We start from the raw sequence: 461373 nt of genomic DNA, 5'->3' as shown, positions 1-461373 counted from the left end.
ACGGTGAGATTCCTATTGAATCAGCAAAACGGGAAGCATTTGAAGAGGCTGGTATTACAAGAGAATGTCCATATATACAATTAGATTCTGTGTCTTCACTATCAGTAGAAGATGTAGTTGGAGGATTCCTTTGGGGAGAAGAGGTTTATGTAATAAAAGAATTTTCTTTTGGAGTTAAAGTCCCTACAAAAAACATATCATTATCTAAAGAACACTTCAATTATAAATGGTTATGCTTTGAGGAAGCAGTAACGTTTTTGAAATGGGATAGCAACAAAACAGCATTGTGGGAATTAAATAAAAGATTATTAAAACAATAAAAGTGTTAGCTAACAAAGATAGTAGTGGAACAAGAATTGAACCATTAACAAACCTTTGCTACACTTCTAAACAATGTTTTAGATTATAAAATAGAGTAATATAGATTTTGTATAGGTAATTTACTAAGAGAACTTGTACTAAGAAAAGCCCAATACAGTTGACTCTGAAAAAATGAAAATAGTTAGAAATATTTTTATATCGTACGGTTTTTGGCTATGAATAACGGAATAAATATTAAGTATTCAACAGTTTAAATAAAATGAGTTAGCTTTTTATTTTAAGAAGAAAGATGACTCGTTTTATGCTAAAATTCGCTTAGTGTATATTTTCGTTAAAATGTGGGTGGGCCCCCTTTTAGCAAAACCGGAGTGGGAATGATGAGTATAAATAGTTTTGTGGGATTGATAAAGGACGAATTATTAAAAGAGGTAAATATAAGAAGTGAGGATGAATTCGAGCCTGTAGTAGTTAAAGATATTCCTAGACTTTGGAAGTGTTTAGGAACAGGTAATTATGCCGCAGTATTCATGCACAAAGAATACAAAGATTGGGTAGTGAAAGTTTACGTGCGAGAAGGAGAAGGAATTGAAAAAGAGTCAGAAGTATACCGAAGAATTGGAGATCATCCTTCTTATTCAAAGCTTATATATAAAGGAGAAAATTTCATAGTATTGAAACGTTTAAAAGAAATTACCTTATACGATGCTATTCATAAGGGGATTAAAATTCCTAAGCAAGTAATACTTGATATTAATGAGGCTTTAGAGTATGCGAGGGAACAAGGGTTAACTCCTTGTGATGTTCACGGGAAAAATGTGATGATGGAAAAAGGAAGGGGATATGTAGTCGATGTATCTGATTTCTTAAAAACAAAAGAAGATAGTAAGTGGAGAGACCTAGAAAAGGCATATTTCACCTTTTATTTTCCTTTCATATATAAATTGCCTTTCCCGGTTAAAATACCGTATTTTATGTTAAACATTGTTAGACGTTCGTACAGAAAATATAAGAAACTTAAAAAGAAATTCAAATTGTAAAAGGAATGCACATATATTCCTGAAAACGATTTGAATTCACATAAATAACTTTAGAAAAATTTAAAATTTTGTTTAGGGGCTACTTCAAGACCTTAGCTTGCTGGGCATATGGTGCTACCTCAAAATATAAAAAGATTAGGAGTGAATCCTAATCTTTTTATTTATACATATTTTTGTTAGTTATATCACTATCAATTCCAAAACGGGATATTTTGAATAAATGAAACCGTTAAAATAAGTGTTGATACGGAACCAGCAGTTACTAAAGTTACTATTTTTCGTCCATTCTGTTCTTTTGAAGGTTTTATAAGTTCTGTAATTAACACAATCCATATTATGATAGAGATTATTGAAATAATATTTATAGACATATGTAACACATCCCTTCTTGTTTTCACATAAATATTTCTTCTTTTATAAAATAAAAGCAATTTAACAAGAAAATATGTAACGCATTACAAATCAATATTTTCCTGTTAAACCACCTTTTTTAAATAGAAATACGACTGATAAAACGATAACAACAGCCTTCAAACTTCCCCAATATGGATAAATAGCATGATCTGTTAGACTAGCATATTGAAAAATATTCTCTAAACCGAAAATTCCTATCATGACTGCTAAAATGAATGAAGCTGATCCATACGTCCCGTTATGATAGAGGGTAAATAAATAGACTGCGAAAATTAGTGGTAAGATGATTTGTAGTACGATTATCATAGTTCGTCCCCCAGATTATTTATAATTATATTATATACAAAATTGTAATAAAAAGGAATACGACTTGTTTGATACTAACAGAACTACTCTAATCATATTCTTCTATAAAAAGAAGAAAAAGGGGTGTACAGTTAATTGACAAAAGTTAAAGTTAGTTTACGACCCATTGTTCATAATATAAATTTACCAACCGTATTGAAAACAACAATACTTCCAGGCGGATCGACCGAAAGACTATTTATCGCAACCCAATTAGGAGAGATTTTTTACATAGGGGACGGAGTTATAAAGACATTTTTAGATATTCGTCACCTAATTATTAAATTAGGTACATTTGAAGAAGGTGTTTCTAGTAGCGGTTATGATGAACGCGGATTGCTAGGACTTGCGTTCCATCCACAATTTTATCAAAATAGGTTATTTTATCTACATTATTCAGTAGCCGGAACTCAAGGGCCAGGTGCACTTTCTGAACAATTTAAACCTAATCCTTGTGACCCTAAAACGTTAAATTTAAAGTGGGTTAATAGAAATACGCAATATGATCACATTGATACTGTGGAAGAATGGACTTTACAACCTAATGGTCAAGCTCAAAAGCGACGAACATTACTGAATGTAAGAAGACCATTTTTTAATCATAACGGAGTCAATAGTTTAAACTTTTCACCTGAGACTGGAAAACTTATTTTTACAAATGGAGATGGCGGATCAGGTTATGATCCATTTAATTTAAGCCAAGATGATTTAGAAATAGCAGGTAAAATAATTGAAATCGATGTAAGTAAAAATACATTTATAAATAACCCTCCTGTAGTTACACGCTTTAATGAACTCCCTTTCTCTATACAAGAAACACTTACAGTAATTGCAAAAGGAGTACGTAATATAACCGGCATTTCATTTCAAAGGTTTTATAATCAATATATCAAATACGCCGGAAATGTCGGACAAGATATTGTAGAGTCTATTTTTTCATTTGTTCAATATAAACCTATACCGGTTACAGAACTTGTTCAAATGCATTTTATGAGGCTCACTCCCAATCAAGATGGGTTTATCAATTTTGGTTGGAGAGGATGGGAAGGGGATTTACCTACTTCTTTTATACGGCATTGTTCCGAAAATCAGACTTTGGATGAAAGAACAATGACTTATTATGATGAAACAATACAAACTTCAGTGAAGCGCATTCTACCTCTACTTAGTTATTTTCATAAAGATTCTAGAACAGATAAGTTTGGAGGAACTTCCCTTACAGGAGTTCAGCCATATATGGGAAATGCAATTCCAAATTTAACAGGTAGCGTAGTGTTTACTGACCTTGCTAAGAAAGAAGATTCTCGACCGCCAGTTAAAGGTGTTTTAGCCTATACTAGAGCAGGTACAGACGGTAAACATGCTGACTTTCATGCTATTGAAACCAATTATGATTTTGGTACGCAAGCAGCTTATTATATGAGTTTAGGAACAAATTTGAATCAAACTAAATTATATTTAGGAGTTTACGGTTCTATGAAAGTAACTGATTTTAATAAAGGTACCATTTTTGAAATTATCCCTTAATACGATACAAATTATCAGTCTAAAAATATAATATAAGTAATTCATTCTGTTCCCAAAACGCACGACTTAACTTATCCCCCTAAAAATCTTCAATGTATGAGCATCTATTAACTTGCAGAAAGTAACTCATAAACCGTATGTGTACGAATAATATAGAAAGTAATGAATGAGGTGTCTTTAGGGGGGATTTTAATAAATCGGTTTGTACGTTATTGGTATCAACTGATGATAGAGCATGATATAAGCTTTGTTCATAAAAGAAAATTGTCCCTTGCGAATAAGTTAGTACTTACAGCTTTGATGAGTGCATTAGCCACCATGTTTCAAGCAGCGGGTAACTTAGTTCCTGGTATAGGTTTGCTCATTAGTCCATTTTCGACATTACCGATTTTTTTTGCTATTTTCTATTCTATTCGTGAGGGAATACTTTCTTATATTCTTACTATTTTTCTATTATTTATTATTGAGCCAAGTGAACTAATTATCTTTCCTTTTACTACAGGCTTATTAGGTCTAGCCTTAGGACTAGCCTTTTTAAAATTTAAGAGGAGAATTTGGATAGTTTCTTTTTCAGCAACGTGTCTACTTATAGGTATTATGATCGTTCTCGATGTTTTCCGTTTTCCGGTACTTGGTCCTACTGTTCATACAACTATGGACATGAAAATTATTTTATTAATATTTATACTGAGCTTTCTATATTGCTGGATTTATGCAGGTTTTTGCAGAATAATGATGAATAGATTATGTAAAGTGGTGTATTGACAATGGCATAATGAAGATTGGAGAATGTATTCATGACTAACGTTGCAGTTAGAAGACCGAATTTGAATGATGTAGATGAACTATATTTATTTTTCCGTATCGTTATTACGAATACATACAAAAATGAAGGATTATCACAACTATTGGATGACATAGAAAATGAAATTAACATGAAAAAGCAATATTTGAAAACAGATTTTGATAGTAATGGAGAAAAACGTTACTTTTTATTAGCACTTGATACAAATAACAATAAAATCATTGGAACAATTGAAGTTGGTCCAGCAAGTACATTGATTAATAGTTGTACAGGTGGTGTACTTAAGGATTTGTATGAAATAGGAACTGTATTTATACTTCCAGAGTATCAAAGAAAGGGTATCGGGAGTTTACTGCTACATACAATGTTTCTTACGTTACTTAGCAGAGGAATAACAGAATTCTGTTTAGATAGTGGATACAGAAAAGCGCAAAGTATATGGACAAAGAAGTTTGGAGAGCCTAGTTATGTACTGAAAGATTATTGGGGAGAATCAAGTGATCATATGATTTGGAAGAAGAGTTTACATGATACACCTATAATATTTGAATTATAAAATGAAATATACCTATGAACGTAGCTTTTCTTACATATGTATGCTATTATTTATCTTTATAATAAAAGAGGACGTGAATGAACTTGATTAAAATTAGTATCCCTGAAGTTGATGTTACAATTACTGAACGTAAACAAGTTATTAAAGGAGACGAGCCAATCATTACTCCAATTAATGGATTTATCGATTTCCACTTGTTCCCTAGAGATAAAGGCGGCATTTTTATGTTTTACAATATTAATGACGAACTACTTTTCGTAGGTAAAGCTCGTAAAATTAGACAACGTATTAAGAAGCATTTTGAAGATAATGTTTCACCAATTAAAAATCACCGTGATGAAGTATACCGCATTGATGCATGTATCGTAGAAGATCCAACAGAAAGAGAAATTTACGAAACATATATCATTAATGAATACAAAGCGAAATATAACGTTGATAAAGTATTCTACAAATAATCAACATTAATAAAAAAACAATCCTAGCTAATATGCCAGGATTGTTTTTTATTTAGATTTATTCTTCATATCTTTCTCCTTTTTTCAAATAATTAGCCACAATAAAACAGAATATCCCTATAAATATAAGTACAATACCAAGCGTTTTATGGTTTCCCTCAAAGAAAGGAATATCTGAAATAACATTTGTCATACATATTCCTAAAAATACAAGGATAGGGCCCATCCAAAGTAATACATTACCGAATTTTGTGTGCTTCCACATAATAACCCTCCTTAATTCTCTTTACATATATATCCATAAACTAAAAGTAAATTCATAGAGAAATATAGTTTTTTTCATATCGAAAATTTAACCCTCATATATTGGTACAAGCAAAAGAGAAAGGAGACCATCATGAATTGGTTAGAAGCTTTCATATTAGGTATAATTCAAGGTTTAACAGAATTTTTACCAATCAGTAGTACCGGACATCTTTATTTAGGAAGGCATTTATTTCAATTAGATGAAGCAGGCTTATTTTTAGATACGATGTTGCATATTGGGACTTTACTTGCAGTGTTTATTTATTACAAAAAAGAATTTATATATTTAATTAAAAACCCATTTTCAAAGCTCATGTTATTACTTATTGTTGGGACGATACCTGCAGTTGTTATTGGTTTATTGTTTAAAGACTTCTTTGAAGATATTTCAAAAACAGGAATCACGATCGGTTGGGAGTTTTTAGTGACCGGATTCTTTCTCTACATGGCAGATAAACAAAAGAATGGTCGTAAAAAAATGGATGACATAACATATAAAGACGCATTAATTATCGGTTCATTTCAAGCTGCTGCTATTTTTCCAGCCATTTCCCGTTCTGGAATGACAATTGTCGCTGCATTATGGAGAAAATTAGACCGTGAAACTGCTGCTTACTTTTCTTTTTTACTGTCGACACCAGCTATTGTTGGAGCTATCATTTTGCAATTTGCAGACGTTTTTCAAGGGAAAGCAGAATCTATTTCTAGTACATCTTTAATTGTCGGAACGTTATCAGCAGCGTTTTTTGGATACATAGCCGTTTCATGGATGATTCAATATTTAAAACGTCACTCCTTAAAAGTATTCGCGTATTACGTATGGGGATTAGGTATTTTAATTTTAACGTTGCAATTTACTGATGTATTTTAAGTATAATGATAAAGAAGTTAATTAGTTTAAGATCCTGTTTCATTCATACAAGGCAGGATCTCTTTTTATTAAGGGGGAAAATATGTTTAATAAGGCTATCGTTATTGGTGGAAGTATGGCAGGAAAGTTTGCAGCAAAAGCATTATCAACTTTTTTTAAAGAAGTAATCATTTTAGAAGTCGGTGAAAAATGGGATGGAAAAGCTTCAAGAAAAAGAGTTCCACAAAGTAATCATCCTCACGTGTTATTAAAAGGTGGAGAAAAAGCAATTGAAGAATTGTTTCCTACTATTACGAATGAATTAATAGAAGCGGGTAGTATTATAAACAACTTTACACGTGATTTGAAATGGCATCAATTCGGTCTATGGAAACAACCGTTCATAGGGGAAGTACATATGATTCAACAAAGTCGTCCTTTACTAGAATGGCATATTCAAAAACGAATACATCAGATTTCAAATATTACTATTAAATATGAAACATTGGTTAAAGGATTATTGGTAGATGAAAAGCTTAACAAAGTGTGTGGAGTAAAAGTTAAATATTTAGAGACAGACATACAAGAAGAAGTTCATGCAGACCTTGTAGTTGATGCGAGTGGATTTGGCTCAAAAAGTATAGAGTGGTTACGAGAATACGAAATTGAAGTACAAGAAGAGAAAGTTCGTATTGATTTATTTTACGCAACGAAAATGTTCAAACTTAAAGAAAATGAGAAATTAGACTGTTGCAATGTGCTAATGTCTCCGAGTTTCCCTGATAACCCTTATGGCGTTCTTATTCAAACGATAGAAGATAATCGTTATTTTGTTACTTTCAGTGGATACACAAACGAGAAAGCACCACAAACAGATGATGAGTTTTATGATTTTGCTGAAAACCTATCAATTTCTAATGTTACAGACTTCCTAAACAAGGCTGAGGGAATTACTGATATAAAGACATACAAAATTCCCTATCAAGTACGCCGGCGATTTGATTTAGTGAATAATGTACCAGAAGGCTTATTAGTTGTTGGAGATGCGCAATGTCGTTTTGATCCCGTTTTCGGCCAAGGCGTATCAGTTGCTGCTATGGAGGCTCACCAGTTGCAATTACTTCTGCAAGGTAGAAAACAACTTGATAAAACATTTACACAACAATTTTATAAAAAGGCAGCTAATATAATAGAAACCCCATGGGATATGACAACAACGGAAATATCACGTCATCCGCAACTAAAGAGAGAATTAACTACAAAACAAAAATTTCAGCTATGGTATACGAAACAAATATATCGACTATCCGCAAGTAATTCTGATGTTTATATTCGGTTAGTACGAGTGATGAATTTAATTCGTAGTCCATTTCATCTTTTTCATCCGAAAGTGCTACTATCTGTATTACTTAATCGAAAGTAATAGCAGGAATATAATTGATTAAAAAAGAATGTATAACAGTTAGTAAATCTAGAAGGAGAATACGGGATGGAAATATACATAGAGCAACTAAAGAAACAAGATGCTAAGGATTTATTTACGTTTGAACTTACGAATAAATCTTTTTTTGAAACAATGGTGCCAAATCGTGGCTCAAAATATTTTGAATTTGAATATTTCCAAAAACTACTAGACGATTTATTAATAGAACAAGCAGATGGAGATTCTTATTTTTATTTAATTCGTAATGAAGAAAAAGAAATTGTAGGGCGAATTAATTTAGTAGATATAGATACGGAAACTCAAATTAGTTCGCTAGGGTATCGGGTCGGAGAAAAATTTACTAAAAAAGGAGTTGCTACAGCAGCCGTAAAATTAATTTTAGATGTAGCGAAAAATAATGAAATTACTGAAGTTCATGCTAAAACAACTACTAATAATCTCGCATCACAAATTGTACTAGAAAAAAGCGGATTTTCTTCTTATCAAAACGAATCAGATACAACTTCTGTAGAATTAAATGGAGAACATGTGAAGTTTGTACACTATATTTGGAGAAATACTTCACGCTTATAATAAGGAGGACTTATTCATGAATGATTTACGTTATCCAATTGGCCAATTTACATACAAACGTCCTATAACTGAAGAAATGATTGATACATGGATTCAAGAAATTGAAGATTTACCAAATGAACTAACAAAGGCAATTAAAGATTTAGATCAGAAGCAGTTAGATACACCATATCGCGTTGGAGGTTGGACTGTACGTCAAGTAGTTCATCACGTCGTTGATAGTCATATGAATAGCTACATACGCTTTAAATTAGCACTGACAGAAAAGAATCCCACTATTAAGCCGTATAAAGAAGAGAAGTGGGCAGAGTTACCCGATTCAAAATTACCGGTAGATGTTTCACTAGTAATGCTAGATTCATTACATAAAAGATGGGTTAACCTTTTATATTCTCTAGAAATTGAAGATTTAGAAAAGACATTTAACCATCCTGAAACTGGTGAAACAAAACTTGCTGTTGCAATAGGACTATACGCATGGCATGGTCGTCATCATACCGCTCATATTACCTCGTTAAGAAAGCGACTTAATTGGTAACATGGAGATTACATTAGAGAAGGCGACAGAAAGTGATGCAGAAGTTATATTTCAAATGCAAATAGACTCATATAGCCCTTTATTACATAAATATAAAGACTATGAAACAAATCCAGCAAATGAAACTATCGAAAAAACTATTTGTAGAATAAATCATGTAGACGGTGGCTTCTATAAAATAATAGTGGCAATGAATCCTGTTGGAGCGATATGCATTTCACCAAAAGAAACACCCTCTAAATTTTGGATCAGTCCAATGTTTATTCACCCGAGTTATCAAGGAAAAGGAATTGCCCAAAAGGTACTTACATTAATTGAGGAAATGTTTCCTGAAGCAACGAGCTGGGAACTTGCTACTATTTTAGAAGAAGAGAAAAATTGCTTTTTATACGAAAAGATGGGTTATAAAAGAACAGAAGTTATAAAGAAATTAAATGATGAAACTACACTTATTTATTACAAAAAAGAAAGGTAAAGCATATAAAATACGCTTTACCTTTTTATGTTATTTTAGATTAAATATACAAAAATAATGTATGTTATTCCAAAATACTCGGGTTAGTAATTTTAAAAATGAATAAAAATACAAAAACCACTACTTAGTCGTAAAGGTTACTAACGCTTTTTGAATGCTTAAAATACTATCGTCACCTTTAAATTCTTTCGTAATTGGATCCTCCATACTAGACACCCAAATTTTAAGTTCTGCATCTAAATCAAAATGCCCAGCCGTTTCGATGCTATATTGTGTAATACTTTTATAAGGAATAGAATGGTATTCTGTTTTTTTGCCAGTTACTCCTTGTTTATCTACTAAAATAAGACGACGATTTGTAAATACGATTAGATCACGAATTAATTTATAAGCATGCTCTACTTTTTCATCGTCTAGCATAATCTTCTCTAAATCACGTTCTACACTTTCAGAACTCGTATTTGATGCATTTCCTAAAATACCGCTAAATAAACCCATATTAAATTCCTCCTTTAATATATGTGGAATGAATTACTTATATTGTAACATGTTACTCACAAAGATATTATGACATTACTTTAGTAGTTTCTGGTTATTGTTGTAATTAGTTTATATAACCTCATCTTAAAATCTTATGCTAATATGAAATTAAGAAAAAAGAAGCAGAGGGATATAGCATGAAGAATATTGGTTTAGTATTAGAGGGCGGAGGAATGAAAGGTTTATATACTGCAGGTGCACTCGAATATTTCATGGAAAAGAACTTATTCTTTCCGTATGTAGTCGGCGTATCAGCTGGAGCCTGTATGGGAGCAACCTATTTGTCACGTCAAAAAGGTAGAAATAAGAAAGTAAATACAGAGCTAGTATCAGATTACAGGTATATATCTTATCGAAACTTAATTCGAAAACGTGAATTATTCGGAATGGATTTTTTATTTGATGAAGTACCTAATAAAATTGTACCATTTGATTTTCAAACTTTCTTAAAATGTAATGAACAGTTTGTCATAGGGACGACTGATTGCGAATCAGGACAAGCCATTTATTATAATAAAGCAGAACACGGAAATGATATTTTAAAAATCATTCGCGCCTCAAGCTCTGTACCGTTTATAGCACCTGCTGTAGAATATAATAATCGAAAATTATTAGATGGAGGGATTATAGACCCTATACCAGTTTTGAAAGCCCAAAAGGATGGTTATGAAAAGAACGTTGTCATTATGACAAAGCCAGAAGGATATGAGAAGCAGCGAAATAAATTTTCAGGCCTGGCTAAAATTTTATATAGAAAATATCCGAAAATCGCAGAGAATTTAGTAAACCATTATCGTTTTTATAATGAGACGATATCTTATATGAATCGAGAAGAACAAAAAGATAATTTTTATGTAATTCAACCAAGTGTACAGCTTCCTATAAGCGGAATAGAAAGAAATAAGGAAAAGCTCGTTAACCTATATAATCTTGGGTATATCGATGCTCAATATCATTATGAAAACTTATTAAATTGGATAGAGAAATAAAGGGGTGGAAAGTTGCTATTAGGTAAAAAGGTGATTTTTAATGAATTGCAGAGAATGCATAGTCCACTGCACAAATCGTTTCCTTATCGTGCTACAGCAAAAATGCAGCTAAACTTAAAAAGTGAGTTTACCGAAGATGACTGTATAAACGCTGATTTTAATCATTATTGGATGCATACAGCAGCAATTTTAAGTTCTGTACTAAACGGAAACGAACAGAACATTACGTTTCAGCAAATCAAGTGGTTAAAAAAATCGTTTTTTGAGTGGTTTCCGCAATATCGTTTTATAGAAACAGAAATTGTGAAGTATCCTATTTTGTATAGAGATTTCATGAATTATGAGAAGACCAGGAAGCTATTACTTTATTACCTTACTGAATAAAAGCGAAAACGTACAGGTTACATTACTTGTACGTTTTTTTGTTCATAAAACATTCAATATTAACAACTAGTTTATATAGGAATTCTAATGAGAAGAAAGAAGTACATATAATAGAATGCTACAGGGGAGGAGAGAGGAATAGCTGTTTTGCTTTAAGTTATTGTCCAACTCGAATACAGTTAGTTATTTATGTTAAAATATTTCGAGTGAAATCAAGCTTTTAAGGATTTCATTAAACATTAAACAAAACAAGTTAGCAACGTAGAAGGGATAACATTAACATGAAAAACGTATCAAATATAGATAAAGTAGAATCAATAAAATCTTTACAGTCAACAATTAGTAAACTTGAAAATGCCTTGTCACAGATGACTCAAAAAGGATCAAATACTACTTTAGTGAAAAAAAGACTCAAAGCAGCTAGTATCGGCTTAGCTATGTTAGAAAGTGTTTGGAAGCAAGAAACTCATCATTATACTCAGGAAGATTTAGCAGAAGCTCGTAATGTTCTAATTGGTTTGCTTCCATCAATTGAAAAGATTTACGTTAAGTCAAAGCTTGGGAGTCCTCAAAGAACGCTTTTAGAAAGAAGAATAAAATCGTTGGAACTTTCTATTCAAGCAATAGACAATTATTCTAGTAAATAACTCATTTAAAGAGTCTTATTACAAAAGTGTAGCAAGGCTCTTATATCATTCTATCAAAATTAAATATCCTTACTGCCACATTGCAGCAAGGGCAAAACATCTTGATCTACCTCATAATTATTCTCAAACTTCACATCTTCAAGAACATTTCATTGTCTTTAATAAAAATCCATGCATTAAGTAATCTTCAATCGCAAAAACACTCAATTATTTAATTTACGAAAATGGAATACCGCCATGTATTGCTGTAGATCATGTTAATCAGCTAGAAGAACTAACTTTTGAAAACGATATTCCTTGGATTGAAAATCAAATTTCATCTATAAATTCTATTGCAACTCAACTTCACTTTTATATGGTAGCAGGACAACTTGAAAACAAACCTCTTTTAACGGCCAATAACCACTTGTATAGAGCTTTAAAAGATAAAGGGTACAAAACCACTTATGAAGAGTTTCGAGACGGTCATGATAGCGTGTGAGGGTGAAAAAAGTTGTTAGATGGATTGAAAGCTTTGAAATAGATAAGAAGCACACTATAAAATAAAAAGGAGAGAAAATCTATGAATCAAGAAGAACTAGATAAAAAACTAAAAAAACAAGAGATTTTAGTAAAAGATGAGAAAGTTTGGTCTTATACGTATGAGGATCATATTAGTTCTATCGTTAAACAAGCAGAACAGAAAGGAGCTTTTGATAATTTACCTGGTAAAGGGAAACCTCTTAATCTTGATAAAGATCTTTCTTACAATCCTGAAAAGCAACTTTATAGAACTTTAGCAAATAATCATGTTTTACCTAGGTGGATTGAGCTTTCAAAAGAAATTGATGATTTAAAAGAAAAACTGAAAGAAAATACAAATACTGCAGAAGCAGCGGACTTAATTCGAACTATTAATAAAAAGGTTTTAGAACATAATCTACTTTGTCCACCAAGCGCGCAAAAAATGAGGGTGAAAATGGATTTTTAACGATTTTCAATTAAGCTATCGCTTGCTATATAATTAAGTTAGGCATTTTCAATTCATTACTAAAGGGAGGCAAATGTAGTGAAGAATACGTATCAACTTCAAATTCCGAAAGAACTAGAACAGTATCGTAGTATTTTAGAAGAAAGTGTGAAACCGTATGTTAAAGTGTCTGGAACGCAAGCAGAGACAACGCTTTTTGAAAGTAAGTTTGGTGGATATCCGTATTTACCTATAGATCAAGAGCATCCTAAAGACTCAAACGGACAACCTATGATGTTACTTGCGCAGTTAAACTTTGAAGAAATTCCGCATGTTGAATATATGCCTCAACATGGAATGTTACAGTTTTTCATAAGTGCTGAAGAAGATCTTTTTGGAGCAGATTTTGATCATCCCACAAGCCAAAAAGACTTTCGAATTGTTTATCATTCTACAATCACAGCGGATTTAACTAAGGTGATTACTGATTTTAGTTATTTAAACACTTTAGATTTAGAGAATTTTATCATACCCAAAGCAGCAAAACTAAAGTTTGAGTTGGCATATCAACCAGTAACACCAAGAGATTATCGATTTGAAATGATTTTTAGTGATAACATTGATTGGGAAGAAATTGTTGATGAAGAAAATAATACAGAATTAGGCGAACTGTATGATGATTTATGTAAAGATCAAGGACATAAAATTGGTGGATATCCATTTTTCACACAGACAGATCCGAGAGAATGGGAAGAAAAATACCAGCAACATGACATATTATTGTTGCAAATCGATACAGACGATTCATTAAATATTATGTGGGGCGATTCTGGGGTTGCTAATTTCTTTATACGTAAGGAAGAGCTGTTAAATCTAGATTTTTCCAACGTCATTTACAATTGGGATTGTTACTAGAAGATATAAATAAAATAATAGCAAACAAAAAATCTTCCTGAAGGTGAGGAGGATTTTTTTTTATGTTAAAAACAAGCGTTATGTTAACTAGAATAAAAAACAATGAGTGTAATGAAAGTCAAGCCTAAATAACAGAAATAACAACAAATAATGTAAAGTTGTAAAACATGTGCAAATAGCAATAAATTCATTAAGTAAAACATAAAATAAAATTACTAATTTATATTTTGTATAGAAATAATTTTTCTGTATAAAAATTTATTGCCAATCAAAAATGTTTTTAATTCGTTAAATCTTAAGCGATTATTGATTAAGATTTGCTGTGATGAATTTATAACAAATAAAAACGATAAAAACTGAAGAAATTTGTTTAGATAAGATTTCATGTGAATCTCACTAAAAATCCCTATTTCGTCTCATTAAGTATAGTTTACTTGGGTTTTGATACCTGATATTGATTTGTTTTTATAACTGCCTATAATATATATTATGTTAACTGGATAAAAGTAATAAACTTATTATATGTTAGTGCAGATTGTTACGCTTCCCTTTTCATCGGATTCATTCTGTGTAATCGATTGTGTGCTTATTTGTTTTATGAGTTGTTGATGATAATGTCTCCAGATATAAATTATATTTAAGACAATAAAAAATGCAATTCGTTTTAAATGAACGCATTAAACGAATTGCATGGATATGATTCATAATAAGTTTTTAAAATTAGTTTGCTACAGCAATTGCTTCGATTTCAATTAAAAAGTTATCGTTAATTAACTTTCTAACTTCTACAGCTGAACTTGCTGGTGGATTTTTAGTATCAATGTATTGATCTCGTATATCTCTAACAGTAGCCATTTGAGAAATATCTGTTAAGAAAAATGTTAATTTTACTACATCATTAAATTGTAATTCCAAAGTATCTAATGCACTTTTAATGTTTTCGAATACTTGTCGCGTTTGTATAGCTATATCGCCAACACCAACTATTTGACCATCGGTATTGATCGCTACTTGTCCAGATATGTAAATTGTTCGTTTAGCGTTACTAACTTCGACTACATGCGAGTATCCAAAAGTTGGTGACATCGTTTCCGGATTGATAAATTTCTTTTGCACGGCTCTACTCCCCTTTAAATATTTCATTTTCTTCATATGTTAGATTTTAATTTCAGATTATCCTCTATTTACTAATAATTATTTATCCATTTAGCTGCTACATTTGTAAAAGTATATTAGCACTTTAATTTAAAGTTATTAATGGATTATGTACGTTTGATTTTCTTGTGCGCTTGTTATAATTACACCTTGTTTTATTAATTCTTCAGTTACTTTTGTATAGAAAAAGTGATACCACCAGATAAAAAACTCTTCATAAGTTATTTCTTGTGAGTATCTGCTGCTCGCAAAGTATTCTTTTAAAGGCTTATCGTTTTCTTTAAATAATAAGACTAAATCTTTACTGATCGTGTTTGCAATTTCGTTAAGTATAGATAAGTCTGTTGATTTAAATACAGGGATAACAGGTTTTGAATTTTGATATAAACCTAATTTTTCATAAACTACATTTAAATGTAAATCTATTTGTCTATCTGCTGCTACGTAACCTTTTACTAATTGCTTTTTCTTATAATTAATATCAGTATTAGTGTTTTGAAAATATTCTTCAAATGTTTCGTTATTTGCTGTTATTAAATTTAATGTTGAATATCGAGAATTTCCATAAAGACCAATTTGAACTTCTCCTAAATCTAAATACGTATTACCATACATCCCGAAAGCCTCTATATCTGCTAGTTCTTGTTCTTGAATAGCATAATAATATCGTTTCTTATTTCTTAAAGGTCGTTTCTTTTTTAAATAGTTTTCTTCAATGTAATTTATTTGTCCAAAATCTAATAACACACCACTATACAGTAAAAGACTATACGATTCTTTAGATAAATGATTAAACGTGTCGATTCTTTTTGAAATAAATTCAATTTGATTTGAATGATTTTCAATGATCTTAAGTGTTGGTTTAATTAGAGGTTCACAAAGGTTATAAAGTTTTTTTCCTTCACAAGCTGTTATCACCATGCACGTTGGATAGTACCTCCCTCCTGTTTGTTTCAATAGCCCCTCTACTTCTAATGAATTAACGTGCTTTTCAAATTCATCATTTGTCCAATTTAGCATCATTTTTATAGCATTTGACTCAAAACCAAGATGAACCAATACAAGTAAATATTGAAGTTTCGTTCCTTTTATTTTTATAGATGGCGAATTATCTCCAGATGAAATCATTTTAGTTTCATAAGCCGTATGTAATATATTCTCCGGACTATTATTAGTGAGCATTTCATATTCCCTTCCTTACTAATAAATTCATTGTAAAATCTATGTATTTATTAAGTTCTATAAACGAAAATGAGTGTCCTCTAATAATCCAAAATTAAAAACCTTAGCATAGATATACTAAGGTTTCTTGCGTTTTTATAATGAATGAATTCTTTCATAGTCTTTTTTAAATTGATTATCATTTTTTAACCAACTTTTAAAAGTTGGCTCCTTTATTTCTAAAATGGAACAAGTTTTAGCGATACATTTATTTTTCATATATTCCTTAAGGAAATTTTGTTTTCTCTGCTTAACAGCAGCTTGAGTTCTTTTTAGCTTTCGATCTTTTAATTGATCTAGACTTAGACTTTCTTTCTGAAATTCTTCATATTTTCTATGCAGATAAATATCTTTGTCTTTATAAATCCACTTTGAAAATAGTTGTATTGGTTTTCTTCCGGTTAAAATGACGCGATAATGTTTATTTTGATTTAGTAAATCGGCTGGTAAATTTTGATTTTGTAGTACCTGATTTAAAGAATTCATAAAGTTATATGATCCTCCTACAAAGCTTACTGTATAAGTTTCATACTTGACGTAACCATCCCCATCAAAATATCCACGAACAAAATGATGTAAATATTCTTCTGGTACTAAAGGAAATTCAATGTTAAAAGATTTACATGGCATGATTCCGTGAATATTCATTAGATCGTCTTTTATTACTTTGCTATTAATGTTTAGCATATATACGCCTGTTTTTTTATTTCGATATAGTGGCTGGTTGGTGTTTAGTTCTTGTTTTATATCTTCTAAAATATAACTTTCTTTTTGTGATATACTGACACATTGATTTTCTTTTGGTATAGCACCGTCTGCTGCTATAAACCCTAATATATAAGCCATATTATTTGACCAAGTTTTAAAATAATCTTCTTTTATGTCATACTTTCTCTTCCAGCTCCCTATAGCTCGCCTTGGAACGTTGTTGTCTGTTAGAACCATACGAATATACCTTGCAGACACATTAGCAAGCATAGCGATTTCTGAGGTGCTCTTCCCTTCAGTATACAAATGCATGATTTCAGATTTTGATAGTTTACATTTTGATTTCTTTTTTCGTTCTATGTGCACTTACATCCTCTCCTTCCTTTCTTTTATTAGAGACATATTTTCTTCTATAACATACAACGGAACATATGTTCTTTGTTGCGTATAAGAAGGAATTTACTAAATAAAAACAATTTACATGTACTTAATATTTGTCTTAGCTGCTGCTGTGCGATTTGTACTTTATAGATACAAATAATGAATTTGACGGATTTATGAAATACAAGGCATTTTAGATGAAAGGTAAAATAATATAGTTTAAACTACAAATAGCTACAAAAACAACATACGTAAATTGTTAATCGTAAAAAGGAGAACGAATGAATAAGAAATATACAAATCAAATTCATACTGATATGAGTTTTAAATCGAAAGATATTATAAGTTTAATGACGGATTACTTTAAAATAAAATCAAAGCTGCGTCCTATAAAGGATTTGCCTATCGTTTTATCAAATAAAGATAATGAATCGTTAGAGAGTGTTACATGGTTTGGCCATTCTGCTTCTCTTTTGAAAATAGAAGGTAAAAAACTATTATTAGACCCTATGTTTGGAGATGCCTCTTCCCCATTCCCTTTGTTTAATAGTAAACGCTATAGTGGTGCTTTTTCTTTAGAACGTGATGACCTTCAAGAAATTGATGCGATTATCATTTCTCATAATCACTATGATCATTTGAATTACAAAAGTATTATGCAGTTAAAAGATCGCGCAAAGCACTTTTATGTTCCAACTGGAGTTGCACAATATCTTATTAAATGGGGTGTTTCGCCTAGTAAAATTAGTGAACATAATTGGTGGGACGAAATTACGTTTGATAATATTAAGTTAGTATGTGCGCCTGCAAGGCATTTCTCGGGACGTGGTATGACAGATAGAGATCGTTCATTATGGTGTTCATGGCTTATTCTTGGTCAAGAGACTAAAATTTTCTTTAGTGGTGATAGCGGTTATGCCCCTCACTTTAAGGAAATTGGTGAGAAATACGGTCCATTCGATCTTACATTAATGGAATGCGGGCAATATGATCCGAGGTGGTCTGCTATTCATATGTTGCCTGAAGAAACGGTACAAGCTCATATTGATGTTAAAGGAGAATTACTTCTTCCGATTCATTGGGGTGCCTTTACGTTAGCATTACACGAATGGAGTGACCCGATAGAACGTGTTACGAAAGAAGCTAACCGTTTAGGAGTTAAAATTACAACGCCTCAAATTGGTGAATCTATTACGTTAAAATCTACAAATTATCCTTCATCCACTTGGTGGAAGGAAATTTAATTTTAAAATATAAAAAGAGCGAATTCTTTATAAGAGGATTCGCTCTTTTTTCTGTATTTAAACTTATTTCACAATATTGGATTTCCCACTATCTAAAACTCTATTTGCTGGTACACTGGACATTTCAACCACTGTATTCATACTCTTATCAGTCAGTTCAATGAGTTCGTTTTCATGTTTTATTTTATTTAAATCCCACACCATCCCATGAAATTCATTATGCTGACCACTTACCTGTATAATGCTTTTTGTTTTATTTGAAGGCTGTATTTGAAGATTTGTAAATTGATTCCCACTAATTTCATTTGGCGTAGTTACTTGACTATCCATATAAATCATATTTACACAGTCTTCTAAAGAAAAGTTCATAAAACGATTGGCATTTATCCAAGCTTGTCCGGTGCTCGGTTTTTTTGCTACTAATTTTAGTCCGGTTTCCATTCCTACAATTTTAATGTTTTCGAAGTTAACAAACGAAATTTCATTTTCTTTTCCAGCAGAGTATAAAGAAATTCCGGTACCTTTATTCGTTTCCGTCCAATTAATAATATTTATATCTTTTATTTGGGTTTTGTTCCAAGTGTTATAATATTTATTTTTACCGTCTAAATAAATAACTTCAGAGTTAAATTTAGGATCGTCAATAGCTATATACGCTCCTTCAATGGATGCGTTTTTCTCTAGTTCTAGAACTCTAAAGTTTCCCTCAACCACAAATTGTGATCCATAACCAAATAATAATTTTACACCTTTTTTAACAGTGATTGGTGACGTGATTTTATACTTTTTATCATCAAGCAATACGGTTTTTATTTTACTAGACGCTGCTTTATTAATAGCAGATTGTATTTTTATTGAATCATTTGCCCCTTTAAAGTCTTCTACATACAAGTTAGTACTTTTAGCTGCATAGTCTTTTTTATTGTATTGATAAAAAGCAAAAATAATTAAAACTATACCAATGAGTAAAACAATTACTTTCTTCATCGTACTCACCCCATATCGATTAATCTATGGCTTTTATATTTAGGTTATTATTATTTTGCTTTGTATTTCAGATTTCCATTGCTGCTTTGTCTATGATTGAATTATATTATGTAGGATTTAGTAAACTGTTTGCTATACTAATACATCATTCTTATAATGTATTAATTTATGATTTCATAAAACAAAAGTCTGCTTGTACCTAATGTAATCCCTTCCTCTATCCCTAATAAGCTCTTACTGGTGATATAAGATGTACTGCTGCAGATTGCTCTCCTGCTTCAATCAATATCGGTCTCATAGAACCGCCAAAGCTTAAAGTAATCGTTTCTTCTTTTATTGCTCTTAAAGCATCAACCATAAAACGCCCATCGAAAGATATATTTAATTGTTTTTCACCTTGAATCGCATCTATTTGTTGCGTTTCGGATATTTGCCCAATTTGAGAAGCGTTTGAAGAAATTTTAATTGTAGATTCGTTTATGATTTCTAAGTTAACATTGTTATTGGCCCATTCACTTGCTAATAAACTTGATCGGTCTACACCTTGTAATATCTTTTTTCTATCTATGTTAATAATCGTTTTAAAGTCGTTCGAAATAAGGTTAGAAATATTAGGATATTTCCCTTCAATTAGTCTTGAATATAATGTAGTTGTTCCAAACGTAAATATAATATGACTCTCTGAAAGGTAGATATATACGAATTCCGAATTGCTGTTCATTAATTTTAGAAGTTCACTAATGGTTGCGCTCGGTACAATACAATTTGCTTTTACATCTGAGGAAAGTAGCGTTTCACGTATCGCTAGTCTATGTGAGTCAGTTGCAGCACAAATTAACTTATTATTAGATAACTCTATATGCACCCCAGTAAGAACAGGTCTAGATTCATTTTTCGCTACCGCAAAGACTGTTTGTTTAAATACTTCAATCAATTGCTCTGTCTCTACTTTGATTTCTGCATGATTGTCTATAAGCGGTACATTCGGAAACTCATCTGCAGGAAATCCATTTAAACTTAATGTGATTTCTTCTGATTGTATCGTAATTAATTGCTCATTCTTACTTTTTATTGCTATATCACTTGGCATTTTCTTTATTATTTCAATGAAATACTTTGCAGGTACAACAATAGTTCCTGCCTTTAAAATAGTTGCAATCTTTTCGTCTTCAATTGAAACAGGAATGAATTTTTCGATAAAAATATTCGAGTTACTTGCAATTAAAGTAATTCCAGATTGATCTGCAGTTATTTTTATACCAGATAATATAGGAATTAAAGATTTTGTTGATATCGCTTTGTTAACTTCTGAAAGTGCTTGAGTAAATTGTTTGTGATTAACGATGAACTCCATGTTTTCCCCACCTTACATGAGATAATATTTTTATGAAGATTGATGAACGATTGTTCCGTTAAAAAAGTACGGTACTGCCACCTGGTAATGTATAATAAGAACCATTTTCCCCTTTGTTTTTTACCATTAAGATCTTTTCATTAGTTTTATTGTACAAAATCGCGTATGTAACATTAACTTTTTTCATATGTACCTCCTCTATTTTTAATAAAAGGAATTTTCTGTCTTCTATCCATTCTACCATTAACTCCTTTTAATATATATAAGTTAGTAAAGTCTTGCCTTTACCGCTATTGATGGAGTTAATAAAAATAGGCTACTGATATAAAAAAGAACGTACCTTAGGAAGATTATCCAAAGTACGTTCTTACAGTTTTAGTATGAAAATTGATTCAATTAATACTTAAATTAATAATAACCTCGCCCTTATTGCATTTGTATTCCAAATACTAATGTTAACAAATTCTATGTACTTTTTAGCCGTTTTTCTAAATAATAATGATTATGTCCTTTCGGATGATCTTCACTTACTCCAATTACTTTATATCCATGTTTCTTATAAAAATCAGGAGCTTGGAAACTAAAAGTATCTAAATTAATTAACCTACACCCTTTTTCAATTGCAAACTCTTCAATAAGCTTTATTAACTTGCTTCCGTAACCTTCATGCCTATACTCTTCAGAAACCCATAGAAAGTCAACGTGTATATGGTGCCAAAAAGTTATTGCTGTTACCCCACCTACTATTTCTTCTTTTTCATTTCTTACTATGAAACTAACCTTTTCTGAAGGTGTTTTTTCTTCATCTGCGAGATATTTTTGATTATATTCAATTACTTTCTCTCTTATGTAATCACTATCTTCTTGTACCCACTGCTGTACTATTTTCATTTTAAGTGTCACGCTCCTTTTTACTTATCTATTCAATTTTAAAATGATATTGTCCTGTCTTTAATGAGTTGGTAAAGAAGCAAAGTTAATGGAATAAAAAAGAGCCCTAGTATGAGGACTCTTTTTAAAATTAAGCTACTTTCCGATGTAAATGTTTTAGTTCCTTTTTCTTTTCTACATTTGGTGGACGGATTAATATTGAAATAATGAAGGAAATAACACTTAAAACACCAATTATAATGAAAGTTGGTTGAAATCCTCCAAGTATCGCTCCAATGAATGATCCTGCAAGCGCACCAAATCCGAAACCTTGGTAGACAATCCCGTAATTTGTACTATGGTTTTTTAATCCAAAGAAATCTCCGACAATAGCTGGGAATATAGTTATATTACCGCCGAAGCAAAAGGCGACACTTGCTACACAAGCAAAATAGATTCCGTAATTTAGCGGAATAAAACTTAAAGTAAAGACTGACAATCCTATAATAATAAACGTTGCAGAGACAATTTTCATTCGCCCGATTTTATCTGATAACGTCCCAAGAATGATTCTACCTACTGTATTAAAGATTGCAATCATAGCAACGGCGTTTGCAGCGGTTGCTGCGCTAAGTCCAACAAGTTGTACGCCGATATCTTTTACCATACTGATTAAATACAAACCACCCATACACGAGGTGAATAACATAAAAAATAGCAGATATACTTGTTTCGTTCGCATCATTTCACGCGGAGTATAGTCATTGTGTAATGTTTCAGTTACAGCATTACTTACAATTGCCTCACGTAAGAAGAAGGATCCAATTAACACTAAAAGTAACACGATAATACCCCAATATAAGAATGCTTGTGATACACCAAGGTTATCGATAAGATTTCCGTTTATATATCTAAAGATTAAGCTGCCCATTCCATACGCTGATACAGATATACCTGAAATAAGCCCTTTCCGATTTGGAAACCATTTAATTAAATTAGATAGTGATGTAATATAAGCTGTTCCATCCGCATAACCAACAACGACACCAGCTAATAAATATAATAGTGGTAAAGAAGAAACTTGTGAACTAAGTATTAAGCCGAGTCCTAAAACAATTCCTGCAGTAGCAATAAGTTTTCGAAGTCCTAATTTTTTCTGCAACTTGGCTGCAAATAAAGTTGAGAATGATAAAGAAAAACTTGTTATGGAGAAAGTTATCGCTACTGAATTAAGATTCCATCCAAACTTACTTACAAGGGGTTGATTAAATAAACTCCATGTATAAATTGTTCCAAGGCCAATTTGAACAATGATTGTACCTAGAACAATTAGTAACGGATTTATAGAAGTTTGTTTCATACTAACTGTCCCCTTCTTTTATCTTGACATGAATTTTCACAGTTAGTATATCCATCATAAATTGCAAGATACTGTACGGAAAATGGTAATTAAGTTCATATACACAAAAAGACACTTCATAAAGAAGTGCCTTTTGCAGGTTATATCAGATATTTCTAAAGAAAGCTTTGTTAAGATAAGACATTTTCAAATGCTTATGTATATATGTTATCAAATAATTTCTTAAATGTTATGAGACTTAAGACGTATTTTTCATTCATCATATAGTCGGATGAAAAATTAATATTCGATTTCATCAAAATCTTTCGGCTGCGGTACAGTTTGCATATTAGCTGCATCTTTAGGATCGCTATAAATTGCATTTTGCTCTGTATTTACATCTTTTATATTTTGCTTTTTATTTTTGTTCACTTTATCTTTCATTTTCAATCACTCCTTTTCGTTATAGGAGTAATTATGCCCTATTACCGTTACTAAATGTATCTGCGACTAAATTACTAAATTCACGTAAATAATATAAGTAATTATCACCACCGTAGTTATATCTTTTATTATACATTTTTGCAACAACTACATTATATTCAGGTATTACTAAAATGGTCGGTCCAGTAATCCCTAATATTTGATACGACCCTTTTGGAACACGTTCACCAAGTTCGCTTAATTGCGCAGGCTCATTTTGGATGAACCAAAACAATCCATTTTGTGGTAGCTCTTTGTTTATATATGTTGGACTCTGCAAACTCGTAGCGATTTTTATAACTTCTTTTGGAACAATTTGTTTACCATCTATCCCACCTTGATTTAAATGAAGATTGCCCCACTGCGCAAATTCTCTAGCTGAGACAAACAAATTTTTTTCAGTACCGTCATCTACCGTACCAATTTCACTAATTGCGTCTTCATTTGGATTATTAACAACGTCAACTAAATTTTCATCTCGCTGAACTCTCCAACCTGTTTCTTGAAAATTAGCAGGTTTAAACACACGCTCCTTTAACAATTCAGGAAAACTTTTGTTATATAGCTGATAAATAAGACGTGTCATCATTCTTACATTAATATCTCTATACGCCCATGATTGTCCCGGTGCAAATTCACGAAAAATTGTCCTGTCATTCGTTTCTTCTAATCCGTGCGAATGTGTTACTAAATGTCTTATCGTCGTTTTACTAAGCAATGCAGGATCAAAGTCTTTAAAATATTTTATCGCTTCATCATCAATAGAGTTTATTTTCCCCTCATAAAGCGCATACGCTATCATTAATCCTAAATAACTTTTTCTAGCAGAAGCAACGTTAAATTGTGAAGATGCTGTTACATTCTTGCTTGTAGATGTATTTGAGTGATAACCACTATAATGCTCTAGTACGATTTTATTATCTTTTATAATACAAAGTGCTGTAGCAGAACTATGATTTTTTTCTTTTATATCCTCTACCCAAGAAATCAACTTATCATATGTATACAAATAAATCCCCCTTAATACACATCAAAATTACAGCATGAAAGAAAAGTGCAAAATAGTTTTTACACCTTTCTTTCATATAAAATAACTTGAATTTTCTATACTTAAATAATCCACCAGTTCCAGCAATTAAAGCAACTGAAACATCCTGCGCATCCTATGCATCCGCCGCAACGACCTGCACAACCACCACATCTACCGCCACATCCACCGCAACGTCCACCACAACCTCCACATCCGCCGCAACGACGTGCATCGTCTTGAATGTAATAGTATGGATATTGACTTTGTTGTTGATCCCAATACACAACATTGCCAGTTTGATAATCATTAAGGTTTAATGATTGTAGTTCTTGTTGAAACTGATTCATTATGAAACCCTCCATTTATAAATGTAAATTCCGTCCAAATATTAAAGTTAATAAATTCTTTTAAACAAAGTAGAAACAAGACTATAGACTAAATGCGTACATCAACAAAATATGAACTTACACTAGGTGATGTACCTTGTTTTTCAGCCTATTTTCTTTATATTCATTCGATGGACGTATTTACTATAAATAAAGTGATTTAAAAATTACTAATCCAACAATTTAGGAGTTAGTTCATCATTTAACTTACTTTCTAGTAATTCCTTTACTAAAGGCATTGGCATGATTTCATAATGATTTAAGGCTTCTTTATTATAAGCTATCCAGTGAAATGCTAAATGAGACTCGCTAGATTTCGGTGTTAAGTCCGTATGTAAATCTTGTGACTCTACTTCAAAAATGTGGTTAATTTCATGATGAAGAACTTCTTTATCTTGCCATTGATTTTCTATGACGCCTAAAAATTGTTGTATACTACAGTTTACTCCAAGTTCTTCTCTTAACTCTCTTTTTAATGCATTCTCTGCTGATTCTCCAATTTCAACATGGCCACCAGGTAAAAAATAATGATGGCCGATATATTCAGCAACTAATAATTTTTCATCTTTTATCATGACTGCTCGTACAATATGATGAAATTTACTTTTCAATTGATATTCCTCCTAGTTATTTAATGTATAGTTTCTCAAAATAGTCATTTAGTATTGGTATAATATAAATCATAGGTGTTTCATATGGATGAATATCATTAATAACTTCAAGAGCATCTTTTACAAGTTCTCGTTTACACTTTATTTCAACTTTACATTCTTGTCCTTCGCATATTTGACCAATTTCTCCATTAAAAGGAGATGCCTCTTCTAAAGGTCTCCAATATCCTTTCACTGAACTATAGGAAAGACAATGGTCATATTCGCCCGTTTTACATGCTCCAATTTTATTTAATTCATCCCTTAATGTTTCAATATATTCTTCAGGAATGAACACTTCAATTTTCACTTCAGTAAATTGCATATTTCATTTCACACCTTTACTTCCTAATAGTTAAACAAATAAACGATATACTTGCTCACCATCATACTCCTGTCCTAATGATATGAAACCATATCGTTCATATAATTTCTTTGCAGAGATATTATCTTTATGTACGGTTAATCTAATTTCTTTACACGCCTTAAACGTATTTTTTATTATATTAATACTTTCTTGTAATGCTGCTTTTCCATAACCATTACCTTGTTGCGATTGATCAATAATAAATCCGTTAATCCAATACATATCCGATGTCTCTATTACAACAGCATGCATAACAAAACCAACCATAAGGTCACCATCGTATATAGCGAATGGTATGTACTCTACATTGTCACCATCTGGTTTTATATATACTTTAGCAAGTGAAACTGCTACAGCGGGGACAAATTTTCTTTGATCTTCTTTAACTTGTAACTTTAATGCATCTTCCCAATTGTCTCTCGTAACAACCTTTAACTGGACATTCAATATTGTAAGCTCCCTTATATAGAGGATGTATGTTTATATTCAACGTAGTGAAATAATTCCCTTTTTCGACTACAACTTATAACATGATTTTTATAAAATCTTGAATGAATTTTTGTTCATCTATTTCTAGTGCTATATGGGCTCCTTCAGATATAGAGCTACGGCGAAAATCAGCAAATGTTTGTCCTTTCGTATCTCCGTATGTATCTACATTTACTGTACGATGCACAAATTCAAAAAAACTTGGATTTACTAATCCACTTATTGCAACCACATCATGTAGCAAAGGCCCTTCCATAGATGGATTAAGTTTTTGGTATGCGGATAGATAGTAATCATACATTGGTTTCATTATCATATGAAATGGATTCTTTGTATTAGCTTGAATATAGTTAAATACATTTGGTGTTAACACAGCTTTGTTTGTTACATTTAAAGGGAATATTAATAAATTCTTTGCTTGATGGAAAACAATTTTACTTGCTATCGGATCTCCATACACGTTTGCCTCTGCTAATGGCGTAACGTTTCCTACTTCTAAAAAAACACCACCCATGAAATAGATTCCTTTTACATTTAGCATTAAATCATTCCATAAATTAAAAGCAATTGCTAACGAGGTAGATCTTCCTACATCAACAATCGTTAAATCTTTTCCGTACTTTATAAGAATCGCAGCAATACTGCCGAAATTATATATTGGAATAGATAATATATTTCCTGGAACATGGATGGGCCCTAATCCTTCTGCTCCGTGAATTTCAGGATAGTACGTAGTGATTTCTTCTGTCAGTGGTTTTGTTGCACCACTAATGACAGGAATGTCTTGTCTATTTGCTAACTGTAAAATATACGCTGCATTATGTGCAGCATGTATATGCTCAACATTTCCGTATCCGGTTACAATACCGACAATTTCAATTTCGGGATGCAGTAAACCATACATAATGGCAAATGAGTCATCAATACCTGGGTCTCCGAAAAATAATACTTTTTCCAAGAAATACTCTCCCTTCATAAAAACATAGAGTCATCAATAACTATGTATATGAAAAAAGCAAGTATATCTATGCGAATTTTAGAATGGATAATGTTTTACAAAACATTAAAAAGGAACTAGCGAATGCTAATTCCTTTCTTCAGTAACCATTCTCAAATTTAATTAATTATCGTATCCTTCATAAATTGCATCATTTATTAGATTTTGTGTTTTTTTATCATCAGGTACAGGCTTCCACCAATTTCCTGTAATAAATAACATAGTTAATAAATTATAACTATCACTAAAATAACTTTCTCTCTTATTCTTCATCCAATCCCAACCGCTATTTACCCACTTTTGATTATTGCTACTCGTTATACTTGCAGCAATAAACGGTGAAACAAATACAGCAGTTGGATAACTACCAATATTGGATCCATTTAATTGATAACCATCCACAATTTTAGAAGGATTTCCATTCGTTTTATTTTGAATCCATGAAGAGACTTTATCAGAAATGACTTTACTTCGCTTCTCGCCGTACATCGCATAGTCCATTACAATTCTTAAAGGTACTCGACTAGCATTATAATAATATGCATTTGTATATTCTGACTCATCTAAGAAGTCTTTAGGTGCAGGTTGTGGTGGGTTTTTTACAACAAAATCTGAAATAAGTCCTGTATTTGAAGAGTACTTATTACTAAATTGCGTATAAACATCGTACAAATTATTAATAACAGTAAGCCAAGTTTTATCACCTGTAAATTCATAAAATGCTCTAAGGTGTGACATCATCCAATCAGATGGTCTCGTATCAAGTGAACTTTTAGAATCCCAATCTCCTAAATTTAGTCGGTTATTATTTGTAACATTACTAGCTTTAATACCTTTTGTAATCATGTCTTGTGCTTCTTTCAAATAATTAACTGTTCCATTAGATCCCCACTGCTTATGAGCAAGAAGAAGAGAATACGCAATATCTAAATCTCCATCAGTAGCAGAATCAAAATGACCTTGTGCTTTTTTACTATCTGCGACAACCCATCCCATTAAATTAGGATTTTGAGAGCTTTTAAAAGTTCTTGCTGTTTTAAATAATCCGTCATAGATTTTTTGAGCATTCGAATCATAACCAGCCATTAATACTGTAATTATCATCCCATACCCTTGACCTTCTGAAGTTCCAAGTGGCTTAAACCCATCCGCATCACCTGTAATCTCTCCTTTTACGTAATAACCACCAGGTAAAGAAGATAAATCATTTTTCAAATATTTCTTTTTCCAATTATCGTAGTAACTTCTTACAGAAGCATTTAAACTTTCCTGTGTAACATGATTCGGTTTTATAACACCTGCATAATTAACTTGCTGGGGAAATGGTTTCATTTCCTTTGCAGCAGCTACTTGTTGATTAACTACGGGAATAGAATTTTGTATTGAATTGTCCGTTACACTTGCTGCGAAACTAGAATTAGAAAAACTAGCTAGTCCGATTCCTACAATAGAAATACATGTGAAAAATTTTCTTTTTCCATTCATTATGTTGTCAGCTCCTTTTAAAATGCTTACTACATAAAATGTAACATACAATATTTAACTGAAATACAAAATATTATATTTATCAACATAAGAAAGAAACTATATGAAAAAGTATCATAAAATCATTATTGAATTACATTATACGGATTGATTATTTGCTAAATTCCTATGTTTTTCTTTTCTTAATACTGGTATATGAGCAATCACAATTCCAAGTATAGTAATTCCTCCGCCAATTATCGAAACTAAAGTTGGCACTTCTCCTAACCATATCCAAGCAATGAAACACGCAGTTATTGGCGTTAAATATAGAGAACTTGTTGCTTCAGAAGCACCAGCATGAGATATAATATAGGCCAATGCAATATACGGGAGTACTGTTGGAAAGACACCTAGATATATAACGCTCAAGTTAACTTCAAGAGGAGCTGCTAGTATTTTTTGATAAACTCCGGGTAAGAAAATAAGCATACATACAGTACTAGACAAAATTGTATATATGGTAAATGGTAAGAAGCCGTATTTTTTTAAGTAAGATGTTTGGAAAACGAAAAATAAACTTTCTGAAATCGCCGCTAATAATATAAATAATCCCCCGCTATTCAATTGAATAGCGTCGCCTTGGCTAAATGAAATTAAGGCAATTCCTGCAAAACTCATTACACCACCGATCCAGCCATTTAATTTCATTTTTGCATTCAAAAAAACAGAAGCAAGAATTGCCGTTACTATTGGAGTGACTGAAATTATTAAACTTGCAGATCCAGCATTTACTGTTTTTTCGCCGTAGTTTAATGCGATGTGATAAATAGTAAATCCTAGAGCACCAAATATAAAAATTGCTGGGATATCCTTTAAATCCGGTAGTCGTAGTTTGTATATAAATGAAAATAACAAAAGTATAAATGAGGCGATTAATAAGCGTAGTAAAGTAAGGTGTTCAGGCGTATAAGATTCAAGCCCCAGACGAATTGCTGGAAAAGCAGTTCCCCATATAAGAATTGTAAAAGCGTGAGCACATATAATGCGTAAATCCCATTTTTTATTATGCATATTTTCTCTCCTTCCCTAAAAAACCAACCATTTTTAAATTACCAATTATTTCTTTTCATCATATTTAATAGTTGATACAATGTCTTCAACCAGTTATTTATCGGAAAAACCAACCACTTTGAATCTTTTAAATAAACGAAGGAGTTTTTTATATGACGACCGATAAAAAAGTGCCCAAATATCAGCAGATAATAGACTATATGAAAGAAAAAATTGAAAACGGAGAATGGCCAATTGGAAGTAAAATCCCTAGTCAGCGGCAGTTAGCAAAATTATTTCATGTAAATCGAAGTACTGTAATTACTGCGCTAGATGAACTTATGGCAGATGGTTTAATTCAAGGACAAATCGGAGCAGGAACAATTGTAATGAATAATACATGGTCATTATTAGCAACTAATCCTCCGCCCGATTGGAGTGAATATGTAAAAGCCGGTATTCATAAACCAAGTAAGTTAATGGTTCGAGAAATAAATGAAGCAGAAGCAAATAAAACGCTTATCCATCTTAGTAAAGGTGAACTTGCACCTCATCTTTTCCCGCTCGAAACTATGCAATCTATAATAAAAAACGTCAGTGAGGAATTAGATTATTTCGGATACGAAGAACAAAAAGGTTTTTATCCGTTACGTGAAGCAATAAGCAAATACGTAAAATCATTTGGAATACATGCATCACCGGATTCTATATTAATAGTCTCGGGTGCACTCCAAGCATTACAATTAATATCAATTGGTCTTTTACATAGAAAATCAACTGTTTTACTTGAACAACCTTCTTACTTATATTCACTTCATGTTTTTCAATCAGCAAATATAAATTTATCCGGTATATCAATGGACCATCACGGTATTTTACCTAACGATTTATTAAAACGAATTAAATATAGTCAAAAGAATAATATTTTATATTCAATCCCTTGTTTTCAAAATCCAACGGGGATATTGATGACCAAAGAGCGAAGAAAAGAAATATTAAAAATATGTGAAAAAGAGCAGTTGCCTATCATCGAGGATGATATTTACCGAGAGTTATGGATTGAAGAATCACCTCCAGCTCCTTTAAAGTCGATGGATAAACATGGACATGTATTATATATTGATAGTCTCTCTAAAACACTTAGCCCAGGACTTAGAATTGGATGGATAATCGGACCAGAACCTGTTATTGATAGATTGTCAGATATAAAAATGCAAACAGACTATGGATCCAGCTCTTTATCTCAAAGAGTAGCTGCTGAATGGATAAATGAAGGTTTTTATGAAGAACATGTAGCAAACGTAAGAATGCACCTGAAAGAGCGAAGACAAATAATGATACGAGCTTTAAATAAATATTGTGCAGATATTGCATCGTGGGATATTCCTAGTGGTGGATTTTTTATATGGCTAAAGGTTGTACATAACATTCCGATGAAAAAACTATTTTCAGAGGCTCTATCAAAAGGAATTCTTTTAAACCCAGGACGTATTTATGAAGAAGAATCAGATCAGTACATTCGTTTATCATATGGATATGCTTCACCAGAACAAATGACTTACGGGATTAAATTGCTCAGTGAATTAATTCGAAAGTTAACGGCATAAAAAAATCCTCTTTTGTTTTTGGAGGATTTTTTTACGTATCTTATTTACCACAATTTCATTTCCTGCCCTAATAAAATAAGTTTTTCATAAGGATCTCCGTCAATATTTAATACTTGAGCAAAAGCAGGTTCTGTTTTTAAACCTTGTTCCTTTAAGCGAATAACTTCTTCCCTTATATGGGGATGTTGCATTAATAACATGTGTTCCACTATCATATGTCTATATGCATTTTGATTACGCACTGGCTTCGGTTGAGCAAATAATTCAAATTCAAAACCTTCGAATTCAAAATTCACCTTTATCGATTCAGTACCTTTAATTTTTTTCTTTTTTATGTTGAACCCTCCATAAGAACCATATAAAGATCTCATTTCCTGCTCAAAAACATCAAAGTTATATACTTCCATTACAATATCTAAGTCAGATTGAGGAGTATCAATTCTTATAGGGATTGTCCCGCAAAGAACGGGATTATATAAAGCTAAATCCTCCATTATGTTTAGGCTATTCAAAACATCATATATTTTTTGTTGTTTCTCATTGCCCGATTGTAAATATGTAATAGATGTAAACATAGAAGTCTCTCCTTCATTTAACATAATAATCATCTCACTAAATATTTAAATCATTGGGTTTTGTTCTAGGAGTACCTTTATTTCAATATATTAAGCCGAACTAACTATATTTTTCAACTTTTCTCCTATACTGCAATACTATAAAAATAAAAAAGGAGGAATTATTATGAGCATTTTTAACATTCTTTTAACCATACACATCCTATTTGGAACAATATGCTTAATCACTGGTATTGTAGCGATGGTTGCCCAAAAGAAGAAAGGAAAACATACCGAATGGGGCGAAATATATCATGCATCCTATGTTGTCATTACCCTTACGGCAATAATATTATCCATTATCAACTGGGATAAAATTGCATATTTATTTTATGTAGCAATCTTCTCTTATTCATTTGCGATTTATGGATACCTTGCACGAAAAAAACGTTGGAAAAATTGGCTCCATCACCACATTAGAGGTATGCTAGGTTCTTATATTGGTGCAGTCACCGCACTTTTAGTAAATATCGGTATCCATATTCCCATTTTAAATTTACTTCCGCCAATATGGTTTTGGTTTTTACCGACCTTAATTGGTATCCCCCTCGTAGCCAGTGTATCAAAAAAATATAAAAAGCGTAGTTGAAATTAATTACATTTTGATTACTTTCTGATTATTAGAATGAAAAATTATACTCTATGTATCACGAATGATATTATGAGTGTTCGCCCTATGAATATTTAAAATAAAGAGCCGCCCAACTGGACGGCTCTTATTTTCACTTTACAAACGTAACATATTCACCAGAAACCCATTGATTTCCACCAACATTATACCAACCATCTTTATATCCAAACGATTGATATTTTTCACCTTGATACACGTTTTTCACAATGCCGTAATTTGTTCCAGGGCCGGTACGAACACGCAATACATCCGCGATTATAGTAACTACACCTACACCATCATTTGATGATTGTGAAGTTGCTGGTACATTTCCTCCCGTATAACGGATGTATGATGGATCGTTATAAACCCACTGATCGCCACCTAGATTTAACCAACCATTTGTTTGTCCAAATACTTTGTAGGACTCTCCTTTCCCTAATTGACGAATAACGCCATATCCAGTACCAGGTCCTTTTCGTAAATTTACATTACTACCGTTAATATAAGCAACCCCTACACTATCATTCGACGTGGGAGGAGTCACTACGTTTTGAGCACCTTTTCCAAAAGTATCCGTTCCATACCCTTTGTAGTTATATTGCAAATGCGGGCTATCCACAAATCCTTTCCAGTCACCGCCCCATTCAAAACCAATTTGTTTAGCATAACGAATTGCTGAAGCCCACGGTTCTTTATTATAGCCATTCCAATCTTCTGTACCATTCGACTGAATTGGCACAAAATCTAATGCCTGTCCTACTAAGTGATATGAGCGCATCGTTTGTGATGCTCCTTTACGAACATATTCACGTTGTTGCTCGACTGTACGGATTGTTTCATAAATTAATACTTCAATTCCATTGTCGATACAGTACTGATACCACTTAAAAGCGGCAGCTTTCGTATTATCCGCTAATTTATTCAGATTATTTACGTTTCTAGTTTGGTATTTCAATATGCAACATCTCCTTTTCTATTATCATATGCAAAACTCGTTTCATGGGTTGTACATATACCTAGAACGATCCGAAGTACAAATACATAAGAAGCCAATTCATCTAAATAGATTTACATTTCTAGCTTCAAACTTTGTAAACTGAAATCGAAGCAATAAAAAAACCGCAAGCCAGGTCTTCCAGTTGCGGTTTTTGATATTTTCTTTTTATATGCAACATGCCATCTTGCATTGATAATCCTAATATATAGGTTGTGTAAATTTCCCTTTTATGAATAACACTTCTTATTCATGACTTTTCAAATCCAATAATATTGAATGTAAACGATCCGGATAATTAGTAAACATCCCATCGACTCCCCATGAAAGTAACTTTTTCATATCTTTTTCATGATCTACTGTAAATGGATGAACTTCTAATCCGCTTTTCTTTATTTTCTTTACATAATCTGAATCAATATATTTGTAATTCATACCAAGACCTATGCAGTACGTTTTATACTTTTCTATCTCTAATTCTGTTAATTGAACTGCTTTTTTATAAGGTAATAATTGTACTAAAGATATATTACTATTTAAACTATGAATCTTTTGTAGACTTTCTTCACTAAACGATTGAATAATAACTTTATCCTGTATTTCGTAGTGATTAATAATTTCTAATAATTTTTCTTCCATTCCTGGATATTCATTAGGTGATTTTGTTTCAATATAATAGTTCGCATTTTGCCCAAACGTTTCAACAATTTCTGTTAATGTTGGGACTTTAGCATTTTCAAATTCTTTCTTTGCTAAGTTTGGATATTTTTCGTTGAAAAAAGAATCTGCATTTAGTTGCTTTATTTCTACTAATGTATGCTCTTTCACTAGCCCAGTACCATTTGTTGTACGATTTAAGGTTTCGTCATGCATTGCCACTAAATGCCCATCTTTTGTCATTTGGAGATCAATTTCTATATAATCTCCATTCATTTTTTGTCCTAATTTATATGCTGCTATTGTATGTTCAGGCGCATATGCAGAAGCACCTCTATGTGCGATATTTTTTATATGATTTGATTGATTAATAGCTTTAGTATACTTATGTTCATTTATTTTCTGAAAAACAAAGATACTTATTACTATAAAGGCACAAATTATTGTAACGAGATATATCTTTTTCATAACGATTTATAAGCTCCTATATAAAGACGATTTAACTTGAATGATTTACTCAATTAAATGTCGATTTTCCAATACAGTCATTTTGCCGATAGCTTGAAATCCCGATTTTTTATAAATATTGATTCCATCGGGTGAAGCTTGTAATACACAATACGTATTTTTAAATTTATGTGCTTCTTGCAGCAGGAAATTGAACATAGCAGATCCGAACCCTCGTCCTCTCATTCCTTCTTTCGTTGCTATGTCATAAATACCAATACTATCTTTTGAACATATCAATGAACCAACAGTTACGACTTCACCTTCATATAACCCTAAAAATAATTTCATATTCTCACTGTTACATATATCAAGATTAGAAATTCGATTATAGAATGCTTGTACATGTATACCTTCTTCTGATGTGCCGAATAGATTAGCTAACGTTTCTCCAAATTTATTTATTTGTCCAGGTGAAGATGCTTGTTGAATAGTAAAACTTACTGGCATGTTTATTGTTGGGGAAATTGTTTTTAAGTCTGCTACCATCGCAATATTCTGTTCCACTTCTTTTAAACCGATTTTAATTAACTCACTTTTTATATCCCGCTCTTGCTCCTCATCCCATAACCAAACACTCATTGGAAAATTTCTTTGATAATAGTATTCTACCTCTTTATATAATTTCTCGATCCCTTCCGTTAAATTATTGTTTAGTAGAGTGATGATATTAAATGTATCGGCAGGTAATCCACAATCAACAGCAATATAATCTTTCGTTTTTTTTATACTCATTCCGGGCACAAATTGTGCAACATATGAAGTTTTAAATGCAAAGTTATCTAGTAGTAGTTGTTTATAATTCATCAATAGTTCTCCTTTTCATAAAAAGTAACACTCGAATTTTTCTATATTAAATATAACATATTAGAAATTTACCATTTTCTATAAAAAGTACCTCTTTAAATTGTGCTCTATAGTTTAAAATAATTAAAAATGATATAACGTTGTCGGAATGAAAAAAGTGGTATATAATAAATATTAACATTACTAGTAATTATTTTAGGTATTCCTAGAATAAAGGAGCGATACATATGAAAATTACTATTTATTTCGGAAGTCATGAAGATCAAGATGTTCGTACTATGGACTGTCATTTAGATGTAGAAGATACAGAAGAGATTGTTTCTGTATCATAATATAAATAGTTAGGGTAAACCCTATCCCTTACAGCGTTTAAGGCACCTTTTATAAGGTGTCTTTTTTGTTATATTTTCATCAAAAACCCTTTACTTTATAGCGTTTTAATAGTAAAATATAAATATACGAACAAACGTTCTTTTTTTATTTTAAACGTACATGAAGGGATGATTTTAACAATGGCTCCATTAAAGCGCAGAGGAAGAAAAAAGCAAGCACCTATTATTTCAAATACAGGCTTTATCGGCTCTGTCTTTATTGATACATTGGAGTTACAAAAGAAATCCTATTATTTCGCTCGTAAAAAACTTCAAATTGTTCATCACGTACTAGATGGTCTCTCTGGAGCAACAAGTGCTTTACTTAAAGAACATAACATTTCAGCATACATGTCATGTGTGTATTTACATAAACAAAAGAAAATTGGTTTTGTTCTTTCAACGAAACCATTTGAACAAAGTGATGGCATTGCTTATTTTGTAAATTATTTAATCGAAAAGAATTTTTATGGCGGCCATGATGAAGATGTAGAATATCAAGAAGTATTTAATACAGGTTTTATCGGTGTAGTATTCGCTGATTTATCTAGTATAGATCGCTTTAATTTCGAGTTTGAAATGGGTATGCTAACGAAATTAATGAAAGATATGATTATTCCAGTTAAAGAACTCTTTTTACGCCATAATGTACCGGCTTACATCTCCACTTCTCACTTAGAAGAACAAAACAAATTAGGTTTCGTTCTCTCTGTAAAGCCATATGACGAACGCGCTGAAGCAGATTTATATTTTGAAGCATATTTAAAAGAACGCGGATTATTTATTGGTGATGAAGAAGATGATATTGATAAGATTGTCATTAGAAAAACCGCTGAATTACGATAGAAAAGCGCAGGATGCTGATCCTGCGCTTTTTATAATTTATGAAACTGATTTACCAAATAAACGGTATTAATTTTTTTGTTTTCTGTTTATAGACTGTAAATTGTTCTCCATACTTTTTCTGTAAGTAACCATCAGATTTTGGAATATATTCAAAAACGAATACAAAGAACAGGCCTAGAGGTATAAATAAACTATAAATATTGCTAGCGATAAATGCTAAACCTAACACCCAAAGGCAATCCCCCAGATAATTAATATGAATCGCATATTTAAATAAACCACCTGTATATAGCTTACCTTGATTTACAGGATTGTCTTTAAAGGATTTTCTAAGTAGCTCTGAAACTGTGTTTAACATACTTCCTCCTAAAAACAATATCCAACCTATTGTAAGTAATATTAAATTAGGATCCTGATTACTAGTAATCATTAAGATTGGAAAACCTAAATAATAAATTCCAAAAGCAATACTGTTCATAATGGCTTCTTGCCATGAAATCCCTCTAGGCAACCATATAAACATCATAGCCGTTAATCGTAAAGCGGTGATAATCAAAGCTATAAACAGCCCTATTGAAATGCCTGGTTTGAAATAAGTAATGAAAAGTAAGTAATACGCAATGATTAGATAAATAATCTCAGTAACTAAAATTAATATTTTTTCTTTTATTGTTGGCCGGTTTATACCATACATTGTGATACGCTCCTTCCTTTATTCATTTTATAGGAAAATAAACTTCTATGCTATTATTCTCCTCCTGTGTGCTATAAGGATTCGTTTTATAAACTTCAAACGGAGCTCCATTCAGTTTATAATTATTTTCTTCAATCCAAACATGTAGCTTTGTATGAATAAAAGGTAATTCTTCGTAAGAACCAATAAGCGTAGCCATTGCGCAAAGACCGGGATTAAACACTTTTGTTTTATTTGTGGCTTCTGCAAGGGGAATCGCAATTTCAACATCATAATTTTCAGGTACATATTCTGAACTATGGAATATAGCAAGTGGTTTTGCACTAGGTAATAAATTTTCAAATAAAATTTTACTAAACAACTCATTAAAGTGTGTTAGGAAATCAGCGGTATTAATTTGTTTTCGCTGAGATAATATATTATAGGTTAAGTGATTTACAAGATTAATCTCAATACGATTTAAGTAACCTATGATACTTTCCTCTTCATTTAATTGTTGAATATCAAGCTTTAATTTTTTTAATAAAGAAGAATAATATGTTATCTGCTGTGTTAGATTTTCTTGTTTGCCTTTCATTTTAGAGTTAAGCAATTCAGTATTCTCCCGATCTTCTAAAATATCCTTAATTTCTTCCAGCGAAAATAAATAAGTTTTTAATCGTGTAATCAATAAGGCTATTTCTAATTGGAAAATATCATAGTAGCGATAGCCATTCTTAACGTCTATGAAAGCTGGTTTTAAAAGCCCAATTTCATCATAATAGCGCAGCGTCTTCATTGTAAGACGAGATATTTTTGAAAACTCTCCAATTGAAAGCATAATACTCACCTCCTGTATTTAATTATTTTAAATATACTGCTTCCTGTAAGGGGAAGGTCAATCAACAAAGTTAAATTTTATTATTGTATTTCGGAACGATATTCATCCCCTCAACCTACAATTTTAAAGTATTCTCCAAAACGAATATGTAATCTTTTCAAAATTGTTCATGGGAAATCAGCCCATTTTTTCGTTTTATAGTATTTGCATTTCTTAACTTGAAAAATGTAGTAGTATCCATTCTATAAATAATCTAAGATCTACTAAGCGCTATAATCTTTCGAGTGAACTTCTAATATGAAACAATTCGATGAAACTTTAATTACTATTAAATATAAGATTCCCCCTACAATTGTAATCATGTAGGCTGGAATATAATTTAATAATAGACCGGATAGCGCCATTGCTATAGGAAGCATCATTTTACTTATACTTAATCCAATGCTGAGAACCCTCCCTCTATATTCATCAGGAATCTCTTTTTGCATGAAATAAGCTATAGGTATATCAATAAGCACTATAATTAGTCCTAAAAAGAACATAACAACACAATAGGTAATAACGTATACAAAATCATTTACCTCAAAACTTTTGAATAAAACTGGAATTCCTGAAATAATCATAAAAACCGCCAACATAAAGCTTAACTTTTTCAAAAGATAAGCGTAAGAAAAACGATCGGTTATCTTTTTTACTAAAATCGCACCAATTATCATGCCTACTGGAAAAGTCCCTTGAATCATACCAAATTGTTTAGAACCAAGATCGAGAACTGTATTAATAATGTATGGCAATGGAACAGTTACAGCAAACCCTAAGAAGAAATTAAGTGAAATTAAAATACTGAACGTATTTTTTAAGCTTTTCCGCTCCATTAAGTAAGAGTATCCCTCCTTTATATCTTCAATAAAATTAATTTTTCTAATTGAACATTCCTCATTTATGTTTTGCTCAAACAATTTAAAGTTAATAAATAATATGGAAATAGCCGAAAGGATAAATGAAATACCGTTTATAATTATAAAAATTTTAATATCAAAGACTGCAAAAACAATACCACCTAACATAGGACCTAGAATTAAAGATATAGAATCGATAATTTTACTTATAGAGTTAATACTCATTAGCCTCTCTTTGGAGACGATATTTGGTTTTGCAGCTTCCAATCCTATTCCAAAAAATGTTGTAAATACCGTTATAAGAAAGGTAGTAGCATAAATGGTGAATAAGTCTAATCCATAATTACTGCTAAATATATAAACAGTAATTAATAAGCTTCCACTTAGTAAATCCATACAAATGACCAATTTCTTTTTATCAACTTTATCTGCAATTACACCAGCAAATGGATTCATAACAATCATCGGAATAGTTCCTAAAATAAGCGTAATGGCAAAATTTAATGCTGATCCGGTTATATGTAAAACATATAATCCTAATGCAAAACTATAAATAGAGCTACCAAATATTGATACTGTTTTCCCGAATGAATAGAGACACATATTTCTTAGTTCTTGGTTTCTTTTTTTATTTTCTATATGTAATCGTAAACTTCCCATCACTTTTCCCCCTACCTAACTTTGTGTTACGTACATTGTAAGTTCTTGGGTCAACCCAATAGCAATATGTACTATTTGAAAAGTTTTAAGGGGAAATAAATAAAAGATGGGGTTAACCCCATCTTTTTCCGAAAAATGAATATGTATAAATTTCTTCTCCTTGAACAAAGAAATCCTCGTACCTTCCCCCTCGTATCAAATAATTTGAAGTACTTTCATCAATCGATTGAAACAGTAAATTTTGGATTTCTTTCGTTACTTTTGCAGATGTAAAATTCTCTCGGAGTCTAGGTGCAATTTGGCTATTTATGCTGAATTTATTAAATAAAATAAATGAACTTAATAAATAACAATTAGGTTTAAAAAGGTAATTTAATTCGCGTAATAAAAACTCCTCATGTTCAAAACTATAATTACTTGTACCTGATTGATCAATTACAATATCAGCAGAATAATTCTGAATAGGAATGTTTAGAAAGTCAGCACAGATAAATACAATATTTCTTTTCAAATTTCTTCTCTCAATTACATCTTTTAAAAGTAAAAGTTTATTCAAATCTCGATCAACAGCAATATATAAACACTCTTCCGGTAGTTCTTCATAAATATTTCGTAAAAAGAACCCAATACCAGACCCTAAATCAAGTAGTATTTTTTCATTTAAATCTAATTGCATTAGTTTCTTTTTCGCCCATTCTCCTCCTCTTTGAACATTTTCCAAAAAAGCAGTATCCGTTTCATGGATATAATCTGAAATAGAATCTTCAAGTGATTTCCTCTTATACACCTCAAATAATTTTCCAGCTGTTAAAACTCCGGAAGTAATCGCGTATTCTTCACCACAATTACAAATTAATTTCCCCTCAACAATTTGATTTTTATTAATAATGCCATCTTCAAGAATTAAATTTCCGTTACACTTAACACATTTAAATAAATGAAGTACTTTTAAATCTACCCCTAAAATTGAACTCGAAATTTCAGTTTCTATAGATAAATTATTTAACGTTTTCTTTAATTTATCTTTTCGTTCCTTTAAGGTTTTTATCTCTTGTTCAATCTTTTCATATTTTACTTTAAATAAAGATTGATAAAAAATATCCTTTTCATAGTCTAAGGATTTCCCTAAATTTTTATAAAGAAACAGTTCTTTAATTTCATTCAAGCTAAACCCTATCCATTTGTACTCTAATATAAGTTCTATATCCTTTTGACAATACTCGTCAAAAAAATAGTGACTTCCTTTTTTCTCAGGAATAACGAGTCCGAGATCCATATAATGTCTAATCGTATCTACACTTACATTATTTACTTCTGCAAACTTACTGATTTTCATCCTAATCACTACCATTTATATATTTGTTTATACATACTTCTTTATTATTTTAAAAAATCCTTTCATCTCCCTATATAAAATTGTTTATATTATGAAAAAGATGTAATTAATTTTAGAGTTCCGCCACATATCCATCAAGCTAAGCTTATTTAAGTTTAGCTACTCTTTTTAATCTTGAATTTTAAAAAAGAGTAGCAGGTAGTACGGTTATGTCTATATATCTAAAAAACTTAAAATTAAACTATGAGTTCATGGATAAATTAAAAACTGCGGCGTAAGTACTACAGTTTCTTCCTGCTTCATTGAGTTGAAATATGTAAAGTTACGTACTTTAACTGTAGCGGACTTGTACTACGCGTTCATATTAATTTTATAGACGTTTAAGGATTTTGTTTTATGGTAAGTATTTTTGCTGTGAAATCAGGATTGTAAATATAGATGAACGTGATTCAAATCAAAAAAAGGTACTCCTAGAAGTACCTTTTTTACTATTCTATATGTGCGAACGCTTTCAAAATTATTGGATATAAATTGATGTACGCATTGTATTAAATGGTGAATTTATAGATGTCTTTTGGTACTCAAACGTTCCTTGTTGGTGTCCAGAAGCATCCCATTTATAATACCAGCCAACGATTGGTCTTCCGCCAATTATAGTGGAATCAATACTTTTTACATTAGAACCATTCATTTTAGCAAATGGGTTTTGGCCATAGCCCATTTCTTTCGTTGTAATATATAAGTATTTTCCCCCGTGGTTACGCGTTGTGCTGAAGCTGTTCTGATTAATTGTTTCTACCCCGCCTAGCTCAGACTCTATTTGTACGACGTTTAGTGAAGTAAGTGGTGCTGCTGGTCCAGCTGAAGCTTCTGTTGCCATTCCTAACCCGACGAACGCTGTGATTGCTAACGATGAAATCCCTAGTGCTGCTTTTTTAAACATAAAAAACATCCCCTTCCATCTATTGTTTTCTCTTTCATCTTCAATATAATCCTAATAACCTTATATGTAAATAGATTGTAGCTATATAAATATTAGTGCGAATATTCTATTATATATTTCTACAATTCTATTACTCAATATGAATGATTTACAGTGCAAAACGAAATACACATTACAAATTGATTCTATTATTTTCATTATTAACTAGCGTATACCGAATTTAAACCATATGAACCATTGTCACTATTTTTTTGGTTCATAAACAGATGCCTATATTTCTTGTTACTGCATAATAATGTTACATCAAACTGATGTAAGTACACATAGAAACAATAAAAGAGAGCATATTTTAAAAGATTTATTAAAACATGCTCTCTTTTTATTAATTTGAATGAATCTTTCAGTAAAAAAGTACATTGATTTGTATCCTTTATGTAACAGAAATAATCGTTTTAAAAATCTTGTTTTTATGCTTTTTCCTATTATTCTTAAAGATAATTTATTGAATATTTTTATTGTATTCTAATTGATTTTGAATTCCTGATCTATCAATTTGAATCCAATACTCTGAAATTTTCCCGTTTTCTATTCTATACACTGCACTTGCTATTTGAATTATAGGGAGACCTGTAGGTTCATACCCATCTATTTCTCCTATGTGTGTACCTACTTGTTTCCAGCGTACATATACTTTACTATCTTGTACTAATAATTCTTGAATTTCTAAAGAGAAATTCCCATATACTTCAACCATCTCTCTTACATGCTCAGCGTAATCTTTTGGCGATCTATATACTGTTTGTTCCTCTTCAGATATAACTTGATGTGCCAATACTTTATCTGCCATATATCGATTTGAAAAATCCGGATTACTCCCTGAACGCACTTCTTTAAAGAAATTTCTGATAATTATTTCTGGTTTCATTAAACATCCCCCTTAAAAATAAATCCAATACTAATAACCCCTGAATGTATCGGATAAGTGTTATATTTTCATTCTCACTCTTTCTCAATAAGTATGTCAAGTTTGAAGTATTGACATTAAAAATTGTAAATTTGCATAGGGTTAGCTGAGCAATGGTTTAAAAATGCAATATTACTAAGTTCGATGGAGATATGTCGAGATCCCATTTTGTTTTAATTAAATAAAAAACCCGTGAATAATTCACGGGTTTTACTTTAATAACTAATTGCTATTGTACCTTCACCTGCATGAACCGCAAATGAAATTGGTAATGGATATAATTTGAAATCCAATTCAGGGAATGCTTGTCTAATATCTGCAATCCATTCCTCGGCTCCATCTTTATCATTAGCATGGAACATGTGAAGTACTTTTGGTAATTCTTTTTCAAGTTCATTTTTAATATATTCTCGACATTTTTGGATTTTACGAACTTTCTTTTCAAGTAAAAGCTCTCCACCTTTTACTTCTAATATTAAGTTAACACTTAATAAACTTCCAAGTAAAAATTGAATGCCCTTTACACGACCACTTGCATAAAGGCCTTTTAAACTTTTCGGGAATACGTGGAAAGGTCTTCTTTTTTCATCTACTAATGTTTTGTGTATATCTTGTAAAGTCATACCATCATTGTATAACGATTTCGCTTTTCTAATTAGTTCATCCATTGGATAACTTGTTGTTTCACTGTCTAATACCGTTAATGGAAAACCTGCCATTTCTGCAGCTAGCTTCATATTTTGATAGGTTCCACTTACTTTTCCGCTAATAGCAACTGCAAATCCTTCTTCATATTCTTCTTTGCATTTCGTAAATAACTCTACCATTTCCCCAATATTAGGTTGTGAAGTAGTGACTGTTTTACCTTCGTTTAACGCATTATAAACACGTTCACGTACACCTTCTTCACAATCTTTGTACGACATTCCATCAATAATAACTTCGATTGGGATAACAAAGTTATCTCCTTCTGTTTTTAAATTCGCAGTTGTACTATCAGTAATCCAAGCAACACGCTTCATGTTGTTCCTCCCTTAATTCAATTCCTCTTTTCTAATTTTTCTATATATTTATGTTATAAAAAGAGAATATCCCTGTAATAGTAACAGGACTTTATTGTTTTGGCTATAGTAGATGTATATTAAATGTGACTATTTCTTGTCTATTTCACAAATAAAAAAGAAAATCAAGGAATTTGCTCGATTTTCTTCTTATCATATACTATTTAAAAGTTTCATTATCTAAAATTACAACATAATCATTCGTTAATCTTCCAGCTTCTTTTGTATAACTAACAAGCCTTTGTATATTATCACAGCAAATTTTTGCTCCCCATACGAGTAACGGTACGCCAATAAAATCGATATGGAACCTTCTAGAAAACAGACCACCAAAAGTCATTGGTAAAGGTACAGTTGGTGATGTATTAGAAAAAATAATTTTTTCATGACTTTGATAATGTTTTTGCAAGATTTCTCCTAAATGCTTCATCGCAGGTACAACAACTTTTGATGCGCCACATCCAATCGTATATACAGGATGACCATGTTCATCAATTCCATGAAAAATAATTTTTCCCATATCTTCTGTTTTCAATTTATTAAAGTAATCTACATTCAAAATTTCTTCTTTCGTTAACTTACGATCCGTTGGTAATTTATTTAAATGATACGCTGCAGCAAGTGAAGTTGTATGAGTACCGCCGAAGTCTGTGTAAATGTATATCATATTATCATCCCTTGTTGTAAAAGTTCAATGTTAATTAGTATTACCGTTCTTAGCAATGTTAAACAAGGGATGAATGTATTTACGCTTTTTGTGTTAATTCATTATATTTTTTCCAAATATAATAACGTCTACTAATCACGGTGCCTAATGTAATACATAAAAAGGCGTTTGTTACAACCATTAATGTCTGATACGTACTACCAGAAAACATACTTTGTTTAATTATAATTTTTGCTCCTAAAATAACAAGAAGGATTATTGTACTTACCCAATTTCCTTTTCGTAGTACATGACCTGTTTCACTATCTACTCGAAATGTTAAAGCTCTTCCTCGTATAATTCCAAGACCTAAGCCGATTCCAAGCATTACAACAAACAGTAGTCCTTGCAGCAAAGTTATTTGTCCCATATGAATAATGGACTGGATTGTTACAAAGCACAACAAAGCCGGAATGAGCCAAATACGGTTTATTTTCACTTTTCGTTCTTTACTTTGCATCAAAACAATAATAAGAACAACAAGTAAAATATCCATTTAGAATCCTCCTATAAACTTGTTTATCTTTAAAAATTATATTCTCCTCTTTTCATTCCATACTTGAAATACGATAGCTACTTTCAAGTGTAAGATGGAAAATGTGATTTCTCATCAGCCTTAAGCATTATTTATAAAAATAAAAAGACGTACTTTTTACTCGTACGCCTTTAATAACTCGTTTAAACTCCTATTTATCAACTAATTCCACACCTTTAGAATTAGTTTTACCCAACACTCGAATGTTAAATTTATTAATGGCTTTTAAAAAGATATTATAAATAGAATATCCAATAATAGAACCTATAACATTACAGATCACATCATCAATATCAGTAATACGTCCCACTCCACTAAATAAAGACTGAATTAATTGTAGCAATTCAATACTAACTGATATAGTAAATCCCAATAAAATAGTATTTTTGAACTTTTTATATTTATCCCATAAAATTGGTGCTAAAAATCCTAAAGGCATTAATAATAAAATATTCCCGCCTACATTTCTTACAATTAGACCAATCATAAATAGGGCATCCCCATCATAAGCACTACCAATTTGATTGATGTCTTTAATAATTGATGTAAATGGAATTATATTGACCGAGCGATTCAGATTTTCAATATTAGAAGGAAAACCGATTGGTAAAGGGAATAAAGTTACTGCAACAACCATACAAATGTAGACCACGAATAAAAAACTTATTATTTCTTTCCACCAAATCATATGTTTTTTATTTTTTGTACCAATTAATATTCCACGTACAATTAAATAACAAATAACCCCTAAAATAATAAACAAACTACCGTTGATCATATACAAATTGTTAACACATCCTTTCATATGAATTAATAATTTAAATTTACAATTATATAGTAATGTTTTTTAATTTAAAAATCCATATAAACATATGTAATTGTGCAGAATTACAAAAACCCCTTATTTAATAAATAAAGGGGTCCTCGTTAACTAAAAAATTTTTCAGAACAGAAACAATCATAAACCCGTTTAAATTATTTTCGTATCTCTTCTTTTATATCCATATAATTAAAAAGCTCTTTCTATTTCTGTCATTAATTTTTCAGGTCCTGCCCCTTTATTCGATGGAATAACTAAAGTGATTCCTAATTCTGGATATATGGCCGAGCGAAAACTGACGCCTGGATCATATCCCATTACATGATATTTAAATACCTTGTTTTCTCGTGTTTCAATCCATATTCCATATCCGTAAGACTGTTTATCATTTACATGAATGTGGGGAGTTAAAAGTAACTTTGTATATTCCTTTCCTAAAATTTCATTATTAAATAGTGCCGCCCAAAATTTCAACATGTCTGGTGCAGTAACATATGCACCTCCATCAGCCCCTCCTTTTATTGGTATAGCGTAAGCGTTTGTTCTCCAATTTTGGTTGGTTTCGTCCTTTATATACCCTAGAGCTGTATGTCTTGGTAATTTATCTAACGAAAAATAGCCAGAATCATTCATGCCAATCGAATTAAAAATGTTTGTTTCTATATACTCCGTAAATTTAAGTCCCGTCTGTTCTTCTATTATTAATCCAAGTATGATAAAACCTGCGTTGTTGTAGTGAAACTTACTCCCAGGTGCAAACATCATATTACTGTTTTGGAATAATGGTAAAAAGTCTTTTAAGCTCTTTAATAGATACATAGGTGTTTGTTTCCAAAGATCCTCGAAGTTATCCATAATACTTTCATCAAAATAATCTGGTATACCAGAGCTATGCGTTAGTAGTTGATGTATTGTAATATCTTCATCGAAGTTTGGAAGTTTTATCTCTAGACAATCCTTTAATTTTGTATGAAAAGAAATAACACCTTTTTCAACAAGTTGACAGATTCCAATTGCAGTAAAAATTTTACATCCTGAGGCAATGCCGAATCTTGTTTGTATCGTATTGTTTATACATTCACTTTTGTTTGCGTAACCCATTGCTTTTTCATAGATTATGTCTTTTTCTTTTTTTACTAAAACTACCCCAGAGAAATCTATTTTCTTTTGTATTTCTTTTACAATTTTATTAATTTCATCTTTTGTTTTTATCACAACAACCACCCTTATCTTTCGGTATTGTTCTTTCCCCTTATTAAATACGATAAATTGTTAATGAGAACACAAAGTTCATTTCGAATGTATTCCGCTATTTGTGGGCAGTAGGACCCTCATCTCAAAATTCAGCGAAAGCAAAGAAGTTAAGTGGGGACCCTGCTGCCCGTAAAAGCCCGATTGGTGAGGGCTGATAATCAGTGGGGGATGCCCCCTGATTAAAGTTTCACTTTATTGATTCAGTAGAATACAACTTAGATTGTGATGGGAATAAAGTAAACACACACAAGACGATAGTAATAAATAACATGATCAATGAGCCTACAATAACTACAAGTTGTATAGAAATGAACTGAGTCGCAACACCAGATAATATTGTAATAAAGATTGTTACTAACGCAATAACAAGTCCATATATACTTCCGATCCGTCCCATTATATGAACGGGAACGTTATTTTGGTAAAACGTATAAAATCCTGTATTTGCATATGCCATAGAGAAAGATAAAATAAAGAATCCAATAGCAGCTATTAAAAATATATTTGAAAAAGCATAAATTAAATAACCAATTGCGATGAATAATGATCCTATTCCAATTAGAAATGAATGTGCTAATTTCTTTGACAAAATTGTATTTGTTATGGCACCTAAAATAAATCCTGCACCAGCTATACTAACTAGAAAACCATATTCACTATCTGTTAGTAGTAATACCTCTTTCGCAAACGATAGTTCAAGTGAATCAGTAGCAGTTGCTAATACGAACATACTTTGAAATAAGAAATACACACATACGACATACACATGTTTTCTACTAAAATTTATAACAGTGTTCCAATCTTTTTTTAATACTGTAAGAGATAATGTATTACTTGTTGTATCCGAAGCTTCTTTCTTATCAAGATTAGGTAAAAGTAATGTAATGAATCCTGATAAGAGAAATGCTATAGCATTCATATATATAGCAAACTCTGGTGTACCTGCAATTAATAATCCCCCCGCTACTGCTGGTCCAATTAATGATGCACCAGATCCTATTAAAGTACGTAATGAGTTGAAACGTTGTCTTTGCTCTACTGGAATTAATTTCGTCATATACGTCATAGCAGTTGGCTCATAAATTGCACTGGCCATACTTATAAAGAATACGAATACATAAACAATCCAAAGTGACGGAAGTAAAGGTAAAATAGCGATAAATAACGCACGATATATATCGAGGTGAATCATTAATTTCCGTTTATTTAAACGATCAATCATACTCCCAGACCAAGCGTTTGTAAATAAAGTGGCTAATGGTTTTATTACATATAAAGTAGCGACAGCTAAGGCTAAGCCACCCATATGATAGACAAGTACATTCAGTGCTATTAAGTAAATCCATGCCCCTAAATTCGCAATACCAACACCGGACAGTAGTAATAAAGGATATTTCCAATCTTTAAGAAAATTTTTCATTTTTGGCCCCCGCTTTCAAAATTGTTTTACAACAATAAAAAAATCCCACCCCCAAGACTTTTAATCTTAGGGACGAGATTTATCATCGCGGTGCCACCCTAGTTTGTTAATATGTCACCATACTAACCTTATCAGGTACTGCATTCTAATTCATGCTTATACCATAGCTCTATAACGGGAGCTCCCGTCACACCATCCCCTAATAATAGGTTCCGATGTGCTGCTCAGAGGCTTGGTTCAATAAAGAATTTTTACTCCTTTTCAGCTACATGGAGCTCTCTGTGAAAAATTCATTTTATTTACTCTTCTCTTCACTGCATTTATTTTTTCCATATTATCACATATAAATTTAACTGTAAATAAACAATAATCAGATATTTAACAACGTGTCACTGTTAGTTCTTTTATTTATTATTTTTTCTAAAAATTACGGTGCGTGAAATTACTCGCAACTCTAAAGAAAGAGCTATTTGCATATAGCTCCTTCCAAATGCCTGGATTAATTCGTATTCGCCTCTGTTAACGGTTGTAACGGCGGTTCTAATTCTAGTTCTAGTGTATCTCCTTCTTTTAAATCTTGTCCTTTTTCAATACTTTGACTCGTTACATAACCCGTACCAGAAGTTTTCAAATCTAATTTCAAAAGTTTAGAGAAATACATAACATCACGCATGGACCACCCTTTTACATTTGGCATTTGTGCGTTATTCCCTAATAAAAATATCCGATCACCTTCACTTATTACCTCGCCAGACTGTGGATATTGTTTTATTATTTTTCCTTCTCCTAAAATTACCGGCTGTAGCTTCTCTTTTTCTACACTTTTCTCTATTGTATCCATCGATTGATTTACATAATTTTGTACTTTTAATTGAGATTGTTTCGCTGCATCAGCTATTTGTTTTTCTGTATACGGTTTCACCTTTAAATATTCAAGGCTGTTTTTTATAACAGGTTTAAATATTTCAGCAAGAGGCTGAGCTCCATACTCATCTCCTTTTAACTTTGGCTGCTTAATAGCTAAGTATACGATTAACTCCGGATCGTCAATTGGAGCCATTCCTAAAAAGGAGAAAATGTAATTCTCTTTCCCTTCCATATATCGGCCATTTTCAGGATTCGGGATTTGTGCTGTTCCTGTCTTACCTCCAATTGGATAACCATCCACTTTATACATTGTACCAGTTCCTTTTGAAGATGTTATAACACGCTCCATTAAGCTTCTAACCTTGTCCGCTGTTTCTTTTTTTATCGGATTCCCAATTTCTTTCGGTTGATTTTCCATAATAACTTCTTTGTTTGTTGGATTTACAACTTTATCAACGATATATGGTTGCATCATTTTCCCGTCATTTGCTATAGCAGTAGCCGCTTGGATTAATTGAATCGGAGTTACTGTAGAACCTTGACCGAAAGAAGTTGTAACCTGTTGAATTTGTGTATTTAATAATAAAGTATTTTTCCTTTCTCCAGGTAAATCTATCCCTGTTTTTTGATTGAATCCAAATTTATTCATATATTGCTTAAATTTATTTGGTTTCAGTAACTGATCTTCTAAAATAGAAAAAGCTACGTTTGATGACCTTTCAAATCCTTCATCAAATGTAATTGATCCCCATCCAAATCCACCATTATGGTCTTTTATATCAGATGAACCAATGGAATATTTTCCAGATTGAAAATATTCTTTTCCGTTATATACACCTTCATTAATGGCAGCTGCTAATGTAAAAACTTTCATTGTTGAACCTGGTTCATATGCATTTGCAATCGGGTCATTTAAAAAGTATTCGATATCACCTACATTAGGATTGTAACTAGGTTTACTAGACATCGCTAAAACCTTTCCTGTTTTTGGATCAGCAATAATGCCAATTAACATAGAAGGATCATAATGTTCTTGCGCTTTGTTCATCGCTTCTTCTAAAAAACTATTAATTTGTTTATCAAGCGTTAAATATACGTTATTCCCATTTTTAGCTGGTTCTACTTTACCTATATCATTTGTAAGCGGAATTCCCCTTCGTGTACCCACATATTCTATATTTCCGTTTGTAGAGCGCAAATATTTATCCAAACTCTTTTCAAGCCCAAACTTCCCTTCCGTATTCCCTTTATCATCTGGTCTAGCAAAACCAAGTATATAGGATGCAAAGTCTTCATTCGGATACACTCTTGCTTTTTCCGACATAAAAGATACACCTGGTATTTTTAAATTATTAATTTTTTCTTTCGTTTCCCTAGATAAATTCCGACCAATTTTTCCAATTTCAACTTGTGTACGCCCTTCATGAAAGTTTTTTAATACTTCTTCTTTATCAATTCCAAGCGCATCGGCTAATTGTTGTGCGGTTTCATCTTTATTTTTCACTTTATCTTTTCCTTTTAAATTCACAACAACTCGATACGTTGTAGAATCTTGTACTAACACCTTTCCGGTTTGATCATAGATAGTGCCACGATTCGCTTCTAAAACACCTTTTTTATTATGTTGTTCATTCGCGAGATCCTTTACATTCACATTATGCACGACTCCTACTGCCTGAATGTAGAATATACGCAAAATCATAATAAGAAACAAAACAATAAAAGCAATCATCATATATCGAGCGCCTTTATTCGTTTGGAGTTTTTGCATACTTATCTCCTCTCTTTTGGAATGGATTCGTACGAAGATCCGTTTTTAAATTTGTAGTTTTTGTTTGCAATACTATATGTTTCGAAGTTTTCTTTTTAATTCCTTTAAAACAATGCGAAACTGACTATTGTTATTTTGTGTTATTATTTTATATATTTAAAATACGGTGCGTGAAATTTCAGAATATTAATTAGTACAACTTGATTACAGAGCACTCTAAACTCTTTTCGTATTTCCTATAAAAAAATTCCCCTCTGGATGTCCAAAGGGGAACTTTTTATAGGAAAATTATGCGATATGGTTATATTTCGCTAAGAAAGGAATTCGTCTCGCTACTAATGCATACATTTTGAATACAAGTTTCGCTATTGGTTCAAACATACGTGTACTTTGCATTACTAAAGCACTCGTAATAAGTGTTAAGAATGCTGCACCAAGTATATCTAAAGGATAATGAACACCTACGTACATACGTGATATACCGACTAGTACTGCCCATAATAGCGCGATATATTTCAGTTTTTCTCCTCTAAGAATAAATACGAAGGCGATTGAAAATACAAGTACAGAATGATCACTAACGAATGATGAATCTGCTGCATGTGGTACTAATTGATGTACATCATGTGATACGAACGGACGCGGATGGTAATATACCGCGTGTATAAGAACATTTACTAATAATGCAATAATAACCGAAAGCGTCGTATATAAAACTGTATATTGTTTTCTAATTGCCTTTTCTTTCTTTCCATTATTAAACCATAAGATAAACATAAATAGAACGGCTACGTATGCAGCGCTATTTGTAATAGCAATCATTAACGTATCTAATAGTTTGGATGAATCAGCAAAATTATTAAACCACTGAAATACTGTGTAATTCATTAAACTCTCTCCTTACATACAAGTGTTCTTGATTTACACAGTATACAATACCATTATGAAAATAGGCTTAAACTTTTTTCATCTAATTCTCATTTTACTATTACTCATGTGACAATTATAAAACAAATTTTATACGCTATTTATGTATAAAGCCGGTAAGCCTTTATAATAAGGCGGTTCGTATTTTTTTCATGTTTGAAATACATAACATATTCATTTAAATATACTAATTGCAAAATCATATTTTTTAATTCATTTGAAGTACAATATTTCCGAATTGTTCCCCATGTTCCATACGGCTTAGTGCACTAATTGCTTCTTCTAACGAGTAAACCTTATCAATAATTGGTTTAATTTGATATTTTTCAATAAACTTTATCATCTCATTAAATTCCTCACGGCTACCCATGGATGTTCCCATAATATCAATTTGATTATAAAATAATGCGCGTAATGGTAATTCAATTGTATCTCCTGAGCTTGCACCAAAATTCACGATTCTTCCATTTGGTTTTAATACATCAAAATATTTCAAGAAAGTTGCCGGGCCTATACTATCTATTATTAAATCTACTTTTTCACCTTGTAAGCTCTCTTCCCAATTTCCGGTACTATTAAAAGAAATATCTGCACCATATTTTTCAGCAAGTTCTCTTTTATTCTCTACCCTTGAAGTAACACTCACTTTTGCGCCGATTGCTTTCGCGAATAACATGGCAAATGTAGCTACACCACCTCCTATTCCCGGAATTAAAACATGTTCACCGCACTTCAATCTACCCTTTGTAAAAAGCGCTCTATATGCAGTTAATGCGGATAAAGATAAAACACCTGATTCTTCCCAAGTAAGATATGACGGCTTTTCTACTACATTTTCAGCTGGTACAATTACATATTCAGCAAACGTTCCATCTTTTGGTCCACCTAGCACTTCCGGTAACTCCGGTACTTCAGTAGCATGTTCCCATCCAATACTAGGATTAATAATAACTTCTGTATGTAGTGTAATATTTGAAACTCCTTCTCCTATTTCTGTAACAATTCCTGATCCATCTGACCCTATTACTAATGGTAGATCCATTTCTTTTCTATTATTTATAATAAATAAATCCCTATGATTTAATCCTGCAGCTTTTAACTTGACTTTTACTTCACCTGCATTAGGACTTATCTCAGGTAGAAATTTATATTCTAACCCCTCTAATCCTTTTTCATATTGATGTACAATAGCTTTCATTGCTTAATTCCCCCTTAATATTTCCAATGTACTAGAAATATCAAAATAAATAAAATAGTTTGCCTCCAATAATTAGAAATTATATATTTTGACATGAAAAAAATCCCCTCCCTATAAAAAGTATAGGAAGAGGTTTCAAAACTAGTTAGATAGGAATCTATAAATTCATTGAGTTCTAGCCAATTCTAATATTTTTCGAATAAACGGCGCTTTCGCCTTTGTATATGAGACACGATCAAAAGCATATGTAATAGCAAGCATCTCTTTTAATTCTCTATATTCTTTACGTGCCCATTCATGCCTTATTAGAAAGTCACGAAATAAAATATTGTTTCTCCACTCATCACTATTATAAATATAAATATGCAAATGATGAGTACCCGCTCTCCATTTTCCCTTTCTAAAAAAACGCCAATTGGTTGTATCTTTTGGAACATATTCATATCCAATTTCCGATAGAACTTCAATCCAGTTTTCAGTAATTTGTATGTCTGTTACGCCAATCATCATATCAATAAGAGGTTTAGCTCCTAATCCTTCTACTGCTGTGCTTCCTATATGTTCAACAGCAATTATTTCTTGTCCTAACAAGGAACAGAATTTCTCTTTTTCTTTTATATACTCTTCAACCCAGTCTTTTTGATATGCTTTAATAACAATTTGTTGATCCATTGTATTCACCTCTTTATAAGTGTTTATCATTATATTTATAAAATTTTATATTATTAGCATAGGATTTCCATAAAATATGTCGAATAGTGGAATGTACAACATAATTATATTAAATGTGAGGTAATCTATGAAAGATAATTCCGTGGAAATTCAGTTAAATAACGTAACATTCCAATTAAAAGAATATCATAATTTTGATTGGCTTATTAAATTAGGAACCGTATTTGCAGTTTTTGACCAGCAAGACTCAGGTAATATAAGTTTTGGTGTAGAAAAAGATGGGCATAAGAAATTTATCAAATACGCAGGAGCACAAACAATTGCATTTGAAGGAACAACGGGTCACGCTATTAAAAGGCTAAAAAATTCAGTTACTATCTATGAAGATTTAAAGCATGAATCGCTCATAAGACTAATTGATCATTTTCCAGTCCAATCTGGATATGTATTAATTTTCGATTGGTTTGATGGTGAATGTCTTCATTCGCATTGGAGTTTCCCACCTCCTGAGAAATATAAAAATCCAAACTCTCCATTTTATAAATTTAGACATTTATCTGCTATAGAACGAATTCATTCCTTACATTCCCTTTTTTCTTTCCATACTTATGTAGAAAAGAAAAACTATGTAGCAATAGATTTTTATGACGGTAGTATTTTATATAATTTTAATACAAACGAAACAAAAATTTGTGATATAGATTTATACAGTAAGAAACCTTACATAAATAAAATGGGCCGGCTATGGGGTTCCTCCCGTTTTATGTCACCAGAGGAATTTGAACTAAACGCTATAATTGATGAAAGAACAAATGTATTTAATATGGGAGCAATGGCTTTCTCACTTTTAGGCGGTGAAAAAGATCGTTCCTTTATAAAATGGGAAGCAAGTAAGGAATTATATGAGGTAGCGTATCGTGCTGTAAATAAAGATCGCGCAGAACGGTATGCATCAGTTACAGAATTCTACGAAGCGTGGTTAAAAGCAGCTAACGCAGAAAATATATAACCTTAAATTATTAAAAGAAATATAGAGTTTATACTATACTTGTTTTGTTTTCTTTGCTATTGCAAACTTCAAAAAAGCTGCAAGTAGGAGGAGGAGCGGTATTCCCTGAATAAAGAGACATCCTCCAAAAAAATCAAGCGTAGTGCTATATGGAGAGTCTGTTGCCATCACACCTATAAATAAAGCCATTGGACTTGTGAGTAGATTTATCCCTAAACAGATCATTATCAATGATAGATTTTTAGCCTTAATTTTTGATGAACCAGACAAGAAAAATAAAAATATCGCAGTACCAAATATAAGAAACAGTGTTACATAAAAACTTACCATAATATCCCTCTATGAATCTAATTGTACCATTAGAAAGGACAAATTTGAATAAATAGGATATTTATGTAAGTCAGATATAGTGTCTCTTTATCAGTGGCAAGAAAAAAGTGGATCCCTACTCTCTCACAAGGAATCCACTCTTTCTATTTCTACAACTCTATTTATATACGTTCCTCTTCTTGTCCTTACGAGAACTGCCATCACTAGATCATTAACATAATTATCTTTAGCGGAAGTTAAAGGTTTTTATTTTCTTGCTCAATTAAAGCACCTGTTAGTTAAAGATTATGGATAATTAATTTGAAAGTTTTTTATCTAAATACACCTTTTCTTTTGGAAAGCCAATCTTCTAAGGCATCTTCGTGTAGTTTTGTGAATAATTTTGGTATTTGGTCTATTGGGAAGTATTTTAAATCCAAAGTCTCAATACCATCTACAGTAAGTTCTCCACCAATTGGCTTACATTGAAAACAATGAGTGATAGTCTGAGCTTTATCTCCGTTCGGAAACTCACCAGAATATTTAGAATAGACACCTATAAGATGTTCAACTTCAACATTTAATCCTGTCTCCTCAAATATTTCTCGTTTAGCGGTTTCTTCAAGAGATTCTCCAAGTTCCATAGCACCACCTGGAAGACCCCATTCATTTCTATCTCCCCGTTTTTGTAAAAGAATTTCATTTCGTTCGTTATAAACAATACCTCCAGCAAAATTAAGAAATATTAAATCATGTCCTACTTTTCCCCGGATATAACGAATGTAGTCCTTATTTGTAGTCATAAATTCCCTCCTAATTTATATATATAATACAAATTAATTATATATAAAGATAGAAGAAAATAGTAACAAAAATGATAATATTCCTTATTCTCATAAGGGATTTGCCCTTTACTTTTTATCAATCTATGCGTTTATTAACCATTTCTATTCTAATACCTTCATTTCCTAAATCCCCTTTCAAAATAAAGAGACCACCATTTCTTAAAACAATTTTATCGCAGTTCTAAAAATTGGTGTCCTCTAGTTTTCTAGCCGGACTATATTCTATTTTCAAGCCCATTTCTATCTCCCCATGAATAAAACTCAATGTTCTGTTTATACTACAACTACATCTAGAGACACATCACTGTTTAGAGCGGCTAGGTTTTGTTAGCTGCTCTTTTGTGTTTTACACAAATAAAATCAATAACTCAGCATATAATATCTATGTAGCTAGACTATTACCTCTGTATCGAGCAGTTAGGCTGGGCTAAATGCTCTTTTATTTATGACAAAATAAAACTTTTAAACAAAATTACTTTCGTATAACATTTTCAATCTCGCTTACACTATAACTGTAACTTTAAATTACACATCTATTACTTGTAGGGCCTAATTTTCTTTTGTGGAACAGGGGTTAGCTCATAAAGTTAACCACTTTGTTGCGTTAAATATTTTTTATTTCTCAATACTTAATACCTGGAATTATTTCTAATTTATTGGTATTAAGTATTGACATAGATTTTCCTCATATGCAATTTTTGAAAAGGCCTTTTCTCTCATATCAGGCTCTTTTATTTATTAAAAAAAGATTATTTTATATAGATTACTATAAGCATCCATAAAGCCAAAGCACCAATGATAGCGAGTACTATACGTGTTGATAGTATCCTTACTTCAAAGTCTGTTTTCTTGGAGGGTTCAGGATATGCAATTATGTAAATTCCCTTTAATAATGCAAGCCATGCAATAACCGTTAGGAATCCCTGCCAGTTGAATACCCATACATTATGTACAATTACAGTACCTAATCCTAGGAAAATCGATAGAAAACCATACATAATACCAAATCCTCTGTCTTCAACCACTATTTTTTTTAAGTCACGTAGCACAGATGGACGGACGAAAAGTATTCCCGATACGATAACCGTCATCCATCCCCAGAACAGCCCTAAAAAAGTACTAGTTTCCATTATTATTTCACTCCCCTCAATTATATTTATATTTCAGATATTCCTTCCTTTAGAACAATTCCAGCACTTTTCACATTTACAATAACTAAATATCCCCATCTTACCAGTTTTAAAATCTTCATTGTCATGACTATTAATAAGTTTATATCTTTGTATACATTTAGATTATTTTAATTTACCCAACCAATTTCCTAATATAAATTAATTCCTTTCCTCTCGAAGATATTCTTTCTATTCCCACCCTCTTAAGGATACCTTAGAAAATATTTCTAATTATTGTAACGTGGTAGCTTGTTTTTCTTTAAACAAAAGGCTTATTTTGTTTAAAAATTCATTCCAATTTATAACCACTATATTTTTCCTATATTTTCTATTACAATTTAATAGAAATATTTTGATAACAAAGGAGCAACCTATGAAGCATAATATAAATCTATGGTCTTTTATTTTTTCATTCATTTGCATTGCTTTTTTTCTTATATATCTTGAAATATGCACACCTGAAATGAATGCGTCGTTTATAAATATCGTTTATTTTCACCCTTTATTTTTTGTGCTCATTTTTTCAATAGGAACTTTTTTTGCTGGTATTAAAGGCTTCTCTAAAGCAGGTAATTGGATAACAATGCTTAGAAGCATAGTAACAGTTCTGCTAACATTGTTATTATCAGTGTTTTTAACACTAACTTTAATCATTGGTTATGCATTAAGTTAAATGTAATTCTTCACGAATAAAACTAAATATTACGTCAATACTATATATGACATTAGATTTTCTCCTTGTTCCCCCTTGGAGATGAGCAGTTAGTTTTTGTTAACTACTCTTATTTTCTACAATTGGTTTCATTTACCTGATGTATTTAACGTAATATTAAGTTACGATATAAACGAATAAAATATATTTGGCTGTTATACCATTACCCTAGGAAACTAGGGTTTTTATTTCTATAAAATGAAATTTTTATTGTAATTACTCACCTATAGTTTTATATTTTTCAAACATTCCTTCCGGAGAGTATTTACTAGCTGCCTTATCATTAATTCCGTTCTTCCTAATGCTAAAGCAATTTCCTTCACCTTTCCGAATCCATAATACTTATATATGTAGGCTAATCCTTTCGTTGTATACGGCTTCTTATGATTCGGATGGTAATCGGGATGATACTTCATTCGGCCCTGCGCATCATATTGAACTTCCACCTTGATCACTTTCCTTTCAAATGAAGTTTTTATTAAGCTACTTGATAAGCTTTACAAACTCATGATTCATCTTCGTCTGCATCAATCCGCAAAAAATATTTCTACCTTCAATTTCAAACCATTCTTCATTACGGCCGTCGCCTCAAATACTCCGCTTATATGATCAAATTTCTTGATATCCTCGTCCTCTAACATTCCGAATTTTTCTGGGAGACTATCGTAGAATTTTTCTACTGCATTTTCTAAATCATACTGACTTTTATATGTTTGTTCGTGAATTAACTGGACCTTCATTTTCATTCTTCTTTTCTAATAAAATAGCGTTTTTGTTTAGTTTCACTCTAAAAGTAAAATTTTCATTTTTTCATTCAACCAAGTTCATAACATATCCTTTTCCCCCGATAAAATAATGATTAGGTGTCCCATGCGCATTTTATTCATTGGAAATAATACCTTTCACGTACTTACGTATTAGAAACTTCATTTCTGCTTCTTCTCCACTAGCAATTTTGTTCACTTTTTTGATACATTTATGAAACATTCACATGTTATCTTCAATATGTTCTATTCTTTTTGAAAAACCATGTGAGAATACCAAAATAAGAAGCCCTAGAACCCTAACTCTAGGGCTTCTTGTTTTCAAATAAGGATTTTGCTAAAAAACTACACATTTATTAAGAACATGCATAAAATATAATGTGGTATTCTTTTTCAATATTAATGTTTATCCGAGAGCGCCTTGAATGGCGCTCTTTAATTTCCAAATAACATTTTTAGATAATTACGAGAGCGGATTTTATTATGTTGTACAAGCACTACTTCACTTTATTAAATAGACTATATAGATATTTAAAAGAAGGGAGCTTTAAATTCACATGGCTGATTACTTTTATAAAGATGGTAAAAAATATTATAAAAACCAATCACATTCCAACAATCAAAAAAATAACTGTTTTATTGAAACTCATACGATAGCTGGTTCTGCAGAAAATGAAAATGGAAATATACCTGTGTCAGTTTTCCTTGAAACCACCGCTCCACAAACTGTATTTGAGGATTTTACAAACAATCATAACAAAACATTAATTCAGTTATTCGTTGTTAGTATGAGTGCACCCGTTCAAGTAACTATTCTAACAAGAAGATCTAGCGTACCAATTACTACTACATTACAACCTGTTCAAACAAAAATATTTCAAGTTGAAGATTTTCAAAGTCTTACTCTTACAAAGCAGGAAGGTTCTACTAGTGTAGTTAGTTTATTTGTTCAAAAAACATTTTGTATATGCTGTAACGATAATAACGATAATAACGATTCATGTGATGAATATTACCAAGAATGTAATTGATAGATTAAATCACCAGAAAAACCCTTTATATAAAGGGTTCTTTTCCTTTTACTCCCCTCATTTTCCCGTTTTTTATTAAAATAACGATTTTATTATGTTTCCTAACTTACAGTAATGTCCTTAAAAAACATTCATATATATTTATCAGATGCACTTTTAAATCCCAGAGTATCAAATACTTTTAAGAGTTGACTGACCAATAATATTCGAATTATCTTTAAAAACTTATTAAAAATAACTTAGATACAAAAAAGCTACGTTTTATATAGGATAAAAAATTATCTTAAGTAAAGGAGCTTGATTATTTGTGAATTATCAAAATGATAACAACTCTAACATTCACAAACCTTGTTCTTGTCCATCTCCCACGGCTAACAGTTTAAATGTTGTTCAAACTACCCCATCAATAGTTTCTGTAAACTCTGCGATTCCACTAGATACTGTGGTAAATTCTAATGGCACGGCAATCTCATTCACACCACCAACAACTGTTTTACTTGAAGGTGGAAGAACCTATTTGGCAATCTATGAAGTGCAAGTTATCATTCAACCAGGAGGTAATTCGGCAGGTATCACTATGTATCTGAATAATAATCCAATCATTGGATCAGGTACTTCTCTAGGATATACAGCCGGATTCACTTCTGTATCAGCCCCCGCAATTTTCACTACACCTCCAGGTATAACAAGTACTCTTACTGTTAATGTAGGACCATATTCTAATACATTAAATACGTTGGGCTTAACTCTTGCTGTTGTAGCATTAACATAATAAAATGTAAAACTCTCTAAAATGATTTTATTTGTCCCTTAACTGTCTATTGGGCTAGCCTCTAAGAACCCCCCATAACTACATATAGAAAAAGTACATTATTTGGTTCGATAGTACTAGGTGACTCGGCTAGCACAATTGTTGAGTCACCTATTTTTTTATAATAAAATAACGCTTTTAATTTTATTTCCATGAATACAGCAAAAAAAGAGGCCCTATGGCTCTTTTTTTATTCCTTAATAACAATCTAAATATGATAAAATATATCCATCGCTCATATGTCCAACTATGCAATTTTCAAAGTAGCAACATTACAACTAGACTTATACAACATAATTCAAAACAAAATGAAGGAGTATTTTAAGTGAAAGGACATATTCGAAAAAGAGGAAATAAGTACTTAGTGTGTTTCTGGTTATAAGACAAAAAAGAAGCAGTAAAAAATGTGACGAAAAAGATTACGGATTTAAATGAAGGGACTTTTGTGGAGCCGTCTAAGCTTACTTTAAAAGACTATCTCGTTCAGTGGCTAGAAATTAAAAGGATGAGTTTAGAAAAGAATACCTACGTTTCTTATAGTAGCAACATAACCCACCATGTTTTACCGAACATGCAGAAAGAAGTAGTAAAAAGTTTTGGTAAAAGTATCTTTGAATAGCTAATGTTTGCATTTTATAAAAAAAGCTAAATAAATCTTGTATGAACAAGGTTTATACATCCTAACACATGTTATCATGTATAATACATATGTTAAGTAAATTCAGAATAACGAGGCAAATATTATGGACTTTGTTTATATTAATCAAAACGTATTAAATAATCTTCTATACATTTTATGTAGTATATTTGTTTTTTATTTCATATATGATAGCAGGCATTATTTGAAAAAATACAAAATATTACTGATTACCCTTTGTTCTAGTATCCCGCTTATTTTATGTATGCGATACCCTATCTATATGGATGAAAGTTGTATTCATGATTTAAGACAAATTCCGGTCATAATAGGTACGCTTTATGGTGGATTTCCTGTCGGTATCATATTGTTTACAATTTTATTAATTACAAGATTTATATTTTATGGCTTTAATATGCTGACAGTCGTTGTTTACGGAATAATGTTCATCGTTACAGCACTCGCATCTTCAAAATTTAATACATATAATAGAAAGCTTAAAGTAGCTTTTTCCATGTTTTTAACCTTTTTCCTAGCAATATTTACAACTGTAATTGTATTAACTTTATCAGATTTTGAAGTGAATAATTTGTATATTATTTATTTCATGGTATTACCGACTACTTTAATGTTATTTATTGTTTATATAAATGAAGTTATAAAAGATGCTGTATTAATGCGCTCAAAATTAATTAAAATGGAAAAAATGGAGATTGTTAGCCAACTCGCTGCAAGTATATCGCACGAAGTAAGGAATCCTTTAACGGTTGTAAAAGGATTTACACAGCTTTTAAAAACACCAAATTTAACTCCTGAATCAAGAGACGAATATATTAAACATATACTTGAAGAGTTAAATCGTGCCCAAGAAATTATCGATGATTACTTAACGTTTGCCAAACCTGCTCCAGAAAAATTAGATCAAATTTCAGTAAAGCAAGAGTTAAATCGAGTTATTAATATGATATTGCCATTGTGTAATATGAATACGATACATATTACACAGGATTTTTCTGAGGCAACCATTGTTGGTAATAAACAGCACTTTCAACAATGTTTTTTAAACTTAATAAAAAACAGTATTGAAGCAATGCCTAATGGTGGTACCTTAAATATTTCCTCATCTATCAATAATAGTGAAGTTGAAATACGAATTGAAGATAGCGGAGTTGGAATGTCACAGGAGCAAATACATCGATTCGGTGAACCGTATTTTAGTACAAAAACAAAAGGAACTGGTTTAGGTACGATGGTTGCTGTTAAGATTATTGAGACGATGCATGGAAGTTTAAAAATCCGAAGTATCGTTAGTAAAGGAACGACTTTAACGATTACGTTCCCGAAATATAGTGAGAATACGCATTTAAACAAATAAAAAAGGAGCATAGTTGCTCCTTTTTTATTTGTTTCGATACATAAGTATCTTCAATGTTTTTTTAGTTTACATTTGTGAAGACTAATTAAAAATTAGTATCCTCCGCCCCAGCAGCTGCATCCTACAATTATTAATAGAATGAATAACACAACTAGTAAAGCGAAACCTCCACCAAAACCACAAGAACCACCGTAACTCATATTTTCTCCTCCTTTTGGTTTGAAAACTAATAGGTAGTTGATCATTTTAACTGGTTCGTATTATACATTATGTATATATCCCTTTTTTGAGCATGTCTACATAAAAATAAGTAAAAGCACTCGTTTAAAGAGTGCTTTAAAATGGATACCAAAAGTTTTGAAATACGTTTAATTTTAAATATACCGCAGCAATGAATATGAAAACACCGGCAAATAAAACGATGAAATCTTCACGTTTCGCCTTACTTGTATAAAACCATGTACGTTTATCCTTCTTTCCAAATCCTCTTAAATCCATTGCATTTGAAATCGTATCTATTCTTTCTAGAGAATGAATGATTAGCGGCCAGAAAATTAAAACACGATTCTTCATACGAACCCATATATTTGCTTCTCCTTTTTCAAAAGCCACTCCTCTCGCTTCTTGCGCGTGTTTAATAATTTTATACTCAGACTGGATGTCAGGAATATAACGTAGTGCAATATTTACTGCATATGTAATCTTATAATGAATACCAAGTTTACTTAAGCTACTTACAAATTCGCTTGGATCTGTCGTGTAAATAAAAAGAAGTGTAAATGGTAATAACGTAAAATACTTTAATGAAAGTGTAACTGCATAAAATAATGTTTCATATGTAATCGTTGCATATCCAATATGTAAAAACGCGGTATATGATTCAGTTAATTCAGATCCATGAGTTGGTGTAATAAATAAAATCATGACAGAGTTTAATAAACTAAATGTAAATATGACACTAAAAACAATTAAAATTTTACAAAATGGAATTTTAGCAATGCTGAGTCCGATACACCCAATAATAAATAGTATTAGCAACACCCGAAAATCAAAAAACAAAAAAGTAAGCGTCATACAAAAAATAAATAAAAACAATTTCACTACCCCATCCATACGATGAAAATATGTACTATGCACCTTCCTCCCTCCTATTACTATCTAAATAAAGTTCCATAAATTTTTCCGGACATGCAATCCCACTAAATTTAACAAGCTTGGTTAAAGAACTCTCTCTTAAGTTAGCTATTTGTAACGTTTCTTGATCACCAAATACATTAGACACTGTATTATCCGCAATAATTTTCCCTTTATGTAGAACTACTGCACGGTCTGCATATTCTAGTGCGAGATTCATATCGTGAGTAATAAAAATAAATGAAATACCCTTCTTAGCTAGTTTTTTAATAAACGACATAAATTGTTTATAATGATAATAATCTTGTCCCGCTGTCGGTTCATCTAATATGATAAGCTTAGGATTTGTTGTTAATACAGATGCGATTGTTAATCTCTTTTTTTGCCCATAGCTTAGTGCTTGAATTGGCCAATTACGAAATGGATATAAACCACAAATTTTTAAAGTTCCTTCTACTCTATTCTTAATTTCTTCCTTAGAAAAATTATGTAATGTTAATGTAAATGAAACTTCTTCAAAAACAGTAGGCTGTGTAATCATATGATTTGGATTTTGCATCACGTAAGATATGATTTCCCCACGTTTACGAATAGACCAAGAACTAATATTTTCACCTTTTAACAAGATTTTCCCATTTTTCATTTTGTTTATGCCTATAAGACTATGAGCTAATGTGGATTTCCCTGCTCCATTATGTCCCAACAGTGCCACAATTTCTCCTTCATATATTGAAAGGTTTACATTTTCTAATACTTTTTGTTTATTAGGGTATGAAAATGATAAATTCTCCACTTTAAGTAATTCCTTGTTTTTAGTATTACCTTTTAATATGACTTGTTTCTCCATCCACTCTTTTAGAACGTTGCCTACCTTTTCTTTTTGAAGGTTTTCCATTGGATATATTACGTCATTATTACGATCAAAATGTAATCTCTTTAATGCTTCGATGTAAATAGGCTCTCTTAAGCCAATACGTGGCAATATATTTGACGCTAAGATTTCTTTTGGTGTTCCTATTGCAATGACTTTACCTTCATCAATTAATATAACTTTGTCTAAATCCAGCTTTAAAATTTCTTCTATCCTATGTTCGATAATAACAATCGTTTTATTATATTGCTCATGTATATCTTTCATAAGTTCTATCGTATGTACGGCGCTTAGTGGATCTAAGTTCGCTAACGGTTCATCGAACAATAATATATCCGCATTTGTTGTTAATAAACCAGCTAGAGAAACTGTTTGCTTTTGACCTCCTGATAATTCATGTGGACTTTGTTTATGAAACGTATGCATCTTCACCTTTCTTAATGAGTCCGAAACAATCTTTTTCATATCATCTTGCTTTACACATTCATTTTCTAAATAAAAAGCTACATCTTCTTCTACTGTCAGACCAATAAATTGAGCATCTTGATCTTGCAAAATTGTTCCTACCTGCTTACTTTGTTCAAAAATACTTCCTTCCCTCGGGTCTTTACCGGCAATTAAAACGTTACCTGTACTAGTCCCTTCGTAAGAAAATGGGATTAGCCCATTTATACAATGAGCTAATGTCGACTTTCCTGAACCACTTCGTCCAGCAATTAGTACTTTTTCCCCAGGGTATATATGAAAGGTAATATCACTTAAAGTAGGCTGCGCAGCATGCCCATATTGAAAGGTGAATTGTTCAAACGAAATAATTGGTTTCATGTTAACATCCCTACTTTTCAATTTTTAAATGTGTATGTTTCTTATTAGATTTTGTCAAGCCAATTGTAAGTGGCAATCCAACTACTAAGAAAACGATAACATCGGAAATTGTTGCTCCTAATACTTGTATAACAATTTTGTCAAATGGTTCTCCCATCACAATAATATCGAATGCCCCAGCAAATATAATAGCAATGACAATACCAACTAACCCAGTAATTGCTAAATAAGAAATATGCCCCTTGTTAAACGACCCGTTTTTCACACTAAAACCAACTCTTTTTTGAATAAGACCCATCGAAAAACCAATAATCCCTGAACTAATAACCCAGCCCCACCAAATCCCCCATCCAGCAATCGTATCTGTTACAGTATGACCGATAAGTCCGATTAAGAGTCCTGCCACTGGACCAAATAATGCTCCAAAAACAGTTAATATAGCTAATGCTGGTTTAATAAATGTATTCGGTGCAATAGAAAATCCCCAAAGTCCTAATATCCCGTATAATGCTGCTCCAATACCGATTGCTACTACTAACTTTGTTGATAATTTGTTCATTACAATTCCCCTCTCATATTAGTCAACTTTTATTACTCTATATTTAATTTAAAAATGAATTATGCATCTACACTCCCTTTCTATACAACAAAAAATGACCTCTTATATAAGAGGTCATTTTCTTTCACGTTCAAGAATCCTCTTATCTTTCAAAAAACACAACGTGTCCTCTGCGGAATTAGCACCTTCCTATAAAATTGCATAGGGGTTGCTGAGGTTTCTTAGGGCCGTTCCCTCCACCTCTCTGGATAAGTATTAATTTGTAATTCGTATTATGGCACTAAAAAGTGTAAATTTCAACACTTTTCTTACTATTTTTATTTTTTGTTAAATGGCGCATTTAAATCATTGTATTCTTATCGGAATTGTGAAATAATGAATTCAAAATCGTTTCGGGAGGAATGCATTATGAAAGTGATTGGTTTGATTGGAGGATTAAGTTGGGAATCTACATCATTATACTATAAACATATTAATACGCTTACACTCTCTCAATACAATCAAAATGCAAAGTTAGTTTTATATAGTATGGATTTTGGTGAAGTAACTACTTTATTACAAAACCATCAATATGAAGAAGTGAAAAATGAACTAGTTACAGTTGCAAAGAAAGTTGAAAAATCTGGGGCTGAATGTTTATTAATGTGTTCAAATACCGTACATCTATTTGCCGAGGAAGTAGAACAAGCAATATCTATCCCGCTTCTTCACATTGGTGATGTAAGTGCTAAAGAAATGGTAGAACAGAATATAAAACGTATCGGACTATTAGGAACAAAACAAACGATGGAGCAAGATTTCTATAAATCACGATTAGCGAAATATAACATTGAGACAATTATCCCCAATGACGAGGAAAGAACTTTTATCCACCATGTCATATTAGATGAATTAAGTAGAGGGATTATTTCAGAAACATCTAAAGAAGAGTTATTACAAATTACAAAATCATTAATTCAAAATGGTGCTGAAGGTATATTATTAGGCTGCACTGAAATACCTTTACTCATCTCCCAAAATGATCTCACTGTTCCCGTTTTTGATACTGCTTTTTTACATGCAAATACTGCTGTGCAATTTGCTGGATAAGAATATACAAGCATAAAGGTGAGAACCTCTATGCTTGTATAAAGTTATGACTATTTATCCTGCTATTTGCAGGCAGTAAAGCCCCACCAATTAAATTTTTACTTTATTTAAAAGAGATTCAATAACTGCAATTGCTTCTATTGAACCACCACATTCTAAAAAGCTATCATTAAGTTTTCTTATACCATGTTTATACTTTTCATTTGAAAGAACATCTGTTACGGCCTCTTTTAAAGTGTGTACATTAACATGTTCTTTCAATAGTCTATGTGCCGCTTCAAGCTCAGTTAATCTTTGCGCTATCATAGGCTGATCTTTATCATGCGGTATTATTACAAATGGGACATTATAATGAATGGCATCGTGTACGCTATTCATACCACCATGTGTAATAAAAACATCTGCTTCATTTAATATTTCTGATTGAGGTACGTATGGAGCAATTATAAAATTATCTGGCGCTTGCTTTATTTTTGAAATATCATTTCTATCACCAATTGCCATTACAACTATCCCATCAAAATCTGAAAAAGTATCAATACAAGTATTAAAGAATGGTTCGAGTCCTTCAAGCAGTGTTCCCATTGAAATGTAAATAACTTTCTTCTCTTTAAGTGATTCCAGTGGAAACTTTATATTTGTTTTACGCTTTGAAATGCTCGGTCCAATAAAAATGTTATTTTCTCCGAACGATTCGCTATTAGGTTGGAAATAACGACTTGTGTATACGAAACAAACATCACCCTTATTATTCATAAATTGAAGATTATTCTTTGGTTTTACTCCAAATTTATGTTCCATCTGATTTAGTAATTTTTCAGAGATCTCCTCTGGTTGGAATGGTATATCTGCATTTGGATGAAAAGGTAATGTCTTCAAAAACTCTGAAGGAATTAAAAATATAGGTGAGGAAACTACACCTGGAACTTGTAAATACTCCTTTACTAACTCTCCCGCGCCAAATATATCATAAATTACGAAATCAAAATTTATACTTTCACATAATTTTTTCGTAATTTCCAATATATATAAAGAAGTTTGAACATGCACATGAAAGAAAGCATTTAATCCAGATGAGGTTTCAGCATCAATAGAAATTTCCTTTAATAGATCCGGATGAGTATGTACAGTAGCTCCTAAATCTTCAATTCTATCCTTAAAGTTTGTCGTTGTAATATAATGTACGTGATCCCCTCGTTCAGTAAAGGCTTTTACTAAATTTAATGTAGGGTTTACATGTCCCTCTGCTGGAAAATTAACCACTAAAATATTTAGCACTTATTCCTCACTCCTTATATTTCACTGTTTTAATTAAGCTTACTGTTATTTGTACATATAATCGTCCCCTAATAGTCCTAAAGTGCTTGTTACATTATGTTGATAAATAATTTTCAGTCATCAACATAAAAAAAGCATCTACCTATGTAGATGCCTAACCGTGATAAGGAGTGTTCTGTGAGGTTAGAACAAGCTTTTCTGCTTGTCCTATGCTATCAATATATGATTTATTTTATAAAATGTGAATCGTTAATAGAATTATTTTATCCATTTTATATGATCAAATGGATAAAATACCATTTCTACCTTACCTATTATATTTGACTCATCAATAAGTCCAAGTGTATTCCTACTATCTTTACTATGATTACGATTATCACCTAACACAAATAATTTATGCGTAGGAACGTTTATTTCTCTAAAATTTGAAAAACGATTGGATACTTGTAACATATCTAAATGTATATACGACTCATCACGCTTTTTACCGTTAATATATACCTCATCCTCTTTTAATTGTATATTATCCCCCGATAATCCAATAATTCGTTTCACATAGTAAGTAGGCTCGTCTTCTTTTTTTATGATGACAACATCCCCATGATGAAAAGACGATAAACAGACGTTTACCTTATTAACAAGTATATAATCTTTTTCATTTAAAGTAGGTTGCATCGAAATTCCTTCTACCATACAAAATAAAAATGACTTATTAATAAAAATAACCCCTATTATAATTAAGATGTAGCTACATATGTTCCTCCAATATTTTAGAATAAACAGCTTCATATATACCTCATTTCCAATCTATTCCCAGATAAAAACGCCTCTAGTTCACATTAATGCTAGAGACGTTTCGTCCATTTTAATTCTCTTTAGAGTTATCTGTTTTTGGCGCTTCACCAGTTAATCGCTTATTTTTCAAATCAAAATAAGCATCTAAAACTTCTTTTCCAATGTCGGAGTTAATGCCCGATTTATCATTTTCAACCCACGGTACTACAATAGAAAATGCTACTTCTGGATCATCATATGGCGCATATCCAGCCAATGTTAAGTTATAACATTCTCTACGATCGCCTTTCGCATTTCGCCCAATTTCATTTTCTCCACCATATACAGTTTGTGCGGTCCCTGTTTTACCAGCTGGTTTATATGGTGCTTTTTGGAACGCTCTTACTCCCGTTCCATCTCCTTCTTGAAATACTTTTCTAAATCCTTCTTTTACTTGATTAATATATTCTTGTTTCATATCGATTCTATTTAAAACAACGGGTTCTATTGATTGTACTACTTTACCAACCTCATCTTTTTGAACGGTTTGTTCTCTAATTTCTTGAACAATTTGCGGTTTCATTCGATACCCTCCATTTGCGATAGTCGAAATATATTGTGCAAGCTGAAGTGGTGTATACGTATCATATTGTCCAATAGAATAATCTAATAAGAAACCAGGCTGATTATCTTTTCTTCCAATTTGTCCTGCAGTTTCATTTGGTAAATCAATACCAGTTTGTACGCCTAATCCAAATTGCCTGAAATAATACCTCATTTTATCAAAATATTCTTGTTTAATATCTAGTGAACTATTTTTCACATAATCCACTCCAGCAATTTTTAATGCTATATTAAACATATAAACGTTTGAAGATACTTGTAACGCTCTTAGATCGTCTATATCACCAAAATTTTTCCAAGACTTCTTCTCCTTAGTTCCTTTAAACTTCATAGGTGCATCATAAAAATGTGTTCCAGGAGTTATTGCATTTGTTTCAAACCCTGTTAACACTGTCGCACCTTTAACCGTTGATCCAAGCTCATAAGAACTAGTCAGCGTGCCTAAAGCGTAATCTTCTACTTCCATTTTCCCGTCTTTTTCTACAAGCTTTTTCCCAGCCATTGATAATACTTGACCATTTTTTGGATTCATCATCACTACGAAAGCACGGTCTAACATTGATTCTGATCCTTTATATTGTTTTAATATTTTTTCTATGCTCTCCTCTACTTTTTTTTGCAATTCCATATCTATTGTTAAAGTTAAATTTTTACCGCTTTTCCCTTCAGTAACAGTTTCCGTTTTAATAGTATTTCCTTGTTTATCAGCAATGCTTCTTACTTCTTTTTTTGTACCATGAAGTACATCTTCGTATTGCTGTTCGATATAACTTTTGCCAACCCTATCATTTCGGCTATAATCACGCACTAAATAATAATCTAATCTTTCACGTGGCAATCCTTCATCAGCATTTGAAACGTTACCAAGGACAGAACGGAATAGACCATCATTTACATAGATTCTCTCCCAATCAACTGATGCATCTACCCCTGGGAGGTTCGCTAAATTTTCACTAATCACCGCATATTCCTGTTCACTAACGTCCTTTTTAATAATTTGAGGTGCCATTTGAAAACCTGAGGTCATTTTACTTTTAATAGCTAACACTTCTATATCTTTAGCTGTTAGTTCTTTAAGATTTTTATCTGTAACGCGCTTCCTTTTTAAATCTTCTATTTTTTTGTCTAGCTCTTTTCCGGTAATATCCTTATTTCGGAACTTATCTATTTCTTTTTTGGATACTAAGTCTTGAGCAAGTTCTGGATTTAATTGCATCCAAAAGTCTTTCTTATCAGTCTCAGTTAACTTATCAATATCTTCTTGTGGCATTTCAATAATGTCTGCAAGTTGTCTTGCTGATTTTAATATTTCTTCTTGTTTTACACCTTTCACCTTTGTATATGTAATCGTACGTAAAGACTTATTATCAACTACTGGATTTCCTTCACGATCAAATATTTTCCCACGTGGTACAGAAAGGCCCACGGTTGCATTTTCTCTCTTCTCTACTTCATTTTTATATGTTTCTCCATCAAAAATTTGCACTTTCCCTAACTGAATAATAATGCCAGAAAATAATAAAAATACACAAAGGAATAAAATATTTAACCGGAGAGGTACTACTCTACCACTTTTCTTCTCTTGCTTTTTCACCTTGTCATAATCTCCTCCTTACAATATTCCAAATAATAATCATATTTCTATATTAAAAGTAATGTACAATTTCTATACATTGCTTTGTACAAATATTAATATAATGTTTAAAACTTAATAGAAATTAAAACAAAGGTAAAGAAAAGGTAAAGTTTACTAAATTAAATATAAAAAATACCCAATAACAAAAAGTTTAGTTTTCACTAATCGCTTTGTTATTGGGTATTAATTGATTTAAGAATTACTACTAGTGCGTATCGCTATACATTTGTCGTCACAATTAGAAAGAGATTGTTTATTTAGTACTTTCGGTAAGTAAATAGTTACTGTTGTCCCGACCCCAACCTCGCTCATGATACTAATTGTCCCTTGATGACTTTCAATAATTTTATAACTTAACATTAATCCAATACCAGTCCCTTTTTCTTTCGTACTATAAAAAGGTTCACCTAATCTCTTAATTCTTTCTTCAGGTATTCCTATTCCTTCATCTATTACATGAATAATGACACCATCATCATTTATTTCTTTTATGTGAATTGAAATTCCCCCACCATTTGGCATAGCTTCGATTGAATTTTGCAAAATATTAATAAATACTTGTTTCAATTGATTTTCTGAGCATTCAATAATTATATCTTTGTCACCCGTAAAAAGTTCAACTTGAATATTTGTCATAATTGCTTTTGTATTCATTAACGATACGACATTTTTAAAAATTTGATAAATATTTTTCTTTTCTGTATTTATCTCATCTGTTTTAGCGATTGATAGAAATTCTTGTAGGATTGCTTCTATCCTTTCAATTTCAGAAAGCATAAGATCAAAATATCTTTCTTGATCTTCTTTATTAATTTGGAATAACTGTATAAAACCTTTAATTACAGTTAAAGGATTTCTTACTTCATGAGCCACGCCAGCTGCTAATTGACCAATTGCTGCAAGCGTATCTGATTTGTTTAACAATTCTTCTGTCTTTTTTCGCTCTGTAATGTCGCGTACAATAATCATAATTTTATCACGTAATAATGGTAAGCACCTAGCTTCAAAGAAATCAATACTTCCATTAAGTGTGAGTGGATATTCTACAATTACATTCGTTCCTTTTTCCTTCACTTGATTAATGGCTTCCTGAAACTGCTGTGCTACTGAAGATGGTAATACTTCGTAAAACTTTTTTCCCATAAAAGCTTCTGCGGGTACGTAAAACTTCGTAGGAGATCCTGCCTTGTAATCAATAATCGTGCCATCATCTTCTGTTAAGAAACATAAATCTGGTAAAGCTTTAAAAATTAATTCCAGTTCAGATGTTTGTTGTTTTAACTGCTCTTCTATCGCTTTTAAATGCGTAATATCTACACCAACAGCCCAATAACTATATCCTGTTACAGGAAACTGTTCTGATATATTCGACCACATTATTGTTTTGATTTCACCATTTTTACATGTTAAGTGCATTTCCCAATCTCTGAAATTTTTTCCACAAGTTAAAAATTTCTTTTGTATTTGATGGCGATAATTATGATCAGGATACAATAATTGCAGTGCATTTGGATTTCCAATTATTTCTTCAGCGGTATAACCTGTTACGATTTCGCATTCTCGGTTCCACAAAACAAAATCTCCATTATAATCAAGCGCATCGACCATAACAGGCATGTTTTGTAAAATCGTATGTAGTTCCTCCTCTTTCCGAGAAAGCAACGTTGTATTTTTACTTTGAAATACTTTTATTGCACCATCTAAAATTAAACTTGAGAGCATTTCAAAGTATTTTTGACAACTGAAAATTTCACTTTTTTTGGACCATACAACAAAAGATCCTAAATGTTGATTGTATAAGAAAATGGGGATTTCAATCTTTGGAAGTTTACTCTTTTTTATCTCATTCATTCCGAATGAAAAAACACACTCTTTTTCAGCATCAAGAAGTTGATGTGATATGTTAGTTAATTTATAAAATTGTTCTGCCATGGTTTCTATTGTACTCACATCAATAAGTTCCATTAGCCGCGAATTCATTCTTTGTTCACCTCAATATGTAAAATTAATACAAATCTAAAATTCATACTTCTCCATTATACGAAGAAAGCTAGTGTAGGTATATAGCTGTAGAATAATTATTCGAACAAATTTTATTTTTCAATTAAAACAAGAAAAGAATATATTTCGTTCATTCCTCATTTATTGTATAGGTAACTTGAATTCCTCCTTACATTCACTGAATTTTCACTTGAGAGTCATACGCGTCACTAATAGCGGTATAAACATGCAATAAGTATAAAGTTCATAAAATATTCACAATTTTTATGAAAAATATACACATTTATTCCAATATATTCTATATAATAAAATGTAATAAGGCTTCTATGAATCTCATAGAATACCTTACCCCTAATAAAAAAGAAAAAAGAATCCATTTGGATTCTTTTTTCTTTTTTTAATTACATTACATATTTATATAAAGCATGTGCCACACCATGTTCTTCATTTGATAACGTTTCGTATTTACACATTGCTTTTATTTCTTCAACTGCATTTCCCATTGCAATTGATATATTCGCTTTTTCCATCATAGAAACATCGTTTAGTCCATCTCCTATCGCTACAGTGTTTTCAACCGGAATATTAAGATGTTCTGCTAAAGTATATAATCCATTCCCTTTTTGAGCATCTCGATGATTAATCTCTAAATTGTGCCAATATGAAGATGTAATTGCTAAATCTGTATTATGAAGAAATGTTTCTTTTAGTTTTTTTAATTTCTCAATATCATAAGAAAATGGTAATAGTTTATGCACATGTATATCTGTTTCTACAATTGGTTTACAACTTTCCGCACTATGAAACGCTGTATGCTCAAGATATAATGCTGCGATTGTTTCTAACTCTTTCAAGTCGAAATTTTCTTTTGAATTCTTCACATACTCAATTTCATTACGTACACTCTCTACTCCATAATCCGGTACATACACACCTTTATCAGTATAAAGCTGATAATATAAACCATTCTCTTCAAGATATTCTACAATTTCAAGTGCCTGCATATTTTGAATTGGATATCTCTTCATCATTTTTTTATCTTTATATATAAGAGCCCCATTTTCCGCAATGATTGGACACTCTAAATTAACTTCTAACAATAATCGCTCAATGTCAACAATAGAACGTCCTGTACAAATTGCTACAACATGGCCAGCTTCTTGACATGTTCGAATTGCTTCTGCATTTTCTTTACTTATCATTTTATTCCCCGAAAGAAGAGTTCCATCTAAATCAATTGCGATTAATTTCATTATTTCTTCACCACTTTCTATAAATACACGAGTTCTAATTAATTATTAGGTATCGTTTCCATACAATCCTCGTGAGGTACTTCTTATTTATAATTTATGAAAAGCGTTTCAGGTCAAGAAATAATTAAAAATAAAATCCAAAGCTTTTCTTTTTAAAAAAGCTTTGGATTTTAAACTATGAATTATAACTAATGTATTTTGTCTCACACATGTACACGTTTTTTTCTTCAGTTGGGATATATACTTTAAACTTTTCTAATCGTTTTCCATAGACATGAATCGTAATAACGCTTTCATTTTCGCTAATTTCAAGAATATGACAATCTGCTGGTGGAATTACTTTATCAGTTTCTCCTTCTCCCAAATAAAGATTTCCTGTATGTGTTAAATAAACAAGTGAATTTCCAAGTTGTTTCGTTTGTATAAAGTTCTGCACCATTATCCTTCCTGAAAAAACGCCTTCTACTCCCCATGTGCCGTCATGATCATGTAAAGGTGTAGATTGTCCATCTTTCCATACGAGAGCTAGTACTTCAAAACGTTTGAGCGGATCTTCATACAATAAATGTCTTGCATATTGGGTCAAATTGGCCTTCTGTTTTTCTAACGGAAGCCATGTTTTCTTTTCTAAAAGTTCTTCTAGTAATTTTTCAATGCCACACACTATTTCTTCTTCAAATAAACCGTTTTCCATAAGATCTGTAACACCTTTAATAAACTTTTGAAATGATTTACTTCCATTACAAGTCAACATAAGAATCCTCCTCTACGTTTTATACAATTCCATATTAAGGTAATTGCCGAAAACTCACAATTGAGAAACAAAAAAACAAGATGCAAATGTATGCACCTTGTTAAGATTTTTATTTGGCTTTCAATCGAATAGGTAAGTATTTTAATGTTTGTTCATTTTCCAATATACATTTTTCTAAACAGAAAGATGGAGATAGCTCTATTTTTTCAAAAGCATTTATAAAGGTAGTTAATGCAATCTCAGCTTCTAAACGTGCAAGTGGTGCTCCTAAGCAAAAGTGAGGACCTTTCCCAAAGGTTAAATGCTTTTCATTTCCTGTTCGATGTACATTAAATTGAGAGGCTTGTGAAAATTTTTTCTCATCTAAATTCGCTGCACTAACCCACGCAACAATCATCTGATTCTTTTTCATGAAAGGACCAAATATATTTGTATCCTCTGTAATCCTCCGGGCCAATGTAACAGGAAAGCGATAGCGTAATACTTCCTCAATCGCTTTTGAAATTAAGTTAGGTTCTTTTCTTAACTCTTCATAAATTCCAGGTGAATCTACTAAAAAGCAATAAAAGCTATTAATAATTAAATTTGTAGTGGTTTCATTCCCAGCCGCTAGTAAACCTAATGAAAAGGTTACAATTTCTTCATCGGTTAATCTTTCGCCTTCATATTCAGCTCGAATTAAATCAGAAATGATATCATCGGTTAAATGATATCTCTTTTCCTGAACAATCGGTAGAAGGTATGCTTTGAATTCATGTAATGCTATCCCTTTCTCGGCATCCAGGTCATTAAACTTTTCTTTACTATACGGCATAAATAAAATATCAGACCATTCTTTAATTTTTTTACGATCTGTTGTTGGGACTCCTAATAAATCGGAAATAACGGTAACAGGTAAAGGTGCAGCAAACTGTTCAACGATATTAACTTCACTACATTTTTCGATATGTTGTACAAGTTCATCTGCGATAGCCTGTATTCGAGGTTTCCACTGTTCTAAACTTCTTGGAGTAAATGCCTTAGAAACAATGGAACGTACATTGCGATGTTCTGGTGGATCTGTAGAGTTTATATTTATTCTAGTTTCTAAAGGAGGGATTGAGAATTGTCTGCGCTCCCTTCTACTTGAAAATAAGCGATAATCTGATAATACACGATTTACATCATCATATAAAAAAACATTCCATACATCCTGCTCTTCATCATAATGAACTGGGTGATTATCCCTCATCAAACGATACCATTCATATGGATTCCATAATTCTTCTTTTGTTTTCAGCTTTGAAATTTCATGAACTAAAATAACATTTTCAGGTGAAGCCATAGTTCTTTCCTCCCTTTTCTTTTACAATAAAAGTGATAGGTCGGCAGTCCAAAGTTGTATAAACTATCATATGTTATTTTAACATATACCAAAGGGGATTTTTCATTAGAGAACTTGAGAAATATATAAGGGGGATTTTTATGTACGTTGACATTTTACTACTAGCAGAATTAACGACAGGACCAAAACATGGATATGAAATTAAAAAAAATGTTCAAAATCGTTTAGGTGAAAATTTCGAATTAAATCACAACATGCTTTATCCTGCCCTTCGGCGCTTTGAAAATATGGGTGCTATAACGAAAAAAATACATAAACAAGTCGGAAAACCAAACCGAAATATGTACGATATAACAGAAACAGGAGAAGAAATTTTTTCTGAAATGTTACGAGAGTTTCCCGAAAAACTTGCGACAAACAATACAGAATTTCTTGTTCGTATTGCGCTATTTGAAAAACTTGACTATGAGGATAGAAAAGAGATTTTGACTGTACGTCAAAACGTACTATATAATCAGCTTACTGCTATTCAGTCTCTAGATGTTACCTCATCTTTTATTACTGAAGTCATTGAATTTAGTAAATCACGAATTGAACATGAATTGAGTTGGATTACATCACTTATGAAAAAAATATGAAAAAATAACAAGAAAAGTTAAAAACAATGAATGAAAATGATATTTATTATCAATACTATAATTAATAAAAGGGCAACCACGATTTGGCCACCCTTCAAACATTTACACTTCTGGATCGAAAGTTTTGCAATCTGTTTCTTCCGTTGTAGATGCATGTTTACCTTTATGACTTACTACGTAAATTGCCTCTGCACTACATTTATTACCGTTTGCCCAAAATTTACAGTTATTTACTTCACATAAAACGTCTTGTGCCATAGTATCACACCTCCTTGTTCTATTATCATTAACAAAATTCGGAGGTATGATACTCTTTGTCATGCATTTTTTATTCCCTTTTTAGCTTTCTTAATGGTTCAATATCTCCTCGTACAATCACATCTATATTTTCAGTTATTTTTTCAATGTCAAAATGCCACCATTGAATTTGTAATAATTCTTCTATTATTTCATTTGAAAATCTCTCTTTTATTTTATTTGCTGGATTTCCACCAACAATTGTATATGGTGCGACGTCTCTAGTCACAACAGATTTAGCTGCAATGATTGCACCATCTCCTATTTTTATTCCGGGCATAATAGTTGTGTCCATACCAATCCAAACGTCATTTCCTATAACTGTATCGCCTTTGTAAGGTAAATCAGACAAACTAGGTGTATACTTCTCCCACCCATTTCCAAAGATATTAAATGGATATGCCGAAAATCCATCCATCCGATGATTCGCTCCGTTCATAATAAAGTTAACTCCAGATGCAATACAACAAAACTTTCCAATAGTAAGGCGATCCCCAAGAAATTCATAATGATGTAATACTCGATCTTCAAATGTTTCTCCATCTTTCGCATCATAATAAGAATAGTCACCAACAAGTATATTAGGTTTTGTTATTGTATTTTTTATAAATTGCACGTTTTGATTTCCTTCAATAGGGTATTTAACATTTGGATTAGGATTCATTTTGTACGGCACTTCCTTTACCACTTATTTCACTTTCCACCACTATTACTGGCTTTAAATTGTATATAGGTAAAATAAACAATAATCCAATTATAAAAAGTAAAGCCGTCCCTTCATACATCATACTTAATGAAAACATCTCTTTTAAAGAACCGGCAATACTCATCGTTACCACCATTGAACCGGTAAAAAGCGGACTTAAAATACCATTTACACGACCTATAAAATCAGTATCGCTATTTTGAATAATAAGCGTATTAATACCAATTTGGATACAAGGAAGAGCTAAACCACTAAAAAGCTGCGCAGTAAGTGTCACCCATAAATTTGTAGAATATCCTATAATGCCAATACCAATTGCTTGACCAAGCATACCGATAATTAACATCTTTTGCGGAGCAACGTTTTTCGCAAATACCATTGCTAATGCTCCGCCAACAATCATTCCCGCACCATTAACTGTTAGTAGCCACTGTAAACTCTCTTTTGATAATCCTAGCTGCTCAGTCACAATAAATATACCTAATGGTTGAATTAATCCTATACCTAGTCCTGCAGCCATAAAGCAGAGCCCTAGCAAAGTTAACGCTTTTTTCTTTTTGACATACTTAATACCATCCTTCATCTCCTGCAGCAGAGTGATATCTTTCTTTTCTACGTCGTTTTCAAGATCTTTCGGAAGAAATAACAATACAACTGCCGCAAGTAAAAACGAGATACCTGTTATGATGATTGAAATGTAAATTCCAAAACTATGAAAGATAAATGTCCCTAGGATTGGTCCTAATACCATAAATATTGCAAATATCGTTTGATATATAGACATTGCTAATTGAATTTGTTCCGTTGATAAATGTTGTTTAAACAACTTCATTCCAGATGGTTGTGAAAACTGTGAAAGGATTGCAGAGATGAGTGTCACAAAAAACACAATTTTCCACGTTCCAAACATAAGCGTAATTAATACAGCGAATACTGAAATGGAACTTAACGTTTCACACCATATCATTGTCTTCTTTGGCTTCCACCTATCAGCAAAAGTACCGCCAATAAATGAAAAAATAAAAATTGGAGCGAATTCAGCAACTGAAATCATTGAAATAGCAAAAGCATCACCTTTTGTCATTTCCATTACATATAGTAATACCGCAAAGTTTCGAACCCATATTCCTATTTGTAAAAATAATGCTGATGCTAAAATCCCTTGTACAAACCGATTTTTTAATACTTGTGATACCCCATTGTTTTGTTTCGTTACTACATTTGTCGACATAAAAAAGCCTCCTATTTCATGTTCTGAACAGGAGGCAGCACAAATCATATAAAAAGACTATATATTCGCAGAGCGAAATACATCCCTTTTCTATAAATGTACAGACTAACCCTATTCAGAAGAATATTTCGTTTTTTAACGAAGATCTCTTACAAATAGAATTAGTTGATCATTGGGATGTCTTCACCCTTCCGTTTCGAATTTAAATAACACATACATACTCTATGTAAATCATTTTCGATGTATGCATGTCTACTTTTAACTATTCTAGAAAGTTAAAGGCAATTCCTCTAAAGAACGCATTAAATAATTACCTTGCCATTTAATTTCTTCACGGTTCCCTTTTATTTGTAGTTCAGGCATTCGATTAAACAAAGTAGTAATAGCAATCTTTGCTTCTAACCTCGCAAGTGGAGCTCCTAAGCAGAAATGGCTACCATGACCAAAGGCAATATGGCGATTATTTTCCCGAGTAATATCGAATACTTCTGGGTTTTCAAATACAGTTTCATCACGGTTTGCAGAAGCTAAGGCAATGACAACCATATCTCCTTCTTCAATTTTTCGATCATGAATTTGAAAAGGTTCATCTGCCCATCTTGAAGTTGTAACCTCAACTGGAGAATAATATCGTAATCCTTCCTCAATAGCGGCATCAATTAATTTTGGATTTTCTTTCAATAACTGTAATTGATCTGGATTTTCAAGAAGTGCTAATACCGTATTTGTAATTAAATTCACTGTCGTCTCGTGTCCCGCCACAATTAGTAACATTATCATTGAATATAGTTCCCGAGCGCTAAGTTTATGTCCTTCACTCTCTGCAAGTATTAAAGCACTCACCAAATCTTCTTTTGGCTCTTTTCGTTTAATATCAACTAAATATTGAAGGTATGTAATAAACTCAGATAGTTGCTTTTCAGTTTCTCTTATTTCTTCTGGTGTTTCTGGGTAAGCAATAACAGCATGAGACCAAATTCTAAATTTCGCTTGATCTTCTTTTGGAATACCGAGCATTTCACTTATTACAATGATCGGTAAAGGGAATGAATAATCATCAACAAGATTTAATGAATTCTTTCGCTCGACTTCATTTAACAAATCATCTGCAATATCCTGTATTCTTCCTTCCAATTGCGTGATCATCTTCGGTGTAAAAGCTTTTTGTACGAGTGATCGTAAACGATTATGGTTAGGTGGATCTGAATTTAACATATGAGTAGTTAAATGATCACTATTGTCAACGGTAAGAAACACATTCAATGCATCTTGAGAAAATACATTGGCTGGATCTTTTTTTAAGCGACTGTCTTTTAAAAGCGGTAAGGCATCTTCATATCTTGTGATAAGCCATTCCGCACCTAGTTCAGTTTTATTCACAAATAAGATAGGTTGCATTTTTCTAGATTCTTTATAAATTTCATACGCATCTTCTTTAAACTGAGCTGAAGCTAAATTAATGCCATCCTCTATGCTTAACCCAACTTTGTTTTTCATTGACATTGTATTCCCTCACTCTCATTTGTTTTTGAAAACCAACCAACATATGCATTATACTCTAATAAAAACGCGAAAATTGTAAATTTTCAATGGAAATCTTACTTCGTATATTGAAAAATAAAAAAGTGAGAGAGTACAATCGTTTTACTCTCCCACTTCTCTTTATGCGAAGCACATAAAATTACTAATTTGTTGATAGCGATAACTTACTTTACGACGACGACCACCTTGCCAAGTGTAACCTGATACTCCGCTTCTTCTCACTTCAGTCGGAAAGAACCATAAATCCCTTCCAAAAGGTCCAGGACGATGTAAACGTAAATAGCCCCATCTTCCTAAACAGTTACACATCCATGATTTCATATTGCCTGGTTGTGCTGGAGAAGCAAATGTAGACGGTAACGATGGCGCTTGTGACGGTGGTGGTGACGTTGGAGCATCCTCCGCATCATCTGGTCTGTAATCTTCTTGTTCAATATCTCTCACTTCATTTGTAGGTTCATACCCGTAGTTTTGTGGATTATAATACATCGCTTGATCATATGGATAATTTTGTTGGTTATACATATTAACAAATCACCTTCTTTTCATTCATTACCTTTATCATTCATATGTGATATGCCCTCTCTGGGAAGCTTATGTATAGCCCAAATTCAACTTAAAAAACTCGTATTATTAAAAATACGAGTTTTTCAAAAATAGAATATTTTTATCATCTCCTTAACTTCACACTATAAAAACGCATTTCATCTAACGAACCTTCAAATTCAAATACTTCTTGTTTAATTAATTGTTTCAAGCGATATTCTAAGAAAGTATCTCCAACCAATTGTTCAACAAGACCAAGTGCTTCACCAATTACTCTAGGAGCTTTGAGGAACTCTCGATCAGCACCCACACTTTTCGCGCATTCAATTATAAATTGATCAAAATAATCTTCTTGTACAAAATGCACTTCATTTTCTTTCCACACTCTTAAACATTCTATGCTTTCCGATAATCTATTCCACTCATGTTCAAACTTCATGCGCTTCTTTTCAGTTAAATAAGGTAACTTTATAAAACTTTTTTGGAATAGAGCTAAACTTTCAGGTGGTAATTCTCCCGTGCCACGAATATCATACTCTTGTTTTAATATTTCTCTGCTTGCTTCAGACGTATTAATTATTCGAATGTTTTTCTTATCCTTTAATTGTGCTATTACAAAACTTAGACCTACATGTTCATGTGCATTATCAGCCCTCCAAATTGTAATAGGCGTTTCAACAGGAATAGTATGTAGTTCTTCTATAGTTGCTATAAATCTTAATAAATATTCTTCTTCAAAATAACTATCATAAGCAGTTAAGTTATTTATTAACCACTCCTGTCTTGCTAGTTTCCCCTCATTCGTATGCAACCTATATATCGGTCAATTGAAAAAAATTCCGAAAAAGCAACAACACTCTCTTCAAATAATTCTTCTTGACTTAACATATATTTTAAGCAACCAGCCGTTGAATCATCAAAAGCAATATGTACGTGCGTACTTTCTTTTACATTCCTTTTATAAGTAGGATTACTTGTTAATTGTTTCGGAATATCCATCAAATTTTTAATTGTATCTTCACTATAGTTTTCTTCTAATAAGTTTAACTGTATGAGAATACTTTGAAGTAAATCTTTAGCCTCATCTTCATACATATCCTCTACAGCATTTTTAATTTTATCTATCACACAAATCCCTCTATTCATTTCAAAAATAACGTAGATTATAGTGTATCATTTTAGTATAGTTCTTTAAAGTCAAATCCAGATTACTACAGCAATCTGGATTTTTAACAAAAGCTCTTCTTATATTTTTGAATTGCTAAATATTTTTACTTTGAAAATCCTTGTATCTAAATGTATAATTATATAAAAACAAAAATATAGGAGCTATATTTATGGATAAAGTACTTACAAATTATAAACATTACTTAAAAAATTGGAGATTTATATTTATTTGCATACTACCTGCTATCGCCTTATTCGTTACTTTCTATGTCATCTTCGAACTACTGTTTCATCAAGATTTCTACCTATCTAACTTAATTTCTGCTATCATATTATTTTTAATATTTATTAACGTTAAAGATAAATTTAAAATTAAAGGCTAAAAAACACTATTTCAAAATAGCCCTTTATTATTGCATCCTACTATAAAATAAGGCTCGTAGTAGATTTTCATAAAAAATAAGAGCACCCTGCAATTGGATGCTCTTATGTGATTAGAGGTTTTTTCTGAGTATTAAATAGGACACGAAGATCTTGTCCTACTACATAATATATGCTTGTACTTATTATTTCGTGCATATATTATGCAACATGTTCAGGTACTTAATATATGCATAGTCATTGCTATAAAATTTACTCAAATATTTACTGTACGATTATCATATTTATAAATTAAAAAACATCCCCAATGGATGTTTTTTATCTAACATTTTAAGCTTCCATAAACTTAGCCGGTACACCAATTTTTTCAACTACAGAAGATATATTAGTAGGATTAATCATTACATTTTCAATACATACTAATTTATTTTCTAATATCCCATTCTCTGTAGTAATAAGTTCTTCAAACCGATCTAAAGTCATTGAGAATTTGTGTTCACTTCCACCATTCATACTAACTTTTACATACTTCATAGTGTCACCGCCTTTCATAATAATTTACATTTCGACAAGAATGCGCTTACATCCTTTTTATTTACTCTTAGATTTCTCACGTTTACATGTATTTTGAGAAAAGAAACTACTATTATTTACTCACAAAATTATTGTTAATAAGAAAGATAAAGATAACAATGCACAAAGTGGAATATATAAACCGGTATCCATTCTAGCAAAGTGTGTATCTTTTTGTCGTTTAAAGATACCAAAATAATTGAACTCACCAATTACTCTAATAGAAAAGACGATCATACAAATCCAGGAACCGACTTGAATAATAACATTAGGAACTGCAAAATGAACAATTTTTGCTTGTTGCAACAAAATTATTGCTGCCATACTTAATAATAATGCAATGACCAATGTCATTCCGGCATGAGGTGTAAACGCCTTTTCCCCTGCTTTAGTTGGAATAACACTATTTGTCCCCCAATTACCTCCGAAAGCCCAATATACATGTAAAAAACTAACTAAGAATAATATACAAACAGATATATATGTAATAATAAGCATTTTATCCTCCCCTTATTTTATTTAACTTCTCATCTATAAAATATGCTATTCCCCTTTCATTAGCAACCTTCATTTAATTACATAAAAAACCCCGTAATGATTTATCAATATTAAGATAAGTCATTACGGGGTTATTAAACCTCATTATGCATTATACCTATTTCTTCGGCGTTCCATCCTTGTTTGACCTTGAACTGCATTTTCTTTGAATGGATCTATTTGCTCTGTCATTTCATATGTTGCAACTGGTTCTTCGTACTTATACTCATGGATCTTTTCTGGCATTTTACTTTTAGATTCTTTCCCACCAAACTTAAATAGTTTCATCTTTAATTTCGGCAATCTTGGAAGTCGAATCTTAATTGATAATCTTTTGCGTTTCTTTTTTGGTCCAAGTAGATTTATATTTTCTTTATTATCTTTCTCTTTGCGGTGAATGAACATCGCAAGTAATCCTCCTAATACAAGTCCTCCAATTAATAGTAATATATATACATAATGGCTTGTCATTAAACTCGTTATGCGTTCAAGTATGACTAACGACTGTACTTCTTTTATATCCCATAGTAAAGCGGCCCATAATGAGAATAAGCCCAAAGTAAGTCCATATGTACGAAAACGGAATAAACATGGAATTAACGCGACACATGCAGCAATTTTCGCATTTGCTATGATTGAACTTGTTGAAATATCCTGATGCCAAATAACTAACAGTAATGTTATAAATGGCGCATACGCTATCCAGCTGCATATACGTGAATACATCTTTTTAGCAAAATAACTACCGAAACTAGTAAAAAATAAAAGCCCTCCAATATATATAGATTGTTCTAGAGGGATTTGCTTTGTAAGTCCTGCAATTGGAAAGAGGCCGCTCAATAGCATTAAGAGCACATCTAATTTCTTCACAATTCCCCATTCCTTTCAAATTTTTTCAATTAATAAAAATCTTTTTCCATATGATATAGTTTTTGTATTTCTAAAAAACATATTAATCCTGTCTGCACATAAAGTAAATATGTAAACGAAAAGATACTTGACAAAGGATATCCTTATTTACATAAAAAAATGACAAATCCTGATCGATATAACGAGCAGTATTTGTTTACTAGTATTTAAAGTAGAGTAATTGAATCTTTCTTTTCTACCTTTACTACATCTACATCCAATTCATCATCAAATTCTTTAAACTCTCTTGCATCTATGTCAGTAATATAAGTCTTCATTACCTTTTCCATATGTACGGAATATGTCATGTGTACATTCTTTTTCGAAAGCATACTAGAATTACAGCACATGTAATGTATCATTTTAGCGATATAATCCCTTTCTACAGGTTTTACACCCAATGGTAAAATTTCAAGTATATATCGCTGAAAAATCCCACTACAATTAAGTGAATATTCACCAGTGCTATAATACATCCCTTTTTGATCTGCATATAAGCCAATGCTATCTAGAGCATCATCAGATTCTATTACACCGTAACTCGGTACATCAAAACCTGTATTTATTCTAATAATATTTAAATTTGGAACCTTTAACACCTCTGGAACAATATCAGGTAAAATATCTATATTAATTTCTTTATTTTGTAACTCTTTTATCCAATATTTTCTCAAATTTGCATCTACAATGAAGTAAACTTGTTCATTTTGTTCTTTTGCATATTGTACAATTTCCATTAATGTTTCGAAAACATATTGTTTAAAAAGAGCCCCCATATCATTTCTCTTTGATGGTTGTGGTAAAAATGCATTATGTTTATTTATATTTAATAATACGTAATCAATCGTTTGCCACTCTGTACTCCCATATAATTTATATAAAATTTCTTTTCCTTTTATTTTTGAAAAAATAGGTAAGAAATCGAATTTCGATATTCGTTCAATTGATAAACTAACATATGTACAAGGTAAATTTATCTTATTCCAACTACGCCTCAAAAATCCTTTTTGTTCTAATAGACTAAAAACACTATTTACAATTGTTTTACGAGATACATTTTGTCCTATAAATAAATTAATAAATGTTGAAATACGGTTTGTTCGTGCAAATCCCTCTCTAATGATTTGTTTTGGATCAATTTTTTCGCGTCCATCACAATTTTTCATTGCGATTAATGCTAATGTCGCATCACTGCGCTTACCCGCGGTAGCATAGACAGCTTTCTTAACATCATCTACAAGATTTGTTTTATATTTTTGGCAATATTGCATTTTATATGGATTTTGTAACACCTTTTCAATATTGTATCTCACAATCTTTAATAACACTGGAAAATCTGTATTCAATACATAAGAATTTTCACCAACTTTAGTCAAAACAATTTCGCTATCAAGTAATGCTTGTTCTATTTCCAGCGCTATATTTTCAGACCAAACTTCTAATGTTAATGTCTCTAATCCTTTTGGTGCAAATAAAGGAAATAATTCATTTTTGTTATTTGTAGATACCTTTTTACATTCTGGAAGTATTGTGAAATAAGAGAATTTACGCTGAAATTCTTTAAATAAATACTCTCTTTCCTTTACTGTTATACCCGGTTCTATTTTAGTACCTTGAACTTTATAAATTCTCTCATTGTATGGAAATAACACCCTTTTATTTTCTCCTACAATATAATCTTTCGGATATTGGAGAATATGGTCTAAATCCACCTCTCCCCCTATTTGAAAATCATCTTTTAAATTTCTAAATATCTTAATCCATTTCATGCCGGTTGTAGCTTGTTGTATTTTTAGTTTTACAAACCGTATTTTTTTATTATTTGACGCAAACTCTGAGGTAGAAATCAATATCATGCCTCGTTTTCGTCTTAAAAGTAAAGGAATATCTGGATGATTATATTCTTGATAAAATCTCCGAATTCCTATTGAAATATTTAATAATGGAGCGTTCTCACCACCGCGGGTTATGCATTCGAATCGATATACATAGGAGAAAAAATCTTGTGTTTTTTCATCTTTTATCGGCCCTGACATCGCCTCACAAATATTTTGTGATCTAAGAGGGAAAAAATAGATTTCTTCTTCATTTGTATTTTCTAAATATATAGGACGCTCACAAAAAATATGTGAGATTAAAGCGGGCACCCACTTAGAATACGTTTCATTATCATGTAGTACTGGCAAATTAGAAATCAAATCGGATTGCCATTCATATTTTGGTGGTTCTACTAATCTATTTGGTTTCCAATCATGAATAATCTCATACCAACTTTGAAAAATATAATCGAGCTGCTCTTGTCTAATAGGTTCTTTCGATACAATCCATGGTGTATTTTCATTTAATACGTACGGGTTATGCTGAATAAACAATATATCCGAAAACATATCATACAATCTTTCATTCAAACGTTTCAACTTACTCGTTAATAAAAATGTCTTATAATGTATCTCTACGATGTCCAGCCATTCAATAGGAAAGTATATAAATGATACCTTTTCATTTAAAAGGGGTTCTACTATATTTTCAAATGTTAGCAGCCTTAATTTTTTCATAAAATGATTCCTTCCTTTCTTCAGTTGTCTTGATTATCAAAAAGCTAGAACAATAGTTACTTAATCTAATCCATTTAAACCAAGTATTTAAAAGAAACGTAAAAACTGTTTATCTACATAAATTATTATCAAACCGACTCTTTTAAAAATTCAAAGTAATTATCATGTATAACACCTCTATTATATTTGAATTTCGATACATTCAAATTATACATTACACTTAATGCATTGTACTTATCATTTACAATATCTTTACAAAAAAACCAAAAAAGAACACCTTAATTCGGTGCCCTTTTTACAAATATCAACCTTTATGTCATTGAACATATAGATAACAGTAATCCCCCAAATGAAATTGCTCCTAGTAAACCTACTACAACTCCTGTTAAACAAATACAATCAGCAAGACAAATAGAAGACTGCGATAATGGAACAAATGACCTACTTGTACTCGAACCATATTGTTTTATTTTCTCATAATTCACATCTAACATTAGATGTAAACATGTTACACCATCCTCAATAGTATGTAGAGGTTCTTTTTCTAATCGCTCCAATAATTTACTATCAAAAGCAACTGATAGAGGATACTGCTTATCTAATTTCATATTTTGATAAATTAGTTGCAAACGAGATAATATATTGTTTTTCTTCTTTTCAGATGTTACTGTACATTTCATTTTATTAAATTCATTTAATAACAGTGTCAATTCATCTCTTTTTCCGTATAAATCTTTAGCTATTTTTCTCTTTAGTTTATACGAATGGATAATAGATTTTAGTTCAATCATATTCATACACTTCCTAATTACATATTATTTACCCAATTATTTTATAGATAAACAGTACTTTTTAATCTTATTTAAATTACACTCAAGCATCTTCACTTACTATCGATTAACATTACATTAACCTTACAAAGTTGTAATGAATTCATTAGCTAGAAGGAATCAATCCCTAAACCAGGCAGATATTTGATGATAAAACCATAAGAAAAAAGCAATGATTAGATTTTAAATCTAGTCATTGCTTTATCCATCACCTCTTGATTACACCTATATATCTTATTGTTACTCTTTCACTTGAATGATTGAATATATCAATTATAATAATGGCTATATTCTTTGTCGGCACGTACATATATAAAACTAATGTTTTTTAATTGATAAGGTGAAACTTTAATTAGCCCTCACCAATTGGGCTTTTATGGGTAGTCCGCCACCTAACTTCTCTTTGCTCCCGCTGAATTTTTTAGGGTCTTACTGCCCTGCAAATAGCAGGATAAATGCAATCAATATTCATACGTTATAATAGTACCAGTAGTATCAGTAGTACCACTAAAACCATCAAAACAGTTAGAGCAACCACCACAACCGCCACAACCTCCACAACCTCCGCAACCAAAACAACCGAAGCAACCAATACAACGGAATCCACCACAACGGAATCCGCCACAACGACCTCCACCACAACCACCACAACGACCACAACCGCCACAGCGACGAGCAGCATCTTCAATATAGTAATATGGATATTGGTTTTGCTGGTCCCAATAGACAATATTTCCAGACCGGTAATCATTAAGACTTAACGCTTGTAGTTCTTGTTGAAACTGATTCATTTTCATAACCTCCGTTTATAAAATACAACCTCATTGATGCTTCCCTATATTTCTGTTCGTTACATCTAAGTAAAAATAGCGCTATAAACTAAGTTCAATACGTACACCAACAAAGTATGACTTATCACTAAATGATGCACCTTGTTCATATACCTATTTTTGCTATGGGCTCATTTTTATAAAGTGAAACTTTAATCAGTGGGGGGAAGTTCATCCCCCGCTGATTATTAGCCCTCACCAATCAGGCTTTTACGAACAGCCCGTTAATGCGGAATAAATAAAAATTAAAAAATATGAATTCTAGCGTCATATCTTCATACCTACTAAATTCAATTAATTTCTCAATAATTATGTTGCCATATCCTATATATTTTCGTCTGCCGCTTAGATTTTTCTGTACTGTAAATGCCTTTCGCTATAACACCTCCAAGTAACCGGTTTCTATGACGGATAAGAAATTCCTACAAAGAAAAAAGCCCTTATTAGGGCTTTTCATTCTATTTCTCCAGCAAAACTCTCTATGAAATTCCTAATAGAAAAAAGACACACTTAGATTGATGCGTCTTTTTGTGATGCCTCTTTTGTGAAATCATATAAAGCAATTGCGCCTAAAAGAACAAGTATACCTTGAGGAACATCTAGCAAAATAGTTTTCCAAATTTCTGGAATTACCCATTTAATATCTGCTGCTGTTTCAAGATATGTTTGGAAATAGCTGATTGTAAAATTAATTATCCCTAAAAATACAAACAACGATAAACCAAATCGAATTAATTTCTTATTTGTAAACATATAACACCTCTCAAAATTCATTGGATATTCCTGCTTTTGCTTCTTTATATTTCCATATCTTTATATCTAATTTTAACACATAAAGAACTCAAAAAAATACGATATGCATATTTGCATATCGTATTAACAACACTCCATGATAATTTAGAAATTCCTGCAAAGAAAAAACAACTCCGTTACAGCTAACAGCTCGGGTTTCTTTTCTTATTTAACTTCATACCACCAACATTTACGTTCTTTGATTGTAAAATAAATGTGACAGAAGTTTATCCAGTTAATGCGTAGACAAGTAAATGAGCTAAATTATCGATATTCTATTTCGCCATATCCGTAGCACTAATGACTTTACGCAAATTTGACAAGAAAAAATATATAGATAGGTATGATCCATACCTATCTATAACATTACTTCTATTCTTTATCCAATTACGTCTTTTACGTCTGTATCCACTGGCCACTTTTCTAATGTATAAGCCATTTCCCAAAATGAATATTCATATTGACTGCTAATAATAAAATGCTGTTTCATACGTTTGCGGTCTGCCTCTGTTACTTTTTCAGCGATAGTATCTAAACGTGTAATTTGTTCTTCAACTAGCGTACGGAACCAATCAGATCCATAAGCAGAAATCCATTCGTTATAAATTGGCTCTTCCGGCTGGCACTCTTTTAAGTGTTCGCCAATTTCATAATACAACCAATAGCAAGGTAAAATTGCTGCAATGATATCTCCTAAATGCCCTTCATACGCAGCACGATACATATGTGAAGTATACGCATATGCAGTTGGCGCAGGAATAAAATTATCTTTTTCTTCTTTTGTTATCCCTAGCTTTTTAGCAAAATTCTCATGTAAAGATAACTCGGCCTCATATGTATTTTGAGCATGATGTGCCATACGAGCTGTCGTCTCTAATTCAAGAGCTTTTGCAGCTCCTAAAGTTTGTACTCTAGCAAAATGACTCAAATAATATGAATCTTGAAGCACATAATAGCGAAAACTAGCTAAATCTAATGTTCCTTCACCAAGTTTTTTTACAAAAGGATGGTTAAAACTCGCTTCCCAAATTGAATCTACTTCTTTACGTAATGATTGTGAAAAAGTCATTTAAATCCCTCCAATAATGTATAAAATATAAGTATTTATCCACAATTATTAAAGCTGTAAAATAAAAAAACTTTCTTTACAGGCGTAAAGAAAGTGAAATTGACAGTATTTATTTACTCATTAAATAGCAACGTCTTTCCCACTTCCCTACGCTGGCATTAACCAGATCAGGTACTAAGAGTCTCAAAATCACATTTGATCTCAGCCTATAAAAAGCTCCCCTAGTGGATAAATATTTTGTTTTTATAATGTATTCATCATAGCATACTTCGTGAAACTGTCAAAAGAATTAGTTATATAATCTCCTTAAAACCCTTCTTCATTTCTAACTTTTAATGATGTTTCAATAATCATATCTAATAGTTTGCTATAACTAATTCCCGCTGCTTCTGCACTTTTGGGCAATAGGCTTGATTGTGTCATCCCTGGTAATGTATTAATTTCCATTACATATGGAATTCCGTCCTTCACCATCATATCAACTCTTGCATAAACACTACATTTTAATGCTTTATAACAAGCCAGTGAAGCTTTGTTTACACGTTCATTAATTTCTGCTGGAAGTTCGATAACTTCCTCAACTGTACTAGTATCATCATATTTTGCATTGTAATCAAAAAACTCGGCTGCATGTCGAATTGAAACTATAGGTAACTGTTTTCCATCCAGAATAGAACATGTAATTTCATCACCTTTTATATACTTCTCAATTACTACTTCAGAATCCCATTCGAATACAGTTTCTAGCATTGAGATCAATTCATTTTTATTGTAAACGATTTTCACCCCGACACTCGATCCGCCGGAGTTTGGTTTTACCACTAATGGAAATCCTAACTTATCTAACTCATCAAGATTTAGATCCTCCATTTTTGTAAGTTCAATCCAATCTGGTGTTTCTACACCTTCATAACGTAAAATCTTTTTCGAAATATTTTTATCCATACATATACTACTAGATAACATATTACTTCCGCTATAAGGAATCCCTAAACTCTCCAGTGTTCCTTGAACTGTCCCATCTTCTCCGTATTTTCCGTGTAATGCGAGCAATGCAAAGTCAATGTCTTTCGCTTTTTCAATTAAATCCATTTTTTCATTTAATGTAATTGGGACTATTTCATACTTATTTTTATCTAAATGAGCAATCATTTCATTCCCGGTCATAATTGAAACTTGTTTTTCAGACGATACCCCGCCCATAATAACACCGATTTTCATTTTCTCAACTCCAATTTTCATTTTTTAATGTATCACCAATTATTTTAATTCCCCGAACTATTTCTTCTTCTTTCAAGCGCGAAAACCCTAATCGGAAAGTGTTCGCTCCTTCTCCATCAGAGTAAAAAACATCTCCAGGTGAAAACGTAACGCCTTTCTCATAACACTTTTGTAAAAGTGTGCGGGCGTTCATATGCTCTTCTAGCTCTATAAATAAATGCAGTCCACCATCTCCAGTCATTCTTTTGAAAGGAATGTACTGGTTACATGCCCCGACAGCTAACTCATATTTTTTCTTATAAACAGATCTTGCCTTTTTTAAATATTTTTCAAAATATCCCTCATGTAAATATTGAAACAGAACAGCTTGATCTAGCGTAGATGTGTGAATCGTTCTTGCTCTTTTTACGCTTTCTAAATAATGAATCAGCTCTTTATCTGCAATAATCCAGCCTACACGTAAACCAGGGAAAAGTACCTTTGAAAAGCTACTAATATAAATCACATTATTGCCAGCTCCCGCAAAAGTTAATAATGGAGCTAAATGTGAACCTGAATAACGTAATTCTTCATTAAATCCGTCCTCTATAATAGGAACGTTGTATTTTGAGAATAACCTCATCAATTCCGTTCTTTTCTCTGAACTCGTAACAATACCGGTTGGATTATGATAAGAAGGAATTAAATAAGCAAAATCAAAATCTTTTTCACGCAAACTTTTTTCAACTTCATTCGTATCAATACCATCCTCATGCATATCAATCCCATGAACTTCAAGTCCATGTAAACGGAAAAGCTTACGTGCAGCGTGGTGAGTTGGATTCTCACAAATGACACGCCCGGATTTTTTTGATAAAGAAGAGAGTACAATATCCAACCCTTCTGTAAATCCATTTGTAATTAGAATATCTTTATTCGAAATGTCTACACCTTTCATTTCCATGTAATGAAGTAAATAATTCATTAACGGTCTATATCCCTTTGCATATCCGTAGTTCAATACGATGTCCCCTTCAATGGACATACGAGTAAGAAAAGCTCTTTTGAAATTTTCAACATCAAATAGCTTCTCATCCGGGGCTATACTATTAAAAACAATCATTCCCTTTTCCCAACGAACACCATGTTTCATTAAATCTAATTCATCCGCTAATGCGGTCACTGTATTAAGTTTATTTTTCCAATCTATTTCAACAGACGAAGTGTTAGATATATCCACCTTCGCAACAAAGTTCCCTTTTCCTTTAACTGCATAAATGAGTCCTTCTTGCTCTAAATCTGCATAAGCAGCGAGTACAGTGTTTCTACTCACACTTAGTAATTCACTTAGTTCCCTTGTTGATGGGATTTTTTGATCCCCGAGCAAATGCCCTTTCATAATCATCTTTTTCAAATAGTCTTTTAATTGAATATAAACGGGACGATCTTTAACAACTTTAAAATCCTTAAACAATTCCTTACCCCCTGCAATCATTTTTGCATATTTATTTTATTCTCAAAAGGTCCACGACATATGTATTTTTTATAAAGGGCGGTACGGTCTTACAAATCTTTTCGATATAAGTTAATTACATCTTTTAAAGCTGCAGCTGCAGCGCCTCGTGGATTAGAAGCCCCACCAATTGTAGTAACTTGTCCCATCGTATCTGTAAAGAATGTAATTCCTTTTTCGGTCCCATTTACATTTGCTAACGGATGATCTTTTTCTATTTCGCACGGTTCAACATTTAAATTCACATTGCCACCCTCATCCTTATATATTGATGCTATTAATTTAATAATTTTATGTTGTTTCTTAGCATTTTGTATTTGCTGTTTTGTAACGTGCTCGATTCCTTTTATATGTATATCAGTAAGTGTTTTCTCTGTTTCCATTAAGCTGTTAGTCAAAAGTAACAATTTACACGCACTATCTGAACCACTTATATCTAATATAGGGTTTGTCTCAGCAATCCCTTTATTTTGTGCTTCTTTCAGCGCTTCTTCAAATGTCATATCTTCCTCATACATTTTCGTAAGAATATAATTAGTTGTTCCATTTAATATTCCTTCTATTTTATCAATACTGCAACCGGCTAAACTAAATTGTCCAATATCTAGTGTCGGTAGTGCAGCGGCTGTTGCACCGCTATATCGAATTCGTACATTTGCGCCTCTTGCTGCTTCATTTATTTCTCTCCAGTTTGTAACGAGCGCACCTTTAGAAATTGCTACTATATCCATCTGTTTCTCAATCGCTTGTTTCATATATTGTTTCCCTGGATTTCCATCTTTAAGATTTGTAACTGTTGATTCTACCAATACAGTACCACTTATGCTAGTTGTTGCACGTTCCTTCGGATGATACTCTAAATATTTTTCAATTGCAGCGGTACCGCCACCATACATCAATAAATGATGAAGAGATAAGCCTTCTTCATTATGTATTGCAATATTTCTCCCTAATACGCCACTTACAACTAATTGAATCCCATATGTTTCATATATATATGAATATTTTTCATTTAATAATTTTATAAACTCTCTGCCTACTGTTCCGTATCCTGATAATACAACTTGAATTTTCATAATATCCCCCCATATTTTTCTACCAAATCCCTCTTTCAATATAATATAAAGCGCTCTCGAATTCCATCGAGAGCGCTTTATTATTACCTATTTCGGTAAACGTGATAGCTTTTCAGCAATTGTTCTATAAAACTCTTGAATGCTAGAAAAACCTAACGAGTCTGAAACACTTAACCCTACCATGTCGAGATGGTCCCAATTCGCTTTCGTTTCGATATGATTCCATTTTCCAACCTGTAATGACTCATTATTATTTACAGCAACATTAGAAGATGGTGCAATCATGGAATTTGTATTTACTACACCATCATTTTGCCACCAAGAAGTATCAACTAACGGACGGTTTTCTTCATATCTCGCATAAGAACCTAAGAAAAACGCATTCCCCATCAACACTTTATTCATCGTTATATGAGGTAAATGTAAACCTGTTATAGGTGCTGCTTGTGATGCATGTCCACTATAGGATAAGTAATACACATCCGGTTGTGTCTTTACCCAATTATTTAACTCCTTTGCACCATCTGTACTTAAATCCCATTGACTTATATCTTTTGTATTTTTCCAAAGTGAACTATTTAGAATACGATTACTATATTGGAAAAAGGACTCTCCAGCATTCTTCTTTATACCCCATTGATCCAATTTGAAATCATATAACGATAAATTATTGTTTCCTCCGAAGCTTGCAGTTGTAATGAGTAAATCTTTAACGAACGGTAGCAGAAGACTCCCATCCGCAAGTGTTGTACCGTTGTGAGGGGTTGCTAATGTTGTAACACTATGAACATATGATTTTCCGCCTTCAAATAGTGGTGATATTTTGGTGTTTGGGTGATTTTTCACATAATTCTTTTCTTCAAAACTACCTTCTTTTAATAGCTGTACTAATGTTCTAATCGTTTGTCCACCCATGCTATGTCCAACTAAATGAACTTTATTTGTTTCAGTCCAATTCGGTGCAAAACCACTATAAGTTCTGCCAAAACGATTATGTCCATGTTTCTCAGCATGTACGGCACCATAGTCTACTGTCCCACCGTTAATTTGTGCATACAATTCACATGCACGATCCCAGTTACTAGAAACAGGTCCAACAGCAGCGGTATGTACCGTATAACCATTTCGTTTCAAATCTTCCTGTATATCATGAACACCACCCCAATATTTTACGCCCAGCATTTCTTCCCTACCCCATCCAGCAAATCCATTCACCAATATGATAGGATAATTATTTTGTTGCCTTTCTTCAGCGTATGATATTTTCGCTGCGAATGAACATACGGTCACTAATGCGAAAAAACATATTTTTAAAAATAACTTCCCCATACTTTCTCCCCCTAATAAAACGTTTACATTTTTCTTTTTGAAAAATTAACAGAATAATTTAACAACTTAAACATAATGTAAAGTATTTTATATACGTTGTATATATAGAAAACACATACAAATGTTGATAAATATTAATTCAAGTGAACATTTACTTTTTACAATATAACTTGTAAATCTGTTTATTTGAATTTATAATTAGATATAGTTTCCTCATGTTAAAAAAATTTAAAAACCATAAGAAAACTAATCTCATTGCTTCAAAAAGGAGGAAAAAGCATGCAAATCGGATCAAATATTCATACATTATCTCAACCTACTAAAATAACTCCATCTACTCTTGAGCATAATACTATCTCTTCTACTAAACTTGAAAGTACGAAAGTAAATGATCCTATCAAGTTTGATATTCGTTCATCTGAAAAAGAAATGAAACAGCCTGAGCATAAATTTAATGAATTAGATTTATGGAAGATGTTAAAGGATAAAGGCGTTCCTTTATGGATCATCCTTGAAATGCTACAAAAGGCTCGTAAAGAAAAAGAAGCCCAAAATAATTCAGTTCAAAATTCAAATGGGATTGAGGAAACGAGTGATACTCGATTAAATGAAGTAATGTAATCTTGTTATATGAATGTTTTATAAGACAAGCACCACTCCTCACAAATAGTGGGATAAACTAAAAAGAGTTCAAAGTTGATAGAACCATTATCAACTTTGAACTCTTTTTTAAGATTTGCCTCCAATCGTTACAAACTGAACTGATCCTTCCCCTTTAAAACCTTCAATTAACTTTCTTACTTTTACTTTTTCATTAATCAACGTATTATCTGTCGATATTTTAGGGTTTTCATCACCTAATGACTTTTTCAAGTGTAGAAGTTGCATATTCGTTTCAGTTGCCCTTATTTCTTTATACACACTATTTCTCGCCACAATAATATACCATAGTGCTCCATAGTCACGTTTATTGCCAAGCCAAGCATCATTACCATATGTAACAGGTATCTTGCTTCCTTCTATATCAATACTTTTTATATTCTTTTCTTCTTCATTTATAAATAATAGGGAACTTTCTTTTGGAAAATCCGGCAACGTATCTAACGTTTTAGAAAGGGATGATTGATCACGTTTACGAAAAATCTTTGCATTCATCATCTCTTGTGCAGTAGATTCATTTATTATCAGAACCCTTTTTTGGTCGAATCTACCTGTTTTCACTGCAAAAGCTTCCTGTTCTTTCGTGTTTTCCTTATAACGATTCATAATTGCTCCAGTATGATTCTCATCTCCAATGATTAATACACCGTTAGCTGGAAATCTGTTTTCATTTTTAGAGCATGCACCTACACTTAATAACACTAATATACTTAATATGAAAATAGATAATTGTTTTTTCATCACAGTTCCTTTCATAACTCAAATTGGTTTATACATGCTTTTCTGCAAGCATACTTGCTCATATTCTCTACTGTTCCATCGTTTTATAAAGCTTTTGTAAATAACGCCAACGAGTTATAAAGAAATATAAAACTTGTATACACATAAATGAAATTAAAATGACGATAGAGCTATTTAGAATAGAAAAATCGACTAATTGTTGTAATGCCATATAAGCGACTACAGTATGTATTACTGCAACGACAATCGGTAAGAAAAACATTAATAATAACTGTCTCGTTACGACTTTCTTTAACTCCCGTTTACTTAACCCCATTTTCGAAATCATTTTATACTGCTGTTGATCGCGGTCCAAATCAGTATATAATCGAAAATAAATAAAACTAGCAGCAAATGTGAAGAAAACAATTCCGACTAAAACACTAGCCATAAGTAATAATCCATTCGTTTGTTTTGCACTTAACAACTCTATAGTTAGAGCTCTAAATTCAAAATGTATATCTCTAGGATCTTGATTAAATATATTATTTAATTGGTTTGAAACCTCTTTCGTTTTTATCCAATCATCTACAACAAATCCGTAAGTACGATATTGAATAATATCTTCATTATCTGGACCACTATTCAGTGGAATTCCATCATATACATGATCTTGAATAGCAATATATATTCCTTCCGTATCATGAGGTAAAACTAAATTATCGACAGTTTTTTTTACATGAAATGTCTTTGTCCAATCGCCTTGAATGACTTCAATATTCTTCTTATAATCACCATTTTTAAATTCTTGTTTTTGTGATACCATTCCAGGAATTAATAACATTTCATCTTCTTTTTCAATCGTTTCTTGTTGATACCCTAGCGCTCTCGCAAGTTCGTTATATTCACTTAATTTCATTACATATACATTACTTTCTGTATATATATATGAAGATGAAGCCATTCGATACGGAATATTAGCATCAGCCAGATGGTTTTTTATAATAGAGAGATGTTTATCCGCTATTTTGTTGTTTTCAGGAGCCATGTATAGTAATGTATACGGATTCGTCATCCTTACTAAATCTTTATTTCCAAGAGCAGCTGTCGTGCCAATTGCTGTAAAAGCAACTGCTGAAATAATAGATACTATAAAAAACATCGTTGCATTATCTTTCATACGATAAATTAATTCTGAAAATGTTAGTATATTTGTTCTCTTTAAAAAGAAAGTTTCTCTCCTTTTAGCAAGATGCAATATATAAACGCTACACTGTGTATATAAAAAGTACGTTCCAATAATCACCAGGAATACTCCTATTCCTAGCACAATAAAACTATGATTTGGGATAAAGCGAAATACTAAAATATAGCCATACCCTATACTAAATAAAGAAAAAATTGATAATAAAATTGACGATTTTGGTTCAGGTTTTGGCTTTTCTCCTGCTTGAATCAGTTCCACAAGCTCTGTAACTTTTATCATTTTAAATGTTACTAGCGAAACAATTAAAAATAAGAACAGAAATGTAATGATTGTTAATAATACAGCCTGTACTGGTATATAAAAAGGCAAGCCGTTACTAATCATTAATACACTTGCGCTTATTAATAAAACTAGTTTAGAAAATATGAGTCCAATAAGAATACCTATACATATTGAACCAAAACCAATTAACATATTTTCAATTAACAATAACTTTTTAAGCTGTCTCATTGACATACCTTGCATCATTAAAATGCCAAATTCTTTCTTACGCATTTTTAAAAATGAACTAACTGAATATAAAATGAAGAAAAATGAAAATACAAATATCAACCCTTGTGAAACTTTAAATCCTAATGTACCAAATGCACTGATTGTTGTACTTGTCGATTTCAACTCCCCTTGTAGATCAGGATGAAATAATAAAAGTGCATACGTAAAGAAAATCATAATTGAAAATGCACTACTTAAAAAATGACCTGCATATGTACGCTTATTACGAAAAATATTATTAAATGCGAACTGACGAAAAGTCATGCCTTTTCCCTCCTAACAAAGAAAGAACATCCATAATCTTTTGATAAAAGGCTTGTCTGCTTTCACCACAATAAATTTCGTTATATAGTTGACCATCTTTAATAAAGATTACTCGGCTGCAAAAACTCGCTGCATACGGATCATGAGTAACTAACATCATCGTAGCTTTTTCTTCTTTATTTAGAGTATCAAGCATCTCCATTACATCATTTGAAGATTTAGAATCTAAATTCCCTGTAGGTTCATCTGCAAGTAATAATTGCGGCTTATGAACGATTGCGCGAGCGATTGCTGTTCTTTGAGCTTGTCCCCCTGATATTTCAAACGTTCTTTTACTCAATATATCAGTAATGTTTAACTTCTCTGCAATCTCTTCCACTCGTTTATTCATTTCTCGGACGGAAACACCATCTAAAGTCATCGGCAATACGATGTTTTCTTTTACAGTAAGTGTGCTAAGAAGATTAAATGATTGAAATACAAATCCTAATTGTTTTCTGCGGAATAACGCTAATTCTTCTGATGATAATTGAAAAGGATTTGTGCCATTAATAAATATTTCTCCCGATGATGGAGAATCAATAGTAGATACCATATTTAATAACGTTGTTTTCCCACTACCTGACGGGCCCATAATTCCTACAAATTCACCTTCTTGAATTGATAAATCAATATCTACTAATGCTTTATAAGGTACTTTCCCTTTATATACTTTACTAATACTATTTGCCTGCAAAATTTCCATTTATATTCTCCCTTCATTTCCACTGCTCACTATAGAGTGTAAATGAATTGTCTTACAGCTCATATTGATTCATCTTTCATTTATCTTACACGCTTGTAAGATTTCTAAAAAAACTGATAACAAACCTATTTTCAATCTATAAACAAAGTATATCTATCTTATAATATTTGCATATTGGTTTGAATTACAATGCTATTTTCTAATCTTTATTTTATTAATATGAAAAGACCGATTTTTTTATCGGTCTTTTTACTTTCAAATATTATATTTTAACTGTTGTATGTAGTTGAAGCATATTTGAGTCACCTATTAAATACTATTTCACTTTATAATAACCTCTGCAAAAAAATGAGCGCTTCGGTTTCATTGCAATCAAAAACGAATTGTAAATATCTGAGGCGGAAATGAATGTGTTTATCCAACATATATATAATAAAATAGATTTAATATTTCCTGATACAAAGAATGAGATCATGGCAGGAACTACTGATAATACAATAATAGGCAAGCTCATAAAGATCCAAAATCTTGTTTTAGATAAGACTGCATTTGTATTTAACCAAAAAAATCTTTTACTAAATGTTAAGCTAATATCCCCTTTTTTACTTATTACTAAAATGTGTAGACATTCGTGAATGATGAAGACTAAGATACCTATTATGATAAGATAAAATATATTAATATGAGTGAAACCTGTTTCAAAAAAATAAGGTATTATAAAAATGATTATCTGAAGTAAATATACAAACTTCATATAATGTTTTCGGTACCAATTATTCTGTATAAAAGGAGTCCATTCTGAAAAATCCATACTTATTTGTGGCAAGTGACGAAACCGAATTATAATATGTGTTCCCCTCCCTCATTTAAACTAATTCCTGGCTTAAAGATTTAATCTACTAGCACTCAACCGTAAGTTTTATATGTAGCTCTTTAATAGACTTACCAGCAATTTTTGTTGACTAAGACTAAATGCTTCTTTATACCGCCCACTTTTCTTTTCCCTTCCATTTTTTAAGTAATTGATTTGTAGAATGATTTGAGTAAGAAATTTGTATTATCATTGATACATAAATTCGACAAAATATTCCAATCACCTTTTCATAAATGATTTTCAACTGGATATCCCATGTACAGCTTGATTTCCCTATTTTGTTGAAAAGCAATTCCTTCAAGAAGTCATTACAATTGTACCTTTCTTATGTCAGCAGGTATAAAGTGAAACTTTAATCAGTGGGGGTTTTACTGCCCGTTAATGCGGGATAAAATGAATATAAAAAAGCTTAGAGTTTTAGCTCTAAGCTTTTTTATGATTTCGTTTTAATTCCTTTTACAGAGAAATATTTTTTATCCATTCAGATTTACTCAATACATAATGATTATATATTTGATCTTCTATCTTCTGTTCACTCAAATAAGTAAACCTGCAATTTTTAATAACTTTATTTGATGGTACATTGTTAATTAAAGCAATTGCGTTGAGGACATTTAAATTTGTTTCTTTAAACAAATAGTCAATTAAACCTTTAGTCGCTTTTGTAGCATAGCCATGATTTTGATGTTCATTTGAGATAGCATACATTATCTCTCTGTTTGGTGAAGGAAGTTCTTCTTTCATGCCTGTGCAGCACCATCCAATGCATTCATTTGTAGCTTTCTTAAATATTCCTAGCTTTAACATACGATTATCTATGTTATTCGTAGTTTTCACTGCCTCAAGAAATGCTTGGTTTGCTGGTATTTCGTAATTTGCAATCCAATCCATCCTTTGTTCTTTTGTTGATTTCCAGTCTGGTAAAAACTTTTCTATTTCCGGTTGATTTGCTATTTTATAAATACTCTCTGCATCTTTGACCATAAACTCTTGCAAGTATATATCTCCACAATCTATTCTAAATAACTTAGTCAAACTCTCTTCTCCCATATTAATCCCCCTTACTTACGTTATAGCGTCTTAATCTGCTTCGTAAGTTCTATAAATCGTTCATCAAGTTCTTTATATTCTTTGTCGTTAGAAGTTAAAAAGCTTAATTTTCCTAATACTTCTTGTCTCTCTGTTTCTAACGTTAAACGTAGCTCTTCAATATCATCTCTTGTTTTCGTAGGTTCTTCTAGCTGCTTTTGTATCGTATTGTTTGAAAACACGAGTTTTGTGTTAGTTGTTTTCTCCAGAAAATATCGATCGTGAGATACAATTACTAATGTTCCGTTATACTCAGCTAATGTATTTTCAAGTTGTTCACGTGAAGGTAGATCCAAGTGATTCGTCGGTTCGTCTAAAATGAGTACATCTTTTTCATCTAAAATATAAGCCATTAGCTTACATTTTACTCTTTCTCCCATACTCATATGCTCAATCGGCTCTTTCCATTGAGAAGCTTGGAACCCTAAATGTTTCATTAAATTTTGGACTTTTCCTCTTTCTTCAAACGTCTCTTTAAAAAATAAATTTTCTGGTGTTTTATCAAGCGGTAAATCAAAAACTTCTTGTGTTAAATAGCCGATGTTCGCAGATGGTGAAATCCATATTTCTCCTTCAGCAGTTTCCGTTCCCATAATCATCTTCAGTAATGTTGTTTTCCCACTACCGTTTGGTCCAACAATCGCAACTTTCTCACCGTGCTGAATTGTAAAATTAACGTTTTCAAATAATACTTTCCCATGAAAGTCTTTTTTTAATTGCTTCACTTCTAAAAAACGTTTTCCTACTTTTTTGTTCGCTTGAATAGAAAACTCAACTGAATACTCTTCTTTCACACGTTCTACTTTCGCTTTCTCCAGCTCTTTTTCAAGTCGTTTTCGTTTTGACTTCACTTGTGCATCCATTCGCTTCGCTTTTACACGATAGAATTCTTTCACACCTTCTTGTTTTGTAGACTGCGCGTGTGCCTTTTGTGACCATGAACTCAATTCTTTTATATGTGTTTCTACTTGTTCTATCTTTTTTTGCTGCTTTTCATATTCACGTTGCTGCGACTTCCTTCTTTGCTCACGTACTTTCATGTAGCTCGTATAATTACCACTATGCTCAATTAATTTTTTGTCCTCAATTGACCATATTTTTGTTGCGACAACATCTAAAAAATATCGGTCATGCGATACAACAATAACAGTACCTTTCATCTTTTTTATTTGTTTAATGAGAAATCCCGTACTGATCTCATCTAAATGATTTGTCGGTTCGTCTAATATTAAGACATTAGGATTTTCAGCAAATCCTTTTGCTAATCGAATTTTCAGCTTTTCACCACCACTTAAAGTATGAAAATCGTTCGTTGGCACGCCCCATTTCGCAAGAAGTTCTGCTTCTTGCGAAATCACATCATTACTAATAAAAGATTCTATTTCTTGCTCAACATATGCGGTTGTCATATTCATTTGCTGCCATTCAACAATCCCTTTTGAAGGCTCAATCTTTCCATTTATTAATTGAAGTAACGTTGATTTACCAGCACCATTTTTACCAATTAATCCGATAACATCCCCTTGTTTCACTGCTACATTCATTTTTTCTAACAAAGTATTTTCCATTATTTCAACGTAAACATCATTTAATTTTAAAATTTCTTTCATATTACCGATCCCTTTCATTAAGGGAGAACAAAAAAATCCTCCCAAAGTAATTTTGGCAGGATTAGTCGTTACATTATTTATACCCAAATAAGCTATTACGCAAATCAAATAGCAATACCGTTGTTTGGAATTGGGCAGACTAATCCTAATTTTTATAAATTGAAATTTATTTCATTTCAACATTTAAAAATAAGATTAGTTAATCATCGTCCACCCATCATTCCTTTCCGTCATTAATAACCATATTGTACCATACTAGTACTGTATGAGTAAATGCAATTATTTGTGCTGTTAAAAAGATCGCTTTCTTTTAGGCTTATTTATCATTTCTTAGCTTCATATTGAACAAGCACAAATTACATTGATTGTAATACGTCCTTTAGATTTCCCCAGTAGTAAACTTCTAAGCACTCTCTCTTATATAAATTTTATATAAAAACAAAATGTTATTCGTTACCCAATAACAACTTATTGTTTTTCGATAAATTTTTATTGATTATTCCCTTGTGATAAGCTATTATATCTTTACAGAAAATAATAATGTAAGGATTGAATTTATGGACAGGACATTAAAAATCACAAAGTTAAATATGTTTTTAAGGATTTTTCTCATCCCGATTATAGTAGGGATTATTGTTGGTATACTAACTAAATTGGGGCAAAGTATACTTCCTGGACACTGGAATTCATTAGCTAATCTAGGAAGCGTTTGGTTAGTTCCATCCTTTTTTGTGGCTAGCTTTAGTTATTCTAAGCGTTCAGCTATACTTTCTGGTATCCTTGCACTACTCGGTATGGTATTAGGCTACTATGGTTATGCAATAGTTATTAAAAATGTAGCTCACTCTATTTATTTTATATCTGTATGGATTGTATGTGCATGTATAGGAGGAACTATCTTTGGAATTGCAGGTTTTCTATGGAAAGATACTACAAATCCACTTCATAAATTCGGAAGCGCACTTTTAAGTGGCGTTTTTGTAACGGATGGACTTCACATTCTTTTAAATTTTGAACACTATAGTCACATGTTACCTGTTGGATATACCGAAGTCATAGTCGGGATTATCTTGATTCTTGTATTAGAACGCTCTAATGCTAATCGAATTTCTTCTTTCTTAATGATGGTTCCTATCACTATTTTAGGATTAATTGGATATAAATTATTAAGTTTGTTTGTTTAATTACAATACTGTATCATGAAAAAATAAAAGACTAATTCTATTATAATCCACAAAAAATATCACGAATTTGAACATTATACTTATTCATGTTAATACACTCATTCATAGGATGGATACATACAGCTACCTCTTTCAAAGGGGTAGCTTTTTTCTTACAAGATCTATTTATCAATTTATTATTAAATCCTTCTAATTTAACACCCGTATTTATTAACGTGTCATTATATATATTAAGATGACCTTTTACTATTTCATATAATTGCTATAAAATAAGGCTAAAAAAACTTATCTCCAAAGTTCTTTAGCCTAGATCAATTATCTACACATTAAAAAATTTAATTCGTACAACGGTACCTTTACCAACTTCTGAATGAATCTCTACACTATGCCCTAATTGTTTTGTAATTTCATATACAAGATATAGCCCCATTCCTGTTGATTCTTTAAAATCTCTACCGTTTTCTCCTGTAAAGAAAGGTTTGAATACTCTTGGTAAATCTTGCTTCGGTATACCTACGCCATTATCAGCAATTTCAAGTATAACGGTATTATCTTCCTTACAAGCTTTCACTTTAATCTTTTCTCTACTACCTGATGAATACTTAATCGCATTCGATAGTATTTGTCCGATTAAAAATTGTAACCATTTCACATCACTTTCTACAGTAATGTCCTTATCAATTTCAAGCTCTGGATATACAAAATTCCGGATAAAGAATCGTTTATGTTCATGTACCGAATCATTCACTATTTTATGTAGTTGTACCCTTTCTACATAAAAGTCTTGTGTAAACGCTTCTAAACGTGCGACATACAGAGCCATTTCTAATCCCTTTTTTAATCGATCAGTTTCCTCATTTATACTTTCAAAACGTGAATCTACTTCATCCTGTGTAATTAATTCTATTACAGATAAAGGTGTTTTCATTTGATGGATCCACTGATTCATAAAGGTTAAATGGTCATTATTTTTTCTCTCTTGCATTTGCAGCTGATTTTGATAATGTCTATATTGCACCTCAAGTAGTTCTTGAAGAGCAGCCGATACAGCTGCAAAATCAGATTTTTGAACAGATTCATCCAAAGATTGCATCGGGTTTGCTAGGCGCTCATAAAAAGAACGATGTGTAAAATAACGAAACACTAAATAACTTCCCATAAAGAAAACACCTAGAAACATTGCATATAACGCCGTTGTAATATGATTATGCCCATCAAACCAATATACGAGAAATATAGCTAGTAGTTGAATTATGGTAAAGCAAATAAGTGGTATATGATCACGTATAAACAACCTTATCATTTTTCTATACCAGTATCCCAAGTAATATGCAATCTATATCCAACACTACGAATCGTTTCAATCGCACCTTCTATATGTAACGTTTGTAACTTTTTACGCACACGTGTTGTATTTACACTTAATGTATTATCATCAACATAAGATTCACTATCCCATAATTTATTAAGTAACACTTCTCTACTCACAACACGCGGATAATTTTTCATTAATGTCTCTAATAAAATAGCTTCGTTTCTCGTTATATCAATCTCGTCATTTCTAAGTTTCAATACAAGTCTTTCAGGATATAAACAAAGACCTTGTTGCTCAATCATTCGCTCTTCTAGTTTCGGTGCATAATCTCCATATGCACGTCTTAAATGACTACGAATTTTCGCCACTACAACTTCATAATGAAAAGGCTTCGGAATAAAATCATCGCCACCGTTTTCTAACGCCATAACTTGATCCATCGTGCCTTCACGGGCCGAAATGAATAGTATCGGACATGTTGAAACTCCCCGAATTTGACGACACCAAAAGTACCCATCAAAACTCGGTAAATTAATATCTAATAAAACTAACTCTGGTTGTTCTTCTAAAAAAATGTTTAATACATTTTGAAAGTCCGATACAATAACTCCTTGATAACCATATTTCGCAACATGTGTCGATAATAGTTCTGCAATTTTCATATCGTCTTCTACAATCATAATTTTGACCATTATTGAACTCCTTTTTAATCCACAATCTCAAATATACTTATATCAAATAAATACTACCTCTTTTCACAAAATCCGTAAATTAAAAAAAGGAGGCTTTTATACAAAAGTATCCTTTTTCGTCCCTTATCTATTTAATATGAAATTTACTAAAAGTAAATCCTAGTTTCTCCACATAATCCATTCCTAGTTCCATACGCGCTGTTTTCAGCGGATCCACAACTTGGCAAACTTTTAAATTACCTGCTGCCGATAATAAAAGCGTTGCATCAGCTTTAGACATTGCTAATTCTTCATGTAAAAATGTCACCATATTACGTACAGCACGATTTGCTGCATCATCTAACAATTTCTCTGAAGCAATCGTCATCATTTTTTCTTTTTGAATAGCCATTGGTAATGGCCATTGTTTTCCTTTTATAATTTGAACTGTTACCGTTACCTCACCAGCAACCTCTACACCACTAACACCAATTTCACCATCACCCATTGCTGCGTGTAAATCACCTAATGCTAATAGTGCTCCTGGGACATTAACTGGTAGTAGTAATGTTGTTCCTTCTTTAATTTCTTTACAGTCCATATTCCCGCCGTGATCATGCGGTGTGCCACATGAAATGCTCTCTTCTTTCGGTGCAGTACCAATTACCCCAATCATTGGATTAATCGGGATTTGTAGTTCACTTGAAAACAAAACATATTCATTATGTATTGGGACAATTTTCACTGTATTTTCATTTAACTCATCACCCATTACACCAAGGTTTGCACCTGTAGTTAAAACGCCCTGCTCTGCAATTTCAATTTTTTCAATCGTTACGACTAATATATCGCCAGGTTCTGCTCCTTTAACATATACAGGTCCAGTCGCTGGATTAATTCGGTTCCAATCTAATTCTTGTAACACAACATCTTCAGAATCGATTTGATTTTCAAAGCAATCATATGTTTCAAATACAAGACTGCTCCCAATTTCTACTTCCATACACGGCTTATTTTCTGGTGACATTGAGTAAATGATATGGTCTTTATGAATTCGATACATAATACCTCTCCCTTTTATATTTATCTACTATTACTAATTAGCTTTTTTTATACAAGCTCCTCTTAAAATTAAATGTTATTTTTATGTAAAAAAGCACGCAGATTGTTTTATAACATACACTCTTTACTATAACAGAAAGGTGGTATCACTATGCCCCTTATTCCATACAACGAAAGTGATGTTGATTTACTAGCTCGTTTAATTCGTGCTGAAGCTGAAGGCGAAGGTCGCCAAGGTGAGGAGCTAGTTGGATGCGTTGTAGTAAACCGTGTATTTTGTGATTGCTTAGATTTTAAACAACTCCGTACCGTACGCGACGCTGTATATCAAAGCCCCGGCGGATTTGAAGCAATACAATATGGATATTTCTATCAACGCGCTCGTGAATCAGAAAAAGAAATCGCACGAAAAGTTTTACAAGGTCAATGGCGCTGGCCTGCACGATGGGCTCTTTGGTATTTCCGTCCAGTTGGAGCTTGTCCACCTGAATGGTATAACCAGCCATTTGTAGGACAGTTTAAAAGCCATTGTTTTTATGAACCAAGTGGTGATGAATGTCCGAAAATGTATTCACGATAGTAAAATTTGCAACGCAAGTACTTAGAAAGTTTGGTACTTGCGTTGCTTTTAACTGTGTTTTAGAAATCTAATAGTGTGATGAATTTTTCTATGCCTACTACATGTATTAATAATGGTATACGAGGACCATTTGATTGATTCATAATGAGCTTATATATAATAGTGAATAATTGTTTTTGATTTTCTTTCATTATTTTTTTATTTTCATGATGACAAATCGCATATAATTGCTCCATTAAGTTAGAGTAATCTTTATTAGAACGAAGTATTTTACAAACTTCTACTAGCCATTCTTTCTGCCTTTCATCTAATGTGTAGTAAAACTCTGCATTTTTCTCCTCATTTACCGCGATTAATTTTTCAGATTGAAAGTTTCTTATCCAATACTCTGCGCGATTATTTATCGCTCTCATTTCATCTAATGCATAGCTCCTATCTATTTTCTTTAATATCCCCTGTAAAATAGTTGAATCAAAATTTAATAATGGTAACGTTCCTGCTACTTGATTAAATTTTGGATAGTTTTTAAACACGCTATCAACTATAGATAGTTTAATTGCATTAAATAAATCTTCATTTTTGAGCGTTTTATTTTTATAACTATCTTTCAATCGTTCATATTCTGTATAATTGTGAATCACATCTTCATCCAACCCAATATGAAAAGCAGCGCCTGGTTTGTATTTTGCAAACATAAAGAGAATTACTTCTGGTATATACACTTTCAATAAATTGCTTGGTGTAATACTATTCCCTGAAGAACTAGACATTTTTTCATGATTCCCTTTAATACCAATAAAATCGTAAGAAACATAATGAGGCGCTTCTCGATTGAATATTTTCCTTGCAATTTCTTTTGATACATTATAACTACCCGTTTCTGATGAATGATCTCTACCGCCCGGTTCAAAAATAACATCCTCTATCATCCATCTCATCGGCCAATCGATTTTCCAGTTTAGTTTCATTTTATTTGTATTTAATACGGATAACTCTTTTTCATTTCCGCATTCACATTCATACCGCACTGTTTTTAATACTTCATCAAAATGTGTAATAATTGTTGTATCTTTTCCGCATCTCTCACAATATAATGTAGCTGGATAAAAGCTCTCTCGCTTTTCTTCACTACACTCTCCAGTTTTAAAATCCATTAAAATATCATATATTTCTTTTCGTTTATACAAAGCCTCTAAAATATTTTCATTATACCTTCCACTTCTATATTCATCATGTTGATAAATAAATTCTACTTCAATTCCAAATGCTTGAAGCGATTTTTCAAACTCTTTTTCAAAATGCTCCGCATACGAGTTATGACGTCCATACGGATCTGGAATATCACAGTATGGCATACCAATATACTTTGCAAAAGATGGATCAATATTTTTTGGAACTTTTCTAAACCTATCATAATCATCCCACGAAAATATAAAACGAGTCTTTTTCCCTAAATCTTGAAGTGCTCTTACTACGAAATAAGTCGTTACGATTTCACGAAAGTTCCCAATATGAACAGAACCTGACGGACTAATTCCAGATGCACAAACAAACATTTCTTTATTTGGATGTTTCCTAATTAATTCATGTGCTACTTCATACGCCCAATGCATATATTACTCACCTCAATTATTTTTTTGTTTCTCATTTCTAGTTTTATGCAACAAAAAAACTCCCACCCCCAAGATTATTCATCTTGAGGACGAGAGTTGTTAGCTTCGCGGTACCACCTCAGTTTGTTAATATGTCACCATATTAACCTCTTCAGGTACGGCAAAATATGCTTATACCCTATCTCTATAACGGGAGAACCCGTCGCACCACCCCTAAATAAATTAGTTCCTTGCGCAGCTCCAAGTCTTTTTTCATTAAGATATATACCGCTCTTTCTCAGCTACCAGAGCTCTCTGTACGTATTCTTTCTTAACTACTCTTCTCTTCTATGCCTTAAATATTAGTTTTTTAATATGATAATTTATAACACTTTTATTGTCAAACTTTTCCGAATCGAAATCGTAAAATTATCTAAAAAAATTCTTTATCGCTTCTAATTGAATTTTGTGGCTACACTCATCACAACAATATGCCTCTTTTGGTTTCTCTTTAAATCGCTTATATTTTTCACTACCTTCGTAAACACGAAATATATTCTTACAAGAAAAGCAAACAATTTCATAAAACATCATATGCATTTTCCTCTCCGTGTTTATAAACCTTTTAATCACTTGAGAAGATTAGTTTTCTAGAGCACAAATCATAATATCCTCTGACTAAAAGGTTTACCTCTATTCTTATCGAATTATATTAATATCTTATAACGCGAGGTGAACATCTTGTTCAGTAATATAGACTTAGTTTTAAATGTTAAAGCAAGTTTAGCTGAAGGACCATGTTGGAATGAAAAAAAGCAACTTTTATATTGGGTTGATATTATGGAGAAAAAATTATGCATATATAATCCTACTACCAATACGAACCGAGTAATCGCTCTCAATCAACAAATCGGCTGTGTTGTTCCATATTTAGAGGATGTACTACTCTTAGCTATGGAAAACGGCTTTTATTCTATTAATGTAAATACAGAAAAACTGACACATATTTTTGACCCCGAACCTCATTTAATAGAAAATCGTTTCAATGATGGAAAATGTGATCCAGCTGGTCGTTTCTGGGCAGGTACTACAGATACATACGGTATGAATGCTGCAGGTTCCTTATATTGTTTACATAATAATTTGAGTGTAGAGAAAAAAGTTTCACACGTAAATACTTCAAACGGAATCGCTTGGTCACCTGATCATACATACTTTTACTTTATAGATACACCTACTAAAAAAGTGGTTCGCTATCAATATAATATACGTACTGGAGACATTCATAATCCAAGTGATGTAATCATTTTCTCTGAAAATGATGGTCTACCTGATGGTATGACAATTGACGAAGAAGGTTGTTTATGGATTGCACATTGGGGAGGTTCAAAAATAACTAGATGGAATCCCTCTACTGGAGAACAAATATTAAGTATTCCAATTCCTGCGTTATATGTAACATCATGTACATTTGGTGGGCCTAACTTAACTGATTTATATGTTACAACAGCCAGAACAAGAATGACGGATGACGAATTAAAAGAGTATCCACATGCTGGTGGTATTTTTCGAATTCAAACAAATGTTAAAGGCTGCCCCACCTATTCATTTTGCAATAAAAATATTGGAGCTGAAACAAGATGAACCGTATCGATTACATAAGACAAGAAGAAAAGAACTATTACGATCTTTGCTATGAACAATATAAACTGTTTGAAGCTGGCTCTTGGCTTTTCAAACCAGTTAAAACGGTTATGGACTTGATGAACCACTTTGACGGACAAAACAACTTGCAAGTACTTGACCTTGGCTCTGGCGTCGGTAGAAATAGCATTCCAATTGCACAAAAAATAAAAAATGCTAGCGGCACGGTTACATGTGTTGATTTACTTGATTCCGCTTTAACAAAGCTACAAATTTATAGCAAAGAACATGATGTATTCGAGGTTATAAAAACAGAAGAAGCAGCAATTGAAAACTATCATATTAGACCTAATACTTATGACTATATCGTTGCAGTATCAAGTTTAGAGCATGTCAGATCAGAAGAAGATTTAACAAACGTGCTCCATTCTATGAAAAAAGGTACAAAAAACGGCGGTATTAATTGTTTAATTATTAACTCTAACATACAAGAAATTGATTCAATAACGCATGAAGAATTAGATGCTTTAATTGAAATTAATCTCTCCACTGAAGAAATGATACGCCTATTAAAAAGTATTTATAAAGGATGGAAAGAAGTAAAAGTTGAAATAAAAGAATTAGCTTATGATATTGTTCGAAATGAAAGACACATTCAATTAAAAACAAATGCCATTACATTTGTCGTTCAGAAATAATACTATAAAAAGTAAGGATATTTCCTCATATATTCATAGGAATACCCTTACCTTTTATTTTCATAAAATTATTTTGTTATTAGTTTTCGCATCATCTAAAATATACTTTTCATTCGAAATACTACTCAGCTATTAATTGAATTCATTAACTGGAAGAAATATTCTGCTTCATGAGTCTCATTCAATTTATACCATGAATGAAGTGTATCCGGCGCAAATACATCTAATTTTTTCAGTACTTCCATTGCAAATTCTAGAGGCGCTACACCCGATGCAGTAATAAGGTTTCTATTAGACGCTACAGGTCCCACTTCATAAAAATTTTCTCCTTTATAAGTAGGACAAACCATTTTCATATACTCTAAACTATTACTTGTGTGATTTATAGAATCCAAGTAACCGTAATTTGCAAGACCTATAGTTGCACCGCAAATTGCCGCTACAATTGTACCAAGTTTTAAAGCTTCACCAACTGTTTTCAAAATAGGTTTATGTATTTCTTCACTCCAAGTATTCCCTCCAGGTAAAATTAATAAATCGTTACTTTCAAGGATACATTCATCTAGGGAAATATCCGGCTTTATATTCAAGCCTCCCATTGAAATAATCGTTTCTCTATTTATTCCAACTGTGACTACTTTAAAAGACGCTACATCTTTTTTGAAATATCTTCCTGTATTAAGTTCAGCAATTAAATGTCCGTACTCCCAATCAGACATCGTGTCAAATACATATAGATAGGCTTTTCTTGTTTGCATTCAATAACACTCCATTCATATGCTACACTCTTAATTAAAACGAGTGTTCTTTTCAGTTTAACATTTTATGCAATATTTATGGTGTAAAATTCCAAATAAAAGAGCACTTGTTTCCGCAAGTGCTCTTTTCGGGGATTTTGAGATACCCTATTAACGAAAGTTAAGGTTACTTAAAGTTAAGAGGTATTTATACTATATGCTTGTCCTTTTTATTTGTGCATGATCAATATATAAACATCTTTAGAAATATTTAAAAACTTTTATTTATAGTTCCTTCTGGCATTTTATCATTAAGAAATTGATTGAAGGCTTATTTTCCATGTGCTTATTTGGTTCATCAATTTCAGAAACTTGTACTAGTCCATATTTATTAAAATCTCGTTTTATAGATTCAGAATTATAGAAGAACATTTTTACTCCTTCCATTATTTCGAAATAGTCTTTATCCAACTGTTTTCCCTTGCCAAACATTGGAGCTTTTTGAGAAACAGTTGTGAAAACCATATATCCACCTGGTTTTAGCTGATTATAACAATCTTTAATAAATTGCTCTCTCTCCTGCTTATTCAACAAATGTAGAAGTGCATGACTATATATACCATCATATGATTTGTTATCAAAAGGCATCTCATTTACCGAACCGTGATAGATACTAATATCTTCTAGGCCATTTTGCATTGCTAAATTAATGGCTGTTTTTGAAATTTCAATACCTGTTACATTTATACCATTATCGATAAAAACATTTGCATTTCTTCCATATCCAATACCCGGAACTAATATATCCTTAACGTTCTTTTCAAGAAAAAAATCTTTTGTCAAAATTGCAGATTCTGTAGGTTCAAATCCCCACATCGTTTGTTTTTCAATAAAACTTGATTCCCAAAATTCCATTATGTATCTATCTCCTTATTTTCAATCCATTTTCAGTATCAAATTAAAAGCATTTTTGTATTTGCTATACAGTTTTTTCTTCTATTCATACCACTTACCTTAGTTATCGTAGCTCCATTGAATATAGCATAATAATAAGCCTATATCTAATATAAAGATTGGTGAAAAATCTACCCTATTTTATTAATCTTTACGTTTATTGAAAATAAAAAAACAGCCAATATTTTTATTGTAGTATTGGCTTTTTCTCACGAGAAATTATCTTTTTATATTGTACCGATCTAATACTTTTTCTAACATTTCTAAAGTTATTGGTTGTGCTTTTTTTATTAATTGATAACCAATACGACCATTCGGTTCAGCTGTAACTTTTTGTAAAATCTTCAAATCATGAATTCCTTTTTCTCTTAATTGCATATAAAGTTGTTGTTCCGACATTTTTGCCTGCATCAAATTCTCTTTTACAATCTCTCCGTTTTCAACAATTATAATGCTACTTCCATTTAAAAATTGTTCCACCTTCCTTAATTTCAATTCAAAGAAATGAATGATAAGTAATATGCTTGCAAATATGATAGCCGCGAATATAGATGGGACTACTTTTCTACTTAATACAGGTTCTACAATAATACGGCCAATTGATACAACTATAATGATTTCAGCTCTTGTCATTTGGCTGACAGATGTACTACCTGTCATTTTCAAAACAATTATTCCAGTAAGAGTTAATATAATACTTTCCCAAATTATATTCATAATAACCCAATCCTTTAATGGTGTATTTTACTATCATTCCCATTAAAGGTGTGTTTTACTTACCTATTAAGTTGTTAAATCCTTCAGACCATGATGGAAATAAAGGTATCCAACCATACTCTTTACGTGCCTTATTATTGGAAGCTCCTCTTTCCCAACTATTTTTCCCATCTTGAACTTTAGGCTGAGGTGCCCCTATCGCTGCTGCATATATTGGTAACCATTCTTTACTAGTTGCTGGATAATTATCTACAATATTTACGATTCCTGAAGGCCAATTAAGAGCTAGCATAGTAGCTCTTGCAGCATCTTCAACATGTATAAACGAGCTTATCCCATCTGATGCGATAATTTCATTATTACGAACTTGATTTGCTATTAATCCGTTTTCCGCATACCACGTTCCTGGTCCGTATAATGTGCCGTAACGAAGTATAACCGATTCAGGTAACTCAGTAACAGCTTTTTCTAATTTCAATATGCCATTAACAGTGACTTGCCGAGGCATAGAAGCAGTAATATGTAGTGAGTTTTTTTCAGTCGCAAATGTATCCCCTGGTTCATACGCCCATGAAATACTTTGAGCGATTATTTTCTGTACCCCTACATTTTTAGCGGCATCGACAAGGTTACGAGTGCCTTTTGTTCTAATTTTTGCATTATCCTCAAAATCCCATAAAGATAATGACGTTAATTGATGAATAACTACATCGGGATTTGTTTCTTCTAATACAGAAAATACAGCCTTTCTATTAAATACATCAGCTATTACTGGTATAGCACCAACCTTTTTCATTGCTTCTACTTGCGAAGTATTACGGATCATCGCAAAAACTATATGCCCATTTTTTATTAACATTGGCAATAAAGAACGTCCTATTACACCAGTTGCACCTGCTACAAATATTTTCATATATGTTCCTCCTCATTTAGTAATCATAAATGTGACGAAACATTTGTAAGGTATGTGACAAATATTTGCTTATTTTTTCGTTATTCATATGAAACATATACTTTTAATGGTTTAATTATCCCTAAACTCAATTCATCAAAGCATTCTATGAGTGAAGTATAATGTATTTCATGTTGAAAGATCTCTTCTATAAATGGTGTTTTTCCTATTTCTTTAAAAAACCAATCTGCATGCTTTTGATAATCGTATCCGTCACTTAATCCAATGATTTGCAATTCTTTCTGATAAAAGTTAGCAATTAATGTTAGTTCTTCTATATTACCATCAGACAGTATACATATTTCACTATTAGTTTTAAGAGCTTTTTGCAAAGTATGGAACCCACTATTTGTAGCAGAACATTCGAAACCATAATTATATGTTTCTATTATTTTCTCTTCTGAATCATATATGTTTTTCGCACCAAAATTCTTTGCGAAATCTCTTCTATTTTTATTAGGCTCAACAACATCCACGTGCTCAACACCTACATAGTATTTTAAGAAATAACAAGCGAGTAAACCAATAACTCCCATTCCAGTTATAAGTACTTTTTCATCCTGTCGCGGGTTTAGTTTCAATACTCCTTTAGCGGCATCACACGAAAGAATAGATAATAAAGCAACTTTAGGTTGTATAGAACTAGGCACTCGAATTACTTTATAACCCTTAACTATCCCTATCGTTTCATGTCCATAAAAAGAAACTACTTTATCGCCTACGTTTACATGTGTTACTTTATTACCAACTTGAATCACTTCACCATAACTTTCATATCCAGTTTTTCTTGGATAAAAAGGATGCGTATCTGTAACATCGGATCCATTATACTGTGGTAACTCGGCCCCAATGCTTATCGCTCCTGCGATTGTTTTAACGATAATTTCATCGTCCTGTATGTCCTTAATTTCATTTGTTTCCCACTCAAGTTGTTTAGGCCCTTTTACAATTAACTTATATTGTTCCATTTATATCCTCTCTTTTTATAAAGATGTTATAAGTAATATTGTTATCCATCTAGATTTCGACTAAATTTATTTACCTAATAGATGATAAATTACCCTTGCCCAAGTTTATACCTTTAATGCTCCTGTACATTTCTGTTCAGCGTCTAATACTTTAAAATTACTATTCTGATAACATTTTAAGAAAAGTTGTTGCCGCCCAAATGAAATACGCAAGTTGTGTCACGATATACATCGTAATTTCAAAACCTGTAAGCTTTCTTTCCCTTTTTATTTTCTTTAAATATCTATAAAAACAAAATGAACATAAAATCAGTAAAACAATAGACATTTGATATAGATTTTCCACTAAAAGAACTGCCATTTATTTCATCACCTTTCCAATAAAGTGAAACTTTAATCAGTGGGGGTTTTGTTCATCCTTCACTGATTATCAGCCCTCACCAGTCGGGATTTAACGGGATAAAAAATATATAGTTCAAGCATATCATTTTAACGGAACAAATTACCACAATTTTCAAATTGAATAAACTTCCTAAGTAAAAGAAGTCACTTTTTGGAAATGTTTCAATACAATATTATGTAATTCAATACTCACTATATAATATTAGATTAGGTTTTCTTTTACTGTACATGCTTAGGAGGAAGTTTTACATGCAATTGATTCATAACATACAAAAAACGTTTAATAACCTATGTAACTACGATACGGTCAATTTAATACACGTTATTCAATCATTAAATATTTCACTTCATAAAATATCTCCTTTTATTACTTCACCAGTTAATCTTGAATACGGAAGGAACGTTATCTATCAGTCTGAATTTGTAGAGATTTTAGTATTAAATTTCCCCAGTAAAGCAAAGACTTTTGTGCACGATCACGGAATATCTGTAGGATGTATACTAATAGTCAATGGTACGCTACAAAATATAACGTACGAAAATAATAGCGAGCGGATTGAAGAGTTTACAGAGGGAAATATTTTCACAGTAAAAAAAGATACTGTGCATAAAATGTATAACGCTACAGATTCAACAGCAATAACATTTCACGTATATTCCCCACCATTAAAAGATGTACAAATATATGAGTAGCCTTTAAAAGGAGGAAATATGCAAAATTTGAAGGATTACTATATAAAGAGCTTACAAGATGGTCGAAATGTTTGGCTCTATGGACAAAAAATAGATGTAACTACAGATAAACATTTTGCAGGAACATTAAGTACCATTTCTAATTTATTTACATTGTTTGATGACCCCATACGAAGAGATTCTATTGGATATGTGAGCCCAAACACGAAAGAATTTGTTCATACAGCATTTTTAGTTCCGAATTCCTATAATGAATTATTAATGAGAAGAACTGCATTTGAAACGTGGAGTTATGCTACAGACGGTGTAATGAGTAGATTATCTGATTATGCAAGATCGAGACTTACTGGCTGGTACGTATCAAGATATTTTTATAAAAAATTCGATGCACAGTTTCCAGATAAAATTACATCTTATTATGAAAAAGCGAGAGATAATCACTTGTTCTTAAGTGTAGTTCAACGTGACCCACAAATAAATCGTTCTACAGAATCAATATTGAATGCAAAAAATTTAGGGTTACTAAGAGTTACTAAGGAAACTTCTGATGGGATTTATTTAAATGGTGCAAAAATGATAGGTACTGCTTCTCCTTATTCAAATGATTTATTAATCTATCCATTAGCAAAACTGACTGATACTCAAAAAGATTTAGCTCACTTTCTCATTGTGGCAGCCAATTCCCCTGGATTACATATGGTTTGTAGAGAACCATTTGCGAATACAAACTCTAGTACAGTTGATTCCCCTCTTAGCTCACAGTACGATGAAATGGATGCACTATTAATCTTTGATAATGTATTTGTACCATGGGAACGAGTCTTACTATATAACAACCCTGAAGCGTTATGGGCAATAAAGTCAGATGTAGCTTCTAGTAGTTTAGCTTATCACCAAGCAATTGTACGATTAGTAGTAAAGCTAGAATTTATAACTGCAATTGCTTGTGAAATTGCTGAAGCGATCGGTGCTACTACTTATTTGCATGTTCAAGAGAAGCTTGGGGAATTAATTATGCAAATCGAAACAATTCGCGCACTTTTAATTGCTGCTGAAGTTGAAGGTACTACAAATGAAACGAAAACTTATTTGCCGAATTTTAAATATATCGAAACTGCAAGGAATCTTGGTTCCAAATATTATCCCCGTGCAATAGAAATTTTACAATTAATTGGAGCAGGTGGGTTCATTCAACTTCCTTCGAGCTCAAATGACTTCCAGAGTCCTATAGCTGATTTATTGAAAAAGTACTTTAAAGGAACTAATATAGATGCCGAACAACGCACAAAATTATTTAAGTTAACCTGGGATATCATCGGAAGCCCCTTAGGATCTAGACACGAATTGTATGAAAGATTTTATGCTGGAGATCCAATACGAAATACAGCTATGCAATATGTAAATTATGATAAAAATCACTTTAAAAAGATGATAAGTAAATATTTACATTGATGAAAAAGAGCACTCTTTGCTAAGAGTGCTCTTAAAAAATATATAATTATCCAATTACATATATAATTGCTCCGGCCACAACTGCTATTTTTCTCCGTAATGGTTTCATCTTATTCACTTTTATTTTTATAATTCAGCTTTATTACTTCTGGTATATACTTCCTATCATATTTTCTCGTATAGATTTCTCCATCAGGAGTAACTAATTGTAAAACAATCTCACCACAAACCCCATCTAGTATTTCAAATTCACCTTGTGCATTTGAAATACTGTGTTCCTTACTTTCAATTGAATCTTCATATATTTTCACATTAAATATAGGTTCGTTATTTTGATCTACGATAATACCTCTTGAATACTTAGCAACTGCTATGCATTGATCCTCTTTTTTATAATATTTAGTCACAACCATTACTCCAATTATTATAGCGCTACATACAAACAAGAGAATGATTTTGCGCCTCACAACGAACCTCCTAATTCAAATTATTCTTTTCTAAACTGAAAATTAAACTGTCTTAATTGCTTGATTTCCTCAATTACTTTACGAATACCTTCTTCAATCTTATCTTCTTTTACATTCGAAACATTTAACTTTAACAGTTTTTCTTTAGGAAAATTCCTCATATAATTCTTATCAATAGTATCGACACTTATTTGAATGTCACCTAATTTTTGTATAAGTGTGTCTGTAACTGTGTTTTTCTGCATTTCTAAACAAGTGTGTATTCCAAATGTGTTTTGTCTATTATATGTAAATAATGATGGATTTTCATTTTGCACTTTTTCTAATGTTTCTGCTAGTTTTATTGATCTATTGTAGTAGGAAGAATTAATTTTACTTTTATGACGTTCAAACATACCGCTCTTTATATAAATTTCTAAAGCCGCTTGAGAAATCATTGGACTATCAATATCTAGTATCTTTTTGTATGTATAGAACGCATTTGCAATGGATGGTGGGATGACTGCAACTCCAACCCGTAAACCAGGAAAAATAATCTTCGAATAACTTTTCAAATATATGACATGACTACAATTATCCAAGCTATATAACGGATCTGCTTTTGAATCAGTTTCTAAATCTGCTAAATAATCATCTTCCACTATAAATACATTGTATTTCTTAGCCAATAGTGCGATTTTTTCTTTCTCATCTTTAGAATAAGAAGTTCCAAGCGGATGATGATATCTCGGTATCGTATAAAAGAATTTTATTTTTCCAGTTTGAAATATTTGCTCCAATTCATTCAAATCGATACCTTCATTCGAACGTTTAATACCGATTACAGGAACTTTATTTATTTCGAGATAATCAATATATAGATGATATGTTGGCTGTTCAATTAATATGGTTTCATTTCCATTCGGAAATGGTATAGAAGTTAATATAGCAAGTGCCTGCTGAACACCTGATGTTATAAAAATATTTTCTTCTTTTGTAAAGACTTGATAATTTGCTAATTGTTTTTGAATAACTGGTATTAAAGATGGTAACCCTTTCGGCGTTCCATATACAAACAAATCATTTTTATACGTATCAATAGCCTTATTAATACAATGTTGAAAATCTAAATACGGAAAAACATCTGGATCTGGTGCTGAAGAGGCAAAGTCAATTATCTCATTATTTTCTATCGTACTCCCTGATTTCTTAACAACGTAGTATCCACTTTGAGGGACAGAATATATAATGTGACGCTTTTCTAATTCATGAAGCGCACGTATAACTGTTGCCTTATTACATTCATATTGCGTAACGAGTGACCGTATAGACGGTAATTTCTTTCCTTCTTTTATATCTCCATTTTGAATCTTATTTTCAATGTCATTTAAAATATATAAATACTTATACATATTACACCTCCTCCAGCAATTCTATATTTGATTCCATCGGTTTTCTATTCATATAGCATTCATTCCTCAATTAGTTAATTTTCCGATCATCTATATCGTAAATCCCAATAGCATATGAATCATTTTCAATCCATTTCTTTACTGCTTCTGTTTTAAGTACACCTTCAACTTCTTTTTCTATTTTCTGTCCAAGTTCTCTCGCCCCTACTTCATCATCGCTAATCTTAGTTTTTATATCTATGGTAACAGGTTGATTCTTTTTATAATTTATTTGCTGAATACCAAACCCTTCATATCCATTTTTTCTAAATACGTCATCAAATATCTGTCCAAAAACTAACTCCCATCTATGTTCTGCATTTACAATCTCCTTGTTTCTTTGAGATATATTTACTTTATAGGACATAACGCCTTGAATTTGCAATCTTTTATTAATTTCTTTTTTTATTTCGTTAGCATTTTCGCTATCAGCAATCTCTAAATCTACTATCCTTTCTTTTTCATCTCTTATAGCAGCACTAAAAAAAGATTCCTCCTTTACCGCGGCTGTAGCAATATCCATCACTATAGACTCTTCACTTTTAGCATCTTCAATGTCATTCTCACAGGGACATAATAAAGCAAGGGGAAATAAAAATACAAGTAACTTCTTTCCCTTTCTCATGTAGCACCCCTCCATATATTTTCATTTACGATAAACTTTTTACTTTGACATATAAATACCTTCTTTAATTATTAAATTTAACATTATTTCACATTTCCCCCATTTAACAAGGGAATTACAATTAATAAATAGAATATCTCTATGAATAAATAAAAAGTGAGGGATATATAATGCAACGTGTAAATACGATTGATATTAGTAATGTACTACAATTGGAAAAAACTCTTTCGACTTTATTAAATAAAATGATTTCTTCAAAGCTAGACCTTGAAAATTGGTTAAAAGAGCAGTCAAAAGTTATTTGGGACATCGAAGAACAATTAAGATCACATTACATCGCCTTTCAATGTAATACGGATGATGAAGAAATAAAGGATACTTTTGAACATGATCAACAATTTGTAAAGCCACTTTTAAAGCGGTACCAAAATTTATTGGATAATAAATATTTAGAGTCACCTTTTCGAATGGAATTAGATTCTAACGTATATGGTTTATTAGATACAAAAATAAAAAATGCTCAAAAGTTATTTTGTGAGGAAAATATTGAATTAGAAATACAGGAAGACAAATTAGTCACAGAGTACTTTGAAATCACTGGAGGATTAAGTGGAATTTGGGACGGAGAAGAAAAAACGATAACAGAGTTACAATCCTATTTACAAGATTCGAATCGTGACACCCGTAAAAAGGCAAAAACCATTATTTCTGAACAATTTTTATCTGTTGAAAAAGAACTCCAAAACATATTAAATCAATTAATTGAAATTCGCCATCAAAAAGCAAAAAATATTCAACTAGAGAATTATCGCGATTATATGTTCAAAAAATACGAGCGTTTTGATTATTCAGCGATAGATTGCTATGAACTAGCTGAATCCATACGTAAGTATGTTGTGCCTCTTAAAGATAAAATATTGCTAGAGAAAAAAGATAAACTGCAATTGGATACGCTTTGCCCGTGGGATGTATCAGCTGTAACTCCAGATCAAAAAGTACTTAAACCTATTGCAAATGAAAATGATTTAATTGAAAAGAGCACTCATATCTTTAATAAACTAGATGTTGAATTTTCAGCACTTTTAAACCGAATGTATAAACACAATTGTCTTGATTTAACAAGCCGCAAAGGAAAAGCAGCTGGTGGCTTTTGTGAGTACTTACCAGCTTCACAATTATCTTATATTTTTATGAACTTAAATTATACACAAGATGATATTGTCACTTTTATACATGAAATGGGTCATAGTATTCATAACGAACTCATAAAACCATTAAAATTACGACAGTATATAGAAATTCCAGCTGAAACAGCTGAGCTAGCCAGTATGACAATGGAGTTATTCTCGCTTAATTATTGGGATACCTTCTATACAGACAAAAAAGATTTAAAACAAGCAAAAATTAACTTCTTTAAAGATGTTATTTCATATTTACCTATTATGCTTATTGTCGATCAATTTCAACACTGGCTGTATGAAAATCCAAGTCATACTTCTGAAGAAAGAAATGAAAAATACTTACAACTTCAAAAACATTATCAGTCTAGCGTCATACATATTGATGGCTACGAAAACTGGATAGCAACGAGTTGGCTACCTGTACTCCATATTTTTGAAGTACCATTTTATTATATTGAATATGCGATCGCCCAACTTGGTGCATTACAAATGTATAAACAATATAAAGAGGATCCTAAGCAAGCGCTAGAAAATTATAAAAAGGCATTATCACTAGGAAGCTCGCAATCTATAAAAGAAGTGTATGATGCAGCCGGTATTCGTTTTGATTTTTCTGGTGAAACAATTAAAGAACTAATGCTATTTGTAGAAAAAGAATTAGAATTACTTGAGCAATTATAAGAAGAAAGCTGCACCTATATTTTTGGTGTAGCTTTCTTCTTTATTTTATTAATCAGCTCTATGTACTGAGTATCTCCATATCCGATTGTTGGAAAAAGATAAAACAACTTTATTAATAATTCACGAGTTGATAAATCTTTATTTTTAGAGATGAATTTCATTACTGCATTATCTTCTGTTAACATTTCTAAAAATAAGTCTATAGCCTGATACATTACAGGTGGTACCTTATGAGAGGTCTTTTTATGGTTTACTAATACTTCATTGTATATAGAAGAATAATTCCCCAATTCAAGTTCAATTTGATTTACTTTAAATTCATCCTCTCTAAAGCTATTTAAGTATACCTTCCCTTCATAAGCAGACTGTTCAAGGTGAGAAAGTATGGTAAGTAGGTTCATTTGGCAAAACATATCTTCACCAAACCATAGAACAATACATTTATACTTTTTCGTAAAAAGGTTTTCTAACGGATCTATAACCTTTTTTATATAACTTTCTACTGAACTGTTATGTCCTTTCGCTCTTGTTTTAATAAACTCTTCATTAAAAACTTGAGTAGTAGCCGAGTTCACACACATTGCCTCATTAAATGGTGCATAATCAGAATCACACATTAGCTTTTCGTTTTTAAATTCTTCATACATAACTTGACCATTTAATATGTTAAGTACCTCTTTATCAAATAGCTCACTCTTCCTATCTCGTAACTGTTCAACCTCTATTTTTCTAGAAATATTCATTTTAAACGCCCCTTCTTTATTTAAATTTAGTTTATCAAATGATTGAATAGGCATTTTGTTAAGTTGGTATTCTCTTGGATTCATTCCAAAAACATTTTTAAAACTTCTACTATAAGCCTCTTGGGAAGAGTAATCGTAATCCAATGCGACCTCAATTATCTTCCTACCATTCTTTAAATCTTCCGTAGATAAATACAACCTTCTAAGAAGAATATAACGTCTAATACTGAAACCCGTTACTTGATGAAATTTAAAAGAGCAATAATAAGGAGAATACCCCATGTAACGAGATAATTCATCTAATGAAAATCTCTTTTTTAAATTGCTCTCAATCCAATCAATCATCTGCTGTATATGTTCATTCATTTCCTTCACTCCTTATTTAAAAGTATAGGAGAAGTGCGTTTCTTTCTTTTGATATTTCTTGTGTTTTATAACATGAGCCTTTCTCTAAAATCTTTATAATCTATATATAAGTATTAATTTTATATTTTTTCATCTATCTTATTTTGTCATACCTTCTATTCATTTTTCAATTTAGCGTTAATGAGTATGTTGGCAACACCTTACTAATTATTAAAGGTCAATTTACATCATATTTCATTTTAAAGGATTTCAAAAATTAAACACGAATTTTATAAAATAAAATTCTTTTAATTCCCAAGTTAAAAAATTAAGGTTTGGAAAGGACGTTTCAATGAACAAGCTAGAAAAAGAAATACTTCAATTCATAAATGAACAGTATCCGTTGAATTTTATTAACATTAAGCCAATAACAAATGAGATGTATGAATGTCTTACAGAACAAGGTACATACTTCAGTAGAATTACAAACTACAAAACATATGAAGAACAGATAGAAGAAGTTATATATACGAATTTTTTATATCAAAATGGTTTAGGTGTTCCACCAATAATCCCTTAATTACAAGGGAATTTTGTAGAAAAATTCACATTAGACAAGGAGATTTTTGCTGTATTATATAAAGCTGCTCCTGGTATACATTTACCAAGGTCTGAATGGAATTCTAATATATTTAAAAAACTTGGTAAACAAATTGGAAAATTACATCGTATATCTAAAAGCTTTGAAAAGATTAAACCAGTAAAACATATAAACGATTGGTATGAAAATGAAGAATATAATTTTCTTAAATATATCCCTAAAGAAGAAAATACAATAAGAGAAATTGCATCTGACGTTTTAACTTCCATAAAAGAGCTACCAAAATCCCCTTCAAATTACGGCTTAATACACGGAGATTTATGGTTAGAAAACATTTTAGTCGAAAATAATTCAAACTTAACAATGATAGATTTTCAAGACTGCGAAAAACATTTTTACATATTCGATTTAGCCGTTCCTATTTATAGTGCGATAGAATATTCATTTGCTGGAAATGGGAATATCGTTGACTATGAGTATTCTATTACAAAAGCACTATTTGAAGGCTACCAAGAGGAAAATGAGCTATCAAAAGAGATGAAAGACAAGTTTCCGTTATTTATTAAATTAAAGGAGATTTTTGAATATAGCTTAATGCATATGTATTGGGATAAAGAAGAATTAACGGAGGAACAAGTACGGATTATGAACCTTTATAGGATGAAGATCGAAAATAAGAATACCTATATCAATATTTAAGAATGCTGTTGTTTAACTGCAAGGAAACTTTGGTTAAACAACAGCATTTATTAATTAGCTGACAACCTTTTTTATGACTTATAAATACTGATTCAATAATCTTCTCAAATACACTTCATTTTGCGGTGATACTTTTTCAGAAAATCTAGCTGCAATAATAATAGGAGCCCATTGAAAAACTTCATCTCTTGATATGCCGGTACGACTGCAATATATATGTAAATACATCTCAGCTAATTCTACCGAAGATTGTGAGTACAACAAGTATGTTCGAAATACATCTGCGCGAATATCACCTGAACTAGCATCTACCCAATCTATAACTTTCACTTTCTCTTCCTTACTCAAAATCAAATTAAATGGATGAAAATCTCCATGACATAGCCTAAAATCAAATGTAATAAAATCTAATTTTTGTAATATATCCTTCTTTTTGCGTTCATCCAATTTATGCACAGATTTAATTTGACGCTCTAACCTTTCCCTCATTAACTCCATTTCATCTGTATTCACATGTATAGCATGAATCTTTTTTTGCTCATTAACACAAAGGCCGATATAACGCTCTGCCTCATTTAAATTATTAAGCAGAAGATCACCAATGTTGTCCCCTTTTACATGTTCCATAATAATTGCCTGTCTATTTTGTATCTTTGTCACTTCAAATACGTTTGGAACTGGCAGCCCGCATGTATAGGCATATTTTTGTTTTTTTGCTTCATTCATAGACTCTGTATCTGGGAGGTAATCTTTAAATAATTTTACAACCTTATCATCAGTTAAATAAATTTCTGCAGTATTCCCTTTTGCAATTGGATTACCTAGATTCACTTCATTTCTCTCCTTAAAATAAATTTGAATAACGCTTAATCCTTTTCTTTGCATTCACTCTAATCATAATGAAAACCTTCTTCACGAAGATATAAAAAACTTACCACTTTCTATCCTTAAATAGAAAGTGGCAAGTTTAGTTCTTTAGGAATATTGGAATGAAACTCTGGTGTATACACAATAGAAAATGAATATCCCTGCTCAATAAATGATACTTCATTATGTTTACATTCAAAGGGAACATTATTTATCTTAAAGTTATTATGGATTCGCTGTAAAAATGCGACGTCTGGTGTTCCGAAAGAAACGTGTACTTTCGGTGATAGAGCTTTCATCGCGATTGGAATCCAAGGTCGCTGCCACCAAGTCGCGACGATATATGCAGTGCCACCTATAACAAAGTTAAAAATATCCCCATCTTCCATCGTTTTCATATTTAGATTTGATTTTAACCATTCCGTAAAAACAGGTACACTCTTAACGGGAAGACCGATTTCCCTTACGTATAAAATGTTTAAAGGTGAATATGGTACTAATACATCTTCTTTAACATAACTATGCGCAATAATTTCGAGTAGATTTCCATCTCCGTCTTTAAAGTATAAATTGAATAGACCATTCTCTTCACCAATTACATTTCCATTTTGCCATTTCACAATGAGTAATCCAGAGTCGTTTAACCACCTCGCTGTTTCATGGAATTTTGAATATGGGATTTCAAAAGCAAAATGTGCAGGTGCGATTGGTTCATACACTTCTTGAAAACTAATTGTTGTATAAGGTGTTACTTCAAATTGAATGAAGGATGCTGTTTCTTTTTTTATTGGAAAAGATAATATGTCCTTATAAACTTGTTTTACCCCTTCTATGGAAACCGTTTGTAGTTTTATATCTGATATATGTGTAATCACTTTACATTCCCCCTCATTTCTTATTATCTATTCGTATTGTATTACACTTATAAATAGATAAAATCAAACGGAAGGATGGATTTTTCATATAGAAACTACAACTTTAGTATGATTATGTTAGCTCCAATTATTTTTTATTTCCGCTATAACAATTTCTGGTTTATCCCAGTGCAACATGTGTGTAGTATCAGGAATTACTTTTACTATACTGTCCGTTTTCTCTTTAAAAACATTTGCTGTCTTATCTCTATAATCCGCCCAAACTTGTGGGACTGTAGCTCGAAGTAATACAATATTAGCCAGTAGCTTCTCATATATATCTATTGTTTCATCTTTATGCATACCTCTTATTATATTACTAGCTGTATTTCCCCTGGCATGCCACCATACTTTATTATCCATTTCGATCCCTAGATCCTTTACAGCAACTTCTAACAATGAAGACCACCTAGTATAAGCTTCTTTTTCACTTTTGAAAAATTCGTCCCAATTATTAAAAACGTATTCATCAAAGTCCTTTTCATAATAAGCAATTTCTTCTTCCAACGTTTCTTCTCGAAGCCTTTTTGTTTGATATCCACCATCAATAAGAATACTTCCTTGTACTTTTTCTGGATGATTTAACAAATAAAATAAAGCTACAAAACTTCCCCATGAATGTGATAGAAAATAGAAGTATTCGATTCTCAATTCATTTATTATTTCATTTAACCAATTTGCTAAATTGTGCATCTCATAATCTTCTGTTCTTTCAAATGGAGGTGTTTTACCATGTCCAGGTGCATCAACGGAGATAAATCTATACTCTTCTTTTAATTCCTCAGCAATTTCTATAAAACTTAAACTCGTACTACCTAATCCATGTAAACAAAAGATAACGGGCTTGTCATTATTCCCCCATTCAGTAATATGTACATTTATTTTTTCATTGCTAATATAGTAACGTTTCAAAACATTTATCCTCGATATTTTGATTTTTTAATTTACACTTTATTTATTTCTATTATTTTCAAGTATTTTCTGTATTCTTTTCCACACAAAAAGCTGCTTTTCTTTAAATGAAAAGCAGCTTTTACACTAAAATATATTATAATTTAACAGCAATAATCATAAATCTTTTTGAATTAGTACGAATCCCTTTTTCAGAACTAGACGTATCAATGAACTTTTGTAAAATAGTAAAATCCTCTTCCTGTTCTCCAAATCTAGGAATAATAGGGGTATGTTTTAATAAGAAAATGAGATCTTCAGACCTACTGTAATAATCAGTAACATCATATTCACGTACTTGCACGAGATCAAATCCTGCACTAATAAGTTCATTCATATACTTTTCTTTTAAAGTACCATCCCGTTCACCTAAGCATTGTCCTCTACCAAATGCTTCTTTCAGGTTTAATTTATCATTCTCACTTACTTGTTGTGTTAAGAAAAAGGCACCCTTTTTCATTACTTTCGCTAACTCAGATGCCAGAAACGGGGCATGACAACTTGAAGCAATATCAAAATGTGCATGTGGAAATGTTAAAGCTTCAGAACCCATTTGAAGAAACTCAACATTTTGTACACCTGATTTTTTCAAGTTAGAATGTGCCGTTGCAATCATGCCGTTAGAATTATCAATTCCAATCAACAATTTAGCTGATGATGCTATGTTAAGTACATTTTCTCCTCCGCCTGTACCAACATCAAGTAAAATATGTGATGGTTTACACCTTTCTTTTACCTCACTATAAAAGTCCCATGTATCTCCTACAGTTTCACATTTTATTTTGCTAAAATCCCATCCATTTAATCTTCCTACTTTATCATAGAAGCTTTTATACTCTAATTCGTTCATCTTATTACTTCCCCTTTGTAAAAATAAATTAAATATGTATAATAACCTACGACACTCCTTAATTATATATTATAAAATACAAATTATTAAAACAATATTTCCCTTCACACTACAATAAGTTTACATAACATTTTTATGGTTTATCTTTATCTATATATTCTAAATGCCCTCTTCCCCAACTACACATACTATCCAAAACAGTACTGACTGTTTTTCCATGTTCAGTTAAGCTATATTCTACTTTAGGTGGTATTTCTTGATAAATTTCGCGTTTTATTAGTTGATCTTGCTCTAATTCACGTAATTGCTTCGCTAACGTCCCTTGAGATATATCTGGTATCAATCGCTTTAATTCACCAAAACGTTTCATTCCATCTGTTAGCAAAATAAACAAAATGAGTGGCTTCCATTTCCCACCGATTATTTGTAATGTTGCTATTACCCCTTTTAACTTCGGTTCTTGTAAATCCATTTTTCTCACCTCTCCTCAGATATCATAAAGTGAAACTTTAATCAGTGGGGGTTTTGTTCATCCCACACTGATTATTAGTTGAACCAATCGGGCTTTTACGGGCAATTGATCTCTTACCTAATTTCCTTGCATTTTCCTAACTTTGAGGTGAGAGTTTTACTGCCCGTTAATGCGGGATAAACCATATTTAGAAATTTTTCCTATTACTTATCCGCATGTATAGCAATTAGTACGAAATTTGCGACTATGTACATATAAAGTGCGTACTTTTCACTTGCTCCCTTTTAGCGAATAATAAAAGCATAGCACAGTTAGTTATATTCTAAATTTTTTATTAAAGGAGTGGCTAAAATATGTCTATTACTACATTAAAAAATAGCCGTATTGTTATCATTGGCGGGAGTTCTGGTATTGGATTAGCAACAGCAACACAAGCAATTAAACAAGGCGCACATGTTATTATTGCCGGACGCTCGGAAGAAAAATTAAAAGTTGCTCGAGAAGTAATAAATAACAATCATCTTCAAACTTATATATTGGATAATCAAAATAAAGAGCAATTACAAAATTTTTTCAAGACAGTTGGGAACTTTGATCATTTATTCACACCGGGAGCCTCTTACACACTTGGACCAATTACCTCTACAGAGGAAATTGCTGAAAGTAGCTTCATCGGAAAGTTTTGGCCTCAATATTATGCCGTAAAATATGCAATTCCTTTTCTTTCAAACTCTGGATCTATCGTGTTAATGTCCGGTGCATTTAGTCAAAGACCACTTAAAGGCGCACCTGCTTATGGAGCTTGCAATGGTGCTATTGAAAGTTTAGGGAAAGCTTTAGCTGTTGAATTAGCTCCTATAAGAGTTAATGTTGTTTCTCCTGGAACGATACAAAGAGAGAATGAACAAAATGAAAATAGACTAGTTGCTTACGAAGCTTATAAATCTCTTTCACTTGTACAACGAGCTGGATATAATGATGAAATTGCACATACTGTCCTATATTTAATGCAAAATAGTTTTACTACGGGTAATGTATTGTTTCCTGATGGAGGGTACACATATCATTAAATTATTTAAGACAAAAGCCCCTTATTACGGTGGCTTTTGTTGCTCATTTAAACATTGCTGAAATTTCCAAATAGATGATTACATTACTTTAGTACCAACTGGTTGGTTTTTAGATGATTCATTACAATCCGCTCATTTTGTACATTTGCAAATAAAATTGTGCTAGTAGTTGACGAATCGAATCTCGAAGTAATATGTCTTGATATTTATGGATAAGTTTACAAAGAAAAAAGGCATATAAATAATGCCTTTTTTCTTTATCATCATTTAACTGGATAACAAACTTCTGTAACCCACTTATTAGGATCCGATTCCATCGCTGGGCTCACATGATAAATATTAAACATCGGGCCTGCTAATTTGTAACCCTCTGTCTCAATCCATTTTGCCGCAGCCTCATTTACAGCTGTCATCTGTTCATAACTTCCATTAACTGTTATAGAAGCTACATTGGTTGATTTCATATTTTTAAATGTAACGTCTTTTGTATTTTCGTGCTTACCTAGAATACTTAGCTGTATTTCTATATCTACATCATTTTCTTTGTATTCACGATCATGGAAAACCGCAATACTATAACTCGGTTGGGCAATACTAATATTTTTCATTTGAATTTCTTGCATTAATATACTCCATAAATCACCTTCGCAATTATACGATGGAATAATCTTTCTAACACTAGCTACAGTTCTTTCTGGAATTTCTTTTATTGAAACATGATAATTCATCTCAACAACATCCTCTCTCATCGTTTTCATTGAGTCTTCGAGGAGACGTAATTGTTTTTGGAGGTTATTCATGTCTTCTTTAATTTGAGCACTACGATTTAAAAATTGCTCTTTTATGCTATCTATATTATCGCATTCTATTATTTCTTTGATGGTAGCAATATTAAACCCCATAGCTTTTAATGTTTGAATTTGATTTACCTTTTTTAATTGGTCAGCTGAATAAAATCGATATCCACTCTGCTCATCGACTTTTACTGGTTGTAATAATTCCACTTTATCGTAGTGTCTCAACATACGTATGCTAATGGAAGATAGTTTAGAAAAATCCCCTATTTTAAACATGATTTCCTCCTATAAATAACATCTACTTTGAAGCTCAACTTCATCATAAACAATGACATTATGTGAGGGTCAACTATTTTTAACGATTTAAATAACAATTTAACATGTTATATTTATATAATTAAAAACCTATATTCCTGTTTTTATGACTACTGCAATTGACAAATCATCACTAGTTATTTTTATCAAGACATTCATAAACCGCCATCATATCTCGTTTATTCAACTCACGAATACGATTAAAAATTGGTATTTGCCCAACAGCTTCTGTTAATAAGCTTTCATTCACAACATCACTTACTTTTCCAGTTAACCACGTTTGTACATCCACGCCCTCGACAACTTCTTTTAACCCTTCGTCATTAATACCACTTGCATTACAAGTTACACATGGAATTGTTAGTTTAAAGACACCATCATGTAGATTATCTTCGGTTATCACTTTCTTACCTTTACAAAATGGACATGGATTACTTTTTTTAATTTTATTAATTTGGGTAACTAATTTTTTGTATCCAAATGCTTCGTATACATACGTAAGTTTTTTATATTTACCATTTGTGAAATACTTATCTATAATGTTTTCTCTCGTTTCATAAACATTAGGGAAATCACAAACAGTTACCTGATTATTAACACTAATGGATTCGATATTTCCTTTTATTTCGCCCCAGAATGGTAAGACATTTTGTAACACCATTTCATAGTTTGAAAAGCTTGCTTGTTCTAATTCAAACATCTTCAGTGCGACTTGTGCTTTTCTTGACAATAAAGAAACATCTTCCGTCAATACCATTTCGCCACCGACAATAGACTTCAATTTAACAAGTGCCGGTAAATCACCAACTGTTTTCAATACTTCATTAATAGGCTGATTGATTATTTCACGAATATCTACGTTATCAAATTTAAGTGGTTTATGATGATTTAAAACCGTCCCCTCACAAATTGGACATTTCATCATTTTTTTTGAACTTTTAATTTCTTCTTTAATAGGTGCTTTTGAAATAACAATATATCCACCAATAATTGTATTAAACCCTACCCATGTTCTGCGTGTCTTTCCTTTTTTATCATAAAATGATTTCTCAAAATATCCGTACCAAAACGTATGCTTTTCTTCTTCTGACATATCATTATAGCTCTTTGACAAATCGTGACCAAGCTCATTTTTTATTTCTTCGAATAGAAATTCTATTTTTTCATGCTGATAAAATTTTAATACCTTCATGATTTCTGGATCGAATAGCCCATCCCAAAATGGAACACTTTTATCTTGAATGGCAATATCTTTATCAAAAACTTCAATTTGAAGACGTCCAGAACAAGATGGACAATGATTGTCCTGTGAATAGAAATCAAAACTTCTCGTATCTTTATTAATTGGATGAGCAGCTACAATATGATTAATTAATCCACCAATCTCATATAAGAAACTATATTGACTATATAAATGTCTTTCAAGATCAATAGCAACAACAGGTGCGATTGTATCAGATTCATATTCACCATAAATTAACCTAGCCATTGATGATAAACTTTTTAAAATACCGCCCTTATAAACGTTTTCGGCATTTTTAAAATAGTTAATATGATTCCCTTCTAAATAGTGAACTCCTTTTTTCTGCTTAAGCATTGAAGAGATGTTTATTTTCTCTGTGCTATTCACATTACTTTTTTGACGATAGTAATCCTCATGATTAACAACATCCAAATGCTCTACAGATTCATTCTGCCTTTTTCCAAAATCAACTATATAATCAGAGCTTTCTAACATGTAACGATTATGCTCAATCATAATGATAGAAATTGATTCATCTTGCAGAATACCTCTAATACTATCGATAAATTGATTTAAAATATTTTGTGATAAACCTTTTGAAGGCTCATCAAAAATGAATAATGTATGTGGATTTCTAGTGTTTGCAAATAATTCCGAAACTAAATGAACACATTGAAACTCACCTGTCGATAATGTTTGTGTTTTTCTCTCTAATGTTAAATAGCCAAGTCCTAATTTAATTAGTAGGCTCAAACGTTTATAAGCGATATCTTCATTTGGAAGTTCATCAATAATATCCTCAATCGAGCGCTCAAAAATATCATCAATGTCTTCACTATACTTTGTTAGTTTCTTTTTAATATCTAGGAAAGTTGCTACAGTTGATCGACTTGTAATTGATTGATTTCGGTCTTGTCCCACCATAACTAATTTATCTTTTGGATATCTTTTCAAGAAATCTGTAGCTAGACATTCATTGACAAGTGTAGATTTCCCACATCCTGATTCTCCTGTAACCGTTACAAGCCTGTTTTTAGGAATTTGAAACTCCTCCATTTGGATATTACGGCAATATAAATCATAGAATGTATAATATTCTGTTGGTATTTCTTTATTTCGATCCCACAGTATTGACTTTGGTCTTGGTGATTCTTTCACAATTTTCCCGCCATATTTTCCGCTACCAGGTCCAAAGAACAATTGCTCATCAGTTGTATCTAGTACCGTATCTGAATGATCAATAAGCCAAATTTGATTTTTACACCCTAATCGTTTAATCTCTTCCAAAATTTTCAATAATGTTTCATGATCAAGTCCAACTGAAATCTCATCAATAATAATTACAGCATTTTCACTTACTGCCATGAATTCAGCCAAATAAAGTCGTGTTAACTCTCCACCTGACAACGTACCCATAATTCGATTTAATGTTAAATAACCAATGTTCATATTAATAATATTTTGCAGTATATGCTGTTTTTCTTCACTAATATTTAATTCTTTTGCTAGTGAAAGAATAGATTCAATACTTAAATCATTAATATTTGAGATTGAATGTGGCTTGTCCAACAAATCAATTTCATATTGTTCAATTTCTTCACTATAACGTTTTCCCTTACATTTTTTACACTCAACATTTTTTGTAGTACCACGGCCTTTACAACCAGTACACCAGCCTAATTGATTATTAAATGAAAAGACCTCTGGAGAAAGATTAAAAACTTCAGCAAGTTTTTCCCGAACCTCTGTAAAAACACCAGTATGAGTACCAATCGTTGAACGAGGATTAGACGAAATCGATGATTTTCCTAGAAAAAGTACTAAAGGCATTTCTTCCATCTTAATGGCACTAAAATTTGTTTCCATAATGTTAGGAAATAAATATTGATATTCAGCCTTTGGTAATAAAGAAACTAATCGTTTTTTTGATTCTTCACCAATTGTTTGGCAAAAAGTTGTTTTACCCGATCCAGATAAACCAGCAATTCCAAACGATTTATTAAACGGTATAGTTGCATCTAATTTATTTATGTTATTAGCAATTAATTGATTTACTTTCATATTAACCTCTATTCTTATTTATTCACAAAAGCATTTTTAAAATATAATAATTACATAATGAATATCACCTATTATGTAATTATCCTCTCACTTCATGAATCTTATCCTTGTATATTTCAAACCACTGTTGCCATTCATCTTTAGAAAATTCTTTCTCTTCTCCTTTTAAAACGAAAGAAAAAAGATTTAAACAAATATGCCAACCAGCTACATCTCTCGGTGTATGATCTGTTAATTCATGAATGTACTCTTTAAGAAGTAACAAAGTACCATTCTCCTCTTTATGTATTTCAAATCGAACACGGTCTTTATCCCAAGTAAATTCAAGTACTGAGTTTAGTTGACATTCTAAAATATCAATGTTTATGAATGAACCGTCCATCATGTCGAACTTTATTATTCCACCAGTTTTAAGGCTTTCAATCTGTAAATTGAACATCCATTTTTTCAGCTTACTGTTTTCTGTTAATACAGACCAAACTTCCTCTACCGTATATGGACATTCGCGTTCAAATTTTACAATATATCCATCAGTTAGTTTCCCAATTTCAGCTATCATTTTGATTGCCTCCTTATATAGAATGTATGTTCTCACTTCATTTTACACGAATATAAATATAAAATAAATATTTATGACAACGAAGTGTTAATTTAAAGTGAATGGTGCTGAGAAAAACTTAAATATTTTCTAAATCGAGTTATATAATATTGAAAATTAAATATAGATTTACGTACAAATAAAAAAGCCGCATTTGCGACTTATGAAATCATAGGATTAACTCCTGTTTTATTGTATGATTAACGCTTAATCGCATCGACAATTAGCGATGGAAAACCAAGTTTATCGCCTTTATTTCTAGAATCATACCTTTTCGAACGGAAAATAACACCGTCGTTTGCATCCCATTCGTTGTAATAAAACCGACCATGTTCATCACAATATTCAAGTAAAACTACCTCGAATCCAGCAGTTTCAAACATTTTCGTTAATGTTATATAATTATGAACGATTTTATGACTTGCTGCTGGATGATCTTTCGGACCGGGTCCCCCTATTTGAACTATATTTTGATATGCCTCATCCTGAAAGAATGCATCAGGGACTCCGCACCGAATATGACCAGATGGTTTTAAAAATTCATAACAAATTTCAGCTGCTCTTACACCTTCTTCAAAAGTAAGGTGTTCCCATACATGCTCAGCTAAAATAGCTGAAATAGAGTTGTATTCAAATCTTTCTTCCCACGTAGCTTTATCTAGTAAGTTAAGTTCATCTTCTTGCGTTTGAATCCAACCTGGATTATTATTAAACACTCCAGCTCCGACAACTACTTTAATTTCGTCTTGTTTTATTGCCACCATGTTCACCTCTTAAATATTTTAATTCATTAATATATTCTATGTTTACTATTATCCTTCCTCCTTTAACAAATTTAGTACCATGAGTCCAGTACAATACCGAACTCATGTCCTAAAAACTCTCTAACGCAACGATTTGTCTAACTCTATAAAATTAGTTCATAATATACGATTTTTCTTACAGAAATATAGCACAGCAAACATTAGCATAATACCAATTACGTAAAAAATTGTTGTTCCGCTCCCACCAGTATTAGGAATTACCCAATTATTCTTCGCATTTTTCACTGTTATTTTTTGTGTCTTTACTGCTTCTGTAATTTCTATTTCTATTGGATCCCTAAGTAACATATATCCGTTCGGCGCTTTTATTTCTTTTATCGTATATTTTCCAAGTACTAATTGACTGGAAATCACCTTTCCTTTTTCATCCGTTGTTAATCTAGCCACTTCTTTACCCTCTTTATCTAAGACTTGAAATATAGCGCCTTGTAGTTTTAAATTGATATCCTTATCATCAACTTTCTCAATTTCAAATTGTCCAGTCGGATCTGGTAATTTCTTATTTCCTATTTTAATTTCTATTACTGCATCTTTTTCTACTTTTACAGTTATTTTTTCTTTTAATAATTCGTAACCTTTAGGTGCTTCTACTTCCACTAAGGTATAGTTTCCTTTTGGTAAGTCTTTTGATACTACTTCTCCTTCTTCATTTGTTACTAGTTCTCCAACTATTTTTCCTTTTGAATCTTCTATATGAAACTTTGCCCCTGCTAGCTTTTTATTTTTATCACTTATGTCTACTTTCACAAGCTTTATTTTCCCCATTGGATCTGGCAATTTCTTATTTCCTATTTTAATTTCTACTTCTGCATCTTTTTCTACTTTTACAGCTATTTTATCTTTTAATAATTCATAGTCTTTTGGCGCTTCTATTTCTACAAGGGTATAGTTTCCTATTGGTAAGTCTTTTGATATCGCTTCTCCTTCTTCATTTGTTACTAGTTCTCCAACTACTTTTTTATTTGAATCTTCTATATGAAACTTTGCTCCGACCAATTTTTTATTAACATTATTACTATCAACCTTTTTTATTTTTATTTTTCCTGTACTAGGCTTGTTCCAATGTTGCCAGTTAAATTTGAAATTGTGAAATTCAAATCCACCAGTTTGTTGTACCGCACCGACAAATGCTTGTCCATTAATCGAACCGCCTTTTGTTTCTAATACAGCATTGGGGGCAAACACACTACCAACGACACCATATCCCTCTGTTATAATTTTTTTCGCATTTGGAAAAACCCAAATCACTTTCCCATATAGCTCAGTAAACGGGGAATTAGGAGAATATGGTTGTGATGTAGGAACTATATCTGTAGCCCTTCCAATATTGTTCGTGTCATATAGAATAGACCCATTTTTAAATGTAACCTCTGTTGCATCCGAATACATAACAATAAAATCTTTGTCCTTAGCACTCGGTAAAAATACATCTCTTATATCTAAATTGATTTTCCCTGTCAATTCTGATGAAACATAAATATTAGAATTGTTTATATCTTTTCCGATTCCATAACTCATATTTGGAATTGGGGTATTCGTTTTATATTGACCAGCATTTTTACTGACTTGGTTCACTATATTGCGAAATTCATTAAATTTCGCGTCAATTTCTAGTTTTTCTTTATATACGATATGATCATAAGAAGATTGTATGATGCGATCTGGATCACTCTCTTTTGTCATTACGACTATTCCGTTTTGAATGATAAAAGATTCTTCTCTTGATTTCTTAAATTTTCCAGACAATAACAAGGACGGATATCCCTCATCAACCCATTTTTCACCTACTATATTAGATGTTCCCGCTGCAGCACCTACAATCGTATACCCCGATGCATCCATATCACCTTGAACTGCGATTGCTCCTTCAATGTCACCACCTATTGCTTTATGGTTACCAAAGACAACAGCATTATAACGCGATATATCACCTAGACTTTCTAGGTTTGTCGTGGATCCATATGCTTCTTTTGGTACATATACGACAAAACTTACACTTAACATTAACAAAACAATAAAATGAATACTTACCAGCTTTAATCGTAGCCTCAATTCCTTTGTTCCCACCTTTACCGTATTTTTTCTATAGTCGAATAAAATGACATATTCACCAATGAGGATTTACTTCATCCTTTATATACTTTCTTTACTTATCTCTGAATTTCCGTTCCCACTTCCCATTAATGCAGGATAAATAAATACATTCTATCGAGTTAACCTTTTCTTATAAATTACGACTAGAAACACACATAACAATAGGATTGGAACTATTACAGTCCACTTATTAAATATAAATATCTCTGTACTCACTTTTTGTTTTTCTTTCTCGTTTAACTCCACACGCACACCTCGAACTAGCAATCTATTGGTGTTTACTCCATAAGGCGTACACGTAATTAAAGTTGTATAATCTTTATTTTCTACAATTTGTAGATCGTCCGTTTCGTGTGGTAACACTACTTTAATTTGATCTACTTTATAAGCAAGAACTTTGTCTAAAGAATGAATATAAAAAAGATCTCCTTCACTCAACTTATCTAAATCTGTAAATAATTTTGCTGATGGTAAACCACGATGCCCTGTTAAAATAGTGTGCGTATTTTCTCCACCTATCGGGAGCGAAGAAAAATCTAAATGACCTATCCCGCGGCTCAATACTTCCTCAGATGTCCCTTGATAGATTGGCAGTTTTATATTGATTTTCGATATTTCAATATACCCCATTACATCTCCTAAATTTAACGCATCAGCATATGCTTGATGATTACTTTTTTTTTCAGAAAATGGATCAGTAAATGTTTTCGTGGAAGTGTGAACTTGTTTATTATATTCGGCTGCTTCTTTTTCCCTACGTTCGACTTCTTTCTTTTGTAGCGCTTTGATCTTCTTATCGTAAGAGCTAATCTCAGAATAATGTGCACGAGTCGCCAACCAATTACTAATAGTAGGATATAAAAAAACACCTAATCCAAATAAAAAAATACCTCCCAAAACAAGATTTCGTTTCATATTTCCACCTCTGTATATGCTTAAATATCGAAAAGAGGGAAGCATTTTGCTTCTCCCCTTTTCCCATAGTTACATGTTCCTAAAATCTTAATTATTAGCAAACTTTTTTCTAAAGAAAACAAATGCCGCTGTAACCATTAACGTAAGGCCTATTACAGTAAAAAGAGTCGTTCCTATGCCACCCGTTACCGGAAGAACCCATCCACTTTTATTATTTTCAATCGTTAATTTAACCGTTTGATTATTTTCGCTAATCTTTACATCAATGGGATCTTTTAATAATTGATAAGAAGCTTTTGTACCATCTTCTTTTGTATATGTTGGTGCTTTCGTTTCAAAAATTTGATAGTCTCCATATGGAATGTTAGACCATTTAATAACACCATTTTCATCTGATACACCTGTTACTTCTTTTCCTGCTACAACAACTATTTTTCCATTTTTATCTTTAAGTACAAACTCTGCACCTTTTAATTTATTCTTATTAGCACCATCAATTTTTGTTAACTCAATTATTCCAGTTGTCGGAACAACAACTACAGGTTTAGATTCCTTTTCTCCAATTACGTCATTTTTATTTGTAAAATCAATTTTTGCTGTATTTAAAATTTCCGAACCAGATGGTACTCCTTCTTTTACTTGAGATTTAATTTGCAAATGAAATTCTTTTTTACCATCTAATTTTGTGAAATCTTTTACTGTAGCTGTTACCTTTTGACCTTCTATAGCTACCTCTACAATGCTTGCATTTACTTCTGCTCCATCAATTTTCACGATTGGCTTTCCTTGAATCACTAAACGATTATCCAAAGTATCTGTTACCACATATTTTTTGTATTCCTTAATGTCTTCTGGAATTAATGTTTTAATATCATAATTATAATTAGTTAACGGATTGATTGGTAACGCTTCCAATTTTCCGTTAATCTTTTTATCAATTGTTGGTTCTTCATAGTTTTTCACTTCTAATTTAACTACTGTACCAGAAGTAATAGTTCCATCTTCATTAATTGTTCCGGAGTTCTTAACAAAAAACTCACGTTTAGTTGGATCTATTACATAGCCTTTCGGAGCTTTTGTTTCTTGGAAATAGTATTCTCCATACACCAATCCTTGCACGCGAATATGACCATTAGCATCTGTTACTAACTCTTTTTTCACTTCTGTACCGTCTTTTTTAAATAAAGAGAATACTGCACCTGCTAATGCTTTTTCATTTACACCAGTTTTTATTAAATCAACTGCACCACGTTTAACCTCATTTTTAGGATACATGTGAACATCATAGTTTAGCACCTTACCCTCTTTATTCGTTAATGGGATATCCACTGTATACGTATTGGGATTTAGATTCACATGTGGAGGTCCTGCCACTTCTTTCACCTCATAACGTCCTAGCGGAAGATCTTTTAATACAGCTTGTCCGTTATCATCTGTTACTACTTGCGTTGGAGTGGCTCCCATTACAGGTTTCACGTCTTCTTTTACGATTTTCCCATCGTTTGAAATTTTTTCAAAAGAAGCAACCCTTTTTACTTCAAACGTTACACCTTTTAATGGTTTCGCATCTTTTGGCACCTCTTGATTTGCAGAACCGTCACCTTCTAGTCCCTGCGCTCCATCTTTTTCTTGTTCATACTTATGAATCGTTAAAGTACCTTTAGATGGTGAATCCGCCTTTACTAATACACTAGACCATGTAGAAAATGTTAAGAAAAACACTAAAAGCACACTAAATATTTTTTTCATTTCTCTTATCCCCTTTACTACTTCTATCATTTTAAAAATCTCTTTATTACTATTACCTTCTTAAAAGCAATAGTGTGCCAAGTATCAGATTTAAACGAATAACATAAAACATAGTCGTCCAACAATCCATTGTTTACAATCACTTATTCACTTTTCTTATCTTCTATTATTACGTTGTCTCTCCACATGATATATGTAATTTTCTCCCCTAAATTACACTTATATCCCTATTTCAAGAATCATTACATTTGTTACATAATAGCTTTTCACTGCTAATTTCGACTAGTCACTTACTGTCAATCTATTAATTTCTCACTTCCTATCCCTATTTAAAATCCAATCTTAATCATTTTTTAATACATATAAGTAATAACCAACAAATAAGTGTGACGATTCATATTTTACGCTACTGTCCAAAACTATTACCTGTATATTCAAATAATATGTGCTATTCATGTTAAATTATGGTATTATTCTTAGAAGTTTATAACTTTTATTTATATTTTTTATTAATAAAGATTTTCCGTTTCTACTTATGAAAAAAGGAATATATGTTTATTTAACTATTACGCATAACTGTAAGGAGGAAGAATATGACTAAAAAGCTCAGTCTAGTTGAGATAGAGTACATTTGCAATATGTTTTTCCAATCTTTTGAAATTCCAGTTTGTTTTTTAGATTGTAACAAAAATATTCTTTTAGAATTCACATCAAAAAATGATTCACAATCGTTGTATACATCAAAAATAGAACAGTTACATGTGCTTTTTCAGAGAAATGATACATATAATTCCCCCATCTTCAGAACTCACGAACATCTAGGGCACTTTATTTTAATTCACATAAAGAGCGATTATATGGTGAACGGTACTGTTATTATTGGGCCCTTGGCACATGTAAATTTTTCTACAAGTAAAACGGATAGTAACCTTAATTTCATTCCAAATTATAAAAGAACAAGAGACCATTATTTTTCATTGTCAGTCAAAGATCAAAATTTCTTTGTAAATATAGCAATATTGTTCTATAACATTCTCTATAAAAAAAATTCAGATGTAAGCACCTTTTCAAATAACAGTGACTCACTTCATATAAGTCATAGCAGAATCTTAAACGAAGATGTATATATTTCAATGCAAAAAGACGAATCCATTTATCATAATTTATATATAGAGCAGCAATTACTTGGTTCTATAGAAAACGGGGATAAAGAAACCGTACTCAAATATTATTACGAATTCCAACAAGAGACTCTTTCATCTTTATCTTCATTCCATCAATTAAGACGTCATAAAAACATTTGTATTTCATCCATCACGCTCGCTACTAGATATGCGATAAAAGGGGGACTTCCATCTGGGATTGCTTACAAAATTTATGATTTACATATTCAAAGAACAGAAGATTTAAAAGACAAAGAATCTGTTTGGGATTTATTAAAAAATGCTTTTTGTACCTTTGCAGACCGTGTAAAGGCACAAAAAACACAGCAACATTCACAGACTATTGCTATCTGCAAAAACTATATTTTTAAAAATATTTACAATCCAATATCTGTTAAACAACTTGCTAAATTTGCAAATGTGAATTCAGATTATTTATCTATATTATTTAAAAAAGAGGTCGGTATTTCATTAATTGAGTACATTCAACGTGAACGAGTCGAAGAAGCAAAGAAATTATTAACTTTCACCACCTATCCTTTATCAGACATATGCGCTTCGCTTAATTTTAGCGATCAAAGCTATTTCACTAAAATTTTTAAAAAATTCACCAACGAAACACCTGGTAAATACCGAAAATCTCATGTGGTCATTTAGAGTGACACTTCCATTAAAACAAAGTATTTTCAGTAACTTATCAATGGCAAATTAGAAGTACTCCTATATTCATGAGCTATAGGATTTATGCTATTTTCAAATCAAAAAACACGTTACTATTCTTTTATTTTAATGAGAATAGTAACGTGTTTTATATGTAATATAGTTCTGTAGACAAAATGGCATCCAACTGTGAATTTTTATAAAAGCCAAATGTACCGCTTAACTATTAAAATCTTAATAAGTAAAAAATCCATATTTCGTTTTATTTACTTTCTACTTTATTTCTTTTGAATACTCAACTCTTTTCTTCAAACGAATAATCCCTACTATTATTTTTGTATCTTTCTAAATTTGCGAATCAAAGTGAGTACTGTACCTGCAATAATCATCAATATGCCGATTGCTGCACTGTTAGTTGTACTTACACCCGTCTTTGGCAGCTCCTTATATGTATATTCTTTTTTATCGGTATTACTGTTATTTGAGATATTATTGTTATTTGTCTTATTAGCAAGACCATTAGGTTTGCTAGTTTCTTTATCTTTCACTAATACTTTTTGTATTGTATTTACCTCATTACCCACGGAATCTCTTACACTATATATTATTTCATAAGTACCAGCTTTATTTGTATCTATAGTTCCTTCATACGCTACTTTAGAAGTAAGGTCACCGTCTTCTTTGTCAGTAGCTGATACTCCTATCAACGGATCAAATTGATCACCCTCAGTAATTGAAGTTGTAGCAGGTACTTTTAGTATTGGTTTATCATTTTTAACTTCTTCTCTAACTTTGACCGTTACAGTTTGCTTTGCCGTTACTTCATGACCTTTAGAATCTGTAACCGTGTACGTTAATATGTAAGTACCGGCTTTAGATGTATCTACTTCACCATCAACTTTGATTTTAGAAGTGAGATCACCGTCTTCTTTATCGATAGCTAATACTTCTGCCATTGGAACAAATGAATCTCCTACATGAATTGTCGCTCCAACAGGCACTGTTAATTTAGGTTCTAAATCTGATGTTTCTCCATTTTTCTCAACAATTACAGTCTGTGTTGCCGTTGCATTCCGCCCTTGAGAATCAACAACCATGTATTCCACAATGTATGTACCTGATTTTGAAGTATCTACATCGCCTTTATGCTTTACTTTATTTGTTAAATCACCATCTTCTTTATCAACAGCTTTTACATTTCTCATTGGATCAAACGTATCTCCTACACGTAGTGTAATGGTACTCGGTACAGTTAACTCTGGCGCTTGGTTTTCTACTGTTTTTTCGTTTTCTTTCACTGTTCCTGTAATTTTTGCCGCATCAAAAGCGTTTTGGACTGCTTGAACTTCAATTGAGTTCGTTCCATATTTATTAGTTGCAACTGTAAGGCATGCCAATCTCAATTCAGAGAAATTAGAAGTCATGTTTAATTCATCAGTATTTGCATAATAGAAAATATCAAACATTTTATCTTCACCAATACCATTTACATTTACACCGTTATGAGTACCACCTTGTGCAATTAAATACGCAACTTTATTAATAATACTTGAGTTAAAATGAACGCCTCCATAATCCTCTCCATTTAAATCATTATATTTACTATAATCATCAGGATACGGTAGTCCTTCTGAAAAATTAATTGCAGTTGGATTTTTCATATTACGAAAAGTCGATCCAGTTTGTTCTCCTATTGTCCAGTTAAATTCCCCATTATTTATGTATTTCTCTATAGCCGTTCCCATAATATCAGATAATGCCTCGTTAATCGCCCCAGATTCTCCTGAAAATTCAAGGTTAGATTCGCTTGATGTAACTGCATGTGTAAATTCATGACCCGCTATATCGAATGCTTTTACCATAGGATCTCCATATAAAAGCATACTAATGTTATTAATATTAGTACTAAATGCATTCTCCCAATTTTCAGGATCATTTGTTCCTCCAGAATCCCATGCATGTACAACTGAAACTACTTTTTTTCCTTTATTATCAAAACTATTACGCTTATATTTTTCTTTATAAAAATCGTATACCTTTGTTGCTAAGAAATGAGCGCTTACCGCCTTTGGATCATTAAATGTTGTTGAAACGCTAGTTGCTAGTATACCAGGATAATAACTTTCTTCATTTGTAATATCTCTATAATTTACATCATATGTCTCAATTCCTTGTCCTCTTGTATAATCAGCAAGCGCATAATTCCCATTGGTCTGTTTAGAAATACCAAATGTACGAGTTACGCCTAAATCATCTTTTCCTGTTCCAGTTAATGATGTGAAATTGTTAGTTTTATTTTCCTTAACGGATTCAACATACTCTTCACTTATTTTCAAACTTGATTCTTGTACCATATCTTTTAACATATCACCATTATGAGCATTCACTAAATAAGTTCCAGATACATAATTTGGTGTTGTAGCAGCAAATGTAACTTGATATGCGTTGCTAGCCTGCCCATGATTTTCATCAACAAAAATAACTGCCTTAACTTCTGGCTCTGAAATAAATTTAGTATCGTTTCCGTACTTTTTATAAATATATTGTTTTGCTTCTTCTTTTGATAAATTAATAGGTTTCTTTAAATCTTCTTGTGTTAAATTTTGTGCGCTAGCTCCTGAAATGCTTTTAATAATACCTTTTTTATCTACGTGAGCAGTCAACTGGTGGCCATATACTTCTTTTCCTTCATAAATTTGTTGCATGCGGACAAGTGTAGTTCCATCATAAGAACCACGTTTTTGAAGAACCTTGTAATCTACTCCTGTTTCTGCACTAACTTGTTTTGGAGACAAAGCATGCTCCGTATTTTCCTTAAGCGCATCTTTCACTACATTCTCTGGTGCCTTTTTTGATGGTTGTGTAAGATCACCTGTACGGAACGAATCCTCTTGAATTTCAACTTGCATTTGACCAGGTTCCTCTGCATGACCTACTCCATATGATGTTACACTTGTTAAGATGAATCCTGTTGTTAATGCAACTATAGCTATTTCTTTTTTATTTCCCATGATATTTACCTCGTATAAATTTCTATTATTTATATGAAACTGCTAAAATGTATACAATCTATTCCTAACATAAAAAGATGACTTTTGTAATCTACAAAAGCCACCTCTTCAATATGTAATATCCCTAAAATGTTTTTAATACATAATTTCTATACAAAAAGAAAAAAGCATTCATTAACGAGCATTTTGCAATACTTTTATTAGGTCATTTATATTTTCAACTTTCTGCTGAAACTGATCAAGTCTGCTATGTAACAATGAAGGATTTTTATCTTCAGTTGAAATAACTTGTTTTAATTCGTTTTCTAATTTATCATACATATCAAAGAAATTATCAAATTCTACACTTACAAGCTCTTCATTTTCGCGATAGAATCTTTTTGCTTCTATATAAGTCATATATGATTTATTTAAAAATCCTAATGAAATTAAATATTTAGAAGTGTTTTCTTGATAAATAGCAATATCACACGCAATTTTAATATCAGAATAAGTCTTTTGAACGAGACAATGCAATTCAAAAATCTTAAACTTTAATCCATTATTCATTTCATCCCCTCCCATCGTATCTATTCTACATAAAATTAGAATATTATACAAAGAAAATTATTAGCATGAAATTGACAATTTAAAAAATAACTTAAGGATAAACAAAATCCCTCTCATTATAAATTATAGTTGCGGAGCATTTACCAACATAACAGCAAAATAAAAAGCGAAAAGAATAAATCTTTCCGCTCTTAGAGTAATAAATACATTTCATATTGCGCTAAAGAATTCTTTTCAAATCCACATTTCTTAAGAAAACCTTCCAGTAAATTATTGTTAGGAAACCCAATTGATAAACTTGATAAATTTAATTCTTCTCTTGCTACTTGTAATAATTTCATCCCAACACCAATATTTCTATAATCTTTGTCTACGAAAATAAAACTAATTTTACCTTGTTTATTTACACATAGAGAGCCTTTTAAGTCATTATCGACATATGCACCATAAAATACATTATTTGTTTTTTTGATATAATCAATATCATTTTGCCAATTTATATGGAAGTTTAACCATTTCTGAATTTCATCTTTAAAAGTTGGAAATTCTAATTGTTTTACTTCAATATCCTTACAATCTTTATTCATTATTTTAGTCAAATCATTTAAATTATAATAAGAAAGATCGTACACTTTTTCATAGCCCAACTTATTATAAAAATGAATCGCTCGGTCGTTTCCTACAATGACTTCGAGAAAAAGTTGCTTACATCCATGTTGAATCGCCTCTTCTTTATGCAGTTCAAATAATTTTTGACTCACACCAATACCGCGGTAATTAGGATGAACCGCTAAAGTTCCACAGCGCATAGTCTTTATACTTTCATAATCCTTTATACCACCTAATATTACGCCAACTGATTTGTCACCGTCTAAAGCAAGAAAAGAATGTTCTAGCAAATTACCTTCTGGTCCCAAAAAACGGTGTATAAAATCACCTTTTGAAACTTCCATCTTAATAATATAATCGGAAAATCCATCTTTAAAAGCTTCATATACTAAATCAATATTTACTTCACTACATCTTTTATATTGAATCATATAAAATTGCCCTCCAATTGCTTGTATTAACCTCAACATGTACCCATATAATATATTCCATCTATTATAAATTTCAGCTCTTAATTTGAAATGAACGGACATTTCCCTACATATAACTTACTATTAATTTGTTTTATAACAAACTATCTATTATTTACTACATTAATCTCATAAATACGCAAAAAAGCAATTAAATGCTCACATGCTCTTTCGCATGCTAGCATTTTAAAGATTTTTTGTTCTTCTTTCGTTTTATCATTTGCTTGATCTGAAGCAGCTTTTAAACATAGAAATGGTTTTTTATTTATTTGGCATACATAGGCGAAAGCTGCTACTTCTTGATCAACTGCCAATGCTCCATATACGGTATGGAGTAAATATCTCATTTCTGAACTACGAATACGTTGATCTCCGGATAAAAATGTACCGAAATGTATTGGATCATATGATCGTATTTTTTTTATTCTTCTTACAAGTGATTTTGTTGTTTCAATAGGTGCTGTTCTACCGTTATATAAATTAAAAGCATCTTCCCCTGAGCCAGCTGCAGTAACATCGTGTTGTATTGCGTTTAGTGCCACTACAATATGACCGTTTTTCACCTTGTTTGATAAACTTCCGCATATTCCTGTCATAAACAACTCATCTGGCTGAAACTCACTAATTAACAATTGTACACAACTAGCGCAGCTTACTTTACCGACACCAGTAACAACTGATATAATTTCCAGCTCATTAATAGTATGAAAATGAAATTCCCAAGCTGCTCTTTTTTCAACACGTTCACTCGGATAATGTTGATGCAAATACGTCAGTTCTGGTTCCCATGCAGATACAATTGCAATACGTTTCATTACACGCTTCACTTCCCCTATTGTCATTTAAATAAGTTATCTATACTTTCTCGTTCATAATCTGGAATCCATTCTTTGTATTTCTTATATAAATCTCGTATTATTTCTTTATTCTTCGCAATTACTTCACATCCTCTATCATCATACATAAACATGACAATATCTTTCGTTTCATTTATGAGAAATACATCTGGATAAGAAATTTCTTTTTTTCGTCCAAATCGAGGATACAGAGCAGAGAAATCCTCGTGATTAGCAGCTTGTATAAGCAATTCATACTTAATATCTTCCGCAAGACATTTTAAAGAAAAATGATATGTACAATATAAAGTGAAACTTTAATCAGTGGGGGTTTTGTTCATCCCCACTGATTATTAGTTGAACCAATCGGGCTTTTAGGGGCAGTTGATTCCCACCTACCTTCTTTGCTTTCGCTGAATTTTGAGGTGGGGGTCTTACTGCCCGTTAATGCGGGATAAATCTGCTTCTTCATCTTCAAATAGAAACGGTAATGTTTCTTGTCTTATATGAAATCTTAAATCTCTTTTCTTAATATATTTATTGTATACATTTATTTTCTGTGGAGTTTTTATGTTTTCCTTTTTAAATCTATAAACATTTGTCACTACAAATACTACATCTTCTTTTGAAAATATGTCTTCAAATAAGAATTTATTATATGTATATAGTTGAGAAAAGTATTCCATATTTAAATCGTCGGTTCCTTCTACAATTTGATTTTTATCTTTTCCGAAATCAAATTGTAAATGATTTTCCCACTGAGATAATAAGTAGGGTCTAATGTAACTCCTGGAAATGCTTGATTCATATATTCTTTTAATTGCATTTCCTTGTCCTTTCTACTGTACAATTCTTTTTAAATCCCAATATGCTTTTTCTAGCCACGGGTGTATAACTTTCAATGTATCTTTCCTTTCCCACAAATATGAAATATATACAAAAGCTGCTTTTTCCAAAGATTTTTCCAATCCTTTTTTTATTTCTATTAAATATGGTGGTGTCCCCTTTTGATCCCATTCTATTTTATCTGCAACAAATAATACTAAATCCATTTTCGTTGCATGTTTACGCAACGTTGTATGGCAACAAATTGCATTTAAAATTTCTTCATCTTCTACTTTAAATATTTCTTTTGCGATTACTCTCGATAATTTTTGATGAATAATCATAGGAAATTTTCTTTCTGCTTCCACTATTTCTACCCCAAATTCTTCAGCAACTGCAATCCGCTCCTCGTTCGGAAAAATTCCACTAATATCATGTAAATATCCTGCAATTGCTGCTTTTTCTTTATCTACGTGAAACTTTTCTGCAATCTTTTTTGCCTCAATTGCCACACGAATTGAATGTTTATATGTAAACTCTTTATTATATTTTAGTAGAAAAGCTTTAATATCATTGTCTATTTTTCCAGTTGGAGTAAATAAATATATATCATTACATAACATAGAAAATCCCCCTTATAACTAACTTCCATTATAATGTAGAATCTAAATATCCTTTTTATTTTATATTCGATATTAATCTTTTTACTCCTTTTTAATACGTTACATGAAATTTTATACAGAATCATCGCTACAAGTACATAAATGTTTGATATTATAGTAATGTTGATGATTTGTAAGGAAAGGAACTACACAATGAATAAAAACATATTAATTATTGATGATGATAAAGAAATTGTTGAATTACTTGCTGTTTATTTGCGAAATGAAGGCTATAACATTTATAAAGCTTATGATGGCGATGAAGCATTGCAAAAGGTTTCTACATATGAAGTTGACCTTATGATTTTGGATATTATGATGCCAAAACGAAACGGATTAGAAGTTTGTCAGGAAGTACGTGAAAATAATACTGTACCAATTCTAATGCTTAGTGCAAAAGCAGAAGATATGGATAAAATATTAGGCCTTATGACAGGTGCCGATGATTATATGATCAAACCATTCAATCCATTAGAATTAGTAGCTAGAGTGAAAGCTTTATTACGAAGATCCTATTTCCAAAATGCTACTTCGCAAAAGAATGAAGATGGTATTATTCGTATTCGCTCTGTTGAAATACACAAACATAATCATACAGTTAAAGTAAATGGAGAGTACATTAAACTAACCTCTATTGAATTCGATATTTTATATTTACTTGCGAGTAATACAGGAAGAGTATTTAGTTCAGAAGAAATTTTCGAACGCGTTTGGAATGAAGATGGTTATGGTTCAAATAAGACGGTAATGGTCCATATTAGCAACTTACGAGATAAACTTGAAACAGTAATGAATGGAGAAAAATTGATTCATACTGTTTGGGGAGTTGGCTATAAAATTGAGAAATGAAGCATTTGATATATTAAAAGATATTCCTAAATGGAAACTTATTTTTTGGCTTTTATTAGCTATCACACTCACTCCTATTACTGAACTAATTATTTATCGCCTCGTTACGAGTGTAATTGAGAGTTCACTTACTCTAACTGAACTCGGTAAAGAATTCATTCGAATTTTTGGTTATGAAAAGTATAAAGGGATTAAAGAGTCTTTATGGATGATGATTGTATCTTATTTGTTTTTATTTTCTATTTTTTCATCCTATCTTTACATTTTTTATCGTCACGAGAAAAAACTTTATTATGAAACTTGTATAAAAAAAATGATAGAAGAAATTCGTTATATTGCAAATGGAAACTTCAATCATAAAGTTTCTATTGTAAATCATAATTATCTAGAAGAATTAGCAATCGGGGTCAATGAAATTGTTGAACAATTAAAAGTCTCAATTGATGAAGAAAGACAAGCGGAACAAGCAAAAAGTGAACTTATTACAAATGTATCACATGACTTACGCACCCCCCTTACTTCTATAGTTGGATACGTAAATTTAATCCATCATGATAATTATAGAGATGAAGTGGAATTGCGATACTATATTCAAGTCATTTACGATAAAGTAACTCGTCTTAATGCATTAATGAATGACTTGTTCGAATATACACGTGTTCAAAATAAAGAATTAAGCTTGTATTCTGTTCCTATTGATATTGTAGAGTTACTTGGACAATTAACTGTTCAATTCCGCATACAGGTTCAAGAAGCTAATATAGAATGTCGGCCTTCTTTCCCGTCTCAAAAGCTTATGGTATTAGCTGATGGTGACAAATTAGTGCGTGTGTTTGAAAATCTTATTATAAACGCTATCGCTTATGGAAGCGAAGGTCGCTATATTGACCTTACTGCTTATGAAAGCAATAATATGATTACAATTGATATAACAAATTACGGACAACCTATTCCTAGTACGGATTTACCTCATATTTTTGAACGTTTTTACCGCGTTGAGAAATCTCGCTCTACAAACACTGGTGGATCTGGACTTGGATTAGCAATTGCAAAAAGTATAGTCGAGTTGCATAAAGGAACAATTGAAGTATATAGTGATGACGAAAAAACAACATTCACTGTAAAACTACTTCCATACAAATGTTAATATTACAAATAAAAAGTTCAATTTCTTATCATATAAGAAATTGAACTTTTTCTATTATTTCCCTAAATTTAATAATCCTTTATAATTCTTTAGAAATTCTTTACCTTTTCTTTCTTCCTAATTAAGCATTCCTTTTTACAATACTATTATTGATGTCATAATAGGAGGATCACTTATGCAATTCTTAAAAAAATTCGCTATTTTATTATTATCTTTTTTCATTACTGCACTTATCGTTTTATATTTTTATCTTTATGTAAATGGTCCGATTATTCAAGCTAAATCAGCTATTTTAATAAATGCTAATTCAGGTGAAATTGTTTATAAAAAAAATGAAGAAACCCCAGTACAATCAGCTACTTTATCTAAATTAATGACGGAATATATCGTATTGGAACAACTAAATGATAGAAAAATACAGTTAGATGACTTCGTACAAATAAGTAACGAAGTTTTCCGAGTAGAAACAAGCCCTATACAAGTAACATCGAATGATAAAACAACGGTTCGTGATTTACTTCATGCATTGCTACTGGCAGGGAATAATCGTTCTGCACTCGCTCTAGCAGAACACATTGCTGGAACTGAAGATAACTTTACAATATTAATGAATAAAAAAGCAAAAGAACTACAGTTATTACAACCATCTCCATTTCTAAACTCTACTGGAATTAATCATGATACAAATAAACAATCAACTACAACAGCAATAGACGCAGCTAAACTAGCTGCACGATTAGTAAAAGATTTTCCAGATGTATTGAATATTACGAAACTAACCTCTTACCAATTTACCTTCAAAGATTCCCAGGTTTTCAATACGAATAAAATGATATATTCCCTTAATGAAAACATTAAACTTCAAGGTGTTGATGGCTTACAAACTAGTTTTTCAACTAACGGTAATTATAGTTTTGTCAGTACAGCAAAACTAGGAGATACTAGACTAATTTCAGTAATATTAGATGCAGATGAAGAAAACATCTCATTTATTGAAACAAAAAAGTTGCTACAGTATGGTTTTGATCCTTCCTCGTACTCTGCACTCCAAGCTTTTAAAGACACCCTTACATCTTGGACAATATTGCTTCAGTTTAAAAACTTAATTATACAAACTATAATGATTTTCTTAATCATTACCACCTTAATGTTTTTACATATACGTCAGAAAAAATCCGAGGATTTCAATTAAGAAATCTTCTTATATATAAAAAACCGACTTGCGCTTGAGATGCAAGTCGGTTTCTAATTCTATAATCCTCTTCCAATCAAATTTGCTGAAACTGGTTGCAAGTTTAACTCCCTCGCCCATATAGATAGCTGACCAATATGATGGATTTCATGTACGATTACATGTCTTAAAACCTATGTTTTTTGAGGCATACATCCATCTCTCTTTCCTTTCGTTGTATTCGTTTGTTTAGTTTAAATGGGTTAATCTATTAATTCTATTAAATCCAACAATTGAACTATTACACTTTAAAGTTCTATTCATATACTATAGTAGATTACTAGAAAGGAGGTTTAACTATGGATAGTTGCGTTGTATTTGTAAACGGACAACCTTTTTTAGTTCTTTCAGTAGCTGGTATTGAAATTGCTAGATTAGAGATTTCCCTTCAAGTAGCATTAGCTCTAAGAGTGCTTGGGATACCAATCTGTGATTAATTACCAAATTAATAAGAAATGAGGGCATTAGCCCTCTTTTTTTATTTTCTTCTCACCTTTTCTTAACAACAAATAAAATTTAAATTTTATTTGTTATATTGTAATGAAAATCCGAAAAATCAACCCATTTTATTCAATAAAAAAGAGCACCACCCATACCTCATTATCCGTTTCTATAATATTCAAGTTTGATTAATAATAAAATTAAAGTATATGAACGTTACATGAAACACTTGTTAAGATAGCTCTCCTTCACACTATTTATTTCGCTGACGCTATATTATCAAAGCACACAATGATTAACTTTTTATACGGCTTATTTTAAGTGTGCTAGCATTCTAGGCTAGATGATCATGACTGCAAAAAAACTTCAAGTTCTCGTTTATATAAATCAGATCACGCTTTCACTTTTTGAATCGATTGATAATCTTTAAATTGCGGTTCTCTATCTTCTTATCCTTGAAGAGCACTAATCCAACTATACTCTACATCTACAATATGAAATCATGTTTTTAACATACCCCCAGTTTGCAAAGTAAATCTTCCTCTGAAAGTTGTTCACACCACTTAAACCAATCATCTCTTACTTGCCAATTATATTGAAATAAAGTGTACACATTTATCTCTCCCTTAATTTAATTATCTACCTAACAGCATCTGTTATACATTTAACCATTGACAATCACTTCTCTTCGGCCAAGTTCCTCGACAGCGTGATTAATTATTTCACTTACAGATAAAGAACCATCTAATATGATATCTGAATTCGGCTTAACAGTATGAATTGCCTCTAAATAAGCTTTTCTCGCATATGTCATGTAATGTTCCAAATCATTATGTATTTCATCTATTGTACCTTCCTTAAAATCTCGCAAAATCCTTCTAGCCATCGCAATATCTAAAGGCGTATCAATAAATATAGTTACATCAATGAATTTTCGCATCTCACTATTTAAGTATGCAAAAGGATAATCTACAATAATATAGTCTAAGGTATTATTTTGTATAAGTTGCTCAATATCATGAATTAATGGTGTTAATACCCACTCGTCGTAATTCGCCCCATCATCAATCCATTTACAAATATCAGCAGGAGATTTATCAAATGTGTAACTATCAAAATATAGAGCTTTTGAGTTTTTAAACTTATGCTTTAATCTTTCTGTAATTGTAGTTTTACCTCCCCCCGAAACAGCTGCAATTGAGATTATTTTTGTTTTATTATCCACTATACCCACCAAGCCCCTTTTGTTAACATAATATAATTATAAATTACTATCGTTGCTACTTCTTCCATTCATATTCTAACATACTCATTTCCCATAAATTCCAATACGTTTCTCCTACTCTTTTTGCCTCTCTTAATAAGCCTTCTTTTACAAACCCTATTTTTTCGTAACATGAAATGGCCGATGTATTAAAATCATACACACCAAGAGTTACTCTATGTAGTTTTAATTCGTCAAAAGCAATATGAAGTACTGCTTTCATCATATGTTTTCCTATAGAACGTCCTCTCATCTTCGTATTACCAACTAATACTTTTCCAATTCTAGCGGACTTATTAATATTATCTATTTGCCCAAGCGAAATATGACCAATAACGTCTGAAGTCTCTTCATCTACCACTTTGAAAGCGAGTGTATTTGCACTTTCTATATACTTCTCTAATTGCTGTTCGTCTAAAGGGAATGTGAATGCATTTCCTGACCATTGTATTAGAAATTCTTCGGAATTAATCCAATTTATTAATTGTTTAAAATCAGATTTTTTAAAGGTTTTTAGTTTAATCACTTCCATGCTCCTTTCGTACATCATACTTTATAACCTCAAACTTATTTCTATATAAAGAATATATTCTCCTTTTATATGAAATTAAAATAAAGCCATTCATGTGAATGGCTTTACAAAAAAGCAGCATAATTATGCTTTGTTTGCTACATCAATACCATTAAAATCAAAGTCAGCAGTAACCGTTGTAACAGGTGGGAAAATTGCTTCAATTTTACAAATAGAAATAATTACTCCAACCGATCCAGGAATAGCCGCAAGCCTAACTACATCACAACTTACAGACGAAACAGTACCTACATAAGTACGTCCCTCTGTATTAATTTGAACTGTTCGATTAATTAATTTCTTAAGTTCATCTCTAATTCCTTGTACACAAGAATTATCACATTTCTCATGCTGTTCTTTTTTACACTCTTCGAATACTTCCCAACAATCATCTTGTTTACATGTACACTTCTTTTTACAATTATTAAATCGAGAACCCAATACCTCACCCCCTAATCCTTTCTATTAGTAAAGTATGTCCACTAGCTTAAAAGGGTACGAGGCAAACACATAAAAAGAAAAAAACAAACAATTGTACCAAACTTTCTTTTCATTATAAAAACAGACTTCTCCTAATTAAAAGCTTTTTAATGAGCGGCCGTGAATTTAATCCTACTCCATTTAATGTTTAGACACCACTTTCTAAAACAAACCTTTTTTCTTTTAAATAAGATACCCCTTAAAAACACACTAGATTTCCCATTAACTCACATATACATAGACTTTATTTATGTATTCCCCATTTTTCATTGTGAAATATACATTTAAAAAGCGTACTCGAAAATAAGATATTATTTGTAATCAGAACATTTTCTTCAACAAACGTTTATTGAAAAATACTATATCCACTATCTCTTAAAAATTTGCATATTTTATATAAACTCTATATTGAGTAGAAAACACTCTATCATATAAAGATAAAATAGTAGGTTAATAAACAAGCCATTTTTTTATTAAAACATAGAATAATATGAACACTATTGAAAGGAGGTAGAAATAAATGTCCTGGAAAAATGATTGCTGGAGTTCTCAGAAAAAGCATTGTTGTGATGATTGGTGGAAATCTAAAGAAAAGCATCATTGTGATGATGATTGGAGTTCTCAGAAAAAGCATTGTAATGATGATTGGTGGAAATCTAAAGAAAAGTGTCATTGTGATGACGATTGGAGTTCTCAGGAAAAACATTGTAATGATGATTGGTGGAAATCTAAAGAAAAGTGTCATCGTGATGATAATTGGAGTTCTAAACGAAATAAGTGTCGTTGTAAATGTTTCTTTATTTGTTGCCATTGTAAAAGAAAAAATTGGTAATATTTTTAATGTCAACGTAAAGGAAAGAATATGTCTTTTGGAACCAATCGGGATTTTCCGGAAAGTTGATCCCTCACCTACTTCCTTGCTTTTGCTGAATTTTTAGATGGGGGCATTACTGCCCGGCAAATACTAGAATGTAATATATAAAAAGCTGACTGCTTATGAACTGCACCCCAATTGTTAGACACAGTCTAACAATTGGAGGTGCAGTTTTTTGTATGACAAAATTTACGAAGGATTTAAAGTTAACGCTCGTTCAAGGATTTAATCCGAAAATAATTTCTCAAGCAGAATATGCAAAACAGATGCATATTACAAAGGCACAATTTCAATACTGGTTACGCTTATACGAACTCCATGGAGAAGAAGGTTTACACGAGGTCTATACAAATTACACCGCAGAGTTTAAACTAGACGTACTAAATTTTATGGCTCAATCGGGTATATCGTTAATGGATACAGCGGCTATCTTCATGATTCCTTCTTTTACAACGGTTTATCAATGGAAGAAGCAATTTGAAGTAGGTGGCTTAGATGCCCTTGAACCAAAGAAAAAGGGGCGTCCATCCATGAAAAATAAAAACACAAAACATGATACTAAAAAGATTCCGGCAGAAGGTTCAGTTGAAGCGTTACAAGCTGAATTAGAACGCTTACGTATGGAAAATGCGTATTTAAAAAAGTTGAATGCCTTAGTTCAAAACAAGGAAAAATCACCAAACAAGACAAGGCACAAGTAGTCTATGAATTAAGGCATGAGTTTCAAGTGAAAGAATTAGTAAAGTTAGCGGATATCCCTCGAAGCACCTATTATTTTTATGTAAAACAAATGGATAGAATCGATCCAGATGCCGATTTAAAAGTAGAAATTAAAGCGATTTATGATGAACACGAAGGTCGTTATGGATATCGTCGTATTCGTGATGAGTTAGCCAATCGTAATCAAATAGTGAATCATAAAAAAGTGCAACGAATTATGAAAGAGTTAGGTTTAAAATGTCTTGTACGTATGAAAAAATATAAATCTTATAAAGGAACAGTCGGTAAAATTGCATCTCATATTTTAGAGCGTAAATTTACGGCAGATACGCCAAATGAAAAATGGGTAACCGATATTACAGAATTTAAATTATTCGGTGAGAAACTTTATTTATCACCTGTATTAGACTTGTATAATGGTGAAATCATTACCTATACAATTGGCTCTAGACCGACGTATTCACTTGTTTCAGAAATGTTAGAGACAGCATTAGAAGGTTTACCTGAAAATCACCAACTAATGATGCATTCAGATCAAGGGTGGCATTATCAAATGAAACAGTACCGTCACGCATTACAAAAAAGAGGTATCGTACAAAGTATGTCTCGTAAAGGCAACTGTTATGACAACGCAGTAATGGAGAATTTCTTTGGAATCATGAAGTCTGAGTTTCTCTACATAAAAGAGTTTGAAAGTGTAGAGCACTTCAAAATAGAATTAGAAAAATATATAGATTATTACAATACAAAACGGATAAAAGCAAAATTAAAAATGAGCCCGGTGCAATACCGGACTCATTTTTATCAAGCTGCCTAATGAAATAACCGTGTCTAACTTTTAGGGGTCACTTCACTTATAGTCAGCTTTTTATATATTAACACGTAAAGGTTTAAACAGACATATAAGCAGTCACGCTTTGTCATCACCTTGTTGTTGTAAATTAGTATTTCTCCATTGAATAGACATTCCATAATATCGTGTTTTGATTAAAACTAAAAAACATACTTAACACTAATAGTAAAATTTTTCTTCTTCATCAACTTCACTTCTTTTCTTTTTATAAACATAAAAAAGGAGCTCTATTTATATAGAACTCCTTGCTAACTTTATAATTTACTAGACTGTAACCCCTGAATAAACGGAACTACTTCAGGATTTACAAGCGATGATAAATCACCTAATTCTTTTCCTAAGTAAGCTGCTTTAATAACACGGCGCATTACTTTAGAATTACGTGTTTTCGGTAAATCTTCTACAACGTGGATGTCTTTAGGACACAACGCTTTTCCAATATGAGAGTTTACTAAACTCATTAATTCTTTCTTTAATTCTCCTGTGAATGTTACATGATCTCTTAACACTACAAAACAATGACAAACTTCACCTTTTACTTCGTCAGGTACACCAATTGCAGCAGCTTCGATTACATCATTATGTTTCACAAGAATAGATTCATATTCAGCAGGTCCAATACGTTTACCTGCAATATTTAACGTATCGTCTGAACGCCCTGTGATGATATATTGTTCACCATCGTAAATGACCCAGTCACCGTGGACCCATTTATTTTCAAAACGCGACCAATATGTGTTCACGTAACGTTCATCATCTTCCCAGAAGCTTTTCGTCATACCTACCCAAGGTTTCTCTAAGCATAATTCTCCGACTTCATCTCGAATTGGTTTACCTTGATCATCCAGCACGACAGCTGCCATTCCTGGTAAAGATGCGTTAAAACTAATCGGTGCGATTGGCTTAATAAGAACATTACCGAAAATCCCACCAGAGATTTCAGTTCCACCTGAGTAGTTACAGATTGGAACATTTCCTTTTCCAACTGTTTCAAACAGCCACATCCATGGATCAGGATTCCAAGGTTCTCCTGTTGATGCGAATACTTCCAAACTCTTTAAAGAATGTTTATTGACATACTCATCACCTTTTGCCATTAATGCTCGGATTAACGTTGGCGAAATACCTAGATGAGTAATTTCATATTTATCAACTGTCTCCCATAACCGGTCTGCTTCTGGGAAGTCTGGAACACCTTCGTACATAACCATCGTTGCTCCATTAATGAGTGAACCGAATAATAGAAACGGCCCCATCATCCAGCCCATATCAGTTACCCATAATACACGATCACCTTGTTTAATATTCATTCCAAATCCTGCATCAAAAGCTGCTTTCAAAGGAAATCCTGCATGCGTGTGTACTGTTCCTTTCGGCTTACCAGTCGTTCCTGATGTATAAATGAGCATTAATGGATCATCACTTTGCATTTCCTCGGCATGTATGAATGGTTTTTCTTTTTCTAGCGTACTCCACGAAAAGTCATAGTTATGTGGTGTAAAATCATTTCCTGCATGACGAACGATAACAACTTTTTCAACAGTTGGACAATGTTCACAAGCTTTATCTACTTCATCTTTTAAAGAAACAATTTTACCGCGGCGTGAAAATCCATCTGCAGTAATAATCATTTTTGAACCCGCCGCTTGCACACGTGTCATAACTGCATCAGACGCAAAGCCTGAGAATATTGGTGAAATAATTGCTCCAATTTTCATTACAGCTAGCATCGCAACAACTGTTTCTGGAATCATCGGCATATAAATTGTTACACGGTCACCTTTTTCAATACCCGCGTGTTTCAAACCATTGGCAACACGGCTTACCCAGTTATCAAGCTCTTCATATGTAAATGATTTTGAAGTTCCATTTTCTCCTTCGTACTGAAGTGCTGGCTGTATTCTTGTCTCTTCATCCGCAAGCCAGCGGGATAAAGCTGATTCTACAACGTTACATGTTCCGCCATTATACCACTGTGCAAACGGTGTACCATTTTCTAAATCTAACACTTCTGTATAAGGTTTCATCCATTGATAGCCAACTGCTTTTTCTGCCTCTCCCCAAAGCCAAGCTGTTTCCTCAATAGATTTATTATAAAAAGTTTCATAGTCTTCATATCCCAATGATTTCATCCAACTATATAAACGTGTTTTTTCCTTGTACTCTTCTGTTGGAAACCAAACTGCTTGTTTCAATATTTTCCCCTCCTTAACTTTTTGAGCAAGAAAGCCCTAAATAGGGCTTTTAAACTGGATATACAGGATGTTTACGATCCGTGAATACTTGATATTTACTCATATACATTTCGAAACGTCCTTTTAACTCTTCACGTAAATTGTTTGGATGAACAATACCATCAATCACCATCTCTGATGCTAAGTGGTATATATCAATATCTTTCTTATACTCTTCACGTTTTTCAGCAATAAAGCTAGCACGCTCTTCTTCTGGTAAAGCTGCAATTTTATTTGCATATACAGCATTGACCGCAGCTTCTGGACCCATTACCGCAATAGAGGCTGTCGGTAATGCCAGGCAGCAATCTGGTTCAAATGCTGGACCTGCCATCGCATATAAACCAGCACCATATGCTTTACGAACAACGATAGAAATCTTCGGTACAGTTGCTTCACTCATTGCAGAAATCATTTTTGCACCGTGGCGAATAATACCAGCACGCTCTACTTTTGTACCGATCATAAATCCTGGTACATCCGCAAGGAATAATAATGGAATATGATATGCGTCGCATAAATTAATAAACTTAGCAGCTTTATCAGCTGAATCATGGAATAATACGCCGCCCTTCATACGCGGCTGATTTGCAATAATACCAACTGGCTTACCATCAATACGTGCTAAGCCTGTAATTAGCTCTTGAGCAAATAATTTTTTTACTTCATAGAATGAACCTTCATCAATAACTCTATTAATGAGATCTTTCATATTGAAAGGAGCATTTTGATTTTCTGGAATGATTTGTTCTAACGTTTTATCGAATTGTTTCGGTTCTTGAGGTGTAACCAATGGAGTCTTTTCTAAGTAGTTATTTGGAAAATATGAAATGTATTGTCTTGCTTGTGTAATCGCATCTTCTTCTGTCTTACATAAAACATCTCCGCATCCTGATACAGAGCAATGCATACGAGCTCCGCCCATCTCTTCTAAAGTTACCTTCTCACCGATAACCATCTCAGCCATACGAGGAGATCCTAAATACATAGATGCATTTCCTTCTACCATCATTACAACGTCGCAAAAGGCTGGAATATAGGCACCACCAGCTGCAGAAGGTCCAAATAATAAGCATACTTGAGGAACTTTACCTGATAATTTCACTTGATTATAGAAGATTCTTCCTGCACCACGGCGCCCTGGGAACATTTCTACTTGATCTGTAATACGTGCTCCAGCAGAGTCGACTAAATAAAATAACGGAACACGTAGTTTTTCAGCTGTTTCTTGAATACGTAAAATCTTTTCAACTGTGCGTGATCCCCACGATCCAGCTTTTACAGTAGAATCATTGGCCATTACACATGCAGTACGACCATGTATTTTACCCGTTGCCGTTACAACGCCGTCCGCAGGTAAGCCTGTTTGTTCACAGTTAGCAAATAATGCATCTTCTACATATTCGCCATTATCAAATAGAAGCGCTAAACGATCTCGAACAAATAATTTTCCTTTTGCTTTATTTTGTTCATGATATTTTGGTGCGCCGCCTTGTTTAATCGTTTCAACTCGTTCTTCAAATGTATTTGATTGTTGTTTTTGATCTAACATATTTACTCCCCCTTATACGTTGGTGTGCGTTTTTCCTTGAATGCTTGTAATCCTTCTAATCTATCTTTCGTATGGATTACACCTTCATACGCTTGTTTTTCCATTTGTAATCCGGTATGTAAATCAACTTGAATACCGTTTGAAATCGCTTCTTTTGCTAATCGAACAGCAATAGGTCCATTACTAGCAATTTTCTCTGCTATTTCAATCGCTTTCTCTTCAAGTAAATTAGCTGGTACAACAAATTCTACTAAACCATATTCTTTTGCTTCTTGCGCTGAAATACGTCTACCTGTATAAATTAATTCTTTCGCTCTACCAACTCCAATTAATCTCGGTAAGCGCTGTGTACCACCTGCTCCTGGTATAATTGCAAGTGTCGTTTCAGTAAGACCAAGACTTGCACATTCAGCAGCAATTCTAAAATCACAAGCTAAACTTAATTCCGTACCACCACCAAGTGCGATTCCATTTATTGCAGCAATAACTGGCTGTGGTAATTGTTCAACCATCTCCATAGTAGTGCGAATCATACTAACAGCATGGCGAACTTGTTCTTCATTCATATCGGCACGCTCTTTTAAATCTGCACCAGCACAAAATGCTTTTTCACCAGCACCAGTCAAAATAACTACACGTGCGTTTGAATCTTCACTTATTTGAGTTAATATAGTTTGTAATTCATCTAATAATGCCAAAGATAATGAGTTTGCTTGTCTTGCACGATTTAACGAAATCTTTACTACGTGAGGTGTTACGTAATCAACGGAAATGTTTTGTAATTGTAGCATCTACTCACCTACTTATCGTTTTATGTTGAAGCGCTCTATACACATGACTCGGTAATTGGATATTTAGCTTACTTTGAATAAATTGACTAGCTCGCAATAACTTTTCTTCGTCTATATTCGTTTGAACTCCTAATTTATGGAGCATATGTACTAGGTCATCAGTAGCAACATTACCTGATGCTCCTGGTGCATAAGGGCAGCCCCCGAGTCCACCACAAGAACTATCAAACGTTGTAATACCGTATTCTAATGATTTAACTACATTCGCTAGAGCCATTCCATACGTATTATGAAAATGCATGGCAAACTGCGAAGCATCATACTTCTTTAATAGATGTTCTAATACTTGTTCTACTTGTAATGGATTCGCTACACCGATTGTATCCCCAAGAGAAACTTCATAAATGCCGTATGAAAATAATTGATTACATAATTCGTCAACTGCTGTAACACTTATATCCCCTTCATAAGGACATCCAAATACAGTAGAAACATAGCCTCTTACCTTTTTTCCTTCGAATAATGCCTGTTTTGTTATATCTTCAATTACAACTAATGCTTCTTTAATCGATTTATTAATATTACTTTTATTATGAGATTCACTTGCTGATAAAAAAACATTCACCTCATCTACATTTTGCAAAAAAGCTCGTTCCAAACCATTTTGATTCGGAACAAGCGCAGCATATGTAACATTTGGATCCCTTTTCAGCTCAGAAAATACATCATTTGCATCTGCTAATGCAGGGACCCATTTTGGGTGAACGAATGAGGAAACTTCAACATACGACAATCCTGCTTCTGTAAGTAGTTGAATCCATTTTACTTTATCTTTTGTGCCAACAATCTTTTTTTCATTTTGTAAGCCATCACGTGGCCCGACTTCTTTAATGACAGCAAAATTAGGTAGTTTCAATTCGCTTCCCCCTATATCTCCCTATTCAATTTCTAATAATACATCTCCTTCATTTACAAAATCGCCTTCTTGCACATTAATTTTCATAACTGTGCCAGCTTCTTCTGAAATGATTGGAATTTCCATTTTCATAGATTCCAAAATGACGACATCCTGCTCTTCCTCTACTGTATCTCCTACTCCTACAACAATCTTCCAAACGTTTCCTGCCATCGATGCGTATACTTTCGTCATCATTTTTTCCCCCTTAATATTGTTAAATCTTATTTTTTAACGAGTTGTTTCGTTACAAACCCCGTTGTATAAATACCCTCTTTGAACACTTCGTCTTCCAAAACTTGCAGTAGCATTGGCGTGTTCGTTTTAATACCTTCTACTTTTAATTCTTCTAGAGCATCATGTAATTTCGAAATTGCTTCTTCACGAGTCTCGCCATGTGCAATGACTTTCGCAATCATTGGATCATAGAAAGGTGTAATCGTTACATGATTTTCTAAGAAGTGATCAATCCGTACATTTGACGGTAATGTTAAATCTGTAATTTTCCCAGGTGATGGGAAGAATGTTTTCGGATCCTCTGCATAAATACGAGCTTCAATGGCATGACCACTACGTTTTACATCATCCTGAGTAAATGATAGTTTCTCTCCACTTGCGATAAGGAGTTGCTGTTCTACAAGGTCTAATCCCGTAATTTCTTCTGTCACTGGATGCTCTACTTGTAATCTCGTATTCATCTCTAAGAAATAGAAGTTCTTCTGATCATCTACAAGAAACTCAACTGTACCTGCATTTGTATAGCCAAGTGCTTTGGCAGCTTGTACAGCAACTTCTCCCATCGCCTTTCGTGTACCTTCATCTAAAAATGGTGAAGGTGCTTCTTCGATTACTTTTTGATTTCGGCGCTGTACCGAACATTCACGCTCCCATAAATACACTGTGTTACCATGTGTATCTGCTAAAAGCTGAATTTCAATATGATGCGCATCTGCTATATATCGCTCTAAATACATTTCTCCGTTACCAAAGAAGTTTTGCGCTCTTGTTTTATTACTTTCAAACGCTTTGGTGAGCGTTTGCTCAGTTTCCATCAACTGCATACCAATGCCTCCGCCGCCTGCGGATGCCTTAAGCATTAAGGGATAACCAATTTGTTTTGCAATTTCAATTGCTTCTTCAGCAGTTTCAATATTTGTAGTAATACCTGGGACTACTGGGACATCTGCTGCTTGCATTGCGATACGTGATTCGATTTTACTTCCCATCTTCGTAATGATTTCTTCTGAAGGACCGATAAATACGATTCCTTCCTCTTTGCAACGAACCGGAAAAGACGGATTCTCTGATAATAAACCATAACCCGGATGAATCGCTTCTGCATTTGTCTTCTTAGCTATTTCAATAATTTTTTCAAGGTTTAAATAACTTTCTTGAACACGCGGTCCACCTACTAAGTAAGCTTCATTTGCCATCTTCACATGAAGGGCATTTTCATCTGCTTCAGAATAAATAGCAACAGTGCGTATGCCAAGTTTTTGACAAGTTTTCATAATACGAACAGCAATTTCCCCGCGATTCGCAATTAATATTTTTTGGAACATAGTGATTCCTCCCTTTTATCTACATCCTAAATGTCTAGCAATTACGAGACGTTGAATTTCAGAAGTTCCTTCACCAATTTCTAATAGTTTCGCATCACGAATATGTCGTTCAACTTCATATTCACGCATATAACCATATCCACCATGAATCTGTACTGCTTGATTCGCAATACGGCTTGCTGCTTCCGATGCAAATAGTTTTGCCATTGCCGCTTCTTTGCCGAAAGGTTTATCGTTATCTTTTAACCAAGCTGCTTTATGTACTAAATTGCGTGCTAGCTCTACTTCAGTCGCCATATCAGCTAATTTAAATTGAATCGCTTGGAAATTAGAGATTGACTTTCCAAATTGTTGACGTTCTTTCGCATATTGCAATGCACGTTCAAAGGCTGATTGCGCAATACCAACTGCCAATGCTGCGATTGAAATACGCCCTCCATCAAGTGTATATAAAAATTGTTTAAAGCCTTTATTTACATCACCAAGAATATTTTCTTTCGGCACACGAACACCATCAAGTACGATTTCACAAGTATTAGAAGCGCGAACACCCATCTTATCGTAAGGACTTGAAATCGTTAATCCTTCACTCGTAGTAGGCACGATAAATGCAGAAATACGTTTTCTACCATTCTCTTCAATACCGTTGACAGCGGTTACAATAATTGTATTTGCATACTCTGCGTTTGTAATCCAACACTTCTCACCACTGATTACATACTCATCACCATCTAATACCGCTTTCGTTTGAGTACCACCTGCATCTGATCCAGCATTCGGCTCCGTTAATCCGAAGGCACCTAATGTTTTACCTGACGCCATTGGAACTAAATACTTTTGTTTTTGTTCTTCTGTACCGAAATAATAAATTGGAGAAGCACCTAATGAAATTGTTGCAGCATAGCTTAAACCGGTGCCACCACAAGCGCGACCAATTTCTTCAACTGCTAACGCATACGATACCGTATCGCCACCTGAACCTCCATACTCTTCTGGGAATGGGATGCCTAATAATCCTAGTTCGCCCATTTTTTGAAATGTTTCATATGGAAACTCTGCAGTTTTGTCATAATATACAGCTTTCGGTGCGATTTCCTTTTCAGCAAAGTCACGTACCATTTCTTTAATCATTTGTTTTTCGCGAGTTAGAGTAAATTCCATTCCGCTACACACCCCTTATCGAATATTGAGTTTCGACAGCGTGCGAGTTTCTACTACAAACATAACAACTTAAAAGACAAGAATATTAGTTAGACAATTGCTACAATTCTGTCATAGCTTAATTTTAAAACAGATTCTGTACTAATGCACAAAAAAATTCCTACATTGTTCTACAACAACATAGGAGGTTTTGTGTCGAATTATGTAATTTATTGTTTAATAATCTCTACCTTTTCCGGAATCAGAAATTTCTACTAATGCTTCAGGGTATGGTTCGAAATATGTTTGTCTTAATAAATACTTTTCATCAAATCGAATAGCCCATGATTTTAAAATTGTAAGTAAACTACTAAGTGGTATTTTCTTTTCTGCATACTTTTGTAACAGTTCTATAAAATGATCTTTTTCTTGTTTTTTTAACTTTGTTTTAAAATATCCAAAAATGTGCTCGCATACATTTACATTCGATGTATAACGGGGCGCACGCATAAATAATTCATATAAAGTCTTCTCATAGTTTTCAAATACCACTTCAATCTTTTCATTTTTTTGATTTGCAATTATACGCCCTAATTCCTTTTGTTTCACCTGATTATATGCCATAAATAAATATTTATTGTCCGACTGAAACGATACAAGGTCTTTTATATTTTTACTATGTTTAATCATTTTGTAATATGCGATTGTAAATAGCCTTGTAAAGAAATGCTCTCTAATAATAAAATTCGACAATCTGCCTTCCTCTTCAATAGGAAGATGCGAAAATTTTTTTACTACTGCTCCGCCAAATAAGCCCGATCCTTTTCCCTTTGCTGGCGCTTTTTCAAAACCAGAATAAATTTTCACATCACGCGTACCACAACTTGGTGAACGATTCTTTAAAATAAAACCATCCACATCCGGTATCGTTTGTAAAAAGTCATTTGAAAACTGCTCCATTTTTTCAGTTACATCTTCTCGTGTCGACGGTTGCACAAGTCTATTCTCACCATTTTCTTCTACAATTCGTATCGTTTCACGAGGAGTCCCCAATCCAATCTCGACTTCTGGACAAACAGGTATAAATGTAACAAATGGCTGCAAATTTCGTATTGTTACATCTGGAATCATCTCTCCATTATAACGACAAGCATCAAATTCTAAACATTTACTTACGACGATTGTTGGTTTTGCAAATTGTCGCATCTTATTACCTCCTTAGTGCTAGCCCGTATAATATAAATTGTACTAAGATTAACATTTTAAGCAAAGTTTGATTCATTTATTTTTATGAGAAATATATATCCAATGATATATTAACAATCATTCAACTCTATTTTCTATAAATGTGCGCCTTATTAATGAGGGTTTAGATATTGTGAAATGAATAATACACACTTGCTTCGGAGAAATTAATGATTAAGAAAGGAGGGATTGTTATGAAAAAGAAATTATCATCTATTTTAAGTGTTTTAGCACTATCTATTATGTTTTTAGGTACATCTACACAAGCTGAATACGATGGAAATAATATGAATAGAGTTAATAACACTGATATTTCAACTCGAGTAAATGACAATAACTTAGACAGAGTTAATAATGATGTAAGAACTCGAAATGTAAATACAACAAATGATTTAAATGATAATCGTGATAAAAATAATAATTGGGCTTGGCTTGGTTTATTAGGACTAGCAGGATTATTAGGTCTTAGAAGAAGAGACAAAGAAACACGCTGATTTAGAATGTTTTTAGTAAACAAGTACTTATTTATCAAAAATATATAATGAAAATAAATCGCCTTTTTAAAGGCGATTTATTTTTACTTAAAAGTAATGTATGTAATTCACACTTCAACGATTAAAATCGTGGAGTTAATCCATACAATATAAATTGAATCGTATTTTCAATTTCCGCTTCATCATTCCATTTTTCTTCAGGCAATAATAAAAATCGTGTTAATAATAAACCTAATACAGCTGATAAAGTAAGACGTAGTACGGAAGATGGTGGTATCTCAATAATTTCCCCTACTTCTTGAAATTTCACAATCAACTTTTTGAAATGTGAAAACAGTTCTGTTTCTACTAATTGCTGTATTTCATTTTTCAGTTCTGGTTGGAATGGCACCTCTTGAATTAATATTTTTATCATAGGAAAGTGTTTTTGAGCAAATTTAAACCTATTATGAATTATAACCCTTAAAAGTCTTTCATATGATTCATACTCCGATTTAAATATTTCTTTTGCAAAGGTTTGTACGAAAAATGGTGCAGCGAACTTAGTTAAAGTTGGCATTACGACCGCTAGTAATAAATCTTTTTTCGTCTTATAGTAGCGGAAGATTGTTCCTTCCGCTACACCAGCCCGTTTTGCAATTTCACTTGTTGAAGTTGAAGCGTATCCTTTTTCTCCAAACATATCAACAGCCGCCTCTAATATTCGCATTTGACGTTCATTTTTTTTATCCGTATTAGTTGCAGCTATTAATTCCTCCAGCCAATCCTTCTGCATTTATAAAGCTCCTTTTTGTCATTATTATATTTTGCGATGTTTCTTTAAAGCAAATACATTTCCTACTGCAAATAATATTGAAAAAAGGAATAATACAGTAAGATCTAATGCAATCTCTGTAAACCCTTGATTCCGAATCATCACTTGTCTCATTGCGTCAGCGCCGTATGTGAGTGGAAATACTTTCCCTAACATTTGTAGCCACTTGTTCATAGATTCCATTGGAAACAATCCAGAAAAGAAGATTTGTGGCACAATAACAAGCGGTATAAATTGAATCATTTGAAATTCATTATTTGCGTATGCCGATAAAAACGTACCTAATGTTAGTGCAGTTAAAGAGAGCATACATGTAATAAGTAGCGTTAGCCATATAGAGCCAGCTACGTATAAATCTAAAATATAAACGGAAAAACTTACGATAATTATGGATTGTATAAAGGCAAAGATTCCAAAACCAATAATATAACCTGCGACTATTTCCCATCTTCTTATCGGGGTGGATAATAACCTTTCTAGCGTACCACTTAAACGTTCTCTTACGAAGGATACACCTGATAATATAAATACAAAGAAAAATGTAAAGAAACCAATTAATACAGGACCAAGCCCATCAAACATCGTAAAGTCTTTAGAGCCATGTAAAAAATTTACTTCAGGTTTCATAATCGATACATCATTCTTCTCTGTGCTTTTTTGCAATACTTGAAGTACAGCACGATTTTTTGACGAATCACTACCTTCCAACAGAAGTTTCATTTTTCCATTCTCTATTCGAAGTATTGCATCTACCTTTTGTTTTTCTAACTCAGAAATCGCGTTTTCTTTACTGTATTCATAAATTGACGCTTCTTGATTTTTCATCACTTTTACTATTTGAGCGGGCATATCAACAACAGCAATTTGCGGTATATAGTCTTTTTGTGTAAACACTAGCGATAATAGCCAAAGTAATAACATTGGTGCCCCAAACATCATCGCTAACGAACGCTTATCTCGAAAAAATTGGCGAATAATACGAATGATTACACCAGTAACTCTCATGATGACACCACCTCTTCCAACAAAAAGACATCTTCAATCCGTCCAGATGACACGCGTTTTTTCAATTCTTCAGTTGTTCCAACCGCAACTAGTTTCCCTTCTCTAATTAATCCTAGACGCTCACAAAATTCAGCTTCATCCATAATGTGCGTCGTTACAATAATCGTTGTGCCTTTCTTTTTAAGATCATAAAATTTTTCCCAAATCGTTTTCCTAAGAAGCGGATCTATCCCCACTGTAGGCTCATCTAAAATTAATATTTCTGGTTCATGGAGGAGTGCTATTGCTAATGATAAGCGTTTTTTCATTCCACCTGAAAATTGTTGTACTTGCTTTTTCATATACTGTGACAATTGTACAAGTTCAAAAACCTCTGCAATTCTTGTCTTTTTACTTTTTTCCTTTAATCCATACATCGTTGCTATAAAATCTGCATTTTCATATGCTGACAATTCTTCATATAATGCATCCGCCTGGGCCATATAACCAATTCGTTTCATTTCATTTAAATTAGGCATATTAGTATTATTAACAAGCACTTCACCTTTCGTTGCTTCATTAATACCTGCAATCATTTTAATGAGCGTTGTTTTCCCCGATCCAGAAGGTCCAACAAAACCAAAAATCTCTGCTTTTTCAACTTGCAATGAAAGATTGTGTAACACTTCTTTTTTTCCAAAACTTTTTGATACAGTCCGTAAAATAATTGAAGGTTGTTGCACGTTTCATCCTCCTTTTCCAATAAAAATGAGTGAGTACTCACTTTTATTTTACTCTTGCTTAATTATATGTCAAACTTCGTTGATTAGTATGTATGTTCAATCACCGATATTAAACAATGAAACAGAGTCGACATTAGAATTTCATTTCCTAAAGTCGACTCTGTTTCATTTAAACTATAAATTTCACTTTACGTTTTTAAATTCATATACTTCCGAATTCTAGCAACGTCTAAAGAATATTCGATAACTAATTGCTGTAACGGTAAAATAACTGTATCAGGATATAAATGTGCATATTGTAATGTTTCTGCATATTTTTCTAACCTTTTTTCTAAATACTTTATTATTTGATCAGGATGACTTACTAATAAACATTTACAATAATAATGGATTTGTTCCTCAATCGCCGTGTATTCTTCAATTTCATATTCTTTATGCATGTGTACACCCCTTTAAGTTTTTTATATGAATTACTTATCACAATTTTCACTCGACAAATTTTAAGTTTTTTGATTATTTACACTATAACAAACACTGAGGGTCAAATTTTGTTACTTTATGTAACGTAGAAAATTTTTAACAAAATTGTAATGTTTACTCCTGCAAAATACAGAAAGCCCCTTTACTCATTTTTGTATAAAAAAAATCGTACTGCTTAATTTAGCTGCACGACTACAATTTCTGGCCTATTCAAAATCCTTTGCGGAATGATACTATTTCCTAATCCTCTACTCACTACCATTGATGTATTTTGTTCTACATATAAACCCGCTGTATATTTAGGTAAAACACCTTGATTTGGCGCAACTAATCCTCCGATAAATGGCAATCTAACTTGCCCTCCATGAGCATGTCCCGATAAAACCAAATCCAACCTCTCATTCGTATATTCCTTTATAAATTCAGGCCGATGGGATAATAATACATTATATTTATCTGGCTGCATTTCAATTTTCGCTTTTTTAATTTCATCTATTATAATATTTCCTTCATCACGGTTTCCAGTAACAAACTCTGGATCATCAATACCTAGCAAGTTTATTTCTTGCTCACCCTTTCGAATGCCTACATGTTCATTCCTTAAAACATTGACATCATATTTCTTCAACTCTTTTTCTAAATTGTTATACTTTCCAGACCATTGTTCATGGTTTCCTGTCACAAAATATACAGGATATTTCTTTACAATTTCTCGTATTAATTGCATACTAACTTCTGCATCGTATGATTTATTGTCAATTAAATCACCCGTAATCGCAATAATATCTGGGTCTATACTTTTTATTTTTTGAATTAACACATCTTGATTATCGCCAAATTTTTTATTGTGTAAGTCTGAAATTTGTAGAATTTTATACCCTTTAAAAGAGGATGGTATTTTACTAGAGGTTATTTTAACCTCAGTTATACTTATTAAATTGTTCTGTAAATATAAAAAGATACTACAACCTACTAATGTAGCAATAAGTAATATACTTCTTTTAATCTTCTTGCTCATATTCCCTCCTAAAATCTTCATCAATACTACAATTCTCAAAAACATTTCAATAGATTATTCTTTTTATCTAACGGTTCTCTTTTAAAGTGAAATCGATTTAACTACGATAATCAAGTACAAGTTTCTAATTTTAGGAACTGAAGAACTTATATCACTCTGTTGAAGTAAACATGCCCGGTTCTGTTCTAATCGTAACTCTATCATATAACATTAAAGCCGAAATTCCCAAGTTAAGGAATTTCAGCTTTTTGAGTTCGTATGAATATCTTAGTTTTAGTTCTATGTATCTTGCCGTTGTACATCTTAGTACATACCAGTTGTCTCTCTATATGTGGTGAGTTTTTTATCTTTTTCAATAATCAACTATGTATAAAACATTTAACTTAGTTAATACCCTTAATGAATATCATGCTTTTTAAAGTTTCCGCCTTGTACTTCCGCAACATCATATACAGTGACAAAGGCATTTTCATCAATTTCATGAATAAGTTCCTTCATTGTTTCTAAATTTTAAAATTATGTAGCGTCATTCCATTCAGACTTCAATATTGAATATTGATATTCATCAATCCACTGCCCTTTTAGCATGTAATTCTGTAATAAATGACCTTCTCTCCTCAACCCCACTCGTTCTAGTACAGAAATAGACTTATTATTTCGAACGTCCGAAAATGCAATCACTTTATGTTTCCGTAATGAATGAAATATGTAATTCAGTAAGGCACAAACAGCTTCAGTTGCATAGCCTTTCCCCTGATATTCTGGAGAAAGAGTAAATCCAATTTCTACGATGCGAGGTTCATTTACAAGTGTGTGAAGTGCACAATCTCCAATTATTTTGTTATTTTCAGCCAAAGCAATTGCGAACTGGAACCAAGTACCTGGTAGATTAGGATTATTTTTAACTTGTTCATTTACAAACGTTTTAGCCTCATGATATTGATAATTAACCCATGACTGAAATTTAGCCACTTCTGGATTAGAACGATAAAAATGAAAGTAGTTAGTGTCATCCATACTAAACCTTCTCAAAACAAGACAATCTGTTCTCCAAAAGACTTGATTGTCATTCTCCATAACTATTCACCCTCTTTTCTACATTAATTATATCTTTATAATACATAGGTATAAATAGTTTACATGCTTATAAAAAAGCGATTCTTTTCACATTAAAAAGAATCGCTTTCCAAGTTCTTATTTTTAATTATATTACATAAAGAATTGAAAGATTATTACTTAAGAGCCTTAACTATAACTTCCGTTGCCTCTGCAATGAGTTGATTATCATAGCTAGCCTCTTTCTCATCTTTACTAGATAAAATTGCGATGATAATTGGTGCTCTATTCGGAGGCCAAACGATAGCAATATCATTTCTTGTCCCGTAACTGCCAGCACCTGATTTATCTCCAACTACCCAGTCAGTTGGTACGCCTGCACGAATAAGTTTGTCCCCTGTAGCATTTCCTTTCATCCACTCTGTAAGAATTTTACGTTTTTCAGCTGGAAGTGCATTTCCGACCGTAAAAGCTTTAAGATTCGTAGCAATTGCTTTCGCTGTACTAGTGTCACGAATGTCTCCTGGAATAGCTTCGTTTAATTCTGTTTCAAAGCGATCAGACATAGTAACCCGATCCCCCATCTTTCTAAGCGCTTTTTCATATCCTTTAGGTCCGCCTATTTTATTAAATAAAATGTTCCCTGCAGTATTATCACTTGAACGAACAGCAGCCTCAGCAATTTCTCCTAGTTTCATTCCAGTATCTACATGTTTCTCTGTAACAGGTGAATAATCCACTAAGTCTTCTTTCGTAAATGTGATTACTTCATTTAATGTATCAATTGAGTTTTGCTGTAGTAATACTCCTGCTGCTAAAGCCTTGTAGGTTGATGCGAAGGCAAATCTTTCGTTAGATCGATAAGAAATTGTTTGATTTGTACCAGTATCAATCGCATATACACCTACCCGAGCATCAAATTTTTTCTCAAGTTGAGAGAACTCTTTATGCGTCGCCTGATTTTTATGTTTCACTTGTCCAGTCTTTTCTTTCGCTTCAACTTGCAGTGCCCCTCCTGTAAAAGCTTCTAGGCTTGTAATACTTAAACCTAATATACCAACGCATATTCCTATTTTTAGCATCCTCTTATTTTTCAAAATCATCATTCCTTCCAAATTTTTAGCACCTTTTTATACGTACACATAATAGACAATCACCGAACCAAATTTGTTCCATAAACTAAAAAAATTATAGCTAGTATGAGAGTTATTAACAAAATAAGAGATAGTAGCTACGACGCCTCTATCTCCTATTTCATATTTCATTTTTTTACTTATAAATGGCTTTATATGAACAGGGTCTTTCCCTGAGAAAAGTACTCTAATTTTGCTTAGAACTACCTGTACTAGTAGCTTCACCATGTATACGTTGCTGTTTTAAATCAAAGTATACATCTAATACTTCCTTTCCGATTATAGAATTAATTCCATTTTTATCATCATGAAGCCATGGAACTACTACGGAAAATGCTACTTCTGGATTATCATATGGAGCATATCCAACTAACGTTAAATTGTAACATTCCATACGTTCTCCTTTTGCATTTCTACCAATCGGGTCATCTCCACCATATACAGTTTGGGCTGTTCCTGTCTTTCCTGCTGGTTTATATGGCGCGTTTTTGAAATATTTCACGCCAGTTCCATCACCTTCTTGGAATACCCATCTAAACCCTTCTTTTATCCGATCAATATGTTCTTTCTTCATATCAATTCGATTTAATACGACAGGCTCTATGGAACGTATAACTTTGCCAACCTCTTCTTTTATTGATTGTTCTCGTATTTCTTGTACAATTTGAGGTTGCATTCTATAACCACCATTCGCAATCGTTGAAATATATTGCGCTAATTGCAACGGCGTATACGTATCATACTGACCGATAGAAAAATCTAGTAAAAACCCAGGTTGACTATCTACTTTTCTCGTTTGTCCAATTATTTCATTCGGTAAATCAATACCTGTTGGGACACCTAAACCAAATTGCTTGAAATAATAGCGCATCGTATCAAATGCTCCTTGTTTAATATCCAATGAGCCATTTGGTACGTAATTAACTCCCGCAATTTTTAAAGCTGTCTGGAACATGTATACATTTGAAGATACTTGTAAAGCCCGTAAATCATTAATATTACCAAATCCGGATACATTCCACGATTTCTTAGCTTGTGTACCTTTAAATTTCATCGGCGCGTCATAAAATTGATCTCCTGGATGTATTGCGCCTGTCTCATATCCAGTTAATAAAGTAGCACCTTTTACAGCTGACCCTAGCTCATACGAAGTTGTCATGTTTCCTAATGCCAAATCCTCAACCTCTATTTCCCCTTCTTTTTCTACAATCTTTTTGCCTGCCATTGATAAAATTTGTCCGTTATTTGGATTCGTCATGACAACAAAAGCTCGATCGAGCAGTGGCTCTGAACTCTTAAAAGCTCTCAAGTTTTTCTCTATACTTTCTTCCACTTTCTTTTGTAATTCCATATCAATCGTTAATGTTAAACTATTACCACTTTTTCCTTTAGAGATTATTTCTGTGCTAACAATGTTTCCTGATTTATCAGTAATATTTTTCACTTCTTCTTTTGTGCCGTGTAATACATCTTCATATCGTTGTTCAATATAACTTTTTCCAACACGATCATTACGGTTATATCCACGTACTAAATAAGAATCTAAATTTTCTTTCGGTAATCCTTCTTCACTACTCGTAATATTTCCTAATACAGAACGAAATAAATTACCGTTTACATAATTACGTTCCCAATCAACAGTTGCATCTACTCCTGGAAAATTCGCAAGATTTTCGCTTATCCGCGCATACTCTTCATCTGTTACATCTTTTTTAATGATTTGTGGTGTTAGTTGATAACCTGAACTCATTTTACTTTTAATAGCTAACACCTTTAAATCTTGTGCTGTTAATTCTGCTAATTCTACCTCTGTAACACGACCTCGTCTTAAGTCTTCTATTTTTTTATCTAACTCTTTTCCCTCTATACCCTTTTCTTTAAACTTTTCTATATCTTTCTTAGTAATCTTTGTCTCCGCACGTTTCGAATTCAACTGCATCCAAAAATCTTTTTTATCGATATCTGTTAATTTATTTATATCTTGTTCAGGCATTTCAAGTACTTTCGCCAAGTCTTTTGCTGTTTTTAAAATATCTTCACTCGTAATTCCCTTCACCCTTGTATACGTAATTGTGCGAAGAGATTTATTATTAACAACTGTTTTCCCTTCTCGATCTAAAATTTGTCCACGTGGAACTGGAATACTAGTTATTGCATTTTGACTACTTTCCACTTGGTTCTTATAAGCCTCTCCCTCAACGATTTGTACCTTTCCTAGCTGCATAATAATAGCTGAGAATAGTACAAATATGCAAAGGAACATTATATTTAATCGATTAGATATATATGTCTTCTGCTTCTTGCCTTTTTGTTCTTTCATAAATCCTCCATTTAATCCTTTCAGAAATTGCTACAAATACTAAAAGCATTCCTTATATATTAGATACCGATAATCGGTTATAAATATCGCCTCAATTTTTTGCTTAATCCTTGTAAGCAACCATTCCTTTTCGTTTAGCTACGGAATTAATAACTCTCCCTTCCTGTTTTCTCTCTATTTTTTTGCCACTTGCATGAGAAGTGCTAAACTGTATAATGACTCTTATAAAACTTACATATAAACTTGCTAGTAAATTTTCATGCTAATTATTCCTTTCTTCATGCTGTAATACTTAATAGACAACCTAAACAATAAAGTTGTTCCACATTTACAAAAAAAATAATTAAATATAAGATGAAATAGGCTACATAAGGGAGGGTTATATGTTACATATAAAAAGATGGAGATTTTTTGCGGTTTTTTCTATCGTAGGTTTGATTTTACTAATTTTATTAAAAATCAACTTCATTTCAATTACTATCGCAACTTCTTCAGCTGAAAGAGGAAAGATTTTTGATCAAAATGGTGTAATACTAGCTACAAATAAAAAAGTTAAGTCTCTATATTGCACTTCTAATGACGAAAAGCTATCGAAACAAGATACATCAAACACATTAGCTTTTTTTAATCAATTTTCAAGCGAGTTTCAACATGATATTTCTACAGAGAACATAAAATCTCAATTACAACAATCTTGTAAAAAGCAGACTATGAATGATATACCGTTATACTCTGATATAACTGAGAATGAACTTGCATTCATAAACAAAAACAAACCCAATAATGTAATAATTAAAGATGAATGGATTCGATATTATCCTAAACACGAAATTGGTTCACAAGTAATTGGGTATGTAGAAAATGACCTTAATTCAAAGCATAAGGCTGTTGGAAAAAGCGGGATTGAGCTGCAATATGAAAATGATTTAAAAGGAAAACCAGGTAAAACTCTTATTTTTAAATTGAATAATAAAAAATTCTTATGGAATATTCAAAAAGTACAAAAAGGTAAAGATGTACGGCTAGCTTTAGACTCTGAGTTGCAGCAAAAGGCAGAAGAAGCATTAAGATCTCAAATTAAGAAAACACCTGATGCTAAAGCTGGTTATGCTGTAGTAAGCGATGCAAAAACTGGCGCAATTTTAACTATGGCCAACACGGCAGTTTTTGATCCAAATATATTAAATACACGTGTATCTTCTAGAAAAGAAAACATTAACTCTCTTTCGCAAAATAAAGCAATTCAAAAATTAAAGTATGGTGAATCTTATGTAAATATGGCTTCTACTATAAAACCACTCACTATTTTAATTGGATTAAACGAAAAGCTTTTCCAACCCGAAGATACTTATTTAGATAAAGGGACTTTTCAGTATGATAATCAAAATAACATTACGAATGCACCTGGAACGCCAACAGGTGAGATTACACCGAGGCAGGCTATCATTAATTCATCTAACACATTTATGACAGCAAAAGTAGCTCTGCCCCTATTCAACCAAAATAATGGGAATATAGAAAAAGTGGCACATATATGGACAGATTATTTAATGCAATTCGGCCTACGTTCTAAAACCGGGATTGATTTACCCTTTGAAGAAGACGGACAATATGAATTCCATCCATCTAATAAGTTTGAAAATGGAATCTCCGCTTTATTAAACGCCTCTTGGGGAGGAAATGAAGTGCATACCCCTCTTCAACTCGCTCAATATGCAGCAACATTGGCAAGTAAAGGTGATAAATATAAACCTCAAATCGTAAGTGCCATTATTGATCAAGATGGTAAGGAAACAAAAAAGTTTAAACCCATTTTAGAAAGTTCAAATCGTTATCCGATGAACTTTTGGAGTGTCGTGCAAGGTGGAATGAGTCAAAATATAGAGGAAATTAAAAAGTTGCCCTTTGACGTCGCAGGTAAAACAGGTATTACAGGTTTTCCAAATGAGCAAGAAAGAATGATAAATCATTCTCTTTTCATTGCTTATGCTCCTACTGAAGATCCACAAATTGCCGTTTCTGTCGTTATTCCTGGTAGTAATTCAGAAAAAAACATCGCTGCTCTCGTTACATCAGAAGTTTTAAAGTCTTGGAATATACTTCAAAAGAAGGATAAAGATAAAGAGGAAGGTTCATTAAAGTGAACCTTCCTCTTTTACCATATAGATTCTATATTCGTTATTTCCCATATACCTTCATGATTCTTTTCGAACATGAAAGAATATTTAATATCAGTTAAAATATACTTTTTTTGTACATATCCAGTAGTATCACCGTTAATAGTCGATATTTTTATATATCCATCATTCTGCACTTTTTCCGGGATCCAAGCTTTTACCATTTCATTAGATACTTCATATAAAACTTTTGATTCTCGGTTTGGTTCAGCTAAAATTTTCGTTTTGTTTCCAGTAACAGTTGCATATATAAAATGCGCTTGCTTTGGTTGGTTACTTTCTGTCAATCCACTTGGTACTTTGTATACTTTTTTTGTATCATTTGCAAACTCTCCCCCCATTGTAAGAGCGACTTGCAACTCATGAAAAATATCTTCATCAAACTTCAGTTCATCCTTTTTATAACTCTTCCCTTTAAATAGAACTTCATCATTTAACGCTTTGTACAGGTCATTTTCATTTTTTGAGTTCGTACTTTGATAGAGTTCATTCATAAATTGTTTTAATGATGGATCTTGAGCAGACTCATCTTTTGTTTTAGGCTTAATTTGAGTACTACTTTGTACTGGTGATTTATTATCATCAGGCCAAGGTTGTTGAACAATAAAAAATAACATTGTACAAATCAACACAACTACAACAGGCAATACTTTTTTACTAAATGGTCTCTTATTTGTTACAGAATCCACTTCACTATTTTGATATACCGATTGCTTTATTTTATAAATAAATTCTTCTTCATCTTTCCGATGCTTCATTGGGCCTTTTTTCAATTTACTATACCAGTCAGGATTTTGTTTATTGTTCATCACTACTACCCTCCCCTATTAGTTTTGAAACCTTACTTCTCGCTCTACTTAATCTCGATTTTACAGTTCCAATGGATACTCCTAATGTTTCAGCCATTTCTTCATATGATAATTCATATTTTGCGTCCAATATAATTATTTCACGGTGCTTTTTAGGTAGTTTTAATACAACCTTCCACACCTCATTCATCTCTTCTTGGTTAAAAAATTCTTGTTCTGCTGACAGGGATTGCTTATCGTCACTAAAAAATCCTATTAAAGATATCCTTTTAAAATAGGAGGATTTCAAATAGTTTATTGCCGTATTTCTTGTGATTTTTAATATCCACGTTTTAACAGATGACTCCTTTCGAAATGAATTCCAATTTTTAAACACCTTTATAAATACATCTTGTGTGATATCATCTGATAAGTGTGGATCTTTCGTAATAATAAATGAATAATTCCATACATCTTGCCAATAGTCTTTTATAACATAATCCAGCTCATCATGATTACACTTTTCAATAAACGTCTGTTCCATTTCCACACCTCAAACTTATTTGAATAAACATAAAAACTGCCCTCACTTTTATTATGGTTTCAATATATAGACAAGATACAAGTTTCATTTGTTCCATTGTTTATCTTTTTTCAAGCAGAATAATACTACTAAAAAACAAGTAAAGCATACAATGATAAAATTCTACTCATGAAAATCTGTTTTTTGAATTTAACGTAACACTCCACTTGTCCATTTCAATTTGCTATACTCTTCTATTTACCATTAGCAATGCCAACTTTTTAGAAATGAAAATTAAGATAAGGTATTAACTTTCTAGAGTCGCAGTAAAAAAGCATTCTCGATTAGAAAGAATGCTTTTTTGAAATTTAATTGTTCTATATTTTCCCCAATTTATATCTTTGAGTTAAGCAAACATGTAATAAATTTAGTCAAAAAATTCACCTTATAATTAAGTATTATTTCTGAAATACATGTTTTACTTTTTCACCTGGAACGTTACTTCCTCCTCTTCCTTTTACATCTTCAATCATCATTGTAACAATCATGTCTGGCGCATTTGCATCGAAAGCTGCGAACCATCCCAGTTCTTTTCCGTCTGCTTCTTTCGACTCTTTCAGTTCTGCTGTACCAGTTTTACCAGCAAGCGTTACACCATCAACCTTTGCAATTCTCCCTGCACCATCAGGGTCATTAATGACTTTGATTAATGCACTCTTTAATATCTCTTGATTCTTTTTAGAAACCACATTTTCTTTCCAATTCCCTGCTACTTTTGCTTCTTTTAAAAGATGTGGCGACGGAATATTCCCTTCATTCACAATCGGTGCATATGTTAATGCTAAATGAAGTGGCGTCATTAATACTTGTCCTTGTCCATAGCCCGTGTCTGCTAGTTGAATATCGTTTTTTATCCCATCTTTTGCAATGATTGAAATAGGAAATTCGTATTCGATTGGTAATTTTTCATGAAATCCGTACTTTTTAAATTCCTTTACATACTGATCTTTTCCCATTTTCAAAGCTTGTTGAGCAAAATAAATATTATCAGAGTACTTCATTGCCTTATCAAAATCAATTGGACTTGCATCCTTTACACGCGTTACATAGTAATTTCCCCAAGACGAATCTTTTGTCCACTTCAATCCTTGAATTTTAAATTCTTCCTTCGGATTTATTGTGTTTGTTTCCAAACCAATTGCACCTGTGATCGTTTTAAATACGGAACCTGGTACAAATGCTTGTGTAAAGCGATTCGTCATTGGTAGTTTCGAGTCGTTACTCCATGCTTCTCGTTGGGCTTTCGCTGCTCCTCTAACTATTATATTTGGATTATAAGCAGGGCTACTTACAAGTGCGATTGTTTCACCTGTTTTAGGATTGACTGCTGCACTAGACCCTGCTTCATTTTTCATCTCATTAAAGATTTTTTCTTGAATTGCAGCATCAATTGTTAACGTAACATTTTCTCCTTCTTTTGCTTCTTTTTTTGCTACGTTTTTAATCTCTTTCCCATTCTCATCTTCTATAAATACGCGTCCCCCCTTTTCACCACGCAATTTATTTTCTAACACTTTCTCTAAACCGGTCTTACCTACTAAATCATCCGCTTGATAACCTTGTTTTTGAAGTGATTTTAACTCCTCCGCATTCACCTTTCCTATATATCCAGTTAAGTGTGCCGCTGCTTCACCTAATGGATACGTACGAATATTTACTGGGCGAGATGAAACTCCTTCTAATTCAATATAATCATTCTGTCTAGTTCCCTCTTTTAAAATACCAATTGGTACAAAGGAGTCTGGTTTTATCCATTTTGCTGTGAGCTTTTGTTCGACCTCTTCTATAGACATATCAAGTAATTGTGCTACTATTTCTTTCGTTTGCGCTGCTGTTTCGCCTAGTTTCTCTGGAATAATTCCAACCTCAGTTGCTTTACCATTCGTTGCAAGCCCTTTTCCATTGCGATCATATATTTCTCCGCGTTTTCCTTGCTCTATTTGCATACGTACTTTGTAATCTTTTTTCATACCTGGGAAAATGAAGTCTGGTGTCCAATCTATTTTCCAAGATTCTTTATCTTTCACAAGTTTTGCTTCGTGGATGAATGAAACTGGTCCTACATCCGTATCCATCTTAACTTCAAAAAGAAAAAGCTCTTTATCTTTCATATTCTCTCCTTTCATTTTAACTTTTAAATTCTTAGCTCCAATCCCCTCATAGATTTTTTGATATTTTTCTGTGAATTCTTTTTTAGAAATCGATTTTTTTGCATGATCTGATAAATGATCATACATATTTGCAAATTTTTTATCATTCCATAAATTGATATATTCTTCAAATGCTTGTTTTGGCGGTTCGTTTTTATTACATCCTACCAACATAACTGCAACACAAACGAAAAGCAGCATCCATAATTTTTTCAATTCAATCTTCTCCCTTATTTAAAAATGATGATTCCTTTCTTAATTTATTTAATAAAAAATGTTTTAACGCTTAATAGACAGTGTAAGTAATGACATTGTTCCATATTTTAAAAAAATAGACCTAATTGGAATTCATCAGAAATTAATAGATACAAAAAAACGCCATACTTTCTGTAAATTTCTACAAAAAGAATAGCGTTTTCTTATTTTATCTTTCTATATATGCTATACCGTGAGCTCCTTGATTTACAGAAGGATCTGCATTTCGATCTCCTGGATCAACTTCAATGGTATGAACATTCTTGTAATTAACTAAATCTAATACACTTATTGTCCCTGATCTAAGGTTAGAAACAAATCCAACCGTTCCGTCCGTAGAAGAACGCATTGTAATTGGGAGTAAATCTACTTCTATTGTACCTAACACATTTAACGATTCTCCATCAAGAACAGAAACATACCCTGGTGCTGGAGAAAACATATTTCTTGTTCTCTCTCCATTCTTATTCTGAAAACGCGTATGTCCTACCAATACTTTCCCATCATTCGTTACATGAACCGGAGTAATTAAATCTGAAAATGATTTTGTCTTTATAATTTTATCGGTTTCTGTATTAATGATGCTAAGTGTAGGTTGCTCCTCTTTGTAGTCTCCAAGTAAACATGGTGAAGGGATGTAAACTCGATTACCTTTAGGAGAAATAGCTAGTTCTTCACTACCATAGGGCATAGATACTTTTCCAATTAACTCCTTATCATGTGTATCTAAAACCGATATAAAGGGCGCCTCTTTATTAGAGGAATATCCTTTTGTACCATCTGGATTCGTAACAAACCAATGTGCACCTGCTGCTTCTGTAGAGATTCTATCTAGCACTTTTCTCGTGTTAGGATTAATAATTAAAATTCCTCCTTCACCAGATTCAACACTTACATACAATAAGTCTTTTTTTCATTATAAACTAAACCATGTGGTGCAAATTCCGGCAAGATATCAATGATATCAATTACTTTAAATTGATCAATATCGATAACTAAAATTTCATGGCTTTTTTCCGGATTATTTCTATAAAAACCTGAGCGATAAGTAATACTTACATATAACAATTGACGCTTAGAATCGAAACATAATTCATGAGGTTCTGTAACTGGAGAATCTATAACCCCTATTCTTTCAAAATTTTTCGCATTGAAGAAATGGATTTGATTACCGCTGGAGCTAACGACCGCCAATATAGGATTATTTTCTTTAGAAATATTCATTAATTAAACCCTCCTTGTTATTTGTTCCAAATTTCTTAAGTTCCATAGAAATCAGCATATTTAAGTAATTTGTATTATTACTAAGACAAATTATAAACAATTTTCACCTCCTTTCATTTAAATTAGTTTAACTTATAATAAGTTAAACTAACTTTTATTCCGTAAAAATAAGTTGAATTTAATAATCCAACGTATTTATCTACCTTCTCCAACTTTAGCTTTTATACTTACATGTATTTTATTTAATAACCTTCCAATACTTTACTCCTAAATTAATGATGCACAAAAAGCACAGAAAGTAAGTAATTAGCGAAATACCATTTCTTTGTCTCGTGCATTATCAGATACTCATAACATAAGTAAATCAAGCTTAGCTACCATTGAATCAGTTTCCTTTGCTGCCGTTTTTTTTAATTCATTCTGCGTACAGCTCTATTCTTTGGGGAATCTTTCTATAGATTGACAAATTTGCTTCAGATTCTTGTTTTTTATTGCTCTATTCCTGTGTTGAAAAACTAATTATAATTAGTTAGCTTAACTAACTATAATTATAAATACATTTACATTTTATCGCAAGAGTTTTAAGAATCTTCAAATAAATGAATAGAGAGATAGAATTATTTTCATCCTAAGATACATAATCTTAAGTTGATAGTGATGCATAACGAGAATTTCGTACGTTAAGAAAAAAACTTGCTACATATGTATGTAAATTTTAATTGCCTACTAAAAAATAACGTATTTACAGGATGTATGAAAATTATACAAAAAGTAATAATTCATCGTTTACCCAACAATAGATAATATGGATAAAGAAAAAATACTAGAGAATATCACAGTGTAGTAGTCTCAAGTATCTTTTCATAGTATTTTAACGGCTATGCAATACGAAGGGATAAAAAAAGACCTCTTACGGAAAGATAAGAGGTCATCAAGAAGATAAAAATGTTGTATTTGAAACACGCGAGTTTCTAATTCATATCATAACACAATATATTTATATATTCAATATATACATAAAACAAGGGGTATATGTTCAAAAAACACACGGAATATTAATTTGGAACAGTATGTTTTATTCTTTTAACCTATTTCTTCTACAATGCCGTAATTGTAACAATGGATGGTCTCCTCTATATACTGATGAGCAATTGTAGCAAGTTCTTCTAAATTCTCTTCCGTTACCTCGTGAATAAATAGAATAAAATTACTATCGGATTCGGAGTCTGTTGAAATGGAACCATCGATCCGTTATGAAATGTTGAGCTTGCATCTCCTAGATTCCATGTAAATATTCGCTAATTCCAATCCCCTTTCGTGTCTATTTTATGTTTAATATAGTCTCGTACCGTACAAACGGGAAATGTTGTTAATTTGAAAAGAGAGCGGAATAAAATTTCTTTATCGCCTCTGTTCTTTCTTCTGTATGATAGAAAAAACGGAGAAAGATGGAATTTTATCTATCCTTATCACTTGTTAGAAAATTCTAATTTGATTAAATTAAAAGAAAATGATATATTGATTTTAGAATAATAATCCAATTAATGGATGACAACCTAATACCTGTAAGTGGACTATGACAATGTCAGATAAACGGGAGGAATTTAATATGAAAAAATTATGTTCATTTGCTTTAATCGGTGCCTTAACCTTTTCGGGTTTTATCGTTTTAGACAGTACGCTACCTGATAAAGCGCGCGCTGAAGTAAATACGATTAAGCAAGCTTCAGCTGTTGTGGATGATTGGCCATGGCAGACGTATTTCTTATTGCATCACAACGTGGACTATCTACAAGAATTAGCCCCTGGTACGTTAAAACAAGGTGATACGTTTGATACGACGGTATATATAGGCGGAAAAGATGTAGGTGTTGTAAAGATTTATCGATTGAACGGAGAAGGTAAATTGCAACGCTACAAAACCATTTCTGCAGGTGAGGCTGGACACCACTACTATTCTAGGTTCAAAACACCAATTACAACGGTTTATACACCAGGTACATATGTGGCAGTACTAAAAGTAGACAATTCATATTATTATGGTGGCTCCTTCCAAATTACAAAGTAAAACATATAGGTATATTTGTCTGAAACGCACTGGGTTACGGTGCGTTTTTGTTATCTAACGAATAAATGATCACGCGGGAAGTCAAAGCATATTATCGAAACGGAGCTGAATGTGATGAAAATTGTAACAGTTAATGCGGATGCAACAATCCATGTTGGTATTTTAAAAGGGATGACAGGATGTGTTACTAGTTATGATGCGGATACTGGATGGCCGAAATCTAATTGGATTCATTTACAACGGTTATAATTAGGTCTGTATTTCTAACGCAATAAGGTTTGTATAGGATTCTTTAGAAAATTAATATTTGATTTTTATAGTGATTCAATACATTCTATGATTAAAACTAAGTTACATATTTTAAAATCATCACCAGGAGAATCTGCAAATTTACGGGTTCTTATTTAAAACATAATGCCAGAAAAGCTGAGGTGAATAAAGTGCAAAGTTTAAAATCTTTAAAACGTGACGTATACATTTTTCTTCCATTGTCTATTTATTTTTCCTCCATTTTTATTTCATTCTATATTATAGAGAATACATTCAACTTGCTAAGTTTTTTACCAGCACTTGGAACCCTGTATGTCTGGCTAACTAGTGTGATAGACATTAAAAATAAAAATTACAAAATAAAATAAAAAAGCATCTGAACTAGATGCTTTGCTCTTAATGTTATAGAATATTGACGCCCATGACCATACAGCTACCAAAAACAATACATACCAAACCTAAAAATATTAAAAACTCTGGCAGATCAAAATGTTCGAGTAACGCGCCTATTAATAATAAAAAGGGATATACTAGAATTTCAATCCAGGTTACGCCCCCTGCTTTCTTTATTTCTCGGTAAGATACAACGCTGACAAGTAAAACGCCTACTACAATCAACCCTATTCCTAACATCATCCATTCACCCTTTTGAAAATTTAGTATTTCACTTTCATATACTGCTCTTTTACGAGCACCAATAATTCCCTCAGTTTCTTCTCTACAGGATGTTCTTGATTTTCTGGTACTTCTCTCCCGTATGATGAGAAGCTTTGTGAGCAAGCACTAGTTGTAACTGCCAATTTCGCGTATGAGAATGTATGCTCATTTTCTTTACCAATGTTTTCAGTAGTGCCTCCATTTGAACCAACGCGTATACAGCTTTCATCAAGTTTGGTGTGCTTACCTTCCTTGTTAACCGTGTAATACGTGTCATTGACTTCCCCATATTTCATATCGGCTGTAGATGTAACTGCGGTCCCGTCTGCAGAAAAAGTGACGACACGAAATCCATCTTCTTCTGGCAACAACTCAGCTCCTGGAACATTGTATATAACCAAAAGGTCTCCTTCGTATGCTTCAGGAATGAGATAGATTGTATCTGTAATGTCTTTTCCGAATCGGATACAACCGCTTAAAAGAATCATAATAAAGATCCCGCAATACATTATAACTTTTCTCATAGAGTCTCTCCCGTTATGTGTAAGAATGTATAGTATGTATTATATAATTCAATATATTTCCTTGGATAGAATAAGTTTCTAGTTTGAAGACGATTTTACTATTGTCATATAAAAGAGTTATGTCAGTGGATGATTAGCACAAAGAGAAATGGAGTGAATTGATGAGCAGACGTTTTGCATTAACATATGAAAATAAGATTTTGAGAAAGATAATAATTACCGTAAGTATTGTCATACTCGTTTTCATTGCAACAGGGTGTGATTCTGTCCAAAATGAGGTAAAGGATGTAACGGATATTCCGCTTAACAGCAAACTAGATTCCCTTATTTCAGAAAGTATCATTGCCTGGAATCAAGACAAATTAAATCATACAGAAAAACAATTTGAGACGCATGTAATCTATGGAACTGAGATGAAGGATGAAAAAATGTATGTCTACCTCCATTCCCTCATGCAAGGATATAACCGCGAAACACAGACAGTTCCTCAAGCAGGACATTTACTTCCAGTCCGTGTGACAGTCACAAAAAATGGGGATGATTACATCATTGAAGATTACCGTGAACCAGGAGATGGTGCTGAAAATGAACCTACTTTGCGCAACATGTTCCCGAATAAGTATGCGGATCAAGCACTTGCTATATCAAATAAAATAATACAATCATTAGAATCTCGTATGCAAGAATCCGTTTCTAAGTGGCTGGAAGAAACAAATAATGAGAGACAAGAAAGATAACAAATATACTATTTATAATCGAATACAAAACAAAAAAGGAGAGAAATAATCTCTCCTTTTTCTACTTTATACCTAGCATTATTTGTTATATCCACCAAGTTGCTGTTCTGCCATAGCAACGAGACGTTTTGTGATTTCTCCACCTACAGAGCCGTTCGCTCTTGCAGTTGAATCCGCACCTAATTGTACGCCGAATTCTTGTGCAATTTCATATTTCATTTGATCCAGTGCGCTTTCTGCACCTGCAACCACTAAAGAGTTATTACGATTGTTTGCCATCACATATCACCTCCTGTACGTTTAATATGCTACGAAACAAAGAAAATATTATTGGTAAATAAATCCATTTATAACGTGTACTTTTCAACCATTTTACTTTCCCATTACAATTTCAGCATAATAACAGTACCAGTTTTCTTTATTTGCATGAGTTTACAGAATGTGAAATATGATTATGAAGAGTTTTATTTTACAAAAAAATTTATCGATGTAGTTGTATTGCAAGTTCTTCTAAAATATTGACAGATAATATGCCGTGTGTTAAATTCAAAATATTTAAATATTAAGGAGATGAGTGACAGATGTCAGTTAATAAGATAGAAGAATATTGGTATATGTACTCTAAAGAAAATGACTTAAACATGAGTGTTCCAGATGCATGGATGTTTGGAGATGGTTCCAAAGAAATGGGAGATGAATTAGGAAGTTTAGTAGTTAAAGGAATCAAAACAGGAACATGCGCTGCACATTGTGTTTATGAGCTTGAAGGGGAAGAAATTCAAAAAGTTGGTCAGTACGATATTGTATTGGATGGAGACAATAATCCATTAGCAATTATAAAATATACAAAGATTGATTTACTAAAAATGAATGAAGTAACAAGTAATTTTGCAAGATCTGAGGGTGAAGGAGATTTAAGCTATGATTATTGGTATAGTGAGCACGTTAAATTTTTCACTTGGGAATTAAGTCGGTATGGACTTACTTTTACTCCAGACTTAATGCTCGTTTGTCAAACGTTTAAAGTAATGGATGTCTATAAAGATTAAACATGGATGAAAATCAAACATGTTTAATCTTTATATTATGTTTTTAAGCATTTCGTCATGTAAAAAAACAAAATCCCCTTAATACAGGGGTTTTGTAATCTATACTGTTCGTAATCCTTAGTAAACCGTTGATACTGTTTGGATAGTTCATACTCAATTTCATCGTACGCCATTGTACCTGCTAATTCTTTACGTGTCTGTTCTTCAATATATCGAGATACTATAATCAATCCCATCATCTTAACGCCTCACTATTTGGTTCAAAACTAGAGCCATTCGCGGATAAAGCAGAACAACTTTCCCCTTCTTATACCATACTTATCCTTTATTGTTCCTTTATACCTTTAGTAAATGTGTATCGGTAAGGCTTATCGCCTTCTCATACAACTTTGGATGAAGTGAATAGCTGAAAATAAAAGGAACTCTCAGAATAGAGTTTTTAATCAAGTGCGTACCTTTTATTACTTACTATTTAGCCTACGTACATATTACATAGTGTATTTTATCATCCAATAAATTGGATTAAAACCTGGTTAAACTTTTCCCGCTCTTCCCAGAATGTACCGTGACCACTGAATTGAAAAGGTACAAGTTGTGCATTTCCCAATAATTTTTGCGTCTCTTCTCCTTTAGTAAATGGAACAATTTTATCGTGAATACCGTGAATAATTAGCGTCTGTACATTTATTTTACCAAGATCGCTATACACATTTTCATCTCTCAATGTTCTCATAATCGCAGCTGTCGACCAACTAGCCGCTTCCAATCCTAACTGTAGAAACCATTCGGAAAATGGTCCAGTGATTTTCTGAAAGAAAAATTGATTTGTTACACCCTGCAACATATTAGGGCGATCATTCAGTGTGTCTGTAATGAACTTATTCGCAATCTCTTTTTCCACACTAGTCGGAGATGCAGCACCAATTAGGACTAATTTGGATACTCCAAATCCTTGATAACGAGCCATATAACGAATTGAAATTGCACCACCTGTGGAGTGTCCTGCTAGTGTGACATCTTTAAGCTGTAACGCTTTAATTACTACTGCTATATCATCTGCCAATCTATCAAAATTGTATCCACTATATGGTTTGTCTGAATTGCCGTACCCCCTCCAATCAATGCCTATACATCGATATCCCATTGCTGGAAGTACATTGTACTGATATTCGAATTGCTTATGGTTTAATGGCCAACCATGTATAAAAAGTATTGTTTTCTTACCTTTCGGATTTATATCTTCTACAAAAATTCTTACATCAGATTCAACAGGTATTAAGTATCCCATGCAGACTCCCCCATGTAATAAAGATTGCCTCTACAATAAGATATTCAGCTTAAGTGAATCTATGCTGTTTCAAGTCTACTCTAAATTGCCCTAAGGAACAGTTCGACTACAAATAATGATTCATGAAATTCGCGTTACATATACAATCGCAACAGTTGTGTTAGAGAGAGATCCTACTTTCAATTCCTTCATTTGTAAATAAGGTGTTGAAAGTTTTCTACGTACTAAATTTAAATTTACATCTAAATCTTGGACAAATGCGATTTGCGGACCCACAATATTGTATTCAATTTCTGCTTTTGAAATATCTCTTTTTTCTTTCTTTGACACATTTACTAACAAACAATTTAATTTATCTGTATTGAACTGAATAAGTATATAGCCATTTAAAATACTATCCTGAATATCTTCCATTTGATTTGTTATTTTTGAATTCTCAAAGGGTAATACAGACTGAATATCTTGTAACGAATCGAAGCTCTTCTCTTTTATATAAGTCAAAACCTCTTCATGAAATATATTTACATCGATTAATGTTCTAAAATATGAAATGACTATAGCGGAATTATTAGAAGCAATTTCCAACGTTATAAAATCTTTAGATTTTTTAGTAATTTCATTAAATCCTGCAAAGATTCTATAGAGTAAACAGATATTCTTTCATGTGGTTTCAATTGATAATACCCTTCCTTTCAAAAAGAACCTATATATAGTTTTTAGAAATTTCTATTTTAAAAATGAGGGATATTTATATGTCAATATGCTCATTAAAAATAATGCCTTTTTAACTAACTTAACCAAAATTAGTTAAAAAATGTATTACAAGTAAAAATTTGAAATGTCTCCAAGAAAAATTACAATATTAAAAACATCCTTTCTTTTGGTTCTAAAGAAAGGATGTTTTTATAACAGGCTTTTTCAAGTGTCTATTCTATAGGGTACATTTACCAGTGTTCTTCTCTTTATTATTTCATTAAGTAACATTGGCATTACATTCTGTATGGTTTCTTAAAAAATTTCAGTAAGAGAATATCTTAATTTTGAAGTGTACAAATAGGGAGAGTGACTTCAACTGTAGTCCCCTTATTCATTTCACTCTTAATAAATATCTTTCCCTGATGTGTTTCAATGATTTTATAACAGATCATTAATCCTAAGCCAATCCCCTCTTCTTTAATACTATAAAAAGGTTCTCCGAGGTATGGTATACGTTCTTTTGGAATCCCACACCCTTGATCGATAAAACGAATGCTTACTTGATTATTATCAAGTATATTTATTTGAATCAGAATTTCCCCTCCCATCGGCATAGATTCAATTGCATTTTTTAATATATTAACAAATACTTGTTTTAATTGATTTCCTTCACATGAAATCAATGGAATACCAGGGTTAAGATCGATTCTAAATTTTATATTATGCATCATTGCTTGAGGTTGTAGTAGCATTAAAACTTGATCCATTAGCACACTAATGTTATTAGGTTGCATTTTTACTACCTGTGGTTTGGCTACCGCCATAAATTCAGTTGTTATGCTCTCTATACGCTCAATCTCTGATGATACTATATTAATATAACCCTGATTATTCTCATTTTCCGTTGATTTTAGTAATTGCATGAACCCTTTCATTGCAGTTAATGGATTATTAATCTCATGAGCCATTACAGTCGCTAATTGTCCTACAACAGCAAGTTTTTCAGATTTTCGTAATAATTCTTCTGTTTTTAGCCGTTCAGTGATATCACGAGAAATACTTAGAAAAACTTTTTTACCATTTAAGTTAAAAACACGAACACTAAACTCAGTTGTTATTACTTTTCCTGTTGGAAAAACATATTCATCTTGCAAAGTGAAGAAAGTTTGTCCTTTTTTAATTTTTTCTAATAACCTTACGATTATTTGAGAATCTTGTGGTACTATATTTGAAAATGATAATGAGAGCAACTCTTCTCTACTATATCCAAATCTTCTACACCCAACAGGGTTTACCTCAATAAATCGACTTGGAGCATTATCTTCATTCAGCTCTACTACATATACCGCATCAGTTGCTTGTTCGATTAGTGCACGGTACTTCATTTCACTATCTCTTAGTTGCTGGTGTAATCGATGCCGTTCTCTTTCTGCTTGTTTTCTTTCAGAGATGTCTCTACATATTGCTGATAAAGCTATCACATTTCCTCTTACATCTAGTATAGGAGAAACTGTCAGACTGATATCAAGAAGACTCCCATCACTCCGTTGTCTAACAGTTTCTAATCTAGTAACCACCGATTCACCTGTTAGAATTTTCTGAATATTTTTGAGCGATTCTTCCATTAAAAAATCTGGTACACAAGGTAATCTCTTACCTATGATTTCTTGTGATGACCACCCAAATATCTTTTCATAAGCTTTATTGGCTTGTAAAATATGCCCTTCTCGATCAGAAATGGTAATAGCATCTAGATTGTGCTTTATAAATGATTCTAATAATTCTTTGGTAGCGCTTAATTCTGATTCTACCTTTTTCCTTTCGGTTATATCAACTGTAGAACCAACAACTTCAATAACTTGTCCATTTCTTTTAATCGGCCTAAGCGCAATAAGAATAATAGTTTTATCATTTGGCCAAGGTAATTCAAATATAATTTCTTTTCCTTCCCATGCCTTAAGATAGTACTTCATCAATTGTGGAACTAAATGTGGAGGAACAATAGAAGCATCAATAGTACGTAAGCTTTTTCCTACCACCTGTTCAGAATAAAATTCGTTTTGATAATAAAACTGTCCATCACATAAAGTGTGTATAAAGTGCTTACCCACTTTTTTAAATTTAAAAATTCCTCCTTGAAGCTCATGTACGGTATCTGTAAGTTCTTGCTTCGATTTTTTTAATTCTCGATTCATTTTAGATAAGTCCCGTGTTAAATAATACAATCTCTGGTAGGCTTCCATAAGAAATAGCCCAATTAAAAGTCCTAACGCTATATATAATAAGCCTCCTTTGTAAAGTAATGTAATATTAAATAATACGCCAACTAACCACTTTATTCCAATAAAAACAGAAAAATATAAAGATGCACTTTTAAAAGGATGTAGTTTTTTAAAATAAGTTTTAAAATTAGAAAATAGAATTCCCATACATAAATAAGCAATCACAGGAGGTTCCCAATACCCTCCAATGTAAAATATACGCATTAAAATTATGCTAATTAACGTAATCCAACCAGCAATACGGCCAAAGTAAATAAAAGATAGAATAAGAGGAACAATTCGAAGATCGTAGGAAAATCCCATGTATGGAAAAGAAAAGAACATTAACGTAACTGCAATAATCCCTCCATAGAGCTTTTCGAAATATCGACTAGAATTAATTGTAAACACTTGAATAAATATTGCTGCGCTAACTAATAAAGAAAAAATAGAAAGATTGATGAAATAATCTTTAATAATCATGTAATGTCCCTCCTTGCATTAAGTGTATTCGACAAAAAAACTAAAAATCCTACAAATAGTATAAACAGTTCAAATGCATAAAATTTAAACTAGGATAAAATCTAGAAAAGAAAATAAGGCGAACAGCAGATGAGATATTTTAATGAAAAATAGTTCAAAAAAGATAATAGTAACCGTTGACTACTATTATCTTTTTTCTTTAAGTTATCGTAATATGTCTGAAACTCTAAGGGACGTGGTATGTCATTTCATCGAATAATGATTATATGCCGAGTCATAAATATAGAAATTTCAGCCGTAATTTTTAAAAAATAACACAAAAAACAAATCTATCTTTGAAAATGGAAAAAACCTATATAAATGTCAACTAATCTATGTACAAAAACGTTCACTTAATTTTGCATAAAATTACTCCACTTAGGAAGCGAAGTAGTTCTTCAGGGTCGATAAGAACACCTGTAGATGCTTCAGGATAACTACATAATTGTATGCGTAATGTACTTGAAACCGTTCGGTAAAACCATACACATAATACAACTAACTCCATGGTTCAATATTTACTTTTTCGTTGAACAAATTCTTTTTCTTGAGCAAAGTATTCTAGGATTTAAGGAGATTTTCAAATTAACTTGATGTCTAGTTTATTGTCCAGCTTTAATTACTTCGTTACTTTTCAGATTCAGTTCATTATATTTTGTACTTTGTCTTTATATACAACATATTCTTTACCATCCACTACTGCTACTACCGCAAATTCATCATTTGGATTGAATGAAAGCCAATCAGCCCACATGTTAGTATTAGCCTCTCCACTCCACATATTATGAACAGTGTTTTTAGTTAAATTCATAACTTTATAAGACGCATTTGGCGCATTTGTTCCAGTCTTTATTTCAAAAGTGTATGCGTTATGAATTTTTTTATAAAAGTAGAAAACATTTGATGGACGAAGCTGATTCAAAAAATCCTGTTCTTTTTTCTCTGCAATTTTTATCCCTTCTTGCAAAGTGACAACATCTGTTTTTAATGTTTTCCAACTGTTTTTCGCTGCATTCAAGCTAGGGGTTAAGAATTTATATTTATTTTGATCAGCTTTTTGATCAGCTTTCTCAATATGTCCCAGTACACCCGAATATTGAGAATCTAAATCCTCCCATTGCGTAGACATATAAGTAAGAGCAGTGATAGCACTATCAAGCATACTATGCATATCACTAATATTATGAAATGCAACTCCAACTACACGATTCAATGTTATTTTATAATCTACAGTCTGACGCAATTTTGCTAATTCAGGTTCTAGCCAACCTAACTTACCTCTTGCATCACCTATCATGATGCCACCAGCAATCAAGGTTGGAATAAAGGGGATTTTCACCATGTCTAATCCCTTAGATTCTATGTCTTTCTGATATTTTACTTGTCCTAAAAGGTCCTCTAGACGCTTTTGGTCAGCCTCCACATCAGCACCTTGGTTTTTTAAAATCGATTGCAATGTCTCTTTATGACTTCCAAATGTTCTAACATCTTCTCCAATAGCATTTTTTAATTGAATTAATTCTTCTATTAATGCTTTTGCAGACTTTTGATTTTGTTGAATTCCCCCCTGTAAATCTGTAATCCCTTTTTTTAAAGTATCTCCATTTCCATTATTAATCGCCTCTACTAATGTTTCATAATAATTTTCAAATTTTGTATCGTATTCTATAATGCCTGTCAATGTATCAAAAAGCTGTTTTTTTACTTGTGTATTCCATGTAACAGCATGTGCTCTTGCATTCTTTTGATCTTGTACAATTTTACTAGGTAAATCTGCATTTCCATTAATAGTTATTCCTTCAAAACTCACATCTGGATTATTAATTAGCAAATAAGAATATTCATTCATAGCTTTTGCAAATAAACCAGCATCTTGCAAAGCTTTTTTCATCTGTTCTTCATTTGCTGAAAGAGATATATTTTCATTGTTCGTTTGTTCAATTTCAATTGCAAAAGTTTCTAGTGGTATGACTGCATAAGTAGTTGTTATAGTTAAAAACGCTGATACAGCGAGTAGTTTATTAGGGATTTTTTTCATCATTTCGTATTCCTCCTATATAAGGTATGGTTTCAAGTTCTAATCTTATTAAAAAGCGATGTCTTTCAAAATGAGTTCTACATCTTTTATCAGTATCGTTTGAACTTTCTTTAGCAGCCTTCAAATCATTAAGTATTAAAGAAAATGTATATAATCTGCTTCAAATTAACCGATTCTGTTGCAAATTTTAAAAAAGCAATTAAACTACAAGGTTATTTTTTATTCGAATCATACTTATATATAATTGAAAGGCGAAGTCTTTAATGAGACTCCGCCTTTCTGTTATATAAGGATTTATTAATTAGTACTTTTCTGTTTAACAGTGTAATCATAGACTTTCTATGTTTTAGTTCACTTTACAACAGAATTAATATTTCCCTATTTTTGTGGAGTAACTGTTTCCACTTTTAATTCCTTTATTCCTTCTTTTAATGTAACGGCATCTGTTCGTAATGTTTTCCAACTATCTTTCGCTGCATTTAAATTAGGTTTTAAGAATTTAAATTTATTTTGATCCGCTTTTTGAGCTGCATTCTCAATATGCCCTAGAACGCCCGAATATTGAGAATCTAAATCATGCCACTGCGTTGACATATAAGTAAGAGCGTTAATAGCATCATCAAGTGCCTTGTGCATTTCATTAATATTACTATAAGCAACTCCAACTACACGATTTAATGTTACTTTATAATCCACGGTCTGACGTAATTCTGCTAATAAAGGCTCTAACTTACCTAAGTTGTCTCTTGCTACTCCCACTATAATACCGCCAATTATTGGTAGACCCAAAATAGCACCCTTCATTACATTAAACCCATCAGATTCTAATTGTTTATAATAGTTTACTGATCCTAATACTTCTTCTAGACGCTTTTGATCTGCATCAACATCTGCACCTTGGTTTTTTAGAATCGATTGCAAAAGATCTTTATTGCCTCCAAATGCTCTAACATCTTGTCCAATAGAGTCTCTTAATTTAGTTAATTCTTCTATTAATTGTTGTGCGTACTTTTGGTTTTGTTGAATTTCACCTCGTAAATCTGTAATTCCTTCTTTTAAAGTTTCTCCATCCCCTGTATTAATCGCCTCAACCAATGTTTCATAATAATTGTCGAACGTGGTATCATATTCAACAATACCAGTCAATGTATCTAAAAGCTGTTTTTTTACTTTCGTGTCCCAAGTAACAGCATGTGCTCTTGCATTCTTTTGATCTTGTACGATTCTACCAGGTAAATCTACATATCCATTAATAGTAATTCCTTCAAAATTTACATCAGGATTCTTAATTAACATATAAGAATAGGCATTCATAGATTTTGCAAATAATCCAGCCTTTTGCAAGGTCTCTTTCATTCTCGCTTCATTTGCAGAAAGAGCCGTATCTCCATTGTTCGTTTGTTCAATTTCACTTGCAAAAGTTGCTACTGGTGAGACTACAGAAGTTGCTGTCATAGTTAAAAGAGCCGATGCGACGATTAGTTTGTACGGGATATTTTTCATCATTTTATATTCCTCCAATATAATTTTTCATTTTCAGTTCTATTCCTGTTTAAAAGCAATGTCTTTTGAAATGAATTCTGCATCTTTATGAATATCATTCCAACTTTCTTTAGCAGCTTTTAAATCATCCGGTATTAAAGAGAATTTGTGGTCTTGCATAGAATCGATATTATCCAGTAAATCTGTATAATTTGCGCCCATTGTATTCCATTGCTTTTGAATATTTGTTAGAGACAATATCGCTTGATCTACAGTCTGGTACAGATATGCCAATGTTTCTTTCGCGTTAGTAAGCGAAAGAACTGCTTGATTAGCACGATCTGCTTTCATACTTAATTCTCCGATTTTGTTAGAAATTTCGTTATAGGAGTCCATATGCTTAGATGCCGTGACACCAGCCGCAGTTCCTAGACCGATACCAGCTGCTCCAAGAGCTGAAAGTCCACCAACAACAGCCGGTGTTGCTGTACCACCAGTTACAACAATTACAACCGCTCCTCCAATAGCTGCAATAACTAAAATAGCTGCTCCCAATCCACCACCAATTGACCATGCTAATACATCATCAAAATGTTTTTTCTGAGTAGAACGAAGTTGCTCAATTTCAGCTTGAAGTTGTGGAATCGTTGCCTGTTGACCTGCTAATATTGCAGTTAATCCACCTTTCCCATCTGGACCACCAACATTATTTTTAAAATCTGTAGAATTTTGATATAGTTTCCCTTTGAAGTCTTGTAGCATCTTAATCACATCTGTAACTTCTTTTGAATTTGTATTGATTGTAGTAATTAAATCATTTATACCCTCTTTTAGACCTGCCTTATCTTTCTTTTGTACAGTTTCTACTAATGTGTCGTAATAATTTTGAAATTGTTCATCGTAATTTACAATATTACGAGCAGTTTTTTGAATCTGTGGCTTCGCTGTATCTAACCAGTAATTCGCATTGATTCGTGATAGCTCTTGATTAAGGTGAATATTTTTGAGCAACTCTCCCCCCTCTGAGCCTAAATCAATATTAGATAAATTTACATTTGGTTGCTTAATCATTGTTTTTGCGTATAAATCCATTACTAGAATATGAGATCCTGTTTCAGCTAATGCTTTCTTCAGTCCTTCGGGGCCTAATGCATAATTGCCTACTTTTTGTTCTTGAGCGGTCGTTTCTTGTGCAAATGCATGAATAGTGTTACCGGTAGTAGCAGTTATAACAGTTGCTAATGTAGCTAAAGTTAGTACTTTGAATGGAAATTTTTTCATGACTATTCTCCTTCTTTCGCTAAATGCTTATAATCTTTATGAATTCCGAAAAAACGCAATATTAAAATTTATATACTTGTTCTTCAAGGTAACTTATTACATTTTTTAATTGTCTTAATGTATCTTTTTGAGACTGCTCGCTAGTTGTATCAACATTAGTAGATAATTTTGTAATGCTATTTTTTATTAGATTTAAATCTTCTTTATAGCGCTTTAGTAGATCAAGTTCTACATCTACTTGATTTGCAAACGTATGCAAATCATTTTGTGTAAGAAGAAGCATTGATTTTTGTAAATCAGCTATTGATAGTTTCGTTGTTAAATCATATATTTTTTGATTTTGTTTCTCTAAATCATCTAAATATGCTCGCTGTTCTGCTGTTAATTTATTTACTTCAGCAAAAACGCCAAATGTTTTCTTAATCTTTTCGGTATCAATGACCTTCATCAGGTCATACTCTTGTGTTTTTGCTGCGGCTGCGGCTGCTATTTCACCTTGTTTGCTTTTCTCAATTGCTTCACGAGCTGCTTTTTTTGCTGATTCAATCTCTAGAGCAGTTTTACCTTGCTCTGTTGCTTCTTGCACTGCTTTTTTCTCTGCTTCTAGAATAGAGTTGTTAATTTCTTTTCCTTTGTTATACGCTGCCACCCCTGCTTGAGCAGCTGGTTCAATAATTTCTTTTGAAAGACTATAAACTTCTTTGAATATAGCAAATCCCTGTTCATTTAAAGCCCCTGGTATTAAGGCAATTTGCTGTAAATCATTTTGAATTGCTTTTTTGGTATTTAATATTTCATTTTTTAACTGGTCTATTTTTCCTGTTCCATCTGTACTTAGTATGCCTTGAGCAGTTGCCACATTGGTATCAAAATCTTTTAATTTTTTATCAAGCTGTAATTTAAGATCTGTTAATTCATTGATTTGCCGTTGCGTATTTTCTTGATTCGTCATAGCCATTTCTTGAAGTACTTCAAGTCTATCCGAAAACCCTTCTCTATCTTCTTTATTGTCTACAAACGATTTTAATGTCGGGTAATAGCTATTAAATTTTGTTACAAATCCTTTACTTTTTGAATTTAATAGAATTAACTGTGGATAGAGTTCCGATGACCATTCCTTCATATCTTGTTTGATTAGGAATTGATTTGTATTTAAAGCTGTGACTTCCTCTAACTGTACATTAGGACTCATTAAAGATTGATCAATATACGTTTGGATTAATTTAGATTGCGCACCTAATTTTCGTAATGAAGAGGAAATATCCATGCCTTCCTGTTGAGTTTCCGCTTGAACGATTGGTGTTGCCAGAGTATTGATAGGAATATTTCCTCCAGTTACAATGGATGTGACTAATAATCCTGTAATTATTTTAGTTTTCATTCCGTACACTCCTTTACCATTGTTTTTATAACTTAATTCATATAACTTGTATGACCTCTCTCGTTGTAAACTGATTAAGAAGGAGAAATCTTTCAGATAGGATAATATCGTTATTTTTTACTTCTAATAGAATGTAAGGATTTTACTTACCTCTCACTTCGATACTCTATTTTTTCAAATATAAATAACAAAAATTTATTAACTATATTTGAATCAAGCACCCTATGAATAGTAAATGTGTAATTCTTCCCTAGAATTGCGGTTAAACTTACAGAACCGCGAGAATCAATAAACCAATGCTTACAGTTAATCTTGCCATAACATTGTTTAATTTAAATTTAATAATATTACTCTTAGTTTTATCAGCAAACTCCTTACTAGACTACAAAAGGTAAAATTATACTGTACATCGCTTATACTTTTATTGCGGAATAACTTCACTTTTGTTATGCAGAAACTTAGAACACGTTTATTACAAATTTGATTCTTGACCTCTTGTGAATAAATTTACTATTTAGAATATTATTAACGACATAATGTTACTTACAACTTCACTATAATTCCTATTAGCGTAACCTTCTCCTTTCTATCTGGTCATACCAGTTATGTTGTTCATTAAAACATTAAATTTTTAATGCGTAAATAGAAAAATTTTGTCGATTAAGCTCGATAATTTACTGTTAAATAAAAATATGCCCCGGAAAAAATTATATAAATATAGTTATTCATAAATTTCATTTCTGTAATTGTAATGATTACAAATTAATGTGTATACGGTTAAAAATAACTATTTTCGCTCAACCAAGAAATTTTATTTTAGAAAAAATACTTATAGAATAATATAATAGGTCTTTTTATACTTTTTTACCTTTATTTAGTTATGTATAATTGCATAAAATGTAGATATATTTAGTAATATATGTTATATTGTTGATCTTTTTACAAAACATCCTAATATCATTATTAATAAATATCTAATATGAAGATATTAGTCTATAAACTTATCTTCGTTATAAACGTAGGTTTTAAATGACAAAAAAGCTACAAAGTTTCCTTGGAGCACTTTGCAGCCTTCTATCTTTTTGTTTCCTTTAGCAAAATAATGGTTAGTGAATTTTCATTTTTGGGATACTTATACCCATGTTTAAGTCTTTACATTGGAGACAGCAGATAACAAGCTTATATTACTGTATATTTTTCACGGTACTGCCTGGGAGTCATGCTAGTGATTTTTTTGAAAACTCTTATAAAATAACTTTGGTCATTAAAGTTAAGCCACGCACAGATATCTGATAACGAATAAGTAGTGAGTGTTAATAATTTTTTTGCTTCTTCCACTCGTTCCCTTTGAATATATTCGCTTAAAGTAATTCCCATTTCTTTTTTAAATAGTTTAGACAGATAAGTAGGCGTAATTTCTAAATGATTAGCAAGTTCATTCAGAGATATTCCATCGTAAACATTTTTATTAATATGTTTTATACATGTAGTAACCGCGTAAGAATACTTTTTTGCATTGTATTCTTTCACACGATCTGCAAAAGTACGTAAAGCATCCCCTGACAATCGCTTTACAGATTCTACATTATCTAATTGTTCCAGGGTTTGTATATATAAAATACTATGAGCAAAAGCAATATCTGGTGGCAGGTTTCCTTCTATTGCATATCGAGTGGCTAAGGTAATCGCAATAATTCCAAGGTTTTTTTGATTCCTGAGCGGATCCTCTATTAGCATAAGTTCAACATCTTCTTGCGAAACCGCATACATATACTGTATTAACTTTTTTTATTGCCTTCTTTAATAGTCGAAAAGAAATCATTTACTAATGCCATATTGTGCGTTTTAGGTTTGTTTTGTCGGCGTTTTAAAATATATAAATCAGGTTTCACATTTTTATTAGGAATTTCCTCTAGTACTTTATTTTTTTCCAAGACAATATCTACATCTAACTTTTCATTGAAAATCATGTAATGTAATAAAATTCCCATATCAATTAATGTAGTTTTTTTAATCTCAGATAAACACTGATAATAGGCAAGTCTTTCTTGAATGTTATCATTTGATTTAAATTCTTTCTGAAATTTTATGATCATATCATCTGAATCTTTTGGATGTATAGTAGGACCGATTATAATAGTCCCTTTAATATCATCATGATTTTCTATATGAATTAGAACAAAATTTTCAAGATAGTTGTTACTTCGAAAAAGTGGCAAGTTAAAGGGATCGTTTTCTTGATAAATATCACTAAGATGTTCTTCTTTTGAAGAATAAAAAGGACTACAAACATTATCAGATGTAGAATGATATAAAATTTTTCTGTCTGCAGATAAAATATGTACAGGGGCATTAAATGCTTTATGTGCAAGATCACACAAGTGTTGTATATCGATAGAAGTATTCATTACATTCTCCTTTATAGATCCATAAAATATATTCTGTTAGATATAATTCACGACAAATAATACTATAAAATATCAAATTAGTACAATTCACAACAAAATATTACTATATCTTTTTTATAAAAATCATATATTATTTAATTGTAGTTAGCATCTAAACATCAGAGTAGATAAGTAAATGAAATAAGTTAAGTTCTTTTCTTAATTCTACAAGATATAATTATTGAACTTGAGAAAACAGTGAAGTACTACAAAATACAGTGGTAGTCAATGCGAGGACCAAGCTGGAAAAAGATTTAAAATACAGCGAAAGTAACAGGAGATACTGTACCACCGCAAGAAACAACAGTCAAAGTTCCAATTCAATCACTTATACAAATTGAATTCAAAAAAATAAATACTGCTAATTTAAATATGAAACTGAAAAACTATTTTGCTCCAAATTTTAAAAAAAGATAATAAAGAAGTTGTGAAATTGGATACAGATGAAAGCGATACGGTTATTTTTGAAGCACTATGCTTTGAAAAGTACAAGGTGGAGGAAATTCAAGTACTCAACTAAACATAAAAAAACGAATGGAATATTCAAAAAAATGACACTATATTACTGGTCGCAACATTAGTTTTACTTTCCACAAAAGAGGAAAATATATAGACTTTACAAATACTAAAAATAGCAAACTAGATAGTTTTATTACCGCATCACATAAAGTGAAACTTTAATCAGTGGGGGTTTTGTTCATCCCCACTGATTATTAGCCCACACCAATCGGGCTTTTACGGACAGTTGATCCCCCACCTAACTTCTTTGCTTCCGCTGAATTTTGAGGTGGGGGTCATACTGCCCAGCAAACAGCGAGATAAACTTATTATTAATTTCCAAATACAATAGTTGTTAATCAACAAACAACTTCAATAACCAAGGTGCACAGTAAATTGACCTCAAAACAATAATTACTACAATATCAGGTTTTACTTATTCTATAAAAAAGAAATATCACTTAAAAACTATTCCTTTATATCGATTTAGACATAAAACATTTTATTATATCGGCTTAAGTATTATGGAATTAAAATTATAAATAACACCAAAATCCTTTTAAAGGCTTATACATCGTTCGTATCGAATTTATCACCTTTCGATACCTATGTCATTAGCACAACTAAAAAAGATTATTACAAAGGAATCTGAGAGGTTTTTTCAATTTAGAAATTTATTTTTTTGTAAATTAAAGGAAAAATAATCCGTATATATACGGATTATTTTCTTAGTGTAGTCTGTATTGACCTGTTAACTGTTTTTCAGCCATTCAAACTAAGCGTTTTGTAATCTCTCCAACGATCCGAACCATTTGCAGATGATGTGATGTATCAGGTCCCAGTGTGACCTAGTTCAAAAGCACTTTCATAATTCATTTGCTCAATAGTACTTGTAGTAGCAGAAATAAGAATTTCATTTGTATTACTTTCGCATGAGCAACCTAATTTATTCCAGTATTTTTATAGGAACCCTTTCCCTCCCCTTATTCCACCAATTAAATTTGAAACACAAATGTACATTGCATTTCAATATAACAATAAAAGCTACAAAAGCTACGAATTTACTACTTTAAAGTTAAGTGTTTAACCTTGAAGTACTTAAATTCTTTTTTCCAGATAAAGCATACATTATATCTTGATGTTTTATTGTCCTCTTATAATTATGTGGTATCGGGAATTTTTTTCGGTATTCTTTCATTATAATTAAAGTTTGAAGTTCTATGCTCAATACTTTTGCGAGGATATGATAGTTATATCCATTGTTTAACAGAGAAATTATGTCATAAAACATAGTTTTTCCACCCACTAATTTTACTAATTTATTCTTTAACTCATCCCCTTTTTCTTTAGCTTTATCAATTTCTAACAACATAGATTTTTTATTTGTCTGCTTAATGTATTGAGTATACAACTCTGGGAATTCTTTTTGTACTTCTTTGTTTAATACTGGTTTATATTTAATCATATAAGTAACTTGTAACAAAGAGCGTTTTAACAAACTATCTTCAATGAGATACGCTACTTTATTAAATAAATGTACATATTCCTCAATATTGGAATAACTATTAAAATGAGCTAATACTCTACTTTTTATACTAAAAGCCTTGCCTACATAAATAATATTGTCATTATAGTCTTTAATGAAATAAATACCACTGTCAGATTTTTTCAATTTATTATCCAATTCTTCTATACTCATAAAATGCAATTCACTCATACTTCTCTCTCCTTAGCAGTGTTAAATCGTAAAAAACAAGCAAGGTTTCTAAAAAAGTACTTAGCTGCCCTAGCATCTCTTATTTTATCTCTTGCTAAATGTCAAAAAACTGTTTCTATGTTACTCAACTATCAATATGATTATTAATAAAATTTTCGATCGTTATTATCTCGCAATTTTATCATGTAATTTCGAGATCGTTTCCTCATTTAAATTACTGTATTTTATCGAATAAAGGAAATATACTACTACCCCAATAGTAATCCAAATACTAAAGTACACCCATGTCCTTAACGGTAAATTTAGCATTAAAAACACACAGCATACAATTGCAACGCATGGTAATACAGGTACAAAAGGTACCATAAATCCACGTTTTAAATTTGGATGTGATTTACGAAGGATAATAACTGATAGACAAACTAACGCAAACGTCACCAAACTACCGATATTAACTAAATTAACTAATTCTTTCAAATCAATAAACCCAGCTATTATAGAGCTCCCTATTCCTGCTAATCCAGTTATAAAAGTGGGTGCTCCAGTTTTCTTATTAACTTTCGCAAATGATTTCGGTAACAATCCATCACGACTCATTGCAAAGAATACTCGTGTTGCCGCATACATATTGGAAAAAATAACAGCCATAAGGCCAATTACAGCACCTGCAGCAATTGCACCAGCGACTTTTCCTTGTCCTACAACTTCCATTACATAAGCCATTGCCTCAGGAACATTTAATTCTTTATAGGAAACCATTCCTGTCATAACAAGGCATACCATAACATAAATAATTGTACATATGATTAATGATGCAATAATACCGATGGGAAGATTACGTTTCGGATCTTTTACTTCTTCTGCTGAAGTTGCTAATATATCAAAACCCGTAAAAGCGAATAAAATAGCTGCTCCACCCGTAAAAACTCCACTTAAACCGTATGGTGCAATTGGTATCCAGTTCATTGGTTTTACATAGAATATACCAACCGTAATAAACAACAAAATCATTCCAATTTTAATCAATACCATTATATTATTGATTCGTTTACTTTCTCTCGTACCACGAGATAACATCCATGCCAATATCAATGTAATAATTACTGCTGGTAGATTCACAATACCACCATGCGAAGGAATCGTTACTAGAGCTTTAGGTATCTCTAATCCAAACCCCTTTATTAAATTGTGGAAATAGCCTGTCCATCCAGCAGCGACAGCCGCTGTTGCCACGATATATATTAACAGCAATGACCAACCTACTAGATGAGCAACAAACTCACCAATTGTTGCATATGAGTACGTATATACACTACCAGATGCCGGGAGTGTGGAAGCAATTTCTGCGTAACATAATGCTATAAATCCACATATAATTGCTGCAAGTACAAATGAAAAAATAACTGCTGGACCAGCATCTCTTGCTGCTACTAATCCAGTTAACACAAGTACCCCTGTTCCAACTATCGAGCCTATCCCTAACATAATTAAATCAAATGCTCCTAATGTTTTCGTTAAAGTCTTGCTTTGATTATGCTCTAACAATTGTGTAACGGATTTCTTTTTTAATAACTTACTCATATTCTCTGTATCCCCTTTAAAATAAGGTTTGCTCTTCTCATTATTGTTGTATATAAATTTACTTAGTTATTACATAGTCTTATAATATTTCTTTTACATTAAATAGATTTGAAATATTATATAAATTCGCTTCTCACTTACTAGTTAAACTAGACATTTCCATAGATTTTTGCGTACAACGTTTCATAGCTGAAATGATAGCTGTTCTTAAACCTTTTTCTTCTAGCGTTACTACAGCTTCTATCGTCGTTCCACCTGGAGAACAAACCATATCCTTCAATTCACCTGGATGTATTCCTGTTTCCAATACCATTTTTGCAGAACCTAATACAGCCTGAGCCGCAAATTTATAAGCTTGTTTTCTCGGCATACCGCCAAGTACAGCAGCATCTGCCATGGCTTCTATAAACATATACACATATGCTGGAGAAGAACCACTAATAGATGTAACAACATCCATTAGTTTTTCATTTACGACCTCCGTCTGGCCGAAAATATTAAATATGTTAAGTACCTCTTTTATATCTTTTTCTGTAACCATTTCATTAAAACATAACGCAGACATTCCTTCTCCAACAAGTGCCGGTGTATTAGGCATTACTCTAACAACCTTTAACTTTCTACCAAATTCATTCTCAGTGCTCTTAATACTTTTTCCTGCAGCAATAGTTACAACGATTACATCATTTTTTATTTGATCTTTTATTTGGTTAATTACCGATGAGTATAAATCTGGTTTGATTGATAAAATTAAAATATCAGCACTGTTAGCGACTTCATTATTGTTAGTAGTTATAGTTATGCCATATTCATTACTAGCATTTTTTAAATTAATGACGTTTAAATCTGAACAAATTATTTGATCTGGAGAAACTATATTTTTTTTTATTATCCTACCTATCATAGCGATACCCATGTTTCCACATCCGATGAATCCTATTTGTTTATTCATAATAATTTGCTCTTGCTCCTTCTACTCTAAATTTTATTGATTTTGAAATTATTATTCTAAATAAGGGCTATTACAATTACTGGGTTTATCAATAGAATTTCAAAATTCTCCTTCCTATATAGAGCTTACATATACCTCTAATAACTTCTTTGCTTTCGCTGAATTTTGAGGTGGGGGTCTTACTGCCCGGCAAATAGCCGGATAAAATCATTTCTTTAATCTATAATAAGAAGGACATAAAAAAACAAAAAGTTACAAAAATTTTCAAATTAAAACTTTTATAACTTTTTGTTTTGATGCAAATATAATATTAATTAAGGTATCTCACCGTTTTAAACTTGACGCTCCATAATCTTGTATAGTTACATTTATATGATATTTAATCGGTACCTTACTAAATGTTTAATCCCAATTTTTTTTGACTTTCTCCCATGTTCTCGGGTGTTTAATTCTTAATTGGTTGCCAAAACCCGCAATATCGACTTGGTATTCTTTTTGTATTTTTTTTGTAACATGATGTACTAAGTGCTTTACTTCTTTTTCAATAGCTTTTTCTTCCCTTTTTAAAAATTCATTTTCAAAATCTTTTCCTGATTGCATCCAATTTTCAGACAAACGCCCTTCTGATTCAATGTTTACATCAAAGGAAATATTATTTCCGTTAACATGTGGTATGATTTTGCTTTTTATTGACTTTATTTCGTATATAATGAGTTTCTTTGATTCTTTATCAAAAGTTTTTACCACACCACCATTCCTTTTTCCGTTTATCCATACTACTCCTTCCAATTCCTGTTCATTTAAAAAGCCCATCAACTTTTTTGTCTTTCCTTTAATTACAGCAGCTCCTGCAAATTTTGTTTCTCCTTTTATCGAGATTACATTTTGCAAAAGAAAACTGGACCCTGACCGCATCTTTCCTTCCAATTTAGCGAGCGATACAGGAGGTAAAATCCTTGTTGTTCTATTTCTATTATCTGCAATTCCAGACAAACGAAATGCTGGGATTTCTCCTTTTTTGTTTGATTCCAGTACCTCCTTCGCTAGACCCTTGCTAATTAAGAGCATACAGCTAAGCCGAACTTCATTGTCACGGAGATACTGTTCAAGTAATTGTTCTAAACTGTATGTACGTACAAGACTATCACTAATAACAATGTTTTTTAAATGTGGGCTGAACATTGTGCTCTCTCTTTTCAATGAAAACTCACGAACAATTTGATGAATGGAATCACCGGTCTCAGAAACATTTATATAACGTTTTTGTTGTCCATTTCCTTTACTTTGTGCTTGCGAACTAACAATTTGATAAGTAGCTGTTATAAGATTTCTTTTAGGATAACCTCCTTCCTCATCCTCTTTCTCAATTGTTGAATCCTTCCCTTTATCTAGTGCTATACCTGCAGTTAAGCTCAACTCTTCTACTTCTTTACTGCTCCAACATCCTGTTAAAAATAGAAGCAAAAGCGTCCATAACAAAGCCAAATAGAACCGCATATAATTAAATTTATGTTTCACACTACTCCTCCTTTTAATCGCGTAATAATAAGAAGAAGCAGTGGCAGTAAACCAAATAAAAATAAAGCAGCATTACCGAGCATATCCCCCAATTTAAGCAAGTCATTTATATTTTTCGAAGTCATAGCAATGATGTAAATGATTGGAATTAAAGCAAAAATAAACGGATGAATACTCTTTTTAAAGAGTTGTGCTAATCCTAATGCAGCTGCATAATAACTAATCGTATAGGTAGCAAATATTTGCATAATCCATATTACAAGCAGTAAAGATTCAAAACGTTCAAATATCAATCCAGAAATTTCAAAACTGCGCATAAGGTCAATTGTCGGCCATGTTCTTGTTACAACTCCATCAATTGATAATGCACCAATAACCATTACAACAGTTATTACATAAAAGATTAACGGAATAGAAATTCCAACTAAAATAGCTTTTACTGCTTTATTTCGTTGTTCCATAAATACCAAAAGAATTAACATAATTTCAGGACCTGTATATGCGAGAGACGTTGTTTTTATCCCATCTAATACTGGTTTAATTCCCAAACCTAATACGGGACGGAGATTATCTATCTCGAATATTCCGATACTCATAAAGGAAATGATTAAAAAAATAAAAACAGTAATAGGAAATATTATTTCAAACATCCGTGCAATTGAATTAATACCACTCATAATCAAATAGAGACCTATCCACATAAAAGGCATAACAATAGCCCATGTGGGGGTTCCTTCTAGCAAAAAAAAGCTTATTACTTCTGCCATTGAACGAATTTGAAATGCTGAAGTTGTAAGAAAATACCCTATAATAAGAAAACTAAGCAACCTGCCTATCCATTTCCCTACAATATCTTGACTGTATTGATAAAATGTTTTATTTGGAAACTGCTGACTTAATTTGACCATAATTACTCCTGAAACCATTGCGAGTATCCCACCTAATATAACACTTAGCCATACATCTGGTGTTTTTACTTTTTCCACAGATGCTCTAGGCAAAGTGAGAATTCCTGTCCCAAGTATGTAATTTACAATAATAACAACTGCTTGCGAAGTTGTTATTCGGTCTTTAGGTTTCGTAATCACTGAAGGCCACTTCCTTTCGTCATCAGCTACCTTTTGCGGATAGTTTTTTTGGTATGCATTATTTTCGGTCGACGTCTCATTATTTTTAATGGCATGCGAACCATAAAATCTTTCCAGTCACTAAATCGATACGGAACAGCAGGGCTAGTATAAGGAACGCCAAAACTTTTCAGTTTCACTAAATGACTGCAAAGTAAAAGAAAGAAGAGAATAACACCATACAAGCCAAATATCGCAGCACAAAACATAGCTACAAAACGAAGAATGCGTAACGTAATTCCCACACTATATTGCGGAATAGTAAAAGAAGAAATAGCTGTTACCGCAACAACGATAACCATTATTGGACTAACAATTCCTGCTTCTACGGCAGCCTGACCAATTATTAAACCGCCCACAATTCCCATTGCAGGTCCAATCGGTTTAGGCAGACGTAAACCTGCTTCTCGCAAAACTTCGATAGCTACTTCCATAATTAACGCTTCTATTAAAGCGGGAAAAGGAACTCCTTCTCGCGATCCGATAATAGAAATAGCGAGCTTAGTGGGAATTAATCCTGGATGAAATGAAATAAAAGAAATATACAGTGCTGGAGCAAATAATGAAACAAAAGCTGTCATGAAGCGTAATAAGCGGAGAAGCGTACCAGGAAGCCACCTTTCATAATAATCTTCTGGTGATTGCAGCAGCATACTAAATGTAACTGGAGCAATTAAAACAAATGGTGTTCCATCTAACAAAATAGCTACTCGACCTTCCATCAAAGCACTAATAACACGATCAGGTCGTTCTGTATTTTGAATCTGCGGAAAGGGACTGAGATAATTATCTTCAATGAGTTGCTCTATATAACCAGATTCGAGTACACTGTCTATGTCAATTTTCTGAATTCTGTTTTTTATTTCATCCACCAATTCTGTACTAGCAAGATCTTTAATAAATGCGACAACTAACTCTTTCTTTGCACGTTCTCCTACTGGTAGCTTTACTAATGATAAGCTCTCATCCGCACAATGTCTTCGCAAAAGTGAGGTATTATCACTTAATACTTCAGTAAAACCGACCCGTGGCCCTCTGACTAATGCCTCCGATACTGGTTCTTCAATGTTTCGTTTATTTGCTTTTGTTGTACCAAGAATAAACACATCTGCTAAACCATCAATTAAAAGAGCTGTTGAACCTATCAATACTTTGGGTATTAAATCTTTTATGTAATGGACTTCTGCTACTTCACTAATTGTAAGAACTTTATTTTTAATATATTCTTTTGAAACAGTCCCCTCCACATAAGAAGATTCATTTTTATATTCATCAGAAAAATCATCCATTAGTAATTTCATAATATGTTTGTCAATTATCTCTTTATCTGATAGACCATCAACAAAAACGATCCCAGCTTGAATATCTGTGCGTCCAATATTAAACTTCCGAAAGCGAACATCAGAATTATGTCCGATTTGTTGCTTTATAAGTTCTAAGTTAGAGGCAAAATCATTTGTGAAATGAACGTTTGCATTTTGAGATGGTTTATGATCTTGTTTCGTTTTACTTTGAATATTATTTTTTTTCACTTGTTTGTCTCTTGACTTCCACCAACTCATTCTTCCCACTCTTTCTCTGCCATACGAACCCAATGAAAAAATCTTGAGATAGTATACGGAATTAAAAACAAGATAAAAGCTTGTACAAAGACTTTCCAATCTGGAAGATAAGAAGTAATTACGTTCCACATTTTTATCACCCAATTTATATACTCTGCTAGGATTGAGATTTCTAAAAAACGATATGTACTTAATAAAAAATAACTATAAGATTAAAGAGCAGAAAAGCGAGACATTATGCTTATTTAGTACCAATAACCTAATTAGTATAAAAACATTTCTGACCTAAAATACCATTTCCAATTATAATTTGTTAAATATTATCTCCTTTTCCCTTATTTATATGCCCGCATTTGAATTTCAAATAATATAAGGATCAATGATATTTCCTCTTAAAGAAAAAAAGATGCTAGAAGATAGCATCTTTTTTTAAATTCAACTTACTATGTATTTATATTTTATTGTGAAAATACTCGTTTTTTTTAATGAATATTAATGTTTAAAAAAATAAAAAATACATATTCTTTTGTTCTAAGTTCATACACTTCTACCGAATTGATACGGAATTTTCTGATTTTAAAACTAATATGAAATAAAAGAGAATAAAAAGAAAAATTATTATCAATCTATCAATTGAAAATAATTATTAGCAAGAGTTTATCATCTTAACTCCAGGTGTATTCGTTTTGCTTCAAAATAAAGAACTTGAATAAATTTTTTCGTATCAATACGAGCAGGTAATGTTGGTTCATTATTCAATTCTGTCATCTTTCTCCTTACGGTAGTAAAATCAAAAAATCTAGAAGCATAATTTTCGAACTTCGGGTTTAAAAAATCAGTAAGTCCAAGGGATGCTAAATGGTTTAATGATTGATAAATTGCTCTCCGAATCCGTTGTTTGGAAGCTTCTATGAACCTTTTTAATTCGGCATCTTCAGCTGAATCCCCAAGTTTTTTTTGAGCCAAATTCATAAAAATCTCTTTTAGTGAGGGAAAGCCTTGTTCCAACTTGTTATCTTGTTCATATTTATATAAATAATCTAGCATATCCATTAAATCTTTACTTCCACTTTCACTGGCTATTCCTAATTCAGACAAAAGAAAATGAATGGAATTTTGAAAATGATTGAAAGTATTTAAATGTTTTTCACTACGGTATTTTTCTTGCGTACTTAAATTACTATCCAATTTTAGTACCATATTAAGCGATTCTTGAATGTTTTTTATTGATTTTTCCAAACGAATTCGTTCAATGACTTTCCGAACAACTGTTAATACTTCAATCCGATTAATTGGCTTAATAATATAGTATTCAACACCAAGCGAATAAGCTTCAGCAATTAATTCTTTTGATTCTACTTGAGAGACCATGATGATTTTCCCTTTAAACGAAGGCTTTATTTGACGAATTGTTTTTATTCCATCTTGATTCGGCATTAACAAATCGATAAATAAAATGTCTATATTTTTAAGGATTACCATTTGTTGCTCTAAAGATAAACCATCCTCAGCTTCTCCTATAACCTCCCCAAGATCTTCATCCTCGATAATTTGAGCCAACATTGAGCGAACCGCTTTTTCATCATCTACTATATAAAAATACATAGAATCACCCTTTCGAAATTATATGATCAATCCCTAATCTAATTATAAAAATTGATCCTTTTCCTTCGGTTCTGTCCTCAAGCGTAACATCACCTTCAAGTTGTTCGACCATTTCTTTAACATACGATAATCCGATACCTGTCGATGGGTTGCCTAAATCATCATATTTAGAAGTAAACCCAGGCTCAAAAATTGAATCTTTATATTTTGAAGAAATACCAGGACCATTATCGCCTATTTGAAATTCAACAAAATGGTGGTCTTTATTAATGTCAATTGTGATGGTTCCCATACCTTGGATAGCTTCTACAGCGTTTGTAACGATATTATTTATAATAGATAAGATTGTGTAAATATGATAATGAGGATGCACACCATCAATTTTATACACAAATTGGATGTCTTTCTCTAGCAACCGTGCATATTTCGTATTTGCCCGTATAATGATATTTACTAGTTCATGCACAGACATATAATCTGTAAAACTTTCATCAGAAATTAATTTTGAAAGTCCCGCAAAAATACGTTGGTTATCCTTTTTAACGTCATGGACCTCACCAGCAATTTGTAATGCCTGTTGCCTTAAATCCTCAAACTGAAAATCCATCTGTTTGTGCTCAAAGGAGTCTAAGGTTTTATATAAATCATAGGATTTTTTTGTTATATTCTCAGCATCTTGTAATGTTTTCTTTAAATGAACAGCATCTTCATATAAATTAGAGATGAGCATGAGCATGTGTTCATTTTGCTTCTTTATATGTCTCTCCCTTGATTGCGCTTCATACAATTTCATCATATTGAAAAAGCTTAGAACTATAAAACTATGGGAACATGCGATAACAATGATCTCATTTATTGCCTCGGATGTGATCGATGTTTTTAATACGAAATATTGAATCATTAATTCCACACAGTCTGACAGTATTTCAATCATGCAACCAATAAAACCAATCATTAGTGGTTGATGATAAAAACGTTTGATTTTTGCTAAATGAAAGAGATACGAATAAGTAAAATAAAAGAAAAAACTAGGATAGTGAGTATGAAAAGCGGCTAGCCAATCCATATTTCCCTTTATAATGACATCCATTGAGATACGAAATACTACCACGACTATCGCTGTTAAAAAACCCGGTAAAAATGCTGGAATTCGTCGAAACAATAACAAAAAAAAGAAAAATGTTGGTGCGCCAAAGCTCATTCTAAATGTTTCATTTAAAGGAAATGACTTTATTTCACCTACTAAGGGTACTGTAAGTATCATTAAAACGAGAATATAGATGTCTTTTTTTACTAAATTACTAAGATTCAAAATAATCACTTCTCACTTTCGCCTAACAGTCAGTATACAAACCTATTTGCATTAATACAATACTTACTCTATTTTTTTCAAAAACTGATAAATAAGATATAAACGAAAGCATTATAGATTGTGAGTATTCATTACACCCTTCTACTTTAGAAAGATACTTTATAACTCAAAAATGTTCAGACACAATATAAGGTCTGAACACTTTTGGACTCGCTCTAACACCAAAATATCTGTGCTCCTTTTTAAAATATACTTAAATCCCATTCTTTTGCAATATGTTCCAACAACATAATTCCTGGTAAACTATTCCCATACTCATCAATGGCTGGTCCGTAAATACCAATACCACATCCATCTTGAAACGATAAATCCTTCCTAGATTTTGAGGGAACAAGTGTCATAATTCCGCCCGATACCCCACTCTTAGCTGGTAATCCAATGAAAGCAGCAAATTTTCCGGAAGCATTGTACATTCCACAAGTAAGCATTAAAGCTTTTGTTAACCTAGCTACTTCTTTAGGGAGCACTTGTTCTTTGCGAATAGGATGATATCCATCATGTGCTAGTATAAGCCCTATTAAGGCAATATCTTCTGTATTTATTTCAATCGAACATTGTTTTAGGTAAACCTCTAGTGTCTCCTCCACATCTGATTCTAGAAAACCATTCTCCTTTAAATAGTATGCTAATGCTCTATTACGATGAGCCGTTTCCCATTCTGATTGAAATACTATTTCATTAATAGCGGGACGCTTCTCTATCATTTTTTCAATTAATACGTATAGAGATTCTAATTTTTCTTGCACCGATGTTCCTGGCAAAAGTGAAGCTATCGTAATTGCTCCAGCATTAATCATAGGATTAAAAGGTTTTCCTGGTTTATGTATCTCTAAACGAATAATTGAATTAAAGGCATCTCCAGTTGGCTCTACGTCAACTCGTTCTAATACATAAGAAATACCGCGACTTAAACAAGCGGCTATAAAACCGATTACTTTTGATATACTTTGTAATGTGAAAGGTATCTCCCAATCTCCTGATTTTATCATTGTTCCATCTGGCTTTACTATACAAATACCTAACTGCGATACATTTATTTCCCCCAGAGCAGGAATATAACTGGCGCTTCGTCCCTTAGCTGCATACGTTCGATAATGAGCTACCCATTGATCTAAGCAAACTTTTTCTTGACCCTCAACTTGAACGCTAGAATCCTTTATCATTTAATCATATTCCCCCGTACTATTAACTTTATATAGAATGATTTTTTCTTTACTATAATCAATACTATTTGCACTAGAACCAAGAAAAATATTCAGACATATTGCAGTCTGAATATCCTTCTTATTACACACTTTTCTTTTTTGAAGTTTTCTCATAACTATCCCAACATTCAATATTTTCAAGTCCTTTAATGTTTTCTTTATAAAAAATAGGATCTTTACCAGCTTTTTTCTGGTTTATATAATCTTGTAACGCCGCAAATGCTACTTTTGAAAGTAAGGTAATAGCAATTAAATTAATAATAACCATAAAGCCCATAAATAAGTCCGCTAAATCCCATACAATTTGAATCTTTGCAACAGAACCAAATACAATCATAGCCAACACACTTATTCTGTATATCATTAACCACACTTTACTTGTATGTAAGAAGCGAATATTTGTTTCACCATAATAATAGTTGCCAATTAACGCACCAAATCCAAATAAAAAAACAAAGATAGCAAGACAACCCGATGCCCAAGGACCTATGTGTTCACTTAATGCTGCTTGTGTAAGTGCAATACCATTTAACCCCGGTTGTTTATATGCATCAGACAGCAAAATAATAAAGGCAGTGCTAGTACAAATGATCAGTGTATCCGTTAATACACCAAATGCTTGAATCAGTCCTTGTTTCACCGGATGACTTGTTGTTGCTGTTGCGGCAACGTTTGGTGCACTTCCCATACCAGCTTCATTTGAAAATAAACCACGTTTAACTCCATTCATAAGTGCTGCACCAATTGAACCGCCTGCTATTTGTTTAAAACCAAATGCGTTTTGAACAATAAGAGAAAGAACTTCCGGCATTTTTGATATGTTGGTAACTACAACAAATAATGCAACTCCAATGTATAATACCGCTAAAAATACCACCTTGTATTCAGCCATTTTTGCAATACGTTGTACACCACCAAAAATAATCGCAGCGAAAGCAATGGCCATGATTATCCCAACTGTTAGACGATCTGTACCAAATGAGTTTTGAAAAGCAATTGTAACTGTATTTGATTGTACTGAATTGAATACAAGACCAAAAGTAATTGTGATTAAAATAGAGAATAATACTCCCATCCAACGTTTATTCAACCCTTTTTCCATATAATAGGATGGACCACCGCGGAAACCAGTTTTATCTTTTACTTTATATATCTGTGCTAATGTGCTTTCGACAAAACTGGAGGCCGAGCTAATAATAGAAATAATCCACATCCAAAATACAGCTCCAGGACCACCTAATGCAATTGCAATCGCAATTCCTGTGATATTCCCTGTTCCAACGCGGGCTGCCATACCAATACAAAACGCTTGAAAAGGAGAGATTTGATCTTTAGAACCACTTTTCCCCTCCATTAATACACGGACCATCTCTTTTAACATTCGAAACTGTACAAAATTCAATTTAAATGTAAAATAAATTCCGCAAATAACAAGCATAATAATTAACAATTTAGACCATAAAAAATCATTTGTTGATCCGACTAAGTCTACAAAAAGCCTTTCCATACCATCACTCCATGCCAAAATTTGTATATCATAATCTATATAAAATCACCTATATTTCCTGGTACAAATACCTCTTTCATATTCAAATACAACAAGGATAAAAATTTTCTATATTAATCGGATTGGCCTGTTTAAGCAAACATCACAACATGTAACCGTAAAACTGAAATTTTGAAGTACTTAACGCTTATACAAACGGATGCTCTACCCCTTTCTGCAAACTAATATTTTTATCCACTAACATTGTTGTACTATTATGTTTGTTTCGTTTACCGGTGATTTAAATCATAATAATCAATAGTGATTAAGTGTTTTTTTGTTAATTGTCTCAAGAACATGGAAATATCTCTTTTCTCACTACTAATCTCAAAAATAGGCTAGGTAAAAACTTCGCGAAAAATCTATAAAGCGCTTTCACTATTCAACTAAGAAAACCTTGTCTTTAATTTATAATTAAAAGTACAGAATGTTACGAAAAAGTACAGATTTTTATAAAAACAAAAAATATTTTAAGTCTTTTTTCATCTAAAAAACACTGAGATTTTGTGAATTTTATACAGTATCCAAACGTCGCAGATTCCGTTCTACCTAACCTTTGACAAGCCTCTATTTTCTTCATAAAAACATGCATACTTTTCTCTTTTAGAAGTTCATATAAAGGATTTGAAATCAAGAATCAACGAAATGTTATAAGAATATTTAAAAAATAAAACATTTAATTTATTTATGGTATCATACAAAAAACATTTGTTTTATCAATTAATCCCCCTAGTGGGATTCCTCTATATTGCACATATTTACAACATTACAGACACTTAGCAAAAAAGGATTTTGTTGAAGGGATGAAACATTACAAAACTCTTATTTAGAACCTTATGTCATCCTCTTTTCTAGCAATATCGAGTTATCCAAAAATATGATTTTGACAGCTCCACAAATAAAAAACTACTCATATTATTATTTTTTTGAAAACGTTATTAATATGATTCCATTTAAGTTTCAAATTTTAGAACAACCAATTGATAAGAAAAGCTATTAATTTTATTGCAATATAAGAGGATTTGTTGAATATCTATCATTAAATGTATATTTCCTTTGCTTTTCATTCTACTAACATAGATTACAGGTGGTGTATTGTGAAAGAAATAGTATTCGTTCAAAATAAAAAAAGACTCCTTATGAAATTCAAATTTTTAAAAAAGGATTTAATACTTACCATTTCACTGATACTAGCAATTGTAAGCTGCTTAATACATTCACCAAAGATCGAATATATTAACTTTGAAGTGTTAATTAGCTTATTTAATCTAATGGTGGCCATTAAGGCCTTTGAACAGCTAAAGATATTAGACAAACTTGCCGTTGTGATTTTAAATAAATGCAATAACAGCAGGTCAATATCTATTATTCTAATTTTGTTATGCTTTATTTGCTCCATGGTTGTAACAAATGATGTCGCCCTCCTCACTTTTGTACCAATAACACTTGTCATTAGTAAAAAAACAAAAATGAACATGATGGATACAATCATCCTGCAGACAATTGCGGCAAACATCGGCAGTAGCTTGATGCCTATGGGAAACCCACAAAATTTATATCTATATTCTTACTATGGAATTAAGCTCATCCCATTTTTAGGTTCAATCCTGCTTTTAGCTGTACTTGGAATCAGTTTGTTATTTATATTTACTCAAAAACTTCAAAAAACAGATTTGAAAATAGAACTACCTGTAATTACCGTGAAAAATCGAAAAAAAGCTACCGTCTGGATTTTGATACTTATCACTATCATTGCATCTATTTTTGGTGTCATTAATTATTACATTGCGCTAATAGTCACATTGATAGCTGCATTTACGTTAGATAGAAACTTACTTTTTAAGATCGATTACTTTCTTCTAATAACCTTTGTCGGTTTTTTTATTTTTATCGGAAACATTTCCCATTCGGATGCGCTGGAGACATTTGCTCGCGCTAATTTAAGAGGAGATACTTCAGTCTTCTTTAGTTCCATATTTTTGAGTCAATTGATTAGCAATTTTCCTACTTCAATTCTTCTATCAAACTTTACTTCTGATTGGAAAGCTTTATTACTAGGAGTAAATATTGGAGGGCTTGGAACAATTATCGCATCTTTAGCCAGTGTAATCTCCTATAAACTATTCATTCAGGCCAATGTTAAAGAGAGTAAGGCGTATTTAATTAAATTTAGCATTTACAACTTTTCATTTTTAATCATACTTACATGTATACAATACTTTATTTTTAAATTTCTATAACTTTAAAAAGTGATTACTACTAGAATAATAAAAACCAAAACTTTCTCAACATTAAATTGAGAAAGTTTTGGTTTTAAAGTACATAATACTTACAATTAGCATTATAAGCAAGATCCACAAATTGCATCAATTAACTCACCAGTTATCCAACGACTGTCTGATGATGAAAGAAAACCTCTAAAAACTAGTTGATAATCTTTTAGAATTTAACTTTCCTATAATACTCTTTGCTATTTCTTCAATATTTTCATTTAGAAAGAAATGACTACCTTCAAAAGAATGAAAAGTACACGTTTTACTTGTATATTGCTTCCATTTTATTACTTGATCATATGTAGTAAATTCATCATTTTTCCCATTAAATATAAGAAAATCAATATCACATGGTTGTATATTATTATCATGAATGTATGTCTCGACAATCTTAAAATCTGCTCTTAAAATAGGGAGAAAAATCTCCATTAATTCTTCTGATTGAAGTACCCCAGATGGTGTACCTCCCATTGCAATAACTTCTCTTTTAAATTGTTCATTAGGAAGATTATATCGGATATTTTTTATTTTACTATTTGGATGGTTTCTACCGGACAAAACAAGAAATTCAGGTAATTCGTTATTAGAATCCTGTATTTTCCTGGCTACTTCATAGGCAATCAAACTCCCCATGCTATGCCCGAATAGAATGTACGGCGAAGCTTCTATTTGCTTAACTATACTAGTGTAGGCATCATTTACGGCCTCTTCCATACCTTGGTACAAGCTTTCTTCAATTCTATATCCTCTGCCAGCTAATTCTATCGGGACTACTTCAATATATGGATTAAAGTAATTTTTCCATTTTGCGTAGTTAAACGCAGATCCCCCAGCATGTGGAAAGCAAAAAAGTTTAGTCTTCTGCATTGATTTTCTCCTTACTTTCAAATTTGTATATAGTTTGGCAAATTGTATAAATGTCTTTAATTATTATCTCTTGCGGAAATTCATCTCTTGTTGCACAAGCAGATAACTTATAATTTGAATCAATGTTATATTGTTTAAAGTAAAAGTTTTTAGGTATATGCTTGTATGAAATTGAAGTTCGTGATTCTTTTTTTATAGAGAATGAATTTAATGGGGTATAAAGCCCTTTTCCAATCGTTTTTATATAGCTTTCTTTTAATGTCCATAAATCATAAAAATAATTAATTTGTTCATCAGAATTCATATTAGATATATCATAAAATTCTTCCGCTGAAAAAAATTCTTTTGCTAATTTAAAAGCCTCTATTTCTGAAACTTTTTCTATATCAATACCCACATTAAAATTAGCAGTAGTACAAACCACCCATTCTCCTGAATGAGACACATTAAAATGAAAGTCAGAAAAGTTTTCAACAAAAGGTTTTCCATACTCATTATATATAAATCTAATTTCTTCATTATTAATTTTATACTTTTGGCAGATTAGAGATCGGATTAGTAAATCCCCTATCAGGGTCCTATTAATGTCGCATGAATTTAATAATCGCTTCATTCGCTCTTTCTTCCCATTTGAAACCAAGTTACTAAGTTTCTTAAACAAATGACTTTCAATATTCTTTGGTATTTTCACAGCGTGAATTTGTATGATAAATCACGTCCTTTTTTAAAGAATGGCTTCATATATGAACGTTACAGAAACTCAAATTAACTTTATTAAATTGCATATACAATAGAAAAGGTGCATATTTACATATCAATGAAAATATGCACCTTCCCTCAGTAATATCATCAGGCATTCGCTTCTATTACAAAGATTTCTATGTCTCTACCAATTACTTTTTACATTATCCCCTTAAAAAGTAATGCTCTTAATATATTCATTATTCCCTACACTTGATATGCAGGTATTGGTCTCCCCTTTTCGTTCATTGCTTTGCATCTTTTATACTCTCTACTTTTCCGTTAATAAAATGGACTTCTCTTTTATTCCTTCAAATTCATTTAGTAGATACATAGCTATTTTTTCAACTGCAGGTGAATCTACTATTTCCTCATGTGATCCAGGGACTGAATACCTATTTACTCTACCTTTTAATAAAGGTCCCCAATCTGTAAACAACTCTTTTCCTTCCTCAGCACTAAAGTAGAGAACTTCTCCAGAGTATGGTATCAAATCATTCTCTGCCATTAAGTTCAGGCATTTCCTATGAGCATTGATAACTTGCTTTAAATTCATAAGATCTGCATCTGGCGGGAGTACTCCTTCCATAATTAATCGCTCCACAAGCATATCTTGTTTATGGATGAGGCCTTCTTCCTGCTCAGTAAAATCTCTAGGAATGAAATGCTCATATATATATGAGAGCATTTCTTCTCTTGTTTTATAATCCTGCTCTGATGGTACTTTTGTATCCATTAGTACCAACAACTCAACTTCCTCACCTTGACTCCTTAGTACAGTTGCGACTTTATAAGCAATTGCACCGCCCAAAGACCATCCTCCAAGACGATATGGACCTTCTGGCTGAACACTTTTTATTTCTTCGATGTAAAATTGAATTACTTCCGGCAAGGTCAACTCGTCAATTTCTTTCTTTTCTATAAGAGGATTCTGTAAACCATAAAATGAACAATGGTTCTTAAGTAATCTTGCTAGTTGAATGTAACAGAATACATTCCCCATAAACGGATGAATGCAGAAGAACGGTCTTTTTTCTGATTCTTGCAGTGGAACCAGCGCTGATACTGATTTCGTCATATCATACTTATCACGAATAAGGCATGCGATTCCTTCCACTGTTGGATTCTTAACCAATGTAGACACCTTAATCTCTTTTCCAAACTTCTCCCTAATTTTTGAAACTAGTTTAATTACAAGGAGAGAGTGTCCCCCTCTATTAAAGAAATCATCATTTACATAGACATCTTCTATCTGTAACACATCCTGCCAGATTTTAATCAACTGATATTCAATTTCATCCCTTGGAATGATTGGTGTAGAGAAGTTATTTTCTCTTTGAATAGTTAAATTGTTCAATGCCTTTCGATCAACTTTTCCATTCGTTGTAAGAGGCATCTCGTCTACCTTAATAAAGTGTGCAGGAACCATATAATTCGGTACTTGTCTCTTGAGATATTCACGCCAATCATGCATACTTCCATCTCCAACTACATAAGCAACCAATCTCTGCTCTCCTAATTTATCCTCTGTTACCAAAACTACTGCTTCTTTTACCAATGGATGCCCCTCTAGATTCGCTTCAATCTCTTCAAGTTCAATACGAAAGCCCCTAATTTTCACTTGATTATCAATTCTTCTCAAGTAATCTAAATTACCATCAGGTAAATAACGAACCAAATCTCCCGTACGATATAAACGCTCTTCTTCATTAAATGGATGACGGATAAATCGCTCTGCTGTTAATTCTGGACGATTCAAGTATCCTCTCGCTATACCTGCACCACCGATATATAGCTCACCTGTTACACCAACTGGAACAGGTAGCAAATTTTTATCCAATACATAAGTTTGAACGTTCGGCAACGGACGTCCAATCGTAACTCTCTTACTATCTGTTTGAATATGATAACACGTTGCATCAACCGTACATTCTGTAGGACCGTATACGTTATAAAAATCAATTTTTTCGGTCTCTACTAGCTGTTCCCATAATGACGGCATGATTGCTTCACCACCGACTAATATCTTACTTGGTACATGAACATCAGCACTTATTTCTAGCAACCCTCCATCTATAAGTAATTGAAGTAATGAAGGTGTCATATCAAACATTTCCAATTTATTCTCCCTAATATAGGACACAAATTGTTCCGGATTAGTGCGAACTTCACTTGGGATAATATATAAACTTGAACCATAAAGCAACATTTGTAATTGCTGAATAGATACATCAAAGGCAATTGACGCATTCAAACCGACGCGCATATTACTAGGTATGTCATGTGAGAAAACTTCTTTTTGTAAACCATAGGATAGGTTTATTACAGAATGGTGCTGTACTAAAGCCCCCTTTGGATTCCCTGTCGAACCAGAAGTATAGATAACATACGCTAAGTTTTCCCCTGTTACCTCACATATTGGTGAAAGTTTGCTTTCTTGAGAAAGCATTGCTTGGTCCCTATCTAGGCAAACTGTCTTGATGTCTTTAGGTATCCATCCTAGTAATACCTCATTTGTAACTAACACTTTAATTCCCGTGTCTTGTAAAATATATTGCAGGCGGCTTTCCGGATTCGATGGATCCAATGGAACATAGGCTGCTCCAGCCTTCCAAATTCCCATGAGACCAACAATCATCTCAACTGATCGATCAAAGCAGAGGCCAACTAATGACTCTGTCCCAATTCCACATTTCTGTAAATGATGGGCTAATTGATTAGCTCTTTCATTCAGCTCTCGATACGTTAGTTGCTGTTTTTCATCTACCACTGCCACCGCGTCAGGTGTACGATTTACTTGCTCTTCGAATAGTTGATGAATTACATTCTCACGTGGATAGGATATAGCATTATTATTCCATTCTTCCAATAGCTTTCTTTGTTCAGCCTCCGTAATATATACTAGCTCCGATAGATTTTGATCAATGTTTTTGAGCATTTGCATTAACACTTTGTGTAAATGACCCAGCATTCGTTCAATGGTTACTCTATTAAACTTACTACGGTCATACATTAACTTTAACGATAACTGAATTCCTGGAACTACAGCCAATCCTAATGGATAGTGGGTTTGTTCTACCCCTTTCAATTCACCAATTTCCAGATTTTCTGAAGATTCTTCTTTCACTGGATAATTTTCAAACACATATAAACAATTGAACAGTGGTGTACCTCTAGGAACCTCACTCCACCCCTGAATCTCTGTCAAAGAAGCATACTCATATTGTCTTCTTTCTATCTCTTCCTCTTGTAACTTCTGCAACCAATCTATTACTTTTATATCATCCATCAATTGAATTCGCGTCGGTGACGTTGTAATGAAAGGACCTACGATGTTTTCAACACCAATAATCTCCGTAGAACGCCCTGAGCTTGTTACACCAAAGACAATGTCATTTTCTCCACTATATCGGCTCATGAGATATGCCCATGCACCTTGAATTACTGTACTTAAAGTAAGTTTATTTCGTTTAGCCCATCCTTGTAACTCTTGAGTCTGCTCTTCTGATAAATACGTAACCTTCTCTGTGTAACCTTTTTCTTCCTCTTTACTTTCTAAGCCCAGTAAAGTTGGTGCAGTAAAACCTTTTAGCTTCTCTCTCCAAAATTGTTCCGCCTGCTCCTTATCTTGTTCTCTGAGCCATTGGATATATTTCTTATATGGTGAGGATTTAGGTAACTTTACAGCTTCTCCATTCATTCTCTTCTGATAGACTGTAAGTAATTCATTAAAGACCAATGGTAAACTCCATCCATCCAGTAAAATATGGTGATGTGTCCAAACAATCCGATATTCTTCCTCACCTTCTTGAATGACTGTTACCCGCATCAATGGTGCTTTATCAAATTGGAAGGCTTGTTTTCGATCTAATTCCAAAAAGACTTTTCTTTTTTCTTCTATCTCTTCACTTGTCATTGTACTCCAGTCTTCTTTGTTCACTTTAAATGGGATATTTTCATACACCACTTGTACAGGCTCTTCAATTTCGTCCCAAACAAATGCTGTACGAAAAATTTCATGCCGCTGAATTACAGATTTCCACGCCTGCTCAAAAGTAGGAATATCCATTTCCCCTTGAATCATAAAACTCAATTGCACTATATACGGTGCAACATGTTCATCCCCTTGATCATGCAATGTGTGGAAGATCATACCTTCTTGCAAAGGTGATAGTGGATATAAATCAGTAATCTGATTTTTCTTTCCACGATGCATTTTATTTAGTACATTTGTCAAACCTTCTTGGCTAAGATTAGCCATTGCAAAATCCGAAATGGTCAGTGCAGATTCTCTATCTGAAGATTGAATCAATCTACTCAGTTGATATAGCATATTCTGTGCAATACTTTGAATCGTTGATTTGGCAAATTGTCCAACATTGTATACGCAAGTGAACTGAAGTTTTCCATCCGTTACAACCCCAATTACATCAATTACATGCGATCGCTTGGAACCGGCAGCATGATCTAAACGCTTAAATTCGTTCTCTGGAATAAACATTGCATCGCTAGAAAACATTTGGTCAAATTGTCCAAGATAGTTAAAACTAATAGACGGTGTATATTGGGAGCTTAATGGCTCACACATTGTTGTGTTCATGTAACGCAACACCCCATAATCAACACCCTTATTAGGAATTTTGCGAACTTGTTCTTTAACTGCTTTTAATGCTGCAATTGGCGTATTAGCATTAGTAATATTTAAATGAACTGGGTAAATACTTGTAAACCATCCCACGGTTCTCGATAAATCAACATCTTCAATAATCTCTTCTCGACCATGTCCCTCTAAATCTACGCTTAATATCGGCTGCCCCGTACATGCTGCTGTAGCTTGTACCAATGCTGCTAATAATACTTCATTGATTTGGACACGGTGAGTGCTTAAAGTCTCTTGCAATAACATACGGGTCTCATTCTCGTTTAACACCACAGTAATTTCCTCAGTTACTGCGCTTACTGGATTACTTATAGTACCATCTACTGGCAGTATAACTACGTCTTGTTCAACCTGCTGCTCCCAGTAATGTAGCACTTCTTTTGATATTCCAGTTTGAGCGTAATGTTGTAATTTCTCCGACCATTCTTTAAAAGATGTACTCTTCATAGGTAATTGAATTTTTTGCCCTTGGACCGCTTGCGTATATGCTGTTTGCAAATCTTCCAATAAAATTCGCCAAGAAACACCATCCACGGCTAAGTGATGAATTGTCCAAAATAATCGACCAGTCTCCTCACCTTCATCAAAATACACCATTCTCATTAAAGGACCATCACGTAAATTCAATCTTTCTTGTGCAACATTAATCTCTTTTTGAATAACTTCATGCCAATCCGCTTCCGGCACTTCGTCTAATGAAATGACAGTCAGCATCAATTGTTCTTCAATTCCTTCATTCCACTGTTCCCAAGTCCCATTAGGTAAACGTTCATATCTTAAACGCAGGGCATCATGATGAAGTAGAAGGTTACGCGCTGCCTTTTCCAGTGATCCTATGTCCAATTTTTCTTTCGTTCTAAAGAACATGGATTGATTCCAATGATGTGGATTAGGATGATTTTGTGCAAAAAACCTTTGCTGAATAGGTGTAAGTATCGTCTCTCCAGTTATAATTCCTTGTTCAGCTTGTACACCTTGTTCTTCTTTGACTACTTGCGCTAACTCAGCAATCGTTTGGTGTTCAAATAGTTGTTTTGGTGTCAACTGTAAACCAGCTTGCTTTGCGCGAGAGACAATCTGAATGCTAAGAATTGAATCTCCACCAATTTCAAAAAAGTTATCATAAATACCAATACGTTTTGAACCTAGCACACGTTCCCAAATGATAGAAAGCTTATGTTCACGTTCATTTCTTGGGGCCGCGTAGCCTTCTTGTATTCCTTGATAATCTGGTATAGGTAACGATTTCCGATCAACCTTTCCATTTATGGTTAGCGGTAATTCTTTCATTTCGACAAAGTAGGAAGGTATCATATGGATTGGCAGTTTTGTTTTAAGATACTCTCGCCATTCTTCTACACTACCTTCGCCCACTACATAAGCTACTAACCTCTTATCTCCCGACTGATTTTCCCTAACTATTACAACTACCTCTTTTACCAAGTCATGCTCTTGTAAAGTCGACTCAATCTCCCCAAGTTCGATTCGAAATCCTCTAATCTTCACTTGATTATCCATTCTTCCTAAGTAGTCTATATTACCATCAGGAAGATATCTCACAAGATCGCCTGTTCTATATAACCTCTCGCCTTCTTTGAATGGATGAGAAATAAATCGTTCGGATGTTAACTCTGGACGATTCAAGTACCCCTTTGCTAGACCTACTCCTCCGATATAAAGTTCCCCCATCACACCAACTGGAACTGGCAACCTATTACTATCTAATACATAAGTTTGGACGTTAGGCAATGGACGCCCAATTGTTACTCTCTTACTATCTTTTTTGATATGATAGCATGTTGCATCAACCGTACATTCTGTAGGACCATATACATTATAAAACTGTATTTTATCAGTCTCTACTAGCTGTTCCCATAATGACGGCATAATTGCTTCACCACCAACCAGTACCTTACTTGGAACATGAACGCCATCGCACGTTTCTAACAATCCGGCATCTATAAGTAATTGAAGCAATGACGGTGTTATATCAAAAATTTCTAACTTGTTCTCCCTAATATAAGCTACAAACTGCTCCGGATCACTTCGTACTTCATTCGGAATAATATACAAACTTGAACCATAAAGCAGCATTTGTAATTGCTGGATAGATGCATCAAAGGCAATTGACGCATTTAAACCGACATGCATGTTAGATGGTATCTCATGTTCGAAAACCTCTTTTTGTAAACCATGCGACAAGTTTAGTACAGAATGATGCTGTATCAAGACACCCTTTGGATTCCCCGTTGATCCTGAAGTATAGATAACATACGCTAAGTTTTCTCCTGTTACTTCACATTTTGGTGAAAGAATGCTTTCTTGTGAAATCATTGCTTGATCCCTATCTAGACAAACTATCTTGATTTCTTTAGGTATCCAGTCTTCCAATGACTCGTTCGTAACTAATACTTGAATTCCAGTGTCCTCCAAAATATATCGTAGACGACTTTCTGGATATGATGGGTCTAATGGAACATAGGCTGCTCCAGCCTTCCAAATCCCCATAATACTAACAATCATCTCAACTGAACGCTCAAAGCAAAGTCCAACCAATGATTCATTCCCAATCCCGCATTGCTGAAGATAGTGGGCCAATTGATTAGCTTTTTCATTCAGCTCTCGATACGTTAACTGCTGTTTTTCATCTACCACTGCTACCGCATCAGGTGTACGATTTACTTGCTCTTTAAACAGCTGATGAATCGTACTTTCCTGTGGATATGCTACAGCATCATTATTCCACTCCTCCAACTGTTTTTGCTGTAATCCTGACAATATAGGCAACTTAGCTAATGATTTATCAGGATTCTCCACGATTACATTCAACCAGTTCCCAAAATGTTCAGCCATGGATTCAATAGTTAAGCTGTCAAATAAATCAGTTCTATAAACAAAAGTAAGTAATAAACCCTCTTCCACTTCTGCAGCAGTTAAACTTAAATCAAACTTAGCGATAGGAGCATTACTTTCCATTACTTCTATATTTCTTCCATGTAGTTCTGGTAGCTTCTGTCCCGTATTTTGCAAAGTAAACATGGTTTGGAAAATCGGAGAATGGCTTGTATTTCGTTCAGGTTGGATAACCTCTACAATTTTCTCAAACGGAACATCTTGATACTCATACGCCTTCAATGCTTTTATCCTCACTTGAGACAACAACTCTTGAAATGCCGGTGCATTACTTAAATCAGCTCGATAAACCAATGTATTGACAAAGAAACCAATCAGCCCTTCAATTTCTCGATAATTTCGATTTGCAATTGGGCTGCCAACAATAATATCCGTTTGTCCCGTATAACGAGCAAGGAAACTTTGATACGATGCCAATAAGGTCATGAAAAGTGTGGCCCCTTCTTGACGACTTAGTTCGTTTAATTTATCCAGTAATGAGCGCGATAACAAAACATTATGAGTTAATCCATGGTGGGTTTGCACTGGCGGACGCGGACGATCCATTGGCAACATTAAGACTGGTAACTCACCGGATAATTCTTCCTTCCAATACGCAAGTTGTTGATATAGTACTTCATCTTTCAACCATTCTCTTTGCCACTGAGCAAAATCGGCATATTGAACTGGTAGTGGTTCCAGCTCTGCTTGTTTTTCACCAATCGCATTCTCATAAAATGCCATCCATTCTTGAAGCAAGATTTCCATCGACCATCCATCTGAGATAATATGATGCATATTACATAGAAGAACCCATTCTTCTTCTGAAATTCTTATGAGTTTCCCACGGAACAATGGCCCTTTTTCTAAATCAAATGGAGATTCGACTTCAGTTTGAATCCATTGCTCCAACTTTCTTTCTCGCTCCTCTAATGAAAGCTTAGTTAAGTCCATTTGCAGAAGCGGACGGAAAACGTACGGTTGAATCTGCTGCATAGGATGGCCATCCTCTTCATAAAATACAGTCCGCAAAGATTCATGACGCTCTATCAACTGATTCCATCCCAACTCCAATGCCTCAGGTAACCAATTCCCTGTAAGACGGCATGCCATTGGCATATTATAAAGTGCACTATTAGGTGCAAATTGATCAATAAACCATAAGCGCTGTTGGGCATAAGACAGTGGAATATTTCCCCCTCGTTCCATCGGCATCAATGGTGGAATTTCTCGTTTTTCGCTCCCCTTACGTAACTGATCTATTCGTTTCGATAATGCCTCGACCGTTGAATATTCGAACAGTTCACGTACTGGCAATTTGATTTGAAAGACTTCCTGTAAGCGTGAGACCACTTGTGTAGCAAGTAGAGAGTGACCACCAAGCTCAAAGAAAGAATCCTGAACATCAATGTCTCTTATTCCTAGCACTTGACTCCATACTGAAGCAATAAGTTCTTCCAGCGGAGTTCTTGGGTATACAGTATTTTCAGCGGATTGTTCACTAAGTATAGGCAATGCCTTCAAATCAAGCTTTCCATTCGGTGTAAGTGGTAAAAATTCCATCTCAATAAAGTTTGTTGGAACCATGTAATTAGGTAAATGTGTTTGTAGATGTTCTCGCCATTCATGGACACTTCCTTCACCAACTACATAAGCTACTAATCTCTTATCACCTTGATTATCCTCTCGCGCCAATACAACAGCTTCTTTCACAGAAGAATGCGCCTGCAAAACAGCTTCTATTTCTCCCAATTCAATCCGGAAACCACGAATTTTCACTTGGTCATCTATACGTCCATGGAACTGGAGATTACCATCAGAAAGATAACTTGCTTTGTCTCCTGTATAATAGAGACGTTCTCCTGACTTGAAAGGATGTGGAATAAATTTTTCCTTTGTAAGATCCGGACGATTAGCATATCCACGTGCAAGGCTCTTCCCTCCAATATAGAGATCTCCAATTACACCAATTGGTACTAGCTGAAGATGAGAATCTAACACATAAACTTCTGTATTCGCAATCGGTCGACCAATCGATGGCGTACCTGTTGTCACTCCTACAGGTACGTAACAATCTGTGGTAACAACGGTATTTTCCGATGGACCATACTGATTAATTACCGCAAAAGGAATATCGTTAGATGGATACTGCGTTAATTGATCCCCACCAGTAATGATAAAACGAAGCTCCGTTTTATCTGGCCAAGATAATTTCAATAGTCTTTCCAGAATAGGCGTAGGTGCAAAACTAACTGTTATTTGTGAATCGATGAGCCAGTCCCTTAGCGCTTCTGGATTAATTCTCAGTTCCTCTGTTGACAAGTAGAGTGCTGCGCCAGCAGTTAGATACGGCCAAATCTCCTGGACAGCCGAATCAAAAGCAACCCCTGCAATCTGAGTCGCACGATCCTCTGCTGAAATATGATAAACTTCTTGATGCCAAGAAACCATATTCATTAATGAGCGATTTTCAACCATGACACCCTTCGGTTTTCCTGTAGAACCAGAGGTATAAACAATATAGGCTAAGTTCTCTGGATTTATTTGACGTGTAGGTGCGATTACGCTTTCCACTGTTAGTTCTTCTAACCTCACCATTTCGACGTGTGCGAAATGTCCTTCTTGTCCTTCCGCCGTCACTACAAATTGAATTCCTGCATCTTCAATCATGTATTCTAACCTTGATTTTGGATATAACGGATCTAAAACAACATAAGCTCCACCAGCTTTTAAAATGCCTAGTAAACTTGCCATTAGCTCAGCTGACCTCGGAAGATAAACTCCTACCACTGACTCTGGGGCTACTCCCTTTCGCCGTAAAACATTTGCCAACTGATTTGCTTGTGTATCCAGTTCACCATAAGTCCACTGTTTTGTTTGATCAACTACCGCAATCGCATCCGGACGCCTTGCTACTTGCTCCTCAAATCTGTCGCAAATAAGACCCTGATGAGACATTTCCATTACAGTGTCATTCCATGTTTCTAATAACAAAGTACGTTCGGGTTCTGATAGCATGCTCAGGTCATGCAACGGATTTTGTGGGCGATGAGAAACTTCATGTAGCCATTTCTCAAAGTGTCCTGCCATCCGTTCAATAGTAGTAGCATTGAATAAATCCTTATTGTACTCAAAAGTAAAAAGTAATCCCTCTTCCGTCTCAGTTGCCATTACACTTAAATCAAACTTTGCAATTGGACTATGGCTTTCTATCATTTCAATACTTCTACTAGATAACATCGGAAACTCTTGTTTCATATTTTGCAAGATGAACATAGTCTGGAAGATTGGCGAATGACTTGTACTTCGTTCTGGTTGCACAACTTCAACAATTTTTTCAAATGGAATATCTTGATATTCATACGCCTTCAATGCCTTTTGACGAACCTGATATAGTACATCTTGAAATGTCGGTCTACCACTTAAATTAGCTCGATAAACCAGCGTGTTAACGAAGAAACCAATTAGTCCTTCAATTTCTCTATAATTCCGATTCGCAATTGGGCTTCCGACCAGGATATCTTCTTGTCCCGTATAACGAGATAGAAAACTTTGATATGCAGCTAAAAGCGTCATGAAGAGTGTAGCCCCTTCTTTTCGACTAAGTTCATTCAATTTATCATGTAGCGTGCCTTGCAGAACCAGAGTGTATGTCGACCCGTGATGAGTTTGTATTGCGGGACGCGGGCGATCCATAGGAAGTTGGAGTACAGGAAGCTCCCCAGACAATTCTTCCCTCCAATATTGGAGTTGTTGATCAAGCACCTCCTCCTTTAGCCATCCTTTTTGCCACTGAGCAAAGTCAGCATATTGAACCGGTAATTGTTCAAGTTCCGCTACCTTTCCATCCATTGCTTTCTCATAAAATGCCATCCATTCTTCAAGTAGGATTCCCATTGACCATCCATCTGAAATGATATGATGTAGAGTACAAAGGAGTATCCATTCTTCCTCTCCCACATGCAAAATACTTGTCCTGATTAATGGACCTTCTGTTAAATCAAATGGCACTTCTGTTTCTTGTTGAATTAAACGTTTAACTTCTTCTTCTTGATCTTCAGAAGAAAGCATAGTTAAATCCGTTTTCGGAATTGATTGAAAAGCATACGATTCAATTTGCTGTACGGGTTGACCGTTCACTTCGTGAAAGACCGTCCGCAGTGATTCATGACGTTCTATTAGTTGATTCCATCCCGTTTCCAATGCTTCAAGTAGCCAATTCCCTGTAAGGCGGCATACCATTGGCATATTGTAAAGGGCACTATTAGGTGTAAATTGATCAATGAACCATAAGCGTTGTTGGGCATAAGATAGTGGAATAGCTTCTCCTCGCTTCATTGGTATTAGCGGCGGAATCTCTCGTTTTTTATCTCCTTTACGTAACTGATCTAGTCGCTTTGCCAGTGACTCCACCGTTGTATATTCAAATAGTTCACGTACTGGTAATTCGATTTGAAAAATTCCCTGTAAACGTGAAACTACTTGAGTAGCTAGTAGTGAATGACCACCGATTTCAAAAAAGGAATCCTGAACATTAATATTTTTTATTCCTAACACTTGGCTCCAAACGGAAACGATAAGCTCCTCCACTGGTGTTCGTGATGAAGTAATATCTTCACTTATGAACTGTTCTTCTAATTCCAGTAAGGCTTTCCGATTCACCTTACCATTTGGAGTGAGTGGCATACCTTCAATTTTGAAAAAGTATGCCGGAACCATATAATGTGGCAGTTGCTTCTTGAGATATTCACGCCACTCCCCAGTATCGCCTTCACCCACTACATAAGCTATTAACTGCTTATCTCCTGGTCGATCTTCCTTCACCAACACGACTGCCTCTTTTACAGATGAGTGATCATGTAAAGCTGCTTCAATTTCTCCCAATTCAATTCGGAATCCTCTAATTTTAACTTGATTATCTATTCTTCCAATATATTCTAAGTTACGATCATTCATATATCTCACCAAGTCACCCGTTCGATATAATCGTTCCCCGTCCTTAAAGGGATGCGGAATAAAACGTTCAGTAGTTAAATCCGGTCGATTGAAGTAGCCACGTGCTAATCCTACTCCTCCAAGGTAAAGTTCCCCTGCCACACCAATCGGGACCACTTGTTGATATTGATCTAACACATACAACTCTGTATTATTAATCGGACGACCAATCGGAATAAGCATTGGTTCTTTTTCTAAATCACAATCGTAATAAGTCACATCCACAGTTGCTTCAGTAGGACCATACAAGTTAATTAACTTTGTTTGCTGAGCATTGTAAAAAATCCCCTTAAACCGGCGAACCTGCTCAGTGTTTAACGCTTCTCCACTAGTAAAAACTTGAATTAAAGACGAGACATCCCTTTTCGAATTATATAGTTCCATATAATCTAAGAAAGTAGATAACATCGACGGAACAAAGTGCATGGTGGATACACGGTATCGTTCAATATACTCCTCAATCACCGCAGGATCTTTCTCTCCTCCTGGTGGAAGTAAACAAACACGTGCTCCTACAAATGACCACCAAAATAATTCCCAGACAGAAACATCGAACGAAAACGGTGTCTTTTGTAGGATTGTATCCTCCTCGGACAATGGATATTTTTTCTGCATCCACTGTAGGCGATTGATAACGGAATGATGTTCAATCATTACCCCCTTCGGATTTCCTGTCGAACCCGAAGTGTATATGATATAGGCTAAGTTATTTGCTGTTACTCCACTTACCGGAGCTAAATTACTCTCTTTAGAAATCATCACTTGATCCCGGTCTAAACAAATTGCTTGAATATCTTTAGGTAACCAGTCCTGTAGTGTTTCTTTTGTTAACAGTACTTGAATTTGTGAATTCTCCAAAATATATCTTAGGCGGTTTTCGGGATAACTTGGGTCCAGTGGGACATAAGCCCCACCTGCCTTCAAAATCCCAAAGAGACCAATAATCATATCAGGAGAACGTTCAATACATATACCAACCAATGATTCAGGTCCGATACCTCGTTTTTGTAGAAAATGTGCCAATTGATTCGATTTTTCATTCAGTTCTTGATACGTTAGCTTTCCACCCTCATAAACTACCGCCACTGCATCAGGTGTCCGTGCAACTTGTTGCTCAAATAGCTCATGAATCATACGATCATGACCATAAACTACGTCCGTATCATTCCATTCTTCTAGGAGTTGTTTTTGCTCAGTATCCGATAACATTGACAGCTTTGTATATGATTCATCTGGATGATACGTGATTTCATTTAGCCAGTTCTCAAAATGTACTGCCATACGCGCAATGGTACTACTATCAAATAAATCCGTGTTGTATTCAAATGAGACGAATAGACCTTCTTCCACTTCATAGGCAGTTAAGCTCAAATCAAATTTAACAATAGACATATTACTTTCTACCATTTCAATACTTCTATCAGGCAAATCTAGTCGTTCTTGTTTTATATTCTGTAGCGTAAACATGGTCTGAAATATAGGGGAATGACTCATGCTTCGTTCAGGTTGCACAGCTTCTACCACTTTTTCAAATGGGATATCTTGATATTCGTATGCTTTTAACGCCTTTTTCTTTGTTTGGTTCAAAATCTCCCGAAAAGTAGGGGTGCCACTCAAATCTGATCGATAAACCAACGTATTAACAAAGAAACCAATTAATCCTTCTACTCCCTTATGGTTCCGATTTGCAATCGGGCTACCAACTAGAATATCTTTTTGTCCCGTATAACGAGCAAGAAAGCTCTGGTATGCGGCCATTAAAGTCATAAATAAAGTAGATCCTTCTTGTCGACTTATATCCTTCAATTGACTGAGCAATTTATAAGGAAAAATCACATGATGCGTAGCCCCAGAGTAGGTCTGCTTAACCGGCCGAGGTCGATCCACTGGCAGTTGTAAGATAGGAAGCTCACCAGACAATTCTTCCTGCCAATACGTAAGCTGACGATTTAGCACATCACCTTGCAACCACTCCTTTTGCCACTTCGCAAAGTCTGCATATTGAATGGATAATGAACTTAATTTAGCAGGATTTCCACCCATTTCTTCTTCATAGAAAGCAAGTAATTCATTCATGAATATACCAATGGACCAAGCATCAGAAATAATATGATGCATCGTACACAGTAATAACCATTCATCCTTCTCTAATTGAACAAGCTGATTACGAATTAAAGGACCATTCATTAAATCAAATGGTTCTTGCGCTTCTCTCGCAATTAAACTATCTACCTCTTTTTCTTTTACTTTTAGAGGAAGTTGAGAGTAATCCCTTACAGGTAATGCTCTAGGAAGAAATTCGAGAATTTGTTGCACAGGCTCTTCTCCTACTTCTTTAAAAACAGTTCGTAATGATTCATGACGTTCAATGAGTCGATTGAATCCCTTCTCTAATGCTTCAGGTATCCAATTTCCTTTTAGATGCCATACTGTTGGAATATTATATAAAGAACTGTTTGGGTTAAATCTGTCCATAAACCACAAACGTTGTTGCGCATAAGACAACGGGAGTGCTTCTTTATTCTCCTTTTTTTGCATTTGCTTCTGAAGCCATGCTCTCTTCTCAGGAGAAAGTGAACTCAGCTTTGCAAGTAAATCACTTCTCATTTTTTTACCCCTTCCTCAATCAAATTACTCTCGAATATCCCATGTGCTTCTTCCTCTGATAGCTCTTCTAATTGCTTAAGCAGTTCTAGTAATTCTTCATCATTACTGACTGCTGCTTCTTTTTGAATATAGTCTTGAAGACTTACATTCTCCTTAATATCATTCTGCATTTCTTGATTTTTGTTATAGAGCAATTGATCAATCTGTTCTGCCAATTGCTGCACCGTATGAAACATAAATAAATCATGCAATGGTATCTCGATTTCAAAAGCCTCTTTAAGATTGGAAACAGCTTGCGTAGCGAGTAGTGAATGGCCACCAATTTCAAAAAACGAATCTTGAATTCCGATGTTTTCCATACCTAAAACTTCATGCCATATCGAAACGATTGTTTTTTCCGTAGACGTACGAGGAGCAATATAACCACTTGCTATCTCCTGTCTCTCTGGCGCTGGTAAGGCCTTCCTATCAATTTTCCCATTAGGAGTGAGTGGAAATGCATTTAATCCAACAAAATAGGCTGGAATCATATAATTTGGTAGTTGATCCTTGAGATAATTACGCCACTTTTGAGCATCCCCGTCTCCTACAACATAGGCGATCAAACGCGGATCGCCAGGATAATCTTCCCGCACCATCACAATAACTTCGTTAACTAGTGTATGCCTTTGTAATGTCGCTTCAATTTCTCCTAGTTCAATCCGGAACCCACGAATTTTCACTTGATGATCGATTCGTCCAACATACTCCAAATTTCCATCTGGTAAATACCTTACTAGATCTCCAGTCCGGTATACTCGCTCTCCTTCTTTAAACGGATGCGGTATAAAACGATCTTGCGTTAAGTCAGGGCGGTTTAAATATCCACGCGCTAACCCTGATCCACCAATGTATAGCTCACCAACTACACCAATTGGAACCATTTTTTGTTCGGCACTCAGTACATATACTTCTGTATTGAATATTGGTTTACCAATTTGTGGTACCCTATGCATGTCACACTTTTCTAATTCCATATACGTGGAATACGTAGTATCTTCGGACGGTCCATATAGGTTGTACACCTTTTCGATCGTACTTCTCTCGTATAAATCTTGAACAAGCGAATATGGCAATGGTTCTCCAGCCAAATTCATCACCTTTACCGAAGAAGGGATTGTTTTTGCTCGAACCAGTTCCTTCGCTGCCGATGGCACAGTATTAACCAAAGTCACACCTTTGGTAGACAACTTCTCTAGATGTAGAGCATTTTCAGTGACAATCACCTTACCACCCATCGTTAAGGGAACAAACACTTCAAAAACAGATAAATCAAAAGATAGCGAAGTTGAAGCTAACACTCCCGCTAATTCCTTTCGAGAATACGTGTGATGCGCCCAATGAATCATTGTTACTGTATTCCTGTGCTCAATCATTACTCCCTTTGGATTTCCAGTGGAACCTGAAGTATAGATAATATAGGCTAAGTTATCGCCCGTCACTTCACTCGTACATACTGTAGTTACTTCTTGTTCTATTTCTGCTCGATTACGATCAATACAAATCACGTTGACGAATTTAGGTATAACCATTTTTTGTTGTAAATTTTCCTGTGTCACCAGTACCTTTATTTGAGCATCTTCTAAAATGTACTGCAGTCGACTTTCCGGATACGCTGGATCAATTGGGACATATGCTCCTCCCGCCTTCATAATTCCTAAGAGACCGACAATCATCTCAGATGAACGTGTAACGCAAATCCCAACTAATGATTCGCATGTTACACCATTTTTTTGTAAATAATGTGCCAACTGATTCGAGCGTTCGTCCAACTCTCGATATGTTAGTTCTTCATCTTCGCACACTACTGCAATTGCTTCTGGTGTTTTTTTCACCTGTTCTTCAAACATTGTATGAATCGTACTTTCTTCCATATCTATAAAACGCGATTTATTCCATCCCTCTAGTAGTTGCTTATATTCTACTTTCGATAACATATTCAGTTCTGATAATACACATTTTGGATGAGAGACAATTTGATTTAACCAATGTTTAAAATGACTTGCCATACGTTCAATGGTTGTATCATTAAACAAATCAGTATTATATTCAAAGGTTAGTGATAATCCTTCTTCCGTCTCAGAAGCAAATAAACTCAAATCAAATTTGGCAACAGAAGCATGGCTTTCCATGAGTTCCATTTGTCTTTCAGATAGCTGAAGAAATTCTTGTTTCGTATTCTGTAAAGTAAACAAAGTTTGGAATATTGGTGAATGACTTGTATTCCGTTCAGGTTTTACGAATTCTACCACTTTCTCAAATGGGATGTCCTGATACTCGTATGCTTTTAGCGCTTTTTTTCTTACCTGCGACAATAATTCTTGGAACGTCGGATTTCCACTGAAATCAGCTCGATAAACCAACGTGTTTGCAAAGAATCCTATTAATCCCTCAATCTCTTTCACATTTCGATTAGCGATTGGGCTTCCAACTATAATGTCGTCCTGTCCTGTATAACGAGAAAGGAAGCTTTGATACGCTGCCATCAATGTCATAAATAAAGTGCATCCTTCTTGCAAACTTAAATCTTTGAGCTTTTCCTGTAGGGAATTCGCCACTATTAAGGACTGACTTGCACCACGATGGGTTTGAACTGCAGGTCGAGGACGATCCATCGGTAATTGTAAAACCGGTAGTTCCCCAGATAATTCTTCCTTCCAATATTGAAGGTGCTGATTCAAATTCTCCTCTTTTTGCCATTCCTTCTGCCACATGACAAAATCTGCATATTGGATAGATAACTCCTTCAATTCCACTGGTTTTCCGGTTAGTGCTCCTTCATAAAAAGCCATCCATTCTTCAAGTAAGATTCCCATTGACCATCCATCTGAAATAATATGATGCATCGTACAAATGAGAACCCATTCTTCCCTGTCCACTTTCAATATTCGTGTTCGAATAAGAGGACCTTGTCCAAAATGAAATGGTTCCTCCGCCTCGTTTTGAATAAGGCGTTTCATTTCTCTTTCCCTATCTTCCAAAGAAAGATCTGTTAGATTCGTTTGAGGAATATGTCTGAACACATGAGATTGAACCTGTTGAAAAGGTTCACCCTCTTGTTCTAGAATTGTCGTCCTTAATGATTCATGACGCTCCAACAATTGATTCCATCCGACCTCCAATGCTTCAATTGACCATTTACCTGTTAAGCGACACGCTGCATGAATATTGTACATAGCACTATTTGGCATTAATTGATCAATAAACCATAGACGTTTCTGCGCATAGGAAAGTGGGATAACTCCTTCTCTTTTCATAGGTACAAGAGGAGCAACCTCTCGTTTTTTATCTTCTTTTCGTAACTGATTCACTCGTTTCGCCAATGCTTCCACTGTATCGTGCTTGAAAAGTTCACGTAATGGAATTTTAATTTGGAACAGTTCTTGCAATCTAGAGACGATTTGAGTAGCAAGTAGTGAGTGCCCACCACGTTCAAAGAAGGAATCCTGAATACCAATATTTTCTGTTCCTAACACTTGACTCCAAACCGAGGCAATAAGCTCTTCCGATGGCGTCCGGGGTAGCACATTTAAATCTTCAATAGCTTGCTCATCAGGTGCTGGCAAGGCCTTTCGGTCAATTTTCCCATTTGGAGTAAGCGGGAAATGTTCTAACTCTATAAAGTGCGCTGGAATCATATGATTCGGTAATTGGTTTTGTAAATACTCTCTCCACTCTTGGGTATTTCCATCGCTTATTACATATGCAACCAATCGTTGATCATCTGGACGATCTTCTCTAACTAATACGACAGCCTCTTTAATAAACGAACATTTTTCTAAAGTGGCTTCAATTTCACCTAATTCAATCCTAAAACCACGCATTTTGACTTGATGATCCATTCTACCTATAAATTCTATATTTCCATCAGTTAGATATCTTACTGAATCTCCTGTTCGATATAGTCGTTCCCCCAATCGAAATGGGTGCGAAACGAATTTTTCAGCAGTAAGATTCGGACGATTTAAGTATCCACGTGCTAAACCAGCACCACCAATATATAACTCACCCTCAATTCCTATTGATTGCAAGCGTTGATTTTGGTCTAATACATATAATTGCGTGTTCTGTATTGGCTGCCCAATAGAAACAAATTCTTGATTAGGCTGAATATCAAATGCATTGACATAAATAGTGGCTTCAGTTGGCCCATAAAAGTTGGTTAATTTCACTTGTCCACTATAATCCCATTTCTGTTGAAAACGTCTAACTAACCCTGAACTTAGTTCTTCTCCACCAGAAAATACATGGCGTACGGACGAACAATTCATGTTCAATTCAATATGATTGAAGTAATCTAAGAAAACAGATAACATCGAAGGTACAAATTGAACTATAGTAACCTGATGTTGTTTAATCACTTCAGCTATAATAGAAGGATCTTTTTCTCCACCTGGAGGTAGGAAAGATACACTTGCACCAACATGAATGCCCCAAAACAATTCCCAAACAGAGACATCAAATGAGAATGGCGTTTTCTGCAAGACCACATCTTTTTCAGAAAGCGGATATTTATGTTGCATCCATTCTAGATAATTAATTACTGAATAATGCTCAATCATTACTCCCTTTGGATTCCCTGTAGATCCTGAAGTATACATAACATACGCTAAATTTTCTCCTGTTACACCACTTATACATGGGGTTGTTTCTTCTTTTTCAATTGCAGTGTAATCTTTATTCATACAAATCGTTTCTATATTTTCAGACACAAACAAATTTTTAGAATTTTCTTCCGTCACTAGTACTTCGATTCCAGCATCCTCTAATATATATCGAAGTCGACTCTCTGGATAAGTAGGGTCAAGTGGAACATACGCTGCTCCTGATTTTAGAATACCTAATAACGCTATCATCATTTGTAATGAACGTTCCATATATACCCCAACTAGAGACTCTGGGCCTACACCATGCTTTTGTAAATAATGAGCTAACTGATTTGCACGCTTCTCCAACTCTTTATAGGTAATTTGTTCATTTTCGTAACTAGCCGCGATTGCTTCCGGTGTTTTTTTTACTTGCTCCTCAAACATCGTATGAATCATGCCTTCAGCCGAATAATTAACTTGAGTATGATTCCATTCCTCTAGTAACTGTATTTGTTCTTCTTCTGTTAAATGAGTAATTTCAAATAGTTTTGAATCTAGGCTCTTCGTCATCTGAATTAATATTTGCAATAAGTGATTCTGAATCAGATTTATTGTTTCTTCATTAAAATAGCTTCGATCATACATCAACTTTAAAGTAATTTTCTTACCGGGCATTACAATGAGTGTTAAAGGATAATTTGTTTGTTCCGTGCTTTTAACATCTAGTAATCTTAAATCATCATTTCTCTCACCTTGAATTGGATAATTTTCAAACACATACAAGGTATGAAATAAGGAGCAATTTCGCGGAACCTCACTCCAGCCTTGAATATCTATCAACGAATTATACTCATACTGTCTTCGTTCCATTTCTTTCATTTGTATTTTACGAAGCCAATCTACTACTGATGCATTATCCGTTAATCGAATTCTGGTAGGTAATGTGTTAATAAATAGCCCCACCATATTCTCTGCTCCTATTAAATCAGTAGGACGTCCAGCGCTAGTTACGCCAAATACGACGTCACTGTCACCGCTATACCTACTCAGCAAATAAGCCCATGCACCTTGTACTAACGTATTCAACGTTAATCGACTATTTCGTACCCACTTTTGTAAACTCTCAGTAAGTTCCTCAGATACTTGATAAGCAAACTCTCCATAACCCTTCTCTTGTCCTTGATCCTTTCTTTCCATTGCTAATGGAGTGGGTGCATAGAACCCTTTTAATTCTTCTTTCCAAAATTCCTCTGCTTGACTTTGATCTTGTTTATTTATCCATTGAATATATTTTTTATAAGGAAGAGATTTAGGAAGATTCAACAATTCTCCCTTTATCATCTTGAGATAAACTTCCATCACTTCACTAAAGACCAATGACACACTCCATCCATCTAGCAAAATATGATGATGTGTCCAGATAATTCTCGTTTCCTCTTTTGCTTCTTTAATCGCAGTGACTCTCATCAATGGTGCTTCATCCAATAAAAATCCTTTCCTACGATCTGCAGTCAAAAACTGTTGTAATTTCTTCTCGTTCTCCTCATGCGAATAGGTACTCCAATCCTCTTGATGAATAGTAAAAGGAAGACGTTCGTAAACTGCTTGTAGAGGTTTTTCTACTTCTTCCCAAACAAATACTGAGCGCAGAACCTCATGTCGTTGAATAACATATTCCCAAGCTTTTTCAAAAGTAGCAACATCCAATTGCCCCCCGAGCAAGAAACCTACTTGTACAATATAGGAAAAAGAATGTTCATCATCTTGATCGTATAAAGTATGAAACAGTATTCCTTTTTGCAAAGGTGATAAACCATATATATCAATAACGTCTCCCATTTTTACACCCTCTTCTTTGTTAATTTAAGTAATACTTTGCTTAAGCTTTCTTCCGTAAGATCCTCTGCATCAGCAAAATCTGATACCGTAAAAGCAGACTCTGTTGTTGGTTTATTTATAAGTTGACGGAGATGCCTTAACATACCATCTGCTATCACTTGAATTTTTAATTTAGAAAACTGTTCCCTACTATACATCCAAATAAAATGTAACTTTTCATCTTTCACCATTCCGATAACTTCAATTAGATGAGATGGTTTGGAATCTGGAGCATGATCTAAAAATGTAAATCCTGTCTCTTGCATAAACAAAGAGTCCCTTGAAAACACCTGATCAAATTGGCCCAAATAGTTAAAGCTTATTGAAGGCTTTTGCTGATAAAACGGAAGTAATCCTTTATTCAAGTAACGTAAAATACCATAGTCAACTCCGCGATTTGGAATTCGACGTAACTGTTCTTTGACAGCCTTTAACCCTTCAATAGGTGTCTGAGTTCCTTGAAAATTGAGATGAACGGGATAAATACTCGTGAACCAGCCCACTGTCCTTGATAAATCAATACCTTCAATCATCTCTTCTCTTCCGTGTCCTTCTAGATGAATAGAAACGGTTTGCTGATTTATACAATCAACGATAGCTTGTCCTAATGCCGTTAATAGTACCTCATCAATCCTTGTCTTATGAGTGACTAGAACTTCGTATAACAATGTTTGTGTTTCTTCTATTCCTAGAGTCCTCGTCACTTGATCAATCGATTCCTCTGTTGTTTCTTGTATTGGATAGTCCATTGGAATTTTCATCGTTTCTTTTTCTACTTGTTCATTCCAATAATTTTGTACTTCTTTTGAAATACCCGAATCACTGTATGTCTGGAGTCGTTCAGACCACTCTTTAAAAGATGTACTTTTCGCAGGTAAGCGAACTTCTTGACCTTGTTTCATCTGGTTATATACCACCTGTAAATCTTCCAATAGGATCCTCCATGACACTCCATCTACTACTAAATGATGAATCACCCAGAATATTCGATCATTTCCAGTCAAGTTATCTTCAAAGTACACTACTCTCATTAACGGACCAGTAACTAAATTGAAACTAGCTTGATTAATGTTCATCTCTTCTTGTATTATTTTATTCCACTCTTTTTCATTAACTTGATTACGTTTTACAACATGGAGTACTGACAGCTCATCAGTCCCTTCATTTCTCTGCCTCCACGTTCCGTTTGGTAACTGTTCGTACCGGAAACGTAAAGCATCATGATGTTTCAGTAAATTTAATATCGCTCCCTCTAGTAATTTCACATTCAATCTTTCTTTTACTCTTAAAAGCATTGATTGATTCCAATGCTCTGTATGTGGATGTTCTTGCTCGAAGAACCAGCACTGAATTGGAGTAAGAGGCACATCACCTATCACAATTCCCTGCTCCGCTTGTACTCCCTGCGTTTCTATAGCCACTTGTGCCAGCTCAGCGATAGTTGGGCATTCAAACATTTGCTTTGGAGTAAGTTTTAACCCCACTTGACTTGCTTGAGATATGATTTGAATACTGAGAATCGAGTCGCCACCAATTTCAAAGAAATTATCATAGATTCCCACCTTTTTAACACCTAATACTCGCTTCCAAATGGTAGTCAGTATCTGTTCGTTACTATTCCGAGGGCCAACACATTCACTATTAATCTGCTTTTCCTCTGGCATAGGTAAGGCCTCACGATCAACTTTACCGTTAGCTGTAAGTGGAATAGCTTCCATCGCCACAAATCCCGAAGGAACCATATAACTTGGTAGTTTCGCTTTAAGATACTCTCTCCACGCATCTACATTTCCATCTCCTACAACATATGCTACTAATCTTTTATCGCCCGGCTGATCTTCTCTTACAATTACAACTGCCTCTGTTACAGATGCATATGTATTTAAAGTAGACTCAATTTCCCCAATCTCAATTCTGAAACCACGTATTTTAACCTGATGATCAATTCTTCCACGATAATCTAGATTCCCATCTGGCAAATACCTAGCTAAGTCTCCTGTCCGGTATAATCTTTCTTTCGGATTACTACTAAATGGATGAGATATAAAACGCTCTGCTGTTAATTCAGGTCTATTTAAATATCCACGTGCCAATCCTGCTCCACCAATATAAAGTTCACCATCAACACCTATAGGAACAGGTTGTTGATAAGCATCTAGTATATACACTTCTAAATCGGGAATCCGCTTTCCAATATTACTTCTTGAAGCATGCTGCACATCATCTTGAGTAATTGGATAATATGTAACATGAACTGTAGTTTCTGTAATTCCATACATATTAATTAACTGTGTTTTTTTCTCCCCATACCTTTGAAACCACGGTAACAAGCCAATAGGTTCTAACGCTTCTCCGCCAAATATCACGTAACGCAGCTGCAAATTTTTATTCTTATCTTCTTGTTCACACACTCGTATTAATTGGCGGAATGCGGAAGGTGTCTGATTTAGAACTGTGACTTCTTCCTCCACCAATAATTGATAAAAATCCTTAGGTGATCGACTAATCCAGTACGGAACAACAACTAATTTCCCACCATATAATAACGCTCCCCAAATTTCCCATACTGAGAAATCAAATGCATACGAATGAAAAAGCGTCCAAGTATCTTTTTCGTTAAACTGATACAAACAATCCGTCGATTTAAATAACCGTATAACATTGTGATGCTCTATCATAACGCCTTTTGGATTTCCCGTTGATCCCGAAGTATAGATTACATATGCCAGATTTTGGGGACCGACACTAGAAACCGGCAAAGTCTTACTTTCTTTCCCAATCTCATCTTGATCACGATCCAGGCAAATCGACTCAACATTTTCTGGTAACCAGTTCAATTCTTTTAAACTTTCTTGCGTTACGAATAACTGAATGCTAGCATCTTCTAAAATATATTGAAGTCGCTGCTCTGGGTATGTAGGATCAAGTGGAACATAAGCCCCACCAGCCTTCAAAATCCCTAAAATACCTACAATCATTTCGAGGGAACGTTCAACGCACAGTCCAACTAAAGTATCAGGTCCTACTCCCTTTTTCTGCAGATAATGAGCTAACTGGTTTGCACGTTCATTAAGCTCCTTATAAGTAATTTTTTCTTTTTCATACGTAACTGCAATAGCATTTGGATAAATCATCGCTTGCCGTTCGAACATTTCATGAATAGTTACTTGAGGTGGGACATCCAGTTTAGGATTGTTGAACTCAACTAAACTTTTTCTTTTATCTTCCTCAGAAATGATTTCTATTTCAGCCACCTTCTGCTTTGGGTTTTCAAAAATATTTTCCAGTATCACTAGCATAACGTTAAAGAATCGTTCTATCTCTTCCTTAGAAAATAGCTCCTCACGATAATCAATATGTACATGTAAAGAGTCTATATCAATTAGATTTTCAATATGAACTGCAAAATCTTGTACTTCTTCACGGTTTGGAATCCATAGTGAGTCACCACTTTCATCACGATCCCTATAATCAATCGTAGTTCCGAAAAGTCTCACATTACTGTTATTCTCTTTATTAATCTGCTTTAATAACAAATCAAATGGATATTTCTGATGTCTTAATGATTTACTTTGTTTTCTGGACACTCTACTAATAAATGAAAGTACTTCTTCTTCTGGATCAATATCAATTCTTAAAGGAACTGTACTCACCATCATTCCAATCAATTTTCGTTCCATTTTACTCATACGGTTGCCGTAAGCCATTCCTAAACCAATATCAAGCGATGAGGTCCACCGATACATGGACAACGAAAAAGCAGCAACAAAAAGAGTATATAAACTATTTTTGTAATCTTCAGAAAATTTTTCTATCTTTCTCTTCAAATGTTCCGTTAATATAAACGTCTCACGTGATGCTTTTGTACTAACTTGGTACGTATTATAAGGCTTCAATCCAGTCACAGATGGCAGTGTTTTAAATTCCTCTAACCAAAATTTTTGATCTTTTTGAAAGCGACTACTATTCAAGTATGTTTGTTCGTTGGTCAGAAATTGAACATATGAATTTTTAATTTCGCCTTCCTCATTCTCGTTATGCATGTCATAATAATATTTTGCAATCTGCTCAGTAAATATTTGAATTGATAAACCATCCATAATAATATGATGAACATTTCCAAAGACTGCACATTCATTATCGTTTAATTTTATTAAAGCGAAATAGTATAAATTTGAATTAAATAATGTAAACGTTTCTTTTGTTTTCTGCTCAATCCATTCCTCAAGCAAATTTGTATTCTCCACATTACTGAAATCAAAAAACTCAAATTCTTGTTCTTCATGTTTAGTAAAATATTGTTTCGGTTCCTGATGCCCATTTTCTTTTAACCTAATGCACAGACCGTCATTTTCACTGATAACGCGATTCACAACTTGGTTTAATTTTGAATAATTCATTTTTCGATGAAGTTTAAATAAAAATCTTAAATTACATATTCCTTTATCAGAATGAACGACTTCTGTATACCATATTCTTCGCTGCGGATGGCTTAATGGATAGCATTCCTCATTGGTCATAAAAATCTTCCCTTCAAAAATTATTTGCTCTTATAGGTTCGTGTTTATGTTTAGCCCATAAATATTTCTGCAGTGAAACTCCAATTACTCCAATAATAACAAGCCCAATCCCTCCATAAACATAGAGTTGAGTTACTCCAAACAAATGCACTAATGGACCACTCATAGCAGGAGAAATAATTAGAACTGCGTTTGTTAAACTGCTTTGTATACCAAATACTCTTCCTACTTGATCTTGATCGGATTCTATTTGTAAAATGACTTGATTAGATACAAGCATCAGCCCACTTCCGATACCAGCGATAAAACTAATTAAATAAGCTAAAACGAAGACCGTACCGGGCGTTATCAAACCAATCCCCCCAAAACCAATTCCCATTAAAACCATACCTCCACATACTACCCAGCCATATTGAAATTGTTTTAATTTCTGAGTTAGTAATGCACCAAGTATTCCGCCAAGACCAATAATAGAAATGATATATCCCATTTTACTTTTATCATGTGGGAATAAGCTCTTAAATAAAGTTGGGAATTGTGAGTCTACTAATTGTAATACTGCCATGGCTATTGTAACGAAAATCATGGTTGATAATATTATCCGATTAGATAACACATAACCCCACCCTTGTACCCAAGCAGTCCAAGTACTTTGTTTTTGCTTTTCAACAAATTCTTTCGATATAGTTTCTTTAAATTTTATTGTGGGTATCAGAACTAAGGTAGCTAATAAACAACTTATAGCTCTTATAATGAGGCAGAACTCTGGTTGAAACCAGCTCAGCAACATGCCCCCTATAAGTGGGCCTACTATCTTTGTACCCTGCTCTACTATTCCGTTGATACTTACTGCTTTAGTAAGCAAGTCCGGGGATACAATCTGTCTTGTTAGTGTTTGCTGTGCAGGATAATAGAAAACAATAAAAATGGAACGAATCATTAATGCCACTAAGAGCCAGTGGATATCTTGTACAAATAAAAGAGCAATTGTTATTAGACCAACCATTAGATTACAGAACATCATAATTGGAATTTTTCTAAAACGATCCGCAATAACACCTGCCCATGAGCCAAAAATAATTCCAGGAAGTGCATATGCAACAGGAATCAATCCAATCATAGTAGGATCTACTTCCCATTCAAACCCAACTATAGTCATAATCGCTAACATATCAATAAAAACACCAAGCATAAGCAATGAATAGGCAGAGAAAACTTGTAAATAAACCCTATTTCCTAATAGGCCTTTTGAATCAGTAGTTTTCATAAAAGCAAGCTCCTTAGGTTACTAATATAAACGCTTTTGCGTATAAGGTACCTCTTTATTAAACCTAATTAATCATTATTGACATCTCACCTAGAATTTAACTTCGTCAAAACTCAAACCGGTATTATTTTTCGTATATTTAAAATAGTCAGACAAACGAAAGCGTACCTATTCCTTCATTTTTATATCAACTGTTACAAAATATATCTTTACCTTACACTAATAACAGCTAAACGTTGCCTTAATATAACCCTTTACAGTCGTTTACACATTCAATTCACATCCTTTTTAAAGTTGGCTTTTTTCTATCTCAAATACTATCACACAAATATTTCACCTACTATATTCATAAAGTTGAAATATTTGAATCAGAAAATTCGGATAAAAAAACCAAATCCACAAATCATAACAAACTATTATTTAGTTATATTTTCATTTTATAGTTAGCTTTAACCATAAGGGTATTAAGAATTAAGTTTTTTAATTTTATTAACATAATAGTTTAAAGAGACCGTAAATCCAACTAAACAAAAAAATATACAATAAAGTATATTTTTTCTAATCCTACATATTTTCTATGCAAATTAATTCCAATAACTAAAGTTGATAACAAAAATATAATATTACCAATCACTAATGTACTCATAACAAGAATTGAATAATATAGTATTAATACTTCTGCACCTACTACCTATTCTATTTATTGGATATTTATACTTCAAAAAAATTACACATCATTCACAATTAAGATACATACCCAAAATATGATTTGAACGTTTTATTATATTTTAAGATAATATAAAATCAGTTTTTCTATAAGAGAACTTAATTTTTATGTAGTACGAAACTGTTAGTAATACAGTATATACTAATTTAGTTATAAAAACATTTAAAGACCACCTATTTCCATAAGTGATCTTTCTTTGTGATTCTGTATTTGTGCACTACTGTAGAAATATATCGTAGAAACGCTTTGTTTGCTAAATGTTTAGTTCTTTCCATTTACTAAAAAACATAACTTCATACACTTAATATCATATTCGTTAAATTGCAAACTATTATTTTGCCTTCTGTACAGGCAAACTACTAAAAATTAATTCAGCAACTTTTACATATCCTTTTGAGTTTGGATGAATTAAATCCTTAGACCAAAGCGTATTATCATTAACTAAATGATGATTCCAAAAATCAACATGATGAAGCTTATACTCTCTGCTCAGTGAATGTATAACTTCATTTGCCTCTAATAATTGTTCTTTTATTACTTGTTTTTTTCAGAAGCAAAAGGAAGCCTAACTGTAAAATCTGGAAGGTTTGCTATAATAATATCAGCCCCTGCTTTACTTAATGTATTTATCATAAATTCCATATCGTTCTTATATGCATCGTGATTCCAACGTCCTTTTAAAACATCGTTTGCCCCTGCAATGAGACTAACCAAATCTGGATTAAAAGTTAGCGCTTTTTCCAATTGCTGCGAGCGAATTTCTTTAGTTACTAACCCACGCTTTGCAAAATTGGCATATTCTATATCGTTTTCACACAGTTGAACAAAATGATCTACCCAGCTTTTTAATGCAATTCCCTCAACTTCATCCCCTATCCCCTCTGTAAAACTATCGCCAATTGCTACAAATCGCTTCCACATATGTATTCCCCCTTTATTATTAACCATATCTATACTATACAATAGCTCACACCGTAATTGTTATTTCTAAGTGGTTTTCGATTTCAATTATATTCCACTTTACTATATTTATATTTAGAATCCAAAATTGACCGATTCCTAAGTATACTTAAGAATCGGTCATATTCATATATTTACTAAAGAGATAAAATCTATCTAGAAATTATACTTTTTTCAAAAAATTTATTGTTCTTTGTTTTGCCCAGTTGATACATTTCTTTTCGATTAAATGATATGAAACTATAGAAAAAAGTAGTGTCATTGCAATGCACAAAGTAAGAAGGAAAAAGATAGGTATCTTTGTATACAAAAGTTTAAATAATACCATCATGATTGGAAAATGACACAAATAGATACTGTATGAAATTTCTCCTAAATATACAAATACACTCTTATTTAAAAATGCTTTTACTTTTAGGTTACTCATAGCCATTATAATAAATATACTAACCCCCATTACGACACCCCAATCTTTTAATAAGAAAGTTGTATCATTACGGGAAAAACCATAAATTAAAATGGAATATAAATATAGAATAATCCCTAATGCAATAAGAAATCCTTTTTTAAATTTTTTCATGTTCCTATATGAGTAGATAAGTTTTTCCTGATACTTAAAAAGTAACATTCCAACCATAAACATAGATGTAAAATGCAGTGTATCAGCATAACCATTATAAAATCCTTCAGCTTTCCCAATATGCAACATATTAAGAACAACACTAATTAAAGAAAAGCTCAATGCAAATAGTATCGTTTTCTTCCAATTCAGTTTATAAAAAAGAAGGAATAACAAAGGAAACACAATAGATATACGCATTTCTTGAGCCAATGACCAAATAACTGGATTATAATTTTCCGTAAAAAAGTTATTAAGAAGCACAAAGTGGTTTAGAATATCTAATTTTGTTATAGACCCTTGCCACCTATCATAGAACCAATCCCGTAATCCTACCACTTCATACGACGAAAATAAAATAAATAAAACAAAGGTAACGATTATCCAAAAATAATAAGGAATATAGATTCTTACAAATCTCTTAATTAAATATCCCCAATAATTTGTTTTTGAATGATAAAGTGCCATAGATAACACAAAACCACTTAGTACATAAAAAACGATAACAGCTTCCCCACCCGCCCATAAAAACCTAAGCGGGGAAAATTTAATAGAATTAGGCAACGATGGTAGCATTAAGCAAAAATGTCCAAATACCACAGTAAGTGCCGCTAACCCTCGTATGGAATCTAATTCTTTTATTCTCTTACTCATAAAATGTTCTCCTTGTAAATTGTAAATTTTGCTGTTCATAAAGGCCAATATAAGAATGTAGTGGGAGAATTGTACATATTCTTTCTTTAAATTCCTAATATAAGCAGTATAAAGTTAATTTGACCTCCATTTCTTTATATACATAATGTAAAACAAAATATTTAATACAAAGAAAAGATTTTATTAAATTTTTATAAAGTGAAACATTTAGTTGTATCCTATAAAATTAGCTTTTTACTATATCAATCGCACTATCCCACATACCACTAAAAAAAGATCCTGTTTTACGTATAAAACGTGTAAACCAATTTGCTTGTTCCACATCAGATTTTGTTACAAGGTCTATTTGTAATGATTTACCTGATAAGAACCCAGGATCTGTAGTATCTTTAGGCGAGATAATCATTTTACTAATTGTTACACCTTTTTTAATAGGCACTTCTTGTTTTTTATTCAATACTTTAAATTCTTTTTTATAAATGTCTTTATTGCCCTTCGGCATTGGAAGTGAAACAGCTTGCTTCGTTTGAACTACTACATCTTTGTCTTTTGCATTTGCTACTCGCACTGTTTCATGCCCTTTTACTACTGAATCTTTTCTGTAGACATTCTTCACTTCAAAATTCGCAAATCCATAATCGTATAATTTCTTTGTTTCATCAAAACGTGCCGTATGAGATTTTGCTTTTATCACTACAGAAATTAGGCGCATACCATTTCTTTCTACTGTACCAGTGAAACAATCTCCCGCTTCTGGAGTCGTTCCTGTTTTCAAACCATCTACACCTTCATATTGCTTAATTAAACCTTTTAACATCCAGTTAAAGTTCGCCATATCAATTGGATATTTACCACCCTCTTGGAATGTTTTTTTAGGAATTTTTGCTGTATTTAATATTTGGGGGAAATCTTGAATAAGACGTTGTGCTAAAATTGCACAATCCCTTGCAGACATTTTATTTTTCTCGTCTAGAGTTGTCCCTTCTGGATGATATCCTTTTAAATCGTGATTTGTTAAGCCTGTAGAGTTTACAAATTTATAATCTTTCATTCCAAATTCTTTCGACTTATCGTTCATCATTTTTACAAAGTTGACTTCTTTACCAGCAATCTCTTCAACTAAAGCAATTGTTGCACCGTTTGCAGAGTAAATTGCCATTGCCTCATATAACTCTTTTACCGTATAAGAGCCACCATTTTCTAATGGAACGTTTGATAATGAGCGATCTTGCGAAATCTTATGTGCATATTCAGAGATTTTAACTTTTTGATCCCATTTAAGTTTTCCTTTATCCACCGCTTCATGAACTAAGTATTCGCTCATCATTTTTGTCATACTAGCAATTGCCAATGATTCATCTGCATTTTTTTCATATAAAATTTTCCCGGAATTTGCTTCTATTAAAATTGCTGATCCTGCTTCAACCTCTATAGCAGAAACTGTTTCCGCTGCTGCTCTTCCAAATGTAACGAACATGCTACAAAATAGTGTAAGCACTGTTACTATTGCAATAAATCTCTTGCAAAACATACCTTTCACTTCTGTTACCTCCAATATTTTTATACTCAAAAAAAGCGTTATTCTAACATAATCTCAAAAAATAGACAGTGTTCTCAAATTGTATATACATATAAGACATTAGAATCGCTTTCATATAGACCATCTCATCCGACACTTTTAGGTGCCCTAATACTTTGTATTCCCACACATATCACTATTTTTAATCCCCTTATATTTTTCAAAATGATTCGTACTTTCATATTTTTTAGGATTACAATTAATAGACAATCTAAATAATACATTTGTTCCACATGTACAAAAAATAAAGTGAAACTTTAATCAGTTGTGGTCTTACTGCCCGTTAATGCTTTATTAGCTATCAAGGATTTTAATTACTCAATTCAGCTATTTGCTAGACTTATATTAGAGATGAATTTTCTTTAGTCTAAACTATTAGTTTTTTGTAATAAAAAAACTACACCCTATACTGGATGTAGTTTTTCTAACAGATTTATTTATTTTTCACTTCATTTTTATAAAAAGCAAATAATGGTTCGATGGATGGACTAGATAACAGCGGAATTGCCTTCTCAATCAATTTCCTATCCCAATCAAACCAACGCATTTCCATTAACATGTTTATTTCTGTATCAGTGAATCGTTTCTTTATTTCCTTAGCAGGATTTCCACCAACTATTGTATACGGCGGAACATCTTTACTTACGACAGATCCTGCAGCAACAATTGCCCCTTCACCAATAGTAACGCCAGGCATTATTATAGCATTCATTCCAATCCAAGCATCACTTTTTATGACTGTATCACCCTTAGGTTCATATGATTGTTCAATTTGCTCAGCGAATGGATATACTGTAATCCATTCTGAGTGATGATTATGGTTACCACCCATTAAAATGACTACTCCACTTGCAATGCAAACATAATTCCCAATAATGAGTTTATCAAGATACCATCCCATCTGTTCAATTGGATTGAAAAGTGCTTGAGACTTAGCATCCCCCCACAAATACCTTACACAGCCATCTTCAAAATTTTGATGACTATAATAGCCTGAATAATAGGAGTACTCTCCCACTTCAATGAGTGGATTTGTTACTATATCTTTTATATACTTTGTTTCTGACCAATGATTAAATAATGGATACTTCATAACTTTATTCCTCGCTTCTAAGTATTATATATTTTGCTATTTACTTAGAAGCTTACTACGACAGCTACATTTTTTAGCTTTCTCAAACGACGAATCATTATCTTCAAGCCTTTCTTTTATACTAAAAAAAGCATAACGCAATACATTACACTAGTCAAATTGTGTAATTTTGAACACATCTTAAACAGCGTAATACTGCAATAAGAACATGAAAACACTCTAACTTTGATCCAAATAATATATTGATTACATTCAGTTTATATTTTGTAAAAAAATTTTAATTGCCATGACAAAGCAAACAATAACCACTATTGGTCGTATTAATGCCGTCCCTTTTGTAAGCACCATCTTCGCCCCAATATATGATCCTATAATTTGACCAAGCATCATAATCAATCCAATTGTCCAATCGATTTGGCCAAAAATAATAAAATACAACAAAGCAGCGAAATTACTTGTAAAATTCAAAATCTTAGCATTTGCAGTTGCCCGTGTAGCACTATATCCACATAAGAGAATGAACGCTAAAGCAATCAAGCTACCTGTTCCAGGGCCGAAGAAACCATCATAAAATCCAAGTAACGGAGCCACTGTTAACGCAAACAACAACATACTTATTTTTCTCGGTCGATCTTCGTTTGCTATATTTGGAGATAATAGAAAATAAAGACCAATAATAATAAGTAAAAAAGGTAATATCATAATTAGATATTCTGCCCGTATCTGTAAAACAAGCCATCCACCGAAAACGGATCCAAAAAAGGTCATTAAGATGGACAAACGCATATCTTTGAGATTAATTTCTTTCTTCTTAATAAAAATCATTGTTGCCATGAGGGTTCCGCTACTCCCTTGTAGTTTATTAGTTGCTATCGCTACAGAAGGAGACATACCTACTAATAACATTATCGGGATAGTTATCATACCACCGCCCCCAGCAATTGTATCTATCCATCCTGCTAATACAGCTACTAAAAATAGTAGTATGAGTAATTCAATAGTAAAATCCATACAAAGAATAGGGGCAGGCTTGAGCTATTATAACCCAAACCTCCCCATCGCCCCTCCTCTCTTTAAACTAGTTAATGATATCTGTAAAGTAACTTTCTTTCTGATCACGTAATCGGCTGGAAACGTACTGCCTGCAAACAATTCTTCTTCCGTACTTATTATCTCCAATCGGGATTTTATATTCTTCCTCAGATAACCTTTCCCTACCATGAGTTACATTTGTTTGTTTATCATAGTATGAATTTGGAATAATTAATAAATCTTCAGATGTAAGTGGAACCTTATAAGTGGGCGTTGTTCGTAAGAGTTCTAAAAATATGTCAAATTTCAATTTTTCTTCTTCACTTTCTCCCACATAAATCAATCTATTTTCTGCTCCATTCAAACAAGTTGCAATAATATCACCATTATCATCCAAAAATATAATTTGGTTTATTTCCCCTACAAATCCAGATATTTCACCATCCGCCATTCCTGCGATATGAGCAATAGGCATTTTACTTATCGCCAATATATCATCTTTACTGAAGTGATTTTCTTCAAGATGCTTTTGAAGTAATTTTGGCGTTCCAATATGAGTTTGAGTTTTTAAATTTAACACTCCTTTTAATAAAAGAGCATCAACTCTAGTAAATTTTCCACAAGTAATTTCAGACACTATTTGTTCCACGGATTTATTAAGTCTATTTGATACAATTTCTAAATTCGTATTGAATGTTTTCAATCTTGCTTCAATATCTGATTGGTCTTTCATATCTGTATACACTGTGGCATCGTTATGTTGATAAAAGTTCCCACCACCGGTGCTTGCACCGACATTTCGCAAAACTTCATCGTTGTTCAAAGGGGAAATGAGGTGAAATCTATTTTTCCCTGCATGTTCGGATGGGTGAATTAAAGCATCATAATTAAAAAGTGTGGCGAATAGCCATGTGACCCATTCTGCATAAAAATATTTTTTCATTCTATCGTCTTCGTCTTCACCATAATTAAAACCTTTGCGATTCTCCCCAGGTAATAGGGTTTCCATAGGATCACATGGAATATTTTTAATAAGAGTAGGTGGTACGTTCCCACCACAATTCGCAACTTTTATCATATGTAGTAGTTTTTTCATGTCTGAATTCGAAGTTTTCTTTAAATAATCAATCAAACAATTAAGCCACTCTCTTGAAAAGCTTGCAGCTATTTCTTGATCACAAGTATAAGGATTATGAGTTTTTAATTCATGGTCTATTAGATTCTTCATTTTATCCTTCAATACATTAGGAATGCTAATTTCTTCGATTTCTGTAATCTGCAGTGTTCCTTTATTCATTATAAAACCTCCGTTGTTTTATTTTTTCACACCATATCTTCTATTGAATGAACTACCTACTTCTTTTTTGCTCCTTTGCTTTTCTTCAAAGCTATTAGAACTACCAATTTACAAATAAAAAACGTGGAGTATAAGAGATTTCTTCTTAGTCACATTTCCCCCACGAATCTCCGTTAAATTGGCAAATTTAATTTGAAAATCTGATTCATTTTCTAAAGTTTTCCTGAGTTTAAAATCAGAATTTTCAAGATAAATATATTAACACTAAAAATATAACACGAAACCAAAAAATGTAAATGAATAGTTTTTTTATAAAAAATAGTCAGACTATTCATAACGTAATTCGTATTTCATTGAACCAACTACGGCCTCTCAATTTTATTGATAACAATAAAAAGGTCCCCTAAATGGTGATAGAGGACCTTTTTCCAAGTATATTCTATTTTAAATTTCTTACTTACCTTTTATTTTAAAAGATATTGCTGTAACTTCTTTATTAACAGTTCCATCCCGTTTGGACTTACAATAATCTTCCCATTCGCTAACGAAATATTGCTGTCTGAAATATCCCCTGTAAGTGTACAAGCTCTTGGTGATTGATATTTTCGTAAAATAATCTGGTCCTCTTCTATAAACATTTCAAGAGAATCTTTTTCTACAATTCCTAAACTCCGTCTTATTTCCATTGGAATAACAATACGCCCCATGCTATCTGCTTTACGAGTAATTCCTCTTGATTTCATAAAATGCCACCCTTTATATTTATCTAATATTACGGTATTTATTTTAGCAATAAATAACAATTAGGAATAGTTCGTATTACAGTACTTTTTTTAGGAATAAATACCAATTAGGAATAACTTATGTTAGAATTATTTCTTGTTTATTCTTGATTTTTAATATATTTATCCTTGATCATTTTTATATATTGTTTTCTTTCTGTTAATTCAAATATAAATAATGCCTTTTTTATGTATGTTAAACCAACTTCATTAGAGTGCTGAACTTTTAATAAAATTGCACCTTTTTCAAAAAACAATTCACCTAATAAGTATAAAGTATTCATATTTATAGCTAATTTTATGCCTATTTCACTATACTTTATTGCTTCTTCATATTGATTTGCAAGGTGTAAACATTTTGTTAACGTATGAATGAGTCTTAATTTGATTTCTTTTTCTCTAGGGAATTCTATCTTATTAAAATTAATTAAACTTTGTTTTAATATATTTATGCTTTTCTCATAGTCTTCATTTTCTGCATGTATTATAGCAATTGAATTCATTATGCTTATTTCTTTTTCTGATAAAAAGTTACTACTACTTAAGGTTTGTTTTAGTGCTCTATTTAAAATGTCAAAAGCATTAATTGTTGCTCCATTTACATAATATATAGCAATCGCTTCATGCCATAATAGAAATTGTTTATCTTCTTTTGATTGGAAATTATTTTCGTTTTTCTCTTTTTTCACTATTTCGTAAAGCTCATTATATTCTTTTTGTTTCACACAATCTCTCATTACACATTTTACATTTTCAATATATTTTATTTTTTTGTTTTTCGTTAGCGCAAATATATAATTTGGATCAATACCAAGTCTTTCAGATAATTGATACAACAATATGCTAGATGGATAACTAATACCTTTTTCTATCTTACTAATTTGGCTTTGTGAACATATTCCATGACATAATTCAGATTGTGACATGTTTTTTTTCTTTCTAAGTTCTTTAATAATAATACCAAGATTGTAGAATTCCATCTTTCCTCCCTCAAATGTAACACTTTATGAGTATAAGAATATTTTCCAACTTTTAATGTAATGTAAAATTAATATAGTTACAATTACTAACTATATGGATTTATAGTTTCTTTTACAAACTTGTATCACAATACGAGAAATTATTAAAATATGGCTCACTAATAATTAATGGGAGTTTTATTCATCATCACTGATTATTAGTCCACTCCAGGTAGGCTTTTACAGGGAGTCCGACTTCTTTGCCACATCTAAATTTTGAGGTGGGAGTCTTACTACCCGCAAATAGCCAGATTAAAATAAATATGGTTTTTCACCTTTATTTCTTTTAATAGTTTCTTTTGATTTTTATATAGATAATTTCGAAGGAGCGTATTTTATGAAAAGAATGTTGACCGAAAGAGAGTTAGAAGTGGCTATTTATGTAGCAAAAGGATTTACAGATGTAGAAATTTCAAAAAAAATATATGTTACCCCTCGAAGAATTTCAACGATAATTAATCATATTAAAGAAAAATGGCATATTAATTCTAGAGTGGAATTAGGTATTTTAGTTTATCATTATGGTTTTATAGATGCACCCTTATTTTCAAATAAAGAAAATCATTTATTCGAAAAGGTTGCACAATAATTGGCCAAGTATAATGTGTTCATTTACAAATAAAAACAGAAAAGCCGCTGAACTTTTATTATTTAAGGTAATTCTGTATTTTGAAGGTGATGGGCATGTATGGATTGCTAAAAGAAAAAATATAGATTGTATTTAGATATTTTAGTAAGAATGATTGTACCAGAAACTTTTAAAACCCCAATAATAGAGGACTCTTTGGATGTTTTATTGAAGGGATTCAAACGACTTTTAAAAGGTAAAAACATACCTTTAGACAATGTTTCTTCTTCAACAGCAAGTATAGCTTTTAATGTAGAAAATCCATCCATTTTGATTAAGCTTTTTTCAAAAAGGGTGGGTTTCTTCAGTTTATAGGAAAGGTATACTTAACTCATAAAAATTACAATAAAATAGGTAAAAATACCATCGCATCTTTACCTATCCTATAGATAAACAGGTTTTCATAAGAAATAGAAAACTCCACTGAACACTATAAATATATTATTTTAAATTAATTGGTTGTTGTTGAGTAATACAATGGATCATACCACCATTTTTATAAAGCTCTCTTACATCAATCCCCACAACTTTACGATCAGGATAAAGTTTTTGAATCATCTCATTTGCTATTTTATCATTAGGATCATTATAGTTAGGAACTAAGATAACTTGATTCGCTATATAATAATTAATATATGAACCTTTATAATCAAGCTGCTTCCCATTTTCTAATGTAACATTATTCTTGCTTAGCGGCAGATATACATACTTGTACTTATTCCCCTCAGCATCTTTTGCCTGCAACAACTTGTTAATATCTTTATCAGACGTTCCCCATTCAGCTAAATCTTTTTTGTTTAATGTTATAATAGTAGATTTATCGTGGAATTTTGCAAATCCATCAATATGAAAATCAGTAATATCTAAGTTAGGTACTCCATCTAACCAAATAAAATTTGTTACCCCAAGGTCACTAATATATTTTTCAATATCTTTTTCTGACAATTTTGCATTTCTATTTTTATTCGTCACAGCACTTCTAGTCAGTAAAGCAGTTCCATTACCATCTAATTCAAATGCGCCACCTTCAAGAACAAATTTATTCCAATCAATTCTTTCAATTCCTAACTGTTTACTAAGATTCTCACGAAGACGAGCATCTTTCTTATATGGTGTTTTCTTTCCCCATCCGTTAAATCCTGGGTCTAATATCTTTAGATTTTTGTCATTATCATAAACAAAAATTGGTCCAGTATCTCTCGCCCATACATCGTCAGTAGGTGCGATAAAGAAATCAATTTTCTCCATATTTACCCCGTGATCTATTAAAACCTCAGTAATTCTTTCTTTTTCTTCTTGATCAAATGCAACAATATGAACTTTTTCGCCTTTACTTAAAGCATTTGTCATTTGAATCCAAATTGGCTCTACTTCTTTCTGATATTTTTGCCCATATGTAAATTCATGAGGCCATTGTAGCCATGTTCCTTCATGTTTGTTTTTTTCATCTGGCATTGTATACTTTCCTACTTGTTTTCGCACCTCTACTTTCTTCATATCTTTTCTTTGCGTTTTTTCAATTTCCTTCGCCTGAACTTTCTCAATCCCCTTCCCTAGAGCATAACCACTGAAAATAGATGTGGTTAGTATAGCACTCATACACAAATTCGTTATTTTTTTCATTTCTTAACCTCCTTTTCTGTCTTACTGTAAACCTTTACATAGTGTGAAGGTCAAGCTTTTCCGTTTGAATTATTTAAATATTTTAAATGTGAAGTGTAATTTGAATCGAACTTTATACAAAACAAGTAAGAATCAACTATTTCTACTATAATCATCATTTTTTCATAAAATCTTACACTCTTTTCTTATGTTATTCTTTTTATACTATGTACTGTATTATTTTCGAAAATAATACAGTACATGAAATTTCATATTAAATACATATTCATTTATTTATTGATTTGTTTATTCAGTTTATATTTAACTATTCAAAAGCAGTTACAATTCTCTCTTTCATTTTCTGTAATACTTCACTGCTCAATACTTTTTGACCAGCAGGAAGTTTTAATATGGCAGCGGCACCTTTACTAAGGTATATTTCTTGATCATTATTTTGATTTACTACCAATATTCCTTGTCCTTCAAATTCGAAATAACTAATATCTTTTGTTTCATTTGTATTATTCTTTATTGCTGTATATAATCCATATAAATCTTTACTTCTATTTTCTCCGCCCGTTCGAATCGGTTCAATATCATTCGCAACAATTAGTCCTTCTGGCTGCTCACCCTTCATAATAAACCACAGCTTTTCATTTGTTGGTAATAGTAAATTCTTAAATTCAGAGCTATTTAAAATTTGCTGTGCTGGAATTGTTGCATAGATTGGTAACGAAAATGGAGATGTTGTTATTTTTTCAAAACTTAAATTTTCAGAAGAACTTCCCTTACTATATTGATAATCTTTTAATGCGATCGATTGTACTGATTCACTTTTATTTTTTGATGCATAACTAATTTTACTAGCGAAAATAATAACGGTCATTAAGCACATGCACGGTATCACAAGCTTAAGTAGTTTTCCCATTTATGAACCCCCGCTTTTAATATTATTAGTTTGCATGGATATTATAAACAGTTTCACTCCACCAAAAATTATTATTGTTATGGAACGTACTGAAATTATGATTATAATGATCACCATACCAAGGGTCCATGTACGTTATATAATCTGTTCCATTTGTCCCTTTATAAAATCCATCAAGTACTAGAAAGTGTCCGATGTTAGCTCCATTTTGCCACATAATGAGTGCAATCATCGGCTGATTACTATTAATTTGACTTTTGAACCAATCATATGATTTTGCTCCAGAACTTATAGCTGAGCTAACACCATATCCTGATAAGCCATATTGTATTTCACGTGAAGTTGCAGGATTATTATATGATCCACCCTTAACATACCTAACGTACTGATCTTGTGAAGAAGTTTTCCCAAAATAATTTAAAACTGAAACCGAAGTGCCTGCCCAACACCAATTTGATCTTTCTTGTAATATGTTAGGTACAGATAATTTACGATCTATTGATATATTTGGAGGATTTCCATTAATATACGCTGACGTTACATATACTTTTTTTCCATCTTTAAAATAATAAAACCAACGATTATCTAAATTTCCTGTCCAGTAATCTTTAACCGCTTCACCATACTCCCATCCTTTAAAAGATACTGTTGTATTTCCGGGAATCACATCTACAATATTTGCATTCAAACTTTTTGCCTCTCTAACATTAACATTCAATGGAGCAGTTGTTCCTGTAAATTCAACTTCCTCTGCTATTATTTTCTGAACACCAATAAAACTAAATGTGAAGAACAATAAAAACATACAAACAATAAAATGCTTTCTTCCCTTCATTTCTCCACCCCTTCATCAGTACTAAAAAACATCAACAATTCATCCTTATTAATTGTTCAAGCTTAATATTACATACTAACGAAAAATGACTTCTCATAAAGTGAAACTTTGATCAGTAGTGGTTTTATTCATCCCCCACTGATTGTTAGTTAAACCAATCGGGCTGCTCTGCAAATAGCGGGATAAATTCCAATACAAAAAAGGAGCCTATAAATTTTTATAGGCTCCTTTTCATTTCGTCGTTATTACTTAGCTAATTCTTTTGTACCCTTCATTACATCAATGAAGAATCCCCAGTTATTCACTACAGAAGAGATACTGATATGTTCATCTGGAGTGTGGACGTTAAAAATGTCTGGTCCGAATGAAATTGCATCTAATTCAGGCATTTTTTGAACGAATGCGCTACACTCAATCCCCGCATGCACAGCGAAGATTTCAATTTCTTTATTGTATTTTTCTTGATGCACTTTTTCAAATAAATTACGAATTTGTGAGTTTGGATTGTATGGCCATTCTGGATACTCTGACTCTATTTCAAATGTAGCACCAACTAATTCAGCAATATATTTGATTTCTTCTGCAACATGTTGTTTTAAACTACTTACAGAACTTCGCACTTCGTTACGTAATTTAATTTCATCTTGCAACGTTTCAATAACGCCTAAATTTGTTGAGCTTTCTACAAGACCTTTAATATCCATGCTCATACTTTGAATGCCATTTGGAATTAAGAATACTGATGAAATAAGCTGCTTTTGTGTCTCTTTAGCAAATACTTTTTCAACTTTTTCATCCAATTTTGTCAGTGTAACATGAACATCTGGATCAACAGCACGCATTTCTTCTTGTAATACACGTGTCCATGATTCTAGTTTTTCTTCTACTTGTCCTACATCTTCTGTACGAATTAAAAGTGTAGCTACACTTTCACGCGGAATTGCATTCGTTTTTAATCCGCCGTGAACTTCACTTATGTTAAACTCCGTATGTGCCGATAAATCACGTAATACTCGTCCTAATACTTTGTTCGCATTACCGCGTTGTTTATCAATTTCCATACCAGAATGTCCGCCTTTTAGACCACCAACATATAGACGGTATGCATCCATATTCGCTGGCGTTTCATCCCAAATTACGGGAATTGTTTCAACAGCTTTCGCACCACCTGCACTACTTACAAGTAATTTATGATCTTCTTCAGAATCAATATTTATAAATATCTTTCCTTCAAAATGATTTGGATCAATAGCAAAAGCCCCGCCCATTGTCGTTTCTTCTTCAGTAGTGATAACGACTTCAAGTGCTGGATGCGTAATTTCTTTTGAATCTAATAAAGCTAATGCATACGCAACTGCAATACCATTATCAGCACCTAAAGTTGTTTGATTTGCATATAACATATCCCCAATGATTCTTAATTCAATTGGATCTTTTTCAAAATCATGTACTGTTGCTTGATTTTTTTCGCAAACCATATCCATATGACCTTGAATAATAATAGCTGGTACATTTTCATAACCAGCTGTTGCTTCTTTTTTAATAATGACATTTAATGCTTCATCTTGAATGACTTCTAAGTTACGCTCTTTTGCAAAGCCCACTAAATAATCACTAATTTCCTTTTCATTACCTGATCCTCTAGGAATCTTTGAAATTTCTGCAAAATGATAAAATACAGGGTGCTTTGTTAATTGTTCTAAAGTAGAATACATTTTTCAAGCTCCTTTCAAAATGAAAAAATAGTATGTAAGTCTTTTATCATTATACCATGATTCATTATTTTACCTTTCTTTTAACTTTTATTGTTCATTTTATGTAAAACACTCTTACAACATTGTAAGGGCATTGTAATCTATATCGATTTTTCTCATTTAATAATAGCCGTATACTTTTTAAAGAAACACATTAAAGGAGATAAAGAAAATGAAAAAGTTTTTAGCAATTATTACACTATGTTTATTATTTTCTAGTTTTACTATTGGCTGTGAGAGAGCGTCACTAAATAGAATTGGTAAAGATGTATATTACATGCAGATAAAAGGCGAAGGAACTATCGAAAAGGTAGATGGTAGAAACTTACGAAACTATACGCTGCCCGCATATGATGAAGATGGCGTCAAAAAACAAATTACATTTAGAAGTACAAAAAAAGAAAACAATCATAAATTAAATGCAGACGCGTTTTTACGCCTTTATGTAGATCAAGATGATAATAATAAAAATGAAATATCATCAATTGAAGTAAAGTCCTATGAAGAGATTCAGAAAGCAGATTTGCCTGAAAAAATAAGAGAAAAGTTTACTATTAAATAAAAAAAAAGAAAATGCTCTATGCATTTTCTTTTGTTCTTTTCACCTGTATATATTTTGAACTACTATTATTCATCAGTTTCTCTAACCGATTTATATTCTCCGTTAATGCACCTTTCACAAGAGAGAAATCTGTATTTGATTCTTCTTTTTTTTCTTTAAAAAACGAAGACTTTTGCACATTGACTTCAGCCATCTCTTCTCCCCCTTTTCAAAAAGATACAACCTTTTATTTATATTATATAGCAAATGTAGAAAGAGTGTACACTTATGATTTTCTTTTTAATTCTTCTTCTAATTCTTCTACTTGCTGCAACGTATCCCCTTTTATTAAAGAGAAATCTGTTGTATCTTCGTTATCTTCTTTAAAAAAATCATTGTCATAATCTTTTACCACTACAATCACCTCTACATGCTAGTGTAGGAATGATTGTCCAATTTTATTCAACTTTGTCGGATTTTGTTTTTAATTTATGTATATAAGAAAAGGACAGAAAAAGATTCTGTCCTTATTTACTAAAATAACTATGATGTATTGTTAAATTATATACATTTTCAAAATCCCGATCTTGCAGGTTATTTTTCTTTCCATCAATAACAATGAAAACGTCACTTACTATTTTTGCTGGTATAATCCCGACATTTTCTACTTGCACCGCTTTCTGCTCATTCAATTGCTCGATATGTTCTAACGGAACGATAATACTAAATTGCGAGCGAATACCACGAAAGTTTGTATTTAATTCCTTCGCGGCTTCAAAAACAACAATTTTCGCACCAATCTTTTCCCCATATGAATCTAAAAATGCATTTAAGCTCTTTATATATTCCTCTTCCGTATGCCATTCCATCGTACCGAATACTGATGGATTAACATTTTGAATAATTGTCGTGTATATTTCTCCTCTCGCTTTAGATGCAATTAATGATCGTTTTATTGATTGAACTGTCTTGCCAATATCGCTAAATTTCGCACCCCATATTTCTGAAATATTAGGTGTTAAAATGAACGCAATATCAACAAAAATAACCATTGCAGTAAACATTAAAAGATTTTTCCAGAGGGTTAAATCAATTCCTTTTATCATGAAATACACGGTGACAGATATGATAAACAAACCATACCAAGTCTTTCTAATACGTTGCTTTTTCTCCTCGTACAACTCCTCATTTTTCCAATAAAAGAAAACAAGGACTACAAAGACAATCGCTAAAACAAATAAGCCAATTCGAATGTTAGAGATCATTAATCACATCACCCTCCATTCAAAAACTACTCACGATATCATTACATGCGCAAGCTGCTCTCTTTATGACAAAAGACGTGGACAAGCTTCTAAAATTAGCTACATCGCATATACATTAGAAAGTACCACTTCTTTTATCCTGTTATTTGTGGGCAGTAAGACCCCCACTGATTAAAATTTCACTTTACCATGAGTCTATATTGTATATGTAGACAAGCATTCATTTCAAATTTTCGTATTAAAAAGAAATATGTTTCGGAATTTCCCCTTCAGGTACTTCTCCATCCATACTTAAATAATAATGACGAATCGGACGTAAGTTTTCGTCTAATTCATAAACAAGCGGAATGCTAGTGGGAATATTTAATGAAACTACACCATCACTTGAAAGGTTGTCTAAATATTTTACTAGCGAGCGAATTGTGTTACCGTGTGATGAAATAATTACTTTATTACCACTTTTTAATGTCGGCGCAATTTCTGAATGCCAATAAGCAAGTACTCTCTTCTCCGTATCCTCTAAACATTCAGTTAACGGAAATTCACCTTTTTTGAGTGTTTTATATCTTGGATCATTCGCTTCATATCGAGAATCGTCTTCAGTAAGAGCCGGTGGTCTTACATCAACACTTCTTCTCCAAATATGAACTTGCTCCTCACCATATTTTTGAGCAGTTTCATCTTTATTCAGCCCTTGCAATGCACCATAATGTCTTTCATTTAGCTTCCAAGATTTATGTATTGGGACCCAAGTAAGATCCATCTCATGAAGTACAATCCATAACGTCCGAATTGCGCGTTTTAATACAGATGTATAAGCCACATCAAAAGTATATCCGTTTTTCTTTAATATTGCTCCTGCTTCTCTCGCTTCACTTAATCCATTCTCTGATAGATCAACATCTGTCCATCCAGTAAAGCGATTTTCAAGATTCCATAAGCTTTGTCCGTGACGAATAAGTACAAGTTTTATCATTATAATTCCCCTTTCGGAAATGTGAATTTTATTGTTCCATTGCGTACACGTATAAAGTATCTAGTAATGTATCTTTTTATCCATTCACTCTATGACCAAATCATAGTTGCCAAATGTATGGATAAAATTTGTTCTTTTTCAAACGATAAAAACAGAAGTTTTTTCATTATTTTTGATCGACTGGTATTTCACGTTTGGATATCCAAGCATCAAAACCTGATCGGCTATTTGCCATTTCATTCATAACTTGGTGCCAATTGTCCTCACATGATTCACCAAATTTCGAAAAAATAACACCCATTTGTTGTCTTTGTACATCACTCAGTTTTTTCTCTAAATCTGTACCTTTTTCTGTTAAAGACAACTGTTTCACACGTCGATCATGCATAGCTTCATTACTCTCAATTAAGCCCTTTTCCACAAGTTGACGTAGCGGTCCGTGGAGAGCTTGTTTACTTATTTCTAATAGTGATAATAACTCATTTACACTTATCCCTGGAAAACGTGCGATAAAAAATAAAATTCGATGATGTACTCGTTGAATGCCATATTCTTTTATAATTTCATCTGGCTTTTCAGTAAATGTTTTATATGCAAAATAAAATAATGCTAATGCCTCATTCATCTGTTCTTCTTTATGTTGTGTCATCTACTTTCCCCCTGTATGTAAATTATACCACAATCTAGTAATGAATATTTTAATCAACGCATTAGAACTTATTTAGTCTATTGAAACATTCATTGCATAATTAGGAGATGATTCATTTGAAAAAACAATATACTGTAAGTACATATTTATTGGATAGACTACATGAATTAGGAATTGAACATATATTTGGGGTTCCTGGTGATTATAATCTTGCCTTTTTAGATGATGTGGTAGCACATGAAAATTTAAAGTGGATTGGCAATTGTAACGAATTAAATGCTGCATATGCAGCAGATGGGTACGCTCGCATAAAAGGAATCGCTGCTCTTATTACTACTTTCGGAGTTGGAGAATTAAGCGCTATTAACGGTATTGCTGGCTCATATGCGGAAAACGTGCCAGTTATAAAAATCACGGGTACGCCACCAACAAAAGTAATGGAAAATGGAGCAATCGTCCATCATACGTTAGGAGATGGAAAGTTCGATCACTTTTCCAATATGTATCGAGAAATCACTGTGGCACAAACAAATGTAAAACCTGAGCATGCTGCTGAGGAAATTGACCGTGTTTTACGTGCATGTTGGAATGAAAAACGCCCGGTTCATATTAATTTGCCGATTGATGTATATAATAAACCAATTAATAAACCTACAGAACCAATTTTATATAAACCGATTTTAAGTAATAAAGAAGCGTTGGATAAAATGCTACTACATGCCACTTCAATAATAAATAACGCCAAAAAACCTGTAATTTTAGCTGATTTTGAAGTAGATCGATTTCACGCTAAAGAAAATTTACATCAATTTGTAGAAAAAACTGGGTTTCCCATCGCGACGTTAAGTATGGGAAAAGGAATATTCCCAGAAAAACACCCTCAATTTATAGGGATTTATACTGGTGATGTAAGTTCTCCGTACTTGAGAAAAAGAATTGATGAATCTGATTGTATTATTAGTATTGGTGTGAAGTTAACTGATACTATTACAGGCGGCTTCACACAAGGTTTTACAAAAGAACAAGTTATAGAAATCCATCCCTACACTGTGAAAATTATAGATAAAAAATACGGTCCAGTTGTAATGCAGGATGTTTTACAACATTTAAGTGATTCAATTGAGCATCGTAATAAAGATACCCTTGACGTTAAGCCATTTATTTTAGAATCATCACCTTTTACTGAAGAGTTCATTCCAAAAGCACAAATGGTCACACAAAAACGTTTTTGGCAGCAAATGTACCATTTCTTACAAGAAAACGACGTCTTAATTGTAGAGCAAGGAACACCTTTCTTTGGTAGTGCTGCTATCCCTCTACCTAATAACACTGCATATGTAGGACAACCGTTATGGGGATCTATCGGATATACACTGCCCGCTCTACTTGGTACACAGCTCGCCAATTTATCACGGCGCAACATTTTAATTATTGGTGATGGTTCTTTCCAAGTAACTGCCCAAGAGTTATCAACTATACTACGTCAAAATTTAAAACCGATTATATTTTTAATCAATAACAACGGATACACCGTTGAACGTGCCATTCACGGCCAAAACCAACCTTATAATAATATACAAATGTGGGATTACAATAAACTATCAATGGTATTTGGGTCAGAAGAAAAAAGTCTAACATTTAAAGTAGAAAATGAAGCAGAATTAGCAGAAGTCTTAACAAATATAACTTTTAATAAGAATCAACTTATCTTTATTGAAGTTATAATGAGCCAAAGCGATCAACCTGAATTGTTAGCTAAACTCGGGAAAAGATTTGGTCAGCAAAATTCTTAATATAAAAGCATAACCTAATTATACAATTGGTAGTGTAAAACTTGTTTTGAGAATAGTTTCGACACTCAAAATACATAAGGAAAAGGATGGAAAGCACCATCCTTTTCTATTTTAAGAGCATTCTTCGACTAACGCCCCGTATGACAAGCAAAAATTCTTAATCCATCTTTAACTTTATAGCTTTTGTCGCAATAAATGTTTTAATATGCTTATCTAATATCCTTGTTCCACCAAAATCATCCTCAAAAAAACCTGTTATAACAAAACCAGCTTCAATTTGGCCTTGGATTTGGTCTTCTAAAGTATGCGCATATTCTATTGTTTGATTTGAATCGATGTAATCTTGAACTTCATCCTCTGGTAAATAATCCAATGTTGATGAAGGAATTGAATGTTTAACATCAAGAATACCTTTTTGCTCTTGGTTATCATCAAAAATCCATAGTAACGGATTTGTAAATCCAGCAATAAGAATACCTTTATTCTTTAAAACCCTAGAAACTTCATCCCATACAAGATGAACATCTTTTACAAACAAATTAGAAACAGGATTTATAACAATATCAAAATATTCATCCTCAAAATCACCAAGGTCTGACATATCTCCTTGTACTGTTTTCAAAGTCAAACCATCCCGTTTTGCTACCTTTTCATCTTGTTCCAATTGCATCTTAGATATATCAGTAACTGTTACATCTGCTCCAGCAGCAGCTAGAACAGGTGCTTGTTGTCCACCACCTGACGCTAAGCAAAGTATCTTTAATCCATCTAATGACTTTGGAAACCACTCTCTAGGAACTGACTTTTCCGTAGTGACTGTAATCTCCCATTCACCTGATTTGCTTTTCTCAATAATCTCGCTACTTACAGGCTGCGTGTATCTAGAACCTTCTTCAACCTTCTTATCCCATGCATTACTGTTTTGTTGTGTAATATCCATTGCGATTAGTCCTCCTAACGATCTAGTTGCATTTTAAGTGTAAACTTATTAACTATTTATGCTTTCCTTTTTCTATTAACCCGCCTGATAGTTCATACATAGTTGTCTATATTTATATTAACAGATAAATACTAATAATTACTAAAAATTCTAAAAAGACACAAAAATACACATCCATTCCATTCATTTAAAATAATCGTAGAATTGGTAAGTTTTAAACAACTCATTTCCACAAAAAAAGCATTCCAAATCTGTTGACAGTTGGAACGCTTTTTTATGTTATTTAATTTTTCAAGCTTTTAACTAAATCCATTAAACAAATAAGCTACGCTTTTTCTTTTTTATTCAGCAAGAGTTAACTGCCAAGATACACCATACTTATCATTTAACCAGCCAAACTTTTTACTAAACGGATAAGAACCTAAAGGCATAAGAATTGCTCCATCCTGCGCTAATTTATGAAAGACCGTTTCAATTTCTTCTTCTGTCTCACAAGTTACATAAAGAGACATAGCTGGAGTGAATGTGAAATTATGATTTACATAACTATCAATACACATAAACTCTTGGCCATTTAGCGTAAAAGTTGCATGAATTACAGTTCCCTCTTTACCAGGTCCATTTTCATCGTAGCGAGAAATACTTACAATTTCTGATTGATCAAATAGCGACGTATAAAAATTCATCGCTTCCTCAGCTTTGCCCTCAAACATTAAAAACGTAGTAATTTTTTGATTTGCGTTACTCATATGGAGACAGCCCCTTGTTATGTATTTATGTAAAACATACGTCACCCAAAAACCGAACGTATATTCCTATGAACATATTGTCTATAAAAACGATGAGTTTGTCAATTATCTACTTTATTATTTCTTCTTAAATAACGCTGTCCAAAGAAATGATTCTCCAAACATTTCATTCGGTTGTTTTATTTGTTTCATCCTTCTAATCTCAATTATCTCAAATTCTTTAAATATCTCTCTTAACTTTTCTTCCGAGTATGCAAGACCACCTTGTAGACTCCATTCTCTATATACGTCCCAATCTGTTATTTCTGATCCATTTCGTTCATCTAAATCGCCTGCCGCAAAACATGTTAATCCGAAATAACCACCCGATTTTAATGAGTTTTTAATTAAATCCACATAATTTATTCTTCTATGCGGTGGAATGTGATGCAAACAGCCCGAATCGTATACAAAATCAAATTCGTTTTGAACCTCTAAATTAAAAATCGAATCACAAATAAAATGAATTTCTACCTCTTTTGCCACTGCCCTTTCTTTAGCCCAATTAATGCCTTCTACAGATAAATCCACTGCTGTTACATCAAATCCTTGAGTCGCTAAATAAATGGCATTTCTACCTGGACCACATCCAAGTTCTAATACCTTCCCTTTTGAAACTCTCTCTTTGTGTATATACGAAACTAGATTCTCATCTGGAACATTTTCAAAAAACGGAACATCCTTTTCTCTATTCTCATAAAACTCATTCCAAAATGGTTCTGCAGGTCTTAATAATGAATCAAGCATTTTTAAAATGTCTTCTTGTGTGTGTAACGTTTCAGTTTTCATTTGTACCCTCCATATTTCAATAGTCAGAAAATCATTATATAACTATCCGAACATTCGTACAAATTAAAGCTCCACATTTTATTTTTTCTTTATTTTTTTAATTACTTTAAATACGGTAAATGAAATTATAAACTTTACTCTTATGGTGCAAATGCATACCAACCTAATCTTAAAATACAAAAAGAGCCACAAATTTTGTGACTCCTTCTGCATTAATAATTGTATCAGGATTTTTTATTATATATATCGATTTCTCTATTAACAAACGATATAACTCTTCATCCCAATTACCACTTCACACTTTAACGACCACGTCTTTGCTGACCTTGCTTTGTACTACCTTTTTTATTACTTGGCTTATTAAATGATCGGTTATTTTCATTTCTAGAACTATTTCTCGAACTATTTCTTGAATCACTTCTCGAGCTATTTCTCGAATCACGTCTTGATTCACTTCTTGAACCTTCGCGGCTATCTCTTTGACGATTTTGACCTGATTTCTTCGGAGCCGGCTTTGGTACCGGTTTTCCATTTTCATCTACACGTTTTATCTTCGGTTGTTCGATTATTTCTCTTTGTATTGGTGCACCAAGCGTTTTTTCAATTTCTTCTAAATGTTTTTCATCTTTCGCTGCAACGAACGTAATTGCAAGACCTGATCCACCTGCACGTCCTGTTCGGCCAATGCGGTGAATGTAACTTTCTACATCTTCAGGGATATCAAAATTAAATACGTGCGTTACACCATCTACATCAAGTCCACGAGCTGCTACATCCGTTGCGATTAAGTACTGAATTTTAGCTTCGCGGAAACTCTTCATAACTCTTTCACGTTTCGCTTGAGGTATATCACCATGAAGTTCAGCACAATTATAACCTAGTCCTTTTAAATTATCATAAAGCTTACTTGCTCTAACCTTTGTACGACAGAAAATAACTGCTAAAAATGGCTGATCACGATCCATAACAAAACGAAGTGCATCTGGCTTTGCACGATCTGTTGTCTCAATGACACGCTGTTCAATTGTATCTACCGTTACTTCTTCACTTTGTACTTGAATCATTTGCGGCTCATCCATATAACGTTTCGCCAATTTTTTAATATCTTTTGGCATCGTTGCTGAGAATAACATCGTTTGTTTACTACCAGGTGTCTCATCTAAAATATCTTCAATATCATATAAGAAACCGAAATAAAGCATTTGATCCGCTTCATCTAGTACAATCGTTGAAAGATTACTTAAATCAATTGTTTCACGTCGTATATGATCTAATAATCGTCCTGGTGTCGCTACAACAATATGTGTATTACCTTTTAATTTTCTCAATTGTTGTGCTACATCTTGTCCGCCATATATCGCTAGTACATTAATATCTTCTCTTTGAACAAGCATTTTTTTAATTTCAGTTGTAATTTGCAGGGCTAATTCCCTTGTTGGTGCAACGATTAAAGCCTGGACATCACTACACTCTGGATCAATTTTTTCTAAAATCGGTAACACGAATGCTAACGTTTTACCCGTTCCTGTTTTCGCCTGCCCAATAATATCTTTACCTGACAGAATAACAGGAATTGCCTTCTCTTGAATTGGTGTTGCTTCTGTAATTCCATTTTCACGTAATGTATGATTAAAAGTTTCACTAATTCCTAATTCTAAAAAGTTTTTCAAATAGACCACTTCTTTTCCTTATTTTTCACATTAGCTTTCATTGTACCATTTGTTTCGCCAAATATGAAAAATAAAAAAATTCTTATCTTCTTTTTTTATATTCATCCTGTACTAGATGAACAAATTCTTTTTGCTTTTTCTCAGATTTTATTAATGCTTCCATGTTAGTAGAAGACAAAATGAACTTCTTAATTTTTCTATTACTCCAAATTAAACTTGTATACTTCGGATCTTCATGTAGATTTCGAAACCACTCTAATTCACTTAATTTTGCAACATGGTGTTTCAATTTCATGTCATTTCGAGGATAAAATAAAATGATATCTGCTATTACATCAAATAACGAACCCATCTTCTCCCCCCTATACATATATATTTCAAATTTACGGAAACATAGTTAAAGGGTGATGGAATTGAACACTACATTCATAAAGATATTTTTCATATTTTTCTTACTATATTTTCAGTCGACCTCAATTATTATGGCAAAATCTCGAACAAATGTGATAAGTGAATTTAAACAAGCTTTACTCAAAAATGATAAAAAATTAATGCAGTCATATGTAACAGAAGGAGTTGAACTACCTACTTTCCAAAAGGAAAAACCTATTCATGAAATTAAAATAGTACCATCTCCAAAAGAAGATACTACAATTCTTATTTCTTATTTCAAAGGCACTAATGATGAATTTACTGTCGGTTTCATTTTAGAAATAGTAACAAAAAATAATAAAATATCTCAAATCAATCAAATTTATGATGGGAATCCACTTATGAAAGAAGCTACTATCGTAAAAGAATATGAAATGAAGTGTAAGGAACATATACTTACTCCTACAAAATTCCCGTTCGAAATTCACGAATTTCAAGGGTACATTTATAACGATTACTTAAACCTCCAATACTACAATGAAGATATTAATGGGATTTTTAAAATCACTGTTTCACCAGTTCAAAACAAATTAGGCTTCTATGTACCTAGTGGAGCTAAGTTCTACAGCTTAAAAAATAATATAAAAGCATTATATAATCCTCATTTTGATTCAGCATATGAGCTTATCTTTCAGCAGAATGGTTTTCAATATACAATTGCAATTGGTAACAAACGCTATATACAAGGTAAATATAACGTAAAGGATTTAATTCAAATTGCAGAATCTATGAATTAAAAAACCAATCTTTTCTATATCAAAAAGATTGGTTTTTTATTATTTTATACAGTAAGTTTTCCTCCATGATAGCAATAATACTGTGCTGCTTTAAAACTTTTAATCCTATTTAAAGACTGTTTCGCTTTTTCTATATCCAAACAAAAATTCGGATTAGCTATTACTAACTCACGATTCTCTTGAACAGCCGCATCTCCCGTAATTACACAATCTAAATTCGGAAAATATAATGAAATATGCCCCGAAGTATGTCCTGGCGTCGCTACTATTTGACATTCATTATTCAAAATCATTTGACCATCATGCACTTTTTCATCGACGGAAATATGTTTTATATTTTTTAACTGTTGTATAAACCATTTACCAAATTCTTTTTCTTCATTTGGCATACGTTCTAACATTTCTTCAGCTTGAACTAACCTCTCTGATTTTATATCACCACTAATATAGTTAGATTCAATTTCACTAGCAATAACATTAATATTTGGATATTTCACTTTAAAATCATATACAGCCCCTATATGATCATCATCATAATGGGTAATAATTATATTCTTTAAGTTTTTCATCTCATATCCATGTTTTAATATTGCATTTTCAATTAAAGGTAAAAAACTTGGATATCCTGTATCGACTAACGTTAATTCATTATGTAATATAATTAAACTTGGATAAATACATTGTTTTTGCCCGTTAAATTCGAATTCAATTGGTAGTTCTATTATTTTCATTTTTCTTCCCCCATACCGCTTATAAAATGCATAATAATAACTAAATCATTCACATACATCTTACAATATATATACTATGTAGCGGAACACTGTGAATCGTTACATAATCCACATTATATTATTTTGAACAGGTATTCCCCTATTTTTATGGAAATATATAATTAAGAAAAACAATAAAATTGATTAATCTCTCTCTTCTTTGTCCATCCTTTTAAAAAATCTATGTTTTTGTAAAAGGAGTGTTTATATGGAGAAACAGACCCTTTGGAAAAAGTTCAAAAAAAGCTCTGTAAACCTCGGTAAATCCAGCGTATATGAAAGTATTATTTTATTCTACACAATGAAAAAGAAAGAATTACCTACTAAAGCGAAATTCATAATATTAGCCACTTTATCTTATTACGTATTAGCAATTGATTTTATTCCAGATATAGCTGCTATTATTGGGATCGGCTTATTAGATGATGTTTTAGCAATCGCTGTAGCGCATAAATATGTGATGCGCCATGCAGATGCTGAAATTCGAGAGAAGAGCAAAGTAAAGATGGAGTCATTATTTACTTCAGCACAAGCATAATTAAACTATCTAGTCATTTACCATGAGAGCATTGCAGAATAAATTCCTAAACAGTAAAAGAATTTCTCTTAGTCCTCAAACCGTAAACAAATAGGGTGTCAGCACTTATTCCTAAGTTCTGGCACCCTTTTATTTGTTCTTATTTCTATCTGTTATACAGTTGCATGTGTCCCCTTATACAAAACTGCTATTGCCGCGACTATAAGGATCACACCCATAAAAGCAGGTGCAGCATGACCAAGCGATACATAGATTTGCCCTCCAATAATAGGACCAATCATTCTTGCTAAAGCTTGAATAGATTGGCTTCCACCTTGAATCCTTCCTTGTTCACTAGAACTAACAGACTTTGAAAGCATCCCGTTGAATGAAGGCCCGAAAATTGAATCCCCAAAACCATACATCAGCATCCCAACGATAAGTAGTGGATAGAGTGAAAACAAAGCTGATGCCGCAATAAAACTGTATCCTATAATCTCCGAAACCATCCCAAGAATTGCTATTTGTTTATCACTAAGCTTGATCAAAAGCTTTGGCATGATAAAACTTTGTGAAACAATGTCTTGAAAGCCCAAAATTGAAAACATAAGTCCGATTAATGCAGGTTTCCAACTGAAAGTATCCATTGTAAATTGCGTGAAAATTGCTTGTAAAGATCCGTTAGGTATCCAAAGTAAAAACGCTGAGACAAGTAACCACTTTAAATTTTTCATGGAAAGTATGTTTGCTAGCTGTACAAAAGGATTTAACCTTACAAAAGTAATCTCTTTCAACCTATTATTTTTTTCAAGGCTCTCAGGCATATATTTGATCCCATATACAACATTTATTAACGTTATGATTGCACCAAAATATATAGGTACAGTATCACCAAACTTGGCAAGTATCCCCCCAATGGTTGGGCCAATGATAGTTCCCGCACCTACAACTGCACTCACCCATCCAAAATATTTCGTTCTCTGTTCTTTTGGAATGATGTCTGCAAAATATGCGAAGATAGTACTTATGCTCCCGCCTGTTATTCCTTCTATTATGCGTCCAGCAAATAGTACCCATAAAGCTCCTCCTATTCCAAAAACTAAGTACCCAATTGCAGAACCAAATAAGCATATTAAAAGTAATGGACGACGGCCATACTTATCGCTTAAAGCCCCGAGTACTGGGGCAGCTAAAAACACGCAAGCCGCATATACGGAAGTTAGTAGTGTAACAACTAATGCTTGTTCTTCCGGATTACTTATATATGGCTGTACTAAGAATGGCACTACAGGCATGATGATACTGAAACCTATACCACAAAGAAATACAGAAATAAGTCCGAATAGTAAAGCATGTTTATCTATGTTTTTTTCAGTTTTCCTTTCATTTTGTGATCTAAATATAGACATTTAACTTCTCTCCTTAAAACATTTTGTTGCTTCTTCAACAAAATGATAACTCCGTTTTGTTGATTAGTCAACAAAAATACGATAAAAAAGCAGCCTATTCTCATTAAAGTAAGGCTGCCATTTCATTATTAAAATGTATTACGATTTAATATGTACACCTTGTTTCTTTATTTCTGCATCCAAATGTCTACTATACTTTTCCACGAAACTAATTATACTGTCGAATTCTTCTTCAGTTACTTGCTCAAATACAGCTTTATCCCGCTCTTGAAACTCTTTATGCAGATCTTCATGGATTTTATAAATTTCTTTCCCTTCTTCCGTAAGCCTAAAATAAATTTCTTTCTTATTTTCTGACTTTTGGTAGCTTTCAATAAGGCCTTTTTGTATGAGCTTCTTAGTCATTCTACTTATAGCACCGCGAGTCACATAAAAAGCCTCTGCGAGTTGTGTCACGTTAGAATCTGCATTGTTTTCAATATATTCAATGCAGTGAACTTCAGAAGACTTAAAACCTTTAAGACCTTCTTCCATCTTATCTTTATTAAGCCAAACCAGCTTATTATATAATTCCCTGAAACCGTTCATGACCTGTTCTTCTTTATTCATGACCTGCCCTCCTCACCGCTCATTAGCACATTAAAACTATTATATTAAATTTCTGCTTATGTTTCGACAATATTGAAATAATTATTGTAACGTTCAAGATATGTGTAAAAATTGGCGCTTAAATAAAACAATTCATTAAACAGCAAAATTATTGATACTTACAGTAAACGGTAGACAAAAAGTAAGAGCTAAGATCATTTCTCTTAGCTCTTCTTTTATAAAACTATTTCACTTCATTGGCGACAAAAAAGTGCTCACATACACTTGATATGCGCTGTAAGTCCACGTTCCCACCGGATATAACAGCTACTACTTTTTTCCCTTTTATATAACTATCAACTGTTCCTGCAAGAAGTGCAGCAGTTGCTAATGCACCTGCACCTTCTACAACAGCTTTCCCACGTTGTAATAAATCTTTCATCGCTACTTCCAGTTCTTTTTCTGATACAGTTACAATATCATCTACTAATTCTTTTACAATTTCAAATGTTAATTCCCCTGGTATTTTAACTGCGCAACCATCTGCAATAGTAGGTGCCTCATAATGTTCTACGATTGCTCCTTTATCGTAAGATGCCTTCATTCCATGAACATTATCTGCTTGGACACCAATTATATTAATCGATGGATTAAAAGATTTTAATGCTACAGAAATACCAGAAATAATTCCGCCTCCACCTATTGGTACAATAACAGTATCTACATCCCACATATCATCAAGAATATCTAATCCAATTGTACCTTGACCAGCCATTACCTCTACATCATCATATGGATGTAAGTATGTCTCACCTGTTTCCCTTATAATTTCTTCACATTTTGCCTTTGCATCATCAAAGGTTTCACCATGTAAAATCACTTCAGATCCATATCCTCTAGTTGCTTCAACTTTCGCCTGCGGTGCAGAAATTGGCATAACAATTTTACTCTTAATACCGAGTAAATGAGCAGATAATGCAACTCCTTGTGCATGATTACCTGCTGAACATGCAATTACACCTTTTTCTTTTTCTTGATCCGTGAGCCGCGACATTTTATTAAATGCGCCACGGAATTTAAAAGAACCCGTTAATTGCATATTTTCTAATTTCAAATGAATTTCTCCGCCCGTTTTACTAGTCAAGTAAAAAGATTTTACTAATGGCGTTTTACGAGCATTTCTATCTAGAATCTTGTGAGCTTTTTTAATATCGTCTATATGTAATGGTAGTTTTCTAGTTATCATTCTTACACCTCTTCCAATGTTCTATTCCTAAGTTTTCGTAAGTCGTAGCTCCTTTATACGAAAAGAAAAAGTCTTTATATATGTACCCCACTCTGAAATAAACACATTTGCAAACAATTTAACATCCTCTTCATATCACGTTCTTTATAATGATTCAGGCATGCAATTTGGATCCAGTTATTCTTTTGTAAATACGCTGATTCATAATGGACAATATATCCTTGTAAAGCTAACGCATCACCTACCGTTTTAGAAGACTGACCTTCGCTTAATTGAATTGTAAATATAATTTTCGCGGCATGTTCTTTAGGTGAAACAAGCTTTAACCCCATATCAGTAATAACTTCTTCAACATACTCGTATGTCTCTTTAATTTTTACAAATACCTTTTCATCTTCAAATCTCTTCAACGCTTCTTGCAATGCATAAATTAAATTCCATGATTGTGAGTATGGAATGCTTTCATTTTCTTCATACATACCAATGTCCATATAGGCCGGCACAGCCTCGTTTATTTTTACAATGTGGTTATGAAAAACGAAAGAAATTCCTGTATATGATTTAATCGCTTTACCGCTAACACCACTTGCAAAATACACATCCTTTAAGTCTAATGGTATTGCTCCAATTGAGCTTATGCAATCTACACATAGTTTTATTTGATTCTCGTTACAAAGAGTGTTTAGCTCGTTTAAATCGTTTAACATTCCAGTAGATGTTTCATGATGAACAAACCAAAGCCATTCATAATTTCCAGTTGTCATGATTTCTTCTAATTCGGTATAAATAAATGGATCTCCCATTTCCTTTTTATAAGTATCAAAATGTAACTGTGCTCGTTTTGCATGTCCAACTAATCTATTACCAAATTCCCCATTTATTAATACTAGTCCTTTCCCTTTTGAAGAACGTAACTGTAAAGCGATCGCATCATTTGCTAACGTCCCTGTTCCTAACATAAGCTGTACATGTTTTGCTTTTGTCATGTAAAGTAACCGTTTTTTCACATTGTCCATCATCACTTGAAATGACTTAGAGCGATGCGAAATAGGCCGCGTAGAAAATGCCTTTCGAACGTTCTCTTCAATGTCTACTGGACCAGGTAAAAACGTATATTCTTTCGTCATAATCCCCCCAACGCTCGATTCTTCAAACATAACAGGGATAACATACATTGGCTGGAAGGCCGCTTCTTCTGTACCAACTAACGTATGGAAAACTTTGAATCCCATTTGCTCATATAAAGCTAGTTCACGTGTTGTTGCAGAAATGAGTGCTAATTCATATCCATTTAGAAGCAAATAACGATGTAGAAAACGGATTAATCCTAACAACGCTCTTCCATTCCTATATTCACGTTCTACTGAAAGTAAACGAATTTCATACACTTTTTCTCCATGCTCTTGCAAATAAACATCTAAATTTGAAATTTTATAATCTAACGAGAATGGTCGTTTTCCCCGCACCGCGACCATACCTACTAATCTATCCTCATCTAAACAAATTAAATATGTATTTTCTTCATGAAACCGATCTATACGAAACCGGTCTTTCGTTTCTTCATGTTGCGGAATCTCTTCTACAAAAGTTTTATAATTTAATTTATGTATACTTTCAAATTCCCAATCTTGATCAGCAACTTTATAAATTAACCCCATGCCTTATCTCCTTTATCTATTTAATAAAAAATGATAAGTGGAGATTATCCCCACTTATTAAACATTTATTTTATTCTCGATTTACATATAGAATAAGTACAATAATCATTCCACTTAAAATAGTCGTAACAACAGAATAAGAATAAAGAATCATACAAATTGGTAAACAAGCAATCGTAATTAGTCCTGGCTTCGTAAATCCTTTGAATATTAAATAAAATACAATAAAAATGCCTATGAGGGTAAGCGCTATCAAATAATCAAATGCGATTAATCCTCCAATAAATGTTGAAATACCTTTACCGCCCTTACCTTTAAATAAAACTGGGTAAATATGTCCAATAATAACGGCCAATAATGTTAACATTATGAATGTAGGATCTTCAAAAAGATATTTTGCAACAGTAACAACGATTGCCCCTTTAATCGCATCCCCTAAAAATGTAGCGATGAAATACCCTTTTCCATATACGCGCCCCATATTTCTTGCGCCAGGATTTCCGCTTCCTTCATCCCTAATATCAATGTTATGTCTCAATTTTGTTACTATATAAGCGGTCAATATGTTTCCAATTAAATAAGAAGCCACCAAATATAAAAACTGCATACTATTAATCATGTAATCATTCACTTTCTAAATGGGAATACATATACAATATTCAATTACTACGTATATTGTACGTTTTTAACATACATCCCTTTATACATTTTAACATCATATTTTTACAAATCATACAAAAATTCTCATGCGCTAATTTTAAAAATATATATCCCTCATTAAATGGTATGTTCCTTTCACTGCTGATTGTGATTGTGATATAAATGTACCTTCTCCTATACTTTTCTCGCAGCATTTCTTAAATACAGCAAATATTTCAGGAACTAAACGCAATATACTGCCACTTACTGCAATTGGAGTTGAGCGCTTAAATTGCATCTTGTTATAAACATCTACCGTAATTCTTGCTAATTCCTTTCCAGCTTGCATTATAATTTCATGCGCATCATCATTGCCACTTCTCGCTTCCTGAATAACTAATGGTGCGATTGCTGCAATTTTATCTTTAGAAGAAGTATATACTAAGCTTTTTATATGAGACGGTGTCAAAAGTTGAAACTGCCTTTGAATATTCAAACTCAATGGACAAAGGCTGATTCCTTGATCGAATTGAATTGTCATTTTCTTTAAAGCTTGTAATGCAATCCAATATCCGCTCCCTTCATCTCCTAAAATATGTCCCCATCCACCGCTATACTGATATACTTCTCCTTTCTTTCCTATACAAATTGCACCTGTACCACCTATAGTTAATATTCCATCCTTACCTTTTAAAGCAGCTGCATGCGCGATCATTGCATCATTAAAAATTTCAATTTTTGTTCCGTATTTCTTTTTTAAACGTAATGTTAATTCATTTGTATTCGCTCCGCTTATACCAGCTAATCCTAAACAAATACAAACGCAATGCTCATTTATTAAATTCTTCTGGCATTGATTAATTGCTTCCATAATATGCAAAAGCGCCTGATCAAAATCTATTAATACATTTCCAAATCTGCTCGTACCTCTTACAACTTCATTTCCGTTTTGATCAAATGCAATTGCCTCTGTCTTCGTTCCCCCGCCATCTACTCCAATCATATACTTCATATGTTCGCCTCATTTTCATTTACATATTGGAGGGAATGTTACATTCCCTAAAACCACGGAATTCTTAGCACCTGTTGCGCTCGGCACATTACTCGGATTACGATGATACGTTTCGTTTGCTAAAATAGCAAATGCAATCGCTTCTTTCGCTGCTGAAGAATGACCAATATCCTCTTGTATACATATACTACATTTCTCTTCTCTTAATCCATTCCGTATCATTTCAACAAGTGTATTATTATAACTTCCACCACCACCTAAAATCACCTCATCAATGTCATAATACGGTAAAATACACTCCTTATAATGATGAACAATTGAACATGCTGTAAACATCGTGACAGTTGCCAATATATTTCCTTTACTATGCTTTTCAAATCGATTTAATAATTCAGTCACAAACGCTTCTCCAAAATCTTCTCTACCTGTTGATTTTGGTGGTTTCACGTTCAAAAATGGATGGTTCATACAGTATGTTAAAATTTCATCTACAACCCCCCCTTGACTTGCGATCCAACCATTTTGATCATATGGTACATGAAATAATCTTTGACATACTTCATCGATTACCATGTTGCCTGGTCCAGTATCAAAAGCAATAACACTCTCATTACTTCGTTTACTTAGAACCACTGTAACATTACCAATCCCGCCAATATTTTGCAGTAGTCTATTTTTAGTTTGATGCCGATATAAAATAATTTCTGAATATGGTACAAGTGGTGCACCTTGTCCCCCTGCCGCCATGTCCATCGTTCGGAAATTCGAGATAACCGTCGTGTTCGTTTCATATGCTATTACTGCTGGTTCCCCAATTTGCAATGTTGAAGAAATAATATTCCCTTCTTGCTTTGGCTGATGATAAATCGTTTGTCCGTGAGAGCCTATTAAATCTAATTGTCTCAACGGAAAATTGGCCTCTTTACAAACTTCCTTTACAGCATTGGCGAAGCATAAACCAAGTTTAAAATTTAAACTACATATAAGTTGGACATTCGAAGTTTCAATTGATAACGCTTGTTGGATCTCATTTTTCATATCATTACAAAATGGAACAGTAGTAAAATGGATGAGTTCGATTTTAGAATCTACACCACTTCCTTCTATATGAACGAGCGCTACATCTATTCCATCTAATGAAGTACCAGACATTATCCCTGCAATATACATAACGTGCATGACCTCCTATTTACTAAAAAACAATCATGTAAGTAACGAACGTACAACCAATCGAAAACAATATAAATCTAAAAAACAACTGAGCTTTTGATGCAAACGATCCATCAATGAAAGAAACAACTACCGTAAGCAAAACGCTTGCCGCAATACTTGTAACGAGCCATATACTATGCATTTGTGATAGATTTAGCATGCCTAATAAAGGGACAAAAAGTAAATTTGCACAAATCACTCCAAATAATAATAAAAATACGCCTTTATAACTAAATTTTATATTCATTCTATTTCCCCCTTTCTAGTTTTAATGTGAAAGAAGTGATAGACAAAAAGTCTATCACTCAAAATAACAGCGTGCAGATTAAGGATTAACAGATTCCCCGTCACCATTCTTTTCAATTTCAAGCATATTTTTGTCGTACATTTTAAAGAATGGTAAATAAATAAGGAACGATATTGCTATATTTATAAAAACTAATACAATCGCACGCCAATCTCCACCTGTTGCTAAATATGCACCAATTGGAGCAGGTAATGTCCATGGCGGCATAATATGCGTTGGTGTTACAAATCCCATCGCAGTTGCTGAATATGCAACAGTTGCTGTTACAAGTGGTGTAATGATAAATGGGATAATTAAAATTGGATTTAGTACAATCGGTAATCCGAATATGACTGGTTCATTAATATTAAAAATACCTGGAACAATACAAGTTCTTGATAATGCTTTCGAATATTTCGATCGACCAAATATAATCATAGCTAATACAAGCCCTAACGTCGCACCAGAACCGCCAATCCATATAAACCATTGATATAACGGCTCTGGTGAAATAAATGGCAACTGATCTGCTCCACTAGCAACTGCTTCACCATTTTTCCCTAGGTATACTTCCCATAATGGCCGAGCAACAGTTCCAACAACCGACACACCATGGATTCCGAATGACCAAAAAAACGTAATTAAAAACACTGGAATCATTACACCGAAGTAACTATCCCCAGCTTTTACTAATGGTGCTGCTAATTTATCAACAACATGGTGTAAATCAATGCTAAAAACGACAGTTACTAGACTCATTATAATAATAACGAATGCAGCAGGTATAAGTGCTTCAAATGAACGCGACACAGATGGCGGTACTTGTTCTGGCATTTTAATCATTACATTTTTCTTCTTACAAAATCTTAAAATCTCTACGGATAAAATAGAAACAATCATCGTCACGAATAATCCATGACCTCCGAGATTTGTCATTGGAAGCATAAATCCTTTTTTATCAATTAATTCGGGGGTTAATGTTAATAGCAGTGAACATACTGCAAGCTGTGCTCCTGATAAAGCATCTAATTTATAACTTTTCGCTAAATTATATCCTATTCCAAATGCTATATATAAGGACATAATAAACATAGTTAAACGATATGGTATCAATATACTTGTTTGATTCTTTAATGCCCAAACCGATATGAAACTATCTTTCGGCAGTGGTGGAAATGCTACTATTAAAAAGAAGCTTCCTACTATAATAAATGGTAACGCCGAAATAACTCCATCACGGATTGCTTGTAGATGCCTCTGCTCAGAGAGCCTTGCCATCGGGCCAGATAAGTTTTTATCAAGAAACGTGACAAACTTATTCATAACGCTTCCCCCTAACTGATTAATTCATTTACAGTTTTTAATAAAGTCGGGCCTCCAAGTGGCGTGTATGCTTGCGGCGGTATGATGCCACACGGAATAGATTCCTCCTCTGCAAATTTTTTTACAGAATCAAATCGGTGTCTTATTTGAGGTGCCACCATTACGACATCCCAGCCATTCTTTACTTCTTCCTCTACCTCATTCGTTCCAATTGCATGCACTTCCATGTTCACACCATTTTTCTCCGCTTCTTTTTTTAAAGCGTTTACAACAATTGCACTGGACATTCCTCCAGAACAGACGAACAAAACTTTCATTTATTAATCCTCCTATACTTATAATTTATTACCCTTCAAATGAAAGGAAGTTTCACTTTACTAACAAGCATATGAAGTAGTAAATGAATTTAGTTATAATGAAAGTAAATTTCATTAAAAATATTTTTCCTATTAAATTAATGTTTCAATATGCAATTTTCTCTATTGCAAAGTCAACCTCGCCTCAGATATTATTTTAAATAATCATATGATAGGGAGGCGTATAAATGATCGTTAAACGTTTATTAATGATATGTTGTATCGTCATCTTGTTCATCCCTTTCTCTTTCATTCCCCCTCACTTTACTTATGCTGAAGTAAATACTACGTACAAAAAACATGAATTACGTGCTGTATGGATTGCATCTGTTCTGAATATTGATTGGCCCTCAAAAACTGGCTTACCCATTGAAAAACAGAAACAAGAATTTATAAGGTTATTAGACGATGTAAAAAGCACTGGTATGAATGCAGTTGTTGTACAAATTAAACCAACCGCTGATGCTTTCTATCCTTCAAATTACGGTCCTTGGTCTGAATACATTACAGGAACACAAGGAAAAGATCCTGGTTATGACCCGCTCGCATTTATGATTGAAGAAACTCATAAAAGAAATATAGAATTCCACGCTTGGATTAACCCATACCGAATAACGATGAATCACACCGATATAAATCGATTATCAAATAATCACCCTGCAAGGCAACATCTCGATTGGGTTGTCACTTATGGCGGAAAGTTATATTACAATCCCGGTATTCCGGAAGTGAAAAAATTTATAACAGAAGGCGCTTTAGAAATCGTACAAAATTACGATATTGATGCGCTGCATATGGATGATTATTTTTACCCATATAAAGTAGCCGGTGAAGAATTTCCAGATCAGAAAACATACGAAACATATAATAATGGTAGATTTACAAATATAGAAGATTGGCGACGTAATAATGTAAATGAACTTGTAAAAGATTTAAATACTGCTATAAAACAAGAAAAATCATATGTAAGGTTTGGCATTAGTCCGTTCGGCGTATGGAGAAATATAGCTGACGATCCCACTGGCTCTAACACAACCGCAGGCCAAAGAAACTATGATGACCTTTATGCTGACACACGTGAATGGATACAAAAAGGATATATTGACTACATTACACCCCAAATATATTGGAATATAGGTTTCACCCCAGCTGCATATGACATATTAGTAGATTGGTGGGTTAAAGAAACAAATAACAAACCGATTCACCTATACATTGGTCAAGCGGCCTATAAAATTAATAATAACTCCGTCCCTGCTTGGTCTGATCCAGAAGAATATCCAAAACAAATTGCATTAAACCGGCTATATCCTGATATAAAAGGTAGTATGCATTTTAGCTTAAAAGATATTAATAATAATCCACTCGGAGTTAAAGATAGACTTTCAAAAAACATATATAAACATCCTGCATTAATCCCGCCTATGCCTTGGCTTGATCATGATCCACCAAAACAACCGACTTTAAAAGGCGCCATTCCAAGAGATGAAGGTATTGCAATCGGTATCATTGACAATAGAGATAATGATTCTGCTTATTACGCTATTTACCGCGTGAATGGGAAAAATGAAGTGGATATACAAAATCCCAAAAATTTACTTACTACTGTAAGAAAAACAAAACTTGGAGAAATTTATGTAGATAAAACCGCTATTTCCGGAGAAACGTATACCTATGTCGTAACTGCAGTTGATCGATTGCATAATGAAAGTGTGGCTTCTAGTAAATCTACTATTCAAGCAAAATAAAAGTAAGAGCCCCCATTTTTTTGAATGCGGGCTCTTACTTTTATTTTCGTAGTTCACTATATTGAATATGAATTCTATTCTCAGGGTTTTTATCTACTGTGTAAAGTACAAATAAGAAGAACCATTCTAGTGGCTTCATTAAAATATAAACAAAATCAGCCGACCATTTCGTATTAATATGTTTACTAATCGGATAACCGTATTTATCATAAAAATTACGAATAACTTTATGACATTTTGGTACCCGCTCCTCAATTACATTTTCAAAAGCGTTCGCAATTAATAACTGTCGATTAACTGTAATTCTTTCCCCATGCCTAATTCCTGCTCGTAATGGCTTAACGATGTTTTTATGGCCTTTCACAGAAACTGTACATAAATAATGCCCATCCCCGGAGACAATTTGAGGACTTGGGGCAGGAATCTTAGAATAATTAAAACTACTTGTTTCCATAAACACTCTTATAAAACTATCTGGTTTTTGGCCAAACAGTATTAAAATAAATTGAACAATTAACAAGACAGGAAATAAACTTATCATCCAGACTGTAGCCATTTTTTGATATCCAAAAGAAATACGATACAGCAATAATATAATTCTGTTGCTCTGCGTATAATCTTTCTCATTCTGAGATTGTATGAAATAACCTAATGTATTTCTTAATTTAGCTAAGAATAATAGACTAAAGGCAAGCATTCCAACTTGAATACAAAAGACTGGAATGTATCTCAATCCTCCTAATTCCGTATAAAAGGCAAAGCCTGTATGGGTAATATAGATGAATGTATATACAATGTTTACTATCATTAAAGTACTATAAAAAATATAAAATATTGGTGAAAGTTTTATTAAGCCTGTTGTTAATTTCCAATACGAAACTCCACCTAAAATAACTAAGAGAACTACTATCGTAATGTGGTCATGGGCTAAAGAAGCATATTGATCAGACATCATTCCGTTCTTTTCAAATTTATGTAATGGTATTCCTGCTCTTACATCATTTGCATTCCACATAATACCTAAACCAAAGATAAAATAACTCAAACCCAGTGATAATATTTCCTGTGGCTCGAACTTTAGTATACTTGAGGAATTCTCCTCCTTCGATTGGAAACTATCCCAAGCTTTACTAATAGGGTAGCCAAGAAATATAAATAGAATTACAAATAGTATAACTAACTCAAATAGCACAATATCATACCCCTTTTATAATAATTGTTTACACAAAGTATAAAAAAACACTCTATCTTTTACCATTTATTAACGTTTGTATATATAATTTCACAAAAGATTGCACTCTCTAAATTCACAAAAAAAAAACGCCTAAAAGCTGAAACATTCAACTTTTTAGGCGATCTCTTCTATTTATTCTTAAACTTCTCAGTCGCTGCCCTCATCTTCACATTTAAATCGTGATCAATCGAGTCGCGAATATCTCGCTCTACTACTTCCATTTCTTTTTTGAAATTTTCCAAGTAGATCTTCAGTTCTTCTTCCTTCTCTGGTCTTTGTGAAGGTGGTAATTGTACTACCAACGATAACATGGCCGTTAAATCTTTCATTAAGAATGTTTCAAGTTTATGTTGTTGTTCAAACATGCGTTGCTCTTGATAGTACGGAAGTGCATTTAATACTGAAATTGTAATATCATCAACCGTTCTTTGTAATGAAGGATTTATTGAGCGTTTATACGCTTGAATTGTATTTAATGCGTCTGGATAACGGTCATAAAAATACAATTTGTAAAATGATAAGTCTGTCGGTTTTACAGTTTGCTGCGCTTCTTGTCTTAAGAAATCTTTCACTTTCATCGCAGCCACATCAATATCTTCATTCGTAAGCTTTTTCGTAGTTTTTGCCATTACATGCACTTTTTTCTGCTTTTCTTTCGGTAACATCGAGAAGACTTGCTCTCTCGTACGTTGACCTGATGCACAAAATAGAGTATTTAATGTATTTTGTTCTTTCTTTCCTTCGATGCGAATCCAGCGATAAAACAGTGGATGTTGTGTAAATTCTTGTAGAAACGGTATTGATTTGTTTGATATCTTATCTAAAGAATCTTGCGCTCTTTTATATGGCTTCGTCCATGAAAAATACAGTTTCCGCCCGAAGTATACGACTAAAACAACGACAGTAAATGCTATTAAAAGCAATGTACCGAGTAGTAATAGTACTGTTTGAATGAAACTCATTTGTTCACCTCCTCTAATAATCCGTTATTTCCTTGGACGCTGAATGAGTTTCTGCTTCATCTCATCATTAAATGTGTCTAGTTCAATAACGAACTTCTTGCTTGACTCAATAATACGTTCTGACGATTTTTCAGATGCTTCAATTGCAGCGAACACATTTTGGAATGATTCACGTAATTTATCCATGCTAATAGCAGGGTTTTCAAGCAATTTCGTCGTTTCTTCTGTATTTTGTTTTAACGCTTGAGAATTACTTAATACCATCGATTCAATTGCTTCATTCGTCGCATTTACGGCATCAATTGTTTTCCGTTGATTCGTTAATGCAAGCTGAATAGCAGCTGAAACTGTTACAACGTTTTGTGTCATCGTAATCGCATTACGTATCGCCTCTGTTAATTTTTCATTATTTTTCTTAATGATGTCTACAGAAGCTATAGATTGTAATAATACACTTTTCGCTTGCTGCATATTACGTGTACGTACAAGTATCTTTTCTAATGCATCGTTAATTAACGGAATATCCCTTTGACGCTCTGGGTTTTGTTTCTCAGCTTCAAGCATGCCAGCAAGCTTTTTCCCTAAGTATACTTGTTTATCAAGAGCATGAATTTTATCGTGCGATTGTTCTTTTAACATTTCAAGACCAACTGTATCCTCTTGTAAGTTATCACGACCAATTAGAAGGGATCTAATAATTTCCTCAATTTGCTTATCTATAGATTGATATTTATGCACGTATGTTTCAAGTGGATTTTTCTTAAATACTTTAAACATAATTTTCTTCATACCACTTGCTTTTAATGAATTCGGATCAAGCTCTGATACTACTTTGCGTAATTCTAACAATGTATTTGGAATTTCTTCATTCTTTCCATTCATCATCGCTGTGACAGGACGTTTTAAAGCTGATAACGTTTGTCCTGCTGCTTGTTGCTCTTTATCCCCTAAATCTCCTAGCTGAGACAATACTTTTGATAAATCTGTATTTTGCTCGCTATTTAACTTTTGTACATAAAGATCAGCTTCTTTATTTAGTTCCTCTAATTCTGCATCTTTTATAACTGTATCAACTACTACTTCTACATTATTATCTTTCACAATGGATACAGGTTCTTTTTTCTCGAGTTCAGTCAACAAAATCGCTCCTTTATATATATGTGCGAATTTATATGCACTATATTTCATCTAATATATTGTATTTCATTTGCAAACAGCCTATATGAAATCAATTTTCAAGAAATACCTGCTTATGCAGTCATTCCCTGTTTCTTACTATAAGTATACCTGTAAACAACATAATTTTCCTCAGACTTAAGACCTAGAGGCCGACATGCTGAAGGCGGATTCTTCGTATGTTACGTATATAAATTACGTCCTTCCCATACTACTGCACGCAATCTTTTGACATACACCCTTTTTCAATGTGATAATTATATTACACTCAATCCTATTTCTTCTTACGCGCTACAAATGCACCCTTTTGAAATGCCAATAATACTGTTTCAAACATTTCATCTTCTTCAATCATTTTTATAAACTCAACTAATTCACTCGCATGAGAAGTAGCATTATCGACAACAAGAAGACCTTGTGGTTGTAAAATGCGTTTTATATGTTCAAGCCACCACATGTATTGCGTACGCTCTGAATCTAGGAAAATAAAATCAAATGAATCATCTAGTTGTGAATCTAAAAATGCCCCTGCTTCTTGATTGTGAACATCAATCCTTTGTAAAAGGTTTGCCTTTTCAAAATTGACAAGTGCCTCTCCAACTCGTTCTGAAGAAAGCTCTACAGTTGTTACATTTCCATTTGTTTCTTCTACCGCATTAGCCAACCACAATGTAGAATAACCATTAGAAGTTCCAATTTCTAAGATATTTTTTGCATTACACCCTTTTACTAAAATTGATAAAAATTGCCCCATCTCACGAGAAACATTCCGTAATTTTTCTTCCCGTATTTTTTTATTCCGATCATGCTCTTCTCCATATTGTTCAAGTTGAAGTAATAATGAATCTAACGTATCCATTCTTTTCATCGCCTTTCCAAGCAATATGATGAAAAAGCTCTTGCTGCCCGTCTACTTTTATTATATGCGAAACGAAATCCTTTTTCCCGTTATATGACAAAGATTTATAATTTTTTATAGCATATTGTTTCGTTTTTTGGTAAAGTTAATTTCTACGTGCAATTATTCCATTCATATTATTTCATATTAAAATTGCAGTTATTAAATTATATAAACCCCATTTAAATGAATCGGTATTTCAAATTCAATTAAGCGCCCTTTTCGGACGCATTTTCTTTGTTTATATATTTCCAGAAGAAAGGATGCTTACAAATGAACGTGATTAGCTTAGATGCTGCTCGAAAACGAAAGCAGCATAAAAAATTAATGATTACTATACCGATTATTACACGTATTTATGAAGAAGACGGGGAAATTAAATTTGAGGTAGCTGGCGAAAAAGATGTACCTCTTGAAATGTTAGAAAAATAATAAAAAAACGCATTTCTAAAGAAATGCGCTTTTTTATATTTTTACATTTAAATGCATAAGTTTTTCAGGATTAACCATCATATAAATATTTGAAATTTTCTCATCATCAAATGCAAACGAAAGAACATATGTTACTTTATTATTTATCGTAACTATAACTCCTGGTATACCATTAACCATTTTGAAATCAACAGTGTACTCTTCTGTCAATCGTTGTGCAATCCCAAAGAACAAACGTATAATTCGATCTGCAGAATAAATCGGATTGATCGCAGTTGTAACTTTACCGCCACCATCAGCTTTGAATATAGCATCTGTTTTTAATACTTCCAACATACCTTCCGTATCCCCACACTGTAATGATGCTACAAACTTTTCAACATAATAAGCCATTTTCTCCGTGCTTAATTTTGATTGCTTCGGTTTCTCCAACATGCTTTTTCGTGCACGTTGAAAGATTTTTCTACAGTTCACACTACTCTTATCAACAATTGAAACTATTTCTTCGTATTCATAACTGAAAACCTCTCTTAATATGAAAACAATCCTTTCTACCTCAGATAGTTGTTGTAAAAGTAATAAATATGCGGTGGAAAGGGATTCTTTCATTATAAATGACTTTGATGGCTCATCACTCTCGTCTACAAGTGGCTCTGGTAACCACATCCCTACATACACGTTACGTTTATGCGCTGCCGATCGTAATTTATCAATTGAACGATTTGTCGCCATCTTACATAAATATGCTTTCATATTTTCTATAGATTGAGGATCTTCTATATTATTTAGCGAGATAAATACATCCTGAACGATATCCTCAGCATCCATAACACTCCCAAGGATTCTGTATGCTAACGAAAATAATAATGGTTGATACGCTTCATATAACTGCTCCGTTTCCATGATGAACTGCCTCACTTTCATATTGCTTTAAAATGTGTAACGCTGCTCGTTTCCCGCTTGCTACCGCAGCATCAGCTAATATTTCATCATGCCCTGCCCAATCTCCTGCAACATAAACACCTGGCATTTCAGGTATATTAGGACCCGGCTTTTCAACACGGTCAATATGAGGAAAATCATGTACTACTGTTATTTTCGGTAAATATTGCTGTGCAACAACTTCTCTTTTCCAATTTGGATGTAACAACTCCATCGTACTTTCCAACTGTTCTTTATCTTCATGAATATGATTCATCTCTAGCACAGGATTATGGTACTTAATTAGACTCACTGCAATTGATCCATCTTCACTTAATTTAGCTGCTCTCGATTGATTTGTGAAAAATATAGGTTGATCTAATCCTAATACAAATTGATGTGTAGGATTGGGTAATTGTCTCAAGCCAATATCTAATGCAGCAACAGTAACCGGTACCGATTGTTCATTCCATCTATGCAAACTTGTTCCTTCTGCACCTTTTATTATTTTACAAGCCTCTTTTGGCGGAGTCGTCACGATGACTGTATCTACTGCAAAAACCTCATCATCAACACAATGTATTCTTTGTTTATCTTCATAATGCTCTATTTCCAAAACATGCTTTTTAGCCAAAAATTTTACCCCGACATCATTCGCTAAATCTCTTAATTTTGTTATTATCGTCTCCCAACCACCGTCTACATAAAGCACTCCTTCTTTTATAGAAAGCTGTATTTGCTTTAGTACAGATGATGCTAATTGTATTGTAGGAGCAAACGTATATGTTGTTGTCCGGCATAGCGCATAAAATATATTACGAACCATTGGATCTTTTATTTCATTTTCTGCCCATGTAGTTAGACTCATTTTCGGAACTTCTCCTACATCTAAATTTCCTAAACGAATCATAAGACGTGAGAATTGTACTTTTGCAGACCACGAAAGTAGTGGTGTTGATAAAATTGAGCGAAAATCTGTTGGGATGGTGAATATATCCCCTTTCCATATTCCATGTGCTTTTGTAGATGGTATTCCACCTGGAAGATTCAAACCGAGCTCATTAAAAGTTATAAACGCTGCCCCGCCTCTATATAAAGCATGTGCACCAAGATTCATGCAGATTCCATTTTTATTTATAGTCATCCCTCGGCCACCGAATTGACTGGATTTTTCTAATACAATCACTTTCTTTCCAGCTTTCGCTAAATATATAGATGCTGTTAATCCAGCAAGCCCACCGCCAACAATTGCTACATCAAATGTATTCATAATAAAATCCCTCCTTATCGTTCTACATACAAGACGAACGATTAAGGAGGGATGTGACATGAAAATAAATTTTTATTACCCTACTTTATTTCATTACTTTTTAATTCGGTCATATTGCATACGAAATAACTCAATTGCAAATGGAATATCCTCTTCACTCTTTATATAATAACTGATCCATCCTGATTCAGGTAATACGTGATGTGGTTTTACCAATCCTTGCTTCACTAATTCATCTCGCTTTAACTTCGGAAATGGTAAATCAGCTAATTTATCACCATGAAGATGGCCAAGTTCTTTCTTACCATAATTTATTTCAATACCACCAAATCGATGCGGTTTTTCAGAAACACCCGCCCAGCTGAGTACTTCATTTCTAATCATTTCACTAAATGACATGAACATTCACTCCTTATAAATGATTGATGTACTTTTAAATTAACATTTTCATTACTTTTTTCCATCAATCCAAAGTATGAATGGGAATACGAATATAGTTTAATCTTTATACTTTATTCTTTATGGAATAAGTGAATTTATTAAGCTACCGACAACAGCACAAAACAAAGACTAGACACATATCCTAATTTTGTAACCTAACTTACCTATAGAAAGGCGGGTAATACAATTGACTGCCAACATCGACTATACCTCCCCCTCAACCAATTTTACTTATGATGTAAATAAAAGTAATTTTTTTCGGAAAGATGCCCAAAATTATATAAATGTACTTGGTATTAAACAATTAAACACTTTAGAAAATACTTCTTTATTAGATATTTATTTAAGTACAGGAAATGTTGTAGAACCACATATTCATCAAAATGCAGCTGAACTTGTTTATTGTATTTCAGGGTCTGCTGTTGTTTCTTTACTTAATCCATTTACGAATCAAATATTAAACTTACCGATAAAACCGGGGCAAGTTGCCAACATTCCACAAGCGTGGTGGCATTATGAAATTGCTACAGCTGATAATACTCATTTATTAGCTATTTTCAATGCCCCAGCGCCAGAAGTTATTTTCGGTTCTGATATTTTAAGATTAACTCCGGCTCATATGATGGCCCATACTTACTGCCTCAATGAACAACAATGGAAACAAGCGGTTTCTCCTATTCAATCAACTACTGTTATTGGCCCTCCGGCAAACTGCAATCAAAACCGTGGAATGAAAAATTACCCAACCCAGCCCCTCCCTCAACAACATAATCCGTATCCCCAAGATTCTTATTACTTTCCTCTTTACTGGGGCTATTAATTTGTAAATTTTTAAAAGAATCATCATTTATCTCCTAGGAAAATACCGAGGAGATTTTTTTATTGTATATTCTCTTCCTATTAATAATAGTAACAATTGATAGTGTACATACATATAATATTTATATATTAAATTGGAGGTGATAGTACTATGAGTAATTATAACTATCGAAAAAACTACTCTTATAATAAAAATAGTAGCTCTTCAGCATCCTCTCAATCTTCCAATTCTCAATCTTCCAATTCCCAATCGCAAAGAGACTTAGCCGAGCAAGGCTATGTAAAGAAAAAAGGATGTAACTGCAATAAAAATAAATAGTTTATTTTATGGATGAATTCTTTTTTTAAAGAATTCATCTTTTTTTCTGATCGAAAATTTTTAAAGTTACATAACTTATGCTTTAAATGAGAAAGGGTAAATTATACTTTTTTATACGAACTTAACAAAGAGTAATTGTTCAATTGATTTATTACTTATTTTCCAAAAAAATATAGTCCTTCCTAAATTTATTAGGAAGGACTATATACAAACCCCTGTTTAATTTCCTACTAAATATTGTAACAAATTAAACGATATTAATACCTGCACTTACAAATCCAGCAACTGCAGCTATTGGACTTGCTGCTGTTAATGAAACATACAGTAGTATTTTATCTCCAGCCGCTACTGGAATAGCTTCAGCAATGATTCCTGATGCTGTAGAACCAATCGCTATTGCGGCAAATGCTGGTGTTAATAAAAGAGGTGCGCCTTGTACTGTAAACGTATTGCTTGCTGCAGGTGCAGTTAATATTTGTATTTGCACTTGAACAGGTGATAATGGAGCTAAAGCAGCTGTTGCACTAAAGAAACCAGCTAATGACGTAATAACCCCTGCGCGTGGTGCTACAAATGCATAATCACCTACACCTAATGCTAATGTGATACTTGTTCCACCAGTTAAAGCTACACCAGGCTGACTAAATCCAAATCCAAGAAGAGTTCCTGTATTAGCTATTAACGCGTTAACTAACGCAGATGGTGTTGTACCTGAAGCAAATGGAATAATAGCTCCGCCACCAGTTGCTCCTGTTGCACCAGTTAAGCCTGTTGCACCAGTTAAACCTGTTGCTCCCGTTGGACCTGTTGCTCCTGTTGGACCTGTTGCTCCTGTTGGACCTGTTGCTCCTGTTAGGCCTGTTGCTCCTGTTACTCCTGATGGACCTGTTGATCCTGTTGCTCCTGTTGCTCCTGTTGGGCCTGTTGCTCCTGTTGGACCTGTCGCTCCCGTTGGACCTGTTGCTCCTGTTGCACCAGTTGCTCCTGTTACTCCTGCTCCTGTTGGACCTGTTGCACCAGTTGCTCCTGTTGCTCCTGTTGCTCCTGTTGCTCCGCCTCCTGGACCTGTTGGACCTGTTGGACCTGTTGGGCCGCCTCCTGGAGTAGCACCAATTAATTGAGTTAATAAGTTTAATAAAAGTTGTAAGCTTGCAGGGTCAATAATTAAAGAGAAGAAGAATGGTGCAAGAGCACTGTAGAATTGTTGTAATAAAGAAAGTAATTGACTTAGATTTGGGTTAGGAGATTGTAGTAAATTAATAATACTTTGAATTAATTGTTTTAAGAAATTCCCTTCTGGAGAAGGTGCTAATTCATTTAGTAAGTTCAATAGTTGAGTAAACAAATTGAGTAAAGCTAATCTGTTTGCATCACTTGGATTTGCAAAAAACGCTGCAATAGCCGAAATTAAAGAGTTTAGTAAAGTAATTAATCTACCTAATTGCTCACTAGTAATTGGAACTGTTTGTGGATTGTTACAGCAATCTGGAGTGAAAACAATCGGATTATTGCAGTGGTTATGACCGAAACAATTATTACTTGTCATTTATGTCCTCCTTACTTGTTTTATATTTGAGTTTTTCCTATTATAAGGATCATAAAGTTGTAAAAGAGTATGTGTTATATATTGACTTAAAATAGGAAACATGAAATATAATTAAACTTGCAAACGCTATTTAATTATGTTCATGACTCACATATTAATTATATGTTTTTAATAATTGACTGCTTAGATTAAATACCTAAACTTAAGAGTTTATTTTATTTTTCCACGTTTATCTCTTAGGTTTAAATACACATATTAATTTGAATACAAAAAACCGAATTTACGATTAACATATATTCCGCAAGTAATAACATCATTTTTTCATATAAATAAAGAATATTTCTTTACTAAAATTGGGCTCACCTTATAAAGGTGAAGCCGTTTCTATTATAAAAAACTCTCATACAATATAGTGGACAAGTTATTTTATACTTCGTTCTAATAAAATATTGTAAGGAGTGAAAATTAATTGCCTATAATTCAACCATTTATGGCATCTAGAAGATTTACATCTACACTAGGAGCCGGCACAGGTACAGGTGCAGCTTTTGCAATTGCTGCCACAGCTTGTTTAAACGATGCGGGTACTACTGCAACCGCTTTTCCGACTTTCACGTATTACAACTTATATGTGAACGGTATTCTTCAACCAAGCGTGAACTCCAGTGTTACTACTGGTCCTACTGGTGCTATTACAATTCCTGGTGGGGATGCATTAGACGGCGGAATTCCAATTACAATTGAATTTATCGTCACTTAATGTTAACGAATGTAATTCAGAACAAAAAAGACAGATTCCTTTTCATTAAGAATCTGTCTTTTTTAATTAATAATAATAAATTGTAAAATAATTGAAGAACCTTGCGATGGTGGTTGGTTATCCAATAAAGTTAGTTTACCAGTACTAACTTCATAGAATGGTTGTGGTTGCAAAATTCCATTGATAAACAAATTTATATACGAAACCTCACTAGGTGAAAGTATATTCGTTGTACCATATTGAGCTATGCCATCTGCATCTGTATATATAAGTTTCTCTCCATCTGAAAAAGTGTAAAATAACAAATTAGTTGTTGTTATAAGGCCAATCCCCCCAGTAGGACCTGTCGCTCCTGTTACTCCCGTTGCTCCTGTTATTCCCGTTGCTCCTGTTGCTCCTGTCGCTCCTGTTATTCCTGTTACTCCCGTTGCTCCTGTTACACCCGTTGCTCCTGTTGCGCCCGTTGCTCCTGTCGCTCCTGTTACTCCCGTTGCTCCTGTTGCTCCTGTTACTCCCGTTGCTCCTGTTGCTCCCGTTGCTCCTGTTGCTCCTGTTACTCCCGTTGCTCCTGTTACTCCCGTTGCTCCTGTTACTCCCGTTGCTCCTGTTATTCCCGTTGCTCCCGTTGCTCCTGTTGCTCCTGTCGCTCCTGTTACTCCCGTTATTCCCGTTGCTCCTGTTACTCCCGTTGCTCCTGTCGCTCCTGTTACTCCCGTTGCTCCTGTTATTCCCGTTGCTCCTGTTGCTCCTGTTGCTCCTGTTACTCCCGTTGCTCCTGTTATTCCCGTTGCTCCTGTTGCTCCTGTTGCTCCTGTTGCTCCTGTTGCTCCTGTTGCTCCTGTTGCTCCTGTTGCTCCTGTTGCTCCTGTTGCTCCTGTTGCTCCTGTTGGAATATATATTGTTGGAAGAGCTGGAAATGTAGGTCCAATATTCTCAGGTGCTATCTTACCTTTATTTATTGATAATTTATCATTCCGCTTCAATTTAATTCCTCATTCCACATATTTTTAATTAACTTACATAAGTATGAGTCTATTATTAAGGAATACTTTCATAACTATTCTTTTTTCTTTCCAAATGATTCATACAGTTATTAAACATTTTACCGTTGCTTTAACTACTACTATTAATATAATAAAATGATAGTTCCATTCCAAAAACACGAAACTTATTGCATTCTAATTTAAAAATGAGGTGATTTAAATTCAAGATAAAAATGAAAAAAGAATAGAAGAACTAGTATCAATAGCTCTTGAAATTATTCTTCCATACAGACTTACTGGACCTACTGGAAGTACTGGACCTACCGGAAGTACTGGACCTACCGGAAGTACTGGACCTACCGGAAGTACTGGACCTACCGGAAGTACTGGACCTACCGGAAGTACTGGACCTACCGGAAATACTGGACCTACCGGAAATACTGGACCTACCGGAAGTACTGGACCTACCGGAAATACTGGACCTACCGGAAATACTGGACCTACCGGAAATACTGGACCTACCGGAAATACTGGGTCAATAGTTACAACAAACTCTATGTTCGCTAATAATACATTAGGTGGTCCCATCTCTGTGATATTAGGTGGAACTAATATTCCTCTGTCTAATAACCAAAGCCTCGGTAATTTTACAGTTAACGCCTCAAACGATATATTTACAATTCCTGTAACCGGAAGATATTATTTAACCTATCAAGTTAATACGACAACTGCTCTACTCGCTGGAACAAGACTACTATTAAACGCTTCTACTCCACTTCCTGGTTCTATTTTTTCTCCCGCTATATCAACTTCAAATTATAATAATAATTTAATTACTAATTTAATTGCCGGTAATACAATTTCACTTCAATTATTCGGCGTATTATCCATCGTTAATTTGGTTGGAGGTGGTTCAATAGGTGCCTCTCTAACAATTATACGAATCGATTAAAAAATGATTCATTCTTTTTCTAATAAACATTATTAAATACTAAGTCTGTCATAACAATAATTTCCCAATTATTTCATAAAAGTGATGACGCATTAAAGAACAAATTGCACTATATTCATAGTAGAAACTATCTATACTAAATTTTCCGTATATATATTATCAATTTACACTGACTTCCACCGATGTTACATTAAATATGAAGACAGTTTCTCTTTTACGAACCATCTCAATACGTATTTGAGAAACATACTCCAATCCTATACGCGAGAGCAATACTATGTTGACACTCAGATGAGTGTCTTTTTTTGTGAGTGATAAAAAATAAAAACCATCTCTTATAGATGGTTTTATCTTTTGTTACTATAAATGCACACTCATGCAGTTGGATAATAAATTGTCATGCTTAATCGAGTCAAAGATTCTCCTAAATTATGATAAGAGTGTGATCTATCGGCCTTAAAACGAATTGAATCTCCACTATTTAATGTATATTCACAGTTATTCACTTCTACTGTCAATTCACCTTCAAATACCGTAATAAATTCTTCTGCGCCTTCTTTATGCCCTTCTGAACTTAATTTCCCTTCTGTTTCTATTTCTACTGTATACATTTCAAAATGTCTATCATCTTGAAAAGGAAAAGAAGGATACACTTTATATTTTCCATTGTCTTCAGACAATGCTTGAATATCTTTTCTTAAGATCACTTTCGTATCAGGCTGAGGATTGTTGATTAAAGAGGTAAAAGAAACTTTCAAGCCATTTGCAATCTTCCATATTGTTGTTAGTGTCGGGCTTGATTCTCCTCTTTCAATTTGTCCAATCATCGTTTTACTCACACCTGTTAATTGGGCAACTTTTTCCAAACTTAATTTTTCTTTTTCTCTTATAGTTTTTAAATTTTTCGCCAGTATTAGTTGAATTTCTTCCATAAAAAAACACTCCCATACTATATACAATATAACGACCATTTTGTATAATAAAAAGCATACTTTATATTGTTCTTTTTGATCATTATAACATACACAAATGATTAGGGGGTTTTCACATGCCTATATTTTCTTTTTTATTATTTGTTTTTATAAGTAGCTTCACACCCGGCCCTAACAATTTTTTAGCGATGACATACGCAAATCAACACGGATTAAAACAGAGCATGAAGTTTTGCTTTGGAGTATCTTTCGGTTTTTTCATCCTCACTTCTTTATGTAGTTTCTTTAATGTTGTACTACTTAATATCTTACCCATAATCGAATTCCCTTTAAAAATTTTAGGTGTAGCGTATATGTTATATTTAGCTATTAAAATACTTACTAGTAAAAGCAGTACGAATCCCGGTGAAAAAGATAATAAAAATTTATTCACAGTTGGGATTTCTCTTCAATTCGTTAATCCTAAAGGGATATTATTCGGACTGACTGTAGTATCGACTTTCATAATCCCTTACTACAATTCATATTCAAGTTTTATACTTTTTTCATTATTTTTAGGTGTAGTCGGTTTAATGAGTACATTTAGTTGGAGTTTATTTGGTTCAATATTCCAAAAATTATTAGTGAAACATAACCAATTATTTAACATCATTATGGCCGTTTTATTAGTTTTCAGTGCCGTTTCAATCGTTATACACTAATTCAATGCTCATTTTAGATTTTGCACTTTTTAATACCACTCTTCATCAATCAGACTACTTTATATACTAATCTATCCACATACCCTATATGTTTTAAAACTTTTAAGTGGAAACCTTCTAACAATAGGTTTCCTTCCATATCATATTAAATAAGAAGCAGGTTAAATACGGAGGTGATTTTGATTAAGACTACTCTAATTTCTCATTTTTACAATGAAGAATATTTACTTCCATGGTGGTTAATGCACCATACAAAGCTATTTGATCACGGCATTCTTATTAACCGTGGATCCACTGATCGGTCAGTTGAAATCTGTAAAATATTCGCTCCTAATTGGGAAATACGAAACTCAAAATCACTCGAATTTGATGCTTATTTAGTTGATCAAGAAGTTATGGAAATTGAAAGAGAACTTACAGGATGGAAAATGGTATTAAATACGACAGAATTCCTATGCTGTTATAATAAAGAACAATTTTTTAAATCACTTAACACTATGGGCGGCAATATGTTTTCCATAAGAATGATTATGATGATTGATGAACCGACTCATGGCTACACTAATCCAAGATATAGTTCTCCGCTTGTTAAACAACGTTATCACGGCATAATAATTCACCCTAATCCAAATCAACTATATCTTAACGGTAGATTAATTCACAATAATTCGCACGGGAACTATAGAGTCGGAAGACATGGTTCGCATTATCCTTATAGCATTTACATAGAACCTGCTTTTATTTTTAAATTTTTTTATAGTCCATGGAACGATGCAATGAAAAAACGAAAATTACAAATTGGACCGACTCTTTCTCAACACAGTGTACAGCGTGGACTAGGTTCTCATCACTTAACAACAATTGAAAAATTAGAAACAAAATACAAATTCTATGCAACTTTAACTACGGACCTCCGGTTATTCCCAGAATACCAAATTATATTTCCCGACCTTTATCCTTAATGTCATGAATATTTAGTTTCCACATCCATCCGTTTTTTATTAACATACCAACTCCAACTAAATATGTTTCTCTAGTAGAAATCCGAGCTAGGACTCTCGCTGCACGCAGATTCCTCTTATTTAATATCGTATCACCAGCCTATAATCTTTCATACCATTTCATTGAGCACCTGATGTTGGATCAGAAATAAAAAATGGTAATTCATTTGGAAAATTTTAAATTTCAGATTATATACCTTCTAAAACAAAGAATTCAAATAATAGAACCTAAACTAATGTTTTAAGTTATGGCTTTATTTTTTCTTATTATTCACTTTAAAATCTTTTTATAATAATATTGAAAAATACAGTATAATATAAACTACTGTTCTTTGGGAGGGTTATAATGTCTGATAAGTATAAATTTTTCATTCTTATTGTTACCGCATCTTTTTCTTTCTTTTCCTTAATAAAAGATTTCCGAAACACTTCAAAAAGTTTTTTTTGGGGTAGTTTTGTAATTCTTACAAGCTTCATAATACTTTTAACACTCGCTTTAGATTTAAATCAAATACTCCTATATTCAACGCAAATTGCGCTTGAGATTATTACAATACCACGTAAATTATTTCTACCATCTGTCACTGAAGCCGCTATTATTTGCTAAAAAAGTATTTTAATTTTCTTATGCATGCCAAAATATATTTTGGTAAATTTGACACACATTTATATCAAACAAGCATATTTTATTATGGTAACTATCTAATAATACAAATTTTAAATTTTTATAAGATTTTTTTATTTTCAATTAAAAATTTACAACATTCTAAAACAGTATGCACATAATATCCTCAATTCCCTTTTTCAACATGAAACTTGTCTCAGAGCGCCTTTAAAAGCGCTCTTTATCTTTAATAAAGGTTTTATTAAAATTTAGGTTAAAAATTAATACCCTATAGTCATGATAGCTATTTACTGTTTCCAAAATAAGTTGCATTAATAATATAGAAATGAAATACCTATAAAAATTATTACTTTACTATTTCTTTAAACATGCTAGTGAGGTGATTTCGATAGATTATCAAAGCAAAGATATGTTCATTAACTTTTCACTTTTAGATATTAACCGTATTATTCTCCCACATTCTCCTACTGGACCTACTGGACATACTGGGACTACTGGGACTACCGGTTCTACCGGTTCTACTGGTTCCACTGGATACCGGGGCTACCGGTTCCACTGGACCTACTGGGGCTACTGGCTCTACCGGTTCCACTGGGGCTACTGGGCCTACCGGTTCTACTGGTTCTACTGGTTCTACTGGTTCTACTGGTTCTACTGGTTCTACTGGTTCTACTGGTTCTACTGGTTCTACTGGTTCTACTGGTTCTACTGGTTCTACTGGTTCTACTGGTTCTACTGGTTCTACTGGTTCTACTGGTTCTACTGGTTCTACTGGTTCTACTGGTTCTACTGGTTCTACTGGTTCTACTGGTTCTACTGGTTCTACTGGTTCTACTGGTTCTACTGGTTCTACTGGTTCTACTGGTTCTACTGGTTCTACTGGTTCTACTGGTTCCACTGGACTTACTGGCTCCACTGGACCTACCGGGGCTACTGGCTCCATTGGTTTCACCGGTTTCACTGGTTCCACTGGTTCCACCGGGCCTACTGGGGCTACTGGACATACTGGCTCTACCGGTTCCACCGGGCCTACCGGGGCGGCTAGTGTAGGATTAACAAACAATCTATATGTTTTTGATACTACTAACCAATCAATCGCAGTGGGAAGTAGTGTTACTTTTAACACAAATGGACCTATAACAGGAACTGCTCTTAGTCACATCACAGGTACTGGAAATATTATAATTAATACACTAGGAACATATGTAGCAGAGTTTCAATTACAAGCTTCTCGCGAAAACCAATTCTCCCTCGAACTAAATGGTACACCAATTCCAGGTGGGCGTTTTGGTACGGGGTCACCACATACAATCAATCAAGGTACTGCTGCTTTTACCGTAACAATTGTTCCTTCAACCTTGACTTTAATAAATAACACCTCTTCAGCAGGTACTATCACTCTCTCAAATAGTGATGGTGGCTCTTTAACAAATGTATCTGCAAGTATAAGTATTTTTCAGGTCGGATAATTAATTGGGTTAGAAAAGTGATTCATAAAATTTAGAAATATAAAAAATGAGGCTTCTCTTTTCTAGAGAAACCTCATTCTTTATATTAAATTTTAAACTGACTCGTATACAAATCAAAATAAAACCCTTTATCTTCCATGAGAGATTCATGATTCCCTCTTTCTAAAATATTTCCATCTTTTATAACAAGAATTTGATCTGCTTTTTCAATTGTTTTAAGTCGATGAGCGATCACAAAACTTGTGCGACCTCTCATTAAATTATTTAGTCCTGCTTGTATTTGTAATTCTGTTCTTGTATCAATATTTGATGTCGCTTCATCGAGAATTAATATATCTGCATCTGCTAAAATTGCTCGTGCAATCGCAAGAAGTTGTTTTTGTCCTTGACTTAAATTCGATCCTTCTGAAGCAATTTCTGTTTCATATTGATTTGGCAAATGCTTAATAAAAGAATGTGCAGATGCTGCCTTAGCTGCAGTTATAACTTCTTCATCACTAGCATCTAAGCGTCCATAACGGATATTATCCATAATCGAACCAGCAAATAAATACGTATCCTGTAAAACTACTCCTATTTTACTTCGTAAAGAATTAATATCATAATCTTTTATATCTTTTCCATCAATATGAATTTGTCCTTGCTGTATATCGTAAAAGCGAGTTAACAAATTAATGATTGTTGTTTTCCCTGATCCAGTCGGACCAACTAAAGCAATTGTCTCTCCTGGCTGCGCTTTAAGACTCACTTCTTTTAAAATCGTTTTATTTTCTGCGTAGCCAAATGAAACATTCTCAAGTGCAACATGCCCTTGTAAATTTTGTACAACGAATGCGTCTTTTTTATTTTGAATTTCTGGTACCTCATCCATAATTTCAAAAACACGTTCTCCACCAGCAACTGCCGCTTGAATTGTATTCATTAAAGTCGCAAATTGACTTAGCGGTCTTGAGAATTGACGAGAATAATTAATAAAAGCCGCAATAACTCCTACTGTTGTCATTCCGTTTAAGACCATAACTGATCCAGTCCCAATGACAAGCCCCATACCTAAGTTATTAATAAAGTTCATACTTGGAAAAATAAAAGCTGAAAATGTATCAGCCTTCGTAGCTGAAACTCTTAGCTGTTCATTAATTTTATTGAAATTTTGTACAGTTTCTTTTTCTTTTCCATACAACGTTGTAACATCCGCACCTGTAATTGCTTCCTCAATAAATCCATTTAATTCACCTAAATCTTTTTGACGCTTCGCAAAGTTTTTACCACTATATGCAACTAGTTTTTTTGTAACGTAAAACATAATAGGTACTGTAATTAAAGTTACAATTGCTAAAATCCAATTTAAGGCGAACATTGCAATCGTTACACCTATAAAAGTTAATGCTGATGAAATAATTTGTACAACGCTTTGTGTCAAAGCTTGATTCAAATTATCTATATCATTTGTCACACGGCTCATTAAATCACCTTGAGAACGCACATCAAAGAACCATAAAGAAAGCGTTTGGATTTTCTCAAAAATATCTTGTCGTATTTTTTGAATTGTTTTTAATGCAACGTTAATCATGACAAACGTTTGTAACCATGTTAAAAGTACAGTTACACCATAAATCGCGATAAGTAACATACACATTCTTGCTGTACCACTTAAATCTTTCGGTACAATATATTGATCTATAATAACTCCCATAAAATAGGGACCTAATAATCCAAGTAATGTAGTAACAACGACTAGAAATATAACAAACATAAGAGCAGCTTTTTGATAGCCCATATAGTTCCATACCCGCATTACAGTTCCTTGAGCATTTTTAGCTTTTCCCATCTTTGGGGTGTTTCGTCCACCTTTATTAGCAAATTGCCCTTGAAAATTACGCATGTTCTTCCCCACCTTCTTTATCTAAATTACCACCTTGGGAAAGATAAATTTCCTGATAAACCTCACTTTGTTCTAACAATTGTTCATGTGTACCATTGCCAACTAATTCACCATTATCTAATACAAGTATTTTATCCGCATCCATTATGGAAGAAATTTTAGACGCAATTAATAAAGTTGTTGTGCCTTTATATTTTGTTTTTAAAGCTATTTGAATAGTAGCCTCTGATTTTGCATCAACTGCTGATGTAGAATCATCTAATATGAGAATCGGTGGCTTTCTCACAAGTGCCCTTGCAATTGATACACGTTGTTTTTGTCCACCTGATAGATTTGTCGCGCCTTGTGTTAAATTATATTGATAAGATTCTTCCAGCTTATTGATAAACTCAGTCGCACAAGCTGATGCAGCTGCTACTTCCAGCTCGTCATGTGTTGCATCTTCTTTACCATAACGTAAATTTTCTTCTATACTGCCTGAGAACAACAACGCCTTCTGAGGTACAAACCCTATTGAAGCACGGAGTTTTTGCAAATCATATTTTTTAACATCTATTCCATCTATACATATTTCACCATGATCCACATCATATAGACGTGGTAACAGTTTCGCTAAGGTAGATTTACCACTTCCAGTTGATCCAATAACCCCTACTTTTTCACCTTTTTGTATGCTAAACGAAATATCTTTTAAAACGTATTCATTATTTTTCGTATAGCTATAACTAACATTTTTAAATTCGATATTTCCTTCAATTTTCTCAGGTTCGATCGCATACGCTTCGCTTATAATATCAACCTCGGTATTTAACACTTGCTGTACACGATCCGCAGATGGAAAAGCTCGCGCAATTTGAATAAATACCATGCTAATCGACATAAGTGACATTAAAATGATATTCAAGTAATTAATAAATGCCAAAATCGCTCCTACTTGAAGCGTTCCATCGAATACTTTTTCTCCACCAATCCATAATGTTGCGACAATCCCGCCACTTACAACTAGCATAATGATTGGCATCATTAAAGAAATAAGTTGCACAGCTCGAATATTTATCTTCGTTAAATTTGTATTTACATTTCCAAATTGAGCGATTTCGTATTTTTGTCTTACATACGCTTTTATAACACGCACACCAGATAAATTTTCTTGTAGCTTTGTATTCACTTTGTCTAATGCCTCTTGCACCTTTTTAAATGTACCACTTGCTTTACTTGCAATTAAAATAATCGCAAGTAATAAAATCGGAACAACTACAAGTAATATTGGAAATAACTCTCGCGCTGTTACAAAAACAATAATTATACTTCCGATAAATAACAGTGGACCACGAACGAGAACACGTAATGTCATCGTCATTGCCGATTGAATGGAAGTGATATCATTTGTCACGATCGTTAATAATTTACCTGTTCCAAATGAGTCCCGATTATTACTAGAAAATGTTTCTATTTTCGCAAACACATCTTTTCGTATGTCTGTAGCGAAATTAACAGCTGCTTTTGTAGAATACATCATACACCCAAGCCCTCCAACTAAACCGAGTGCTGCTGCTCCTATCATAAGAAGCCCCATTTTTATTACATAATTTAAATCCCGATTTGCAATCCCAACATCAATGATATGTTGCATAATAGTCGGTTGAATTAAGTCCATCGCAACCTCAAGTACCATAAATAGCGGCCCAATAATAGCGAAGAACATGTATGGTTTTAAATACTGTAATAACTTACGAAATGATTTCATACATAATCTCCTTTTCCCATGAAATTACCACTGAATAATTCATATCCCTCCTTATTTAAGCTATATATTTTGTAATTTCTTTATTACTTCTATTATATTATGTAAATTAATATTTAACATTATTAAATGATAAGTATTAATGACTTTCTAGTCAATAAATGTGCTTTATATTATATAAATACAAAAACCGTATTCTTAATGAAAAGAATACGGTTTTTCATCTATATTTCTTCAATTGTAAAATGTAAAAACTCAGTCTCAAATCCCTTATTTTTAGAAGGACTACACGTGTAAAAACCTATTTTAACAGGCTCCTTCCCTATATCCTCCATTAAATGAGCGATTCTTATTTGTTCCCATTGATGGCCCTTTTTCACATATATTGTATAATCACCGCTTTTTCGAATAATTCGAAAACGAAGTTGTTGCTTAGATGCTTCAGTTGGATAATCTTGCGTTGACCAGTCAGAATATCCATTATTCGTTACGACAGCACCTAAGTGAGATGGCCCTTCAGGGATATATTCTAAAGATGTTTTTAGCCAACAGTTCTCCGAAATCATAACAAAAAGACCTGCTTGATCGAATTTTGAATTTGGATTCATACGTAACTGAACTTCAGCTTGAAAGTCTGTCATCATCTCATTATAAAATACATGACCATTCATTACTTCAAAACCATAATGTGTTTTAAGCCAAAAATCAGTTTCTGCTTTCGAACGGACAATAAACGCATGATTATCATTAATTTTATAGTATTCAGGTACATTCATTATAGTGAGTTGCTCAATATGTTCTGGTATATACGATATATTCATAGCTCCTCCATAATAAAGCATTTATATAGACATTTAAAACTCCGCTAATACTGGGAATTTATAACCTTTAAAATCTAACTCTTTATCACTTCGAACCATTAAATACTTGCTAGACTGTACTTCTGTAAACTGTACATCCTCAACCCCTAATTGATCCGGAGAAAAATAAAATTCGATTTCCGTAAACCTTTCATTGATTTCTCCACATAATTCATCTAAAACCGGAAGTACTGGCGCAAATACTCCAAATAATTTCAACTTTTCATTTTCTACTTCATAAACGATTAGAGCATCTAGTTTCTCTGAATAATACAATTTCTCATTCCATTCCGAATCATACATATTCAAATAAAATGAAGGATGGAAGTTTAAAGTTGAAAAACTATTTGAAAGTCTTTGGCTACTATCAATAGTTTCATGTATTAACTGTCTATTCTCTATATTATAGTAATCTAACTTTTTAAGTAGTGAATCGTTATTATTAATATTTTTATCATATGGTATAGTCATCAAATATTCCTGCACAACTTTAAATCCAAATGCTGTATATAGTTCAGGGTTTTCCGTAAACAATAATGCACATTCACATTTCTTATCGATTTCTTCTATCATTTTATCCATTAATTGTGTCATTAACCCTTGTCTACGGAAATTAGGGTGTGTCATTACTGATTGAATACCCGCCGCATTTATTTTTTCACCATTAATTAATAATGGGAGTGAAAATGCCGCAACATTTGCAATCACTTTATCTTCTTGTAAAAACGATAAAGCTTTATATGTATCATCCCAATATCCTTTATCCGAAAAATCATTCAATGTTTGAGTTTTAATTCCAAACACTTCTTCAAATAAAGGAAATAACTGCTCTCTTTTCGGTTCTTCTATTAGAAGACTTGCCAATTTTTCAACATTCCCCATGTTGTACCTCCAAATGTTAAATTCCATTAAATTAGATATACTTATATGACCTACTCTTAAAAATAGAGGTCTTACCAATCAATATACTATCATAAAACATAAAAAAAAGTCTAATTAATTTTATGTTTTGACTATTTGAAAATAAGTCGAATAAAACAATATTAAGATTTCTGGATATTAATTAGTTTATTATATAAAAATAGCGCTTTCTAATTAGCTTTTACTAATAGAAATACACTATTTATAATAAAATATTTTTATTCTTTTATCCCTTCAAGTCTTTCCTTCGTATTAATTTCTTCTCCACTTATACGCTTTTCAAAAGACTTTCTCCAACTACTTGAAAGTGCATTTACTTCTAATATTCTTTTTACCCCTTCAATATTTTGTTTTTCCTTATGCATGATACGATTAGCAAACGCTATTGAAACACCTTTCGGATCAGACTGTAGACTTTTTAATGTATCGACTGATGATACCCATCCTTCTTTTAATACACGAAAATAAAATCCTGTATATCCTGTTTCTTGAAAATATAGTGGTAACTTTGGAATATTATATTTTTTTGCTAATTTAAAACAAGGTTGCCTTGGTTGTGTTACCTGTACGATTGCCTCTCCGAGCTCAAACGTATCACCAATACAAACATCCTCTTCGCGCATACCACTAACTGTTATATTTTCTCCGAAAGCCCCATATACAAGATCTTGATTCAATTCTTTTTCCCAGTATGGATAGTGATCACCAGTATAAACACAAACTGCTTTATCTACTCCTCCATGATGAACTAAGTCCGCCTGTCCATCTCCATTAAATTTTACAAAGGATAAATATACCGGTTCCTTTACTTGTTTCTTATTTATGCCTGTATGAATTACTTTTCCGCCGTATATAACCTCTTTTGGTAATCCTATATTTAAAGATAATAATTGATATTCATTAGCCATTCCATTTCCTCCTTTAAAGGTGTTACATGTATTTTCTCTCGATTAATTTTTACAACCCTCTCTGTTACATAAAGATGATTATAAAACCTCTAAAATCATTGTTCAATTCAATCATTTATATAATAATGATAGGTATAACCTATCATTATACTTGAGGTGATTCCAATCGAATTACGACAACTTGAATACTTTTTAGCTGTTTCAAAAGAATTACATTTCACAAAAGCAGCTGAAAAATTAAATATTTCACAGCCTTCACTAAGTCAACAAATACGTGCATTAGAGCATGAAGTAGGAATGCCACTTTTCGATCGAATTGGTAAAAAAATATCATTAACTGAAGCAGGGAAGATTTTATTATCACATAGTAAAACCATTTTTCATGAAGTCGAACAAGCTCGTTCAGCTATTCAAGACCTAAACGGATTACAGCAAGGTTCCTTAACAATAGGGGCTTTGTTAACCGTCGTAAATTATTTACTACCACCAGCTATTTTAAATTTTAATAATTTATATCCCAATATAGAGCTTTCTGTATTAGGGCTTCGTACAGGAGATATTCGTGAAAAATTATTACAAAACGAACTAGATATTGGAATTACATTTCTCCCGGTGCAAGATAAAGAGATTATCTCCATCCCTCTATACAAAAGCGATCTTACATTAGTCGTGCCCACTGGTCATCAATTAGCTGAACGTAACCATGTATCTATTGCTGAATTACAGAACTACCCTTTAATTCTTTTGCCTAAAAATTTCTTTTTAACCGAACTAATTACATCTCATTGTCAAAAATTCAACTTTAAACCAAGGCCAATTTTAGAAATTAGTACGATGGAATCTTTAATCCAAATGGTTTCCAAAGGAATGGGAATTACAGTGTTACCCAAACCATATATAGACTTTTTACAAAATAAAAACATTCAAGCTATTAAAATAGAAAACCCTACTCCAATAATTGAAATAGGGCTAATTTATAGAAAAGATAAATATATGTGTGCTGCAACTCGAGAATTTATTGAGCAACTAAAAATCACAGTACGTTCTTTCCAAAACTAAACAAAAGAGATTATCCTATGAAACCGTTTCACAACAATTTAGTAGAATAATCTCTTTTCAAAACAAAGTAAACATTATATTTAACTCTTATAAACTTTAATGTACCTTTTTAGATATTGGAATATATTTAGTAAAATATGCACCAACTAGCAATAATACAATTGAAAATAACCAAGTAAACGCACCGTCAAAATGAAACCAATATGCAAACATATTTAAGATTGCAAGTGAAAAGAAGCAAATAGAAGTTAACGAACTTTTCAATCCTTTTATCCCAGATTTTTTTCTCTTTTGATAAGCAATATACATCGCAATAACAAGAAAAAAGATAAGAACAAATGGTAACATAACTTTTAGTATTGATAATCCCTCCAGTATAAATGCACTCTTTACATCACCATCTTATCCCATTTATCTTTTAGGTATCAATTCATTCTTATCTTCCTTCCAAAAGTCAGTATAAGTTTTATTTTTAAAGTTCACGTTCACCTCAGAAAACGGCATACTTCCTCCAACTTTCAATGAATACCAGTCGTTTAAAAGTGGTGATCCGAAACAAATCTTCATTGTACGATCATGTAAATCGAATAATACAGAATGTAAAGTTCCAAACCATTCTTCATAGTTATGCACAGTAAGTCCAGCAGGATATTCTTCTTCTACTAACTTTTTTAAAGACTCTATGCTTACTTGTTCATATCTATTTAAATGCTCATGTAAAACGTGATATCTCTTTGTAGATTGTTCTAATTTCCTATTATTTAATTTCTGAATTGATGAACTAATTGCATGGTTTGTTGATACAATAAAAGCTTGTTTTTCACCATCAATCGTTATTGTGGATTTATGACCGTCAAATATTTCAATATATGCTGCATTTAAAGGATCAGCTATTATTAAATTAATATTACTAGCAATTGGGATTTCTTCTATTAGTAACTTAGCTTCCTGCACATTTTTACATTTCTCCAACAACAATCGAATTACCGCAAAACATTGTAAACCACTCACCATTGGCTTTCTTAAACCTGCAATATTTCCTACTGGTTGACCACATGCTGAAAATGTAACAGCTAATCCATGCTCGTTTATCCCTTCCGTTCGGCCAAAATATTGAGTAGAAAAGCCACTATGTGCATACGCACCTTCAACATGAGTTGAACAAAAACGCATATCATCTATTACTGGTGACAAATCATAATTCCTTAATACATATGTGTGCTCTAAATCGGTCTTTTTAGGTAATACTGCACAATGACTACAACCTGCTTTCAATAGTGTTTGATAGTAATACATCATATTTTTTGAAGGAATTTTTAACACTTCACAAAACCCCTCAATTTCTTCATTTATGCCTGGACAATGTTTGTTTAGTATATTTCTCGATTCTGTCCAATGGTTATTAGATATTACATTTTCTTCGTGTATAAATTGCGGGATGAGATACGGATTTTGTTTCACGAATTCCCCTTGTTGCTTTCCAATCTCATAATAACTTCCTTTTAATGATGAAAAATACCCCTTTACTTGATACATCAAACTCCCCCTCACATTGGATATATCCATATCGTACCAAATGGATTTCATTCATCCTTGATGTTTTTTACTATCTTTCTTTAACACCATCCCATTTTAATATCTCCACTAATAATTATTTACTAGACAATTAAAGTTTTGTTAATATTGCTGTAATAGCTTTATTTCAAAATAAAGTAGTTTGGATATCAAATGAGCAAAATACTTTGTTAAACCCACTTATAAGCAATCATCTAATTCATGAAATCAAAAAACTTATTTATCAAAATAAAAGGAGAATTTATGTATGAGTAGTTGCAAACCAATTGATAAATTAACTATTGAGGACCTAAAACAAAACCCCATTTGGGAATGGGCAATAGATGAAGAGGAAAACGAAGAACATGACGAAACATGGGTAAAACCAGCGGCAACTACTAATTTTACAGAAGAATTAAACGGTTCAATCGTACTAGGCGAATTATTCTTACATAATGGTGAAAAATTCCCTATGATGTGTGAAATTGATATTGAAGGTGACGAGGCCGTAATTCGTTCTGTTGTTTATTATAAGGAAGCAAAAAATGAGTATATTGCTATAGAAGATATTGTGAAAACGGTCGAAATGCCGTTATCGATTATTATTAATCTTACAATTCATGCAGAATCCAAAACCTTACGCTTCACTGCACATAAAGTAGATATTTATAAAAATTCAATAACGACTAATTTTAATTAAAGTTGGCCGAAATAAAGAAAACAATTATGAAATACAAACTGGGGAATCATTAACGATTCCCCAGTTTTTTAAACTATATTAAAGTATCCCCTTTTCCACTAAAGTCTCTGCGATTTGAACTGAATTCCAAGCCGCACCTTTTAATAGGTTATCGGAAACAATCCAGAGGTGGAATCCGTTTGGCGTATCAGGATCTTTACGTATTCTTCCGACAAATGTATCTATTTTCCCTTCTGCATATAATGGCATTGGATACAGCTGTTCACTAGGGTTATCCTGCAAAATAACACCTGGTGCATCCATTAGTATTCCCTTGATTTCCGCAACGCTTGCTTCTTTTTCCAGTTCTATATAAACCGATTCTGAATGCCCCGATACAACTGGAACACGTACACAAGTAGCTGCCATTTTCAGGTTTTCATCTTCTAATATTTTCTTCGTTTCTTGAATCATTTTGACTTCTTCAAAAGTAAAATCATTGTCTGTAAATATATCTACTTGAGGCAGTACATTAAATGCTATTGGATAATGTTTTTTATCTTTTTTCACCGGTAATATATCACTCTTCACTTCTTCACCTGCAAGTATAGACTTAGCCTGCTCTCGTAATTCATGAATCGCATGAATGCCAGAACCCGATACAGCTTGATATGTTGAAACGATAATTCTTTCTAAACCAAATGATTTTCGAATCGGCTGAAGTGCTGTTACCATCTGTAATGCTGAACAATTTGGAACTGCAATGATACCTTTATGCTGTTTTAAAGTGTGCGCATTCACTTCCGGAACAACGAGCGGTACACCTTGTGCCATTCGGTACTCACTTGTGTTATCAATTACAATCGCACCACTAGAAACTGCATGAGTTACAAATTGTCTAGATACTTCTCCCCCAGCGCTAAAAAAGGCAATATCTACACCTTCAAAGCTAGTTGTTTTTGCCTCTTGTATAATTATCTCTCGTCCTTTGAATCTTACTTTCTTACCAGCGGATCGTTTTGACGAAAGCAATGTAACTTCAACTATATTAAACTTCATTTCATTCTCTAACAGTTCAATAATTTTTTGCCCTACCGCACCTGTAGCCCCAACAACAGCTACATGATAGCCCTTTTTGATCATCTGTTCTCCTCCAATATCACCTGAATGAATATTTCTACAATTTCATTTTATACAAAATTTAATCATTTGGAAAATTAAAATACATGATATAATCATTCACAAATCATGATAATAAAAGAGGGATCGCTTATGGAAATGAGACATGTTAAAACATTTTGCGCCATTGTGAAGTATGGTAATTTTTCTAAAGCTGCGCACGCGCTAGGTTATGCGCAATCTACTGTTACAGCACATATGAAAGCTTTAGAGAACGATTTACATATTCCTCTTTTCGATCGGTTAGGGAAAAAAGTGCTACTTACAAAAGCAGGTCATCAATTTCATCCTTATGCATTAGAATTACTTTCAATATATGAAAAAGCGCAAGAAATCCCCCAAAATACAGATTATTTAGAAGGTACATTAAGTATTACATCTAATGAATCATTAGCGGTATACCGATTACCACAATTATTACGTACTTACAAACAGAAAAATCCGAAAGTAAATATCGTACTTGAAACAAACACAAATGAACAAGCATTACAAAAATTACGTGAAGGAGAAACAGACGTTGTCTTCATAATTGGAGAAAGTATAGAACATAATGATTTTATTACGCGTACTTTTAGTAATGAAACATTTGGATGGATTTTACCAGCTTATTCCGCTGCACATACAAATCCATTCCAGTTATTACAGGAAACTCAGTTCATTTTTACAGAACAAAGTTGCGGCTATAGGACAATGGTAGATCGTTTTTTACGTCAAAGCGGAAATATTCCAGCTAAAACATTTGAAACTTCCAATGTTGAAGTCATTAAACAATCCGTCATGTGTGAGTTAGGCATTTCAATTCTTCCTTATATCGTTGTACAGGAAAGTTGTCAAAAAGAACAACTATGTTTTCAGCCTATCGAAACTCCATCCGTTATTCAAAGTCATGTAATCTATCATAAATCCAGATGGATTTCCCCGGTGTTACAGTCGTTTCTTTCCTTACTTGAACCAGATTAAGATATTAAGAAGTACATATAAAAAGAGTAATTGCCTAATAAGCAATTACTCTCTTACATTAATTAGTATATTATTTATTAGTCTGTCCGCCACCTGCAATTAATTTACTACCTGAATATGTACCTTTGTTCATAAACACTTGATTAATTAATTCTTTTTGCTCAGCTTCCGACATTACTCCTTTTCCTTCTCCTAAATTCCCACTTTGTAATTTCCAAATCTTATTGTGATCCCCATCAACCTTTTCATATTTTCCTTGTTTCCATCGTTCTAAAATTTCTACATATGTACTTCCCTGTACAAGATCATTACTCTTTACAATATCAATTAAGCTTTCAATCCGCTCTTGTGTAATAAAAATATAGCCCCACTTTTGATCAGCTTTCGCTTTTTGATGTGCCATTTCATGTAATGCTGTCTGTATGTTCTCATCTGTCCATTTAAAATTTTTATTAAAACCACTATTTGGCAATGAATAATTGCCATTCTCTAAAAGCTTTGCATCTTCTGCTTTTACGTTACTATCAGCTAATACTTCTACTGCTGGAGCAGCTGGTGATGCCTTTTTCGCAGCTGGTTTACTATTATTTAAATAATGCAGCATACCATATGTTAAACCTACTCCGATTACCGCCATACCAGCTAGAATACCGATTATTTTAAATAGTGTTTTCATCGCGCTTGTTTCCTCCCAAATATCTCTGTTCTGACTACCTAATTATTTTTTATATAAAAACTGTTACTTCATTTAAAATATCGCATCCCATCCCCTATCATATTATTTATATATACTTTCTCATATTGTATTTCTTTTTCTTTAAAATTGAAAGATTATTCTGTTAAATATTGAAAGTATTCTACAAATTTTTCCTTTATATTTATAAAGAAGCAAAAAAAACAACGAGCGCGTTCTACAACACTCGTTGTTTTTACTTTATGCACGATTTTCTTTTAACCACTTCGTAATAGCATCTAACCTCGAAACATCAAAACGTCTTTCTTCACACACGTTCAAATTTTTTGAGTTTCTCACTATTTCTAATTCATTATTTCTTACACTTTTCGCCTCAATTAATTTACAATACCCATCTGTAACAGTATTTAAATTTTCATAATAACGCTGAAACGATTTTGATATATGTAAATGTTTTTCAAAGTTTCTCCTTCTTTTCGTTTCATCATATACTTTCCGCTTTCTAAGTTCTTCATCGTTCGTATATAAATAAAAATATTGATCCGGAAAACCAATTTCCCTATTTAACATCTTTTCTTTATAAAAATTTTCTATTAAAGATAATGGCTGATTAAATATATCAAAATGAAAACACCAATTATAACTAAGTGGCTGAAATATATCACCATCAAGTATTACTAATTCATATTGCTCTGACTTCTGAACAGCTATATTCCAGCGCTCAACTTGTTTTTCAAAATACCATGTTCTATGTTCATTTTTTGGCCTTTCAAATAAAGAATTCACTTCAGGTATTATATAAGCACCATAATTCTTTTCTAATTCACGGCACGTGGTACTTTTACCAACAGCGCTTGCTCCCTCAAATGCTATTATCCCCATAGTTTCTCCCTCTTTCATTAACTAAAATTTCGTTGTTTCACTTTTCTTCCCCATAACTTTCTCCATAAAACAATTGAAGCGATAGTGAGCATGATTGTTGTAATGATACTACCTTCAATTCCAAACGTGCCTCCATGAAGGAATACGGGGCCATTTGTTGCAGGTTTAAATAACGGCGTTGAATATATGGTCATCCCGCTAACTGCAAAACCGTAGACGTTATATTGTGCCCAATTCCAAATGGTATGCCATGCGCAAATCCCCCACAGACTACTGTCTTTTAAAACGTAAAAAGCTGCAAATACACCAACTAATATTATATTCGATATTGAAAGAATTGTAATACCTGGATTAAGTAAATGAAGAAAACCAAATAAGAAAGACGTCACAACAATCCCAACCCATATACGACTTCTAACAGAAAGAACCGGGAATAACCAACCTCGTACAATAATTTCTTCTGTTGCCCCTTGTATTAAAAATGCGACTAAAGAACCTACAATACCCAATATAGCGGTTACTGTAATTTTTTGTATTTGTAATGTTACAACTCCTGCTAATAGGAGTAAAATTACTGGTATTGAAATGAAAACAAATCCTATTAATGCACCTCTCAAATATTTTCTTATCCATTGATTCCCCCAAAAACCAATGGATGAAAATGATCTTTTCTCTACAAATCTAATCCATAAAAACACAAAAAATATTGCGCCGCCAAACGTTAATATCATCTCAATGTCGCTATAAATCGCCTTCATAAAAGTTGTTTCTGCTTTCGGTAAAATCAGCATAAACAACATAAATAATTCACCTAAAGTTAAAAATATAATCGCGAGTATGACAGCAAAAACAGGATGAACTTTTCTTCTTCCTTCTTTTGCTGCTTCAATTATTTTAAATTGTTTATTTTGCAATATTCTATCCTCCTAATTATGGTACTCATCAGCAATATTAAAATAATATTTAGCCTTTTATTTAAACTTATTTTTTCATATAAATGATTTTTGTTTGGAATAAATTCAAATTAGGAATAATATATAAATAAAAGAGGTGCCTTTGTGCCTTTACTATTATCACCCAGATTAGTCAGTGGTATTACCAGCACTTGCTATTTCCCACCATTTGTTGTAAGATAGTAATTAAGGTCAATTTAACACTATATTTTCTTTGCATATTATCAAGTATCAATCAGGGACATTTTGTACTCCTTATGGGTTTTTGATAATATGTGAACTTTTATTTTCATTCAAATAAGGCCGATCATATTGTAATTTTTCTACTTTTAGGAGGCATTACCATGACATTAACAGGTAAAGTAAAATGGTTTAACAGCGAAAAAGGTTTCGGTTTCATCGAAGTTGCAGACGGTAACGACGTATTCGTTCACTTCTCAGCTATCACTGGCGACGGCTTCAAGTCTCTAGACGAAGGTCAAGAAGTTAGCTTCGAAGTTGAAGAAGGTAACCGCGGACCTCAAGCTAAAAACGTTGTAAAGCTATAATTCAAACAATAAAAAGGTTGTTACCAGCAAGGTTAACAACCTTTTTAATATATAACTAAAATTTTTTACATAAAAGGAGTGGTTACATGTATCGCAATCGAAAGAATGATGTAGCAGAAGTACCACCAGAACAAACCCCTGTTTGGGAATGTGAATCAGAGGATTGTTTAGGATGGATGAGAAAGAACTTTTCATTTGAAGAAGAGCCTAAATGCCCTTTATGTAAAAGTAGCATGAAAAGCGGAGAACGTTTATTACCTAAATTAGGTTAATTTATAATAAAAAAAACCTCTTTTAATTAAGAGGTTTTTTTTATTATAAATTTATGTCCTCAATATCAGTTCGCACTATAGAATACAATAATGCATCGTGTTGCTTATTTCCTTGATGAATATATCCGCGCAATAGACCTTCCTTTTGAAAGCCGATTTTAGATAACATTCTACAAGAAGTAACATTTTCAGGATATGTAATAGCTCCAATTCTAAACAAACCCAAATCTTTAAACCCATAATCAATAATTTCTCGAGCCGCTTCTGACGCATAACCATTTCCCCAATAACGAGGATGCAGGTCATATCCAATCTCAGATCGTTTACTCCATAATTGTAAATTGTTTAGTCCAATTGTTCCTATTAAAACGTTCGTTTCTTTTAACACAATTCCCCATCGTATTGCCTTTTTCTCAAAGTAATTTTTCGAAAAAGATTCGATCATACGTGAAGCTTGTCCAAACTCCGTAAAAGAATTCATACCGTAATAACACGTTACTTCATCCAATGAAAAGATTTCATATATTTTTTGACAATAAGATTGTTCTATTTCAACTAAACGTAAGCGTTCTGTTTCTAATATAGGAAATGCCATAGGATCACTCCTTTCTCTCTACTCATTCATTATATCAGAAAAAATATTTATAATTACTAAAGTCCTTATTGTTCCATAAATCAAACATTTCTAATGACGCATTCCCTCTTTATTCTATATACACGAATTGGATACCTTCTGATTACTACTCAAACATTACGCTATAATTTCCATAAATCGAATTTCAAATTATCAAGAACTGTAAAAAAAATTGTTTCTTCATTTTCTCCTTCCAAACAACCACCCTACCCCATACATTTATGGTAAAATATAGTTAATACATTATTTTATTGTGGAGGTGTAAATTTCCTATGTATATATTCATCGGCTTATCCCTCTTACTCATATTACTTATTTTTTTATTCGCAAAAAAATTCACACCAAACTCTTTCATGATGACTAACTTTAAAGGCAATAGCTTTAAGACATTTTCAATCGGTATTTTAATCGCTGCCATACTCTCACTTTCATATGGAACTTATCATGCAGTAACATATCAACCTAGTTATTTAGATATTAAATTAAAAAATCAAAACTACACTGTTTTCGGTAATGTAGGCGAATTCGGTTATTTCTCCGAAGAATTATTAAAAAAAGATACAGAAGTTCAACTATATTTCGTCTCTTGGAAAAAAATGCAGTTAAAAAATCCGGTAATACTTATAGAATATCCTTCAGGAAAACAAGAAACATGGAAGCCAAATATCGTATTAATACCGATAAGTAAATTACAAGAAAAACATGATATAAAAGATATTTATCAACTATCACCGTATTCATTTAAAGAATCTGGAGAAATAACATTAACAATAAAAGAAAACAATGTAAAAAACAATAAAATTTCCATTCAAATAAAATAAATAAAAACTGTTCCTTCATTTTGCTGAAGGAACAGTTTTTATTTATTCTACAGTATTATTTATTTAATGTAGCCATTATTTCATTGGCAATATTCTTTCCATTTCCAATACACGCACCAATTCCAACACCGTAATATGAGGCACCAGCTAAATATACATTTGGATAAAGATTTGTCATTTTTTCTTGCAATGCTTGAACCGCTTGATTATGTTCTAAATGATATTTCGGCATTAAATCTTTCCAATTTGTAACTTCAACTACTTCTGGTTCACCTTTAATTCCGAGACTCTTTTCAATATCATATAAAGCTACTCGTACTAATTCTTCTTCACTGTAATCCTTGATTGTTTCATATACCGGATTGGTACTCTTATAAAACATTCTAACTAATAATTTTTGTTTACCCGATGTATGTTTCCACTTTCGACTTGTCCATGTACAAGCATCACAATGTAAATCACTGTTTTCCGTTACAATAAACCCCGTACCGTCAGCTGGTAGTTGTTCATCTAGTATGTCAAATCCTAAATAAATACTAATAAGAGATGAGTTTTTAAATGTATTAAACTGCTCATTTAACTCATTAGACTGTAATAAAGTTTGCGCTACATCATGTGGAGCTGCTAAAACAACATAATCAGCTTGTATTGTTTCATGATTTGCAAAAGAAATCTCATATCGATCTTCTTGTTTACTTACAGCCGTCGTTATAGCACCTTTTTTTACGACAGTTTCAGTCAGCACTTCTTCTAAGCGATTAATTATCGTAGATAGTCCACCCTTAAATGATACGAATTTTTTATTTCCTGCTGATTGAAATTGTTTTTTATTCTCTTCAAAACCTTTAATAATACTTCCATACTTATTTTTATAATCCAGTAAATACGGTAATGTAGATGCCATTGTAAGCTCATTCAATTTACCAGAATATACGCCTGAAAGCACAGGAGCAATTTGTCTTTCCACTAACTCTTTCCCTAAAAAGCTTTCTAAAAATAGAGCAAGTGATGTATCTTTCGTAAACTCTTTATTTTTCGTTATGAAATCTTTTAAAGCTACGATTTTCCCCTTCGTTGAGACTAGCGTACTGCTAAACAACGACCGGGCACTCATCGGTATCCCAAATATAGTATCAGAAGGAATTGGATGTAACATGTTTTCAGAATATATGTAAGAAATACCCGTTTCATTATATACCATTTCATTTTCTAAATTTAAATCTTTTACAAGTGGCATAACATGTTCATTACGAGCAACGATTGAATCCGCCCCTGACTCCATAATGAAATCCTTTTCTTCCACACTATGGATTTTACCACCTAAATACTCTTCTTTCTCAATAAGAATTAAATTTAAATCGATATTATAATCCTTTTTTAATTTTTCTAAATAAAACATAGTAGAAAGTCCCGTTATACCTCCACCGATAACAACAACTGTTTTCATATGTGCTGCGCTCCTAACCGATACAATTAATAATTCCTTTTTATTATAACCAAAAGTCCTTATATTCGACTAGCAAGTTGCGCATTCTGTAAGAAATTAGACAATATATTTTAATATATTTTCTAATTACCTAATAAAAAAGAACTATAACATTTACAAACCCTGTCATAGTTCTCTTTATTTTAAAAACATAAAGTAATTGATTAATTTGTCTAGTTCTTGACTCAATGCCAATACTTTTTCATGTTGAATTCCATAATCCGATACTAAATATAAAAGTTCTTCTTTTTTTATTTCAATTACTTTTTCCAATTTCGCTAGTTCCATGTCGTTTTACATCTCTCCAAAAATAAAATGTATGTATTTCAGTATAGCCTACTTACATAATTAGTAAAAGTAAAATACACATGTAAAATCTTACATATTTGAAAAAATAATATACTACTAACAAAAAAAGAAACTAGATTAAACTTCCTTTTACAGATCATTAACGTTCATTAAGAATGAATAACATAACGGAATTTTTCTAATGTGATATCTTTATAATTTGGAGCTCTCTGTATATGATTAAAATAACTATATGAGAATTTAAATACATGACCAAAATCCCAATCGAATTCACTATAGTCTTTTATCCAAAATATATTTTCAGTTGGTAAAATATTTGCACGTTTAGATTGAATTAAAGGTAATCGATCTATAGGTGAGTGTAAAGTTATTTCCGTATTCAGCTTGAGCTTTTGGCTAGCTCTTAGTACGTATACTAGTTTTAAAAGCGGACGTATCCCTCGTTGAAATAGATCTATATGTCCTAAATCGTACATTATATTAATTGCGTGGGAGTATGTAAGCAAATGCCCAATTAAATCATGATGTGATTCTGCTCGATAAATACTATTAAATTTCGATAACTCATTTAAAACGAATCGAGATACTTGTGTTGGATTACTCAATTCACTTTGTATCTCATCTTCAAAACTTAATTGTTTTACTTCTTTCATCGTATAACCAATCCACGATCTACCTGGAATTGTTTTTCGAAATGATAAAATAAGAGTAGTAATCCCTTCAATTGCTTGATTATCTCCCCATTTTTGTAGCTCTTTCATAGCTAATAAGCTTAATGACGCATAAATGACGTTATGCCCGACCCAATGAAGTTCATCAATCGTTTGTTCTAAAGATTTTATAATCATATTCTCCGCAATTTGAAAATCTATTTCTTTTTTATCATCAATCATCTCACCAATTTTTTTCTTGCTTAGCATCATCCTTGTTTGCAAATGTATATTACGAGCTGTTTCTTCATCAATATGATTATCTTTCATAAAAAAATAACTAGCAATTGCAGCTGCTCCAAAATGCGCATGCCAAATATCATTTGTTTCTTTTTTGCATTGAGAAATAATTGAAAGACCGCCTTTTAAAATACTTTTGTTTTCCATTTTCTTTCTCCCTTAATCAAAAGCACTATATTTTCATCCTAAAGATGGTGTCAGGACAAATAAAATGTGATTCGATTCATCACTTTTATTCAAAAATCGATGCTTCACATTCGGTGGAATACGTACAACATCGCCTTCTTCTAAAAAATATTCTTTTTCCTCCAATTCTACGTACACTTCCCCTTTCATAATAACAGCAATCTCTTCCTTATCTTCATGGGAATAATGGCTTTCTGTTGTATTTGCTTGTTTATTTAAATCCATCATTAGCATTTCAATACGTGCTTTCATAAAATCAGGTGTTAATACATCATATACAATGTGATCATTGTTTTCCCGATATACTTTTTTTCGATCTTTTTTCTTAGAAATGAGCGAATCTGTATCAATATCGTTAATAAAAAGTGTAAACAGCGGTACATTTAATGCTTTTGCAATTAATTCCAAAACATTTAAAGAAGGATTAGCATGTCCTCTTTCAATTTGGCTAATTAACGACGTACTAATCCCTGCATAATCAGCGAATTCACGAATTGTCATATTATTTTTCTTACGATAACTTAATACCGTTTGTCCAAGCCTATCATGTATCACAGTAAAACTTCCTTTCGTCCATCATAATGCATGTTTCGTTGTCTTTGTGCTGACATACTAAACAAAGGCAAATAACCCTTCCCTATTATCTCCGGGACTTATATACTTACTTTTGTACATTATATCGTATTAATGTTTATTATAATAAACATTCTATCGGAGGGACAAACTTTGAAATCACCTATTCTTTCATATTGCATCTTATTTTTTGGTGTATTCGCCTTATCAACTTCAGCTATTTTTGTAAAATTGGCAGATGCTCCTGCGACAATCATTGCTTTTTACCGATTATTCTTTGCCACACTAATTCTGTTACCGTTATTACTATTTAATAAAAATAGTCGAAATGAGCTAAAAACTTTAACGAAAAAACAATGGGCACTTGGATTCGTATCTGGGCTATTTTTAGCTGCACATTATGTACTATGGTTTGAATCATTACAATATACTTCTGTAGCAAGCTCTACAGTTATCGTAACGTTACAACCTTTGTTCTCAATGATTGGTGGTTATTTTTTATTTAAGGAGAGATTTACGAAAGGAGCAGTTATTGGTTGCCTCATCGCTATTTCAGGTAGTATCATCATTGGCTGGCAAGATTTCCAAATTAGTGGAGAAGCTTTATATGGAGATATTTTAGCACTTATCGCTGCCGGTATCATTACTGCTTATTTTTTCATTAGCCAACACGTTCGTAAAGATTTGTCACTTATACCATATTCGGTAATTAGTTATGGAAGTAGTGCTGGCTTTCTTGGCATATTTGCTTTCACGCAACAAGAATCTTTCATCCATTACTCTACACAAACTTGGTTGTGCTTTATTGGATTAGCTTTCATTGCTACAATTTTAGGACAAACCATTTTTAATTGGTTATTAAAATGGATGAGTGCTACTGTAATTTCAATGAGTATTTTAGGTGAAACAATTGGCACTTGTATACTAGCGTACTTTATATTACATGAGACCATTTCTTTACAACAAGGACTAGGAATTACCGTTATTTTTATTGGTTTAGTATTATTTTTAATACAGCCAAATTCTAATAAAAAAGCATGACAGTATACTGTCATGCTTTTAACTACTAATTATGTACAATTAAACCATCCGGTCTAAAACGACTCATCATAATTTCATTAATAAACTTTCCGTGAGCTTTCAAATTCCCTATCTTTACTCCCTCTTCTACAAATCCAAATTTTTCATATAAAGCTTTTGCTTTTGGATTCGTTTCTAACACACCTAGTTCTACTCTCTCTAACATTAACCAATTATCAGCCAAATCAAGCATCTTCGTAAGAAGTGCTTTCCCAATTCCTTTATTATGATATTCACTATCAACCCCAATGAATAAATCGCCTGAATGAGATCTTCGGCCCGGACTTTGTGTTAAACCTACAAATCCAACAATTTCTCCATCATATTCTGCAACAAATTCAAATTGATTTGGTGCTAAATTTCGAATTCTATTTTCCATAGCTTCTACACGCATGCTAGGTAAGAAAACCATATACGGTAAAACGTCATCCTGTATACATATACGATGAATTGCTCTAGCATCTTGTATTTCTACTGCTCTAACGTTGATCTCCATCTTTCTCTCCTCCATATAAATAACAATATATTTGTATGTATTCTAGAAACGTTCATGAATGACCTTCTCGTCCGCATTTCTTTATGTCATTTTTACATAATTATTTCGATATAATACTTAATTTCCAAAAAGATTAACAACTATATCTATATGTTTAACTTTTCACTTTATTATATAAATTAAGCAAATTTTCAATTGGAATACCATTTAGTTTCATGCCGGCTATATCACAATTTTCTATTTCAATATTTTTCAGATTACTATTACTTATGGTGCTACCTTCCAAATCACATTTATCGAATAAAATAGGTTCCTTCTCATCTCCGAGACTTGTATTTTTAAATTGCACTCCACCTAAAGTCACCAAATTAAATTTACTACCAGAAAGATTTAAATCTGCATATGATGACCATCTAAAATTTATATTTCTAAACTTTGATTGACTTACATTACAATTACTCATATTCGTATTCATTATATTGCTACCAACAAATGAACTGTTTTTTAAATTCACTTGATAATACTCTGTATTTGCTAAATTACAGTTTTCGTATTGACTATTTTTCATATCTTTATTTGTAACTACACTCTCTTTATTTGAGCTTGTTTTTATTCTTTTCACGTAACAATACTCATCTTCCGATTCAAAAATCATTTGGTAGCCCATCTTTTTATAAAAGTGATGATTATTAATTTGTCTACTAGATGTTTCGAGATCCCAAATCTTTATGTTTGGATATTCCTTTTCTATTAATTTCATAACATGTGATCCAATTCCTTTTCCTTGATAAACAGAATCTACAAAAATACGATCAATTCGACCGTACGACTTACCAGAAATCGTAACTATTATCCCTCCGATTATTTCTTTATCCATTACAACTTTGAAAGAATCCAATTCTTCAATGGAATATTCCATCATTTCAACTGAAGAATATCCTGGCGGTTGAATGTTATAATCAATGACATCATCTTGGCCGTATAGCCATTGTTTTGCTTCTGCATCAAATGTTCTTTTCATTATTTCTGTTAATTTCTCAGCATCTAAAATTGTAGCTTTTTCTATAGATATCATTGTTGTTTTCCCCTTCATTATTACAAACCAATAATTTTTGTGAATGCCATAATTATCAATTCACTTTTGTTTTTAATGTTTTTCCCATTATTACATATGGAACATCATTTTTACTTGGATGAAATGGCTCCAATACATTTATCCAATCTAATCTTTCATATAACGAACGTGCTTTTTCATTGTTTATTTGTGTTGTTAAAACACTCGTTCTATTTGAAACCCCTTCTAGTAATTTATTATGTAATTTCGTTCCAAGACCTTTATTTTGATATTGTGGGTGAACTGCTAACTCTACAAATTCAAAACAATCTTGCAACCATTCGTCTACTTGCTCTAGATGTAACGCTTCTCTCATTAATTGATTATAGTACTGTCCCTCCATTGAGCGATAACCATAAGTAAAACCAACTACTTCATTTTCATCATTTATTGCTACTATACCTTTAAAACCTGTATATTCTATATGCCTATTCATTCGCTTGATCATTTCATTGAAATTTGTTTTCTCAAATACTTTACAATACAAATTTGCCATATTCCCAATTAGGATCTCCTCTTTTTCAATGCTTACAAATTTCACTTTACTCCCCCCTATTAAAACATTTATATCCTTTTTAAAAACTAAGAAAATTAACACTAATCACTCTCTTTACTATTAAACTACAAATCACCCTATATTTTCCACAGTTACTTAGTATTAATGAATAATAAAAAGAGACCATGTAATATAAACATGTTCTCTTCTTTTATTCATTTTCAATTTTATCCTGCTATTTGCCTGGCGGTAAGACCCCCACCTCAAAATTCAGCGAAAGCAAAGAAGTTAGGTGGGGGATCAATTGCCCGTAAAATCCCGATTGGTGAGGGCTGAACCCCCCCACTGATTAAAGTTTCACTTTATATAATTAAAAATTAGATATTACTTAAGCCACTCGTTGCAAGTATTACTTAACTGCTGTAAATCTTCTATAAATTTACTCGCATCATATCCATCACAAACCGAATGATGTACTTGCAATGAAACTGGTAGCATAACCTTGTTTCCTTCGTTAAAATATTTCCCACAAGTTATAATTGGCAATAGAAAATTTTCATCATTATTAATATTAAGATTAAATCCAGTAAAACTAGTCCAAGGTATGCTAGAAATCGGAAATACATTAGGCGGAATATTTTCTTTCGTGAAAAGACCATGAACACTAGCATAGTATCTCATATCGTCTTCATACTTTTTATAGAAAGTGCGGAAATCACTTGAATAATCCGTCCATATACTTGAAAAAGACTTATCATCTTTATGAAAGATTGTATAACTCGGTATCATTTCCTCCCAATAGCCTAAAACTCCTTCATCGTTAAAACATGTTCGAAATTTTTTATGATTATTTACTACTCTAGAAATTAAATATATAAAAACGGGATAAAATTTTATTCCCTTTTGATATACTTCCTCTAATAACATCGTGATATCAACATTCACAGTCATACTAAATGTACATTTCAACTTTAAATAATGCTCAAAATACCGCTCTCTATTCCAATCTTCTCTATCAATTACATGAAACTTCATTCTAATAGCCTCCTAAAATTTTCTTTTTATTTTAGAAGGCTAATTCCCTTGCTCTCACCATACTTGTTCACTCCTAACAGTTTACAATTCACCCTAATTATTCATTTAATTATATAACATATGTAAGAATCAATTCACATATTTCTGGAAATCCATCCACATACTATAGATAAATCAAATGAAATTTGGAGGATACATACATGAATAACAAAAATATGAATAAAAAAGAAAATGTTACTGAAAACACTACATCTATTCAAAATAATAATACTGCAAATCTTACTATCGAAGAACAAGCAATGAACGGCTTATACGGAATGCCCGAAACAACAATTGAAGATGCTGATCACGCTGCAGCTGATGATTTGACTTCAAAAAATTAATTAACTACATTTAAAAAAGCCAAGGAAAATATCCTTGGCTTTTTTAACTATGCATCCACCTTTTGTATTTCTTCACTCTTTCTTGAAAGTTTACCTGGCCAAAAAGCAAATCGGCCTAAAACTACTGTAATCGCGGGTACAAGTAACGGTCTTACGATAAACGTATCTAGTAATACGCCAATTGCAGTTACAATACCAAATTGAACTAATACTTGAATTGGAAGTGTACCTAACACTGCAAAAGTTCCTGCTAAAATTAAACCAGCCGATGTAATAACACTACCTGTTTGTATTACTCCATTTTTTACTGCATCCAAGTGATTTTGTGTCTTTCTGTTTTTCCATATTTCTGAAACCATAAAGATATTATAATCTTCACCTAAAGCAACTAAAAATACGAATGCGTACAACGGTATCGCACCTTGAATGGCCGGCGCACCCATACCGTAATGAAGTAATATCCATCCTGCTCCTAACGCTGAGAAGAATGATAAAACGACAGTTACAATTAAATAAATCATCGCAACAACCGATCGTAAGTAGACAAGTAATAGTAAAGCGATAATGCTAATCATTACTGGAATAATTACTGATTCATCACGTTCCGTAATTTGCTTTGTATCATATAATGAAGCTGTTTCCCCACCAATCCATAATTGATCTTTAGCATTACTAATCCCAGCATCTTTTAATACTTTTTCTATACTACTTTTCAATTTAGGAATTTGATCTAACGCTTCAATTGAGTATGGATTTTCCGCTAAAGAAACTTCATACATTTGTATTTGCTTATTTTCTTTTCCCTCTTTTGGCTCTTTCACTGTATTTACGAAAGAAAATTTCTCTAGTTCTTGTTTAATAGGAAGCTCTTTGCCTTTCGTATCAACAACAACTTTTATTGGTGCTAGTTCACCAGCTGAGAAATGATCACTAATTAACGTAAACCCTTCACGAGAAGGCATATCCTTTGGAAACGACTCTAATAAGTCATATGTGTATTGAATACGTGGTACGAATGAAGCCAATCCGCCTAATACAAATACAGTTAGCATAATTATTGTCCACGGTCTTCGTACTACAATATCTCCAAGTTTTTTACTAAAGGAGCCTTTTGATTTTTCAACTTTTACAGCCCTCTTTTTCTTTCTTGCAAACTCCTCATTCATTGAAGTTGTTCTCGGTATAAACGGGAAAAATGCAATCCTACCGAATATTAATAATAGTGCTGGTAAAATCGTTAAAGCAGCGATTCCCATTATAAATACAGCAACACTAAATGGTACTGCAAATCGATGAAAGGCTCCATAATGAGCAAGTAGTAATGTTCCTAATCCAAGTACAACAGTTAATGCACTCATTATAATTGCACCGCCAGAAGCTTTAATCGCAAGTTGTAATGCTTTATATTTACTTTCTTCTTCTAACAAGTACTCTCTATATCTCGAAATTAAAAATAGACAATAGTCCGTTCCAGCGCCAAACAATAATACTGTCATAATTGATATCGCTTGGGCATCTACTTTAATCCATCCGTGATCAGCTAAAAAACCGAGTGTAGGACTAATAATACCGTATGCAAAGCCAACAACAAGTATAGGTAAAATCGCTAAAATTGGTGAACGATACAGTAAAATTAACAAAACTAACACTAGTAGTACAGTAGCCACTAACAATTTCACATCTGCTTGACTAAATAAACTAACTGCATCCGTTTGAATACCTACAGGTCCTGATAATCGAACATGTAAACCAGATTCACTTATTTTTTGTTTAAATGGATCTTCATCCACCTTACTATTCACTATTTTTCTAAACTCTTCAAGATTTCCTTTTAATATATCTGTACCAGCAGATTTATTAAAAAATACCGGTGTAACAAATGATGTACCATCTTTTGATGCACTTTTTGATAATACTTGCTCTGGGATTGTATCAAATGGTGGTAACGTTGATTGTTCTTTTAAAGGACTAGCTTTTAACTCCTTATAAACATCTTGTATGAGTTTATAATCCTGTGACTGTAATCCACCATCTCTATACCATACTATTAACAACGGATTCCCTGCATTATTCGGAAACTCTTTTTTCATAAGCGCTTCCGCTTGCTGTGACATAGCTGTTTCAGGTAAATTTTTCGGATTCGGTTCTTTCGTACTGTTTACTTGTGGTAACGTAAATGAAAGTAATAATGTAATAAGAATCCACACCGATAAAGTGATCCACTGCGTATTTCTCCCTGCTACAAGCCTCCCTAACATATGTAACGGGTGCTTTTTCATAAAAACCCACCTTCCTTTTTTCCTCCATTATTAATTATATATACTGGTCGGTTAATTAATCAAGAATGATTGAAAATTATGTTATAATTATCTCAATCATAAATGTCAGGAGCGAATGTATTTGGAACAAAAACAACGTCCTCTCGGAAGGCCGCGTCAAAATAAAAATACAAAATCTACAAAAGAAACCATTTTAGAAGTAGCAACCCGCTTATTTCTTACACAAAATTATCAAGTCGTTTCTATGGATGAGGTCGCAAAAGTTTGTGGTGTTACGAAAGCAACTGTCTACTATTACTATTCAACAAAAGCCGATTTATTTACCGCTACTATGATCGAAATGATGGTACGTATACGTGAGAATATGTCTCAAATACTCTCTACAAACAAAACGTTAGAAGAAAGATTATTAGACTTCGCTAAAGTTTACTTACACGCAACGATGGATATTGATATGAAAAATTTTATGAAAGATGCAAAACTGTCGTTATCTGAAGAACAATTGAAAGAATTAAAAAATGCTGAAGATAATATGTATGAAGTACTAGAAAAAGCACTCGATAATGCGATGCACATCGGAGAAATCCCAAAAGGAAACGCTAAATTTGCGGCTCATGCTTTCGTATCTTTATTATCAATTGGGAATTTTAAAGATGAAAATCACAATCCTATTCTTGCAAATATAGATGAATTATCACAAGAAATCGTTTCTTTTTATTGGAACGGATTAGGTCATTCATATTAAACTGATTTGCTTTAATAAAAGAGCATGTTTGATTTTTTCAAACATGCTCTTTTATAATTTATTTATATACTAATAATCAGATTATACTTCAATGCTGTTTAACAAAAAATTTCACTTTAACTTTTACAAATTTTGAAGTTGAACATTTATATTCCCCTTACTAAATCCTCCATGGTAACAAACTACAGATTCAATATGTAAATTTAAATACTTCTTCAAAGACTGCTGTGCTTCCTTAATATTTATAGTTGTTGGGGCGTGAATTCCTCCTAACATCCCATTCACACTATACATAGAGTCTCCTGCAATAAGAATTTTACTTTTTTTCAAATATAAACTAATATGACCCGGAGTATGCCCTGGAGTATGAAGAATTAGTATTCCACCGCAATACGGAAGTTCTTGCCCGTCAATCACAGTATCACTCACTTTTCCTTTTGGTCGGTTCTCTATATTTCCGTCCTTCAATAAAGGTAAATCCCCCTCGATATATGGCTTATCTAGTTCGTGCGCATAAACTTTAATATTACTTCAACAGCGCTGCAACAACTCCGGAAGACTACCTATATGATCAATATCCTGATGCGTCAAAATCACGACTTTTAACTTATCAAATGATACCCCAACCTTTTCCATCTCTACTTGTATATCTTTAATTTGTCCTGGGAAACCCGTATCTATTAATACTGCCATTTCATCATCCCATAAAAGAATTGGATGAATAACAAATTCTTGAAATTCAAGTTGTAACATTTCTATCCCTTTAGCAATTTCCATACAGCCATTCTCCTTTATGTTGAAGTTTGAAAATATGTACGAGTAAACTGAAAATATAAAGTGAAACTTTAATCAGTGGGGGTTTTACTGCCCGGCAAATAGCGTGATAAAGCCCCTCTATCTTATAATATGTTTTGTCATACCAATAGAGAATGCCTCAAACCCTATAGATTCATAGTAAGATTGCAATTTTTCTACACACATAAGTTGTGGAATAACCTTGTTTTGTTCACAGTGCTGGATTAATCGTTCCACTATTTCTTTCCCAATACCAATGGACTGATATTTTGGCAATACACATACACCACAAATAACGCCTGTTATTACTCCATCGGATATAACACGCCCCATCCCAATTAATTGTTCCTCTTTAAATGCATATATTGCATACCAACTATGTTTACACATTTGTTCCAATTCATTAACTGTTAATTTAAGAGAATTCCATCCTAAAGATTCGTATAAGAATAATAATCCATTAAAATCTGTAGGATGTTCACTTGTGTAGCGTATACTATTTTCCATGTCAATACTCCCTATTCTCAGGCTTGTTTTTATTTCATAAAATTCCCTTTACACAAATCTGATCGATGTAAAAATAACTAGAACAAACTTCAATAAGAAAGATAGAATTCCTTCTCAATATAAAATAAAAAGAAGTTATCTCACTTAAGATAACTTCTTTTATATAAGACTCTCATTATATTATCAACCAAAAAATATACAACTGCATACGATTAGCACAAACAAAACTAATAAACCATTTGAGAAATAACCCATTGAAAACTACCCCTTTATTAAATTATGTAAAAGATTTTATCATAAAATGATTTACAACTTAATAACTGAAAAAGACATTGTATTCATTAGTTATATATGTTAAGTAATATTTTATTTTCGGGTATATTCTGCTTAACTTAAACCACTTCCCATTCCCTTATACTTAAGTTCTGATAACTTCAGAACAATACATAAAGAAGACCTCAACTTATTGACGTCTTCTTTTCAACTACACTAATAGCTAATTCACGTTTTTTTCGAATATATATAGACCCTTCACTAACAGAGACATATATGAAATGTATTCCCACTACATAAACATCTATAATCTGATTATCAACATCCTTATAACCTTTTAATCTCATCCTCGGTTATTCTAATAGCTCTCTTGTTCGAAAAGATATTTTTAAAAATTCCTACTCCCACAATTAATAAACCTATACCAACTAATTTATTTATTTGTAATGGAATGCTCTCCATTCCAAATAATCCAAATGTATCAATACATAACGCAACGACCAATTGAGTAATAAGACTAATTAGCACCGTATATGCTGGACCTAAACTCTTTATTGCACCCATTATACAAATAATTAACCCGATGCCAAACAGTCCACTTACATAAAACAAATAATTTGCAGTATACACTTTAATGCTAATACTGTTTTCTGTAATGATATAAAATAGAATAGAACTAATGAGACCTATTCCAAGGACACATGTAGTCGTTAACCACTGTCCTACATTTTCATTTACTTTTGCATTAAAAACAGATTGTAAGCTAATTAATATTCCTGCTAATATAGCTAAACTAAATCCAATCAAAATCTTCCTCTCCCTTTCATTGCTCATATATATTATCTTTAGCGACTTCCTTCATTCTAGAAAAATCTTTAATGACAATAACTCCATTACTTTTTTCAATTAATTTTTCATTATAAAATCTTTGTAATACCCGAATTACGTGCCTATAACTTACCCCCATAAAGTCTGCAATACTCGTTACCGAAGTCGTATCCAAATCCCCTTTGTACATATTTCCGTTACTATCTGTTGAAATTGAAAGTAAATAACTAGCTACACGTACTTCTACAGGATAAAGTAAATTAAGAGCAGTAAAACGAGTCGATATTTTTAACGTGTTCGCAATGTTTTCAAGTAAGAATTTCATAAATATAGGATCATGTAATAACTTGTTTCTAATAACCGTATTAGAAATGGAAATCGCTACAACATCTGAACAAGCTTCAACGACATTATGTGCTTTGCTATTTTGAATTAATTCAATATCACCAACAATTGCGAGTGGATTGATAAAGCGAAGGATTAGTTTCTTCCCTTCAGGTGTAATCGTATAAACTTTTACTTTACCTTTAACAACAAAATATAAACGATCCATTTCGTCATCTATATTGCAAATAAGCTCGCCTTTTTCAAAATGATTTAATTGAAAATATGCTGTATCTATTTCTGAAAAAACCTCGAGCGTTTTATTGATTTTCAAATAATGCGTAATTAAACTTGATCTATTCTCCATATTCATTTCCTCCTTTCATTTACATATTAAATACAACAATACCTATAATCATTACTATTGTTCCCACAATATGATATCTCTCCATCTGTATCTTTTTTATATGAAACAGTCCTTTCATTTCAATAACTGTTGCCGTTAACAATTGAGCAACCATTAGTGTGCCAGCTGTCAATGTAACTCCTAGTGAATATATCGCCATAGTTTCTGCACAAATAATGAATCCACCAAATGCACCCGCTACTAAATATATTTTTTTTACACTCTTTAAATCCGTTACTTTCTCTTCTTTCTTTAACAAAAATACAGTTGTTGCAATAATGAATCCAATTAAATGGGTTATAATACTCGTCGACCATATACCGATATGTGAACTAAGTTTCGCATTAAAGGTTCCTTGAAGTGTTATAAATATCCCCGCAAAAACAGCAAATAGAATACCTTTCAAAAAATCATCTCCTCATCCTTTATTTCTGACTTAATTAAAAACCATCATCCTATAATGGCAAAAGGACAAATGTCACATCACTATGAAAATAACTTGGAATGAAAAAAACACACCTCAAAAATGCGAGATGTGTTTTTATTATTTTTATATAATGTTTTATAAATAAAAATTACGCTACATTAAAAGATTTCTTTTTCATAACAAACTTTGCAAATAAGAAACGTACAAGCGGTCCCATAATAATTAATTGTAATGGATATGCTATTATGAAATTTTTAATAAAAATCGAAAAATAAATTGAAACAAATGAATCTCCTTGTAGCCCACCATGTAAATGCATCATAGCCATACCGAAAAATGACATAAAGAACACCATTCCGATTACCATAGTTGTCGCCATTGCAACGATAATATTTATTTTCTTAGATTTATCAAATGGCAACATGAATACAATTTTTTTCGCACAAGGTCCAACGATACATATTTCAATTAATAGCGCAATAATAAAGCCAATTAATAGTTCTAATGCAATCTCTTTAATATAAATTGGTCCTCCTGTTTCATTCATTAGTAAATTGTAAAACGTCATTACGATAACCATTCCAAGGCACATCATCATGCCAAATTGGAGGTTTTCTTTTCTTGTTGTTGGCAAATTTCATCATCCTCTCTCTTTGAGTCTTTGTCATTATATCGACATTGGAACCCCCTTCGTAAGTGAACATTTTGTGAACAAATTTAAAACGTTTTCATGTATTTTCTTTACTTTCAACTCAAATTCTCACTTTTACTTATAAAGGTTTTATATATTTCAATGTTGAATTACTAAATTTAACATTGCATTACATTATTACTAGGAGGATAACCATGAATGAAACAGAATTTTACGCATATCACATCGTAACAAGGAAAAGAATGCATATCGGACAAATGATTCCTTTTAAAAAAAATCAACACAATACGCTATATAACTTCTTTTTTGAAAGAGAACAATTAAATGTTAGTGGTGAAGATGGCATACAAATTTTAAATAATCACTATAAAAATGACGAATTACATATAAATAATGAAAATGCTAAAGTAGTTATGAATTATATGAATCAAACAATTAGAGCAGTTAGAGAAACAATTGTAGAAATGGTTAGACTACAAGAATTCCCTGAATACCCTTCCAGGTTATCTTGTTTATATGCTGCTAAGAGCTATGAGGATGCTTTGAAATGGAAAGCGCTATTTGATTCTTACAATCGAGAAGTTTTACAGATTGTTAAACTACGAGTAATCGGAAGTTCTTTTGAAGGTGACGGGAATCTTTTACCGAAAGAAGATGGTATTCCTTTTTCTCAAAAAATCGAACAAGCTAGAAAGTATTGGAAAGGAAATATTAGAAATGAGCTTCCTGAGCTACTGATTAATGGAGAAATTGAAGTGGTGGAAATTATTGATGACTTTTCCTCAATTCATATTTAATTTCTAACTAAATCATATAGGATGGAGATTACAATGAAAAAAAAAGTATACTTCAATCACGATGGCGGCGTAGATGATTTAATTTCATTATTTTTATTACTTCAAATGGAAAACGTTGAACTTACCGGTGTATCTGTTATCCCAGCAGACTGCTATTTAGAACCTGCAATGTCTGCAAGTCGTAAAATTATTGATCGCTTCAGCAAAGATAATATTGCAGTAGCCGCTTCAAACTCTCGCGGGCAAAACCCATTTCCGAAAGACTGGCGGATGCATGCATTTTATGTAGATGCTTTACCAATTTTAAATGAGTCTGGAAAAGTTGTAGCACCCATGGCAGCAAAGCCTGCACATCACCATTTAATAGAAACACTTCTACAAACGGAAGGAAAAACAACTTTATTATTTACCGGGCCCCTAACTGACCTTGCTCGTGCGTTATATGAAGCTCCCATAATTGAAGATAAAATTGAATGTCTCGTTTGGATGGGTGGTACATTTCTTACAGCAGGCAATGTACATGAACCAGAGCATGATGGAACAGCTGAGTGGAATTCGTTTTGGGACCCTGAAGCAGTAGCTCGTGTATGGGATGCAAAAATTAAAATCGACTTAGTGACACTAGAAAGTACAAACCAAGTTCCGTTAACTATAGACATACGTGAACAATGGGCAAAAGAACGGAAGTATATTGGTATGGATTTCCTTGGTCAATGCTATGCAATGGTTCCCCCTCTCGTTCACTTCTCAACGAACTCTACCTACTATTTATGGGATGTACTAACTACCGCGCTTGTCGGAAACACTAACCTTGCAAAAACTGAAACAATTAATAGTATCGTTCATACATACGGACCAAGCCAAGGACGTACAGAGGAAACTGCTGATGGACGACCTGTAAATGTCGTTTATGATGTAAAACGTGATGTATTCTTTAAATATATTACTGAATTAGCAAAGAAAGCTTCTACTTGAACCACTATCTATACGAAAAATAAATAGAATAAAATCACTTCAGACGATGAACCCCTATATTTAGAATTTAGTTGAAACTACATATTTAACTATTGAAAAGAGTATTGAATTAAATTTCAATACTCTTTTTGTGCAATTTAATTATATTGGATTAATGTAGTGTCTTATTGATTATTCATTTCATAACCATTGACAAAATAAGTTATTGTTTCTAACTCATCTTCATTTAATTCTCTATCTAGTTCTTGTTTATACGCTGCCTTTATCTTCTCTTCATCACCTATATGAGCTTCTGTATAAGTTCCTACTGTTTTTAACATACGAATCTCTTGTAAAAACTCCTCTCGATTTATCGCTTCCCCATGAGAGAGAATATATGTCTCAGCATCAAATTTCTCTAATTCATCTATCAATTTAAACGTTCTTTTCGTCGTATAGTTCCACTTCGAAGAAAAAATATCTGCATATATACAGTCTCCTAAAAATAATATCTTTTCTTCTTTCACGTAAATAACAACTGAATCATGTGCATGATCTCCGCCCACATGTTTTAACACGCATGTCACTTCACCAAGATCTAATTCAATTTGATTCTGGAACGTTAAGGTCGGAGGAATAATGTTAATATTTCTCGCTTTTTCTTCAAACTCTTTTTTTATGCAATCCGCACAAAATGCAATTTCAGTACCCTCTTTTACGCGTGCATCCAAAGCTTCATCTGTCCATTCATAAGAAACAAGTGTACGCATCTCATTTTTCGTTTCAGAATGTGCAATTGACAATGCATCTTGTAGTACAGGCAATCCAAAAATATGATCCCAATGCCAATGGGTTAGTGCTACGAAATCTGGATTCGATACATTTTGTTCTTTTAACATTTCTAAAAATAATTGTGCATGCTCCTCTGAATTCCCTGCATCGATCATTAAAGTTTTTTCTTGTCCAACAACCATTCCTAATATAGGTCTATCTGTTTCAGAAACAGGTGTCATATACCAAAATGAGTTTCCTATTTTTTTAATTTGTTGCATAACCAATTCCCCTTTTCATTTTCTCACTTAAATTTAATATATAAATTATAACGAATCACTACTTTTTTCTCTATAATCAAACACAATTACTTGGACTAATCTAACTTTCCTTTTCGTAAGCTAAAAATAAGGGAATAGAATCGGAGTGTGATACTATGGAACGTTTATGGATTCCAATGATTGTAACATTTTTTTCGTTCGGTGGATTACTTTTAGGAGGTGCTGTTGGCATTGCTACGCGCCAGCTAATTGAAGAAAAGATGCATCGTTTATACGCATTATGTGGCGGAATTTTACTTGGGCTTTTATCCCTTGAAATTATTCCTGAAACATTTTCAAACTACGAAATGATTGGGCCTATACTTGGTATAGCCATCGGTATTTTAGTTATGAGCTTATTAGATAACTATTGTCACCATCCAATGATACATAAAAAAGATCAACAAGCATGGCAAACCTTCCTTTTTCTCTCTTTCGCTATATTTATTCATAATATACCTAGTGGATTTGCGTTAGGTACAGCTTTTATAAATCATAATGACTCTGCCATTCCCTTTTTAATAGCAATTGTCGTTCACCATATTCCAGAAGGATTAGCTTTAATTATTCCATTTCTTTTTACAAAACATAAATATATTTCCTTTTTATTAACGACTTTATTACTTTCTCTTATTCTCGGTACTGGCACAGTTTTTGGCATTTTGATGGAAGGAAAAGCTCTTCACCTGCAAGGACTCATTATGGGAAGTGCTATTGGTTCACTTGGATATGTCACAATTCATGAAATGCTTTGGAAAGCTAAGAAACAGCTCTCTTTCCTTACATTTCTAATGTGGGCAACTAGTGGTTTTTTACTAATAACAGTGTTCACTTTATTCGCTGGTCATCATTAAAGTTGCTAAAGTAAAACTTTTGTTCCTCCCACACTGATTCTTAGATTACAAATAATCAGATAAATTTTCTTATTTGTATATTTTTCCTTTTTATCCAAAACATAATGTTATCTACCTATTATAAGGAGGAACAATTATGTTTGGGAAAACAGCCGGTGAAGCATTAGTTGATTTATTAATTGACTGGGGAGTAGAACACATATATGGTATGCCTGGAGATTCCATCAATTCTATCATTGAAGCTTTAAGAAAAAAACAAGATAAAATTAAATTCATTCAAGTTCGCCATGAAGAAGCTGGTGCATTAGCAGCGGCTGCCTATGCAAAATTAACAGGAAAACTTGGCGTTTGTATGGCAATTGCAGGACCTGGTGCTATTCATTTATTAAATGGTTTATATGATGCGAAACTCGATAAAGCCCCTGTTCTAGCAATTTCAGGTCAAGTAGAAACCGATTTACTTGGAACGGACTTTTTCCAAGAAGTAAATTTAGAAAGAATGTTTGATGATGTTGCGGTTTATAACCAGCGTATTATGTCAGCAGAGCAACTACCTGCCGTAGTGAATCAAGCAATTCGAATGGCTTATACGAAAAAAGGTGTATCCGTTCTTACAATTCCAGATGATGTCCCGAAATTCGAAGTGAAAAATGGTGCTCGTATTACAAATACTTCTTTTACTTTACCTGAGTTGTTTCCACAAAAAGAAGATTTAGATGGAGCGAAACTCGCAATAAATGAAGCGAAAAAGCCTGTGATTTTAGCTGGAAAAGGAACAAAACATGCGAGAGAATCTTTACTTGCATTGGCAGAACATATTGGTGCTCCAATCGTACTTACATTACCTGCTAAAGGAATTATTCCTGATGAGCATCCTCTTTGTATCGGTGGATTAGGATTAATCGGAACGAAACCTTCTTATGAAGCAATGAAACATGCAGATACTTTAATTATGGTTGGTACTTCTTATCCGTTCACTGGTTTCTTACCTGAAAAAGCAAAAACAATTCATATCGATACAGATCCTGCCCAAATCGGAAAACGTTATGCGACAGATATTGGTTTAGCTGGTGATGCTGATAAAACATTACGATGGTTAATTGAAAATGTTGAAAAACACACAGACCATTCTTTCTTAGAACATCATCAAGAAATGATGAAAAAGTGGGAAGAAAAATTACACGATCAAGAAGAAGACTCTTCTATTCCAATTAAACCACAACGCGTTATGCATGCTCTGCAGCAAGTAGCACATGATGACGCAATTCTATCAGTCGATGTCGGAAATGTAACAGTATGGACCGCAAGGCACTTCCGTATGACGAACCAGCAATTTGTTATTTCTAGCTGGCTCGCAACACTTGGTTGCGGTTTACCTGGTGCTCTTGCTGGAAAAATTGCATTCCCGGATAAACAAGTATTTGCAGTTTGTGGTGATGGCGGATTTGGAATGACGATGAATGACTTCGTAACAGCTGTAAAATATAAATTACCAATCGTTGTCGTCGTATTAAACAATAATAAAATTGCGATGATTAAATTCGAGCAAGAAGTTATGGGTAACATCGAATTCGAAACAGATTTAACGAACCCTGATTTTGCAAAATATGCAGAGGCGTGTGGAGGTATTGGATACCGTGTTGAGAATTTAGATGAACTCCTTCCCGCTTTCGAAAATGCAGTAAAACAAAATAAACCGTGTATTATTGATGTAGTTGTAGATGCTAACGAAGCACCAATGCCAGCAAAAATCACATTTGGTCAAGCCGCTGGTTATACGAAGCATATGATAAAAGAATTATTTGAAGAAGGTAAGATTGATTTACCTCCACTTTAAGCGAAAAAAGATAGCTGAAAACGATTTGTCTTCAGCTATCTTTCTTTACTTTTGTATCTCCCTATAAAAAGAAAAGTCATTCATAGTTGGTTGTACTTGTTTCTCTACTTGCACTTCTCTCCCTTCCCACTTTGACCTTCTCACATTTCCTAGCTTAATCGCATCTTGCATGCTATTACTAATAAGGTTTCCAGCTAAGATTGTCATACTATAAAAAGCAATCGGTATAAGTACAATCCATGTATGAGTAGTTAAGTGCCGGAAGTTTTGACCAATTAATCCTGTCCATTCTTTTGTTACACTATCTGGATCCATTCCACTGAAGGTTATTGTTCCACCAAAAAATAATTGCAACAAACCAAGGTGTAAAAGAAGTAATAAAGTACTCACAAATTGTTGTGCTACTAATAAAAGAAATGATGGTAACATATGAGGCCATATATGGCGCTTCAACCTCTGCCATTTACTCCCGCCAAGCACAGTGGCTGCCAACATAAATTCTTCTTTCTTAATACGTTTAACTTCTTGCGCTACATACAACATAACTGTTGGTACAGCAAGACATGTAAGAACTATAATTTGAAATGTCACCCGCAAATACAACGGCACAACTTCCGCTCCACTATCAAACGTTAAAACTTCATTTAACATAAAATAAGAAATCATAACCATTGGTACAATACTAAAAGGATCAAAAAAGGATGAGATAACCGGAAAAGATCGCTTACCATACATACCAAGAAGTAAACCAATCCCTCCTCCAACTATAACTCGTAAAATCGCTATAATTATACTCGCTCCAACTGTCCATTTCGCGCCTTCTATTATTAATTGGACAAGGTCACGGCCTTTCGTATCACTTCCGAACCAAAATTTACTTGATGGCGAAAATGGAGCAGCCTCTAGTTCTCCTTTTTCGTTATACATCATCGTAAGTTCACGAATATTCCCATCGAAAAATAACGTATATCCAATACTAATAATCATTAGTACACTCAGAAAAGTAACACCTATCCAAAATCTCACATCTCTTTTTACAACTTGCCACATGTTACACACGCTCCCTTATAACATTTTGTAAAAGCGTATGTAATATACGAAATAGTATAAAAAGCGGAACGTATAATATAACTAGACTCACTGTAAATATTTCTAATTTAGAATTTTCTTTTACAAATACAAACATTCCATATGTATTAAAAATCCATTCGATAATATATAAATTGGATAGCATAAATAAAATATTTGTTTTCGCATAGTAAATTGTCGTCAATAAAACATTTCTTGAAACATGATGTGTTAAAATATGCTGCAAACTTAGTCCTTTACTCTTCGCAAATATACTATAATCTTTCTCCATTTCTTCTTTAAAACGTAATAACAATAGTTTAATAAATAATAACGTTGTTGGTATTGTAAGACATATAATCGGTAACAATCGTACTCTCTCTTCTCCTAATCCAGCAAGTTTTATTGGCATAAAACCTGTTTTTTGAAAAACAATTACGACAAGAAGTTGTGATAATAAAATAAGTAATATATCCGGTATACTCTCTAGCGTAAGAAAAACTCCATTCCACATTTTTTGCTTCATATGAGAACGCTGCAATACCCAAACAACAAGTACATACGCTATAAGCAAAGATAGTAAAAAAGCTGATAGAAATACAATCATAGTTTCACTATAATGAATCCATATTTGTGGAAATAATTTCCTTGAGTCTCGAAATCCAAATGTAATTTCCCATGGTAGGAGTAACTTTCCTCCAATAAACACAATCGTGTTCCAAAAACCGATTAAATCAATTTGCAATCCCTTAAATAATCGAGGGAGCGCACCTAAACAGATTATACATAGAATTGCAGCTAATAATTGTAAACAAGTAATCCAACACCACTTAGCAGTTCGCATGAACATAACTATTACCCCTTACCATTCGATAGAATATCTAGAAACAAAAAGAGCTAAATATGTCACATCTCTTTAGCTACAACATGTACTCGCTTTTGCCCACTAGGTAAAATAGCTTGGTATAAACACGTAACAAAAAATAATAAACCAAATAAAATAATATACAAAGTATCCGCCTCAATCCATTTCGGGAATAACATAGCTATCGCTCCAAGAGATAACAATTGAAACCCTGTCGTTAATGGACTTAGTAAACTTTGAACACGCCCCATAAACGATTCTTCTACGATCTCATACATCCATCCTGATATTGCAACATTAATAAACGGTAAAAAGAATGTCGCTAAAGCGATACATACATAAAAAGACCATACGTAATTTACAAAGTAACACATACCAAAGAAGACTCCTGAGCCTGCCATACCAAAAACTATAATAGATTTTGGCGCATATTTCTTACCTATACTCGTTGCTACTATACTTCCAATTAGTAATGAAATCCCTCCAACTACACCGCCCACCATTGCTAAACTTTCATACGTTTCTGGAGCTAGTTTGTATTTTAATATGTAAGTAGTGGATACACTTAAAACACCATTTAATAATCCAAATACGATAAATCCTAAAAGTAATTTTTTTAAAGTTTCATTTTGGTATATATACCTAATCCCTTCTTTAAACTCTGTTATTAACATCTTCAAATTAACTTCTTTCCATTTTGTTCTACCATTTGGTAAACGAACTTTTTCTGGAATGGAGATTGTTTGAATTAAAATACCACTCATAATAAAAGTGAGCGTATTTACTAAAATGCTCCCGTAAATCCCAAAAGTCCAGTACACCATCGTTGCAATTCCTACACCAAACAAAGCATACAAACTATTTACCATTTGATTAATACCCGCTGCTGCACCGTATTGGTCTGATTCAACTACTCCCTGTATCATCGATTGTTCTGCTGGAGAGAAAAATTGTATACACGCATTTTCCAAAAATAAAAATATAAAGACAAGTATAATCATCCCGTAATAAAGCGAAATTAGGATTCCAATATTACAGAGCGAACAACATATGTTACTTACTGTACATATACGTTGTCTATCAAATCGATCCACTACTGTCCCTACCAATAGAAAAAAGATTAATGCAGGTAATGCAATCATAATTTGTGTCATCGTTGCGTAAACTGGTTGTTTTCCGTATTGATCTAGCAAATAAAACATTAAAGAAATTCCAGCAATCATAGAACCGAGTCGCTCTAAAATATTTGCTAGAAAAAAACGTGCATACACTTTGTTGCGAAATAACTGTAGCATTTCTTTCATACTTCGTATCCTTTCTCTCGACAAAACAGTATTATTTTAGTCATTTCTTGGAAGTTACATTATATTTTTCGACCATTATCCAATCTTTTCCTTCTTTATAAAAAACATAAAAAAAGAGCCCTTATTCTCAACACAAGGACTCTTTTCATAAACTATTTAGCTACCTCTTCTTTCGGCATTACCATACCTTTATAAAGTTGAACAGTTATCCAGTAATAAATGAAATAAATGACTAAGAAAATTCCTATTGGCACCCATACTTTTACAAACGGGTCAACTAATATAAAGCTGAATAAGTTAAGCCCAACTAAAACGTGGGAAATTCCAATAATTGCTGGGAAGATAAATAAATATGAAATTTCTTTATATATACTTTTCGTTAACATACTGCGTCTCACACCGATTTTTCGTAACATTTCATAACGTCGTACGTCACGAGAAGCACCTGTTAATATTTTGAACATAAGGGAACTTGCCATCATTGCTAAAAAGGCAATTCCGAGGAAAAATCCCATAAACATTGTTCCACTCATGAAGCTGTTCATAAACTGATAAATTGTCATTTTCGTAAATAAGTCTACCTTTTCACCTGTTGCTTTTTCAATTTGTTCTTTTTGTCTCTTGTCTATTTCGATCAATAACGGTTTATATTTTTTCATATCATCTACTTTTGCTAATGTTACAGTATGTTCAGTTCCTTGAATCCCTTTATAATGCTCTTCGTCTGCAATTCTTACTGGTTTTCCGCTAAATTGATTATGCGTAATTTGTATCTCTCTTACAACTGCGTCTTCCCAATCCTTTGGCATACGAGGGAATTTTGCTAATTCAGGAGCCTCTAAAGCTGAATATACAGGTTCAGTTAAAGGTTCAGTCACACGTTTACGAACAGGCTCTTTTAACGTTTTTGTATCAAAATGGTCTGAAACAAGTGGTGGTTTCGCAGTTAAGTCGTTACGTAAATAATAAACCGCTTCTCCATCTACTTTATATTTGTACTTGCTTTCTTCAACAATTTCCATTTCTTTTAAGGCAGCTTTGTCTTGATCATTCGGATCATGAATTACAACATCATATACACGAGAAAAGTCTGTCATAATACCTACATTTTTTTGGAACGCCATACCTGCCGTCATCGCACCTGCGCCTAATGCAATTAACATCGCTACAGTACCTAATACTCTCGATAAACTATTTACTCGAAAGCGTAGCTGTGCATATGTAAAACTATTTAAGCCCGTTTCATTTCGTTTTTTATTCCCTTTAATTTTCATCACAAAAAATGGGAGTAATGAACTAAAGATAAAATATGTTCCAAGTGTTGTAACGATGGTTGCTATAATAAAACCTAATTCAGCATATATTTTTACATTGATCATAAAATAGTACCCTGTACTTACTAGTAATACACCAAGTACTGTCATTATAATAATGCGAGTTTTACTTTTCTTCACTTCATCTAGTGTTTCATCTTCACGAATTAACTCTAGTTCAGTTTTACGTAACAATCGGACACTGTTCATTAAGCCAGTAATGAAAAATAGTATTAAAAAGAAAATAGCTGTAACTAAAATTGCTGGTGTGTATACAGATGCATAACTACCTTTTGCTGAAATTTCCATTCCATTCATTAAAAAGTTTCCTGCTACACTTGCAAGTAACATCCCTACTAAAATACCGATAATAATACTGACAATACCCATACCGAATGTTTCAATAAATAATAACTGTGCTACTTTTTTCTTTTTTGCACCAAGCATCATGTACATACCGAGTTCTTTTCTTCTTAACGTGAGTAAGAAAGAGTTGGCATATATAATATAAAATACAGTAATGAAAGATAATAGTATTGCACCTACCCAAAAGACGAGTCTAATACTACTAATTAGGCTATTATCTTTCGTAAATTCACTATTCATCGCCATTGTTTGGAACATGTAGAAAATACTAATACTAATAACGAGGCCAATAAGTAAAACCATATAATCTTTTAACATCTTTTTCATACTATGACGTGATAATTTAAATAACATAGTTTCGCCCCCTACTTAGACTCAGCAGCTGAGCCCATATGAGCGAGCACACCTAAAATGTCTTGATAGAAATTCTCTCGAGTGCCTTGACGATTTAATTCTTTATAAAGAAGACCATCTTGAATAAATAAAATACGCTCACAATAACTTGCACTAAATGCATCGTGTGTAACCATTAAAATACTTACATTATGATTTTCATGTAAATCTTGCATCGCTTCTAATAAACTTTTTGCATTTTTACTATCAAGCGCGCCTGTCGGTTCATCTGCTAATACAATTGCTGGATTATGTACTAAAGCTCTTGCCGCCGCTGTTCTTTGCTTTTGTCCTCCAGAAACAGCCGTCGGATATTTTGTTAAAATTTCAGTGATGCCTAATTTCTTCGCAACGTCATTTACCTTTCCAGTAATCTCACTTGATGGTACGCCTTGCAAAGAAAGTGGTAAAGCGATATTTTCATAAATTGATAAATTTTCTAGTAAGTTAAAATCTTGAAAGATAAAACCTAATTTTTGAGAGCGAAAATCAGATAACGCATTGCCCTTCATAGAAGTAATATTTGTACCAGCTATCGTCACACTACCACCTGTCGCTTGGTCAAGTGTACTTATCACATTAAGTAAAGTCGTTTTTCCAGAACCAGAAGGTCCCATGATCCCGACAAATTCTCCTTCTTTAATACTTAACGATACACCCCTTAATGCTTTTGACTGATTCTCATTTCTTTTCCCATACGTTTTTTCTACACTTTCTACAGTAACTACATTTGTTGACATCTCTTTCACTCCATCCCTTTTGTATAAAATCAATTTCTCACATATTTCTTATTATTTTGTCATGTAAATTCTTAAGAATTTTTTAATTATTCATCCAATAAGAGTTACACCCTTAACATGAACCTATTTCCTACTTCATATTCTCATTTTTCTACAACTCGTTCCCTCGATTTCGCTTACATTTACCTTACATTTTTGTAAGATAAAAAAGAAAACACACTAATTTCTAATAGTGTGTTTTCTTTACAATCAATATTTTCTATTCTTTATTTCTTCTTCAATACTTGCCACAAATACATCTAGCGCAACAACTTCTGACTTCTCTTCTCCATATTTACGTACATTTACAGCTCCGTTTTCCATTTCCTTATCCCCAATAACAAGAACATACGGTACTTTTTGTATTTGTGCTTCTCTTATTTTATATCCTAATTTTTCATCTCGTGCATCTTGTTCAACACGAACTCCAGCTTGTGCTAATTTAAGTGCAATCTCATTGGCATATTGTTCATGTACTGCATTTGAAACTGGAATTACTTTCACTTGAACTGGTGCCACCCATGCCGGGAACGCCCCTCCAAAGTGCTCAATTAATATTGCTAAGAAGCGATCTAATGACCCTAAAACTGCCCTGTGAATAACAACTGGTCTTTTCTTTTCATTATTTTCATCTATATAATTTAAATCAAATTTCTCTGGCATTTGGAAATCAAGCTGGATTGTTCCGCACTGGTGACTTCTATTTAAAGCATCTTTAATATGAAAATCAATTTTCGGCCCGTAAAATGCACCGTCACCTTCATTTAGTCTATATTTATAATTTAGCGATTGTAATACATTTTCTAATGCTGCTTCTGCTTGCTCCCATAATTTATCATCACCCATTGAATCTTCTGGACGAGTAGAAAGCTCTACTTCATATTCGAATCCAAAAGTTTTATATACGTAATCAATTTGCGCCATTACTGATTTAATTTCATCTTCAATTTGTTTTGGAGTTACAAATAAATGTGCATCATCTTGGCAGAAAGTACGTACTCTTAATAATCCGTTTAACGCACCACTAAATTCATGGCGATGTACTTGACCAAATTCACACATACGAATCGGTAATTCACGATAAGAATGCAATTTATTTTTAAACATAAGCATGTGCCCTGGACAGTTCATCGGTTTTAATGCAAAACTTTTATTATCTACTTCAGAGAAATACATATTATCTTTATAATGTCCCCAGTGCCCTGATTTCTCCCATACTTCTTGGTTCATCATGAACGGAGTGCGTACTTCTTGATAATTGTACTCTTTTTGAATTCCTCTTAAAAATGCTTCCAATTCGTTACGAATCATTTGTCCTTTCGGTAAATAAAACGGCATTCCCGGAGCCTCTTCAGAAAACATAAATAACTCAAGCTCATTGCCTAACTTACGATGATTTCTTTTTGCTGCTTCTTCAACGAAATGTAAATACTCTTCTAATTCTTTTTGAGAAGAGAATGCAACACCATATATGCGCTGAAGCACTTGGTTATTACTATCACCTCGCCAATATGCACCGGAAACGTGAGTTAATTGAAATGCTTTCAAATAACCTGTTGATGGTAAATGTGGCCCTCTACATAAATCTACAAATTCACCTTGTTTATATAGTGTTACACTTTCCCCACTAGGAATTGCTTCTAAAAGTTCTAATTTCAAGCAATCGTTCATTTCTTGAAACAGTTTTGCTGCTTCTTCTCGAGAAACCTCAACTCGTTCTATCTTTATATTTTCATTTATAATCTTTTTCATTTCTTTTTCGATTTTTCGTAAATCTTCTATGTTTACACTACTTGGAAGATCCATATCATAATAAAATCCATTTTCAATAACAGGCCCTACCCCAAGATTTATATCACCATACATTCTTTTTACAGCTTGCGCTAAAATATGTGCCGCAGAGTGTCTTGCAATTTCTACACCTTCATTTGAATCTATAGTAATGATTTCTACTTCCGCATTTTCTTCAATATTTCGGCGTAAATCATATAATCCATCATTCACTTTCCCCCCGACTGCTTTCTTTTTCAAACTACTACTAATAGATCCCGCAATTTCTTCTAAAGTAATTCCTTTTCCAAATTCTTTCACGCTACCATCTGGAAATTTAATTTCAATCATTTGTTCTTTCATTTTTCATCTCTCCATTTCATAATAAAAAGCACACTCATCCCTAACATAGGGACGAGCGTGCTTATACCCGTGGTTCCACCCAGATTCCCATCACAAAATGCAATGGCTTCTTTTACGGTAACGTCGTTTATACGGCACTAGATACTTAATTTCCCTAGGGCAGCTCTAAGGTGGTAAGTTATTTTTCTGCGTTAGGAAGTTCTCAGCTTTCCTTCCTTCTCTGTATAACCGGGTAAAATAACTCGTGTCCTTTTCTTCGCTTATTATGAAATTGAATGCAAAAAAGCATATTCATCCCTAAATATAGGGACGAATATGCTTATATCCGTGGTTCCACCCAGATTCCCATCACAAAAAACATAATGGCTTCTTTTGCGATAACGTCGCATACACGGCACTAGATACTTAATTTCCCTAGGGCAGCTCTAAGGTGGTAAGTTATTTTTCTGCGTTAGGAAGTTCTCAGCTTTCCTTCCTTCTCTGTATAACCGGGTAAAATAACTCGTGTCCTTTTCTTTGCTTTTTGTAAAACATCCATTTATTGTTATTTAATATATCTTATTCATTTTATTTTTGCAAGTGTTTAAAAAATTTATTTATTTAATTAAAAAAGTGAAACCAAATTTTTTTGGTTTCACTTCACAATTTTACCAATCTTGTGGTTCGTAATTTAAGTCTGCAAATAGACGTCTTTTCTCTTTCTTCGTTAAATCTCTCCACTGCCCAACTGGTAAATTATTCAATTCGATATTCATAATTCTCGTACGTTTTAACGTGTATATACTTGATAACCTAAAGCTTCACACATACGGCGAATTTGACGATTTAGCCCTTGTGTTAAAATAATTTGGAACTCATATTTTGATAACTGTGTAACCTCACAAGGAAGCGTTTTTGTTCCTAAAATTTTAACACCCGCTGCCATTTTCTCTAAGAAATCAGGTGTAATTGGCTTATCTACTGAAACGATATATTCTTTCTCATGTTTGTTTTCAGCACGTAAAATCTCATTAACAATATCACCATCATTCGTTAATAAAATTAAACCGTCTGAGTCTTTATCAAGACGTCCAATGTGACTAATTCGTAAAGGATGGTTCACTAAATCAATAATATTACCTTTTACAGCTTTTTCACTCGTACATGTAATACCTACTGGTTTATTTAAAGCGATATATACGTGATCTCGAGCAATTCGAAGCTGCTCTCCATTTACTCGTACATCATCACCTGGGTTCACTTGGTCACCAATTTTTGCAACCTTACCGTTAATAATTACTCTTCTCTCATTAATTAGTTTATCCGCTCCACGTCGAGACGCTTTTCCAGCTTCACTAATAAATTTATTGATACGCAAATTAGGCACATCCTTTTCTAAAAAAATTTCAAGCTCACACTGCTTCTACCGTACAATACAAAAGGGTAAGCCTCCTATTATAACTTAAATATATTAACATGAAAGGGTATATAACGTCTTCTATTAATTACTTGTTTATAAGAAAATATCTTTATTATACATTCATTTATGCACTTTTTCATCGTTTAATATACAAGCCATTCTTCCTTACATACAGCTTGTTTTCCTTGTATCTTTTCTATATCTTCATGAATATTAGCTAATTTATATAAATCTGGGAAAATCTCTTCCACATAATGTTGGTGCGCTATTTCATCTTTCCAATACGTTAACACTATGTAACGATTTTCATTTTTCAAAGACTTCCCAACTACTCCACCTAGCATTCCTTTTGCTTTTTCCATTCCTTTATTCCAAATTGTTTCTTGCTTATGTAAAAAATGCTTTTCCTTTTCCAACTTTACATCACATATAGCAACTCTTACGAATGCTCCCTCTATTACAACGTCTTTCAAATGCATATCAGTTATATCATACAACGTTTGAAATAATTCAATTTCACATGAAAGAAACGTATCCTCTTGATTACTATTTAAATAAATTGTATCGTGAGCACCATTCATAAATGATTGATATACACTTCTATCTTCCCATAAAGTAAATACACATGCCTCATCTTCATTCCATCCACCAAATTGTCCATGAAAACCATCTAGGTGCTGTATATCACGCCATTTTTCTTGCGCATTTGAAAACAATTCCTTTTTCTCTTCTTCCACCTTACAGTAGATTGTTTTTAGTAACATTTTTAATTCCCCCTTATGATTCGATCCATTTACTTACTCGAAGTTTGATGCCCCTCCGTAAATGCTGTAAATTGATTACCGAAATACTTAGCTTGTAAAAAGACATCTAGAATATAAAAATTCAAATCTCTTGCTTCGCTTTCTTATTCCACTTACAGTTTACATAACATAATTATATATTACTGATTATCTATATCATTCAATAAAACATCCTATTTTTTATACTTGGCAAACTATCAACTCATTTCCATAAGAAATACTATTTTATTCTATACGCATAATAATTTTAATTCAAACAATTCAGAATTAAAATCCAAAAAAAATAGAAAGTAAACAATCTTACATTATCATCTACTCCCTATCTCTTTTATCATCAATTATTTTTCAAATAAATAATACGTAATGTCTCCTGGATAATGTACTACTGCTACCTTCCGCTCCCCTTTTTTAAAACTAACAGTATGCCCGTTTTCCCCTAAGTTCTCCCATCCACTCGCCTTTGTAATTGGCATTACACTTATATATTGATAGTCCTCTTCCTTATCATCGTTAATATGGATTGCTGACATTGGTACTGGAAAATCTTTGATTTTAGATTCTCTATTCATAAATATGAATGCAATTACACCAACTAATAACATAGCCATTGAAATATTTGAAACTAGTTTTCTTCTATTCATTTTCACTAAAAACCCTCTTTTCTCACATATAACTTTCATCATTTTACTAACTTTAATTATTTATGTATAGAAAAGATATAATTTAAATCATTTCTAACCTATTTTCTCTACTTCAAACAACATAATTGTTATATATTATAATTATAAGTTTTTAAATTTTGGAGGCGTTACATATTGCAGAAATTACTTTTTACTAAATGGACAGTTATTATTTCTATTTTCATCATTTTCGGTACAATTTTCTACGCTACTAATGTTAAAAATAACAACGAAAAAGCACCTGTAGAAACAGCGGATACAAAAACTTTCAAAACGAAATTACAACCTAAAATTAATGAATTGACTACTAATTATAATGAAATCATTGAAAAAGATTGGTTGCCTGCCTGGGAAGAGATTAACACGAATGGAGATTCAGTAGATCGAAATAAACTATTAGTTACAATGAATGCCGTTTCCAAGCAGTACGAAACAATTATGAACGAAATAGACACACTTAAAATTGAAGAAAACATCACAGATATAGATATACAAAAACAACTCCTTCAATTCACAACTCAGTTTAAATCCGCATCAAATTTCATGAAAAATGCAGCAAATTTGATTATAGACGGAACAAATAACTCTATTCCAACCAATGAAACTATTGAAAAAACAAAACAAGCTTTAGGACTTGCGGATCAACATATTGTCATCGCTTTATCTACTTTAAATGAAGTTGAAGATAAATTAGGACTTACAAAAAAATAAAACTATTTACTATTTTAAAATAAAAAATGATTGCAATTCACAATTTGTATGTCTATAATGTTTTTATTGATTTACAATCAATGTGTTTGTAAATTTTATAATTCGGATGAACCATTCAGGAGAAGGTCTATTGATCTACCGACGGGGCAAAAAGTTGTTATACCAACTTTGAAACTCTCAGGTCTTGGTTACAAGTAGAACTGCATGGGGACGAATCTCTGGAGAGACTCCCTCTCGCTTTTATAGAGCGCGGAGGAAAACGAGCACCGAAGGAGCAAATCCGCTACTTTAGCGGATAATCTCTCAGGTAAAAGGACAGAGACAAGCGAAAGAAAAAGCCGATTGTATCGGTTTATTTTTCTATCCCTTGTTTCTCCAGAGACCATTTCATTTACTTGAAGTGGTTTTTATTTTTTCTAAAAAAGGAGAATAAAGATGGAGACAGTAAGTAAAGTATTAGAACAACTAAATCAATACGTGTGGGGATTACCAACTTTGTTGCTACTCGTTGGAACTGGTGTCATTCTCACAGTGCGTTTAAAAGGTTTACAGTTTAGTAAACTATTATACGCTCACAAACTAGCGTTTAAAAAATCAGAAGATACCTCTTCTTCTGGAGATATTAGTCACTTCCAAGCACTTATGACAGCTATGGCCGCAACGATTGGTATGGGAAATATCGCCGGTGTTGCAACAGCTGTTACTATAGGTGGACCTGGTGCAATATTTTGGATGTGGATTACCGCATTGTTCGGTATGGCAACAAAGTATGCTGAAGCAATACTTGCAGTGAAATACCGTGTTAGTAATGAAAATGGTGAATATTCAGGTGGGCCAATGTATTATTTAGAACGTGGTTTGGGTAAGAAATGGCTAGCAGTATTATTCGCTATATTCGGTACAACTGCTTCTTTCGGTATTGGTAATATGGTGCAATCTAATTCAGTTGCAGAGGCAATGCGAATTAATTTCTCTTTCCCTCCTGCTTTAACTGGTATACTAATGGCATTTTTAATCGCAATTGTTATTTTAGGCGGTGTAAAAAAAATCGGGAAAGTGACGGGATATGTCGTTCCTATTAAAGCTTTCTTTTATATAATTGCTGGTCTTATAATTATTTTCTATCACTACGACCAAATTCCTGAAGCATTTTCACTTATTTTTTCTGGTGCATTTAATGGTACAGCAGCTGCTGGTGGTTTTATTGGGGCAACAGTTGCATCAGCTATTCAAATCGGAATGGCGCGTGGTGTATTTGCGAATGAAGCTGGTTTAGGGAGTGCACCAATTGCGGCGGCGGCGGCAAAAACTGATTCACCTGCAAAGCAAGCTTTAGTTTCAATGACTGGTACTTTTCTAGATACGTTTATTGTATGTACAATTACAGGACTAGTATTAATTACTACAGGTGCTTGGAAATCTGGTAAAACTGGTGTTGAAGCTACAACACTTGCATTCCAATCTGTATTTGGTACTGCTGGTAGTATGATTCTCGGTATCGCAATTATTTTATTTGCCTACTCTACTATTTTAGGCTGGTCGTATTATGGAGAAAAATGTGTAGCTTATTTATTCGGAGAAAGTGCTGTTAAATATTATAAAGCAATCTTTATTTTCATGATTGCAATTGGTGCTAATTTAAAGCTAGGAATCGTATGGACATTTGCTGATATTGCAAATGGACTTATGGCCATTCCAAACTTAATTGGTCTAATTGGATTAAGTAGTATTGTTGTTGCTGAAACGAATCGCTTTTTACAAGCAGAGAAATTGAAAGAAAATAATAAAAAACAGGCAAGTTAATCTATGAAAAAAGGAATGACTCATACATGATGAGCATTCCTTTTTTCATCCCCTCTTTTACTTAATTACTATCATTAAAAATATATTTATATCAATGTTTACTCCTTTTTATTCCTCCAAAAGTTTTTCACATAAATGTCATAAATCGTATGGTCTAACTATATAGTTGAAAAGGAATGCGACATTAAAGTGTCGCTGAAAAACTCATCCAAGAAAAGGGAGGAAAAATCTTTTGAAAAACAAAATCATTGTTTTCCTATCTGTTTTATCATTTATTATTGGTGGTTTCTTCTTTAACACAAATACTTCAAGCGCTGAAACATCATCTACTGATTACGTTCCTAACCAATTAATCGTTAAGTTCAAGCAAAATGCATCTTTAAGTAATGTGCAATCTTTTCATAAATCTGTCGGAGCTAATGTCTTATCTAAAGATGATAAGTTAGGTTTTGAAGTCGTACAATTTTCAAAAGGTACTGTAAAAGAAAAAATAAAGAGTTATCAAAATAATCCAGATGTGGAATATGCAGAACCGAATTATTACGTTCACGCCTTTTGGACTCCAAACGACCCATATTTTAAAAATCAATATGGATTACAAAAGATTCAAGCTCCACAAGCTTGGGATAGCCAACGAAGTGATCCTGTTGTAAAAGTAGCTATTATTGATACAGGAGTTCAAGGTTCACATCCTGATTTGGCTTCGAAAGTAATTTACGGGCATGATTATGTTGATAACGACAACACATCTGATGATGGTAATGGTCATGGTACACATTGCGCTGGAATTACTGGAGCACTTACGAATAACAGTGTCGGAATTGCTGGTGTTGCCCCACAAACTTCAATTTATGCTGTCCGCGTATTAGATAATCAAGGAAGTGGTACTCTGGATGCTGTAGCGCAAGGTATTCGAGAAGCTGCTGATTCGGGTGCAAAAGTAATTAGTTTAAGTTTAGGAGCTCCAAATGGTGGTACTGCATTACAACAAGCCGTTCAATATGCATGGAATAAAGGCTCTGTTATAGTTGCAGCTGCTGGAAATGCTGGAAATACAAAAGCTAATTACCCTGCTTATTACAGCGAAGTAATTGCAGTTGCTTCTACAGATCAATCAGATAGAAAATCTTCATTCTCTACTTATGGTAGCTGGGTAGATGTTGCAGCACCAGGTTCAAATATATATTCAACATATAAAGGAAGCACGTATCAATCATTAAGTGGTACATCTATGGCAACACCTCATGTTGCAGGAGTCGCTGCTCTTTTAGCAAATCAAGGATATAGTAATACACAAATTCGCCAAATTATTGAGTCAACTTCTGATAAAATTAGTGGTACAGGTACGTACTGGAAAAACGGTAGAGTCAATGCATATAAGGCTGTACAATACGCTAAGCAATTACAAGAAAATAAAGCTTCTTAAGAAAACTTTAATCAGTCGATCTACCATGAATGCGGAATAAAATAGAAGGAGAGACTTCTATAATTAAAGCCTCTCCTTCTTACAAACTATATTACTCTTCCTGCTTTTTAACCATATGTAAATACAGTACAAAATCCAGCATTGTCGACGAATGACCAAGTTGACGGATCATCGCTGTTATATTTCCTCTATGATATGTACCATGATTTACGACATGTTGCACTAATTCTAAAATCGAAGTTTCTAATTTCCCTACATATGGATTCTCAATAACAAATACAGCATTCACATCTTGTATTGTAATTAAAAAGTCTTTATATTGATTTGCCATGTTTTCAAACATTTTTTCTAATTCATGTAACGATTTAGTTTCAATTTGTTTTCGTAAATCTTCTCGGTCTTGTATTGCTTCATTCATACTTTTACCATGCAATATGTGTAACCACACTTGATCTGTAATATAAATATGCACAAAAGTATCCTTAATGGATGGGAATACACTCTGTATCTGTTCATTAAAAATTGTCTCATAGTTTGATAACTCTTTTAATCGATCGAATAATCTAGTATTAGCCCAAGCATGGTAATCAAACTGCTTTAATATATAATCTTTCAATTTATATTACCTCCCTATTGTATGAAACGTATAATTTGTTTCTTCGTTTCCGATTCTCTATCAACCTTTGCAATCCCTTTTTCTTTCATTTCATGTTTATTTATCGTTTTATATTTTACATACGTATGAAATTCCGTTTGAAATGGAAATGGTGTAATCCGAATTGTTTCCTCGTCCACCCATTCAGCTTGAATAAGTTTCTCATCCTTACTATTAAACATTTCTGTTCCTTCAAAACCATCTTTAAATAAATCAATTTCATCTTTCTTTTTTACACCAGGCTTATTCATACATACGTATAAAGAAAGTTCATCACAAAACTTTAATAATCTATAATGTTTATCAAACATCGCAAACTGTTCCTTTGTTAACGTTTTCAAAATTCTTTTTTGTCGTTCTAATTCATGTTTATAAAATGACATCATCTCTTCATCTTCCTCGTTTAGTGGAAATGATAAAAAATGTTTACTGCAAAGCAATGCCCCGTATGGATTATAATTTTCAATTTCATTCAAACCAATCGTATAAAAAACAAAACGTAATGGGCTTGGACAATCCATAAATGTATATGGAATATTTTTAGCACCATTTAAAATTGGTACTTTATCAAGCTCTATCCATCCTCTGTCATGTTCATATATTGCATCAACTGTTTCTTTTAAATATGTTTTACTTTCAAAAAAGTGTTCTTTTATATGTTTTGCAATCTCTCCAGCTAAAAAACCATGATCATGTTGACGAATTAATATACTTTCCTTCTCATTTTTTTCACGAAAAATCATTCATATACTCCCCCTCATCCTCATATTAAAGCTTTTTATATGCATCGATTCTTAATTAATCCCTAAATAATAGAAGGGATTCAGTCTCTTGCAACGAAATTAACATAATTATATAGTATTCTTTCTAATCATAGTGATAGCTTTATCTTTACTATCTATTATACTAAAACATTCATTCCAAAAATTTTTTTATGAGGTGAAAACATGAACAAAACAGAATTAATTAAAAACGTAGCACAATCAGCTGATATTTCTCAAAAGGACGCTTCTGCAGCTGTACAATCCGTATTTGACACAATTGCTAATGCATTACAATCTGGCGATAAAGTTCAATTAATCGGATTTGGAACTTTTGAAGTGCGCGAAAGATCTGCTCGTACAGGACGTAATCCGCAAACTGGCGAAGAAATTCAAATCGCAGCTGGTAAAGTTCCTGCATTTAAAGCAGGTAAAGAATTAAAAGAAGCTGTTAAATAAACAAGAAACCAGCCATTTTATAGGCTGGTTTCTCGTTTTTATTTAAGCAATTGCTTTATATTCTCTGCATGATACACTTCACAAATATAAAATACACATTTGCAGTTACTTACAATTTGATACTTTCTAGTTGGATACACATTCGCTGTAACAGAACATCCATCAAACAATTCAATAATATTTCCAGATGGCTGATATCCTTCATATAATACGTTTCTTCTTACTTCCATCTTTTCTATAAGCTTTTCAACAGGAATATTTCCACTCTCTAATTCACTCTTTATTGCGTCCGGTAAAAACGAAGTGTCTGCAAAAATTAGATTTTCAGATAACACCTTTCCTTTATAACTAACATTAGATACACGGTAAAGAAATGTTCCATCTTTATCAAAGAAATTCTTTGCTTCTTTCGGAATGTTCTGTCTACCAAGTACCTCTTGTTCAAGAACATCAAACTGAACTGTATCATTTAAAAGCTTTTCTAAAGCATGAATGGATGATGTATCTCCAGAAAATAAAATATTTTTAATTGCTTGTACGTTATAAGTGAATTCATTCTTTCTATTTTCCGCTACTAACATGAGGAACACCTCTTCTATAATTTTTTTATTTAAGATTTAAAAGTGCTGCCGCGTCTAATTGCGTAATTTCAGTCACTTCCTTACTGAATATTGCAACAGAGGCCCTATAATCTAAACTAGGCCTTACATCTTCCATCATTGTATTACTTGCTAACTCTTGTCTATCCTTAAAAACCAACAAGTTTGGAGGATCATTTGGAGCTGATACTGTAATATGTACTGGCGGAATCATTAGTCCTTCACCTGTCGCTTTCAGCACCGCTTCTTTTCGAGTCCAATATGTTAAAAAACCTTCTATTTTCTGTTCATTTGGTAGTTTCATAACTTGCGCTATTTCAATGTCTGTTAATACACCTTCTGCCATTTTCATAACATCTACATTTGGATTCATTTGTTCTACATCTATGCCAACAGGTGCAGATTTTGTAAATGCAACGACAACCCACTCACCTGAATGCGAAACAGATAATTGCGGCATACCTTCTGGTAATTGTGGTCTACCATGTTGCAATTTACATACGGAGCACATTCGATCAATTGGTACTTGGACTGGTGACATAGAAAGTATCTTGCCGAGAACTAATCTACTAATTACGCAACCTATTATAAAACGAGCTCGATCTGCCGAATGATGATACGAATTTGCTTTCTCTCGCTCTATATCATTTAGTAAATTGTAATGCCATGATTGTAAATCTGAAATTCTTGCCCACCATATTTGACAATCATTCTCATTCAAAGTTGGAACAGAATCTGCAACTTTACTTTCTATCATGTAAACTCTCCTTTATTCAACGAATATCAATTTTCATAAAAAAGCATACGTATATTGTTATTCATTGACGAGTGCTTTCTCTTTTTTTGATACAGATAATGTTTTTTCTTTCTTATTTGACATTACCTCTTTATCGGAAATACGTAAAGAAAATAGTAGTGCTATGAGCAAAAATATTGCTGATCCAATTAATGCTGCTTGATATGGTAAAAAATCGGATTGAACGTTATTACTTCCAAAACCAGCTAGTATACTAGCTAAAACAGCTACTCCTATCGCTGAACCTAATCGATTTTGCACATTGAATATAGTAGTCGCTCTCCCCATGGAAGGCGGCGTGATATTGTTAAAGGCAGAAAATTGAACCGCACCGACAGATTGACCTAAGAAAATACCGATACCAAACAATAATGCCCGAATTTGCCACGGATTCGTATCGTGATTTACAAAACTTAATAAAACAAAGATAATCGCCGTACAAATTAATCCTATAGAAATTACCTTTCGAGCTCCTAATTTCTTATATGACCATGGCACAATTTGTGAAGAAATCATTAATCCAATCGCCTCCGGAAATGTCGTAAGTCCTGATTCTAGCGCGGAAACTCCTATCACATTTTGATACATAAGTGGAAAAACAAATAACATTCCTAGTAAACCAGCTGATGAAAATAATGATATAAGGCTCATCTTTCTAAAGACTGGTTCTTTTAATAAGCGTAAATCTAACATTGGTTGCTTTACTTTCAGTTCTACGATTATAAACAATGTAATGAATACAACCCCAGCTATCCCAGTACTCATAATTTCTGGAGAAATCCACCCTTTTGATGGTCCCTGGCTGAGTGCATATATGAGCATCGCAAATCCTGGTGCTGATAAAATAAAGCCGAGAGAATCAAAGCGACCAGCTGATTTTTCAACATGCTCTGCTAAAAATAGAAGTCCAAAGAGCAATGCAACGATTCCAAACGGTAGATTAATATAAAATGCCCAACGCCAAGACATTTGATCTACAAAGAAACCACCGATGATAGGACCAATTGCTGGTGCTACAGCAATTGGAAGTATAATGAACCGAGAAATCTTCGGTCTTTCCTCTGGTGAAAATGTTCGAAATAACATTGCCATTCCAACCGGTGTTAAAAGCCCTCCACCAGCACCTTGAATAATACGGAAAATATTCAATGAAGTAATATCGTTAGCCATTCCGCATAAAGCAGAGGCAATTGTAAATACGAAAAGAGCAATTAAAAACACTCTTTTCGTACCAAATCGATCTCCTAACCAACCAGAAATCGGAAGGAAAACAGCTAAACTAACTAAATATCCAACATTAACCGTCCCCATTGCAGATGGAGGTACTTGTAGTTCTTTACTTATCGTTTGTAGTGCTACATTTACAATCGTTGCATCCATCGCAGCCATAAACATCGCAGTTATATAAACGATACTTACGACTACTTTTGGATTTAGTTTTGCTTTCATTATCGTTTTCCTGCTAATGTTTTTTCACGAACTTGATTACTTTTTGGATTCAAATCTTTCCAGTTATATTCAACATATTCTAAGCAACTCTGCCTACTAGCTTCTTCATATACGACACTCCAGCCAATAGGTACATCGAGAAAAGCAGGCCAGAGAGAATACTGGCCCTCCTCATTTATTAATACTTTATATGTGTAATTATCATTTTCAAATGGATTCGTCATACTCTACTTACCCCTTTCTTATTCTGCAAATATTTCGCTAATACTTGTCCAATTTCCGTAAGTGGACCTGGCTGACATAAATCTTTATGTCTACAGTCAATATCATGCTGCACAATTTGCCCATTTAAATAATTTAGCCACGTATTTGGAGAAATAGGATCAAACCAGTCTGGTATAACAGTAGATCTAAAGAATAATATGTCTCCGTTATAAACTTTCGGTACATATTTCCCTAACAACCCTACTGAATTTACATATGTTTCTTTCAAGTTCAATATAGTCTCTTCTTCAAGACTTGCTAATGCACTTCCATCTTTACGAAGGATTTCAACTGCACTTTCCATTGTAAGTGGTTTACCATCCATGTTATCTGGGTCATATCCGCCTAAAGCGAGTAATGCGATTAACGCTTCCTCTTCAGTAGGCGCTTCCGTATTCGGCAAGAAGTGTCCAGGATAAGAATCAAGCATAACGAGTAATTCTACTTCTTCCCCTTCATTTTGTAATTGCGCCGCCATTGCATGCACAACATTTCCTCCAAGCGACCAACCTAATAAACGATATGGTCCATGAGGCTGTACTTCACGAACGTGTTTCAAGTAATCCGCCGCCATCTCCTCTAAACTTTTTGGAAGTTCTTCATTTTTAGCGATACCACGTGCTTGTACACCATAGATTGGATAATCTGTCCCTAAAGATTTCATAAGTCCTGCATAGCACCAACTTAATCCACCTGCTGGATGTACACAAAATAGTGGTAATTGATCCCCGCTTGCTCGTAATGGAAGCAACACATCAAGTGCACTTTGACCATTCCCCATCTCAAGTCTTTCAGCTAACCCTGCAACAGTCGGTGCTGCAAATAAAGTACCAATGTTTAGTTCCACTCCAAGCGCCTCTTTAATGCGGCTCATAAGCTGTACTGCAAGGAGTGAATGGCCACCAAGATCAAAGAATCCGTCATCAATTCCAATTTGAGGTACACTTAGCACTTCTGTAAACAAGTCACATAACATTTCTTCTTGCGGTGTTCTTGGACCACGACTAGAAGATGATGCGATAAATTCTGGAGCTGGCAATGCCTTTCTATCTAACTTACCGTTTGGAGTTAAAGGTAACTCATTTACTACTACAAAAGCGTATGGAACCATATAATCTGGTAAACTACCACTAGCAAACTGACGCATTTCATTCGTATCAATCGCTTCATTATTTGATGCAACGATATAAGAAACTAACCGTTTATCCCCTGGTTGATCTTCCCGTACAATAACGGCTACTTGCTCAACTTTAGGGTGCTTCATTATGACTGCTTCTATTTCTCCTAATTCAATTCGAAATCCACGAATTTTTATTTGATGATCTGCACGTCCTATATAATCTAGCGTCCCATCTTTACGCCAGCGAGCTAAGTCTCCTGTACGATACATTCTTGTACCTGGCTTTCCAAATGGATCTGCGATAAAGCGTTCAGCCGTTAATCCTGCTCTTCCTAAATATCCACGCGCAAGCCCTGCACCTGCAACATACATTTCTCCAACTACTCCAGGTGGCACTGGTTGTAAATAGTTGTCTAACACATATACTTTAAGGTCAGGTATACTGCACCCAATTAAACTATTTGCTCGTAAAGAGACGATAGTTTCATCTAATTCAATATAACTAACATGCACTGTCGTCTCCGTAATACCGTACATATTAATAAGCTTTGGTGCGTTATGAGGATGCCGACTATACCAATCTTCTAAGCGACTTAGCTCAAGTGCTTCTCCTCCAAAAACAACATATCGTAAAGATAATTTTTGGCCAATCTCTTCATTTTCACGATCTGCTTGCATCAATTGATAGAACGCTGATGGAGTTTGGTTTAAAACCGTAACCTTTTCTTTAACAAGAAGCTGTAAAAATTCTTTCGGTGAGCGACTTACAGTATGTGGCACTACAACTAAACGCCCTCCGTATAATAAAGGTCCCCAAATTTCCCAAACCGAGAAATCAAAAGCGTATGAATGGAACATCGTCCAAACATCGTTTCCGTCAAACTGGAACCAATGATCAGTTGCTCCTAAAAGTCTTACTACATTTTGATGAGGTATCATAACACCTTTCGGTCTACCCGTTGAGCCTGACGTATAAATAACGTAAGCAATATGTGATGGAGATAATGGCTTAATTCGTTCCACTTCATCAATATTTTCTTCACTATATTTCTCAACTTCTGCTATTACTTTCACATCATCAACTAAAACTTTTAGTGCCTCATCACATTCAATTTCCACTTCTGAATTCGTTAAAACACATGATGGTTTCGCATCGTGTAGCATAAATGAAATGCGGTCTGCTGGGTAATCTGGATCTAACGGAAGGTATCCAGCGCCAGCTTTAAGAACAGCTAATAAGCTTACAACCATGTTTAATGATCTTGGCATCGCTAAAGCAACGAGTTGATCAGGACCAACCCCTTTTGCTATTAGGAATCGAGCTATTTTATTTGCTTTTCTATTTAACTCTTCATAAGTTAATTTCTTATCTTCAAAGACAACAGCTATAGAATTTGGATTTATATGAGCCTGCTTTTCAAACAATTGTGGCAATGTCATTTCTGGTGCAATTTGAAAACCACCATTCCACTTTTCTAACACTGTATTTTTCTCTGCTACAGTTAATATTTCTAATCTGCCAATTGATTGATCCGGATTTGTAGCTGCATCATCTAATAACAAAATGAATCGTTCTATTAGTTTTTGAACCGTTTCACGTTTATATAAATCGGTACTAAACTCTAGTAATCCATGTAAACCGTTCGGAGTACCATCAACCCCGTTACTCTCACTAATTTCAAATGTTAAATCAAATTTTGCAGAACCAACGCTTTGAATTTCAAGGCTCGCTTCTAAATCTGGTGCATGAAACGTTGCTTCTGGTGTATTTTGAAAAGCTAACATAACTTGAAACAACGGGTGGCTGTTTCGAGTACGTACTGGATTTAACACTTCAACAAGTCTTTCAAATGGAACATCTTGATTTTCATAAGCTGCAAGATTTACCTGCTTCACTCTATTTAATAATTCTTTAAAACTTGGATCTCCTGACGTATTTGTACGTAACACTAATGTATTTACAAATAAACCAATAATATCTGAAAGTACATCATCATTTCTTCCAGCAATCGGACTTCCAATTGGTATATCAGTTCCTGCACCTAATCTTGTAAATAGTGCACTAAGCCCTGCTTGCAATACCATAAACAAACTAACTCCATTTTTACGTGCAAGCTCTACTAACCTACTATGCATACCTTCATCTATATGAAAATGAATTGTTTCCCCGCGGTAACTCGTCTCAATTGGACGCTGGAAATCTGTAGGTAACTCCATTTGGTCTGGTAAACCTTTAAGTTCTTCTTTCCAAAAATCTAATTGTGTTGAAATAAGACTCTCTGGTGTCGTTTCATCACCTAGCAATTGCTGTTGCCAAAGTGCATAATCTGCGTATTGAACGGGTAGTGTCTCCAGCTGAACTCTGTCACCTTGACATCGTGCTTTATACGCCGCTGTAAAATCTCTCGTTAACGGCTGTAATGACCAGCCATCACCTACAATATGATGCAATAGAATTAATAATACATGTTCGGTTTCACTCACTGTAAAAAGTTGCAAACGAACTGCCGGCTCAATATCGAGGTTAAAACTATATCTTACCGCCTTTGAAAGTACACTTTCTAATTCATCTTTACATGTATTAGTTATTACCATTTCTAGATTTAAGTTTTCCATATCTAAAATTTTCTGATAGGAACTACCTAATACGTTAGGGAAAATTGTTCTAAGTGTTTCATGTTTCTCAACTACATCATAAAAAGCACCTTGTAATGCTTCCCGATTCAATATTCCATTCATACGAATGACTAGCGGAATATTATAAGTAGGACTTGGACCTTCTAAACAATTTAAGAACCATAACCTGCGCTGTGCAAATGAAAGTGGAATTTCATTTGGCCTACTTGCTTTCTGAATAGCTGGTCTTGCACTTTTTGCATGGTTTAATTGTTTCGCCAGTTCGGCAACAGTTGGTGATTCAAATAGTTTCCCAATTCCTAATTCCACACTTAACGTTTCACGAATTCTTGCCATTAAACGAGATGCGAGAAGTGAATGTCCACCCATTTCAAAGAAATTATCATCAATGCTAATTCGAGAAACACCAAGTACTTCTGCAAATAAATCACATAATATTTCTTCTTTCGGATTTCTAGCAACCCTCTCATTGTTCATCCCATTAAAATCAGGAGCAGGTAATTTCTTTCTGTCAACCTTACCATTTGGCGTTAATGGTAATTCTTCTAGCACAACAAATGCCGATGGTATCATATAATTCGCTAAACTTTCTGAAACATAAGAACGAATTTCTGAAAGATTAATCGGTTCCTTTTCTTCTGCAACGATATACGCAATGATGCGTTTATCATTTGGACGATCTTCTCGTACCATTACTACCGCTTGTTGAATATTTTCATGTCGTTGTAATACCGTTTCAATTTCAGCTAATTCAATTCGGAATCCACGAATTTTAATTTGATGATCTGCGCGACTAATGTACTCTAACGCACCATCACTACGCCATTTCACAAGATCTCCTGTACGGTACATGCGCTTCCCTGATTCTCCATAAGGATTTGCAACAAACCGTTCAGCTGTTAACTCAGGTTTTCCTAAATATCCGCTTGCAAGTCCTTCCCCTGCAATATATAATTCACCAATAATTCCAGGTGGAACTGGTTGTAGCCCTGCATCCAATACATACACTTCTGTATTGCAAATTGGCTTTCCAATAGGTGGTATACCCTTTTCACCTTCATCAATGTTCATGAAAGTAGACCAAATCGTCGTTTCAGTTGGTCCATATAAATTAGTTATTGAACAACCTAATTCTTTTAATTTATTTGCTAAATGCGCTGGGAGAGCTTCACCACCAACAAGTATATTTAGCCCTTGTAGCTTCTCTGGATAATCAGTTACTAACGCCTGCCAAAGCGTCGGTGTAGCCTGCATAATTGTCACTCTTTCTTCTTGTAAAAGTGTCGTTAATGCTGATGGCTCTTGTATGTCTTCTTTTTGCGCAATTGTTAAACTTGCACCACTAATAAGAGGTAAATAAATTTCTAGAGCAGAAATATCAAACGCAAACGTTGTAACTGCTAATAAATGATCATTTTCATTTAATGAAAACTTTTGCTGCATAGCCATTAAAAAGTTACTTAAACCTCTCATAGGAACAATTACACCTTTTGGGTTTCCTGTTGAGCCTGAAGTATATATTGTATAGGCTGGGTTTAAAAGTGATACATCATTCTTACATGCTATATTCATACGAGAATATGTATGTAACGCTAGTTTCGTTTCTTCATCATCTAATACAATTTTTTTCATATCATTTTCTATAACTAACTTAGATGAAACAGATGAATGTGTTATGATACAAACTGGTTTTGCATCATTTACTATATAATTAACTCTTTCTGCTGGGTATTCTGGATCTATTGGTAAATACGCTGCACCAGCCTTTACGACTGCTAGCATACTAACTACCATTTCTATTGATCTAGGGAATACTAAAGCTACAAACTGATTTGGTCGTATTCCTTCTTCTACTAAATAATGTGCTAGTTCATTCGCTCGTTCATTTAGCTCTTTATACGTAAGGTTTACACCGTCACAAGTAATCGCTAGTTTATTTGGATTTTTTTGCACTTGTTTTTCAAATGATATAGGTAGACTAATTAACTCATCATCTTCCTTCGTTTCATTCCATTCCAATAAAACTTTATGATTTTCTTCAGGCAGAGTAATGTTTATTTTTCCAATCGACTCGTTTTTCTCATAATTATTTATTACTAATTCAAATAGATTCATAAATCTTTCTTTATGCAATGCTAGCTCTGCGCCATTATATACTTCGGGATTCGCATCAAAATGAATCATTAGCTCATTTTGATCAAAACGTTTATATACATTTATCGATAAATCATCTACAGGTCCTGCTGATAAGTTATGTGTAATACCACGATTTCCAGCAAAATTAAGCCCGTAATCAAAAGGCATAACATTCACTAACGGTCCAAACAACCTTTGATTTTCACCTAGTAACTTTAAGTCTCTTCTTAATTCCTCATGACGGTATTTATGATGGTGACGTACATCTCGAATTTCTTTAGAAACTTGCTGCAATAATTCCGCAAGAGTTATATTTGGAGTTACTGTAATACGAAGTGGAACTAAATTCATTACCATACTTGGTGTATGAATAGATACAGAACCTAGACGTCCCATCATCGGTAAACCTAAAACAATATCATTTTCACCTGTTAATTTATGCATATAAATACTTGTTACAGCGACAATGAATTCCGGCCAACTTGTTAACGAAATATTGATATCTTCTAGTAAAGTTTTCGTGCTAGAACTAGATAAATAAGCTGTTTCTCGTGAAAATCCATTTGATGTTCTCGGTGCTCGTTCTGCCAAACTTACAACTTCTGGGGCATCCGCAAACTTTTCTAACCAAAAAGTACGATTTTCCTGAAATTGTTTAGACTCACGATACTCAATATCTTCTTGCACGACTTTTGCAAGAGAACCAAATGGCTTTTCACTCTTGTTTGTTTCTTCTATAAGTGATGTATACTCATTCGCTACCTTTTGGCTAAGAAGTGAAAATCCATAGCCATCCATCACAATGTGATGGATGCGCTGATACCAAAAGAAACGATTATTTTCAACTTGAATAAGTGCTTCAGTAAATAATATATCTTTTTTCAAATTGACTGGTATAGATAAATCATTTTTCATCCATACTTTAGCAGCTTCTTCAGGGTTTTCTTCTTTCCGAACGTCAATAAAATGCATATGAAACTGTGATTCTTCAACAACTTGCCATGGGCCAATTTCATCCTCTTCGAAGCGAACGTGAAGTGCCTCTGCTTCCATTACAACTTTACGTACAGCTAATTCAAAAATGTCTTGATGAATATTTCCATTTATTTCTACATATTCCCCAGTATTATATATCGGATTAAGCGGATCTAATTGTTGCGCAAACCACATACCAGACTGCGCAGATGATAACGAATGACGAATTTTTTGACTGTTAGGCATTCTTTACTACCCCTTTATTATGTAGTCTATTTGTTACAGCACCTGTGCTGTTTGTGAAGATAGTAAACTGTACCAACCTGTAACAGTTGGACGTTCTGCTAAATCTGCAAACGTGATTTCTTTCCCTTCACGACGCCATTTCTCTACTAAACTCATAATTCTGACCGAATCAAGCCCTCTATTTAATAAGTCCTCATCAATATCAATACTCTCTACTGGCTCACGAAGTAGTTGTGCAACTAGTTCATGCACTTCCTGTATAGTGATTCCTTCACTCTCATCACCTTTTACACTTTGTAAATCTTTTAACAGTAGGTTTGTTGATGTCGTTACTGCGCATCTATTAGATGCATACTCCAATGCTTGTTTATGATGCTCTAGTGAAAAATCAGCAACTGCATCTGCTACAAAGAACGGCTCTATACCATCCATAAATGCTTCACAAGCTGTTAAAAGGCATCCAATATGCGCATAAATACCGCAAATAATGAGTTGATCTCTTCCTTGTTCATTTAAAATTTCTAATAGATTTGTCTTTTTAAATGCACTATATCTCCATTTTGTTAGGAATATATCATCCTCATCAGGAGTAAGTTCATCAACAATTTTCTTTTTATCTGGTCCAGCAGGAATACCGTCACCCCAAAAGTCTTGTAATAAACCTCTTTGTTCTAACGTTTGTCCACCAGGTTGCGCTGTATAAACAACTGGTATACCAAGTTGTTTACATTTTTCTCTTATCATTTTAATATTTGAAATAAGTTCTACTTTTGGTGATTCTTTATCGCTATATGCATCAAGAAAATATTCTTGCATGTCATGAATTAAAAGTACTGCACGTTTCGGGTCTGGTGTCCAATTCACTTTATTTTTTGGTAGTTCTGATTCAATTGGCATTTTATATACTGAAATAGATGGGATAGCCATCTAATCACTTCCTTCCGGTTTTTATTATTGTTTTACTGTAATAAGTTTTTCAGCAATGACTTTACGTAGTTCTTTTTTGCTGACTTTTCCGACTCCTGTTTGCGGGAATGATTCAATAAATTCAATTCGATCTGGAATTTTATAAGCCGCTATACCACGTTCTCTTAAAAACATTTTTAATTCACTTACTGCCGGAACTTGTTCGCGAGCTATAACAAAAGCACAGGTGCGTTCACCTAAATAATCGTCAGGCATAGATACAATTGCTACGTCATGGACCGCATCGTGTGCTAATAAATGATTTTCAACTTCTTCCGCAGCAACTTTCTCACCACCACGGTTAATTTGATCTTTATCTCTTCCTTCTACAATGATGTATCCTTTTTCATTTACTTTTACAAGATCACCTGTGCGATAAAATCCATCCTTTGTAAATGATCGTGCATTATGCTCTTCAGCTTTATAGTAACCACGAATTGTATATGGACCTCTTGTTAATAAACTACCTACTTCGCCAGGTTGTACATCGTTGTCATTTTCATCAACAACTCGTACTTCATCGAGTGCAGACATTGGTCTACCTTGTGTATGAATAATAATTTCTTCCGGATCGTCTAATCTTGTATAGTTCACTAATCCTTCCGCCATACCGAATACTTGCTGTAACGTACATCCAAATGTAGGGCGTATACGTCTTGCAACCTCAGCGCTAAACTTAGCACCACCTACTTGAATAACCTCTAGGCTCGATAAATCGGTATTACGAGAAGATGCAGCATCAAGCCAAATCATTGCTAATGGCGGAACGAGCGCTGTAATTGTAACTTTTTCTTTTTCAATAAGAGCAAATGCCTCATCTGGACTACCACCAGTTGCCAATACCACTTTTCCACCCGCATAGAAAGTTCCAAATGTCCCTGGAGAACTCATTGGGTAATTGTGTGCTACTGGAAGAACTGCCATATAGACGCTTTCTGCATTCAAATTACAAATTTCAGCGCTTACACGTAAACTATAAATATAGTCATCATGTGTTCTAGGAATTAATTTAGAAAGACCTGTTGTCCCTCCTGATAATTGGAGAAATGCAACATCACTTGGCTGAACTTCTGGTAATGAGACGGGATCCATATACAGATCATTTATGTTCACAAACTCTTCTTCTTCCCCCACTACAATTACACGTTGTAAAGTTGGCACTTTCTCTTTCACTTCTCTTGCTAGTTTTCGATAATCAAAACCGAGAGCCTTATCTGAAATAACGTAAGCGCTCGCCTCGCCAAACTCACAAAAATAACTAATTTCACTGCTTCGATGTGAAGGTAGTGCAAAGACAGGAAGCGCTCCAATTCGAAATAGTGCAAAACATATTTCGAAAAACTCGATAATGTTAGGTAACTGGATTACAACTCTGTCCCCTTTCTTTATTCCTAAATTCAGTAAACCTGCTGCTAAACGATCGGCATTTTTATCAAGTTCACTATATGTCATATGCTTCTTACCACTTACAACCGCGATTCGATCTCCATATTTCTCAGCCCGCTCTCTTAACACTCCTCCAAATGTTTCACCAAGCCAACATCCTTCATCTCGATAATGATCGGCAAATTCTTTTGGCCATTCTGTATAACCTACTAGCATTCTTTCTTCCCCCTATTTTTCATTAAGTGAACTATCTCTTAACCCTAAAGCTTTTAGCATTGTTTGGAACTTAGCTGATGTTTCTGCTAACTCATCTTCTGGTTTTGACTCAGCAACAACTCCAGCTCCTGCATATAAACGCAGTGTATTTTCTTGTACTTCAGCACAACGAATTGTAACAATCCATTCTCCATCTCCATTTAAATCGCTCCATCCTAGCATTCCTGTAAAGAACTCGCGGTCAAATGGCTCAATATGCTGTATAGCCTCTCTTGCTTTTTCCATCGGAGTTCCGCAAACTGCTGGCGTAGGATGAAGGGCAATTGCTAATTGTAAAGAAGAAGTATTTGGATCCTTCAGTTCACCTTTCACTTCTGTAGACAAATGCCACATCGCTTCACTATGAATAACTGATGGCTTTTCTGGAACATGTAATGTATGACAATACGGACGAAGTGCAGCGGCAACCGCTTCAACTACTACCGCATGTTCATGTAAATCTTTTGGAGAAGAAAGTAATTCCTCTGCTCTTCTTTTATCTTCTACTGGGTCCTCACTACGTGGCCTTGAACCAGCTAACGGATTAGAAATAACTTGCATACCATTACGTGAAACAAGTAATTCAGGACTTGCTCCAATTAGCGTCTTACTGTTCTCTTTTTCATCTTTCGGTAAATTCACAGCAAATGTATAACCATGCTTATTATGTTCTGCTAATTCTCGCAGAAGTTTTTGCTTATCAATCTTTTCGGAAGATTTAACATCTAACGATCTAGATAGAACGATTTTCTTTAAATCACCGTCCTGTATTTTTTTAATTCCTTGCTTCACACCATTCATATAAACTTCAGGGTCTGGTACTGGCGTCATTTCAAATGTTACGTTCTCATTTGTTTCAAGCTGATTTGTTGTATCCAATTGTAAACGCTCAGAAATTCTACTATATTCTGGTACGATAAGTTGGACTTCTTTTCTACGATCAAATGGCAAAGCACCCACAACGATAGGATTTGGATTTCCAGCTTGTTTCGCATTACTTAATGTCGCTTGCACAAGCTCTGGGAAATTTTCAATTTCACGATGCTTTACTGTAGTAAACTCTCCTTCTGCTAATATAGTTCGAGTTGGTGAAGCAAAAAAGAATGAAGATTCAGTCTTATAATCTTCTAAAAGTTTTTCTGACAATTCCTTTACAGCTATATGTTCATTCATAATATAATAACCTCCTGAATTTTTATTAAACTCCTAACGTAGCACCGCCATCGACACATAAATTGTGCATTGTAATATGACTTGCTCTATCTGAGGCTAAAAATAACACGGCTTCAGCAACTTCTGAAGGTTGTGCAATTTTTTGTAATGGAATTCCGAGTCTATATGTATTTTGAGAACCAGCAATTATATTTTTAGCTCCATTCTCATCAGCCCATAGTAATCTTTGCATCTCAGTTTCAGTAGAACCTGGAGAAACTAAGTTGCAGCGTATATTGTATGCCGCAAGCTCTAGTCCTAAACATTTCATAAACATCGTCGTTGCAGCCTTTGACGCAGCATACGCAGCCATCTCCATTCTCGGCGTATTTGCCGCATTTGAACCGACTGTAACAATTGCCCCTGATTTTCTTAACATCATATTTTTACTTACCGCTCGGGACATATTGAAAACCCCTGTAGTATTTACAGAGAATGTTTTATTCCAATCTTCATCACTTAACGAATGAATTGGTCCCATACGCAAAATCCCTGCAACGTTTACTAAAATATCTATTGGCGCTATTTCATTTGCAATATGATTTACCATGTCATCAACAGCAGTGCTATCACTCACGTCTAAACGAAACGTTTTCATACGTGTATTATTTAATTCATTTTGATTTAAGAGTACATTTAACCCCTCTTCATTTTGATCAACCGCAATAACTGTGGCTCCTCTTTCTAAAAACATTTTGGCAACAACACTGCCTATGCCTTGTGCTGCACCTGTTACTAAAACTGTTTTCCCATCAAATTCCCCTAAGTTCATTTTCTCTATCCTTTCACATAAACATTAAATTCATTAAGTAACACCAATGATATTGATTTTCATTATCAGTTGTGTTGTAAAAAATAATACACTTACTAAACTAATTGGTCAAGTGCGCATTACTTTAAAATCCATTTTATTGATAATGTTTTTCATTTACTATCTTACACCGAAATGATAATGTTTCTCAATAAACTTGTCAATCTTTTTTTATTTTTCAGACAAAGTATTTTAATGCTTCTTAATAAAATCATACCTAAACGCATTGAATGTACTTATATTATAAATAAAATTCAAACTCCTCTTTTTAAAATTGAAGAAGATAAACTAGAGATACGTTCATTTACAATGCTTTATGAAAAACTCAAGTATATATTTTCTCAATATTTTTCTGAAAATATATCTTACAAATACTAATGAATGTCTTCTTTACCATTTAAGATTTAATATATATTTCGAATACGATGTATCAATTTATCATATTCTAATATATTCCAAATGGGTATTCCACTCACTTTTACATCTATAAAAATCCCAAAAGTAATTTAACCTTGTTAAAATAACTCATAAAAAAAGCATCCTAATTAATAGAATAGGATGCTTTTTCGTAATCATAGTGTTATAGAAGATTTGTATACTTATGCTACGCTGCGATACTCTTCTTCTTGTTCTTTTTTCTGTTTAGGTGCTTGAATTAAAATTGCGATAATGAATGACACGACACATAATACACCGATCACCATGAACGTTGGTTTGAATCCACCTAGAAGTGCACCGATAAAGGAACCTGCAAGCGCCCCAAATCCAAATCCTTGATACACAATTCCGTAGTTCTTACTATGGTTTTTCATACCGAAGAAATCACCAACAATAGCTGGGAAAATAGTGATATTTCCACCAAAGCAAAACGCTACACTTGCTACACATACGAAGTAAATACCATAATTTAAATCTACAAAACTTAGAACTAAGACTGAACTCGCCATAACAACAAAAGTACCAGTAACGATTTTTAAACGCCCAATTTTATCCGATAACGATTATAAAATGATACGACCTAATGTATTGAAGATTGCAACCATAGCCACCGCATTAGCTGCTGTTGCTGCGCTAAGCCCTACAAGTTGAACACCAATGTCTTTTACCATACCAATTAAGTATAAGCCACTCATACATGATGTAAATAACATGATAAATAATAAGTATACTTGTTTTGTGCCTAACATTTCTTTCGTTGTGTATTCCTTAGTTTTTGTTTCATGAACTGCTCCTTGATCTGCAGCTTGATGGATTAAACAAGCACCAATTACAATCATAGCTGTAACAATTAAACCCCAGTATATAAATGCTTGCGATACACCAACTGATTCAATCAACTGTGCGTTAACGTATTTAAAGATTAAGCTACCTGAACCATATGCAGAGACAGAAATACCAGCAATTAAACCTTTACGCTCTGGAAACCACTTTATTAAATTTGATAGTGAAGTGATATATGCTGTACCATCTGCATAACCTACAACAACTCCTGCTAGTACATAAAGTAATATTAATGAGGACGCTTGTGAGCTAAGTATTAACCCTAGTCCTAATGCTAATCCAGCTATCATAATAAGTTTACGAAGTCCCCATTTTTCTTGCAATTTACTCGCAAATAAAGTTGAAAATGCTAAAGATAGACTAGTAATTGAAAAAGTTATCGCAACAGCGTTAAGACTCCAACCGTATTTACTAACTAAAGGCTGATTGAATAAACTCCATGTATATATCGTCCCAAGCCCCATTTGTACTATGACTGTGCCAAGGACAACAAACCATGGATTAACAGTTGATTTTTTCATATCTTTCCGCCTCCTCTTTCTATTTCAATGCTATTCGCTAAATTTACTTTTTTTATGTTCATTTTGGTCACCTCTTTTGATTTGACACCTTCATTGTATAAGATGTTTCTGTTTATGTAAGCACTTACAATATAGAGCGTCAAAAACATGGAATCAGTTACAAAAAACGAAGGATGAAATACAAAAAACTACTGATTAAATACAATAGAAAAATTTTTTATACTTCGATTCACCTTATTTTTTATAAAATCACAAATTTTTTTCCAATAAATAAAACTAAATATTCACTAATATATCTATCCGTGGTTTAATATATATAATAAAAAAATATTTCTGTCTTTAATGAGGAGGTACTATGAAAGCAAACGTAGGGGATACTATACTTTTTCAACGAAACAATTTAAAGATTACAGGATCTGTACTAAAACTTTATACTGAATCGGTCTTAGTTGAAATTACAAATGTAAGCGGTGGTACTTTTGAATTTGATCGAACAATTGTAAATCATAAAAACTATAAAGTTTTAAATACAAATACATAAAACAACACAAAATAGCCCCTGCTAAACAGCAGGGGCTATTTTATATAAAAATATTTCACTAGTTTATATACCCTAAAACATTAACAATCTTACTCGCTTTTAAATTGTTAATATGATAATAAATTTCTAAACCTCTTCTCTCTGCTCGTAACACTTTACCCTTCATTTTTGATAAATGTTGTGAAACAGTAGATTGCGGGATGTTCAGTAACTCTGTTAATTGTGTTACATTACAAGTTTTTCTTGTACTTAATTCATTTACAATTTGCAGTCGGATTGGATGCGCCATAATTTTTAAAATATCTACATCTTCTTCTGAAACTAAAGTTTTTTTCATTTCACTTGTATATGTTGTCATAAGACATTCCCCTTTTATATGAATTCCATTTTTATAAGATCTATTTCCAAAATTTTTAAAACCCTCGATTAAAACTTTTATATAGAAATAAAAGGATTTTAAATTTTTGAAAACAGAACTTACATTCACTTTATTTATTTGGTACATATACATAATACAATGTTAATATGTGCTCTATGTGAAGTTCGCATAAATTTATGATGAAGATTTATTTAGCCACTCGCATCCTACTCATCTAATTATCCACTACATAAAATCATCAGTTATTTTAACACATTTTAGGCGTTTGTATATACTATCTATAAAACAACTTTTATAAAGGGGGATTCATATGCCTACAGCGTTACAAGAAGAAGTCGAAGAAGCACGGGAAACATATGTCAGTCGTATCATCTTAGTTGGAGGATCGACTTTATTTTTAGTAGGCGGGGTTATATCGGCAATTTCAGCTTTTAAAGCTTATAATCGTTTGGAGAATACGCCGCCTTCTACAGATAATTCATAGATATTTTATAAAATAAAACGTCGCCTCTAATATGAAGAGACGACGTTTTATGATTCATACATATGACACTAAAAGTATCGATAGATTCCCTACTCCATTTTCTAAGCTTACTTCACCACAAACCTAGTCTGACTACACCCATCCTTCTGCTTCGTTACTTCTAATACAGCTGGCATTGCGTTTTTCAGCTCTTGTACGTGTGAAATGACACCGATAAATCGGCCTGATTTTTGTAGGTCAATTAAGGCATCAACTGCTTTCGTTAATGATTCTTCATCTAATGAACCGAACCCTTCATCGATGAACATCGTTTCGATGGAAATACCACCTTCATATGCTTGAATGACATCTGCCATTCCTAGCGCTAAGCAAAGTGATGCGTTAAATTTCTCTCCGCCGGATAATGTTTTTACATCGCGCGTTTGGCCAGTGTATGCATCGTACACATCTAAGCCTAATCCACTTTGACGGTTTCTTTTTTCAACTCGTTCACTTCGTTTTAAATAAAATTGTCCATTTGATAATTTACGTAGTCGTTCGTTTGCGATTTGAACAATTTGTTCTAAATACTCAATTAAGATGTAACGTTCAAATGATATACGACTTTCGTTATCACCTTTCATTACTTCATATAAATCAACAAGTTCTTGGAAGGCTTTTTCTTCCTCGTGAATTTGTTCGTCAATACGTCTAATGTTTTCATGTAAATCAGAAATATATGTTACCGCATTTTGCGCACGTTGACGTTTTTCTTTAATTATATCGAGATTAATTTCTAGTTCTTTTATGTGTTCACCTAAAGATGTAATATCCATATACTCTTTATCTTTTAATTCTGAGTTTAGCTCTTCAATTTGTTTTGCAAGCACTTCAAGAGATGAATAATAACCTTGAATTTCTTTCTGTAACATCTCCATCTCGGCATCGCTTAATTTGGCTTCTTTATACGTGAATTGATCTGTAAATCCGCTTTGTTCTAGCTCTTTCATAAAGCGTGCGAAAGTCTCTTCTTTCTTCAATTTTGCACTTTCAAATTGATTAGAAGCACCTTTCTGTTCTGCTTGAATACGTATATTTTCATTTTGCCAATGTTGATACGCTTCCTGCACTTTCTTCCATTCGTCCTCCATTAACCTAAGTTCGTGCATAGCTTGGTCAAACTGTGCTTTCCAAGCTTGTACTGTTTGCAAGTTTTCTGGAATATTTCGTTTATCATGTTCATATGACGTACGAAGTTGCATGCACTCCATTTCTGTACGGTGCTGCATTGTTTCTACTTCCCGTTTTTGTTTCTGAAGTTCTTCTATTTTTTCTTCTACGCTTTTCATGTTCACAGCAATCTGCTTACGTGTTTCTTCACTTGCTTTTAACGTATTAACGTCTGCTGCTAATTGTTTTCCTTTTTGAACAAGTACACTATATGTTTCAACTAATTTTTCGGAGTTATAGCCACGCTTCACAACTTCTTCTATCACTTGTTCATATTGTAGTCGATAAAAATTCCATTTCTCCTCTACTTGCACATGTAATTTTTCAGCAATGTTCTTCTTATCTCTTAAATCGTTTAACTCTTTTTCATCGATCGCATTACTTTGCTCTGTAGCTTTTTGCGGATGATTCGTACTACCACATACCGGACAAGATGCACCGTCATGTAAATGAAGAGCTAATATACCAGCTTGTTCACTTAACCAACGGCGCTCCATGTTTTCATATGCACGAACTGCCACGTGCATTTTATTATTTGCCACTTCTTTTTCTTGCTCGAATTTTTGTTTTTCTTGCCAAACATCATATGCTTGCTTTAAAACTTTTGCATCTTCTCGCATATTCGTTAGTTCTTCTACTTTAGCTACATATTGCTCAAGTGCTTGTTCTAATTGCTGCAATTCATCAGACATTCTCTGTTTTTGGCTTGTATGCTCTTCTAGTTGTTGATCCAACTTTTGCATACTTTCTTTTAATTTCCCTATTTGAATTTCGGCATTTTGTAAATTCAGCTTTCTCTCAGCTAATGATTCAATGATTGCTTGTAACTCTTCTAATCTTTGAACAAGTTTTTTAGCCTCTTCTCGTTCAGCTTCTTTATTCTTTACTACTTCATACTTCTCCTGAGCAAGTTCAAAGCTGTTCATTATCTGTTCTTGTTTGACGATTATCTGTTTTAACAAACTTTCAGCTTTCTGCTCATTTTGCATCGCTTCTTCATACCATTGTTCAAATGGTAATAAGCGCTTTGCTTGTTCCGCACGTTTAAAGGATTTTTCTTTCCTTTCAATTGCTGCACGGTTCTCTTGTAAAGTGTTATATTTCTCATTCTTTTGTTGTAAATCTATAAATTTCTCATTTACAGATTTTGCTGCATGAAAACGTGTTTCTGCATCCTTTAATTGCTTCGTTTGAACATCTTGTTCTACTTGTAATTGCTCAACCTCTGCCTTATACACTGTTGTTTCTTGTTCTAACGCTTCTACTACTTGATGCGTATTTACATGTTCTTGTGCCGCTAATGTCTCTAATAATGCTCCATCACGGATTGGTAATTTAAAAACATTACGGAAATAGAGCTCTCTCTCTTTTTGTTTTTCTTGCAAGACGTCTTTCCATTGTTTTCTCTTTTGATCAAGTAACTCACGCATTAATTTATAACGATCCGTTTTAAAAATACGACGTAAAATCTCTTCTTTGTTTTCCGTCTCAGATGTTAATAGTTTTCGGAATTCACCTTGTGGTAACATAACAATTTGACTAAATTGATGTTTACTTAACCCAATTAAATCTTCCACTTTTTTGTTTACGTCTGTTACATGAAAACGATCGACGGCTGGAACGTTTTCTCCATCAATAACTTCATATAATTCTACTGCATGTCCTGTAATGGTCTTATTCCCTTGTTTTTTATGTCCAAGTTGTCTTTTTATTTCATAGCGTTTCCCTTTTAATTGAAAGGTTAGTTCTACACTTGTATAAACATCATCATCAGCAAATTGACTTCGAAGCATGCTCGTATCACTACGTTCTTCTCCACTAGCCTCACCATATAACACATAACAAATCGCATCAAAAATCGTTGTTTTTCCAGCTCCCGTATTCCCAGAAATAGCGAAAATACGATGTTCTCCAAGATCTTCAAAATCGATTACTTCTTTCTGTTTATATGGCCCGAATGCTGTCATAATAAGCTGAATCGGTCTCATCCTCGTTCACCTTCCCGTTCTTGCACTGTTTGTAATACATCTATAAATAGGCGTTCTTTCTCTTCTGATAAATCTAACCCTTTCATTTCTTTATAGAAAGCCTTTAAAAGAGATAAATCATCCGTTTTATGTCTTGAAACCGTTACTTCATTTGTATCTGTGAGTTCTCGCCTTTGCATCGCTCTTTCAACGTGCATTGCATTTGGATATACAGATCGTATTTTCTCCATTGGCTGTAAGACAGGGTTTTCATCTAATAATTTTACAAATACGTAATCTTCACTTACTGGATGCTGTAATAATTCATCTATTTTCGCTTCTACTGTTCGCATTTTACGACGTGGTGAAAGTAACCTTTTTTCAATTGCTACTTCACCAGTTTCATTCAGTTCTACAATGTAATAACCTTTTTTATGTTTCTCTTCAGAAATTGAATAGGCAAGTGGTGAACCTGAATATCGAATGGTCTCATTACGTACGAAATGCGCTTGATGTAAATGTCCAAGCGCTGTGTAATGAAACTTATCAAAATAATGACTATTTACATATTCAGCACCACCAATTGAAAGTGGTCGTTCTGCATCACTTGTATTCTCCTCCGCTTCTCCTGAAGAAGTTACAAATGCATGTCCAACAAATACATGTCTAGCTTCTTTATCCATTGTTTCAGAGAGCTCATTCATAAAAATGCGCATCGCATCATCATGAGAACGTACGTCTTCATTTTTCAACACGTGTCTAACTATGCTTGGGTCTGCATACGGTATTAGATGGAAGTGAACCTCCCCATATTCATCACTTAGTACAACAGGTTCATACGGGAATTGAAATTGGCCTGCAATATGTAATCCCTGTTTTTTCATTAAACTACTCCCAAAATGGATACGATCCGGACTATCATGATTACCAGCTACTGCAATAACTGGTGTTTGTAAATCAATAACTATTTTTTGCAGCACATCATTTAATAAGTCTACTGCTTCTGTAGGTGGAATTGCTCGGTCATATAAATCCCCTGCAATAATTACAGCATCTGGTTTTTCTTCTTCAACAGCCTGTACAAACTGATCTAATACAATCTTTTGGTCTTCAGTCATATACACGCCATGAACAAGCTTACCTAAATGCCAATCCGCTGTATGAAATAACTTCATATTTTTCTACTCCTTTTAATTTACTGATTTTAGTGAAACGAGTTGATAGTTTATTGTAGTTTTTCCGTTCTCCCACTCTAGCTTCAATATCGTTGCACTTCCAATTCTTTCTTCATTTGATTTATATAAAGGCAATATTTCTTGAATTGTAAATAAGTGATAACCATCCAATATTAATTGAAATATATTTTCTTCAATATGTAATCTTACTTCTTTTTCATTTGAAATAATTTTTGTGTGCATCTCAAATTTCATGATAGATACAACCCCTTTTTATAATCTCTACATTTTAATAGTATAGTGGCTATGCAAGATTGACAAGTACATACACAGCAAAGTACACACTTTTCTATTGTTATATGTTTTATGTATTTTATATAAAGTACGGTATGTGAAATTTTATATTTTCTCCAAAATAAAAATGCCTATTGTGACATCTTTATTTTTGTATAAAGTCTTTCATTACATAATATAAAACGGTAATTAAAACGATTGCGACGAAAAATGAGAACACTGCGACAATGTACCCATCTTTATTTAATAAAATACAGAATGAAATAGATATTATAAAAATCGGAAATACGAGACGTACTTTATCCTTCACTTCTTCTGTCGTATCTGTATGATGAAAATACTGCGTTATCCCTATCATTAAAGAAGACAAAATAATAACCGACAATAGTAAAGGTCCTGGCATTCCGATTTCTCCTTTCTCTATTTCTAATTCAGTGCAAAATTTCTTATTACAATTGTACGATTCATTTTTTCTTCAAACACTCTTTTTAGAATTGATAATGAACAATTCACACCTATATAATAGCGCTTTTATCATTATAACTTCAAATAATTACACTTACAGTAATGTTGTAATATTCCCCCTCAGTCTCTGAAATCCTGCAAAGATAACTCGTCAAAATATGCGGTGACCAAATTAATATTTACCGTCAACTTTTGACAAAATTTATAAAGGACATTTCAGTACATATCAAGAATTAAGAATAAGAAGATATGTAAGGGAGGATGCATTATGACTGAACACGTTTTATTTTCTGTTAGTGAAAACGGCGTTGCAACAATTACTTTAAACCGTCCAAAAGCACTTAATTCTTTATCTTATGACATGTTACAACCTATCGGACAAAAACTTAAAGAGTGGGAACACGATGAGCGTATTGCACTTATCGTGTTAAAAGGAGCTGGCACAAAAGGTTTTTGTGCAGGTGGCGACATTAAAACTCTTTATGAAGCGCGTTCCAATGAAGTGGCATTGCAACATGCAGAACGTTTTTTTGAAGAAGAGTATGAAATTGATACATATATTTATCAATATACAAAACCGATTATTGCTTGTTTAGATGGAATTGTAATGGGCGGTGGTGTCGGTCTTACAAATGGTGCGAAGTATCGCATTGTAACTGAACGTACGAAATGGGCAATGCCAGAGATGAATATCGGCTTCTTCCCAGACGTCGGAGCTGCATATTTCTTAAATAAAGCACCTGGATATACAGGACGCTTCGTTGCTTTAACAGCATCTATTTTAAAAGCTTCTGACGTATTATTTATTAATGCTGCTGATTACTTTATGACATCTGATTCATTACCAGAGTTTCTTACTGAACTTGAAAGTGTAAATTGGCATAAAGAAGATGATGTACATACTAATTTAAAAGAAGTTATTCGTACATTCGCAACTGCTCCAAACTTAGAAAGCGAGCTGACTCCTTCATTAGAAGTAATTAATTCACATTTTGCTTACGATACAATTGAAGAAATCATCCATTCATTGGAGAAAGCTGAAAGCTCCTTTGCTCTAAAAACGAAAGAAACACTGTTATCAAAATCACCTATTTCACTAAAAGTAACATTAAAACAGTTTATTGATGGACAAGATAAATCCGTTGAAGAATGTTTCGCTACGGACCTTATACTTGCTAAAAACTTCATGAGACATGAAGATTTCTTCGAAGGAGTACGCTCCGTTGTCGTTGATAAAGATCAAAATCCGAATTATAAATATAAACAGTTAAGTGACGTTTCAGAAGAAGATGTGAATCGTTTCTTTAATTTACTTAATGCATAAAATGAAACTGTAATGAGTGGGTGTTTTGTTCATCCCCCACCTAACTTCTTTGCTTCAGCTAAATCTTGTGCGGTGGAAATCTTACTACTCGCAAATAGCGGGATAAAATCGAGGCTATATAGTAGTGAAATTACAGCTACTATATAGCCTTTTGTTATTTAATAATTTTTAATAAAATTTAATTTTATTAAATCCATTTTTGTGCTACACTGATTTTAATCAAATATTCTAAAAATAAAAAGGAGGGGCGGCTATGATAGAAAATTATCTTCTTTTCATCATTATGTCTATTTGCCTTATCATTTTACCTGGTCCAGATACAGCAATGGCTACGAAAAACACATTGGTTGCTGGTAAAGTCGGTGGAGTGAAAACAGTGTTTGGTACATGTATTGCACTATTAATTCATACTTTAGCTGCTGTAATTGGTCTTTCTGCACTTATTGTAAAGTCAGCTCTTTTATTTTCTATTTTCAAGTACGTTGGGGCTCTCTATTTAATATATATCGGTATTAAAGCCCTTTTAGCAGTAAGAAACAAAGAAAACTTAGATACAAATGATCTATCTTTGAATAATGAAAACGAACATACTTCTTGCTTTCGCCAAGGATTTCTTACAAATTTATTAAATCCTAAAGTTGCAGTCTTCTTTTTAACTTTTTTACCGCAATTTTTAAATCCAAATCATAATACATTTATTCAACTTCTTGTAATGGGTCTTACTTACCTCGTTTTAACAGTCATTTGGTTTGCATTTTATATATTTTTAATTGATAAAATTAGTGCTTTTATGAAAAAACCAAAGACGCAACGTTATATTCAAGGGCTAACAGGAGTCGTCCTAATTGGATTTGGTATTAAACTAGCTTTTGAAAAAAATAATTAACAAGATGAAAACCACCACCACTATTAATAGTGGTGGTGGTTTTCATTTAATAGCTGATTTGGCTGTTTACTCTATATTAAAACCAGCGCTCAGTTACAACTTTTTTACGTGTATAGAATTGAACGCCATCTGTACCATTTGTACCTAAATCACCAAAGAATGAAGCTTTATTTCCTGCAAATGCGAAGAATGCCATTGGTGCTGGAACGTTTACATTTACACCGATCATACCAGCATCGATGTTATCACGGAATGTTTGTGCATGTTTACCATTTGACGTATAAATAACCGCACCGTTTGCAAATTTAGATTGATTTGTTAGTTTAATACCTTCTTCTAAATCTTTAACACGTACAATGCTTAATACTGGAGCAAAAATTTCATCTTGCCAAATTTTCATTTCTTGATTCACGCCATCAAAGATTGTCGCACCTACAAAGTAACCTTCTCCAACTTCTTCATTAATTTTACGGCCATCTACTAATAAAGTTGCCCCATCTGCTACACCGCTATTAATATAGCCTAAAACGCGCTCTTTATGAGATTCACGGATTAATGGTCCAACATAGTTATCTTCGTTAAAGCCATCGCCTACTTTTAATTTTTTCGTTTCTGCTACTAATACATCAATGAATTCATCAGCAATTTCATCCACTACTGCTACTACTGAGCATGCCATACAGCGCTCTCCACTACTTGCAAATGCAGATCCAATTACACCTTGTACTGTTTTCTCAAGATTGCAATCTGGCATTACAATCGCATGGTTTTTCGCACCTGCTAACGCTTGTACACGTTTTCCGTGTTTCGTACCTGTTTCATATACGTAACGAGCTACCGGCTCAGAACCAACGAACGAAACAGCTTGAATATCTTTATTTTCTAAAATGCTATTTACAACATCTTTTCCGCCTTGTACTAAATTTAATACGCCTTTTGGGAAACCTGCTTCATAGAATAATTCTACAAGTCGCTCCGCTAAAAGTGGCGTTCTTTCCGATGTTTTTAATACGAATGTATTACCGCAAGCAATTGCAAGTGGGAACATCCATAATGGAATCATCATTGGGAAGTTGAACGGTGTAATACCAGCAACAACTCCGATTGGGTAGCGCCAAATTGATCCATCAATTCCGCTAGCAATATTCGGAAGCGCTTGTCCCATCATTAAATTAGGTGCCGATGTTGCAAGTTCTACTGCTTCAATACCACGCTGTACTTCACCTGTTGCATCCGTTAGCGTCTTACCATTTTCTAGCGTAATGATTTTTGCAAGCTCATCTTTGTTTTCTTGTAATAGCTGTAAATATTTATATAAATTTCTTGAACGATTCGGAACTGGTACTTTAGACCATGTTTCGAATGCTGCTTTTGCCGCTTCAACAGCTTTTTCAACATCCTCTTTTGGAGATAGTGGAACGTAAGCGATAATTTTTCCAGTCGCTGGATTTGGAACTGCTTCTACTTCCGTACCTGTCGATTCAACCCACTCACCGTTAATGTGATTTTTAACTCGTTTAATTTCAGTTGTAATCATTGTATTCTCTCCTTTGTATAATTTATTTTTGATTAGAAATTAATTGCTCGCTAACTTTCTTATATAAAGCAGCCATATCGTTTTCACCATATCCAGCTTGACTCGCTTCGTCATATACATTTAATAACATTTCGCTTACCGGTAAATGGAGTTCGCTTTCCTTAGCTAAGTCAACTGCAAACCCTAAATCTTTCTTCAATAAGTTCACAGTAAATCCTGGCTCGTAGTTTTCAGGTGCTATAAAACTTTTAAAATTACGTTCATAAATTCTGCTTTGGCCGTAACTTACATTTAAAATATCAAACATTTTATCTAAATCCATATTGTTCTTTTTCGCTAATGTTAAAGCTTCACTTACACCAGCTGTATAAAAACCAATTAATAAGTTATTAATTAACTTAACAGTTGTACCACTATCAATCTGCTCACTAACATGGAAAATGTTCGCGCCTAGTACGCCCATGATAGATTCCGTTTTCTCATATACCTCTTTTGATCCACCAACCATAAACGTTAATGTACGATTTTCGGCTCCAATTACACCGCCGCTCACAGGTGCTGCTAAAAAGTTTACTTTCTTTTCCTTTGCAGCTTCCTCTAATTGTTTGTTTAACTGCGGCGATACCGTACTTGTATCAATGAAAACTACATTCGAGTGACCATTTTCAAATAATCCTTCTGCTCCAAAATATACCGCTTCAACAGCGCGAGGTGAAGGTAAACTTGTAAAAACTACATCACATGTTTCTGCTAGTTTTGAGATTGATAGACCGATAATTCCGCCTTCTTTTTCAAAGGACGCTTCTGCCTCTTTATTTAAGTCCACGCCATATACTGTGTAACCTGATTTAACTAGATTTTTTGACATCGGAAGACCCATGTTACCTAAACCGATAAAACCAATCTTTTTCATTTCGCTTTCCTCCTATTTACACAATATATTTCCCGCGATTTATAATAGCTTTCGCAATTTCTCTCTTCTTCGTAAATACGTTCGTGTATAAAGGTACTAATAATTGACGGATTTCAGCTAAAATCACATGTCTATCTTGTTCTTCTGTGACAGCCGCCGAAAGTACAGAAATCACTGATTCTTCTACTTTACGGTATCCTTCTTCACAAATAACATCCGTTATGAGTTGCTTCGTACGTTCTTTTTCCTCACCATTTTTACTTACCGCTTTTCTCGTACGTAAAAACGCTGATTCCATGACGTACACGTCCGTCAACATATTTGAAATTACACGTGAATATTCTTGTTCTTGGTCGATTTTTAGACCTGGAGTTTTAGAGAGCGTTTTCAAAGATTGTTTCAACAATTTTTTTGCTAATAAAATGTAACGATGGTTTCTTTCGACATTTGCTACATCACTTTCTACTTCAGTAACTTCTAATTGTTCGATTTGCTTCATTAACATTTTGGCAACTGTTAATCTATTAATTTCATTCGTTCCTTCAAAAATACGACTAATTCTAGCATCACGATATAATCGTTCTACCTCATACTCTTGCATATAACCGTAACCACCATGAATTTGTACAGCTTCATCTACGATATAAGCAAGTGTTTCAGAAGCGTTCACTTTATTAAGTGCACATTCAATTGCAAATTGGGACATTTTCTTCATAAGATCTTCATCGCTCTCATGAATTGCTTCATCGATTACACCTGCTGTACGATAAGCTGCACTTTCTGCTCCATATGTAGCAATGATCATATTTGCAATTTTCTCTTGAATCATCGTAAAGTCTACTAATTCCGTTTGGAACTGTTTTCGCTCTTTTCCATATTGAACCGACAAACCAATTGCTTGTTTTGCTGTTCCAATATTCCCAAAAGCAAGTTTAAGTCTAGCAAAGTTAAGAATATTAAGGGCTACGTGATGCCCTTTCCCAACTTCCCCTAAAACATTTTCAGCAGGGATGACAACATCTTCTAAAATAAGAGTCGCTGTTGAAGAACCTTTAATCCCCATTTTCTTTTCTTCTAATCCAATAGATACACCTTCACATGTTCTTTCGACAATAAACGCTGTCATTCCTTTATTTGTCTTCGCAAAAACAACGTATACATCTGCCATATGAGCATTTGTAATCCATTGCTTCTCACCATTTAACTTCCAACCTGTTCCCTCTTCATTCAATACGGCGCTTGTTTTTGCACTTAATGCATCCGAACCAGCATTTGGCTCAGTTAAAGCATAAGCACCAATCCATTCTCCCGATGCGATTTTCGGTAAATATTTTTCTTTCTGTTCTTTCGTTCCATAATATATGTAAGGCAATGTACCGACACCAGCGTGTATATTAAAAGAAACGCTAAACGCACCAGCGTAACCCATTTTCTCTGCTACAAGACCTGAGACAGCCTTTCCTAACTCGAACCCGCCATAATCTTCTGGTACCTCAATGCCTAATAATCCAAGTTCCCCAGCTTTCTCAAATAATTGACGAGAAACTTTATAGTTATGTTGTTCAATATTCTCCATTTGTGGAACAATTTCTTGTTTAACGAATTGTTCTGTCGTTTTTGCGATTAAATCTTCATCACCTGAAAAATCTTCTGGTGTAAAGTAAGTATGATTTATATCTTTATTGAGTGAAAAAAATTCATCCCATGGTAACTTCGTTTTCTCCATATGTATCCCCCTATCATTCGGCTTTCATAGCTTTTTGCTTATGCTCGTCTACGATGAGTGGAATATCTTTTTTGAAAATAGAAGGCGATGATTTTTCACATCAAGCATTTTATTTTGCCAAAGATGTATTTTCATCGCCTTCGCTGCTTTATCTATTGATCTTCTGATAATACTGTTTTTGCAATACCAGTATCTAACTCTTCAAAGTCATGATATGAAATTGTTTCGTATAATTCACTTCTCGTTTGCATATTAGAAAGTGCATCTTTTTGAGAACCTGTTTCTTTAATTAAAGTAAACACATTTTCATACGCTTTCGCTGCAACGCGAAGTGAAGTTACAGGATAAATAACCATTTGGAAGCCCATATTTGCAAATTCCTCTGCACTATAATATGGAGTTTTTCCAAATTCAGTCATATTCGCAAGTAAAGGTGCATTTACCTTACTATTAAATAGACGGAATTCTTCCTCTGATTGAAGCGCTTCAGGGAAAATTGCATCTGCACCTGCTTTTACATATGCATTTGCTCTTTCAATTGCTTCATCTAATCCTTCAACGCCGCGAGCATCAGTACGTGCTACAATGTATAAGCTCGGTGCAACTTCTTTAATCGCTTTAATTTTTTGAACCAATTCTTCTGTAGTAACAAGTTTCTTACCATTTAAATGTCCACATTTTTTTGGTAATTGCTGATCTTCAATTTGGACAGCTGCTACTTTCGCTTCCACCATTTCTACAGCTGTTCTCGCTACATTTAGTACACCACCAAATCCTGTATCAATGTCAACAAGAACAGGTAAGTCTGTAGCTCTTACTAAATCTCTTGCTCTCTCAGCCACTTCAGTAGACGTCACGATACCTAAATCTGGTAAGCCTTTACTTGCAGTATAAGCAGCTCCTGATAAATAAAGAGCTGAAAAACCTGTATTTTTTGCAACTAAAGCCGCCATTGCATCATGAGCACCTGGAATTTGCAAAATTTCATTTGCTTCTACTAAAGCTCGGAATCGATTCGCAAGCTCCTCTTGTGTTGACTGCTTTTTCACAACCCAAGCCATTCTAAATTCCCCCTATTATTAAATTAAGAATAGATCTACAAATTCATTTACATTCATATTTTCTAGCTTTTCTTCATTTAAACAAACTTCATGAATTTGTTCTTGTTGCTTACTAGAATAATGACCTGCCATATTTGCAGTGAATTTTTGAACAACTTTTGGAATTGCTTCGTCTCTACGGAAACGGTGACCAAGTGGATATTCACATTCCACATTTTCTGTTACTGTGCCATCTTTAAAGTGAACTTGAACAGCGTTGGCGATTGAGCGCTTGTTCGGGTCAAGGTAATCTAAACTGTACTGTTTGTTTTCAACAACAACCATCTTATTACGTAATTCGTCTACACGTGGATCGTTTGCTACTGCATCTTCATAATCGTCTGCAACGATATCTCCTTTTAATAAACCAATTGCCGTAATGTATTGTAAGCAATGATCACGATCAGCTGGGTTATTTAATGGACCTTCTTTATCAATAATACGAATTGCTGATTCATGAGTTGTAATTGTAATGCGGTCAATTTCATCCAATCTCTCTTTAATTTCCGGATGCAACTTCACTGCACATTCTGCAGCTGTTTGTGCATGGAATTCTGCTGGATATGACACTTTAAATAATACATTTTCCATTACATATGACTCTAGTGGTCTTGCTAATTTTAATTCTTGTTTATTGAATAATACATCTTGGAATCCCCATCCTGGCGCAGATAATGCTGTTGGATAACCCATTTCACCTTTTAGAGCAGTCATTGCAAGATGAACACCGCGGCTAGTTGCGTCACCTGCAGCCCATGATTTACGTGAGCCCGTATTTGGAGCATGACGATATGTACGAAGACTAGAATTATCAATCCACGCATGTGATAATGCATTAAAGATTTCTTCACGTGTTCCGCCAAGCATTTTCGCAACTACTGCAGTTGTTGCTACTTTTACATATAATACATGGTCAAGACCAACTCTGTTTAAGCTGTTTTCTAAAGCCAGCACGCCTTGAATTTCATGTGCTTTAATCATCATTTCTAATACTTCACGTACTTTTAAAGCTTCTTTTCCTTCTGAAATGCGAACACGGCTAATATAATCTGCGACCGCTAAAATTCCGCCTAGGTTATCAGATGGATGTCCCCACTCTGCTGCAAGCCAAGTATCGTTATAGTCTAACCAACGGATCATACATCCGATATTAAATGCACCTTTTACTGGATCTAGTACATAAGACGTACCTGGTACACGTGTACCATTTGGCACGACTGTTCCTGGCACAACTGGTCCTAATAATTTCGTACATTCTGGATATTGTAGTGCTAAAATTCCACATCCAAGTGTATCAAGTAATACGTAACGAGCTGTACTGAATGCTTCTGCACTAGTAACCTCTTTATTTAATACATAATCCGTAATCTCTTCTAATAATGCATCTTTTTGCTTAATTTCATTTGTTTTAATCATGCTATCCTTCCCTTTCTGTCGAAAATTCGTTATTATTAATGATGGGTGTCGGTCAAACACCCATCTGGCGGGCGGCGCTAACAACTCCCAAGTTGTTCTTATTTACTAAGTACATGTCGCTCGCCAATATAATTTACACGAGGACGGAACAAACGATTATTTGCATGTTGCTCAATAACGTGCGCACATAATCCCACTGTTCTAGAGCTAAAGAAGATAGGTGTGTAAAGTTGAATTGGAATACCTAGCATCCAATATACTGGAGCTGCATAATAATCAAGATTTGGATAAATTCCTTTTTCCTTTTCCATAATCTTTTCTCCAGCTTCACACATTTCATATAGTGTATAATCACCTTTTACATCACATAACTGTTTTAAAGCTTCCTTCATCATAAGTGCTCTTGGATCCATCTTCTTCATATAAACACGGTGTCCAAAGCCCATAATTTTTTCTTTGTTATATAGTTTCTTCTGTAATAACTCTTCAAATTTCTCAACATTACCAGCTTCTAAAAGCATGTACATAACCGCTTCATTTGCACCGCCATGTAAACTTCCTTTTAAAGATGCAACTGCACCTGTTAAAGCACCGTATAAATCTGATTGTGTTGATGCAATAACGCGCGCTGTAAATGTAGAGTTTGGCATTTCATGCTCACTATATAAAACAAGGGAACGATCAAAGATCTTCTCCTCAAGTTCAGTTGGTTTTTTACCAGTTAACATATAGAAGAAATTCGCACTATAAGATAATTCTTTAAGAGGTTCAATTGGCTCCTCATTATTTAAAATATGATAGCTATTCGCTACAATGTTTGGCACTTTACTTAACAGCTTGTACCCTCGGCTTTTATTCACTTCTAACGAGCGGTTTTCGATATCATTATCGTAACCAGCTAACGCTGACACACCTGTACGTAATCCATCCATAGGATGCGTCTCTTTAGGCAATGCCTTTAGTACGTTGAATACACCTTCTGGTACTGCATATTCTTCTTTTAATTTCTTTTCAAGTGTTGCTTTTTCATCTTCATTCGGTAGATGTTCCTCCAATAAAAGGTGCACAATGTCTAAATACTCTTTTGTTTTTGAGAGTTCGATTAAGTCATACCCTTGAATTACAATTTCACCTTTTACTGTGTCAAGAAACGAGATTTTCGTCTCCGCTGCCACTATACCATCTAATCCCGGGGAAAATTTTTCTTCAGCTTTCATCATTATTTCCTCCAATCCTAATAGATCTTCGTGCACATAACTGTAAGCCTTTACAATATTGTGAAACTACATTTCTATTTCAATGTATCAGAGTTTTTAGAAGATTTCAATTTATTTTATAATGATAAGTTTCCTACACTTTTCTTACTGTAACAATACAATTTTTTGAAAATAATTCTTATATTTTATAAAGAAAGAATAGACTTTTTTGCGTATTTTCAAAAACAAGATATAAAGATTTTTCATATAACACCGCCAAATATACAATTATTCTAATTTTATTTGAGAAATAAAAAAACGAGCTGTACATAAATACAGCTCGTTACTATATGATATTTATTTCACTATCTCTTAAATATAATTTTTATATAAAACTTATTCATTTTTAATAAAGTTATTATTTTACATAATTAAATTGAATTTCTTCCATTTCCTCATGATAACTTACAAATAAATCATAGTTTTGAAAATACCAAAGATCATCAGAATCTACAAAAAATATAATACCTTCCTTCTCAACTGACACTATTTCCCCATCTGGTTTCTCAGCAACAACCCCTAAAGAATATCCGGGCTGAATTGAACTATCCCCTCCATACCTTACAGTAAAACGTACAGATTCACCGTTCTTTATACGTAATTCTTCCTGGAACCATTGCAGAGCTTTACGATCAATTGAAATTCTCATCTTTATTCCTCCAGTTTACGCAAACTCTTTTTTTCCTAATCGTTGTTTTACAAAGAAGACGAAAATAATTAAAGCTATCAATGCTGAAATTGCACTCCCTGAAAATAAAATACGATAACCAAACATTTGTGAAACAACTCCAAGTAAAATAGCACCTAACCCGATTCCTAAATCAAACGCTGTAAAAAATGAAGCATTTGCAACTCCTCTTTTACTCGGGTCGACAATTGTAAGCATTGCCGCTTGCAAAGCTGGCTGCGCTGAACCAAATCCAATACCGTATAATGTTGCTGCGATAATTACACCTATCAAACCATTTGAAATAGTTAAAACAACTACAGCTAAAATAGTAATACATAATGCTGGAATTATGATGAATACTTCTCCATACTTATCTAATAGTTTCCCTGAAATTGGTCTTACAATTGTTAATGCAATTGCATATACAAGAAAGAAAGTTCCCGGGTTTACATGAATTGATGATGCAAATAACGGTAAAAAGGTTGTTATTCCTCCATATGCAAACGATAAAAAGAATACTACAATCGTGATTGTTAATACGGATTTCTCAAATAGCTGAATTTTCCCTTTTTCTTTTTGTGGCGTAAATGGCATCTTCGTTATTAGTGATAATACGACTGCCATAAAAGATAACAACGTCGCTAATAAAAATAGACCATGAAATGAATAATTTTGCACAACCCATAATCCAATCATAGGTCCGATCGCCATTGCAATTGTCATCGCCATCCCGTACCAACCCATACCTTCACCGCGGCGTGAATCTGGAATAATATCCGTTATTGCTGTTCCAACAGCTGTTGTAGAAACAGCCCATGTTACTCCGTGAATAACACGTAAAACAGCTAAAAGGACAATAGTCGATGCTATATTATAGGAATACATCGTTAATCCAAAAAAGATGAGTCCGAAAATAATAAAGGATCTTCTACCATATTGATCTAACATTCCTCCAATAATCGGTCGTATTACAACAGCAGCTATTGTAAACATTCCCATCATGAGTCCAACTTGCGATTCATTGCCACCTATCTCTTTAATAAAGAGCGGGAGCGTTGGAACAAGTAAATAAAATCCTGTAAATAAAAATAACATTGCGAAAGTCATTTGAATAAATGATTTCGTCCATAATCGTTCCATAAAAATACCTCCATACACTCGTAAAATATTACGATTAACACCCTCATTGTACATTTTATTGATCTCTTTTCCCTCCGCAAATAGACGTATCTTTTCATATTAAATAGTCCACCATCAGCTTACATTAGTCTTAAGACTTTGTACGCATGTTTTAAACGAAAGTCCTATATATGTACCTTTATACGTGTGAAAAGAATATACTAATTTATTATCACAACTTAGGAGTGATTATTTTATGTGGGTATTATCATCAAGAGTAACTGTCGCGGTTCCTTCTATACCCGAAATACATGCCCCCGCCGTTCATACAGCAAGTTCCGATGTCGGCATTGAACTTCCAGCAATTTGGCAACAATACCAATCACCAGGTCAAGCTACCCCTTCATTTTGGCATCATGGTGCCCATCCAAGTAGCACTACCTTTTATCACCCTAGCTACGCTCCACCACCTCAGGCTCAAGTCTTTTATCATTTCCCATCAATTTATTTTCAAAATTTTTATGGCACGTTTAACATTTAATAGCCATCACTGTATTCCCCCTACATTGCAATAAAGATTAACTTCACTCCAGTTTCAACATAAAAAGTCGAATTTCCTAAATAAGAAATTCGACTTTTTAAATTATTTCCCCAACTAAAGTAACCACTAAAGAAAGATATTTATTAAAGATTTGAATATAATTTTTACTTATTTAATACTTTATATGATTCATCACAGTTAGTCACTTTGCGGGATAACCAACACATACCATCTTTTGCAAATAGACTTTCCTCTCTTTACGTTAATTCATTCTTTTTCTTCTATCCAGCCCTTAACATTACATTTTCTGTAGCAAAATAAAAAAAGCACTTAAGATTGTAAATTCCTACAAATCTTAAGTGCTCTTTTGAAAACTTTTCTATAAATTTTTCTTATTGTCCATTATTGGCAGGAACCTCTCCTGCATTTCCACCATTATTTGGTTGTACTGTTGCAGGTGGGGTTGGAGTTCCTTGACCTCCATTATTATTCGCTGGAGGTGTCGTTCCTTGGCCTCCTCCGTTATTTGCTGGAGGTGTCGTTCCTTGACCATTTCCGTTATTCGCTGGAGGTGTCGTTCCTTGACCTCCTCCGTTATTTGCTGGAGGTGTCGTTCCTTGGCCTCCTCCGTTATTCGCTGGAGGTGTCGTTCCTTGACCATTTCCGTTATTTTGTTCATTTTGTTTCTTTTCTTCTTCTTGTTTCTTTTGCTCTTCTAGTTTCTTTTGTTCTTCTTGCTTCTTAAGTTCCTCTTGTTTCTTTTGCTCTTCTTGTTTTTTCAGTTCTTCTTGTTTCTTTAATTCTTCTTGCTTTTTCTCTTCTTCAGTTTTTTGCTGTTGATCTTGTTTTGGTTGCTCCGTTGTATCCGGTACGCTAGTATTTGGCGATGAATCACGTTTTTCACCTTTTATACGTAGCTCACTACCTTCTTGAATAACGCTACTTGGCATTTTAAAGCGTGATTTATCTGTAGCCATTTCACTCATCATTTCTTTAAAGATCAACTGTGCAATTTTCGTATTTTTACTACTAATATACTCGTCTTTACCATCTTTCATATACCCCGTCCATACTGCCATCGTATATTGCGGTGTATATCCAGCAAACCAACTATCACGAGTTGCACTTTCTGGAATTTTATATTGAGCTAATTGTTTTGATGAGTAGTTTGTCGTACCCGTTTTACCAGCTACATCTAAAGATGCTATATTTGCAGATGTACCAGTACCTGATGTAACTACAGAACGAAGCATATCTGTAATCATATATGCGGTAGAGTCTGTCATAACTTGTTTTGGTTTTTGTCCAAAACTTTGTGACTTACCATCTGGATAAACGACTTTCTTAACAAAATGCGGTTTCGTATATTTACCATCATTACCAAATGCCGCATAAGCGCCCGCTATTTCAGTTGGTGATACTTCATTTGTACCAATCGCTGTTGATTCAGTCGGTGCCGTATTAAATGTAATGCCTAATTTCTCAGAGAAGTCTTTTGATTTATTAATTCCAACTTCTTTCGCAGTCTTAATTGCTGGGATATTTCGTGACTTTTCTAATGCTACACGCATTGTAATAGGGCCCATATGACTTCTATCTGAATTTCGTACTTCTTGTCCCGTTGAATACTTAAATGGAGAGTCATCAATTTGATGGTACGTAGCCCATTTTAAATATTCAATTGCAGGAGCGTAGTCGAAAATCGGCTTCATCGTTGAACCAGCTGCACGATCTAATTCAATTGCCATATTATGCCCTTTAAATACAGCTTTATTTTCTCCACGTCCACTACCTATAGCACGAACTTCTCCTGTTTTCGTATCCATAAATGTAAATGCACCTTGGAATTTATCGTTCGGATAATCAATGATATTATTATTTAAAATATTATCAGCAAGTTTCTGTGCTTTCGGATCTAACGTTGTATAAATTTCTAAACCATCAGAACCAATATTAGCATCTGGCAATTCTTTTTCTACTTCTTTCACAACTGCATCCATAAATGCAGGGTATGACATTGTTTGTAGTTGAGTTGCAGGCTTGAGCCCCTTTTCTACGTCAACTTTTGATGCTTCTTCCATTTCCTGTTTTGTTATATATCCATGTCGATTCATTAAGTTTAGAACAACATTTCTTCTTTCTGTTGCTTTTTGAACATTTTCTTTTTTCGTTGGATCATAGTTATTCGGTGCTTTCGGTAAACCTGCCAGCATCGCAACTTCTGGTAATGTTAAGTCCTTCAATTCTTTACCATAGTAGTTTTGTGCTGCTGTTGCGATCCCATATGAACGGTTTCCTAAGTTAATTTTATTTAAGTACATCTCTAATATTTCATGTTTTGAATACTGTTGTTCTAGCTTATAAGCTAAATATATTTCTTGCGCCTTACGCTTTGGTGTTTTGTCCATTGATAAGAAGTAGTTTTTAATAACTTGCTGTGTTATCGTACTTCCACCTTGAGAACCGTAATCTCCCTTAAGACTTACTAGAACAGCACGCGCAGTGCCTTTAAAATCTACTCCGCTATGCTCATAAAAACGTGAATCTTCTGTTGCTAAAAATGCATTTTCTACTAATTTAGGTATTTGCTCATACGTAACATTCGTCCTTTTTTCTTTTCCATATTCATATACCAAATCCCCGTTTTTATCATAAATTTTTGAGGATAACGGATTAACAAGTTTTGCTTTCTCAAGTTTTGGTGCATCCTTAATCATTACGAAAAAGGTAGCAACCCCCGCCACTAAACCAACAATACCAAGTAATAAACAAGTAATTAAAAACTTGCGAAAGAATGATGTTTTACCTTTTGGTTTTTGTGTTTTAGAAGCTGGTTGTTTTTTCTTTTTAACTTGTCGTCGTTCCTCTCGAGAACGATAATTTTCTGACATGTTACTTTCTCCTGCCTTTCAATTCTCCCGTTGATTTACTTAAAAATATTGAGGTCACTTTCTAAAATGCATTTGATTAAGAAAGTATATTGACCTGGAGCATTCAATATTTTCCCAATTCACAGATTATAAATTTTAGAATACTTCTTATACAAACTATTTTCACTTCTATTTTTCCTAATAACGCTGCCCCTTTAAGCATAGAATGTAAAAAGTGAATTTTTAATACCTCGTATAAATAATATACCTTTTTTTCAAATGGTCAATATTTTCTTATTTATAAATCAAAGGTGAAATAAAAATAGCACAACGATATGTACTTCGTGTGAACTTCCTTATAATTACGTATAACAAACATTTAATATATTGCATATAAGTATAATACCTCTTAAATTATAAGGATTTCACAACATCACAACCTCAACATATACAAGAAATTATTAAAAATGAAAAGTGAGGAGTTGCGTAATGATGAAGCTATCTCCCGTGATTTCAAAAAATATAGTTGCTGTTGGCTATAATCCTTTTTCTATGATTTTGCGAATCCAATTAAAGAACGGTATGTACGATTTCTTTAATGTACCAGAAAGTATTTATACTGGCCTATTACATGCACAATCTAAAAGTTATTATCATAAAACTTATATTAAAAATTCTTTCCGCCACACAAAAATTTAAACTTAACACCCACTAAAAAAAGGAGGTTAATCCTCCTTTCTTTTAAAAACATTTCACAGATGAATTATCTTCGATTCCTCTTATTAATTTCATCATATGCTTGAATTTGTTTTTTCAAACGCCGATCAGCTTTTTTATCATGCACTACAAGAATTGCATGTATAACTCCTGGAACCCAAAATATTAATGTTAATATGAAATTTATTATTGCCTGAATTGGTTTTCCACAAAATAGTACAGCAACAGGTGGAAGAAAAATTGCTAATAAATACATCATCCCTTGAAAACTCCTTATTTTGTATTTTATATATCCCTTTTCAAAACATACGTAAAGAAACCTTATGATGTTGTTGTTACATAAATTTTCATTAAGTATATATAACATCTCTTACTTTATATATTCTATCTATAGGCAAAAAAACCTACTACTATTTTAATCTTAACGTACCTATAAAATTCATGTATCTCCTTCTATTTATATAAGTATTTCAACCTTTTCATTGTTTTCTATCCTATTTTCTTCCTCTATTGCAGTTACTCCAATTGCAGAAATTAACGTTCCTATCGCTTGTATCCAAATACCAATGAGTGCAATTATTCTCTCATCCTTCTTATCAAAAATACTATCTTCATTTTCTCTCTCATCTTTCAATACATTTGAAACACCTTGATACGCTTGTAATCCAGCACCTAAACTTTGCATGGAGTTACCTAATATAATCATTTTCTGTAGCACATTTATATCCATCAAAGCTGCTTCTACTCCGAAAAAAGCACCGATCGATTGTAAACTGTTCCCTGTAATAATAAGATAATCATTTTCTTTCGATTGTTCATTTATATTAAAATATGTTCCTATTACATTTGATATATTCCCTAATGCTAATAGCTCAATTCCTATTTGATCAAGTAATTTACTTTGATTCTCTAAGCCTATATTTTGATTTTCTCTTTTTTCTTCCCCATCATCATAATTGCTCGCAATGATTTGTAATATATACCCGAGGGCTTGTAATGAGCTTCCTACAATAACAAGATCCGATTCAACTTTCTCTTCTCCAATAAATCCTCTTGTCGTTCCAATTGCAGCTGTAAGGTTCCCTCCTACTTGAAACCATGCCCCTGTAACTTTTAAACCGCTTGGATTCATTTTTATCACCTATTTAAATATTTTCTAAACCCTTCAAAATAAAGTGAAACTTTAATCAGTGGGGTTTTCTTCATCCCCCGCCTAAATTCTTTGCTTTCGCTGAATTTTGAGGTGAGGGTCTTACTGATTGGCAAATAGCGGAATAAATAAATTCCACCCTTAATCTTTTATTTTATTTTTCAAATGTAATTTTGTGAATGATATAATGTGCTACTAATATAAAAAGCACCTTAAAGGTGCTTTTTATATGCATGCTGGGCATGTCAACGAATCTCCATTTTTATCTATTGTTATATTCAATATATATTGAGTTGCTTTATGTGACCAAGTTTCAGGTGTAGGTGATTCATTTATATATTGTGGCGCACATGACTTCAGCATTGGAGTACTAATACTCCCTCCAGGATCTAAAGCAACTACAGCCATGCCATGAGGTAATTCCAGTGCCATAGATTTAGTGATACCTTCAATTGCAAATTTCGAGGCACAATATGGCGCAAGCTCAGCTTCACCTTCTCTCCCCCAACTAGAACTCATATTAATGATAATTCCTTCTTTCCTAGCTACCATTGCGGGAACAAACGCTCTTATTACATTCACTACACCATTCACGTTTACATTCATTACATTTTCGAATTCTTGAGCCGTAATTTTCCAAAGTTGTGCATTTTGATTTACAATCGATGCATTATTTATTATCATATCGGGAGCCGTATGTCTATTAAGTATATAATTTGCCCAGTTGTTAACTTGCTGAGAATCTGAAACATCAATTACTTGGAAATCATGTATTTTACTGTACTGTTTTTTCAGTTCTTCAATTTTATCTTTTGAACGTCCACAACCATATATGTTCCACCCTAATTCATGAAATCGATCAACCATCGCACGTCCTAACCCTTGTGTCACACCTGTAATAATTACAGATTTACTAATTTCTTTTCGCTTCATTTCTCTCATCCTCCTTCCCTATATTTTACTCTCTTCATTTTTATTCAGCCATTTACTATAGTATCAACTCAACTCATACTTTAGTAATGGTTTTGATATTGCATACATAAATAAAAAAGTAACCATCATGGTTACTTTTTGCTATATATCTAAAAATTCATTGTTTATTTCATTATCGTTTTTACATTTCAACTTCTCTTTTCCACATTTCTCACACTGGTAAATATAAACTACACCTAATGTACCTTTTTTTAAAATCCTCATTATCCTGCATCTTAATAAAAATATATTTATGTTTACAATGCGATTCACCCAAATAATTTTCAAACCACTTTTTCAACACAACACATTCCACCTTTATGATAGAACCTTTATTTAGCTGCCTTATTACATACTTTTATTTAAATATTCAATCTCATATTGCAATTTTTTAAATTGCTCAAAATGCATGGTAATAGATTGGCTACTACCATAATCAACATTTTGTTTCACTAATATAACACCCGTATCATGAAAAAGCGCTTCAAGTTCTTTCCTAATAGACACTTTCGCAATATGAGCTGTTTTAAATGCAGATAAAATTGCAATTTCATTAAACTTTAATTTTATTTCATTTGGACAAAATGCGTCTTCAACTAATATAACTTCATTACTATAAATTAGTGCAACAAGATTACTTGATTTGGCATCTGTTAAATCAACTTTTTTCATAATATCTTTCATTACATTTTGCCTCCTTTATTTTCGTATATATCAATTATACAAATTTTTTAAAAAAATTACTCAACTTTATTATATTAATTTTAACACACTTTTATTGAAATCCATGCTCCAAACGTTTTACTATTCCACAATTTTTATTATATGAACCATCTGGACTATAGCTCCATATAGTAATGTTAACAACTTATTATAAAGCAGGTGAAAATTATGCCATCAGTTGTAGGGAATTTAGTTGTACAAAATAGTAATGGTTCATTTAACTTAGGTGATTTCTACAACGTTTCTCCAAAAGAAAATACGAAAGCTTATAATGGCTCTGGCGCATCAAACGTTGGTTTTGTTGTGAATACTTTTAGCGGTGTTAGCGCGACCAATACATTTGATTCTGACCTTGCAGATCAAAACCAAGTGGGTACAGCCTAATCTTATGTTCAACTTTTTGTATAGAAAATTTTAATTTGTCTATACTATAATCAGGCTGTTTGACAGCTCTTGTTGATTTTGGAGTACCCTATCTTTTTCTCCCTTTCCCTGGGGCTCAGCAGCTAGCACGAAGCTAGCTGCTTTTTCTTGTATTATTTGTCTCATAAATCAGAAATAAAAGAAGCTGCCATTTAATATTCAGCTTCTTTTACGTTATTTCAATAATATCCATAGCGTTAAATACGTAAGTTTTATAAAAGGCGTCTGTACAAATTACAATTTGTTTTACCGGATTGATATGTACAACAGTCATGTAGTTTGTTAGTATGTAACCATCTTCAAAATATGTTACCAATATTTCTTTCTCAGACAGTAATGACGTTAATAATTTATCAGAAATTCTCTCTTTTGCTTCGTTTGTTAAAAGCGGTTTTTGTACTTTTAATTTCTCTCCAATAATCTTTCTCATATTTAAAAGTTGTTCGGATATTACTGTAAACGGAACCCACTCTCTTTCTTCTTTTTGTATCTTTACATCGTTCATTTTTATCTCCTTGATCATTTATACATTTATTTAGCCATACTATCCCTTAGTTATTTTTAATACGCACTAAACTCGGATTTACTTCTAAACTATAATTAGGTTACCTCTCAAAAGAACATTCGTTCTTATTATACACGAACTTACGTTCTTTTGAGAAGAGCCATACTTATTATTTTTTAACAAAAAACATAATTTTATTTATCTCCATACTTTTTTCCTTTATCAAATAAGCTTCTCATTTCTTATGTAAAATGCATATAACAACTAAAAGGCGACTTCACACAAAGTGAAATCGCCTTTTCTTAAAAAATATTTCAATGTTTATTTTTCTATCCTAACTAATGTTCTTTCTGGAATACATAATTCATCTATATTAAAATGATTTATTTTTAATTTCAATTCCCCTACTCGTTCCTTATCTTCATCACCAACCCAACAACTGAATAATTCGATATAGTCTCCATCTTCCATAATCTTGCATAAAGTTAAAAGTTTTTCTTTCGCTTCTTTTTTTTCCTTTACGTTTTGCCACTCGACAAGTTCAATTCCCCAACTAGTTGAAACCTCATATATGTAATTTGTTTGGAATTGATACTCTTGTACCATTTCAAGCATACTTTCATCTGCAAAACATGATCCAAAAACAATTACATCATTAGAATCGGGCTCCGTTAACGGAATTTCTACATTACAGCCTATGTAACTTGCTAAACTCATTTTATACTCCTCCAATATTCGTATAAAAAATACTTCATAGTATATTTGTTTACTTAAATATAAAATCCCTGCCTAAACAAAAAAGTTTTAAATTTTTTCGTTTATTAACCATCTATAACTGAACACATATACTATGATGAACGAACTCACAAAGCATAAGAAAAGAGAGCATTTACAACACTCTCTTTTCTTACATACTCTATGAAACTTTACAAAACTGAATCAGTGATTTTTATTATTATATTTCATTACATATACTTAGGTTGTACTATTATATGTAACTCTCTCTCTGTATCCGCTTTTTTCGGATGACGAAAATAATTAAGTTCGTACTTTAACACTTTATACTCAACAATTCCGATTTTAATCCCTTTCGTTTCTTTTAATATAGCTAATAAATCACTTACATTTTCATCATATGACTCAAAAATTTTCGCGCCGCCCTCTCCTTGAAAGATTACTTTCATATATTCTCCCCACCTTAATTTATTGATGTGGTAAATGACGCGTTTAATACGATTCATTATTTATCCTAAAATTTTCACACCAAAAAGAACATCCTTTCCATTCGAATGCTCAGCTTTTTACTAATTATCCATATTAAATATTTATTCAAAAACATTATATGTATTATTTTTTAAATTATGTTCGATATCCATTATTAAAGAATAAATATATGTAACAAACTTGCATAATGAAAACCGTATAATATCCACTTTCGTTGAAATAGTTATAGCACCTTTAATTATCATCCATTATTTTCCATTGTAATTCTTAATATTTAAATGTAATATTGTATTGTCTTACTATCTATTTATAACTCACACACTAATTAGAAAAGGGAACTCTATATGAGTTCCCTTTTCTAATTATGATTACAATCATTATTTCTTTTCTAGAAATTTAAATGTATCTTTAAATTCTTTATTATTCACTTTAATATCAGCATCTTTCAATAAATCATTGACTACTTGTTGTTTCCATTTACCTGTCGTATCTTGTAGTCTTTGTTGTTCTAAATCTTTACGAATTTTTTCCTTTACTTCATCAAATGGCTTCAATTCTTTTTTATCCGTCACTTTAATAATATGGTAACCGTAAGTTGTTTTAACTGGATCACTTACTTGGCCTGCATCTAATTTATACGCAGCTTCCTCAAATTCTTTCACTGTTTGTCCAGGAGCAAAACCAGATATTTCCCCGCCCTGTTCCTTTGAACCAGTATCTTCTGAATACTGTTTTGCTAAGGCAGCAAAATCTTCACCATTATTTACTTTCTCCTTTACTTCTTTAGCTGTCTTTTCATCTTTCACTAAAATGTGACTTACTTTCATTTCTGGTTTATAGTTATCTTTCACATCTTTTTCTGTGACTGTTGCTTTAATCGCTTTCTCAAATGCAATTTCTGGCTTCATTTTTTCTTTTAATTCATCTTCATTTTTCAATCCAAGTTGTTCTAAAGTTGATTTAAAGTTCTCACCCATTTTATCTTTTGCTTCTTCTACTTTCTTTTTTGCTTCCTCATCCGAAACTTTATATTTATCTAACAATGCCTTACTTAACATCATTTGATATAAAGTACTTTCTCCATATTGTTGTCTTAATTCTTTACTTAATTCTTTCTCTGTAACATTTCCTACTTTTGATGTTACTACGTTGTCTGAAGAACCACATGCAGATAATGCTAGCATCACGCATGAAATAATTGTTCCAATAAATATTTTTTTCTTTTTCAATTCAAATACCTCACTTTTATCATTATGCAAATTAACTATACACAGGCATTGTGAAAACAGTGTGTTTTCTGCATGTAATTCATTTCATATGAGTTGACTATGTATCATGCATTTCCATTTTTAAACATAAAGAGTCTTCTTACTATTATGTATAGTAAGAAGACTCTTTACATACACCTCAAAAACAATACGGCTGCTATAGTTACTTAATACCTACATGTTCTTCAGGTATCCAACTATTCTGCCCGATATCTACCGCATTTCCCACTCTACCCCACACTCGAAAAGATGTCGATCCATCTATATTTCCTTTATAATTCATACATTCAGGCTCTTCATAATAATTTACTCTGTAGCCGACAGGATATTTCGAAGTTGCATAAAACCATTTCACCTTAAAATGTTTTAAATATACCCACTGCTTATCGTTCCCTAAACAAATCATATCTTGCTCACCGCCTCCCCAATAACCTGTTAAGATTAAATATGGAATTTTCTGAGTGAGTGCACCTGTAAATTGAGGATTCATGGGATTCTCATATAAATTTATTCCGTATCCATCAGGATATTTCGAAACTGCAATACCAATGCCATTCGGTTGCTGTTTATACACTATGTTAGATTGATTTGCTTTGTTCGAATCTATAAACCAAGAAAGTGACTTATTTCCTACTAATCGATTCAGATCACATTTCCCAATCCCAGGAACATTCCCTGAATCCGTATATTGCCAAATATCACATGGATATGCTGGCTTATTCCCTCCATAACGAGGGATCCATACGAAATCAGCTTCAATATTACGTGCTCCAAATGATAAATACATGTGATGCCCTACATATAATCCTACTTTTTCCGCACCTAAACGGCGTAATTCATCAATAAATGCCTGTGTCCCGCCTTGCATATCTGCCATCGTTTGAACTTCTACGTCCGCCACCCAAAACTTAGCTGATTGATCACCACGATTCCAAAAATCTTGTGCCTCTTTTTTTGCATCAGCAATAGATATAAAACGGCAAAAAGCATAATTACCGAATGGGATACTATACTTTTTCATTTCACTAACATAATTTTGATACATAAAATCCACCGTATTAGAGCCATCTTGAACTCTAGCAATCACTAAATCTAGCTGAGATGCTGCAATATCCCAATTGATAGTTCCATTCCATTTTGAAATATCTACAATATAACCCATACATTCCAGCTCCTTTTTAATGTCTTATTCATAGCTTGTTTTATTGTAAACCTTATCTCTCTAAAACTAGCTATCTATAATATAAATAAAAAGAATCGTTACTGTTTTAAAAAATATATTCTCTTTCAGAAATATTTCTATTAACTTTAACATATATACCATATAAAACATTCTCATATTTGAAATATACCCTACTATTCATTTGTTATGTAATCTCGTCCTATCAATCAAGGTATCAATCATTTTTACGGATATTAGAAAAAATCCCCCTACATTATTAAATTAAAACTTCCAATATCAATTCCCTTTCAGCTAATATAAATCATTCCTCATTTTCTATATCTTCTTAAGTCAAAATTACTATCTTTCCATGAAATTTTAGATTCAGAAATTTTTTAATTAATTGAAGATTATTCCTACTAACCTACAATTGTCCAATCTGCACACTATTGGTGCATAAAAAAGACATTTTCTATTCATGAAAATGTCTTTTTATAGTCTAATAAAACAATTTTGGTGTTAAATCTTTATTTTGTAATTGTGTATTTTCACTGTTCATAACACAACTTGTAGAAAATAATATTGGGCTATCACAAACCTCATCATTCATTACATCGCGAAATACATTGGCAGCAACACCTGTAAACGTTTGACATAAGTTAGAAATATCGTCATTGAAAAACTGAATGACTTCCGCAGCGAAAACCGGAAAGACAACATTCGGTCCGCCAGGGAACTGAGGCTGTACCACAACTTGTTCAAAATAAGGATTATTTTCTAGTGCTACTTGAAATAAATGAGCTATTTCAAATGCATCTAGTGGACAAGGAAATGGATTTACAATTTCATTCTCATTATTCGTTACAATAACTGTCACACTTACATTCCCAAATTGTACAAAAGATTTTAAAAGCGTTGCTAATGCTCTCGCTTTTTCATTACTTAACGCATGCACTAAAATAATATAATTACCACCAACAGGAATAAGCGGCCCAACTGTAACAGTTGGATCAGCACCTATTGAATTTTTTAATTCATTAAAATATGTGATCCATGGTGGCGAAAGCTGAGCTTGTACATTTTCTTCCACTATTTTATACTACCTCCTTATACAATTCTTACTAACATAATATGTAGCAAATTAAAAAATGCATTAGTTATATTAACCATTTGCGTATTTATTGATTATATTAATTAAACATTTTACTTCGTATTTTCAATTTCCCCTTTACATCTTTAAGCACTTTTACTACTATGAAATTCTTTATTATAAGCAAATCCACTGAAATTTCATATTATACTAATACGACTCTATATCCTTTAACTTATAATACTCAATATTAGGAGCTGATTTCATGGAAAAAAAACCTATCTTGTTCAAAATCCCACCAAATTCAAAGCTAAAAGTTACATTTTTCGGTCCTTGTAACGAAGTAATTACAAATGTGTCTATAATTAATCAACTATGCACCCCTAAATGTCAAACTATCACGCAATATCCAGACTTTAAGAAATATGTGACTGAAGTACGATCGCTATCCCGTTGTTAGTCCGCATAATGTACGATTTTCACAAATTTGTTACCTAAAATAACTGAGAAAGAAAATAGATGCATTCCTAAACTAAAATTACACATTTTATGATATTCCATTGATAATTCATTGATTTTTTACACATTTTTATTAAAAGAACATATATTATCGTATGGAGATTATCCACTCATAAAACCTATCTTTCTTTAGAGCGTACTTTTTATGTATGCTCTTTTTTTATGTAACCGTCCCCCTTCTAAATTGACCAACAATATATTAAAATTCTTTATATACACAAGGAGGTCAAATATGTTCAAGCTGCATCCAATACTACTCATCTTAGGATTGATTTTGTTTTTATATAGTGTACTCGCCTTTATGTTATTCTTTTCAGTGTATTAGCATTGCCTACACAAATCTATGTTCAATATGTAATTTCTATATAGTAAAAAAAACGTAATGATACGATTTTTTATGTATTCCGTCTTTCTTGTTCTATAAGAAAACTAGTAAACTTACTAACAATGAGTTTTCAGAAGCATGTTACTTATTTACATATTATTTTGTTCAATACCTGAAGAAGGTTGAAGCCTCTGAAAATTAAACTATACTTTACCTATTTACTTATATATTTTAGAAAAACAATAATAATCCCCCACCATTTGGTAAGGGGATTAACTAAACCTACTAAAAAATATTTAATGATCTGTTTTATTTAATTGGAGAAGGAAATCTTGCTGCTTCAAAGTGAACCGTATTTAAACCATTAACATTTTGTATAATTACGCCCGCAATACTACTTTCTGCAAAAACTTCAACTAAATCTCCTGCTTCTAATTGAAGAATAGTAGTTACTGAAACATCATTATTAAAAAATACTCCTGTTCCAAAGAAATCATTATCTATCGCTATTGCTGGATTTCCATTTACACGAATTTCTACTCTAGCTCTGTAATTCACATTAAAATCATTTGGAGAAAATGTTATATTTCCTAATACATTATATACCCCTCTAGTTTTCGGCGTGAATATGGATGTTACTGGATTATATTCATTCGCTAGATCAAATTGTTCATTTTGAAATAATACTTTAACAGGAGTATTTGCTAGAACAGGTTGATTAACTGTATTCACAGCTCTAAATGCCGATGCCCTTACAAGCTCCTCTTTCTTATCATCACAACACTTCACCTTTACATACTTCCTATCACATTTACTACTTTTCCTATAACAATCATGACTTTCCTTTTTGTAATCTTTACAATACTTACAGTAATAATAAGACATAGTTAGTCCCCCTTTACACTTATTTTTACATAGTATGCTATATAGATTAGAATAGCTTGGACGACCTGTTACTATTTTTAATAGAGTAAAAAACCCTCACCATTTCGGTGAGGGTTTACCTTTAAGCTTCTGTAAACTCATTGTTTAATGACTTTATTTAATTGGAGAAGGAAATCTTGCCGCTTCAAAATGTGCACCATCTTCTAAAGGACTTAAAACTCCATCTATACTACTTTGTGCATAAATCTCAACTTCATCCCCTGCATTCAATTGAACAATCGTCGAAACACTTACTACATTTCCAAAACTTATTGGACCAAAAAAGTCATTATCTATAGCTATCGCTGCGTTTCCATTTACACGAATTTCTACACGCGCTCTATAATTTAAAGTTGGATCGTTTGGAAAGAAACCAATCGTTCCAATAATAGAATATACTCCTTTAGTCTTCGGCATAAAAATAGATGTTGCTGGATTATACTCATTCGCTAAATCAAATTGTTCATTTTGAAATAACACTTTCACAAAAGTATTAGCAGGAACATTTTGATTTACTGTATTTCTAGCTCTAAATGCGGATGCTCTAACAAGATTGTCCTTGTTATCATGGCACTTACAAGTGTTCTTACAACAATCATGATGCTTCTTTTTATACTCCTTACAATACTTACAGTAGTAATAACAAGACATACTAATTCCCCTTTCAAACTTATTACTACATATTATGTAAGATTGATTTATAAGGTTTGGACTAGCTATTTTTATTATTCATAAGGGCGCTATTAACCTGCACCCTTATTTATATACACCACTTCATTCCTTACTAGTTATAAGTTGTATACAGTCCCATATGGAATAGTCAGAAAAGAACTTCCGTACGGTGTAACTTGATGTACTGGGTAAAAATACTCTACGGATGAATAATACGGTTGTACACCTTGCTGCTGCATTTGCAATTGTTGTTGCATTTGCAATGCTTGTTGAATAGCTTGGATTGTACTTTGTGCTCCACTATACGTTATAGATGTACCATACGCTGGTCGCATACCAGTTTCAGAATTAAAATATGAATAAAACATGATTTTCAACTCACTTCCGTATAAGTTATTACAAATTATATTATGATTCTTTATTTCAGTGGGTACTATAAAGCTAGTCCGCTCGCTTATATTCAAATGACAAAATAAAAAAGTAGCTGCTAGACTACTTTGACTCCTTCTTATCACCAAATGAAATGATATACATATTCTCCTGTTACACGCTCATTAATTCCCGCAACCCTAACGAACCTAAGTAAATCCGCTCCTTGAAGGAAATATACCGAAATCGTAACCGGTACTTGTGACCACATGAATTGATAAAGCTCATTCACTCTCTGATTCGTCGTAACGATTAAATCATTTACAGGTCCATGATTCCATGCAGAGGTTTGAACTGAAGTGAAAGAAAGGTCTTTCCCATTAACCACTATTCTTGATACGCTTTGAGTTATGTCCACAATAATCCCCTCCAACATTACAAAAATTGGACCTTTTTTAGTTCATATTATTATAAATATTCTTGACTGTAATAAATGTTTAAGGCAAATCCCTAATAAAGTGAAACTTTAATCAGCCCTCACCAATCGGGCTTTTACGGGCAGCCCGACTCCACCTAACTTCTTTGCTTCCGCTGAATTTTGAGGTGAGGATCTTACTGCTCGTTAATGCGGGATAAATTTTTTTATTCATATCCCTTAATTCCCATTACAACCATATAATTTCTAACCTTATTCAATTTTTGTAATTAAAATAAAAAATAGCTAATTCACTACTTAAAAAGTAAAAAAAGCATCAGATTGACTAGTATGTAGATGGTTAAATGAATGTAAAATGTTTTTAAATTATCTACTCTTTTTTTAGTTTGGAAGTAACTCTCATCTCGTCCCATCTTTATACACCACTTTCTTAATCACACTGAACGCAATATTCAATTGATGAGTTTGTCATTTCGTTACCTCCAATTAACGCCTTTGTTCAATGTAGTAATTTTCTTGTATAATAAAAGTTAATTAATCTAGAAGGGACTGAATTATGCGCAGATATCAATATTTTTAATCTACCTATCATTACAACATAACGGAGGTAAAAGTATTGATTACAGAACTACACTCACAGAGATTATATTTAAGGAAAATGAAAGCATCTGATTCACTAAGTATGTTTAAAATATGATCTGATCCTGATGTTACTAAATTCATGAATATAAGTAATTTCACTGATGAGAACCAGGCAAAAGATATGATTCAATTCCTTAACGAACTCGCTCAAAATAATAAAGCTATACGTTTTACTATTATTGAAAAAGAATCTAATCACATTATCGGTTCATGTGGCTATAATTCCTTAGATTTTGAAAACTCAAAGACTGAGATTGGCTATGATATTTCAAAAACATTTTGGGGTAAAGGATATGCACCTGAAGCAATATCCTCTTTATTAGATTATGCTTTTACACATCTAAAACTAAATCGTGTTGAAGCAAAAGTTGAACCTGCAAATGTAAATTCCATAAAAGTATTAGAAAAATTAAACTTTACTTTTGAAGGTACTCTGAGAAAGAGCGAAAAATCAGCTGGAAAGCTTATCGATTTAAATATCTATTCGAAATTAATAAGCGATTAATTTTAGTCCCTCTGCCCATACTCAATCAAAGTGTGGGCTTCTTTAATTTCTGTATAAAATTCAAAAGTTTGACACAATCCTGGAAAAAGCTTATAAAGAAAAGTGAGGTTTCGTTATTTTCACACTTAGTAGCGCAGTCATGTTACATACAATTTTATAAGTGTGAACGAACTACAAAACTAAAAAACAAATAATAAGTTTGCAACATGTTTGCAAATACGAATTTTGCATATAAATTCGTGTGATATTGAAAGGAGTTTTACTTATGAAAGAAATTAAAACAGAACAAGAATTCAAAGACATCATCGCAAGCGAGGAGCCTGTAGTTGTTAAGTTCTTTACTACATGGTGCCCAGATTGCGTACGTATGGACAACTTTATCGGAGATGTAATGGAAGAGTTCAATAAATTTGAATGGTATTCTATTAATAAAGATGAGTTTCCAAGTATCGCTGAAGAGTATCAAGTAATGGGTATTCCAAGTTTACTTGTATACCAAAATGGTGAGAAGTTAGGCCACTTACATAGTGCTAACGCAAAAACTGAAGAGCAAGTTACTGAGTTTTTAGAAGCATACTAAAATAAAAGCCCTCTGGAAAATATTTTTCAGAGGGCTTTCATCTATTTTCACACTTATCTTTTGACGTTTTTCATCGTTTAATGAATTACACCTTGTCATTATAAGAATAATACATAGTAAGAAAAGTATTCGTTTCTTCATCCATCTACCCTCCTATCTCTTTAGTAAATAAACTCCAATTCGGTTTACACCCTGACTTTGTACTTTTCAACATATTTTTCCTTCACGAAACTTTGTTATCCCCTTCTTAAAAAGCTATAAAACGTCAACAATGTTTGTATAGACCCACACGACTTTCGTTTGATACTCTATTTATAGAAAGAATTCCTTTAAAGAAAGGTGAGTGATTAAAATGGATACTCTTTCTCATAAAGAAGCTGATAAAGGTGCTATTGTCAGCATTATGGCCTACATATTTTTATCCTCTATGAAAATCATCATCAGTTATATTACCCTCTCTAGTGCATTACGTGCTGACGGTTTAAATAACTTAACGGATATCGGTGCTTCTTTAGCGATATTAATTGGTCTAAAAATATCTCGTAAACCTCGTGACCCAGATCATCCGTATGGGCATTCGCGGGCCGAACAAATCGCATCACTTGTTGCGTCCTTCATTATGGCAACAGTCGGATTAGAAGTTGTTATTAGTGCCATTCAATCTTTCTTAAATCCGAAACAAGCAGCACCTAATGTACTCGCTGCATGGGTTGCTTTATTTTCTGCTGTCGTTATGTACTGCGTGTATTTGTATACGAAAAAAATTGCAGCACGAACAAAAAGTAAATCATTAGAAGCCGCTGCAAAGGATAATTTATCAGATGCACTCGTAAGTATTGGTACTGTAGTAGGTATTGTCGGTTCTCAGTTCCAAATGCCTATTTTAGACCCTATTGCCGCTTTAATTGTTGGTCTTATTATTTGTAAAACTGCATGGGAGATTTTCGTAGAATCTTCTCATATGCTAACAGATGGAATTGATCCTGATAAAATGGAGGAATACGCTGATGCTATTGAGCATATTGGCGGTGTGGAAAACATTGTAGATATTCGAGCACGTATGTACGGGAATCAAACGTATGTTGATATTACAATTGAAGTAGATGCTCGTATGGATGTTGGAGAAAGTCACTGTATTACTGACAATATCGAGGCTATGCTTCGCAAAAAGTTCGGAATTTACCATGCACACATTCATGTTGAGCCAATGAAAAAAGAACCTATTATGACATAGGTTCTTTTTTTATGAACGTTTTATGAAATATAACACATAAAACGAGCCAGCTACCGCCAGCTGCCCATCCTGCTAATACGTCAGATGGATAGTGCACGCCAAGATATATTCGGCTAACTGAAATAGATAATACAACAAAGCTTGCTATAAGAATAATTAATAATTTTTTATGCAATGAAATACGATCTTCAGTAATTGTGACGTATGCAATAAATCCTAAAAAAGCAGTAGCATTCATCGTATGACCGCTCGGAAAACTATATCCAGTTGCAGTAACAAGCTGGGTGACATCAGGTCTTGCTCGTTCGTACCATAGTTTAAGCATACTGTTTAAATAACGAGATCCATAGTAATTAATTGTTAGAAGTAACGCACTAAGCAACTTTTTTCTAACGAGAAAATACATTACAAGAATAATGAGTAATGGAAAATATATTCTTTTTGAACCGATAAAAGACACCCAAGTAAAATAGGTCGTCAAATAATCGTTTCGAAAGCTTTGAATAAAATGTGCGACTATATTGTCAAAATTCTCAATACAAGCGGTATGATACGAAAGTGATAATACGACAAAACAAATGAGTAACGTAAAACTTAGCAAGTATAAATGTCGATATCGTTTCACATACATAACCTCACTATGCAAAAAAATGGAGCGGTTGTTTTAGTTTTCCTCTCCATTTCTTTTTTATGCATAGTTTATTAAAAAATATAATTATTAATTTTTTGCTTCATCTCAGGGATATCTTCTCTTGTTACAGTAAAACGAATCACCTTCTCATCAAGATCAAGCGCCTCAGCGAATAATCCAGCTAAACCACGGGATTTTCTATCTACTTCCATAATAATTTCTAGTCGGTCGTATGCACGTGGCAAGATTAATAATTCTAATTCATCTAATTTCCCATAGTGCTCTCCAGAAACCGGAATAAACTCAAATTCTTGTGCGAATGGAACTTGCTTACGTAATCGGTGCGGTAATTCTTCACATTCTATATGACGTGCTTTAAACCCTAATTCATTTACACTATCTAAAACACTACTTAATAATGCATTGGGTAACACTTGAACGTAGTCGCGGTCACTTGGGTCTATACTACGTTTAATATCAAGACCTGTATGAATCCAAACCGTTTTCATACCAAGTGTAAGTGGTGCTTCAATTGGCATTGGAAAAGAAAATGGAATTTCAACTTTTTCATTCGGTTCTACAGAAAAAGGTTCTGTTAAGCGTACTCGCTCTAAATCATACGTTGCTGTTACTTTTTTATCATCCACTTCTCGTACATAAGACGTCGATAATGTTAAGTAAATGCTTTCAATTTGTTGGCTAACTGAACCTCCAGTTATATGAACCTTTCCAACTATTTCTTCCCCAACAATATACTCATCTTTTTCAAGAACAGTATCTACCTTTGCACTTCCAATACCAACGCTTGCTAAAAACTTTTGAAACATGGAGTCTCCATCCTTTCTAAAGCAGAAGCTACATCTTGTTTTAAATCTTGTACATTCTCATAGTACGGCGTTTTTATTTGTAACATTCGCATAAGAATTTCGCGATTATAATTTTCCAAAGTTAATTCTTCGTACCATGGTTTTTCCTTTTTTTCATTAGATTCATATCCTGCATATAATAAAAATAATGAGAAATGACCGAGCGCATAAAAGTCACTACGAAAGTGAACTTCTCGCATCAAAGCTTGTTCACCTTCGTAAGTTGTAGCTCGCTCATCATCCTCACCTTTCCATTTAGCCAATCCAAAATCAATAATACTAATTTGATTTTCTTTCATTAGTATGTTTGGAATGCGTAAATCTCGATGAATAATGCCTTCACTATGAAACACCGATACAATTTCTAATATTTCATATAAAATCTCAAAAACTTCACGTTCTGTATATACATACCCATCTATGAAAATATAATCTTCAAAATTTTTACCAGGCATGTACTCCATTACAAAGAAGCTCTTTTTCTCCCATATGAAATGATCATATAGACTAGGAATTGCATGATGATTCAATGTTTGTAAAATCATTTTCTCTTGTTCAAATGATTTTCTACCAGACTCATATCTTTGTTTACTTTGTCTTAATTGTTTTAAGACTTTATATCTATTTATTTGTAAATCATTAACGACATATGTAACCCCATAACTGCCCATTCCAATTACTGATTCAATTTTATAACGTTCTGCAACAATTGTATTTTTTCGCAGTGGTCTATCAAATAAAGCTAGTACACGACGCCATTTCATCAGCTACTTGAAAAGAAGCTACGGCTTTTACGTTTTCTTTTATAATGTTGATGTCCATAACCAGATGAACGTCGTTTATAATCGCTACTTGAATAAGAGCGCCCTCTACGACGATAATCACTACTTGAATACGAACGATATTTTTTCTTTCCTAATAAAGAATCAATAATTTTTTTGAACATTCCTTCACCTCTTGAGTAAAATTTCCTTTTCATTATACCAATAATTATTGACTATATTTGTGACAGGTTTGTAAAGAGTAAAAAACGACGAGTTATGCCCGTCGTTACTTTCATTCATCCTCTTCATCAAAAACTTCATCAATCATACATTTCTCTAATAAATACTCAAATGTAATATCTGCGAGATCTTCAATTTCTTCTCGTTTTGGGACGTACCCTCTTTCAATTAGTTGCTCATAAAAAAACTCCGCAATCTCTTCCGTATCAATCACGACTTCAATTTCCTTCATGAGCATCACTCCTTTATTTCTGTTTTATGAAAAAATCTCAAAATTATGTATATGAGATTAGAAAAATAGATTTTATTTTTTTATAGGTCATAAGCTTTGGACGAGATGCATACGATTGTAGTACAAGCTATTCAAAGGGGGAAATAATAATGGAAAATCAATATGAAGTAGGACAAACAAAAGAAGAGTTCATGCATGAAGATCAATGGGCAGACTCTCTTATAAAGTGGCTTTTTATTTTTTTAATAGTTGTAGGCATACCTTATACTGCATATGTTGTTGTTCAATTTATTCTCTCTTTCTAGTTAACTATTTTTTCTCTGTCAATTTAACTAAATAATTATGAACAACATCCATTACAATTTTATATTCTTCATCTTTAAATGTATCGAACAATAATTGATAATCGTTATAAATATCAAGTAACCCATCAATGATTTCTTGACGATTCGTCTTAACACTCACTTTTTTCGAGTTGTTAATTGACTTTAACTTACCTAAATCTAATTTATTCATACCTGCTTTATCTTGTTTCAGTTTCTTCAAAATTGCATTTGCCGTTTGAGCATTCGCAAGTAACGTTAAATCTGACTCATCCGCTTCTAACCATTCACCATCCGTAATCCGTGACAATTCATAAATTGTATCTTCCCAGGCGTCATTCTTATATCTCCATACTTCTGTACGAAAACCAACAATACGGAAAACATCTTTATCATATCCAGTTACTTGCACAAGATCACCAAACGTGAAATTATAATTTAATTCAATCCACTCCGTATCGCCCTTTTTCATATCTTGCTCTGTAACGTGCTGCAGCGTTTGCTCTACATAAAATCCATCGTGATTATTGACTTCGTATACATAAACTCCATCTAAAACCTTCATATTTGTGATTTTCCCAACGGTTCCATATAGCGTAATCACGACTATGTCCCCTACGTTGTATTTAGGTTGTTTTTTTCTTGCCATCTCTATCTCTCCTTTTTTTGACGTCGTGATTTTGATATCAGTATATGCAACCTACATAAAAACGCTTATCACAGAAGCTTATATTCATAAATTTTTTCAATAAAAATTATAATCTTATAAAATTTACGTTACACTCAAAAAAAAGCTAGTAACTAGACTAGCTTCAAATCAACAAATTTCGTATAAAAAAACATACAGAATACTTCACTTTAAACAAAGTAATGTATTCTGTATGTTTTCAAATAGTTTTTATCTATCTTGTATGTATAAATCCCAGGCTTCATCAAATATAGACATACTTTCTAGCATTCCGCTCAACTCTAAGTATGAACTAATTTCATCATAGTCTTCAGATTGCTTCGGAAAACTTAAATCATCATACATCGCCTCTGCTAAATCTGAAATTTCATTTCTAAATAAAGCTGCACGATGCTTCATCATATAATGGTAAAATGTTTTTTTCAAAAATATTCCCTACCTTTCTAGCTTGGGTACATTATACAAGGCAAAAAAGAAAAAAACCAGCATAAAAGCTGGTTAAAAGTCGAAATAATTTCTTTTTAATAGACGTGGTCTTCCCATTAATTCTTCATATGTTAGTTGTTTTGGTAAATCTTTCGTATAAATTAAAAATAATTGATCTTCAATTTCTTTTACTGTATGGTCTGATTGATAGTCCATCCCGCACGAGGAACAAGAAATACATGGTGTCTTTTGGATTTCAATGGCTTTCGTACCATCTGGTAATTCCCAATATACAGTATTCAAGCTTTCTTTCGCTTCTGTACTGTCACACCACATACAATTCATACTGCATCACCCTCAGTTTTTTTGTCGTTTTCTTCTAATTTAGCCATTTGTGCTTGATATTTTTTATCTTTTAATTGATCACGCTTATCACGTTTATCTTTTAAAGATGCATGCGTATCATTATCTTCATAGTCTTTACGACGGTTCATACGCTGTAAGTCGTCTGGAACGAGGTTAAATTTCTTATCGCTCATAAGACCTGCGATACCAACATCTGAACGTTTTTCTTCGTAGTTCGGATAAATCTCTTTAAAGTATCCTTCCGCTCTTCCTGGAATATAGCTCTCTGGCTCTGGATACGTCGTAATAACACCTTCAAAGTTACGAAGTACAACTTTATCTGCACTTTGTGAGATTAAATAGTTTGGTTGAAGTGCAATTTTACCGCCTCCACCTGGCGCATCAACAACGAATGTCGGAACAGCATAACCAGATGTGTGTCCACGTAAACCTTCAATAATTTCAAGACCTTTAGATACTGGTGCACGGAAGTGACCGATACCTTCAGATAAATCACATTGATAAATGTAATATGGACGTACACGGATTTTTACTAAGTCATGCATAAGTTTTTTCATAATTGGGACGCTGTCGTTAATACCAGCTAAAATTACTGCTTGGTTTCCGACTGGAACACCAGCATTCGCTAACATTTCACATGCCTTTTTCGATTCTTCAGTAATTTCAATAGATGTATTGAAATGTGTATTTAACCATACTGGATGGTATTTTTTAATAATGTTACATAAATTTTCTGTAATACGTTGTGGGAATACTACTGGTGCTCTCGTTCCGATACGAATAATCTCAACATGCGGAATCTCTCGTAAATTTTTTAATACATATTCTAAAATTTTATCGTTAATTAGAAGTCCATCACCACCGGAGATTAATACATCTCGTACTTGTGGTGTTTCACTAATATAAGCAATCGCATCATCTAATTGTTTCTTCGGTACACCCATTCCAATTTGTCCACTAAAACGACGGCGTGTACAGTAACGACAATACATAGAACATTGATTTGTTACTAAGAATAGTACACGGTCCGGATAACGATGTGTTAGCCCTGGAACTGGTGAATCTTCATCTTCGTGAAGCGGATCTTCTAAATCATATTTTGTTTTATATAACTCTTCCGAAATCGGTACTGATTGCATCCGAATCGGACAGCGTGGATCATCAGGATTCATTAGCCAAGCATAGTACGGTGTAATGTTTAACGGGATCGTTTTCGTTGAAATTTTAACGCCCTCTTCTTCTTCAGGTGTTAAGTTAATTACTTTTCTTAAGTCATCTAACGTTTTGATCGTATTCGTTAATTGCCAAACCCAATCATTCCATTGCTCTTCAGTAACATCTTTCCATAATTCGATATCCTTCCAGTGACGATTTGGTTTGTATACATCATGTAACATTGCTATTCCCCCTTTTTATACGCTCATCCTTTATATAAGCAATAGTTATGCCAACTTTACATTGTTGATAAGTAAATGTGCGGAGAACCCTATTACATAAGCGAAAAAATATTTTTAAGCGTTGTATGAAATCAATACTTAACATCATATTCATTACTTTTTATATATGTAAACGCTCTTTTATTCGTGCAAACACACAAAAACCGCCGATTATTCGGCGGTTTTGTCGTACTTGCTCAGTTTATATTGAAGCGTTTGACGAGGGATACCTAACATTTTTGCGGCTTGTAATATATTCCCTTCCGTTTCAATCAACGCTTGATCTATTAATTCTTTTTCTGTTTGATGAAGTGCTTCTCTAAGTGGCATTATACCCTTCTTCTTCGAAAAATTCTCTTTCCGAAATGTACGTGGTAAACAATTGGCTGTTAATGTATTCCCTTCTGCAATAATAACAGCATGTTCAATCGTATGTTTTAACTCTCGGACATTTCCAGGCCACTGATAAGCTTGCAGTCTATCTTTCGCTTCCTCATCAATTTGAAGTACACCTTTTTTATAACTTTTATTATATTCTTTCAAAAAATAAGATGCTAATAATAGTACATCCTCAGTTCTTTCACGAAGCGGTGGGATATATAATGAAAATACGTTTAAGCGATAATATAAATCAGTGCGAATTTTATTCTCTCGTAAACATATTTCTGGAGGCTGGTTCATTGCGGTAATAACACGAACATCTACTTTTCTCGTCTTATTATCACCAATTCTTCTAATGACTCCATCTTCTAACACTCGTAACATTTTTGCCTGCAAATCAAGAGGCATTGAATTCAGTTCATCTAAAAATAATGTACCACCATCAACAAGTTCAAATAGCCCAGCTCTTTCAATCGCTCCTGTATAGCTTCCTTTTGTCGTTCCAAACAATAAACTTTCTAATAGCGACTCTGGTAAAGCTGCACAGTTTTGTGCAATAAATGGCTTGTTTTTTCTTTTAGAAGCTTCATGAATTGCTTGCACGAACAGTTCTTTTCCTGTTCCTGTTTCACCATATATTAAAACATTTGCGTCTGTTGGTGCTACTTTTTGTGCTAACTCTTTCGTCTGTTTAAACCGCGTATCATTTGTCACTATCGTCTCAAATGCAGCATGCTTTTTAATCACTTTTTTTCTAGATGATCGCTTTATTTTCGACTGTAAGTCAACAATTGTGTCAGTAAGTTTTTGAATTGTAGAGTAATCCTTTGCAATTTCAACAGCCCCAGCAATATTCCCATCTATAAAAATAGGTAACGTCGTATTTACTGTACAAACATCTTCACCATTTAAATTTTGATAATGCTGTGCTTGATGTACGATAGGTTTTTTTGTATCTAGTACTTTCATCAATGTACTCGTTTCCCTTGATAAAGACGGGAACGCTTCTAACAGATGTTTCCCTAACACTTTTTCAATCTTCGATCCATCGTGTTTTGCAGCTACAGAATTATAAAATATTGTAATTCCATTCTCATCTACAGCGTGTATAGCCTCATCAATACTGCCCAAAATCGCTTCAATGACTTCTTGTGTCGAAACTGCTAGCAATGTCATCCCCCCTCTTGCCGAAAATCCAGCAATTACATGCCGAATTTTCGGCACACCTATGTGCGATTGTAAGCATGACGATTCCGTTCTATAATTTTGACCAATTTTATATTTTCATTAGATAACTCGAAACTCTAATTAGTACAGCTTTTCGAACACCCAGCTCCACCTAACTGTTTTGCTTTACAGCCGAATTTTGAGGCGGAAGTTTTACTGCTTTCGAATAGCTAGAAAGATCTTTCACCCATATATTCATATCTTCCAACTTATCGAAAATGTAGCAATTATTCGCCAGTCTTCCTGTATACGTATAACCTAATTGATGAAAGGCAGCATTCATTCCGAAAGAAAGCGATCGAGCAATTGTATAGGAGCAGAAAATAGATCTTTCTCGAAGCTCTTCCTCTAATTTAATTAGTAAACTTTTCATAAATCCATGTTTACGATATTCAGGTAAAGTAGCACAATTCGTTAATTCTGCATTCCCTTCTTTTATATTCATTTCTGCAGATGCTGTACTAATAATTTTCCCCTCATATTCATATACGTAGTAAATTGTATCGTCTTCTTTCATCGTCTGTAATACATAACTCGCTTCATTTAAAGGTGTCGGATACACTTCAAATACTTTTCCGAATACAGTTGCTAATTCTTCTGCATCTTCTTCAGTCGCTTTTCTCAGCAAAAATTTCTCTGGAACTACTTTTTCTTTTATTTCTTTTCCTTTTACACCGCTTAATATAGTATCTTCCTCAGTCCAATGCATACTATTTCGTCTTTCATCATTATTATATTTCACAAAAAAGTATGCATCGTGTCCTTGAAAATAATGAGGTATCGTTGCTTCCAACAAAAAACCGAAAGAGAGCCATGTTGAAACATGCTCTCCCTTTCCTTTAATAATACATTTAGTGAAAGAATGTTCCTCTGCTAGTTCGTCAATTGTCTGTATAATACTTTCAACATTTCCTGTATAGTGATCTACCCGAATACGCTTATTAAAATAATCTAAAACGCCTTCTACTGTATAACAATTCGTCTGTTCTCTAAAAGATTCATAGTATTTCATTTTTTCACCTCACACCAATCTAGTAATGTACATGCAATAATTTTTGCGGCAGCTATCATTTTATCAACTTCTATATATTCGTTTGGATAGTGTGCTACTTTCGTCTCTCCTGGACCAAATACTATTGTTGGTACGTTTGCAATTTGTGTAAATAAACCTCCATCAGTCCCCCACGGAGATGCTTCAATAATTGGTTCGTTCCCTTCGATTTCAACAAAGTTGTGATGAAGTGTTGTAATGAGTTCATGATTCTCTTCTAATTCACCAGGAACCCATCTCGCTCCAAACCACTCTACTTCTACTGGATTTTCAACAAACCAATTGTCCACATCATTTAATTCAACAATCCAATTCTCAAACTCTTCTTTTGCCGCCTCTATAGTCTCATTCGGCGCAACACCGCATCTTCCTTCTAAAATTAATTCATCTGGAACAGAACTTGGCCAACTCCCTCCTTCAATTTTCCCAATGTTAATTGGAATTGGAATCGGAATCCCTTTAAATAACGGATCTGTAATTCGACTATTTCTTTTCTCCTCTAGCTTTCTTACATGTTCTATAACAAACATACTTTTTTCAATTGCACTAACCCCTTCATAACGCGTTCCACCGTGTGCAGCTTTCCCTTTTACACGTAAACGAAACCACATGGAACCTTGTTGTTTCGGGAAAAACTTCATATTAGTAGGCTCTGGAATAATGACACCATCTGCCTTATATCCTCGTAATATAGTTGCTAATGTCCCTGCTCCGCCACTTTCCTCTTCTATTACACTTTGAAAATAGATGTCTCCTTTTAATTCAATGCTAGATTCAATAATCGCTTCCATCGCAAGCATGAGTGCGACATTTCCACCTTTCATATCCGTCGTTCCACGGCCATATATACGATTTCCTATCTTCTCACCGCTATAAGGATGATGTTCCCACTGATTCACATCCCCTTCTGGAACTACATCAATATGCCCATTTAATATCATAGATTTCCCGTCGCCACTTCCTTTTAAAGTTGCTACAATATTTGGGCTATCTGAAAAACTTGTACGGGGTGATACAAAATAAGGATGATCTTTCATTTTAGAAAAAGAAGGCTCCCATATATCGAGGTCTAAACCTAATTCACGTAATTTTTCAATCACAATCGCCTGCGCACCGCTTTCATCACCAGATACGCTCTTTTCTTGAATTAATCGTTTTAAAAATTTCACACTTTCCTCTTCATGGCTCTCAATATAATCACAAACTTGCTTTTTTAATTGCTCCATATATTACATCTCCCTTCATTCAATTACTAGTAAGTTAGAACTAATTTGAAAATCAGCTTCTGTATGTCGTTTTATATCTTCTACTGTGTATGGGCTCATTAATTCTTGTAATATAAGTCCACTCGGAGTTACCTCCATGACCGCCATATCAGTAATAATTAAATCTACACATTTCTTTGAAGTTAATGGCAATGTACACTCTGAAATAATTTTTGCATTTCCGTACTTATCAACATGATTCATCACAACAACGACCCGCTTCGCTTTTTGTGCTAAATCCATTGCTCCACCAATACCTGGAACACGTTTTCCAGGTACAATCCAGTTTGCTAAATCACCGTTTTCACTTACTTGTAATGAACCAAGAATCGTTATGTCTAGCAAACCTTTTCGAATCATACCAAACGCTGTACAACTATCGAAATAACTCGCTCCTGTTATAAGAGAAGTTGGTAAACCTGCCGCGTTACACAAATTTTCGTCTTCATTCCCTTTACTTGGCGTTGGTCCCATACCGACGATTCCATTTTCCGCATGAAACATAACATTTATATCGTTAGGCAAATGATTTGGTACAAGCGATGGTATGCCAATACCTAAATTTACAATCATGCCATTTTGTATTTCTTTCGCCGCTCGCCTAGCAATCTTATCCCTCACTTCTACGCCCATACCCATTTCCAGTTCACTCCTTCCGACGGTACAATATAATTTACGAAAACACCTGGAACGACAATTTCCTCTGGATCTAAACTTCCAAGCGGGACTATTTCTTCTGCTTCTACAATTGTTATATCCCCAGCCATCGCTACGTGAGGATTCATATTTCGTGCACTTTTGTCAAATACAAGGTTACCAAACGGATCTGCCTTTTTCGCATATACAATTGAAACTTCAGCAGTTAATGCTGTTTCAACTAAGTAGGTCTTACCATTCATTTCAACTGTTCGTTTTCCCTCTTCCACAATCGTATCAACACCAACATCAACTAAAACACCACCAAGACCAACGCCACCAGCGCGAATGCGCTCTGCTAATGTTCCCTGCGGAGAAAACTCAATTTGTAATCTTCCCTCGTTTAGTTGCCTTCCTGCATTTGGGTTGGAGCCAATATGAGAAGTAATTAGTGATTTAACTCTTTCATTTGTAACAAGACGACCGATACCTACATCAGGGAATCCAGTGTCATTTCCAATCAAATTTAAATTTGTAACGCCTTTTTCTAAAATTGCCTGTATTAAAGATGGAGGGGATCCAATCCCTCCAAATCCCCCAAACATTAATGTCATATCATCATGGAACAAAGAAATTACTTCCTCAATTTCTTTTAATTTACCGAATGTATTTGTAATAGTTGTCATGCGATACTATGCCCTCCTTTTTGCATCATCTCTTCCACACTTTTAGAGAAAATTGAAAGTAATTCATCTAACTCGGAATATGTAGTTGTCATTGGCGGTGCTACAAGCAGTGCACTATCTTCTTTTCCTGCTTGCCCTGAAACTGCTTGGTATAAAAGTAGGCCATTTTTAGCTGCAACTGAAATAAGCTCCGACGCTTTTGTAAACGGTTGCAATTCTACTCCGATTAGCAACCCTTTTCCGCGCACATCAGCAATGATTGTCGATTGTTGCTGAACTTTCTGTAAGCCTTTTATTAAATACTCTCCCTTTTCTGCTGTTTTTTCAGGGAGATTATGTTTCTCCATATATTCAATAACAGCTAAAGCCGTTGCTGCAGACAATGGATTGGCACTTAACGTATGACCGCTCATTACTGAACGTGACCCACGTAATATTGGTTCCATAACACGATCACTTACAACTGTCGCTGCCATCGGTGTATATCCCGCTCCTAACCCTTTACCAAGTGTCATGATATCCGGTTCTACACCCCAATGCTCCATTGCAAACCATGCTCCAGTACGACCAAGCCCAGTCATCACTTCATCCGCAATAAATAAAATATCGTAATGGTCGCAAATATCTTTAATGACTTTATAATAGTCTTTCGGCGGAACAACCGCGCCTCCAGCTGCTCCGATAATCGGCTCAGCAATAAAAGCAGCAATATGCTCTGCACCAATTCTTTCAATTGATCTTTCTAGTTCAGTCGCACATGCCAGCTGACAAGTTGGATATACCTTTTGAACAGGGCATCTGAAACAATATGGAGCTGGTATAGTCGGATAATCTTCCAAAATAGATACGAAACGTTGTCTACGTAGTGGGTGACCAGACATCGATAACGCACCCATCGTAATACCGTGATAACTCATCCATCTTGATAATATTTTATGTTTCCCTTGAATACCTCGCTCTTGAAAATGCTGAATTGCAATTTTCATAGCTGTTTCATTTGCTTCCGTACCACTATTTACAAAGAAACTCCAGTTCAAATCTCCTACACTTAAATCACTTAACTTCTTTGCTAATTTTTCAGCTGGTTCACTCGTAAACTGTGATCTATAAACAAAAGCAATCTCCTCAGCTTGCTTTTTAATAACGTCTGCAATCTCCTTTACGCCATGCCCAATACCTGCCGTAATTGCTCCTGACGAACCATCAAAATATTTATTACCATTTTGATCATACAAATAAACACCTTTTCCATGTGAAATCATTGGATACGGCTGACCAACAAGTGGTTTAATTAAGTAATCGCGCATAGCGCTCCCCCATTTCTCCAATTTGTATATATATATGAAGAAAATTGACGTTTCTTTCATAAAAAAGAATCCTCTGCAAAAGCAGTGAATTTATCAAAAAACTATTATAAAATATACAAATGAGTGCTTAAAAATATTTATAAAACAGAAAATTCAGAACTCAAAGCGAAGACCAACCCTTTTCTATACGCCCAAATAACCCTCCCTTTTATATGAAATGACTACATCACCAAATGTTTTTATAGCATAATGCCAGCTGCCCTTAAATGCCGACATTCTGTACACTTCGACGGAACTCCCGTTAAACTCCTTCCTATTATCCTACTTTAAATTGCATATTTTAAAACAAATTTCGACACCCACCTTACTAATCAATTCAGATTTCTATTCATTATGTAAACTTTTCAGTTTTAAACTATAAAAAAAGAACCGATTAACCACACTAATCAGTTCGTCATGACGCTCTCTTATGGGTTAATACTGTCAATTGCTAAAATAAATAGAAAAATGAAGTTTACAAATTCATCCTACAGCCTATAACACAAAACCTTTTCATAACTTCATTCACAATTACTATCGGGATATCCCTATCCCGAAGTGGCACTCCTTTCCTCAGATTCAAAGTATCTTTCCTTTATAATTTATGTAGGACAATTATCACTTTGTATGTGTATTTGCCTATAATTAAAAAAATCCCTAGTTTTCTAGCGATTTTTGGACATGTATTCAATATGTTAATTGAAATGCACTTTCAAATTGGCATTTATTTTACTTTCGTACAGTCATATGTACTGCTTTACTCTGTGAAATTCTCGTAAGCACCAGCACCTCTTTATGAAAACATATTTGTTGTCAATTTTTAATTTTCCCTTTATAAAATCATTTTTTTTGCATAACCGCTTTCTTGCTTCGCATATAGTTTTAATGATGACAAAGGAGGAATGTTCATGTCTCAATCTGAAATCGAAAAATATGGACAAGAAGTTACACAATACGAACAGCTCGCACGTTATTATCAGTTTCGTAACCCTAAAAAATATATAGAATTATATATGAAATATTACGATGCACTATCAAAACTTGTACAGGCGTATGAAACAAGAGACTCACAAGAAGCTGCTTTACCGTCACATATAAGATTTTTTCATGCCGATCCAAATATACCAGCGGTTGACATTTTAGTAAACGGACAAAAAGTTATTAAAAATATTTCATTTAAGCAATTCAGCCCTTATTTATCATTAGTGCAAGGTAAATACCGTATAGATATTGTTCCTGTCGGAAATGAAACTCCAATCTTTTCAGCGTTGGTACCAATAATGGGAAATCATACTTATACTCTTGCTGCAATAAATAGTGATAATCACCTACAATTACAACCTATACTTGATAATACACATTTACCAGCTGGTCAAGCTAAAATACGCTTTGCACATTTCTCTCCAGATACCCCTGTTGTAAATGTAGATTTAAAAGATGGAGATCATTTATTTGAAAATGTACTCTTTAAACAAATAACAGATTTTTTACAAGTTAGCCCTGGTACAGCAGATATTGAAATTTCACTCGCAGATAATAAAAACGTTTTATTGACTATACCGAAATTCAATGTTGAACCAAATGTTATTTATACAATTTCAATAGTAGGTTATTCAACTAAAGATCCTAAATTAGAAGCCGTTATACTTACAAATTAAAACAGTCTACACCATTCATTTGGTGTAGACTGTTTATTTTTGAAATGCAATTTGAAATTCTGTCCAATCGTTATCTGATCGACACATAATGGATCCATTATGTTTTTCCACAATTTGTTTACATACAAATAATCCAATACCAGTTCCTAACTTTTTAGTAGTTACAAATGGTTCAAAAATCGTTTCTACATTTTCAGCTGGAATCATTGGTCCATTATTTTTTATCACAATTCGAATAGCTTGATCTTCTTCAAATACATCAATGATAATTTTCCGTTCTTCTTTCATTGATTCAAGAGCATCAATTGAATTCATTAATATGTTTAAAAATACTTGTCTCACTTCACTTCGATAACCAACAAGCGGAATTGGATACGGTAAATTCTTTTCAATCAAAACATTCGCATTGACCAAACTCGGATATAAGAATTGTATAATGTCTTGAAACAAGTCATTAAGCCAAAACCGTTCCGATTCATTCCACATTTCTTTTTTCGATACGAGTAAAAATTGCGAAATACGAAAATTTAATTGATCTAATTCATGCGAAATAATATCTAAATACGATAAACTCGGATGATCTGCCTTTAATAATTTGACAAACCCCATAATGGAAGTAAGCGGATTACGAAATTCATGTACAAAACTAGCTGACATTTGTCCTAAAATCGTCAGTCTTTCTTTATGTGTTTCGTTAATATATTGCTGTTTTTCCTCTAAATTCTTCGATATAATTTCCGAGTATTTTAAAACAGTATAATAAATTAATTTGTCAAAACAAGTATGTATTTTTGCCATAATTGGTTTCAATTCACGAGCGCTAACATCTAATTCACACATCGCTTCGAAAAGTTCATTTCTTCCCACGTTTGCGTTATAAACAAAATCTCCAATATTCGCATCTGCTCCAGCACGTTCAATAGCAATTTTCTCGCATAACGGTTGAAGATAATTTATATCTTTATCTTCCATAGTAAGTTCGATAATTAACTCTAGTAAATCCTCTCCATTTTGAACTACTTCTAGTTTAAATGGATCTTTTTCGGAAATTATCATTTTGTTTTTCCAGTTCTCTACGAATTGGTGCCTATTGTTTTTCAAGTGTGAACAAAATATTTCTTTAATATCCTTATCGATTGGAAAAACCTCCATTCCCTCCATTTCCATACGACGAATACCCTTTATATTTTGAATATTAACACAAAAAATACGATTCGTTAATAGATTTTTGTCACATTTTGTTAATTTCTGTTGATAAAATTATTTTTTCTTTCTTATTTAACTAATTGTATGCAAATTCCCTTTTTCCTTCACATATTTTCATTATTTCCGTAGTCAAAACGACTTTTTTTTGCATCATTTTTAATTCTTGCGTACAATAGAAAATGAAAGGTGTGAAAAATATGGTAAATAAAAATGTGGAAGATTATCTCCAAGAAGGCATTTACGGCCAAAAGCAAAACAAACCAGAAGAACGTAATATGTATTTAACTACATTACGTGAGCGTGTAGAAATCGCTTTAACGATCGGTCAAGTAATGCAAAGTAATGTATACTCTGAAGTGGCAGGTAGCATGCGCTCTTCTCAATCATTACAACTCCTCCTAAATGGTAGCATTGCTTACCCACATTTATCAAAATACATTAAATTAGCAAACGAAAAAAATGTTCCTTTTACAATTGTTCAAAATAAAGATACAGAAACACCAATCGGTTTAGTATTAACTCATGCTACTGCTGTAGATAAAGAACAAATTTATGTAGAAGATACTATTTTCAAACAAGAAATGAAGTAAAAGTTACACTTAATTAAATAGTTACTAAAAGCGTAAAAAAACGAGTATGGAATCGTAAACATTCCCTACTCGTTTTTTAGCACAAATTTTAAGTTTTCTATTTTATTTTTTAATACATACTAATTTCATTTCTGTCATTTCTTCTATTGCATATTTAATTCCTTCGCGCCCCGTGCCACTTTCTTTCACACCACCATAAGGCATATGATCTACTCTGAACGTTGGAATATCATTAATCATGACACCACCAACCTCTAGCTCATCAATTGCACGCATTGCTTTAAATAAATTATTTGTAAATACTCCTGCCTGTAAGCCGTAACGCGAATTATTTACTTGCTCAATCGCTTCATCAAATTCTTTAAATGTATTTACTGTCATGAGTGGACCGAATACTTCTTGGCACTGCACAGATACATGATCTGGAACATTTGTTAATACAGTCGGTTCAAAAATTCTTGCATCCCGCTTCTTACCACCGCATAAAACAGTTGCTCCTTCCTTGATTGCTTCTTGAACCCACATATCAATTCGCTCTACATCTTTTTTTGAAATTAAAGCTGATACATCCGTTTCCTCAAGCAGTGGATCACCAACAACAACTGATTCCATCGCTTTCTTTAGCTTCGAGAGAAATTCATGCATTTTCGTTTCATGTACAAAAACACGTTGTACGGAAATACAAACTTGCCCATTATTAACAAATGCTCCCCATTTTACACGTTCAATTATTTCATCTGTTAACTCTACATCTTCATCAATAATAACAGCAGCATTTGAGCCTAGTTCTAACGTAACTCGTTTTAGCCCAGCCTTTTGTTTTATTCCGATTCCAACTTTTGGACTTCCGGTAAAAGTAATAGAAGCAACGTAACCATTTTTGACGATTGCCTCACCAACCGTGGCACCAGGGCCAGAAATGATATTTAAAGCTCCATTTGGCAATCCTGCCTCTTCAAATAACTCAACTAATGCATAAGATGATAATGGCGTTTGATCAGCTGGCTTTAATACAACTGTATTTCCAGCAGCAATTGCTGGTCCAACTTTATGCGCTACTAAATTTAACGGGAAATTAAATGGTGTAATAGCCCCTATAACCCCAATCGGCTTTCGGATTGTATATGCAATACGCCCATCCGCACCAGGTGCGGCGTCTAATGGCAATGTCTCACCATATATACGCTTCGCTTCTTCAGCTGCAAATTTGTACGTTTGAACAGTACGATCTACTTCTCCCCTTGCAGCACGTATTGGTTTTGCAGCTTCTTTTGCAATAATCTCTGCAAATTCTTCTCTTCTTTCATCCATTTTTTGTGCAACTTTCTCTAAAATAGTCGCACGATCATATGCAGATAATTTATTCATTTTTATCATTGCATTTTTTGCAGCAGTAACAGCCTCTTTTACATCTTCTTCCGTTCCTTGTGCAATTTCCGCTAATGTTTCTTCAGAATATGGTGCGTATAATGGTTTATACGTGTTTACAGATTTCCAATTTCCGTTTATATATAAATGCTTTTTCATACTTCTTCTCCTTCCAAATATATGTATACAACAATACTTCACCTAGTGAAAGGTTCAACTTATGTCATTGTATCATAGCCCCTATCCCTCAAAAAACATTATGCTCAAAAAAACTCTGCTATATAGCAGAGTTTACGAGCTAATTTGCTCTTGTAACGGAATTTGTTTTTCATCTTCTAAAATAACAATCGATTCTACTATCTTTGTAACTTCTAATCTTTTTATATAATGTCCATCTAATTCTTTCACACAAAACTTATAATTTTCAATTTCAATGGAATCCTCTTCAGCAATCTCTATATTCTTCGTTAAAATCCAACCACCGATTGTATCAACACCATCATCATCAATCCCTAAACCAAATAACGTATTCACTTCACTAACAAGTACTTTTCCCTCTAGTATCGTCTTCGTTTCACTAACTTGTTGAATTTCTGGTTGCTCATCCGTATCAAACTCATCCTGAATATCTCCAACAATTTCTTCCAAAATATCTTCAACAGTAACAAGTCCAGATGTCCCACCATATTCATCTATCAATATAGCAATATGTGTTCTTTCTTTTTGCATTTTTAAAAACAAATCATGAATTGGAATAGAATCGATAACTAAAATAATTGGTCTCATATATTGCTCTACTGTCTTCTTATTAACAGCTTTATGTTGTACAAACTCAGTAAAAATATCTTTAAAATTCACAAAACCTATTACGTGGTCTTTGTCGCCATCAACAACTGGATACCTTGTATATTTTTCGCGAGACATTTTTTGCAAAGCTTCTTCAGCAGGCATTTCTTTACTTATAATATTCATTTCAGTTCGAGGTACCATTATTTCTTTTGCAATCCGATCATCAAATTCAAAAATTTTATTTACATATTTATATTCAGATTGATTAATCTCACCATTTTTATAACTTTCTGAAACTAACAACCGTAATTCTTCTTCTGAATGAACCTCATCATGCCCCTTCGGCGGTTTCAGCCCTAACAGCTTCGTAATGATTCGAGCTGAACCATTTAATAGCCAAATGAATGGGAATGCAATACGATAAAAGAAAATTAACGGCTTAGAAACAAGCAAACTCACTTGTTCAGATTTTTGAATTGCAAATGTTTTTGGGGCCAATTCCCCTATTACAACATGTAAAAAAGTAATTAACAAAAATACTAAAGTTACAGCAAAAATGTCTGCTAGTTGAGTAGAGATATTCCAATTTGCAAAAAGCGTATCAAACATTTGCTTTAACGCAGGTTTACCAAACCACCCAATTCCTAAAGCTGTAACAGTAATTCCTAACTGACAAGCAGATAAATATTCGTCTAAGTTTGTAATGACTGTTTTGACCGATGTTGCACGATTATTTCCTTCTGCAATTAAATAGTCAATTCGTGAACTTCTCACTTTAACAATTGCAAATTCTGCTGCAACGAAAAATGCCGTTAAGGCAATTAAAACAATCACTATACTTATACTATATATGTCCAAATACTTTTCCTTACTTACATTGTAAGCAAGGAAGCCACCTCCTACTTAATTTTATTCAAGTGAAGTAAGCATTCTAATACTCTAACAAAATTCTACATTAGCAACCACCTTTTTATATATTATATGCATACATAAAAAAGATATTTATCATTATGATAATCTAATTCATTTACACTCGTCAAATTATTCTAAATGTTACGATAAAACATTTTTATTTAAACTAACTATTCTTCTCAACTCAATTTCGTGAAAAAACACTTTCTTTGCCGATTCCACACTTCTTTTGTCGCACTAGAAGGGAACTTACTTCATAGCTCGAAATCATTCAACAGGATATATATAGGAGGGATTATTTTGGAATATAAAACACCATTTATCGCAAAAAAATTAGGTGTTAGCCCAAAGGCTGTTGTCCGGATCGCGCAACAATTAAATCTTACGATAGAAAAAAACAAATATGGCCACTTTATTTTTACACAAGATGATGTCGATCAAATGTTAGAACACCATCTATTTCAAATAGAGCAGTCTCAAAATCCTCAACCTACTCAAAAGACTTCCTCAAATGAGGTTGAAGAATTAAAAACTCAAGTCAATACAATTGTTCAAAACATATCATCGAATGATTTTGAACAATTAGCTGATCAATTAAACACTATTACGAGAAGACTCGATCGAATGGAAGAACAAATGCAAGATAAGGCAAATGATGTCGTCACGTACCAACTTTTACAACACCGTCGTGAAATGGAGGAAATGTTAGAACGAATTCAAAAGTTAGAAGCTGCCCTAACGAAAGAAGAACCCATTTATATTACTCCTGATTCAAAACCAACATACGAACGAGAAAAGAAACCGAAGCGCCGCAAAATGATTTTTAGTATATTTGGATTATAATTTTTAGACCCTTATTAAAATAATAAGGGTCTTTTTTTATGAAGAGTTATATCTTATAAAAATATTATTCTCTTTATTATACATATTCACTTCGTTTTATTTCGTTAACATAATATTTTTACTGTATTCTGCAATTAATGCCTGTGCATGAGCATTCCCTTGAATCACATCGCGAAATTCTTTTAAAGAATACAAATGCGTAACCCCTTTTCGAGCATGAATTCTTACTGGTACACCTTGTAAAGTATCATGAAACTGAAATGGATTATCTATCGGTTCAATTGGAAAACCGAGTGTAAGTAAATACATATACATTCTTTTTGTTACTGCTGCAATGTACCATTCAGCTTTTGTTTCTAACGCATGTATAAATAAAATAGCTGTTAGCCTTTTGAAATGTCCTCTCCCACGAGACGTTTTCGAAATACTTAACTTGCCTATTTCATACACATTCTTCAAATCTTTTACTAAATCATTTTTAGAAAACGGATAGAAAAACTCAGAATTTGATTGTTCAGGTACCGTATACTTAATACATTCTACTGTACCAATAGGATGTTCATCTTCTATTAATAAAAATCGTGATGGATTTAAATTACGTTCTACGAACATTAAGTTTCTTTCTTCACAAAAATCTCCCCATAGTTGCTCGAACCCAAAATGTTCTTCCTTTGTTTGAACACGCTGGAACATATTTAACCGCCTTTCCCATCGTCGCTCTGTTTTTGATAACGCTTTCACTATCTATCATATAAGAACAAATCTTCGTATGCAACTAAAAATATTTATTACTTATTATATTCTGCAAAATGAATTAGATTCCAATTTAATCGACTTTTATCCCGCGCTCACATTCCTTTTAATAACACATTTGTATCACTTTTCAAATCTAACTTACAATATGTTTCTTTCCATACAGCATATAATTCTTCTTAATCTAAAAAAATCCTTTATGAAAAAGGATTTCTTTTACTTCTCAATGCTTTTTAACCACTTTTCAAAAATTTGTACCATCCCATGTTTTCCAGCTAATTTCTCTTCCCCTTGTTTCGTCTTATATGGATATAACTGCAAGAAAACACCGCATCCAGACTCAATTTTTTTACTATGCATATGGCTTCCTGGATATACACAAATGACTTCATAAATTGACCTTCGATAATAGACTCGCTTTCCATCCTGTTCTTCTACATACTTTATAGACCAATACTTATACATTTGCTCAGTTGCTTTCGTATTTCCGACGTGCTGAAAAATATTGTACATTGGACTATACTTCACTTCAATAATAATAGAAGATTTATATACGTATTTCCCATCTTCTTTTACATAACAGTCTAAGCGAATATCTGGCTTCTTCGTATCCTCACCATTGTAAAAATTACTCCCTTTACTTAATGCAATAAGAGGATGTGTTTCAATTAAGTCATTAAATGCGACATGCACCTTTAAATCATCTCGTTGTAAAACTACTGTCGTTCCATCTTGTAATCCATCTACATAAAAATGTTCTTGTATTTGTTCACGAATGGAATTTCTAGCCTCAAAACCAATTTGCTCTAAAATTGAAATAACGATAAAAAAAGCGTAATATTCATACACTAAAAACGTTGGCTTATAAACAAATAATAACGATGGAGATTGATCCGTATATTGCGGGAGTACTTCTAAATGATGTAGTAATTGTTGATGTGGTATCGGTAAATCATGTAAGTTCATATTACTTGTTTCAGTAACTTCCCTCCAAAACGAGGAGTGCATTAACATTTGAAAATATTGTACATTTTCATGCACAATGTGCGCCAATATTTTATATTCTTGTATTTTCATTGAGCTCTTTCGTAAATCGGCTTCTTTTAGTAAATGTATATTTTTATATTTTTGCTTCTCTCTATCGGTTACTGATCCATTACGCTCAATTGTTTGTATAATTGTTTTTACGGCTTGAAACTCTTCTGATTTTTTCTTTTTTTCTCTTTCTAATATTTCAATTGTTTGACGTAAAAAACTTTTAGCTTCAATTAAATAATGATAAAATTGCATCGATTTATATTTAAGAAATGCATTTTCCTTACTATTTTTTTGTTCCATAAACTTACGATTATAATGTTTTGCATAAGGTTTTCTTTCTGCCACTATGGTTCCTTTTCTTGTTGGCTTTCTCTCTTTTCCTTCCCATTTATATGCATTTATAAATTTTGAGCTTGATTCTATTTTCTTAAAGATTTGCTTTATCATCTTCATTTTTTGGGGTAACTTTCTAAGCAACACTAAATAAGAAGAATCCTCAATATCGCTAAGTGCAGAGAAAGTCTTTTTATAATAACCTCTATCCAAAATCAACTCATTTAAAATTGACTTCACATAGTCTTGAATCATTTCAAATTGATCATCAAAAAAGTTTTTCGGTACGATTTGAAAAGCACCATAATACGTTGTATCTTCTATACGAACTTCAAAATGGTATAAACCACAGCGCCATGGATAAAAGAATTCTGTTTTCCCATGTTCATATATTAATACTCTTTGTTTTTTTTCATTTATTTCATATTGAGCCTCTTTTATATTTTTCTGTCCCTCATATACTTTATTCCATATAAAAGTAATATTCATTGGGATTTCATAATTGTACTGCAATCTAATCGGTTTTAATTCTTGTACTTTATAAATGCATTGAACTAATGCTGTAGTAGATGTACAAAGACGATTTAATAAAATATAATCTCCTTTCCCCTCATTTCCAATGATTAACTTTAATACAAAAGGGAGCGTTTCATTCGTATCAACGATTTTTGTTTCGTAACGCCCTTCATTTTGCATATCCATACAGCTCCAGTTCCCTACGTTTTTCTCGTATATATGCTAAAGAGTGTTCAAATGTAGATACTCTGTTTGCAAGTGCAGATTGCAAAAGAGGTACTAAGGTCGCTCCCCTTTTTGCTTCTTCAGAAAGTAAAGAACCAACCATCATTTCGGTCCCTCTGATTTTCGTCAATACACGCTGCTTTATTTGTAAATCAAACCCTTCTTCTCTACTGATCATATAGGTATGGTTATTTTGGAACGGTATATTTTGCAAATAAGTCGCAATTGCGTTTGCACATCGGAAAGAAATTCCCTTAGACGCATCATGTGATGACAATACGACATGCAACTTATCTAATAGCTCTAATTCTTCTTCAGAAAACACTTCAATCATCGCTTTATTTCTCATCCAATTTATCCGAAATTCTCCCGCTGTTACTTTCAAAGGTGGGTGTAATACGACTTTCCCCAGTTCCATGCCCATCTCACAAAACGGAATTTTTTGTAACGTTATTAAGTTCGTTCGGTCTAATAATCGATCGGAGAGCTCTTTCGTTGTTTCATCAAAATTCACAGTACCTACAAATATAATATTTTCTCCAATTTCAATTGTTGATGGAATTGAATTCTCAATGTCCTGAACACCCTCATACAAGTTTAAAATACGATTTTTTGTTTCAAGTTGAAGAACAGATAAAAATGGAGTAAACCAATGCTCAATATGTGACATGTTCATTTCATCAAAAACGATTATATACAGTTGATTGGGATTTTCTTTCGCCTTCATTAACGTCCTAACTAACTTCGTTTCACTTTCAATAAAAGTACCATTTGGATGAAGGTAACCAAGTAAATCATATGGTTCTTGATACGATGGTGAAATTGGAATCCAAACCAATTCTTCCCCATACTGTAATCCTAATGCTTCTGCATAAGTTTGCACAAAACGTGATTTCCCAACGCCCGGTATACCACCAAGAATCGTTAACATATTTGTTTTTACACTTATATGGAAATTATAAATATCCGTTGCATCCAAATATAGCCCTTTATTATGCACCATACTTTGTACATACTGTAAAAAGGACGATTCACGCTCATCCCATTCCCATTCATCTTTTTGCACTTTTATATCCTCTACTTCAACTAGCTTACCTTCTTCATGCATTCGTTTTTTTAATTGCTCATACACATGATCACTTACAAAATATAATTGATCTTCTACCGCTATTTCTACATACTTCGTCCAGTCACTGCAGTTTATATATTTACATTCACGTTTCTGTTCAAAATATGCGATTGAGCTAATTGATGACTTTAAGGATATGTTTCCATACAGTCTTCCATCGTGCCACAATAATTCGGGAGGCTCAAAGTCTTTCGGAAATTTTGGCATAAGAAATGATAAATAACCGTTGCTAAGTTTTCGTTCTAAAGATTCTCTTTTTTTATTATTTGTAACTTTAGGTGCCGGAATCATTTTATAGCTGCTTGCTATTTCTTTCGGTTCTTCTGTACATATTAACTCCACGTATACATTTCCTCTTTCATAATAAAGACGAAACATCACTAATTGCTTTTCTAGTTTTCTTTTCTTTAATTCCAAAAAGATTTTTTCATTCTTTTTATTACTACATAACCCCTCAAATACATATGGTTCATTTGCAAATTGTTCCTGTAAAGTGAATGGTATTGGCGATAAGCATTGTACAAAGAAATTCTCTCCACTCTTCTCTTTTTCAGCTTTTGTAAATTTCCCTAAAAATCTCATATAGTACATTCGTTTTATAAAACTTGGCTGAAGAGCTTTATGTAATTTCACCTTAGTCACCTTCTTTTTTCATACTATTCTTAGTGTATGAAAGAAACGAAAAACTAGAAATAAAAAACCTGACGTTATCCGCCAGGTTCAAAATTAAAACGTATATTAATGAGAAGGAAATGCTTTTTTCTCTTGTAAAATTGCATTATGAGCAATTTTCATTTTAGCAAGTACGTAACGTAATCGATCTTCAGCATTTTCATCTTTACTTTTTTGCAATTCCGCCAAATTTTCAACAGAACTTGCTAAATTCTCAATGACTCCTCTCAGCTCAGGATGATGATTAAAAAAAGATTCTTGCACTAATACTTTCCTTAACTCACTAGCTAAATCAATTATTCTAGACAACTGTTCTTTTTCTTCCATTCTCATCCCTCCTGAATATCTTATGTAGTAAATATTCTCTAAACAAAGAAAAAAGCCCTTTAAATGAAAAGGACTTTTTACATTTTTATATTTCCAGTTAATAACATATACAGTGATGTGATAGCCGCAATAATAATTGCCCACATCACATATTTCTCTGCACCTGCAAAGCAACGGTTCCCTTGTTCTTTTCTTGCAAACGTGTAAACAATAATTCCAATTCCATACACAATTGAAACTAGTAGTAAATTCTTTAAACCAGCTGCATAAAGAAGCCATACAGAGTAAATAGAAGCAATTAAAGCTAACGCTCCGTTTTTTAATTTAGCGTCTTTTAGCTCGTTTGTAATGACTAATTTAAATTGGAATAACGCTGATAATAAATATGGTAATAAAATTGATGTTGATGCAATGAAATACATAATTTGATATGTTGATTCTGAAAACAGAACGATGATAAATATAATTTGGGCAACACCATTTGAAATCCATAATGCCATGTGCGGTGTTTGCTTTTTATTTGTTTTCGTAAAGACTTTCGGAAATACGCCATCTTTTCCGGCTACATGAGAAATTTCAGAAACAAGTAAAAACCAGCCAATTAATGTACCGACAAGTGAAGCAACTAACCCAATGTTAATCGCAACTGCACCCCATGGACCAACAACATGCTCTAATACATGTCCCATTGACGGAGTTTCTAGCACAGAAAGTTCGCTTCTTGTCATCGCTCCCATTGACAGAACAGAAATTAAAATATATATGGACATTACTAAAATAAGTCCCATTACTGTTGCCTTACCAACATCTCGGCTATTCTTCGCTCTTCCGGATAATACAACCGCTCCTTCAACTCCAATGAAAACCCAAAGTGTTACAAGCATTGTATTTTTCACTTGACCAAGTATAGCGGAAAGTGAGAAGGTTCCTTCTCCCCAAAAATCATGTGTAAATGTGTCCCAGCGAAAGGCTGTTACCATTACAACAATAAATAAAACGATTGGAACTAACTTCCCTATTGTTGCGATCACATTCATGATAGAAGCTTCACGGATTCCAAATAAAATTAGAAAATGAAGTGTCCATAATAAAAGTGATGCCCCAACGATAGATGCAACATTATTTCCTCCTTTGAAAATTGGAAAGAAATAACCTAATGTACTAAACAGTAACATAATTGTTGCGACATTACCTAAGATTCCTGCTAGCCAATATCCCCAAGCACTATTAAATCCAATATATTCACCGAAACCAGCACGTGCATAACTATAAATTCCACCTTCAAGTTCCGGTTTTTGTCTTGCTAACGTTTGATATACGAGCGCAAGTGGAATCATTCCCATCGCTGTAATACACCAGCCAATTATTATTGCACCACTGTTTGCTCCTACTGCTAAATCATGCGGTAAACTAAAAACACCGCCACCAACCATTGTTCCAACTACTAATGCGATTAACGGAAAAAACCCTAACTTCTTTTCTATTTGTACCACCCCATCTGTCATTCTAGGTGTTATGTTCGTTCAACTATTAAAGTCACCTTTTTCTCTAATAGACGTTTCTCTTATATTTTTTCAGGAAAACATTACTTATTCTAAAAGAAAATGAACAAAAATGGAATACTTTTTTGAAAAAATGTATAAGTATGCACAAAAAAACCGCTCATTTTGTAATGAACGGTCATTTCAAACATATAAATTTGTATATTTCTTGTAAATTTAACGAAGTAAATTCTCTTTTTCTAAAAATTGTTTTGCGACTTCTTCACTACTTTTACCATTTACGTTAACTTCATAATTCATTTTTCGCATTTCTCCATCTGTAATCTTTCCAGATAATTTATTTAATACCTTTTCAAGTTCAGGATATTTCTGTAACGTTTCTTTTCTTAATAATGGTGCCCCTTGATAAGGTGGGAATAACCCTTTATCATCTTTTAGCACTTTCAGTCCGTATTGCTCCAATTCACTATCTGTTGAATATGCATCAATTACGTTAACATCTCCAGATTGAATTGCGCTATAACGCAGCTTCGGCTCCATCGTTTTAACATTCGAGAACTTATAGTTATATAATTTTTGCATTCCTTTATAACCATCTTCACGATCAGTAAATTCCAATGTAAACCCTACTTTGGCTTCCTGCGCAACATTCCCTAAATCAGAAATTGTATTTATATTCTTTTGATCTGCTATTTTTTTCGGCATGGCTAGTGCATATGTATTGTTATACTCCATTGGCTTCAACATAACCATATTATATTTCTTTTCCATTCCAATGCGAGCCTGATCATATACTTCATCACGATTTGTGCTCTTTGGTTCTTCTTTCACGAAAGTAGATAAAGCTGTTCCTGAAAATTCTGGGTATATATCTACTTCCCCGGATTTCAACGCTTCAAATACAAATGCTGTTTTTCCAAGACCTGGTTTTAATTGTACGTGTAAATCGGTATCTTGTTCAATAAGTTGCTTATACATTTGAATTAAAATTTCAGGTTCTGATCCAAGTTTGCCCGCAATAACAATATCTTTCTTTTCTGTACTCCAAAGAAATGGAGAAGCAATCATTACTACAACTATACATATCGTCAATATAACACGCTTAGAAGAGCGTTTCGGTCGTTCAAGTATGCGAAGTACTATATCAAAGAATAAAGCGAGTAACGCGGCTGGTACGGCCCCTAAAATGATAAGTGCATGATCATTTCGATCTATGCCTAATAATATAAGCTTACCGAGCCCACCAGCACCAATGAGAGCTGCTAATGTAGCCGTTCCAACAATTAATACCATCGCTGTACGAATACCGGCCATAATGATAGGCAATGCAAGAGGAAGCTCTACCTTCCACAGCCTTCTCCAACTATTCATCCCCATAGCTCTCGCGGCTTCTATTAGTGATTCATCTAATTCCCTTATTCCTGTATATGTATTTCGTAAAATAGGTAATAGTGCATACACAACTAATGCAATAATCGCTGGAAGTTTTCCGATTCCTACTAACGGAATTAATAGTCCGAGTAATGCAAGTGATGGCACTGTCTGCATTACTGCAGAAGTTCCTATTATAAATTCAGCCATTCGTTCTTTTCTTGTTAATAAAATGCCAAGTGGCACCGCTATAATTACTGCAAAAAATAATGAAATAAGCGATATTTGTAAATGCTCACTTAATGCAGTTAGTAATTCTATTTTTCGTTCTTGGAACGTTTGTATAAAATTAGTCACTGTTTAGCCTCTTTCCTTCATTTGTTCAACAATGTAATTGACGATATGACGACTTGTTAACGCTCCAATATATTGACCGTTTTCTTCAACTGGAACGATCTCCTCATCACGCACACGAACTAACGCTTCTTGTAAAGAAGAATGTAATGATAGTGCCTGCCCTTCTAATTGCACACTTTGATCAAGCGGCAATACATCTGCTACACTTTTCTCCTCATACCAAGTTCGTCCACGATTTCCAATGAACTCCTCTACAAATTCATTTTTCGGATTATGTATAATTCCTTCTGGTGTATCTAGTTGAACAACTTTTCCTTCTTTCATAATACAAATGCGATCTCCAAGTGATAATGCTTCTTGCATATCATGTGTTACGAACACGATTGTTTTTTGAATCTTTTTTTGCAACTGTACAATATCCTTCTGAAGCTGTTCCCTACTTAATGGATCTAACGCACTAAATGGTTCATCCATAAGAACGATTTTCGGGTTTGCGGCTAATGCTCGCACGACACCGACACGTTGTTTTTGTCCTCCTGACAATTCATCAGGCATACGATCTCGATATATATCCGGATCTAATCCAACCATATGTAACAAGTCATCGACGCGTGCTTTTATTTCCTTTTTGCTCCATTGCCTCATTTCAGGAACAACTGCAATATTTTCAGCGATTGTCATATGAGGAAACAAAGCGATTTGCTGCAACACGTATCCTATATCCCAACGTAATTCGTTTATATTATATTGTTGAATATCTTTTCCATCGATTAAAATCGATCCTTCAGTCGTTTCGATTAAACGATTAATCATCTTCATTGTCGTTGTTTTCCCGCAACCACTCGGACCGATGAGAACGAAAAATTCTCCCTTTTTAATTTCTAAATGCAATGAATCCACTGCTTTCGTGCCATCTTCATACGATTTTGACACATGATTAAATTGAATCACAAACACAACTCCTTTACTGTTGTTTCCTTTATTTTGATGGAAGATGGCATTCATTTCAAATGATACGCTTTTAAATTAAAAAAGAGCTCGCATTTGAGCTCTAACGGTCGAACAATATTGTTTTCATAATAGCAGCATATTCGCGAACATACATTTTTCTCTTAGAACGAATTGGTGTTTCAGCAGCTAGCGCCTCCATCTTCATACCTAAACGCTTTGCAATTATTTTCGTTCGATATAAATGATATGTATTACTTACAACTACCGCATGTTTCACATTATATAAATCCATACTAAATTTTAAGTTTTCATACGTATTTGTAGATTGATCTTCTATTAAAATACGACTCTCATCTATACCGTGTACCATTAAATAATTTCTCATGCTATGAGCTTCCGGTATATCTTCATCTTCTCCTTGACCACCTGAAACAATTACTTTCGCTTCAGGATGGGAAAATAAATACTCCAACGCTACATCCAAACGATTTTGAAGAGATAAAGACGGTCTATCTCCAAATAACTTTGCACCCAGTATAAGAACGTACGGAGAGTGATAGCTCAACTTTTCACGAGCAACTTTGTTCATTCGAAACGTCATATAAATGATGTATAGTGGCGGTAATAATAAAATCATAAGAAAGATCCATTTGTTCATAAATAAGTATTCACTCCCTTTCTTGTTATTATATAGAAAAAGAAAGGGAGGCAGAAGTGTTTTTTCAAACGATTGATTTATTAGAAACATGCGCCGCTACTTTACGTTGTGATAGTACATAATAAATAGCGATTCCTAATGAGAAAATCAATATGCAGCTTAATACGTAAAACGACAGCATGACTCCGACTTTAGATACACCCGCTGTAAACAACATTAATAATAAAATTCGTATTCCAGTACCAATTAGGCGAAATAAGCTGTCTACACGTCCCATTACTTCGTTTGGAATTTCCTCCATCATCAATACATTTCTCGCCACTCTTGTACCCGCATTTCCAACTGCATGAAAAATTGCAAGTCCATATAAGAAAATTACGGAAGGTTCAATACTCATTGCGGTAATTGAAATTACATAAATAAACATCGTTATAACGATTGAAACTTCTGTTTTTACATATTTCATTATGAATGGAATACAGATTCCTGCAACAACCGCTCCAACACCGTACATCATCCCCTCTATTGCGTATACAGAGGCATTGGCTTTAAGTATATCCGAAATATACACGGGTATTAAATAATTTGCCATCATGACACCTATAAACGGCATATAAGTAGCCAGTAAGAACCAAAAGAGCTTAGGACGTTTTTTCATAAAGTGAATTCCTTCAAACAATTGCTTCTTAAATGTTATTTTTCTTTTCACTTCTTTTTTCTTTACGTACGGTATACATAAGAAAAGAAAAAATGCTCCAGCAAAAGTTAACATGTCTACTAACAAAATCCACTTCAAAGATACAATTTCAATTAAGAAGCTCGCGGCCGCTCCAGAAATAACTTGTGTTAACTGTCCTTGTATTTCCATCGTTCCACTTAAACTTTTATAATGTTCTGCTTGAAATATCTCTTGGTTGAACGCAAATATTGTAGGATAAAATAATAAATAGTAGAATGATCCGGCTATATAAATAAGAATATAGTGAATAGAATGATAAGGTTGCCCAGCAAATCCCCAAATAACCATTATTCCGATTACGGCTATTCCGATTCCTTCGTTACATAACAATAAAGATTTTCTTGAAAAACGATCAATACTTTGCCCAATGAATGGTGTTAATAAAAACATAATGAGGGTTGCAATGATAGAAACATACCCAAACGTTGTCTCTCCTCCACTCTCTTTAATTAACAGCCACGGAATCGTTATCATAACAATTCCGGAACCAATAGCAGATAGACTATTGGCCCCTAGAATGTAATACAAGCGAGAATCATGATAAAGTGAGGACATATCACTCCACTCCTAGTTGCTTTTTCACCTCTTTATATACGCTCATATATGCTTTTAATTCTTTAACTACATCATGAATTAATGGTTTGGCATCTTCCCCAAGTTCACCATCTTGCACATGTAATCCATCAAGCACAACTTGTTTTGGAATGGCATTTGCATAAACACCTCTAGCGACCGTTCGCATGCTGTTTAATGCATTTATTCCACCTTTACCGCCACCAGCAACCGCTAACAACGCAACTGGTTTATGAATAAATTCACTACTACTTAAGTAATCTAAAGAGTTTTTCAGCGCACCGCTCATCGCATTATGATATTCTGGTGTACATAATACAACCCCATCCGCAGCTTTCACTAACGTTTTCAATTTTTTTACTGCCTCTAAATCACGTTGTGACTCTTCTCCATTGTATAAAGGTAACTCCTCAATTGCTAAATCATATAATTCCCCTTCAAATTGATCCGCAATATATTTTGCCACCACGCGAGTTCTACCAAATTTTCTTGGTGTACCGTTAATAACGACTAGTTTCATGATTATTTCTCCCCTTTGTTTTCAAGTTCTACTTATATAGTATCAGAAATTTCTATACAAAACACAATATAAAGAGTTAACTTGTTTCATAAAATAGTATGATAAACAAAAAAGAACTCATACTTTCGTATGAGTTTCGCACAATTACTTCGTTTCATCTCTCAGACTCAATGTACCTAAACTTTCATTTGCTTCAAAATGATTATATGCTTTTCCCGCTAATTTTTTCCGTTCTTCTGGTAATTCTATATATTTCATTACGTTTTCAATTATTTTTTCGTACGGAGTAAATACAATTCCCGGCCACTCTACCTCATCTTCTGGATTACTATTTTCAGAAATAATAAATTTCTTATTTGCGACTGCATAAGACACGCGAGGTGTTTCAAGAATTCCTGATAAGTAAAAATGAATATTTAATATAATTTTAGCTCTAGCAATCAATTCATTTCTAACAATTCCCCACGCATTATTTTTAAAAACTATATTTAAATTTGGGGCAATCGCTTTTAGATGATCAAAAATAGCTTGCCGCCTCGGATTAAGAGCACCTATAAACAGAATATCAATATCTTCAGTAATGTCATCTTCAAATGCATCTTTTTTTATTTCCAAAGTTGGAGCATAGTTCATTTTTACATGTTTTATTTCTTTTCCTACCCCTTTTTGTTTTAGCCATTCTATATTTTGTTTACTATAATCCCAAATCACTCTATCTTTTAATAATATTAAATAAAGGGGGTGCGCATATGGACTTCCTTCGTATAGCTGTTCTAAATTATAAATAATTGCATCTTTCGGAAGAAGATTCGGGTTATATGCGTATGTATGTGCTCCAAAAACAACTGTATTCTTTACATTTTCTAGTATTGTTTCTGATATAATTACTGTATTTCCCTCCTGCTCCAACCGCCACTTTAAAGCTCGCGCAACATCTATGAAACTACCGTATGTCTTTGGGCATATAAAAAGACAATAATCATATTCTTTATTCAAATAAGCTTCCATTAATTTTAAATTATTTTTATATAAATCTACATCCGGATGTTTAAGCACTAACTCATTTGCATGTTTTCTTGCTACTTTATATAATCCAGCATAATAAGCAGCGATGCATCTTCTTAATTCGATTCTTTCACGATGTTCATCTAATACATCCATGTTTAAAAGAAGATTTGCGATACAATACGCTTTTAAATGATCACGGTCATAATAATAGTCTAGTAGTGGCATCAATTCTTCATACGTATTTCCATGCACCGATTCTCCTAGTTCAATCGCCCATCGCATTAATTCCATGATTACTCCACTACTCCTTTAACCGAAAATGTATTTAATAAAATTTCGCATTATTCTCTACTACATTTGCTATATGAAATGGAATCTCTTCTTTAATCGATTCCAAATACTTTTGCGACACGGCCCCTAAATGTTTTTTATGAGGTATATAGAAAGCACTAATAGAAATTTCATAGTCAAATAAGTAATCATACACATGATAATCTACAAATAAAAGATCATCCTTTGGAAAAGGAATTTCCTTCCCTTGCAGAGCATACATCAAAGCAATATTGTTTTGAGATCGTAATCGATACAACCTTGCAAGTTGGTATAATGGTTCAGCCCGGGTTGGTCTATATTCCCACGCTTTTTGAAAATAAAAAACAGCTAATGCTAAATATTGCTCTTCTTGCCCTTTAACAGTTTCTTTTTCATCAGCATCTGTCACTTCATTTTGTTTATTTGCTGAACGATTTGCTAACTGCTCATAACAAAATCCTATTCGCAATAACGAATAGAATACCTCTTCAACCCACCCCCCTGCTTCCACTCGTTTTTTATACCATTTAATCGAATCTTCAAATTGACTTAAATGAAAATAAGTTTGGGCTAAATAAAATAAATATCTTATATGCAAATCTGGCGTTGTTTCTGGGTCATTTATTCCTTGTAACAACAACCTCTCATCTCTTTCAAATTTATCAGCTTTACTCCCGCCATCTCCGGGATCATTCACGACAAGAGTCTCTAACCGATCTACCCTCGTATTGTAATTCGCTCCAACTTTTGAACGATCTATATCCCAATACTCATGAGTAACACCGACAGATTTCCATGGTAAAGAAGCTTTCAAAAGACGTGTAAGCCAATATTTAATATGAACATCATATTGCAATGTAAGATAATGATCTTCCGTTAAGCTCGTTTTATCGAAATTCGGATCAACCTCTAAAATCATATCCGCATCTAATATTAATAAATAATCTGCTTCTGGATATGTTTTTTGCGCTAATGAAACAGCTAAACTTCTGTTATAACCAAAGTTTTTAAACGGCTCATGATGAACCGTCCCAGGTATCTCATTTTCCTTACACCAATTTTCAATAATTTCAGGCGTATTATCCGTCGATCCAGTATCACAAATAGAAACATAATCTACAATTGATTTTGTTGCATTTAAACATCTTTCCATAATTCTAGACTCATTTTTGACAATCATACAAAGACATAACTTTTTTTCTTCCTTTACAGACTTCACTTGCTCATTTCCCATTTAACCACCTCATATTTTATTAACACGCTCTTCTCATATGTAACAACATTTTTTAGCTATACTGATGACATAAGCACCCTTTTACTATTTATGAAAACTTCATTTTATTTATTCTTACTTTTATGTTGGGACATATTTCATGCTTCGCTTTATATTTGATACAATCAATACAAAAAAACATAATACGGGAATCCGTACATTTCAAAGTCTAAGAGGAGGTTATGTTTTGTTGGATTACATTTGGCTAGATGACAAATCACCAATTTTAGAACAACTACCAAGTAATTTTAAATCTGCAGCTATATTGCTACATCCATTTGTCCAAATGCCTTTAGGATGGGAAAAGTCTGTGAGAAAAAGACCATATGAGCACATCTATCCTAGCGCTGAAGAAATCATTCACAATGGGAAATCCGTTTCTTGGAAGGAAATGATGTCTTGTAGTGGATTACATTCATACGCAGACCTAGCAATGGCCATGTTGACTTCCATTAGTGCCTTTTCAGAAGAATATAAAAGAGAGGATTTAGCTGAAAAGCTACATTCAAACTTAAAAAAAGATCTTTATTATCCAACAGAAGATTATACGTCTATATTTTTATTACACAAATTACTTAAACTCCTCGGTTCTAAAGGTGCAAAAAATCTATATTTCTCTGAACCAATTCTTGATACAAACGGATTATTACAGGTAAATAATACTACTCCATTAGATATTTGGGACATTAGCAATAATGAGTTAATTATTACTGGAGAAGACAATGAGTATGCGTTTATGAGTATATACGATTCCTTTACAACCTTATTATTAGCTAAAGAAGAAAATATAGAATATATTGTTCAATTAATGAATGTTGAAGCTGTCATTTGTGACAAAAAAACGATGATTGATTGGTATTTTTAAATTAGTAATTTCTTAAACTATAAAAAAGAAACTTGCGCTTATGCACAAGTTTCTTTTCAAAAACATCCTTATTTTTTTACAACTTCATGTCCACCGAACTGATTACGTAGTGCTGAAACTACTTTTCCATGGAATGTATCATCTTCCTGAGAACGATAGCGCATAAATAATGACATCGCGATTACTGGTGCCGCTGCTTGTAACTCAAGCGCAGTTTCAACAGTCCATTTCCCTTCTCCTGAAGAGTTCATTACACCTTTAATGCCATCAAGTTTAGGATCATCTGCAAATGCTTTTTCAGTTAAGTCCATTAACCAACCACGGATTACTGATCCGTTCGCCCATACTTTTGCAACATCTTCATAATTGAAATCAAAGTCACTCTTATCTAGTACTTCAAATCCTTCAGCAATTGCTTGCATCATGCCGTATTCAATACCGTTATGAACCATTTTTAAGAAATGACCACTACCAACGCGGCCAGCATAAGAATAGCCATTTTCTACTGCTAAATCTTTAAATAAAGGTTCTAATTGGTCGTAAATTTCTTTTTCTCCACCAACCATTAAACAAGCACCGTATCTAGCTCCTTCTACACCGCCAGATGTACCGATATCTACATAATGTAATCCGAAGCTTTTTGCTTCTTCAGCACGGCGTAACGTATCTTTATAGAATGAATTTCCACCTTCAATAACGATATCACCTTCATCTAATAACGGATACACATCTTTTAATACTGACTCTACAACTTCTCCTGCAGGCACCATTACCCAGATCGTACGAGGAGCTTCTAATTCAGCGATCATTTCTTTTAATGTATGACGTGCAGTAATTCCTAGTTTTCCTGCCTTTTCTACAAGCTCTTTATTTACATCGTATACAACTACTTCATGCTTGTCTTCATGTAAGTGTTCAGCTAATGGGAATCCCATTTTTCCTAATCCAATTAATCCTAGTTTCATATTAATCAATCTCCTATTCTATACAAATATATTTAATATCGAAATTAGCCCAAGTGCTACTACAGATAATATAGTCTCCATTGCAGTCCATGTTAATAACGTTTCTTTCACAGTCATTCCGAAATACTCTTTAATCATCCAAAATCCTGAATCATTCACGTGTGATAAAATTAATGACCCTGCACCTGTTGCAAGTGCTAATAATTCAACATTTACACCTGGTGTACTTGCTGCAATCGGCGCAACAATACCAGCTGCTGTCATCATAGAAACAGTTGCCGATCCTGTCGCAACTCGGATAAGTGCAGCAATTCCCCATCCAAGTAATATTGGTGAAATATGTGATTCTTTCGCCATTTCAGCAATTGTAGTACCAATTCCAGAATCTAATAATACCTTATTAAATGCACCACCAGCACCAATTACTAACAGTATGTTTGCAATTGGCCCAAGGCAATCATTTGTAAATTGTAATACTTTATCTTTAGAAAATCCTTTTGCATAACCAAGGCTAAAGAAAGAATAAATCGTTGCAATTAATAAAGCGACTATTGGATCTCCAATAAAGTGTAACACTTGTGCAAGTTGACTCGTTTTATGTAACGCTACTTCAGCAATGGATGCACCAAGCATAAGAAATACTGGAAGTAAAATAGTAAACAATGTATTTCCGAAGCTAGGAAGTTCTTTCTTCTTATCTCTTTCAATAAATTGCTCCGCTATATCTAATGGTACTTCCTTATGTATACGAGCACCAATCCATTTCCCGTAAAGTGGACCTGAAATAATTGCAGTTGGAAGTCCGACAATTAACGCATATAAAATTGTCTTCCCTACATCTGCTTTAAAAATACCCACTGCCGCCATTGCCGCTGGATGCGGTGGGACAAGTCCGTGTACGACTGACAGTCCTGCTACTAGCGGAATACCGATTGTAATAAGTGATACCCCAGTTTCTAACGCAATTGTAAATACTAACGGAATTAATAGGACGAATCCAACTTGGAAAAATACCGGAATCCCTACTAAAAATGCAACGAACATCATCGCCCAGTGAACTCGTTTCTTCCCAAAACGATTAATTAATGTGTTAGCGATACGTTCAGCACCGCCAGATTCGGCCATCATTTTTCCAAGCATCGTTCCTAGTGCTAAAACTATCGCTAAAAAGCCTAACGTATTACCAAGCCCTAGTTTAATAGAATCAATAATCCCTGGATCTTTTGGTGAAGTTCCAATTAAAGGCATTCCCATTGCTAAACCTACACCAATTGCTGTTAAAATTAATGCGACAAATGGATGCCATTTTACTACCGTAATAAGTAAAAGTAGTATGACAACTGCCGCTAGTACGATCCCAACTACCATTTCTCCCAATCCCCCTATTGTTTACGTTGGAAAGCAGCTATACAATCAAATTCTTCTTTCAAGCGATTGTAAAGTCGTTCATACATATAAAACATTTCTAAATATATAGCCGTATTTTCTTTATTCGGTACATGGTGATGGACAATATCAATCCAACCCTTTACCTCTTCAAGAGAATCAATTTTTCCTACAGCATATAAAGCAACTGCCGCTGCCCCAAGCGCAGATGCTTCATGACTTTCAGGTACAAACAATTCTTTTCCCATCATATCGGACAACATTTGTCTCCAAAATGCAGATTTTGCAAACCCTCCTGAAACTCGTATTTCAGTAAGTGGCCCTGTACAATCCCTGATTGCGAGTGCTACTGAATATACACTCATACAAACACCTTCCATCACTGCACGTATAAAATGTTCTCGTTTATGTTGAAGATTGATTCCAAAGAATGTACCACGAGCGTTTGCATTCCAGTAAGGTGCGCGTTCTCCAGATAAGAAAGGTAAGAACAATAGCCCATCCGCTCCAGCTGGTACGCTTTCTGCATATTTAATTAATAAATCATAAGGATCAATGCCGAGCTTTCTTGCTACTTCTTGCTCTGGACTACCAAATTCATCACGTAACCATCTCAGTAATATTCCGCCGTTATTCGTTGGACCACCGATTACCCAGTGCTCATCTGTTAATGCGTAACAAAACGTTCTCCCTTTCTCATCTGTATTTATATTTGATGAGATTGTTCGAACCGCACCACTCGTTCCAATCGTAATTGCAGCCGCACCCGGTGAGATCGCACCAACTCCTACATTTGCAAGAACCCCATCACTTGCTCCGATGACAATTGGTGTCTCTGCACTTATCCCCATCTTCTGTGCTAATTCTGGCTTCATACCTGATAAAATATATGTAGTGGGTACAGGGGTTGATAATTGTTCTGGTGACATATGTAACATAGTCAAAACATCTTCATCCCAGTTTAATGTTTCTAAATTAAATAACCCTGTAGCAGAAGCAATCGAATAATCAACTACGTAGCGTGAAAATAATTGGTAAATCACATACTCTTTAATGGAAATGAATTTATAGGCACTTGTATATAACTCTGGTTCTTCTTCTTTCATCCATAACAATTTAGAAAGTGGTGACATCGGATGAATCGGTGTACCTGTACGTCTATAAATTTCATGCCCATTCATTTGTTGTAATAATTTTTCTGATTGCTTCGTACTTCGATTATCTGCCCAAATGATAGAACGCGTTAATGGCGCACCATTTTCATCTACTGCAATTAATGCGTGCATAGCTGTACTAATACCGATTGAAGAAATATCTTCTGGTAATACATTACCTTTTCCAATGGCAACGCTTACACTTTTGTATACAGCGGCACATATTACATCAGGATCTTGCTCAGCCCATCCTACATTCGGTTGAATAATTGGGTAATCGATTGCATGTGATGCAATAACTTTTCCTTTTTCTGTGAACACAACCGTTTTTGTACTTGTGGTACCGATATCAATCCCGATTACTCTCCCCCTTGTTTCCATGCGAATCTTCCCTTCATTTCTAGCAAAATACGATTTAGTAAACCGTTTACATGAATTAGTATATAAAATATTTTTTCATTTATCAAGTTATAAAAAGAAAATTTTTTTCACAACAAAAAGTAAATCCCCTCATTCCATTTCACTTATATACTAAATTTAGCTTTTCCGTGCGGTAAAATTACGTTATATTCGTTACGCAATACACTCTTTCCTCTCATTAACAACACATACATAGTCCTCCATACGTTCTACTCATTTGCATGAAAAAGCGTTGAAAAGCAATATTCATTTTTAGGGATCACGTTACATAACCATCAAGCCAAGAAAAGTAACTACCCGCAGAATGAGAATTCTGTGCATTTTGCTCTTGTTTATTGTTTTAGATTCACTAGTCCTTTTATCTTGATAAACATAGAGCGCGGCCCCCCTGCTATCACTTTTTTATCTTGTAAATATATCTTACATACTATAAAATTTAATAGTATTTTTATTTTTCAGAAAAATAAAACAATAATATAGAATTTATTGTATAATGTTGTAAAAAGATGTCGGAGGGATTTAATGTTAAATAAAATATCTCAATTCACAATTAAGCTTTCATCAATTCTTTTATCACTCTTACTATTATTAAATTTACCTTATTTATTTATCACTCAACAAGGGTTTACCTTTCAACCAATTTATTTTTTTAATCAGATCGTTACCATGTTAAAACAGGTCTTCTCCCCTGAATCATTAGTGATTATAGGATCAGACCCGAAGTTTGGCCATTTCAAAAAAACACCATTATTTCCAACTGTTTTAGAACCTTACCTATATTCATTTACTATATTATTTTTAGCCTTTTTTCTTGCTCTCTTTCTATCATCTAGCATGGCATTTTTTTATTTTTTAGCGAAAGATTATATAAAAAAATGGATAAACCGAATTGTGTTCATATTAGAAGCTGTCCCTGATATGATGATGATGATTTGTTTGCAAATATTCTTCATATGGGTACTTCAAAAATTCGGGGAATCTCCTGTCACTATTATTTCTTTTAATGAAAATCGAGCTTATTTACTCCCTATTTTATCATTAGCTGTCTTACCTACATTACAAATGTTTCGGATGATGGTGTTATACATAAAAGAAGAAGAAGGAAAACATTACGTAGAGGTTGCATATGGAAAAGGCCTTTCATCAAGTTATATACTCTGCATTCATTTATTCAAAAATATATCTATCCACTTCTTTCACCATTTAAAAACGATTTTTGTTTTCTTACTTTCTAATTTATTCATTTTAGAATTTGTTTTTAATATGGAAGGCATTATTCAATTTCTATTTAATAAGGCGTTTGTTTCACCTCCCGCTGCATTTATCATACTTGTTATGATTATTTTACCGTTTTATGCCATTTTCCAAATAGTCTCATTCATGATGAATAGATGGAAAAAGCAATTGAAAGGAGTATCATTATGAAATCTATTTGGAAATCAAAACGCTTTTTAATCGGCTTTACTTATCTATTCATACTTATTTCAGCTAGTTTTATTTATAGTTGGTTCTTTAAAGATAACATCCCAAAACCTCCTCAGTTACTTTACAATGACAATAACGAATTACTTGGAAAGGCCCCCTTTCCGCCTTCGTTAATTCCACCTTTTGGATCTGATCGTTTTGGAGAGTCTGTTTTCTTACAAATTGTAGAAGGAGCAAAATTCACTATTTTATTAGCCGTGGCAATTAGCTTCTTTCGAATTTTATGCGGAACATGTATAGGAATCCTCTTAAGTTTATTTGCTCCAAAACTCAAGAGATTTTTCCAGTCATGCTCAGAAGTTTTTTATTATATTCCAACTCTATTTATCGCATTCATACTCATCACGCCCGTTAATATTATAATCACATCAAATGCTGATGGAGTAGATCCAAATATTTCATTTACGTTTTATCAAGTACTCGTACTTATTTTCGTCGCTCTGCCTACACTTTCTTTATACATATCCTCAGAGGTTGATGAATTTATGAAACAAGATTACATCTTAAGTTCACAATTACTGGGGGCTAGTCGTTTTCATATTATTAAAAAACACTTACGAGTCTTATTACTTGACCGCTTATTTGTATTATTTATGGAACATATTGTCCAAACACTCATACTCGTTATCCATTTAGCGTTGCTTAACATTGTAATTGGCGGCATACAAATGCGTGAACTCTATGACGGAGTGCTCAAACCTGTTTCTCTATCTAATGATTGGGCAGGCCTTATTGGATTAAATCGTAATGAAATGAATCTTTCATGGTGGATTATTTTTTATACTCTCGCTTCATTCTTTATTACGATTCTATTTATTAAGCTTATGACCATCGGGATTCAAGATGCACTGAAAGCAAGAGATTCGCAAATTGTAGCAATTCAAAACGTTCCAGATCATAAAAAATTTGTTAAACATAAAGATTCTTTTTCGTTTGCAAATAAAGTAAACCTTTAATCATTTCTCATTAATCAAGTATTAATTGGCATCGATATTAGTAGAAAATAAAAAAGATGATCCCTATTAAATACAGGGATCATCTTTTTATGCCGTCTAACTTTTTTTACATGTCCTGTGCTAGACTCACAATTTTTATATTTAAAGTGAATTATTTGCAATTACAATTATGTTTTTTAAAATCAATTACCATACGCCCTTGAATTCTACCTTGTTCCATTTCTTCGAATACATTTTGTACTTTATCTAGCGAACAAGTTTGAACAACCGGCACTACTTTTCCTTCTGCCCCGAACATAAACGCCTCTTCCAAATCTTTACGAGTACCAACTAGTGAACCAACTACTTCAATTCCATCTAGTACAAGTCGCGGGATGTTTAAGTCCATTGTTTCTACTGGTAGCCCTACTGCAACTACTTTACCGCAAGCACGTACTGCATCAACTGCTGAGTTAAAGGCTACTTTAGAGACTGCTGTTACTACCGCAGCATAAGCGCCACCAAATTCCTCTTGCACAATTTTATCAGCAGGACCTTGAGAAATTGAGTTGATAGTCATATCAGCACCAACTTCTTTCGCTAAGGCTAATTTGTCGTCATTAATGTCTACTGCGATTACCTTTGCACCAAATACATTTTTAGCATATTGGATAGCTAAGTTACCTAATCCACCGCAGCCATAGATTACAATAGGTTGACCAGGTTTAATATCTGATACTTTAATAGCTTTATATGTAGTTACACCAGCACATGTAATTGATGATGCTTGAGCAGGATCTAATCCTTCTGGTACTTTTACCGCATAATCAGCTGTAACGATACATTGTTCAGCCATACCACCATCTACTGAATAACCTGCGTTTTTAACTTCACGGCAAAATGTTTCTCTACCAGTTACGCAATATTCACAACGTCCACAAGATTGGAACATCCATGCAATACTTACACGGTCACCTATCTTTAGCGAATTAACATCATCAGCTATTTTCGTAACAATACCTACACCCTCATGACCAAGAATACGGCCATCAGTGTTACCAAAATCATGATTCGCAACGTGTAAATCAGTGTGGCAAACTCCACAATACTCTACATCTACTAACGCTTCGCCTGAGCGTAACGGACGTAATTCTTTTTCAATCACTTCGATGTTTGCTTTGCTGTTTTTATTAACCACTACTGCTTTCATATGTGATCTCCCCTTTAGTGTTTTAGCGTTTTAATGAGTTTATCTCACAACTACTTTCCTCACTACTTTGGCTAGTTATTGTACCAAATTTAAGTGTTCAATCATCATTACATCTTCATCATAACATGACACTTCATAAACAGCTTGTGAAATTATGAACAATATTTGAATTATTACACAAATCGGTCTTTATTTTAAATTTTTAAAAATGAGAGTTTATCACTGACTATAAGTAAGTCATACATTTCTAAAAGAAAATAAAGTAACAAACTTCTCATCGATAAAAAAGCTCTTCACTCAATATTTTCTATATTTAAACACTTAGTTTCACAGTAATAGCCTTTACCGCCAACATAAACTTTTTCTATTTTATTTTTGCTATTGGTTGCTAATTTAACTAATATTTTGGAAGGCGAGTGTAAAGAATAACCTTGTTCAAATACATAGACTTCTTTTTGCAAATAGTGCTGTTCATAAAGGTAGCAAGCTAATGCACCGTTTGAAGTTCCAGTCGCTGCTTCTTCATTAATGTCGTATAGTGGAGCAAAATTTCTGCATATAATTCGATTGTCATTAAAAGTATATAGATGCATCCCAACAACATTATAATACTTGCTGATTTCTTTAATTTTTTCAAAATTAGGTTGCAGTGCATGTAATTGTGTTTCGCTTTTTATAGGAATTAAAATATCTTTTAAGCCCGTGGAGACAATTTGGATTGGGTATTTATTGTCTATATCTTTAATGTCAAAACAGTCGGTGAACTCATTTGGAGATACAACATCATAGAATATCGGTTTATTTTGTTCCATGAATATGATGTCATCTGTTATGGTAATAGTAAGAACACCGCTGTTCGTTTCAATCGTATAGCGATTCTTGAAAATTTTATTTAAATGCATCAGTATCGCGAAAGAGCCAATTGTGGCATGACCACATAAATCAACTTCTTCTTTTGGAGTAAAATACTCAAATTTATAATCAGCAATTTCAGATTCTGATATAAATGCGGTTTCCGCATAACCCAGTTGTTTCGCTATTGTCTTTTTTTGAGTAGTGGTCAATGTATTTGTATTCTCAATAAATACCACTCCTGCTTTATTTCCGCCTTTATGATCCTTGCTAAATGCACTTGCAACATAAACAGATATTTTCATAAGACACCTTCCTCGCCTATAGTAAATTTCAATATAATAATTACTATATATAAATATAATCGGATAAATTATCAATAAAACAAGAGACAAACTATTTTTTTAGCATTTGAACTCTCCAAAAATAGTTTGTCTACAGTCTGAAAGCACTTCATTTGAAGAGCTTTTTTTATATTCGCTTCATCGAAATCGTTTCACGTATACTTTGTAAATTTTTTAGCGTTTCCTCTTGTCGCTGCAACGACAACCCTACATACAAAGTATCTAATAAGCTTAACTGTGCTAATCGTGATGAACTTGCTTCTGTGCGGAACTCAGTCTCACGTGTTGATGTATATAACGTAATATCAGCAAGTTGACTTAATGCTGATTTCTTATAGCTCGTAATCGCAATAATTTTGGCCCCTCTTGCTTTCGCTACTTCTAACGCTTCAAGTAACCCTTTATTGCTACCAGAATGAGAAATGCCAATAACAACTGAATTTTCCGAGAGTAAACCTGCTCCCATAATTTGAAAATGTGAATCAGTATGAGCGATACAAGAAATACCCGTTCTCATAAACTTATGATACGCATCCATCGCAATAATACCAGAGCCACCATTTCCATAAAACTCAATTCGACTTACTTCTTGCAAAGCTCGTACAGCCTGCTCAAGTGCTGTTTCATTTAGCAAATGTAAAGTATCTTGCAGTCCTGTAATATGCGAATGAAAAACTTTTTTAGCAACAGTTACCATACTATCTTCTGCTGATACCTCTTCATGAATATTTTGCATCGGTGTATGTACAATTTCACGAGCTAATGTAATCTTTAAATCTTGAAAACCTTGCAAACCAAGGTGTTTACATAAGCGGAATATCGTCGCTTCGGAACTACTCGTAACTTCAGCTAATTCTGTAATAGATTTATGTACAACATCTTGTGGATGTTTCAAAATATGTTCGGCAATACTTCGCAATTTCGGTGATAAACCATTCAACGAAGCCTGAATCTTTCCAATCCCACTCCTTGTACCAGGCATAGCATATCCTCCTCTTCTATCGTAGCTTTATCCTGTAAAAACCGATTAGTTTAACTTTATTGTACCTAATTATTGAAAGAAGAAAAACCTATATTAGGGATTACTATAGATTTTAATTGCTCCTATGTATTCTGTCATACGATGTAACAGAATTATTCATACTTATGAATAATTCTCCCCATGTTTCACTGCGTATAATGCGGCTTGCGTACGATCATCCACTTCCAATTTAGCTAAAACGTTTGAAACGTGTGTTTTTACAGTTTGTTCTGTAATATGAAGTTCTGCTGCAATCTCCTTGTTGCTTCTTCCTTTCGCAATTTCGCGAAGTACCTCTTGCTCTCTTTTCGTTAACATTGAAAAAGGATTTTCTATTTCCTTCTTTACTGCGGTACGCCCCATTAATGCAGGTGTTACTTTCGGGTGAAAATTCGCATTTCCTTGATGTACTGCAATAATAGAAGCGACAAGTTGCTCAGGTTGTACTTCTTTTAATTGATAACCATCTGCTCCAGCTTCAAGTGCTGGTATAACATAATCTTGCTCTGAAAAACTACTTAATATAAGTACCTTTATCGTCTCATCGTATTGCTTTAGACATTTTGTTGCCTCAATTCCATCCATTTTCGGCATCGATACATCCATTAGTACGACATCCGGTCTTTCTTTTTGCACGAAATGTAATGCCTCTTCGCCATTTTCCGCTTCCCCAATAATTTCAAATTCTTCTCTCGTTTTCAAAAAGAATACAAGTCCTCTTCGAACGATATGATGATCCTCAACTAGTAGCAATTTAATCTTCAATCTTATTCTCCCCTTCAAATCGGCAATTGAATTTCTATTTTTGTACCCTTTCTCAGCTCTGTTATAATTTGAAACGACCCCTTCATTAACTGAATACGTTCCTTCATACTTTTCAGGCCAAGTGCTGACTCCCTTACTTGCTCTTGTATAAATCCTATTCCATTATCTTCTATGTAAAAATGTAACTGGTTATTTTCTATTTTCAAAAGAACATATACCTTTTCACACGAAGCATGCTTTTTACAATTATGTAGCGCCTCTTGGCTAATACGCCATAAAACTTCTTCTATTTCATCCCCAATTGAAACCATCCCATCAATTCGAACTTCCACTTGAACTCCTAATAACTTCCCGTAATTTTGAATTGCTTCTGCTAACCCTTTCTCTAATCCTTCAGG

General features: G+C 33.1%; 413 protein-coding genes, 26 pseudogenes, 3 riboswitches and 4 other annotated features (2 of these 446 running past the window's edge). Of the genes and pseudogenes, 104 read left to right on the top strand and 335 right to left on the bottom strand.

Translation table 11 applies throughout. The annotated features are described in order from the left end of the window. Both N2V79_RS13160 and N2V79_RS13155 read left to right on the top strand, forming a co-directional pair. Window positions 1–320, top strand: partial view of an NUDIX hydrolase gene (locus N2V79_RS13160; protein ID WP_001202588.1) — the 3' portion only. It extends 121 nt beyond the left edge of the window; the window shows 320 of its 441 coding nt (coding positions 122–441); its start codon lies off the left edge, out of view; its stop codon occupies window positions 318–320. A 378-nt stretch (window positions 321–698) separates the two neighbouring features. Beyond that, entirely contained in the window at window positions 699–1358 is a 660-nt protein-coding gene (locus N2V79_RS13155; RefSeq protein ID WP_340719943.1) for a serine/threonine protein kinase, read from the top strand. A gap of 191 nt (window positions 1359–1549) precedes the next feature. Here N2V79_RS13155 and N2V79_RS13150 read toward each other — a convergent pair whose 3' ends face one another. Beyond that, on the bottom strand, window positions 1550–1729 hold the full coding sequence (locus N2V79_RS13150; protein ID WP_000026312.1) for a hypothetical protein: 180 nt from the start codon (window positions 1727–1729) through the stop codon (window positions 1550–1552). A gap of 91 nt (window positions 1730–1820) precedes the next feature. Next, window positions 1821–2078, bottom strand: a complete 258-nt coding sequence (locus N2V79_RS13145) for a hypothetical protein (protein ID WP_000587696.1) — start codon at window positions 2076–2078, stop codon at window positions 1821–1823. A 135-nt stretch (window positions 2079–2213) separates the two neighbouring features. On the opposite strand from N2V79_RS13145, the gene N2V79_RS13140 reads away from it, so the two are divergent. The 4 genes from N2V79_RS13140 (at window position 2214) to N2V79_RS13125 (ending at window position 5463) form a co-directional block, all read left to right on the top strand. After that, window positions 2214–3644, top strand: a complete 1431-nt coding sequence (locus N2V79_RS13140; protein ID WP_340719942.1) for a PQQ-dependent sugar dehydrogenase — start codon at window positions 2214–2216, stop codon at window positions 3642–3644. A 192-nt stretch (window positions 3645–3836) separates the two neighbouring features. Beyond that, the gene (locus tag N2V79_RS13135; protein ID WP_340720341.1) at window positions 3837–4409 is read left to right on the top strand and encodes a hypothetical protein; all 573 of its coding nucleotides are present in this window, start codon (window positions 3837–3839) and stop codon (window positions 4407–4409) included. A gap of 32 nt (window positions 4410–4441) precedes the next feature. After that, on the top strand, window positions 4442–5005 hold the full coding sequence (locus tag N2V79_RS13130) for a GNAT family N-acetyltransferase (protein WP_340719941.1): 564 nt from the start codon (window positions 4442–4444) through the stop codon (window positions 5003–5005). A gap of 77 nt (window positions 5006–5082) precedes the next feature. After that, window positions 5083–5463: a nucleotide excision repair endonuclease gene (locus tag N2V79_RS13125; protein ID WP_001048947.1), complete on the top strand. Its 381-nt coding sequence runs from the start codon at window positions 5083–5085 to the stop codon at window positions 5461–5463. Window positions 5464–5521: 58 nt separating this feature from the next. Here N2V79_RS13125 and N2V79_RS13120 read toward each other — a convergent pair whose 3' ends face one another. After that, window positions 5522–5728: a hypothetical protein gene (locus N2V79_RS13120; RefSeq protein WP_340719940.1), complete on the bottom strand. Its 207-nt coding sequence runs from the start codon at window positions 5726–5728 to the stop codon at window positions 5522–5524. A gap of 132 nt (window positions 5729–5860) precedes the next feature. Here N2V79_RS13120 and N2V79_RS13115 point away from each other — a divergent pair, with 132 nt between their 5' ends. From N2V79_RS13115 to N2V79_RS13095, 5 genes are all read left to right on the top strand, one after another. Further along, a complete protein-coding gene (locus N2V79_RS13115; protein WP_053564291.1) occupies window positions 5861–6640 on the top strand; it encodes an undecaprenyl-diphosphate phosphatase in 780 nt (259 codons plus the stop codon). A gap of 82 nt (window positions 6641–6722) precedes the next feature. Next, complete coding sequence (locus tag N2V79_RS13110) at window positions 6723–8042, top strand: FAD-dependent monooxygenase (protein ID WP_340719939.1); 1320 nt, start codon at window positions 6723–6725, stop codon at window positions 8040–8042. A 66-nt stretch (window positions 8043–8108) separates the two neighbouring features. Next, on the top strand, window positions 8109–8636 hold the full coding sequence (locus N2V79_RS13105; RefSeq protein ID WP_000409236.1) for a GNAT family N-acetyltransferase: 528 nt from the start codon (window positions 8109–8111) through the stop codon (window positions 8634–8636). Between the two features lie 16 nt (window positions 8637–8652). Further along, window positions 8653–9174, top strand: coding sequence for a YfiT family bacillithiol transferase (locus tag N2V79_RS13100; RefSeq protein ID WP_000999070.1), 522 nt, complete (start codon window positions 8653–8655; stop codon window positions 9172–9174). A gap of 1 nt (window position 9175) precedes the next feature. Further along, window positions 9176–9649 carry a GNAT family N-acetyltransferase gene (locus N2V79_RS13095; protein ID WP_340719938.1) on the top strand — a complete coding sequence of 158 codons (474 nt, stop codon included), beginning with the start codon at window positions 9176–9178 and terminating at the stop codon, window positions 9647–9649. 120 nt (window positions 9650–9769) lie between these two features. Here N2V79_RS13095 and N2V79_RS13090 read toward each other — a convergent pair whose 3' ends face one another. Continuing rightward, window positions 9770–10147 (bottom strand): PH domain-containing protein, encoded by a 378-nt coding sequence (locus N2V79_RS13090; protein ID WP_000522472.1) that lies wholly within the window; start codon window positions 10145–10147, stop codon window positions 9770–9772. A gap of 179 nt (window positions 10148–10326) precedes the next feature. Between N2V79_RS13090 and N2V79_RS13085 the strand changes: the two genes are divergently transcribed. The 6 genes and pseudogenes from N2V79_RS13085 to N2V79_RS13065 all read left to right on the top strand — a co-directional run bounded on the left by N2V79_RS13085 (window position 10327) and on the right by N2V79_RS13065 (window position 14073). Then, complete coding sequence (locus N2V79_RS13085; RefSeq protein ID WP_053564293.1) at window positions 10327–11178, top strand: patatin-like phospholipase family protein; 852 nt, start codon at window positions 10327–10329, stop codon at window positions 11176–11178. Between the two features lie 12 nt (window positions 11179–11190). Next, a complete protein-coding gene (locus tag N2V79_RS13080; RefSeq protein ID WP_053564294.1) occupies window positions 11191–11562 on the top strand; it encodes a YxiJ-like family protein in 372 nt (123 codons plus the stop codon). A 281-nt stretch (window positions 11563–11843) separates the two neighbouring features. Further along, window positions 11844–12209 (top strand): hypothetical protein, encoded by a 366-nt coding sequence (locus N2V79_RS13075; protein WP_029442483.1) that lies wholly within the window; start codon window positions 11844–11846, stop codon window positions 12207–12209. 88 nt (window positions 12210–12297) lie between these two features. Then, a pseudogene (locus N2V79_RS29230) lies at window positions 12298–12690 on the top strand (hypothetical protein); the annotation flags it as partial. An 81-nt stretch (window positions 12691–12771) separates the two neighbouring features. Further along, window positions 12772–13179: a DnaJ family domain-containing protein gene (locus N2V79_RS29225; RefSeq protein ID WP_001987779.1), complete on the top strand. Its 408-nt coding sequence runs from the start codon at window positions 12772–12774 to the stop codon at window positions 13177–13179. 78 nt (window positions 13180–13257) lie between these two features. Further along, window positions 13258–14073 carry a YwqG family protein gene (locus N2V79_RS13065; RefSeq protein ID WP_327904491.1) on the top strand — a complete coding sequence of 272 codons (816 nt, stop codon included), beginning with the start codon at window positions 13258–13260 and terminating at the stop codon, window positions 14071–14073. Window positions 14074–14793: 720 nt separating this feature from the next. Here the strand turns inward: N2V79_RS13065 and N2V79_RS13060 are convergent. The 3 genes from N2V79_RS13060 to N2V79_RS13050 form a co-directional block, all read right to left on the bottom strand. After that, complete coding sequence (locus N2V79_RS13060) at window positions 14794–15189, bottom strand: RidA family protein (protein WP_050843840.1); 396 nt, start codon at window positions 15187–15189, stop codon at window positions 14794–14796. A gap of 138 nt (window positions 15190–15327) precedes the next feature. Beyond that, the gene (locus tag N2V79_RS13055; protein ID WP_050843838.1) at window positions 15328–16410 is read right to left on the bottom strand and encodes a hypothetical protein; all 1083 of its coding nucleotides are present in this window, start codon (window positions 16408–16410) and stop codon (window positions 15328–15330) included. 135 nt (window positions 16411–16545) lie between these two features. Continuing rightward, window positions 16546–17523 (bottom strand): LAGLIDADG family homing endonuclease, encoded by a 978-nt coding sequence (locus N2V79_RS13050; RefSeq protein ID WP_088114460.1) that lies wholly within the window; start codon window positions 17521–17523, stop codon window positions 16546–16548. Window positions 17524–17819: 296 nt separating this feature from the next. Here N2V79_RS13050 and N2V79_RS13045 point away from each other — a divergent pair, with 296 nt between their 5' ends. Then, window positions 17820–18782, top strand: a complete 963-nt coding sequence (locus N2V79_RS13045; RefSeq protein ID WP_075719780.1) for an MBL fold metallo-hydrolase — start codon at window positions 17820–17822, stop codon at window positions 18780–18782. Between the two features lie 63 nt (window positions 18783–18845). On the opposite strand, the gene N2V79_RS13040 is transcribed toward N2V79_RS13045, so the two are convergent. The 14 genes and pseudogenes from N2V79_RS13040 to N2V79_RS12975 all read right to left on the bottom strand — a co-directional run bounded on the left by N2V79_RS13040 (window position 18846) and on the right by N2V79_RS12975 (window position 30272). After that, the gene (locus N2V79_RS13040) at window positions 18846–19769 is read right to left on the bottom strand and encodes a hypothetical protein (RefSeq protein ID WP_053564299.1); all 924 of its coding nucleotides are present in this window, start codon (window positions 19767–19769) and stop codon (window positions 18846–18848) included. A gap of 223 nt (window positions 19770–19992) precedes the next feature. Further along, the gene (gene dnaN, locus N2V79_RS13035; protein ID WP_340719937.1) at window positions 19993–21123 is read right to left on the bottom strand and encodes a DNA polymerase III subunit beta; all 1131 of its coding nucleotides are present in this window, start codon (window positions 21121–21123) and stop codon (window positions 19993–19995) included. Window positions 21124–21187: 64 nt separating this feature from the next. Beyond that, window positions 21188–21310 (bottom strand): annotated as a pseudogene (locus N2V79_RS13030) (DNA mismatch repair protein MutT); the annotation flags it as partial. Between the two features lie 278 nt (window positions 21311–21588). Further along, window positions 21589–22014 (bottom strand): GNAT family N-acetyltransferase, encoded by a 426-nt coding sequence (locus N2V79_RS13025; protein WP_053564302.1) that lies wholly within the window; start codon window positions 22012–22014, stop codon window positions 21589–21591. A gap of 130 nt (window positions 22015–22144) precedes the next feature. Further along, window positions 22145–23353 (bottom strand): L-lactate MFS transporter, encoded by a 1209-nt coding sequence (locus N2V79_RS13020; RefSeq protein WP_000815136.1) that lies wholly within the window; start codon window positions 23351–23353, stop codon window positions 22145–22147. A 279-nt stretch (window positions 23354–23632) separates the two neighbouring features. Continuing rightward, window positions 23633–23776: a hypothetical protein gene (locus N2V79_RS13015; RefSeq protein WP_000653680.1), complete on the bottom strand. Its 144-nt coding sequence runs from the start codon at window positions 23774–23776 to the stop codon at window positions 23633–23635. Between the two features lie 31 nt (window positions 23777–23807). Then, window positions 23808–24824: a serine hydrolase domain-containing protein gene (locus N2V79_RS13010; protein WP_089171165.1), complete on the bottom strand. Its 1017-nt coding sequence runs from the start codon at window positions 24822–24824 to the stop codon at window positions 23808–23810. Between the two features lie 101 nt (window positions 24825–24925). Then, window positions 24926–25192 (bottom strand): heterocycloanthracin/sonorensin family bacteriocin, encoded by a 267-nt coding sequence (locus N2V79_RS13005; RefSeq protein ID WP_001071389.1) that lies wholly within the window; start codon window positions 25190–25192, stop codon window positions 24926–24928. A gap of 199 nt (window positions 25193–25391) precedes the next feature. Beyond that, window positions 25392–25842: pseudogene (locus tag N2V79_RS13000) on the bottom strand (NUDIX domain-containing protein). Between the two features lie 16 nt (window positions 25843–25858). Then, complete coding sequence (gene cutA, locus N2V79_RS12995) at window positions 25859–26206, bottom strand: divalent cation tolerance protein CutA (RefSeq protein WP_001160791.1); 348 nt, start codon at window positions 26204–26206, stop codon at window positions 25859–25861. Between the two features lie 30 nt (window positions 26207–26236). Next, the gene (locus N2V79_RS12990) at window positions 26237–26695 is read right to left on the bottom strand and encodes a GNAT family N-acetyltransferase (protein ID WP_001102673.1); all 459 of its coding nucleotides are present in this window, start codon (window positions 26693–26695) and stop codon (window positions 26237–26239) included. Window positions 26696–26771: 76 nt separating this feature from the next. Next, window positions 26772–27695, bottom strand: a complete 924-nt coding sequence (locus tag N2V79_RS12985; protein WP_340719936.1) for a nucleoside hydrolase — start codon at window positions 27693–27695, stop codon at window positions 26772–26774. Window positions 27696–27857: 162 nt separating this feature from the next. Beyond that, window positions 27858–29219, bottom strand: a complete 1362-nt coding sequence (locus N2V79_RS12980) for a glycosyl hydrolase family 8 (RefSeq protein WP_197242518.1) — start codon at window positions 29217–29219, stop codon at window positions 27858–27860. Between the two features lie 138 nt (window positions 29220–29357). Continuing rightward, entirely contained in the window at window positions 29358–30272 is a 915-nt protein-coding gene (locus N2V79_RS12975; protein ID WP_340719935.1) for a DMT family transporter, read from the bottom strand. 152 nt (window positions 30273–30424) lie between these two features. Between N2V79_RS12975 and norG the strand changes: the two genes are divergently transcribed. Next, window positions 30425–31858: an efflux pump transcription regulator NorG gene (gene norG, locus N2V79_RS12970; RefSeq protein ID WP_197242515.1), complete on the top strand. Its 1434-nt coding sequence runs from the start codon at window positions 30425–30427 to the stop codon at window positions 31856–31858. A gap of 44 nt (window positions 31859–31902) precedes the next feature. Here the strand turns inward: norG and N2V79_RS12965 are convergent, their stop codons facing one another. After that, a complete protein-coding gene (locus tag N2V79_RS12965) occupies window positions 31903–32433 on the bottom strand; it encodes a DUF4269 domain-containing protein (RefSeq protein WP_069355698.1) in 531 nt (176 codons plus the stop codon). Window positions 32434–32599: 166 nt separating this feature from the next. On the opposite strand from N2V79_RS12965, the gene N2V79_RS12960 reads away from it, so the two are divergent. Next, window positions 32600–33061: a DUF2306 domain-containing protein gene (locus N2V79_RS12960; RefSeq protein WP_053564312.1), complete on the top strand. Its 462-nt coding sequence runs from the start codon at window positions 32600–32602 to the stop codon at window positions 33059–33061. A gap of 133 nt (window positions 33062–33194) precedes the next feature. Here the strand turns inward: N2V79_RS12960 and N2V79_RS12955 are convergent, their stop codons facing one another. The 3 genes from N2V79_RS12955 to N2V79_RS12945 form a co-directional block, all read right to left on the bottom strand. Continuing rightward, on the bottom strand, window positions 33195–34040 hold the full coding sequence (locus N2V79_RS12955; protein ID WP_061660858.1) for an SH3 domain-containing protein: 846 nt from the start codon (window positions 34038–34040) through the stop codon (window positions 33195–33197). 285 nt (window positions 34041–34325) lie between these two features. After that, window positions 34326–35204, bottom strand: a complete 879-nt coding sequence (locus N2V79_RS12950; protein ID WP_197242513.1) for a glycerophosphodiester phosphodiesterase — start codon at window positions 35202–35204, stop codon at window positions 34326–34328. Between the two features lie 45 nt (window positions 35205–35249). Next, window positions 35250–36050 (bottom strand): GNAT family N-acetyltransferase, encoded by an 801-nt coding sequence (locus N2V79_RS12945; protein ID WP_142238947.1) that lies wholly within the window; start codon window positions 36048–36050, stop codon window positions 35250–35252. Window positions 36051–36562: 512 nt separating this feature from the next. Between N2V79_RS12945 and N2V79_RS12940 the strand changes: the two genes are divergently transcribed. Next, window positions 36563–37267, top strand: coding sequence for a hypothetical protein (locus N2V79_RS12940; RefSeq protein ID WP_197242512.1), 705 nt, complete (start codon window positions 36563–36565; stop codon window positions 37265–37267). 49 nt (window positions 37268–37316) lie between these two features. On the opposite strand, the gene N2V79_RS12935 is transcribed toward N2V79_RS12940, so the two are convergent. From N2V79_RS12935 to N2V79_RS12860, 16 genes are all read right to left on the bottom strand, one after another. Then, complete coding sequence (locus N2V79_RS12935) at window positions 37317–37961, bottom strand: methyltransferase family protein (protein ID WP_000274258.1); 645 nt, start codon at window positions 37959–37961, stop codon at window positions 37317–37319. A gap of 22 nt (window positions 37962–37983) precedes the next feature. Then, a complete protein-coding gene (locus N2V79_RS12930; protein WP_197242510.1) occupies window positions 37984–38781 on the bottom strand; it encodes a MerR family transcriptional regulator in 798 nt (265 codons plus the stop codon). Between the two features lie 263 nt (window positions 38782–39044). Then, on the bottom strand, window positions 39045–40340 hold the full coding sequence (locus N2V79_RS12925; RefSeq protein WP_000535174.1) for an MFS transporter: 1296 nt from the start codon (window positions 40338–40340) through the stop codon (window positions 39045–39047). A 112-nt stretch (window positions 40341–40452) separates the two neighbouring features. Next, on the bottom strand, window positions 40453–41676 hold the full coding sequence (locus tag N2V79_RS12920; RefSeq protein ID WP_340719934.1) for a MerR family transcriptional regulator: 1224 nt from the start codon (window positions 41674–41676) through the stop codon (window positions 40453–40455). Window positions 41677–42193: 517 nt separating this feature from the next. Further along, the gene (locus tag N2V79_RS12915; RefSeq protein WP_340719933.1) at window positions 42194–42619 is read right to left on the bottom strand and encodes a DUF4879 domain-containing protein; all 426 of its coding nucleotides are present in this window, start codon (window positions 42617–42619) and stop codon (window positions 42194–42196) included. A gap of 499 nt (window positions 42620–43118) precedes the next feature. Then, window positions 43119–43544, bottom strand: coding sequence for an ester cyclase (locus N2V79_RS12910; RefSeq protein ID WP_053564321.1), 426 nt, complete (start codon window positions 43542–43544; stop codon window positions 43119–43121). Window positions 43545–43798: 254 nt separating this feature from the next. Further along, a complete protein-coding gene (locus N2V79_RS12905; protein ID WP_340719932.1) occupies window positions 43799–44605 on the bottom strand; it encodes a DegV family protein in 807 nt (268 codons plus the stop codon). Between the two features lie 199 nt (window positions 44606–44804). Further along, window positions 44805–45311: a DUF3189 family protein gene (locus tag N2V79_RS12900; protein WP_000639421.1), complete on the bottom strand. Its 507-nt coding sequence runs from the start codon at window positions 45309–45311 to the stop codon at window positions 44805–44807. Between the two features lie 79 nt (window positions 45312–45390). Further along, window positions 45391–45846 (bottom strand): DUF1453 family protein, encoded by a 456-nt coding sequence (locus tag N2V79_RS12895; protein ID WP_071732182.1) that lies wholly within the window; start codon window positions 45844–45846, stop codon window positions 45391–45393. Window positions 45847–46036: 190 nt separating this feature from the next. Further along, entirely contained in the window at window positions 46037–46669 is a 633-nt protein-coding gene (locus tag N2V79_RS12890) for a VanZ family protein (protein WP_071732183.1), read from the bottom strand. Window positions 46670–46894: 225 nt separating this feature from the next. Next, window positions 46895–47920, bottom strand: coding sequence for a serine hydrolase domain-containing protein (locus N2V79_RS12885; protein WP_053564324.1), 1026 nt, complete (start codon window positions 47918–47920; stop codon window positions 46895–46897). 226 nt (window positions 47921–48146) lie between these two features. Then, window positions 48147–49379: an MFS transporter gene (locus tag N2V79_RS12880; RefSeq protein ID WP_053564325.1), complete on the bottom strand. Its 1233-nt coding sequence runs from the start codon at window positions 49377–49379 to the stop codon at window positions 48147–48149. A gap of 65 nt (window positions 49380–49444) precedes the next feature. Further along, window positions 49445–49703 (bottom strand) — a binding site (T-box leader). A 175-nt stretch (window positions 49704–49878) separates the two neighbouring features. Further along, window positions 49879–52017 carry a penicillin-binding protein gene (locus N2V79_RS12875; protein ID WP_340719931.1) on the bottom strand — a complete coding sequence of 713 codons (2139 nt, stop codon included), beginning with the start codon at window positions 52015–52017 and terminating at the stop codon, window positions 49879–49881. Window positions 52018–52305: 288 nt separating this feature from the next. After that, entirely contained in the window at window positions 52306–52905 is a 600-nt protein-coding gene (locus N2V79_RS12870) for an undecaprenyl-diphosphatase (RefSeq protein ID WP_001110124.1), read from the bottom strand. A 247-nt stretch (window positions 52906–53152) separates the two neighbouring features. Beyond that, window positions 53153–54142, bottom strand: coding sequence for a zinc-binding dehydrogenase (locus tag N2V79_RS12865; protein ID WP_053564327.1), 990 nt, complete (start codon window positions 54140–54142; stop codon window positions 53153–53155). A 165-nt stretch (window positions 54143–54307) separates the two neighbouring features. Next, window positions 54308–54814: a GrpB family protein gene (locus N2V79_RS12860; protein WP_340719930.1), complete on the bottom strand. Its 507-nt coding sequence runs from the start codon at window positions 54812–54814 to the stop codon at window positions 54308–54310. 127 nt (window positions 54815–54941) lie between these two features. On the opposite strand from N2V79_RS12860, the gene N2V79_RS12855 reads away from it, so the two are divergent. Then, on the top strand, window positions 54942–55823 hold the full coding sequence (locus tag N2V79_RS12855; protein ID WP_088021928.1) for a protein kinase domain-containing protein: 882 nt from the start codon (window positions 54942–54944) through the stop codon (window positions 55821–55823). A gap of 33 nt (window positions 55824–55856) precedes the next feature. On the opposite strand, the gene N2V79_RS12850 is transcribed toward N2V79_RS12855, so the two are convergent. The 3 genes from N2V79_RS12850 to N2V79_RS12840 form a co-directional block, all read right to left on the bottom strand. After that, window positions 55857–56153: a hypothetical protein gene (locus tag N2V79_RS12850; protein ID WP_000253417.1), complete on the bottom strand. Its 297-nt coding sequence runs from the start codon at window positions 56151–56153 to the stop codon at window positions 55857–55859. A gap of 311 nt (window positions 56154–56464) precedes the next feature. After that, window positions 56465–56935, bottom strand: coding sequence for an NUDIX hydrolase (locus N2V79_RS12845; RefSeq protein WP_000210489.1), 471 nt, complete (start codon window positions 56933–56935; stop codon window positions 56465–56467). 791 nt (window positions 56936–57726) lie between these two features. After that, window positions 57727–58107 carry a hypothetical protein gene (locus N2V79_RS12840; protein ID WP_340719929.1) on the bottom strand — a complete coding sequence of 127 codons (381 nt, stop codon included), beginning with the start codon at window positions 58105–58107 and terminating at the stop codon, window positions 57727–57729. A gap of 415 nt (window positions 58108–58522) precedes the next feature. On the opposite strand from N2V79_RS12840, the gene N2V79_RS12835 reads away from it, so the two are divergent. Then, entirely contained in the window at window positions 58523–58822 is a 300-nt protein-coding gene (locus tag N2V79_RS12835; RefSeq protein WP_053564331.1) for a hypothetical protein, read from the top strand. 255 nt (window positions 58823–59077) lie between these two features. Here the strand turns inward: N2V79_RS12835 and N2V79_RS12830 are convergent. Together N2V79_RS12830 and N2V79_RS12825 are read right to left on the bottom strand one after the other, a co-directional pair. Beyond that, window positions 59078–59307 (bottom strand): annotated as a pseudogene (locus tag N2V79_RS12830) (DNA-entry nuclease). 59 nt (window positions 59308–59366) lie between these two features. After that, window positions 59367–59601: pseudogene (locus tag N2V79_RS12825) on the bottom strand (hypothetical protein). A gap of 581 nt (window positions 59602–60182) precedes the next feature. On the opposite strand from N2V79_RS12825, the gene N2V79_RS12820 reads away from it, so the two are divergent. The 4 genes and pseudogenes from N2V79_RS12820 (at window position 60183) to N2V79_RS12805 (ending at window position 63479) form a co-directional block, all read left to right on the top strand. Next, the gene (locus N2V79_RS12820) at window positions 60183–60656 is read left to right on the top strand and encodes an exosporium protein D (RefSeq protein ID WP_242806323.1); all 474 of its coding nucleotides are present in this window, start codon (window positions 60183–60185) and stop codon (window positions 60654–60656) included. A gap of 307 nt (window positions 60657–60963) precedes the next feature. After that, entirely contained in the window at window positions 60964–61428 is a 465-nt protein-coding gene (locus N2V79_RS12815; RefSeq protein ID WP_001109242.1) for a hypothetical protein, read from the top strand. Window positions 61429–61792: 364 nt separating this feature from the next. Next, a pseudogene (locus N2V79_RS12810) lies at window positions 61793–62041 on the top strand (site-specific integrase); the annotation flags it as partial. A 169-nt stretch (window positions 62042–62210) separates the two neighbouring features. After that, window positions 62211–63479: a sensor histidine kinase gene (locus N2V79_RS12805; RefSeq protein WP_098679919.1), complete on the top strand. Its 1269-nt coding sequence runs from the start codon at window positions 62211–62213 to the stop codon at window positions 63477–63479. A 92-nt stretch (window positions 63480–63571) separates the two neighbouring features. Here the strand turns inward: N2V79_RS12805 and N2V79_RS12800 are convergent, their stop codons facing one another. The 4 genes from N2V79_RS12800 to N2V79_RS12785 form a co-directional block, all read right to left on the bottom strand. Then, entirely contained in the window at window positions 63572–63679 is a 108-nt protein-coding gene (locus N2V79_RS12800) for a YjcZ family sporulation protein (protein WP_000120182.1), read from the bottom strand. Between the two features lie 136 nt (window positions 63680–63815). Continuing rightward, on the bottom strand, window positions 63816–64616 hold the full coding sequence (locus tag N2V79_RS12795) for an energy-coupling factor transporter transmembrane component T family protein (protein WP_016124672.1): 801 nt from the start codon (window positions 64614–64616) through the stop codon (window positions 63816–63818). Further along, window positions 64609–66309 carry an ABC transporter ATP-binding protein gene (locus N2V79_RS12790; protein WP_340719928.1) on the bottom strand — a complete coding sequence of 567 codons (1701 nt, stop codon included), beginning with the start codon at window positions 66307–66309 and terminating at the stop codon, window positions 64609–64611. Before N2V79_RS12790 ends, N2V79_RS12795 begins: the two co-directional genes overlap by 8 nt. Before the next feature lie 10 nt (window positions 66310–66319). Next, entirely contained in the window at window positions 66320–66868 is a 549-nt protein-coding gene (locus N2V79_RS12785) for an ECF-type riboflavin transporter substrate-binding protein (protein WP_095690805.1), read from the bottom strand. A 139-nt stretch (window positions 66869–67007) separates the two neighbouring features. Next, window positions 67008–67123: riboswitch (SAM riboswitch) on the bottom strand. A 153-nt stretch (window positions 67124–67276) separates the two neighbouring features. Here N2V79_RS12785 and N2V79_RS12780 point away from each other — a divergent pair. After that, window positions 67277–67957: an aspartate/glutamate racemase family protein gene (locus N2V79_RS12780; RefSeq protein ID WP_340719927.1), complete on the top strand. Its 681-nt coding sequence runs from the start codon at window positions 67277–67279 to the stop codon at window positions 67955–67957. A 90-nt stretch (window positions 67958–68047) separates the two neighbouring features. On the opposite strand, the gene N2V79_RS12775 is transcribed toward N2V79_RS12780, so the two are convergent. From N2V79_RS12775 to N2V79_RS12745, 7 genes are all read right to left on the bottom strand, one after another. Beyond that, the gene (locus tag N2V79_RS12775; RefSeq protein ID WP_340719926.1) at window positions 68048–69235 is read right to left on the bottom strand and encodes a macrolide family glycosyltransferase; all 1188 of its coding nucleotides are present in this window, start codon (window positions 69233–69235) and stop codon (window positions 68048–68050) included. 258 nt (window positions 69236–69493) lie between these two features. Beyond that, complete coding sequence (gene lepB, locus N2V79_RS12770; protein ID WP_071730400.1) at window positions 69494–70024, bottom strand: signal peptidase I; 531 nt, start codon at window positions 70022–70024, stop codon at window positions 69494–69496. 76 nt (window positions 70025–70100) lie between these two features. Then, window positions 70101–72227: a peptidoglycan D,D-transpeptidase FtsI family protein gene (locus N2V79_RS12765; protein ID WP_069355660.1), complete on the bottom strand. Its 2127-nt coding sequence runs from the start codon at window positions 72225–72227 to the stop codon at window positions 70101–70103. A gap of 234 nt (window positions 72228–72461) precedes the next feature. Beyond that, the gene (locus N2V79_RS12760) at window positions 72462–74249 is read right to left on the bottom strand and encodes a PAS domain-containing sensor histidine kinase (RefSeq protein ID WP_053564341.1); all 1788 of its coding nucleotides are present in this window, start codon (window positions 74247–74249) and stop codon (window positions 72462–72464) included. 422 nt (window positions 74250–74671) lie between these two features. Beyond that, window positions 74672–75523: a Cof-type HAD-IIB family hydrolase gene (locus N2V79_RS12755; RefSeq protein ID WP_000766393.1), complete on the bottom strand. Its 852-nt coding sequence runs from the start codon at window positions 75521–75523 to the stop codon at window positions 74672–74674. A gap of 175 nt (window positions 75524–75698) precedes the next feature. Further along, window positions 75699–76277 (bottom strand): cysteine dioxygenase family protein, encoded by a 579-nt coding sequence (locus N2V79_RS12750; RefSeq protein ID WP_023522059.1) that lies wholly within the window; start codon window positions 76275–76277, stop codon window positions 75699–75701. 109 nt (window positions 76278–76386) lie between these two features. Beyond that, complete coding sequence (locus N2V79_RS12745; protein WP_053564342.1) at window positions 76387–77601, bottom strand: cytochrome P450; 1215 nt, start codon at window positions 77599–77601, stop codon at window positions 76387–76389. A 140-nt stretch (window positions 77602–77741) separates the two neighbouring features. Here N2V79_RS12745 and N2V79_RS12740 point away from each other — a divergent pair, with 140 nt between their 5' ends. Continuing rightward, window positions 77742–78239, top strand: coding sequence for a PadR family transcriptional regulator (locus tag N2V79_RS12740; RefSeq protein WP_000289127.1), 498 nt, complete (start codon window positions 77742–77744; stop codon window positions 78237–78239). A 102-nt stretch (window positions 78240–78341) separates the two neighbouring features. On the opposite strand, the gene N2V79_RS12735 is transcribed toward N2V79_RS12740, so the two are convergent. The 6 genes and pseudogenes from N2V79_RS12735 to N2V79_RS12710 all read right to left on the bottom strand — a co-directional run bounded on the left by N2V79_RS12735 (window position 78342) and on the right by N2V79_RS12710 (window position 83689). Beyond that, window positions 78342–78497 (bottom strand): DUF1540 domain-containing protein, encoded by a 156-nt coding sequence (locus N2V79_RS12735; protein WP_000046095.1) that lies wholly within the window; start codon window positions 78495–78497, stop codon window positions 78342–78344. Between the two features lie 70 nt (window positions 78498–78567). Continuing rightward, a complete protein-coding gene (locus N2V79_RS12730) occupies window positions 78568–79200 on the bottom strand; it encodes a Vat family streptogramin A O-acetyltransferase (RefSeq protein WP_053564343.1) in 633 nt (210 codons plus the stop codon). Continuing rightward, window positions 79190–80473, bottom strand: a complete 1284-nt coding sequence (locus N2V79_RS12725; protein WP_000106397.1) for an MFS transporter — start codon at window positions 80471–80473, stop codon at window positions 79190–79192. The genes N2V79_RS12730 and N2V79_RS12725 overlap by 11 nt, the downstream gene beginning before the upstream one ends. A gap of 267 nt (window positions 80474–80740) precedes the next feature. Then, window positions 80741–81976, bottom strand: a complete 1236-nt coding sequence (cypA, locus tag N2V79_RS12720) for a cytochrome P450 (protein ID WP_069355657.1) — start codon at window positions 81974–81976, stop codon at window positions 80741–80743. Between the two features lie 159 nt (window positions 81977–82135). Beyond that, window positions 82136–82540 (bottom strand): hypothetical protein, encoded by a 405-nt coding sequence (locus N2V79_RS12715; RefSeq protein WP_000282689.1) that lies wholly within the window; start codon window positions 82538–82540, stop codon window positions 82136–82138. Window positions 82541–82685: 145 nt separating this feature from the next. Next, a pseudogene (locus N2V79_RS12710) lies at window positions 82686–83689 on the bottom strand (DUF1835 domain-containing protein). A 209-nt stretch (window positions 83690–83898) separates the two neighbouring features. Here N2V79_RS12710 and N2V79_RS12705 point away from each other — a divergent pair. Continuing rightward, complete coding sequence (locus N2V79_RS12705) at window positions 83899–84111, top strand: hypothetical protein (RefSeq protein WP_000362069.1); 213 nt, start codon at window positions 83899–83901, stop codon at window positions 84109–84111. Between the two features lie 328 nt (window positions 84112–84439). Here the strand turns inward: N2V79_RS12705 and N2V79_RS12700 are convergent, their stop codons facing one another. The 13 genes and pseudogenes from N2V79_RS12700 to N2V79_RS12640 all read right to left on the bottom strand — a co-directional run bounded on the left by N2V79_RS12700 (window position 84440) and on the right by N2V79_RS12640 (window position 97322). After that, window positions 84440–84643, bottom strand: a complete 204-nt coding sequence (locus N2V79_RS12700) for a hypothetical protein (protein WP_000878369.1) — start codon at window positions 84641–84643, stop codon at window positions 84440–84442. Window positions 84644–84763: 120 nt separating this feature from the next. Then, window positions 84764–85180, bottom strand: coding sequence for a DUF3995 domain-containing protein (locus N2V79_RS12695; RefSeq protein ID WP_053564347.1), 417 nt, complete (start codon window positions 85178–85180; stop codon window positions 84764–84766). 144 nt (window positions 85181–85324) lie between these two features. Beyond that, window positions 85325–86089 carry a DUF3959 family protein gene (locus N2V79_RS12690; RefSeq protein ID WP_053564348.1) on the bottom strand — a complete coding sequence of 255 codons (765 nt, stop codon included), beginning with the start codon at window positions 86087–86089 and terminating at the stop codon, window positions 85325–85327. A gap of 206 nt (window positions 86090–86295) precedes the next feature. Continuing rightward, a complete protein-coding gene (locus N2V79_RS12685) occupies window positions 86296–88683 on the bottom strand; it encodes an RNaseH domain-containing protein (RefSeq protein ID WP_340719925.1) in 2388 nt (795 codons plus the stop codon). A gap of 311 nt (window positions 88684–88994) precedes the next feature. After that, complete coding sequence (locus N2V79_RS12680) at window positions 88995–89480, bottom strand: hypothetical protein (RefSeq protein ID WP_053564402.1); 486 nt, start codon at window positions 89478–89480, stop codon at window positions 88995–88997. Window positions 89481–89689: 209 nt separating this feature from the next. After that, a pseudogene (locus N2V79_RS12675) lies at window positions 89690–89841 on the bottom strand (site-specific integrase); the annotation flags it as partial. Between the two features lie 133 nt (window positions 89842–89974). Continuing rightward, entirely contained in the window at window positions 89975–90304 is a 330-nt protein-coding gene (locus N2V79_RS12670; RefSeq protein WP_048564718.1) for a heterocycloanthracin/sonorensin family bacteriocin, read from the bottom strand. A gap of 549 nt (window positions 90305–90853) precedes the next feature. Further along, window positions 90854–91117: a DUF3937 domain-containing protein gene (locus N2V79_RS12665; RefSeq protein ID WP_002082716.1), complete on the bottom strand. Its 264-nt coding sequence runs from the start codon at window positions 91115–91117 to the stop codon at window positions 90854–90856. 397 nt (window positions 91118–91514) lie between these two features. Continuing rightward, a complete protein-coding gene (tenA, locus tag N2V79_RS12660) occupies window positions 91515–92204 on the bottom strand; it encodes a thiaminase II (protein ID WP_053564403.1) in 690 nt (229 codons plus the stop codon). A gap of 127 nt (window positions 92205–92331) precedes the next feature. Then, a riboswitch (TPP riboswitch) is annotated at window positions 92332–92437 on the bottom strand. Between the two features lie 73 nt (window positions 92438–92510). Further along, window positions 92511–93425, bottom strand: a complete 915-nt coding sequence (locus tag N2V79_RS12655) for a D-alanine--D-alanine ligase (RefSeq protein WP_003270605.1) — start codon at window positions 93423–93425, stop codon at window positions 92511–92513. Window positions 93426–93429: 4 nt separating this feature from the next. Beyond that, complete coding sequence (gene pdxR / locus N2V79_RS12650; RefSeq protein WP_053564404.1) at window positions 93430–94878, bottom strand: MocR-like pyridoxine biosynthesis transcription factor PdxR; 1449 nt, start codon at window positions 94876–94878, stop codon at window positions 93430–93432. Window positions 94879–94967: 89 nt separating this feature from the next. Further along, window positions 94968–95993, bottom strand: coding sequence for a homoserine dehydrogenase (locus N2V79_RS12645; protein WP_075719336.1), 1026 nt, complete (start codon window positions 95991–95993; stop codon window positions 94968–94970). A gap of 87 nt (window positions 95994–96080) precedes the next feature. Then, entirely contained in the window at window positions 96081–97322 is a 1242-nt protein-coding gene (locus tag N2V79_RS12640) for an esterase/lipase family protein (RefSeq protein WP_000517062.1), read from the bottom strand. A gap of 279 nt (window positions 97323–97601) precedes the next feature. Between N2V79_RS12640 and N2V79_RS12635 the strand changes: the two genes are divergently transcribed. Then, window positions 97602–97943, top strand: coding sequence for a DUF3914 domain-containing protein (locus N2V79_RS12635; RefSeq protein WP_053564407.1), 342 nt, complete (start codon window positions 97602–97604; stop codon window positions 97941–97943). A gap of 108 nt (window positions 97944–98051) precedes the next feature. Here N2V79_RS12635 and N2V79_RS12630 read toward each other — a convergent pair whose 3' ends face one another. The 6 genes from N2V79_RS12630 to abc-f all read right to left on the bottom strand — a co-directional run bounded on the left by N2V79_RS12630 (window position 98052) and on the right by abc-f (window position 105043). Beyond that, window positions 98052–98723, bottom strand: coding sequence for a lipoprotein BA_5634 family protein (locus N2V79_RS12630; protein WP_053564408.1), 672 nt, complete (start codon window positions 98721–98723; stop codon window positions 98052–98054). Between the two features lie 67 nt (window positions 98724–98790). Continuing rightward, window positions 98791–100725 carry an ABC transporter permease gene (locus tag N2V79_RS12625; RefSeq protein WP_069355630.1) on the bottom strand — a complete coding sequence of 645 codons (1935 nt, stop codon included), beginning with the start codon at window positions 100723–100725 and terminating at the stop codon, window positions 98791–98793. Continuing rightward, complete coding sequence (locus N2V79_RS12620; protein WP_053564410.1) at window positions 100700–101470, bottom strand: ABC transporter ATP-binding protein; 771 nt, start codon at window positions 101468–101470, stop codon at window positions 100700–100702. The genes N2V79_RS12625 and N2V79_RS12620 overlap by 26 nt, the downstream gene beginning before the upstream one ends. Before the next feature lie 316 nt (window positions 101471–101786). Then, entirely contained in the window at window positions 101787–102281 is a 495-nt protein-coding gene (locus tag N2V79_RS12615; protein ID WP_256424546.1) for a DUF3267 domain-containing protein, read from the bottom strand. A 519-nt stretch (window positions 102282–102800) separates the two neighbouring features. Then, the gene (locus tag N2V79_RS12610) at window positions 102801–103394 is read right to left on the bottom strand and encodes a GNAT family N-acetyltransferase (RefSeq protein WP_053564411.1); all 594 of its coding nucleotides are present in this window, start codon (window positions 103392–103394) and stop codon (window positions 102801–102803) included. 20 nt (window positions 103395–103414) lie between these two features. Further along, complete coding sequence (abc-f, locus tag N2V79_RS12605) at window positions 103415–105043, bottom strand: ribosomal protection-like ABC-F family protein (protein ID WP_340719924.1); 1629 nt, start codon at window positions 105041–105043, stop codon at window positions 103415–103417. A gap of 557 nt (window positions 105044–105600) precedes the next feature. Here abc-f and N2V79_RS12600 point away from each other — a divergent pair. Then, window positions 105601–106227: a DUF6518 family protein gene (locus N2V79_RS12600; RefSeq protein WP_000376270.1), complete on the top strand. Its 627-nt coding sequence runs from the start codon at window positions 105601–105603 to the stop codon at window positions 106225–106227. Window positions 106228–106546: 319 nt separating this feature from the next. On the opposite strand, the gene N2V79_RS12595 is transcribed toward N2V79_RS12600, so the two are convergent. The 3 genes from N2V79_RS12595 to N2V79_RS12585 form a co-directional block, all read right to left on the bottom strand. Continuing rightward, window positions 106547–107530 (bottom strand): sensor histidine kinase, encoded by a 984-nt coding sequence (locus tag N2V79_RS12595; RefSeq protein WP_053564412.1) that lies wholly within the window; start codon window positions 107528–107530, stop codon window positions 106547–106549. Next, on the bottom strand, window positions 107527–108234 hold the full coding sequence (locus N2V79_RS12590) for a response regulator transcription factor (RefSeq protein WP_000238996.1): 708 nt from the start codon (window positions 108232–108234) through the stop codon (window positions 107527–107529). The genes N2V79_RS12595 and N2V79_RS12590 overlap by 4 nt, the downstream gene beginning before the upstream one ends. Before the next feature lie 127 nt (window positions 108235–108361). Continuing rightward, window positions 108362–109276 carry an acetamidase/formamidase family protein gene (locus N2V79_RS12585; protein ID WP_017656684.1) on the bottom strand — a complete coding sequence of 305 codons (915 nt, stop codon included), beginning with the start codon at window positions 109274–109276 and terminating at the stop codon, window positions 108362–108364. Between the two features lie 150 nt (window positions 109277–109426). Between N2V79_RS12585 and N2V79_RS12580 the strand changes: the two genes are divergently transcribed. Further along, window positions 109427–109855, top strand: a complete 429-nt coding sequence (locus tag N2V79_RS12580) for a cell wall hydrolase (protein WP_197242448.1) — start codon at window positions 109427–109429, stop codon at window positions 109853–109855. A 59-nt stretch (window positions 109856–109914) separates the two neighbouring features. Here N2V79_RS12580 and lysS read toward each other — a convergent pair whose 3' ends face one another. Together lysS and N2V79_RS12570 are read right to left on the bottom strand one after the other, a co-directional pair. Further along, the gene (lysS, locus tag N2V79_RS12575; protein ID WP_340719923.1) at window positions 109915–111468 is read right to left on the bottom strand and encodes a lysine--tRNA ligase; all 1554 of its coding nucleotides are present in this window, start codon (window positions 111466–111468) and stop codon (window positions 109915–109917) included. An 82-nt stretch (window positions 111469–111550) separates the two neighbouring features. Then, window positions 111551–111807: a binding site (T-box leader), on the bottom strand. Between the two features lie 69 nt (window positions 111808–111876). Then, window positions 111877–112047 (bottom strand): DUF2197 domain-containing protein, encoded by a 171-nt coding sequence (locus tag N2V79_RS12570; protein WP_098678492.1) that lies wholly within the window; start codon window positions 112045–112047, stop codon window positions 111877–111879. Window positions 112048–112188: 141 nt separating this feature from the next. Between N2V79_RS12570 and N2V79_RS12565 the strand changes: the two genes are divergently transcribed. Both N2V79_RS12565 and N2V79_RS12560 read left to right on the top strand, forming a co-directional pair. Continuing rightward, window positions 112189–113091: an SMP-30/gluconolactonase/LRE family protein gene (locus N2V79_RS12565; protein WP_256424532.1), complete on the top strand. Its 903-nt coding sequence runs from the start codon at window positions 112189–112191 to the stop codon at window positions 113089–113091. Continuing rightward, the gene (locus N2V79_RS12560; RefSeq protein ID WP_340719922.1) at window positions 113088–113789 is read left to right on the top strand and encodes a class I SAM-dependent methyltransferase; all 702 of its coding nucleotides are present in this window, start codon (window positions 113088–113090) and stop codon (window positions 113787–113789) included. The genes N2V79_RS12565 and N2V79_RS12560 overlap by 4 nt, the downstream gene beginning before the upstream one ends. 125 nt (window positions 113790–113914) lie before the next feature. Here N2V79_RS12560 and N2V79_RS12555 read toward each other — a convergent pair whose 3' ends face one another. The 6 genes from N2V79_RS12555 to N2V79_RS12530 form a co-directional block, all read right to left on the bottom strand. Beyond that, window positions 113915–114547: a type 1 glutamine amidotransferase family protein gene (locus N2V79_RS12555; RefSeq protein ID WP_098678495.1), complete on the bottom strand. Its 633-nt coding sequence runs from the start codon at window positions 114545–114547 to the stop codon at window positions 113915–113917. 264 nt (window positions 114548–114811) lie between these two features. Next, a complete protein-coding gene (locus N2V79_RS12550; protein WP_098127265.1) occupies window positions 114812–115441 on the bottom strand; it encodes a class I SAM-dependent methyltransferase in 630 nt (209 codons plus the stop codon). Window positions 115442–115699: 258 nt separating this feature from the next. After that, window positions 115700–116197 (bottom strand): DUF421 domain-containing protein, encoded by a 498-nt coding sequence (locus tag N2V79_RS12545; protein ID WP_197242441.1) that lies wholly within the window; start codon window positions 116195–116197, stop codon window positions 115700–115702. Window positions 116198–116252: 55 nt separating this feature from the next. Then, window positions 116253–117110, bottom strand: a complete 858-nt coding sequence (locus N2V79_RS12540) for an NAD-dependent epimerase/dehydratase family protein (protein WP_340719921.1) — start codon at window positions 117108–117110, stop codon at window positions 116253–116255. 80 nt (window positions 117111–117190) lie between these two features. Next, window positions 117191–118117 (bottom strand): alcohol dehydrogenase catalytic domain-containing protein, encoded by a 927-nt coding sequence (locus tag N2V79_RS12535; protein WP_340719920.1) that lies wholly within the window; start codon window positions 118115–118117, stop codon window positions 117191–117193. Window positions 118118–118277: 160 nt separating this feature from the next. After that, window positions 118278–118478 carry a hypothetical protein gene (locus N2V79_RS12530; RefSeq protein ID WP_000279697.1) on the bottom strand — a complete coding sequence of 67 codons (201 nt, stop codon included), beginning with the start codon at window positions 118476–118478 and terminating at the stop codon, window positions 118278–118280. Between the two features lie 290 nt (window positions 118479–118768). Between N2V79_RS12530 and N2V79_RS12525 the strand changes: the two genes are divergently transcribed. Then, on the top strand, window positions 118769–119212 hold the full coding sequence (locus N2V79_RS12525; protein WP_340719919.1) for a cysteine dioxygenase: 444 nt from the start codon (window positions 118769–118771) through the stop codon (window positions 119210–119212). 18 nt (window positions 119213–119230) lie between these two features. Beyond that, complete coding sequence (locus N2V79_RS12520) at window positions 119231–120664, top strand: 4-hydroxyphenylacetate 3-hydroxylase family protein (protein ID WP_340719918.1); 1434 nt, start codon at window positions 119231–119233, stop codon at window positions 120662–120664. A 110-nt stretch (window positions 120665–120774) separates the two neighbouring features. Here N2V79_RS12520 and N2V79_RS12515 read toward each other — a convergent pair whose 3' ends face one another. From N2V79_RS12515 to N2V79_RS12505, 3 genes are all read right to left on the bottom strand, one after another. Then, complete coding sequence (locus N2V79_RS12515; RefSeq protein WP_340719917.1) at window positions 120775–121131, bottom strand: carboxypeptidase regulatory-like domain-containing protein; 357 nt, start codon at window positions 121129–121131, stop codon at window positions 120775–120777. 20 nt (window positions 121132–121151) lie between these two features. Continuing rightward, window positions 121152–122522 (bottom strand): aminotransferase-like domain-containing protein, encoded by a 1371-nt coding sequence (locus N2V79_RS12510; protein WP_340719916.1) that lies wholly within the window; start codon window positions 122520–122522, stop codon window positions 121152–121154. Window positions 122523–122592: 70 nt separating this feature from the next. Then, window positions 122593–123186 (bottom strand): DUF4030 domain-containing protein, encoded by a 594-nt coding sequence (locus N2V79_RS12505; RefSeq protein WP_340719915.1) that lies wholly within the window; start codon window positions 123184–123186, stop codon window positions 122593–122595. A gap of 170 nt (window positions 123187–123356) precedes the next feature. Between N2V79_RS12505 and N2V79_RS12500 the strand changes: the two genes are divergently transcribed. After that, entirely contained in the window at window positions 123357–125048 is a 1692-nt protein-coding gene (locus N2V79_RS12500; RefSeq protein WP_340719914.1) for a M3 family oligoendopeptidase, read from the top strand. A 14-nt stretch (window positions 125049–125062) separates the two neighbouring features. Here N2V79_RS12500 and N2V79_RS12495 read toward each other — a convergent pair whose 3' ends face one another. Continuing rightward, entirely contained in the window at window positions 125063–126157 is a 1095-nt protein-coding gene (locus N2V79_RS12495; protein WP_340719913.1) for a helix-turn-helix domain-containing protein, read from the bottom strand. Window positions 126158–126488: 331 nt separating this feature from the next. On the opposite strand from N2V79_RS12495, the pseudogene N2V79_RS12490 reads away from it, so the two are divergent. Next, a pseudogene (locus tag N2V79_RS12490) lies at window positions 126489–127436 on the top strand (phosphotransferase enzyme family protein). Between the two features lie 78 nt (window positions 127437–127514). Here the strand turns inward: N2V79_RS12490 and N2V79_RS12485 are convergent. The 5 genes from N2V79_RS12485 to N2V79_RS12465 form a co-directional block, all read right to left on the bottom strand. Then, a complete protein-coding gene (locus N2V79_RS12485) occupies window positions 127515–128267 on the bottom strand; it encodes an aminoglycoside phosphotransferase family protein (protein WP_053565505.1) in 753 nt (250 codons plus the stop codon). A 116-nt stretch (window positions 128268–128383) separates the two neighbouring features. After that, window positions 128384–129178 carry a VOC family protein gene (locus N2V79_RS12480; protein WP_053564428.1) on the bottom strand — a complete coding sequence of 265 codons (795 nt, stop codon included), beginning with the start codon at window positions 129176–129178 and terminating at the stop codon, window positions 128384–128386. 117 nt (window positions 129179–129295) lie between these two features. Beyond that, window positions 129296–130129 carry an alpha/beta fold hydrolase gene (locus N2V79_RS12475; RefSeq protein WP_098678501.1) on the bottom strand — a complete coding sequence of 278 codons (834 nt, stop codon included), beginning with the start codon at window positions 130127–130129 and terminating at the stop codon, window positions 129296–129298. Window positions 130130–130265: 136 nt separating this feature from the next. Next, window positions 130266–131018, bottom strand: a complete 753-nt coding sequence (locus N2V79_RS12470; protein WP_098678502.1) for a class I SAM-dependent methyltransferase — start codon at window positions 131016–131018, stop codon at window positions 130266–130268. Between the two features lie 133 nt (window positions 131019–131151). Continuing rightward, window positions 131152–131490 (bottom strand): winged helix-turn-helix transcriptional regulator, encoded by a 339-nt coding sequence (locus N2V79_RS12465; RefSeq protein ID WP_000365520.1) that lies wholly within the window; start codon window positions 131488–131490, stop codon window positions 131152–131154. Between the two features lie 353 nt (window positions 131491–131843). Here N2V79_RS12465 and N2V79_RS12460 point away from each other — a divergent pair, with 353 nt between their 5' ends. Next, on the top strand, window positions 131844–132560 hold the full coding sequence (locus tag N2V79_RS12460; protein ID WP_048558502.1) for an SDR family oxidoreductase: 717 nt from the start codon (window positions 131844–131846) through the stop codon (window positions 132558–132560). Window positions 132561–132823: 263 nt separating this feature from the next. Here N2V79_RS12460 and N2V79_RS12455 read toward each other — a convergent pair whose 3' ends face one another. The 7 genes from N2V79_RS12455 to N2V79_RS12425 all read right to left on the bottom strand — a co-directional run bounded on the left by N2V79_RS12455 (window position 132824) and on the right by N2V79_RS12425 (window position 143156). Beyond that, window positions 132824–133633 carry a MerR family transcriptional regulator gene (locus tag N2V79_RS12455; RefSeq protein WP_000472618.1) on the bottom strand — a complete coding sequence of 270 codons (810 nt, stop codon included), beginning with the start codon at window positions 133631–133633 and terminating at the stop codon, window positions 132824–132826. 172 nt (window positions 133634–133805) lie between these two features. After that, window positions 133806–136976, bottom strand: a complete 3171-nt coding sequence (locus N2V79_RS12450) for an ATP-binding cassette domain-containing protein (protein ID WP_340719912.1) — start codon at window positions 136974–136976, stop codon at window positions 133806–133808. A 79-nt stretch (window positions 136977–137055) separates the two neighbouring features. Then, window positions 137056–137535 carry an SRPBCC family protein gene (locus N2V79_RS12445; RefSeq protein ID WP_340719911.1) on the bottom strand — a complete coding sequence of 160 codons (480 nt, stop codon included), beginning with the start codon at window positions 137533–137535 and terminating at the stop codon, window positions 137056–137058. A gap of 239 nt (window positions 137536–137774) precedes the next feature. Beyond that, window positions 137775–138338, bottom strand: a complete 564-nt coding sequence (locus N2V79_RS12440; RefSeq protein WP_141544789.1) for a class I SAM-dependent methyltransferase — start codon at window positions 138336–138338, stop codon at window positions 137775–137777. Window positions 138339–138494: 156 nt separating this feature from the next. Further along, on the bottom strand, window positions 138495–140450 hold the full coding sequence (locus N2V79_RS12435; RefSeq protein ID WP_340719910.1) for an MSCRAMM family protein: 1956 nt from the start codon (window positions 140448–140450) through the stop codon (window positions 138495–138497). Between the two features lie 153 nt (window positions 140451–140603). Further along, window positions 140604–141407: a class C sortase gene (locus N2V79_RS12430; RefSeq protein WP_075719284.1), complete on the bottom strand. Its 804-nt coding sequence runs from the start codon at window positions 141405–141407 to the stop codon at window positions 140604–140606. Between the two features lie 87 nt (window positions 141408–141494). Then, entirely contained in the window at window positions 141495–143156 is a 1662-nt protein-coding gene (locus N2V79_RS12425; RefSeq protein ID WP_088021984.1) for an LPXTG cell wall anchor domain-containing protein, read from the bottom strand. A gap of 593 nt (window positions 143157–143749) precedes the next feature. Here N2V79_RS12425 and N2V79_RS12420 point away from each other — a divergent pair. After that, window positions 143750–144976, top strand: coding sequence for an AraC family transcriptional regulator (locus N2V79_RS12420; protein ID WP_340719909.1), 1227 nt, complete (start codon window positions 143750–143752; stop codon window positions 144974–144976). A 332-nt stretch (window positions 144977–145308) separates the two neighbouring features. Here N2V79_RS12420 and N2V79_RS12415 read toward each other — a convergent pair whose 3' ends face one another. From N2V79_RS12415 to yqeK, 7 genes and pseudogenes are all read right to left on the bottom strand, one after another. After that, window positions 145309–147990 (bottom strand): M4 family metallopeptidase, encoded by a 2682-nt coding sequence (locus N2V79_RS12415; protein WP_340719908.1) that lies wholly within the window; start codon window positions 147988–147990, stop codon window positions 145309–145311. Between the two features lie 174 nt (window positions 147991–148164). Next, entirely contained in the window at window positions 148165–148539 is a 375-nt protein-coding gene (locus N2V79_RS12410; protein ID WP_001059022.1) for a hypothetical protein, read from the bottom strand. A gap of 191 nt (window positions 148540–148730) precedes the next feature. After that, window positions 148731–149579, bottom strand: a complete 849-nt coding sequence (locus N2V79_RS12405; RefSeq protein ID WP_242806436.1) for a GNAT family N-acetyltransferase — start codon at window positions 149577–149579, stop codon at window positions 148731–148733. A 143-nt stretch (window positions 149580–149722) separates the two neighbouring features. Beyond that, window positions 149723–150460 (bottom strand): 5'-methylthioadenosine/S-adenosylhomocysteine nucleosidase, encoded by a 738-nt coding sequence (gene mtnN, locus N2V79_RS12400; protein WP_053564445.1) that lies wholly within the window; start codon window positions 150458–150460, stop codon window positions 149723–149725. Continuing rightward, window positions 150457–150762 (bottom strand): annotated as a pseudogene (locus tag N2V79_RS12395) (DUF3885 domain-containing protein); the annotation flags it as partial. The pseudogene N2V79_RS12395 and the gene mtnN, both read right to left, overlap by 4 nt. Window positions 150763–150912: 150 nt before the next feature. Beyond that, window positions 150913–151280, bottom strand: a pseudogene (locus N2V79_RS12390) (DUF3885 domain-containing protein); the annotation flags it as partial. Window positions 151281–151293: 13 nt separating this feature from the next. Beyond that, window positions 151294–151902, bottom strand: a complete 609-nt coding sequence (gene yqeK, locus N2V79_RS12385) for a bis(5'-nucleosyl)-tetraphosphatase (symmetrical) YqeK (protein ID WP_340719907.1) — start codon at window positions 151900–151902, stop codon at window positions 151294–151296. Between the two features lie 192 nt (window positions 151903–152094). On the opposite strand from yqeK, the gene N2V79_RS12380 reads away from it, so the two are divergent. The 3 genes from N2V79_RS12380 to N2V79_RS12370 all read left to right on the top strand — a co-directional run bounded on the left by N2V79_RS12380 (window position 152095) and on the right by N2V79_RS12370 (window position 155129). Next, window positions 152095–152790, top strand: a complete 696-nt coding sequence (locus N2V79_RS12380) for a response regulator transcription factor (RefSeq protein WP_071730589.1) — start codon at window positions 152095–152097, stop codon at window positions 152788–152790. Further along, complete coding sequence (locus N2V79_RS12375) at window positions 152780–153937, top strand: sensor histidine kinase (protein WP_001243312.1); 1158 nt, start codon at window positions 152780–152782, stop codon at window positions 153935–153937. The genes N2V79_RS12380 and N2V79_RS12375 overlap by 11 nt, the downstream gene beginning before the upstream one ends. Window positions 153938–154112: 175 nt before the next feature. Next, window positions 154113–155129, top strand: coding sequence for a D-alanyl-D-alanine carboxypeptidase family protein (locus N2V79_RS12370; RefSeq protein WP_063547342.1), 1017 nt, complete (start codon window positions 154113–154115; stop codon window positions 155127–155129). A 59-nt stretch (window positions 155130–155188) separates the two neighbouring features. On the opposite strand, the pseudogene N2V79_RS12365 reads toward N2V79_RS12370, so the two are convergent. Continuing rightward, window positions 155189–155302: pseudogene (locus N2V79_RS12365) on the bottom strand (DinB family protein); the annotation flags it as partial. A gap of 165 nt (window positions 155303–155467) precedes the next feature. Between N2V79_RS12365 and N2V79_RS12360 the strand changes: the two are divergent. Next, entirely contained in the window at window positions 155468–155605 is a 138-nt protein-coding gene (locus tag N2V79_RS12360) for a DUF3956 domain-containing protein (protein ID WP_000376554.1), read from the top strand. 399 nt (window positions 155606–156004) lie between these two features. On the opposite strand, the pseudogene N2V79_RS12355 reads toward N2V79_RS12360, so the two are convergent. The 4 genes and pseudogenes from N2V79_RS12355 to N2V79_RS12340 form a co-directional block, all read right to left on the bottom strand. After that, window positions 156005–156222: pseudogene (locus N2V79_RS12355) on the bottom strand (DinB family protein); the annotation flags it as partial. A gap of 51 nt (window positions 156223–156273) precedes the next feature. After that, window positions 156274–156843: an AAA family ATPase gene (locus N2V79_RS12350; protein ID WP_000513265.1), complete on the bottom strand. Its 570-nt coding sequence runs from the start codon at window positions 156841–156843 to the stop codon at window positions 156274–156276. Window positions 156844–156889: 46 nt separating this feature from the next. Further along, entirely contained in the window at window positions 156890–157423 is a 534-nt protein-coding gene (locus N2V79_RS12345; protein ID WP_142238996.1) for a GNAT family N-acetyltransferase, read from the bottom strand. Between the two features lie 105 nt (window positions 157424–157528). Next, complete coding sequence (locus N2V79_RS12340; RefSeq protein WP_000535577.1) at window positions 157529–157885, bottom strand: hypothetical protein; 357 nt, start codon at window positions 157883–157885, stop codon at window positions 157529–157531. 572 nt (window positions 157886–158457) lie between these two features. Here N2V79_RS12340 and N2V79_RS12335 point away from each other — a divergent pair. Continuing rightward, the gene (locus N2V79_RS12335; RefSeq protein WP_340719906.1) at window positions 158458–158862 is read left to right on the top strand and encodes a hypothetical protein; all 405 of its coding nucleotides are present in this window, start codon (window positions 158458–158460) and stop codon (window positions 158860–158862) included. 115 nt (window positions 158863–158977) lie between these two features. Then, window positions 158978–160335, top strand: a protein-coding gene (locus N2V79_RS12330; protein WP_284558962.1) for an IS3-like element ISBce18 family transposase whose coding sequence is annotated in 2 segments (ribosomal slippage) — window positions 158978–159434 and window positions 159434–160335 — 1359 coding nt in all. Because the reading frame shifts where the segments join, the coding sequence is not laid out codon by codon here. A 290-nt stretch (window positions 160336–160625) separates the two neighbouring features. On the opposite strand, the gene N2V79_RS12325 is transcribed toward N2V79_RS12330, so the two are convergent. From N2V79_RS12325 to N2V79_RS12290, 8 genes are all read right to left on the bottom strand, one after another. Continuing rightward, window positions 160626–162566, bottom strand: coding sequence for an AMP-binding protein (locus N2V79_RS12325; protein ID WP_071730016.1), 1941 nt, complete (start codon window positions 162564–162566; stop codon window positions 160626–160628). A gap of 49 nt (window positions 162567–162615) precedes the next feature. Continuing rightward, the gene (locus N2V79_RS12320; RefSeq protein ID WP_000886755.1) at window positions 162616–164157 is read right to left on the bottom strand and encodes an acyl-CoA carboxylase subunit beta; all 1542 of its coding nucleotides are present in this window, start codon (window positions 164155–164157) and stop codon (window positions 162616–162618) included. 2 nt (window positions 164158–164159) lie between these two features. After that, window positions 164160–164948 carry an enoyl-CoA hydratase gene (locus tag N2V79_RS12315; protein WP_069355611.1) on the bottom strand — a complete coding sequence of 263 codons (789 nt, stop codon included), beginning with the start codon at window positions 164946–164948 and terminating at the stop codon, window positions 164160–164162. Between the two features lie 4 nt (window positions 164949–164952). After that, window positions 164953–165864: a hydroxymethylglutaryl-CoA lyase gene (mvaB, locus tag N2V79_RS12310; protein WP_000775436.1), complete on the bottom strand. Its 912-nt coding sequence runs from the start codon at window positions 165862–165864 to the stop codon at window positions 164953–164955. Between the two features lie 21 nt (window positions 165865–165885). After that, complete coding sequence (locus tag N2V79_RS12305) at window positions 165886–166101, bottom strand: acetyl-CoA carboxylase biotin carboxyl carrier protein subunit (protein ID WP_001987345.1); 216 nt, start codon at window positions 166099–166101, stop codon at window positions 165886–165888. Between the two features lie 26 nt (window positions 166102–166127). Beyond that, on the bottom strand, window positions 166128–167465 hold the full coding sequence (locus N2V79_RS12300; protein WP_000486742.1) for an acetyl-CoA carboxylase biotin carboxylase subunit: 1338 nt from the start codon (window positions 167463–167465) through the stop codon (window positions 166128–166130). A gap of 15 nt (window positions 167466–167480) precedes the next feature. Then, on the bottom strand, window positions 167481–168626 hold the full coding sequence (locus N2V79_RS12295) for an acyl-CoA dehydrogenase (RefSeq protein ID WP_000397279.1): 1146 nt from the start codon (window positions 168624–168626) through the stop codon (window positions 167481–167483). A 216-nt stretch (window positions 168627–168842) separates the two neighbouring features. Further along, window positions 168843–169811: a YbgA family protein gene (locus tag N2V79_RS12290; RefSeq protein ID WP_044306560.1), complete on the bottom strand. Its 969-nt coding sequence runs from the start codon at window positions 169809–169811 to the stop codon at window positions 168843–168845. 233 nt (window positions 169812–170044) lie between these two features. On the opposite strand from N2V79_RS12290, the gene N2V79_RS12285 reads away from it, so the two are divergent. Beyond that, a complete protein-coding gene (locus N2V79_RS12285) occupies window positions 170045–170344 on the top strand; it encodes a WGxxGxxG family protein (RefSeq protein WP_000728157.1) in 300 nt (99 codons plus the stop codon). A gap of 121 nt (window positions 170345–170465) precedes the next feature. On the opposite strand, the gene N2V79_RS12280 is transcribed toward N2V79_RS12285, so the two are convergent. The 9 genes and pseudogenes from N2V79_RS12280 to N2V79_RS12240 all read right to left on the bottom strand — a co-directional run bounded on the left by N2V79_RS12280 (window position 170466) and on the right by N2V79_RS12240 (window position 178892). Continuing rightward, window positions 170466–171119, bottom strand: a complete 654-nt coding sequence (locus N2V79_RS12280) for a TetR/AcrR family transcriptional regulator (protein ID WP_098852513.1) — start codon at window positions 171117–171119, stop codon at window positions 170466–170468. Between the two features lie 24 nt (window positions 171120–171143). Then, entirely contained in the window at window positions 171144–172163 is a 1020-nt protein-coding gene (locus N2V79_RS12275; protein WP_071730014.1) for an ABC transporter permease, read from the bottom strand. Next, on the bottom strand, window positions 172160–172885 hold the full coding sequence (locus N2V79_RS12270) for an ABC transporter ATP-binding protein (RefSeq protein ID WP_098852514.1): 726 nt from the start codon (window positions 172883–172885) through the stop codon (window positions 172160–172162). The genes N2V79_RS12275 and N2V79_RS12270 overlap by 4 nt, the downstream gene beginning before the upstream one ends. Window positions 172886–173073: 188 nt before the next feature. Continuing rightward, on the bottom strand, window positions 173074–173325 hold the full coding sequence (locus tag N2V79_RS12265) for a hypothetical protein (RefSeq protein ID WP_000548621.1): 252 nt from the start codon (window positions 173323–173325) through the stop codon (window positions 173074–173076). Window positions 173326–173540: 215 nt separating this feature from the next. Then, window positions 173541–174383: a metallophosphoesterase gene (locus N2V79_RS12260; RefSeq protein WP_098852515.1), complete on the bottom strand. Its 843-nt coding sequence runs from the start codon at window positions 174381–174383 to the stop codon at window positions 173541–173543. 396 nt (window positions 174384–174779) lie between these two features. Next, a pseudogene (locus tag N2V79_RS12255) lies at window positions 174780–174881 on the bottom strand (DUF2179 domain-containing protein); the annotation flags it as partial. Window positions 174882–174899: 18 nt separating this feature from the next. Continuing rightward, window positions 174900–175460 carry a GNAT family N-acetyltransferase gene (locus tag N2V79_RS12250; protein ID WP_048656286.1) on the bottom strand — a complete coding sequence of 187 codons (561 nt, stop codon included), beginning with the start codon at window positions 175458–175460 and terminating at the stop codon, window positions 174900–174902. 155 nt (window positions 175461–175615) lie between these two features. Next, the gene (gene bla, locus N2V79_RS12245) at window positions 175616–176542 is read right to left on the bottom strand and encodes a class A beta-lactamase Bla1 (protein WP_002152885.1); all 927 of its coding nucleotides are present in this window, start codon (window positions 176540–176542) and stop codon (window positions 175616–175618) included. A gap of 217 nt (window positions 176543–176759) precedes the next feature. Continuing rightward, entirely contained in the window at window positions 176760–178892 is a 2133-nt protein-coding gene (locus tag N2V79_RS12240) for a peptidoglycan D,D-transpeptidase FtsI family protein (RefSeq protein ID WP_340719905.1), read from the bottom strand. 383 nt (window positions 178893–179275) lie between these two features. On the opposite strand from N2V79_RS12240, the gene N2V79_RS12235 reads away from it, so the two are divergent. After that, window positions 179276–181036 carry a peptidoglycan D,D-transpeptidase FtsI family protein gene (locus tag N2V79_RS12235; protein WP_071730009.1) on the top strand — a complete coding sequence of 587 codons (1761 nt, stop codon included), beginning with the start codon at window positions 179276–179278 and terminating at the stop codon, window positions 181034–181036. 11 nt (window positions 181037–181047) lie between these two features. Here N2V79_RS12235 and N2V79_RS12230 read toward each other — a convergent pair whose 3' ends face one another. The 5 genes from N2V79_RS12230 to N2V79_RS12210 all read right to left on the bottom strand — a co-directional run bounded on the left by N2V79_RS12230 (window position 181048) and on the right by N2V79_RS12210 (window position 186069). After that, complete coding sequence (locus tag N2V79_RS12230) at window positions 181048–181878, bottom strand: anti-sigma factor (protein ID WP_098852516.1); 831 nt, start codon at window positions 181876–181878, stop codon at window positions 181048–181050. Continuing rightward, entirely contained in the window at window positions 181868–182401 is a 534-nt protein-coding gene (locus tag N2V79_RS12225; RefSeq protein ID WP_053564459.1) for an RNA polymerase sigma factor, read from the bottom strand. The genes N2V79_RS12230 and N2V79_RS12225 overlap by 11 nt, the downstream gene beginning before the upstream one ends. A gap of 437 nt (window positions 182402–182838) precedes the next feature. After that, on the bottom strand, window positions 182839–184806 hold the full coding sequence (locus N2V79_RS12220; protein WP_340719904.1) for a penicillin-binding transpeptidase domain-containing protein: 1968 nt from the start codon (window positions 184804–184806) through the stop codon (window positions 182839–182841). A 208-nt stretch (window positions 184807–185014) separates the two neighbouring features. Beyond that, the gene (locus tag N2V79_RS12215) at window positions 185015–185746 is read right to left on the bottom strand and encodes a YncE family protein (RefSeq protein ID WP_340719903.1); all 732 of its coding nucleotides are present in this window, start codon (window positions 185744–185746) and stop codon (window positions 185015–185017) included. After that, on the bottom strand, window positions 185737–186069 hold the full coding sequence (locus N2V79_RS12210) for a YncE family protein (RefSeq protein ID WP_340719902.1): 333 nt from the start codon (window positions 186067–186069) through the stop codon (window positions 185737–185739). Before N2V79_RS12210 ends, N2V79_RS12215 begins: the two co-directional genes overlap by 10 nt. A gap of 1609 nt (window positions 186070–187678) precedes the next feature. Here N2V79_RS12210 and N2V79_RS12205 point away from each other — a divergent pair. Next, window positions 187679–188137, top strand: a complete 459-nt coding sequence (locus N2V79_RS12205) for a DUF5065 family protein (RefSeq protein ID WP_023521971.1) — start codon at window positions 187679–187681, stop codon at window positions 188135–188137. Between the two features lie 114 nt (window positions 188138–188251). After that, window positions 188252–188386: a hypothetical protein gene (locus N2V79_RS12200; RefSeq protein ID WP_255288170.1), complete on the top strand. Its 135-nt coding sequence runs from the start codon at window positions 188252–188254 to the stop codon at window positions 188384–188386. A 423-nt stretch (window positions 188387–188809) separates the two neighbouring features. On the opposite strand, the gene N2V79_RS12195 is transcribed toward N2V79_RS12200, so the two are convergent. Further along, window positions 188810–189043, bottom strand: a complete 234-nt coding sequence (locus tag N2V79_RS12195; protein WP_002152897.1) for a hypothetical protein — start codon at window positions 189041–189043, stop codon at window positions 188810–188812. Between the two features lie 20 nt (window positions 189044–189063). Next, a complete protein-coding gene (locus N2V79_RS12190) occupies window positions 189064–189588 on the bottom strand; it encodes a DUF6843 domain-containing protein (protein ID WP_340719901.1) in 525 nt (174 codons plus the stop codon). 161 nt (window positions 189589–189749) lie between these two features. Between N2V79_RS12190 and N2V79_RS12185 the strand changes: the two genes are divergently transcribed. Then, entirely contained in the window at window positions 189750–190325 is a 576-nt protein-coding gene (locus tag N2V79_RS12185; RefSeq protein WP_053564467.1) for a hypothetical protein, read from the top strand. 78 nt (window positions 190326–190403) lie between these two features. Here the strand turns inward: N2V79_RS12185 and N2V79_RS12180 are convergent, their stop codons facing one another. Next, window positions 190404–190604: an alpha/beta-type small acid-soluble spore protein gene (locus N2V79_RS12180; protein WP_000002881.1), complete on the bottom strand. Its 201-nt coding sequence runs from the start codon at window positions 190602–190604 to the stop codon at window positions 190404–190406. A gap of 302 nt (window positions 190605–190906) precedes the next feature. Between N2V79_RS12180 and N2V79_RS12175 the strand changes: the two genes are divergently transcribed. Beyond that, entirely contained in the window at window positions 190907–191374 is a 468-nt protein-coding gene (locus N2V79_RS12175) for an ASCH domain-containing protein (RefSeq protein ID WP_053564468.1), read from the top strand. Between the two features lie 35 nt (window positions 191375–191409). Here N2V79_RS12175 and N2V79_RS12170 read toward each other — a convergent pair whose 3' ends face one another. The 9 genes and pseudogenes from N2V79_RS12170 to N2V79_RS12125 form a co-directional block, all read right to left on the bottom strand. After that, the gene (locus N2V79_RS12170) at window positions 191410–191613 is read right to left on the bottom strand and encodes a hypothetical protein (RefSeq protein WP_016081592.1); all 204 of its coding nucleotides are present in this window, start codon (window positions 191611–191613) and stop codon (window positions 191410–191412) included. Between the two features lie 266 nt (window positions 191614–191879). After that, entirely contained in the window at window positions 191880–192662 is a 783-nt protein-coding gene (locus tag N2V79_RS12165; protein WP_053564469.1) for an alpha/beta fold hydrolase, read from the bottom strand. A 126-nt stretch (window positions 192663–192788) separates the two neighbouring features. Continuing rightward, window positions 192789–193336: pseudogene (locus tag N2V79_RS12160) on the bottom strand (spore germination protein); the annotation flags it as partial. 360 nt (window positions 193337–193696) lie between these two features. Beyond that, window positions 193697–196102, bottom strand: coding sequence for a PAS domain S-box protein (locus tag N2V79_RS12155; protein ID WP_340719900.1), 2406 nt, complete (start codon window positions 196100–196102; stop codon window positions 193697–193699). A gap of 679 nt (window positions 196103–196781) precedes the next feature. Beyond that, a complete protein-coding gene (hblB, locus tag N2V79_RS12145; protein WP_340719899.1) occupies window positions 196782–198182 on the bottom strand; it encodes a hemolysin BL regulatory component HblB in 1401 nt (466 codons plus the stop codon). Window positions 198183–198557: 375 nt separating this feature from the next. Beyond that, complete coding sequence (gene hblA / locus N2V79_RS12140) at window positions 198558–199685, bottom strand: hemolysin BL binding component B (protein WP_000977258.1); 1128 nt, start codon at window positions 199683–199685, stop codon at window positions 198558–198560. Window positions 199686–199721: 36 nt separating this feature from the next. Next, complete coding sequence (gene hblD / locus N2V79_RS12135) at window positions 199722–200942, bottom strand: hemolytic enterotoxin HBL lytic component L1 (RefSeq protein ID WP_000714435.1); 1221 nt, start codon at window positions 200940–200942, stop codon at window positions 199722–199724. A gap of 61 nt (window positions 200943–201003) precedes the next feature. Then, window positions 201004–202323 carry a hemolytic enterotoxin HBL lytic component L2 gene (gene hblC, locus N2V79_RS12130; RefSeq protein ID WP_078401515.1) on the bottom strand — a complete coding sequence of 440 codons (1320 nt, stop codon included), beginning with the start codon at window positions 202321–202323 and terminating at the stop codon, window positions 201004–201006. Window positions 202324–203502: 1179 nt separating this feature from the next. Then, window positions 203503–204731, bottom strand: a pseudogene (locus tag N2V79_RS12125) (helix-turn-helix domain-containing protein). A 430-nt stretch (window positions 204732–205161) separates the two neighbouring features. On the opposite strand from N2V79_RS12125, the gene N2V79_RS12120 reads away from it, so the two are divergent. Then, complete coding sequence (locus N2V79_RS12120; protein ID WP_082188028.1) at window positions 205162–205290, top strand: peptidase; 129 nt, start codon at window positions 205162–205164, stop codon at window positions 205288–205290. Between the two features lie 748 nt (window positions 205291–206038). Here the strand turns inward: N2V79_RS12120 and N2V79_RS12115 are convergent. From N2V79_RS12115 to N2V79_RS12060, 12 genes and pseudogenes are all read right to left on the bottom strand, one after another. After that, window positions 206039–206180 (bottom strand): annotated as a pseudogene (locus tag N2V79_RS12115) (spore protein). A 163-nt stretch (window positions 206181–206343) separates the two neighbouring features. Then, window positions 206344–206985 carry an excinuclease ABC subunit C gene (locus N2V79_RS12110; RefSeq protein ID WP_001292163.1) on the bottom strand — a complete coding sequence of 214 codons (642 nt, stop codon included), beginning with the start codon at window positions 206983–206985 and terminating at the stop codon, window positions 206344–206346. Window positions 206986–207150: 165 nt separating this feature from the next. Then, complete coding sequence (locus tag N2V79_RS12105) at window positions 207151–208566, bottom strand: amino acid permease (protein WP_053564473.1); 1416 nt, start codon at window positions 208564–208566, stop codon at window positions 207151–207153. A gap of 133 nt (window positions 208567–208699) precedes the next feature. Next, the gene (proC, locus tag N2V79_RS12100) at window positions 208700–209518 is read right to left on the bottom strand and encodes a pyrroline-5-carboxylate reductase (protein ID WP_340719898.1); all 819 of its coding nucleotides are present in this window, start codon (window positions 209516–209518) and stop codon (window positions 208700–208702) included. Between the two features lie 324 nt (window positions 209519–209842). Then, window positions 209843–211036 (bottom strand): annotated as a pseudogene (locus tag N2V79_RS12095) (Ger(x)C family spore germination protein). Then, window positions 211033–212124 (bottom strand): spore germination protein, encoded by a 1092-nt coding sequence (locus tag N2V79_RS12090; RefSeq protein ID WP_089171015.1) that lies wholly within the window; start codon window positions 212122–212124, stop codon window positions 211033–211035. The pseudogene N2V79_RS12095 and the gene N2V79_RS12090 overlap by 4 nt, the downstream one beginning before the upstream one ends. A 26-nt stretch (window positions 212125–212150) precedes the next feature. Beyond that, the gene (locus tag N2V79_RS12085) at window positions 212151–213725 is read right to left on the bottom strand and encodes a spore germination protein (RefSeq protein WP_000119220.1); all 1575 of its coding nucleotides are present in this window, start codon (window positions 213723–213725) and stop codon (window positions 212151–212153) included. Continuing rightward, window positions 213722–213856 carry a hypothetical protein gene (locus N2V79_RS12080; RefSeq protein ID WP_000267389.1) on the bottom strand — a complete coding sequence of 45 codons (135 nt, stop codon included), beginning with the start codon at window positions 213854–213856 and terminating at the stop codon, window positions 213722–213724. The genes N2V79_RS12085 and N2V79_RS12080 overlap by 4 nt, the downstream gene beginning before the upstream one ends. A 529-nt stretch (window positions 213857–214385) precedes the next feature. After that, window positions 214386–215330: a response regulator gene (locus tag N2V79_RS12075; protein WP_197241707.1), complete on the bottom strand. Its 945-nt coding sequence runs from the start codon at window positions 215328–215330 to the stop codon at window positions 214386–214388. 4 nt (window positions 215331–215334) lie between these two features. Then, a complete protein-coding gene (locus N2V79_RS12070; RefSeq protein WP_000584790.1) occupies window positions 215335–216651 on the bottom strand; it encodes a sensor histidine kinase in 1317 nt (438 codons plus the stop codon). 233 nt (window positions 216652–216884) lie between these two features. Beyond that, complete coding sequence (glsA, locus tag N2V79_RS12065; RefSeq protein ID WP_000588656.1) at window positions 216885–217865, bottom strand: glutaminase GlsA; 981 nt, start codon at window positions 217863–217865, stop codon at window positions 216885–216887. Between the two features lie 124 nt (window positions 217866–217989). Then, on the bottom strand, window positions 217990–219414 hold the full coding sequence (locus N2V79_RS12060) for an alanine/glycine:cation symporter family protein (RefSeq protein WP_065382360.1): 1425 nt from the start codon (window positions 219412–219414) through the stop codon (window positions 217990–217992). A 1136-nt stretch (window positions 219415–220550) separates the two neighbouring features. Between N2V79_RS12060 and N2V79_RS12055 the strand changes: the two genes are divergently transcribed. After that, a complete protein-coding gene (locus tag N2V79_RS12055) occupies window positions 220551–221693 on the top strand; it encodes an anion transporter (RefSeq protein ID WP_063547301.1) in 1143 nt (380 codons plus the stop codon). 101 nt (window positions 221694–221794) lie between these two features. On the opposite strand, the pseudogene N2V79_RS12050 reads toward N2V79_RS12055, so the two are convergent. The 15 genes and pseudogenes from N2V79_RS12050 to N2V79_RS11980 all read right to left on the bottom strand — a co-directional run. Next, window positions 221795–221869 (bottom strand): annotated as a pseudogene (locus N2V79_RS12050) (short-chain dehydrogenase); the annotation flags it as partial. Between the two features lies 1 nt (window position 221870). Next, window positions 221871–222593, bottom strand: a complete 723-nt coding sequence (locus N2V79_RS12045; RefSeq protein ID WP_340719897.1) for a thioesterase II family protein — start codon at window positions 222591–222593, stop codon at window positions 221871–221873. Beyond that, window positions 222580–223284, bottom strand: a complete 705-nt coding sequence (locus N2V79_RS12040) for a 4'-phosphopantetheinyl transferase family protein (RefSeq protein WP_071729972.1) — start codon at window positions 223282–223284, stop codon at window positions 222580–222582. Before N2V79_RS12040 ends, N2V79_RS12045 begins: the two co-directional genes overlap by 14 nt. A gap of 321 nt (window positions 223285–223605) precedes the next feature. Beyond that, a complete protein-coding gene (locus N2V79_RS12035; protein WP_340719896.1) occupies window positions 223606–238488 on the bottom strand; it encodes a non-ribosomal peptide synthetase in 14883 nt (4960 codons plus the stop codon). After that, window positions 238485–244955, bottom strand: coding sequence for an amino acid adenylation domain-containing protein (locus N2V79_RS12030; RefSeq protein WP_340719895.1), 6471 nt, complete (start codon window positions 244953–244955; stop codon window positions 238485–238487). Before N2V79_RS12030 ends, N2V79_RS12035 begins: the two co-directional genes overlap by 4 nt. Window positions 244956–244957: 2 nt before the next feature. Continuing rightward, window positions 244958–249514 carry an amino acid adenylation domain-containing protein gene (locus N2V79_RS12025; protein WP_340719894.1) on the bottom strand — a complete coding sequence of 1519 codons (4557 nt, stop codon included), beginning with the start codon at window positions 249512–249514 and terminating at the stop codon, window positions 244958–244960. A gap of 13 nt (window positions 249515–249527) precedes the next feature. Then, window positions 249528–250781, bottom strand: a complete 1254-nt coding sequence (locus N2V79_RS12020) for an MFS transporter (RefSeq protein WP_000858613.1) — start codon at window positions 250779–250781, stop codon at window positions 249528–249530. 1058 nt (window positions 250782–251839) lie between these two features. Next, window positions 251840–252429 (bottom strand): annotated as a pseudogene (locus N2V79_RS12015) (SGNH/GDSL hydrolase family protein). Window positions 252430–252631: 202 nt separating this feature from the next. Continuing rightward, entirely contained in the window at window positions 252632–253780 is a 1149-nt protein-coding gene (locus N2V79_RS12010; protein WP_088024106.1) for an acyltransferase family protein, read from the bottom strand. Between the two features lie 187 nt (window positions 253781–253967). Continuing rightward, window positions 253968–255281 carry a D-alanyl-D-alanine carboxypeptidase family protein gene (locus tag N2V79_RS12005; RefSeq protein ID WP_071729962.1) on the bottom strand — a complete coding sequence of 438 codons (1314 nt, stop codon included), beginning with the start codon at window positions 255279–255281 and terminating at the stop codon, window positions 253968–253970. 472 nt (window positions 255282–255753) lie between these two features. Beyond that, on the bottom strand, window positions 255754–256413 hold the full coding sequence (locus N2V79_RS12000) for a CatB-related O-acetyltransferase (RefSeq protein WP_340719893.1): 660 nt from the start codon (window positions 256411–256413) through the stop codon (window positions 255754–255756). Between the two features lie 252 nt (window positions 256414–256665). Continuing rightward, entirely contained in the window at window positions 256666–257424 is a 759-nt protein-coding gene (locus tag N2V79_RS11995) for a TSUP family transporter (RefSeq protein WP_254488528.1), read from the bottom strand. Window positions 257425–257491: 67 nt separating this feature from the next. After that, window positions 257492–258742, bottom strand: a complete 1251-nt coding sequence (locus N2V79_RS11990; protein WP_098678374.1) for a hypothetical protein — start codon at window positions 258740–258742, stop codon at window positions 257492–257494. Between the two features lie 464 nt (window positions 258743–259206). Further along, window positions 259207–259485 carry an AbrB/MazE/SpoVT family DNA-binding domain-containing protein gene (locus N2V79_RS11985; RefSeq protein WP_254488534.1) on the bottom strand — a complete coding sequence of 93 codons (279 nt, stop codon included), beginning with the start codon at window positions 259483–259485 and terminating at the stop codon, window positions 259207–259209. A gap of 140 nt (window positions 259486–259625) precedes the next feature. Further along, a complete protein-coding gene (locus N2V79_RS11980) occupies window positions 259626–260504 on the bottom strand; it encodes a helix-turn-helix domain-containing protein (RefSeq protein WP_340719892.1) in 879 nt (292 codons plus the stop codon). A 376-nt stretch (window positions 260505–260880) separates the two neighbouring features. Between N2V79_RS11980 and N2V79_RS11975 the strand changes: the two genes are divergently transcribed. Continuing rightward, a complete protein-coding gene (locus N2V79_RS11975; RefSeq protein WP_000827555.1) occupies window positions 260881–261132 on the top strand; it encodes a response regulator transcription factor in 252 nt (83 codons plus the stop codon). A gap of 480 nt (window positions 261133–261612) precedes the next feature. On the opposite strand, the gene N2V79_RS11970 is transcribed toward N2V79_RS11975, so the two are convergent. The 4 genes from N2V79_RS11970 to pepD form a co-directional block, all read right to left on the bottom strand. Continuing rightward, on the bottom strand, window positions 261613–262794 hold the full coding sequence (locus N2V79_RS11970; protein WP_340719891.1) for an agmatine deiminase family protein: 1182 nt from the start codon (window positions 262792–262794) through the stop codon (window positions 261613–261615). 304 nt (window positions 262795–263098) lie between these two features. Then, complete coding sequence (locus N2V79_RS11965; protein ID WP_053564489.1) at window positions 263099–263701, bottom strand: hypothetical protein; 603 nt, start codon at window positions 263699–263701, stop codon at window positions 263099–263101. A 25-nt stretch (window positions 263702–263726) separates the two neighbouring features. Next, complete coding sequence (locus N2V79_RS11960) at window positions 263727–264536, bottom strand: papain-like cysteine protease family protein (protein ID WP_340719890.1); 810 nt, start codon at window positions 264534–264536, stop codon at window positions 263727–263729. 245 nt (window positions 264537–264781) lie between these two features. Next, window positions 264782–266251: a beta-Ala-His dipeptidase gene (gene pepD, locus N2V79_RS11955; RefSeq protein WP_340719889.1), complete on the bottom strand. Its 1470-nt coding sequence runs from the start codon at window positions 266249–266251 to the stop codon at window positions 264782–264784. A 211-nt stretch (window positions 266252–266462) separates the two neighbouring features. On the opposite strand from pepD, the gene N2V79_RS11950 reads away from it, so the two are divergent. Continuing rightward, the gene (locus tag N2V79_RS11950; RefSeq protein WP_000713869.1) at window positions 266463–266852 is read left to right on the top strand and encodes a YxeA family protein; all 390 of its coding nucleotides are present in this window, start codon (window positions 266463–266465) and stop codon (window positions 266850–266852) included. A 16-nt stretch (window positions 266853–266868) separates the two neighbouring features. Here the strand turns inward: N2V79_RS11950 and spoIISB are convergent, their stop codons facing one another. The 5 genes from spoIISB to N2V79_RS11925 all read right to left on the bottom strand — a co-directional run bounded on the left by spoIISB (window position 266869) and on the right by N2V79_RS11925 (window position 269721). Then, window positions 266869–267045, bottom strand: coding sequence for a stage II sporulation protein SB (gene spoIISB / locus N2V79_RS11945; RefSeq protein WP_000852629.1), 177 nt, complete (start codon window positions 267043–267045; stop codon window positions 266869–266871). A 72-nt stretch (window positions 267046–267117) separates the two neighbouring features. Next, window positions 267118–267246, bottom strand: a complete 129-nt coding sequence (locus N2V79_RS11940) for a hypothetical protein (protein WP_000237818.1) — start codon at window positions 267244–267246, stop codon at window positions 267118–267120. 112 nt (window positions 267247–267358) lie between these two features. Further along, window positions 267359–268096 carry a type II toxin-antitoxin system SpoIISA family toxin gene (locus N2V79_RS11935; protein WP_340719888.1) on the bottom strand — a complete coding sequence of 246 codons (738 nt, stop codon included), beginning with the start codon at window positions 268094–268096 and terminating at the stop codon, window positions 267359–267361. A 238-nt stretch (window positions 268097–268334) separates the two neighbouring features. Next, entirely contained in the window at window positions 268335–269072 is a 738-nt protein-coding gene (gene gpmA, locus N2V79_RS11930; protein ID WP_016512840.1) for a 2,3-diphosphoglycerate-dependent phosphoglycerate mutase, read from the bottom strand. 166 nt (window positions 269073–269238) lie between these two features. Continuing rightward, window positions 269239–269721, bottom strand: a complete 483-nt coding sequence (locus N2V79_RS11925; protein ID WP_340719887.1) for a MarR family winged helix-turn-helix transcriptional regulator — start codon at window positions 269719–269721, stop codon at window positions 269239–269241. Between the two features lie 107 nt (window positions 269722–269828). Here N2V79_RS11925 and N2V79_RS11920 point away from each other — a divergent pair, with 107 nt between their 5' ends. After that, window positions 269829–271514, top strand: coding sequence for an alpha-keto acid decarboxylase family protein (locus N2V79_RS11920; RefSeq protein WP_340719886.1), 1686 nt, complete (start codon window positions 269829–269831; stop codon window positions 271512–271514). Between the two features lie 157 nt (window positions 271515–271671). On the opposite strand, the gene N2V79_RS11915 is transcribed toward N2V79_RS11920, so the two are convergent. The 5 genes from N2V79_RS11915 to N2V79_RS11895 form a co-directional block, all read right to left on the bottom strand. Next, window positions 271672–272454: a class I SAM-dependent methyltransferase gene (locus N2V79_RS11915; RefSeq protein ID WP_340719885.1), complete on the bottom strand. Its 783-nt coding sequence runs from the start codon at window positions 272452–272454 to the stop codon at window positions 271672–271674. 341 nt (window positions 272455–272795) lie between these two features. Beyond that, complete coding sequence (locus N2V79_RS11910) at window positions 272796–273203, bottom strand: VOC family protein (RefSeq protein ID WP_000063589.1); 408 nt, start codon at window positions 273201–273203, stop codon at window positions 272796–272798. A gap of 117 nt (window positions 273204–273320) precedes the next feature. Next, on the bottom strand, window positions 273321–274031 hold the full coding sequence (locus N2V79_RS11905; protein ID WP_340719884.1) for a class I SAM-dependent methyltransferase: 711 nt from the start codon (window positions 274029–274031) through the stop codon (window positions 273321–273323). Window positions 274032–274333: 302 nt separating this feature from the next. Next, entirely contained in the window at window positions 274334–275710 is a 1377-nt protein-coding gene (locus tag N2V79_RS11900; RefSeq protein ID WP_002164545.1) for a DEAD/DEAH box helicase, read from the bottom strand. Between the two features lie 73 nt (window positions 275711–275783). Further along, a complete protein-coding gene (locus N2V79_RS11895; RefSeq protein ID WP_053564499.1) occupies window positions 275784–276053 on the bottom strand; it encodes a hypothetical protein in 270 nt (89 codons plus the stop codon). 55 nt (window positions 276054–276108) lie between these two features. Between N2V79_RS11895 and N2V79_RS11890 the strand changes: the two genes are divergently transcribed. After that, complete coding sequence (locus N2V79_RS11890) at window positions 276109–276870, top strand: hypothetical protein (protein WP_075719201.1); 762 nt, start codon at window positions 276109–276111, stop codon at window positions 276868–276870. A 44-nt stretch (window positions 276871–276914) separates the two neighbouring features. On the opposite strand, the gene N2V79_RS11885 is transcribed toward N2V79_RS11890, so the two are convergent. Beyond that, the gene (locus tag N2V79_RS11885) at window positions 276915–277601 is read right to left on the bottom strand and encodes an MBL fold metallo-hydrolase (RefSeq protein ID WP_025688171.1); all 687 of its coding nucleotides are present in this window, start codon (window positions 277599–277601) and stop codon (window positions 276915–276917) included. Window positions 277602–277848: 247 nt separating this feature from the next. On the opposite strand from N2V79_RS11885, the gene N2V79_RS11880 reads away from it, so the two are divergent. Then, window positions 277849–278178, top strand: a complete 330-nt coding sequence (locus N2V79_RS11880) for a YkvA family protein (protein WP_078401247.1) — start codon at window positions 277849–277851, stop codon at window positions 278176–278178. Between the two features lie 152 nt (window positions 278179–278330). On the opposite strand, the gene N2V79_RS11875 is transcribed toward N2V79_RS11880, so the two are convergent. The 10 genes from N2V79_RS11875 to N2V79_RS11830 form a co-directional block, all read right to left on the bottom strand. Next, window positions 278331–279566, bottom strand: coding sequence for an MFS transporter (locus N2V79_RS11875; protein WP_097997623.1), 1236 nt, complete (start codon window positions 279564–279566; stop codon window positions 278331–278333). A 138-nt stretch (window positions 279567–279704) separates the two neighbouring features. Further along, a complete protein-coding gene (locus N2V79_RS11870; protein ID WP_001030898.1) occupies window positions 279705–280175 on the bottom strand; it encodes a MarR family transcriptional regulator in 471 nt (156 codons plus the stop codon). 223 nt (window positions 280176–280398) lie between these two features. Next, the gene (gene tdcB, locus N2V79_RS11865; RefSeq protein ID WP_000632954.1) at window positions 280399–281400 is read right to left on the bottom strand and encodes a bifunctional threonine ammonia-lyase/L-serine ammonia-lyase TdcB; all 1002 of its coding nucleotides are present in this window, start codon (window positions 281398–281400) and stop codon (window positions 280399–280401) included. Between the two features lie 74 nt (window positions 281401–281474). After that, the gene (locus N2V79_RS11860; protein WP_340719883.1) at window positions 281475–283058 is read right to left on the bottom strand and encodes an aminotransferase class V-fold PLP-dependent enzyme; all 1584 of its coding nucleotides are present in this window, start codon (window positions 283056–283058) and stop codon (window positions 281475–281477) included. A 70-nt stretch (window positions 283059–283128) separates the two neighbouring features. Next, a complete protein-coding gene (gene plsY / locus N2V79_RS11855) occupies window positions 283129–283677 on the bottom strand; it encodes a glycerol-3-phosphate 1-O-acyltransferase PlsY (protein ID WP_088020971.1) in 549 nt (182 codons plus the stop codon). Between the two features lie 138 nt (window positions 283678–283815). After that, window positions 283816–284709: a BadF/BadG/BcrA/BcrD ATPase family protein gene (locus tag N2V79_RS11850; RefSeq protein ID WP_098852540.1), complete on the bottom strand. Its 894-nt coding sequence runs from the start codon at window positions 284707–284709 to the stop codon at window positions 283816–283818. Window positions 284710–284724: 15 nt separating this feature from the next. Further along, window positions 284725–285879, bottom strand: a complete 1155-nt coding sequence (anmK, locus tag N2V79_RS11845; RefSeq protein ID WP_098852541.1) for an anhydro-N-acetylmuramic acid kinase AnmK — start codon at window positions 285877–285879, stop codon at window positions 284725–284727. 22 nt (window positions 285880–285901) lie between these two features. Then, a complete protein-coding gene (locus N2V79_RS11840) occupies window positions 285902–286168 on the bottom strand; it encodes a hypothetical protein (RefSeq protein WP_001021963.1) in 267 nt (88 codons plus the stop codon). A 78-nt stretch (window positions 286169–286246) separates the two neighbouring features. After that, a complete protein-coding gene (locus N2V79_RS11835; protein WP_001032277.1) occupies window positions 286247–287530 on the bottom strand; it encodes a PTS sugar transporter subunit IIC in 1284 nt (427 codons plus the stop codon). A gap of 11 nt (window positions 287531–287541) precedes the next feature. Further along, window positions 287542–287847, bottom strand: coding sequence for a PTS sugar transporter subunit IIB (locus N2V79_RS11830; RefSeq protein WP_000865907.1), 306 nt, complete (start codon window positions 287845–287847; stop codon window positions 287542–287544). Between the two features lie 227 nt (window positions 287848–288074). On the opposite strand from N2V79_RS11830, the gene N2V79_RS11825 reads away from it, so the two are divergent. Further along, window positions 288075–289634, top strand: coding sequence for a glycoside hydrolase family 10 protein (locus N2V79_RS11825; RefSeq protein ID WP_340719882.1), 1560 nt, complete (start codon window positions 288075–288077; stop codon window positions 289632–289634). Window positions 289635–289674: 40 nt separating this feature from the next. Here the strand turns inward: N2V79_RS11825 and N2V79_RS11820 are convergent, their stop codons facing one another. From N2V79_RS11820 to N2V79_RS11805, 4 genes are all read right to left on the bottom strand, one after another. Then, entirely contained in the window at window positions 289675–290826 is a 1152-nt protein-coding gene (locus N2V79_RS11820; protein ID WP_029442296.1) for a DUF6688 domain-containing protein, read from the bottom strand. Between the two features lie 170 nt (window positions 290827–290996). Beyond that, on the bottom strand, window positions 290997–291830 hold the full coding sequence (locus tag N2V79_RS11815; RefSeq protein ID WP_069355595.1) for a DUF3974 domain-containing protein: 834 nt from the start codon (window positions 291828–291830) through the stop codon (window positions 290997–290999). A gap of 24 nt (window positions 291831–291854) precedes the next feature. Further along, on the bottom strand, window positions 291855–292967 hold the full coding sequence (locus N2V79_RS11810; RefSeq protein ID WP_000137396.1) for a toxic anion resistance protein: 1113 nt from the start codon (window positions 292965–292967) through the stop codon (window positions 291855–291857). A 313-nt stretch (window positions 292968–293280) separates the two neighbouring features. Further along, window positions 293281–293874 carry an O-methyltransferase gene (locus N2V79_RS11805; protein ID WP_098679868.1) on the bottom strand — a complete coding sequence of 198 codons (594 nt, stop codon included), beginning with the start codon at window positions 293872–293874 and terminating at the stop codon, window positions 293281–293283. 303 nt (window positions 293875–294177) lie between these two features. On the opposite strand from N2V79_RS11805, the gene N2V79_RS11800 reads away from it, so the two are divergent. Continuing rightward, the gene (locus N2V79_RS11800) at window positions 294178–294336 is read left to right on the top strand and encodes a hypothetical protein (protein ID WP_001100984.1); all 159 of its coding nucleotides are present in this window, start codon (window positions 294178–294180) and stop codon (window positions 294334–294336) included. A gap of 33 nt (window positions 294337–294369) precedes the next feature. Here N2V79_RS11800 and N2V79_RS11795 read toward each other — a convergent pair whose 3' ends face one another. The 3 genes from N2V79_RS11795 to N2V79_RS11785 form a co-directional block, all read right to left on the bottom strand. Next, window positions 294370–295239: a sigma-70 family RNA polymerase sigma factor gene (locus N2V79_RS11795; protein ID WP_340719881.1), complete on the bottom strand. Its 870-nt coding sequence runs from the start codon at window positions 295237–295239 to the stop codon at window positions 294370–294372. Continuing rightward, window positions 295217–296527: a phytoene desaturase family protein gene (locus N2V79_RS11790; RefSeq protein ID WP_001091208.1), complete on the bottom strand. Its 1311-nt coding sequence runs from the start codon at window positions 296525–296527 to the stop codon at window positions 295217–295219. The genes N2V79_RS11795 and N2V79_RS11790 overlap by 23 nt, the downstream gene beginning before the upstream one ends. A gap of 93 nt (window positions 296528–296620) precedes the next feature. After that, the gene (locus tag N2V79_RS11785) at window positions 296621–296926 is read right to left on the bottom strand and encodes a luciferase domain-containing protein (RefSeq protein ID WP_000010317.1); all 306 of its coding nucleotides are present in this window, start codon (window positions 296924–296926) and stop codon (window positions 296621–296623) included. Between the two features lie 229 nt (window positions 296927–297155). Between N2V79_RS11785 and N2V79_RS11780 the strand changes: the two genes are divergently transcribed. After that, a complete protein-coding gene (locus tag N2V79_RS11780) occupies window positions 297156–297788 on the top strand; it encodes a cupin domain-containing protein (protein ID WP_000126322.1) in 633 nt (210 codons plus the stop codon). A 565-nt stretch (window positions 297789–298353) separates the two neighbouring features. Here the strand turns inward: N2V79_RS11780 and N2V79_RS11775 are convergent. Further along, window positions 298354–299652 carry an exosporium glycoprotein BclB-related protein gene (locus N2V79_RS11775; protein ID WP_340719880.1) on the bottom strand — a complete coding sequence of 433 codons (1299 nt, stop codon included), beginning with the start codon at window positions 299650–299652 and terminating at the stop codon, window positions 298354–298356. 469 nt (window positions 299653–300121) lie between these two features. Between N2V79_RS11775 and N2V79_RS11770 the strand changes: the two genes are divergently transcribed. Then, window positions 300122–300412, top strand: coding sequence for a DUF4183 domain-containing protein (locus tag N2V79_RS11770; RefSeq protein ID WP_001121647.1), 291 nt, complete (start codon window positions 300122–300124; stop codon window positions 300410–300412). 62 nt (window positions 300413–300474) lie between these two features. On the opposite strand, the gene N2V79_RS11765 is transcribed toward N2V79_RS11770, so the two are convergent. Beyond that, the gene (locus N2V79_RS11765; RefSeq protein WP_340719879.1) at window positions 300475–301395 is read right to left on the bottom strand and encodes a DUF4183 domain-containing protein; all 921 of its coding nucleotides are present in this window, start codon (window positions 301393–301395) and stop codon (window positions 300475–300477) included. A gap of 220 nt (window positions 301396–301615) precedes the next feature. On the opposite strand from N2V79_RS11765, the gene N2V79_RS11760 reads away from it, so the two are divergent. Continuing rightward, entirely contained in the window at window positions 301616–302347 is a 732-nt protein-coding gene (locus N2V79_RS11760) for a BclA C-terminal domain-containing protein (RefSeq protein ID WP_340720340.1), read from the top strand. A 374-nt stretch (window positions 302348–302721) separates the two neighbouring features. On the opposite strand, the gene N2V79_RS11755 is transcribed toward N2V79_RS11760, so the two are convergent. Then, the gene (locus N2V79_RS11755) at window positions 302722–303279 is read right to left on the bottom strand and encodes a helix-turn-helix domain-containing protein (protein WP_340719878.1); all 558 of its coding nucleotides are present in this window, start codon (window positions 303277–303279) and stop codon (window positions 302722–302724) included. A gap of 116 nt (window positions 303280–303395) precedes the next feature. Here N2V79_RS11755 and N2V79_RS11750 point away from each other — a divergent pair, with 116 nt between their 5' ends. The 3 genes from N2V79_RS11750 to N2V79_RS11740 all read left to right on the top strand — a co-directional run bounded on the left by N2V79_RS11750 (window position 303396) and on the right by N2V79_RS11740 (window position 305588). Beyond that, window positions 303396–303980, top strand: coding sequence for a LysE family transporter (locus tag N2V79_RS11750; RefSeq protein ID WP_048657280.1), 585 nt, complete (start codon window positions 303396–303398; stop codon window positions 303978–303980). A 179-nt stretch (window positions 303981–304159) separates the two neighbouring features. Next, window positions 304160–304942, top strand: coding sequence for a glycosyltransferase family 2 protein (locus N2V79_RS11745; RefSeq protein WP_048657279.1), 783 nt, complete (start codon window positions 304160–304162; stop codon window positions 304940–304942). Window positions 304943–305327: 385 nt separating this feature from the next. Continuing rightward, entirely contained in the window at window positions 305328–305588 is a 261-nt protein-coding gene (locus N2V79_RS11740; protein ID WP_048657278.1) for a hypothetical protein, read from the top strand. Between the two features lie 448 nt (window positions 305589–306036). Here the strand turns inward: N2V79_RS11740 and N2V79_RS11735 are convergent, their stop codons facing one another. Further along, window positions 306037–306732 (bottom strand): DUF4573 domain-containing protein, encoded by a 696-nt coding sequence (locus N2V79_RS11735; RefSeq protein WP_340719877.1) that lies wholly within the window; start codon window positions 306730–306732, stop codon window positions 306037–306039. On the opposite strand from N2V79_RS11735, the gene N2V79_RS11730 reads away from it, so the two are divergent. Beyond that, window positions 306707–307075 carry a hypothetical protein gene (locus tag N2V79_RS11730; RefSeq protein ID WP_098128090.1) on the top strand — a complete coding sequence of 123 codons (369 nt, stop codon included), beginning with the start codon at window positions 306707–306709 and terminating at the stop codon, window positions 307073–307075. The two genes, N2V79_RS11735 and N2V79_RS11730, sit on opposite strands and share 26 nt — an antisense overlap. Before the next feature lie 85 nt (window positions 307076–307160). Here N2V79_RS11730 and N2V79_RS11725 read toward each other — a convergent pair whose 3' ends face one another. The 5 genes from N2V79_RS11725 to N2V79_RS11705 all read right to left on the bottom strand — a co-directional run bounded on the left by N2V79_RS11725 (window position 307161) and on the right by N2V79_RS11705 (window position 313390). Then, window positions 307161–308957 (bottom strand): ABC transporter ATP-binding protein, encoded by a 1797-nt coding sequence (locus N2V79_RS11725; RefSeq protein WP_340719876.1) that lies wholly within the window; start codon window positions 308955–308957, stop codon window positions 307161–307163. Further along, window positions 308950–310704, bottom strand: a complete 1755-nt coding sequence (locus N2V79_RS11720; protein WP_340719875.1) for an ABC transporter ATP-binding protein — start codon at window positions 310702–310704, stop codon at window positions 308950–308952. The genes N2V79_RS11725 and N2V79_RS11720 overlap by 8 nt, the downstream gene beginning before the upstream one ends. A 221-nt stretch (window positions 310705–310925) precedes the next feature. Next, a complete protein-coding gene (locus tag N2V79_RS11715; protein WP_053564519.1) occupies window positions 310926–311522 on the bottom strand; it encodes a DUF1349 domain-containing protein in 597 nt (198 codons plus the stop codon). A 33-nt stretch (window positions 311523–311555) separates the two neighbouring features. Beyond that, window positions 311556–312443: a GNAT family N-acetyltransferase gene (locus tag N2V79_RS11710; protein ID WP_050843558.1), complete on the bottom strand. Its 888-nt coding sequence runs from the start codon at window positions 312441–312443 to the stop codon at window positions 311556–311558. A gap of 257 nt (window positions 312444–312700) precedes the next feature. After that, window positions 312701–313390 (bottom strand): MOSC domain-containing protein, encoded by a 690-nt coding sequence (locus N2V79_RS11705; RefSeq protein WP_001262982.1) that lies wholly within the window; start codon window positions 313388–313390, stop codon window positions 312701–312703. Between the two features lie 156 nt (window positions 313391–313546). On the opposite strand from N2V79_RS11705, the gene N2V79_RS11700 reads away from it, so the two are divergent. Then, on the top strand, window positions 313547–314449 hold the full coding sequence (locus N2V79_RS11700) for a LysR family transcriptional regulator (protein WP_340719874.1): 903 nt from the start codon (window positions 313547–313549) through the stop codon (window positions 314447–314449). 96 nt (window positions 314450–314545) lie between these two features. Here the strand turns inward: N2V79_RS11700 and N2V79_RS11695 are convergent, their stop codons facing one another. Both N2V79_RS11695 and N2V79_RS11690 read right to left on the bottom strand, forming a co-directional pair. Next, complete coding sequence (locus N2V79_RS11695; protein WP_142340508.1) at window positions 314546–314809, bottom strand: hypothetical protein; 264 nt, start codon at window positions 314807–314809, stop codon at window positions 314546–314548. Window positions 314810–314860: 51 nt separating this feature from the next. Next, complete coding sequence (locus N2V79_RS11690; protein ID WP_098852861.1) at window positions 314861–315985, bottom strand: C45 family autoproteolytic acyltransferase/hydolase; 1125 nt, start codon at window positions 315983–315985, stop codon at window positions 314861–314863. A 286-nt stretch (window positions 315986–316271) separates the two neighbouring features. Between N2V79_RS11690 and N2V79_RS11685 the strand changes: the two genes are divergently transcribed. Continuing rightward, entirely contained in the window at window positions 316272–316703 is a 432-nt protein-coding gene (locus N2V79_RS11685; protein ID WP_000093107.1) for a hypothetical protein, read from the top strand. Window positions 316704–316781: 78 nt separating this feature from the next. Here the strand turns inward: N2V79_RS11685 and N2V79_RS11680 are convergent, their stop codons facing one another. Next, window positions 316782–317825, bottom strand: a complete 1044-nt coding sequence (locus tag N2V79_RS11680) for an aspartate-semialdehyde dehydrogenase (RefSeq protein ID WP_000591709.1) — start codon at window positions 317823–317825, stop codon at window positions 316782–316784. A 129-nt stretch (window positions 317826–317954) separates the two neighbouring features. Between N2V79_RS11680 and N2V79_RS11675 the strand changes: the two genes are divergently transcribed. Further along, window positions 317955–318821 carry a LysR family transcriptional regulator gene (locus N2V79_RS11675; protein ID WP_000425897.1) on the top strand — a complete coding sequence of 289 codons (867 nt, stop codon included), beginning with the start codon at window positions 317955–317957 and terminating at the stop codon, window positions 318819–318821. Between the two features lie 70 nt (window positions 318822–318891). Here N2V79_RS11675 and N2V79_RS11670 read toward each other — a convergent pair whose 3' ends face one another. The 3 genes from N2V79_RS11670 to N2V79_RS11660 form a co-directional block, all read right to left on the bottom strand. Then, complete coding sequence (locus N2V79_RS11670; RefSeq protein WP_053564524.1) at window positions 318892–319497, bottom strand: PRK06770 family protein; 606 nt, start codon at window positions 319495–319497, stop codon at window positions 318892–318894. Between the two features lie 258 nt (window positions 319498–319755). Further along, on the bottom strand, window positions 319756–320415 hold the full coding sequence (locus tag N2V79_RS11665; RefSeq protein WP_139213228.1) for an AAA family ATPase: 660 nt from the start codon (window positions 320413–320415) through the stop codon (window positions 319756–319758). Continuing rightward, a complete protein-coding gene (locus N2V79_RS11660; RefSeq protein ID WP_340719873.1) occupies window positions 320415–321311 on the bottom strand; it encodes a CPBP family intramembrane glutamic endopeptidase in 897 nt (298 codons plus the stop codon). The genes N2V79_RS11665 and N2V79_RS11660 overlap by 1 nt, the downstream gene beginning before the upstream one ends. 383 nt (window positions 321312–321694) lie before the next feature. On the opposite strand from N2V79_RS11660, the gene cspD reads away from it, so the two are divergent. Together cspD and N2V79_RS11650 are read left to right on the top strand one after the other, a co-directional pair. Then, complete coding sequence (gene cspD, locus N2V79_RS11655; protein ID WP_000176366.1) at window positions 321695–321898, top strand: cold-shock protein CspD; 204 nt, start codon at window positions 321695–321697, stop codon at window positions 321896–321898. A gap of 86 nt (window positions 321899–321984) precedes the next feature. After that, window positions 321985–322170, top strand: coding sequence for a cold-shock protein (locus tag N2V79_RS11650; protein ID WP_000286203.1), 186 nt, complete (start codon window positions 321985–321987; stop codon window positions 322168–322170). A 43-nt stretch (window positions 322171–322213) separates the two neighbouring features. Here the strand turns inward: N2V79_RS11650 and N2V79_RS11645 are convergent, their stop codons facing one another. Then, window positions 322214–322765: a GNAT family N-acetyltransferase gene (locus tag N2V79_RS11645; protein WP_000885398.1), complete on the bottom strand. Its 552-nt coding sequence runs from the start codon at window positions 322763–322765 to the stop codon at window positions 322214–322216. 311 nt (window positions 322766–323076) lie between these two features. On the opposite strand from N2V79_RS11645, the gene N2V79_RS11640 reads away from it, so the two are divergent. After that, entirely contained in the window at window positions 323077–323625 is a 549-nt protein-coding gene (locus N2V79_RS11640; RefSeq protein WP_000275232.1) for a hypothetical protein, read from the top strand. A gap of 55 nt (window positions 323626–323680) precedes the next feature. Here the strand turns inward: N2V79_RS11640 and N2V79_RS11635 are convergent, their stop codons facing one another. The 4 genes from N2V79_RS11635 to N2V79_RS11620 form a co-directional block, all read right to left on the bottom strand. Beyond that, window positions 323681–325072 (bottom strand): protoporphyrinogen oxidase, encoded by a 1392-nt coding sequence (locus tag N2V79_RS11635; protein ID WP_069355581.1) that lies wholly within the window; start codon window positions 325070–325072, stop codon window positions 323681–323683. Window positions 325073–325249: 177 nt separating this feature from the next. Next, window positions 325250–325399 (bottom strand): aspartyl-phosphate phosphatase Spo0E family protein, encoded by a 150-nt coding sequence (locus N2V79_RS11630; protein ID WP_000417698.1) that lies wholly within the window; start codon window positions 325397–325399, stop codon window positions 325250–325252. Between the two features lie 170 nt (window positions 325400–325569). Beyond that, a complete protein-coding gene (locus tag N2V79_RS11625; RefSeq protein ID WP_053564530.1) occupies window positions 325570–326517 on the bottom strand; it encodes a hypothetical protein in 948 nt (315 codons plus the stop codon). A 33-nt stretch (window positions 326518–326550) separates the two neighbouring features. Further along, window positions 326551–327111, bottom strand: coding sequence for a helix-turn-helix domain-containing protein (locus N2V79_RS11620; protein ID WP_340719872.1), 561 nt, complete (start codon window positions 327109–327111; stop codon window positions 326551–326553). 171 nt (window positions 327112–327282) lie between these two features. Here N2V79_RS11620 and N2V79_RS11615 point away from each other — a divergent pair, with 171 nt between their 5' ends. Then, on the top strand, window positions 327283–328170 hold the full coding sequence (locus tag N2V79_RS11615; protein ID WP_053564532.1) for a DMT family transporter: 888 nt from the start codon (window positions 327283–327285) through the stop codon (window positions 328168–328170). Window positions 328171–328195: 25 nt separating this feature from the next. Here N2V79_RS11615 and N2V79_RS11610 read toward each other — a convergent pair whose 3' ends face one another. The 4 genes from N2V79_RS11610 to catA form a co-directional block, all read right to left on the bottom strand. Beyond that, window positions 328196–328705 (bottom strand): GNAT family N-acetyltransferase, encoded by a 510-nt coding sequence (locus N2V79_RS11610; RefSeq protein ID WP_000405225.1) that lies wholly within the window; start codon window positions 328703–328705, stop codon window positions 328196–328198. Window positions 328706–328859: 154 nt separating this feature from the next. Continuing rightward, window positions 328860–329798 (bottom strand): GNAT family N-acetyltransferase, encoded by a 939-nt coding sequence (locus N2V79_RS11605; RefSeq protein WP_340719871.1) that lies wholly within the window; start codon window positions 329796–329798, stop codon window positions 328860–328862. Between the two features lie 37 nt (window positions 329799–329835). Next, a complete protein-coding gene (locus N2V79_RS11600; protein ID WP_089170962.1) occupies window positions 329836–330360 on the bottom strand; it encodes a GNAT family N-acetyltransferase in 525 nt (174 codons plus the stop codon). A gap of 339 nt (window positions 330361–330699) precedes the next feature. Further along, a complete protein-coding gene (gene catA / locus N2V79_RS11595; protein WP_000668543.1) occupies window positions 330700–331350 on the bottom strand; it encodes a type A chloramphenicol O-acetyltransferase in 651 nt (216 codons plus the stop codon). A 200-nt stretch (window positions 331351–331550) separates the two neighbouring features. On the opposite strand from catA, the gene N2V79_RS11590 reads away from it, so the two are divergent. Further along, a complete protein-coding gene (locus tag N2V79_RS11590) occupies window positions 331551–331733 on the top strand; it encodes a DUF4021 domain-containing protein (protein WP_001060657.1) in 183 nt (60 codons plus the stop codon). A 47-nt stretch (window positions 331734–331780) separates the two neighbouring features. Here N2V79_RS11590 and N2V79_RS11585 read toward each other — a convergent pair whose 3' ends face one another. After that, window positions 331781–334012, bottom strand: coding sequence for an MMPL family transporter (locus N2V79_RS11585; RefSeq protein WP_335467209.1), 2232 nt, complete (start codon window positions 334010–334012; stop codon window positions 331781–331783). 121 nt (window positions 334013–334133) lie between these two features. On the opposite strand from N2V79_RS11585, the gene N2V79_RS11580 reads away from it, so the two are divergent. Further along, the gene (locus tag N2V79_RS11580) at window positions 334134–334757 is read left to right on the top strand and encodes a TetR/AcrR family transcriptional regulator (RefSeq protein WP_053564538.1); all 624 of its coding nucleotides are present in this window, start codon (window positions 334134–334136) and stop codon (window positions 334755–334757) included. Between the two features lie 123 nt (window positions 334758–334880). Here the strand turns inward: N2V79_RS11580 and N2V79_RS11575 are convergent. The 6 genes and pseudogenes from N2V79_RS11575 to N2V79_RS11550 form a co-directional block, all read right to left on the bottom strand. Beyond that, window positions 334881–335534 (bottom strand): annotated as a pseudogene (locus tag N2V79_RS11575) (MBL fold metallo-hydrolase). Window positions 335535–335651: 117 nt separating this feature from the next. Beyond that, complete coding sequence (locus N2V79_RS11570; protein WP_071730175.1) at window positions 335652–336059, bottom strand: GNAT family N-acetyltransferase; 408 nt, start codon at window positions 336057–336059, stop codon at window positions 335652–335654. 600 nt (window positions 336060–336659) lie between these two features. Beyond that, on the bottom strand, window positions 336660–337139 hold the full coding sequence (locus tag N2V79_RS11565; protein WP_089170957.1) for a DMT family transporter: 480 nt from the start codon (window positions 337137–337139) through the stop codon (window positions 336660–336662). 16 nt (window positions 337140–337155) lie between these two features. Continuing rightward, entirely contained in the window at window positions 337156–337851 is a 696-nt protein-coding gene (locus N2V79_RS11560) for a Crp/Fnr family transcriptional regulator (protein ID WP_340719870.1), read from the bottom strand. A 19-nt stretch (window positions 337852–337870) separates the two neighbouring features. Next, entirely contained in the window at window positions 337871–338296 is a 426-nt protein-coding gene (locus N2V79_RS11555; RefSeq protein ID WP_000676258.1) for a DMT family transporter, read from the bottom strand. Window positions 338297–338465: 169 nt separating this feature from the next. Then, window positions 338466–338951: a DUF2798 domain-containing protein gene (locus tag N2V79_RS11550; RefSeq protein WP_340719869.1), complete on the bottom strand. Its 486-nt coding sequence runs from the start codon at window positions 338949–338951 to the stop codon at window positions 338466–338468. A gap of 212 nt (window positions 338952–339163) precedes the next feature. Between N2V79_RS11550 and N2V79_RS11545 the strand changes: the two genes are divergently transcribed. After that, complete coding sequence (locus tag N2V79_RS11545; RefSeq protein ID WP_088022123.1) at window positions 339164–339766, top strand: DUF2441 domain-containing protein; 603 nt, start codon at window positions 339164–339166, stop codon at window positions 339764–339766. Window positions 339767–339787: 21 nt separating this feature from the next. Further along, window positions 339788–340741 carry a nucleoside hydrolase gene (locus N2V79_RS11540; protein ID WP_142340507.1) on the top strand — a complete coding sequence of 318 codons (954 nt, stop codon included), beginning with the start codon at window positions 339788–339790 and terminating at the stop codon, window positions 340739–340741. 164 nt (window positions 340742–340905) lie between these two features. Here the strand turns inward: N2V79_RS11540 and N2V79_RS11535 are convergent, their stop codons facing one another. Next, window positions 340906–341772 (bottom strand): MBL fold metallo-hydrolase, encoded by an 867-nt coding sequence (locus N2V79_RS11535; protein WP_340719868.1) that lies wholly within the window; start codon window positions 341770–341772, stop codon window positions 340906–340908. Window positions 341773–341927: 155 nt separating this feature from the next. On the opposite strand from N2V79_RS11535, the gene N2V79_RS11530 reads away from it, so the two are divergent. After that, window positions 341928–342665, top strand: coding sequence for a ZIP family metal transporter (locus tag N2V79_RS11530; RefSeq protein WP_340719867.1), 738 nt, complete (start codon window positions 341928–341930; stop codon window positions 342663–342665). Window positions 342666–342801: 136 nt separating this feature from the next. Continuing rightward, the gene (locus N2V79_RS11525) at window positions 342802–344502 is read left to right on the top strand and encodes a pyruvate oxidase (protein ID WP_078993335.1); all 1701 of its coding nucleotides are present in this window, start codon (window positions 342802–342804) and stop codon (window positions 344500–344502) included. A gap of 45 nt (window positions 344503–344547) precedes the next feature. On the opposite strand, the gene N2V79_RS11520 is transcribed toward N2V79_RS11525, so the two are convergent. The 9 genes and pseudogenes from N2V79_RS11520 to N2V79_RS11480 form a co-directional block, all read right to left on the bottom strand. Continuing rightward, a complete protein-coding gene (locus N2V79_RS11520; protein WP_098852857.1) occupies window positions 344548–345552 on the bottom strand; it encodes an ABC transporter permease subunit in 1005 nt (334 codons plus the stop codon). Between the two features lies 1 nt (window position 345553). Beyond that, window positions 345554–346420, bottom strand: a complete 867-nt coding sequence (locus tag N2V79_RS11515) for an ABC transporter permease subunit (protein ID WP_340719866.1) — start codon at window positions 346418–346420, stop codon at window positions 345554–345556. A 56-nt stretch (window positions 346421–346476) separates the two neighbouring features. Further along, a complete protein-coding gene (locus N2V79_RS11510) occupies window positions 346477–347748 on the bottom strand; it encodes an MFS transporter (RefSeq protein ID WP_254907413.1) in 1272 nt (423 codons plus the stop codon). A gap of 143 nt (window positions 347749–347891) precedes the next feature. Continuing rightward, entirely contained in the window at window positions 347892–349772 is a 1881-nt protein-coding gene (locus tag N2V79_RS11505) for an FtsX-like permease family protein (RefSeq protein WP_043938688.1), read from the bottom strand. An 11-nt stretch (window positions 349773–349783) separates the two neighbouring features. Beyond that, complete coding sequence (locus N2V79_RS11500) at window positions 349784–350551, bottom strand: ABC transporter ATP-binding protein (protein WP_000106426.1); 768 nt, start codon at window positions 350549–350551, stop codon at window positions 349784–349786. A gap of 249 nt (window positions 350552–350800) precedes the next feature. Next, window positions 350801–352723, bottom strand: coding sequence for a threonine--tRNA ligase (thrS, locus tag N2V79_RS11495; RefSeq protein ID WP_340719865.1), 1923 nt, complete (start codon window positions 352721–352723; stop codon window positions 350801–350803). A 44-nt stretch (window positions 352724–352767) separates the two neighbouring features. Then, window positions 352768–352989 (bottom strand) — a binding site (T-box leader). A 36-nt stretch (window positions 352990–353025) separates the two neighbouring features. Further along, window positions 353026–353249, bottom strand: a binding site (T-box leader). Between the two features lie 121 nt (window positions 353250–353370). Further along, window positions 353371–354080, bottom strand: a pseudogene (rluF, locus tag N2V79_RS11490) (23S rRNA pseudouridine(2604) synthase RluF). Window positions 354081–354265: 185 nt separating this feature from the next. After that, on the bottom strand, window positions 354266–354886 hold the full coding sequence (locus N2V79_RS11485) for a YdbC family protein (protein ID WP_000925163.1): 621 nt from the start codon (window positions 354884–354886) through the stop codon (window positions 354266–354268). 377 nt (window positions 354887–355263) lie between these two features. After that, window positions 355264–355608, bottom strand: a complete 345-nt coding sequence (locus N2V79_RS11480; protein WP_142245128.1) for a hypothetical protein — start codon at window positions 355606–355608, stop codon at window positions 355264–355266. 132 nt (window positions 355609–355740) lie between these two features. Here N2V79_RS11480 and N2V79_RS11475 point away from each other — a divergent pair, with 132 nt between their 5' ends. The 3 genes from N2V79_RS11475 (at window position 355741) to N2V79_RS11465 (ending at window position 359545) form a co-directional block, all read left to right on the top strand. After that, window positions 355741–356316 carry a hypothetical protein gene (locus tag N2V79_RS11475; RefSeq protein WP_098852856.1) on the top strand — a complete coding sequence of 192 codons (576 nt, stop codon included), beginning with the start codon at window positions 355741–355743 and terminating at the stop codon, window positions 356314–356316. A 208-nt stretch (window positions 356317–356524) separates the two neighbouring features. Continuing rightward, window positions 356525–356645: riboswitch (glycine riboswitch) on the top strand. Window positions 356646–356751: 106 nt separating this feature from the next. Then, entirely contained in the window at window positions 356752–358119 is a 1368-nt protein-coding gene (locus N2V79_RS11470) for an alanine/glycine:cation symporter family protein (RefSeq protein WP_071730145.1), read from the top strand. A gap of 232 nt (window positions 358120–358351) precedes the next feature. Then, window positions 358352–359545 carry a S8 family peptidase gene (locus N2V79_RS11465; protein ID WP_340719864.1) on the top strand — a complete coding sequence of 398 codons (1194 nt, stop codon included), beginning with the start codon at window positions 358352–358354 and terminating at the stop codon, window positions 359543–359545. 91 nt (window positions 359546–359636) lie between these two features. On the opposite strand, the gene N2V79_RS11460 is transcribed toward N2V79_RS11465, so the two are convergent. Together N2V79_RS11460 and N2V79_RS11455 are read right to left on the bottom strand one after the other, a co-directional pair. After that, the gene (locus tag N2V79_RS11460; RefSeq protein ID WP_340719863.1) at window positions 359637–360161 is read right to left on the bottom strand and encodes a DinB family protein; all 525 of its coding nucleotides are present in this window, start codon (window positions 360159–360161) and stop codon (window positions 359637–359639) included. A gap of 14 nt (window positions 360162–360175) precedes the next feature. Next, window positions 360176–360943, bottom strand: a complete 768-nt coding sequence (locus N2V79_RS11455) for a DUF3891 family protein (RefSeq protein WP_340719862.1) — start codon at window positions 360941–360943, stop codon at window positions 360176–360178. Window positions 360944–361147: 204 nt separating this feature from the next. Between N2V79_RS11455 and N2V79_RS11450 the strand changes: the two genes are divergently transcribed. Further along, window positions 361148–361420 (top strand): HU family DNA-binding protein, encoded by a 273-nt coding sequence (locus N2V79_RS11450; protein WP_001043905.1) that lies wholly within the window; start codon window positions 361148–361150, stop codon window positions 361418–361420. Between the two features lie 38 nt (window positions 361421–361458). Here N2V79_RS11450 and N2V79_RS11445 read toward each other — a convergent pair whose 3' ends face one another. The 10 genes and pseudogenes from N2V79_RS11445 to N2V79_RS11400 all read right to left on the bottom strand — a co-directional run bounded on the left by N2V79_RS11445 (window position 361459) and on the right by N2V79_RS11400 (window position 378074). Further along, window positions 361459–362001: a cold-shock protein gene (locus N2V79_RS11445; RefSeq protein ID WP_088023359.1), complete on the bottom strand. Its 543-nt coding sequence runs from the start codon at window positions 361999–362001 to the stop codon at window positions 361459–361461. Window positions 362002–362026: 25 nt separating this feature from the next. Then, window positions 362027–362776, bottom strand: coding sequence for a 4'-phosphopantetheinyl transferase Sfp (sfp, locus tag N2V79_RS11440; protein WP_098852852.1), 750 nt, complete (start codon window positions 362774–362776; stop codon window positions 362027–362029). Between the two features lie 57 nt (window positions 362777–362833). Then, complete coding sequence (locus N2V79_RS11435; protein ID WP_098852851.1) at window positions 362834–364264, bottom strand: MDR family MFS transporter; 1431 nt, start codon at window positions 364262–364264, stop codon at window positions 362834–362836. Next, on the bottom strand, window positions 364264–364488 hold the full coding sequence (locus tag N2V79_RS11430) for an MbtH family protein (protein WP_000184060.1): 225 nt from the start codon (window positions 364486–364488) through the stop codon (window positions 364264–364266). Before N2V79_RS11430 ends, N2V79_RS11435 begins: the two co-directional genes overlap by 1 nt. Further along, window positions 364485–371642 (bottom strand): amino acid adenylation domain-containing protein, encoded by a 7158-nt coding sequence (locus tag N2V79_RS11425; protein ID WP_340719861.1) that lies wholly within the window; start codon window positions 371640–371642, stop codon window positions 364485–364487. Before N2V79_RS11425 ends, N2V79_RS11430 begins: the two co-directional genes overlap by 4 nt. 33 nt (window positions 371643–371675) lie before the next feature. Then, window positions 371676–372569, bottom strand: coding sequence for an isochorismatase family protein (locus N2V79_RS11420; RefSeq protein ID WP_065483463.1), 894 nt, complete (start codon window positions 372567–372569; stop codon window positions 371676–371678). A 24-nt stretch (window positions 372570–372593) separates the two neighbouring features. Beyond that, the gene (locus N2V79_RS11415) at window positions 372594–374210 is read right to left on the bottom strand and encodes a (2,3-dihydroxybenzoyl)adenylate synthase (protein WP_065483459.1); all 1617 of its coding nucleotides are present in this window, start codon (window positions 374208–374210) and stop codon (window positions 372594–372596) included. A 12-nt stretch (window positions 374211–374222) separates the two neighbouring features. After that, entirely contained in the window at window positions 374223–375422 is a 1200-nt protein-coding gene (dhbC, locus tag N2V79_RS11410) for an isochorismate synthase DhbC (protein ID WP_001002071.1), read from the bottom strand. Window positions 375423–375447: 25 nt separating this feature from the next. Further along, window positions 375448–376233, bottom strand: coding sequence for a 2,3-dihydro-2,3-dihydroxybenzoate dehydrogenase (dhbA, locus tag N2V79_RS11405; RefSeq protein WP_200458576.1), 786 nt, complete (start codon window positions 376231–376233; stop codon window positions 375448–375450). Window positions 376234–376871: 638 nt separating this feature from the next. Then, window positions 376872–378074, bottom strand: a pseudogene (locus N2V79_RS11400) (L-lactate MFS transporter). A 355-nt stretch (window positions 378075–378429) separates the two neighbouring features. Here N2V79_RS11400 and N2V79_RS11395 point away from each other — a divergent pair. Then, on the top strand, window positions 378430–378615 hold the full coding sequence (locus tag N2V79_RS11395) for a YkvS family protein (RefSeq protein WP_000646793.1): 186 nt from the start codon (window positions 378430–378432) through the stop codon (window positions 378613–378615). A gap of 58 nt (window positions 378616–378673) precedes the next feature. Here N2V79_RS11395 and N2V79_RS11390 read toward each other — a convergent pair whose 3' ends face one another. Further along, the gene (locus N2V79_RS11390) at window positions 378674–378973 is read right to left on the bottom strand and encodes an ArsR/SmtB family transcription factor (RefSeq protein WP_000214794.1); all 300 of its coding nucleotides are present in this window, start codon (window positions 378971–378973) and stop codon (window positions 378674–378676) included. A gap of 331 nt (window positions 378974–379304) precedes the next feature. On the opposite strand from N2V79_RS11390, the gene N2V79_RS11385 reads away from it, so the two are divergent. Further along, the gene (locus N2V79_RS11385) at window positions 379305–379478 is read left to right on the top strand and encodes a hypothetical protein (protein WP_001141668.1); all 174 of its coding nucleotides are present in this window, start codon (window positions 379305–379307) and stop codon (window positions 379476–379478) included. A gap of 107 nt (window positions 379479–379585) precedes the next feature. On the opposite strand, the gene N2V79_RS11380 is transcribed toward N2V79_RS11385, so the two are convergent. The 4 genes from N2V79_RS11380 to N2V79_RS11365 all read right to left on the bottom strand — a co-directional run bounded on the left by N2V79_RS11380 (window position 379586) and on the right by N2V79_RS11365 (window position 384526). Continuing rightward, window positions 379586–382675, bottom strand: coding sequence for an AAA family ATPase (locus tag N2V79_RS11380; RefSeq protein ID WP_053564564.1), 3090 nt, complete (start codon window positions 382673–382675; stop codon window positions 379586–379588). Continuing rightward, window positions 382672–383829 (bottom strand): exonuclease SbcCD subunit D, encoded by a 1158-nt coding sequence (locus N2V79_RS11375; RefSeq protein WP_078400722.1) that lies wholly within the window; start codon window positions 383827–383829, stop codon window positions 382672–382674. Before N2V79_RS11375 ends, N2V79_RS11380 begins: the two co-directional genes overlap by 4 nt. A gap of 15 nt (window positions 383830–383844) precedes the next feature. After that, window positions 383845–384084, bottom strand: coding sequence for a DUF2584 family protein (locus N2V79_RS11370; RefSeq protein WP_000667344.1), 240 nt, complete (start codon window positions 384082–384084; stop codon window positions 383845–383847). A gap of 184 nt (window positions 384085–384268) precedes the next feature. After that, window positions 384269–384526, bottom strand: coding sequence for a hypothetical protein (locus N2V79_RS11365; RefSeq protein ID WP_001119409.1), 258 nt, complete (start codon window positions 384524–384526; stop codon window positions 384269–384271). Between the two features lie 330 nt (window positions 384527–384856). Here N2V79_RS11365 and N2V79_RS11360 point away from each other — a divergent pair, with 330 nt between their 5' ends. Further along, window positions 384857–385912 carry an enoyl-CoA hydratase/isomerase family protein gene (locus N2V79_RS11360; RefSeq protein WP_340719860.1) on the top strand — a complete coding sequence of 352 codons (1056 nt, stop codon included), beginning with the start codon at window positions 384857–384859 and terminating at the stop codon, window positions 385910–385912. 253 nt (window positions 385913–386165) lie between these two features. Continuing rightward, a complete protein-coding gene (locus tag N2V79_RS11355) occupies window positions 386166–386798 on the top strand; it encodes a LysE family translocator (protein ID WP_000572360.1) in 633 nt (210 codons plus the stop codon). 76 nt (window positions 386799–386874) lie between these two features. Here N2V79_RS11355 and N2V79_RS11350 read toward each other — a convergent pair whose 3' ends face one another. The 8 genes from N2V79_RS11350 to N2V79_RS11315 all read right to left on the bottom strand — a co-directional run bounded on the left by N2V79_RS11350 (window position 386875) and on the right by N2V79_RS11315 (window position 396556). Beyond that, window positions 386875–388335, bottom strand: coding sequence for a CoA-acylating methylmalonate-semialdehyde dehydrogenase (locus N2V79_RS11350; RefSeq protein WP_000633339.1), 1461 nt, complete (start codon window positions 388333–388335; stop codon window positions 386875–386877). A 22-nt stretch (window positions 388336–388357) separates the two neighbouring features. Next, window positions 388358–389248 (bottom strand): NAD(P)-dependent oxidoreductase, encoded by an 891-nt coding sequence (locus N2V79_RS11345; RefSeq protein WP_016081726.1) that lies wholly within the window; start codon window positions 389246–389248, stop codon window positions 388358–388360. Between the two features lie 16 nt (window positions 389249–389264). Beyond that, a complete protein-coding gene (locus tag N2V79_RS11340; RefSeq protein ID WP_069355556.1) occupies window positions 389265–390974 on the bottom strand; it encodes an acyl-CoA dehydrogenase family protein in 1710 nt (569 codons plus the stop codon). Between the two features lie 152 nt (window positions 390975–391126). Next, window positions 391127–392035 (bottom strand): methylisocitrate lyase, encoded by a 909-nt coding sequence (gene prpB / locus N2V79_RS11335; RefSeq protein WP_000312640.1) that lies wholly within the window; start codon window positions 392033–392035, stop codon window positions 391127–391129. An 18-nt stretch (window positions 392036–392053) separates the two neighbouring features. Next, window positions 392054–393490 carry a 2-methylcitrate dehydratase gene (prpD, locus tag N2V79_RS11330; RefSeq protein WP_000598139.1) on the bottom strand — a complete coding sequence of 479 codons (1437 nt, stop codon included), beginning with the start codon at window positions 393488–393490 and terminating at the stop codon, window positions 392054–392056. A gap of 98 nt (window positions 393491–393588) precedes the next feature. Next, window positions 393589–394710: a citrate synthase gene (gene mmgD / locus N2V79_RS11325; protein ID WP_001987369.1), complete on the bottom strand. Its 1122-nt coding sequence runs from the start codon at window positions 394708–394710 to the stop codon at window positions 393589–393591. A 394-nt stretch (window positions 394711–395104) separates the two neighbouring features. Continuing rightward, window positions 395105–395395, bottom strand: coding sequence for a HesB/YadR/YfhF family protein (locus N2V79_RS11320; protein WP_098852756.1), 291 nt, complete (start codon window positions 395393–395395; stop codon window positions 395105–395107). Between the two features lie 15 nt (window positions 395396–395410). Further along, the gene (locus N2V79_RS11315; RefSeq protein WP_098852781.1) at window positions 395411–396556 is read right to left on the bottom strand and encodes an MFS transporter; all 1146 of its coding nucleotides are present in this window, start codon (window positions 396554–396556) and stop codon (window positions 395411–395413) included. A gap of 235 nt (window positions 396557–396791) precedes the next feature. On the opposite strand from N2V79_RS11315, the gene N2V79_RS11310 reads away from it, so the two are divergent. Further along, window positions 396792–397076, top strand: a complete 285-nt coding sequence (locus tag N2V79_RS11310) for a hypothetical protein (RefSeq protein WP_063547175.1) — start codon at window positions 396792–396794, stop codon at window positions 397074–397076. A gap of 392 nt (window positions 397077–397468) precedes the next feature. Here N2V79_RS11310 and N2V79_RS11305 read toward each other — a convergent pair whose 3' ends face one another. Next, the gene (locus N2V79_RS11305) at window positions 397469–399967 is read right to left on the bottom strand and encodes a transglycosylase domain-containing protein (RefSeq protein WP_340719859.1); all 2499 of its coding nucleotides are present in this window, start codon (window positions 399965–399967) and stop codon (window positions 397469–397471) included. Window positions 399968–400435: 468 nt separating this feature from the next. Between N2V79_RS11305 and N2V79_RS11300 the strand changes: the two genes are divergently transcribed. After that, window positions 400436–400645: a KTSC domain-containing protein gene (locus N2V79_RS11300; protein WP_000977080.1), complete on the top strand. Its 210-nt coding sequence runs from the start codon at window positions 400436–400438 to the stop codon at window positions 400643–400645. 64 nt (window positions 400646–400709) lie between these two features. Here N2V79_RS11300 and N2V79_RS11295 read toward each other — a convergent pair whose 3' ends face one another. From N2V79_RS11295 to N2V79_RS11275, 5 genes and pseudogenes are all read right to left on the bottom strand, one after another. Beyond that, window positions 400710–400922, bottom strand: coding sequence for a YqaE/Pmp3 family membrane protein (locus N2V79_RS11295; RefSeq protein ID WP_000990219.1), 213 nt, complete (start codon window positions 400920–400922; stop codon window positions 400710–400712). Between the two features lie 198 nt (window positions 400923–401120). Then, complete coding sequence (locus tag N2V79_RS11290; protein WP_340719858.1) at window positions 401121–401795, bottom strand: DUF6944 family repetitive protein; 675 nt, start codon at window positions 401793–401795, stop codon at window positions 401121–401123. Between the two features lie 243 nt (window positions 401796–402038). Next, a complete protein-coding gene (locus N2V79_RS11285; RefSeq protein ID WP_340719857.1) occupies window positions 402039–402746 on the bottom strand; it encodes an SDR family oxidoreductase in 708 nt (235 codons plus the stop codon). Between the two features lie 141 nt (window positions 402747–402887). After that, window positions 402888–403089, bottom strand: a pseudogene (locus tag N2V79_RS11280) (hypothetical protein). Window positions 403090–403133: 44 nt separating this feature from the next. Beyond that, window positions 403134–403469 (bottom strand): hypothetical protein, encoded by a 336-nt coding sequence (locus N2V79_RS11275; protein ID WP_340719856.1) that lies wholly within the window; start codon window positions 403467–403469, stop codon window positions 403134–403136. Between the two features lie 207 nt (window positions 403470–403676). Here N2V79_RS11275 and gerPF point away from each other — a divergent pair, with 207 nt between their 5' ends. Beyond that, complete coding sequence (gene gerPF / locus N2V79_RS11270; RefSeq protein WP_001141569.1) at window positions 403677–403892, top strand: spore germination protein GerPF; 216 nt, start codon at window positions 403677–403679, stop codon at window positions 403890–403892. 208 nt (window positions 403893–404100) lie between these two features. Here the strand turns inward: gerPF and N2V79_RS11265 are convergent, their stop codons facing one another. The 6 genes from N2V79_RS11265 to N2V79_RS11240 form a co-directional block, all read right to left on the bottom strand. Next, the gene (locus N2V79_RS11265) at window positions 404101–404436 is read right to left on the bottom strand and encodes a YolD-like family protein (RefSeq protein ID WP_002093988.1); all 336 of its coding nucleotides are present in this window, start codon (window positions 404434–404436) and stop codon (window positions 404101–404103) included. 321 nt (window positions 404437–404757) lie between these two features. Beyond that, window positions 404758–405153, bottom strand: a complete 396-nt coding sequence (locus N2V79_RS11260; protein ID WP_340719855.1) for a hypothetical protein — start codon at window positions 405151–405153, stop codon at window positions 404758–404760. 248 nt (window positions 405154–405401) lie between these two features. Then, window positions 405402–405620: a hypothetical protein gene (locus N2V79_RS11255; protein WP_000864277.1), complete on the bottom strand. Its 219-nt coding sequence runs from the start codon at window positions 405618–405620 to the stop codon at window positions 405402–405404. Between the two features lie 417 nt (window positions 405621–406037). Beyond that, the gene (locus N2V79_RS11250; RefSeq protein ID WP_000727352.1) at window positions 406038–406889 is read right to left on the bottom strand and encodes a peptidylprolyl isomerase PrsA; all 852 of its coding nucleotides are present in this window, start codon (window positions 406887–406889) and stop codon (window positions 406038–406040) included. 202 nt (window positions 406890–407091) lie between these two features. Then, the gene (locus N2V79_RS11245) at window positions 407092–408090 is read right to left on the bottom strand and encodes a glycoside hydrolase family 25 protein (protein ID WP_069355545.1); all 999 of its coding nucleotides are present in this window, start codon (window positions 408088–408090) and stop codon (window positions 407092–407094) included. Window positions 408091–408589: 499 nt separating this feature from the next. Further along, a complete protein-coding gene (locus tag N2V79_RS11240; RefSeq protein ID WP_023521858.1) occupies window positions 408590–409180 on the bottom strand; it encodes a hypothetical protein in 591 nt (196 codons plus the stop codon). Between the two features lie 265 nt (window positions 409181–409445). Between N2V79_RS11240 and N2V79_RS11235 the strand changes: the two genes are divergently transcribed. Continuing rightward, window positions 409446–409640: a hypothetical protein gene (locus N2V79_RS11235; protein ID WP_075716934.1), complete on the top strand. Its 195-nt coding sequence runs from the start codon at window positions 409446–409448 to the stop codon at window positions 409638–409640. 693 nt (window positions 409641–410333) lie between these two features. Here the strand turns inward: N2V79_RS11235 and N2V79_RS11230 are convergent. The 5 genes and pseudogenes from N2V79_RS11230 to N2V79_RS11210 all read right to left on the bottom strand — a co-directional run. Further along, window positions 410334–410909, bottom strand: coding sequence for a hypothetical protein (locus N2V79_RS11230; RefSeq protein ID WP_053564576.1), 576 nt, complete (start codon window positions 410907–410909; stop codon window positions 410334–410336). A gap of 153 nt (window positions 410910–411062) precedes the next feature. After that, a complete protein-coding gene (locus N2V79_RS11225; protein WP_002183539.1) occupies window positions 411063–411599 on the bottom strand; it encodes a C1q-like domain-containing protein in 537 nt (178 codons plus the stop codon). A gap of 137 nt (window positions 411600–411736) precedes the next feature. After that, window positions 411737–411988, bottom strand: a complete 252-nt coding sequence (locus tag N2V79_RS11220; protein ID WP_053564577.1) for a DUF3947 family protein — start codon at window positions 411986–411988, stop codon at window positions 411737–411739. Between the two features lie 143 nt (window positions 411989–412131). Next, the gene (locus N2V79_RS11215; RefSeq protein WP_000355695.1) at window positions 412132–412407 is read right to left on the bottom strand and encodes a hypothetical protein; all 276 of its coding nucleotides are present in this window, start codon (window positions 412405–412407) and stop codon (window positions 412132–412134) included. Between the two features lie 320 nt (window positions 412408–412727). Further along, window positions 412728–412838: pseudogene (locus N2V79_RS11210) on the bottom strand (2TM domain-containing protein); the annotation flags it as partial. Between the two features lie 203 nt (window positions 412839–413041). Here N2V79_RS11210 and N2V79_RS11205 point away from each other — a divergent pair. The 3 genes and pseudogenes from N2V79_RS11205 (at window position 413042) to N2V79_RS11195 (ending at window position 415386) form a co-directional block, all read left to right on the top strand. After that, window positions 413042–413572: pseudogene (locus N2V79_RS11205) on the top strand (GNAT family N-acetyltransferase). 265 nt (window positions 413573–413837) lie between these two features. Beyond that, the gene (locus N2V79_RS11200; RefSeq protein WP_000658787.1) at window positions 413838–414152 is read left to right on the top strand and encodes a thioredoxin family protein; all 315 of its coding nucleotides are present in this window, start codon (window positions 413838–413840) and stop codon (window positions 414150–414152) included. A 352-nt stretch (window positions 414153–414504) separates the two neighbouring features. Continuing rightward, entirely contained in the window at window positions 414505–415386 is an 882-nt protein-coding gene (locus tag N2V79_RS11195; protein WP_000380385.1) for a cation diffusion facilitator family transporter, read from the top strand. Here the strand turns inward: N2V79_RS11195 and N2V79_RS11190 are convergent. From N2V79_RS11190 to N2V79_RS11170, 5 genes are all read right to left on the bottom strand, one after another. Continuing rightward, window positions 415376–416011: a phosphatase PAP2 family protein gene (locus N2V79_RS11190; protein WP_000833369.1), complete on the bottom strand. Its 636-nt coding sequence runs from the start codon at window positions 416009–416011 to the stop codon at window positions 415376–415378. The genes N2V79_RS11195 and N2V79_RS11190 overlap by 11 nt on opposite strands. A gap of 77 nt (window positions 416012–416088) precedes the next feature. Continuing rightward, window positions 416089–416844 carry a sporulation protein gene (locus N2V79_RS11185; RefSeq protein ID WP_000486625.1) on the bottom strand — a complete coding sequence of 252 codons (756 nt, stop codon included), beginning with the start codon at window positions 416842–416844 and terminating at the stop codon, window positions 416089–416091. Further along, on the bottom strand, window positions 416826–417647 hold the full coding sequence (locus tag N2V79_RS11180; protein ID WP_069355539.1) for a serine/threonine protein kinase: 822 nt from the start codon (window positions 417645–417647) through the stop codon (window positions 416826–416828). Before N2V79_RS11180 ends, N2V79_RS11185 begins: the two co-directional genes overlap by 19 nt. Continuing rightward, complete coding sequence (locus tag N2V79_RS11175; RefSeq protein WP_000473371.1) at window positions 417647–417829, bottom strand: hypothetical protein; 183 nt, start codon at window positions 417827–417829, stop codon at window positions 417647–417649. Before N2V79_RS11175 ends, N2V79_RS11180 begins: the two co-directional genes overlap by 1 nt. 110 nt (window positions 417830–417939) lie before the next feature. Beyond that, complete coding sequence (locus tag N2V79_RS11170; RefSeq protein ID WP_000658451.1) at window positions 417940–418119, bottom strand: YozD family protein; 180 nt, start codon at window positions 418117–418119, stop codon at window positions 417940–417942. Between the two features lie 149 nt (window positions 418120–418268). Here N2V79_RS11170 and N2V79_RS11165 point away from each other — a divergent pair, with 149 nt between their 5' ends. Beyond that, window positions 418269–418424 carry a DUF3930 family protein gene (locus N2V79_RS11165; protein WP_000431486.1) on the top strand — a complete coding sequence of 52 codons (156 nt, stop codon included), beginning with the start codon at window positions 418269–418271 and terminating at the stop codon, window positions 418422–418424. A gap of 4 nt (window positions 418425–418428) precedes the next feature. On the opposite strand, the gene N2V79_RS11160 is transcribed toward N2V79_RS11165, so the two are convergent. The 10 genes from N2V79_RS11160 to N2V79_RS11115 all read right to left on the bottom strand — a co-directional run bounded on the left by N2V79_RS11160 (window position 418429) and on the right by N2V79_RS11115 (window position 427911). After that, the gene (locus N2V79_RS11160; RefSeq protein ID WP_000101498.1) at window positions 418429–419091 is read right to left on the bottom strand and encodes a hypothetical protein; all 663 of its coding nucleotides are present in this window, start codon (window positions 419089–419091) and stop codon (window positions 418429–418431) included. A gap of 249 nt (window positions 419092–419340) precedes the next feature. Beyond that, entirely contained in the window at window positions 419341–419556 is a 216-nt protein-coding gene (locus tag N2V79_RS11155; protein ID WP_000750717.1) for a YozE family protein, read from the bottom strand. A gap of 72 nt (window positions 419557–419628) precedes the next feature. Then, window positions 419629–419901 (bottom strand): YokU family protein, encoded by a 273-nt coding sequence (locus N2V79_RS11150; protein ID WP_000995766.1) that lies wholly within the window; start codon window positions 419899–419901, stop codon window positions 419629–419631. After that, window positions 419898–421319, bottom strand: a complete 1422-nt coding sequence (ablA, locus tag N2V79_RS11145) for a lysine 2,3-aminomutase (protein WP_000902145.1) — start codon at window positions 421317–421319, stop codon at window positions 419898–419900. The genes N2V79_RS11150 and ablA overlap by 4 nt, the downstream gene beginning before the upstream one ends. 210 nt (window positions 421320–421529) lie before the next feature. Continuing rightward, entirely contained in the window at window positions 421530–422915 is a 1386-nt protein-coding gene (rocR, locus tag N2V79_RS11140; protein WP_023521852.1) for an arginine utilization transcriptional regulator RocR, read from the bottom strand. 163 nt (window positions 422916–423078) lie between these two features. Next, window positions 423079–423978, bottom strand: a complete 900-nt coding sequence (ablB, locus tag N2V79_RS11135; RefSeq protein WP_000878589.1) for a putative beta-lysine N-acetyltransferase — start codon at window positions 423976–423978, stop codon at window positions 423079–423081. Beyond that, window positions 423975–425243 (bottom strand): peptidase, encoded by a 1269-nt coding sequence (locus N2V79_RS11130; protein WP_000436691.1) that lies wholly within the window; start codon window positions 425241–425243, stop codon window positions 423975–423977. The genes ablB and N2V79_RS11130 overlap by 4 nt, the downstream gene beginning before the upstream one ends. A 15-nt stretch (window positions 425244–425258) precedes the next feature. Further along, a complete protein-coding gene (locus N2V79_RS11125; RefSeq protein ID WP_053564592.1) occupies window positions 425259–425921 on the bottom strand; it encodes a CoA transferase subunit B in 663 nt (220 codons plus the stop codon). Then, on the bottom strand, window positions 425906–426604 hold the full coding sequence (atoD, locus tag N2V79_RS11120) for an acetate CoA-transferase subunit alpha (protein WP_000208107.1): 699 nt from the start codon (window positions 426602–426604) through the stop codon (window positions 425906–425908). The genes N2V79_RS11125 and atoD overlap by 16 nt, the downstream gene beginning before the upstream one ends. Beyond that, window positions 426601–427911, bottom strand: coding sequence for an aspartate aminotransferase family protein (locus N2V79_RS11115; RefSeq protein ID WP_001205877.1), 1311 nt, complete (start codon window positions 427909–427911; stop codon window positions 426601–426603). The genes atoD and N2V79_RS11115 overlap by 4 nt, the downstream gene beginning before the upstream one ends. Window positions 427912–428858: 947 nt before the next feature. Here N2V79_RS11115 and N2V79_RS11110 point away from each other — a divergent pair. Continuing rightward, the gene (locus tag N2V79_RS11110) at window positions 428859–429608 is read left to right on the top strand and encodes a DUF4397 domain-containing protein (RefSeq protein ID WP_340719854.1); all 750 of its coding nucleotides are present in this window, start codon (window positions 428859–428861) and stop codon (window positions 429606–429608) included. Window positions 429609–429641: 33 nt separating this feature from the next. Here the strand turns inward: N2V79_RS11110 and N2V79_RS11105 are convergent, their stop codons facing one another. Beyond that, a complete protein-coding gene (locus tag N2V79_RS11105; RefSeq protein WP_000425086.1) occupies window positions 429642–430775 on the bottom strand; it encodes a BA2291 family sporulation histidine kinase in 1134 nt (377 codons plus the stop codon). Window positions 430776–431011: 236 nt separating this feature from the next. Between N2V79_RS11105 and N2V79_RS11100 the strand changes: the two genes are divergently transcribed. Further along, a complete protein-coding gene (locus N2V79_RS11100) occupies window positions 431012–431404 on the top strand; it encodes a YueI family protein (protein ID WP_000247562.1) in 393 nt (130 codons plus the stop codon). A gap of 102 nt (window positions 431405–431506) precedes the next feature. Here the strand turns inward: N2V79_RS11100 and N2V79_RS11095 are convergent, their stop codons facing one another. Both N2V79_RS11095 and N2V79_RS11090 read right to left on the bottom strand, forming a co-directional pair. Further along, entirely contained in the window at window positions 431507–432931 is a 1425-nt protein-coding gene (locus tag N2V79_RS11095) for an aldehyde dehydrogenase family protein (RefSeq protein WP_069355537.1), read from the bottom strand. A gap of 132 nt (window positions 432932–433063) precedes the next feature. Beyond that, window positions 433064–434419, bottom strand: coding sequence for a hemolysin family protein (locus N2V79_RS11090; RefSeq protein ID WP_069355536.1), 1356 nt, complete (start codon window positions 434417–434419; stop codon window positions 433064–433066). A gap of 354 nt (window positions 434420–434773) precedes the next feature. On the opposite strand from N2V79_RS11090, the gene racA reads away from it, so the two are divergent. Then, on the top strand, window positions 434774–435316 hold the full coding sequence (racA, locus tag N2V79_RS11085) for a chromosome-anchoring protein RacA (protein WP_000456013.1): 543 nt from the start codon (window positions 434774–434776) through the stop codon (window positions 435314–435316). Window positions 435317–435412: 96 nt separating this feature from the next. On the opposite strand, the gene N2V79_RS11080 is transcribed toward racA, so the two are convergent. The 12 genes from N2V79_RS11080 to N2V79_RS11025 all read right to left on the bottom strand — a co-directional run bounded on the left by N2V79_RS11080 (window position 435413) and on the right by N2V79_RS11025 (window position 449534). After that, window positions 435413–436009: a hypothetical protein gene (locus N2V79_RS11080; RefSeq protein ID WP_000487795.1), complete on the bottom strand. Its 597-nt coding sequence runs from the start codon at window positions 436007–436009 to the stop codon at window positions 435413–435415. Window positions 436010–436285: 276 nt separating this feature from the next. Continuing rightward, entirely contained in the window at window positions 436286–438136 is a 1851-nt protein-coding gene (locus N2V79_RS11075) for a hypothetical protein (protein WP_001178725.1), read from the bottom strand. After that, window positions 438126–439943 (bottom strand): AAA family ATPase, encoded by a 1818-nt coding sequence (locus tag N2V79_RS11070; RefSeq protein ID WP_200458581.1) that lies wholly within the window; start codon window positions 439941–439943, stop codon window positions 438126–438128. The genes N2V79_RS11075 and N2V79_RS11070 overlap by 11 nt, the downstream gene beginning before the upstream one ends. 105 nt (window positions 439944–440048) lie before the next feature. Then, window positions 440049–440309 (bottom strand): hypothetical protein, encoded by a 261-nt coding sequence (locus N2V79_RS11065; RefSeq protein WP_000391447.1) that lies wholly within the window; start codon window positions 440307–440309, stop codon window positions 440049–440051. 77 nt (window positions 440310–440386) lie between these two features. Further along, complete coding sequence (locus N2V79_RS11060) at window positions 440387–441814, bottom strand: basic amino acid/polyamine antiporter (RefSeq protein ID WP_000129441.1); 1428 nt, start codon at window positions 441812–441814, stop codon at window positions 440387–440389. Between the two features lie 213 nt (window positions 441815–442027). Then, window positions 442028–443539: an ABC transporter permease/substrate-binding protein gene (locus N2V79_RS11055; protein WP_098679200.1), complete on the bottom strand. Its 1512-nt coding sequence runs from the start codon at window positions 443537–443539 to the stop codon at window positions 442028–442030. Between the two features lie 3 nt (window positions 443540–443542). Next, window positions 443543–444490 carry an ABC transporter ATP-binding protein gene (locus tag N2V79_RS11050; protein WP_000614076.1) on the bottom strand — a complete coding sequence of 316 codons (948 nt, stop codon included), beginning with the start codon at window positions 444488–444490 and terminating at the stop codon, window positions 443543–443545. Window positions 444491–444590: 100 nt separating this feature from the next. Beyond that, a complete protein-coding gene (locus tag N2V79_RS11045) occupies window positions 444591–445148 on the bottom strand; it encodes a YdcF family protein (protein ID WP_001045718.1) in 558 nt (185 codons plus the stop codon). Between the two features lie 64 nt (window positions 445149–445212). Further along, on the bottom strand, window positions 445213–446442 hold the full coding sequence (locus tag N2V79_RS11040) for an MFS transporter (RefSeq protein ID WP_098679199.1): 1230 nt from the start codon (window positions 446440–446442) through the stop codon (window positions 445213–445215). A 1-nt stretch (window position 446443) separates the two neighbouring features. Further along, window positions 446444–446980, bottom strand: coding sequence for an NADPH-dependent FMN reductase (locus N2V79_RS11035; RefSeq protein ID WP_000780355.1), 537 nt, complete (start codon window positions 446978–446980; stop codon window positions 446444–446446). Window positions 446981–447124: 144 nt separating this feature from the next. Then, window positions 447125–448279: a hypothetical protein gene (locus tag N2V79_RS11030; protein WP_000422334.1), complete on the bottom strand. Its 1155-nt coding sequence runs from the start codon at window positions 448277–448279 to the stop codon at window positions 447125–447127. A gap of 34 nt (window positions 448280–448313) precedes the next feature. After that, a complete protein-coding gene (locus tag N2V79_RS11025) occupies window positions 448314–449534 on the bottom strand; it encodes a glycosyltransferase (protein WP_053564595.1) in 1221 nt (406 codons plus the stop codon). Window positions 449535–449673: 139 nt separating this feature from the next. Between N2V79_RS11025 and N2V79_RS11020 the strand changes: the two genes are divergently transcribed. Further along, window positions 449674–450438, top strand: coding sequence for a DUF2711 domain-containing protein (locus N2V79_RS11020; protein WP_340719853.1), 765 nt, complete (start codon window positions 449674–449676; stop codon window positions 450436–450438). Window positions 450439–450506: 68 nt separating this feature from the next. Here the strand turns inward: N2V79_RS11020 and gnd are convergent, their stop codons facing one another. Genes gnd through gntK form a run of 3 tightly spaced genes read right to left on the bottom strand, consistent with a single transcriptional unit; the run spans window position 450507 to window position 454324 of the window. Continuing rightward, window positions 450507–451403 carry a phosphogluconate dehydrogenase (NAD(+)-dependent, decarboxylating) gene (gnd, locus tag N2V79_RS11015; protein WP_000765981.1) on the bottom strand — a complete coding sequence of 299 codons (897 nt, stop codon included), beginning with the start codon at window positions 451401–451403 and terminating at the stop codon, window positions 450507–450509. Window positions 451404–451421: 18 nt separating this feature from the next. Continuing rightward, window positions 451422–452771 (bottom strand): GntP family permease, encoded by a 1350-nt coding sequence (locus N2V79_RS11010; RefSeq protein WP_000260205.1) that lies wholly within the window; start codon window positions 452769–452771, stop codon window positions 451422–451424. Window positions 452772–452785: 14 nt separating this feature from the next. Beyond that, window positions 452786–454324 carry a gluconokinase gene (gene gntK / locus N2V79_RS11005; protein WP_340719852.1) on the bottom strand — a complete coding sequence of 513 codons (1539 nt, stop codon included), beginning with the start codon at window positions 454322–454324 and terminating at the stop codon, window positions 452786–452788. 561 nt (window positions 454325–454885) lie between these two features. Between gntK and N2V79_RS11000 the strand changes: the two genes are divergently transcribed. Next, complete coding sequence (locus N2V79_RS11000) at window positions 454886–455788, top strand: ABC transporter permease subunit (protein ID WP_000932680.1); 903 nt, start codon at window positions 454886–454888, stop codon at window positions 455786–455788. Next, entirely contained in the window at window positions 455785–456804 is a 1020-nt protein-coding gene (locus tag N2V79_RS10995; RefSeq protein WP_000836567.1) for an ABC transporter permease, read from the top strand. Before N2V79_RS11000 ends, N2V79_RS10995 begins: the two co-directional genes overlap by 4 nt. Before the next feature lie 151 nt (window positions 456805–456955). Here N2V79_RS10995 and adhP read toward each other — a convergent pair whose 3' ends face one another. From adhP to casK, 5 genes are all read right to left on the bottom strand, one after another. After that, a complete protein-coding gene (gene adhP, locus N2V79_RS10990) occupies window positions 456956–457993 on the bottom strand; it encodes an alcohol dehydrogenase AdhP (protein ID WP_089170917.1) in 1038 nt (345 codons plus the stop codon). 293 nt (window positions 457994–458286) lie between these two features. After that, complete coding sequence (locus N2V79_RS10985; protein ID WP_340719851.1) at window positions 458287–459150, bottom strand: PhzF family phenazine biosynthesis protein; 864 nt, start codon at window positions 459148–459150, stop codon at window positions 458287–458289. Between the two features lie 166 nt (window positions 459151–459316). Further along, window positions 459317–460171, bottom strand: a complete 855-nt coding sequence (locus N2V79_RS10980; protein WP_069355529.1) for a MurR/RpiR family transcriptional regulator — start codon at window positions 460169–460171, stop codon at window positions 459317–459319. Window positions 460172–460333: 162 nt separating this feature from the next. Beyond that, window positions 460334–460975: a two-component system response regulator CasR gene (casR, locus tag N2V79_RS10975; protein WP_069355528.1), complete on the bottom strand. Its 642-nt coding sequence runs from the start codon at window positions 460973–460975 to the stop codon at window positions 460334–460336. Window positions 460976–460989: 14 nt separating this feature from the next. Then, on the bottom strand, window positions 460990–461373 hold the 3' end of the coding sequence (gene casK, locus N2V79_RS10970) for a two-component system sensor histidine kinase CasK (RefSeq protein WP_170924974.1). Its footprint extends 714 nt past the window's final position; 384 of the gene's 1098 nt are visible here — the last part of the coding sequence; its start codon lies off the right edge, out of view; it ends in the stop codon at window positions 460990–460992.

It is taken from the genome of Bacillus sp. CH_70 (assembly GCF_038007045.1).
In the GTDB taxonomy this organism is placed as follows: domain Bacteria; phylum Bacillota; class Bacilli; order Bacillales; family Bacillaceae_G; genus Bacillus_A; species Bacillus_A cereus.
The sequence above is the reverse complement of the archived record's forward strand: the minus strand, read 5'-3'. Positions and strand labels throughout refer to the sequence as shown.

Bases quoted from the DNA above. Each gene is read 5' to 3' on its own strand.
- dhbA (WP_200458576.1), bottom strand. From the start codon at position 376,233: ATGAACTTAGGGGAATTTGATGGGAAAACAGTTTTAGTAACAGGTGCA.
- dnaN (WP_340719937.1), bottom strand. From the start codon at position 21,123: ATGGAGTTCATCGTTAATCACAAACAATTTACTCAAGCACTTTCAGAA.
- N2V79_RS13090 (WP_000522472.1), bottom strand. From the start codon at position 10,147: ATGGGTTTATTTAGCGGTATTTTAGGAAATGCATCAAATACGAGTTCT.
- N2V79_RS12225 (WP_053564459.1), bottom strand. From the start codon at position 182,401: ATGGAACAGACGTTTATTGAAAAGTGTAATCATGATGAGCTGGATTAT.
- N2V79_RS11150 (WP_000995766.1), bottom strand. From the start codon at position 419,901: ATGAATTGTATGTGGTGTGACAGTACAGAAGCGAAAGAAAGCTTGAAT.
- N2V79_RS11290 (WP_340719858.1), bottom strand. From the start codon at position 401,795: ATGAATCCAAGCGGTTTAAAAGTTACAGGGGCATGGTTTCAAGTAGGA.
- N2V79_RS11420 (WP_065483463.1), bottom strand. From the start codon at position 372,569: ATGGCTATCCCATCTATTTCAGTATATAAAATGCCAATTGAATCAGAA.
- N2V79_RS11515 (WP_340719866.1), bottom strand. From the start codon at position 346,420: ATGTTCATGCGAACTGCTAAGTGGTGTTGGATTACTTGTTTACAATTA.
- gpmA (WP_016512840.1), bottom strand. From the start codon at position 269,072: ATGATAAAACTTGTACTTATTCGTCACGGACAAAGCTTATGGAATCTT.
- prpB (WP_000312640.1), bottom strand. From the start codon at position 392,035: ATGGCTTGGGTTGTGAAAAAGCAGTCAACACAAGAGGAGCTTGCGAAT.
- N2V79_RS11185 (WP_000486625.1), bottom strand. From the start codon at position 416,844: ATGTTTCAAAAGTTTTTAGCAAGCGTTGGTATTGGAAGTGCAAAGGTA.
- N2V79_RS11435 (WP_098852851.1), bottom strand. From the start codon at position 364,264: ATGAAAGCAAAACTAAATCCAAAAGTAGTCGTAAGTATCGTTTATATA.
- N2V79_RS12595 (WP_053564412.1), bottom strand. From the start codon at position 107,530: ATGATAAGGTTGTTTATACGTGATCATATACCACTTATTTGCTTTACC.
- N2V79_RS12035 (WP_340719896.1), bottom strand. From the start codon at position 238,488: ATGAGAAGTGATTTACTTGCAAAGCTGAGTTCACTTTCTCCTGAGAAG.
- N2V79_RS12445 (WP_340719911.1), bottom strand. From the start codon at position 137,535: ATGATAGCTGAAATTGGGAAACTAACTGATGGATATATTGTAAAATTT.
- N2V79_RS11860 (WP_340719883.1), bottom strand. From the start codon at position 283,058: ATGGGGTTAATTTATAAAGTTGCTGATCAAGATTGGGAATTTGAAAGT.
- N2V79_RS11995 (WP_254488528.1), bottom strand. From the start codon at position 257,424: ATGGATTTTACTATTGAATTACTCATACTACTATTTTTAGTAGCTGTA.
- N2V79_RS11630 (WP_000417698.1), bottom strand. From the start codon at position 325,399: ATGGAACTAGCGAAATTGGAAAAAGTAATTGAAATAAAAAAAGAAGAA.
- N2V79_RS11320 (WP_098852756.1), bottom strand. From the start codon at position 395,395: ATGAGAATTTCAATTGATCGTAAAGCTCTGCAATGGTTCCAGGAAGAA.
- N2V79_RS13075 (WP_029442483.1), top strand. From the start codon at position 11,844: ATGAAAAACGTATCAAATATAGATAAAGTAGAATCAATAAAATCTTTA.
- N2V79_RS12510 (WP_340719916.1), bottom strand. From the start codon at position 122,522: ATGTATAAGTATTTATATATTTTAAATGACATTGAAAATAAGATTCAA.
- N2V79_RS11535 (WP_340719868.1), bottom strand. From the start codon at position 341,772: ATGCAACAAATTAAAAAAATAGGAAACTCATTTTGGTATATGACACCT.
- N2V79_RS11650 (WP_000286203.1), top strand. From the start codon at position 321,985: ATGTATCGCAATCGAAAGAATGATGTAGCAGAAGTACCACCAGAACAA.
- N2V79_RS12275 (WP_071730014.1), bottom strand. From the start codon at position 172,163: ATGAGAGTTACTGGTGTAATCATTCGTATTATTCGCCAATTTTTTCGA.
- N2V79_RS12240 (WP_340719905.1), bottom strand. From the start codon at position 178,892: ATGAAAGAACAAAAAGGCAAGAAGCAGAAGACATATATATCTAATCGA.
- N2V79_RS11980 (WP_340719892.1), bottom strand. From the start codon at position 260,504: ATGGAATTCTACAATCTTGGTATTATTATTAAAGAACTTAGAAAGAAA.
- N2V79_RS11560 (WP_340719870.1), bottom strand. From the start codon at position 337,851: ATGGAGAATAGATCAAGTTTAATTACGCATTATTTGAAAATCAATAAA.
- N2V79_RS12370 (WP_063547342.1), top strand. From the start codon at position 154,113: ATGCAATTCTTAAAAAAATTCGCTATTTTATTATTATCTTTTTTCATT.
- N2V79_RS29225 (WP_001987779.1), top strand. From the start codon at position 12,772: ATGAATCAAGAAGAACTAGATAAAAAACTAAAAAAACAAGAGATTTTA.
- N2V79_RS12450 (WP_340719912.1), bottom strand. From the start codon at position 136,976: ATGAAAGTAAATCAATTAATTGCTAATAACATAAATAAATTAGATGCA.
- N2V79_RS12110 (WP_001292163.1), bottom strand. From the start codon at position 206,985: ATGAGTGAATTGCATTTTATGAGTATAGAAGAATTGGATAATAAATTG.
- N2V79_RS11175 (WP_000473371.1), bottom strand. From the start codon at position 417,829: ATGTTCAAAAAAATTATTGATTCTTTATTAGGAAAGAAAAAATATCGT.
- N2V79_RS11000 (WP_000932680.1), top strand. From the start codon at position 454,886: ATGTTAAATAAAATATCTCAATTCACAATTAAGCTTTCATCAATTCTT.
- cypA (WP_069355657.1), bottom strand. From the start codon at position 81,976: ATGTCAATGAAAAACAAAGTTGGGTTAAGCATAGAGGATGGCATTAAT.
- N2V79_RS11530 (WP_340719867.1), top strand. From the start codon at position 341,928: ATGGAACGTTTATGGATTCCAATGATTGTAACATTTTTTTCGTTCGGT.
- N2V79_RS11300 (WP_000977080.1), top strand. From the start codon at position 400,436: ATGATGAAGCTATCTCCCGTGATTTCAAAAAATATAGTTGCTGTTGGC.
- N2V79_RS11680 (WP_000591709.1), bottom strand. From the start codon at position 317,825: ATGATCAAAAAGGGCTATCATGTAGCTGTTGTTGGGGCTACAGGTGCG.
- N2V79_RS11965 (WP_053564489.1), bottom strand. From the start codon at position 263,701: ATGGGAAAACTACTTAAGCTTGTGATACCGTGCATGTGCTTAATGACC.
- N2V79_RS12165 (WP_053564469.1), bottom strand. From the start codon at position 192,662: ATGGGATACTTAATACCTGTTGAATCTGATGTAAGAATTTTTGTAGAA.
- N2V79_RS12580 (WP_197242448.1), top strand. From the start codon at position 109,427: ATGCCCCTTATTCCATACAACGAAAGTGATGTTGATTTACTAGCTCGT.
- N2V79_RS12045 (WP_340719897.1), bottom strand. From the start codon at position 222,593: ATGCAGAAGACTAAACTTTTTTGCTTTCCACATGCTGGGGGATCTGCG.
- N2V79_RS12060 (WP_065382360.1), bottom strand. From the start codon at position 219,414: ATGGAAAGGCTTTTTGTAGACTTAGTCGGATCAACAAATGATTTTTTA.
- N2V79_RS12030 (WP_340719895.1), bottom strand. From the start codon at position 244,955: ATGGGAGACGTTATTGATATATATGGTTTATCACCTTTGCAAAAAGGA.
- N2V79_RS11890 (WP_075719201.1), top strand. From the start codon at position 276,109: ATGGAATTGAACACTACATTCATAAAGATATTTTTCATATTTTTCTTA.
- N2V79_RS12000 (WP_340719893.1), bottom strand. From the start codon at position 256,413: ATGAAGTATCCATTATTTAATCATTGGTCAGAAACAAAGTATATAAAA.
- N2V79_RS11375 (WP_078400722.1), bottom strand. From the start codon at position 383,829: ATGAAGTTATTTCATACAGCGGATTGGCATTTAGGTAAGCTTGTTCAT.
- N2V79_RS10985 (WP_340719851.1), bottom strand. From the start codon at position 459,150: ATGAAAATATCTGTTTATGTTGCAAGTGCATTTAGCAAGGATCATAAA.
- adhP (WP_089170917.1), bottom strand. From the start codon at position 457,993: ATGAAAGCAGTAGTGGTTAATAAAAACAGCAAAGCAAACATCGAAGTG.
- N2V79_RS12855 (WP_088021928.1), top strand. From the start codon at position 54,942: ATGAAAGATAATTCCGTGGAAATTCAGTTAAATAACGTAACATTCCAA.
- N2V79_RS12780 (WP_340719927.1), top strand. From the start codon at position 67,277: ATGAAAGTGATTGGTTTGATTGGAGGATTAAGTTGGGAATCTACATCA.
- N2V79_RS13085 (WP_053564293.1), top strand. From the start codon at position 10,327: ATGAAGAATATTGGTTTAGTATTAGAGGGCGGAGGAATGAAAGGTTTA.
- N2V79_RS12980 (WP_197242518.1), bottom strand. From the start codon at position 29,219: ATGAATGGAAAAAGAAAATTTTTCACATGTATTTCTATTGTAGGAATC.
- N2V79_RS11245 (WP_069355545.1), bottom strand. From the start codon at position 408,090: ATGGGTTATATTGTAGATATTTCAAAATGGAATGGAACTATCAATTGG.
- N2V79_RS12495 (WP_340719913.1), bottom strand. From the start codon at position 126,157: ATGAATGAACATATACAGCAGATGATTGATTGGATTGAGAGCAATTTA.
- N2V79_RS12525 (WP_340719919.1), top strand. From the start codon at position 118,769: ATGCAATTGATTCATAACATACAAAAAACGTTTAATAACCTATGTAAC.
- N2V79_RS11045 (WP_001045718.1), bottom strand. From the start codon at position 445,148: ATGAACAAATGGATCTTTCTTATGATTTTATTATTACCGCCACTATAC.
- N2V79_RS12305 (WP_001987345.1), bottom strand. From the start codon at position 166,101: ATGATGACGAAAGTATACGCATCGATGGCAGGAAACGTTTGGAAGATT.
- N2V79_RS11065 (WP_000391447.1), bottom strand. From the start codon at position 440,309: ATGGAAGAAAAAGAACAGTTGTCTAGAATAATTGATTTAGCTAGTGAG.
- N2V79_RS11505 (WP_043938688.1), bottom strand. From the start codon at position 349,772: ATGTTATTTAAATTATCACGTCATAGTATGAAAAAGATGTTAAAAGAT.
- N2V79_RS12920 (WP_340719934.1), bottom strand. From the start codon at position 41,676: ATGAAAATCAGTAAGTTTGCAGAAGTAAATAATGTAAGTGTAGATACG.
- N2V79_RS12835 (WP_053564331.1), top strand. From the start codon at position 58,523: ATGAAGCATAATATAAATCTATGGTCTTTTATTTTTTCATTCATTTGC.
- N2V79_RS12265 (WP_000548621.1), bottom strand. From the start codon at position 173,325: ATGCATAAAGAATATGAAATTGAAGAATACACGGCGATTGAGGAACAA.
- N2V79_RS11910 (WP_000063589.1), bottom strand. From the start codon at position 273,203: ATGAGTAACGCAAATCAAAAAATTACTACGTTTTTAATGTTTGAGGGC.
- N2V79_RS11310 (WP_063547175.1), top strand. From the start codon at position 396,792: ATGTGGGTATTATCATCAAGAGTAACTGTCGCGGTTCCTTCTATACCC.
- proC (WP_340719898.1), bottom strand. From the start codon at position 209,518: ATGAATAAACAAATAGGATTCATCGGATGTGGAAACATGGGTATCGCT.
- N2V79_RS12080 (WP_000267389.1), bottom strand. From the start codon at position 213,856: ATGTGGAACGTAATTACTTCTTATCTTCCAGATTGGAAAGTCTTTGTA.
- gnd (WP_000765981.1), bottom strand. From the start codon at position 451,403: ATGAAACTAGGATTAATTGGATTAGGAAAAATGGGATTCCCATTAGCT.
- N2V79_RS12105 (WP_053564473.1), bottom strand. From the start codon at position 208,566: ATGAGTAAGTTATTAAAAAAGAAATCCGTTACACAATTGTTAGAGCAT.
- yqeK (WP_340719907.1), bottom strand. From the start codon at position 151,902: ATGTTATGTAATGATATATATTTATTTACTCCAACTGGAAAAATAGAC.
- N2V79_RS12665 (WP_002082716.1), bottom strand. From the start codon at position 91,117: ATGAATTTTGAGAGGTGTTATATGTTTACAAATAAGAAATTAATTCGA.
- N2V79_RS12655 (WP_003270605.1), bottom strand. From the start codon at position 93,425: ATGAAAATCGGTGTTATTATGGGCGGGGTATCGTCTGAAAAACAAGTT.
- N2V79_RS11230 (WP_053564576.1), bottom strand. From the start codon at position 410,909: ATGTCTTATTATTACTGTAAGTATTGTAAAGATTACAAAAAGGAAAGT.
- N2V79_RS11425 (WP_340719861.1), bottom strand. From the start codon at position 371,642: ATGCCTAACAGTCAAAAAATTCGTCATTCGTTATCATCTGCGCAGTCT.
- N2V79_RS12320 (WP_000886755.1), bottom strand. From the start codon at position 164,157: ATGTTAGATCAAAAACAACAATCAAATACATTTGAAGAACGAGTTGAA.
- N2V79_RS12540 (WP_340719921.1), bottom strand. From the start codon at position 117,110: ATGAAAATATTTGTAGCAGGTGCAACTGGTGTAATAGGACGTTCTTTA.
- N2V79_RS12535 (WP_340719920.1), bottom strand. From the start codon at position 118,117: ATGGAACAATATAAGTTAATTGTAAAAGGGCCTAAACAACTTGAGTGG.
- N2V79_RS12550 (WP_098127265.1), bottom strand. From the start codon at position 115,441: ATGGAATTTTGGGAATCAAGTTTTATTGAAAAACAAACGATGTGGGGA.
- N2V79_RS12380 (WP_071730589.1), top strand. From the start codon at position 152,095: ATGAATAAAAACATATTAATTATTGATGATGATAAAGAAATTGTTGAA.
- mtnN (WP_053564445.1), bottom strand. From the start codon at position 150,460: ATGACAATAGGGGAAGTGAAGCGTGTAATGAAACGTATTGCAATTGTA.
- N2V79_RS12945 (WP_142238947.1), bottom strand. From the start codon at position 36,050: ATGAATTATAAACAACTACTACTAGATAACTTTGCATTTAAAACTTCA.
- N2V79_RS12420 (WP_340719909.1), top strand. From the start codon at position 143,750: ATGACTAAAAAGCTCAGTCTAGTTGAGATAGAGTACATTTGCAATATG.
- N2V79_RS11470 (WP_071730145.1), top strand. From the start codon at position 356,752: ATGGAGACAGTAAGTAAAGTATTAGAACAACTAAATCAATACGTGTGG.
- anmK (WP_098852541.1), bottom strand. From the start codon at position 285,879: ATGTATATTGCAGGGATAATGTCTGGTACTTCATTAGATGGAATAGAT.
- N2V79_RS11360 (WP_340719860.1), top strand. From the start codon at position 384,857: ATGACTGAACACGTTTTATTTTCTGTTAGTGAAAACGGCGTTGCAACA.
- N2V79_RS12200 (WP_255288170.1), top strand. From the start codon at position 188,252: ATGAAAATTGTAACAGTTAATGCGGATGCAACAATCCATGTTGGTATT.
- N2V79_RS13040 (WP_053564299.1), bottom strand. From the start codon at position 19,769: ATGAAGAAAGTAATTGTTTTACTCATTGGTATAGTTTTAATTATTTTT.
- N2V79_RS11315 (WP_098852781.1), bottom strand. From the start codon at position 396,556: ATGGAACGATTATGGACGAAATCATTTATTCAAATGACTTTCGCAATG.
- N2V79_RS12760 (WP_053564341.1), bottom strand. From the start codon at position 74,249: ATGAATTCGCGGCTAATGGAACTTATTGATGTGAGTACAATAGAAACC.
- N2V79_RS11880 (WP_078401247.1), top strand. From the start codon at position 277,849: ATGGAGAAACAGACCCTTTGGAAAAAGTTCAAAAAAAGCTCTGTAAAC.
- N2V79_RS13155 (WP_340719943.1), top strand. From the start codon at position 699: ATGAGTATAAATAGTTTTGTGGGATTGATAAAGGACGAATTATTAAAA.
- N2V79_RS11060 (WP_000129441.1), bottom strand. From the start codon at position 441,814: ATGACAGATGGGGTGGTACAAATAGAAAAGAAGTTAGGGTTTTTTCCG.
- N2V79_RS12800 (WP_000120182.1), bottom strand. From the start codon at position 63,679: ATGAGTTACGGTGGTTCTTGTGGTTTTGGTGGAGGTTTCGCTTTACTA.
- N2V79_RS11835 (WP_001032277.1), bottom strand. From the start codon at position 287,530: ATGAATAAGTTTGTCACGTTTCTTGATAAAAACTTATCTGGCCCGATG.
- N2V79_RS12315 (WP_069355611.1), bottom strand. From the start codon at position 164,948: ATGCTACAATTACAAAACATTTCCGTTGATTACGTAACACCTCACGTA.
- N2V79_RS11010 (WP_000260205.1), bottom strand. From the start codon at position 452,771: ATGGTAGTTGGGATCGTACTAGCGGCAGTTGTCATACTACTTTTACTT.
- cspD (WP_000176366.1), top strand. From the start codon at position 321,695: ATGACATTAACAGGTAAAGTAAAATGGTTTAACAGCGAAAAAGGTTTC.
- tenA (WP_053564403.1), bottom strand. From the start codon at position 92,204: ATGACTTTTTCACAATCATTACGTAAAGAAGTAGATTCAATTTGGGAA.
- N2V79_RS12175 (WP_053564468.1), top strand. From the start codon at position 190,907: ATGTCAGTTAATAAGATAGAAGAATATTGGTATATGTACTCTAAAGAA.
- N2V79_RS12750 (WP_023522059.1), bottom strand. From the start codon at position 76,277: ATGTTGACTTGTAATGGAAGTAAATCATTTCAAAAGTTTATTAAAGGT.
- N2V79_RS11350 (WP_000633339.1), bottom strand. From the start codon at position 388,335: ATGATTACAACTGAAATTAAACGAGTTAAAAATCACATTAACGGTGAG.
- N2V79_RS12870 (WP_001110124.1), bottom strand. From the start codon at position 52,905: ATGAATTACACAGTATTTCAGTGGTTTAATAATTTTGCTGATTCATCC.
- N2V79_RS11895 (WP_053564499.1), bottom strand. From the start codon at position 276,053: ATGGGTTCGTTATTTGATGTAATAGCAGATATCATTTTATTTTATCCT.
- N2V79_RS12975 (WP_340719935.1), bottom strand. From the start codon at position 30,272: ATGCATAATAAAAAATGGGATTTACGCATTATATGTGCTCACGCTTTT.
- N2V79_RS12635 (WP_053564407.1), top strand. From the start codon at position 97,602: ATGCAAATCGGATCAAATATTCATACATTATCTCAACCTACTAAAATA.
- N2V79_RS11670 (WP_053564524.1), bottom strand. From the start codon at position 319,497: ATGAAAACACTATTTAAAATAATCGGTATTCTAGCTGGTATGGCGGTA.
- mmgD (WP_001987369.1), bottom strand. From the start codon at position 394,710: ATGATGAAAGCTGAAGAAAAATTTTCCCCGGGATTAGATGGTATAGTG.
- N2V79_RS12725 (WP_000106397.1), bottom strand. From the start codon at position 80,473: ATGTCGACAAATGTAGTAACGAAACAAAACAATGGGGTATCACAAGTA.
- N2V79_RS11295 (WP_000990219.1), bottom strand. From the start codon at position 400,922: ATGATGTATTTATTAGCAATTTTTCTTCCACCTGTTGCTGTACTATTT.
- N2V79_RS12205 (WP_023521971.1), top strand. From the start codon at position 187,679: ATGAAAAAATTATGTTCATTTGCTTTAATCGGTGCCTTAACCTTTTCG.
- N2V79_RS11825 (WP_340719882.1), top strand. From the start codon at position 288,075: ATGATCGTTAAACGTTTATTAATGATATGTTGTATCGTCATCTTGTTC.
- N2V79_RS12880 (WP_053564325.1), bottom strand. From the start codon at position 49,379: ATGAAAAATTTTCTTAAAGATTGGAAATATCCTTTATTACTACTGTCC.
- N2V79_RS12745 (WP_053564342.1), bottom strand. From the start codon at position 77,601: ATGGCTTCACCTGAAAATGTTATTTTAGTTCATGAAATTTCAAAGCTG.
- N2V79_RS11925 (WP_340719887.1), bottom strand. From the start codon at position 269,721: ATGACACAACATAAAGAAGAACAGATGAATGAGGCATTAGCATTATTT.
- rocR (WP_023521852.1), bottom strand. From the start codon at position 422,915: ATGACATTGCTAGCAGTTTCGACACAAGAAGTCATTGAAGCGATTTTG.
- abc-f (WP_340719924.1), bottom strand. From the start codon at position 105,043: ATGAAAGAAATTTTAAAATTAAATGATGTTTACGTTGAAATAATGGAA.
- N2V79_RS11195 (WP_000380385.1), top strand. From the start codon at position 414,505: ATGGATACTCTTTCTCATAAAGAAGCTGATAAAGGTGCTATTGTCAGC.
- N2V79_RS11110 (WP_340719854.1), top strand. From the start codon at position 428,859: ATGTCTCAATCTGAAATCGAAAAATATGGACAAGAAGTTACACAATAC.
- N2V79_RS13005 (WP_001071389.1), bottom strand. From the start codon at position 25,192: ATGAATCAGTTTCAACAAGAACTACAATCATTAAACCTTAATGATTAT.
- N2V79_RS12465 (WP_000365520.1), bottom strand. From the start codon at position 131,490: ATGGATTTACAAGAACCGAAGTTAAAAGGGGTAATAGCAACATTACAA.
- N2V79_RS13020 (WP_000815136.1), bottom strand. From the start codon at position 23,353: ATGAAACAAACTTCTATAAATCCGTTACTAATTGTTCTAGGTACAATC.
- N2V79_RS12895 (WP_071732182.1), bottom strand. From the start codon at position 45,846: ATGGATATTTTACTTGTTGTTCTTATTATTGTTTTGATGCAAAGTAAA.
- N2V79_RS12925 (WP_000535174.1), bottom strand. From the start codon at position 40,340: ATGGGAAGTTTACGATTACATATAGAAAATAAAAAAAGAAACCAAGAA.
- N2V79_RS11545 (WP_088022123.1), top strand. From the start codon at position 339,164: ATGAATGAAACAGAATTTTACGCATATCACATCGTAACAAGGAAAAGA.
- N2V79_RS11030 (WP_000422334.1), bottom strand. From the start codon at position 448,279: ATGGAATTAATGCGATGGGCGATTGAACTAGGAGAATCGGTGCATGGA.
- N2V79_RS13095 (WP_340719938.1), top strand. From the start codon at position 9,176: ATGGAGATTACATTAGAGAAGGCGACAGAAAGTGATGCAGAAGTTATA.
- N2V79_RS12545 (WP_197242441.1), bottom strand. From the start codon at position 116,197: ATGAATATAATTTGGGAAAGTATTATATTAACTCTTACTGGAATAATT.
- N2V79_RS12960 (WP_053564312.1), top strand. From the start codon at position 32,600: ATGAGCATTTTTAACATTCTTTTAACCATACACATCCTATTTGGAACA.
- hblC (WP_078401515.1), bottom strand. From the start codon at position 202,323: ATGAAAACTAAAATAATTACAGGATTATTAGTCACATCCATTGTAACT.
- N2V79_RS12335 (WP_340719906.1), top strand. From the start codon at position 158,458: ATGATTGCTGGAGTTCTCAGAAAAAGCATTGTTGTGATGATTGGTGGA.
- N2V79_RS12470 (WP_098678502.1), bottom strand. From the start codon at position 131,018: ATGAACGAATTAGAGTATAAAAGCTTCTATGATAAAGTAGGAAGATTA.
- N2V79_RS12860 (WP_340719930.1), bottom strand. From the start codon at position 54,814: ATGGATCAACAAATTGTTATTAAAGCATATCAAAAAGACTGGGTTGAA.
- N2V79_RS12950 (WP_197242513.1), bottom strand. From the start codon at position 35,204: ATGAAAAAGATATATCTCGTTACAATAATTTGTGCCTTTATAGTAATA.
- N2V79_RS11720 (WP_340719875.1), bottom strand. From the start codon at position 310,704: ATGAAATCATTTCGTAAGTTATTACAGTATTTAAAACCATACATGTTC.
- N2V79_RS11775 (WP_340719880.1), bottom strand. From the start codon at position 299,652: ATGACAAGTAATAATTGTTTCGGTCATAACCACTGCAATAATCCGATT.
- N2V79_RS13100 (WP_000999070.1), top strand. From the start codon at position 8,653: ATGAATGATTTACGTTATCCAATTGGCCAATTTACATACAAACGTCCT.
- N2V79_RS12910 (WP_053564321.1), bottom strand. From the start codon at position 43,544: ATGAAACCAGAAATAATTATCAGAAATTTCTTTAAAGAAGTGCGTTCA.
- N2V79_RS11755 (WP_340719878.1), bottom strand. From the start codon at position 303,279: ATGGAAGAAATTCAACTAATACTGGCGAAAAATTTAAAAACTATAAGA.
- N2V79_RS12630 (WP_053564408.1), bottom strand. From the start codon at position 98,723: ATGAAAAAACAATTATCTATTTTCATATTAAGTATATTAGTGTTATTA.
- N2V79_RS11625 (WP_053564530.1), bottom strand. From the start codon at position 326,517: ATGGAAAACAAAAGTATTTTAAAAGGCGGTCTTTCAATTATTTCTCAA.
- N2V79_RS11430 (WP_000184060.1), bottom strand. From the start codon at position 364,488: ATGACGAATCCATTTGAAAATGATAATTACACATATAAAGTATTAATA.
- N2V79_RS12290 (WP_044306560.1), bottom strand. From the start codon at position 169,811: ATGCGACAATTTGCAAAACCAACAATCGTCGTAAGTAAATGTTTAGAA.
- N2V79_RS11975 (WP_000827555.1), top strand. From the start codon at position 260,881: ATGAAAAGAATGTTGACCGAAAGAGAGTTAGAAGTGGCTATTTATGTA.
- ablB (WP_000878589.1), bottom strand. From the start codon at position 423,978: ATGAAATACTATGAATCTTTTAGAGAACAGACGAATTGTTATACAGTA.
- N2V79_RS11610 (WP_000405225.1), bottom strand. From the start codon at position 328,705: ATGGAGATCAACGTTAGAGCAGTAGAAATACAAGATGCTAGAGCAATT.
- N2V79_RS12230 (WP_098852516.1), bottom strand. From the start codon at position 181,878: ATGAACAATAAACAAAATCCTGACTGGTATAGTAAATTGAAAAAAGGC.
- N2V79_RS12260 (WP_098852515.1), bottom strand. From the start codon at position 174,383: ATGAGCAAGAAGATTAAAAGAAGTATATTACTTATTGCTACATTAGTA.
- N2V79_RS12155 (WP_340719900.1), bottom strand. From the start codon at position 196,102: ATGATTATTAAAGATTATTTCATCAATCTTTCTATTTTTTCTTTATTA.
- N2V79_RS11715 (WP_053564519.1), bottom strand. From the start codon at position 311,522: ATGAATATATCGTATATACCAGAACATATTGAGCAACTCACTATAATG.
- N2V79_RS13115 (WP_053564291.1), top strand. From the start codon at position 5,861: ATGAATTGGTTAGAAGCTTTCATATTAGGTATAATTCAAGGTTTAACA.
- N2V79_RS13125 (WP_001048947.1), top strand. From the start codon at position 5,083: ATGAACTTGATTAAAATTAGTATCCCTGAAGTTGATGTTACAATTACT.
- N2V79_RS12640 (WP_000517062.1), bottom strand. From the start codon at position 97,322: ATGGGGAAGTTATTTTTAAAAATATGTTTTTTCGCATTAGTGACCGTA.
- N2V79_RS11635 (WP_069355581.1), bottom strand. From the start codon at position 325,072: ATGAAAACAGTTGTTGTTATCGGTGGAGGTATAACGGGACTTTCTACT.
- N2V79_RS11570 (WP_071730175.1), bottom strand. From the start codon at position 336,059: ATGGAAAATAGTATACGCTACACAAGTGAACATCCTACAGATTTTAAT.
- N2V79_RS12530 (WP_000279697.1), bottom strand. From the start codon at position 118,478: ATGGCAGTTCTTTTAGTGGAAAATCTATATCAAATGTCTATTGTTTTA.
- N2V79_RS11705 (WP_001262982.1), bottom strand. From the start codon at position 313,390: ATGGCTAATGAATATCAATTATTATCTTTAAATATAGGATTACCAAAA.
- N2V79_RS12695 (WP_053564347.1), bottom strand. From the start codon at position 85,180: ATGCTTATTATTACATATATATCTGTTTGTATATTATTCTTAGTTAGT.
- N2V79_RS12620 (WP_053564410.1), bottom strand. From the start codon at position 101,470: ATGGAAATTTTGCAGGCAAATAGTATTAGTAAAGTATATAAAGGGAAA.
- N2V79_RS13025 (WP_053564302.1), bottom strand. From the start codon at position 22,014: ATGAAAATAGTACAGCAGTGGGTACAAGAAGATAGTGATTACATAAGA.
- N2V79_RS11585 (WP_335467209.1), bottom strand. From the start codon at position 334,012: ATGAAAAAGCACCCGTTACATATGTTAGGGAGGCTTGTAGCAGGGAGA.
- N2V79_RS12700 (WP_000878369.1), bottom strand. From the start codon at position 84,643: ATGAAGTATGTAAAAGTTAGTATGAATGGTGGAAGTGAACACAAATTC.
- N2V79_RS11170 (WP_000658451.1), bottom strand. From the start codon at position 418,119: ATGAAGGAAATTGAAGTCGTGATTGATACGGAAGAGATTGCGGAGTTT.
- N2V79_RS11525 (WP_078993335.1), top strand. From the start codon at position 342,802: ATGTTTGGGAAAACAGCCGGTGAAGCATTAGTTGATTTATTAATTGAC.
- N2V79_RS12845 (WP_000210489.1), bottom strand. From the start codon at position 56,935: ATGACTACAAATAAGGACTACATTCGTTATATCCGGGGAAAAGTAGGA.
- N2V79_RS11225 (WP_002183539.1), bottom strand. From the start codon at position 411,599: ATGTCTTGTTATTACTACTGTAAGTATTGTAAGGAGTATAAAAAGAAG.
- tdcB (WP_000632954.1), bottom strand. From the start codon at position 281,400: ATGATAACTAGAAAACTACCATTACATATAGACGATATTAAAAAAGCT.
- N2V79_RS12020 (WP_000858613.1), bottom strand. From the start codon at position 250,781: ATGAAAACTACTGATTCAAAAGGCCTATTAGGAAATAGGGTTTATTTA.
- N2V79_RS12740 (WP_000289127.1), top strand. From the start codon at position 77,742: ATGTACGTTGACATTTTACTACTAGCAGAATTAACGACAGGACCAAAA.
- atoD (WP_000208107.1), bottom strand. From the start codon at position 426,604: ATGACAACTATTACAAATACATTCGGTAAATTAAAAGAAATTGAGGAA.
- lepB (WP_071730400.1), bottom strand. From the start codon at position 70,024: ATGAAGCTGTTTATTCTAAAATATTGGAGGAACATATGTAGCTACATC.
- N2V79_RS11740 (WP_048657278.1), top strand. From the start codon at position 305,328: ATGTCTGATAAGTATAAATTTTTCATTCTTATTGTTACCGCATCTTTT.
- N2V79_RS12560 (WP_340719922.1), top strand. From the start codon at position 113,088: ATGAACCGTATCGATTACATAAGACAAGAAGAAAAGAACTATTACGAT.
- N2V79_RS12210 (WP_340719902.1), bottom strand. From the start codon at position 186,069: ATGAATATTTCTAAAGAAAATAATCCTATATTGGCGGTCGTTAGCTCC.
- N2V79_RS11875 (WP_097997623.1), bottom strand. From the start codon at position 279,566: ATGTCTATATTTAGATCACAAAATGAAAGGAAAACTGAAAAAAACATA.
- N2V79_RS13015 (WP_000653680.1), bottom strand. From the start codon at position 23,776: ATGAAAGATAAAGTGAACAAAAATAAAAAGCAAAATATAAAAGATGTA.
- N2V79_RS12170 (WP_016081592.1), bottom strand. From the start codon at position 191,613: ATGATGGGATTGATTATAGTATCTCGATATATTGAAGAACAGACACGT.
- N2V79_RS12520 (WP_340719918.1), top strand. From the start codon at position 119,231: ATGCAAAATTTGAAGGATTACTATATAAAGAGCTTACAAGATGGTCGA.
- N2V79_RS11985 (WP_254488534.1), bottom strand. From the start codon at position 259,485: ATGAAATCAAGAGGAATTACTCGTAAAGCAGATAGCATGGGGCGTATT.
- N2V79_RS11385 (WP_001141668.1), top strand. From the start codon at position 379,305: ATGCCTACAGCGTTACAAGAAGAAGTCGAAGAAGCACGGGAAACATAT.
- N2V79_RS11345 (WP_016081726.1), bottom strand. From the start codon at position 389,248: ATGAAAAAGATTGGTTTTATCGGTTTAGGTAACATGGGTCTTCCGATG.
- N2V79_RS11080 (WP_000487795.1), bottom strand. From the start codon at position 436,009: ATGTTCCAGCGTGTTCAAACAAAGGAAGAACATTTTGGGTTCGAGCAA.
- N2V79_RS12590 (WP_000238996.1), bottom strand. From the start codon at position 108,234: ATGGTCAAAATTATGATTGTAGAAGACGATATGAAAATTGCAGAACTA.
- N2V79_RS12850 (WP_000253417.1), bottom strand. From the start codon at position 56,153: ATGGTAAGTTTTTATGTAACACTGTTTCTTATATTTGGTACTGCGATA.
- N2V79_RS12865 (WP_053564327.1), bottom strand. From the start codon at position 54,142: ATGAAAGCTATTGTACATCAATATGAAAAAGGATTAGAGGGGTTAGAA.
- N2V79_RS12600 (WP_000376270.1), top strand. From the start codon at position 105,601: ATGGACAGGACATTAAAAATCACAAAGTTAAATATGTTTTTAAGGATT.
- N2V79_RS12415 (WP_340719908.1), bottom strand. From the start codon at position 147,990: ATGGGAAATAAAAAAGAAATAGCTATAGTTGCATTAACAACAGGATTC.
- N2V79_RS11390 (WP_000214794.1), bottom strand. From the start codon at position 378,973: ATGACAACATATACAAGTGAAATGAAAAAAACTTTAGTTTCAGAAGAA.
- N2V79_RS12425 (WP_088021984.1), bottom strand. From the start codon at position 143,156: ATGAAAAAAATATTTAGTGTGCTTTTAGTGTTTTTCTTAACATTTTCT.
- N2V79_RS11960 (WP_340719890.1), bottom strand. From the start codon at position 264,536: ATGAAGGGAAGAAAGCATTTTATTGTTTGTATGTTTTTATTGTTCTTC.
- N2V79_RS12705 (WP_000362069.1), top strand. From the start codon at position 83,899: ATGGATAAAGTACTTACAAATTATAAACATTACTTAAAAAATTGGAGA.
- N2V79_RS11220 (WP_053564577.1), bottom strand. From the start codon at position 411,988: ATGTTTTATTCATATTTTAATTCTGAAACTGGTATGCGACCAGCGTAT.
- N2V79_RS12965 (WP_069355698.1), bottom strand. From the start codon at position 32,433: ATGTTTACATCTATTACATATTTACAATCGGGCAATGAGAAACAACAA.
- N2V79_RS11275 (WP_340719856.1), bottom strand. From the start codon at position 403,469: ATGAAAGATATTATGAAAAAAGTTGATTTAACAGATGCCAAATCAAGT.
- N2V79_RS12250 (WP_048656286.1), bottom strand. From the start codon at position 175,460: ATGGAGAATGACAATCAAGTCTTTTGGAGAACAGATTGTCTTGTTTTG.
- N2V79_RS11020 (WP_340719853.1), top strand. From the start codon at position 449,674: ATGCTTCGCTTTATATTTGATACAATCAATACAAAAAAACATAATACG.
- N2V79_RS11785 (WP_000010317.1), bottom strand. From the start codon at position 296,926: ATGTCATTTAGTGAAATGATTAGAAATGAAGTACTCAGCTGGGCGGGT.
- N2V79_RS12555 (WP_098678495.1), bottom strand. From the start codon at position 114,547: ATGCAAACAAGAAAAGCCTATCTATATGTATTTGACACGATGTCTGAT.
- N2V79_RS12360 (WP_000376554.1), top strand. From the start codon at position 155,468: ATGGATAGTTGCGTTGTATTTGTAAACGGACAACCTTTTTTAGTTCTT.
- N2V79_RS11485 (WP_000925163.1), bottom strand. From the start codon at position 354,886: ATGTTACTAAAAACAATCTACTGTAAGGTGGAAGAAGAGAAAAAGGAA.
- N2V79_RS11040 (WP_098679199.1), bottom strand. From the start codon at position 446,442: ATGTCCTCACTTTATCATGATTCTCGCTTGTATTACATTCTAGGGGCC.
- N2V79_RS11395 (WP_000646793.1), top strand. From the start codon at position 378,430: ATGAAAGCAAACGTAGGGGATACTATACTTTTTCAACGAAACAATTTA.
- N2V79_RS12295 (WP_000397279.1), bottom strand. From the start codon at position 168,626: ATGGAATTTACTCTAACTCGCGAAAAACAAATGATTAAAGAAATGGTA.
- N2V79_RS13130 (WP_340719941.1), top strand. From the start codon at position 4,442: ATGACTAACGTTGCAGTTAGAAGACCGAATTTGAATGATGTAGATGAA.
- gerPF (WP_001141569.1), top strand. From the start codon at position 403,677: ATGCCATCAGTTGTAGGGAATTTAGTTGTACAAAATAGTAATGGTTCA.
- N2V79_RS12570 (WP_098678492.1), bottom strand. From the start codon at position 112,047: ATGCATATGATGTTTTATGAAATTGTTTGCTTTTCTTGTAAGAATATA.
- N2V79_RS12685 (WP_340719925.1), bottom strand. From the start codon at position 88,683: ATGAAAAAATTAAGGCTGCTAACATTTGAAAATATAGTAGAACCCCTT.
- N2V79_RS12875 (WP_340719931.1), bottom strand. From the start codon at position 52,017: ATGCAAAAACTCCAAACGAATAAAGGCGCTCGATATATGATGATTGCT.
- plsY (WP_088020971.1), bottom strand. From the start codon at position 283,677: ATGATTAATAGTATGCAGTTTTTATATTTGGTGGCTTCTTATTTAATT.
- N2V79_RS11665 (WP_139213228.1), bottom strand. From the start codon at position 320,415: ATGAAAGAGGGAGAAACTATGGGGATAATAGCATTTGAGGGAGCAAGC.
- N2V79_RS11340 (WP_069355556.1), bottom strand. From the start codon at position 390,974: ATGGAGAAAACGAAGTTACCATGGGATGAATTTTTTTCACTCAATAAA.
- N2V79_RS13110 (WP_340719939.1), top strand. From the start codon at position 6,723: ATGTTTAATAAGGCTATCGTTATTGGTGGAAGTATGGCAGGAAAGTTT.
- N2V79_RS11305 (WP_340719859.1), bottom strand. From the start codon at position 399,967: ATGTCAGAAAATTATCGTTCTCGAGAGGAACGACGACAAGTTAAAAAG.
- N2V79_RS12285 (WP_000728157.1), top strand. From the start codon at position 170,045: ATGAAAAAGAAATTATCATCTATTTTAAGTGTTTTAGCACTATCTATT.
- N2V79_RS11990 (WP_098678374.1), bottom strand. From the start codon at position 258,742: ATGAATAAAGGAACACTGCAGATTACAGAAATCGAAGAAATTAGCATT.
- N2V79_RS11075 (WP_001178725.1), bottom strand. From the start codon at position 438,136: ATGCAAAATGAAGGGCGTTACGAAACAAAAATCGTTGATACGAATGAA.
- N2V79_RS12190 (WP_340719901.1), bottom strand. From the start codon at position 189,588: ATGAGAAAAGTTATAATGTATTGCGGGATCTTTATTATGATTCTTTTA.
- N2V79_RS11690 (WP_098852861.1), bottom strand. From the start codon at position 315,985: ATGTATCAAGTAAAGGGGTATTTTTCATCATTAAAAGGAAGTTATTAT.
- N2V79_RS11445 (WP_088023359.1), bottom strand. From the start codon at position 362,001: ATGTTAGTAGCGGAAAATAGAAAGAATGAATTCACTTATAACGTACAA.
- N2V79_RS12905 (WP_340719932.1), bottom strand. From the start codon at position 44,605: ATGAAGCGTGTTGCTTGGATTACTGATAGTACAACTGCGAATTTAAAA.
- N2V79_RS12440 (WP_141544789.1), bottom strand. From the start codon at position 138,338: ATGGTGGCAATAAAACAAGACGAAATTAAAGTAGTTGTCGGAGCTGGA.
- hblA (WP_000977258.1), bottom strand. From the start codon at position 199,685: ATGATGAAAAATATCCCGTACAAACTAATCGTCGCATCGGCTCTTTTA.
- N2V79_RS11805 (WP_098679868.1), bottom strand. From the start codon at position 293,874: ATGAAAAGAATGGATACGTTAGATTCATTATTACTTCAACTTGAACAA.
- N2V79_RS11370 (WP_000667344.1), bottom strand. From the start codon at position 384,084: ATGAAATTTGAGATGCACACAAAAATTATTTCAAATGAAAAAGAAGTA.
- N2V79_RS12820 (WP_242806323.1), top strand. From the start codon at position 60,183: ATGGCTGATTACTTTTATAAAGATGGTAAAAAATATTATAAAAACCAA.
- N2V79_RS11450 (WP_001043905.1), top strand. From the start codon at position 361,148: ATGAACAAAACAGAATTAATTAAAAACGTAGCACAATCAGCTGATATT.
- N2V79_RS12645 (WP_075719336.1), bottom strand. From the start codon at position 95,993: ATGAAAATTCAAGTTGTATTATCAGGATACGGAACAGTAGGCAGAGAG.
- N2V79_RS12900 (WP_000639421.1), bottom strand. From the start codon at position 45,311: ATGATATACATTTACACAGACTTCGGCGGTACTCATACAACTTCACTT.
- N2V79_RS12455 (WP_000472618.1), bottom strand. From the start codon at position 133,633: ATGTTTAAAATAGGGGATTTTTCTAAACTATCTTCCATTAGCATACGT.
- N2V79_RS12625 (WP_069355630.1), bottom strand. From the start codon at position 100,725: ATGACTTTTCGTCAGTTCGCATTTAATAATATTTTTCGTAATAAGCGT.
- N2V79_RS13150 (WP_000026312.1), bottom strand. From the start codon at position 1,729: ATGTCTATAAATATTATTTCAATAATCTCTATCATAATATGGATTGTG.
- pepD (WP_340719889.1), bottom strand. From the start codon at position 266,251: ATGTATTCTACTTTAGAACAATTAACAAAGCACCCTGTATTTTATCAT.
- N2V79_RS11285 (WP_340719857.1), bottom strand. From the start codon at position 402,746: ATGAAGCGAAAAGAAATTAGTAAATCTGTAATTATTACAGGTGTGACA.
- N2V79_RS12410 (WP_001059022.1), bottom strand. From the start codon at position 148,539: ATGAATAATGGATTAAAGTTTAAGATTTTTGAATTGCATTGTCTCGTT.
- N2V79_RS11915 (WP_340719885.1), bottom strand. From the start codon at position 272,454: ATGGATATTACACAACAAAACAGTAATGCATGGGATAAGAAGGTTGAA.
- N2V79_RS11095 (WP_069355537.1), bottom strand. From the start codon at position 432,931: ATGAAAAAGCATTTATATATAAACGGAAATTGGAAATCTGTAAACACG.
- N2V79_RS11795 (WP_340719881.1), bottom strand. From the start codon at position 295,239: ATGGAAACGGAGCAGTTATATGAAGCGTATCAACCATTATTATTTTCG.
- N2V79_RS12085 (WP_000119220.1), bottom strand. From the start codon at position 213,725: ATGAGTTGGTGGAAGTCAAGAGACAAACAAGTGAAAAAAAATAATATT.
- N2V79_RS11520 (WP_098852857.1), bottom strand. From the start codon at position 345,552: ATGTGGCAAGTTGTAAAAAGAGATGTGAGATTTTGGATAGGTGTTACT.
- N2V79_RS12840 (WP_340719929.1), bottom strand. From the start codon at position 58,107: ATGGAAACTAGTACTTTTTTAGGGCTGTTCTGGGGATGGATGACGGTT.
- N2V79_RS11935 (WP_340719888.1), bottom strand. From the start codon at position 268,096: ATGATCTCTAACATTCGAATTGGCTTATTTGTTTTAGCGATTGTCTTT.
- prpD (WP_000598139.1), bottom strand. From the start codon at position 393,490: ATGATTAAAACAAATGAAATTAAGCAAAAAGATGCATTATTAGAAGAG.
- N2V79_RS12940 (WP_197242512.1), top strand. From the start codon at position 36,563: ATGGCTCCATTAAAGCGCAGAGGAAGAAAAAAGCAAGCACCTATTATT.
- N2V79_RS12280 (WP_098852513.1), bottom strand. From the start codon at position 171,119: ATGCAGAAGGATTGGCTGGAGGAATTAATAGCTGCAACTAATACGGAT.
- N2V79_RS11365 (WP_001119409.1), bottom strand. From the start codon at position 384,526: ATGCCAGGACCTTTACTATTGTCGGTTATTATTTTGTCTTCTTTAATG.
- N2V79_RS11415 (WP_065483459.1), bottom strand. From the start codon at position 374,210: ATGCTAGTAGGTTATACAGAATGGCCAAAAGAATTTGCCGATCATTAT.
- N2V79_RS11950 (WP_000713869.1), top strand. From the start codon at position 266,463: ATGAAAAAGTTTTTAGCAATTATTACACTATGTTTATTATTTTCTAGT.
- N2V79_RS11380 (WP_053564564.1), bottom strand. From the start codon at position 382,675: ATGAGACCGATTCAGCTTATTATGACAGCATTCGGGCCATATAAACAG.
- N2V79_RS11540 (WP_142340507.1), top strand. From the start codon at position 339,788: ATGGAGATTACAATGAAAAAAAAAGTATACTTCAATCACGATGGCGGC.
- N2V79_RS12755 (WP_000766393.1), bottom strand. From the start codon at position 75,523: ATGAAATTAATCGCAATTGATTTAGATGGAACTCTTCTTTCGGGGAAT.
- N2V79_RS11645 (WP_000885398.1), bottom strand. From the start codon at position 322,765: ATGGCATTTCCTATATTAGAAACAGAACGCTTACGTTTAGTTGAAATA.
- sfp (WP_098852852.1), bottom strand. From the start codon at position 362,776: ATGATAGAAAGTAAAGTTGCAGATTCTGTTCCAACTTTGAATGAGAAT.
- N2V79_RS11455 (WP_340719862.1), bottom strand. From the start codon at position 360,943: ATGATTTTTCGTGAAAAAAATGAGAAGGAAAGTATATTAATTCGTCAA.
- hblB (WP_340719899.1), bottom strand. From the start codon at position 198,182: ATGATGAAAAAAATCCCTAATAAACTACTCGCTGTATCAGCGTTTTTA.
- N2V79_RS11815 (WP_069355595.1), bottom strand. From the start codon at position 291,830: ATGAGTTTCATTCAAACAGTACTATTACTACTCGGTACATTGCTTTTA.
- N2V79_RS11035 (WP_000780355.1), bottom strand. From the start codon at position 446,980: ATGAAACTAGTCGTTATTAACGGTACACCAAGAAAATTTGGTAGAACT.
- N2V79_RS11885 (WP_025688171.1), bottom strand. From the start codon at position 277,601: ATGAAAATAATAGAACTACCAATTGAATTCGAATTTAACGGGCAAAAA.
- N2V79_RS11605 (WP_340719871.1), bottom strand. From the start codon at position 329,798: ATGAAGGGGAAAACAACAATGATATCTATAGAAAAAGCTACAATTTTA.
- hblD (WP_000714435.1), bottom strand. From the start codon at position 200,942: ATGAAAAAATTTCCATTCAAAGTACTAACTTTAGCTACATTAGCAACT.
- N2V79_RS11180 (WP_069355539.1), bottom strand. From the start codon at position 417,647: ATGAAATGGCGTCGTGTACTAGCTTTATTTGATAGACCACTGCGAAAA.
- N2V79_RS12715 (WP_000282689.1), bottom strand. From the start codon at position 82,540: ATGTATAACCAACAAAATTATCCATATGATCAAGCGATGTATTATAAT.
- N2V79_RS12680 (WP_053564402.1), bottom strand. From the start codon at position 89,480: ATGAATATGATTGAACTAAAATCTATTATCCATTCGTATAAACTAAAG.
- N2V79_RS13145 (WP_000587696.1), bottom strand. From the start codon at position 2,078: ATGATAATCGTACTACAAATCATCTTACCACTAATTTTCGCAGTCTAT.
- ablA (WP_000902145.1), bottom strand. From the start codon at position 421,319: ATGTTACATGATGTATACAAACCAAATCGTCACTGGAAGGATATCGAA.
- N2V79_RS11480 (WP_142245128.1), bottom strand. From the start codon at position 355,608: ATGATGAAAGTTATATGTGAGAAAAGAGGGTTTTTAGTGAAAATGAAT.
- lysS (WP_340719923.1), bottom strand. From the start codon at position 111,468: ATGCATTGGGCGTATGAAGTAGCACATGAATTAATTAGGAAACATCCA.
- N2V79_RS13120 (WP_340719940.1), bottom strand. From the start codon at position 5,728: ATGTGGAAGCACACAAAATTCGGTAATGTATTACTTTGGATGGGCCCT.
- N2V79_RS11025 (WP_053564595.1), bottom strand. From the start codon at position 449,534: ATGGGAAATGAGCAAGTGAAGTCTGTAAAGGAAGAAAAAAAGTTATGT.
- N2V79_RS12345 (WP_142238996.1), bottom strand. From the start codon at position 157,423: ATGATGTACGAAAGGAGCATGGAAGTGATTAAACTAAAAACCTTTAAA.
- N2V79_RS11125 (WP_053564592.1), bottom strand. From the start codon at position 425,921: ATGGGTATGGGCGTAGAAGTGAGGGATAAGATTGCTAGGCGAGCGGCG.
- N2V79_RS11160 (WP_000101498.1), bottom strand. From the start codon at position 419,091: ATGGCAAGAAAAAAACAACCTAAATACAACGTAGGGGACATAGTCGTG.
- N2V79_RS10995 (WP_000836567.1), top strand. From the start codon at position 455,785: ATGAAATCTATTTGGAAATCAAAACGCTTTTTAATCGGCTTTACTTAT.
- N2V79_RS12500 (WP_340719914.1), top strand. From the start codon at position 123,357: ATGCAACGTGTAAATACGATTGATATTAGTAATGTACTACAATTGGAA.
- N2V79_RS11355 (WP_000572360.1), top strand. From the start codon at position 386,166: ATGATAGAAAATTATCTTCTTTTCATCATTATGTCTATTTGCCTTATC.
- N2V79_RS11830 (WP_000865907.1), bottom strand. From the start codon at position 287,847: ATGAAAGTTTTGTTCGTCTGTTCTGGAGGAATGTCCAGTGCAATTGTT.
- N2V79_RS13055 (WP_050843838.1), bottom strand. From the start codon at position 16,410: ATGCTCACTAATAATAGTCCGGAGAATATATTACATACGGCTTATGAA.
- N2V79_RS11840 (WP_001021963.1), bottom strand. From the start codon at position 286,168: ATGAATATAAAATTTAGTTATAAAGGCGTATTTTTATTATTATTTGGA.
- N2V79_RS11970 (WP_340719891.1), bottom strand. From the start codon at position 262,794: ATGAAAAAAATAACGAATTTGTGTATGAGTGCTATACTAACCACATCT.
- N2V79_RS11675 (WP_000425897.1), top strand. From the start codon at position 317,955: ATGGAAATGAGACATGTTAAAACATTTTGCGCCATTGTGAAGTATGGT.
- bla (WP_002152885.1), bottom strand. From the start codon at position 176,542: ATGATTTTGAAAAATAAGAGGATGCTAAAAATAGGAATATGCGTTGGT.
- N2V79_RS12180 (WP_000002881.1), bottom strand. From the start codon at position 190,604: ATGGCAAACAATCGTAATAACTCTTTAGTGGTTGCAGGTGCAGAAAGC.
- glsA (WP_000588656.1), bottom strand. From the start codon at position 217,865: ATGATAAAGGATTCTAGCGTTCAAGTTGAGGGTCAAGAAAAAGTTTGC.
- N2V79_RS11920 (WP_340719886.1), top strand. From the start codon at position 269,829: ATGATTCATTTGAAAAAACAATATACTGTAAGTACATATTTATTGGAT.
- catA (WP_000668543.1), bottom strand. From the start codon at position 331,350: ATGAAGTTTCATGTAATTGATAGAGAAGATTGGAATAGAGAGCGGTAT.
- N2V79_RS12930 (WP_197242510.1), bottom strand. From the start codon at position 38,781: ATGCTTTCAATTGGAGAGTTTTCAAAAATATCTCGTCTTACAATGAAG.
- N2V79_RS11710 (WP_050843558.1), bottom strand. From the start codon at position 312,443: ATGGGGAATGTTGAAAAATTGGCAAGTCTTCTAATAGAAGAACCGAAA.
- N2V79_RS11790 (WP_001091208.1), bottom strand. From the start codon at position 296,527: ATGAATACATTTGATGTAGCAATTGTTGGCGGTGGGCTTGCTGGATTA.
- N2V79_RS12735 (WP_000046095.1), bottom strand. From the start codon at position 78,497: ATGGCACAAGACGTTTTATGTGAAGTAAATAACTGTAAATTTTGGGCA.
- N2V79_RS12010 (WP_088024106.1), bottom strand. From the start codon at position 253,780: ATGAACAGCAAAATTTACAATTTACAAGGAGAACATTTTATGAGTAAG.
- N2V79_RS12785 (WP_095690805.1), bottom strand. From the start codon at position 66,868: ATGAACAAATTATCAACAAAGTTAGTAGTAGCAATCGGTATTGGAGCA.
- N2V79_RS12935 (WP_000274258.1), bottom strand. From the start codon at position 37,961: ATGTATGGTATAAACCGGCCAACAATAAAAGAAAAAATATTAATTTTA.
- N2V79_RS11165 (WP_000431486.1), top strand. From the start codon at position 418,269: ATGGAAAATCAATATGAAGTAGGACAAACAAAAGAAGAGTTCATGCAT.
- N2V79_RS12075 (WP_197241707.1), bottom strand. From the start codon at position 215,330: ATGTATTTTTATATAGTAGATGATGAAAAAGCGGTTCGCTCAATGTTG.
- thrS (WP_340719865.1), bottom strand. From the start codon at position 352,723: ATGAAAGAACAAATGATTGAAATTAAATTTCCAGATGGTAGCGTGAAA.
- N2V79_RS11590 (WP_001060657.1), top strand. From the start codon at position 331,551: ATGAATAACAAAAATATGAATAAAAAAGAAAATGTTACTGAAAACACT.
- N2V79_RS11200 (WP_000658787.1), top strand. From the start codon at position 413,838: ATGAAAGAAATTAAAACAGAACAAGAATTCAAAGACATCATCGCAAGC.
- N2V79_RS11850 (WP_098852540.1), bottom strand. From the start codon at position 284,709: ATGAAGTATATGATTGGAGTAGATGGCGGGGGAACGAAGACAGAGGCA.
- N2V79_RS11130 (WP_000436691.1), bottom strand. From the start codon at position 425,243: ATGGAGCAATTAAAAAAGCAAGTTTGTGATTATATTGAGAGCCATGAA.
- norG (WP_197242515.1), top strand. From the start codon at position 30,425: ATGACGACCGATAAAAAAGTGCCCAAATATCAGCAGATAATAGACTAT.
- N2V79_RS11100 (WP_000247562.1), top strand. From the start codon at position 431,012: ATGGTAAATAAAAATGTGGAAGATTATCTCCAAGAAGGCATTTACGGC.
- N2V79_RS12195 (WP_002152897.1), bottom strand. From the start codon at position 189,043: ATGATGTTAGGAATAGGGTTGATTGTAGTAGGCGTTTTACTTGTCAGC.
- N2V79_RS12790 (WP_340719928.1), bottom strand. From the start codon at position 66,309: ATGAAACCAATTATTTCGTTTGAACAATTCACCTTTCAATATGGGCAT.
- N2V79_RS12300 (WP_000486742.1), bottom strand. From the start codon at position 167,465: ATGTTCCAAAAAATATTAATTGCGAATCGCGGGGAAATTGCTGTTCGT.
- N2V79_RS12615 (WP_256424546.1), bottom strand. From the start codon at position 102,281: ATGGATTTTTCAGAATGGACTCCTTTTATACAGAATAATTGGTACCGA.
- N2V79_RS11800 (WP_001100984.1), top strand. From the start codon at position 294,178: ATGAACGTGATTAGCTTAGATGCTGCTCGAAAACGAAAGCAGCATAAA.
- N2V79_RS12235 (WP_071730009.1), top strand. From the start codon at position 179,276: ATGTTACATATAAAAAGATGGAGATTTTTTGCGGTTTTTTCTATCGTA.
- N2V79_RS11500 (WP_000106426.1), bottom strand. From the start codon at position 350,551: ATGTCAACAAATGTAGTTACTGTAGAAAGTGTAGAAAAAACGTATGGG.
- N2V79_RS12805 (WP_098679919.1), top strand. From the start codon at position 62,211: ATGGACTTTGTTTATATTAATCAAAACGTATTAAATAATCTTCTATAC.
- N2V79_RS11265 (WP_002093988.1), bottom strand. From the start codon at position 404,436: ATGAACGATGTAAAGATACAAAAAGAAGAAAGAGAGTGGGTTCCGTTT.
- N2V79_RS11235 (WP_075716934.1), top strand. From the start codon at position 409,446: ATGGAAAAAAAACCTATCTTGTTCAAAATCCCACCAAATTCAAAGCTA.
- N2V79_RS11870 (WP_001030898.1), bottom strand. From the start codon at position 280,175: ATGAATAAAGAAGAACAGGTCATGAACGGTTTCAGGGAATTATATAAT.
- N2V79_RS11105 (WP_000425086.1), bottom strand. From the start codon at position 430,775: ATGGAAATGGAGGGAATGGAGGTTTTTCCAATCGATAAGGATATTAAA.
- N2V79_RS11725 (WP_340719876.1), bottom strand. From the start codon at position 308,957: ATGCGTAATTTTCAAGGGCAATTTGCTAATAAAGGTGGACGAAACACC.
- N2V79_RS11115 (WP_001205877.1), bottom strand. From the start codon at position 427,911: ATGCGCGATTACTTAATTAAACCACTTGTTGGTCAGCCGTATCCAATG.
- N2V79_RS12430 (WP_075719284.1), bottom strand. From the start codon at position 141,407: ATGAAACGAAATCTTGTTTTGGGAGGTATTTTTTTATTTGGATTAGGT.
- N2V79_RS11640 (WP_000275232.1), top strand. From the start codon at position 323,077: ATGTATATATTCATCGGCTTATCCCTCTTACTCATATTACTTATTTTT.
- N2V79_RS12730 (WP_053564343.1), bottom strand. From the start codon at position 79,200: ATGAATCCTAATCCAAATGTTAAATACCCTATTGAAGGAAATCAAAAC.
- N2V79_RS11905 (WP_340719884.1), bottom strand. From the start codon at position 274,031: ATGAAAACTGAAACGTTACACACACAAGAAGACATTTTAAAAATGCTT.
- N2V79_RS12610 (WP_053564411.1), bottom strand. From the start codon at position 103,394: ATGGGAGAAGAGAGTTTGACTAAGTTATTTAGAATAGATTGTGGAGAT.
- N2V79_RS12460 (WP_048558502.1), top strand. From the start codon at position 131,844: ATGTCTATTACTACATTAAAAAATAGCCGTATTGTTATCATTGGCGGG.
- N2V79_RS12405 (WP_242806436.1), bottom strand. From the start codon at position 149,579: ATGATTCAATATAAAAGATGTAGTGAAGTAAATATTGATTTAGTATAT.
- N2V79_RS12505 (WP_340719915.1), bottom strand. From the start codon at position 123,186: ATGAGAAAGGGAAAGAAGTTACTTGTATTTTTATTTCCCCTTGCTTTA.
- dhbC (WP_001002071.1), bottom strand. From the start codon at position 375,422: ATGAATGAACATATAGCTGTAAAGGAATTGTCAGAAAAACTTTTAGAA.
- N2V79_RS11750 (WP_048657280.1), top strand. From the start codon at position 303,396: ATGCCTATATTTTCTTTTTTATTATTTGTTTTTATAAGTAGCTTCACA.
- N2V79_RS11685 (WP_000093107.1), top strand. From the start codon at position 316,272: ATGAGTAGTTGCAAACCAATTGATAAATTAACTATTGAGGACCTAAAA.
- N2V79_RS12585 (WP_017656684.1), bottom strand. From the start codon at position 109,276: ATGTATCGAATTCATAAAGACCATATCATTTACTCAATGTCACCAGAA.
- cutA (WP_001160791.1), bottom strand. From the start codon at position 26,206: ATGCAATTTACTGAAGTGAAAATTGAAGTGTTCATTCCTGAAGAATAT.
- N2V79_RS12185 (WP_053564467.1), top strand. From the start codon at position 189,750: ATGAGCAGACGTTTTGCATTAACATATGAAAATAAGATTTTGAGAAAG.
- N2V79_RS10980 (WP_069355529.1), bottom strand. From the start codon at position 460,171: ATGCCTGGTACAAGGAGTGGGATTGGAAAGATTCAGGCTTCGTTGAAT.
- N2V79_RS13045 (WP_075719780.1), top strand. From the start codon at position 17,820: ATGAATAAGAAATATACAAATCAAATTCATACTGATATGAGTTTTAAA.
- spoIISB (WP_000852629.1), bottom strand. From the start codon at position 267,045: ATGGCTGAAGTCAATGTGCAAAAGTCTTCGTTTTTTAAAGAAAAAAAA.
- N2V79_RS12915 (WP_340719933.1), bottom strand. From the start codon at position 42,619: ATGTTTAAAAAAGCAGCACTAGGGATTTCATCGTTAGCAATCACAGCG.
- N2V79_RS13105 (WP_000409236.1), top strand. From the start codon at position 8,109: ATGGAAATATACATAGAGCAACTAAAGAAACAAGATGCTAAGGATTTA.
- gntK (WP_340719852.1), bottom strand. From the start codon at position 454,324: ATGGAAACAAGGGGGAGAGTAATCGGGATTGATATCGGTACCACAAGT.
- N2V79_RS11255 (WP_000864277.1), bottom strand. From the start codon at position 405,620: ATGAAAGTAATCTTTCAAGGAGAGGGCGGCGCGAAAATTTTTGAGTCA.
- N2V79_RS12025 (WP_340719894.1), bottom strand. From the start codon at position 249,514: ATGACCAATGAGGAATGCTATCCATTAAGCCATCCGCAGCGAAGAATA.
- N2V79_RS11260 (WP_340719855.1), bottom strand. From the start codon at position 405,153: ATGAGTTTAGCAAGTTACATAGGCTGTAATGTAGAAATTCCGTTAACG.
- N2V79_RS12670 (WP_048564718.1), bottom strand. From the start codon at position 90,304: ATGAATCAGTTTCAACAAGAACTACAAGCGTTAAGTCTTAATGATTAC.